This is a genomic window from Achromobacter spanius, from assembly GCF_029637605.1.
In the GTDB taxonomy this organism is placed as follows: Bacteria; Pseudomonadota; Gammaproteobacteria; order Burkholderiales; family Burkholderiaceae_B; genus Achromobacter; species Achromobacter spanius_E.
In genome coordinates, this window is the sequence record NZ_CP121261.1 from 794,628 (window position 1) to 1,256,000 (window position 461,373).

371 protein-coding genes and 5 pseudogenes (2 of these 376 running past the window's edge) are annotated in these 461,373 nt (G+C 64.8%); 168 read left to right on the top strand and 208 right to left on the bottom strand.

The annotated features are described in order from the left end of the window. Nucleotides 1-851, bottom strand: partial view of a hypothetical protein gene (locus tag P8T11_RS03635; protein ID WP_268078239.1) — the 5' portion only. The gene continues 397 nt to the left of window position 1, outside the view; the window shows 851 of its 1,248 coding nt (coding positions 1-851); it begins with the start codon at nucleotides 849-851; its stop codon lies off the left edge, out of view. 170 nt (nucleotides 852-1,021) lie between these two features. Here P8T11_RS03635 and P8T11_RS03640 point away from each other — a divergent pair, with 170 nt between their 5' ends. Beyond that, nucleotides 1,022-1,249 (top strand): hypothetical protein, encoded by a 228-nt coding sequence (locus tag P8T11_RS03640; RefSeq protein WP_268078238.1) that lies wholly within the window; start codon nucleotides 1,022-1,024, stop codon nucleotides 1,247-1,249. Nucleotides 1,250-1,252: 3 nt separating this feature from the next. Continuing rightward, nucleotides 1,253-2,701: a mechanosensitive ion channel family protein gene (locus P8T11_RS03645; protein ID WP_268078237.1), complete on the top strand. Its 1,449-nt coding sequence runs from the start codon at nucleotides 1,253-1,255 to the stop codon at nucleotides 2,699-2,701. A gap of 41 nt (nucleotides 2,702-2,742) precedes the next feature. Here the strand turns inward: P8T11_RS03645 and P8T11_RS03650 are convergent, their stop codons facing one another. From P8T11_RS03650 to P8T11_RS03665, 4 genes are all read right to left on the bottom strand, one after another. Further along, nucleotides 2,743-5,415 (bottom strand): decarboxylase, encoded by a 2,673-nt coding sequence (locus P8T11_RS03650; RefSeq protein ID WP_268078236.1) that lies wholly within the window; start codon nucleotides 5,413-5,415, stop codon nucleotides 2,743-2,745. 157 nt (nucleotides 5,416-5,572) lie between these two features. Further along, on the bottom strand, nucleotides 5,573-7,261 hold the full coding sequence (gene aspT / locus P8T11_RS03655) for an aspartate-alanine antiporter (RefSeq protein ID WP_268078235.1): 1,689 nt from the start codon (nucleotides 7,259-7,261) through the stop codon (nucleotides 5,573-5,575). A 531-nt stretch (nucleotides 7,262-7,792) separates the two neighbouring features. Further along, nucleotides 7,793-8,641, bottom strand: coding sequence for a polyphosphate kinase 2 (gene ppk2, locus P8T11_RS03660; protein ID WP_268078233.1), 849 nt, complete (start codon nucleotides 8,639-8,641; stop codon nucleotides 7,793-7,795). A 153-nt stretch (nucleotides 8,642-8,794) separates the two neighbouring features. Then, on the bottom strand, nucleotides 8,795-9,538 hold the full coding sequence (locus P8T11_RS03665) for a helix-turn-helix domain-containing protein (protein ID WP_268078232.1): 744 nt from the start codon (nucleotides 9,536-9,538) through the stop codon (nucleotides 8,795-8,797). 408 nt (nucleotides 9,539-9,946) lie between these two features. Here P8T11_RS03665 and P8T11_RS03670 point away from each other — a divergent pair, with 408 nt between their 5' ends. The 7 genes from P8T11_RS03670 (at nucleotide 9,947) to P8T11_RS03700 (ending at nucleotide 17,123) form a co-directional block, all read left to right on the top strand. Next, nucleotides 9,947-10,447 carry a DUF3302 domain-containing protein gene (locus P8T11_RS03670; protein ID WP_268078231.1) on the top strand — a complete coding sequence of 167 codons (501 nt, stop codon included), beginning with the start codon at nucleotides 9,947-9,949 and terminating at the stop codon, nucleotides 10,445-10,447. 12 nt (nucleotides 10,448-10,459) lie between these two features. Next, a complete protein-coding gene (locus tag P8T11_RS03675) occupies nucleotides 10,460-11,602 on the top strand; it encodes an HlyD family secretion protein (RefSeq protein WP_268078230.1) in 1,143 nt (380 codons plus the stop codon). 11 nt (nucleotides 11,603-11,613) lie between these two features. Beyond that, complete coding sequence (locus P8T11_RS03680; protein WP_268078229.1) at nucleotides 11,614-13,029, top strand: TolC family protein; 1,416 nt, start codon at nucleotides 11,614-11,616, stop codon at nucleotides 13,027-13,029. Between the two features lie 67 nt (nucleotides 13,030-13,096). Continuing rightward, nucleotides 13,097-14,788 (top strand): aspartate-alanine antiporter, encoded by a 1,692-nt coding sequence (gene aspT / locus P8T11_RS03685; protein ID WP_268078227.1) that lies wholly within the window; start codon nucleotides 13,097-13,099, stop codon nucleotides 14,786-14,788. Between the two features lie 81 nt (nucleotides 14,789-14,869). Continuing rightward, the gene (locus P8T11_RS03690; protein ID WP_268078226.1) at nucleotides 14,870-16,588 is read left to right on the top strand and encodes a SulP family inorganic anion transporter; all 1,719 of its coding nucleotides are present in this window, start codon (nucleotides 14,870-14,872) and stop codon (nucleotides 16,586-16,588) included. Between the two features lie 84 nt (nucleotides 16,589-16,672). Next, nucleotides 16,673-16,897, top strand: coding sequence for a hypothetical protein (locus tag P8T11_RS03695; protein ID WP_268078225.1), 225 nt, complete (start codon nucleotides 16,673-16,675; stop codon nucleotides 16,895-16,897). 1 nt (nucleotide 16,898) lies between these two features. Continuing rightward, entirely contained in the window at nucleotides 16,899-17,123 is a 225-nt protein-coding gene (locus P8T11_RS03700) for a carotenoid oxygenase family protein (protein ID WP_268078224.1), read from the top strand. 1 nt (nucleotide 17,124) lies between these two features. Here the strand turns inward: P8T11_RS03700 and P8T11_RS03705 are convergent, their stop codons facing one another. Then, nucleotides 17,125-17,994, bottom strand: a complete 870-nt coding sequence (locus P8T11_RS03705) for a LysR family transcriptional regulator (protein WP_268078223.1) — start codon at nucleotides 17,992-17,994, stop codon at nucleotides 17,125-17,127. 109 nt (nucleotides 17,995-18,103) lie between these two features. On the opposite strand from P8T11_RS03705, the gene P8T11_RS03710 reads away from it, so the two are divergent. Continuing rightward, nucleotides 18,104-19,090, top strand: a complete 987-nt coding sequence (locus P8T11_RS03710) for a zinc-dependent alcohol dehydrogenase family protein (RefSeq protein WP_268078222.1) — start codon at nucleotides 18,104-18,106, stop codon at nucleotides 19,088-19,090. Nucleotide 19,091: 1 nt separating this feature from the next. Here P8T11_RS03710 and P8T11_RS03715 read toward each other — a convergent pair whose 3' ends face one another. Next, entirely contained in the window at nucleotides 19,092-19,973 is an 882-nt protein-coding gene (locus tag P8T11_RS03715) for a PhzF family phenazine biosynthesis protein (RefSeq protein ID WP_268078220.1), read from the bottom strand. Between the two features lie 340 nt (nucleotides 19,974-20,313). Here P8T11_RS03715 and P8T11_RS03720 point away from each other — a divergent pair, with 340 nt between their 5' ends. Next, on the top strand, nucleotides 20,314-26,409 hold the full coding sequence (locus tag P8T11_RS03720; protein WP_268078219.1) for an autotransporter outer membrane beta-barrel domain-containing protein: 6,096 nt from the start codon (nucleotides 20,314-20,316) through the stop codon (nucleotides 26,407-26,409). An 86-nt stretch (nucleotides 26,410-26,495) separates the two neighbouring features. Here the strand turns inward: P8T11_RS03720 and P8T11_RS03725 are convergent, their stop codons facing one another. Next, entirely contained in the window at nucleotides 26,496-27,047 is a 552-nt protein-coding gene (locus P8T11_RS03725; RefSeq protein WP_268082457.1) for a cytochrome b, read from the bottom strand. A gap of 342 nt (nucleotides 27,048-27,389) precedes the next feature. Beyond that, nucleotides 27,390-28,322: an AraC family transcriptional regulator gene (locus tag P8T11_RS03730; RefSeq protein ID WP_268078217.1), complete on the bottom strand. Its 933-nt coding sequence runs from the start codon at nucleotides 28,320-28,322 to the stop codon at nucleotides 27,390-27,392. 157 nt (nucleotides 28,323-28,479) lie between these two features. Between P8T11_RS03730 and P8T11_RS03735 the strand changes: the two genes are divergently transcribed. From P8T11_RS03735 to P8T11_RS03745, 3 genes are read left to right on the top strand one after another with little or no spacing between them, the layout of a single operon-like run. Further along, the gene (locus P8T11_RS03735) at nucleotides 28,480-29,463 is read left to right on the top strand and encodes a saccharopine dehydrogenase family protein (protein WP_268078216.1); all 984 of its coding nucleotides are present in this window, start codon (nucleotides 28,480-28,482) and stop codon (nucleotides 29,461-29,463) included. Between the two features lie 11 nt (nucleotides 29,464-29,474). Then, nucleotides 29,475-29,801, top strand: coding sequence for a nuclear transport factor 2 family protein (locus P8T11_RS03740; RefSeq protein ID WP_268078215.1), 327 nt, complete (start codon nucleotides 29,475-29,477; stop codon nucleotides 29,799-29,801). A gap of 24 nt (nucleotides 29,802-29,825) precedes the next feature. After that, the gene (locus P8T11_RS03745) at nucleotides 29,826-30,299 is read left to right on the top strand and encodes a nuclear transport factor 2 family protein (RefSeq protein ID WP_268078214.1); all 474 of its coding nucleotides are present in this window, start codon (nucleotides 29,826-29,828) and stop codon (nucleotides 30,297-30,299) included. 11 nt (nucleotides 30,300-30,310) lie between these two features. Here P8T11_RS03745 and P8T11_RS03750 read toward each other — a convergent pair whose 3' ends face one another. Continuing rightward, nucleotides 30,311-30,709 carry a winged helix-turn-helix transcriptional regulator gene (locus P8T11_RS03750; RefSeq protein ID WP_268078213.1) on the bottom strand — a complete coding sequence of 133 codons (399 nt, stop codon included), beginning with the start codon at nucleotides 30,707-30,709 and terminating at the stop codon, nucleotides 30,311-30,313. 49 nt (nucleotides 30,710-30,758) lie between these two features. Between P8T11_RS03750 and P8T11_RS03755 the strand changes: the two genes are divergently transcribed. Next, nucleotides 30,759-31,568 (top strand): SDR family NAD(P)-dependent oxidoreductase, encoded by an 810-nt coding sequence (locus P8T11_RS03755; RefSeq protein WP_268078212.1) that lies wholly within the window; start codon nucleotides 30,759-30,761, stop codon nucleotides 31,566-31,568. Nucleotides 31,569-31,595: 27 nt separating this feature from the next. On the opposite strand, the gene P8T11_RS03760 is transcribed toward P8T11_RS03755, so the two are convergent. Then, a complete protein-coding gene (locus P8T11_RS03760; RefSeq protein WP_268078211.1) occupies nucleotides 31,596-31,931 on the bottom strand; it encodes a hypothetical protein in 336 nt (111 codons plus the stop codon). A 515-nt stretch (nucleotides 31,932-32,446) separates the two neighbouring features. Here P8T11_RS03760 and P8T11_RS03765 point away from each other — a divergent pair. From P8T11_RS03765 to P8T11_RS03775, 3 genes are all read left to right on the top strand, one after another. Beyond that, nucleotides 32,447-34,267 (top strand): hypothetical protein, encoded by a 1,821-nt coding sequence (locus P8T11_RS03765; protein WP_268078210.1) that lies wholly within the window; start codon nucleotides 32,447-32,449, stop codon nucleotides 34,265-34,267. Continuing rightward, a complete protein-coding gene (locus P8T11_RS03770; RefSeq protein ID WP_268078209.1) occupies nucleotides 34,264-37,344 on the top strand; it encodes an AAA family ATPase in 3,081 nt (1,026 codons plus the stop codon). The genes P8T11_RS03765 and P8T11_RS03770 overlap by 4 nt, the downstream gene beginning before the upstream one ends. A gap of 135 nt (nucleotides 37,345-37,479) precedes the next feature. Next, nucleotides 37,480-39,003, top strand: a complete 1,524-nt coding sequence (locus P8T11_RS03775) for a hypothetical protein (RefSeq protein WP_268078208.1) — start codon at nucleotides 37,480-37,482, stop codon at nucleotides 39,001-39,003. A 102-nt stretch (nucleotides 39,004-39,105) separates the two neighbouring features. Here P8T11_RS03775 and tnpA read toward each other — a convergent pair whose 3' ends face one another. The 3 genes from tnpA to P8T11_RS03790 form a co-directional block, all read right to left on the bottom strand. After that, nucleotides 39,106-39,444 carry an IS66-like element accessory protein TnpA gene (gene tnpA, locus P8T11_RS03780; protein ID WP_268078207.1) on the bottom strand — a complete coding sequence of 113 codons (339 nt, stop codon included), beginning with the start codon at nucleotides 39,442-39,444 and terminating at the stop codon, nucleotides 39,106-39,108. A gap of 216 nt (nucleotides 39,445-39,660) precedes the next feature. Then, nucleotides 39,661-40,908, bottom strand: a complete 1,248-nt coding sequence (locus P8T11_RS03785; RefSeq protein WP_268078206.1) for a hypothetical protein — start codon at nucleotides 40,906-40,908, stop codon at nucleotides 39,661-39,663. 282 nt (nucleotides 40,909-41,190) lie between these two features. Beyond that, the gene (locus P8T11_RS03790) at nucleotides 41,191-45,849 is read right to left on the bottom strand and encodes a hypothetical protein (protein WP_268078205.1); all 4,659 of its coding nucleotides are present in this window, start codon (nucleotides 45,847-45,849) and stop codon (nucleotides 41,191-41,193) included. A gap of 344 nt (nucleotides 45,850-46,193) precedes the next feature. Here P8T11_RS03790 and P8T11_RS03795 point away from each other — a divergent pair, with 344 nt between their 5' ends. The 6 genes from P8T11_RS03795 to P8T11_RS03815 all read left to right on the top strand — a co-directional run bounded on the left by P8T11_RS03795 (nucleotide 46,194) and on the right by P8T11_RS03815 (nucleotide 50,335). Further along, nucleotides 46,194-47,573 carry an IS1182 family transposase gene (locus tag P8T11_RS03795; RefSeq protein WP_268078204.1) on the top strand — a complete coding sequence of 460 codons (1,380 nt, stop codon included), beginning with the start codon at nucleotides 46,194-46,196 and terminating at the stop codon, nucleotides 47,571-47,573. Nucleotides 47,574-47,741: 168 nt separating this feature from the next. Next, entirely contained in the window at nucleotides 47,742-47,870 is a 129-nt protein-coding gene (locus P8T11_RS03800) for a zinc-binding dehydrogenase (RefSeq protein WP_268082456.1), read from the top strand. Between the two features lie 196 nt (nucleotides 47,871-48,066). Next, complete coding sequence (locus P8T11_RS03805; RefSeq protein ID WP_268078203.1) at nucleotides 48,067-48,906, top strand: MATE family efflux transporter; 840 nt, start codon at nucleotides 48,067-48,069, stop codon at nucleotides 48,904-48,906. After that, the gene (locus P8T11_RS29195; RefSeq protein ID WP_418910252.1) at nucleotides 48,822-49,040 is read left to right on the top strand and encodes an MATE family efflux transporter; all 219 of its coding nucleotides are present in this window, start codon (nucleotides 48,822-48,824) and stop codon (nucleotides 49,038-49,040) included. Before P8T11_RS03805 ends, P8T11_RS29195 begins: the two co-directional genes overlap by 85 nt. Nucleotides 49,041-49,121: 81 nt before the next feature. Beyond that, on the top strand, nucleotides 49,122-49,472 hold the full coding sequence (locus P8T11_RS03810; RefSeq protein WP_268078202.1) for a DUF2185 domain-containing protein: 351 nt from the start codon (nucleotides 49,122-49,124) through the stop codon (nucleotides 49,470-49,472). Between the two features lie 212 nt (nucleotides 49,473-49,684). After that, nucleotides 49,685-50,335 carry an imm11 family protein gene (locus tag P8T11_RS03815; RefSeq protein WP_268078201.1) on the top strand — a complete coding sequence of 217 codons (651 nt, stop codon included), beginning with the start codon at nucleotides 49,685-49,687 and terminating at the stop codon, nucleotides 50,333-50,335. Between the two features lie 204 nt (nucleotides 50,336-50,539). On the opposite strand, the gene P8T11_RS03820 is transcribed toward P8T11_RS03815, so the two are convergent. From P8T11_RS03820 to P8T11_RS03830, 3 genes are all read right to left on the bottom strand, one after another. After that, nucleotides 50,540-50,836, bottom strand: coding sequence for a putative Na+/H+ antiporter (locus P8T11_RS03820; RefSeq protein ID WP_268078200.1), 297 nt, complete (start codon nucleotides 50,834-50,836; stop codon nucleotides 50,540-50,542). Between the two features lie 95 nt (nucleotides 50,837-50,931). Further along, nucleotides 50,932-51,795: a helix-turn-helix domain-containing protein gene (locus P8T11_RS03825; protein WP_268078199.1), complete on the bottom strand. Its 864-nt coding sequence runs from the start codon at nucleotides 51,793-51,795 to the stop codon at nucleotides 50,932-50,934. Between the two features lie 42 nt (nucleotides 51,796-51,837). Then, the gene (locus P8T11_RS03830; protein ID WP_268078198.1) at nucleotides 51,838-52,038 is read right to left on the bottom strand and encodes a hypothetical protein; all 201 of its coding nucleotides are present in this window, start codon (nucleotides 52,036-52,038) and stop codon (nucleotides 51,838-51,840) included. Nucleotides 52,039-52,371: 333 nt separating this feature from the next. On the opposite strand from P8T11_RS03830, the gene P8T11_RS03835 reads away from it, so the two are divergent. Further along, on the top strand, nucleotides 52,372-52,692 hold the full coding sequence (locus P8T11_RS03835) for a DUF1330 domain-containing protein (RefSeq protein ID WP_050449493.1): 321 nt from the start codon (nucleotides 52,372-52,374) through the stop codon (nucleotides 52,690-52,692). A gap of 316 nt (nucleotides 52,693-53,008) precedes the next feature. Here the strand turns inward: P8T11_RS03835 and P8T11_RS03840 are convergent, their stop codons facing one another. Next, entirely contained in the window at nucleotides 53,009-54,427 is a 1,419-nt protein-coding gene (locus tag P8T11_RS03840; protein WP_268078197.1) for an aldehyde dehydrogenase family protein, read from the bottom strand. A 146-nt stretch (nucleotides 54,428-54,573) separates the two neighbouring features. Between P8T11_RS03840 and P8T11_RS03845 the strand changes: the two genes are divergently transcribed. Further along, nucleotides 54,574-55,497, top strand: a complete 924-nt coding sequence (locus tag P8T11_RS03845) for a LysR family transcriptional regulator (RefSeq protein ID WP_268078195.1) — start codon at nucleotides 54,574-54,576, stop codon at nucleotides 55,495-55,497. 298 nt (nucleotides 55,498-55,795) lie between these two features. Here P8T11_RS03845 and blaOXA read toward each other — a convergent pair whose 3' ends face one another. Beyond that, on the bottom strand, nucleotides 55,796-56,686 hold the full coding sequence (gene blaOXA, locus P8T11_RS03850) for a class D beta-lactamase (RefSeq protein WP_268078194.1): 891 nt from the start codon (nucleotides 56,684-56,686) through the stop codon (nucleotides 55,796-55,798). 398 nt (nucleotides 56,687-57,084) lie between these two features. Between blaOXA and P8T11_RS03855 the strand changes: the two genes are divergently transcribed. Beyond that, nucleotides 57,085-58,401 (top strand): hypothetical protein, encoded by a 1,317-nt coding sequence (locus P8T11_RS03855; protein WP_268078193.1) that lies wholly within the window; start codon nucleotides 57,085-57,087, stop codon nucleotides 58,399-58,401. Between the two features lie 105 nt (nucleotides 58,402-58,506). On the opposite strand, the gene P8T11_RS03860 is transcribed toward P8T11_RS03855, so the two are convergent. The 4 genes from P8T11_RS03860 to P8T11_RS03875 all read right to left on the bottom strand — a co-directional run bounded on the left by P8T11_RS03860 (nucleotide 58,507) and on the right by P8T11_RS03875 (nucleotide 63,969). Further along, complete coding sequence (locus P8T11_RS03860) at nucleotides 58,507-59,391, bottom strand: SDR family NAD(P)-dependent oxidoreductase (RefSeq protein ID WP_268082455.1); 885 nt, start codon at nucleotides 59,389-59,391, stop codon at nucleotides 58,507-58,509. A gap of 55 nt (nucleotides 59,392-59,446) precedes the next feature. Continuing rightward, nucleotides 59,447-60,628, bottom strand: coding sequence for a DUF1254 domain-containing protein (locus P8T11_RS03865; protein ID WP_326494494.1), 1,182 nt, complete (start codon nucleotides 60,626-60,628; stop codon nucleotides 59,447-59,449). A gap of 100 nt (nucleotides 60,629-60,728) precedes the next feature. Next, entirely contained in the window at nucleotides 60,729-62,921 is a 2,193-nt protein-coding gene (locus tag P8T11_RS03870; protein ID WP_268078192.1) for an acetate--CoA ligase family protein, read from the bottom strand. 145 nt (nucleotides 62,922-63,066) lie between these two features. Further along, nucleotides 63,067-63,969: a LysR family transcriptional regulator gene (locus P8T11_RS03875; protein WP_268078191.1), complete on the bottom strand. Its 903-nt coding sequence runs from the start codon at nucleotides 63,967-63,969 to the stop codon at nucleotides 63,067-63,069. Between the two features lie 183 nt (nucleotides 63,970-64,152). Here P8T11_RS03875 and P8T11_RS03880 point away from each other — a divergent pair, with 183 nt between their 5' ends. Further along, nucleotides 64,153-65,133 (top strand): Bug family tripartite tricarboxylate transporter substrate binding protein, encoded by a 981-nt coding sequence (locus P8T11_RS03880; protein ID WP_268078190.1) that lies wholly within the window; start codon nucleotides 64,153-64,155, stop codon nucleotides 65,131-65,133. 158 nt (nucleotides 65,134-65,291) lie between these two features. On the opposite strand, the gene P8T11_RS03885 is transcribed toward P8T11_RS03880, so the two are convergent. Then, nucleotides 65,292-66,206 (bottom strand): AraC family transcriptional regulator, encoded by a 915-nt coding sequence (locus P8T11_RS03885; protein WP_268078189.1) that lies wholly within the window; start codon nucleotides 66,204-66,206, stop codon nucleotides 65,292-65,294. Nucleotides 66,207-66,325: 119 nt separating this feature from the next. On the opposite strand from P8T11_RS03885, the gene P8T11_RS03890 reads away from it, so the two are divergent. Continuing rightward, a complete protein-coding gene (locus P8T11_RS03890) occupies nucleotides 66,326-67,297 on the top strand; it encodes a quinone oxidoreductase family protein (protein WP_268078188.1) in 972 nt (323 codons plus the stop codon). 148 nt (nucleotides 67,298-67,445) lie between these two features. Beyond that, nucleotides 67,446-67,736 (top strand): hypothetical protein, encoded by a 291-nt coding sequence (locus P8T11_RS03895; protein ID WP_268078187.1) that lies wholly within the window; start codon nucleotides 67,446-67,448, stop codon nucleotides 67,734-67,736. Nucleotides 67,737-68,114: 378 nt separating this feature from the next. Here the strand turns inward: P8T11_RS03895 and P8T11_RS03900 are convergent, their stop codons facing one another. Continuing rightward, complete coding sequence (locus tag P8T11_RS03900; RefSeq protein WP_268078185.1) at nucleotides 68,115-69,593, bottom strand: FAD-dependent oxidoreductase; 1,479 nt, start codon at nucleotides 69,591-69,593, stop codon at nucleotides 68,115-68,117. A gap of 49 nt (nucleotides 69,594-69,642) precedes the next feature. Between P8T11_RS03900 and P8T11_RS03905 the strand changes: the two genes are divergently transcribed. Then, complete coding sequence (locus P8T11_RS03905) at nucleotides 69,643-70,125, top strand: MarR family winged helix-turn-helix transcriptional regulator (protein WP_268078184.1); 483 nt, start codon at nucleotides 69,643-69,645, stop codon at nucleotides 70,123-70,125. Nucleotides 70,126-70,687: 562 nt separating this feature from the next. On the opposite strand, the gene P8T11_RS03910 is transcribed toward P8T11_RS03905, so the two are convergent. The 3 genes from P8T11_RS03910 to P8T11_RS03920 form a co-directional block, all read right to left on the bottom strand. Further along, nucleotides 70,688-73,078: a TonB-dependent siderophore receptor gene (locus P8T11_RS03910; protein WP_268078183.1), complete on the bottom strand. Its 2,391-nt coding sequence runs from the start codon at nucleotides 73,076-73,078 to the stop codon at nucleotides 70,688-70,690. 200 nt (nucleotides 73,079-73,278) lie between these two features. Further along, complete coding sequence (locus P8T11_RS03915; protein ID WP_268078182.1) at nucleotides 73,279-74,256, bottom strand: FecR domain-containing protein; 978 nt, start codon at nucleotides 74,254-74,256, stop codon at nucleotides 73,279-73,281. Then, nucleotides 74,253-74,762, bottom strand: a complete 510-nt coding sequence (locus tag P8T11_RS03920; protein WP_268078181.1) for a sigma-70 family RNA polymerase sigma factor — start codon at nucleotides 74,760-74,762, stop codon at nucleotides 74,253-74,255. Before P8T11_RS03920 ends, P8T11_RS03915 begins: the two co-directional genes overlap by 4 nt. 208 nt (nucleotides 74,763-74,970) lie before the next feature. On the opposite strand from P8T11_RS03920, the gene P8T11_RS03925 reads away from it, so the two are divergent. Then, nucleotides 74,971-75,207 carry a hypothetical protein gene (locus tag P8T11_RS03925; RefSeq protein ID WP_268078179.1) on the top strand — a complete coding sequence of 79 codons (237 nt, stop codon included), beginning with the start codon at nucleotides 74,971-74,973 and terminating at the stop codon, nucleotides 75,205-75,207. 3 nt (nucleotides 75,208-75,210) lie between these two features. Here the strand turns inward: P8T11_RS03925 and P8T11_RS03930 are convergent, their stop codons facing one another. The 6 genes from P8T11_RS03930 to P8T11_RS03955 all read right to left on the bottom strand — a co-directional run bounded on the left by P8T11_RS03930 (nucleotide 75,211) and on the right by P8T11_RS03955 (nucleotide 82,706). Continuing rightward, nucleotides 75,211-76,179 carry a Csu type fimbrial protein gene (locus P8T11_RS03930; protein WP_268078178.1) on the bottom strand — a complete coding sequence of 323 codons (969 nt, stop codon included), beginning with the start codon at nucleotides 76,177-76,179 and terminating at the stop codon, nucleotides 75,211-75,213. A gap of 2 nt (nucleotides 76,180-76,181) precedes the next feature. Continuing rightward, nucleotides 76,182-78,449, bottom strand: coding sequence for a fimbria/pilus outer membrane usher protein (locus P8T11_RS03935; RefSeq protein ID WP_268078177.1), 2,268 nt, complete (start codon nucleotides 78,447-78,449; stop codon nucleotides 76,182-76,184). A 49-nt stretch (nucleotides 78,450-78,498) separates the two neighbouring features. Then, nucleotides 78,499-79,227 (bottom strand): fimbrial biogenesis chaperone, encoded by a 729-nt coding sequence (locus P8T11_RS03940; RefSeq protein WP_268078176.1) that lies wholly within the window; start codon nucleotides 79,225-79,227, stop codon nucleotides 78,499-78,501. A 12-nt stretch (nucleotides 79,228-79,239) separates the two neighbouring features. Further along, on the bottom strand, nucleotides 79,240-79,761 hold the full coding sequence (locus P8T11_RS03945; protein ID WP_268078175.1) for a Csu type fimbrial protein: 522 nt from the start codon (nucleotides 79,759-79,761) through the stop codon (nucleotides 79,240-79,242). 240 nt (nucleotides 79,762-80,001) lie between these two features. Beyond that, entirely contained in the window at nucleotides 80,002-81,267 is a 1,266-nt protein-coding gene (locus P8T11_RS03950) for an MFS transporter (protein WP_268078174.1), read from the bottom strand. Next, nucleotides 81,264-82,706, bottom strand: coding sequence for an amidase (locus P8T11_RS03955; RefSeq protein WP_268078173.1), 1,443 nt, complete (start codon nucleotides 82,704-82,706; stop codon nucleotides 81,264-81,266). Before P8T11_RS03955 ends, P8T11_RS03950 begins: the two co-directional genes overlap by 4 nt. 140 nt (nucleotides 82,707-82,846) lie before the next feature. Here P8T11_RS03955 and gcvA point away from each other — a divergent pair, with 140 nt between their 5' ends. After that, complete coding sequence (gcvA, locus tag P8T11_RS03960; RefSeq protein WP_268078172.1) at nucleotides 82,847-83,758, top strand: transcriptional regulator GcvA; 912 nt, start codon at nucleotides 82,847-82,849, stop codon at nucleotides 83,756-83,758. On the opposite strand, the gene P8T11_RS03965 is transcribed toward gcvA, so the two are convergent. From P8T11_RS03965 to P8T11_RS03975, 3 genes are all read right to left on the bottom strand, one after another. Next, nucleotides 83,730-84,344, bottom strand: coding sequence for a hypothetical protein (locus P8T11_RS03965; protein WP_268078171.1), 615 nt, complete (start codon nucleotides 84,342-84,344; stop codon nucleotides 83,730-83,732). The two genes, gcvA and P8T11_RS03965, sit on opposite strands and share 29 nt — an antisense overlap. Nucleotides 84,345-84,406: 62 nt before the next feature. Next, nucleotides 84,407-84,799, bottom strand: coding sequence for a VOC family protein (locus P8T11_RS03970; protein WP_268078170.1), 393 nt, complete (start codon nucleotides 84,797-84,799; stop codon nucleotides 84,407-84,409). A 149-nt stretch (nucleotides 84,800-84,948) separates the two neighbouring features. Continuing rightward, nucleotides 84,949-85,875, bottom strand: a complete 927-nt coding sequence (locus P8T11_RS03975) for a LysR family transcriptional regulator (protein ID WP_268078169.1) — start codon at nucleotides 85,873-85,875, stop codon at nucleotides 84,949-84,951. A gap of 145 nt (nucleotides 85,876-86,020) precedes the next feature. Here P8T11_RS03975 and P8T11_RS03980 point away from each other — a divergent pair, with 145 nt between their 5' ends. Both P8T11_RS03980 and P8T11_RS03985 read left to right on the top strand, forming a co-directional pair. Then, nucleotides 86,021-87,118, top strand: coding sequence for a mandelate racemase/muconate lactonizing enzyme family protein (locus P8T11_RS03980; protein WP_268078168.1), 1,098 nt, complete (start codon nucleotides 86,021-86,023; stop codon nucleotides 87,116-87,118). A gap of 58 nt (nucleotides 87,119-87,176) precedes the next feature. Beyond that, on the top strand, nucleotides 87,177-88,169 hold the full coding sequence (locus P8T11_RS03985; protein ID WP_268078167.1) for a Bug family tripartite tricarboxylate transporter substrate binding protein: 993 nt from the start codon (nucleotides 87,177-87,179) through the stop codon (nucleotides 88,167-88,169). A 112-nt stretch (nucleotides 88,170-88,281) separates the two neighbouring features. Here the strand turns inward: P8T11_RS03985 and P8T11_RS03990 are convergent, their stop codons facing one another. From P8T11_RS03990 to P8T11_RS04010, 5 genes are all read right to left on the bottom strand, one after another. Further along, nucleotides 88,282-89,265 carry a Bug family tripartite tricarboxylate transporter substrate binding protein gene (locus P8T11_RS03990; RefSeq protein ID WP_268078166.1) on the bottom strand — a complete coding sequence of 328 codons (984 nt, stop codon included), beginning with the start codon at nucleotides 89,263-89,265 and terminating at the stop codon, nucleotides 88,282-88,284. A gap of 95 nt (nucleotides 89,266-89,360) precedes the next feature. Continuing rightward, nucleotides 89,361-90,212, bottom strand: coding sequence for an enoyl-CoA hydratase-related protein (locus tag P8T11_RS03995; RefSeq protein ID WP_268078165.1), 852 nt, complete (start codon nucleotides 90,210-90,212; stop codon nucleotides 89,361-89,363). Between the two features lie 15 nt (nucleotides 90,213-90,227). Then, nucleotides 90,228-91,448: a CaiB/BaiF CoA transferase family protein gene (locus P8T11_RS04000; protein ID WP_268078164.1), complete on the bottom strand. Its 1,221-nt coding sequence runs from the start codon at nucleotides 91,446-91,448 to the stop codon at nucleotides 90,228-90,230. A 148-nt stretch (nucleotides 91,449-91,596) separates the two neighbouring features. Further along, nucleotides 91,597-92,481: a LysR substrate-binding domain-containing protein gene (locus tag P8T11_RS04005; protein ID WP_268078163.1), complete on the bottom strand. Its 885-nt coding sequence runs from the start codon at nucleotides 92,479-92,481 to the stop codon at nucleotides 91,597-91,599. 2 nt (nucleotides 92,482-92,483) lie between these two features. Beyond that, a complete protein-coding gene (locus tag P8T11_RS04010) occupies nucleotides 92,484-93,170 on the bottom strand; it encodes a LytR/AlgR family response regulator transcription factor (protein ID WP_268078162.1) in 687 nt (228 codons plus the stop codon). A gap of 166 nt (nucleotides 93,171-93,336) precedes the next feature. Between P8T11_RS04010 and P8T11_RS04015 the strand changes: the two genes are divergently transcribed. Continuing rightward, nucleotides 93,337-94,416 carry a sensor histidine kinase gene (locus P8T11_RS04015; protein ID WP_268078161.1) on the top strand — a complete coding sequence of 360 codons (1,080 nt, stop codon included), beginning with the start codon at nucleotides 93,337-93,339 and terminating at the stop codon, nucleotides 94,414-94,416. A gap of 413 nt (nucleotides 94,417-94,829) precedes the next feature. On the opposite strand, the gene P8T11_RS04020 is transcribed toward P8T11_RS04015, so the two are convergent. Beyond that, nucleotides 94,830-95,684 (bottom strand): SDR family NAD(P)-dependent oxidoreductase, encoded by an 855-nt coding sequence (locus P8T11_RS04020; RefSeq protein WP_268078160.1) that lies wholly within the window; start codon nucleotides 95,682-95,684, stop codon nucleotides 94,830-94,832. Between the two features lie 9 nt (nucleotides 95,685-95,693). Next, nucleotides 95,694-96,680: a Bug family tripartite tricarboxylate transporter substrate binding protein gene (locus P8T11_RS04025; RefSeq protein ID WP_268078159.1), complete on the bottom strand. Its 987-nt coding sequence runs from the start codon at nucleotides 96,678-96,680 to the stop codon at nucleotides 95,694-95,696. Nucleotides 96,681-96,750: 70 nt separating this feature from the next. On the opposite strand from P8T11_RS04025, the gene P8T11_RS04030 reads away from it, so the two are divergent. Beyond that, nucleotides 96,751-97,911, top strand: a complete 1,161-nt coding sequence (locus P8T11_RS04030; protein ID WP_268078158.1) for a tripartite tricarboxylate transporter substrate binding protein — start codon at nucleotides 96,751-96,753, stop codon at nucleotides 97,909-97,911. Between the two features lie 36 nt (nucleotides 97,912-97,947). Here P8T11_RS04030 and P8T11_RS04035 read toward each other — a convergent pair whose 3' ends face one another. The 10 genes and pseudogenes from P8T11_RS04035 to P8T11_RS04075 all read right to left on the bottom strand — a co-directional run bounded on the left by P8T11_RS04035 (nucleotide 97,948) and on the right by P8T11_RS04075 (nucleotide 109,937). After that, a complete protein-coding gene (locus P8T11_RS04035) occupies nucleotides 97,948-105,255 on the bottom strand; it encodes an autotransporter domain-containing protein (RefSeq protein WP_268078157.1) in 7,308 nt (2,435 codons plus the stop codon). A gap of 194 nt (nucleotides 105,256-105,449) precedes the next feature. Next, nucleotides 105,450-105,515, bottom strand: a pseudogene (locus P8T11_RS29200) (hypothetical protein); the annotation flags it as partial. Nucleotides 105,516-105,600: 85 nt separating this feature from the next. Continuing rightward, nucleotides 105,601-105,756: pseudogene (locus P8T11_RS04040) on the bottom strand (peptide-methionine (S)-S-oxide reductase MsrA); the annotation flags it as partial. A gap of 216 nt (nucleotides 105,757-105,972) precedes the next feature. After that, the gene (locus P8T11_RS04045; RefSeq protein ID WP_418910251.1) at nucleotides 105,973-106,095 is read right to left on the bottom strand and encodes a hypothetical protein; all 123 of its coding nucleotides are present in this window, start codon (nucleotides 106,093-106,095) and stop codon (nucleotides 105,973-105,975) included. Between the two features lie 249 nt (nucleotides 106,096-106,344). Beyond that, nucleotides 106,345-106,500, bottom strand: a pseudogene (locus tag P8T11_RS04050) (peptide-methionine (S)-S-oxide reductase MsrA); the annotation flags it as partial. A gap of 216 nt (nucleotides 106,501-106,716) precedes the next feature. After that, nucleotides 106,717-107,418 carry a peptide-methionine (S)-S-oxide reductase MsrA gene (gene msrA, locus P8T11_RS04055; protein ID WP_268078155.1) on the bottom strand — a complete coding sequence of 234 codons (702 nt, stop codon included), beginning with the start codon at nucleotides 107,416-107,418 and terminating at the stop codon, nucleotides 106,717-106,719. Between the two features lie 136 nt (nucleotides 107,419-107,554). After that, nucleotides 107,555-108,055, bottom strand: a complete 501-nt coding sequence (gene msrB, locus P8T11_RS04060; protein ID WP_268078154.1) for a peptide-methionine (R)-S-oxide reductase MsrB — start codon at nucleotides 108,053-108,055, stop codon at nucleotides 107,555-107,557. 94 nt (nucleotides 108,056-108,149) lie between these two features. Continuing rightward, entirely contained in the window at nucleotides 108,150-108,461 is a 312-nt protein-coding gene (locus P8T11_RS04065; RefSeq protein WP_268078153.1) for a pentapeptide MXKDX repeat protein, read from the bottom strand. 41 nt (nucleotides 108,462-108,502) lie between these two features. Further along, entirely contained in the window at nucleotides 108,503-109,294 is a 792-nt protein-coding gene (locus P8T11_RS04070) for a molybdopterin-dependent oxidoreductase (RefSeq protein WP_268078152.1), read from the bottom strand. 10 nt (nucleotides 109,295-109,304) lie between these two features. Beyond that, complete coding sequence (locus P8T11_RS04075) at nucleotides 109,305-109,937, bottom strand: cytochrome b/b6 domain-containing protein (RefSeq protein WP_127184440.1); 633 nt, start codon at nucleotides 109,935-109,937, stop codon at nucleotides 109,305-109,307. A gap of 149 nt (nucleotides 109,938-110,086) precedes the next feature. On the opposite strand from P8T11_RS04075, the gene P8T11_RS04080 reads away from it, so the two are divergent. Both P8T11_RS04080 and P8T11_RS04085 read left to right on the top strand, forming a co-directional pair. After that, nucleotides 110,087-110,815, top strand: a complete 729-nt coding sequence (locus tag P8T11_RS04080; protein WP_268078151.1) for a response regulator transcription factor — start codon at nucleotides 110,087-110,089, stop codon at nucleotides 110,813-110,815. Then, complete coding sequence (locus P8T11_RS04085; protein WP_268078150.1) at nucleotides 110,812-112,284, top strand: sensor histidine kinase; 1,473 nt, start codon at nucleotides 110,812-110,814, stop codon at nucleotides 112,282-112,284. Before P8T11_RS04080 ends, P8T11_RS04085 begins: the two co-directional genes overlap by 4 nt. A 78-nt stretch (nucleotides 112,285-112,362) precedes the next feature. Here the strand turns inward: P8T11_RS04085 and P8T11_RS04090 are convergent, their stop codons facing one another. The 4 genes from P8T11_RS04090 to P8T11_RS04105 all read right to left on the bottom strand — a co-directional run bounded on the left by P8T11_RS04090 (nucleotide 112,363) and on the right by P8T11_RS04105 (nucleotide 116,916). Then, nucleotides 112,363-113,520: an NAD(P)H-dependent flavin oxidoreductase gene (locus P8T11_RS04090; RefSeq protein ID WP_268078149.1), complete on the bottom strand. Its 1,158-nt coding sequence runs from the start codon at nucleotides 113,518-113,520 to the stop codon at nucleotides 112,363-112,365. Between the two features lie 142 nt (nucleotides 113,521-113,662). Next, nucleotides 113,663-115,051 carry a tripartite tricarboxylate transporter permease gene (locus P8T11_RS04095; protein ID WP_268078148.1) on the bottom strand — a complete coding sequence of 463 codons (1,389 nt, stop codon included), beginning with the start codon at nucleotides 115,049-115,051 and terminating at the stop codon, nucleotides 113,663-113,665. Beyond that, nucleotides 115,048-115,536, bottom strand: a complete 489-nt coding sequence (locus tag P8T11_RS04100) for a hypothetical protein (RefSeq protein WP_268078146.1) — start codon at nucleotides 115,534-115,536, stop codon at nucleotides 115,048-115,050. Before P8T11_RS04100 ends, P8T11_RS04095 begins: the two co-directional genes overlap by 4 nt. A gap of 90 nt (nucleotides 115,537-115,626) precedes the next feature. Further along, nucleotides 115,627-116,916, bottom strand: a complete 1,290-nt coding sequence (locus P8T11_RS04105; protein ID WP_268082453.1) for a hydroxymethylglutaryl-CoA reductase, degradative — start codon at nucleotides 116,914-116,916, stop codon at nucleotides 115,627-115,629. Nucleotides 116,917-117,049: 133 nt separating this feature from the next. Here P8T11_RS04105 and P8T11_RS04110 point away from each other — a divergent pair, with 133 nt between their 5' ends. Continuing rightward, the gene (locus tag P8T11_RS04110) at nucleotides 117,050-118,471 is read left to right on the top strand and encodes a PLP-dependent aminotransferase family protein (RefSeq protein ID WP_268078145.1); all 1,422 of its coding nucleotides are present in this window, start codon (nucleotides 117,050-117,052) and stop codon (nucleotides 118,469-118,471) included. A 15-nt stretch (nucleotides 118,472-118,486) separates the two neighbouring features. Here P8T11_RS04110 and P8T11_RS04115 read toward each other — a convergent pair whose 3' ends face one another. Continuing rightward, the gene (locus P8T11_RS04115; RefSeq protein WP_050450266.1) at nucleotides 118,487-118,837 is read right to left on the bottom strand and encodes a DUF3325 domain-containing protein; all 351 of its coding nucleotides are present in this window, start codon (nucleotides 118,835-118,837) and stop codon (nucleotides 118,487-118,489) included. Then, the gene (locus tag P8T11_RS04120) at nucleotides 118,834-120,486 is read right to left on the bottom strand and encodes a PepSY-associated TM helix domain-containing protein (RefSeq protein ID WP_268078144.1); all 1,653 of its coding nucleotides are present in this window, start codon (nucleotides 120,484-120,486) and stop codon (nucleotides 118,834-118,836) included. Before P8T11_RS04120 ends, P8T11_RS04115 begins: the two co-directional genes overlap by 4 nt. Before the next feature lie 224 nt (nucleotides 120,487-120,710). Between P8T11_RS04120 and P8T11_RS04125 the strand changes: the two genes are divergently transcribed. Together P8T11_RS04125 and P8T11_RS04130 are read left to right on the top strand one after the other, a co-directional pair. After that, on the top strand, nucleotides 120,711-121,325 hold the full coding sequence (locus P8T11_RS04125) for a hypothetical protein (RefSeq protein ID WP_268078143.1): 615 nt from the start codon (nucleotides 120,711-120,713) through the stop codon (nucleotides 121,323-121,325). 10 nt (nucleotides 121,326-121,335) lie between these two features. Further along, nucleotides 121,336-123,723, top strand: a complete 2,388-nt coding sequence (locus P8T11_RS04130) for a catalase (protein WP_268078142.1) — start codon at nucleotides 121,336-121,338, stop codon at nucleotides 123,721-123,723. Between the two features lie 129 nt (nucleotides 123,724-123,852). On the opposite strand, the gene P8T11_RS04135 is transcribed toward P8T11_RS04130, so the two are convergent. Both P8T11_RS04135 and P8T11_RS04140 read right to left on the bottom strand, forming a co-directional pair. Then, nucleotides 123,853-124,833: a Bug family tripartite tricarboxylate transporter substrate binding protein gene (locus tag P8T11_RS04135; RefSeq protein WP_268078140.1), complete on the bottom strand. Its 981-nt coding sequence runs from the start codon at nucleotides 124,831-124,833 to the stop codon at nucleotides 123,853-123,855. A gap of 41 nt (nucleotides 124,834-124,874) precedes the next feature. After that, nucleotides 124,875-126,287 (bottom strand): M20 family metallopeptidase, encoded by a 1,413-nt coding sequence (locus P8T11_RS04140; RefSeq protein ID WP_268078138.1) that lies wholly within the window; start codon nucleotides 126,285-126,287, stop codon nucleotides 124,875-124,877. A gap of 164 nt (nucleotides 126,288-126,451) precedes the next feature. Between P8T11_RS04140 and P8T11_RS04145 the strand changes: the two genes are divergently transcribed. Continuing rightward, entirely contained in the window at nucleotides 126,452-127,363 is a 912-nt protein-coding gene (locus P8T11_RS04145) for a LysR family transcriptional regulator (protein ID WP_268082452.1), read from the top strand. Here P8T11_RS04145 and P8T11_RS04150 read toward each other — a convergent pair. Genes P8T11_RS04150 through P8T11_RS04160 form a run of 3 tightly spaced genes read right to left on the bottom strand, consistent with a single transcriptional unit; the run spans nucleotide 127,320 to nucleotide 134,705 of the window. After that, the gene (locus P8T11_RS04150) at nucleotides 127,320-130,445 is read right to left on the bottom strand and encodes an efflux RND transporter permease subunit (RefSeq protein WP_268078137.1); all 3,126 of its coding nucleotides are present in this window, start codon (nucleotides 130,443-130,445) and stop codon (nucleotides 127,320-127,322) included. The genes P8T11_RS04145 and P8T11_RS04150 overlap by 44 nt on opposite strands. Further along, a complete protein-coding gene (locus P8T11_RS04155) occupies nucleotides 130,442-133,528 on the bottom strand; it encodes a multidrug efflux RND transporter permease subunit (protein WP_268078136.1) in 3,087 nt (1,028 codons plus the stop codon). Before P8T11_RS04155 ends, P8T11_RS04150 begins: the two co-directional genes overlap by 4 nt. Nucleotides 133,529-133,535: 7 nt before the next feature. Further along, the gene (locus P8T11_RS04160; RefSeq protein WP_268078135.1) at nucleotides 133,536-134,705 is read right to left on the bottom strand and encodes an efflux RND transporter periplasmic adaptor subunit; all 1,170 of its coding nucleotides are present in this window, start codon (nucleotides 134,703-134,705) and stop codon (nucleotides 133,536-133,538) included. Nucleotides 134,706-134,856: 151 nt separating this feature from the next. On the opposite strand from P8T11_RS04160, the gene P8T11_RS04165 reads away from it, so the two are divergent. Next, on the top strand, nucleotides 134,857-135,798 hold the full coding sequence (locus P8T11_RS04165) for a molecular chaperone DnaJ (RefSeq protein ID WP_268078134.1): 942 nt from the start codon (nucleotides 134,857-134,859) through the stop codon (nucleotides 135,796-135,798). A gap of 68 nt (nucleotides 135,799-135,866) precedes the next feature. Here the strand turns inward: P8T11_RS04165 and P8T11_RS04170 are convergent, their stop codons facing one another. Then, nucleotides 135,867-137,150 (bottom strand): NnrS family protein, encoded by a 1,284-nt coding sequence (locus P8T11_RS04170; RefSeq protein ID WP_268078132.1) that lies wholly within the window; start codon nucleotides 137,148-137,150, stop codon nucleotides 135,867-135,869. Nucleotides 137,151-137,408: 258 nt separating this feature from the next. On the opposite strand from P8T11_RS04170, the gene mobB reads away from it, so the two are divergent. The 8 genes and pseudogenes from mobB (at nucleotide 137,409) to P8T11_RS04205 (ending at nucleotide 154,591) form a co-directional block, all read left to right on the top strand. Further along, nucleotides 137,409-137,906, top strand: a complete 498-nt coding sequence (gene mobB / locus P8T11_RS04175) for a molybdopterin-guanine dinucleotide biosynthesis protein B (RefSeq protein WP_268078131.1) — start codon at nucleotides 137,409-137,411, stop codon at nucleotides 137,904-137,906. Between the two features lie 550 nt (nucleotides 137,907-138,456). Next, nucleotides 138,457-138,585 (top strand): annotated as a pseudogene (locus tag P8T11_RS29205) (ESPR domain-containing protein); the annotation flags it as partial. 15 nt (nucleotides 138,586-138,600) lie between these two features. After that, the gene (locus tag P8T11_RS04180; RefSeq protein ID WP_268078130.1) at nucleotides 138,601-149,088 is read left to right on the top strand and encodes a hypothetical protein; all 10,488 of its coding nucleotides are present in this window, start codon (nucleotides 138,601-138,603) and stop codon (nucleotides 149,086-149,088) included. Nucleotides 149,089-149,208: 120 nt separating this feature from the next. Beyond that, entirely contained in the window at nucleotides 149,209-149,670 is a 462-nt protein-coding gene (locus P8T11_RS04185; protein WP_268078128.1) for a DUF4019 domain-containing protein, read from the top strand. A gap of 129 nt (nucleotides 149,671-149,799) precedes the next feature. Beyond that, entirely contained in the window at nucleotides 149,800-151,164 is a 1,365-nt protein-coding gene (locus P8T11_RS04190; RefSeq protein WP_268078127.1) for an MFS transporter, read from the top strand. After that, entirely contained in the window at nucleotides 151,161-152,180 is a 1,020-nt protein-coding gene (locus tag P8T11_RS04195) for a histone deacetylase family protein (protein ID WP_268078126.1), read from the top strand. Before P8T11_RS04190 ends, P8T11_RS04195 begins: the two co-directional genes overlap by 4 nt. 68 nt (nucleotides 152,181-152,248) lie before the next feature. Then, nucleotides 152,249-153,220, top strand: a complete 972-nt coding sequence (locus P8T11_RS04200; protein WP_268078125.1) for a LysR family transcriptional regulator — start codon at nucleotides 152,249-152,251, stop codon at nucleotides 153,218-153,220. Nucleotides 153,221-153,295: 75 nt separating this feature from the next. Then, nucleotides 153,296-154,591 carry an O-acetylhomoserine aminocarboxypropyltransferase/cysteine synthase family protein gene (locus P8T11_RS04205; protein ID WP_268078124.1) on the top strand — a complete coding sequence of 432 codons (1,296 nt, stop codon included), beginning with the start codon at nucleotides 153,296-153,298 and terminating at the stop codon, nucleotides 154,589-154,591. Between the two features lie 8 nt (nucleotides 154,592-154,599). Here P8T11_RS04205 and P8T11_RS04210 read toward each other — a convergent pair whose 3' ends face one another. Continuing rightward, entirely contained in the window at nucleotides 154,600-155,058 is a 459-nt protein-coding gene (locus P8T11_RS04210; RefSeq protein WP_268078123.1) for a surface-adhesin E family protein, read from the bottom strand. A 146-nt stretch (nucleotides 155,059-155,204) separates the two neighbouring features. On the opposite strand from P8T11_RS04210, the gene P8T11_RS04215 reads away from it, so the two are divergent. After that, nucleotides 155,205-156,527: a hypothetical protein gene (locus P8T11_RS04215; protein ID WP_268078122.1), complete on the top strand. Its 1,323-nt coding sequence runs from the start codon at nucleotides 155,205-155,207 to the stop codon at nucleotides 156,525-156,527. A 122-nt stretch (nucleotides 156,528-156,649) separates the two neighbouring features. Here the strand turns inward: P8T11_RS04215 and P8T11_RS04220 are convergent, their stop codons facing one another. Next, the gene (locus tag P8T11_RS04220) at nucleotides 156,650-157,069 is read right to left on the bottom strand and encodes a universal stress protein (protein ID WP_268078121.1); all 420 of its coding nucleotides are present in this window, start codon (nucleotides 157,067-157,069) and stop codon (nucleotides 156,650-156,652) included. After that, the gene (locus P8T11_RS04225; protein ID WP_268078120.1) at nucleotides 157,066-158,073 is read right to left on the bottom strand and encodes a TerC family protein; all 1,008 of its coding nucleotides are present in this window, start codon (nucleotides 158,071-158,073) and stop codon (nucleotides 157,066-157,068) included. The genes P8T11_RS04220 and P8T11_RS04225 overlap by 4 nt, the downstream gene beginning before the upstream one ends. Nucleotides 158,074-158,199: 126 nt before the next feature. Between P8T11_RS04225 and nhaR the strand changes: the two genes are divergently transcribed. Continuing rightward, on the top strand, nucleotides 158,200-159,120 hold the full coding sequence (nhaR, locus tag P8T11_RS04230) for a transcriptional activator NhaR (protein ID WP_268078119.1): 921 nt from the start codon (nucleotides 158,200-158,202) through the stop codon (nucleotides 159,118-159,120). An 18-nt stretch (nucleotides 159,121-159,138) separates the two neighbouring features. On the opposite strand, the gene P8T11_RS04235 is transcribed toward nhaR, so the two are convergent. Then, nucleotides 159,139-159,828, bottom strand: coding sequence for a GntR family transcriptional regulator (locus tag P8T11_RS04235; RefSeq protein WP_100855577.1), 690 nt, complete (start codon nucleotides 159,826-159,828; stop codon nucleotides 159,139-159,141). A gap of 133 nt (nucleotides 159,829-159,961) precedes the next feature. Between P8T11_RS04235 and araD the strand changes: the two genes are divergently transcribed. The 3 genes from araD to P8T11_RS04250 all read left to right on the top strand — a co-directional run bounded on the left by araD (nucleotide 159,962) and on the right by P8T11_RS04250 (nucleotide 163,583). Then, nucleotides 159,962-161,692, top strand: coding sequence for an L-arabinonate dehydratase (gene araD, locus P8T11_RS04240; protein WP_268078118.1), 1,731 nt, complete (start codon nucleotides 159,962-159,964; stop codon nucleotides 161,690-161,692). A 124-nt stretch (nucleotides 161,693-161,816) separates the two neighbouring features. After that, nucleotides 161,817-162,527: a ribonuclease activity regulator RraA gene (locus tag P8T11_RS04245; RefSeq protein WP_268082451.1), complete on the top strand. Its 711-nt coding sequence runs from the start codon at nucleotides 161,817-161,819 to the stop codon at nucleotides 162,525-162,527. 69 nt (nucleotides 162,528-162,596) lie between these two features. Continuing rightward, a complete protein-coding gene (locus P8T11_RS04250; protein ID WP_268078117.1) occupies nucleotides 162,597-163,583 on the top strand; it encodes a Bug family tripartite tricarboxylate transporter substrate binding protein in 987 nt (328 codons plus the stop codon). A 104-nt stretch (nucleotides 163,584-163,687) separates the two neighbouring features. Here the strand turns inward: P8T11_RS04250 and P8T11_RS04255 are convergent, their stop codons facing one another. Both P8T11_RS04255 and P8T11_RS04260 read right to left on the bottom strand, forming a co-directional pair. Beyond that, nucleotides 163,688-164,674 carry a Bug family tripartite tricarboxylate transporter substrate binding protein gene (locus tag P8T11_RS04255; protein ID WP_268078116.1) on the bottom strand — a complete coding sequence of 329 codons (987 nt, stop codon included), beginning with the start codon at nucleotides 164,672-164,674 and terminating at the stop codon, nucleotides 163,688-163,690. Between the two features lie 96 nt (nucleotides 164,675-164,770). Then, a complete protein-coding gene (locus P8T11_RS04260) occupies nucleotides 164,771-165,895 on the bottom strand; it encodes a muconate/chloromuconate family cycloisomerase (protein ID WP_268078115.1) in 1,125 nt (374 codons plus the stop codon). Nucleotides 165,896-166,003: 108 nt separating this feature from the next. Here P8T11_RS04260 and P8T11_RS04265 point away from each other — a divergent pair, with 108 nt between their 5' ends. After that, nucleotides 166,004-166,906, top strand: coding sequence for a LysR family transcriptional regulator (locus P8T11_RS04265; RefSeq protein ID WP_268078114.1), 903 nt, complete (start codon nucleotides 166,004-166,006; stop codon nucleotides 166,904-166,906). 6 nt (nucleotides 166,907-166,912) lie between these two features. On the opposite strand, the gene P8T11_RS04270 is transcribed toward P8T11_RS04265, so the two are convergent. From P8T11_RS04270 to P8T11_RS04300, 7 genes are all read right to left on the bottom strand, one after another. Beyond that, complete coding sequence (locus tag P8T11_RS04270; RefSeq protein WP_268078113.1) at nucleotides 166,913-167,881, bottom strand: hypothetical protein; 969 nt, start codon at nucleotides 167,879-167,881, stop codon at nucleotides 166,913-166,915. Beyond that, complete coding sequence (locus tag P8T11_RS04275) at nucleotides 167,878-168,666, bottom strand: hypothetical protein (RefSeq protein WP_268078111.1); 789 nt, start codon at nucleotides 168,664-168,666, stop codon at nucleotides 167,878-167,880. Before P8T11_RS04275 ends, P8T11_RS04270 begins: the two co-directional genes overlap by 4 nt. After that, nucleotides 168,663-170,234 carry a GGDEF domain-containing protein gene (locus P8T11_RS04280; RefSeq protein ID WP_268078110.1) on the bottom strand — a complete coding sequence of 524 codons (1,572 nt, stop codon included), beginning with the start codon at nucleotides 170,232-170,234 and terminating at the stop codon, nucleotides 168,663-168,665. Before P8T11_RS04280 ends, P8T11_RS04275 begins: the two co-directional genes overlap by 4 nt. A gap of 146 nt (nucleotides 170,235-170,380) precedes the next feature. Next, nucleotides 170,381-172,024 carry an arylsulfatase gene (locus tag P8T11_RS04285; RefSeq protein ID WP_268078109.1) on the bottom strand — a complete coding sequence of 548 codons (1,644 nt, stop codon included), beginning with the start codon at nucleotides 172,022-172,024 and terminating at the stop codon, nucleotides 170,381-170,383. A 297-nt stretch (nucleotides 172,025-172,321) separates the two neighbouring features. Beyond that, entirely contained in the window at nucleotides 172,322-173,512 is a 1,191-nt protein-coding gene (locus tag P8T11_RS04290) for a hypothetical protein (protein WP_268078108.1), read from the bottom strand. Between the two features lie 127 nt (nucleotides 173,513-173,639). Next, nucleotides 173,640-174,560, bottom strand: coding sequence for a hypothetical protein (locus P8T11_RS04295; protein ID WP_268078107.1), 921 nt, complete (start codon nucleotides 174,558-174,560; stop codon nucleotides 173,640-173,642). Nucleotides 174,561-174,695: 135 nt separating this feature from the next. Next, a complete protein-coding gene (locus P8T11_RS04300; protein ID WP_268078106.1) occupies nucleotides 174,696-175,586 on the bottom strand; it encodes a LysR family transcriptional regulator in 891 nt (296 codons plus the stop codon). A gap of 98 nt (nucleotides 175,587-175,684) precedes the next feature. Between P8T11_RS04300 and P8T11_RS04305 the strand changes: the two genes are divergently transcribed. After that, nucleotides 175,685-177,016 (top strand): arylsulfatase, encoded by a 1,332-nt coding sequence (locus P8T11_RS04305; protein ID WP_268078105.1) that lies wholly within the window; start codon nucleotides 175,685-175,687, stop codon nucleotides 177,014-177,016. A 38-nt stretch (nucleotides 177,017-177,054) separates the two neighbouring features. Beyond that, entirely contained in the window at nucleotides 177,055-178,029 is a 975-nt protein-coding gene (locus tag P8T11_RS04310; protein WP_268078104.1) for a Bug family tripartite tricarboxylate transporter substrate binding protein, read from the top strand. Between the two features lie 12 nt (nucleotides 178,030-178,041). Here P8T11_RS04310 and P8T11_RS04315 read toward each other — a convergent pair whose 3' ends face one another. Then, nucleotides 178,042-178,977, bottom strand: coding sequence for a LysR family transcriptional regulator (locus tag P8T11_RS04315; protein ID WP_268078103.1), 936 nt, complete (start codon nucleotides 178,975-178,977; stop codon nucleotides 178,042-178,044). Nucleotides 178,978-179,131: 154 nt separating this feature from the next. On the opposite strand from P8T11_RS04315, the gene P8T11_RS04320 reads away from it, so the two are divergent. Continuing rightward, on the top strand, nucleotides 179,132-179,530 hold the full coding sequence (locus P8T11_RS04320; protein ID WP_268078102.1) for a RidA family protein: 399 nt from the start codon (nucleotides 179,132-179,134) through the stop codon (nucleotides 179,528-179,530). Between the two features lie 86 nt (nucleotides 179,531-179,616). Here P8T11_RS04320 and P8T11_RS04325 read toward each other — a convergent pair whose 3' ends face one another. Then, a complete protein-coding gene (locus P8T11_RS04325) occupies nucleotides 179,617-180,186 on the bottom strand; it encodes a hypothetical protein (protein ID WP_268078101.1) in 570 nt (189 codons plus the stop codon). Nucleotides 180,187-180,527: 341 nt separating this feature from the next. Between P8T11_RS04325 and P8T11_RS04330 the strand changes: the two genes are divergently transcribed. Next, entirely contained in the window at nucleotides 180,528-181,361 is an 834-nt protein-coding gene (locus tag P8T11_RS04330; RefSeq protein ID WP_268078100.1) for a DUF4189 domain-containing protein, read from the top strand. A 65-nt stretch (nucleotides 181,362-181,426) separates the two neighbouring features. Here P8T11_RS04330 and P8T11_RS04335 read toward each other — a convergent pair whose 3' ends face one another. From P8T11_RS04335 to P8T11_RS04345, 3 genes are all read right to left on the bottom strand, one after another. After that, a complete protein-coding gene (locus tag P8T11_RS04335; protein ID WP_268078099.1) occupies nucleotides 181,427-182,428 on the bottom strand; it encodes a Bug family tripartite tricarboxylate transporter substrate binding protein in 1,002 nt (333 codons plus the stop codon). A 76-nt stretch (nucleotides 182,429-182,504) separates the two neighbouring features. Continuing rightward, nucleotides 182,505-183,557 (bottom strand): hydroxyacid dehydrogenase, encoded by a 1,053-nt coding sequence (locus tag P8T11_RS04340; RefSeq protein ID WP_268078098.1) that lies wholly within the window; start codon nucleotides 183,555-183,557, stop codon nucleotides 182,505-182,507. A 121-nt stretch (nucleotides 183,558-183,678) separates the two neighbouring features. Continuing rightward, nucleotides 183,679-184,578, bottom strand: coding sequence for a LysR family transcriptional regulator (locus tag P8T11_RS04345; protein WP_268078097.1), 900 nt, complete (start codon nucleotides 184,576-184,578; stop codon nucleotides 183,679-183,681). 154 nt (nucleotides 184,579-184,732) lie between these two features. On the opposite strand from P8T11_RS04345, the gene P8T11_RS04350 reads away from it, so the two are divergent. The 4 genes from P8T11_RS04350 to P8T11_RS04365 all read left to right on the top strand — a co-directional run bounded on the left by P8T11_RS04350 (nucleotide 184,733) and on the right by P8T11_RS04365 (nucleotide 188,531). Further along, nucleotides 184,733-185,917 carry an alpha-hydroxy acid oxidase gene (locus tag P8T11_RS04350; protein WP_268078096.1) on the top strand — a complete coding sequence of 395 codons (1,185 nt, stop codon included), beginning with the start codon at nucleotides 184,733-184,735 and terminating at the stop codon, nucleotides 185,915-185,917. An 88-nt stretch (nucleotides 185,918-186,005) separates the two neighbouring features. Further along, a complete protein-coding gene (locus P8T11_RS04355) occupies nucleotides 186,006-186,884 on the top strand; it encodes a hypothetical protein (protein ID WP_268078095.1) in 879 nt (292 codons plus the stop codon). 19 nt (nucleotides 186,885-186,903) lie between these two features. Beyond that, on the top strand, nucleotides 186,904-187,581 hold the full coding sequence (locus tag P8T11_RS04360; protein WP_268078094.1) for a hypothetical protein: 678 nt from the start codon (nucleotides 186,904-186,906) through the stop codon (nucleotides 187,579-187,581). Nucleotides 187,582-187,655: 74 nt separating this feature from the next. Next, entirely contained in the window at nucleotides 187,656-188,531 is an 876-nt protein-coding gene (locus tag P8T11_RS04365; protein WP_268078093.1) for an aldo/keto reductase family oxidoreductase, read from the top strand. Between the two features lie 28 nt (nucleotides 188,532-188,559). Here P8T11_RS04365 and P8T11_RS04370 read toward each other — a convergent pair whose 3' ends face one another. The 8 genes from P8T11_RS04370 to P8T11_RS04405 all read right to left on the bottom strand — a co-directional run bounded on the left by P8T11_RS04370 (nucleotide 188,560) and on the right by P8T11_RS04405 (nucleotide 196,891). Further along, nucleotides 188,560-189,708 carry a GGDEF domain-containing protein gene (locus P8T11_RS04370; protein WP_268078092.1) on the bottom strand — a complete coding sequence of 383 codons (1,149 nt, stop codon included), beginning with the start codon at nucleotides 189,706-189,708 and terminating at the stop codon, nucleotides 188,560-188,562. Nucleotides 189,709-189,783: 75 nt separating this feature from the next. After that, nucleotides 189,784-191,283: a 3-deoxy-D-arabino-heptulosonate 7-phosphate synthase gene (locus P8T11_RS04375; RefSeq protein WP_268078091.1), complete on the bottom strand. Its 1,500-nt coding sequence runs from the start codon at nucleotides 191,281-191,283 to the stop codon at nucleotides 189,784-189,786. Between the two features lie 99 nt (nucleotides 191,284-191,382). Continuing rightward, nucleotides 191,383-191,883, bottom strand: coding sequence for a GlcG/HbpS family heme-binding protein (locus tag P8T11_RS04380; RefSeq protein ID WP_268078090.1), 501 nt, complete (start codon nucleotides 191,881-191,883; stop codon nucleotides 191,383-191,385). 120 nt (nucleotides 191,884-192,003) lie between these two features. Then, entirely contained in the window at nucleotides 192,004-192,633 is a 630-nt protein-coding gene (locus P8T11_RS04385; protein WP_268078089.1) for a response regulator transcription factor, read from the bottom strand. Then, nucleotides 192,630-194,066, bottom strand: a complete 1,437-nt coding sequence (locus P8T11_RS04390) for a sensor histidine kinase (RefSeq protein WP_326494534.1) — start codon at nucleotides 194,064-194,066, stop codon at nucleotides 192,630-192,632. The genes P8T11_RS04385 and P8T11_RS04390 overlap by 4 nt, the downstream gene beginning before the upstream one ends. 57 nt (nucleotides 194,067-194,123) lie before the next feature. Further along, complete coding sequence (locus P8T11_RS04395) at nucleotides 194,124-195,335, bottom strand: HPP family protein (RefSeq protein ID WP_268078087.1); 1,212 nt, start codon at nucleotides 195,333-195,335, stop codon at nucleotides 194,124-194,126. A 93-nt stretch (nucleotides 195,336-195,428) separates the two neighbouring features. Next, a complete protein-coding gene (locus P8T11_RS04400; RefSeq protein WP_268078086.1) occupies nucleotides 195,429-195,875 on the bottom strand; it encodes a MarR family winged helix-turn-helix transcriptional regulator in 447 nt (148 codons plus the stop codon). A gap of 122 nt (nucleotides 195,876-195,997) precedes the next feature. Then, nucleotides 195,998-196,891: a LysR family transcriptional regulator gene (locus P8T11_RS04405; RefSeq protein WP_268078085.1), complete on the bottom strand. Its 894-nt coding sequence runs from the start codon at nucleotides 196,889-196,891 to the stop codon at nucleotides 195,998-196,000. A gap of 132 nt (nucleotides 196,892-197,023) precedes the next feature. Here P8T11_RS04405 and argC point away from each other — a divergent pair, with 132 nt between their 5' ends. Beyond that, nucleotides 197,024-197,956, top strand: coding sequence for an N-acetyl-gamma-glutamyl-phosphate reductase (gene argC, locus P8T11_RS04410; RefSeq protein WP_268078084.1), 933 nt, complete (start codon nucleotides 197,024-197,026; stop codon nucleotides 197,954-197,956). Nucleotides 197,957-198,047: 91 nt separating this feature from the next. Here the strand turns inward: argC and P8T11_RS04415 are convergent, their stop codons facing one another. Then, nucleotides 198,048-198,941 carry an MBL fold metallo-hydrolase gene (locus tag P8T11_RS04415; protein ID WP_268078083.1) on the bottom strand — a complete coding sequence of 298 codons (894 nt, stop codon included), beginning with the start codon at nucleotides 198,939-198,941 and terminating at the stop codon, nucleotides 198,048-198,050. Nucleotides 198,942-199,044: 103 nt separating this feature from the next. Further along, nucleotides 199,045-199,950 (bottom strand): LysR family transcriptional regulator, encoded by a 906-nt coding sequence (locus P8T11_RS04420; protein WP_268078082.1) that lies wholly within the window; start codon nucleotides 199,948-199,950, stop codon nucleotides 199,045-199,047. A 138-nt stretch (nucleotides 199,951-200,088) separates the two neighbouring features. Here P8T11_RS04420 and P8T11_RS04425 point away from each other — a divergent pair, with 138 nt between their 5' ends. The 4 genes from P8T11_RS04425 to P8T11_RS04440 are packed head-to-tail and all read left to right on the top strand — an operon-like array spanning nucleotide 200,089 to nucleotide 204,628. Next, nucleotides 200,089-201,708, top strand: a complete 1,620-nt coding sequence (locus tag P8T11_RS04425; RefSeq protein ID WP_268078081.1) for an ATP-dependent acyl-CoA ligase — start codon at nucleotides 200,089-200,091, stop codon at nucleotides 201,706-201,708. A gap of 36 nt (nucleotides 201,709-201,744) precedes the next feature. Continuing rightward, nucleotides 201,745-203,058 carry an MFS transporter gene (locus tag P8T11_RS04430; protein WP_268078080.1) on the top strand — a complete coding sequence of 438 codons (1,314 nt, stop codon included), beginning with the start codon at nucleotides 201,745-201,747 and terminating at the stop codon, nucleotides 203,056-203,058. Further along, nucleotides 203,055-204,233 carry a thiolase family protein gene (locus P8T11_RS04435; RefSeq protein WP_268078079.1) on the top strand — a complete coding sequence of 393 codons (1,179 nt, stop codon included), beginning with the start codon at nucleotides 203,055-203,057 and terminating at the stop codon, nucleotides 204,231-204,233. Before P8T11_RS04430 ends, P8T11_RS04435 begins: the two co-directional genes overlap by 4 nt. Continuing rightward, on the top strand, nucleotides 204,230-204,628 hold the full coding sequence (locus tag P8T11_RS04440) for a Zn-ribbon domain-containing OB-fold protein (protein ID WP_268078078.1): 399 nt from the start codon (nucleotides 204,230-204,232) through the stop codon (nucleotides 204,626-204,628). Before P8T11_RS04435 ends, P8T11_RS04440 begins: the two co-directional genes overlap by 4 nt. 22 nt (nucleotides 204,629-204,650) lie before the next feature. Here P8T11_RS04440 and P8T11_RS04445 read toward each other — a convergent pair whose 3' ends face one another. Beyond that, nucleotides 204,651-205,472, bottom strand: a complete 822-nt coding sequence (locus P8T11_RS04445; protein ID WP_268078077.1) for a TlpA family protein disulfide reductase — start codon at nucleotides 205,470-205,472, stop codon at nucleotides 204,651-204,653. Between the two features lie 251 nt (nucleotides 205,473-205,723). On the opposite strand from P8T11_RS04445, the gene P8T11_RS04450 reads away from it, so the two are divergent. The 4 genes from P8T11_RS04450 to P8T11_RS04465 all read left to right on the top strand — a co-directional run bounded on the left by P8T11_RS04450 (nucleotide 205,724) and on the right by P8T11_RS04465 (nucleotide 209,661). Further along, entirely contained in the window at nucleotides 205,724-206,512 is a 789-nt protein-coding gene (locus tag P8T11_RS04450; protein WP_268078076.1) for an amino acid ABC transporter substrate-binding protein, read from the top strand. Between the two features lie 21 nt (nucleotides 206,513-206,533). After that, nucleotides 206,534-207,187 (top strand): amino acid ABC transporter permease, encoded by a 654-nt coding sequence (locus P8T11_RS04455; RefSeq protein ID WP_268078075.1) that lies wholly within the window; start codon nucleotides 206,534-206,536, stop codon nucleotides 207,185-207,187. 40 nt (nucleotides 207,188-207,227) lie between these two features. Next, entirely contained in the window at nucleotides 207,228-207,980 is a 753-nt protein-coding gene (locus P8T11_RS04460) for an amino acid ABC transporter ATP-binding protein (RefSeq protein ID WP_268082450.1), read from the top strand. Nucleotides 207,981-208,101: 121 nt separating this feature from the next. After that, nucleotides 208,102-209,661 (top strand): ArnT family glycosyltransferase, encoded by a 1,560-nt coding sequence (locus P8T11_RS04465; RefSeq protein WP_268082449.1) that lies wholly within the window; start codon nucleotides 208,102-208,104, stop codon nucleotides 209,659-209,661. 137 nt (nucleotides 209,662-209,798) lie between these two features. Here P8T11_RS04465 and P8T11_RS04470 read toward each other — a convergent pair whose 3' ends face one another. After that, nucleotides 209,799-212,027 carry an NADP-dependent isocitrate dehydrogenase gene (locus P8T11_RS04470; RefSeq protein ID WP_268078074.1) on the bottom strand — a complete coding sequence of 743 codons (2,229 nt, stop codon included), beginning with the start codon at nucleotides 212,025-212,027 and terminating at the stop codon, nucleotides 209,799-209,801. A 314-nt stretch (nucleotides 212,028-212,341) separates the two neighbouring features. Between P8T11_RS04470 and P8T11_RS04475 the strand changes: the two genes are divergently transcribed. Both P8T11_RS04475 and ilvA read left to right on the top strand, forming a co-directional pair. After that, entirely contained in the window at nucleotides 212,342-212,476 is a 135-nt protein-coding gene (locus tag P8T11_RS04475; RefSeq protein WP_268078073.1) for a hypothetical protein, read from the top strand. A gap of 96 nt (nucleotides 212,477-212,572) precedes the next feature. Next, the gene (gene ilvA / locus P8T11_RS04480) at nucleotides 212,573-214,138 is read left to right on the top strand and encodes a threonine ammonia-lyase, biosynthetic (protein WP_268078072.1); all 1,566 of its coding nucleotides are present in this window, start codon (nucleotides 212,573-212,575) and stop codon (nucleotides 214,136-214,138) included. A gap of 13 nt (nucleotides 214,139-214,151) precedes the next feature. Here the strand turns inward: ilvA and P8T11_RS04485 are convergent, their stop codons facing one another. Beyond that, nucleotides 214,152-215,090 (bottom strand): hypothetical protein, encoded by a 939-nt coding sequence (locus P8T11_RS04485; RefSeq protein WP_268078071.1) that lies wholly within the window; start codon nucleotides 215,088-215,090, stop codon nucleotides 214,152-214,154. 210 nt (nucleotides 215,091-215,300) lie between these two features. Between P8T11_RS04485 and P8T11_RS04490 the strand changes: the two genes are divergently transcribed. Both P8T11_RS04490 and P8T11_RS04495 read left to right on the top strand, forming a co-directional pair. After that, entirely contained in the window at nucleotides 215,301-216,476 is a 1,176-nt protein-coding gene (locus P8T11_RS04490; RefSeq protein ID WP_418910250.1) for a DUF1624 domain-containing protein, read from the top strand. Between the two features lie 8 nt (nucleotides 216,477-216,484). Continuing rightward, complete coding sequence (locus P8T11_RS04495; RefSeq protein ID WP_268078069.1) at nucleotides 216,485-217,573, top strand: porin; 1,089 nt, start codon at nucleotides 216,485-216,487, stop codon at nucleotides 217,571-217,573. Between the two features lie 39 nt (nucleotides 217,574-217,612). Here P8T11_RS04495 and P8T11_RS04500 read toward each other — a convergent pair whose 3' ends face one another. Together P8T11_RS04500 and kdgD are read right to left on the bottom strand one after the other, a co-directional pair. After that, entirely contained in the window at nucleotides 217,613-218,821 is a 1,209-nt protein-coding gene (locus P8T11_RS04500) for an aminotransferase class I/II-fold pyridoxal phosphate-dependent enzyme (protein ID WP_268078068.1), read from the bottom strand. 123 nt (nucleotides 218,822-218,944) lie between these two features. After that, nucleotides 218,945-219,859: a 5-dehydro-4-deoxyglucarate dehydratase gene (gene kdgD / locus P8T11_RS04505; protein WP_268078067.1), complete on the bottom strand. Its 915-nt coding sequence runs from the start codon at nucleotides 219,857-219,859 to the stop codon at nucleotides 218,945-218,947. A 288-nt stretch (nucleotides 219,860-220,147) separates the two neighbouring features. On the opposite strand from kdgD, the gene P8T11_RS04510 reads away from it, so the two are divergent. From P8T11_RS04510 to P8T11_RS04530, 5 genes are all read left to right on the top strand, one after another. Continuing rightward, the gene (locus tag P8T11_RS04510) at nucleotides 220,148-221,131 is read left to right on the top strand and encodes a Bug family tripartite tricarboxylate transporter substrate binding protein (protein WP_268078066.1); all 984 of its coding nucleotides are present in this window, start codon (nucleotides 220,148-220,150) and stop codon (nucleotides 221,129-221,131) included. Nucleotides 221,132-221,303: 172 nt separating this feature from the next. Further along, nucleotides 221,304-224,750: a response regulator gene (locus P8T11_RS04515; RefSeq protein WP_268078065.1), complete on the top strand. Its 3,447-nt coding sequence runs from the start codon at nucleotides 221,304-221,306 to the stop codon at nucleotides 224,748-224,750. A gap of 36 nt (nucleotides 224,751-224,786) precedes the next feature. Beyond that, a complete protein-coding gene (locus P8T11_RS04520; protein WP_268078064.1) occupies nucleotides 224,787-225,626 on the top strand; it encodes a CheR family methyltransferase in 840 nt (279 codons plus the stop codon). Then, nucleotides 225,623-226,264, top strand: a complete 642-nt coding sequence (locus P8T11_RS04525; RefSeq protein ID WP_268078063.1) for a chemotaxis protein CheB — start codon at nucleotides 225,623-225,625, stop codon at nucleotides 226,262-226,264. The genes P8T11_RS04520 and P8T11_RS04525 overlap by 4 nt, the downstream gene beginning before the upstream one ends. A 20-nt stretch (nucleotides 226,265-226,284) precedes the next feature. After that, nucleotides 226,285-227,412, top strand: coding sequence for a hybrid sensor histidine kinase/response regulator (locus P8T11_RS04530; protein ID WP_268078062.1), 1,128 nt, complete (start codon nucleotides 226,285-226,287; stop codon nucleotides 227,410-227,412). Between the two features lie 78 nt (nucleotides 227,413-227,490). Here the strand turns inward: P8T11_RS04530 and P8T11_RS04535 are convergent, their stop codons facing one another. From P8T11_RS04535 to P8T11_RS04550, 4 genes are all read right to left on the bottom strand, one after another. Next, complete coding sequence (locus tag P8T11_RS04535; protein ID WP_268078061.1) at nucleotides 227,491-229,893, bottom strand: TonB-dependent receptor; 2,403 nt, start codon at nucleotides 229,891-229,893, stop codon at nucleotides 227,491-227,493. A 135-nt stretch (nucleotides 229,894-230,028) separates the two neighbouring features. Next, entirely contained in the window at nucleotides 230,029-231,021 is a 993-nt protein-coding gene (locus P8T11_RS04540) for a FecR family protein (RefSeq protein WP_268078060.1), read from the bottom strand. Then, nucleotides 231,018-231,608: a sigma-70 family RNA polymerase sigma factor gene (locus P8T11_RS04545; RefSeq protein ID WP_268082448.1), complete on the bottom strand. Its 591-nt coding sequence runs from the start codon at nucleotides 231,606-231,608 to the stop codon at nucleotides 231,018-231,020. The genes P8T11_RS04540 and P8T11_RS04545 overlap by 4 nt, the downstream gene beginning before the upstream one ends. Before the next feature lie 185 nt (nucleotides 231,609-231,793). Beyond that, nucleotides 231,794-233,377: an aldehyde dehydrogenase (NADP(+)) gene (locus P8T11_RS04550; RefSeq protein ID WP_268078059.1), complete on the bottom strand. Its 1,584-nt coding sequence runs from the start codon at nucleotides 233,375-233,377 to the stop codon at nucleotides 231,794-231,796. 258 nt (nucleotides 233,378-233,635) lie between these two features. Here P8T11_RS04550 and garD point away from each other — a divergent pair, with 258 nt between their 5' ends. The 5 genes from garD (at nucleotide 233,636) to P8T11_RS04575 (ending at nucleotide 240,461) form a co-directional block, all read left to right on the top strand. Continuing rightward, nucleotides 233,636-235,210, top strand: a complete 1,575-nt coding sequence (gene garD / locus P8T11_RS04555; protein ID WP_268078058.1) for a galactarate dehydratase — start codon at nucleotides 233,636-233,638, stop codon at nucleotides 235,208-235,210. Between the two features lie 135 nt (nucleotides 235,211-235,345). Beyond that, nucleotides 235,346-236,395, top strand: coding sequence for an SMP-30/gluconolactonase/LRE family protein (locus P8T11_RS04560; RefSeq protein WP_268078057.1), 1,050 nt, complete (start codon nucleotides 235,346-235,348; stop codon nucleotides 236,393-236,395). A gap of 77 nt (nucleotides 236,396-236,472) precedes the next feature. Beyond that, entirely contained in the window at nucleotides 236,473-237,477 is a 1,005-nt protein-coding gene (locus P8T11_RS04565) for a Bug family tripartite tricarboxylate transporter substrate binding protein (protein ID WP_268078056.1), read from the top strand. Nucleotides 237,478-238,213: 736 nt separating this feature from the next. Next, on the top strand, nucleotides 238,214-239,122 hold the full coding sequence (locus tag P8T11_RS04570; protein ID WP_268078055.1) for a helix-turn-helix transcriptional regulator: 909 nt from the start codon (nucleotides 238,214-238,216) through the stop codon (nucleotides 239,120-239,122). Nucleotides 239,123-239,303: 181 nt separating this feature from the next. Next, nucleotides 239,304-240,461: a cyclic nucleotide-binding domain-containing protein gene (locus tag P8T11_RS04575; protein ID WP_268078054.1), complete on the top strand. Its 1,158-nt coding sequence runs from the start codon at nucleotides 239,304-239,306 to the stop codon at nucleotides 240,459-240,461. Nucleotides 240,462-240,473: 12 nt separating this feature from the next. Here the strand turns inward: P8T11_RS04575 and P8T11_RS04580 are convergent, their stop codons facing one another. From P8T11_RS04580 to P8T11_RS04595, 4 genes are read right to left on the bottom strand one after another with little or no spacing between them, the layout of a single operon-like run. Beyond that, nucleotides 240,474-242,105 (bottom strand): MFS transporter, encoded by a 1,632-nt coding sequence (locus tag P8T11_RS04580; protein WP_268078053.1) that lies wholly within the window; start codon nucleotides 242,103-242,105, stop codon nucleotides 240,474-240,476. Between the two features lie 12 nt (nucleotides 242,106-242,117). Next, complete coding sequence (locus P8T11_RS04585; RefSeq protein WP_268078052.1) at nucleotides 242,118-244,007, bottom strand: amidohydrolase; 1,890 nt, start codon at nucleotides 244,005-244,007, stop codon at nucleotides 242,118-242,120. Continuing rightward, on the bottom strand, nucleotides 244,000-244,296 hold the full coding sequence (locus tag P8T11_RS04590; protein ID WP_268078051.1) for a XapX domain-containing protein: 297 nt from the start codon (nucleotides 244,294-244,296) through the stop codon (nucleotides 244,000-244,002). The genes P8T11_RS04585 and P8T11_RS04590 overlap by 8 nt, the downstream gene beginning before the upstream one ends. A gap of 13 nt (nucleotides 244,297-244,309) precedes the next feature. Beyond that, nucleotides 244,310-244,963, bottom strand: coding sequence for a hydrolase (locus P8T11_RS04595; RefSeq protein WP_268078050.1), 654 nt, complete (start codon nucleotides 244,961-244,963; stop codon nucleotides 244,310-244,312). A 330-nt stretch (nucleotides 244,964-245,293) separates the two neighbouring features. Between P8T11_RS04595 and P8T11_RS04600 the strand changes: the two genes are divergently transcribed. The 8 genes from P8T11_RS04600 to P8T11_RS04635 all read left to right on the top strand — a co-directional run bounded on the left by P8T11_RS04600 (nucleotide 245,294) and on the right by P8T11_RS04635 (nucleotide 256,471). Beyond that, nucleotides 245,294-246,091 (top strand): transglutaminase family protein, encoded by a 798-nt coding sequence (locus P8T11_RS04600; RefSeq protein ID WP_268078049.1) that lies wholly within the window; start codon nucleotides 245,294-245,296, stop codon nucleotides 246,089-246,091. Between the two features lie 93 nt (nucleotides 246,092-246,184). Then, a complete protein-coding gene (locus P8T11_RS04605) occupies nucleotides 246,185-249,577 on the top strand; it encodes a DUF2126 domain-containing protein (RefSeq protein WP_268078048.1) in 3,393 nt (1,130 codons plus the stop codon). A 60-nt stretch (nucleotides 249,578-249,637) separates the two neighbouring features. Further along, nucleotides 249,638-252,427: a circularly permuted type 2 ATP-grasp protein gene (locus P8T11_RS04610; RefSeq protein ID WP_268078047.1), complete on the top strand. Its 2,790-nt coding sequence runs from the start codon at nucleotides 249,638-249,640 to the stop codon at nucleotides 252,425-252,427. Between the two features lie 17 nt (nucleotides 252,428-252,444). Further along, nucleotides 252,445-253,404 (top strand): transglutaminase family protein, encoded by a 960-nt coding sequence (locus tag P8T11_RS04615; RefSeq protein WP_268078046.1) that lies wholly within the window; start codon nucleotides 252,445-252,447, stop codon nucleotides 253,402-253,404. Beyond that, on the top strand, nucleotides 253,401-254,537 hold the full coding sequence (locus P8T11_RS04620; RefSeq protein ID WP_268078045.1) for a zinc-binding metallopeptidase family protein: 1,137 nt from the start codon (nucleotides 253,401-253,403) through the stop codon (nucleotides 254,535-254,537). Before P8T11_RS04615 ends, P8T11_RS04620 begins: the two co-directional genes overlap by 4 nt. 35 nt (nucleotides 254,538-254,572) lie before the next feature. Beyond that, nucleotides 254,573-255,742, top strand: coding sequence for a Fic family protein (locus P8T11_RS04625; RefSeq protein ID WP_277550836.1), 1,170 nt, complete (start codon nucleotides 254,573-254,575; stop codon nucleotides 255,740-255,742). 73 nt (nucleotides 255,743-255,815) lie between these two features. Next, nucleotides 255,816-256,106: a type II toxin-antitoxin system ParD family antitoxin gene (locus P8T11_RS04630; protein WP_268078043.1), complete on the top strand. Its 291-nt coding sequence runs from the start codon at nucleotides 255,816-255,818 to the stop codon at nucleotides 256,104-256,106. Beyond that, nucleotides 256,106-256,471, top strand: a complete 366-nt coding sequence (locus tag P8T11_RS04635) for a type II toxin-antitoxin system RelE/ParE family toxin (protein ID WP_268078042.1) — start codon at nucleotides 256,106-256,108, stop codon at nucleotides 256,469-256,471. Before P8T11_RS04630 ends, P8T11_RS04635 begins: the two co-directional genes overlap by 1 nt. Nucleotides 256,472-256,538: 67 nt before the next feature. On the opposite strand, the gene P8T11_RS04640 is transcribed toward P8T11_RS04635, so the two are convergent. The 14 genes from P8T11_RS04640 to P8T11_RS04705 form a co-directional block, all read right to left on the bottom strand. Next, nucleotides 256,539-258,038, bottom strand: a complete 1,500-nt coding sequence (locus tag P8T11_RS04640; RefSeq protein ID WP_268078041.1) for an aldehyde dehydrogenase — start codon at nucleotides 258,036-258,038, stop codon at nucleotides 256,539-256,541. After that, the gene (locus P8T11_RS04645; RefSeq protein WP_268078040.1) at nucleotides 258,035-259,285 is read right to left on the bottom strand and encodes a Zn-dependent hydrolase; all 1,251 of its coding nucleotides are present in this window, start codon (nucleotides 259,283-259,285) and stop codon (nucleotides 258,035-258,037) included. The genes P8T11_RS04640 and P8T11_RS04645 overlap by 4 nt, the downstream gene beginning before the upstream one ends. A gap of 14 nt (nucleotides 259,286-259,299) precedes the next feature. After that, on the bottom strand, nucleotides 259,300-261,060 hold the full coding sequence (locus P8T11_RS04650; protein WP_268078039.1) for a thiamine pyrophosphate-binding protein: 1,761 nt from the start codon (nucleotides 261,058-261,060) through the stop codon (nucleotides 259,300-259,302). Then, on the bottom strand, nucleotides 261,057-261,986 hold the full coding sequence (locus P8T11_RS04655; protein ID WP_268078038.1) for an HpcH/HpaI aldolase/citrate lyase family protein: 930 nt from the start codon (nucleotides 261,984-261,986) through the stop codon (nucleotides 261,057-261,059). The genes P8T11_RS04650 and P8T11_RS04655 overlap by 4 nt, the downstream gene beginning before the upstream one ends. Next, a complete protein-coding gene (locus P8T11_RS04660) occupies nucleotides 261,983-263,266 on the bottom strand; it encodes a TRAP transporter large permease (protein ID WP_268078037.1) in 1,284 nt (427 codons plus the stop codon). The genes P8T11_RS04655 and P8T11_RS04660 overlap by 4 nt, the downstream gene beginning before the upstream one ends. Nucleotides 263,267-263,270: 4 nt before the next feature. Continuing rightward, entirely contained in the window at nucleotides 263,271-263,750 is a 480-nt protein-coding gene (locus P8T11_RS04665; protein WP_050444872.1) for a TRAP transporter small permease, read from the bottom strand. Beyond that, nucleotides 263,750-264,691, bottom strand: a complete 942-nt coding sequence (locus P8T11_RS04670) for a DctP family TRAP transporter solute-binding subunit (RefSeq protein WP_418910342.1) — start codon at nucleotides 264,689-264,691, stop codon at nucleotides 263,750-263,752. The genes P8T11_RS04665 and P8T11_RS04670 overlap by 1 nt, the downstream gene beginning before the upstream one ends. Before the next feature lie 124 nt (nucleotides 264,692-264,815). Further along, complete coding sequence (locus tag P8T11_RS04675) at nucleotides 264,816-265,946, bottom strand: lactonase family protein (RefSeq protein WP_268078035.1); 1,131 nt, start codon at nucleotides 265,944-265,946, stop codon at nucleotides 264,816-264,818. Further along, nucleotides 265,943-266,785 carry an ATP-binding cassette domain-containing protein gene (locus tag P8T11_RS04680; protein ID WP_268082447.1) on the bottom strand — a complete coding sequence of 281 codons (843 nt, stop codon included), beginning with the start codon at nucleotides 266,783-266,785 and terminating at the stop codon, nucleotides 265,943-265,945. The genes P8T11_RS04675 and P8T11_RS04680 overlap by 4 nt, the downstream gene beginning before the upstream one ends. Before the next feature lie 20 nt (nucleotides 266,786-266,805). Further along, nucleotides 266,806-267,816: an ABC transporter ATP-binding protein gene (locus tag P8T11_RS04685; protein WP_268078034.1), complete on the bottom strand. Its 1,011-nt coding sequence runs from the start codon at nucleotides 267,814-267,816 to the stop codon at nucleotides 266,806-266,808. 4 nt (nucleotides 267,817-267,820) lie between these two features. Beyond that, nucleotides 267,821-268,690, bottom strand: a complete 870-nt coding sequence (locus P8T11_RS04690; protein WP_268078033.1) for an ABC transporter permease — start codon at nucleotides 268,688-268,690, stop codon at nucleotides 267,821-267,823. Next, nucleotides 268,687-269,604, bottom strand: coding sequence for an ABC transporter permease (locus P8T11_RS04695; protein ID WP_127184526.1), 918 nt, complete (start codon nucleotides 269,602-269,604; stop codon nucleotides 268,687-268,689). The genes P8T11_RS04690 and P8T11_RS04695 overlap by 4 nt, the downstream gene beginning before the upstream one ends. 145 nt (nucleotides 269,605-269,749) lie before the next feature. Beyond that, complete coding sequence (locus P8T11_RS04700) at nucleotides 269,750-271,255, bottom strand: ABC transporter substrate-binding protein (protein ID WP_268078032.1); 1,506 nt, start codon at nucleotides 271,253-271,255, stop codon at nucleotides 269,750-269,752. 211 nt (nucleotides 271,256-271,466) lie between these two features. Then, the gene (locus P8T11_RS04705; protein ID WP_268078031.1) at nucleotides 271,467-272,198 is read right to left on the bottom strand and encodes a FadR/GntR family transcriptional regulator; all 732 of its coding nucleotides are present in this window, start codon (nucleotides 272,196-272,198) and stop codon (nucleotides 271,467-271,469) included. Between the two features lie 208 nt (nucleotides 272,199-272,406). Here P8T11_RS04705 and P8T11_RS04710 point away from each other — a divergent pair. Both P8T11_RS04710 and P8T11_RS04715 read left to right on the top strand, forming a co-directional pair. Next, nucleotides 272,407-272,583: pseudogene (locus P8T11_RS04710) on the top strand (Crp/Fnr family transcriptional regulator); the annotation flags it as partial. A gap of 20 nt (nucleotides 272,584-272,603) precedes the next feature. After that, nucleotides 272,604-272,888: a hypothetical protein gene (locus P8T11_RS04715; protein WP_268078030.1), complete on the top strand. Its 285-nt coding sequence runs from the start codon at nucleotides 272,604-272,606 to the stop codon at nucleotides 272,886-272,888. A gap of 7 nt (nucleotides 272,889-272,895) precedes the next feature. Here P8T11_RS04715 and P8T11_RS04720 read toward each other — a convergent pair whose 3' ends face one another. After that, entirely contained in the window at nucleotides 272,896-273,864 is a 969-nt protein-coding gene (locus P8T11_RS04720) for an alpha/beta hydrolase (protein WP_268078029.1), read from the bottom strand. 201 nt (nucleotides 273,865-274,065) lie between these two features. Between P8T11_RS04720 and P8T11_RS04725 the strand changes: the two genes are divergently transcribed. Next, nucleotides 274,066-274,647, top strand: coding sequence for a DUF4202 domain-containing protein (locus P8T11_RS04725; RefSeq protein ID WP_268078028.1), 582 nt, complete (start codon nucleotides 274,066-274,068; stop codon nucleotides 274,645-274,647). Nucleotides 274,648-274,787: 140 nt separating this feature from the next. Here P8T11_RS04725 and P8T11_RS04730 read toward each other — a convergent pair whose 3' ends face one another. The 3 genes from P8T11_RS04730 to P8T11_RS04740 are packed head-to-tail and all read right to left on the bottom strand — an operon-like array spanning nucleotide 274,788 to nucleotide 278,415. Beyond that, on the bottom strand, nucleotides 274,788-275,672 hold the full coding sequence (locus P8T11_RS04730) for a ProQ/FinO family protein (protein WP_268078027.1): 885 nt from the start codon (nucleotides 275,670-275,672) through the stop codon (nucleotides 274,788-274,790). Between the two features lie 49 nt (nucleotides 275,673-275,721). Beyond that, nucleotides 275,722-277,233 carry a hypothetical protein gene (locus P8T11_RS04735; RefSeq protein ID WP_268078026.1) on the bottom strand — a complete coding sequence of 504 codons (1,512 nt, stop codon included), beginning with the start codon at nucleotides 277,231-277,233 and terminating at the stop codon, nucleotides 275,722-275,724. Between the two features lie 39 nt (nucleotides 277,234-277,272). Next, nucleotides 277,273-278,415, bottom strand: a complete 1,143-nt coding sequence (locus tag P8T11_RS04740) for a metallophosphoesterase (RefSeq protein ID WP_268078025.1) — start codon at nucleotides 278,413-278,415, stop codon at nucleotides 277,273-277,275. A 241-nt stretch (nucleotides 278,416-278,656) separates the two neighbouring features. Here P8T11_RS04740 and fhuE point away from each other — a divergent pair, with 241 nt between their 5' ends. After that, nucleotides 278,657-280,864: a ferric-rhodotorulic acid/ferric-coprogen receptor FhuE gene (gene fhuE / locus P8T11_RS04745; RefSeq protein ID WP_326494492.1), complete on the top strand. Its 2,208-nt coding sequence runs from the start codon at nucleotides 278,657-278,659 to the stop codon at nucleotides 280,862-280,864. A gap of 13 nt (nucleotides 280,865-280,877) precedes the next feature. Here fhuE and treY read toward each other — a convergent pair whose 3' ends face one another. Genes treY through glgA form a run of 8 tightly spaced genes read right to left on the bottom strand, consistent with a single transcriptional unit; the run spans nucleotide 280,878 to nucleotide 300,061 of the window. Further along, nucleotides 280,878-283,526, bottom strand: coding sequence for a malto-oligosyltrehalose synthase (treY, locus tag P8T11_RS04750; RefSeq protein WP_268078023.1), 2,649 nt, complete (start codon nucleotides 283,524-283,526; stop codon nucleotides 280,878-280,880). Then, nucleotides 283,523-285,685 carry a 4-alpha-glucanotransferase gene (gene malQ, locus P8T11_RS04755; protein WP_268078022.1) on the bottom strand — a complete coding sequence of 721 codons (2,163 nt, stop codon included), beginning with the start codon at nucleotides 285,683-285,685 and terminating at the stop codon, nucleotides 283,523-283,525. Before malQ ends, treY begins: the two co-directional genes overlap by 4 nt. Continuing rightward, nucleotides 285,682-287,481, bottom strand: coding sequence for a malto-oligosyltrehalose trehalohydrolase (gene treZ, locus P8T11_RS04760; RefSeq protein ID WP_268078021.1), 1,800 nt, complete (start codon nucleotides 287,479-287,481; stop codon nucleotides 285,682-285,684). Before treZ ends, malQ begins: the two co-directional genes overlap by 4 nt. Further along, nucleotides 287,478-289,589, bottom strand: coding sequence for a glycogen debranching protein GlgX (gene glgX, locus P8T11_RS04765; RefSeq protein ID WP_268078020.1), 2,112 nt, complete (start codon nucleotides 289,587-289,589; stop codon nucleotides 287,478-287,480). Before glgX ends, treZ begins: the two co-directional genes overlap by 4 nt. Nucleotides 289,590-289,593: 4 nt before the next feature. Beyond that, nucleotides 289,594-291,825, bottom strand: coding sequence for a 1,4-alpha-glucan branching protein GlgB (gene glgB, locus P8T11_RS04770; RefSeq protein ID WP_268078019.1), 2,232 nt, complete (start codon nucleotides 291,823-291,825; stop codon nucleotides 289,594-289,596). Continuing rightward, nucleotides 291,822-295,214, bottom strand: coding sequence for a maltose alpha-D-glucosyltransferase (gene treS, locus P8T11_RS04775; protein ID WP_268078018.1), 3,393 nt, complete (start codon nucleotides 295,212-295,214; stop codon nucleotides 291,822-291,824). The genes glgB and treS overlap by 4 nt, the downstream gene beginning before the upstream one ends. Nucleotides 295,215-295,232: 18 nt before the next feature. Further along, nucleotides 295,233-298,451 carry an alpha-1,4-glucan--maltose-1-phosphate maltosyltransferase gene (locus P8T11_RS04780; protein WP_268078017.1) on the bottom strand — a complete coding sequence of 1,073 codons (3,219 nt, stop codon included), beginning with the start codon at nucleotides 298,449-298,451 and terminating at the stop codon, nucleotides 295,233-295,235. 14 nt (nucleotides 298,452-298,465) lie between these two features. Next, nucleotides 298,466-300,061: a glycogen synthase GlgA gene (gene glgA / locus P8T11_RS04785; protein ID WP_268078016.1), complete on the bottom strand. Its 1,596-nt coding sequence runs from the start codon at nucleotides 300,059-300,061 to the stop codon at nucleotides 298,466-298,468. 316 nt (nucleotides 300,062-300,377) lie between these two features. Here glgA and P8T11_RS04790 point away from each other — a divergent pair, with 316 nt between their 5' ends. Continuing rightward, nucleotides 300,378-302,147 carry a thiamine pyrophosphate-requiring protein gene (locus P8T11_RS04790; protein ID WP_268078015.1) on the top strand — a complete coding sequence of 590 codons (1,770 nt, stop codon included), beginning with the start codon at nucleotides 300,378-300,380 and terminating at the stop codon, nucleotides 302,145-302,147. An 82-nt stretch (nucleotides 302,148-302,229) separates the two neighbouring features. Further along, entirely contained in the window at nucleotides 302,230-302,628 is a 399-nt protein-coding gene (locus P8T11_RS04795) for a PRC-barrel domain-containing protein (protein ID WP_268078014.1), read from the top strand. A 46-nt stretch (nucleotides 302,629-302,674) separates the two neighbouring features. On the opposite strand, the gene P8T11_RS04800 is transcribed toward P8T11_RS04795, so the two are convergent. From P8T11_RS04800 to P8T11_RS04820, 5 genes are read right to left on the bottom strand one after another with little or no spacing between them, the layout of a single operon-like run. Then, nucleotides 302,675-303,433, bottom strand: a complete 759-nt coding sequence (locus P8T11_RS04800; protein ID WP_050444847.1) for an alpha/beta hydrolase family protein — start codon at nucleotides 303,431-303,433, stop codon at nucleotides 302,675-302,677. Continuing rightward, the gene (locus P8T11_RS04805; protein WP_268078013.1) at nucleotides 303,417-304,586 is read right to left on the bottom strand and encodes a DUF3182 family protein; all 1,170 of its coding nucleotides are present in this window, start codon (nucleotides 304,584-304,586) and stop codon (nucleotides 303,417-303,419) included. Before P8T11_RS04805 ends, P8T11_RS04800 begins: the two co-directional genes overlap by 17 nt. Next, on the bottom strand, nucleotides 304,583-305,587 hold the full coding sequence (locus P8T11_RS04810) for a lysylphosphatidylglycerol synthase domain-containing protein (protein WP_268078012.1): 1,005 nt from the start codon (nucleotides 305,585-305,587) through the stop codon (nucleotides 304,583-304,585). Before P8T11_RS04810 ends, P8T11_RS04805 begins: the two co-directional genes overlap by 4 nt. Then, entirely contained in the window at nucleotides 305,584-306,789 is a 1,206-nt protein-coding gene (gene clsB / locus P8T11_RS04815; protein WP_268078011.1) for a cardiolipin synthase ClsB, read from the bottom strand. The genes P8T11_RS04810 and clsB overlap by 4 nt, the downstream gene beginning before the upstream one ends. Further along, nucleotides 306,786-307,550: an endonuclease/exonuclease/phosphatase family protein gene (locus P8T11_RS04820; protein WP_268078010.1), complete on the bottom strand. Its 765-nt coding sequence runs from the start codon at nucleotides 307,548-307,550 to the stop codon at nucleotides 306,786-306,788. The genes clsB and P8T11_RS04820 overlap by 4 nt, the downstream gene beginning before the upstream one ends. Nucleotides 307,551-307,848: 298 nt before the next feature. Here P8T11_RS04820 and P8T11_RS04825 point away from each other — a divergent pair, with 298 nt between their 5' ends. Beyond that, nucleotides 307,849-308,571, top strand: a complete 723-nt coding sequence (locus P8T11_RS04825; protein ID WP_268078009.1) for a ribonuclease activity regulator RraA — start codon at nucleotides 307,849-307,851, stop codon at nucleotides 308,569-308,571. 9 nt (nucleotides 308,572-308,580) lie between these two features. Here P8T11_RS04825 and P8T11_RS04830 read toward each other — a convergent pair whose 3' ends face one another. Then, nucleotides 308,581-308,799 (bottom strand): hypothetical protein, encoded by a 219-nt coding sequence (locus tag P8T11_RS04830; protein ID WP_268078008.1) that lies wholly within the window; start codon nucleotides 308,797-308,799, stop codon nucleotides 308,581-308,583. Between the two features lie 10 nt (nucleotides 308,800-308,809). Then, the gene (locus tag P8T11_RS04835; RefSeq protein WP_268078007.1) at nucleotides 308,810-309,193 is read right to left on the bottom strand and encodes a hypothetical protein; all 384 of its coding nucleotides are present in this window, start codon (nucleotides 309,191-309,193) and stop codon (nucleotides 308,810-308,812) included. A gap of 234 nt (nucleotides 309,194-309,427) precedes the next feature. Between P8T11_RS04835 and P8T11_RS04840 the strand changes: the two genes are divergently transcribed. Both P8T11_RS04840 and P8T11_RS04845 read left to right on the top strand, forming a co-directional pair. Next, on the top strand, nucleotides 309,428-309,931 hold the full coding sequence (locus P8T11_RS04840) for a DUF2946 family protein (protein WP_268078006.1): 504 nt from the start codon (nucleotides 309,428-309,430) through the stop codon (nucleotides 309,929-309,931). Between the two features lie 73 nt (nucleotides 309,932-310,004). Next, nucleotides 310,005-311,468, top strand: a complete 1,464-nt coding sequence (locus tag P8T11_RS04845; RefSeq protein WP_268078005.1) for a PepSY-associated TM helix domain-containing protein — start codon at nucleotides 310,005-310,007, stop codon at nucleotides 311,466-311,468. On the opposite strand, the gene P8T11_RS04850 is transcribed toward P8T11_RS04845, so the two are convergent. Further along, complete coding sequence (locus tag P8T11_RS04850; protein ID WP_268078004.1) at nucleotides 311,444-312,103, bottom strand: GntR family transcriptional regulator; 660 nt, start codon at nucleotides 312,101-312,103, stop codon at nucleotides 311,444-311,446. The two genes, P8T11_RS04845 and P8T11_RS04850, sit on opposite strands and share 25 nt — an antisense overlap. A gap of 165 nt (nucleotides 312,104-312,268) precedes the next feature. Between P8T11_RS04850 and P8T11_RS04855 the strand changes: the two genes are divergently transcribed. From P8T11_RS04855 to P8T11_RS04900, 10 genes are all read left to right on the top strand, one after another. Further along, the gene (locus tag P8T11_RS04855) at nucleotides 312,269-313,051 is read left to right on the top strand and encodes a LamB/YcsF family protein (protein WP_268078003.1); all 783 of its coding nucleotides are present in this window, start codon (nucleotides 312,269-312,271) and stop codon (nucleotides 313,049-313,051) included. Between the two features lie 8 nt (nucleotides 313,052-313,059). Continuing rightward, a complete protein-coding gene (locus tag P8T11_RS04860; protein WP_268078002.1) occupies nucleotides 313,060-314,733 on the top strand; it encodes a 5-oxoprolinase/urea amidolyase family protein in 1,674 nt (557 codons plus the stop codon). 16 nt (nucleotides 314,734-314,749) lie between these two features. Next, a complete protein-coding gene (locus P8T11_RS04865) occupies nucleotides 314,750-316,483 on the top strand; it encodes an acetyl/propionyl/methylcrotonyl-CoA carboxylase subunit alpha (protein ID WP_268078001.1) in 1,734 nt (577 codons plus the stop codon). Nucleotides 316,484-316,547: 64 nt separating this feature from the next. After that, a complete protein-coding gene (locus P8T11_RS04870) occupies nucleotides 316,548-317,087 on the top strand; it encodes a hypothetical protein (RefSeq protein ID WP_326494491.1) in 540 nt (179 codons plus the stop codon). Nucleotides 317,088-317,175: 88 nt separating this feature from the next. After that, nucleotides 317,176-318,363 carry a hypothetical protein gene (locus P8T11_RS04875; RefSeq protein WP_268078000.1) on the top strand — a complete coding sequence of 396 codons (1,188 nt, stop codon included), beginning with the start codon at nucleotides 317,176-317,178 and terminating at the stop codon, nucleotides 318,361-318,363. Nucleotides 318,364-318,652: 289 nt separating this feature from the next. Then, nucleotides 318,653-329,938, top strand: coding sequence for a VCBS domain-containing protein (locus P8T11_RS04880; RefSeq protein ID WP_268077999.1), 11,286 nt, complete (start codon nucleotides 318,653-318,655; stop codon nucleotides 329,936-329,938). Nucleotides 329,939-329,953: 15 nt separating this feature from the next. Next, the gene (locus P8T11_RS04885) at nucleotides 329,954-331,531 is read left to right on the top strand and encodes a TolC family protein (protein ID WP_268077998.1); all 1,578 of its coding nucleotides are present in this window, start codon (nucleotides 329,954-329,956) and stop codon (nucleotides 331,529-331,531) included. After that, nucleotides 331,528-332,370: an efflux RND transporter periplasmic adaptor subunit gene (locus P8T11_RS04890; RefSeq protein ID WP_268077997.1), complete on the top strand. Its 843-nt coding sequence runs from the start codon at nucleotides 331,528-331,530 to the stop codon at nucleotides 332,368-332,370. Before P8T11_RS04885 ends, P8T11_RS04890 begins: the two co-directional genes overlap by 4 nt. Further along, nucleotides 332,360-333,697, top strand: coding sequence for an efflux RND transporter periplasmic adaptor subunit (locus P8T11_RS04895; protein WP_268077996.1), 1,338 nt, complete (start codon nucleotides 332,360-332,362; stop codon nucleotides 333,695-333,697). Before P8T11_RS04890 ends, P8T11_RS04895 begins: the two co-directional genes overlap by 11 nt. Nucleotides 333,698-333,714: 17 nt before the next feature. Further along, nucleotides 333,715-335,811, top strand: a complete 2,097-nt coding sequence (locus P8T11_RS04900) for an HlyD family efflux transporter periplasmic adaptor subunit (RefSeq protein ID WP_268077995.1) — start codon at nucleotides 333,715-333,717, stop codon at nucleotides 335,809-335,811. A 25-nt stretch (nucleotides 335,812-335,836) separates the two neighbouring features. On the opposite strand, the gene P8T11_RS04905 is transcribed toward P8T11_RS04900, so the two are convergent. Beyond that, a complete protein-coding gene (locus tag P8T11_RS04905; protein WP_268077994.1) occupies nucleotides 335,837-337,300 on the bottom strand; it encodes an efflux transporter outer membrane subunit in 1,464 nt (487 codons plus the stop codon). 174 nt (nucleotides 337,301-337,474) lie between these two features. Here P8T11_RS04905 and P8T11_RS04910 point away from each other — a divergent pair, with 174 nt between their 5' ends. From P8T11_RS04910 to P8T11_RS04920, 3 genes are all read left to right on the top strand, one after another. After that, a complete protein-coding gene (locus tag P8T11_RS04910) occupies nucleotides 337,475-338,092 on the top strand; it encodes a TetR/AcrR family transcriptional regulator (RefSeq protein ID WP_268077993.1) in 618 nt (205 codons plus the stop codon). 113 nt (nucleotides 338,093-338,205) lie between these two features. Then, a complete protein-coding gene (locus tag P8T11_RS04915; protein WP_268077992.1) occupies nucleotides 338,206-339,348 on the top strand; it encodes an efflux RND transporter periplasmic adaptor subunit in 1,143 nt (380 codons plus the stop codon). After that, entirely contained in the window at nucleotides 339,345-342,452 is a 3,108-nt protein-coding gene (locus P8T11_RS04920; protein ID WP_268077991.1) for an efflux RND transporter permease subunit, read from the top strand. The genes P8T11_RS04915 and P8T11_RS04920 overlap by 4 nt, the downstream gene beginning before the upstream one ends. On the opposite strand, the gene P8T11_RS04925 is transcribed toward P8T11_RS04920, so the two are convergent. From P8T11_RS04925 to P8T11_RS04935, 3 genes are read right to left on the bottom strand one after another with little or no spacing between them, the layout of a single operon-like run. Beyond that, nucleotides 342,441-343,964, bottom strand: a complete 1,524-nt coding sequence (locus P8T11_RS04925) for an amidase (protein ID WP_268077990.1) — start codon at nucleotides 343,962-343,964, stop codon at nucleotides 342,441-342,443. The genes P8T11_RS04920 and P8T11_RS04925 overlap by 12 nt on opposite strands. Nucleotides 343,965-343,975: 11 nt before the next feature. Continuing rightward, the gene (locus P8T11_RS04930) at nucleotides 343,976-344,962 is read right to left on the bottom strand and encodes a Bug family tripartite tricarboxylate transporter substrate binding protein (RefSeq protein WP_268077989.1); all 987 of its coding nucleotides are present in this window, start codon (nucleotides 344,960-344,962) and stop codon (nucleotides 343,976-343,978) included. Then, the gene (locus P8T11_RS04935; protein ID WP_268077988.1) at nucleotides 344,959-346,359 is read right to left on the bottom strand and encodes a D-serine ammonia-lyase; all 1,401 of its coding nucleotides are present in this window, start codon (nucleotides 346,357-346,359) and stop codon (nucleotides 344,959-344,961) included. The genes P8T11_RS04930 and P8T11_RS04935 overlap by 4 nt, the downstream gene beginning before the upstream one ends. A gap of 123 nt (nucleotides 346,360-346,482) precedes the next feature. On the opposite strand from P8T11_RS04935, the gene P8T11_RS04940 reads away from it, so the two are divergent. Next, nucleotides 346,483-347,391 (top strand): LysR family transcriptional regulator, encoded by a 909-nt coding sequence (locus tag P8T11_RS04940; protein ID WP_268077987.1) that lies wholly within the window; start codon nucleotides 346,483-346,485, stop codon nucleotides 347,389-347,391. Between the two features lie 185 nt (nucleotides 347,392-347,576). On the opposite strand, the gene P8T11_RS04945 is transcribed toward P8T11_RS04940, so the two are convergent. Continuing rightward, complete coding sequence (locus P8T11_RS04945) at nucleotides 347,577-348,452, bottom strand: class I SAM-dependent methyltransferase (RefSeq protein ID WP_268077986.1); 876 nt, start codon at nucleotides 348,450-348,452, stop codon at nucleotides 347,577-347,579. Nucleotides 348,453-348,577: 125 nt separating this feature from the next. Between P8T11_RS04945 and P8T11_RS04950 the strand changes: the two genes are divergently transcribed. Beyond that, nucleotides 348,578-350,665 carry a transcriptional regulator gene (locus P8T11_RS04950; RefSeq protein ID WP_268077985.1) on the top strand — a complete coding sequence of 696 codons (2,088 nt, stop codon included), beginning with the start codon at nucleotides 348,578-348,580 and terminating at the stop codon, nucleotides 350,663-350,665. A 36-nt stretch (nucleotides 350,666-350,701) separates the two neighbouring features. On the opposite strand, the gene P8T11_RS04955 is transcribed toward P8T11_RS04950, so the two are convergent. The 3 genes from P8T11_RS04955 to P8T11_RS04965 all read right to left on the bottom strand — a co-directional run bounded on the left by P8T11_RS04955 (nucleotide 350,702) and on the right by P8T11_RS04965 (nucleotide 353,865). After that, entirely contained in the window at nucleotides 350,702-351,661 is a 960-nt protein-coding gene (locus P8T11_RS04955; protein WP_268077984.1) for a tripartite tricarboxylate transporter substrate binding protein, read from the bottom strand. Nucleotides 351,662-351,699: 38 nt separating this feature from the next. Continuing rightward, a complete protein-coding gene (locus tag P8T11_RS04960; protein ID WP_268077983.1) occupies nucleotides 351,700-352,668 on the bottom strand; it encodes a Bug family tripartite tricarboxylate transporter substrate binding protein in 969 nt (322 codons plus the stop codon). Nucleotides 352,669-352,932: 264 nt separating this feature from the next. Next, entirely contained in the window at nucleotides 352,933-353,865 is a 933-nt protein-coding gene (locus P8T11_RS04965; RefSeq protein WP_268077982.1) for a LysR family transcriptional regulator, read from the bottom strand. Nucleotides 353,866-353,981: 116 nt separating this feature from the next. Between P8T11_RS04965 and P8T11_RS04970 the strand changes: the two genes are divergently transcribed. Both P8T11_RS04970 and P8T11_RS04975 read left to right on the top strand, forming a co-directional pair. After that, complete coding sequence (locus P8T11_RS04970; protein WP_268077981.1) at nucleotides 353,982-354,518, top strand: thiamine pyrophosphate-binding protein; 537 nt, start codon at nucleotides 353,982-353,984, stop codon at nucleotides 354,516-354,518. Then, nucleotides 354,518-355,117 (top strand): thiamine pyrophosphate-dependent enzyme, encoded by a 600-nt coding sequence (locus P8T11_RS04975; RefSeq protein WP_268077980.1) that lies wholly within the window; start codon nucleotides 354,518-354,520, stop codon nucleotides 355,115-355,117. The genes P8T11_RS04970 and P8T11_RS04975 overlap by 1 nt, the downstream gene beginning before the upstream one ends. Before the next feature lie 244 nt (nucleotides 355,118-355,361). Here P8T11_RS04975 and P8T11_RS04980 read toward each other — a convergent pair whose 3' ends face one another. Genes P8T11_RS04980 through P8T11_RS04990 form a run of 3 tightly spaced genes read right to left on the bottom strand, consistent with a single transcriptional unit; the run spans nucleotide 355,362 to nucleotide 358,034 of the window. Then, a complete protein-coding gene (locus P8T11_RS04980) occupies nucleotides 355,362-355,703 on the bottom strand; it encodes a rhodanese-like domain-containing protein (RefSeq protein ID WP_268077979.1) in 342 nt (113 codons plus the stop codon). A gap of 10 nt (nucleotides 355,704-355,713) precedes the next feature. Then, nucleotides 355,714-357,096 carry a chromate efflux transporter gene (gene chrA, locus P8T11_RS04985; protein ID WP_346781070.1) on the bottom strand — a complete coding sequence of 461 codons (1,383 nt, stop codon included), beginning with the start codon at nucleotides 357,094-357,096 and terminating at the stop codon, nucleotides 355,714-355,716. Next, nucleotides 357,093-358,034, bottom strand: a complete 942-nt coding sequence (locus P8T11_RS04990; RefSeq protein ID WP_268077977.1) for a chromate resistance protein ChrB domain-containing protein — start codon at nucleotides 358,032-358,034, stop codon at nucleotides 357,093-357,095. The genes chrA (P8T11_RS04985) and P8T11_RS04990 overlap by 4 nt, the downstream gene beginning before the upstream one ends. Before the next feature lie 163 nt (nucleotides 358,035-358,197). Between P8T11_RS04990 and P8T11_RS04995 the strand changes: the two genes are divergently transcribed. Then, nucleotides 358,198-359,097, top strand: coding sequence for a nickel/cobalt efflux transporter (locus P8T11_RS04995; RefSeq protein WP_268077976.1), 900 nt, complete (start codon nucleotides 358,198-358,200; stop codon nucleotides 359,095-359,097). 107 nt (nucleotides 359,098-359,204) lie between these two features. Here the strand turns inward: P8T11_RS04995 and P8T11_RS05000 are convergent, their stop codons facing one another. From P8T11_RS05000 to P8T11_RS05010, 3 genes are all read right to left on the bottom strand, one after another. Beyond that, a complete protein-coding gene (locus P8T11_RS05000) occupies nucleotides 359,205-360,278 on the bottom strand; it encodes a flavin reductase (RefSeq protein ID WP_268077975.1) in 1,074 nt (357 codons plus the stop codon). After that, nucleotides 360,275-360,946, bottom strand: a complete 672-nt coding sequence (gene ribB, locus P8T11_RS05005; RefSeq protein ID WP_268077974.1) for a 3,4-dihydroxy-2-butanone-4-phosphate synthase — start codon at nucleotides 360,944-360,946, stop codon at nucleotides 360,275-360,277. Before ribB ends, P8T11_RS05000 begins: the two co-directional genes overlap by 4 nt. Before the next feature lie 100 nt (nucleotides 360,947-361,046). Next, nucleotides 361,047-361,982: a LysR family transcriptional regulator gene (locus P8T11_RS05010; RefSeq protein WP_268077973.1), complete on the bottom strand. Its 936-nt coding sequence runs from the start codon at nucleotides 361,980-361,982 to the stop codon at nucleotides 361,047-361,049. Nucleotides 361,983-362,078: 96 nt separating this feature from the next. Here P8T11_RS05010 and P8T11_RS05015 point away from each other — a divergent pair, with 96 nt between their 5' ends. From P8T11_RS05015 to P8T11_RS05065, 11 genes are all read left to right on the top strand, one after another. Further along, a complete protein-coding gene (locus P8T11_RS05015) occupies nucleotides 362,079-363,443 on the top strand; it encodes an LLM class flavin-dependent oxidoreductase (protein ID WP_268077972.1) in 1,365 nt (454 codons plus the stop codon). A gap of 8 nt (nucleotides 363,444-363,451) precedes the next feature. Continuing rightward, entirely contained in the window at nucleotides 363,452-364,822 is a 1,371-nt protein-coding gene (locus P8T11_RS05020) for an acyclic terpene utilization AtuA family protein (protein WP_268077971.1), read from the top strand. Continuing rightward, entirely contained in the window at nucleotides 364,819-365,142 is a 324-nt protein-coding gene (locus P8T11_RS05025; RefSeq protein WP_268077970.1) for a DUF4387 domain-containing protein, read from the top strand. Before P8T11_RS05020 ends, P8T11_RS05025 begins: the two co-directional genes overlap by 4 nt. A gap of 69 nt (nucleotides 365,143-365,211) precedes the next feature. Next, on the top strand, nucleotides 365,212-366,393 hold the full coding sequence (locus tag P8T11_RS05030; RefSeq protein ID WP_268077969.1) for an ABC transporter substrate-binding protein: 1,182 nt from the start codon (nucleotides 365,212-365,214) through the stop codon (nucleotides 366,391-366,393). Nucleotides 366,394-366,399: 6 nt separating this feature from the next. Continuing rightward, nucleotides 366,400-367,269, top strand: a complete 870-nt coding sequence (locus tag P8T11_RS05035) for a branched-chain amino acid ABC transporter permease (RefSeq protein ID WP_268077968.1) — start codon at nucleotides 366,400-366,402, stop codon at nucleotides 367,267-367,269. Between the two features lies 1 nt (nucleotide 367,270). After that, a complete protein-coding gene (locus P8T11_RS05040) occupies nucleotides 367,271-368,251 on the top strand; it encodes a branched-chain amino acid ABC transporter permease (RefSeq protein ID WP_268077967.1) in 981 nt (326 codons plus the stop codon). Beyond that, complete coding sequence (locus tag P8T11_RS05045) at nucleotides 368,248-369,027, top strand: ABC transporter ATP-binding protein (RefSeq protein ID WP_268077966.1); 780 nt, start codon at nucleotides 368,248-368,250, stop codon at nucleotides 369,025-369,027. Before P8T11_RS05040 ends, P8T11_RS05045 begins: the two co-directional genes overlap by 4 nt. Next, nucleotides 369,014-369,742, top strand: a complete 729-nt coding sequence (locus P8T11_RS05050) for an ABC transporter ATP-binding protein (protein WP_268077965.1) — start codon at nucleotides 369,014-369,016, stop codon at nucleotides 369,740-369,742. The genes P8T11_RS05045 and P8T11_RS05050 overlap by 14 nt, the downstream gene beginning before the upstream one ends. Then, entirely contained in the window at nucleotides 369,735-370,544 is an 810-nt protein-coding gene (locus P8T11_RS05055) for an N-acyl homoserine lactonase family protein (RefSeq protein WP_268077964.1), read from the top strand. The genes P8T11_RS05050 and P8T11_RS05055 overlap by 8 nt, the downstream gene beginning before the upstream one ends. 25 nt (nucleotides 370,545-370,569) lie before the next feature. After that, nucleotides 370,570-371,973 carry an MmgE/PrpD family protein gene (locus P8T11_RS05060; protein WP_268077963.1) on the top strand — a complete coding sequence of 468 codons (1,404 nt, stop codon included), beginning with the start codon at nucleotides 370,570-370,572 and terminating at the stop codon, nucleotides 371,971-371,973. A gap of 140 nt (nucleotides 371,974-372,113) precedes the next feature. Next, nucleotides 372,114-373,001: a LysR family transcriptional regulator gene (locus P8T11_RS05065; RefSeq protein WP_268077962.1), complete on the top strand. Its 888-nt coding sequence runs from the start codon at nucleotides 372,114-372,116 to the stop codon at nucleotides 372,999-373,001. On the opposite strand, the gene P8T11_RS05070 is transcribed toward P8T11_RS05065, so the two are convergent. The 4 genes from P8T11_RS05070 to P8T11_RS05085 form a co-directional block, all read right to left on the bottom strand. Continuing rightward, entirely contained in the window at nucleotides 372,998-373,876 is an 879-nt protein-coding gene (locus P8T11_RS05070; protein ID WP_268077961.1) for an NAD(P)-dependent oxidoreductase, read from the bottom strand. The genes P8T11_RS05065 and P8T11_RS05070 overlap by 4 nt on opposite strands. A 41-nt stretch (nucleotides 373,877-373,917) precedes the next feature. Beyond that, complete coding sequence (locus tag P8T11_RS05075) at nucleotides 373,918-374,928, bottom strand: Bug family tripartite tricarboxylate transporter substrate binding protein (protein WP_268077960.1); 1,011 nt, start codon at nucleotides 374,926-374,928, stop codon at nucleotides 373,918-373,920. Between the two features lie 28 nt (nucleotides 374,929-374,956). Continuing rightward, nucleotides 374,957-376,435 carry an aldehyde dehydrogenase gene (locus P8T11_RS05080; RefSeq protein WP_326494490.1) on the bottom strand — a complete coding sequence of 493 codons (1,479 nt, stop codon included), beginning with the start codon at nucleotides 376,433-376,435 and terminating at the stop codon, nucleotides 374,957-374,959. A gap of 118 nt (nucleotides 376,436-376,553) precedes the next feature. Then, nucleotides 376,554-379,283 (bottom strand): cation-transporting P-type ATPase, encoded by a 2,730-nt coding sequence (locus tag P8T11_RS05085; protein ID WP_268077959.1) that lies wholly within the window; start codon nucleotides 379,281-379,283, stop codon nucleotides 376,554-376,556. A gap of 156 nt (nucleotides 379,284-379,439) precedes the next feature. Between P8T11_RS05085 and P8T11_RS05090 the strand changes: the two genes are divergently transcribed. Together P8T11_RS05090 and P8T11_RS05095 are read left to right on the top strand one after the other, a co-directional pair. Further along, on the top strand, nucleotides 379,440-379,865 hold the full coding sequence (locus tag P8T11_RS05090; protein ID WP_268077958.1) for a universal stress protein: 426 nt from the start codon (nucleotides 379,440-379,442) through the stop codon (nucleotides 379,863-379,865). Between the two features lie 42 nt (nucleotides 379,866-379,907). Beyond that, complete coding sequence (locus P8T11_RS05095; RefSeq protein WP_268077957.1) at nucleotides 379,908-380,360, top strand: universal stress protein; 453 nt, start codon at nucleotides 379,908-379,910, stop codon at nucleotides 380,358-380,360. Between the two features lie 33 nt (nucleotides 380,361-380,393). Here the strand turns inward: P8T11_RS05095 and P8T11_RS05100 are convergent, their stop codons facing one another. After that, the gene (locus P8T11_RS05100; protein WP_268077956.1) at nucleotides 380,394-381,767 is read right to left on the bottom strand and encodes an MBL fold metallo-hydrolase RNA specificity domain-containing protein; all 1,374 of its coding nucleotides are present in this window, start codon (nucleotides 381,765-381,767) and stop codon (nucleotides 380,394-380,396) included. 169 nt (nucleotides 381,768-381,936) lie between these two features. Between P8T11_RS05100 and P8T11_RS05105 the strand changes: the two genes are divergently transcribed. The 5 genes from P8T11_RS05105 (at nucleotide 381,937) to P8T11_RS05125 (ending at nucleotide 385,813) form a co-directional block, all read left to right on the top strand. Next, nucleotides 381,937-382,392 carry a CBS domain-containing protein gene (locus P8T11_RS05105; RefSeq protein ID WP_268077955.1) on the top strand — a complete coding sequence of 152 codons (456 nt, stop codon included), beginning with the start codon at nucleotides 381,937-381,939 and terminating at the stop codon, nucleotides 382,390-382,392. Further along, nucleotides 382,389-382,940, top strand: a complete 552-nt coding sequence (locus P8T11_RS05110; RefSeq protein WP_268077954.1) for a flavodoxin family protein — start codon at nucleotides 382,389-382,391, stop codon at nucleotides 382,938-382,940. Before P8T11_RS05105 ends, P8T11_RS05110 begins: the two co-directional genes overlap by 4 nt. Before the next feature lie 124 nt (nucleotides 382,941-383,064). Beyond that, nucleotides 383,065-384,165, top strand: a complete 1,101-nt coding sequence (locus P8T11_RS05115) for a PAS domain-containing sensor histidine kinase (RefSeq protein WP_268077953.1) — start codon at nucleotides 383,065-383,067, stop codon at nucleotides 384,163-384,165. After that, the gene (locus tag P8T11_RS05120) at nucleotides 384,162-384,815 is read left to right on the top strand and encodes a response regulator (RefSeq protein ID WP_268077952.1); all 654 of its coding nucleotides are present in this window, start codon (nucleotides 384,162-384,164) and stop codon (nucleotides 384,813-384,815) included. Before P8T11_RS05115 ends, P8T11_RS05120 begins: the two co-directional genes overlap by 4 nt. A gap of 212 nt (nucleotides 384,816-385,027) precedes the next feature. Continuing rightward, nucleotides 385,028-385,813: a helix-turn-helix domain-containing protein gene (locus P8T11_RS05125; protein ID WP_268077951.1), complete on the top strand. Its 786-nt coding sequence runs from the start codon at nucleotides 385,028-385,030 to the stop codon at nucleotides 385,811-385,813. 40 nt (nucleotides 385,814-385,853) lie between these two features. On the opposite strand, the gene P8T11_RS05130 is transcribed toward P8T11_RS05125, so the two are convergent. From P8T11_RS05130 to P8T11_RS05140, 3 genes are all read right to left on the bottom strand, one after another. Then, a complete protein-coding gene (locus P8T11_RS05130; protein WP_268077950.1) occupies nucleotides 385,854-386,690 on the bottom strand; it encodes a universal stress protein in 837 nt (278 codons plus the stop codon). A 159-nt stretch (nucleotides 386,691-386,849) separates the two neighbouring features. After that, nucleotides 386,850-388,130 (bottom strand): arsenic transporter, encoded by a 1,281-nt coding sequence (locus P8T11_RS05135; RefSeq protein ID WP_268077949.1) that lies wholly within the window; start codon nucleotides 388,128-388,130, stop codon nucleotides 386,850-386,852. A 12-nt stretch (nucleotides 388,131-388,142) separates the two neighbouring features. Beyond that, complete coding sequence (locus P8T11_RS05140; protein WP_268077948.1) at nucleotides 388,143-388,649, bottom strand: arsenate reductase ArsC; 507 nt, start codon at nucleotides 388,647-388,649, stop codon at nucleotides 388,143-388,145. A 166-nt stretch (nucleotides 388,650-388,815) separates the two neighbouring features. Between P8T11_RS05140 and P8T11_RS05145 the strand changes: the two genes are divergently transcribed. Genes P8T11_RS05145 through arsH form a run of 5 tightly spaced genes read left to right on the top strand, consistent with a single transcriptional unit; the run spans nucleotide 388,816 to nucleotide 392,786 of the window. Beyond that, nucleotides 388,816-389,139, top strand: coding sequence for an ArsR/SmtB family transcription factor (locus P8T11_RS05145; protein ID WP_268077947.1), 324 nt, complete (start codon nucleotides 388,816-388,818; stop codon nucleotides 389,137-389,139). Next, nucleotides 389,139-390,254: an ArsO family NAD(P)H-dependent flavin-containing monooxygenase gene (locus tag P8T11_RS05150; protein ID WP_268077946.1), complete on the top strand. Its 1,116-nt coding sequence runs from the start codon at nucleotides 389,139-389,141 to the stop codon at nucleotides 390,252-390,254. The genes P8T11_RS05145 and P8T11_RS05150 overlap by 1 nt, the downstream gene beginning before the upstream one ends. 59 nt (nucleotides 390,255-390,313) lie before the next feature. Next, nucleotides 390,314-390,739 carry an arsenate reductase (glutaredoxin) gene (gene arsC, locus P8T11_RS05155; RefSeq protein WP_268077945.1) on the top strand — a complete coding sequence of 142 codons (426 nt, stop codon included), beginning with the start codon at nucleotides 390,314-390,316 and terminating at the stop codon, nucleotides 390,737-390,739. 22 nt (nucleotides 390,740-390,761) lie between these two features. Next, entirely contained in the window at nucleotides 390,762-391,994 is a 1,233-nt protein-coding gene (locus P8T11_RS05160; RefSeq protein WP_268077944.1) for an MFS transporter, read from the top strand. Nucleotides 391,995-392,018: 24 nt separating this feature from the next. Further along, nucleotides 392,019-392,786 carry an arsenical resistance protein ArsH gene (gene arsH / locus P8T11_RS05165; protein ID WP_268077943.1) on the top strand — a complete coding sequence of 256 codons (768 nt, stop codon included), beginning with the start codon at nucleotides 392,019-392,021 and terminating at the stop codon, nucleotides 392,784-392,786. 37 nt (nucleotides 392,787-392,823) lie between these two features. Here arsH and P8T11_RS05170 read toward each other — a convergent pair whose 3' ends face one another. The 10 genes from P8T11_RS05170 to P8T11_RS05215 all read right to left on the bottom strand — a co-directional run bounded on the left by P8T11_RS05170 (nucleotide 392,824) and on the right by P8T11_RS05215 (nucleotide 401,788). Continuing rightward, nucleotides 392,824-393,807, bottom strand: a complete 984-nt coding sequence (locus P8T11_RS05170; RefSeq protein WP_268077942.1) for a Bug family tripartite tricarboxylate transporter substrate binding protein — start codon at nucleotides 393,805-393,807, stop codon at nucleotides 392,824-392,826. A gap of 128 nt (nucleotides 393,808-393,935) precedes the next feature. Continuing rightward, the gene (gene hpaH / locus P8T11_RS05175; protein ID WP_268077941.1) at nucleotides 393,936-394,736 is read right to left on the bottom strand and encodes a 2-oxo-hept-4-ene-1,7-dioate hydratase; all 801 of its coding nucleotides are present in this window, start codon (nucleotides 394,734-394,736) and stop codon (nucleotides 393,936-393,938) included. 50 nt (nucleotides 394,737-394,786) lie between these two features. Next, the gene (locus P8T11_RS05180; protein WP_268077940.1) at nucleotides 394,787-395,341 is read right to left on the bottom strand and encodes a nuclear transport factor 2 family protein; all 555 of its coding nucleotides are present in this window, start codon (nucleotides 395,339-395,341) and stop codon (nucleotides 394,787-394,789) included. A gap of 2 nt (nucleotides 395,342-395,343) precedes the next feature. Then, the gene (locus tag P8T11_RS05185; protein ID WP_268077939.1) at nucleotides 395,344-396,588 is read right to left on the bottom strand and encodes an NAD(P)/FAD-dependent oxidoreductase; all 1,245 of its coding nucleotides are present in this window, start codon (nucleotides 396,586-396,588) and stop codon (nucleotides 395,344-395,346) included. After that, the gene (locus P8T11_RS05190) at nucleotides 396,585-396,905 is read right to left on the bottom strand and encodes a non-heme iron oxygenase ferredoxin subunit (RefSeq protein WP_127184601.1); all 321 of its coding nucleotides are present in this window, start codon (nucleotides 396,903-396,905) and stop codon (nucleotides 396,585-396,587) included. Before P8T11_RS05190 ends, P8T11_RS05185 begins: the two co-directional genes overlap by 4 nt. Nucleotides 396,906-396,907: 2 nt before the next feature. After that, complete coding sequence (locus P8T11_RS05195; RefSeq protein WP_268077938.1) at nucleotides 396,908-398,176, bottom strand: aromatic ring-hydroxylating dioxygenase subunit alpha; 1,269 nt, start codon at nucleotides 398,174-398,176, stop codon at nucleotides 396,908-396,910. Between the two features lie 20 nt (nucleotides 398,177-398,196). Next, entirely contained in the window at nucleotides 398,197-398,688 is a 492-nt protein-coding gene (locus P8T11_RS05200) for an aromatic-ring-hydroxylating dioxygenase subunit beta (RefSeq protein WP_268077937.1), read from the bottom strand. A gap of 41 nt (nucleotides 398,689-398,729) precedes the next feature. Beyond that, nucleotides 398,730-399,830 carry a cupin domain-containing protein gene (locus P8T11_RS05205; protein ID WP_268077936.1) on the bottom strand — a complete coding sequence of 367 codons (1,101 nt, stop codon included), beginning with the start codon at nucleotides 399,828-399,830 and terminating at the stop codon, nucleotides 398,730-398,732. A 73-nt stretch (nucleotides 399,831-399,903) separates the two neighbouring features. Continuing rightward, nucleotides 399,904-400,902 carry an ornithine cyclodeaminase family protein gene (locus P8T11_RS05210; RefSeq protein WP_268077935.1) on the bottom strand — a complete coding sequence of 333 codons (999 nt, stop codon included), beginning with the start codon at nucleotides 400,900-400,902 and terminating at the stop codon, nucleotides 399,904-399,906. Then, nucleotides 400,895-401,788, bottom strand: coding sequence for a fumarylacetoacetate hydrolase family protein (locus P8T11_RS05215; protein ID WP_268077934.1), 894 nt, complete (start codon nucleotides 401,786-401,788; stop codon nucleotides 400,895-400,897). Before P8T11_RS05215 ends, P8T11_RS05210 begins: the two co-directional genes overlap by 8 nt. Nucleotides 401,789-402,004: 216 nt before the next feature. Here P8T11_RS05215 and P8T11_RS05220 point away from each other — a divergent pair, with 216 nt between their 5' ends. From P8T11_RS05220 to P8T11_RS05230, 3 genes are all read left to right on the top strand, one after another. Continuing rightward, on the top strand, nucleotides 402,005-402,736 hold the full coding sequence (locus P8T11_RS05220) for a GntR family transcriptional regulator (RefSeq protein WP_268077933.1): 732 nt from the start codon (nucleotides 402,005-402,007) through the stop codon (nucleotides 402,734-402,736). Nucleotides 402,737-402,837: 101 nt separating this feature from the next. Continuing rightward, nucleotides 402,838-403,377, top strand: a complete 540-nt coding sequence (locus P8T11_RS05225; RefSeq protein WP_268077932.1) for a DUF421 domain-containing protein — start codon at nucleotides 402,838-402,840, stop codon at nucleotides 403,375-403,377. 106 nt (nucleotides 403,378-403,483) lie between these two features. Next, nucleotides 403,484-404,107 carry a DUF4142 domain-containing protein gene (locus P8T11_RS05230; protein ID WP_268077931.1) on the top strand — a complete coding sequence of 208 codons (624 nt, stop codon included), beginning with the start codon at nucleotides 403,484-403,486 and terminating at the stop codon, nucleotides 404,105-404,107. A 35-nt stretch (nucleotides 404,108-404,142) separates the two neighbouring features. Here the strand turns inward: P8T11_RS05230 and P8T11_RS05235 are convergent, their stop codons facing one another. Genes P8T11_RS05235 through P8T11_RS05245 form a run of 3 tightly spaced genes read right to left on the bottom strand, consistent with a single transcriptional unit; the run spans nucleotide 404,143 to nucleotide 408,141 of the window. Beyond that, nucleotides 404,143-404,553, bottom strand: coding sequence for a hypothetical protein (locus tag P8T11_RS05235; RefSeq protein WP_268077930.1), 411 nt, complete (start codon nucleotides 404,551-404,553; stop codon nucleotides 404,143-404,145). 4 nt (nucleotides 404,554-404,557) lie between these two features. Next, complete coding sequence (locus tag P8T11_RS05240) at nucleotides 404,558-407,080, bottom strand: cbb3-type cytochrome c oxidase subunit I (RefSeq protein WP_268082445.1); 2,523 nt, start codon at nucleotides 407,078-407,080, stop codon at nucleotides 404,558-404,560. 56 nt (nucleotides 407,081-407,136) lie between these two features. After that, a complete protein-coding gene (locus P8T11_RS05245) occupies nucleotides 407,137-408,141 on the bottom strand; it encodes a cytochrome c oxidase subunit II (RefSeq protein ID WP_268077929.1) in 1,005 nt (334 codons plus the stop codon). Nucleotides 408,142-408,226: 85 nt separating this feature from the next. Between P8T11_RS05245 and P8T11_RS05250 the strand changes: the two genes are divergently transcribed. Further along, on the top strand, nucleotides 408,227-408,649 hold the full coding sequence (locus tag P8T11_RS05250; protein WP_268077928.1) for a c-type cytochrome: 423 nt from the start codon (nucleotides 408,227-408,229) through the stop codon (nucleotides 408,647-408,649). Then, nucleotides 408,646-409,527 (top strand): c-type cytochrome, encoded by an 882-nt coding sequence (locus tag P8T11_RS05255; protein ID WP_268077927.1) that lies wholly within the window; start codon nucleotides 408,646-408,648, stop codon nucleotides 409,525-409,527. Before P8T11_RS05250 ends, P8T11_RS05255 begins: the two co-directional genes overlap by 4 nt. Before the next feature lie 196 nt (nucleotides 409,528-409,723). On the opposite strand, the gene P8T11_RS05260 is transcribed toward P8T11_RS05255, so the two are convergent. The 10 genes from P8T11_RS05260 to P8T11_RS05305 all read right to left on the bottom strand — a co-directional run bounded on the left by P8T11_RS05260 (nucleotide 409,724) and on the right by P8T11_RS05305 (nucleotide 422,855). After that, nucleotides 409,724-410,584 (bottom strand): BON domain-containing protein, encoded by an 861-nt coding sequence (locus tag P8T11_RS05260; protein ID WP_268077926.1) that lies wholly within the window; start codon nucleotides 410,582-410,584, stop codon nucleotides 409,724-409,726. 377 nt (nucleotides 410,585-410,961) lie between these two features. Next, a complete protein-coding gene (pdeM, locus tag P8T11_RS05265; protein ID WP_418910341.1) occupies nucleotides 410,962-411,600 on the bottom strand; it encodes a ligase-associated DNA damage response endonuclease PdeM in 639 nt (212 codons plus the stop codon). A 169-nt stretch (nucleotides 411,601-411,769) separates the two neighbouring features. Then, nucleotides 411,770-414,232 (bottom strand): ligase-associated DNA damage response DEXH box helicase, encoded by a 2,463-nt coding sequence (locus P8T11_RS05270; RefSeq protein WP_268077924.1) that lies wholly within the window; start codon nucleotides 414,230-414,232, stop codon nucleotides 411,770-411,772. Then, nucleotides 414,229-415,872 carry an ATP-dependent DNA ligase gene (locus P8T11_RS05275; RefSeq protein ID WP_268077923.1) on the bottom strand — a complete coding sequence of 548 codons (1,644 nt, stop codon included), beginning with the start codon at nucleotides 415,870-415,872 and terminating at the stop codon, nucleotides 414,229-414,231. The genes P8T11_RS05270 and P8T11_RS05275 overlap by 4 nt, the downstream gene beginning before the upstream one ends. A 19-nt stretch (nucleotides 415,873-415,891) precedes the next feature. Then, nucleotides 415,892-416,896 (bottom strand): ligase-associated DNA damage response exonuclease, encoded by a 1,005-nt coding sequence (locus tag P8T11_RS05280; RefSeq protein ID WP_268077922.1) that lies wholly within the window; start codon nucleotides 416,894-416,896, stop codon nucleotides 415,892-415,894. Between the two features lie 188 nt (nucleotides 416,897-417,084). Continuing rightward, a complete protein-coding gene (locus P8T11_RS05285; RefSeq protein ID WP_268077921.1) occupies nucleotides 417,085-417,765 on the bottom strand; it encodes a glycosyltransferase in 681 nt (226 codons plus the stop codon). Nucleotides 417,766-417,768: 3 nt separating this feature from the next. Next, on the bottom strand, nucleotides 417,769-418,362 hold the full coding sequence (locus P8T11_RS05290) for a class I SAM-dependent methyltransferase (protein ID WP_268077920.1): 594 nt from the start codon (nucleotides 418,360-418,362) through the stop codon (nucleotides 417,769-417,771). Next, the gene (locus P8T11_RS05295; RefSeq protein WP_268077919.1) at nucleotides 418,350-419,420 is read right to left on the bottom strand and encodes an acyl-CoA dehydrogenase; all 1,071 of its coding nucleotides are present in this window, start codon (nucleotides 419,418-419,420) and stop codon (nucleotides 418,350-418,352) included. The genes P8T11_RS05290 and P8T11_RS05295 overlap by 13 nt, the downstream gene beginning before the upstream one ends. After that, nucleotides 419,417-421,924: a DNA ligase D gene (gene ligD / locus P8T11_RS05300; RefSeq protein ID WP_268077918.1), complete on the bottom strand. Its 2,508-nt coding sequence runs from the start codon at nucleotides 421,922-421,924 to the stop codon at nucleotides 419,417-419,419. Before ligD ends, P8T11_RS05295 begins: the two co-directional genes overlap by 4 nt. 1 nt (nucleotide 421,925) lies before the next feature. Continuing rightward, complete coding sequence (locus P8T11_RS05305) at nucleotides 421,926-422,855, bottom strand: Ku protein (protein WP_268077917.1); 930 nt, start codon at nucleotides 422,853-422,855, stop codon at nucleotides 421,926-421,928. A gap of 407 nt (nucleotides 422,856-423,262) precedes the next feature. Here P8T11_RS05305 and P8T11_RS05310 point away from each other — a divergent pair, with 407 nt between their 5' ends. Genes P8T11_RS05310 through P8T11_RS05320 form a run of 3 tightly spaced genes read left to right on the top strand, consistent with a single transcriptional unit; the run spans nucleotide 423,263 to nucleotide 425,984 of the window. Beyond that, nucleotides 423,263-424,558, top strand: coding sequence for an APC family permease (locus P8T11_RS05310; RefSeq protein ID WP_268082444.1), 1,296 nt, complete (start codon nucleotides 423,263-423,265; stop codon nucleotides 424,556-424,558). 26 nt (nucleotides 424,559-424,584) lie between these two features. Beyond that, entirely contained in the window at nucleotides 424,585-425,463 is an 879-nt protein-coding gene (locus tag P8T11_RS05315) for an SAM-dependent methyltransferase (RefSeq protein WP_326494489.1), read from the top strand. Nucleotides 425,464-425,519: 56 nt separating this feature from the next. Continuing rightward, the gene (locus P8T11_RS05320) at nucleotides 425,520-425,984 is read left to right on the top strand and encodes an Rrf2 family transcriptional regulator (protein ID WP_268077916.1); all 465 of its coding nucleotides are present in this window, start codon (nucleotides 425,520-425,522) and stop codon (nucleotides 425,982-425,984) included. A gap of 57 nt (nucleotides 425,985-426,041) precedes the next feature. On the opposite strand, the gene P8T11_RS05325 is transcribed toward P8T11_RS05320, so the two are convergent. The 5 genes from P8T11_RS05325 to ydiK form a co-directional block, all read right to left on the bottom strand. Beyond that, complete coding sequence (locus P8T11_RS05325) at nucleotides 426,042-427,349, bottom strand: type II toxin-antitoxin system HipA family toxin (RefSeq protein WP_268077915.1); 1,308 nt, start codon at nucleotides 427,347-427,349, stop codon at nucleotides 426,042-426,044. A gap of 12 nt (nucleotides 427,350-427,361) precedes the next feature. Next, complete coding sequence (locus P8T11_RS05330) at nucleotides 427,362-427,706, bottom strand: helix-turn-helix transcriptional regulator (protein ID WP_268077914.1); 345 nt, start codon at nucleotides 427,704-427,706, stop codon at nucleotides 427,362-427,364. A 137-nt stretch (nucleotides 427,707-427,843) separates the two neighbouring features. Beyond that, a complete protein-coding gene (locus tag P8T11_RS05335) occupies nucleotides 427,844-428,782 on the bottom strand; it encodes a S66 peptidase family protein (RefSeq protein ID WP_268082442.1) in 939 nt (312 codons plus the stop codon). Between the two features lie 394 nt (nucleotides 428,783-429,176). Beyond that, nucleotides 429,177-429,902, bottom strand: a complete 726-nt coding sequence (locus P8T11_RS05340; RefSeq protein ID WP_268077913.1) for an RNA pseudouridine synthase — start codon at nucleotides 429,900-429,902, stop codon at nucleotides 429,177-429,179. Nucleotides 429,903-430,048: 146 nt separating this feature from the next. Then, a complete protein-coding gene (gene ydiK / locus P8T11_RS05345) occupies nucleotides 430,049-431,209 on the bottom strand; it encodes an AI-2E family transporter YdiK (RefSeq protein WP_268077912.1) in 1,161 nt (386 codons plus the stop codon). A 275-nt stretch (nucleotides 431,210-431,484) separates the two neighbouring features. Here ydiK and P8T11_RS05350 point away from each other — a divergent pair, with 275 nt between their 5' ends. After that, complete coding sequence (locus tag P8T11_RS05350; protein ID WP_268077911.1) at nucleotides 431,485-431,670, top strand: hypothetical protein; 186 nt, start codon at nucleotides 431,485-431,487, stop codon at nucleotides 431,668-431,670. Between the two features lie 83 nt (nucleotides 431,671-431,753). On the opposite strand, the gene P8T11_RS05355 is transcribed toward P8T11_RS05350, so the two are convergent. Continuing rightward, nucleotides 431,754-432,794, bottom strand: coding sequence for a DNA-binding protein (locus P8T11_RS05355; RefSeq protein ID WP_268077910.1), 1,041 nt, complete (start codon nucleotides 432,792-432,794; stop codon nucleotides 431,754-431,756). 241 nt (nucleotides 432,795-433,035) lie between these two features. Here P8T11_RS05355 and P8T11_RS05360 point away from each other — a divergent pair, with 241 nt between their 5' ends. The 3 genes from P8T11_RS05360 to P8T11_RS05370 all read left to right on the top strand — a co-directional run bounded on the left by P8T11_RS05360 (nucleotide 433,036) and on the right by P8T11_RS05370 (nucleotide 437,165). Continuing rightward, complete coding sequence (locus P8T11_RS05360) at nucleotides 433,036-434,115, top strand: site-specific integrase (RefSeq protein WP_268077909.1); 1,080 nt, start codon at nucleotides 433,036-433,038, stop codon at nucleotides 434,113-434,115. A gap of 96 nt (nucleotides 434,116-434,211) precedes the next feature. Next, nucleotides 434,212-435,765 (top strand): sensor domain-containing diguanylate cyclase, encoded by a 1,554-nt coding sequence (locus P8T11_RS05365; protein ID WP_268077908.1) that lies wholly within the window; start codon nucleotides 434,212-434,214, stop codon nucleotides 435,763-435,765. Between the two features lie 362 nt (nucleotides 435,766-436,127). Then, nucleotides 436,128-437,165, top strand: coding sequence for a porin (locus P8T11_RS05370; RefSeq protein ID WP_268077907.1), 1,038 nt, complete (start codon nucleotides 436,128-436,130; stop codon nucleotides 437,163-437,165). Between the two features lie 47 nt (nucleotides 437,166-437,212). Here P8T11_RS05370 and P8T11_RS05375 read toward each other — a convergent pair whose 3' ends face one another. Both P8T11_RS05375 and P8T11_RS05380 read right to left on the bottom strand, forming a co-directional pair. Then, nucleotides 437,213-437,845: a transferase gene (locus P8T11_RS05375; protein WP_268077906.1), complete on the bottom strand. Its 633-nt coding sequence runs from the start codon at nucleotides 437,843-437,845 to the stop codon at nucleotides 437,213-437,215. A 424-nt stretch (nucleotides 437,846-438,269) separates the two neighbouring features. After that, nucleotides 438,270-438,422: a hypothetical protein gene (locus P8T11_RS05380; protein ID WP_268077905.1), complete on the bottom strand. Its 153-nt coding sequence runs from the start codon at nucleotides 438,420-438,422 to the stop codon at nucleotides 438,270-438,272. 283 nt (nucleotides 438,423-438,705) lie between these two features. Between P8T11_RS05380 and P8T11_RS05385 the strand changes: the two genes are divergently transcribed. Together P8T11_RS05385 and P8T11_RS05390 are read left to right on the top strand one after the other, a co-directional pair. Next, on the top strand, nucleotides 438,706-439,284 hold the full coding sequence (locus P8T11_RS05385) for a TetR/AcrR family transcriptional regulator (protein WP_268077904.1): 579 nt from the start codon (nucleotides 438,706-438,708) through the stop codon (nucleotides 439,282-439,284). Nucleotides 439,285-439,312: 28 nt separating this feature from the next. Next, on the top strand, nucleotides 439,313-439,792 hold the full coding sequence (locus P8T11_RS05390; RefSeq protein WP_268077903.1) for a nuclear transport factor 2 family protein: 480 nt from the start codon (nucleotides 439,313-439,315) through the stop codon (nucleotides 439,790-439,792). A gap of 77 nt (nucleotides 439,793-439,869) precedes the next feature. Here P8T11_RS05390 and P8T11_RS05395 read toward each other — a convergent pair whose 3' ends face one another. Further along, complete coding sequence (locus tag P8T11_RS05395) at nucleotides 439,870-440,355, bottom strand: MarR family winged helix-turn-helix transcriptional regulator (protein WP_268077902.1); 486 nt, start codon at nucleotides 440,353-440,355, stop codon at nucleotides 439,870-439,872. Between the two features lie 88 nt (nucleotides 440,356-440,443). Here P8T11_RS05395 and P8T11_RS05400 point away from each other — a divergent pair, with 88 nt between their 5' ends. Continuing rightward, a complete protein-coding gene (locus P8T11_RS05400) occupies nucleotides 440,444-441,637 on the top strand; it encodes an MFS transporter (protein WP_268077901.1) in 1,194 nt (397 codons plus the stop codon). 66 nt (nucleotides 441,638-441,703) lie between these two features. Here the strand turns inward: P8T11_RS05400 and P8T11_RS05405 are convergent, their stop codons facing one another. After that, complete coding sequence (locus tag P8T11_RS05405; RefSeq protein WP_100855779.1) at nucleotides 441,704-442,024, bottom strand: SelT/SelW/SelH family protein; 321 nt, start codon at nucleotides 442,022-442,024, stop codon at nucleotides 441,704-441,706. Nucleotides 442,025-442,138: 114 nt separating this feature from the next. Between P8T11_RS05405 and P8T11_RS05410 the strand changes: the two genes are divergently transcribed. Beyond that, nucleotides 442,139-443,335, top strand: a complete 1,197-nt coding sequence (locus P8T11_RS05410; protein WP_268077900.1) for a multidrug effflux MFS transporter — start codon at nucleotides 442,139-442,141, stop codon at nucleotides 443,333-443,335. 83 nt (nucleotides 443,336-443,418) lie between these two features. Next, a complete protein-coding gene (locus tag P8T11_RS05415) occupies nucleotides 443,419-444,225 on the top strand; it encodes an enoyl-CoA hydratase (protein ID WP_268077899.1) in 807 nt (268 codons plus the stop codon). Here the strand turns inward: P8T11_RS05415 and chrA (P8T11_RS05420) are convergent. Further along, nucleotides 444,222-445,478, bottom strand: a complete 1,257-nt coding sequence (chrA, locus tag P8T11_RS05420) for a chromate efflux transporter (RefSeq protein ID WP_268077898.1) — start codon at nucleotides 445,476-445,478, stop codon at nucleotides 444,222-444,224. The two genes, P8T11_RS05415 and chrA (P8T11_RS05420), sit on opposite strands and share 4 nt — an antisense overlap. Nucleotides 445,479-445,710: 232 nt before the next feature. Here chrA (P8T11_RS05420) and P8T11_RS05425 point away from each other — a divergent pair, with 232 nt between their 5' ends. Continuing rightward, nucleotides 445,711-446,190 carry a carboxymuconolactone decarboxylase family protein gene (locus P8T11_RS05425; protein ID WP_268077897.1) on the top strand — a complete coding sequence of 160 codons (480 nt, stop codon included), beginning with the start codon at nucleotides 445,711-445,713 and terminating at the stop codon, nucleotides 446,188-446,190. 49 nt (nucleotides 446,191-446,239) lie between these two features. Here P8T11_RS05425 and P8T11_RS05430 read toward each other — a convergent pair whose 3' ends face one another. Continuing rightward, the gene (locus tag P8T11_RS05430; RefSeq protein ID WP_268077896.1) at nucleotides 446,240-447,664 is read right to left on the bottom strand and encodes a PLP-dependent aminotransferase family protein; all 1,425 of its coding nucleotides are present in this window, start codon (nucleotides 447,662-447,664) and stop codon (nucleotides 446,240-446,242) included. 92 nt (nucleotides 447,665-447,756) lie between these two features. On the opposite strand from P8T11_RS05430, the gene P8T11_RS05435 reads away from it, so the two are divergent. The 3 genes from P8T11_RS05435 (at nucleotide 447,757) to P8T11_RS05445 (ending at nucleotide 449,491) form a co-directional block, all read left to right on the top strand. Further along, a complete protein-coding gene (locus P8T11_RS05435; protein ID WP_268077895.1) occupies nucleotides 447,757-448,227 on the top strand; it encodes a GNAT family N-acetyltransferase in 471 nt (156 codons plus the stop codon). Beyond that, entirely contained in the window at nucleotides 448,224-448,853 is a 630-nt protein-coding gene (locus P8T11_RS05440) for an FMN-dependent NADH-azoreductase (RefSeq protein ID WP_268077894.1), read from the top strand. The genes P8T11_RS05435 and P8T11_RS05440 overlap by 4 nt, the downstream gene beginning before the upstream one ends. A gap of 245 nt (nucleotides 448,854-449,098) precedes the next feature. Further along, nucleotides 449,099-449,491 (top strand): hypothetical protein, encoded by a 393-nt coding sequence (locus P8T11_RS05445; RefSeq protein ID WP_268077893.1) that lies wholly within the window; start codon nucleotides 449,099-449,101, stop codon nucleotides 449,489-449,491. A 3-nt stretch (nucleotides 449,492-449,494) separates the two neighbouring features. Here the strand turns inward: P8T11_RS05445 and P8T11_RS05450 are convergent, their stop codons facing one another. The 10 genes from P8T11_RS05450 to P8T11_RS05495 all read right to left on the bottom strand — a co-directional run. Beyond that, nucleotides 449,495-452,044 (bottom strand): fused MFS/spermidine synthase, encoded by a 2,550-nt coding sequence (locus tag P8T11_RS05450; RefSeq protein ID WP_268077892.1) that lies wholly within the window; start codon nucleotides 452,042-452,044, stop codon nucleotides 449,495-449,497. 194 nt (nucleotides 452,045-452,238) lie between these two features. Continuing rightward, nucleotides 452,239-453,243, bottom strand: coding sequence for an HAD family hydrolase (locus P8T11_RS05455; RefSeq protein ID WP_268077891.1), 1,005 nt, complete (start codon nucleotides 453,241-453,243; stop codon nucleotides 452,239-452,241). Further along, nucleotides 453,240-454,676 carry a hypothetical protein gene (locus P8T11_RS05460; RefSeq protein WP_268077890.1) on the bottom strand — a complete coding sequence of 479 codons (1,437 nt, stop codon included), beginning with the start codon at nucleotides 454,674-454,676 and terminating at the stop codon, nucleotides 453,240-453,242. Before P8T11_RS05460 ends, P8T11_RS05455 begins: the two co-directional genes overlap by 4 nt. Then, the gene (locus P8T11_RS05465) at nucleotides 454,673-456,271 is read right to left on the bottom strand and encodes a VWA domain-containing protein (protein ID WP_268077889.1); all 1,599 of its coding nucleotides are present in this window, start codon (nucleotides 456,269-456,271) and stop codon (nucleotides 454,673-454,675) included. The genes P8T11_RS05460 and P8T11_RS05465 overlap by 4 nt, the downstream gene beginning before the upstream one ends. Next, on the bottom strand, nucleotides 456,256-457,308 hold the full coding sequence (locus tag P8T11_RS05470; RefSeq protein WP_268077888.1) for a vWA domain-containing protein: 1,053 nt from the start codon (nucleotides 457,306-457,308) through the stop codon (nucleotides 456,256-456,258). The genes P8T11_RS05465 and P8T11_RS05470 overlap by 16 nt, the downstream gene beginning before the upstream one ends. Then, on the bottom strand, nucleotides 457,295-457,798 hold the full coding sequence (locus tag P8T11_RS05475) for a DUF4381 domain-containing protein (protein ID WP_268077887.1): 504 nt from the start codon (nucleotides 457,796-457,798) through the stop codon (nucleotides 457,295-457,297). Before P8T11_RS05475 ends, P8T11_RS05470 begins: the two co-directional genes overlap by 14 nt. Then, entirely contained in the window at nucleotides 457,795-458,733 is a 939-nt protein-coding gene (locus P8T11_RS05480; RefSeq protein WP_268077886.1) for a DUF58 domain-containing protein, read from the bottom strand. Before P8T11_RS05480 ends, P8T11_RS05475 begins: the two co-directional genes overlap by 4 nt. A 12-nt stretch (nucleotides 458,734-458,745) precedes the next feature. Then, complete coding sequence (locus tag P8T11_RS05485) at nucleotides 458,746-459,717, bottom strand: AAA family ATPase (RefSeq protein WP_268082441.1); 972 nt, start codon at nucleotides 459,715-459,717, stop codon at nucleotides 458,746-458,748. Between the two features lie 53 nt (nucleotides 459,718-459,770). After that, nucleotides 459,771-460,838 (bottom strand): formylglycine-generating enzyme family protein, encoded by a 1,068-nt coding sequence (locus P8T11_RS05490; RefSeq protein ID WP_418910340.1) that lies wholly within the window; start codon nucleotides 460,836-460,838, stop codon nucleotides 459,771-459,773. A 167-nt stretch (nucleotides 460,839-461,005) separates the two neighbouring features. Next, nucleotides 461,006-461,373, bottom strand: partial view of a SphA family protein gene (locus P8T11_RS05495; protein WP_268077884.1) — the final stretch only. Its footprint extends 577 nt past the window's final position; the window shows 368 of its 945 coding nt (coding positions 578-945); its start codon lies off the right edge, out of view — the gene reads right to left on this strand; the stop codon is at nucleotides 461,006-461,008.

Genomic DNA, 461,373 nt, shown 5'->3' on the forward strand with positions numbered 1-461,373 from the left:
TGCACCTGGGCAATGGTGTCGCCCAGCCACACGCCCAGTCCGTTCGTGGTGAGCGCGTCGTCGCCCGCGCCGGCCGGCTTGTCGCCGAAGCGCTCGCGGTAGGCGGCGGTTTGCACGGCCAGGTTGGCACGGTCGCGCAGCACGTCGCCGGCCAGCCAGTTCGTCATGAAGTCGCGCATCTGGGCGCCTTGGCAGTCAAAGCGGTCCGACGCATTGCGCGCGGCCAACTTCTGGGCGTTGGCGATGTAGGTCTTGTCTTGTTCGGTAAGCATTGCCGGGATCTCGTCCAGCACGAAGCGCTGGCCGGGGTTGTTGCACTTTTCGGCATACAGGTTGTACAGCGTGCTGTTGGCGTGGATGCGCGCCAGCGACGTGGCGATGTCATCGCGCAGCAGTACCTGGCTGACGGTCGCAGCGCGCTGTTCGGTGCGCGCGCGCATGTCGCGGTCGAGTTCGCTTGCCAGGGATTGCGGACGCGGTTCGCTTGGGCCGAAGAGCTTGGCTTGCAACTCCTGAATCGACTGGCCGACATTGATGTTGTAGAGACCCGTGGATTGGCCGATCTGGAACACGCACAGCAAAGCCGCCGCAACGCACAGCACACCGCGCGCCCACCAGCGCGACGGCTCGCCATACGAACCGTCGTTCTTCAGCATTTTCACCGCCATCACAAGACCGGCGATGGCCAGGACCAAACCCAGGATATTGAAGCTGGAATCTTGCACCTTGATGCCGTTCACCGAGGCTTGCTGGGTGGTGCCCAGAAACAGCCAGAAAGGCAGCATGCCCAAGAGCAGGGCTAACAGCGGGCGCCGCAGTCGGTGCCATAGGCTGGGTGTGTTCTGACTCATATCGCAGGGTCTCTCTATTTTGGTTTCGAGGACCCGCATTATTAACTGTTTTTGCGCGTTGATAGCGCTAAGATCAAATTGCTTGAATCACTTGGCCGGCTATCGTGCCGGCCGAGAAAATCGCCGCCCACGGGCCGGCGGATACAGCGATACCGGCAAGAGAGGACACCATGACTAGAACTATTCGAGTCTTCATCCTTGCCGCGCTGCTGTTGTTGATCATGACGGCCCCGCTTCGCGCGGCGACGGAGGCAGGCCGTCCGGAAGCGTCCTCTGCCCCTGAACTGACGCTTGAAACCGCCCCGGTCGAGATCGATGGCCAGGTGCTGTTCAAGGTGCGTGGGCTGTCGTCCTTTCCCGCCCAGAAGCGCGCCGAGGCCATCAGGGAAAGAATCTAGAGCGTGGCCGCACAGGCCTCGTTTCCCAGCGGCGACCTGCGGGCCGAGGTCGCTGAGAACGCCACGGTAATCAGGGCCGGCGGGAACGCCTTGATGATCGTGACCGACGCGGACGCGCAACTTGAACAGACCACGCGCGACAGTCTTGCGGCGCTGCACCTGTTGCGTATTCAACGCGCCATTGACGACTTCCGGCAGGCGCGCAAACCCGACGCGCTGCTCAAGGCAGGGCTGTACAGCGCCGGGGCCACCGTCTTGCTGGCGCTGGGCATTGCCATTCTGCTTGCCCTTAACCGCTGGCTGCACAAGGCGGTGTCCAGGCTGCTGAAGAGCCGAGTCCGTTCCGTCGACATCCAGTCGTTTGAAATCCTGCGCATGGATACCATCTGGAAGGCGATGCACGGCCTGGTGCTGGCGATAGGCGCCGTGACCATCGTCGTATCGGTGTATGTCTACCTGCAATACGTGCTGGCGCTGTTTCCCTGGACCCGCTCTATCTCGAATGACCTGTTCGATCTGGCCGCGGGCGCTGGCGAAAGGCTGGGTAAATCCCTGGCGTCCGTGATTCCGGACCTGGTCATTCTTGTCCTCATCTATTACCTGGCTCGGTTTATCTTGCGGCGGGTCAAGAACTTCTTCGAGGCTGTCGAGCAGAGGCGCGTGGCATTTACGCAGTTCGAGCCGGAATGGGCGCTTCCCACCTACAAGCTTGTCCGGGTATTGATCGTGGCATTCGCGTTCATCGTCGCGTATCCCTACATACCCGGCTCCGAGACCCCAGCCTTCAAAGGCATTTCCATCTTCATCGGCCTGGTGGTGTCGCTAGGTTCGTCAACCGCGATTTCGAATTTCATTGCCGGCTATCTGATGACCTATCGGCGGGTCTTCAAGGTGGGCGACCGCGTCAAGGTCAATGACGTGATCGGCGAGGTTGTTGCCGTGCGCCTGCAAGTGACCCATCTTCGGACGAACAAGAATGAAGAAATCACGATTCCGAATTCCCAGATTCTCAATAGCGACGTCACCAACTACAGTTCCCTGGCCAGCACCCAAGGCTTGATTCTGCATACCACGGTGGGTATCGGCTATGAAACCCCGTGGCGGCAGGTGGAAGCGATGTTGTGCGTGGCAGGGCGGCGAACGGCGGGCGTCCTCAGCGAGCCGGGGCCGTTCGTATTGCTGCCCAAGCTGGGCGACTTTGCGGTGACCTACGAGCTGAACGTGTACATCCGCGACACGCAGAGAATCGCCAAGACCTATGCCGAACTGCACCGCCACATCCTGGACGTCTTCAACGAATACGGCGTGCAGATCATGACCCCGGCCTACGAAGGCGACCCCGACCAACCGAAGGTGGTGACGCCGGAGCGGTGGCACACGGCCCCGGCGACTGCCGCGACGGCCTCGCCACCTGTGATTCCAGCGGCTTCCAACACCAGCGCCGAGCGTTGATCGCACGAATCCCATGCACCCGGCGTTCGCGCTTACGACCGTTATTTGCCGCCCGCCGGTCGTGGCTTGATGGCCGCGGGCTTGATCAGCTTGATGCCCCGTGCGGCGTTATAGCCGTGGATCTCCTTCACATCCAGCTTGCGCATGAACTCGATGGTGTCGGCCTCGATGATCTGGCCGGGCACCATGATGGGAAAGCCGGGGGGATACGGAATCACGAAGTTCGCCGACACCAGCTCGGGGCCGTTGGACAGGCGGTCATCCAGTGCGGCAGCCGACAGCGGGATGTACTCGCATTCGTCTTCGTTATAGGCCGCGAAGAACGCGGTGCGTATGTCGCCCTCGGACGTGGCGCTGGCGGAATTGTCGCGGTATCCGTCGTGAAAGCGGCTGAAGTTGGGCAAGCTGGGAACGTCTTCCATCAGGCCACGCACTTTCGCGGCGAACGCGGCTTGCTCGGCTTCACCGCCTTCCTTCAACCTGGCTTCAATCGACCCGGATATTTCAAGCAGCACCTTGATCAGCGCCGCGACGTCGCTGCGCGTGTTGTTGATATTGCTTTGCAACAGCACGCTGTTGCGCGAGGTCTTGTTCAACTGGATGTTGTATTTGGACGCCAACAGGTTCTTGAAGGCGGTGCCGTCGTATCCCGCCGTGCCGCACACCAACGTCATACGCGTCGGATCCAGGCAGAACTCATCATTCTTCAGGGCTTGCACCGCCGTCAGCCAGTTCATGCCGGGCGCCAGGTAATCCGAGAACCCTGAAGGGCGAAACTCGTCCGGAATCATCTTGCTGACGCCCAGCACGCTGAAGTACTTCGAGATGATCGGGTGCTTGGCGATTTCACGCCGAATGGCCAGCGCAACCTCGATGGCGCGCATGACCAGCTCGTATCCCTCAAGCTCCATTTGCCGGCGCGCCACATCCAGCGACGCGATGATCTGCGCATTGGGCGATGTGGACGCATGAATGAACACGGCCTCGTGAAACGCCGAAATGTGGTGCTCGTAGTCTTCGTCGCGCACGGCCACCAGCGAGCCCTGGCGCAGGCTGGACATGGATTTGTGCACGGAATCGGTCTCGTACACGCGTACCCGCATGGTCTTGGGGTTTGGCACCAACTGTCGGTCCAGCAAACTTGCGTCCTTCGGGTCCAGATCTTCTCCCAGTTCCTCGGCCTGCTCGTCCCAGGCTTGCTGGGCGGCAGGATCATCGCGCCACTGCTCCAGGGCAGCAGCCGCGCCCATGCCGGTGCGCGGGCGCAGGAACGGCGACCACCGCGCAAAGCCGAACCACGCTTCATCCCAAAGAAAGATCAGGTCTGGCTTGATGGCCAGGCATTCCATCATCACCTGACGGGTGTTGTAGATGTGGCCGTCAAACGTGCAATTGGTCAGCGTCACCATGACCACCTTGTCCAGCCTTCCTTCGGCCTTCAAGTCCAGCAACGCCTGTTTGATGGTGCGCAGCGGCACCGCGCCGTACATCGAGTATTCGGTCATGGGATAGGCTTCCACATACAGGGGCTGCGCCCCGGACAGCACCATTCCATAGTGATGGGACTTGTGGCAGTTGCGGTCGACGATGACGATGTCGCCCGGCTTGGTCACCGCCTGATAGACCATCTTGTTCGAGGTGGACGTGCCATTGGTGACGAAGTAGACATGGTCCGCGCCCACCGCGCGCGCGAACTTCTCTTGGGCGATCTTGATGTTGCCCGTGGGCTCCAGCATGCTGTCCAGCCCGCCGGTTGTGGCGGAGGTCTCGGCCAGGAACAGGTTCAAGCCGTAGAACTCGCCAAAGTCCCTTACCCAATTCGACTTGATGATGGACTTTCCGCGTGCAATGGGTAGCGCGTGGAAGGTGCTGATCGGCCGTAGTGCATAGTGCTTCAGGTTGTCGAAGTACGGCGTCGTCTGACGCTCGCGCACGCCTTCCAGAACGCTCAGATGCACCTCGATGGGTTCCTCGGCCTCGTAGAACAGGCGGCGAATCGACGAGGCCGCGGGGTCGCCCGCAAGCTGTTCGACCTTGCGGTCCGTCAGCATGTAGATATCCAGTTCCGGCCTGATGTTGGCGATGATGCGCGCCAGCCTGACGCCCATCCCGGCCGGCGCCTTGGAGGTATCCAGGTGCCGGTAGATGTCCAGGAAGTGTTTCAGCAATGGCACGTCATGCGCCGACGCCATGGAAATGCCGTCATAGATGACGACGGCCTCGATTTTTCCGTTCAGTATCGTGGCCAGGATGGCATCTTCGAAACTGCCTACCAGCACCGGCTCATACACCAGGCCGTCGTCAGCGCGTCGCAAGTGACGCAGTTCCTGGCATATCGCCGCCGAGCGCGAGGCCGACATCGGCGACACCAGCAGCACTTCAAAATAGGGCGGCCGCGCGGCTTGCCCGCCCAAGCCGGGCAGCAGGTGCTCCTGCGCGTCGGACGAGTCATCCGTTGCCTGCCATTCACTGTCTTGGTAGCGGTAGCTGCCCGACAGCATGGCGTTGCTCATGCGTAGGATCAGCCGCGCCGTGCCCATCGCGTCGTGCTCCGCTAGCCGTTCTTCCAACGCGCGCAACAGATGCGTGCCCGGATACGCGAAGTAGCTTTCCATGGGCAGCAAATCGTTCAGCGCTTCTTGCACGGCGGCGGCGCCAGCGTGGCCTTTGCCGCCGCGCGCTTCGCCCGCCCAGGATTGCGCCTTCGCATTCATATCGCGCCACCTGTCCAAACGCGCAGCGGAGTTTGAGAACAGGTGGTCCAAGTGGTGACTGTCGTCCGCGTTGCTCGTCATGGCATTTCCCTTTGGTGGCTATCCCACACGCTTGCCGCGCAGGCGCAACAGGGGCGGCGGGGGTGGTTGTCGTTTTCTAAGAAAGAATGATGATGATCACCATGCCCCAGATCGTCAGCAGCGTGTTTCCAACCGCGTAGGTGACGGTGTAGCCCAGCCCCGGAACCTGGCTCTTGGCGGCATCGCACACCATGCCTAGCGCGGCGGTGGTGGTGCGCGAGCCCGCGCAAATCCCCAGGATCAAGGCGGGGTCAAAGCGGAACACGTACTTGGCCAGCAACATGCCGCCTATCAACGGCACGGCCGTTGCAAAGATTCCCCACAGGAACAGGCTGATGCCAAGCTTTTGAAGCCCGGCCACGAAGCCTGGGCCGGCGGATATGCCCACCACCGCGATGAACACGTTTAAACCCACCGAATTCATGAACCACAAGGTCGGCTCGGGGATGCGCCCGAAGGTGGGATGAATCGCCCGGAACCAGCCGAACACAATGCCGGCGATCAGGGCACCGCCCGCCGTGGAAAGCGTGATGGGAATGCCGCTGACATTGATCACAATGGCGCCGATCAGCGCACCCAGCGTGATCGCCAGTGACATGAACGCGACGTCCGTCACGGTGGTCGGCCGGTCCACATAGCCCAGTTGCTTGGCGGTGGCATTGATGTCCTGGGTGCGCCCGACGACCGTGATGACGTCGCCGCGAAACAGCTGGGTCTTGGGCAGCACGGGAATGGGGGTTTCAGTCGGGCCGCGCCGAATCCGTTTCAGGAACACGCCACGGGCGCCCGGCCACTTGGCCAGTTCTTCGAGTGGCTTGCCGTCCACTTTCTTGTTTGAAACGTAGATGTCCACGCCCTCGGTCTTGATGTCCAGAAGCTCGGCATCTTCGACTTCGCGGCCGGCGGGTCCAAGCCGCTCGATCAACTGATTGCGTTTGCCGCCGATGGCGACGATGTCGCCCGCTTCGATCATCGTGGTCAGATCCACCTCGATGACGGCGCCACCCCGGCGTATGCGTTCCACGAATGCGCGATATCCCGTCTGCGTCCCAGCTTCGATCTCGCCAATGGTCTTGCCGATGAAAGGGCTTTCCGGCGCCACTGAGTAGGCCCGTACCTCGAATTCGTACCACTGAGTGGCGTCAGCCGCGCCGCCGCCTGCACCAAGCTTCTGTTCATAGGCTTTGCAGGCCGCCACCAGGTCGATGCCCAGCAGCTTTGGTCCGATCTGCGCCAGTATGATCGCCGAGCCCACCGTGCCAAAAATGTAAGTCACGGCATACGCGATGGGCATGGCGTCCAGCAAGGCCTGCGTTTCCTCGGGGGTTTGCCCCAGACGGTTGATCGCGTCTGTCGCCAAGCCCATCGACGCCGAAATGGTCTGCGAGCCGGCGAATAGCCCCGCGGCCGAACCCAGGTCATAGCCCGCAAGGATCGCCGCAATAGCAGCCGCCCCTAGAGACAGCAGCGCCATCAACACGGCAAAGATCGCTTGAGGCAAGCCGTCCTTGGCAATGCCCCGCACGAACTGGGGACCGACGCCGTATCCGACGGCAAACAGGAACATCAGGAAAAAGACCGACTTCACATTGGGTGAAATCTTCACGCCCAGAATGCCGATACCAATCGCCACCAGCAGGGTGGCGGTGACGGCGCCAAGGCTGAATCCCTTGAAGCTCTTGCCCCCGATCCAGTAGCCGATCCCCAACGCCAGGAAAATGGCGATCTCTGGATAGGCTTTCAAGGTTGCAACAAACCAGGTCATGTCCTTCTCCTTTGTGGATATCCGTAATCGGTGACGAAGAAGCATGCGAAGTGCGGGGCACGCCGAGGACGGCCGTGTTGAGCACACTATGGATCACGCCGGCATGGCTTTTCGCATTGACTCAGCATCGATGTTGATCCTCGTCAACTATTTGCTTCACCAGACCGGATGGGTCACGCAACGATTCGGCCGGGCTCAATAAAATGCAGATAAGCCGTCAGGGATAGGCACGCGATGCCTGGGAGCCAGATGCCATGACCACAATGAAGACAATCCCGCCCAGTGAATACGTCAAGCTTCTAAACAGCTTGAATGGGAAGGCAAACCCGGGCTGTAACGGGCAGTTGGTTACCTATACGGTCAGCGGGCTGAACCTGGACCAGCGTACGCACCTCAACATTCCTCGCGACGCATGGTCTGCGTCGGCGTCTTCAATGCTTAAGCTTCGGCGCCGAGGAATATTCTGTTTTCCTATCCTGGCGCCGCTTGACGAGCCCCGCCCATCTCGGCCATATCGCCGGCCCGCTCTGGCTAGAACTTCTGTGGAACTTGCCTGATCGTGTGGGTAGGCTCGCGGTAGCCTTGCGGCTTTTGCCGCTTGGGTAACGTGATTTTTTCCCTGGGCAGCGCCTTATACGGAATGCTCTGCAGGATGTGGCTGATGATGTTCAAGCGCACCCGCTTCTTGTTATTGGAATCCGCAATAAACCAGGGCGCCAAACCCGTATCCGTGGCCGCGAACATGTCGTCGCGCGCACGGGAATAGTCATACCAGTGGCTGTAAGAATCCAGATCCAGTTTGGATAGCTTCCAGATCTTGCGCTCGTCGTGGATGCGCGCTTGGAGCCGGCGCGTTTGTTCTTCTTCGCTGACTTCCAGCCAGTACTTGAGCAGGATGATTCCAGATTCAGTGAGGGCGCGCTCCACCAGCGGCACCGCCTTCAAGAAGCCCTTGGCCTCTTCCTTGGTACAAAAGCCCAGCACCCGTTCCACCCCGGCGCGGTTGTACCAGCTACGGTCAAAAATCACGATTTCGCCGGCGGCGGGCAAGAGGGGAAGGTACCGTTGCATATACATCTGGGTCTTCTCGCGATCCGTGGGTGCGGGCAGCGCGATGACACGGAAGACGCGCGGGCTGACGCGGGCTGTGATGGCCTTGATCGTGCCTCCTTTGCCAGCGCCATCGCGTCCTTCAAAAATAATGCACACCTTGGCGCCCGTGTGGACGACCCATTGTTGAAGCTTGACCAGTTCAACGTGTAGCTGCGCCAATTCTTCTTCGTATCGTTTGCCCGATAACGCAGGCTTTTCAGGCGTGCCGTCGTCCTCCGCATCCTGCTTCTTAGTCGTGTTCTTTTCAGCCATCTTCTTCTTAGCCATGATTTCACTCCTCAACCCGTTGTGCGAGTCCAATGGGAAGCATCAATGTGACCAGTGCAGGCGTCCGGCGTTGATTGTGAACGCAGTTAAAGCCTTACGTCCATGATGATTCCGGCGAAAAGCTGTAAGGAACGAAATCGGGCGTGCCCGGCGTTATTGCTGATGCAGCCGGTGCCGCGTTTGTGAGGGCGTTTCCAGGAACAATCTGCGGTAATGGGCCGCCGCATAGGTGGAATACGCATACCCATGCTGAAGAAAACAATCCGCCACCGTCATGCGCGGGTCACGGTTTTTAGCAAGATCCAGATAAACGTCATGCAGCTTGCGCAGGCACAGATAATGCCCCGGGCCCATGCCGAAACACGCCAGGAAAAAGTCTCGCAAGCTGCGCTCGCTGATTCTCAAGGCTTTGCACAGATCGTTGACATGCGCGGTGGCGTTTTGCTCACGAAAAACCGTCAAAGCGGATTCGCAGAGCTTGGACGTGGATATCGAGGGGCGTCCCCGGCACCTTTCAACCGGGGTGCGGGAAGCGATCAGGTCAAACAAACGCTGCTCGATCAGACGGCGGCCAATTTCCGGCGGGCATGACGGCGCCATGGACGTGATGGCGGCATCACGCAAGGCCGCTACCTGCAAATAGTCGGTATGCAGCGTGCTTTCCGCGTCGGCCCAGCGCCGCAGTGTCTGGGCCGTAAAGCCGCTGCCCAAAAACAAGTCCGAACCGAGCGGCAGGGCAATCATGATCCACTCATTGGGCCCCGCCGACCGAAAGGCGTAGCCCCTGGACGGCGCCAAAATGCCGACGGCATCCTCAGAAAAAGGCAGGCCGTTCAGCCATGTTGGACTTAAAGACGGTTGCGACAACAGCAGTGTCAGATGCGTGGGGCGGCCCATCGCTTCGCATAAGTTTGGCGCCGCCGCCACGCCACGTTGAACGCCGATTCCACTCACATCAATATGGCCGATACGCCATTCCTTACCGCCAGGCCCCAGCAGGAATACCCTGGCGTGCGCCGCCAGGATCGCTTGCGCATACGAATCAAACGACTCGAAATGATGAAGATTCATATCTTCCTCTGGGCGCTGTAACTAACGGCATTTTGCCGAAATTAGCATGGACATTGCGAGCAGTCAGTAGCAACAATGCAATTCAAGTTCGCGCGATATTCGGGGCCGTCAATGCCGATTATGAAAGGGTACGACGGTAATTATCCCGCGCGGACCTTGCATGAGCATCCTGATAAAAAGACTATCCCGGTGGCAAGCTGAATGCATCATTTCCATTGGGGAAAGGGGCGCTAAATGTTTCTTCCCACATTGCGGTCCAGACTCGTCGCTGCCTTGGCCATCGCGACGACACTCATTCCCATGACGGCACACGCCGTATCCGCGCATCTGGAAGACTCGATTGCCGATGTGCTCGTCTGGGTTGTGCTGGTGATGGTCCCGATACTGGCCATCTGGATATTCTGGAAACTCCACGTCCTGCCGGAAGTCATTGCCGAGAAACGGCATCATCCCCAAGCCGATGCCATCAAGGCGCTGTGCCTGATGTCGCTGGTGTTTGGCGGAATGCTGTGGCCCTTTGCCTGGCTGTGGGCATACACGAAGCCGGTGGGGTACCGGCTGGCGTACGGCCGGGACAAGCACGATCACTATTACCAGGAGATAAGCGCCGAGGAAGACAAAGCGGCGACCGAGCGCAAGCCAGGAAGCGGCAACAGTCCACAACCGGAAGCACGACAGGAAGCACGACAGGAAGCACGACAGGAAGCACGACCCGGTCCCGAAACTGCTAGTTGACGAGGGGTTGCAATGCTTGAGCTCATTGCCGGCGTATATGGGCTGTTGGTTTGGCTTGTCTTTATCAAGCTGAAGCTGCTCCCGTGGAACATCCAATCGCAGGTTGGCGTGGTCGCCGTGGGTGTGGCCGGCTTGGTGGCGCTTGTGCTGACGATCAATGTCGTCACGCCCTCGTCGAGCGAGGTGCGGGTGGTTAACTATGTGGTCGAAATCGTGCCCAGGGTGACGGGGCGCGTGGTGGAAATTCCCGTGGAAGGCAATCGGCTGATCAAAAAAGGCGACGTACTGCTGCGCCTGGACGCCGAGCCTTATCAACTGAAGGTCAGGCAGCTTGAAGCCAAGCTTATCGATGCGCAAGCGAACCAGCAGTCCCTGGACCGCGACCTGTCGGCGGCGCAATCGATGACGGCAGCCGCCCTGGCGCAAGTGGAATTGACCCGTATGCGTTTGCGCCAAAGCACCGCCTTGGCCGCGCGCGGGGCGGGCAGCCAATACGACGTGCAAAGCTTCCAAAGTGAATTGAAGGTACGGATCGCCAACTGGGAAGCGGCGCGCGAAGCGGAACAAAAGGTCCGGCTGAACGTATCAGCCATTGTGGATGGCGACCAGGTTGCGGTGGCCCAGGTCAAGGCCGAGCTCGATACCGCCAAATGGGAACTGGCGCAGACCACGCTCTACGCACCCGCGGATGGGTATGCCATCAACTTACAGGCGCGCGTGGGTTCCTACGCCGCCGCGATACCGTTGCGTCCCATCATGTCGTTCGTCGAGACCACGCAGCAGGTGATCGCCTTCTTCGATCAGAACCAACTCACGAAAGTAAAGCCCGGCAACGAGGTCGAGGTGTCGCTACGCACTGTCCCCGGCCACATCTTCAAGGGCAAGGTGGATTCGATTGTCTGGGCCACTTCCCAGGGCCAGTTCCAGGCATCCGGCGTGCTGCCCGGTACGACTTCCGAAGGCGGCCACGCGGCCGCGCCCATGCAGTTTGCCGTGCGCATCGACCTTGAAACGCCGCAGGACATGGCGCTGGCAATGGGCGCGCGCGGCCGGGCCGCCATCTACACAGACAGTCTGGGGATGCTGCATATGGTGCGCAAGGTTGTCGTCCGCGTCTCCGCGAAGCTGGATTACCTGGTCCTTAAGCTTCATTGACGGGGGCCTCCATGCCAGCGCGCCGCCCGATCGCCCCAGGTCTTCTTGCAATGGTGTGCTGCGCCACGGTCTTCATGGTGGGCTGCGCCAACCTGGACCGCCCAGAGGACACCGCCTTGTACGAGCAAGCGATGTCCGGCACGCACGTGCCCGACCAATGGACCGCCAGCACGGCGGCTGCCGCGTTCTCGCCGCAATGGGCCGGCTTTGCGAATGGCGGCACGCTGACGGCGCTGATCAATGAGGCGCTGGCCAACAACATTGATCTGCGCGTGGCGGCCAGCCGGATGCAACAAGCTGCGTACCAAGCCAGGTTGGCCGGCGCGGACCTCTTGCCCACGGTCGGCGTCGGCGCGCGGAGCGCAACAGACCCGACACCGGGCAGCGCGTTTTCGGCCAATGGCTACGCCATCCTGTTGAACTGGGAAATCGATTTGTGGGGCAGGGCGCGTGCGCAGAAACTATCAGGCGAAGCCGGATACCGTTCCGCTGAAGCGGACTACGCCTATGCCCGCCAGTCCATCGGCGCCTTGACCGCCCGCAGCTGGCTTGCGGCCTTGGAAGCCAGCGGTCAACTGTCGCTGGCGCAGCAAATTGAAGGCGCCACCGACGAGCAACTCAAGCTGGTGCAGTACCGCCGCCGCATCGGCAAGGTCAGCGACATGGACGTGGCGTATTGGTCGGAGCAGGTGGCGGCGGCGGCGGACGTGGTGGCCCAGCGCGAGCAGGCGCGCGTCCAGGCCTTGCGGGCATTGGAGCTGATATTGGGGCGCTACCCCGCGGGCGTCGTGCAAGCCAAGGAGACCATTCCCGATGCGCCAGCGCTGTTGCCTCCCGGCCTGCCGTTGGACCTGTTGGACCGCAGGCCCGACCTGGTCGCCGCGCGCGAGCGGCTGGTGGCGGCGTACTTTGGCGCCGAGGAAGCAAAGGCCGCGCGCTTGCCCGCCATTTCGATATTTGCCGGGGCCGGCCGCTTCACGAAAGACTATTCCGGCCTGGCCACCAGCATGCAAAGCTGGGTGTTCCCGGTGGGCGCGTCGCTGGCCTGGCCCTTGTTCGACGCGGGCGCGCGCCAGATCACGCTGGAACTGCGCACCGAGCAGCAACGCGAAGCCTTGGCGCTATACGCCCGCGCGATCCTGACGGCGATGGCGGAAGTGGAAAACGGCCTGACGGGCGAGCAGCAATTGGCGCAGCGCGAAAGATCGATACAGCGCCAGTTTTCCGAAAGCCTTCGCGCGTTGGAGCTGGCGCGGGTGCAGCGGCAGATCGGCCAATTCGATGATTTTGATGTGTTGCAGCGCAAGCGCGATCTGTTGCGGGTGCAGAGCGACCTGATGCACATCCGCGCGCAACGCCTGGTGCAGCGCGTGAACCTGCATCTTGCATTGGGCGGGCATTTTGTTGTGGAGGCTTCCCCGGAATAGAGCGCCAGCGGAAGCGGTTACGGGACATTCCAGAAGGTAGAACGTCGTCTTTCTAGGGGCGAACGCCATGGACTACTTTAGCAACTTGCTGCAGCGCTATCCCGAGCTAGCTGTGTTCCTGGCAATCGGGCTGGGCTATTGGGTGGGTGGATTCAAGTTTCGCGGAGTGGGCTTCGGGCCGGTAACCGGGTCATTGCTGGCGGGCCTGTTGATTGGCTACTTCGTCCGCGTGCCGGTATCCGATACCGCCAAGCAGGTGCTGTTCCTGCTGTTCATGTTTGGCATCGGCTATTCGGTGGGGCCGAGCTTCTTTCGTGGCATGAAGGATGGCGGTTGGCGATGGGCGGTGCTGGGCGTGGTCGTGCCGGTCGCGGGCTTGCTTACCGCCTGGGGCTTGGCGGCCCTGCTCAAGCTTGAACTCGGGTATGCCGTGGGCCTGATATCCGGCGGTCTGACCGAGTCGCCAGTGATTGGAACGGGCAGCGAAGCCATTCGGCACCTGCCCATCAGCGTCGAAGAGCAAGACCGGCTGATCGGCCAGATCGCCGTGGCGGATGCGCTGTGCTACATCTTCGGCACGTTCGGCGTCATCTGGTTCTGCTCAAGCCTGGGGCCCAAACTGTTGGGCCTGGACCTGAAAGCCGAAGGCGCCCGGCTTGAAAAAGTGTACGGAATTCAGCGGCAGAAAGCTGGCGTGACCTCTGCCTGGCGCAGATTCGAATTGCGGGCGTATCGCATCCAGGCCGATGGCCCCGCGGTGGGCCAATCCGTGGCCTGGGTCGAATCCCTGTACGCTCCCGAACGCATCTTTGTTGAGCGCATCCGGCGCGATGGCGCAATATTCTTGCCCACCCCCGCGACAGCCCTGCTGGCAGGGGATGTATGCGCCGTTTCCGGCAAAAGCGAGGTGATACTCAAGCTTCTGGACGCCAACGCGGTCGCGGAAGCCGACCGAGAGCTGCTCGACATTCCCAGCGCGATGTTCGACGTGGTGTTTTCCAACGCAGATTTCGTCGGAAAGACGGTGGCTCAAATCGCCGAGCAAGCCGAGGAAGTGCGCGGCGTGTTCCTGCGCCATATCCGGCGGGCGGGGCAAGAAATACCAATCGGCCCGGGTACGGTGCTTCTGCGTGGCGACGTGTTGAACATCGTGGGGCTTGAGCCAGCGGTTGAGCGGGTGGCCGCCCGTGTCGGCAGCGTGGTTCGCGAATCGGATTCCACGGATTTTGTTGCGCTGGGGTTTGGCATCTTCGTCGGCGCGGTGGTGGGGATATCGCTGGTGTTCCCCATTGGCAGCATGCATATCGCCCTGGGCAGCAGTGTCAGCACATTGATCCTGGGCTTGTTGGTGGGTTGGCGGAATTCGGCCAAGCCACTGTTTGGCCGCATATCGCATGGCGCGCTTGAGTTCATGAAGTCGATCGGGCTGGCGGGGTTCGTCGCCATGATCGGGCTGAAGGCTGGCCCGCTTTTTGTGGCTGCCCTGCAAGAAGTGGGGCTGACGATATTCCTGGCGGGGATTGTCGTGACGATGGTTCCGCTATTCGTTGGTTTGCTGGTGGGCCGATATGTACTGCGTCTTGAACCGCTGCTATTGCTGGGCGCCCTGGCCGGGGTGCAGACCATGACGGCTGGCCTTGCCGCGGTACAGGAAAAATCAGAGAGCCCCATTGCTGTCATTGGGTATTCCGGCACCGTTGCGTTCGGGCATATCCTGATTACGACGTGGGGAACGGTAATCGTCTGGCTGATGTACTGACGGCAAGCCACTTCCCGTTGGATTTCAACGCTGTCAACGCATCTCATACCAACCCCCAGCTTGCTACCGCCAAGGTGTTTCATGCCTTATCCGCCGCCTACGGCCACGCCCGTCGACCTGCCCGCCCAGCACTGGCTGCGCTGGCTGCCGGGGCTGGCGGTGTTGAGATCCTATGAAGCGGCTTGGCTCCCGAAGGACCTGGCCGCCGGCCTGGCGTTGGCGGCGATGCTGGTGCCCGTGGGCATTGCCTATGCCGAGGCGTCGGGCGTGCCTGGGGTCTACGGCTTGTACGCCACCATCGTGCCGTTGTTGGCCTATGCCATATTCGGCCCCAGCCGAATCCTGGTGCTGGGGCCGGACTCCGCGCTGGCCGCGCCGATTCTGGCGGTGGTGCTCAGCGTGTCCCTCGGCGACCCCATGCGCGCGGTGGCCGTGGCCAGCCTGATGGCGATCGTCGCTGGCTTGTTCTGCATTGTGCTGGGCTTGCTGCGGCTGGGCTTCATCACCGAGCTGCTGTCCAAGCCCATCCGCTATGGCTACATGAACGGCATTGCATTGACGGTGCTGGTCAGCCAGTTGCCCAAAATATTCGCCATTCCGATCGACGGCGGCGGTCCGTTGCAGGAGCTGTGGCTGTTGGCGCGGGCGGTGATCGCTGGCCACACCAACTGGTATGCCTTCGCCGTGGGCGTGGCGACCTTGGCGGTGATCTTGCTGCTAAAGCGCTTTGACCGCGTACCCGGCATTCTGATTGCGGTGATTCTGGCGACCGTGGCGGTCAGCGTTTTGCGGCTGGATGCACAGGGTGTCAGCGTGCTGGGCGAGATCCCGCAGGGGCTGCCGACCTTCACCTTTCCGTGGCTGAGCAATGCGGATTGGGCCACGATCGTGCTGGGGGGCTGCGCCGTGGCGATGATCGCGTTCGCGGATACCAGCGTGCTGTCACGCACCTATGCCGCGCGCACGCACACGCGCGTGGATCCGAACCAGGAAATGGTGGGCTTGGGCATGGCCAACCTGGCGGCGGGATTCTTCCAGGGCTTTCCCATCAGCAGCAGCGCATCGCGCACGCCCGTGGCCGAGGCGGCCGGTGCGCGCACCCAGCTTACCGGCGTCGTCGGCGCCGTTGCCGTGGCCGTCCTGCTGTTGCTGGCGCCGAACCTGCTGCGCTATTTGCCCAGCAGCGCGCTGGCCGCCGTCGTCATCGTCGCCGCCATGGGCCTGTTTGAATTCAAGGACCTGCGGCGCATCTACCGCATCCAGCAATGGGAGTTCTGGCTATCCATGCTGTGCTTTGCCGCCGTGGCCGCGTTTGGCGCCATTCCCGGCATCGGCCTGGCCGTGGTCATCGCCGTCATCGAATTCCTGTGGGACGGCTGGCGTCCGCATTTTGCCGTGCTTGGCCGTGTGCCTAACCTGCGCGGTTACCACGACCTGAAGCGCTACCCCCATGCCGCCCTGATCGACGGCCTGGTGCTGTTCCGCTGGGACGCGCCCCTGTTCTTCGCCAACGCCGAGCTGTTTCAGCAACGGCTGATGCAAGCCGTCGACGCATCGCCCTCGCCGGTACGAAGGGTGGTGGTGGCCGCCGAACCCGTTACCAGCGTCGACGTGACGTCGGCCGACATGCTGCGCGAACTTAGCCAGCATCTGGCCAAGCAGGGGGCCGCGCTGCATTTTGCCGAGATGAAGGACCCGGTGCGCGACAAGCTCAAGCGCTTTGAATTGGCGGAAGTTTTCAGTGACGCGCACTTTCATCCCACGGTGGAGAGTGCGGTGGATGAGTATCTGAAACCGTGAAACGCAAGGCTAGGCTGCCTTGCCGTGGCAACTTGCTTCATCTGGCAAGTTGCGGTTTGCCAAAACTCTCGTGAGGTACTTGTCATGTCGCTTCGCCATACTCGTCGTTCGTTCAACCGCCTGACCGTCTACGGCGCGGCGCTTATCGGTAGCCATGCGCTGTGGCCCCAGGCGCGGGCCGAAGAGAAGGCGGATGTGCCCTGGATCTATGACAACCCCCATCTCAGCGGCAACTTCGTTCCGGTGGAGCGGCGCGCCGGCCGAGCAGTCTTCGGTAGCTTCGCGCATCCGGCGCCACCCGCGCCATGATTTGGGTAACCAGATTGTGGGTGCGGCGGCATTCGTGCCGAAGCCTGGCGGTGGGACGACGGAGGACGACGGCTACCTGGCGGCCTTCACTTACGATCCGGTGCGCCAGGGCAGCAACCTGGTGTTGCTGGATGCAAGCCGGATTGATGAGGCCCCCGTCGCCGTCATCGAGATGCCCCAGCGTGTGCCGCAGGGACTGCACGGCAACTGGATTTCCCGCGCTTGAATCACGGCTTTGCCAGTGCTTCAACCGTGACGTCCAGCAGCGCGCGCAGCCGCGCTACGCGGCGTAAATCACGGTGATAGCCAATCCACACATCGCGGCCTGGCGGCGCTTCGCCCAAGTCGATACGCTGTATGCCTGGCGTGGCATCGCCAAGCGGGCACGGTAGCACCGCAAAGCCGGAGCCTTCCGCGCACATGCGTGCCTGCACGCCACGGTTGTTGCTGCCGAACACGACCTTGGCCCTGGGCAGCATCCGCTTGATCCACTCAACGTCGGGTAGCCCACCGAAGGCGCGGTCCATGCTGATCAGGGTGCAGCCTTCTCCGTCCTCGCGTGATGGGCGCTCCAGATCGGCGTGCCCATACAAGGCATAGTCGATGTGCATCAGCTTGCGCTGGATCACGTCGGGTTCGTCGAACGGCGTAATGCGAAACAGCAGATCCGCTTCGTGCCGCGCCAGGTTGTAAAGGCGTGAATCCGTGAGCAGCTCCAATGAGATTCCCGGGTGCTTTGCCAGAAAGCGCGCGAACACCGGCGTCAGCACGTGGATGCCGAACCAGTCCGAGGAAGAGACGCGCAGCAGCCCGCTCAGTTGGGACTCTTTTCCGGCCAGTGCGCGAGTGAAGCCCAGCGCTTCTTCTTCCATTCGCTCGGCATAGGCCAGCACGGCCGCGCCGTCATCGGTCAGGACGAAGCCATCGCTGGTGCGCTGAAACAGCGTGTGCCCCAGCGCTTCCTCAAGCGCACGCAATCTGCGTCCCATGGTCGGTTGGGTCTGGCCCACGAGCTTCGCCGCACCGCCCAGCGTGCCACAGCGGGCAATAGCCAGAAAGACGCGGACGTCGCTCCACTCCAGATGCATGTCATTCATTTTTGTTTGATAGATGTGCAATAACTTTGATTTACATGCGTTATAGCATGATCAATGATGCAGGCATGGACCTGTTCATTCGACGGGCCAGACCCAAAAGGAGTTGATCATGACCATGCAGGCGCTTGTTCTCAACAGCTACAACGGTCCGCTTGAACTGACCGAAATCTCCATGCCGCAGCCGGGCCACGGCCAAGTACGCGTACGCATCGCCGCAAGCGGCCTTAACCCGCTGGACACCAAGATTCGTGCCGGCAGCGCCGCGCACGCGAAGCATCCGCTGCCCTTGGTGCTGGGCATCGACATGGCCGGCGTGGTCGATGCCGTCGGGCCCGGCGTAGCCGCTTTCCACGTCGGCGACGAAGTCTACGGCATGACGGGCGGGGTCGGCGGCATCCAGGGGTCGCTTGCCCAGTATGCGGTGGTGGATGCCGACCTGCTGGCCATCAAGCCGGCGAACCTTTCGATGCGTGAAGCGGCGGCGTTGCCCCTGGCGTTTATCACGTCTTATTCGGGCATCGTCGACCGCGCGCGCCTGCAGGCCGGTCAAACCGTGTTGGTGCAAGGCGGCGCGGGCGGTGTCGGCCATGTGTCGGTGCAACTGGCGCGCGCGTTGGGCGCCCAGGTCTTTGCCACGGCTGGTTTACGTGATCACGATCTTGTGGCGCGCCTGGGCGCAACGCCTATCGACTACCAGTCGCAGCCGGTAGAAGCTTATGTGGCTTCGTTGACGCAGGGCGCTGGCTTCGACCTTGTCGTTGACACTGTTGGCGGCCCATCGCTGGATGCCGCGTTTGTCGCGGTTAAACACTTTGGGCATGTCGTCAGCGCGTTGGGATGGGGCACGCATGCGTTGGCGCCCCTGTCGTTTCGCGAGGCCACTTACTCGGGCATCTTTACCCTGTATCCGCTTCTCAGCGGCCAGCACCGCGCCCACCATGGTGCCATGCTGCGCGAGGCCACACGGCTGGTGGAAGCCGGCAAGCTCACGCCGAATCTTGATCCCCGCCGGTTCGACTTGCGGTCAGCGGAAGCGGCCTACGACGCGATCACCGACGCAAGCGCGCGCGGAAAAATCGTCGTGGATGTGGCATGACCTAAACCGCGATGCTTCCGTCCACGCACGTGACCGACTGACCGCCGATGCGGATGACGTCTACACCGTCGAATGACACCGCGATGTTTCCTGCCCGGCCCACCGCGGCACCCTGGGCGCTGAGAAAGCGATTGCCATAGGTCTGGATCTGCCCGGCATCCCGGATAAACGCGGCGACGGAACCGTTGCCGCTGCCGCACACCGGGTCTTCGTTGACGCCTAGGCTTGGCGCAAAGGCGCGCACTTCAATCGCGGTGAGAGACCCCTTGTCATGCGGCCCAAAGACCACGACCCCGGTCGCTGCATTGCGCTTGTCAAACGCGGCCATGCGCGCGAAGTCGGGACGCAACGCCAACACCGAGGCCGCGCTGTCCAGTTGCGCGATCGTCCAGACCGGCCCCACATCGATGAACTTGGGAGCGGGATCGCGCCGCACCGGCGTACTCAAAATCGCTTCCAGCTCGACGATCTGTTCGCCGGTCAGCGCCACCAGCTTGGGTTGCGGCAGGGTTATTGCGATCACCGGGCTGGCCGCGTCCGATTCTGTAACGGTCAGTGGGATCAAGCCCGCCGCGCACTCTTGGATAAGCGCGCCGTCTTTCGGGGCGATTTTCCCGACTTCCAGCAGCGCGTGCGCGGTGCCAAGCGTGGGGTGCCCCGCGAAGGGAAGCTCGGAATGGGGCGTGAAGATGCGGACGCGGTAATCGGCACTGTCTTGTGTGGCCGGCAGTACGAACGTTGTTTCCGAGAGGTTCGTCCAGTTGGCAATGCGTTGCATCTGCTCGTCGCTGAGATTTTCCGCCTCAAGGACGACCGCCACCGGGTTGCCCTGGTAGGGAACGTTGGTGAACACATCAACTTGTTTGAATGGAACCGAGGGCATGGGTGTCTCCCTTGAAGGGCCGATTACGAAAAAATCATCATAGATGTCGACGGGCTGACGCGCATGGACTGTCGTTGTGGTTTTTTGACAAACCTGACACCGATTCGTCGACTGAAAAATACGTTTCGTCGAAGCAGTAAAGCTCGCCTCCGTCCTGCGTGCTAAAAATCCCCGAGATCAGAATTAATCAGAAAACTAATGCGGCCTGTTGTTACGGGCTTGCTGCAAGGGGTTGAAGATGAAGAAGGCGACCGCAAAGCGGACTTTGCGCGCAGGGGCCGCTCTGTGCCCTGGTTTTGAACCGCGTCGGTCGCTGCCGCGCCCCGCGAACTGGCTAGGGATGTTCTCGGTCACTGCGATCGGCCTGATCCTGGCGCAGCCTGCCGTCGCGGCCTTGAGTTGCCCGGCGGTCGATACCAACCCTTCCAATTCCACCACCTGCACCATTTCGTCCAGCCAGGGCGGGTCAGGGGCACAGGTAAACGTCACCAATACCGCCAACGCCGGCACCGGCGACAACATCGGCGACTACGGTGGCAACTACACGGTAATCAACAATGGCGCAGTGCTACAGCCCAGCGCCCCACAGGGCGGCATCTTCGTACGCCTGACCGGGGGCATGGGGTCCAGCGACACCAGTAACAACGCAACGAACGGCGGTAACGGCGGCACCATCACCATCAACAACAACGGCGGGACAATCACGGTGCAGAACGCGCCGACCGCCAGCGGGCAAGGCAGCGGACCCGGCATCTGGGCGGATTCGGGATCGCAGTTCGGCATCTATGGCGCCTCGGTCGGCGGTATTGGCGCCAACGCCAGCGATACGGTGATTGGTGGGGGCAACGGCGGCCAGGGCGGCGATGGGTCAGCCGTGACGGTTACGAATAGCGGCAACATCAGCGTGTCGAACCTGCCGTATGGCGGCGTGGGTATCTACGGCGCCAGCATCGGCGTCGTGGGCGGGAACCAGGACAGTGCGGCGACGGGCGATCAGAACGGCGGCAATGGCGGTGGCAGCAATATCGTCAATATCAACAACAGCGCGACCGTTTCCGTCACCGGCACCGCCGGGCGCTACGCCTGGGGCATCGGCGCTGAATCCATCGCTGGCGATGGGGGGCATGACAATGGCAGCGGCTCCAGCGCCGGAGCGACCAATTACTCGAATCCAACCCTTATCACCAACACCGGCAACGTATCGGTGAACGTCAACGGCTCGGCCCTGGGCAGCGTACGCGGCCTGTATATCCTGAGCCAGGGCGGCAACGGCATGACGTCCTCGGACGGCAGCGACAACGGCGGCACCGGTGGCCAATTCGGCGCGATGAGCGTCGTCAACAGCGGGCAGGTCTCCGTGTCCAGCACGTCGATGGTAGCGCCCACCAGCCTGACGAAGGCGTCTGGCGGGATCGTCGTCATCGGGCTTGGGGGCAATGGGGGCATGGGCCCGCAGACGATCACCAACACCAGCGGCGAGATCGGCGGATACGGTGGCGGCAACGGCAACACCACGACCGCCGTCACGCTGAACAGCGGGTCGTCGGTCACGACCTCCGGCGACTACCTGCCCGGCGTCAATGTGATCACGCTGGGCGGTAACGGCGGCGCTGGCCGCGAAGACAGCAACGGTGCGGTCGGCGGCAACGGCGGCACGGTCAACATTGCCATGAGCGGCAATGCCAGCATCCAGACCAATGGCGTGCAGTCGCACGGCATCTCGGCAATCAGCCAGGGCGGCGCGGGCGGCGGGGTCGAGACCAGCAGCGGCATCATCGACTTCACCCCCGAGAACGCCGGCAGCGGTGGCGCGGGCGAGGCAGTCACGGTAACAACCACCGGCGGCTCCATCCAGACCAGAAACGATGACTCCATCGGCATTCTTGGCCAGTCCCTGGGCGGCGTCGGTGGCGTCACCACCGGCAACTTCGAATTGTTCGGCAACGCCGGCGCGGATGCGGGTATCGGCGGGGCCAGCGGCTCGGTCACGATCAACAGCCAATCGTCGATCTCGACCACCGGCCAGTCTTCGCACGGTATTTCAGCCCAGGCCATTGGCGGCGGTGGCGGAACAGCGGGCGTCAGCAGCGGCATCATCGCCTTGGGCGGCGCGGGCGGCACGGCGGTGTCTGGCGGCACGGTCAATATCAACCAGTCCGGCGGGCTGAGCACCAGCGGCACGGGATCAATCGGGATGTTGGGCCAGTCCATCGGCGGTGGCGGCGGGGACGGCGGCGCGGCAAACGGTGTGGCCGTCATTGGTGGCCAGGGCGGAGGCGGCGGTAACGGCGGCTCGTCCACCGTCGGCATGAACGGCTACACATTGAATACCAGCGGCGACCATTCCTACGGCATCGTGTCGCAGTCCATCGGTGGCGGCGGCGGGACCGGCGGCGCGGCGTCTTCCTACGACGCCGGCGTGGGGTTTGCCATCGCCGTCGCGGTGGGTGGCACCGGCGGCAGCGGTGGCGCGGGCGGTACCGCCGTGGGCAATGTTTCCAACGCAAGCCTGACGACAGGGTCGTCGGGCACCACCAATGGCGACGCGCACGGCGTGGTTGTGCAATCCATCGGCGGCGGTGGCGGAGCAGGTGGCGCCTCCGTCGCGAAGGCCTTGGCGATTGCCGTTCCGGACGAGGACGCGTCCTTTGGCGTCGCGGTGACGTTTGCGATGGGCGGTTCCGGCGCAACGGGCGGCGCAGGCGGCACGGCGTCGTCGGCCATCAACAACTCGATTCTGACCACCTACGGCGCCAACTCGCAGGGCGTGCTGGTGCAATCCATCGGCGGCGGCGGTGGCCTGGGCGGCAGCGCCTCGGCGCTGTCGACGGTGGTTGGCACCGGAGATTCCGTGGGCGGCACCGTTCAGTCGTCAGTGGGTGGCAGCGGCGGGCCGGGCAGCTATGGTGGCACTGCCACGCTTAGCCTGGCGGGCAGCACCATCACCACGTGGGGAGACTCCGCGAACGCCCTGGTGCTGCAAAGCATCGGCGGCGGCGGCGGGTCGGGCGGCGTGGGCTCCGCCACCGGCCGTAGCCCCAATGTGGATGCCAACGTATCCATCACGGCGAACGTAGGCGGCATCGGCGGCGCCGGCGGGCAGGGCGGCACGGCTTCGCTGACCGTCGACCCCTCCAGCACGGTCGTCACCCACGGCGACGGCGCGCGCGCGGTGCTGGTTCAGTCCATCGGCGGTGGCGGCGGTTCGTCGCAAGGCGGCCAGGTCGGGCTTGCCGTCAGTAGCGAAAGCGAAGACGGCTCGACCGACGTCCGGGGCACCGTGTCGGTCGGCCGTGGCGGTACCGGTGGTGGCTACGGCGGCACCATCAATCTGAACAGCGACGGCAGTGTCACCACCCATGGCGCGGATGCAGACGGCTTGCTGGTGCAGAGCATTGGCGGCTCGGGCGGCCTGGGCGGCGCGGTGGGCGGCACCAGCGAGAACAGCGCATCGGACTCGCTGGGCGATTCCGGCACAACGTACCAGTTCAACGTCTCGGTTGGCGGCAATGGTGGCGCCGGCGGCAATGGCGGCGCAATCGGAACCTCTTCCACGGCCGCCAGCCTTGGCGCTTCCACAAATACCTTCGGCGACTACGCGGACGCCGCGGTACTGCAATCCATTGGCGGTGGCGGCGGCGCGGGCGGGGCATCGACCGCGTCATCCAGCATTTCTTCATCCAACGTGTCGATTTCGGTGGGCGGTTCCGGCGGGTCCGGCGGCGCGGGCGGCAGCATCAATGCCTTCCTGAATGGCAACGGCACCAACAGCTTCAACACGTCTGGCTATGGCGCCATGGGCATCGTCATGCAGTCCATTGGCGGCGGCGGCGGAATGGGCGCCACCGGATCGCCGCTGGCCAAGGGCTCGCTGCGTGTTGGGGCAACGGGTGGCAGCGGTGGAGCGGGCGGCAATGTGACGGTAACCGGCGGCAGCTATGCCTCCATCCAGACCAACGGCGACAGCGCCCACGGACTGGTCTTGCAGTCCATTGGCGGGGGCGGCGGTATTGCAATGGCCGGCAACACGACATCCGCCGCAAGCCCGGGCAGCCAGCAATTCAACCTGCACGCGGGCAGCGCCGGCGTGGGCGGCACGGGCGGCCCGATCAATGCGTCCGTCGGCCTGAACCTGAACACCTATGGCGATCGGGCGATTGGCGTCATAGCGCAATCAATCGGCGGCGGCGGGGGCATCGTTTCGTCCGGCACCGCAACCGGCGTGGGCACGACGGTCTTGGGCGGGGGCAATTCCAATGGCGGTTCGGTGAACCTGGACCTGCAATACACCCTGAACACGCATGGCGCGGGCGCGCACGGCATCGTGGCGCAGTCCATCGCCGACGGCGGCGGCATCCTGGGCGACACGACAAAGCTGATCACCACGAACGCGGCCGGGTTTCTGCCTAGCACGTTCAACTCCAGCAGCGCCGGCAGCGTATCGGTTTCCTTTAGCGGAAACCTGTCGACCGTGGGCGCCAATTCCTACGGCATCATCGCGCAGTCCATCGGCGGTGGCGGCGGCCTGGCCGGCGGCCCGCAGGGCGGCTTTGCGGGGTCGGTAAGCAGCAGCGCGGGCTACGCAAGCAGCGTCACCGTCAACCAAAGCGGAACGCTTAGCGCAAAGGGTTCGGATTCCACGGGCATCATGGCGCAAAGCCAGGGCGGACAAAGCGAACAGAGCGTCACGGTCAACATCAACGGCAGCGTGGTGGGCGGCACCAACAGCGGCAAGGGCGTGTGGATACTGGACGGCCGCAACAACGTCGTCAATGTCAACGCAGGCGGCTCACTGAGCGCGCTGTCGAACACGGCGTTGACGTTCAACGGCGATTCCACAACGGCGGCGGGTTCCTTTCTTACCCTGAACAACTACGGCACCGTCAGCGGTAACGTCTTTTGCGGCAACAGCGATTCCACCAGTGCCTGCAACTACTACGTGCAACCAGGCGGCGTTGCCAACGCGGCCGTTGCCTACCAGGCCAACGTCGTCAACGCCGGCCTTATCGTGATCGGCTCGCCAGGCCAATTCCAGACCCTGACCGTAAGCGGCAATTTCCGGCAGGCCGATAGCGGTGTCCTGCGCGCCGACGTGGATTTCGACAAGATGCGCGCGTCACGGATGGTGGTGCAAGGCAATGGCGACCTGAACGGCAAAGTCGACGTGCTTGCCGCCGCGCTGCTGCCCGACCGCGAGCTGACAGTGCTGACGGTGCAGGGCGATTCCCAAGGCAGCGCGGACGCCATGGACAGCCCCGTCTTCGATTACACAACGCGCCAGGTCGGCCAGGACACCCGCATTCGCGTGTCTGCCGCCGACCTCAATGCGCCGGCCATGCAACTGAAATCAAACCAGGGGCAGGTGGCGAATCACCTACAGCGCATCTGGGACGCCGGCGGCAATTCTGCCCTGGCGCCGCTGTTCGGCCAGTTGGACCAGGCTTCGCGCCTGGGGGCAGGCGCCTATCAAGACAGCGTGGCCAACCTGTCGCCGGGCGTCACGGCCGCGCCCGCCGTGCAGTCGGCCGCAAACCTTGGGCAATTTACCGGCGCAATGATGTCGTGCCCCACGTTCACCGGCGTCGACGCATTTACCGGCGAGCAGAATTGCTTCTGGGGCCAGGTCACGGGCCGCACTACCGACCAGGACGGCAGCAAGGGCACGACGGGTTTCAGCTACGACACGGTGACCTACCAGTTTGGTGGCCAGCGTGAAGTCAGCCCGGGCTGGTTCGTGGGCGGCTCGGCTGCCTATGAAAACAGCAAGGTGCGCGCCACCAACGGCAACGTGCGCGGCGATGGCGACAGCGGCTATATCGGCGCGGTGGTCAAGCGCGAGGAAGGGCAGTGGGTATTCTCGGCGGCAGTCGGCGGCGGCTACGGCGGCTATCGCATGGATCGCAACATCGACATCGCGGGATACCAAGACACCCTGACCAGCCATCCCGACGTCTACGGCTTCAACGCGCGCCTGCGCGCCGCCCGCACGTTTGCTTACGACAATATGTATGTGAAGCCCTACCTAGATGTCGACGCCAGCTACACCCGCATGCCGGGATACCAGGAGTCGGGATCAAACCCGCTGGCCTTGTCAGTGGACGGCAGCGACCAGTTCATCATGGGCCTGTCACCCATGATCGAATTCGGCGGACGCGCCGAGCTGCCAGACGGTGCCGTACTGCGGCCGTTCCTGTACGCGGGTGTGTCGTTTCTGTCGAAGAATGATTGGACGTCCAGCGCACGCTTACGCGGCGCGCCCGCCGGGACGGGGTCGTTTGATACGACGCTGCCTATTGATGATGTGGTGGGCAAGGTGGGGGCGGGGCTGCATGTGATGCGAGCAGGGGGCGTGGATTTTCGGCTGCAGTACGACGGGCAGTTTTCCGAGCACGTGCGCAGCCATAGCGGGACGTTGAAGGTGATGGTGCCGTTTTGAGGGTGGGCGGCTGTTGGGGTAGGGTGTCAGACTAGGATAGGGCGTGGAGTCTGACACCATTGTTCCAGGATTGCCCCCAACGAACGTCAGCGCCGTCCAGGCAGCATGCGAACGAGCGTATTGTCCCGAAGAATATAGTGGTGCAACAGCGCCGCGGCGGCATGCAGGCCGACGAGGAAGTAGCCCACCGTGGCCAAGGTTTCGTGCAGTTCCTTCACCTGGCCCGCCAAGGCCTTGTCGGCGCCCACCAAGGGAGGAACGCTCAGGCCAAACAGCGGAATCGGCTTTCCTGCGGCGCTGAGCGTCAGCCATCCCAGAATGGGGGTGGCGATCATGAAGGCATACAGCGCGTAATGCATTAATCGTGCGAGAACGTCTTGCCATTTTGGCATCGGCGGACGGACAGCAGGCGCCGCACCTGCGCCTAGTCGGATGATTATCCGCAGGACCACCAGCCCAATCACACACAGCCCGAGCGAGAAATGCAGGGCCTTGATGTTGTTGTACAAATCGCTGCCTTTCGTGGCCAGCCCGCGTAATTCCATACAGGCGTAGACCAACGCCAGGACCACGAGCATGAGCCAGTGAATTGCTATCACAAGGCTGCCGTACTGCTTTTCTGAGTTCTTGATTGTCATGGTTTTCCAATTTTTTTCCATGGTCCCGCCAGGGACGACGGGCATTGGTGCCCGGCCGGTTCTAAGAATATTGCGTCCACGCACCCCGCGATTTGCCGGGGATCAACATGGGTCACGGACTGTGTTCATGGTCCTCTGGGTCGTCCAGCGGTGGCTGAAAAGCGGTCATGGTCAATGCTCCAGGTCTTGGAATTTCGCCTTGCGGCATTCGGGCTTGAAGCATAAGGACCGCAACCTGAACCAATGATGAACAGCGCGGGCCTCTCTACCTTGCGCGTCGGCTCCTCGGCCGATATCCGAATCGATGTCGGCGTGTCGGACCGCCCGTCGACTTCGATTAGGTCAGACTGCAATTTCGCCGCGAGTTCGCGGTCTGACACCATTTGGCTGCTCGCCCCGAATGGTTTTCGTGGCCTTTGCAAGGTCCTGGGACGGCGGCAATCCGAACAAGCGGGAATACTCCCGACTGAACTGGTTCGGGCTTTCGTAGCCGACGCCAAACGCAACCGACGTTGCGTTGCCTTGGCCTGAAAAAAGTAGTGACCGCGCGTGTAGCAGCCTGATGCGCTTCTGATACTGCAACGGGCTCAATGCCGTCACGGTCTTGAAATGGCGATGGAAGGCCGACACGCTCAGCGCCGCCATATCGGCCAAGGCCTCGACCCGTATCGGTTCGGCAAAGTGGCTGCGTATCCAGTGAATAGCCACGCCAACACGCGAAAGCGCTGTGTCTGGCGTGGCGATGTCTCGCAGCATCCAGCCAAGCGGCCCTTGCAGCACCCGAAACAGAATCTCGCGTTCATAGCCGGGGGCAAGAACCGCGATCTCGTTCGGCCGCTCCATCAACCTAAGCATTCGGATCCACGCGTCAAGAAGTTCGCTATTCACGGGCGCAACCGAGAACCCGGAATCAAATAGCTTGCTGCATACCTCTACCGGCAGGTCGCGGATAAGCGATGCCAGGATTGCGGGGTCCAGCGTCAAGCTCACGGCCAGATACGGCGCCCCGTTCGCGTCGGGGTGGATAGCGCCAACGGCGGGCAGGTCCACCGACATCACAAAGTAGGTGGCCGGGTCATAGCGGAAGGTTCTGTCGCCAACCGTCATCGTCTTCGACCCGGTCAGAATCAGGTTGATCATCGGGTCGTAGACGGCGGCCAGCAGGTGCTCGGGAATTTCACCCTGGACCATGGCGACACGCGGAATGCCGGTTTCCGTGGGCCGGTTCTCTGCCCGGCTAGCCAGCGCCCTTAGTTCTTGCAATTGCTTTTCCATGGGCCGACGCTAACAGAGGCCAACCCGCCCTTCAAGGAAAAAGCAGAAATAGGCAATGTTCGGGCAGGATCCGGTGAGTGGGGAGTGGGGTCGAAACGTATTCTGATTTCATTAGGCAATCGCCTGAAATCTGTCTACAAGGAACGGCACCACTGATATGAAAACGCTCATGATTTATGGCGCGACGGGCTACACCGGCCGCATGGCGGCGGAACACGCCCGGGCGGCGGGTACACCGCTAATTCTGGCCGGTCGCAGCAAGGCAAAACTGGAAACGCTGGCCGCGCAACTCGGCGTGGAGTATCGCGTGTTTGCGCTGGACGACACTACCGTCATCGACCATGCGCTGCGAGATGTCGGCGTGCTCTTGAACTGCGCCGGCCCGTTTGCCTGCACCGCCGATGTGCTGATGCGGGCGGCCATCCGCAATGGCGTCCATTATCTCGACGTAGCTGCGGAACTTGACGGCTACCGCCTGGCCGAGCAGCTCGATACCGAGGCCAAGACGGCCGGGGTCATGCTTCTGCCAGGCAGCGGCGGCAGCGTCGCCATGCTTGGCTGCCTGGTCGCGCATGCCGTGGCACGGGCAAGCCATCCCGCACACATCAGCGTGGCTATGAGCGTATCGGGCGGCCTGTCGCGCGGCTCGGCCATCAGCGCCATGGGCAGCGTCACCACTGAAACCCTGGCCCGCGTCGACGGCAAGCTGGCGTCCGTGCCCGCTGGGTCCACCCGCAAGCTCGACTTCGGCAAAGGCGCCGTGGATTGCTTTCAGGTGACGCTGCCTGACCTCATCACCCTGTGGCGGTCGACGAACGTGCCCAACATTGAAACGTTCGTCCACGTGTCGAGCGGCGGATTTCCCCAAGGCGATCTTTCAGCACTACCCGACGGACCAAACGAAGAAGAACGATTGGCCAACCGGTATCAAGCGGTTGTGGAGGTTACCCAGTCCAACGGCGAAAACATTCGGTCGGTGCTCGATACCGTGAACGGCTACACGTTCACCGCCACCGCAGCCGCCGAGGCCGGCAGGCGCGTGCTAGGCGGAGAAGTCCGCCCGGGTTTTCAGACGCCGGCAGCGCTGTTCGGCAAGGGCTTTGCCGAAACCATCGCCGATACCACCATCGTCCAGAGCTAAGAAGCCTACACATGAAAGCCCCTACGGAATCATTCCTTCGCTGCACCAACGCCTTCGACGTCGACGGCGCGCTGCGCCTCTTCACGCCCGACGCCATCATTGACGACGTATCGGTTGGTGACGCCTTTATCGGCGCCAAGGGCATACGCCGGTATCTGGAGCAATTCTTCGTCGGCTACAAAACCGCCAGCAGGCTGTTGTCGATCCAGCAGTTGGACGACCGCACTACCGTCGCCCGCGTCGATTTCACAGGCGACTTCGGCCATGAGATCGGCGTCCTTAAATTCGCAGTCAACGCCGATGGTTTGATTGAACGCATCGACGCCGATCTTGAATAACCCTCTTGGAATAACAACGACTCTATGACGACTTCCCCCACGCTTTCCAACGCAACCGCCGACAAGCTTGCGATCATCGACGCCCTGCATCGTTTCACCGCCGGCATCGACCTTCGCGACCAGCACCTTCTTGCCTCATCCCTGGCTGAAAACGCCATCTCGGACTTCGGCCCCGCCGCCGCCAAGGCCGGCTTCGATTTTCCCGTTATCCAGGGCAGGGAACACATCGTCTCAGCGCTTGCCGGGGCGCTTGCGAAGCTGGAAACCACGCATTCGGTGAGCAATCAACGCATTACGATCGACGGCGATCACGCGCGCATGGACGCACTGGTGGAAGCCCAGCATGTTTCCCAGAGCGACCCCACCCGCCACTATTTGATGAAGAACCGCTACGACGTTGAACTGGCTAAAGAGGGGGAGGGCTGGGTGATCACGAAGAACACGGTTTACAACGTGTGGCGCACGGGGGATTCGGCGGTGTTGTTGGGTGCTGTGTAGGGGGGCGTCGCTTAGAGCCCCGCATTGCCCGGCTGTCCAGAAGCGTGATCCCGCGAGAACTCCCTTAACGCCATCAGCACCGGCATCAAGCCCATGCCTGCCTGGGTCAGCCGGTATTCAACGCGCGGCGGCTGCACGTTGAAGTCCTCACGCTTCACCAGCCCATCGGCTTCCAATTCCCGCAAGTGCTGCGTCAACATCTTCTGCGAAATATCGGGGATGTCGCGTAGCAACTGCGAACTGCGCAGCGACGGATCGGCGAACAGACGGAACAGAATCGGCAGCTTCCATCGCCCGCTAATCATGCGCAGCACGCGGGAAACATGGGCTACCGATCCATCCGCACCCAGGCAGGTGTCTCGCTGTTCTTCGTCCATAGGCACCTTTAAGTGCGTAATTGCCTGACTCATTCAACTGTCCTTAAATGTGGCGCTGGCGATAGTCATGGGAAATTATGCGATGGATTTGCAGTTGCACGGAAAAGTTGCGCTGGTCACAGGCAGCAGCAAAGGTATCGGCCACGGCATTGCCCAAGCACTGGCCCAAGAAGGCGCCATCGTCGTCGTGCACGGCCGCAACAAAGCCAAGGCCGAGGAAGCGGCCAACGACATCGTCGCCCAGGGCGGACGCGCTTACGTCGTGGTCGGTGACCTGACCACCGAAGACGACGTGCAACGCCTGATAGATCAAGCACAGTCCTTCGTAAAACCCGTACAGATCGTCGTCAACAACGCCGGCGGGTCAGGACCATCAGAGGACTGGACCACAACCCGGCCTGACACCTGGGCGCTAGGGTATGACAAGAATGTGCTCGCGGCGGTCAGGGTTACGACACGCCTGCTGCCCGGCATGCGGGGATTGCAATGGGGCCGCGTCGTCAACATCTCCAGCCTGGCCGCGCTGATGCCGCCTGCCAAATGCCCCGACTACGCGGCCGCCAAAGCCGCCATGATCGCCATGACGGCGTCGTTGGCGAAGTCCGTTGCCAAGGATGGAATCACCGCCAACTGCGTGTCGCCCGGAACGATACGCAGCGTCAGCCTGGAAGAGGCTTTTCGTGCGGCGGCGGCTACCCAGGGATTGGCGATCGATGCACCATGGAGCGACATCGAGAAGACCGCGCTGCCTATGTTCGCCGACGTGCCGATGGGGCGCGTCGGCACGCTGGAAGAGATTGCGGACACGGTGTCGTTTCTGGTCAGCCCCAGGGCCGGCTATATCACGGGGGCGAACATCAGGCTGGATGGCGGGATGTGGCCGGGGCTGTAGTGCGGGGCAGGGGGGCGTTGCGGCCGGTCAGGACGGGATGGGGCTGGCTGCATGGCGCAGCGACCGATCCATTCCCGCGTCGGTACTTGTTGAGCGGGCTTGATCCAACATCGCTTCGGTCAGCGTGCCAACGTAGTCACACATGCTTTGCACCCCGCCCATTAGTGCGGCGATGGTCCATGCGTCCAGGGGTTTGCTGCCGGTCGCGTCAGGTTCGAATGCGCTGTTGCCGACCAAGCGCGCGATGGCGTCGATGGCGTGGCGGGTGCGGTCGATGTGATGGAGGTGCGCCAGGGGGACGAGGCCGAGTTCAGGGTCGGTGTCGATGGACCAGGGGTTTTGGGTGAGAGGGTGGTGGGGCATGGGTGCCTCCTATAGTGGCGACGGACCCGCTCCCCGCTTCCAAACGGGGTGGGCGGGCACGAGACAAGGTTGGAAGACCGGAGCTATAGGACCCGGCGTGCGCAAGCGCACCCCCGTCAAGGCCCGCCCATAGGGACGTGCGAAGACGCGCGAACGTAAAAACGCCGCCTGAGCGGCGGCTGTCCGCCTATAGCTTTTCGGCTTCCACACCGAGCTACCGTTGGTGCGGTAGTGGGGGGAGTATAGGGGAATGGGTGGGGGAGTGGTGAGGATTGCGTGATGGTCGGGGTTCGACCTAGGGCGGCCTTTCATCTCTGCCTTTCAGGCGTCGGCTTTGCAGCGCTAGTCGACGATTAAAAGCCCCCTCTTCCGGCCGTAGAACATCGTTCAGCGGGATTTAATCTTGCCAGAGGCACAATTTGTTACACTGACCCGGCAAGGTCATGACGATCTACCGCGTGTGTCCTAACAGGAGCGTAGAGGTGTGTCGTGGGCATCCATGGATAGGAGGCAGTGTGGCGATAAACATCGTAGATGTGGAAGAGGTGCTGCGCCGGCAGTCGCATCGTCTGACGCTCGTGAGCTTGGAAGCCCTGAATCCAGCACGCGAGCCCTACAGGGCAATCTTGCTTCAGCCAACCGGCATGGTCGAGGCCAATGATGTCCGAGTTGGCCACGCAGACGCAGCCCAGGGGCACGCCTTATGCAGTGGATTTCTTTTGTCCGCGGCACAGAGCCATTCGGACTTGGCAGTAGCACCTGAGTATTGTGTCCCTTGGTCAGTCGTACAAGAAATCGTAGCGGGGCACTATCGGCCCCCACAAGGTGCGATATGGGTGCTCGGATGCGAAAGCATCTCTCCGACGGATTTCCAACAATTGGCTAAACAGTACAACGCGGCTGGAGAGTGCGTTTTTCACTATGAGCCAATCAACCCACGGCAAGCAGTACAACGGCGCTATGTCGACCCGCTGCTCTACGTCTTCTGGACTCGAAACCAGCAGGGGCAGCCTGTGTTGTTCCTTCTCGCGCAACTCAAGACTGTGGCCTGCCGGGACTACCGGGACGTGGAGCAAACCTCACTGTGCCTCGGCGAGACGGTATACGCCTTCAACCGCGGCATCAACTCTTTGAGTCTAGTTTCAATTATTTGCTCCGATGCTTTTGACTTCGTTGAGCACATTGACGCGGTCCATACCAACTGCCTTCTAATTCATATTCAACTCAATCCGAAGCCGGCACATACCGACTATGCGGCCTACCGAACCAGGCTGTGTTCAGTGGGAACCAACAGTCACGTCGAACTGCTCTGCCTGAATTGGGCGAAGAGCATCCAAGAAGTGAAGGGGGCAGGCAAGTATGCAGATTGGAATAATGTCGCCGGATCGGCTTGGTATGCACCGCCCGCGAAATTCAGCGCTGATGATGGGCTCATCGATTCGCTACACCGGGATGGTCTTTATTACTGCTTGCTGGCCCAACGATGGCACTCGTTCTTCCTGAACTACGAAGGCCAGATTATTCAGTTGCAAAAGCAGAAGCTCTATTTTCCCGGCGAGCAAGCGCTGGCCCCGAAGAATTTCGTTGCAGTGGAAGATCGCTGGTCGTGGAACCCAGGCAGCAAGAGTTGGGATCCTGGCGCGATTGCGAATGACGGCTTTGCCGAAGCTCTAACCGGTTATCAGGCGATTGCGGAACACCTCCACTCAGCTTCACAGACCAGTCCACTCGCGGTCGAACGCGCGATCGAGATTCTCATGGGACCTCGCGGAAACCCTGCATCCTGGTACACAGTCAAGGAGCTTGATGCGGTCCATCTGGACAAGGATGAGGAATCCATACGCCGGGTGACAGTCCACCAAGACCCAGACCTCACTCGGCCGGGATCGTCGTACCGTCTGCAAAGATTGCAACGTGCGCACGATGCTATCGGACTTGCCCAAAACGATGTTCCGTGGCCACCGCCGGTGCAGGATTTGGCGAAGGGCTTTACGCTCTCGTGGAAACGTGTTTCCCCGCACCATAATGTCGAACCGACCACCGGTGGGCGCGGGCCTGCAGCACTTGTCTACCTTTCGGACCAGGCGAACAACTCAGCGGTCGAAAGCACGCACCAGAAGCTTAGGCAGGCCATCATCTCTCATGCTGCCAATGAGGCCTGTGAAGCAGGCAAGAACGGAGAAGAACTAAGCGACGCCATAGTGCGTGCTCAAGACCGGCTTTGCGTGGTGTTCCGGCGTGACAACCGCTTTGGCGCACGCGGGCCCGAAGGCACGAATCTCATCGACACTCCCGCCAGCGCATCACCGGTAGACTTCTCAGAGGACAGATCATGATCAATGCGCAACGCGTTGAAGCGCTGCTCAAGGACCGCTACCCGGATCTTGAAAGTGTTAGCCGGGGCGTGTTTCGAGGCGTTGACCGCTTCGGCGCTCGCGACTACGCGATTCGCTACTTCGACCTGAACGATCGGCTAGCAACGACTGCCAATTCGTTGAGGAGCTATCAGGAACAAGTTCTCTCGCCAATGTACTTTTCCAGCGACGTTGCGACCGATTTGCGCTGGAATCATTACCTGTACTTCATCACCAGCGACGACGAAGCCGATAGGAGCGAATTCAGCCGCCTTAAGGCAAAGGTGGAGGCAGACCGAGAATACGCGCGTAAGCATGTTGTGCGAGAAGGCGAGATTGCCAGTTGGCTTGCTAACGCACAAGCGCTTGAGCCTCCGAGATCTCTGCCGATAGACCTTGCTACATCATGGTCAAACACTTTGGAACAGCACGGCCTTTCCTTCATTTTGGATAACGACATTACCGTTCCTGAAGCTGTTCGGAGAATCGTTGCAGGAGCGAAGGATAAAGCGTTACGTCCAATTTCGCCTGTGTCTCTACTAGCTGCCGAACGGGCAGCTGCAAGTTGCTTCATCGAGCACTTGACCATCAAAGGCTTCCGCACGCATCCCGAGGAAAAGGAACACCTGCTAGGTCGAGTAAATCTGATTGTCGGCAGCAATGGGGTCGGCAAGACTTCACTGCTTGAAGCAATTGAGTTTGCGTACTGCGGAAAAAATCGCCGATCGTCCCCCCTGCTCGACAGTACGTCGATAACTTTGGACCTTCTCGGCGTCGGTGACAAGCTGTCTTCGACCACTGATTCCGGGCGACTTCGCGCGCGTCACTCAAACTGGTATGCCAAAGCCGAACTGAAGGCCATCACCATCCAGGACAGTTTCGGAAAGTTTAACTTTCTCGACACTGATGCTGCGGTGGATCTCAGCGTATCGGCAAGTTCGGAACAAATTGGAACGGACGTCACCCGTTTGGTGTTGGGTGCGACGGCAGAAAGTCTGGCGGACAGGCTGCGCCGGGTTCTCAAGCAGTTGCAGGACGAGCTGAAGGGTCTGCGGCGCGACAGAGAAAGCAATCGTCAAATGAAGGTGGCCGCTCAGATTCGCGTTGATGCCATCAAGGCTGCCCCAAAGTTATCCGACAGCTTGTTCCTCGAACTTCTCGTGGCTCTGAGGGGCCAGGGATGGAGTCAGCCTCCAGAAGAAAAGAGTCAACTCGAATTTTTGCGACAACGTCTCCAGGAGGCTACTTCTGCAATTGCACTGGTCCGACATGCGTCAATCAACGTGCTTCACTCCGAGCCCGAATCGGCGCTTCGACTATTGACGAACCTGAACGACGAAGCCGGCAAGGCCGAAGACCTGGATCAGCGGGCCAAAGCGGCCCGGTTGGCACAGGTCAATGCACGCCGCGAGGCGCAGGCAGCAGCGGCACTAAGTGCCGCTACGGAGGCGCTTATTCCCTATGCACGCACCAACTTTCCGCAACTTGTCAAGAAAGCATCGGAGTGTCGGGATAGAGTCCGCACGTGGACCACAAGGCTGAGCCCAGTCCCCGACCTCAGCGATACGAGCGCAATTCAGGAGTTTCTGGGAACGCCCGTCATAGACGCCATTGACTCAGTCGAGTCAGATATCGGCACGCATCAGCGTCGGCTCGAAGCCGCGCAAACTTCACTCCAAGCTCTGGAAAAGACACAGAGCACGATGACAGTTCTGAGGCAGCGCCTACTGGGAGCCGCGCAGGACATCCTGCAGCGGTCGGCCATGCCCGACCAGTGCCCTTTGTGCAGAACCGAGTTCGAGGAAGGTCAGTTGGTTGCGCGAATGATGGCCGATGTCGAGGTCGGTGCATCTGAACAAGCCAGCCTGCTTCAGGCAGAAATATCGTCGGCAAGCGAAGCGATAGTGAACGCTCGCGCAGTGATGGCCACGTTGCACCCACTGCGTGAGTTTTTCGGAAACGGTGCGCTGACCATCACGGTTGCCAAGGCGTTCGAACAGGTCAAGGAAGAACGAACTGCATTTGAGCGTGATCGACAGGAGCTGGACACAATCCATGCTCAGGCTCGGCAGTTGCAGTCCGATGGACTTTCCTCCGAAGACCTTTCCAGCAAGTTATTAAATGCAGGCATGGCGGAGTTGCCCCTGTATGAGGAGTTGCAACGAATCCAGTCGAATCACAAACAGAGGCTGGAAATACTGCAACGCGCTGAAAAGACCGCCGTTCATGAGTCGGAGGTTGTGAGGCAGGAATGCGATGCGATGGCCGAACGCCTGTCGATTGAGGCGCTCGGAGATACTGACAACCTCGCTAAATTAGTCAAAGGGCTGATCTCAGATGCAGAAGCTGCTTTGGGAGCACGACAGATTCTTGCTTCAATCATGACAATCAGCACGGAGAAGACCGCAGAAGAAATCGCGCTCAACCTCGCCAATATCCAGCAATTGCTCGCTCAGGTCACTACGGGCCTAGCGCAGGAGGTTTCGAACGACAAGGCTCTCAACGACGAGACCGGGAATGTCGATAAACTCGCCAAGAAGATCGAAGGCAGCGACGCGAAGATCACGCGCGCGAGCGACACAGAGCGAGTGCTGGCTACGCTAGCCGAACAAAGCTCGGGAGGTGAGTTGGCCAACCAGATCCTAACCGAGAACGCAGCAGAGATTGCTCGCACGTTTGCGAGCATCCACATGCCCAACGAGTTTGAGATTCAGATCGCTCAAGGAAAACTCGTCATCATTCGCAGAAGCACTGGCGCAGAGGTCCAACTCGACCATATGAGCACAGGGCAGCGTGCCGCGTTCGCCCTGTCGCTGTTCTTGGCGATGAATGGCCGCCTCCGGTCAGGTCCTCCGGTATTGCTCTTTGATGATCCCGTTGCGCACATCGATGACATAAACATGCTGTCCTTCCTTGATCATCTTCGCCAGCTTGTCATCGGCGGGTCGAGGCAAATATTCTTCGCTACGGCGGACACCAAGCTTGCCGGGCTTTTTCGTCACAAGTTCCGTTTCTTGGGCGATGAATTCAAGGAGTTGCGTTTATCGCGTACCTCGTAACAAGTGCCGTTTTATGGACCAAATCAGTTCACGCAGCGATTATCCCGGTCTGACATGTAAGGCGCCTCCCACTGCCCCTAGATTGAGCGACGGGAAATTATGCAAGAATTCCCGCTATAAAAAAGGATCACTTCCATGCAAGAGCGCATCGCAAGGCTGAAGACCTATCAGGACGCGTGCCAAATGGCTAAAAACGCGGAGTCGCTGGGTCGACCTGACGTTGCGGCCGCCGCACTGGCGCGAGCGGCTGAACTTCGAGCGATAGAGGACGGATTCATCACTCCCGCCGAACAGGCAATCGCCGCGGCAGTGTACGCATATGAGGATCGGCAGAGCGAATTGACTGGACGCGATAACTACAAAGCTAATCGCACTTGGCCAATGTTGCGCAAGAACGGCAGTCCTGTCCGTGCGGTCGAAGAGCTCATTATCCATCGTCGACCGACTCCCGGCTACGAGGTCCTTGCGCAAGCCAATCTGAAACATCACAGTTTCGAAGCCGTCATTCTTCGGTTCCCCGGCGAGTTTTCAGAAGACGCGGTAGTCGCTGCGAGGGCTAGGCTCAGTGAAGGTCGTGAGGCTTTTCCCGAGGCCGCAGCGGAGCCGGTACGGCGTCGCACTCATCCGGTGTTGGACGCCGAGGCGCAAGCATTCCTGCATGGATTCAACACGTCCACGAATTGGTGTCGAAATGATTGGTTGCCGCGCTACCGAGAGAGTTTGGCGATCGTGCAGAACGCGCGATCAGACGGACGGCCTGCTGATGTCTTTGAACTGCTCTGGAAGAAGCAGGATAATTCGATAAGCCACGCAGGCCTAGGCCTCTTGAAGTCCGATGTCGTCGACGATCTCCGCGATGAACTCATCGTGATAACGGCGGACATTTTCAACGATGGCCGCCCCAATCAGCATCACGCTGTCGTGAAGCGGTTCGAAGCGTGGCGGGTTCAAGGGCGGATAAGCATGGTGCCTCGCCTGCTAATTGCTAGGGTATTTGCTGCTATTCATCCTGACCTCTATCACACCACCGTGGACAACAGTAGTCACGATGAAGTACTGATATGGTTCAAGCGGCATACAGGATTCGTTTACAAGACGGCGAACAGCTGGGCGGAGAAGGCGCATGCGCTGGTTGTCCACCTCGACGAGTTCAAAGTCTTTGGCAAGGACCTATTAGCGCGAAATATCTTTCCGTGGTTTGTCATTGATCAATTGCGGGCGGGTGATCCGGGGCGTGTTCGGCCAGGCCACAGGCCTCGTGCGGAGTCTTCATTTGCGTATCTTCCTGCGCAAGAAAGGGAAATTGCGCTGCGACACAATGCCCTCTTAACGAAACTTTATGCGCAGTTGGTCGAGGAATATGGGGAACCACAAGTCTTCACGGAATATCCGACCGGAACAGGCGGTTACGCTGATGCTGTTGTTCGTTTCCCCGATGGACAAAGCTTCGTGTACGAACTGAAAATTGCGCCAACTGCCTCATTGGTGGTCCGCCAGGCGATGGGCCAATTGCTGGATTACGGATATCGGGGCGAAGGCTTAAAGCCCAAGGGCCTGTTCGCCGTCGGAGAACCCATTCTGGACTCAGGAATGCAAACCTATCTTGAGCGACTGCGTAGTCAGTTCGGCTTGAACATCCAGTACCTTCAGGTCTCATGACTGATGCTGCGGACAACAGCACTGCCGGCACATTCTGTGCGCTTCACCACAAGAGAACGACAATCGCTAAAAATGGGGGGATTACCATCGCATCGACACGGATCACCGCAGCCACTCACGTAGCCACGCCACGCAGGCGCCCGCCTCGCTCTCCGACCACTGCACCGTTGCTTGCACGGGACCGCGCGACAAGCGGATCTCGATATGGCGACCCGCTGCGGGTACCGCCGACAGCGCGACTGGCACGAATGCCGGCGTCGTGCCGTCCTGCTGCTCGGCTTGACGGATCCACTTATGCACCAGGTTCGCATTCACGCCGTGCGCCAGCGCCACCCCGGCGATGGATATCCCCGGCTGCCAGCACTCGGCCACAATCCGAGACTTTAGCGCCCTCGGATAAGACCGGCGCTTAGGTACCTGTGCTAATTCTGTCTTCGACATGGTGTCCACCTAAAAGTGGTGGACACTATCGAGGACAACGCACGCGCTCAATATGTGTTCGCCGGGCGTTTACAAAGCGGGCGCCAGCCGCCGAGGTCAAGCAAATATCTCTGTTCGCGAAATCAACGGGCCGGCATGCTCAAGCTGCCCTATGCCGTAGGCATCTTGATGGTCTCTTGCGCCGGTACTACCGTCCGTTTCTGCAGCTTCGTAGGCCTACCAAGCCATGTCCGCAGCCTGCTCGAACCGACGAGTCACGCCGTCGACGAAACTGAGCATGTCCTCCTCGGACTGCAAAGCGCGTGCGTAGGTACCATCAGCCGCGTACGACAGAATGCTAGGAAGGACACTGAAGAGATAGTGCCTTGCGGGCGCCAGTGCTCCCGCCCATAGGTGGTCAAGAAACGAACCGATCTCCGTTATCGCCGACGCCTCATCGAAGGCGACGCGGCCTGTGAAGCTAACTTGATGGTCTCGGTCGTTGGTCAGTAGAACGGAAACGGAGCCCGCACCCGAGTGGAAACGAAACGCTTGGCCCTCTTTGCCGAACGCCCCGTGAGCCACGAAGTTCCTTACCTGTGCACGAAGATCCAAGAGCTTGTCGTAGTGCGCTTTGGTGTCTTTATCCGAGATGTCGAGTGCGGCCTTGAATTTCGCATTCCAGTTGCCCTCGGCGAGCTCTGCAACTTGCGTGCCCACGGTCAGCTTTCCCTGAAGTATCGCGAGATGAATAAACGCATGCTCAGTCCAACTGAAGAAAGCTTCGATGGCAGCCAGCGCATACCAGTTCACTTGCTTGCTAACGGACAACCACGATGAGATGAGCTCGAAGTTGAACGTCCCCGGAAATTCGCTTCCTCTGTCCTTCGCCTTACTTGCCAGCTCATTGCTTTCAACGACCTGTGCGTTGAACTGGTCGCGAAAAAACTCGTAGCGTTCGAACAGATCAGAGTTTTTGTTGACGACGTTCAGATCTGATGTCGCAATTGCTTGGTGTGCACGCCACTGGAAGTATGGGGCCGCAACTGAGACGGCCTTTTTGATCGCTTCGACAATAGCGGTCGCGTCCTTCTCGCCTTGCTGACTTGGCCGAGCGCTCATTCTCGCGTTGGGGTCGAGATTCGGTTCGAAGACGCCGAGCCCCATCTTTCGATGCTCTATGCCGTACAGGCGACCGCGGAACCTGACGGGTACCGTCCACGCGGTCTTTTCCCATTGACCAAGCCTCGGGAACTTGAGTAGATCAACGAGAAGAAAATAGACAAGGTAGTTGGGCGGAAGGCCTCGACCAGCCTCTGTTCGCGCCGACAACATCAGCCCGCGTCCTTCCTCAGGCGAACGCGGAGGCCCGGCGGGCTCCAGCTCTTGGAGTGCGGCTCGTGCCATGTCGCTCATATTTGCAGGCAGTTCCGGTGCAGCGATCGTCTTTCTGGCTTTCACGCCTATTCCCTTTTCTTGAGCCACGGTTCAGACCTGCGCGTCTACTGGATTCCACCCAGCAGAGCGCTTCCAGACATTGCGCGCGCCGAGAAGACTGTGTCGGGCAACACGGCAAGGATCACACGCTACTGCAAAGCTGGAATCACCAGTCGCGAAATCCGACGTTTCTTGGGAGAAACCTGATGGTTTCTAAGATCAAGAAAAACTCATCGCGATACCTCAGTCGCACGGCGTTGGCAGCTGCAGTACTGGACGCCCTCCACTCTAATAGACATCCCCAGCCTATGTTCGCTTTTCGTTAATAAGCTAGCTTGTAGCTTTTCCCCAAGGACCAATTCCCTCAATGATCGTCCGACCTAAAAATTTCCTATCTAGCTGGTTCTCGTGCTTTTTAATTGCAGATTTCAAGTTGCTTGCATTGTAATTGGCATGTGCCAAACGACTCTGGAGAGTGGGAGCGAACTCATCGAGTTCATCTGTTTCCAATCTCATCCAGCCATACGCCCGCCGATCTGCTGATTCCATGAAGAGAATCCACGCTGCGAATGCATGTTCATCGCTCTCTGATTTCCAGTAAGAGCTCCACCAATAGCGCGCGCAGGCTTCTTTGTGTCGCCATTGTGCTGCTTCATTTCTTCGTGATATTTGAAGAGTCTCTTCTGGCCCCTGAGGCCAAACATCGAGAAGCGGATTCCCGCTTTTGAAGCCATACAGTTTTTGCGCTCGTTGACGCCGCCAGACCACCCCAGAAGATTCGTCAGTCTGAATGATACGATCTAGCCACGCTTCTTTGCCGTTCATGCTGGCTGCAATCGCTACCTCAAATAGTTGCTGATCGTTACTAGCATTATCCACCACCTCCTTAAGCAGCCTTTCAACTTCTTCCGATTCAGGTACGCGAAAGAGCATTTGAGTCATTTCTTCAATTTGAGCTTCCCCAACGAAACGAGTTATCAGAGCCTCACTCAGGGCCCGCCACAACATCGCCCCTTGTTTAGGCGATGCAATAAGCAGAGCTTCGCACAGCGCAAGATAGAGACCTTCGGCCAAGCGCACGCGCCGCTTGAAGTCGGCCGTAGCCTCACTCGCTCCCTCAATCCAAAGATCCACAGCTGTGGGCACGTGTTCGATGATTGGTACAAGGTCATCGGGTTCTAGATCGTGAAGGTACAGGGTCGCGCCAGCTTGGTGTGCGGTCCTAATCCGCTCAAGGGCCGTATCGACGGCACGACGTCGATCCGCAAGTTGTTTCTCAGCATCCATTGCATCTCGTAGCTCCTCGAGTGGATCATGAGTAGCCGGTTTAGGGGTCAACGAGATGGAGAATGGGTACTGCTTGCGATGCTCTCTATTAATGGAAAGGTAGGAGCCGGGGTCAGGGACCTGGATCTGGGGCGTATGAAGAAGTCCCCCAACAATCTCAACTGCCTGGTGCGCGTCAGCAGCAGAAGCTCCTCTAATCTTAACTGCCTTGAACAACAGCCAAGGTGCTACTGACGAAGCGATTTGATCGAAAGGAAGTCCTTTGGTAGCAGCAATTAATGCTAGAGACCCAAAATGGTTCTTCTCGACGACTTCGTCGGCCTGCCATTGCCAGTCAGCATTTACCAGCACTCGTCCAAAGCGCTCATCGTCGGTGGTTGCCAGCAGCTTGAATACCTCAGTTTGGGATTTGAACTCAGGATCAAAGCCCAAAGGTTCCAACCACTGCCATGTACGGTCACCAATTTCTCTGGAGATGTACAACAGAAGAGAGATTAAATCTTCGATTTGCTTGGTCGTTCCACCAGCGTATCGATCAACTAATGCATCCGTTTCATCCGCAGTCAATGGTTTCATGACCTCCGCGAAGTCTCGGAAATGAACCGGTAAATCGGCTTCAATGACCGCAGTTACTTGCGCCAGAGCTGAAAGTTGTTGAATCTCCGTTAACAACAGCTGACTCGCCACTGTTGCCTCATGTTCATCATTGAGCTCTTGAGATTTCAGTCGCGTAACGCGTGCTGATCCAGCGCACGCATCATCTACCAATAGCAGCTGCTCGGTGATTCCGATGGCGTTCGCTAAACGCTGTTCAGGCGGCCGGTTGGCAAAGCCGACTATTTTTGTGCGTAACAGATGAGCAAGCAGATCTGGAGCACACCGTGCAAGCACAGGAGCCAGGGAGCTGAACGCATGATCCTCAACTGTTTGCAAGCGGCTGGTATCGAGAGTGCTGACCTCGATATCCTGGCAATCCTTTCGCAGCGCCTCGATAAACGATGGTGGGGGAGCGAATTCTGGATCCAGCCAGAACGCTTTGGTGCGGTCAATTTTTCGCCGGAGTGAAAGGCTCGCATCGAGCAACACTTGCTCTGCATGACGGCGTTCTAGCTTAAATATGCTTCGGCCAGGATCATTTGCATAATCGGCGTCGTAGGAAAACGACTGATCCAGAGCTGGATTTTGCTGTACTGCAGCTGCCTCGTTATCCTCGTCACCAGAAAGCCACAACAAGAGGGCAGCAACCCGTAAGGGAAGCTCTGGATGGATACCATGCTCTGGAACTCTGGCTGCTATTTGCCCAGACTTTAATCTCAGCCCTTTCGCGGTTTCGGTGAAGTCTTCGTTATTCAGCAGACAAAGCCATTTCAAGCCGTCCCAAAAGTCGCAGCGCCCCCGGAGTGCCAGTACCAATGCAGCAACCTCAAAGACCGGCACAACCGAGACCAGGGGAAATCCTTCAAGCAACGAAGGAATGGTGCGTAGCACCTCATCAGATCGTCGTTCCACAAGAAAAATCTGGTTCCCGAGCACAGTGCATGGGCCATCGATGTCGACTCCTAACCGTTTCATGAAACGCGCTGACCGCGCCTTTTCAGAGTCCTCATGACGTTGTGCCGGATGATCGACATCACGGGACACGGTTCTGAGCCAGGTAATGACGTGGCTGATGATCGTTGAAAGCGCCGTGGTATCGCTTCTTGGGATTGCGCGAAGCGCATTCACGGCCCAGACCCTTGCAGACCTTTGTGCTCCCTCACCTTGAAGCGCGACGGTATCAAGCAACGGATCGGGGATGGCAACAGCAATACGAGTGAGCTCGGTACGGTGTTCATCTGGAATGTTCTGCGACCGTAGCCACTCAGAAACCAAGCTCGACGCCACGGCTGACGCGGTAGCACTATCCCGCTCAATCATGATTGAAACTGCTGCACGAAGAATTTCTGCGCGCTCATCTAGGCCAGAAATAGGATCAAGCCACTCAGCGAACTGAAGATCAGCCTTATCGCGATCCGTAATGCCAAGCTCATCCATATGGCTAAGGAGAGCTGCTCCCAGCGCATGAGCCACAAGCGTCGATGAGAGTTCAAGCTGGCCTGGCGCTTTCGTGATTGCGAACCGAGTATCTATTATGTCGCTCAGCCGAAGAAACACTTGATTGCTGGAAAGGTCTGCCCGCTCCGTCGTCTCGCCAAGACTCCGCATGCTGTACCTTCGGATGCCATCGATGTGTAGCTGTGCTACTTCCTGCAACCAGGAACGCCACTCATCCTCGCTGAAAGACTTTCCTGCACGAGCTCCAAGCGTGTCGCGACCATACTCCCAGAGCAAACGATGCACCGTGACTTGCCCCGGGTCGGTGAGCCGCTTGTGAAATCGAATAACAAGACTAAAGAGCCGCGGGGTTCTGGCGAATTTAACAAGATCCTCATGAAGATCTGCACGAGTCAGCCCCTCCGCAGCTAGACGCTGATCTAGTTCGCCGCCAGGTAGGTCATCGTAAATATCGACAGTAATTTCATTTGGTCGAACAACGAGACCTCGAAGGGATCCTAACCGCTCCTTCATGTGTAAATTTCGGGTCGTCACGATAACTCGCACCCGACCAGCGAAGGGCTCATCTTGTAGATAGCGCAGAATCTCAATCCAAGGGGCTGATGGTTCCTGATTCAAGCCATCGAAAAAGATCGTGAGAACCGGCCCCTCCTCGATAGGACGACATAGCAGTCGATCCAATCTCTTCCGCCAATGCGCCAGATCTCGTACCTGCGTCAACTCATAAAATCGGGCTGCAATCAGATCTTTTAGGGATGCTTGCGAGACAGCGTTGAAACCAGCCACTGAACCCGAAGGCACAACCAGAACGATAGGAAGGTCGCTACTGCGATCCGTAAGCCAGTCGAGGGTCGCCCATGTTTTTCCGACTCCCTCCCAGCCCACTACAGCAGCAGGTGCTTCAGTCGTATCTCTGCCAGACCACCAGTGGGTCAGCGCTGCGAAGCTGCTCGCTCGCCTGATCGTAGTTGAATAGTGACCGCCCGCTGTGTCCTGCCCAAGGACTGCCGCAGATGCGAAAGGTTTAGTCCACAGCTTTTTCAGATGGTGTATCGACAGCGAGCGCAAGCGTTCGAAGCCCAGATGCCAACTTTCAAGATCGCGAGTGAGTGACGCCAAAACGGCTGCACCATCCACCTGCAGCTCGCGTGCGAGATTTTCGGCTTCAGTCGAGACAAACGTTCCGAGGACCTCGGGATCCGCAGTGCAGAGTGCGGCCAATGCAGGGAATGAATTCGGTTTCCAATCAATAACGATGATGGGAACCCCAATCTGATCACTCTTGCTCAAGAGCGCCATTTCGAGCTGCTCGGGGGCCGCACGAGTAGCGACAAGAAACCATCCTTCCAGCGAGGGATCACGCGACAGAGCGTCATCGACCTCTCCTTGCAGCTCTCGGTCACTCAGACTCGTTGTGTCTCCGTAGCGCTTAGTCTCAATTCGAAAGCGACGCCCTTGACGCCCAGCAGGGCCAGCATCGCCCCCAGATTGAAAGCCCGATTTGGCGACCCCGATCCCGACCTGGGTGAGCGAACTAATCAATGCCGCAGCTAATTTCTCCAACTGGGCGGGATTAATTTCATCCTGAAGGATCTCTTTCAAACGCATCAAACGGTCTTCGAGAGTAAGGGGTGGAGTTTTAGTCATCAGGTGATTGCTCCAATTGCATATATTCAAACGGGGTCTGCAGCGCCATCGAGCCCATCTCAGCGGAGTTGCGGCAGGAAGGGATAAATAATCCGCCAAAAAGCGATTTATCAAGATTCAGTTTAGATAGGCGTAGGGGAAGCTTATACACCACCCGATGTCTCCGGGCAGCCAAGTATGTGAGGTGCCCCAACCTACGTGAGCATGTTCACGCCCACTTTTGGCCAGTGTGGAGTCTGACGTATGTGAGTAGCAGCTCCTGGCCGATTCTGTTGAAAAACTCGCGGCCGTCTCCGTCGTCTGGCAGAATTTGCAAAGCGCCAGCGAGTTCGGAGAGCACCGACATGATGGGTCATCAAGCGAGCTGGCAAGAGCGGTTGTTCTACGCCTTTAATCTTGAAGACCTCATTCCGCCGACTCACCTTCTGAGAGCAATTGATCGCTGTTTAGATCTGAGTGAACTCCACCGACACCTGGCAGAGCACTACAGCCATACTGGCCGCCCCTCCATTGATCCCGAACTCATGATCCGCATGTTGATCGTTGGGTATTGCTACGGCATCCGCTCCGAGCGTCGTCTGTGCGAAGAGGTTCAACTGAATCTTGCATATCGATGGTTCTGTCGTCTCGGCCTCGAGGATGCAGTGCCTGATCACTCGACCTTCTCCAAGAACCGACATGGACGTTTCCGCGCCAGCGATACCTTCCGCTGGTTGTTCGATGAAGTGGTCCGTCGTTGCATGGCTGCGGGCCTAGTCAAAGGCGAAGGCTTCGCTGTCGATGCCAGCGTCGTGGCTGCTGATGCGAGCCGCCAGCGCGGTGTTCCTGCCAGTGAGGCCACCGACTGGTCGAACCCGGCACTCAGCACGCGTGCCGTGCGCGAGTATCTCGAAGCGCTCGACGACGAAGCGTTCGAACAAACCGTTCCCTGGCGAATCTCGCAGACCGATCCGCAGTCACGGTGGACGGCCGCCCCTGGCGGTCCCGCATTCTTCGCTTATTCGACAAACTATCTGATCGATACCGAGCATGGCGTGATCCTCGACGTCGAAGCCACCCCTGCACATTGCACCGCAGAAGTGGACTCTACCAAGGATCGTGTCGAGAAACGATTCGACATCATCCCTGATCGGCTCATCGGCGATACCGCTTATGGCACGGCGCCGATGCTGGCGTGGATGGTGCAAGACAAGGGGATAGAGCCGCACGTCCCCGTCTGGGACAGAACCCAGCGCAAGGACGACAGTCTATCGAGCAGCGACTTCGAATGGGATGGCGAGGCCAACGAATATCGTTGCCCCGAGGGCCATGCACTGCGCAGCGAGCGGCGCATGTTCAGGATCGAACGCACTCACGTCACCAAGGCGGGCACCGTGATCTACCGGGCCAGCAACACGGACTGCGATAAGTGCGCGATGAAGCCGCGATGCTGCCCCAATACGCCGATGCGCAAGATCGCTCGCAGCATTCACGAGGATGCACGCGATGTAGCCAGGCGTATCGGCGCCACCGTGCAGTACCAGCGCTCACGTCACGAACGAAAGAAAGTCGAGGTGCTGTTTGCACACCTCAAACGTATTTTGAAGATCGACCGCTTGCGGTTGCGCGGACTTACTGGTGCAGCAGACGAATTCACGCTTGCAGCAGCCGTTCAGAACCTACGTCGTCTTGCGATGCTTACCTCTCCGGGGCCACCGGTTCAGGGCACAGGTGCGCCCAGTTGAGGCGAAATCCACCGATTAACAAGGCAACCGGGCATCAGTACCCGGTTCCAATCGAAAAAATGGCGAAAGCCGCCAGGTCATCGGCCTTGTAAGCGCGACCAATCGCGACGCGCAATCGAGTTTTTCAACAGAATCGGCCGATTACCGTTGTAGCGGAAGTTCGATTGGATAGCCAAAGGCAAGCTCAGAGTGCTTATCAGAGGCGAGTATCCACTTGCCCAGGCCACAAGGGCCCCGGCAAATATGGCAAGCCGTTCCACCGTAGGCAAGCTGCTACTACACATGGCTTGCAACTGAAAACGCTTCAGCGCGCGGGCGCATGAGTCAGATGTGGGCTGGTTTGAGCAACCGCCGAAATCCGGATAAGTCCAGCCTGACCCCATTGTTTCGCATCCGACCATCACCATGGCTCGAATTGCCGTGTATTCGACATTCCCGCCAACGCGCCATTGGCCTATTCTGCGCTCGCCCAGAACCGTCTTCGAGTGCCGTCATGACCGCGCAGACCGATTCCCGCAGCCGTGACGTCCAGACCGAGCGCCTGCTGACCGCCCCAATTTTGCCTGTGATGTTGTCGCTTGCCGGCCCGACACTGCTGGTGATGCTCAGCCAAACCTTAGTCGGACTGATGGAGGTGTGGTTTCTCTCCCAGCTTGGTGAAGACGTGCTCGCTGGTGTGTCGGTTGTGTTTCCATTGCTGGCGTTGACGACGGCGCTTGCGACCGGCTCGGTCGGTGGGGGAATGCTTGGGGCGGTTGCGCGGGCGCTGGGGCGCAACGACCGCGTGCAAGCCAACGCGCTGGTTTGGCATGCTGTCGCCATTGCGGTGGCGTTTGGGCTTGTCACGGCGGGGCTCGTCTTGGCTTTTGGCACCGTGGCTTTCAGTGCCATGGGGGCCAGCGGCGCCGCGCTTGCGCACGCCGACCACTATGCCGCCGTCGTCTTTGGCGGGGCACCGCTGATTTGGCTGTTCAATGCACTGCTGGCGGTCATTCGGGGCAGTGGCAATGTGCGCTTGCCGATGCGGGTGGTGTGCGGCGGCGGCGTCATCCTGATACCGGTATCGTGGCTGCTGATCTTTGGCGTGGCCAAGGGGTGCTGCAGCCGGCCGCCAGACCGGTGCGGCTGCAACGTCGGCTATTTGCCGACATTCTCAAGGTCGGCGGCGTGTCGGCCCTTATCGCGACAAGTACCAATCTCACCATCGCCATCGTCACCGGCTACGTTGGGGCGTACGGTCTGGCGGCCGTGGCCGGGTACGGCGCGGCTGCGCGATTGGAATTCTTGTTGGTGCCGCTCAGTTTCGGCATCGGCGGGCCTGCCGCGATCCTGATTGGCACCAACGCGGCTGCGGGCAGGATCGATCGCGCACGCCGCGCAACCTTGATCGCAGCCTGTCTGGGGTTCGGCGTTGCCGAGGCTATTGGGTTGGTGGTTGCGATATGGCCCGAGTTATGGCTGGATTAATGGTGTCGGACTGCAATTTCGCCTCGAAATCGCAGTGTGCCAAAATTTGGTTAATTGCTAACCCTCAACTAGGAGAGGCAGATGGAAAAGAAATTCAAGCTGACCTCGGAAGAAATCAAACCCTTGGTTATCGGCCGAGGTGGATGCATTGCCACCGACCGGATAACAGTAGAAGGTTTTCCGGTTCGGTTCATGTACCGAGAGGCACCAGACAACAGTGTTGATAGCGGTTGGCGGTTCTTGAGCGGTTTTGAGGATAACGCGTATATGGACGATCCCAAGAATCATGGAGCCTATGACGTCAATACGATTGCCAATTACGACTCGAGTATCGTTCCGCTCCTTGATGCCCCAGTGGGTAGCGTCTTTGAGAAGCGTCCAGAATCCGAGCGGTTCCTCGCCGTCCATGATTGGTCTCCCCCGGAAGAGTGAGGTGAGACCAAGAGTCTGCGATGCAGTTTGTTGATGCCAATTTTGTTCAGCAGGCTGTCTGGACTGAGCATGGCCGCTCCTGGCCGGAAGCGGCCAAGTGAATCAAGTATCACAGGCACCATTTCGACGGAACTTGTGGCTGCGCTAAAGCCCCGTTAGCATCGGCTCTCCTGCATTCCCGTTCTGCGCCCACATCCATGATAGAAGCCACCGTGACCGAACCCACCGCCATTGAAGTTTCAGGTGAAGCCGCATCTCATAAGGGCAAATTTTTCCTGATCGACGCCAGCTTCTTGGGAAACGGCAGGGTTCCGGGCATAGAAATCGCCAACGAACAGAAGCTGATCGATCCGGGGATGAATGTCGTCTCGCGTCCTAATGGAATGCCAGATCAGTATCCGGAGCGTCCGCACCTGGTTCATGTACCGGAGAAGGGCGGAATGCCACGCGATCTGGAAGAGCTCGCTGGCATATGGATTGTGTCGGAGCCGTTGAAGCAACTGTTTGAGCAATTGGACGCCGAGGCGTTTGCATTTGTGGCATGCGACTTCAGCCTTGCTGACGGCAGCTCCGCCCCTCAATACTACCTAGGCAATGTGCTGCGCACACTCGATGCCCTGGATGAAGCCGCTTCTCGCGTGAGGATCAAGCTCAGCCACAATTATCAGACCGGCGAGGACGAGAAGCTTTATAGCCTCGTTGGCGGAGCCAGCTTGGTGTTCAATCAGGATGTTGTGGGAGGTGCCCATATCTTCCGCCAGGATCGCATGGGAGGACCTCCCATCTGCGACCGCGCGATGTTTGATGCATTGAGTGCGGCCAACTTCTCCGGCGTACGGCTGCGCGATGTAGCCGATATTTAGAGCTGATACGGGAGGGGAGGGTTATGGCCGCTGCGGGACCCTAAGCGGCCACGCTCGGATGTCGGTGCGGTGACGCGAATGCTCGCTTTTAGCCGGGACCGGACGTCGATGACGGGTAGCTTCCGACCCATGGCGATCCTAGTATTCGAACAGAAAAAGCCCAAGCCAATTGACGCGCTCCCTGTGCGTATGACGGCAATACGCTCACAGCAAGAGCAGAGCGCCAGCGGGCACAGCAGTGGAACACAGCGCCCAAAGCAGCAGCCCGCCGATGCTGATCGTCTCATCGGAAAACCCGCGCATCAACAGTGCGACGCCAGTTGGATTGGGGGCATTAGCGATGACGGTTAAACCTCCACCCGCGACTGCGCCCGAAACCAGCATGTATTTTGATTCGTCGGATACCCACAGCGACGGGTACTCGCTGCGCGATTCCTGCACCAGGCGCACTGCGCGCTCGCGCACTTCCGGGGAAAATTTGTTCGCGTTGTTCTTGCTCATGGCTCGAATTCTCTCAAGAGTTGGAGCCTCCTCGATAGCCGGAGCGGTTCACACGGCCACCGCAGATTTACCCCCTTCGGGTACGCCCATCTCCTTCAAGCTTGTTCCGACATCGCTGCGCGCTCACGGAACCAGTGTGCCGTGGCCTCGTCAGCCGGAAAGAACGATTCAATCCGCAACTCGTGCACCGTCACGTCGTGCGGAGTGCCCATGGTGGCAATTGAAGTGAACAAGTTCAGCGCGACACCATCCTTGCGAATCTGCATCGGTAGGAAGGGCAGCGCACGCGCATCCAGGTTGGCCACGCGGGTCGTTTCGCTGATCCCTGGCAACGCGGTCAATTCATCGAGCAAGTTCGCCGCCTCGCTCCCGAGGCCGTCGCTCATCGCTTCACGCTGAATCCAATGCAGCAGATCAGCGCAGACGTCTTCCCAGTTCTGCAGGTGCTTGCGAACCCCATTCGGATCGAGCATCAGTTTCAGCACATTGACGCCCTCGCTTGGCAAGGGGGCGCCGTTCGGCATCTCGAGCAGCCAGCGCATCATCATTGCCGCCGGCGCATTGGCCATCACGAGATTCCACAGCCGATCGACCACCAGCGCCGGATACGGGGCTTGCTGGGCCAGCATGAAGTCCAAGGCTTGCTTCACCGCGGCTAGTTCCGGGTCGGACAGGCGGCGTTCCCGGTAGGCCGGCGCATAGCCGGCCGCCAGCAGCATCACGTTGCGCTCGCGCAGCGGGATGTCGAGGACGATTCCAAGTTTCAGAACCATCTCGCGGCTCGCCTGCGAACGGCCGCTTTCAAGGAAGCTGATGTGTCGCTGCGAGATACCGCTCTCGCTCGACAGCCGAAGCTGGGTATAGCCACGCTTGTCGCGCCAGTAGCGCAGTGCCGTGGCGAAATCGGCAAAGTAACGGCTGTCGCCCGCACTCCGCCGGACGTGGTCTTGTTGTTCCATGCTATCTCCATGCTGACTAGCTGCCACACGACACGTCCGGCTTCAAGAAGGCATCTTGTCAAGAAAGCCCGTGATCCGTTCGATGCGTCCGTCCGGCGCTACTACGGCAATATCGGTGCCAGCCGCCAGGTGTTCGGCATCCTCTGCACCAAGGGACCACGAAAAGCGAACGACGTCATGATGTCCATCCGGCGTTCCGGACACGTGAAAGCGTAAGCCGGCAAATTGTGCTTGGACGGGCATTTTCGCTCATGGGAATCTCCTTGGAAAAATGGCTGGGTTGCTGCGGACACGCATTGTCGAATGCGATAGCGTGATGTTGCTGCAGCGTGCGATCTCGGTCGATTACGTGCCAGGTAATAACGCTATTCCGCGCTTGACGTAGTCAGTGGCTGGCACGGCAACCGGTAAGCCTCGGTCGTTCGCGCGATTGGAAGTACGACAGCGGATGGCACACGACGTGATTACCTCCGACGTCATCGACGCACGGGATCGCCCAGTCAACAATGACTTCACATCGCCGCAACACATTGCATGGTTGCGCAGCTATTAACGCCGTCATTTCAGGAGTCATTCATGCCAGCTTATGCCGTCGCCATCATTTCCGAAACGCACCTGAACGACGAGATCCGCGCTTATCTCGAGCAAATCGACTCGACACTCCAGCCGTTCGCAGGCCAGTTCATCATCCACGGCGGGCCGTATCTTTCGTTGGAGAGCGAGCCGACGGCAGACCTGATCGTCGTCAAGTTTCCCGATCTGGAGCGTGCGTCGCGCTGGTATGAGTCACCGGCCTACCAAGCGATAAAACCATTAAGGACGGCAAACAGCGTTGGGGCAGTGTTTCTCGTCCAAGGTGTGCCGGAAGACCACCGCGCTACGGACATTCTTGCTTGAGAGGTGCACCAACTGCCTGATGCAGCTATATCGCGCACTGCTTGTTTGTGCACTGGCGACGGCGCATTCAATAGTGCTCGATAAAGCCATCCCTGGCTACATCGTGTTCTTGGTACCTCAAAAGGGTCTGCTTCTGGCCGGCAAGCGACCGCTCGCGGACCGGGATGCATCAAACCTCCGCCTCGAAATCGCAGTCTGACACCATTGTTCCGTTGCGATATCAACGTCCGTTGGGACGCACAATTGCCACGGATTCTGGACCGAGTGACCAGGGGCCTCGGGGTTCACGCGCAGCGCGAGTTCGGCTGTCCCCGCCTCATGCCTTCAGCAGCGCCTTGGGTTCCAGATACGCGCTCATCCCCCATCTGCCCATTTCGCGGCCAAGCCCCGAATGCTTGAAACCGCCGAACGGCGCGCGTGGCTCATGCGCAAGCGTATTGATCAGCACCCGCCCTGAATCGATCTGACGCGCCACGCGTTCGCAACGCTCGACATCCTGACCCAGCACCATCGCGTTCAGACCGTAGCGCGTGTCGTTGGCGATCGCGATCGCATCGGCCTCGTCCTCGTAGGCAATCACGGTCAGCACCGGACCGAAGATTTCCTCACGCGCAATACGCATCTGGTTGGTGGCGTTCGTGAAGATCGTCGGCTTGACGAACCAGCCGGCCTGCAATCCGTCCGGCCGGCCCTCGCCGCCCGCGAGCACCGTCGCACCTTCGTCGATGCCGATACGAATATAGTTCTGGACGCGTTCCCATTGCTTCGCACTCACCATCGGGCCGATAGTGGTCTCTGGATCGCGCGGATCGCCGGATTTGTACTGCAAGAGAGCTTCTTTGGCGGCGCGCTCGAATGCTGCGAGCCGGCTACGCGGCACCAGGATGCGGGTGCCGGCGATACAGGCCTGGCCGCTGTTCATGAAGCCGGCGTTCAGCACCAGCGGCATGATGCTGGCGAAATCGGCATCGTCGAGCACCAGGGTCGGCGACTTGCCGCCGAGTTCCAGCGTGACACGCTTCATGGTGGCCGCACCGGTTGCCACCAGATGCTGGCCGACCGCGGACGAACCGGTGAACGATATCTTGGCGACATCCGGATGGCGCGCGATTTCCTCGCCAACTACGTCGCCGCGGCCATTGACGATATTGAAGACGCCCTTGGGCAAGCCAGCCTCGTGCAGCGCCTCGATCACGATCTGCGTCTGCAGGGCGCTCATCTCGCTGGGCTTGATGACGGCGGTGCAGCCCGCTGCCAGCGCTGCCGAAAGCTTGTTGCAGATAAAGCCCGCATTGCTGTTCCACGGCGTAATCAGGCCGGCCACGCCCACCGGCGTGAGGATCACGCGTGCGATCCCGACCTGTTCCTCGAACTCGAAGGACTCCAGCGTCTCGATGGCCTGGGCGAACACATCGGCCGGGTAAGTCGCCATCCAGCGTCCGCGCGCCGCAGGCGCACCGTACTCCTTCACGATCGCTTCCATCAGATCATCCTCGCGCGCGGCGATGGCCTGATGCATGCGGTGCAGCGCAGCCAGACGCTCTTCGCGCGTGGTGCGTGACCAGGCCGGCAGGGCGGCCTTGGCGGCTGCGATAGCTCGCTGCGCATCGTGCTCGTCGCCAAGCCGCACTTGACCGATGACTTCCTCGGTGCTCGGGTTGTAAAGATCGAACCACTCCTGGCCGTGCGGCGTCACGAATTCGCCGTCGATATAGATATGTTCAATGCGCTGCATCTCGACTCCTTTGAGGGAACCCGCGTTTGCCCGTCAGCAGACGGTGCTTGGCCTTGGGTTCGGATGGAAAGAAGTCTAGGCATGGTTTATTGTTCTGATAAGCCACCTTATGGTGGATGATGTATGCCGAAAATCAGGATAATCAAATGCATCGCACAGGGATGACGGAACTCGAAGTGGTACTGGCAGTCGCGCGGCGCAACAGTTTCCGTGGTGCGGCGCAGGAACTCGGCATGTCCACCACGGCGGTAAGCAGCGCCGTGGCCGGGCTGGAGGCGCGCCTCAAGGTGCGCCTGTTCAACCGCTCGACGCGCAGCGTCGCGCCGACCGATGCCGGGCAGCGTTATATAGAGCGAATTGCGCCAGCGCTGGCCGAAATCCAGAGCGCCGGTGAAGAGGCGGGCAGCGGGCCGGATATACCGAGCGGCACGCTGCGGATCAACGCACCGCAGGGCGCGGTGCTACTGCTGATGGAATCCTTGATCGGCGAGTACGCGCGGCGCTACCCGCAGGTGCGCGTGGATATCGTGAGCGAGTCGCGGATGATTGATATTGTCGGCGAGGGCTTCGACGCGGGGATTCGCCTCGCCGAGTCCGTGCCGCAGGACATGATTGCGGTGCCGCTGACTGGCGACGTCCGCATGCTGGTGGTGGCAACGCCCGAGTATCTGAAGCTTCATGGCACGCCTATTCATCCGCGCGATCTGCTCGGGCATCAGAGCATCGGCATGCGTATGTCGCACGGCGGCATCTACCGGTGGGAGCTTGAGCGCGATGGCGAGAAGCTGCAGATGGATTTGCCGGTGCGGATGGCGTTCAACGAATTGCCGGTCATCAAGGAAGCGGTGCTGCAGGGACACGGGATCGGTTTTATCGCCGAATGGTTTATCGAGTGGGAACTGGCCTCAGGCGCGCTGGTACCGGTGCTGACGCCGTGGTGCCAGCCCTTTGGCGGATTGCGGCTTTACTATCCAGGACACCGCTTCGTGCCCGCGCGTCTGCGCGCGCTCATCGAACTGGTTCACGGACTGCGTCCAGCGGGAGCAGTACGCACGCCGGAAAAGCGCTGACCTAAAAATGCTCTCAAGCAGATTGGAGGGCTAGCCCCGGGTCGCCTCCGCCACGCTGCGCCGACGATCCCCTCGTCTCAGCGATGCACGTGCTCAACCGAGGTGGCAAACGTATTTACATGCGACTCGATTGAGTGTCCGCATTCCGGCTGCCACGGACGCCGCAATGTCCGGTTGACGATCACGGTTAATGACGCATGGTGGCCGGAAGCGGACGCCCGAGGACGTCCACTCCCGCCCCGACGCCCGCTAACCCAACCCCTAGTATGAAAATAGCGAGTCGAATCCGATTCCGTCGCTATCTAACACCGCCAGAAATCGCAGACTGCGCACCCTGCGGCGTTGACCCGGCAGGCCCGGCCGACAGCAAGCCCAGGTCGCCGAATACAGCGCGCACGATTTTCATGCGGGCAGCGGCATCCTGGCTTTTCTTCACGTCAATGTTGAGCGCGAAGTAGAAAACCTTTCCCTGCCGTTCCAGGTAGCCTACAAGCCAGCCCGTTTGCGGCGCGCCTGGTTCGCCAAGTCCGGCCCATCCCGTCTTGCCACTCAGACGGTAGTCCGGTGTCTGTTCCAGGATGAGCATGTCTTTGGTCATCTGCACCGTGCGCTCGGACAGCCCGAATTGATTGACGTAGAACCGACGCAAGAATTCCACCTGCTCGTTCGCCGAAATTCTCAGCGCACCAGTTAGCCAAAATTGATCGATGCCTCCAGAAATGTTCCGATTGCCATAGTTGAAGCGGTCGACATATGCCTGCATACGTTCCGCGCCAATGCGCCTGGCGATTTCCTGGTAGTACCAGACGGCGGAGTTTTGTAGCGCCGATTCAAGCGTATGGTTTTGCGCCCATGCCGCCGGCCACCATGGCTGGCGAGGGACGCGTTTACTGTCCCACTCGATTTCGAAGTCCTTGCTTTTCGCTTCACCTGTTTCCAATGCAATAAGCGAATGGGGAATTTTGTAGGTAGACGCTGGCAAATACCGTTTAGCGGCTCTGACCTCGTCATAGCGCCGAAACTCTCCGGTCTGTCCGTCAAGAAGGACGAGGGTGCCCTCGACTTGCTGCTCTTGAAATCGCGCACCGATATCGACCACTGGTAGTTCGGCATGAGCACCTGCCGATCCGAGCAAGGTCATTAACAGCGGCAAGGCTGCTTTGGCAAACCGACGAAATTTTGACTTCATGTTATCTCCGTAATTGTCATGCGGGATGCATGTGGGCGCCAGAATATGCGTGTGTCTCATGGGCGCCAATCAGGTTGCCGTAACCCCTGTAACATGGCGGAATGACTCGGAAAATCCAAATCGATTTAGGCCGTCCACTGCTTGTGGACGGCGTGCCTGCGCGGTATCAGTCGGTTTGGCTGCTGCTAAGAATCTGGTACGCGCAGCAAACAGGTGAGGTGTCGGTGCCCGGGTCGTCACTGCAGGCCCGATACCCGGGGAACTCCAACCTTCGCATGCTGGTTTCTCGCGCTTTTCGTGATTTCGCAACGTGGGGGGTGGAAGTGGGGTGGGGAAATTCCATTGACCTGCCCCCTGCGCTACTCGATGCATCACGCCGCAGCCAGGGGCCATTCTGGATGACGCAAGCGCAGGCAGATAAGGTGCTGTGGCGCCACGGCGCGGAGCTTGCAAGCCTGGACCTTGTAGCGAACTTTCTCGGCCTGAAGGGTCATGTACCCCCGCGCGCGGACCTTCTGCAATACGTGACCCAGGATGGGGAGTACTGGAATCACCTGACCCAGGCCATGCGCCTTGCGCGGGATGGCATGGCGACGACGGGTATGAGTTGGGCTGCGAGTTATCGGGCCGCTGACCGAACGGCACTGGACGACTTTCAGCGAGCCTTGGCCATACTCAAAGAGAGTCTGGCATGGCGTCGTCACGGTAACGTAAGGCGCAGCGAGGCCGCGTTAAACAGGCTGGGGCGTATTCTCCAGTCAGAATCTGTCTGTCCTTCCATGCCGACCCTGTCGGCAATGGCGTCGGTCGCCTCGGCCTGGAATAGCTATGCGCGCGGGGATATCAGGCAATCTCATGCTGGACTGGACCGCCTGGTGGCAGACCAGTTTCTGGCGCCTGTAATTCGCTACAACCCCCGCGTGCGCTTCGAATATCTGAATTTGCGTGCCTTGCTGCACAAAGGCAGCGCTCTTGAGGACAAGAGTGCTGATCGAGTCTTGAGAATGAATGAAGCGGAGAAGGCGATTTGCGCCTTGTCAGAAGCACTGCAGGCCGCTTACGAGGCGGACTCTGTCGAGGCTGCTCAGGATGTGGCGGCAAACATCGGATGGACGTTGTGGTTATTTTGGCAACAGCGACTGCTTGCTGTACTCAACGATCAGGACGTTCATGCGGTGCAAGGATTATCGCTACGCTGGCTGGGGCTATCGGAATGGATATGCGACCGCTTTGGCGTCGGCGGCAGTTCTGCCTGGAATACGGTGTTCGTACTCCGCATCGCTCGCGGTAGCTGTGATGACAAAAGCGGGGACCTGAAGCGCTTTCAAGCGCAGTCGCCCCTTCCCGTGGGCAAAATGCTAGAGGCAGTCAAGCCGTTCCAAGCCGCCTTTTCGCGGGCCAAGGGCTACGAAGACTGGTCGAATGTCGCGGCCTTCACGCTTGAGGAGAATGATGCTGGCCGAGTTTTCTACGGGGCTCATCAAGTGGCTAACCTGCTGCTTGAATTCATTTGGTTTCGCACCCATAGCGAGGGTCTGAGTCGCCAGGTTTTCGCCGCGGTGGAGCGGCTTGCACACGTAGTGCAAGGATTGGCTTCGGGGCAACGACGCTTTTTCAGGGAAAGCCTCAAAGCCTTACCTAAGCCGCTCCAGATCGCCGCAAAGGATGCAGTGGCCTCACGCGACGCCGAGAAGCCGGCATCTCGCCGAAGATGAGGCTGGTTGCTTCGTTGCATGAATTCTGGGGCCTCGCGTAGCGCGCAGACTCGTGAACGTCCACACCGGATCTTTCCAGGAAGCGATACGAACGGCCCCGCCGCGCTATGTACTGCTGCCCCCAGCCAACGCTTTAGCCACTTCATGCCTGGCTTGGTCCCAGCCCGAGGCCGGGCTCATCTGGCCAGCCTGATCCTGCACATCCGCCAACTTTGCCGGCAGCGTAACGGCGGGATCCTTGCCGTCGGCGATATGTATGCCTTGTGTCATGGTGATCTGGGCGCTTTCGAAACTGCCGCCGCCCGCCAGAAGAATCATGCGCGTGGGAGCGTCCTCACCCACCAAGGCCAACAGCGCGGTACTAACGCGTTCCGGCGTCATTACCGCCTGCGCCTCGGGCGGCAGCAGTCCTTCCGTCATGGCCGTGACCGCGCTGGGGGCAAGGCAGTTCACCCGCACATTCCTTGCAGCGCCTTCCAGCGCCAGCGTCTGCATCAGCCCCACCAGCGCCATCTTCGCCGCACCGTAGTTGGACTGACCGAAGTTCCCATATAGCCCTGACGAAGAGGTCGTCATGATGATGCGGCCATAGTTCCGTTCGCGCATTCCCGACCACACCGCCTTGGTGGCATGGACCGTCCCCATGACATGCACATCGAGTACCAGGCGGAATTCTTCCAGCGACATCTTGGCGAAGCTACGGTCACGCAACACCCCAGCGTTGTTCACCAGGATGTCCACCCGTCCGAACTCAGCGACGGCATGCGCAGCCATGGCTTCCATGTCTTCGTAACGGGTAACGTCGCCCTGATGCGCGATGGCCTGACCGCCTGCTCGCCGAATTTCCTCGGCCACGGCCTGTGCGGATTCGCCCAGGTCATTCACGACGACCTGGGCGCCGTGACGCGCCAGCTCCTGCGCATGTGTGCGCCCCAGCCCGCCGCCTGCGCCGGTGACTATCGCCACCCGGTTTTTCAAGAAGTTCGACATTGCTTTCCCTTGCGCCGTGGAGATGACAAAGACATCTTTTGCATGGATTCTTCCTTCATGCCATACGCCGTACCGGCGGATAAGCAAACGTCCCTTCCAGGTGTGCGCGCGCTGGGGTATAGAGGCGCAGTGTCAGGTAGAAGCCTTCACCCGCGGGCGCAGGCAGCCAGTTGTGCCCCTGGCCGGGATCGTCAGCTTGGATGCGTATGCGCAGCCCGCCATCGGCGTCTTGCAGCAAACCCTGTGTACGATCGCCGATCGAATGACGGCCTATGGGATTCGCCACCAGCAGGCAATCGCTGCGCCGGTACAGGGTGATGGACCAAAAGGATGCTACCTGCGGCAGGCCAGAGCGTGGAAAGTGCAATTCATAACGGTGCGCCCCGCTCAATGCCAGCCCCTGTTCATCGACTTCCGCCATGATGTACATGGCTTCGTCGATACCCAATGTGCCTATCCAGTTCCGCGCGATGCGGGCTCGGGTAACGAAGTCGTCGCCGAAGTTGTCGCGCACGTTGACGGCGGTCGTCCAGCCTCCACCAAGTTCAGAAGACTGCGCGACGTCACGCAGTTCCGTGTATACGTCATCCAAAGCCTGCTGAAGCAAATCGGGCGCGATCGGCCAGGCGGGCAATGGATGCGCGGATGGATTGCGGGCCAGCATCGTGTCGACCACGCGCGCATACTCCTGTGCCTGGGGCACGCCGGCGCCTCGCTCGTCGATCAAGGTATCGATGCGTGAAAGCGCCGGCGTACCGTCCATGCGAAGTAGGGCGAAACGGTCTTGCAACGCATGGACTTCCGCCAGATCTTGCGCCGTTGCATCGACCAGGATGCGGCCGATGACCCAGACATCATTGCTAGGAGCGCTGATTTCATGCATCCCCGCGGGCACGTTTCCGCGCCAGGCCGGCCCGTGCACGAAGAGTCGCTGCGCCTCGCACCCAGTCATGCGGCGGCCGGCGTAGGCCCAGGGGTTGGTCCAGGCGTCCAGAAAACCCAAGACCCAATAGCGTTGACCCATGGCGGGAACATCAATGACGACGGGGCCTTCGGATAGATCCAGCCAGGCATTGGTGAATAAGGTGTCATTGTTTGGCGTGACGACCTCTTTGTCGTCCGGGCCCCGCAGGCGCCTCGTGTGGGTGAACTGATTCAGCCAGCGCATGCGTGATGAAGGGCTATCGCCGGCAAACCCCCGGGCCGGATGCTTGCGCGCCGTGTTGGCGGCGCGCATGCGGGCCATCTCGAACAAGGGCAATGTGATCATGACGGCATGGCGAGCGGCCGATTGCTCGCTGGATGCTTCGATATCGTTGTTCATGGTCAAACGACTCTCAGAAAGAAGTGGAAGGCGCCAATGCCGGCGAGCTTGCGTTCGTTGTCGCCGGCGGAGCCGTCAGCAATACGGCGTCAAGCGCCAGCGCGCCCTGGCCCGCGGGCAGTACGACAAACGGATTCAGTTCCACCGATTCGAGCGAGTCTCCCGCAGTCAGCGCAAAACGGGACAGGCGGACGATGGCTTCGGCCAAGGCCTCGACGTCGCAGGGGGGCTTGCCCCGAAAACCTTGCAACAGCCTTGCGGTCTTGAGCTCACCGACCATCGCGCGGGCCTGATCGATATCGACGGGCGCCAGGCGGAACGTGACGTCGCCCAGCAGTTCGACCGTCACGCCGCCTGAACCCAGCATGACGACAACGCCCAATGCCGGGTCGCGCCGCGCGCCTAGAATGCATTCGACGCCGCCGCGCACCATGCGCGCGACCAGCACGCCATCTATCCGGGCGTTTGGCGCAAAGGACCGCGCGGCATCCAGGATGCGGGCATAGGCGGCAGCGGCTTCGTCCGCATCATGGATGTTGAGGACCACGCCGCCGACATCGCTCTTGTGCGTGATGTCGGCGGAAAGAACTTTCATTGCCACGGGGAAGCCCAGCGACTGCGCGCCGGCAATGACGTCGTCACGGCTGTTCGCGCGATGAAACGGGACGATGGGAATACCGTGTGCCGCGAGCGTTCTCAGGGCATCGGCTTCGTTGTGAGCCCCGCGTCGCAAGGGACCAGGCGCGGTGCTGGCGTCCTCGGGCGCCGGCATCGCTGCAAAGGCGTCAGACCATGGAGTTTCCGCGTCGGGGCGGTTGACGCGCTCTTGTTGGCGGATGAAGAACTGCATGGCGGCCATGACCCGCACTGCGCGCGCCGGATCGGTAAAGGACAGGCACCCAGCGGCTTCCAGCGCGCGTTGTTGCGCCGTGTCCGCCAGGGTGCTGAAGATGATCAAGCGTCCGGGAAAGTCGTTGCGCAGCGCCTGCGCCATCTGCTGCTGCAATATCCGCATGGCCGGCGTGGCCCCAAACGCCGCAAGGAATATCAGCAGGCTGCCGTGACCGGCTTCGCCCAGCATGATGCGCGCCGTGGCCTCCAGCAGATCCGGCTCGGCGGTGACCTGGCCGGTAATGTCCACCGGGTTATGAGTGGCCGCCAGCGGCACCCGGGCATGGATCATCGCTTGCGCGGCGACAGGAAGCGCCGTGACCTCCAGTGCCGCGTCAGCGGCCTCGTCGGCCATCATGACGCCCACACCGCCGGACACCGTCAACAAGCCGACCTGCTTGTTGGGTGGCAGCCCGGCCACCGCCAGCCCATGGGCAACGTCGAAGAACTCCTCGATAGTGCGGGCGCGATAAGCGCCGTGTTGCCGGAAAAGGGCATCGAAGACCGCGTCGTCGCCCGCCAGCGCGGCGGTATGGGACGCCGCGGTCAAGGCGCCCAGTTCAGTCCGGCCCACCTTGACCACCACGACGGGTTTGCCTGCGGCTTGCGCCAGGTCGAGCGAATCTCTCAGCTTACGGCCATCCTTGCACCCCTCCAGGTAGGCCATGATCACCCGCGTGGCTGGATCGCGTGCCATCCATGCAATGCAATCGGCAACACCGATATCCGACTCGTTGCCGGTGGTGATCCAAGCCGACAGGCCCAGCCCGCGTTCGCGCGCCATCGCGTAGGCATAGGCACCAAAGGCACCGCTCTGGCTGACGATGCCGACGCAGCCCGACTCGTTCGCGCCGGTGGCAACCACGGGCGAAAAGGTGGCATAGACCGCCCGGGCCACATTCATGAAGCCCAGACAGTTCGGCCCCAGCACGCGTATGCCGGCGGCCTTGGCCCTGGCGGCAAACGCAGCCTGGGCCTGCTCGCCTTCCTTGCCCATCTCGGCGAAGCCAGCCGAGAACATGACGATATTCTTCACCCCGGCGGCGATGGCATCATCCAGCGCCGCGTCCACACTGGATGCTGGAATGGCGAAAACGGCAAGATCGATGGGGGCTTCGACCGCCCGCAACGATGGATACGCCCGCCGGCCTTCGATCTGGTCCGCGCGGGCGTTGATGGGATAGATGGCGCCGTCGTAACCGTGCTCCACCAAATAGCGGACGGGCACGGCGCCGATCTTGGCGGGGCTGGAAGACGCACCCACGATCGCAATGGAACGGGGTGAGAGAAAAGAATCAAGGTCCGGCAGCGTCATGGGCATCCGATGGCTAAAAGCGGCGACTACCGTTAGCGCGATGACGTCATGTTTTGGCGCGCGGCAGGTCTCCGGGAATAGGCAAAGATACCGAGGGCGCTTCTATCACACAAACTGTGATTTCTGAATTTTCTATAAGCTAATCTTATTTATCGGCGTTGCGGCTGCCGAAGCGCAAGGCATGGTCCAGAAACCCTTCCACCGCGGGCGAAATCGAACTGCGGGGCCGCACGAAGATGGCGATCCGCCAGGTCACTACCGGCTGCAGGATGGGGCGAAACGCCAGTCCAAACCCTTCGACCAGGGGTCGAGCCATGGATGGGCAGATCACGTATCCGGACCGTACCCGCAACATCGACAAGGCTGTGTTCACCCGGTGGACCGCGACGATATCCCGGGGATGACGGCTAGAGGGCACGTTGGCCAGGACATTCAGCGCCAGGTTGGGCATGTAGTTGATCAAGGGCCGCTCACGCAAATCTTTCCAGGTCACCGATTCGCCGCTTGCCAAGGGGTCGTCCGCACGCAGCGCTGCCCATAAGGGATCCGCCCGCGCCACGTGCACATCGATTGCGTCACCCGTCAACACACCGGCGGGTCCAAAGCCGATATCCGCGCTGCCATTTTGCAGATTGGTCAACACCTGTTCGATCGGAATGTCGTCAAAACGCACTTCTATCCCTGGATAAGCCTCGCTGTAACCGGCGATCAGCTCGGGCAGCAACGTGCAGGACAAGGGCTCGGGCGCGGCAACCCGCACCAGCCCGCGCCGCAGCGCCTTCAGATTACTGACACCCTCCAACGCCTCGTCCAGGTCCGCGAGTACCCGCCGCACCATGGGTTCGAATGCCTCGCCGATTGCCGAGGCGCTTACGCTGCGGGTGTTGCGATCCAGCAGCCGTACGCCCAACCGGCTCTCCAGCTCCTTGACCAAGCCGCTCAGCGCCGCCTGCGAAAGATGCAGGGTTTGCGCCGCCTCGGAAAAGCTGCCGCATTCCCGCACGGCCAGGAATGCACGCAACTGCCTGAGCGTTACCTCGATTGCCATGACGCCTCCTTTATTTCGCCGATTTCCGGCGGCCTGGAATTTATAACTTTAACCTTTGAATTATCAAGAAAATGAAGTTTGTACTGATAGATTTGCGCCCCTAATATTCCAAAAGATCGCCTCCCCACGCCATCGGCACGGTGCCGGGACGGCGATCACATACCAATAAATCAGGAGACTCTTATGAACATGACCAGGCGGGCTTTTATCGGCACGGCCGCGGCAGGGCTGTGCGGCGGCGTGGCGCCGCGCGTTTTCGCTCAGGGCGATTGGCCCGCACGCCCCGTCCGCATCATTTCCCCGTATGGCGTCGGCGGCCCCAATGACCTGTCGGCCCGCCTGATCGCGGAATACCTTGGCCGTCGCCTGCACCAGTCCTTCATCGTCGAAAACAAGACGGGGGCGGGCACCCGGGTGGGCAATGAATTCGTTGCCCACGCACCGGCCGACGGCTACACACTGCTGTATGGCGCGGCGCCATACGCCACGTTGGAAGCCCTGTACGGCAAGCTTGGCTACGACCCCAAGAAAGACCTGCAGGCGGTCGCCATGGCGGCGACCGTGCCATTGTTCTTGATCGTGAATGCCGAGTCACCGGCACGGACAGCGCAGGAGTTGGTTGCTTTAGGCAAATCGCAGGCCAACGGACTGACTTTCGGTACACCGGGCACCGGTTCGCTTCCTCACCTTGCCGCCGAACTGTTTCTGCGTGACGCCGACGTCAAGGGTCTGAGCGTGCAATATCGCGGCGACGTCCCTGCGTATACGGATCTGCTTGCAGGCCGGCTCGACGCGACGCTGACCGCCATCACCGCCGCGCTACCGCATATCCAGGCAGGCAAGCTGCGGGTATTGGGCGTGGCGTCGGCGGCACGCAGCAAGATCTACCCGGACGCACCCACCTTGCGCGAACAAGGCCTGGCCAACGTGGTCGCCTCTGGCTGGTACGGCTTCCTGGCGCCTGGCGGAACGCCTGCCGCCGTCGTCAGCCGCCTTGACATGGAAATCAACGGCGCGCTCAAAAACGCGGACATCCAGCGCAAGTTGTTGGCGCAGGGCATGGAACCCTATCCCGGCAACGCAGCGGACTTTGCCGGCTTCATCGATAGCGAAATGAAAAAGTGGAGCGGAGTCATCAAAGAGGCGAAGATCAAGGGAGAGTGAGCGCCAAGCCTGGCGAGGATGCTCGCTGGCTCCCTATCCTCGCATCCGTTCACCTTGAGCTTTCGGCCCAGCTTCCGGCGATTGCTTTAGAGGCCGCATCGCGCGTCGCGGAGTGAGGCACCAGCCGATGGTTTTGGGCGCATCGTCGCAAGCCCACCTCACCCCGACTTACCACCCCTACGAAACTCCGCCGGCGTCACCCCCATTTCACGCCGAAATATCCGACTGAAAGCCGCCGCCGATTCATAGCCAACTTGGCTAGCCACGTCCGACAGAGCGTGATTCTCTTGAAGCAACCGGCTCGCGCAGTGCATCCGCCAGCGGGTCAGATAGTCCAGCGGTGATTGGCCGACCACAGCCTTGAATCTGGCCGCAAAACCAGAGCGCGACATGCCAGCCGCGCGCGCCAGCGACTCTACCGTCCAGTCCTGGGCCGGGGCGTCGTGCATTGCTTCCAATGCCAACGCCAGGTGGCGGTCGGCAATAGCGCCCAACCATCCCTGAGTGGGGCCGCCGGGCTGCGCGGCATATGCGCGTATCGCATGCACGAACAGCAACTCGAAGAGTCGGCTGACCACGGCTTCGGAGCCCAGCCCCGGAGACTCGGTTTCCAGCGCCAGCATTTCCAGCACCGACTGAAAGGCCAGGCTGCGATGCTGATCCAGCTTCAAATGCAATAGCGACGGCAGCGCGCGAAGCAGGGGCCTGGCGTCGCGCTCGTTCAGATCGAACGACCCGCTGACGAAGGTGGTAATTGCGCCGCCGCCGCCGACTTGGATGTAGTTGCCGACACGCAATTTCTCGACTTCCACACAATCGATCTGGACAGAGTCTTCGTGGTCGTACAGGCGGTAGGGCGTGTCGTCCAGCTTGATGAAGACATCGCCACTGCGCATCGATATGGGATGCGGACTGTCAGGCGTAGTCAAAATGGCCGACCCGCGCACCAGCAGCACAAAGTTCACGCCACGCTCACCAGGGGAATTGAGCCCCCACGGCGCGCTGGCGTCCAAGCGCGTGAAGTTGGCCGTGCGCACGCGCGAGCCCATGAGGATATTGGCTAGGGGATCCATGGCTTCCAGATATTTGGACGATCAGTGCATAAAAATGGACTGATAAGGCTTGTTCGTCTAATTATGCCTGCATACGATAGACACCATTGAACTCATGGATTCTTTTTGAAGGAGCGGCAATGAAAGCGGTGGTGATGAACGGAATAGGGGACGTCGATGTGCTGGCGCTTACGGACTTGCCGGACCCCGTGCCCGGCCCTGGACAAGTGCTGGTCCAGATATCCGTAGCCGGTATCAATTTCATGGATATCGGGGTGCGGCGGGGAATGGCGTGGAACGAGTTGCCCAACCCGAAGATTCTGGGTGTCGAGGGCGCGGGTCGCGTGTTGGCGCTCGGCGCGGGCGTCGAGGGTTTCTCTATTGGCCAGCGCGTGGCCTGGGTCTATGCGCCCGGCAGCTATGCGCAGAAGATCGCCATTGCGGCAAGCTCATTGGTGCCAATACCCGATGGAATCGACGACAAGACCGCTGCGTCGGTGATGATGCAAGGCCTGACAGCCAGCCATTTCGCCACCGACTTTTATGCCACCCAGCCGGGCGACATCGCGTTCGTCCATGCGGCGGCAGGCGGCCTTGGGCTGTTGCTGACCCAGATCATCAAGCTACGCGGCGGCCGGGTTATCGGCCGCGTTTCGTCGGCGGATAAGGTGGCGGCGGCAAGGGCCGCGGGTGCGGATCATGTCATCGTCGATGCCGAGGGCAAATTCGTCGAAGAAGCTAAAAGCTTGTCTGGCGGCGAGGGGGTGCATGTGGTGTTCGACGGGTCCGGCCCCAGCACTTTTCAGGGGTCGATGGACGTGCTGCGCCGCTCCGGAACATTCTGCTGGTACGGCCCTGTGCTGGGTGGACCCGGCCCCCTCGACATCATGAGCCTGCCCAAGAGCATCAAGCTGGGCTACGCGGTTTTCTCTGACCACATTCACACGCCGGAACTCTTGCGCGCGCGTTCCAAGCGACTGTTCGATTGGATTGCCGAAGGCAAGCTCAGGGTGCATATCGGAGGCGAGTATCCGCTCGCCGAAGCCGCGAGGGCGCACGCAGAGATGGCAAGCCGTTCTACGGTGGGCAAGCTGCTGCTGCGAATGCCTTGAAACTGAAGGCGGTTTTGCTCGTGGGCGCGAGAGTCAGATGTCGGCTGGTTTGGGCAACCGGGGGAGGGGGCATCCGGGTTGGTCCAGTCGGGCACTATTTATTGAGCAACGTAAAATGGCAGTCTTTCAGCCACCACATGCTTCCCCTATGAACCTTGAACGACTGCGTCGCGAATTTCCCAACTTCGACGTAACCACGCTGCCTACCCTGCCCGAAGGGTATTTCGACACGTCGAGCTACATCGATGCCGCTCCTTCATTCGAGAACGCTGAGCGCGGTTTGAAAGTGTATGTGGACTACGCCAACTACGCCGACCGCGAATCCGGCAGGAGCGAGCGCTTCTGTGTTTCCCGCTATGACGAGGAGGAGGGCGACTATGAAGACGTCGCCCTGTCGACTAACGATTGGGCCGAAGTCGTGCGCTTCCTGACCGCCTGAAATCCTTCGCCAGGAGCGGTCGGTTTCAATGGTCTTACCGCTGCTTGATGGGTTTCGCGCGGCAGGCGTTGCGGTCTTTGCGAATGCCTACTCGCGCTGCACCCATCCTACGGCCGTGAATTGTGGGATGGGTGCAGCGCGCTCTATCAATGGCAAGAACATCGCTGCGCATCGCGCGAAACCCATCACACGGCGGCGGCGTCAGGGCTGGATTGACGATCTATCCACCGCCGTTTGATTGGTTTCGCGCGTTGCGTTCAGACGGAACGTGACACAAGCTCACCCAGTACCGTCCAGGCGGCAGTATTGCAGTCTGACACTGATTTTTGGACGAGAACCGGACGTTCCGCGGTCGCGTGCGTGATCGACTGGGGTATGTCACCGAATTTTGCAGTACCGGTTCAGGTGCTCTTGCAATACGGCCGCCCGATCCCTGGCAAAGACACCCGCCAGGTACCCGTCCGGCCTGACCAGCGCGGCGGCGCCCTCAGCCAAACCGTAGAACCGGGCGAACTGGTCCAGGTGGTCTTCGATCTCCATGCCGGGTCCAATGCTGTGGATGTGCAAGCCGGCGCTTGGCAGAAAGCTTGAGGGGCCGTTGACCAGCAAGGTCCAGTGCGTGCCCTTAAGCAGCGTGAACAGGCGCGTGGGGCTGCCGCCCGCGCCACGCACAATGGCATCGGGCACTCGGTTGCCCGGGATAAGTCTGCTGTCGGCTTGCGACGGAAGCGATAGCGGCGAAGTGGGATACCCGATGTCCAGTTGCTGGACTTCACGGGTCCGCCTGTTGTCCTCCGTTTTGAAACCAGCAAGCAGCCGTGTGGACAGGCCGAGCACGTCCGCGGCCACGGGCCGGCGTTCGGCTTCGTAGGTCTCCAGTAGCCCTTCGGGCGCGCCGGCAAGCACGGCCGCTAGCTTCCAGCCGAGGTTGTAGGCGTCCTGCACGCTGGTGTTAAGGCCTTGTCCGCCGGTGGGAGGATGAACATGTGCGGCATCACCGATCAGGAACACGGGGCCGTCCCGGTAACGGTCGGCCAGCCTGGCATTCATGTTGTAGGTCGAAGCCCAGGCAACTGAATGGACGGTAATGTCCGTGCGCGCGGTGTGCAGGGCGACGCGTTCAGTCAACGCAGCAGCGGAAAGGTTGATGTCGCCCTCCAGAGGAACGGGCGCCTGGATCTGAAACAGGTCGGTGCCCGCGAGCGGGCAGATGGCCAGGGGGCCTGCGCCGTTACCGTCGAACCGGTGCCACATACCGCGCGACAATCCTTCCAGCACGACATCGGCCACGATTGCACGCACGCCTAAAGTTTTGCCCGGAAAGCCTATGCCCAGGGTGCGGCGAACCAGGCTGCGCCCGCCGTCGGCGCCGACCAGGTAGCGGGCGTGGAGCCTCTGTTCGCCCTCCGGGGTGGCCAGCACGGCTTCTATCCCGTCGGCGTTGACGTCCATCCCGACCAACTCCACACCACACTCAGGCGCATGGCCCAGTTCCATCAGGCGCTCGCGCATGATCGCTTCGGTCTTGAACTGCGGAACCATCAACGGAAGCGGGTAGGGCTCGGCAGGCGTAGGTGCGGCGACGGTCGTCACTTCCTGATCCACGTGACCGCGGTCGACCGAGTATTTGCGAACCGTGGGATAGATGCCACCCGCAGCCATGGCTCGGTCCAGGATCCCCAGGTCTTCAAAGACCTCTTGGGTGCGCGGTTGAATCCCTTTCCCGCGCGAGCCCGGAAAGGGTGATGGGAGCTTTTCGATAAGGGCAAAGCGCACGCCGCGCCGCGCCAGTTCTATTGCCAGGGTCAGGCCGGCGGCACCGGCACCGCAGATCAGGACGTCAACGGGCTTACGCATCTCAGTTCTCCAAAGTGTGTGTAATATGCACACATTAAGAGGGCAGTCTATGGCCACAAAAAAGAAAGTGCAAGATACACATATCTCGGCGCAGTTGAAGGACCTTCATCGGTCCTTGATCACGATCGTGAGCGTGATGAACCGTCCTAGGAACGACGAACGGCTGATCGCGGAAGCCGGTGTGCAGTTGGACCAGGCGCTCTTTCGCCTCTTGGTGGTGATCGAGAGGGTGGGCCCGATCGGCGTGGTGGATCTGGCGGATCGCCTTGGCAGGGATTACACGACCATCAGTCGCCAGGTCGCCAAGCTGGAACGGATGGAGATGGTGAAGCGGCACGAGAATCCGGAAGATCGCCGGATGCGCGAAACGGTGGTGTCTTCCAAGGGCAAAGCCGTGACTGACAAGCTTGACCAGGCCCGCGAGCGTCTGGCACGGGGAATCTTTCAGGACTGGGCCACAGAAGACGTCGCGGATTTAGTGCGTTTGATGCGAAAGTTCGCAGAGGCGCTGGAGCAGGGTACTCAGGCTTGAGGTGGCTAGCGTTGAGGCATGGAGCGCGTCGAGCGCTTGGACTTGCCACATTGCTGCCGCGCTGTGCCCCGTAAGGAGATAAGGTGTCGGACTGCAGTATCAGGGAGATATCACGCGGCGGTATTGCAGTCTGACACCGCTTTTTCGTAATGGGTCCCTTGGATAAGCCACTAATGGCGGGCTGGCGGCACCGCTGCTTGATGGGTTTCGCGCGGTAGGCGTTGCGGCATTTGCGGATGCTTTCTCGCGCTGCACCCATCCTACGGGTTGATGGATGGTGGCGGGGCGTGGATGGTTTCGTCGTGGTCTCACCGCTGCTTGATGGGTTTCGCGCGGCAGGCGTTGCGTCATTTGCGAACGCCTACTCGCGCTGCACCCATCCTACGATGGGTTTCGCGCGGTAGGCGTTGCGGCATTTGCGGATGCTTTCTCGCGCTGCACCCATCCTACGGCCGTGAATTGTAGGATGGGTGCAGCGCGCCCTGTCAATGGCAAGAACATCGCTGCGCAACGCGCGAAACCCATCACGCGGCGGCTTGGACCGCGCCGCAGCCCCCCCGTTTCAATACTGATACCGCAACGTCAGCATCACACTACGCGGTTGCCCGTAGTAATTCTGTCGCGACGCGCCGCCGAGCTTCTCGTAGTACTTGCGATCGAACAAATTATCGACCGTGAGCGTGCCCTCAACGTGGCGGTTGTAGCGGTAACCAATCTGAGCCGACACGACGGCATAACTGCCCTGGTCCCAGCGCACGTTGCCGCTTTGCAGATAATTCCCGCTGTTCCAGCGCACGCCCGTGCCCACGCTGAAGCCTTGCAGCGTCGGTTCAGTAAACCGATAACGAGTCCACAAGTTGATGGCGTGGCGCGGGGTGATCGTGCTGTACGACAGTCCTTCCGTGGCCGCGGCCGCTTCCAGGTACTTGGTCTGCGTGTAGGCATATCCCGCCACGATGTCCCAGTTTGGCAGCGGCGAACCGCTGATCTCGGTCTCGAAGCCCTGGCTGCGCACCTTGCCCGCCGCCACCGAATACATCGGATTGTTCAAGTCGCTCATCGCGCGGTTGCGGTCCACGATCTGGAACAGCGCGGCATGCGCGTTCAGCCTGCCATCCATGAACGCGCCTTTCAGGCCGGTTTCGATCTGGCGTCCCACGCGCGGTGACAGCGTATTGCCCTGCGCGTCGATGTCGGTTTGCGGCTGAAAGATGCTGGTGTAGCTGGCATAGGCGGACACTTGCGGAGTCAGGTCGTAGACCAGGCCGGCGTACGGCGTGGTGCGCGCGGCGATGCGCGTTTCGGTCTGGCTGAAGTCGCCGAAGTACTGGTTGGCGTTGCGCGCGTCGTTCTTCCACCAGCCCAGGCGGGCACCCGCGATGAACTTCAAGTTGTCGGTCGCCTGGAAATTTGCTCGGGTATAGAGGCCGAACTCGCTGGTGCGCCCGTCATTGCCGTTGACCTGTTCCATCTCGGGCATGGGCATGTCGATGACCGGCTCGTAGACGTTGGTCGGGAACAGTGTGCCGCCACCGTAATTGAACTGCTTGCGCGTGTAGCTGTAGTCGGCGCCCACCAACAGGCTGTGTTCACGACCGAAGGCTGCAACCGGCAGGTTCAGGTGGGCGTCGGCACCGGTGGTTTTCCAGTGGTTGCGGTACGACCAGGCGATAAGGTTGGTATCGCCGGTAAGCGGGTCGACGGCTCGGTTGGACCAGGTGGTCTGGCGCGTGGGCGTATCGGTATCGCGATGGAACACGCTTGCCTTGACCACGCCGCCGCCTTCAAGCCGGTGCTCCAGGTCGGCAAAGAACTCGGTGGATTCCTCTTCGATGCGGTTCCATTCCGCGCTGAGGTTGGTGCTTCGGCGCACGTCCAGCAGCGAGCCATCGGCATACGCCGGCAGGCCGAACGCGGGGGTTGTGCGGGAGCGTTGATGCGTGATGCCGGCCGCCAGTGTGGTGTACGGCGTAAGGTCGGCCTCGATGATGCCGTAGAGGGTGGGGCGCTCTGAACTTACACGGTCCACGAACGAGCCGCGATCTTCATAGGCCGCGATGAAACGTCCGCGAAGCGTGCCCTCGCTGTCGAAAGGCGTGCTCAGGTCGGCCACCGCCCGGTAGTAATCCCACGAGCCGACGCTGGCCTGCGCGCTGAAGGCGAATTCCTGCAGCGGGCGCTTGCGCACCAGATTCACGCTGCCGCCAGGTTCGCCGGTGCCTTGATACAGGCCGGAGGGGCCGCGCAGCACTTCAATGCGGTCGTAGATGGCAAGGTCGAAGCCCGCCGACAGGTTGCCGGCCCCGGCTGGCGCGCGCAGGCCGTCAAACTGGATCGTATCCAGCGTATAGCCGCGCGAAATAAAGCTGGAAATATTGCCGCCGCTGGAAAGCGTTTCAACGGTGATGCCGGTCACGTTGCGCATTGCGTCCGACAGGCTGTTGAGGTTCTGGTCATCCAGCTGCTGGCGCGTCACGACCGACACCGACTGCGGAATTTCCTTGAGCGTCTGCGTGCTTTTGCCGAGCGTGACCGCGTTGCTGGTGTACGAGTCGGTTCCTTCGCTGGTGGCGGACGTTGCCGCGCCCATGACGGTCACGGCCTCTAGCTGGGTGACGCCGCCTTGCGGCACGGCCTGCAAGGCATAGGTGCCCGCGGCGCTGGGCACGGCGCGATAGCCGGTGTCCGCAAGCAGGCGGTCGAAGCCTTGCTGCACGCTCATCTCGCCCGAGATGCCGGGGCTCTGGCGGCCCGCCAGCCAGGCGGGGTCGTAGACGATCTGTACGCCGGCCGCGGCCGCATAGCGCGCCAGCACGGTATCGAGCGCGCCCGCGCCGACCGCCACGGTGCGGACTTGCGACGATGGCGCCGTGCCGCTTTGCGCTGCGGGCTGTGTCGTTGGTTGTGCGGCTGATTGTGCCGCGGATTGTGCGCCCGCCGTCGCACTCGCCATGGCCGTGCACCAAAGCGCCGACCAGATCATCGCCTTGCGGGGGGCTTTGCCCCGCGTTGCGCGTACACGTGCCATCACTCTTCCATCCTTTCGTCGTCAAGCAAGATGCGCCCGCATCCCCTCGATGCGGTCTTACTTCCTACTCCGTACGACAACGAAAAAGTGATCACCCTGATGCAGTTATTTTTCTGCGCGGTAGCTCAAGCGCCCGCCGGCCCGACCGACACCCAGTAGCGCGTGACACGTTGCACGGCAATCGGCAGGCGTTCGGCCAAGGCGCGCAGGGCCGCATCGGTGTCGCGCAGCGATAGCGCGCCCGACACCCGCAGGTTCGCGACCTGGGGCGAGCACCGCAGGATGCCCGGGCGATGCCGCGCCAGCTCGGCCACCACATCGGCCAGGCGCTGGTCGCGCACGACCAACATCCCCTGTTCCCAGAGCGCCGCGCTGTCGTCCACTGGCGCCAGCGCGCCGGCCTGGGCAAGCGTGAAGCTGCCACGTTGACCCGCGTCGATGCGCAAGGCAGGGGCGTGCGCGGGGCGTGCCAGCACAGCGTGTTCAAACACCATGACCTCGGTACGATCGTCGATCAAACGCACTGAAAAGCGCGTGCCCAAGGCCTGAACCTCGCCCTGCGGGGTCTGCACGACGAACGGTCGATACGTGGGCTGGGCTTCCTGGCCGGTGGTCACCAGAACTTCTCCGGCCATCAGCACCAGCCGGCGTTCGGCAGTGCCAAAGCGCAGGTCGACGGCGCTGCCGCTGTTCAACACCAGCCGCGTGCCATCGTCCAGCATGCGTGTCAGCTGTTCGCCCGCGGCAGTGCGCAGATCCGCGCGCCAGGCGGGGGCTTCGCGCCACGCCATCCAGCCGACCGGCGCCACGACACCCAGGCCCAGCGCCACGCGCAGCACGGCACGGCGGCCTTGCCGCTTGCGGGTGGCGCGCAGCACGTCATGTCCGATCTGGGCGGGCAGGCCGTCGAACGCGCCCAGCACCTGCTCGGCGCGTGCCCAGGCCTGCGCATGAGTCTCGCCCTGGGCAAGCCAACGTTCGAACGCCCGTTGTGTGCTGGCATCGGCGGGCTCGTAGCGCAGACGGATCACCCAGTCGGCCGCTTCTTCAAGCAGCCGGTCGTTGGGGGCGGCCGTCATGGCGTTGCTACCCAGCGTGCTCATGCGGCCACGGCCATGCAGGCCATCAAGGCCTTGCGTAGATGGCGTCGTACCGTGATCACGGGTTTGCCGGTTTGTTCGGAAATCTCTTGCAAGGTCAGGCCGTCCAGCTGCGCCAGCAGGAACATGTCGCGCGTGGCGGCAGGCAGGCGCTGCAACATGGCGTCGATGGCCACCAGGGTCTGCACGATGATGAGTCCCGTCTCCGGCGGCGGCACCTGGGGTTCGGGCAGATGCGCAATGGCGTCCAGATACGCCTGCTGGACCGCGCGGCGGCGCCAATGGTCAACCAGCAGCCCCTTGGCAATATGCGTGATCAGAGCGCGTGGCTCGTCGCGCAATGCGGGCGGCCGGCGCGCAGCCATCAGCCGCACGAACGTGTCCTGCGCCAGATCGGCCGCGTCGCCGCTGTCGCCCAGCTTGCGATGGAGCCAGCCTTGTAGCCAACCATGGTGATGGCGATAAAGCTGCTCGACGGCGGGGAGGGTAAGAGAGTCGGGTAATTGCAAGATGCCCGGAAGTTTACCGAATGCGAATAAGAAATACTATTACTTAGATTGAGAGAGGGGGCGGGCGCGGCGTGCGCACAACAGGCCGCGTCCGGGCAGGGTGGCGCCCCGCGCCAGGGCATTTTTTTGTAAAACCTTGGGCAAGCCCTAAAGCAGACCCTTCGACTTGCCGTCAATGCAGGGTGTCCGATTCATGGATGGATTTCCCGTGATCCGTAAATTTTTTCCAATGACGTCGGCCTTGCTGATGGTGGGCGGGATGGTTGTCCCGGCCAATCACGCCAATTCGTCGCCCGTGACGTCCATGAGGGTGTCGTTCACCGTGCTCAGCCAATGCACGGTCGCGCACCACGACGGCAGCCACCCGATCGTGCGCTGCGCGCACCCGACGCCTTCCAGCATCCAGCGCAGACCCGACGCGCAATACTGGACAGTGGTTTTCTGAAACTCAGAACTCGATCGTGGCGGTCACCACGTCGGAATACTGTCCCGGCGGCGGCGCGGTCTGTGCCGGCACTCGGCCATAGACTTGCACCTGCTGCGGGTTGCCGGTGCCTGTGCCCGTGACAAAGGCCGTGCCCAAGGTGCCGTCTCCCCACGGAATCGTGCGCTGCGCGGTGGTATGCAGTTCGTAACGCACCAGCCTGCCGTTGCTGGAACGCATATAGCGCTGGGTGACGGTACCGTTCTGACCGCCATTGAGGCGGATTCGGTAAGCGTCGTTATTGGTGCATCTGACATTCAGGGCGGTACTGGCGGTGTGTGCCGTCCTGAAATCCGCCACCGCACCGAAATTCAAGGGGGCGGCGGAAATGGTGCAGTTGTTGATGACATTGGCGCGCACCGTGAAGTTGTAGCTTCCGCGCGAATTCAGTGCCGAGCACGCAGGCCGGGTCAAGGCGTAAAACCCATAGTCGATCGTGGCCACCCCCGCGAACGTTTCGGAATACACCGTCGTGGCATTGTTGGCCGTTGGCACCGTGTATTGGGCGGGCAAAATCTGCCCTGTGATGGGCTGGTTGTAGGTAACCTGCCCCCCCAGCAAAGGACGTGAGAACACGATTGAAATGGGTGTCGTGCCGGTAGTTGTCGCGCCCCATAGGGGGCTCATGGACGGGCTGGGCGATAGCCGGTACTGCAGCCGATTGGCGCCATTGGCCATCTGCCGAGGGTCTTGCATCGTGGACCCGCTGCCTATGCCCAGGTTGACGCACACGCGGGCAAAGCCCAGGGTGAGCAGCCCCCAGTTGCAGGTCACTGTCAGGGTTCCCGTTTGCGTTGCCGACGAGCCCAGCACGGGGTTCACATTAGGAAAGGTGATGGGCGTCATGGATGCCGTGCAGGTCTGCGCCTGGGCGGCGTTGCCTCCCATCAGGAAGGCGGCCATCAACACAAATAGGGCGGCAGTGGCTTTCATGCTTATTGCCCCACGCACGCGACCGGGCCCAGGCGTGGCAAGGTGCCATCATCGGGGGCTTTGAATGCGAAACGTGCTGTGCAGGCCAGGTTCTGCGCCCGCACGTCCAGATGATTGACGTCAACCAGATCGCGCACGAATGTCTGGCTGCCATAGCCCACCACGCCTTCGGACCCGCTTTCCCGATGCACGACGCGGCCGCCCACCGGCAGCGGCTTGCCTTCGCCGTCGACCAGCAGCACTGTCGCCGCCGCTTCGCGTTCGATGCCGAACTTCACCAATACACCCGATTGCCATTGCGGCACGATGTCGCGCGAATAGGCCGTGACGTGGGCATTGGGGGGCAAATCCAGTCCATCGATGTCCAGCGTATTGGTCTGGTAGCTGTTCAGGTCTGGCACGACCAGGTAGCCGCTAGTCCCGGTGTGGCCCGTGACGCGGTTTTGATGCAGGACGGGTACGTCGGCCTCTTCGCCTGTGGACACCAGCGCAAAACTGTCGTCAATGCGCCGGGAAGCCTGCGCGGTTCCATCCATGAACACCAGGGCGCCATTCACGTCGAGTTCGCCCGTTGTTCGTCCATCAAAGCGTTGTGCGCCCACCGTAAGCTCGCCGTAGCGCCCCAGATACCGTCCCCAGCCCTGTTCGTAGCGTCCGCTGGCATAGGTGCCCGCCTGGACGCCCCAGCCAAAGCCGCCACCATAATCGGGGGTGCGGATGGCGCTGGTATTGGCATAGGGTTCGCCGTCTTGCCAACCGGTCGTGGCATTGACGGAGACGTCGCCCAACGCGATCCCCAGGCTGAGGAACGCCCCTCGGCTGTCACTGTCGCTGAAGTCCTGGAAGGCGCTCATGGTCAGGGTGGCGCGATTGCCCAGGCGCGTGCTGTAGGCCATGGATCCGATATGCGCTGCTTCGACGCCGGGATATTGCTGCCCGATGTAGCTGAGCGACACGGACTGCCCGCCGCCCAAAGGCAGCGCCAGGGTCGCCCGATCGCTGGCGCGTGCCACCGGAATGCCGTCGTTGGCTGCCAGGTCGGCATAGGCCGAGGTGCTGCGCAAGGTTTGCAGGTCAATGGAGAATCGGGGGTCCACATACTGGTAGCCCAAGCCCACCTGCAGGCCCGTGTCCCTACCTGTACTGCCGGCAACGGACGCATTGACCACTCCCGCCATACCCAATTTTGCGAGCACGCCCGTGCCCACGTTGTAGAGGCCCGTGGTCGCTTCCCCATGCGCTTGCGCTGTTACGGCATTCGACACCCCGTACTGCCACGAAGCGCTCAGCGCGGGGTCGTCTTTATAGTCGAACGAGCGCCAGCCATAGGCGCGGCGTAGAAACCCCGCTTCGACCGAATAACTGGACATGCCCTGTGCCAGCAACCGCGTGTCGATATAGATAGGCAACGATTGCGATACGGGTCGCCCCAGGGCATCGCGCGTGATGACGTTGGCTTGGCCGAAGCCGGTGATGCCGGCGACGTTATCAACCACGAATGGCCCGCTGGGCACGTCGCCGGAATAGCGTCGGATGTTGTTGATGTACACATCGACCGTGGAGGGCACCACGGCACTGCCGCCAAACGCCGGCATGGGAAAGGTCACCAGATCGGGCCGCAGCGAGAAGTTGCGCCGCCACTGCAGGCCAGCCATGCGTATCGAACGCGACCAAGCCAGCGAACCAGAAATCGTGTCACCGACTTGGCGGGTGGTCAGTGTTTCGGGGTCTGACTGGGTCCAACTGGTGTCATACCGAACATAGCGACTCACATCGCGTTGCAGATAGCCCGTGCCGGTATTGCTGAACACGCCGAATTTGTCGAAGTAGCGTTGCTCGCTCCAAAGGGCCAACGGGCTTTCGCGTTCGGTGCGGGCATACAAGTCGTAGTTGATCAGAAATCCGCGATCCGTCGTTGCCGCGGCGGTGGGGGCCAAGCCCCGGCCATCGATTCTGCGCGCGACGCGATAGCGGTCGGGCATATCAATATCCACCTCTTGCGCCGCCGCATCGAAGCGATACGTCAGCCCTGGAATCTGATCCAACGGCACGTGTTCCTGGTCGGCAATTCCCAAGGCTGGGGTGTCGATTCCGATGCCGCGCAAGTCGATGCCGCGTGCCGACAATCGGCCGTTCTGATCTTGAAATCGAGCGATGTAGGCGCTGCGCTGGCCGTTGAAGCTGACCGTCAGGTAGACGTCGATAGCAGACGCCGCCGCCAAAGGGGCCGGGGCGGGAGCGGGCTGTGCTTGGGATGGTGCGCCGGTCATTGCGGCGGCAAGCGCCAGAGTCCATTGAAAGGCGCGTGCACACAATGTCTCACTTCCCGGGGGATGGCCGCAGGGATGCGTCCATTTCGACACTGTTCACCCGTGCTCGCACCGACATCGATGCATTCGCGCCAGGTTGGAATGGCAGGCGCCATTGGCGCGTGCTGCCGCGCAAGACATAGCCCAGAAGGCCATCACGCACGCTACGAGATCGGCCATTCGAAACCAGCACCACATCGCTGAGCTGTGCGCGGTGTGCGCCGTTGTTCTGGACGCGGAGCGCCCAGCCCGTGCCATCGCGCGCCAGCGACCAGACAAGGTCGTCCTGTACTGCCTGTTGCGGCGCCGCGCCCACGAACACGGGCACCGAATAACGCAAACGCACCTGCACGCCGGTGGTGCGCAGCGGATCGGGCGGCGCGATCTCATCGATAATCAGCCGGTACGATTGCTCGCCGGATGGCGCCGCGGCGTTTGGACGCAGCAGGCGTACTACCTGCCGCCCGCCCGGTGCAATTTGAATCATCGGGGGGCTGGCCACCAGGGCTGCTGATTCCGTCAGCACGTCGTTGTTCAGGGTCTGGTGCCACGCGTAGATGCGCACCTGACCATAGACGGGGGCAGCTCCCTCGTTGCGCAACGTCATGGTCGTTGCCTGTTCAGTGCTGCCCAGGTTCAGGATCACGGGCGAGATCTGCAAGCTGGCGGATTGCGCATGTAGCGCCACGCCGAACAGACAGGCTCCCGCCGCCTGGCGAAGCATCCCAAGCGTCGTCATGTCGATCCGTGACTAGAAGTAGACGGTGGCGGTAACGGTCGACTGGTAAGTGTCGGGCGCCGGCGCATCCTGCGGCGGCACCTGCCCGTACACGGTCAGAGTCTGCGCGGCGCCTGTGCCCGTGCCGCCGACGGTGTCCGTGCCTTGCGTATTGCCCCAGACCGTCGTGCGCCCCGCATTCTGATAAAGCTGGTAGTCAACCGTCGTTCCCGTGTTGCCCGGTGCGGTACCGGCCAACTGACGGCTGGCAATTGTCGAGCCCGCTGCGGTTCCCGCATCCAGACCAACGTTATAAGGCGTGGTATCCGTGCAGGTAACGCTCAACGTCGTTTCCTCATTGGCCGGCGCACTCAGCAAGCCCGTCGCGGGAAATACCAATGGCTCGGCCGCTATCGTGCAATTTGCCTGCACGGTCAATGACACGTTGAAGGTGGCGGTTGATGTACCGTTTTCATAAACCTGCGCATGAGCAAGCGTAGGCGCCCAGGCGCCGATAACAACGGTCAATGCACTGGCATACCCCATCGCTTTCATATTTACGCTCCTCAATATTGTTAATGACTTTGAATCACTCTACCGAGCGGGGGCGGCGAACTTATTTCCTTATTTTTCGAAGCTCGTCATTTACTGTCTGCTTGCAATACAGCAGATGTAAATATCTGGCTTGCTCGTGCGGTGCGTATAACTGCCCTAAATGTGGGTGAGTGACGCGTCACGTGGTTAAAACCTGGAAACAATTTAGAAAGGAGATTTGAAACTAATATTTTTGACTTCTCACGCCGCGCGCCCGCCAGTTTGAATGGAATACCTGTCCGGTAAGAATCCAGTTATCCCTGCCGCCAATAAACTCCCCGCTATCGCCGCACAGATCGGCCACCCATAATTGCCGCTAACGTCATACGCATACCCCGCCGCAACCGGCCCCACCAAGGTGCCTAGCGCCACGCTGGTATATAGCGCGCCGATAATGCCGCTGATATGGCGGCCGCCGAAGTAGTCCATCACGACCGCTGGCAGCAGCGCTACCCAGCCGCCATAGAACACGCCGAATACCAATGCGAATAGCGCCAGCGACCAAAACTGGCTGGAGGCGCCCCAGGTTGCCAGCGTGGCGGCGATGCCGCCATACATGGCCGCCAGCGCGTTGCGCCTGCCGACGCGGTCCGCCAGCGGCCCCAGGCAGAATCGGCCAGCCGTGCTGCCCACGCCGATCAGGCTAAGCAGTAGCACGGCTGATTCTGGCTTTACGCCATGGTCCATCGCGTAGGGCACCAGATGCACGAACGGCACAAAGACGCCAAACGCGCAGACCAGGCAGGCGGCATATAGCCAGGCAAACGTCCTGCTGCGAACGGCGTCCCGCACACAGGTGCCCTCGGGGGGGCTTGACGACTGGAGCGGCAGCCGCTCGCCTTCCGGCGTCAGGCCCCGGTCCAGCGGCGAGTTCTCCACCCAGCGCGACGCGGCTACCCCCAACACCGCTACGCCCACGGCCAAGGCAAGATAGGCATTTCGCCAGCCCCACAACCCGATCAGCGCCGCGGCCAGCGGCGGCACCAGCAGCGTGCCCACTCCGATGCCGCTGACCGCCAGCCCCGAGGCCAGTCCGCGTCGCCGCTGAAACCAGCGCTGTATTGCGCCCACCACCGGCACATACGAACATCCAACGCCCAGTCCCACGCCCAGCCCATAAGCCAGGTAGATCTGCGTCATGTTCTGTGCCGCGGCGGCAAGCAGAAGACCCAATGCCAGCAGCAGCATTCCGCTCAGCGCCAGCGCTCGCGAGCCGTAGCGGTCCGCCAATGGTCCGCTGACTACGCCGAAGCCGAAGTAGAGGCATCCTGCCAGCGAGAACACCAGCGACACCGCCGCGCGTGAGGCGCCGAAGTCGCGTTGCAAGGCGTCGACAAAGGAGCTGAAGGAATAGGCACTGCCGAAGCCCAGCAAGGTAATGACGAAGGCGGCGGCCACGACGAACCACCCACGAAAAATCCGGCCATTGGTGGACGGCGTTGCGGTCTGTGATGGATGCGTCGTCATGCTTGCGCCTCTATGGCGGGCCTGCGCAGATGCCAAGGCGTGGCGGCCTGCAAGGCGGCGCCCAGGGTGAACAAGGTCATCTCCGCCAGATGCGCCGCGACCAGTTGAACGCCCATCGGCATGCCGGTATCGCATTGGCCCGCCGGCAGCGTCAGGCAGGGGTGTCCCGTCATGTCGAATACGCAGGTGTAACGCTGAAGCGCCGCGATCAATTCGGGCTGGTCGCCCAGGGTACTGATGGTGTGCAAGCTTAGCGGCGGCATGGGCTGCACGGGCGTGAGCAGCGCGTCGATGCCGGTGAATAAGGCGTCGACCTTGCCGCGCAGCGCCATGCGCCGCAGTAACAGACGTTGATAGTCCACGCCGGACAAGGCGTGACCCGCGTCAAGCACCGCCGCCAAGATGGGGCCGTACTCCGCGCGGCGGGACGGGTAGGTGTCGGCATGGGCGACCGCGGCTTCCACCGCGCAGTGGGGCGCCCAGTCGCGAACCGCCTGTTCGCCGTCCGTAATCGGAAAGCGTACCGGGACCAGCGTTGCGCCCAAGTCCTTGAATGTCTGCGCGGCCGACGCCAGCATGCGCTGCGTCTGCGCGTCGACATCGGTGCCGTTCCAATCGGGATCGATACCGATCCGCAATCCGTGCAGGGAGCCAGCGGGCAACTGCGTGTAGCGCGGCACCGGCGCTTGCAGCGCGGTGGGGTCCAGCGGATCGGCGCCCGCCATGGTTTCCAGCATGACGGCGGCATCTTGCACGCTGCGCGCGATGACGCCGATGTGATCCAGCGACGCCGCCAGCTCTATGGTGCCGTGCCGGCTGACGCGGCCCCAGGTCGGCTTGATGCCGGTCAGGCCGGTGGCGGCGCAGGGCCAGCGGATGGATCCTCCGGTATCCGATGCCGTCGCCGCAAAGCAAAGCCCAGCCGCCGTGGCCACCGCAGAGCCGCTGGACGAGATGCCAGTCCAGTAGTCCGCATTCCAAGGGTTGCGCGGGGGCGTGATGGCGGGGTGGTGGTCGGAGTACGCGCCTTCCGTCATTTGCAATTGCCCCAGCAGCACCGCGCCCGCGTCGCGCAGGCGGCGGACAACGGTGGCGTCATGCGTGGCGGGCGCGTTGCGATGGATCGTCATGCCAGCGGAGGCGGGTACGTTTTGCTGGCGGCACAGGTCTTTCAGCGCGATAGGAACGCCGTGCAGCGGGCCTCGGTATCGCCCCGCGTGTATCTCGGCTTCAGCGTTGTGCGCCGCTTGCAGCGCCAGCTCAGCCGTTATGCAGGCGTAGCTGCGCAGCGCGCCGTCGCGGGCTTCGATGCGCTGCAATTGGCGGTGAGTCAGTTCAACGGGGGATATGTCGCGGGTTTGGATCAAGCTTGCGACACAGGTCAGGTCTTGATCCAGCAGGTCAGCCTGGGCGTGGGCGGGGAGGGCAGTTTCATTCATATAGTTCAGCTATTCCATGGGTCATCGGATATGTTGAATAATCCAGGTAAATTAGCGGCATTGGAGCGACCTAACAAACCCTGATTTCTATCGAATTCAGATTAGTAAAACTATTCTGACGAATGCCGTGATGAATGCTCATGACCCAGCAAAGACTCCCCCCGCTTAACGCGCTGCGCGCCTTTGATGCCGCCGCGCGCCATCAGTCCATGAAGGCGGCGGCGGAAGAACTTTGTGTGACTCCCGGCGCGGTCAGCCAGTTGATCAAGACCCTGGAGCAGCATCTGGGCGTGGCGCTCTTTGTGCGCGTGAATCGCGGCATCCTGCTGACCGATGCCGGCAAGAATTACCTGCCGCCAATTCGCAATGCATTTCGCCAGATACTGGATGCCTCGGCACGCATCGCGGCGGCGCCGGCAAGCCGTGTGCTGACGGTCAGCACCACCACATTCTTTGCATCGGCTTGGCTGATTCCTCGCCTGAACGACTTTCACGCGCGCCATCCCGACATTGACTTGCAAGTGGTGACCAACAACGCCTTGACGGATTTTTCACGCGATGGCGTGGACATCGCCATTCGGCATGGAATGGGCCGCTATCCGGGCCTGCAAAGCGAACACCTCTTGACGGTGAGCGTCGTGCCGGTGGCATCCGCCAGCCTGGTTGCCACATTGGGCATGCCAGCCAATGCGCAGGATCTGCTGCGCTGGCCACGAGTGCATGACGAAAAGCGTAATGGCTGGCAGCTTTGGTTTGCGGCGCAGGGCATCGAAGATGCAGGCATGCCCAAGGGGCCTGCGTTTGACGACGGCAGCCTGCTACTGACGGCTGTCACCGCCGGGCAGGGCATGGGGCTGTTGCCGGTGGCAATGGTGGAAGACGAGCTGGCCGCGGGGCGGCTGGTCCGCTTGGCGGATGAGGCCTGGCTGGAGGACTTTGGCTACTACCTGGTGTGGCCGGGCAGGGGGCCGATGGCGGACAAGGTCCGCGCGTTCCGGGATTGGTTGCGCTTGTCTGGCGCCGTCAGCCCTTGTGCGCCAGCGCTTGGATAAAGCCGCTGCAAAACAGCTGGTCGAAGCTGTATTCGGCGCGTGGGCTGCCACAGTCAATGCTGCTGGCGGGCAACGTCACCGTGGTCAGCGACAGCGCTGCGATGAACGTGATCCCGGCGACCCTGGGCAGCACGGAAGCCATGAAATGCCGCAGGCGGTCACGCGGCAGACGGCGCATGGGTTGGTTCAGCTCGAAGGCGTCTTGAAGCCGGCGCGCGCGATCGTTGAACAAAAACTGGCGCCATTGCATGCTGGCGATGCAGAAGATCACCGGAAAGAAAAAGCCCAGGATGAGCAGTACGACGCCTTGATTGCCAATGATATTCAACTGCCCCAGCGCCGCTACGCCGGCGATGCTGGCCAGCGACAGCGTCGCAATCAATTTCGCCGCTTCCCGTTCCGCCGCGACTTCATTTTCCTGGGCCTTGACCCACAACTCGAACCGGCGTGGCTCCCAATGCATGGTGGGATCCTCGGGAAGCGCCGGATCGCGCTCGTCATCCTGTCGAAGGTAAACGCTGAGTTTGCCCAGGCCGTAGGCGACGATGCCCACGATGATTGCCGTCATTTGTACTGCAAGCGTCATGTTGGAACCCTGAAAAGTTGTCTGTCCGGGGGCGCGCGTGCCGTGCAGGCGGCGCTATTGCCTCAGCCTTGCACCGGCGTGCACAGTTCCACCAGCGTGCCGTCGGGGCAGCGCAGGTAAGACACGACTTGCCCCCATGGCTTGGCGGTCGGCGCACTGAGTTCGGTTGCGCCCAGCGACAAGGCCTTGGCGTGGGCGGCGGCAACGTCGTTGGTCACAAAACCTACTTCCATGCCCAGCGGCTTGGGCGACGCCGATGCTTCCACGTGCCCGGTGGTGAAGTTCATGGCAGCCAGTTCATGCGCCGCGAATGACAGCGTGGTGGCACCGGTATCAAGCTCTCCGTAGGTTTTTGATTCGTGCAGGAACCGCACCGGAAAGCCGAATGCTTTTTCAAAAAACGACAACGACGCCGCTACGTCGGGCACGTAAATGATGGTGTATCCGAACTTCATGGAGGTCTCCTTGAAAGCCTGCTCCACGCGCCGACACGGTTGCCGACGCCGATGCTGCGCATCATACGCGGACGTGGCAAAACGGCGTTGGCCCGCGGCTTGCGGCACGTCATTTACCGGCTTTTGCAAGGCTTCGGTAAATGAAGCGTTTAGCGGGCGCGGGCTCGCGGGGTCGTGCTTTGCTGCAAGCACGCGCTCGCCTGTTCCGCCAACCCTTGCTGAAGCAACTGCGCGGGTGCGCTCATGGCGCGGTCTTTCGACCACACCACCGCCAGCACCGGGTCTTCCAATGGCAGCAAATGACGCGCCACCAATCCCTGGCGTTCCGCGTAGTGCGCGCCCAGACTTTCCACGATCGCCACGCCCAAGCCTTGCGCCGCCAGCGCGCAGGCCGCCGATGATTGCGCCACTTCGATGATGGGCCGATAAGGCAGTCCGCGCGCTTCCAGCGCCTGGCGCGTTGCGCGGCCGGCGGGCAGGGCGGGGGCCAGCACGATGGGGCCGGCGTCGGCCACCTGTTCAAGCGTCAGCGCTGGCTGTTGCGCCCAGGGATGATCCCGCGCCATCACCGCATGCAGGCCCAACGGCGCCAGCCGCAGGCTGCTGACTCGGTCGATGTCTGACGGTGCGCCGATGATGATGCCCAGGTCGATACGATGGTCCACCGCCATTTCGATGATCTCCAGCGCGATGCCGGCGCGAACCGTGACGGCCACCAACGGATGGGCTTGTCGCATGCCGGCCAGGGCCGGGGGCAAGAGGCTGGACGCCGCAATCGCAACCGCGCCCACGTCCAGCCGCGCCAGCGCGCCTTGCCGGATGTCGACGGCCAGCCGGTCGACCGCTTCAATGCCGGCCAGGGCGTTGAGCACTTCGGGTATCAGCGCGCGGCCCTGGCTGGTGAGGTGCAGCCGGCGGTTCTCGCGGCTGAACAGCGCGAAGCCCAGGCGGGTTTCCATGTCGCGCAACAGCGCGCTGGCGGCGGGCTGGGTCATGTTGACCGACGCCGCGGCGGCGGTGACGGTGTCGTGCCGGTACATGGCGCGCAGCAGCAGGAGTTCTCGCCGGTTGAACATATGAAATTCATATGGAAATAGACAATTCATCTATTTGACCATATGAAGTAAGCGCCGCCAGAATGGGTGGATCGTGTCCTGAATCGTCGCCCTGATTTTTCATCCCAGTTCTTCAGCCTGATCCTGCATCCTTCCCCTAGCCGTCATGCCTGCCAACACCATCGTTTCCGTCACCTGCATTCCCCTGCGCCTGCCGTTCCATCACTGGAGTCCGTCGCCCCTGTTTGCCGGCCGTCCGCGCGACAAGCTGGACAGCGCGCTGGTGCGCGTGCAGACGGAAGACGGCACGGTGGCCTGGGGCGAGTCGTATTGCGTGGAGCCGCGCGCCTTGCTCGCTATTTTTGAGACGCTGATCGCGCCGCTGGCCTGCGGGCGGGAAGCGGATGACGACAGCTTGCTGCCGGGCATGCAGCGCACACTGCACAACCTGGGGCGGTCCGGTCCCGTGGTGCATGCATTGGCTGGCCTGGACATCGCGCTATGGGACCTGCGCGCCAAGCGCGCGGGCGTGCCCTTGTATCAATTGCTGGGCGGCAAGCGCCGCGAGCGCGTGCGCGTCTATGCGTCGTTGCTTCAGTACTACGGCAACGCCGAGCGCCTGGACGCGGTGACGACGCGGGCCATGAATGAAGGCTATACCGAGATCAAGCTGCACGAGCGCACCGCCGATGCGCTGGCCGCCGTGCGCCGCAGCACGGGGGCGGGCGTACCCATCATGGTGGACACGAATTGCGCCTGGCTGCCAGGCGAGGCCGAAGCCGCCATAGCCGCCATGCGCCCGCACGATCCCCTTTGGATCGAAGAGCCGCTGTGGCCGCCGGAGGACGATCGCGCGCTGGCCCGCTTGAAGCGCGCGTGCGGCATTCCGTTGGCCGTGGGCGAGAACGCCAGCAGCGTCACCGACCTGGAGCGGGTGGTGGACAACGAAGCCGCGCAGTACGTGCAGCCCAGCGTCATCAAGCTGGGCCTGACCGGCGCGTGGCGCATCGCGCAGAAATGCGCGGGGACGAACGTTGTGTGCGCGCCGCAGGTGGCGTTCTTTGGTCCGGGCTTTCTGGCCAGCCTGCATCTGATCGCGGCGCAGCAGACCGAGGTGTCGTTGGAACGCCTATACGTTGAGCTCGCGCACGTGCCCTATGGGCGCAGCGTGCCCATCACAGACGGTTGGGTGCAGGTGCCGGACGGGCCGGGACTGGGCGCCGATCCGGAGGCGGAGCTTGCAGCAGGCCGGTTCAGCGCCTGACACGACGACAACGCGAGCCCAAAGAGGCCGCATCAAACATAAACCAGGAGACAAAGACATGCACCCATCGCGCAGAGCGTTTCTGATCAACGGCACGACCATGGCAGTGGGCGCGGCCGCGTTGCCCTGGACCTTCGCGGCACGCGCCGCGCGGTATCCGGACAAGGCGGTGCGCCTCTATATACCCTATCCGCCAGGTGCGGCCACCGACACGCTGGGCCGCATGGCGGGGCAGGTATACGCCGAAGCGCTGGGCCAGCCCTTCGTGGTGGAAAACCGGGGCGGTGGCGGCACCACGATCGGCACGCGCGCCTTGGCGGTGTCGGCGCCGGACGGCTACACCATCGGCATGGTCGACTCCACCTTCACGATCAATCCCGCGCTGCTGGGCGATCGCCAGCCTTACGACGCGATCAAGGACTTTGCGCCGATCTCGCTGATGGCGACCGCGCCGTTCGTGATGGTGGTGCATCCGTCGGTCAAGGCCACCGATGTTGCCTCCTTTGTGGCGCTGGCCAAGGCGCAGCCGGGCACGCTGTCGTTTGGATCGGCGGGGGTGGGCAGCGGACCGCATCTGGCGGGCGAGCAACTGCGCCAACAGGCGGGCGTGGACGTGCTGCATGTGCCGTACCGGGGCGGCGGCACGGTGATCACCGACCTGTTGGGCGGCCAGGTGCAGTTTGCCTTCGCCACGGTTCCCACGCTGCTGGAACACATCAAGGCGGGGCGCCTGCGGGCTTTGGCGGTGACGAGCCCGAAGCGCGTCAGCCAGTTGCCTGATGTGCCGACGTTTGCCGAGGCCGGCTTGCCGGGCGTGGACATCTCGCCCTTGTTCGGCCTGGTGGCACCGGCAGGGGTGCCGGACCCGATCATCGATCGCCTGTCGAAGACGCTGGCGGACTCCGTGCGCAACGGCGCGCTGCGCGACAAGCTGGCAGGCTTGGGCTTTCAGCCGGTGGGCAGCACACCGGCTGAATTCGCGCAGCGGATCAGGGATGATGTGGCGAAGTGGACCCGCGTGATCCAGCGCGGCGGGATCAAGGCGGAGTAGGGTGCGCCGATGGCGCCCGCGCGCATGCTCGGTGGAGCTCAAGGTGGGGTAAGGAGGCCACTCGAAAATGGCTTTGTGCACACGTCGAACCGGTTTATACCCAGTGCGCAGGTCATTCGGGCGCGATTCCTGCCGCCTTGATGACCCTGCCCCATTTCTGAATATCGGCGGCCTGAAATTCGTTCAGCTCGGCAGAAGTCGTTGTCCACGCCTGAGTCGCCGAGTTCCGAAAGAATGCCCGCGCGCCGTCGCTGCCCATCGCCCCGACCAGCAACTGCCTTAGCGTCGCAGCAATTGGCGCGGGAGTTCCGGCGGGAACGTAGGCAGCGAACCAATAGCCCATGTCATAGCCTTTGATGCCGGCCTCGTCCAGGGTAGGCACATTCGGCAGTTGCGGCAGGCGTTCCTGGGTTGATGCGCCGAGTGGGCGCAGTCTGCCTGCCTCGATCTGCGACAAACCGGTTACGGTGTCGATCACCATCATGTCGATGTGCCCGCCCAGCAGATCGTTGAGCGCATTGGGATTGCTGTTGTAGCCGACCCAGACGATATCCGTACCGGTCAGTTGCTTGAGCATTTCGCCTGCGATGCGGCTGGACGAATTGCCGCTGCCGAAGCTCAGTTTCCCGGGGGCTTGCTTGGCCGCGCGAATCAGGTCATCGACCGTGCGATAAGGCGAGTCGGCTTTCACCACTAAAACCTGGCCGCCGCGTCCCAGTCCTGTCAGTGGGGTGAAATCCGCTACCGGGTCATAAGGAAGCGTCTTGAAAAGATGGGGGTTGGCGGCTTGCGTCGTGTTGGTGGTGATCAAGACCGTGTAGCCGTCGGGGGCGGCTCGGGCCACGTGATGCGCGGCGATCATGCCGCTTGCGCCTGGCCGGTTTTCCACGACGACAGCTTGCCCCGTCTGCTGTGTCAGCGACGCTGACAATGCACGAGCCAGCAGGTCGGTTGCACTGCCCGCGCCGAATGGCACGACAAATGTCACGGGCTTTTCCGGATAGCCAGCCGCATGTGCCGATGCGGTCCAGGCGAGGCCAAGGACGGCCAACATCGACGCCGCCAGGCGGACGATAAAAGTGATGATGGGGTTCATGATGTTTGTCTCCTTTAGTTAGTTGGTGCGGGCGTCATTGGCCTGCACGCTTCGTATGCCAGCTTCCTGGGTGCGCGCTCAACGCGCTCACGCGCTCACGCGGGCTGACTAGCAAGATCGCGACGGGTGCGCTGCGCTAGAAACTCGCGGACAACGGCCTTGTGCTCATCCCCGCAAAGCAAAATCGCCTGCATGGCGGCAGCGGTTTCCAGCGCCATCGGCAAGGTCGACTCGGCGGCATCCAATACCAGGCGCTTGGCCATGCGCAAGGCTTGGGGCGGGTTCGACGCAATGCGCCGGGCCAAGGCGGCGCTGGCCTCGTCCAAGGCTTCCGGCGCCACCACGCGGGACACCATGCCCAGTTGCAACGCGGTCGACGCGTCGATGAATTCGCTGGTCAGCGTCAACTCCAAAGCCTTTGCCGTCCCCACGATGCGGGTCAAGAACCAGGCGCCGCCTATGCCAGACACCAGGCCCAGTCGCAGGAAGCTCTCGGCAAATGTCGCGCTTTCGCTGGCCACGCGCAGGTCGCACATGAGGGCCAAGTCACAGCCGGCTCCCACCGCCGCCCCATTGACCGCCGCAATAGATGGCATCTGCAAGGCTTGCAATGCATGGGTGATTCGATGCAGCGTTGATTTCAGTCGGGCTCGGACCTCGGTGGCGGAGCCCTGCATCAAATCGGCCCCTTGTTCCATATCTTTCACATTGCCGCCCGTGCAGAAGTGCTTGCCCGTGGCGCGCAGCAATACGCAATGAACGTTTGATAGCGTATTGGCCCGTTCCAGGGCCTCGGCAAGCGCCTCGGCCATGCGCACCGACATGGCATTGCCTGTGTCCGGGTCATTGAGGGTCAATGTGAGGACGCCGTCGGCGACGTTTTGCTGGATCAATAGGTCGGCAGGGGCCGAGGCGGCCTCTCCGGCGACGGATTCATTGGATTTCATTGGTGTGTCCTTGGCTCAGGTAGAAAATTGCTTGGAATTCCCCAGTACGCCGCTATCAAACATGGCGTCGATTTCCGCCGGGGCATAGCCACATTCGGTGAGGATCTGGCGGGTGTGCTGGCCCAGCGTTGGCGCGGCCGTCGTGATGGGGTCATGCGCGCTGGTTGCGTGAGCGGGCCCCGGTGCAAAGCCCGGCATGCGCACTTTTCCGGCAACAGGGTGGTCAACCCAGCTGTCGATTCCGCTGGCCGCGTACGCTGGTGAGCGGACGACATCGTCGTAGTCCGCCACCGGCGCACACAGGATGTCCGATTCGGCAAGCCGATTTACCCATGTGTCGGTGGCGCGCTGCCGAAACAACGGCGTCAACGCCTGGCGCAGCGCGTCGCGGTGCGCGACGCGGCATTCATTAGTGGAAAAACGCGGATCATGTTCCAGTTCCCCGGCGCCCAATACGGCGCACAAGGCTTGCCAGCGCTTGGGGTGGTAGGCGGCCACCATGATCCAGCCATCAAGGGTCTGGTAGGCCTCGTTGGGTGCGGCGTAGGGGGCGGCGCTGCCCGCCTTGGCGGGTGCGGTGTCCGAGGCAAAGTACGACGCGTAGCCGATCTGCTGCAGCATCAGCGTTGCGTTGTACAGGCTGATGTCGAGGGTTTCGCCTTGGCCGCTGCGTTGCGCCGCGTGGTACGCGGCCAGAATCGCAATCGTGGCCATATAGGCCGTGACCATGTCGGCGACCGGCGTCGCGACTTTTACCGGCTCGCCGTCCGCGACGCCCAGGGTACTCATCAAGCCGCTGGCTGCCTGGATGATGCCGTCTACACCGGGCCGGCCACGCAGCGGGCCGGTTTGTCCATACGCGGAAATCGAGCAATACACTAAGCGGCGGTTGCTGTCGGCCAGCGTGTCGTAGTCCAGGCCAAACGCCTGCATGACGCCCGGCCGGTAGTTTTCAACCACCACGTCCGCGCGGCTGACCAAGCGGCGCGCGACTTCGCGGCCGTTGTCGGATTTCAGATCCAACGCGATGCCGCGCTTGTTGCGATTCACGCTTAAGTACACGGCGCTTTCGCCCGCGATCCAGGGCGGGCCGATCTGCCGCCCGAGTTCCCCGCCGGGGGGTTCGATTTTGATGACGTCCGCGCCCATGTCCGCAAGCATCATGGTGCAGACGGGTCCCGCGAGTACGTGCGAGAAATCCACGACCCGCAAACCTCGCAAGCTGCGTTTGAACATATTTTGTCTCCTGCACAACACGGTCTGATGGGTGACCGTGATCTCTTGTCATGCAGGCAGAATAGGCAGCGGCGCAAGGCCCGGCAAACGACTTTATCGACCGGATGCGTTGACTTTTTGTAAAAGGGTCAACGCAGGCGCGCGGGGATCAGATGGCGACAAGTGTGGACAGCCAATCGCGGAACAGGCGCAACGCCCTGGATTGCGGCTTGCCCGTCGGCCAGGCGAAGTAGTACGTGAAATCCTCGTGGTCGAGTATGCGATCCAGCGGCGCCACCAAGCTTCCGTCCGCCAGTTCTTTTTCGATCAGCGCCTTTTGGCCAATGGCGACGCCATGCCCTTCGATGGCTGCCTGGTAGGCAAGCAATGAGGTTTCGTACTTCATGCCTTGCGCGGGGTTGACGCTGCGCAAGCCTGCCGCGCGCAGCCATAGCATCCAATCGTCGGGTCGCGCCATTGAATGCAACAAGGTTTGCGTCGCCAGTTGTTTCTTGTGCGTCAGCCCCAGCGTGGGGGCCGCCACGGGCACCAGCTCGTTGCGCACAAGCTGCAGCGTCCGCATTCCCGGCCAGCGTCCATCGCCCAGCTGTATGCCGGCGTCGATGTCTTCGCGCTGGAAATCCAGCGGCGCGAACGACGTCATGACTTGAACGTCGATGTCTTTATGCTTTTGATGAAAACCCGCCAGTCGCGGGATGAGCCAACGTACGGCAAAGGTGGCGGGTGACCGGATGCGCAGCGTATCCCGGCCCACGCTGGCGCCGGCCACCGCCAGCGTGGCCTCACGCAGGGTCGCAAACAACGGTATCAAGTCCGACAGATAGCGTGCGCCTGCCGGTGTCAGCGTCAGACCGCCGCGTATGCGTAAAAACAGCGGCGTACCCAGGTAGTTTTCCAGCGCCTTGACCTGCCTGCTGACCGCCGCCGGTGTGACGCACAGTTCATCGGCGGCCTTGGAAATGCTCAGCAGGCGCCCAGTGGCTTCGAACGCCCGGGCGGGATTCAGTGGCGGAAGTGAGTCGCGGCGAGCCATGGCTAGCTCCGCGCCACCGCGCGCCGCAGGCGCAGCGAGGCGACGCGACCCAGCACGATGGGTGCTACGCCATTGCTGAACCTCACCTCCGTCTGCGCGCCCGAAAGGGGCGTCAACTGCGAAATATGCTCAAGATTGATGATGATCGACCGGGACAAGGCGCAGAAAGGCGGGGACGGCAGATGCGCGGCCAGGCGCTTCAGCGTGATGTGCATCAGCTCGTTGTCATTGGCGGCGCTGCACAGGCGGACATAGTCACCTTGCGCCTGCACGAGCGTCAGCGCTTCGACCTTGATGAGTTTGGTGCCGGCCTTCGTCTTCATCGGCACGTAGCCGGTGGCGCGGGGCCGTAGCCGCGTCAGCGTCTGGGCCAGCCTGTCGGGGCTGACCGGCTTGAGCAGGTAATCGACCGCCGCGACGTCGAACGCGCGGGTGGCGTAGTCGTTGTGCGCGGTAACGAAGACCACGGCGGGCGCGGCTTCCAGGCTGCTAAGAAGATCAAACCCGGTGCCGGACGTCAGTTCAATGTCCAGAAACAGGGCGTCTGGCGCGTGCGCCCGGATCAGGTCATGGGCCTGCTCAATGGTGGAGGCCTCGCCGGCGACCTCGATATTGGGCGTGGCTTCTAGCAGCCGGCGCAGGTAGCGCCGTGCCGGAGCCTCATCGTCGACGATCAGCACACGTAGCATTTTCCTCTCAGGCGCCGGGGTGTGGCGGGTATATTCGTTGATTCCGATCCATCTTCAATTCCGATCTCTCGTTGGTGTCGAACCGCCGGTAAATATAAGGCCATATGCGCTGTTCCGTGAACTTGTCGCCTAACTTGAATATGACTGTTTCGAGAAGAGCTCGTCCATGATGTCGACATCACTCAGCCAGGGCCTTGGTCAAGGGGAATCGTCGCCAGGCTTCTGGCGCGCCCAGATTCTGGGATGGATCTTTCTTGCGGTGGTCGGTTTCTTTATCCGGATGTCGCTGTTCGGCAATGCGGCGGCGGCATTGTGGTTGACGCTCGTGATGGAACCGCTGGCGTTCGCGATGACCAGCACCGCCGCCGTGCTGCACGGACGCCGCGCGGGCAAGGCGGACTCGCCGGTTGTGGTGCTTGCCTGCGCCGTGCTGCTGTGCCTGGCCTCGGCGGCGCTGCTGGCTTCAATTGCCTACGCCATCCATCGACTGTTTCCGCCAGGGACCGTGCACGTGTTGCCCGGCCATGCCTACCGGCTGGGTTTGCTCTATTACATGGGCATCTTTTCCATTTGGACGCTGGTGTACTTCGGCGTGTCGGCCGAACTTGCCGCGCGCACCGAACGCATGTCCAAGATGAAGGCCGAGACGCGGTCCTTGCAGCTGGAGCTGGAGCATCTGCGCCTGCAGATCGAACCGCACTTTCTTTTCAATGCGTTGAACACGATCGTGGCCGAAATTGCCGAGCGCCCCGCCATTGCGGAAGAGATGACGCGCCGCCTGGCGGATTACCTGCGCTATTCGCTGGACCGTCGCGGGCGCGGCCTGTCCAGGCTGGAAGAAGAGATCGAGGCGGCCCAGGCCTACGTGCGCATACAGGCCCTGCGCTTCGACACGCAGCTTGAATGCCAATGCCAGATCGACCCGGCCACGTTGCAGATCAACCTGCCGTTGATGACTTTGCAAGGCCTTGCTGAAAACGCCATCAAGCACGGCATGCGGTCCGCGCACGAGCGCTTTGTGATTCACATACGCACGCGGCTACAGGGCGACGAACTGATCATCCAGGTAGAAAACCCAGGCCGCTTGCAAGCGCCGGTTGACCTGGTCAGAAGCGGCGGCGGCCTAGGCAATCTTTGCCGCCGCCTTGAGCTGCGTTACGCCGGACGATACGCATTTTCGCTGGATCAGCGCGGCGACAGCACCGTGGCCGAGATCAGGCTGAGGGGCGCGCCGGAGCCGCTGTAATTTGATGGAAGCGTCCGCTCGCCCAAGGATTCACCGACGACGCGGACGCCGCCAGATGGGTTACGCGCGATACAGCACCGATAATCTTCTGCCCCGCGTCGCGCGCTGCACCCATCCTACCAATGCCGATCGTAGGATGGGTGAAGCGCGGCAAAGTCGAAGCAAGAAATACGGCATAAGCCGCGCGTAACCCATCAGCAGCCGGGGCTCTGACGCGGACGCCGCCAGATGGGTTACGCGCGATACAGCACCGATAATCTTCTGCCCCGCGTCGCGCGCTGCACCCATCCTACAAATGCCGACCGTAGGATGGGTGAAGCGCGGCAAAGTCGAAGCAAGAAATACGGCATACGCCGCGCGTAACCCATGTGGCAGCGCAAGCCGCGGCCGGCCAGAAGTCGTTCTTTGACGCGTCATTCCGTCGGTTCCTTTCGGGGCGTGGGTTGCCGCCGAGGTGGCACTGATGGCTCAGCCTCAACGTCTTGGCTTGCATACAGGTTCGCAAGCGACGCTTTAAGAAACCCACCGTCCACCACGATGTCCTGCCCATTCACATACAGCGACGCATCGCTGGCAAGAAACGCGACGGCTCCCGCGATATCCTGTGGAAGCCCAATGCGCCGCGCCGGGATATGGGCGATGCGCTTTTGCAGCACGGCGTCGTCGCGGTAGTGCACCTCGGACAGCGGCGTGCGGATCATGCCCGGGCTGATGGAGTTTGCACGGAGTCCCAGCGGGCCCCATTCAACGGCCATCTGGCGGGTCAAGGCTTGCAAGGCGGACTTGGTGGTGCCGTAGGCGCCGACTCGCGTTGGCGTCTGGGCAGAGATCGACGCCACATTGATGATGCTGCCCGCCTGCCGTTGCCGCATCATGGGAAACAGCGCCTGCGCGCACAGCAATGCGCCGCGCAGATTGACGCGGAAGATGCGGTCCCATAAGTCGATCGGGAAGTCCTCCAGCCCCACCGGCGCGGCGCTGATGGCCGCGTTGTTGACCAGAATGTCGCAACGGCCGAAGCGCTCGCCAAGCTGCCTGGCCATCGTCGCTACCGAGTCCGGGTCGGAAATATCGCAACGCACGTTCAGCAAGCCATCGGGTTGCGGGGCGGTATCGGAGGCGTTGATATCCACCTGCGCCACGGCCGCGCCCAGGGATCGCAGGTGCTGGCAAATGGCCTGGCCGATTCCGCCCGTGGCGCCCGTGACCACCGCCACGCGGCCCTGCAAGGCGTCGACCGCGAAGGCGGGATTGAAAGACGTGTCCATGCGTTTGGCCTACTTGTTTTTCAGGTCGGCCACTTTCGCCAGGCCTTGCCAGATGACGGCGTCGCGCTTGATCGATGCCGCGAATTCCTGCGCGGAAATGGTCGGCGGCACGATCATGTTCTGGCCTTCGATACTCGCTCTGACCTCGGGCGTGTGCTGCGCGCGGTAGATCTCGGCGTTAAGCCGGTCGATGATCTCGGGCGGCGTACCCGCCGGGGCAAATACGCCATACCAGCCGTCGGCTTCAAATTTGTAGCCTTGCTCGGCCAGGGTCGGCACGTCCATCGTGGCGGGCCAGCGCCGCGAACCCGTCTGGCCCAGGGCGACCAACTTGCCGCTGCGCATGAAGGGCACGGGCGACGCGATATCCATGAAACCCACGCTGATGGTGTTGGCCATCAGGTCGGTGCTTTCAATGACCAATTGCTTGTAGGGTATATGCGGCATGTCCAGGCCGTAATGGGACTTGATGCCCTCCATGGCCAGGTTGCCGGATGACCCGGTGCCCCAGGATCCGTAGGCAAGCTTGCCGGGGTTGGCCTTGGCGTAGGCGACCATGTCCGCCAGGTTCTTGAAGCCCATGCTGGGGTTCGCAACCAGCAAGATCCCTGCCGCGCCGACCTGGGCGACGGGCAGCAGGTCTTTTTCCGGATCGTAGGGAAGCGAGGGAAGCACGACGGGATTCAGCAAGATGGCGGAAGAGGGTGCAAGCAGCAAGGTGTAGCCATCGGGCTCTGCCTTGGCCACCGCGCTGCACGCGATCATGCCGTTGGCGCCCGGCTTTGATTCCACGACGATGGGCTGCTTCAGTGCGTTGGACAAGGGCGCGGCGAGCAGGCGGGCAAAGATATCGCCGCCCGCGCCCGGTGAACCGGCCACCACCAGCCGGATTGGGCGGTCGGGCCAATTGCCTTGGGCGGCCAAGGCGTTGACGCCCAGGCCCATCAGCATGCCGCCCAGCAAAATGGCCCGTCGCGTGGGAAGGGATTGGGTCATTGCTTGTCTCCAGAATCTTTGAATTCGTTTTCGAATTCGTTTTTGAATTATCAGGAGCTCTAAATTCTAGGTGGCTGAACCGCCTTGCCTATCCCTGAATCCGCAGATCAGAACTGCGCGAAGCGAAGGAATCTTGGGTAAGGGCGCCCGCGATGCCAACGCCGTCGTGCTGCGTTTTTTGCAGAAGACTTCTTCAAAATTTGGCGGAATTGATGGGCGGATGGCTCTATACACTTTCGGCGAGACAACTGAAAAAGAGCAAGCCATGCCGTTCGCCATTCGCCGCAGTTTGCTGTTGGGGTGCGCCGTATTCAGCGCAGCGTTTTCGTTTGCGGCCGCCGCACAAACGGCGTATCCGTCCAAGCCTGTGAAGCTTGTCGTCCCGTATCCTCCAGGCGCCGCAACCGACGCCATCTCGCGCGCGTTTGCCCAGCAGTTGGGCGCGATCATGGGGCAGACCGTGGTCGTGGAAAACCGGCCTGGCGCCGGCTCGGCCATCGGCATCATGGCCGTCAAGAGCAGCCCTGCGGACGGGTACACCTTGCTGGTGCATGCGGAAGGCTTTTATAGCGCAAAGCTCACGACACCCAGCGCGAGCTACGAACTCTCGGACTTCGAAATCCTGGCTCCGCTGGCCCAAAGCAGCTACGCCTTCATCGTGCCGGCCGACCGAGGCTGGAACAATCTACAAGACCTGAAGGGATTGAACCGGGAACTGGATATCGGCATTGTGGATCTTGGCATCGGCACCTATTCGACGCTGGCGAGCAGACTGGCGGCCAGCCTGGGCACGCAGTATCGTCCCATCCCCTTCAAGGGCGGGGCGGAAGGGCTGACGGCAATTCTTGGTGGCCATATCGACGGCTACTTCACCACGATAGGCACCACGCAAAACGTCAAGGACAATCCGCGCGTCAAGGTGCTGGCTTATACCGGCCGGCCAGGAAGCGAGAGCCATCTGGCGGGGGTAAAGACGTTTGCCGAGCTTGGTATTCCCAACATGCTGTTTCACAGCAGCTATAGCGTGGCGGTGCGTAGCGGCATCCCCGAGCCGGTAAGAACCCAGCTTGCGAATTTTGTCAGGCAGGCGGCCACGTCCAAAGAGATGGACGCGGCCCGTCGGGATCTATATCTGGATGGCTACAGTGGAAGCTTGGACGACTACAAGCAAGAGCTCTTGCGCCTGGCGGCTGAGTTTGAAGCGAGTGCAAAGCAGCGCAAGAGTAAGTGATCGGGGCTAGGGTCGGCTGATGGTGGGGCGTCCCCTTCAATACCGCCAGCGCACGTTCAACGACCCCGCGTGCTCTCGATTTCCGCCGCCATACTGCCCGCTGTAATTCAAGCCCAACGACGCATTCTTGGACACCGCCACCTCCGCGCCCAGCTCGGCAACCGCCGCGTTGCGCGCAATCGGCGCGCCCGACACGGTGAACGCCTGGCCGCCATCAAACGCCATCGTGGATTGCGGCAACACATCGCCAAACGCATGGCGCCAGCCCAGCGTGGCCTGCAAGCGGCCTTCGGCGCCACTCAGCGTGAAGTCCGTTTGGGCGCGCATGCCGAGCGTGCTGCTGGTTTGCTTGTCGCTGCTGCTTTGGCCGCTCAAGGCCGCCGAGCCGCCGGATTCCTTGAAGCTGCGGCTGCGCAGATCGCTCCAGGCCAGGCCCACGAAGGGCTCAAGCGTGGTGCGGTCTGACAAGGGCATGGCATAGCCCAGTTCGGTGAAGAGCTGGGTGGTGCTGGCGCCGTAGTCGGCGGTCAGCTTTTGCGATGCGCCGGCCACGGTAGCGTAGCGTTCGGTGCTGACGTCGTGCCAGGTGTACGACGTGCCGACCAGCAGGTTCAGCTTGCCCGCGCCCGCGTCAAACGATTTGCCGCCATAAATGGCCGCGCTGTAGCCGGACACGTCCGCGTTCGACGAACGGTCGTCCACGCGGATCTTGCTGTCGGTGTAGCCGACGGCCCCGCCCACGCGCCAACCGTTGCCCACGGCGTGGTCGGCGCCGACAAAGACGCCGCCGGTGTGTTGACGGACTTGCGCGGTGTTGTCCGTGGCGTTCTGCGTTTGCCAGTTGCCGACCAGCTCGGCCCAGGCAGGCTGCGCGTTCGACGACGGCAAGGCGGACGCGGACAACGTGCCGCCCGCCTGTGCGGTGGGTGCGCCCGGACGCATGCCCGCGTTCAGGTTGGCGCGCAGGTGCGACAGCGGCAGCGTGCGTGGGGTGCTGCTGGAACTCATCAGGCTGGACGTGACGCTGGCGTGCGCTTCGCCGGACAGGCTGTTGAAGGCGGCCGGCGGCGCGCCGTTGGGCAAGGTCAGGATGTATTCGTGCAGCGCATTGCCGGACGGCAGGCTGTCCAGCGCGTTGGCGACGGCGCGTTGATTGCCGGTGCGCGCGGCGTCGGCGAAGGCGATCGGACGGGTCGGGGTGGTCGGCGCGGTCGGCGTCGTGGGGTCCACCGGCACCACCTTGCGCCCGAGTTGCAGCGTGACATCCTGCGCGCCGTAGCGCAGGGCCGGGGCAAGGTAGGCATAGTTCGACGACACGTTGTCGAACTGGCCATTGATGGCGTTGGCGCTCAGGATGGTGTACTGGCGCGTGGTTTCAAAGCCGCCTTCCGGCCCGACGTGCACCACCGAGCCCGCCAGATTCGCGACGCCGCTGACGGCCACGCGGGCGCTGTCGGATGAGACCGGATCGGCTGCAACCTGATACGTCGAGCCCGGCATGAAGGTCAGGTCGCCCGCCACGTTCAAGGTGCCGTTGACCTTGCCCGGCGCCAGGATGGCGCCGCTTTGCAGCGTGGTCGTGCCGACTTGGCCTGAGCCTTGCAGCAGTGTGCCGCTGGCCAGCGTCAACGTACCGCCCAGCTTGCCGGTCGATGCCATGTTCAACGCGCCTGCCTGCACCAGCATGCTGCCGGTGTAGGCGCTGCCGTCGCCAGAAATCGTGAGCATGCCGGTGCCTGCCTTGGCCAGATCGCCGTTGCCGGCAAGGGTTCCGGTCAGGCCGAAGGTGCTTGTCGCGGCAACATCAATGGCGCTGGGTTGCGTCAACAGGATGCTGCGGGCGGTATCGAAGCTGGCCGTCGTGGCCAGCACGCCGCCGCTCAACGTCAAGCCGCCCGTGGCCGCGCCCAGGTTGGCGTCCTTGGATACCGCCAGCGTGCCCACCCGCACATCCGTGCCGCCCGTGTAGGTGTTGTCACCCGTCAGCACCAGGCGGCCGAAGTCGGTCTTGGCCAGTTTGCTGGCGCCCGTCAGGCTGGCGGCGATGGTGCCCGTCATGCCGGCGTCGGCCGATGACCCCGAACCCACGCGGATGATGCTCTCACCCCCCGCGCCTTGCAGCGCGATGGCATCGCCTTCGATGCGGTAGCCGTCGGTGGCGAGCTGCATGCCGGTAACGCCGATGGCGCCTGCCGATGTGTCCACCGTGACCGTGCCGGCCGTGCCCTGGAACACGGCGAAGGTCGGGTTGGGTTGGAAGGCGCCGTTCAAGGTGCCGTCCACGTTGGCCCAGTTGCGGCCATCGGTGCGCCAGGTACCCGAGCCGCCGTCGATGGCGCCGTTGTCGTGGCGGGCGGTGTTGCCGCCGTCCCAGAAGCTCAGCGTGGCGCCGGATGTCGAGGCCAGGTTCACTTGTCCGCCGACCGCGGTTTGCAGCTTCAATGCACTGGCATCCACGCCAGAGGGCGTAGCGCCCACGGTCAAGCCGTTGTCGACCAAGCTGCCGCCGTAGTCAAACAATCGATAAATGCCAGAGCCAAAGCCGCCTTGATCGGTCACGTTCAGCGTGCCGGCCAGGGTCAGGTTGCCGCCGACATCAAACAGGGCGTTGTTCGGCGCGTGGCCCAGTTCCACGTTGATCAGGCTGGTGCCGGACAGCGATAAGTCGCCGCCAACGGTCAGCGTCTGCCCCTGCACGCCTTCCAGCACGCCGCCCGTAAGCGTGGCGTTGCCATCAACGCGGCCCAAGCCAGACAGGATGCCCGCGCCGCTGACCGTGACGTCGCCGCCCAGCACGCCGTCGGTATGCAGCCGGCCGCCTGTGACCGAGGCCGAGCCGCCCAGCTTGTCCGACACCCACAGCGTGCCGGATTGAACCTGCGTCTGGCCGGTAAAGGCGCTGCTGTCGGCCACCAGTTGCAACATGCCCGCGCCGGTCTTCGTGACCTGTCCCGCGCCAGACAGCACGCCACTGAACGAGGTGCTGCTGGTTTGATTGAAGCGCGCCTCGGCGCCCGAGGCGATCGTGGTGTTGCTGGTATAGCGGTCGGCGCTGACTGCCAGCGTGCCCGCATCGACGCGCCAGTCTTGCGCATTGACGCCGGTCAGCGTCAACACGCCCGAGCCTTGCTTGGCCATCGTGCCGGTGCCCGACACATAGCCCGCGTAGGTCGCATCGGTAGCCTGGTTGAACACGACGGATCCGTTGTTCGTCAGGTCACCACGGATCGAGGCCGTATTGCCCACCAACATGCCTGCCAGCACTTTCGTGTTGCCGTAGGTGTTCGCGCCCGTCAGCGTCAAGGTGCCGGCACCCAGCTTTTGCAGATTGCCTGTGCCGCCGATGGCGCCTTGCAAGCCTAGCGTGGTGCCCGCCGCGACCGTGATGTCGGCGGTTTGCGTCAGTGTGACGGCACGCGCGGAATCAAAGCTGGCAGTGGTGGCGAGCGCGCCGCCGTTCAGCGTCAGGCCGCCCGAGCTTGCACCCAGGTTGGCGTCCGACGCAATGGACAAGGTGCCGCCACGGATCTCGGTGCCGCCGGTATAGCTATTCGTGCCCGCCAGCACCAGCGTGCCAAAGTCGGACTTCACAAGCTTGCTGGCGCCGGTCAGGCTGGACGTTAGGGTAGCAGTGGTGCCGGCGCCGGTGGGCAGGCCCGAACCCACGCGCACAATGGTTTCGCCGCCCGCGCCGGACAACGCGATGGCATCGCCCTGGACGCGGTAGCCGCTGCTTGTGAACTGCATGCCCGTCACGCCCACGGCGCCAGCGCTCGTATCCACCACTACGGTGCCGGACGCGCCTTGGAAGACGGCGAACGTCGGGTTGGGCTGGAAGCGGCCGTTCAGGGTGCCGTCGGCGTTGGTCCAGTTCAGGCCATCGGTGCGCCACGTGCCCGCGCCGCCGTTGATGACGCCGTTGTCGCGTTGCGTGGCGTTGCCGCCGTCCCAGAAACTCAAGGTGGCGCCCGCGGTCGACATCAGGTTGACCTGGCCGTTGACGGCCGTCTGGATGCGAAGGTCATTGGCCGTGATGCCCGTGGGTGTGTTGCCCACGGCCATTGTGTTGGTGGTCAAGGTGCCGCCATAGTCGAACAAGCGGTAGACGCCCGCGCCAAAGGCGCCTTGGTCCGTGACGTTCAGTGTGCCGGCCAAGGCCAGGTTGCCGCCCACATCGAACAGGGCGGTAGCACCGGCACGGCCCAGCGCCACGTTGACGCGACTGGCGTTGTCCAAGGTGAGGTCACCGCCAATGGTCAGGGTGCGGCCTTGCGTGCCTTGCAGCTCGCCGCCCGTCAGCGTGACGTTCTGGCCGATGGTGCCGGTGCCCGACAGAATGGTGTTGGCGCCGATGGCGGCATTGCCGCCCAGTGTGCCGGTGACGTGCAGGCGGCCGCTCTGTACATCGGCGTTGCCGCCCAGCTTGCCGACCACGCTGAGCATGCCGCCGGCCACGCGGGTCGTGCCGGTGTAGGCGCTGCTGTCCGCGTTCATTTCCAGGTTGCCGGCGCCAGTCTTCACGAAGGCGCCACTGCCCGACAGCTTGCCGGCATAGCCGGCGTCGGTGGCTTGGTCAAAGCGCAGCGTGCCGGCGGCGCCGATGGTGGCGTTGGCGGTGTACGTTGACACGTCGGTGGCCAGCGTGCCGGCTTCGATGTTCCAGTCCATCGTATTCAGGCCATCCAAGGTCAGCGTGCCCGCGCCGCGTTTGGTGATGGTGCCGCTGCCGATCAACGAACTGGATACGGTGCCGTCCAGGCTTTGGTCGAAGATGACCGAACCGTAGTTGAGCAGGTTGCCCCGGATGGACGCGCTATCGCCGATCAAGGTGCCCGCCTGCACCCAGGTGGTGTTGGTGTAGTGGTTGTTGCCCGTCAGCGCCAGCGTGCCCGCGCCTTTCTTGATGAGCTGCCCGTTCCCGTCGATCGTGCCGGCCAGGCCCAGTTGCGTGTCGACCGCCACATTGAACGTGCCCTCTGAGACCAAGGTGACGGCGCGATTGCTGGTAAAGCTGGACGTTGATGCCAGCGTGCCCCCCGCGATCGTCAGGTCGCCGCTGGCCGCGCCCAGGTTGGCGTCACTGGACACCGACAGCGTGCCCAGGCGCACATCCGTGCCGCCGGTGTAGGTGTTGTTGCCCGCCAGCACCAAGGTGCCGAAATCGGACTTCATCAGCTTGCTGGCACCCGTCAACGACGATGCAATCGTGCCGACCATGCTGCTGCTGGCAGGGGTGATGTTGCCCACGAGCATTACCGTCTGGCCGCCGCTGCCCTGCAGGGCGATGGAATCGCCTTGAATGCGATAGCCGTCCGTGCCGATTGTGATGCCCGTCACGCCGACGGCGCCGCCGCTGTTGTCGACGGTGACGGTGCCCGCCGCGCCCGAGAACGTGGCCAGGGAGGGCAGGGTGTATCGGCCGTTCGTCAAACCATCGGCAGACGTCCAGTTGCTGGCCGTCGCGTTCCATATGCCCGAGCCACCGTCGATCTGGCCATTGGGCGTGGTGTTGGCGCCATCCCATTGATTTACCGTCAAGCCGGCCGTGGATACCAGGTTGACCTGACCCAACGTCGACATCTGCACCGTCAGTTGGGAAGTGCTGATACCCGTGGGCGTCGTGCCGATGATGATCGGGGCGCTCGGGGAAAAGGACATGGACGTGTGGTACTTGAACAGTTGGTAGACGCCCGCGCCGAACCCGCCCTGATTGCTCACATTCAATGTTGGGCTAGCTAGAGACAGATGGCCGGTAACGTCAAACAGCGGCGTGGCGTTCACGCCGCCCAGCGCCACGTTGATCTGGCTGCCCTGGCTTAGGTTCAAAGTGCCGAATTTCAGCGTTTGTCCCTGCACACCCTCCAAGATGCCGCCGCCGCGCACCGTGGCGTTCTGGCCGACCGTGCCCGTACCCGTGATTTTGCCGCCTGCCTCGACGGTAACGTCGCCGCCCAGCGTATTGTTTACGGCCAGCGTTCCGCCGCGGACGGCGGTTGTGCCGGTGAAGGCGCCGTTGTTACCGCTTAGCGTGGTGACGCCGGTGCCGGTTTTAACCAGATTCCCCGTGCCGCTCAGTTGCCCGGAAAGGGTGAGCGGCTGAGCACCGGCCAAGGTCAGGCTGCCGCTTTGAAGGGCCAGGTCATTGCCTAGAACCAGGCCAACAGAGCCCGATTGCAAGGTGCCGCCATTGGCGGTTATCTGGCCTGCGCCCAGGGCCAGCGTGTCGATCAAGGTAAGCACGCCGTCGTTGATGGTGGTCGACGTTGAGCCGGTCAACAGCGGACCGGACACCGTCCATGTGCCGCTGTCGACGATCAGGTTGCTGAAGTTGCGGTACGTGTCGCCCGCAATGCTCCCGCTGCCGCCCGCACCGGAACCGGTGCCGTTTTGCAGGGCCAGGGTGTTGTTGCCACCCGCGCCACCATCCACGGTGCCAGTGCTGGCGAACTCCAGGTCTTGGTTCAGCACCGCCATGTCGCCCGCAGCGCCGCCGCCCGATTCGACCCATGAGCCGGTCAGCGCGTTGTATCGGTTGGCCCCGGCACCGGCGCCCAGGGACACGCTACCGTAGATCGTGCCCACATTGGTGAACACGTTGCCGGCCGCCGACGCTTGAAACGCCACGCGGCCGAAGATCGCATGGTGGTTCGCCATGTTGACGCGGGAGCCACCCCAGACCGCGACGACAGGCGCGTCGCCCGACATTGATGTCCCTGACAGGGGCATCGAAGATAAGGTGCCTTTGTTGAGGATCGTCGTGGATCCGAAGCCGCCGTTTTGAATGTTCAGCGCCATGCCGGTCAGAGAGCCCAAGAGCGCGCTGGTAGGCGCGTCTGTCATTCCGCTTATCGTCCCATTGTTGATCACCGTGACCAGGCTGTTGTTGCTATTGCCGATGGTGACGGCAGAGGTCAGTGCGCTGGGGATACCGATGACGGATGGGTCAATCGTGCCATTGTTTTCAAGCTGGACATTGTTGCCACTTAACGTGACCGCGCTGGACGACGAGGATGGCGCGGTGATGATCGCGCCGGGTGCAATGTTTACCGTGGGGTTGTTGGTGGCTTCGTTGATTCCGGCGATTACGCCGGTGCATACGACCGTGGTGCCCGGACTGAACGGGGTGCATGCGGCATGCGCCTGGGGCAGGGCGCCAAACAGGGCACACGCCGCAGCCAGGGCCAGCACCACGCTGCGTTGGCGCGAAACCTTGCGTGTCGGCGATGCGGTTTGCAGCGTGGCGCTGCCACTGCCTGATGTTCTGCCCCTGACCTTGGTGGTTTCCGGTGCGGCAACCCACGCGCCCAGGGACGGATTCCAAACGGAGCAGAACGTTTTATTCATGACAGCCTATCGAAGAGGTCGTAGGCCGCTCACCGCGAGGTAGCCTATTTGTAATTAATTCTTACTCTTCGAATGTAAGCTGAGTAACACGAATGATGAATCACTGAAACTGGGTAATCACGATTCGGACCGTAGGATGGGTGAAGCGCGGCACGCCGGTGAAAAATACGCCGACACACAACGCGCGCAACCCATCAAGCAACGTCACAGCGCCGAATAATTTCGGCCACAACGCAATGGCTGCATGATGGGTTCCGCGCGCTTGGGACTGGTTATCTTTTGCCGGTTTTCGCGCGCTTCACCCATCCTACGTGTGACCGCGGATTCTTTTATCGCCCGCACCTGTCACTTGCCGTTATCACTCACCAGCACTGGCTTGTCCCGATACTTCGCTGGAAATGTCTTTGCCAGGTTCTCCACCTTCGGCACGTCATTGATCACGATGTACATGCTGGTCGGGTGGCGCACCAGATAATCCTGGTGATAGCCCTCGGCGGACCAATCGTAGGATGGGTGAAGCGCGGCACGCCGGTGAAAAATACGCCGACACACAACGCGCGCAACCCATCAAGCAATCTCACAGCCCAAACCATGTCAGCCACAACGCAATGGCTGCATGATGGGTTCCGCGCGTTTGGGACTGGTTATCTTTTGCCGGTTTTCGCGCGCTTCACCCATCCTACGTGTGACCGCGGATTCTTTTATCGCCCGCACCTGTCACTTGCCGCTATCACTCACCAGCACCGGCTTGTCCCGATACTTCGCTGGAAATGTCTTTGCCAGGTTTTCCACCTTCGGCACATCATTGATCACGATGTACATGCTGGTCGGGTGGCGCACCAGATAATCCTGGTGATAGCGCTCGGCGGACCAATCGTAGGATGGGTGAAGCGCGGCACGCCGGTGAAAAATACGCCGACACACAACGCGCGCAACCCATCAAGCAATGTCACAGCCCAAACCATGTCAGCCACAACGCAATGGCTGCATGATGGGTTCCGCGCGTTTGGGACTGGTTATCTTTTGCCGGTTTTCGCGCGCTTCACCCATCCTACGTGTGACCGCGGATTCTTTTATCGCCCGCACCTGTCACTTGCCGCTATCACTCACCAACACCGGCTTGTCCCGATACTTCGCTGGAAATGTCTTTGCCAGGTTCTCCACCTTCGGCACATCATTGATCACGATGTACATGCTGGTCGGGTGGCGCACCAGATAATCCTGGTGATAGCCCTCGGCGGACCAATCGTAGGATGGGTGAAGCGCGGCACGCCGGTGAAAAATGCGCTGACACACAACGCGCGCAACCCATCAAGCAATCTCACAGCCCAAACCATGTCAGCCACAATGCAATGGCTGCATGATGGGTTCCGCGCGTTTGGGACTGGTTATCTTTTGCCGGTTTTCGCGCGCTTCACCCATCCTACGTGTGACCGCGGATTCTTTTATCGCCCGCACCTGTCACTTGCCGTTATCACTCACCAACACCGGCTTGTCTCGATACTTCGCCGGAAATGTCTTTGCCAGGATCTCCACCTTCGGCACATCATTGATCACGATGTACATGCTGGTCGGGTGGCGCACCAGATAATCCTGGTGATAGCCCTCTGCCGGATAAAACGCTTGCAGCGGTTCCACCGTGGTGGCCAGCTTCTTGGAATACACCCCCGTCTTGTTCAACTGCTCGATATACGCTTCAGCCACTTTGCGCTGGCCTTCGTCGGCGGGGAACACCGTGGACCGATATTGCGTGCCGCGATCCGGGCCTTGGCGGTTCAGTTGCGTGGGGTCGTGGGCCACGGAGAAGTAGATTTGCAGCAGTTCGCCGTAGCTGACCTGTTTGGGGTCATACGTGATTTCCACCGCTTCGGCGTGGCCGGTGCGGCCGCCGCTGACGGTGTCGTAGTCGGCGGTGTCCGCCTTGCCGCCCGCGTAGCCCGATACGGCATTGCTGACGCCTTTGACGTGCTGGAACACGGCTTGCACGCCCCAGAAGCAGCCGCCGGCGATGACGGCTTTTGCTTGCGGTGCCGTGGCCGGGGTTTGGTCCACCGCCGGGGCGGGGATGATGAAGGCGGTTTCGGCGGAATGCGATGCGCCCGCACCCAGCAGGCCGCAGGCGGCGGCGACAGCGGCGCAGAATTTTTTGGCTTGGAAGTTCATGGTCGTAAATCCTGAAAAGGCGGGGTGTTCGGTGCGAGGCCGGGTTAGCGCCGGGCGGGGCAGTCTTGAGCGGGCCAACCTCGGTCTGGGCTGAGCCCTCGGGAGGTCAGCGCCGGGCGGGTCAGCCCCGGGCGGGTCAGCCCTGTGCCGTGAACGTCATGGCGACGCCGTTCATGCAGTAACGCAGGCCGGTGGGGCGGGGGCCGTCGTCGAAGACATGGCCCAGGTGTCCGCCGCAGTTCGCGCAATGCACGGCGGTGCGGACCATGCCGAAGCCGGTGTCGCGGGTTTCACCGACGGCCTTGGCCAGGGGCTGCCAGAAGCTGGGCCAGCCGGTGCCGCTGTCGAATTTGGTGCTGGACGAAAACAGGTGTTGCTCGCAGCCCGCGCACGAGAACGTGCCGTTGCGATGCTCGTCGTTCAAGGGGCTGGTGTAGGGCCGTTCGGTGCCGTCGCGGCGCAGCACCTGGTATTGCGCGGGCGTGAGCCGGGCGCGCCATTGCTCGTCGGTCAAGGCGTAGGGGTAGGTGGCGGCTTTGGCGGCCGAGGCGCTGCGGGGAGTCAGCCAGGGGGCCAGGCCGGCCGCCAGCGCGGCGCCGCCGCCCAGGGTCAGGAAATGTCTACGGTTCAAACTCATGGCGTGGCTCCTTCAAGAGGCAACAAGGCAAGCGCTGGCAGGCGGCGCGGCGGGATCGAACCTCCGACCCCCGCGCTTGCCCGGTGCTTGTTCCTTACTTCTTCATTCCGTCCTTGGACATGGAATCTTTCGACATCGAATCCTTGGACATGGAATCCTTCGACATCGAGTCCTTCTTCATGCCGTCGTGCGACATGTTGTCCTTGCTCATGCCGCTTTTCGCCATGCCGTCCTTGGCCATTCCATCCTTGGCCATGCCGTCTTTAGCCATGCCGTCCTTGGACATCGAGCTCTTGCTCATGCCGTCTTTGCTCATGCTGTCCTTGCCCATGGTGTCGGCGGCATGCGCGGCCACGGCGCCAAAGGCCAGGCACAGGGAAAAAGCAGCGGTGGTGAGTTTCTTCATGATGCGTTCCTTTGAGGGATTGAGTAAGACAGGAGTTGCACCTAGCTTCCGCCGAACCAGTTGTAGCCCTGGTCCTCCCAGTAACCGCCTGGGTAGGTGTTGGTGACAAAAATCGCCTGTATGTGCTTGGGGTTCTTGTAGCCAAGCTTGGTAGGCATGCGCAGCTTCATGGGGAAGCCGTACTCGGGGGGCAAGGTCTTGCCGTCATAGGTCAGCGCCAGGATGGTCTGCGGGTGCAGCGCCGTGGGCATGTCGATGCTGGTGTAGTAGTCGTCGGAACACTTGAAGCCCACGTACTTGGCCGTCAAGTCAGCGCCAACGCGCTTGAGGAAGGTGGAAAACGGCACGCCGCCCCATTTGCCGATGGCGCTCCAGCCTTCCACGCAGATGTGGCGGGTGACCTGGTCCACCTGGGCCATGGCGCGCAGCTCTTCAAGCCGCCATTGGCGCTTGTCGGCCACCATGCCGGTGACTTCCAGGCGGAACGATTCCTCGTCCACGTGGCGCACTTCGTCGATGCCGTAATAGGCATTGAAGGGGAAGGGCCGGGTGATCATGGATTCCGGGTAGGTGGGCGCCAGCTTGTTGGGGTCGAACAGCCAGCCCTGCACGCGGTCGTTGAAACGCGATACGGATGTCAGCGCCTTTTCCACGTTCTCATCGTCGGACAAGGAGCATCCCGACAGCATCGCCACGCCGCCCAGCGTCAGCGTGTTGCGCAGGAAAGCGCGGCGCGAGGGTTGTTCGACGCGCCTGGTGATCAGGTTCTTGGCTTCTTTCAGGATGGCCGCGCCGTCCAGGCCCAGCAGCGACAAGCGTTTCTTCTGGCTCACGTTGGGCTCCTTATTTGCCGCGGATCATGGCGATGAGGCTACGGGGCACCAGCGCCACCATCACCAGATGTACGGCCACGAAGGCCACCAGCAGCGCCATGGCGAAGAAGTGGATGCGGCGCGCGAATTCATAGCCGCCCATCAGCTCGCGCAGCAGGTCGAACTGCACGGACTTCCACAGCACCAGGCCGGACAGCACCAGCACCACGATGTCGACAATGACGAACAGGTAAGCCAGCTTTTGCACCTGGTTGTAGTGGCGCAGATCACCGTGGGACAGCTTGCCGCGCAGGGCCGCGCCCAGGTCGGCGGCCACGCCACGCGGGCTCAAGGGGAAGAATTTGCGCCAGAGCCGGCCGGTGGAAAGGTTCAGGGCCAGATACAAGATACCGTTGGCAAACAGCAGCCACATGGCGGCAAAATGCCATTGCAAGGCGCCGCCCAGCCAGCCGCCCAGGGTGATGCCGTTGGGAAAGGTGAAATCAAAGAACGGGGCGGCGTTATAAATGCGCCAGCCGCTCATCACCATGATCACCACCGCCAGCGCGTTCAGCCAGTGCACCACGCGCAGCCAGCCGGGGTGGATGACGCCGGGGGGGCGGGCGGCGGCGGGGGGAATGTGACTGGCGGGGCTTGCCATCATGGCGGGTCTCCGGGGCGGGGTGCTGTCGTTGGAGCTATTCTTCCCCGGGGCCGATATCGAAGTCCTCACGCAAACTTAAAAAAATTGTGATAACTCGCCGCCCGCGGATTGGCGACAATGGCGGTGTTCCCTTTGCCCGAGTTGCCCCCATGGATACGCCCCGCCGCGTTCTGATTGTTGAAGACGACGCCCACATTGCTGAATTGCTGCGCTTGCATCTGCGCGACGAAGGCTATGAGGTGGAACACGCGGCCGACGGCAACGAGGGCATGCGCCGGCTGGAAGAGGGCAGTTGGGACGCGCTGGTGCTGGACCTGATGCTGCCCGGCATCGACGGCCTGGAAATCTGCAAGCGCGCGCGGGCCATGGCGCGCTACACCCCCATCATCATCACCAGCGCGCGGTCCAGCGAGGTGCACCGCATCCTGGGCCTGGAGCTGGGCGCCGACGACTATCTGGCCAAGCCGTTTTCGATGTTGGAACTGGTGGCGCGGGTGCGGGCGCTGCTGCGCCGTAGTAACGCCATCGAGCGCAATGCGCGCATCGATGCCGGCAGCCTGGCCGTGCATGGCGTGTCCATCGACCCCATCGCGCGCACGGTGGACGTGGATGACCGCCGGCTAGACCTGACGCCGCGCGAATTCGATCTGCTGCATTTCTTTGCCCGGCATCCCGACAAGGTGTTTTCACGGATGGACCTGCTGAACCACGTCTGGGGCTATCAGCACGAAGGCTATGAACACACGGTCAACACGCACATCAACCGGCTGCGCACGAAGATCGAGGCCGACCCGTCCGACCCCCGCCGCATTCTGACCGTGTGGGGCAGGGGCTATAAATTCGCCGCGGACCCGGGCGCTGCCGGAGCCGCACCATGAAAAGATTCACCTTGACCCAACGCTTGTCCGCCGTCTTCGCGCTGCTGTTGCTGGCCTGCTGCGGCGCGTCGGCCTGGCTGCAGATTGCCGCCAATTCACGTTACGAGCAGGAAGTGGTGCAGCGCTTGTCCAGTGGCCTTGCGCAGCATATTGCCGGCAGCACCGAACTGATGGACGCCAACGGCTGGAAGCCCGACGCGGTGCGCTCGCTGTTCGACATGCTGATGGCGGTGAACCCCGCCGTGGAGGTCTATCTGCTGAACAACGACGGCCGCATCGTGGGCGACGCCGCGCCGGCTGGGCAGATCAAGCGGCGCCAGGTGGACCTGGGGCCGGTCAAGCGCCTGCTGGCGGGCGGCACGCTGCCCATTGTGGGCGACGATCCGCGCAGCGAGGATGCCCAGAAGGTGTTCAGCGCCGCGCCCGTGCGCGTGGGGTCGTCGGACGCGGGTTATGTGTACGTCGTGCTGCAAGGGCAGGCGCACGATGCGCTGGCGATGTCGGTGTCGCGCAGTTCGGTATTGCGTACCACGCTGTGGTCGATCGCCCTGGTGGCCTTGCTGGGGCTGGTGGCGGGCTTGACGGCCTTTGCGCTGATCACGCGGCCGCTGCGCGCCTTGACGCGGGCGGTCAGCGCGTTTGAAGGCGACGATGGCAAAGCACTGGCCGCCTTGGCCCGGCCGGGCGACGCGACGGACAAGAGCTTGAATGAAATCTCGGTACTGCGCCGCAGCTTCGTGCAGATGGGCGGACGCATTTCGGACCAATGGCGCGAGCTGACGCGGCAAGACCAGCAACGCCGCGATCTGGTCGCCAATATTTCGCACGACCTGCGCACGCCGCTGACGTCCCTGCATGGCTACCTGGAAACGCTGCGCCTGAAAGACGAAACGCTGGACGCCAGCGAGCGCCGCCGATATCTGGACATTGCGCTGGCGCAAAGCCGCAAGGTGGGGCGACTGGCGCAAGAACTCTTCGAACTGGCTCGCCTGGAGTCTGGCTTGGTGCGGCTGGAACCGGAAACGTTTTCGCTGCCGGAACTGGTGCAGGACGTGATGCAGAAGTTCGAGCTGGCCGCCGAAGCCCGCCAGCAGGAACTGACGACGGATATTCCCCAGGCCTTGCCCTTGGTGCGAGCCGACCTGGGCCTGATCGAGCGCGTGCTGACGAACCTGCTGGACAACGCCATCCGGCATAGCCCGCCGGGCAGCCGGATTGACTTGCAGTTGGGCGTGGCGCAGAACCGCGTGCAGGTGCAGGTGAGCGATACGGGCAAGGGCATTCCGCCCGAACTGCGCAACGGCCTGTTCACGCGCGCTTCGGCATTGAACCGGGGGCCGCGCGATGGCGGCGGCCTGGGGCTGGTGATTGTGCAGCGCATTTTGCAATTGCATCAAAGCGAAATCCGGCTGGTCGAACGACCGGAACCGGGGGCGGTGTTTCAGTTTGATTTGTCGGCGGCGCGGTAGGCGAAGCTGGCCGCTGCCGGCGGGCTTCAGTGGCCTCAGTCGCTTCAGCACGTCGGCCACTCGGCCCACTGAGGCGGCTTACACCACCGCCGGCATCTGCCCGTGTAGCAGATAGTCCATCAGTTCGCGCACCGACCTCATGGCGCTGCCGAACGGCAGCTTGGACGCGCCCCGGAAGAACAGGCCACGGCTGACTTCACCGCGCAGCGCGGCGGCCAGTTTCAAGTCGATGCAGAACTGCCCAAAGCGCGACAGCCCATCGCGCAGCCCACATTGCGTCAGGCAGTCCATGCGTTGGCTGCAACGGCGCGGATCGCAGCGCGTGCTGGCTTGCAGGGTGGCTTCCTGGCGCAGATAGCGCGTCAACCACGGCGTGGCGACCGCGCGCGCGGGCAGGCCGGCCACACTGGTGAATTCGGCCAGCTCGGCCGGGTCCGCATCCATCAGCACGCGCTTGAAGTTGTCATGGGCATCGCCTTCCCGGGTGACGGCGAACGCGGTGCCCACCTGCACGCCGTCGGCGCCATGCGCCAGCCAATGCCGCACTTGATCATGGCTGCCCACGCCGCCCGCCACGATCAGTTGCGGCGCGTCGCGGCCCAATTGCAATTCATCGAACAGCGCATGGCAGTCGGCCAACACGCGCTGGAAATCAAAGCGTTCGTGATGAATGTCGGTGATGCGCGCGGCGCCCAGATGGCCGCCCGCATGGCCGGGGTGTTCGATCACCACGGCGTCGGCCAGCCGGCCTTTCTTCATCCATTTCTTCAACACAACGGCCACGCCGCGCGCTTCAGACAAGATCGGCACCAGCGCCACCTTGGGAAAATCCGCCGTCATCTCGGGCAGGTCCATCGGTAGCCCCGCGCCCATCACAATGGCCTGCGCGCCGCTCTCGCAGGCTTGCCGCACCAGTGCGGGGTGGCCGCGCACGGCTTTCATGACGTTCACCGCCACCAGGCCCCGGCCTTGCGCCGTGTCCAGCGCGGCGCGCACTTCGCGGTCCAGGGCAAGCAGGTTGACGCTGTCGATCAGGTCGCGGTCATGGCACTTGTCGGTTCTTTCAAGCAGGTCGGGATGGTGGTGGCGCAAATCAATGCTGGCAATGGTGCCCACCGCGTTCTGGCTGGCCACGGCGCCCGCCAGCCGATGCGCCGACACGCCGACGCCCATGCCGCCCTGCACGATGGGCAACAGTTCGCGGCCGCCGAGTTTGAGTGATTTGAACCACGTCATGTTGAAGCCTTTCCTCTGATCAAGTGGACAGAGGCTAGAGCAAGGTATGACGGGTTGCCTTGCGCGGGATCAAGCGGCAGAGATTGAGTCGACGGGGCGCGCAGCCCCGCCGGTGTTGGCGCTTGCCCGGTACGTCAAGCGCTTACGCCATCAGCTTCACAATCGCCGGCACCGACAGCACGGCCGTGTAGTAGCCCATGAACTGCACGCCCGTGTTGAAGCCGAAGCGGCGCGACAAGAGGCCACCGAACAGACCCATCGTCAGAATGACCAGCAGGCCCAGGAATTGGCCTTCCCAGATGCTGATGACGATGATCAGGCCCACGAAGGTGGCGATGATGGCTTCGTGGCTGACCTTGCGCGACACGAACAGTGCGGCGCGGCGCGCGAAGTTCATCGCGAAGGGGTAAGACACCAGCGCCGCCAGCAGCACGGCCAGCATGCCGTAGCCCAGGAATTCCCAATGGCTCAGCAGGTTGTGCAGGTTGTGCGTCTGGCCGGTGGCGGCGTCCACCGTGAAGCGCGGCGGCGCGTTGAACAGCGGCGCGGCGGGGCCGGCGGCCACGGGGCTGAGCGGCAGGCCGAAGGCAATCAGCGGAATCAGCGCCTCGGCAATGTAGGTGGCTTCGGTGACACCGTTGCGCGCCGACAGCACGGTCGTCAGGCGATGGTAAGCATGCTTGATGCGCGACCCCACCAACTCGCCCAGCACCACCGTCATGGCGACGGGGCTGAACACGAAGGTGGCGCTGGAGACGGCGGCGGTGGCCAGGGTCCAGCGCGTCTGCACGCGGTCCATGACCTTGAGCGGGTTGGGGAAATAGCCCGACCAGCCCTTGACGTCGGGCGCCAGCGAGAACGTGCGCACCTTGTCGCGCATCATGGACTTGCGTCCCATGGGCGACACCACGGTGAACAGATCCGCGATCAAGGGGCCGATGGCGATGCCCAGAAAATAGCTGATGCTGAGCTTGACGCCGTACTTGGCGGTCAGGCTTTGCAGGGCAATGATCACCACCACGAAGGGCACCAGCAGCGCCACCGCCGACCAGCGTCCAGCCGAGAAATAGGCGATCAGCACTGCCGCGGCCAGGAAGATCCAGGGCGCGGATTTGGTGATGGCCGCGCCAAACGGCGCCAGCAGCACGGCGAACAGCACGGCCAGCGGCACCGCGATAAACGCGGCCACGATGGCGCCGGACACCATCTTGCGCAAGGCAATGTGCGGCACGCCCAGCTTGCGCAGCATGTTTGCGTCTTGCAGCAGGGGCGTGGCCATGGTGTCGCCCGGAATGCCCAATAGCGCTGTGGGCACCGCGTGCGTCATGTGCTTGGCCACGGCGCCGGCCAGGAAGAAGGTGAAGACGCCGGCGGGCGGCACGCCCAGCAGCACCACCAGCAAGGTCAGCGGCGCAAGCGTGGTGGTCTCGTCGGTGCCGGACACCAGGCCGATGGCGGCAAACACCACCGCGCCCAGCAGGCCCATGGCGGCGGCCACCATGATTTGTTCAAGCAGGATGGGGTCGCTCATGCCAGCGCCTCCTTGGATGCGCCTTGCGGCAGGTCGGCTGACTGCGTTGTTGTGGACTGCGGCTTCGGCGGCGCCTCGGCGAACAACTCGTACAGACCCAGCTCCTTGAGTTCACGCACCACGGGTTCGGGCAGGTCGTCCAGCGAACCCAGGCCGCCCGGCTGCTCGGCCAGTTCGGCCAGCACTTCGGCGCGCCAGGCGGGGTCATGCGTGGAGGCATGTTCGACCACTTCACGTTTGGGCGGGAACAGGCGCGCGCAGATCACGCCCGCGATCACGCAGCCGGCAAGGCCGGCCAGCATGGCGTAGGCGTGCGCCAGTTCGGGTGACGCCACCACGCCGCGCAGCCAGCGGCTGGCGGCGAAGAAGCCGGTGACGCTGATGGCAATGCCGATGCAGATGGCCCACGCCAGTTGGCGCAGGTCCACCGTGTCGTTCCACACTTCTGCCAGGCGCCAGGGCGGCGCTGGGGATTTTGGTTCCATGTCTCTCTCCGTTGTGGTGGGGCGATGCGGCCGTGCCTGGGCCCGTCCGCATTGCCTCTGTTTTTATGTGGCCGTGGGCCAGTGCCAGGTCTATGCTGTCGCGCGCAGTTCCTCCAGCAAGGCCAGCGCGCGGTCGGTGCGTACGTCTTTTTCTTCGGCCATGCGCTTGGCGACCGTATCGATCTCGGCGCCCACGGCGCCTGCCACCAGCGCGATGTTGCGCGCGTGCAGGGCCATGTGGCCGCGTTGGATGCCTTCGGTGGCCAGGGCGCGCAGCGCGCCCAGATTCTGCGCCAAACCCACGGCCACCGCCACTTCGCCCAACTCTTGGGCCGAGCGCACGTCCATGATCTTCAGCGCCAGCCGTGCCAGCGGATGCGTCTTGGTGGCGCCGCCCACCAGGCCCACGGGCATGGGCATTTCGATGGTGCCCACCAAGGCGCCCGACGTGTCTTTTTCCCAGGTGGTCAGCGAGGTGTAGCGGCCCGAGCGCGCGGCGTAGGCGTGCGCGCCGGCTTCCACCGCGCGCCAATCGTTGCCGGTGGCGACGATGACGGGGTCGATGCCGTTCATGATGCCCTTGTTGTGCGTGGCGGCGCGGTACGGGTCGACGGCGGCGAAGGTGTAGGCATCCAGCACGCCTTCGATGATGTCGGCGCCACTGCGTTCCTTGGTGTCCAGCACTTGCGGCGTCAGGCGCACGCGGGCGCGCGCCAGGCGCAGGTCGGCCAGGTTGGACAGGATGCGCAGGCGCACCGAGCCGCCCGTTATTTCTTCCACCAGCGGCGCCACCGCTTCGGCCATGGTGTTGACGGTGTTGGCGCCCATGGCGTCACGCACGTCCACGATCAGGTGCAGCACGATCATCGGGCCGCGCGGCGTGTCGGCGAACACATGCACGTCGATGTCCTGGCAACCGCCGCCCAGCTCGATCAGCACCTTGTCGCGGCTGTTGGCCAGCGTCAGGATGCGTTCACGTTCGCGCAGCAGCGCCAGCCGCGCGCCGTGCGGGTCGGTCAGGCCCAGAACCTGTACCTGGGCGCGCATCAAGGGGCGCGTGCTGGACGTTTCAAAGCCGCCGCATTCGCGCGCCAGCTTGGCCATGTAAGACGCCGCCGCCACCACCGACGGCTCTTCCACCGCCATCGGCACCAGCATGTCGCGGCCGTTGACCTGGAAGTTGCCCGCCACGCCCAGCGGCAGTTCGAACGCGCCGATGACGTTTTCGATCATGCCGTCGGCGCGGTCCAGTCCCAGCGCGCCGGGCTGGGCCAGCAATTGTTGTTCATCGGGGGTCAGCGCGGCGGCCTGGGCAATGGCGGCCAGGCGTTGTGCGGGGGTCAGCGCGCGGAAGTTGGGTAGGCGTGAATCGGCCACGATGGCAGGTCTCCGTATCGTTATTGAGTGGCCTGATTCTAGGTAAACTGTACCGCTATTGAGAGGTACAGTTTTGCCAAACAGTACCATCGCACTGCACCAATTTTGACGAGCGCCCCGGGCGAAAAAACACAGCATGACTGACCCCAGCAACACTGGTAAACGGCCGCGCGGCGCGCCCATTGCGGAAAGCCTGGCCAAGCTGATCGGCCAGCAGATTGCCGACGGCGTCTACCGCCCGGGCGACAAGCTGCCGTCGCTGCGCGAACTGTCGCAGTTGCATCGCTACGCCAAGAACACCGTGGTGGTGGCGTTTGAAATGCTGGTGGCGCAGGGGCTGGTTGAACCGCGCCGGGGCTCGGGCTTCTTCGTGTTGGATGGCGATTTCGCGCGCAAGGCGGCCGACGAGGAGCCCGGCCAATTGAGCCGCGCCATGGACATCGTCTGGCTCATGCGTGAACAGCTCAAGACGCAGCCCGACGCTGTTCAGGCGGGCGATGGTTTTCCGCCCGTGGAATGGCTGGCCGACATGCGCATGGACCGCTATCACCAGAAGGTGGTGCGTACCGGCCTGGGCGCGCTGTTCCGCTACGGCAGCCGCTTTGGCTACGCGCCGCTGCGCGAAAGCCTGGTGCGCAAGCTGGGTGACGTGGGCGTGAATGTGGCGCCGTCGCAGTTGGTGCTGACCCATGGCGCCAACGAGGCGATGGATCTGGTGATCCGCTACTTTGTGCCTCCGGGCGCAACCGTGTTGGTGGACGACCCGGGCTACTACCCGCTGTTCGGTAAGCTGAAGCTGGCGGGCGTGCGCATGCTGGGCGTGCCGCGTCTGTCGGATGGGCCGGATGTGGTCGCGCTGGAAGCCTTGTTGCAGCGCGAGAAGCCGCGCCTGTTTTTTACGCAGTCGTTGGCGCACAACCCGACCGGGTCGGACATCTCGCTGGCCAAGGCCTACAAGGTGCTGCAGTTGTCCGAGCGCTACAACCTGATGATCGTGGAAAACGATGCGCTGGCGGACTTCAAACCCACGTCCGCCGTGCGGCTGTCGGCGCTGGACCAGTTGGAACGCACGATCTACATCGGCAGTTTTTCGAAGTCGTTCTCGGCGGCGTTGCGCGTGGGCTTCATCGCCTGCAACGCGGCGCTGGCCAGCGACCTGGCCGACTTGAAGGCGCTGGTGCACGTCAGCAGTTCGGAATATTGCGAGCGCATGGTGGACGTGATGCTGCGCGAAGGGCACTACGAGCGCCATCTGGCGCGCTTGCGCCAGCGGCTGGAGGCCGCCACCGGCCATGCCTTGCAGGTGTTGGATGCACTGGGCGCCGAGGTTTTTGCGCGCCCGACCAGTTCCTTGTATCTCTGGTCATCGTTCCCGGGCGTGGCGGACTCGTTGACGCTGGCGACGGATCTGATGCCCGAGAAAGTCATCATGGCGCCGGGCCGCGTGTTCAGCGTGGACCCCACGGCGGTGTCGCCGTGGTCACGCTGCAATGTGGGCGCGATTGGGTCGCCGCGCTTTCGGGTAACGCTGGAAAAGGTGCTGGCGGCGCGGCGCTGAGTGTTGTGCCTGGCGTCAGAAGCCGATGCCGATGCCCGCCAAGGAAATGGCCACGGCCAGCGCAGCGGTGCGGGCAGCGGGGCGGGGCGCCCAAGACAGCATGCCCACCCACAGCAGCGCGCCCGCCGACAGCCAGCCCAGCCACGCCACCACACCCACCGTGTTGCCCCACAGGCCCACACAAGGCAGCAAGGCCAGCGCCAGCAACAGCACGCCCGCGCCGCGCAGCACGCGCGTGTGGCCCGCTGACGGATCGCGACCCCAGACCTGATCGTAATGGCGCGGCATGGCCAGGCTCAGGCAGGCCATGCCCGCATAGGTCAGCAACAAAGCCACTGCAATGGCGAATACGTCGTTCAGGTTCATGCCGCAGCCTTTTGAGTCGCGCGAGGGATGCGCCGGGTGGGCGCGGGCTCAGGCCTTTTCCACATACGGATGGCCGCCCAGGCGGATAGTACGCCAACGGCCACGGCGGTCAGTTCGACGCCCGCGCTTTCCCAGTCGCCGCGCGCCATCTGCGCCAAGGGGTGGTCGCCCACTGTGGCGAACGACAGCAGCGGCAGCAGCAGGCACAGCGCCGCCAGCAAGCCTAGTTGCGTGATCCACGCAAGCCGGGGACGACACAGCCAGGCATGCGCCAGCATCAGCGCCCACCCCCCGAAAAAGCAGCGCAGTTCCCACAAGGCGCGGTTTTCCAGCGCAACGGGCAGCAGGCGGTTGGCCCAGAAGTAGCCGATGCAGGCCACTGCCAGACCGGCCAGCGCCGCCACGTTCAGGCCGTCGAACAACCGGTACATGCGCGCCGTGGCAGCGCCGAATTCGTTGCCCAGCTTGGCGCGCCGCTTCACCATGAACAGCACGGCGCCCGTGCCCATCATGGCGGCCCCGGCCAGGCCGCACACGAAGTACAGCCACTTCACGGCCAGCCCGCCGAACGGCGCCATGTGCAGGTCACCCATTACCTGGCGCGTCAGCGCAGGCGCGCCGCCGATGACGCCGCCCGCCGGGCGCATGCGCAGCAGTTCGCCCGTGGCCGCCGAGAATTCGGCCATGCCGGTGGTGGCGCTGATGTTGTGCAAGGCGTCGCTGGCTTCGTTCCAGCCGTAGACCGCAACGCGCATGGAGCTGTCTTCCGGGTTCTGGATGACGATGGCGCGCGCGCTTTGGCCAATCATGGCTTCGGCGCGGGCCACCAACGGTTCCAGCGGCGGCATGGTCAGCGCCTGGCCGGTGCGCGCGGGCTTTTCTTCCCCCTGCATTTCGGCCAGGTAGAGGCGGGTGGCTTGCATGCCGGGGCCGTACTGCGCCACGACGGGGGCGGGCATCAGTTGCGCGCTGGAAATCACGATGCCGGTGTAGGCAATCATGAACTGGAAGGGCAGCGTCAGCACCGCCACGGCGTTGTGCGCGTCCAGCCACGAACGCTGGCCTTTCCTGGCGCGGAAAGTGAAGAAGTCCTTGAAGATGCGCTTGTGCGTGACCACGCCCGAGATCAACGCGACCAGCATCGCCATGGTGGCGAAGGCCACGATCCAGACGCCGAAGCGGCTTTCGTGAAGCATGTAGTGGAAGTTCACGAAGTGCGTGCCGCCCATGGTCGCGCGGCCGGCTTCGTCATGATGATCGTCAAGTTCGGCGCCCGTGGCGGGGTCAAGTTCCGCGTCGGCGTACATGCCGTTCTTGTCGAACCAGTAGACCGACAAGCCATTGTCGTGGTGCCGGTTGACAGGCCAGATCTCCCACATGCCCGCGCCGGGGTGATGGCGCGCCATGTAATCCACGGCCAGGTCCAGACGGTGGGCGCGGTCCACGGGTGTGCGGTTCTGCGCCGCCGCGGCAACGGCCGCCGCGGCATCGGCCGCCGCGGCATCGGCCGCCGCGGCTTCCGCCGCGTGGTGCTCGGGCGTCATCCAGTGGGTGATGGGTTCGGCAAAGAGGGCCAGGGAACCGGTCAGGAACACCGTGTACAGCAGCCACGAAAACCACAGGCCGACCCAGGTGTGTAACCAGGCCATGGATAGGCGGAAACCGGATTTCAGAGCGAGCCTCTTGTTGGGGATTGCCGCGGTGAACGCGCGGGCAATTTTTATTAATTGAGAATGGTTCCGAGTTTAAGCGAATTGGGGGCGTTGTCGGCGGGCGTATAGGCATGGCGCTTGCTGAAGCTGCGCGTCATGCCGCCGGGTTTGCGCACGCAGGGCGCAACCGGCGAACCGACCCCGTGGACAAGGAGCCCCTGATGAAACGCAAAGCGGCAAACGCCAAACAAATCAACGAATTGCTTTACCAGGCGCTGGAGACTGAAATCGGCGGCTTGGCCGTGTACGAGACCGCCGTGTCCTGTGCCGTCAATGAAGACCTGAAGAAGGAATGGAAGGAATACCTGGAAGAAACGCGCACGCATCATCGTGTGCTTTTGACCGTGTTTGAACAACTGGGACTTGACCCCGCCAAGCAGACGCCGGGGCGCGAGGTGGTGCGCCATCTTGGCGATTCGCTGGTGAAGGCCATGAAGATGGCCATCAATGCCGGGGACGCCGATGCCGCGCAACTGGTGGCGACCGAATGCGTGGTGCTGGCCGAAACCAAGGACCACGCGAATTGGTCGCTGATCGGGCTGCTGACCGAGCAGCATTCCGGCAAGGAAGCCGCGATTCTGAAACAGGCTCACGACGCGGTCGCGTTGGACGAAGACCACCACCTGTATCACACGCAAGGCTGGTCGCGCGAGTTGTGGGTGGAGTCCCTTGGGCTGCCCGCCGTGCTGCCCCCGCCTGAAGAGGTCAAGCAAGTGAAATCCGCCATCGGCGCCTCGCGTGCCGAGCATGCGCGCGGCGAAATGCTGAAACACTAGGAGAAATTCAATGGCAAGCAAGAAACCCGCAGCCAAGGGCGCCGCTGGCGCATTGCCCACTGCGTACATGAACACCGATAGCGGTCCGGCCGCCGGCCCCACAGGCAAGCCGACCGAACCCGCGCTCAAGCGGGCCGCCGCGGTGGGCGCCACGGCCGCGGCCATGCCGCACAACGCCAACAAGGCCGCCGAATACGGCGAACAGCCCGCGCGCTGCCCCTATGGCGGTGCGCACACGACGCCGCCGGATCCTTCCGTGGGGGCAAGTTCCTTGTCGGAATCCGAATCCACCGCCAAGACCGGGGACGCGGCCGCGCCGGGGGTCAACGAAGTGCACGGGCGCCTGTCGCGTGTGCGCGCCGACGGCAGCGACCAGCGCATGACGACCAACCAGGGCGTGCCCGTTGCGGACAACCAGCATTCACTGAAGGCCGGCCTGCGCGGACCCGCCTTGCTGAAAGACTTCATCCTGCGTGAAAAAATTACGCATTTCGATCACGAGCGCATTCCAGAGCGCATCGTGCATGCGCGTGGCTCGGCCGCCCACGGCTACTTTGAGTGCTACAAGCCCTTGACCGACCTGACCGCCGCGTCCCTGTTTGCCGAAGCCGGCAAGCGCACGCCGGTATTCGTGCGCTTTTCCACGGTGGCGGGTGAGCGGGGTTCCAAGGACACCGCGCGTGACGTGCGCGGCTTTGCCGTCAAGTTCTATACGGACGAAGGCAACTGGGACCTGGTCGGCAATAACATGCCCGTGTTCTTCATCCAGGACGCGATGAAGTTTCCGGACCTGGTGCACGCGGTAAAACCCGAGCCGCATCACGGCATGCCGCAGGCGGCGTCCGCCCACGACACGTTCTGGGATTTCGTGTCGCTGATGCCGGAGTCCACCCATATGCTGATGTGGGTGATGTCGGACCGTGGCATTCCACGCAGCTACCGGATGATGCAGGGCTTTGGCGTGCATACCTTCCGCTTCGTCAACGCCAGCGGCGAGTCGCGCCTGGTGAAGTTCCATTGGAACCCGGTCCTGGGCACGCATTCCCAGGTGTGGGACGAAGCCGTCAAGGTATCGGGGGCCGACCCCGACTTTCACCGCCGCGACCTTTGGGAAGCCATTGACGCGGGCCACGGCCCGGAATGGGAACTGGGCGTGCAGGTCTTCACCGAGGAAGACGCCGAGCGCTACAGCTTCGACGTGTTGGACGCCACCAAGATCGTGCCCGAGGAATTGGTGCCCATCACGCCCATCGGCCGCATGGTGCTGGACCGCAATCCCGACAACTTCTTCGCGGAAACCGAGCAGGTGGCGTTCTGTACGGCGCACGTGGTGCCGGGCGTGGATTTCACGAATGACCCGCTCTTAGCCGGCCGCATCCATTCTTATGTGGACACGCAGATCTCGCGCTTGGGCGGCCCGAATTTCCACGAAATTCCCATCAATGCGCCGGTGGCGCCGGTGCACAACAACCAGCGTGATGGCATGCATCGGCAGGCCATCCACCGTGGCCGCGTGGCCTACGAACCGAACTCGCTGGCCGGCGGGTGTCCGTTCCAGGCAGGCATGGAAGGCTTCGTGCCTTTCCCCGAGCCGATCGCGGGCGATGAATTGCGCGGGCACCCGGAGAAGTTCGCCGAGCACTACAACCAGGCCGCGCTGTTCTACAACAGCCAGACTGATTGGGAAAAGCAGCACATCATCCATGCCTTCTCGTTTGAGCTGAGCAAGGTGACGGTGCCTGCCATCCGCCAACGCATGGTGGCGTCGCTGCGCAATGTGTCTGACGAGCTGGCGCAGGGCGTTGCCGACCTGCTGGGCATGGCCTTGCCCGAGCCGATGCCGCGCGCGGCGGCGCAGCCGCCCAAGCCCGAGGTCGAGGTGTCGCCCACGCTGTCCTTGACCGCCAGGCCGGGTGATGGTGGCGTTGCCACGCGCAAGGTCGCCATCCTGGTGGCCGAAGGCGTGGACGGCGCGGCCGTGTCGGCGGTGGCCGACGCGCTGATCCAGGCGGGCGTGGTGGTGCGGCTGGTGGGCCAACGCATTGGGCCCGTGCAGGCCGAAGGCGGCGGCACGTTCGATGCCGACGCGTCGCTGGACAATCATCCGTCCGGGCTGTTCGACGGGGCGGTGGTGCCTGGTGGCGAAGGCGCGGTGACGCGCTTGCAGGCGGACGGCCGCGCGCTGGAGTTCCTGCGCGATGCGTTCCGGCACGGCAAGACCTTGCTGGGCCTGGGCCGGGGCGGGCAGTTGTTCGGCTCGGCGGGCATTGCGCCCAATGAAGCGGACGGCGGTCTGCTGATGGGCGGCGGCGCACCGGCAAAAAGCGCGGCGGCCTTCATCAAGGCGCTGGCCAAGCACCGCCATCCGGAGCGGGAGACGACGCCGCCAATGGTGTAAGGCGCAGTCTGACCTAAGCGCTTGGCCCCGGACGTTGGACACGCACCGGGGCCAAGCGCTTTTTCTTGGGGTTGCTCGTTGTGCTGCTTGTCGTGCGGCGTTCCACACGGCTTGCGAGCTTTTTCGCGCCTATTCCAGCTTGATGTCGGCCCGCCTGGCCACGTCGCCAAACGTCTTCACTTCTTTCGCGATCCGCTCCTTGAATGCCTGGCCCGGCAAGTACACCGGCTCCAGCGCCAGGTCCGACACCGCCTTGCGTACCTGCGGGTCCTGCATGATTTTTTCGACCGCGCGGTTCAGCGTGTCGATGACCGGCGCGGGCGTGCGCGCGGGGGCGGCCAGCGCGTACCAGCCCACGAAAGACACCTGGGGTATGCCGGCTTCCGCGAAGGTCGGCACGTCCGGCATCTGCGGCACGCGGTGCTCGCCGGTGACGGCCAGCGCGCGCACCTTGCCCGCGCGTACCTGCGGCGCAGCAGAAGACACCGTGTCCACGCCCAGAGACACTTCGCCACCGATCATCGCGGTGATCAATTGCGCGCTGCCCTTGTACGGCACGGGCATCATCTTCGCGCCGGCGGCCTCGGCGAACATTTCTCCGGCCAGATGCGGGGCGGAACCGGGTCCAAAGGTGCCGTACATCAGCCCGCCCTTGCTGCTTTGCTGCTTGGCCAGCGTGGCGGCTTCCTGCACCGTGGTGGCCGCCAACCCGTTCTGCGCCAGCAGCACCACCGGCGCGATGGCGACGATGCCGATGTGCTCAAAGCTACGCAGCGGGTCGTAAGGCAGCGACGGTTTCAGCGCCGGCAATACCGTGTACGTGGTGCTGCCCGATAGCAGCAAGGTATAACCGTCGGGTTGTGCGCGCGCCACCGCGTCCGCGCCGATCACCGTGGATGCGCCGGGGCGGTTTTCGACGATGACGGACTGGCCCAGACTGCCCGACAGCTTGTTGGCCAGGAGCCGTGCGACGGCATCGGTGGCGCCGCCGGGCGTGAAGGGCACGACGATCTTGATCGCCTGCTCGGGATAGGCGGCATGGGCCTCGCCCGCATACGCGGCGACGGCAAGGTTGAACGCCATCACGGCGGCACAAAATCTAGCGGTCATTGCAACGCTCTCGATCAGTCAGGAAGAAATCGGAATAGGGTTCAGGCCGCTGTTGCACGCGGTGTCTGGCGCAGGCTTGCGCCTTGATCGCCCAGATCCCAGTACAGGCCCGCCATGATGGCCAGCCCTTCACGCGCCACGCTGCCCAGTAGATGTTCGTTGGGCGCGTGTTGGGCGCAGGCGGGGTAGGAATGCGGCACCCACAGCGTGGGCAGGCCCAGCAGGTCGGCAAAAATCTCATTGGGCAGTGAGCCGCCCAGGTTGGGCAGCAGCGCGGGACGCTTGCCAGTGGTGCGTTCCAGCGACGCGGCGGCCCAGCGCACCCAGGCGTTGTCAGGCGATAGACGGGTGGCGCCGCCTTGCATGCCGATGCGCACTTGCACGTCTTCAAAGCCGCCCTGGCGCAGGTGTTCGCGCACATGGGTTTCCAGTGCGCGCCAATCGGTGCCGACCACAAAACGCAGTTGGCACCACGCCACGGCTTCGGGGGGAATCGCGTTGACCGGCTTGGCGGGGTCGCCCGCGCCAAAGGTCAGCACGTCCAGGCTGTTCCAGCCAAACACTTTTTCAGGCGCGGACAGGCCAGGTTCGCCCCACCCATGGTTGATCTCGGGGTCGTCTTCGCCACCGCCCACTTCCAGGTCGGCCAAGGCGTCGGCCACGGCGGCGGGGATGGGGGGCGGACGTAATCCCGGCACGGTGATGCGGCCTTGTGCGTCCACGAGTGTGCCGATGGCGTGCATCAGCACGATGGCCGGGTTGGCTAGCAAGCCGCCCCAGTTGCCCGAGTGATAGCCGCGTTCGCGGGCGCGCAAGGACAGTTCAAAGTTCACCGCGCCGCGCGAGCCCATGAACAGGGTGGGACGCGCGGCATGCAGGCGCGGGCCGTCGCTGGCAATGAAGACGTCGGCGGCCAGGGTTTCGCGCTGCGCCTCGCAGAACGCGGCCAACCCGGGCGAGCCGGCTTCCTCGCCGGTTTCGATCAACCAGGTGGTGTTGAAGCCCAGCTTGCCGCCGCGCGCCGCAATCACGTGCCGCAGGGCTTCCAGGTTGATGGAATGCTGGCCCTTGTTGTCGGCGGTGCCGCGTCCATACCAGCGGTCGCCGTCCACGTGCAGGCGCCACGGGTCGCGCCCGGCTTCCCATTTGGCGGCATTGCCGCGCACCACATCGCCATGCCCGTACATCAACACGGTCGGCAACCCTGCTTGTTCCACGCGGCGCGCAACCAGAATGGGCAGGTCGACGCCAGCGGGGTTGGCGTGCACCTCACAGGTGAAGCCCAACTCGGTCAGCGTCGGAATCAGGTCCTGGTTCAAGTACGCATGCTGAGTGGGCGCCTGATCTGGCACTTCGCTTTCCGTGGCGTAGGCGACGCGGCGCGCCAGCGTGGATTCAAGGGTGCCATTGTCGAAGGCTTCAACGGCTTGCAGGACGGCTTGTTCGCGGTTCACGGCGGGTCTCGGGACGCAGGAGGATGCAAGAAGTGCAAAAGGAAGGCACAAAGTTATTACGCATCACCGCATGCCACAATTAGATAATTTGCATCTTTGCGTTGCCTTTTAGGCATGGCTTAAGAAACAGCATGATTGAGCGCCAACATGAAGGGGGAGGCAGCATGATTTCATTGGGCCTGCGGTATTTTCTTGAGGTCGCGCGCTGCGGCTCGATTGCCGGCGCGGCGACCGCGCAGCACGTGGCCGCTTCCGCCATCAGCCGCCAGATCGCCAAGTTGGAAGACGAACTGGGCATTGCGCTGTTCGAGCGCCAGGCGCGCGGCATGGAGCTAAGCGAAGCCGGACGCCAACTGGCCGCTTACGCCAATGCGGCGGCCTTGGAGGCCGAGCGCGTCACCACCGAAATCCGCCAGCGCAGCCACGTGGGCGACGTCACGATCCGGCTGGCGTGCACCGAAGGCTTCGCGCATCACTTCCTGCCGCTTAGCATGGCCGAGTTCAAGCGCATGCGGCCCGAGGCGCGGTTCCATCTACACGTGGAACGCCCGGAAGAGGTCAGCCGCCACATCCTGGAAGGCCTGTCGCAAATTGCCCTGCGCTACACCACGGCGCAGGACGACCGCCTGAAAACAGAACTGCTGACCCGCGCACCCGTCTACGCGGTGATGTGCCGCCATCACCCGCTTGCCAGCCGCCGCAGCGTCAGCATGCGAGATCTGGTGAATTTTCCGCTGTCTCTGGGCGATCAGGGCACGACCGTGCGGCAACTGTTCGACGCTGCCTGCGCCAACGCCGGCCTGCACATCGAACCCGCCTACGTGTCGAACCATTCTGCCGCCTTCCTGCCCATGCTGCCGGGCAGCCAGATCGTCGCCTTGTCCGGCTACCTGACGCTGATGGGTCAACTGGGCGGCGAAGGCGAGCTTGCGGCGGTGCCGTTCAGCAATCCGGAAATGCGGCAACGAAGCATCCAGGTGCTGACCTTGCAGGGCAGAACCCTTCCGCTGCTGGCGCGGGAGTTTTTGGCGTTCATGGCTGATCGTTTGACGGCTGCACCGAGGTGGCCGGAGTAGCGCGCCCCACACCCCCCACCTTCAACCGCAGCCTTTCCAACGCCAAATAAACAATCGGCGTCGTATACAGCGTCAAGAACTGGCTGATCATCAAGCCGCCCACGATGGCGATGCCCAGGGGGCGGCGCAGTTCGGAGCCTTCGCCCATGCCCAGCACCAGGGGCAAGGCGCCCAGCAGGCCGGCCAGGTTGGTCATGACGATGGGGCGCAGGCGCAGCATGGCGGCGCGGTGGATGGCTTGTTCGGGGGTGAGGCCTTCGCGGCGTTCCAGGCTGAGGGCGAAGTCGATCATCAGGATGGCGTTCTTCATCACGATGCCCACCAGCAGGAACAGGCCCAGCAGCGCGATCAGCGTGAATTCAATGTTGGCAATGCGCAAGGCCAGCAGCGCGCCCACGCCCGCGGATGGCAAGGTCGACAGGATGGTCAGCGGGTGCAGGGGGCTTTCGTACAGAATGCCCAGCACCAGGTAGATGGCGATCAGCACGGCCAGGATCAGCCAGGGCTGGTCTTGCAGGCTTTGCTGGAAGTTGCGGGCATCGCCACCCAGGCGCGTCTGGATGGTGGACGGCACCATCAGGCTGGCCAGCGTGGCGTCGATGGCGGCCAGGCCCTGTTCCAGCGACACGCCGGGCGCCAGCGAAAAGCCCACGCCCACGGCGGCGAACAGGCCGTCGTGGAAGACGCGGTCGTTGACCAGGCCGTTTTCATAAGTAGCGAACGCGGTCAGCGGAATGCGCGTGCCGTCGGCCGCCACCACCTGCACCTGTTCCAGCACTTCGGGGTCTTCGGTGTAGCGCGGGTCCAGCTCCAGCACCACGCGGTACTGGTTCATGGCGTCGTACATCGTCGCCACCTGCCGCTGGCTGAACGAATTGCTCAAGACGCTGCTGATCGTGTTCATGTCCACGCCCAGCCGTTGCGCGGCGCTGCGGTCGATGTTGATCACGACTTGCTGAGTGGCGCCGTCGCCTTCGGCATCCACGTCGCGCAGTTCGGGGATCTCCTGCATGGCCTTGGAGATCTTGCGCGACCATTGCCGCAGCGTGGGTACGTCGCTGGCCATGATGGCCAATTCGTGGTCGCCGGAATTGCCGAAGCCGCCGGGCATGCGCAAGTCTTGATCGACATTCAGGAAGAACATGCCGCCCGGCACGGCGGGGGCGTTGGTGCGCAGCCAGTTGATGACCTCGGTGGACGAGACGCCGCGCTCGGCCACGGGCTTGAGCCGGATCAGGAACAGCGAATTGCTGATGCCAAGGTTGCCGCCGTTGTAGCCGATGACGTCCTGCACGGCGGGGTGCTTCAACACCAGTTGGCGGTACTGGTCGATCTTGGGTTGCATGACCTGGAACGAAAAGCCGTCATCGCCGCGCACGAAGCCCATCAGTTGGCCGGTGTCTTGCACCGGCAGAAAGCCCTTGGGCGCGTCGATATACAGAAACACGTTCAGGCCAACCACGGCCGCCAGCAGCGCCAGCGTCAGGCGCGCATGGCCCAGCACGCGGGCCAGTGATCTGCCGTACCAGTCATGCACGCGCGCAAAGGCGGCCTGCATGCGGGAAGGGCGTGGCGGGGCGGCGGTGGGGTCGGTGGGATTGGGATGGGCGGCCGGCTTCAACCAGCGCGCGCACAAGGCCGGGATGATGGCCACCGAAACCACCAGCGATATCACCGTGGCCGCGACCAGCGTGATGGAGAACTCGCGGAACAGGCGTTCCACCAACCCGCCCATGAACAGGATGGACACGAAGACGACGCTTAGCGCCACCGTCATGGCCACCAGCGTGAAGCCCACTTCGCGCACGCCGCGCAGCGCCGCCTTGGTGGGCGACAGGCCGCGTTCGAGGTGGCGTGAGATGTTCTCCAGCACGACGATGGCGTCGTCCACCACCAGCCCGGCCGCCACGATCAGCGCCATCAGCGACAGGTTGTTCAGCGAAAACCCCCAGGCATGCATGACGGCGAAGGTGGCGATCAGGCACACCGGAATCGCCACGCTGGGGATGGCCGCCGCGCGTGCGTTGCCCAGGAACAGCCAGACCACCAGGATGACCAGCGCGGTGGCCAACGCCAGCGTGATGTGGGCTTCGCGCAAGGTGGCGTTGATGCCGGGCGAGCGGTCCAGCGCCACGGTCAGGTCCACGTCGGCGGGCATCAGCGCGCGCAGGCCGGGCAGGGCGTCGTTGATGGCGCCGATGGTTTCAATGATGTTCGCGCCGGTCTGGCGGCTGATGGTCAGCACCACGGCGGGATTCTGGTTATGAAAACCGCTGCTGTAGCGGTTTTCGACGGAATCGCTGACGCGCGCCACTTGCGACAGGCGGATCACCGCGCCGTCTTCGTGGCGCACGATCAGGCTGCCGTATTCCGGTGCGGTGCGCGGCTGTTCGGGCGTGCCCACTTCCCAGCGCTGGCCAGCCGAATCCAATTGGCCCAGCGGGCGCATGGGCGCGGCATCGGCGATGGCGTTGCGTACATCGTCCAGCGCCACGCCGTAGTGCGCCAGGGCGTTGGGGTTGACCTGCACGCGCACGGCGGGCAACGAGCTGCCACCCATTGTGACTTCGCCCACACCATTGATCTGCGACAGCTTTTGCGCCAGCACCGTCGACCCCAGGTCGTAAAGCTGGCCGGCGGGGCGCGTGGCCGAACTGAGCGCCAGCGCCATGATGGGCGCTTGTGACGGGTTGACCTTGCGGTAGCTGGGGTTCCGCGGCATGCCCGCGGGCAGATCGCCGCGCGACGCATTGATGGCGGCTTGAACGTCGCGGGCGGCTTCGTTGATGTCGCGGTCCAGCTCAAACTGCAACTGCACGCGGGTGGCGCCCTGGTTGCTGGACGAGGTCATTGCGCTGACGCCGGCGATGCTGCCCAAGGCGCGCTCGAGCGGCGCGGCCACGGTGCTGGCCATGCTTTCCGGGCTTGCGCCGGGGAGTTCGGCGCGCACTTCAATCGTGGGGAAATCCACCTGCGGCAAGGGGGCAACGGGCAGCAGGCGCCACGCCACCGCGCCCAGCAAGGTCAGCGCCAACGCCAGGAAGATGCAGGCGATGGGGCGATGCAGCAGCGCGCGTATCATGGCTGCGGCCCGTCAGCCTTTGCCGGCGTGTTAGCCACGCCGCCGCGCCGCTGGCCCAGCCGGTGAAAGAACAGATAAACGGCGGGCGTAGTGAAGAGCGTCAGCACCTGGCTGACCAGCAGCCCGCCCACCATGACCCAGCCCAAAGGCTGGCGCAGCTCGGCGCCCGAGCCCGTGGCCAGCATCAGCGGCAGCGCGCCGAACAGCGCGGCCAAGGTCGTCATCAAGATGGGCCGCAGGCGCAGCAGCGCGGCTTCGCGGATGGCGTCTTGCGGCGCCAGGCCGCGCGAGCGCTCGGCTTCCAGCGCGAAGTCCACCATCATGATGCCGTTCTTCTTCACCAGCCCGATCAGCAGGATGATGCCGATGACGGCAATCAGGTCCAGCGGCCGTCCCGTGATCAACAGCGCCAGCAATGCGCCGACGGTGGCCGACGGCAGCGTCGACAGAATGGTGACCGGGTGGATGGCGCTTTCATACAGCATGCCCAGCACCAGATACATCGTGACCACCGCCGCCAGCATCAGCCACAGCGTGTTGGACAGCGAGGCCTGGAACGCCGACGCCGCGCCTTGCAGGCGCAGCTCCACGCTGGGCGGCATGGCGATGTCGGCCTTGGCGGCGTCGATGGCGGCGATGGCTTCGCCCAAGGACCCACCGGGTGGCAGGTTGAACGACAGGTTCACCGCCGGAAACTGCGACAGGTGGTTGATGGCCAGCGGCACGGCGCGTTCGCTGACCGTGGCCAGGGCCGACAGCGGAATCGCCTGGCCGTCTTCGGTTTGCAGATGGATGCGTTCCAGCGCCTCGGGGCTGAGCGCCAGCTTGCGGTCCACTTCCAGCACCACGCGGTATTGGTTGGACTGCGTGAACAGCGTGGCCACCTGGCGTTGGCCGAAGGCGTTGTACAGCGCCTGCACCACGTCGTCCATCGTCACGCCCAGCCGCGCCGCCGTGTCGCGCGACACTTGCAGATAGGCTTGGCGGCCATTGCCTTGCAGGTCGGACGAGACCTCGGCCAAGGCGGGCGATTCGGCCAGCCGCTGCATCAGCGCCTGGCTCCATTGCGCCAGCAGCGCGCTGTCGGGCGAGGTCAGGGTGAATTGGTACTGGCCACGGCTGACGCGGTCTTCAATGTTCAGTTCCTGCACCGGTTGCAAGAACAGCGAGATGCCGTGAACCTGGCGGGCGCGCTCATCCAGCCGTGCCATCACGTCCGCCAAGGGCGCGCTGCGCTCGCTCCAGGGCTTCAGGTTGATCAGCAAACGACCCGTGTTCAGCGTGGTGTTCATGGCGTCGATGCCGATGAAGGACGACAGGCTTTGCACGTCCGGGTCGGCCAGCAGGCTTTCCGCCACGGCTTGCTGGCGGCGCGACATGGCCTCGAACGAGGTGCTTTGCGCGGATTGCGTCACGCCTTGCAGCACGCCGCCGTCCTGCACCGGGAAGAATCCCTTGGGCACGGCCAGGTACAAGAGACCCGTCAGCACCACGGTGCCGACCATAACCAGCAGCGTCAGGCGCTGGTGGCGCAGCGTCACGTCCAGCCAACCGGCGTAACGCGCCTGGACGCGGTCCAGAAAGCCGGGTTTGCCAGATGCCACATGCGCGGGCAACAGGCGCGCGCACATCATTGGCGTCAGCGTCAGCGACACCGCCAGCGATATCAGGATGGCCACCGCCAGCGTGATGGCGAATTCGCGGAACAAGCGGCCCACCACGTCTTCCATGAACAGCAGCGGGATCAGTACGGCAATCAAGGACAAGGTCAGCGACACCAAAGTGAAGCCGATCTGCCCGGCACCTTTCAGCGCGGCGGCCATCGGGCTGTGCCCCTGTTCGCGATACCGCGCAATGTTCTCCAGCATGACGATGGCGTCGTCCACCACGAAGCCCGCGCCGATGGTCAGCGCCATCAAGGTCAGGTTGTTGGTGGAAAAACCCGCCAGGTGCATGAAGCCGAAGGTGCCGATCAAGGACAGCGGCACGGCCAGGCTGGGGATCAGCGTGGCGGGCAGATTGCGCAGGAACAGGAAGGTGACCAGCACCACCAGCCCCACGGCGAACACCAGCTCCCACTGCACGCCGCGCACCGACGCGCGGATGCTTTCGGTGCGGTCGGTCAGGATGCGGACCTGCGCGGCGGCCGGCAGGCTGGCGGTCAACTGGGGCAGCAAGGCTTTTACCTGGTCCGCCACTGCGATCACGTTGGCGCCCGGCTGGCGCTGGATGTTGACCAGCACGGCCGGCTGCTTGTCGACCCAGGCCGCCAGGTAGCGGTCTTCGGCGCCGTCTTCAATGGTGGCGACCTGGCCCAGCCGCACCGGTGCCCCGTTCTTCCAGGCCACGATCAGTTCACGGTATTCGTCGGCGCTTTGCAGTTGGTCGTTTGCGTCCATGATGACCGAGCGCACCGGGCCGTCGAAGCTGCCCTTGGGCTGGTTCGAGTTCGCCTTGGCGATGGCGTCCTGCACGTCGGACAGTTGCAGCCCGCGCGCGGCCAGCGCCATCGGGTTGACCTGCACGCGCACGGCGGGCCGTTGGCCGCCGGCCAGGCTCACCATGCCCACGCCAGACAACTGCGACAGGCGCTGCGTCATGCGGGTGTCGACCAGGTCGTACACGGTGGGCAGGGGCAGCGAATCAGAGGTCACCGCCAGCGTCAGGATGGGCACGTCGGCGGGGTTGACCTTGCGGTACACGGGCGGCGTGGGCAGGTCGGAGGGCAGCAGCGAGCCGCTGGCGCTGATGGCCGCCTGCACTTCCTGCTCGGCCACGCCCAGCGAGACATCCAGTGAGAACTGCAAGGTGATCACCGAGATGCCGCTGCCGCTGGTGGACGACATCTGCTTCAAGCCCGGTATCTGCCCAAAGCGGCGCTCTAGCGGCGCCGTGACCGCGCGCGCCGTCACGGTGGGACTGGCCCCGGGATACTGCGTGGTGACCTGAATGATGGGGTAGTCCACCTGCGGCAGCGCGGCCACGGGCAGCATGCGCCAGGCCAGGATGCCCGACAGCAGCAGGGCGATCATCAGGAAGGACGTCGCCACCGGACGCAGGATGAAGGGGCGTGACAGGCTCATGCGCGGTTCAAGTCAGGGGTTCTACGATCTGGACGTTGCGGCCGTCATGCAGGCGGTCCACGCCTTCGACGACAACGCGCTCGGCCGGGGCCAGGCCCGCTTCCACCACGATCTGGCCGGCGTTGGCCGGACCCAGTTGCAGCACGCGGCGGGTGGCGCGGGCGTCGTCGCCGATGACAAAGACAAACGCGCCTTCCGACCCGTACTGCACGGCGGCCGACGGGATGGTCACGACGTTGTCCTGCTGCACCACGGCCAGGCGGATGTTCACGAACTGATTGGGAAACAGGGATTCATCGGCATTGTCGAAGCGGGCGCGCAAGCGCACGGTGCCGCTGCCGGTCTGGATGCGGTTGTCCAGCGCTTCCAGCGTGCCTTCGGCCAGGATGCGGCGGTCGTCGGCGTCCCAGGCTTGCACGCGCAATACGGCGGTCTTGGCTTGCGCCTGGCGCAGCACGTCCAGCCGCGTTTCCGAAATGCTGAAAAGGGCCGAGATGGGCGTGGTCTGCACCAGCGTGGTCAAGCCATTGGCGTCATCGGCGCGCACGTGGTTGCCGGCATCCACCCGGCGCAAGCCGATGCGGCCATCCTGCGGCGCAACGATGCGCGTCAGCCCAAGCAGCCGCTTGGCGTCGGCGACCCGCGCGCGGTTCAGTTCGCGTTGCGCGGTGTAGGCGCGCACCTGGGCTTCGGCGGTGTCCAGTTGCTGCCCCGCCACCGATTCCTGGCGCGCCAGCTTGCGGTAGCGTTGCAGGTCGGCCTGGGCGTTGTCCAGCAGCGCCTGGGTGCGTGCCAGTTCACCCTCGGCCGACGCCAGCGCGGTCTGATAAGGGCGGGCGTCAATCTCGGCCAGCAACTGGCCGCGCACCACGGCCTGGCCCTCGGTGTAATGCACGCGCATCAGCTCGCCGTCGACCTGGCTGCGCAGCACCACCTGGGACAGCGGCGTGATGGTGCCCAAGGCATGCAGGTCGCGTTGCAGTGGACCGACGCGCGCGGTCGCCACGGCCACGGCGACGGGAAGCTGCCCGTACTGGGGCGGTGGCGGAGTGCTGGGGCCCTTGTCGCCCGCCAGCCAATAACCGATGCCGACCAGCACGGCCAGCAACAGGGCGGCGGCGGTCAGGATCAATCGTTTGCGTGAGGGGGCAGGGCCCGCAAAGGGGGGCAGGGACATCGGGGGCTGCCAAGTTTGGGGCGTTGCGGACAGCGGTGATTCTATATTAATAATAATGATTAGCGTTATTGACTTCGAATTTCAAGAGGGGTTTGCGCGTATGGTTTAGAGTGGCGGCTACTTTCATCAGCCGGTTAGCAAGGAGCAGGTCATGGGCGAGCATTCTCTAGAAACCCCGCGTCAGTTATTCGAGCGTCTACAAGCCCGGCTTGAGACGGAACAGGCCAGCCTGCAGCAGTGGCATGAGGTGGAAGACGAGTACCAACGCAAGTACACCGAAGGCCTGGCGCCGCTTGAGAAAAAGCTGCACGAACTGCGCATGAAGCTGGTGCTGTGCTTTGACCACGCGCACAAGAACATGGGCTTGTCCAAGGCCGAACGCGAATTCGTGTCGGAACTGATCACCGAGTTTTCGGCGGAACTGCTGCTGCTGGACGCCAAGGGCGAGCTGCCGGCCGGTTGCGATGCCGAGCGCCTGAAGACGCTATACAAGAAGCACAACGGCGCCGACTACGACGAGGCCGCCGCTGAAGAAACCGAAGACGCCAAGTCCGAACTGATCGAGGCGCTGGAGCTGGACCCGGACACCGATCTGTCCACGTTCACGCCCACCCAACTGCTGCGCATCATTCAAGACCAATTCGAGGACGACGAGGCCGAAGAACTGCTGGCGCTGGCCCGCGCCGCGCTGCGTAACACCACCCCGAACGCGGCGGCCTGGCAGGCGATGCAGGACGAAGAACAGGCGCGCCGCCAGCAAGGTACGCCCGACCTGGCGCCGGTAGGCGAGGTGGCCGATAGCGGTCTGCCCGCCGCGAACGCCACGCTGCAAGCCCAACTGGACGAAGTGCTGCATCAGGCCAGCTATGCGGAAGAGGGTTTCAAGCTGCGCTACGACCTGGACCCCTTCGCGTCGTTCGACCCAGAGACGGTGCTGGAAGAGTTGGACGCCGACATTGAAGACATCCAGGAATACATCGGCGAACTCGAGCACGAAGTGATGCAGTTTGCCGATGAGGGATCGCTCAAGTCCTGGCTCAAGGCGATGCGCCGCGAAGTCGCGGCGATTGAGCGCCGGGAAGGTCGGGACTAAGCACGGGGCTAAAGCCGGGACCGGAGCCGGGACTACGGGCGGGACTACTACCCGAACCAAGACCCGCACTAAGACTCGGTCCGCGCTGCTGCTTCCACGCGGATGACCGGCGCCGCCGTCTTGGCGGCGTCGGCGCGCGGGCGAATCATTAGCGGAAAGAAGCGCCACAGGTACAAGCCCAGCGCCAGCACCCAGGCGAGCGTGGCGGCATGCAGCAAGCCGATGGAGGCGGCGGTCGGCAACAAGGCGGCCAGCCGCAGCAGCGCCGCCAGAGTCATCAGCACAAAACTGGCGACCATGGCGCGGTCGGTCCGCAACGGCCGCCCCAGGTGGCCCAGCGCGGTGCGCGTCACCATGCCCAGGATCAGCACCGAAAAGCCGGCTACCCCGATGACGTGGGAGGGCCAGGCGGGCCGGATCGCGATTCCCATCCAGGGACTGTCCAGCGGATTAGCCAAAGGGCTAGCCAAATACCCCGCACCCACCAGCAGGCCGACGCCCAAGCCGAAATATCCCGCATACAGCACCCACAGCAGCGGCACGCGCCGCACGGCCCAAGGTTTCCACGACACCCATTGCACCAGCGCGATCAACCCGGTTGCCGCCAGCGCCGCTGCGGCCAAACTCGGCTGGCCGGCCAGCAAGCAGGCGATCGCGGCCAGGCCGGTTGCCAGTTGCCAATGGCCGCTGCGCGTGTGCGCGGGAATCTTCAGGCCAACCACGGCGCGCTGCGCGAAAAACGGCAGCACGCGGCGGGCGATCAAGAGCGTCAGCACCGCCATGCACAGCAGGCCCGCATTGAAGTAACGCATCAGCGCCACGTAATCGCCTTGAACGGCAGCCCATAAATACAGCGCATGGGTGGCGGCCAGCCCCAGCAGCAGTACCGGTACGCCCGCATTGCGCCGGTTGCGGCTCAGCCAGACGACGCGCGCCAAGGCGGCGGCGCCCCACACGAAAAAGCCCGTGTCCGCCAGGCCGGCGATCAAGAACGCGGGTTGGCCCGGCACCAGATACGCCACGCGCGCCACCAGCCAAAGCAGACAAAGCATGGCCAAGGCGTTGCCGCGCAGCGGATTCTTGCCGGTCCAGTTGGCGCCGGCAGTCAGCAGAAAGCCCACCGCAATGGTGGCCACAAAGCCCCACAGCATTTCGTGCGCATGCCAGAACACGCCGCCCAACACGCCGGTGATGCGCGCGGGGGCGTGCACCCATAGCCATACGGACGCCAGCGCCCAGAAGCAGCCCGCCAGGTACAGCGGCCTGAATCCCATTTCAGTGAAGGCGCGCCATTGCGGGCGAGGGCGGCGTGGGGCCGGGGGGGATGGGGCGATGGTTGGCAGTGGAGGCATGGCGGCGTTGATCGCTCTAATGATAACTTTAAGATGTATTGAGAATGCATATTAAACCTGACCTGGGCGGACGACCAAGCTCCACGCTTGATCCAGCGCAAATGCATGGCAGTCCTGTCCTGGATGCCCCCGGAGCCGCCTCCCGAAAGCGGGCAAATGCCCAGAACGCCGAGTCTTTGCTGGCATACTCGCCGCGGTCGGACGCGCGTTTGCCCGATGCGCTTTTGTCCCAGAATGTCCCTAGCTATCGGAGCATGCATGAGCCTAGTTTTTGGTATCGCCGGCCGGTCTGGCAGCGGCAAGACAAGCCTGATCGAGGCCATGCTGCCGCTGCTCGCGGCGCGCGGCCTGCGCGTGAATGTCATCAAGCACAGCCACCACGATTTTCAGATGGAGCCGCCGGGCAAGGACAGCGCGCGCTTTCGGCTGGCGGGCGCGCAGGAAGTGATGGTGGCCTCGCCATTCCGCTACGCCATCGTGCACGAACTGCGCGGCGCGCCCGAGCCCACGCTGGAAGAACAGGTGGCACGGCTGTCGCCCGCCGACCTGGTGCTGGTGGAAGGCTTCAAGCATGCGGCGATTGCGCGCATCGAGGTGTACCGCCCGGCGCTGGGCAAGCCGCCGTTGCACGCGGAAGACGGCGGCTTTCTGGCGGTGGTGACGGATGCGCCGGTGGACACCGCCTTGCCTTGTCTGCCCTTGAATGATCCCGCGCGCGTGGTTGATTTTCTGTGTGATGCGCTTGGGCTGGCCTGAAAAAGCATGCGGCTTGGTAAACACGGCTTTTACTTCTATGCCGAATGACCGTGGCGTCATTTAATAATGACGTCGTTGAAATATCAGACTTAAGACGAAAACCGATACTAGTACGACAATAAAACCTCGGTTTTTACTTTTCATCTAAATAAGATCTTAAGCGCATCGCTTGCCGAATCCTTTTCGGTATCGCGTTGCGCCGTGCTGGAATATGTCTGCCGATCGCTTCGCCTTCCGGCCTTCCAGCGTTGCGCCACAACACTCTCCCGATTATCTCCGAGCCCTTGCGCCTGCATGCGCAAGGGCTCTTTCTGCCATGGGCGCGCAGAGGGCTTCACTGCAATTCAGTTTAGTTATCTGATTAATCAGATGATATTCATATTGGGTTTCATGGGATTGCGACAAAACACATTTCGGAATAATCGCATTCACTAGGATTCCTGACAGAAATGTCTGAATTCGATGGGAAAAAGTCCTCTGATTCTTACTAAATGGAATCAGCGTCGCGTTACTGCTTGCGGGTTGCAAAATTCGTCAATGGAGAGTGGCCGTGAATAAAATCTATAACCTCGTGTGGAGCCGGATTACCGGTGCGTGGGTAGCTGTGTCTGAATTGACGAAAACCCGCGGAAAATCCAATCGAGGCGCCCGGCAAGCCGCACTGCGCAGAGCCGGGGGCATTGCGGCACCATTGATGTTTGCCGCGGCATTGGGCGGCACGGCCTGGGCAGGCACCGCCATCCAGGGAATCATCATCAACCCCATCACCACCGGCGGTTTGACGCCGGCCTCGGTCGATGCAAACTCCATTGCCATTGGCGGTGGGTTCGGCGCCACGGCCACGAACGTCAGTGTGGCGATTGGCGATACCTCGGTTGCCACCGGCACCAACTCTGTCGCGGTGGGACGGCATGCCGTCGTGACCGGCAACAACGCCACGGGCGTGGGGTCGTCGTCAACGGCCAGCGGCATCGGCGCCACCGCGTTTGGCTCCAATGCCTCGGCAAGCGCCAACAACACGCTGGCGATGGGTGCATCGGCGTCCGCTTCCAACACCAGCGCCACGGCGGTGGGCCAGGGTGCTTCGGCGTCGGGCAACAGCTCGTCGGCGTTCGGCACGGGCGCGTCGGCACTGGGGGCCAGTTCCGTGGCCCTGGGCCAGAACTCAACGTCGGCCGGCAACAGCTCTATTGCTTTGGGCCAATTGTCCAGCACGTCCGCCGGCAACGCGGTGTCTATCGGCGTGTCGTCAACAGCGACGGCCACAGGGGCGGTAGCGGTGGGCTCTTCCGCCGAAGCGCGTGGAATCTCCGCGTTTGCGGGGGGTATCAATGCGCAGGCCCTGAACCAGAACTCGCTGGCCATTGGGTCCAGTGCCGTTGCCGGCGCCTTGGTGGGAGCACCCATCAACGACACGGCCTTGGGCAATAACGCGCTGGCCAGCGGTGGCAGTTCGCTGGCCGCGGGTAATGGCGCGCGTGCCACGGCCGCAGGCGCCGTCGGGCTGGGTGGCAACACCACCAGCGGCGCGTCGGCGGCGGCCATCAACGCCGTCGCGATAGGCGGGCAGTCGTCGGTGACGGCGGCGGCTACGTCTGGCATCGCGGTTGGGCGCGATGCGCGCGCTATCGGTGCGTTCGGCATTGCGGTGGGCGATGGGGCCAGATCCAACGCCACCGGTCAGAACGTGGCGATCGGTTCGTCGGGCACCGCTGCCAACGCCGCCACGGCAACGGGCGGCGCCGTGGCCATTGGACGGCAACAAACCGCCACGGGGGATGGCGCGGTGGCTATCGGCGACCCCAACATCGCCACCGGCACCGGCGCGGTTGCCGTGGGCGCCGACAACACCGCGACGGCGACGGGCGCCGTGGCGGTCGGCAATAACAACTCGGCGGTAACACCCGGGTCGGTGGCCGTGGGATCAGGCTCGCAGGCCAGCGGCGGCAACGGGGCGTTTGGGGCGGGCTTTTCGTCGAATGCAGCCGGCCGTGGCGCCGTCTCCATCGGCAACACCAACCCGGCGACGGGACAGGGCGCGGTCGCCATCGGCGACCTGAACACGGCATCCGGGCTGGCGTCCATCGCCATCGGCTCGGGCTCATTGGCGACATCGGGCAGCACCATCGCGTTGGGCTATCAGGCCGCCGCCACGGCGGGACAGGCGGTCGCCATCGGTTATCAAAGCGTCACCGGCGGCACTAACAGCGTCACGGTGGGCTATCAGAGTGCCGCCGCCGGATCGAACTCGGTGGCGATGGGGGCCAACGCCATCGCGTCGGGCACCTCGTCGGTCGCGATCGGCCGGGGGGCCATTGCCGAAGGGCTGGAAGACACCTTCATCGGCGTGGGGGCGGGCACGGGCACCACGGGAAGCCGGGGCCAGAACACGGCGATCGGCGCCTACGCCGGAACGCTGGCGACGGGCGAAGGCACGACCGCCATCGGCCAGGATGCAGGCCAGAGCGTGTCGGGGGACGACAACCTGGCGGCGGGTCGCGGGGCGGGCAGCAACGTCACGGTGGACCGTACCGTGGCGTTGGGATATCTGGCCAATACCAATATCGCGAACTCGGTGGCGCTGGGCAGCAATACGACGACCACGGCGGCGCTGTCCACTAGCACGGCCGGCATGACGTCGTATGGCAGCGCGACCATCAACGGCAACACCTATAACTTCGGCGGCGGCCAGGGCACGCCCACCGGCGTTGTCAGTGTCGGTGACACGGGCTCGGCACGCCGCATCCAGCGCGTGGCCACCGGCTTGCTCAGTTCGAACAGCACGGACGCGGTCAACGGCTCGCAGCTTTTCGCGGTGGCGCAGCAGGTGGCGGCGATTTCGCCTACCCCGACGAACTACTTCAACGCCAATTCCACCGTCACGGGGGTGGGCAGCAACACGCGCGCCAACTCCGGGGCCACGGGCACGGACGCCATCGCCATTGGCGGCAGCGCCAGCGCGGCGGGCCTGAATGCGACGGCGATCGGCCGGGCGGCCGCGGCATCGGGCGGGGGCTCCATCGCCTTGGGTGACGCGGCGCAAACCGCTGGCATCAATGCGGTTGCGCTGGGGGCGGGCGCCACCGCCGGCGTGCCTGGCGCAGTCGCGCTGGGCGCGGGCTCGGCAGGCGCAACCAACGTGGTGACCAGCGGTGTCGTGTCACCCAGCTCGGCGGGCCCCATCGCTGGTGTTGCGTTCAACAACACGGCCAACATGGCGACGGGCGCGATATCGGTTGGTACGCCCAGCGCCAAGCGCCAGATCAAGAACGTGGCTGACGGCTCGGATTCCAATGACGCCGTGACGGTGCGGCAGATGACAGCGGTGGCCAGCGCCGCGAACTCGGGCATGAACAACCTGGGCACCAGCGTCGCCACCAACCTGGGCGGCGGCGCAACCTACACCGCCGCCTCGGGCACCATTGGCACCCCCACGTACAGCGTGCAGGGCACGTCGTTCACCAACGTGGGCACGGCGCTGGGCGGTTTGGATACGGCGGTGACCGACCTGGTGACCGGCAAGATTGGCCCGTTTGTGTCGGACAACAGTGTGACGACAGTGCAGGCAGTGTCGTCGGGCGCGAGCGCGGCGGCGGGTGGTTTTGGCTCGTCGGCCACGGGGGCGGCGTCGACGGTGCTGGGTAACCAGTCCACCGACAACGCGGTGGCCAACTCCACGATCGTGGGACAAGGCGCGTCGGTGGTCGCGGGGCTTACGGGGTCCAATGTGGTGTTGGGCCAGGGCTCAAGCGCGGCGCTGGGCGCTCAGACGGGCTACACCGCATTCGGCCTGTCTGCGCCGCAGAACGCCAACGGGGAAGTCTCGGTGGGATCGGGGGCCATCCGCCGCCAGATCACCAACGTGGCGGCGGGCAGCGCGCCGACCGATGCCGTGAACGTGGGGCAATTGAGCGGCGCGGCGTCCAACCTGGGCGCCAGCATTGCCACCGGCCTGGGTGGCGGCTCAACTTATGACGGCGCCTCGGGCACGATCAGCACGCCATCGTATACCGTTCAAGGCACGGCCTACGACGATGTGGGCGCGGCGCTGAGCAGCGCGGATCAGGCCATCAGCAATCTGGTGGCAGGCGAGTCGGGCCCGTTCGTCTCGGACAACAGCGTCACCACGACGCAGGCCGTGGCTTCCGGCACGAACGCCAGCGCGGGCGGCTTTGGGGCGTCGGCCACGGGTGCCGCGTCCACCGTGGTGGGCAATCAGGCCGGGGACAACGGCGTCGCCAACTCGACCGTACTGGGGCAGGGTGCATCCATTGCAACAGGGATGTCCGGGTCCAACGTGGCTTTGGGCCAGGGCTCCGAGGCGGCCACGGGGTCGCAGACGGGCTACACGGCATTTGGTTTGACCATGCCGCAGAACTCGGGCGGCGAGGTGTCGGTGGGTTCGGCCGCCATCCGGCGCAAGATCACGAACGTGGCGGCCGGCATCGCGCCGACCGATGCCGCGAACGTGGGGCAGGTGAGCGGGGCGGCGTCCAACCTGGGCACCACCATGGCCTCCGGCCTGGGCGGCGGGGCCGTTTATGACGGCGCGGCAGGAACGATCAGCGCGCCCAGCTACACCATTCAAGGCATGGCGTACACGGATGTCGGCGCGGCATTTGGTGGCGCGGACTCCGCTATCAGCGGCCTGTTGGCGGGCGATGCCGGGCCCTTTGTATCGGATCACAGCGTCACCATGGCGCAAGCAGTGGCGTCCGGCGCCAACGCCAGTGCAGGCGGCTTTGGCGCCATCGCCACGGGTCCGGGCTCCACGGTGTACGGCAATCAGGCGAACGACAACGGCGTGGCCGGCTCGACCATATTGGGCCAGGGCGCGTTCGTGGACGCCAGCGTGACGGGTTCTAACGTGGTCTTGGGGCAGGACTCGTCGGCCGTGGTGGGCGCGCAGGGCGGCTACACCGCCTTCGGCTTGTCGGGCGCGCAGACGTCCATCGGCGAAGTATCGGTGGGCACCGCCGCCGGGCGGCGCCAGATCACCAACGTGGCGGCCGGCAGCGCGCCTACCGATGCCGTCAACGTGGCGCAACTGACGGGGGTTTCCGCTGCCGCCACGACAGGCCTGGGGACCCTGGGTTCCAGCATGGCGTCCAATCTGGGAGGCGGATCGACGTACGATCCGGTCGGCCAGACGGTGACGGCGCCAGCCTACGGTGTGCAAGGGGCGACGTATTCAAACGTCGCCGGAGCGATCAGTGGATTGGACTCGGCGGTCAGCAGCATCAGCAGCGGCGACACCGGCCCGTTCGTATCGGACAACAGCGTGACGGCGGCACAAGCCGTTGCGTCTGGTGCCAATGCGTCGGCGGGCGGCTTCGGGGCGTCGGCCACGGGCGCGGCGTCGACAGTTGTTGGCAATCAAGCCACTGACAACGGCGTTGCGGATTCGACGGTGCTTGGCCAAGGCGCAACCATCACGGCGGGCCTCACCGGTTCCAACGTGGCGCTGGGCCAAGGCTCGGTCGCTGTCGTGGGCGCTGAAACCGGCTACACCGCAATCGGGCTGTCGGCTGCGCAAAATTCCAGCGGCGAAGTGTCGCTGGGATCAACGGGCGCCGAACGCAAGATCACGAATCTTGCGGCCGGCAGCGCAGCCACCGATGCGGTCAACGTAGCCCAACTGACGGGTGTCGCTACTGCGGCTACCACGGGCCTGAGCTCCCTGGGTTCCAGCGTGGCGTCTAACCTGGGCGGCGGATCGGCGTTTGATCCCACGACTGGCGCGGTCACGGCACCAAGCTACGGTGTGCAAGGGGCGACGTATTCAAACGTCAGCGGCGCGATCAGCGGATTGGACTCGGCGGTAAGCAGCATCAGCAGCGGCGACACGGGTCCGTTCGTGTCCGATAGCGGCGTGACGGCGGTACAAGCTGTTGCGTCTGGTGCCAACGCGTCGGCGGGCGGCTTCGGCGCGTCGGCCACGGGTGCGGCGTCGACCGTCGTCGGTAACCAGGCATCGGATAACGGCGTTGCGGATTCGACGGTGCTCGGTCAGGGCGCGACGATCACGGCGGGCCTGACAGGTTCCAACGTGGCGTTGGGTCAAGGCTCGGTGGCGGCAGTCGGTACTGAAAGCGGCTACACCGCAATCGGATTGGCGGCTGCGCAAAATTCCAGCGGCGAAGTGTCGCTGGGGGCGGCGGGCGCCGAACGCAAGATCACGAATCTTGCCGCCGGCAGCGCGGCGACCGATGCGGTCAATGTTGGGCAACTGACGGGTGTCGCGGCTGCCGCAACAACTGGCCTGAGCACTTTGGGTTCCAGCGTGGCGTCCAATCTGGGCGGCGGATCGGCGTTTGATCCCACGACTGGCGCGGTCACGGCACCAAGCTACGGTGTGCAAGGGGCGACGTATTCAAACGTCAGCGGCGCGATCAACGGATTGGACTCAGCGGTAAGCAGCATCAGCAGCGGCGACACCGGTCCGTTTGTGTCCGATAACGGCGTAACCGCCGCGCAGGCGATCGCGTCCGGCGCGAATGCGTCGGCAGGCGGCTTCGGTGCGTCGGCGACGGGTGCGGCGTCGACGGTGGTTGGTAATCAAGCCACTGACAACAGCGTCGCAAATTCGACGGTGCTTGGCCAAGGTGCAACGATCACGGCGGGCCTGCCCGGTTCCAACGTGGCGTTGGGTCAAGGCTCGGTCGCGGCAGTCGGCTCTGAAACCGGCTACTCCGCAATCGGATTGGCGGCTGCACAAAATTCCGGCGGCGAAGTGTCGTTGGGATCGGCAGGCGCCGAACGCAAGATCACGAATCTTGCCGCAGGCAGCGCCGCAACCGATGCGGTCAACGTCGGCCAACTGGTGGGTATTTCCAATGCCGTAACAACGGGGCTGAGCACGTTGGGTTCCAGCGTGGCCACCAATCTGGGCGGCGGAGCGGCGTTCGATCCGGCGACCGGTACGGTCACTGCGCCGACGTACGGTGTGCAGGGAACGACCCACTCGAACCTCGGCAGCGCCATCGGCGGCCTGGATACCGCGGTCACCAGCATCAGCAGCGGCAAGTCCGGTCCGTTCGTGTCCGACAACAGCGTGACGACGGTGCAAGCCGTTGCGTCTGGCGCCGATGCGTCGGCAGGCGGCTTCGGTGCGTCGGCGACGGGGGCGGCGTCGACCGTCATTGGTAATCAAGCGACTGACAACGGTGTCGCTAACTCCACGGTGCTTGGCCAAGGCGCAACGATCACGGCGGGCCTGACGGGTTCTAACGTGGCGTTGGGTCAAGGCTCGGTCGCGGCAGTCGGTTCCGAAACCGGCTACACCGCAATCGGTCTGTCGGCGACTCAAAACTCCAGCGGCGAAGTGTCGCTGGGATCGGCGGGCGCCGAACGCAAGATCACGAATCTTGCCGCAGGCAGCGCCGCAAACGATGCGGTCAACGTCGGCCAACTGGCGGGTGTTGCCAATGCCGCAACAACCGGGCTGAGCACGTTGGGTATCAGCGTGGCGTCCAATCTGGGCGGCGGATCGGCGTTCGATCCGGCGACTGGCACGGTTACTGCGCCAAGCTACGGTGTGCAAGGCACGACCCATTCGAATCTGGGCAGCGCCATCGGCGGCCTGGATACGGCGGTGACCGGCCTTAGCACCGGTAAGACTGGCCCGTCCGTATCGGACAACAGCGTGACGACAATGCAAGCCGTTGCGTCTGGCGCGGATGCGTCGGCGGGCGGGTTCGGTGCGTCGGCGACGGGTGCTGCGTCGACTGTCATTGGTAACCAGGCAAGCGACAACGGCGTTGCCAATTCCACCGCACTGGGTCAAGGCGCAACGATCACGGCGGGCCTGACCGGTTCGAACGTAGCGTTGGGGCAAGGCTCGGTCGCGGCAGTCGGTTCCGAAACCGGCTACACCGCTTTCGGTCTGTCCGCGACTCAAAACTCCAGCGGCGAAGTGTCGCTGGGATCGGCAGGTGCCGAACGCAAGATCACGAATCTTGCCGCGGGCAGCGCAGCCACCGACGCGGTGAATGTCGCCCAATTGACCGGCGTCGCCAATGCCGCAACAACGGGCCTCGGCACCTTGGGTTCCAGCGTGGCATCCAATCTGGGTGGCGGAGCAGCATTTGATCCGTCGACCGGCACGGTTACGGCACCAAGCTACGGTGTGCAGGGAACCACCTACTCAAACCTCGGCAGCGCCATCGGTGGCCTGGATTCGGCGGTCAGCTCGATTGCCAGCGGCAAGGGCGGACCGTTCGTCTCGGACAACAGCGTCACCACCACGCAGGCGCTGGCGTCGGGCGCGGACAGCGCGGCCGGTGGTTTCGGGGCCTCGGCAACGGGCGCGGCATCGACCGCTGTCGGCAATCAAGCCACGGATAACGGCGTCGCCAACTCCACGGTGCTGGGCCAGGGCGCCACGATCACGGCGGGCCTGACGGGCTCAAGCGTGGCGTTGGGCCAGGGTTCCACCGCGACGCTGGGCGCGCAAAGCAACTACGCTGCCTTCGGCCTGTCCGCCACGCAAAGCTCGGCGGGTGAAGTGTCGCTGGGCACGGCGGGGGCCGAGCGCAAGATCACCAACGTGGCGGCTGGCAGCGGCGCGACTGATGCCGTGAACGTGGCGCAGTTGCAGGGTTCGGCGGCATTGCTGGGCGCCAGCGTGGCTGCCGGCCTGGGCGGAGGCTCGGCGTACGACCCGACCACGGGCCTGGTGTCCGGGCCCACCTATACCGTGAACGGCAACACGTACACCAGCCTGGGTACGGCGATTGTCGGGCTGGATACGGTGGTATCCCACATCAGCAGCGGCAAATCGGGGCCGTTCGTGGCGGACAGTACCGTGACGACCGCGCAGCCCCTGGCGGCGGGTGCGAATAGCGCGGCGGGTGGTTTCGGCGCGTCGGCCAGCGGCGCGGCGTCTGTGGTGTTGGGCAATCAAGCCACCGATAACGGCGTGGCGGATTCCACGGCGGTGGGCCAGGGTGCCAGGATCATGGCGGGGCTGACCGGCTCCAACGTGGCCTTGGGCCAGGGTTCGGTGGCCTCGGTTGGCGCGCAGACGGCGTATGTCGCCTTCGGCTTGGCGGGCACGGTGAACTCGGCCGGCGAAGTGTCGGTGGGGTCTGCCGGTGGTTTGCGCAAGCTGACCAACCTGGCGCCGGGCAGCGACCTGACGGACGCCGTCAACGTCCGCCAGTTGCAGCAGGTGAGCACGCGCCTGGGCGAGGTGGGGACGGACGCGCTGATGTGGGATCCCACGGCCAATGGCGGCGTGGGTGCGTACACGGCCGCGCACGGCAGCATCGGCGGCCCCAGCATCATCACCAGTGTGGCGCCGGGCGTGCTCAGCGCAAGCAGCTGGGATGCCGTGAACGGTGCGCAGCTGTTCGCCACCAACGAAGCGATGGCGCAGTTGGCCAGTACGGTGAACGGCTATACCGGTACGCTGGACCCGGTCGTCAATGGTCAGGGCTCGCGTTACGAGCGGACCAACGATACCGGGATGACACCCGGCAACGCGCACGCCAGAGGGCAGGGCGCGACTGCCATCGGCTACAACGCGCAGGCCGACGGCGCGGGCAGTGTGGCCTTGGGCCCCGACACGCACGTTACCGTGGATGGTGGCATCGCCATCGGGCAAGGCTCGGTCTCTGATCGCGCCACCGTGGTGCGCGCCGGCAAGCGCGCCGTGGCGCCGGGGGCGTTCTCGGTGGGCGCGCCGGGCATGGAGCGTCAGATCATCAACGTGGCCGATGGCACGCAGGCACAGGACGCGGTGACGGTGCGCCAGTTGCAAGGCGCCATCGCATCGGTCGCGGTGACGGGCACCCAGTACTTCCATGCGAACAGCTCCCGCGTGGATTCGCTGGGAGTGGGCACGGACGCAATCGCGGTCGGCCCGGAAACCGTGGTGAACGGTGACGCGGGCATCGGCATGGGACTGGCCGCGCAGGTGGACAGCACCGCCATCAACGGCATCGCCATCGGGTCATCCGCGCGATCGGCGTTGGATTCCGCGGTTGCCCTGGGCACGTCGGCGCTGGCCAGCGGCTCGCAATCCCTGGCGTTGGGCGCCTCGGCGAGCGCCGCGGGTGATCGTGCGGTGGCAATGGGGGCGACCGCCAGCGCCGCCAGCGCCAACGCCATGGCGCTGGGCTCGGGCGCGCAGGCCTTGCAAGCGGGAGACGTGGCGCTGGGCGCCGGAGCCATTGCCGACATGGGGGCCGCACCGGCCTATACCGGCAAGTACTCGGGCGTGTCCAACACCATCGCCGGCACGGTGTCGTTGGGTGCCGCTGGCGCCGAACGCACCGTCAGTAACGTTGCCGATGCGCAAAACGCCACCGATGCCGTGAACCTGCGGCAGTTGGACGGGGCGGTCGCGCAGGCCAACCTGTATACGGACCAGCAGATTGCCACGGTCAATAGCGGGTTGACCCAGGGCGGCAGCGGGATGTTCCAGGTCAACCAGGCCAGCCCGACACCCGCGCCCACGGCCACCGGCACCAACGCCACGGCAGGCGGCGCGGGCGCGGTGGCGTCGGCCAGCAACAGCACCGCCGTGGGTAACGCAGCCGAGTCGCGCGGCGACAACTCGGTGGCGCTGGGCGCGGGCAGTACAGATGGCGGCCGTGCGAACGTCGTGTCCGTCGGCGCGGCTGGCAAGGAACGGCAAGTGACCAACGTGGCGGCCGGCACGGCGCAGACGGACGCGGTCAACGTGCAGCAGTTGAACGCCGCCAAACAGGGCTCGGTGCAGTACGCCACCAAACCCGGTACCGACACGGTGGATTACAGCCGGGTCACGCTGGGCAACGGCGGCGCGCCGGTCACGCTGAGCAATGTGGCGGACGGGGTCGAGAACACCGACGCCGTCAACGTGCAGCAGCTCAACGCGGGCCTGGGCGGCGCGGTGCAGCAGTCCAACGCCTACACCGACGGCAAGTTCCAGAACCTGCGCAACGACATGGATCGCTATCGGCGCGACGCGTCTGGCGGCACGGCCACGGCGCTGGCGGTGGCGGGCCTGGCGCAAGCGTATCTGCCGGGCCGGGGCATGTTCTCGATCGCGGGCAGTACGTACGACGGCCAGCAAGGCTTCGCGATGGGCTTGTCGACCGTGTCGGGCAATGGCAAGTGGGTCTACAAGATGTCCGGTTCCACCAACACGCGCGGCACTTTCGGCGCGGTGATCGGGGCAGGCTACCAGTGGTAAGGGCGCGCCGGCCCGCAGGTTTGTGGCCTGCGGGCCGGCGCTGGTGCCCACGCAGTGATTTTCTCCGCAGTGCTTTTTTGCAGTGCTACTTGCAGTGCTACCTATACATAGCGAGGACTTATGCAACACACGACTCTTATCTCCCGCGGCGCGCGCGCCGGCCTCTTGTGCGGCGCCATGCTGTTTGCCGCGCCTGCCCTGGCGGACCCGTCGCTGGACAGCGCCGTGTCGGCGGCCAAGCAATGGGCGTCGATGTGGGATTCCGGTTCCACGGACAAGATGTGGGGCGCCAGCAGCGACATCATGAAACAGCGCATCGACAAGCAGGGCTGGTCGGACTATCTGGGCCAGGTACGCGCCGAGGTGGGCCGCAACGCCGGGCGCGAATGGTTGCAGGTGGTGCGCGTGTCGGACCCCGCGGACCTGCCGCGTGGGCAATATGTGAACGTGATTTTCAGCACGCAGTTCCGCAACATGCCGGCCACCGAGACCGTATCGATGGTGGCCAGCAAGAACCGCTGGGTGCCGATGGGATACGTGGTGCGCAAGGTGGCGCCGGACGGCCAGACCATCATGCAGTAAGCCTGACTAAGGGTTTTCCCCTCATTAGGCAAGGTAATCTGAAAGATAAGAAATAAGAATTTTTCTTATGGTGGGGCCGGGGCTATAACCACTGGCTGACTAGCCTCAACCACCTTAAGAGAGACAAGCATGAGGGGAAAACCCGCGACGGGGCACCAGCCGGTGCGTGCGTCCAGCGCAGCCTTCGTCGGCACCATGATCGAGTGGTACGACTTCTACATTTACGCCACCGCGGCCGCGCTGGTGTTCGGCAAGTTGTTCTTTCCGTCGGCCACGGGCTTTTACGGAACACTTGCCGCCTTCGGCACGTTTGCGGTGGGCTTTTTTGCGCGGCCCCTGGGCGGCGCGATATTCGGCCACATCGGCGACAAGATCGGCCGCAAGAAATCGCTGGTGATCACCTTGGTGATGATGGGCACCGTCACCGTGCTGATCGGCCTGCTGCCCACGCATGATTCCATTGGCGTCTGGGCGCCCGTGCTGTTGATTGTGCTGCGCCTCGTGCAAGGCATCGCGGTGGGTGGCGAATGGGGCGGGGCGGTGCTGATGGCGGGCGAACATTCGCCGGACAAAGCCAAGCGCACATTCTTTGCGTCCTTCGCGCAACTGGGCAGCCCGGCGGGTTTGATCCTGTCGATGCTGATGTTCAAGCTGGTGACGGGCCTGGACGACGAGGCCTTTCTGAGCTGGGGCTGGCGCGTGCCGTTCCTGTTTTCGGCCGTGTTGTTGGCGGTGGGTTTCGTGATCCGCCTGAGCGTCAACGAATCGCCCGACTTCGTGGCCGAGCAGGCGGCGCAAGCCACGCGCGCCAAATCGGCCACCGCGTCGCGGCCCCATAAGCCCGCCCATAAGCCCGCCCAGACCCCGCTGGCCCAGGTGCTGCGCGGCGCGCCGGGCTTGCTGGCGCTGGCGGTCGGCGCCAACGTGCTGGGCATTGCCGGCTTCTATTTCACCAATACCTTCATGATTGCCTACACCACGCAGTACGTGGGCCTGGACCGGTCGGTGATCCTGGACTGCCTGTTGCTCGTGTCCATCATGCAGTTTTTCATTACGCCGCTGTCGGCCTACATCGCCAGCCGCGTGGGCAACCTGCGCTTTCTGGGCGTCATGGCCTTCGTGTCGATCTTCACGCCCTACGCCATGTTCAACCTGGTCGACCAGGGCTCGCTTACCAGTATTACGCTGGGGGTCGGCGTGGCGGTACTCTTCATGGGCGCCTACTACGCGGTCATCGCGGGCTATGTCAGCGATAGTTTCCCGACCAGCATCCGCTACACCGGCATCTCGATGGCCTACCAGTTGTCGGGCGCCATCTTCGGCGGCCTGACGCCCTTGCTGGGCACGGTGCTGGCCGAGAATTTCAAGGGGCAGTGGTGGCCGTTGGCGCTGCTGTTCTCGGCGATTTCTTTGCTTTCCCTGGTTTCTGTTTTGCTGCTGGGCAATGTCGGCCAGCGCACCGAGCAATTTCACCTGAAGGATCAGCAAGCATGAAGGCTTTTTTTCACGACGAGCAGAAGCTGCATCATCCGCAGACCTATTTTTCACGCGGCAAGATGCGCACGCCACAGGAAGTGCCGGCGCGTCTGGATGGCTTGGTGCAGGCGGCCCGCAAGCTGGGCTTTGACGTGCAGGCGCCAGAAGACAAAGGCGCGGGCGCCATTTCGGCCGTGCACAGCCTGGATTACCTGCGCTTTCTGCAAAGCGCCCATGAAGACTGGATGAAGCTGCCGGGCGATTGGGGCGGCGAAGTGGTGTCGAACGTCTTCGTGCGCGAACCCAACGCCTTGCGCGGCGTGCTGGCCAAGGCGGGGCGTTATCTGGCCGACGGCAGTTGCCCGGTCGGCCCGCAAACCTGGCAATCGGCTTATTGGTCGGCGCAGTGCGCGGTGTCGGGCGCCGACGCCTTGCTGGCCGGCGATCAACACGCCTACGCCATCTGCCGCCCGCCCGGCCACCACGCGCGGCGCGACGCGGCCGGTGGGTTCTGCTACCTGAACAACGCCGCCATCGCCGCGCAGCGGCTCACGTCCAAGTTTCCGCGCGTGGCCATCCTGGACACCGACATGCACCACGGCCAGGGCATTCAGGAAATCTTCTACGAACGCAGCGACGTGCTTTACGTGTCGATCCACGGCGACCCCGAGAACTTCTACCCGGTGGTTGCCGGGTTCGAAGACGAGCGCGGCGCGGGCGAGGGCTACGGCTACAACATCAACCTGCCCATGCCGCATGGATCGCCTGAATCCGTGTTCTTTGACCGTCTGGCGCAAGCGCGCCGCGCCATTGAACTGTTCCAGCCCGATGCGCTGGTGCTGTCCCTGGGATTCGATATTTTCGAGAAGGACCCGCAAGCCATGGTCAGCGTGACCGAAGACGGTTTCGAGCGCCTGGGCCGCGAGGTGGGCGGCCTGCGCCTGCCGACGCTGATCGTGCAGGAAGGCGGCTACTATATCGACGGATTGGAATCCAACGCGTCGCGCTTCTTCGCGGGGCTGGCCGGCGTTTGAACCGTCGGGCATCGGCCGGGCCGGCGTGGATTCCACCCGGCCTTTTTTTCGACCCCGTCCGCCACGCCATGCCCCAAACGCCTGTCCGCACTCCGCCGTCGCTGCCGCTTGCCCCCGAACGCATGGACTGGAACCTGCTGCGCACGTTCATGTTCGTTGTGCAAGAGCGCGGCGTGGGCCGCGCGGCGCAGGCGCTGCATCTGAGCCAGCCGGCGGTGAGCCAGGCGCTGAAGCGCCTTGAAGACGCAGTGGGGGGCTTGCTGCTGCACCGGCGCAACGGCGAATTCCGCCTGACGGGCCTGGGCGATGAAATCTACGCCATCGCCCGCGACATGTACGGCACGATGGCGCGCATTGAAAACGCCGCCACCCAGGACCGGGCCGAAATCGCCGGCACCTTGCGGTTGCTGGTGATGAGCAAGGTGCAAAGCCCGGCTTACGACGACTTTCTGGCGCAGTTCCATCGGCGCTACCCCAAGATTGAATTCCATGTAGACGTGCTGCCCAGCGCCGCCATCCTGGACGCGCTGGCCAAGCGCGTGCCCGCCTTGGGCATCTGCCTGTGCCGCCATCCGGTCGATGCGCTGGAGCGCCGGCTGTTTCTGCGACACCGCTACGCGGTCGTCTGCGGCCGCCATCACCCGCTGTTTTCCAAGCCGCGCGTCAGTCTTGAAGACCTGATGGACCAGAACTTCGTATGCTTTGCCAGCGACCAGATTGGCGATACGCTGTCGCCCTTGACGATCTTTCGCGATCAGCAGGGGTTTACGGGGCGCATCGTGGGCACGTCGCCAAATATTGAAGAGATTCGCCGCATGGTGGTGGCGGGCATCGGCTTGAGCTTTTTGCCGGAACACCTGATCCGCCAGGACGTCATGGGCGGCGACCTGCGCCGGCTGCCGCCGGCTGAGTCGGTTGCCGAGATCGATGTGTTCCTGACCTGGCATAAGCAGCGCAAGCTGACGGCGGTGGAAGTGGCCTATCTCAGCGCCTTTGATCGTTTCTTGAACCGCACGCCGCTGGATTCGCGCGCGGGTTGAACCTTTGAATTCAAAAACAGGCGGGGCAGGTGATCCACACCAACCCCGCCATCACGACACTTCCTGGAGAGACAAATGACTGAACCGAAGAAACCCAATTGGCGTTTGGAAACCGTGGCCGTGCATGGCGGCTACCGCCCGGATCCGACGACGCGCGCCGTGGCGGTGCCCATCTACCAGACCGTGGCCTACGCTTTCGACGATACGCAGCATGGCGCCGACCTGTTCGACCTGAAGGTGCCCGGCAACATCTACACGCGCATCATGAACCCCACGACCGACGTGCTGGAGCAGCGCGTGGCGGCCCTGGAAGGCGGCATTGCGGCGCTGGCGCTGGCCTCGGGCCAGTCGGCCGTCACCTACGCCATCATGACCATCGCCGAAGCGGGCGACAACATCGTGTCGTCCAGCACGCTGTACGGCGGCACCTACAACCTGTTCGCGCATACGCTTCCGCAATACGGCATCACCACGCGCTTTGCCAACCCCAGCGACCTGGCCGCCTTCGAAGCGCAGATCGATGAGCGCACCAAGGCCATCTTCGCGGAATCGGTCGGCAACCCGTTGGGCAACATCACGGACATCGCCGCGCTGGCCGACCTGGCGCACCGCCACGGCCTGCCGCTGATCGTGGACAACACCGTGCCGTCGCCGTACCTGCTGCGCCCCATCGAGCATGGCGCCGACATCGTGGTGCAGTCGCTAACCAAGTACCTGGGTGGACACGGCACCAGCCTGGGCGGCGCCATTATTGATTCGGGCAAGTTCCCGTGGGCCGAGCACAAGGCCCGCTTCAAGCGCCTGAACGAACCGGACGTCAGCTACCACGGCGTGGTCTACACGGAAGCCTTTGGCGCGGCCGCCTACATTGGCCGCGCGCGCGTCGTGCCGCTGCGCAATACGGGGGCTGCGATTTCACCGTTCAATTCGTTCCAGATTCTGCAGGGCATCGAAACGCTGGCGTTGCGCGTGGACCGCATTGTTGAAAACGCGGTGAAGGTCGCGAACTTCCTGCGCGAACACCCGAAGGTGGAATGGGTCAACTACGCGGGCCTGCCGGATCACCCCGACCACGCCCTGGCGCAGAAATACCTGGGTGGCAAGGTGCCGGGCTTGTTCACCTTTGGCGTGAAGGGCGGCCGCGATGCCGGTGCGCGCTTCCAGGACGCGCTGCAACTGTTCACGCGCCTGGTCAACATCGGAGATTCCAAGTCCCTGGCGACGCACCCGGCGTCCACCACGCACCGCCAACTGAATCCGGAAGAGCTGCAAAAGGCCGGCGTGCGCGAAGAAACCGTGCGCTTGTCGATTGGCATTGAGCACATTGACGACCTGATCGCTGATCTGGAGCAGGCACTGGCGCAAGTCTGAACGCAGCCCTATTTGCTCCCGTTCCTGCCCGCCTTGGGGCAGACCATGGCGCGCAAGGAGCGCTGGACGGGGTCACGCGCCACGGGGGCATTGTGGATGTCCGCCACCGGAATCGATTCGACTACCGCGCCGGTGGCGTCGCTGCCGGCGTAGTGCCGGGTTTCGGTAACCGTATAGGTGTCGGTGGTGCAGTTCAAGGTGATGAGCTGCGCCACCGACCGGTACGTCTGGCCAGTGGTTTCCGACACGCGCTGTTGCGCATAAAACCATGCGACCGTCACGGCCATGACAGCAGGCTTGTCGGACACGCGCGTAACCGACGCGCTGTCGTAGAACACGCCGGGCATGGCCTGCGGGTCTAGCGGCGTCCATAAGACTGCGGGGGCGGCGGCGCGCGCCATGGGTACCCAGACGGCGGCTCCCAGCAGAGCCAGGGCGATGAAAAGCGGTGCATGCCTTGCGATCATGTCGGGATTCCGTGGGCGGCCGGTGCAGCGTAAGAGGATGTCACGCCAGTATAGAGAACGTCAGGCAACACGCTATAGTTTCGCCCATTCCCTTTAAAAGATACCGGCCAAATGGCGGGTGTACGCGCATCAGAAGCCCTGCCTCCATGAACCTTAGACTGCTTGCCAGCGGTGTTGCGATTGCCGTCGCGGGGGTGATCGGGTATGGCATCCACCAACTGGTTCCGCTGGGTCAGCCGCTGGCGCGCAGCGAAATCATCGGCGAACTCAATGGACCGGCGCTGGCCTCGTCGTCCCGGGTGGCGCTGCAACGCTACGGCGAACGGCAACTGCTGATCGGGCAGCGCCTGGTGTCCGCGCAGGACATGGCGGCGCTGGATGCGGCACCCATGCTGGACGCGCTGGTGCCCGCTTTCAGCACACGCCAGCCCAACCCCTGGCTGGTGGCCGACACGCGCAACCTGATCTACGGCGGCCACGGCACGGGCGCGTTCAACCTGCTGGGCTCGATCAGCGGGGATGCGGGCGTCAGCCTGATCGGGTCGCCGCAAGGGCACGAGCTGTACCTGGTGACCGCCGCTGAACGCCTTGCCGGCCCGGACGGGCTGGCCGGCAACTGGGAAATATTACGATCCAACGACTTTGGCAAGACCTGGGCGCTGGCGCCGGACGTGGTGCTGGGCCTGCCGCTGCGGCACACGGTATTCCTGACGTCGGACCGCGTGATTGCCCTGCAACGTCATGACGGGCGCCAGCGCTTGATGGTCAGCCAGGACGGCGCCCGCCATTGGTCCGCCACCTTGCTGGACGAGCAGGTCTGGCCGGACGGGGTGGCGTTCGAGCGCGGCTTTCGCGACCGCCTGGCCAGGGAAGGCGGCGCGGGCGCGGAAGACCAACTGGCTTACGACTGGTCGCTCTATCCGCTGGACGAGCACCGTGCGGTGGGATGGAGCTGGCGCACGCGGATCAGCCTGGATGCCTCGGCCAAGAACCAGGTGTTGGAAACGCGGCGTTTTGAAGTCGACCTGCAAAACGGGGCATCGCCCGCGTTTCGCATTGCGCAGGACGTGCCGCCTGTGCCGGCACAGGCGGCCGAGGCCAATGTCACGCGCGACCAGGCGGTGTTCGAGACCTGGGGCGACGCCATCTACGAACTGGACAAGGCCGAACCCAGCTGGCACCGGCGCGCGGCCTCGCCCATGGTGCAAGGCAAGCCCAGCTGGATAGACGATGCCTGGTTCGGCCCGAATGCCTGGGTCATCAAGACCTACGCCGACCATCTGTTTTCGTTCAACGAATACACCAAGACCTATTTCTATACACGCGACCAGGGCAAGACCTGGCGCCCGTTCCAGATCCCGCAGGACGTGGAGATCGGCCTGCTGGGCCTGGACGCCACGGGCGACGCGCTGCTGTCGCTGGCCGAGCGCGACGGCAAGACGGTGATTCGGCGGTATCCGCTGGATTGAAGCGCGGTCAGCATGCTTCAACGTGACGCGTAAACCTGAAACGCCTGCACGAAGCACCTGCACGCAGCACCTGTATCAAGCACCTGCATCACGCGCCAGCGGCTGCCGCCATGTTGCCCGCGTCAGACCACCAGCACCGGGCAGGGCGCGTGCGCGATGATCCGGCTGCTGACGGACCCCATCAACGCATTCATCAAGGGACTGCGGTGATGTGAGCCCAGCACGATGGCGTTGGCCTTGACGCGCGTCGCGTAGTCGACGATTTTCCCGGGCGTGAAGCCGGTCATCTCGTGGCATTCGTAGTTCACGTTGCCGTGGCGCAGGATGTCCACCACCGAGCGCATCGCCTTGTCGCTTTCTTCGTGGTGCCAGGCATCGACTTCGTCCTTGCCGACGAATGACACGACATCCCCCCGGACCTCGGGCTCGCAATGCACCACATGCACGATGAAATCGCGGTTCAGCAATGGGGTGGCGACCAGGTAGCGGGCCGCCTCATCGCTATACGTCGATCCGTCGGTGGCAAGAATGATCGTGTTCATGGCTGCTCTCCGGTTTGGGGCTTCTTCACGTCGTTGCGGGCGGCGGTGGCCTTCCGCTTTGGCCGGGCCAGGCTGGCGCCAATCGAGGCCGCCAGGACCAGCCCGATAATGCCTAGCGACCAATGCACCGGCACGTGCATCCACTGTGCCGCCAGCATCTTGGCGCCGATGATCATCAGTACGACAGCCAAGCCGTACTTCAGATAATGGAAGCGGTCCACCATGTCGGCCAGCAGGAAGTACAGCGCCCGCAAGCCCATGATGGCGAAGATGTTTGATGTGAAAACGATAAAGGGGTCGGTGGTGATCGCGAAGATGGCGGGAATGCTGTCCACCGCGAAGACCACGTCCGTCGCTTCGATCATCAGCAGCACCACGAACATGGGGGTCGCGTAGCGCAGCCCGTCTATCCGCACGAAGAAGGCCTGGCCGTGATAGTCCTTGGTGATCCGCATGGTTGCCCGCATGAACCGCACCATGGGGTTCTGCGCGATATCGGGCTGCCGGCCCGCCACGGCCAGCATCCTGGCGCCGCTCAGCACCAGGAAGGCGCCCAGCACATAGAACATCCACACGAACTGGGTCAGCAGCCATACGCCCGCCAGTATCATCCCGATGCGCATGAAGATGGCGCCCATCACGCCGTACAGCAGCACCCGCCGCTGCAATTCGGCGGGCACCGCGAAGTAGGTGAAGATCAGGGAAAACACGAACATGTTGTCCGCGGACAGGGACAGTTCGATGAGATAGCCGGTGAAGAACTCCAGCGTCTTTTGATTGGCCACCGCGCGGCTCATGTTGGCGTCCAGCCACCACCACATCAGCAGGCCGAACAGCGTTGCCAGTGACGACCAGGCAAGCACCCAGCACAGCGCTTCCCGAGACGACACGCGGTGCGCCTGGCGTCCGCCCAGCGCATACAGATCCAGCGCCAGTACGGCCACCACGAAAACGATGAACCCGACCCACATCGGCAGGGTGGCAAATGTTTCTACCTGGCTCATCCGTCGCCTCCACAAATACGAGGACCGTCTGCTCAAACACCAATACGAGGCCAGTCTAGAGCGCCTCTATTCTTCGGACAATTCGCATAACATGAACCCATAGTCAGATTTTTTGGAATGATCGCCATGGTCACTCTCAACTACAAGCATCTGCGCTATTTCTGGGTGGTCGCCAAGGCCGGCAGCATTGCCCGCGCGGCACAGCAATTGCAGCGCACGGCGCAATCCATCAGCGGCCAGTTGCAAGACCTGGAAGACGCGCTGGGCTCGGCGCTGTTCAGGCGAGTGGGGCGGGGGTTGGAACTGACGGACATCGGTCGCCGGACGCTGCAATACGCGGACCGCATCTTCACCCTGGGCGATGAACTGCTGGACGATCTGCGTAACCGCCCCGCGCGGCAAACCCTGGATTTCAGGCTGGGCATTGCTGAAGGCGTACCCAAATCGCTGGTGTACCGGATGATCGAGCCGGTGTTGCAGCTGGAAGAGAACGTGCGGCTGATCTGCCGTGAAGGGCGGCTGGCCTTTTTGCTGGCGGACCTGGCGGTGCACCGCTACGACATGGTGATTGCTGACCGCCCGATGCCCAGTCATTTGAACGTGCGCGGCTTTAGCCACTTGCTGGGCGAAAGCAGCCTGACGTTTTTTGGCGCGCCCGCCTTGCTGGAACAGTTGCCGGGCCGCTTTCCCAAGATGCTGGATCAGGCGCCTTTCCTGTTGCCGGGCGAAGACGCGGCGATTCGCCTGCGGCTGCTGCAATGGTTTGACGAACACAATATCCGCCCGCGCATCGTGGGCGAATTCGATGACAGCGCCTTGCTGAATGCGTTTGGCCAAACCGGCGTGGGCCTGTTCGCCGCGCCGACCGCCACGGCCGCCTTTCTGGTCAAACAGTATCGGGTGCGGTCCATTGGCAGCGCCCGTGCGGTCAAGGAACAGCTTTACGCGCTGACCACCGAACGGCAGTTGCAGCACCCGGCCATCATTGCGCTTAGCAAGGCGGCGCAGGAAGACATCTTCGGCGCATCAACACCGGCGCAAGGGTAAACGTCGGCGCCAGCGTCGTCAGGCGGCCAGCACGTAGTCGGGATAGCGTTTGCAGATCTCGGCCACCTGGCTCAGGGTGCCGGACAGATGTTCGCGCAGCACCTGTTGCGCTCGCGCGGGTTCCTGCGCCCGGATCGCATCCAGCAAGCGTTGATGGTCGTCCATGATGCGTTCGGCCTTGCCGGCTTCGGGCAGGTGCAGCCGGCGCAGGCGGTCCAGATGGCCGCTGTAGCGCTGCTCAAGCTCCCATAGGCTCGTCACGCCCGCGGCAATGTGCATGTCGCGGTGAAAGGCCTGGTCGGCGTCAATGAACTGCTGGTATTCGCCATTGGCGTGGCTGATGCGTTGCAGGTCGATGCTGGTTTGCAGGCGCTTGTGCAAGGCCGCGTCGGACTGCTGCGCCAGCAGGTGCACGATTTCCAGTTCCAGCGATTGCCGAAGGAAGTGCGCCTGGCGCGCGGCGGGAATGTCGATGCGGCTGACCACCGTGGTGTGCTGCGGGTAGATCTCGACCAGCGCCTCTTCGGCCAGCCGCATCAACGCATCGCGGATGGGGGTTTGGCTCAGGCCATAGCTTTCAGCCAGCGTCACGCGCGACAGCGGGGCGCCGGGCGCAAGTTCCAGCGACACGATCTGTTCGCGTAGATGTTCGAAGACCTGGGGCGCGGCGTGGCGCGAGCGGTCCAGTCTGAGCTTGGGGCTTTGCATCAGGGGGCCTGACGGGAGTACGGTAGGAAAGCCCGCAGTGTAGCGGGTTTTCACCTAGCTGACGCACTAATGTATTAGTGTTTAAATGGCTCCATTCCACCCTGTCATTGCTCCCAATTCCCCCATACCCCCTATGAAACGTACCTACGAAAGTCTGCGCAGCGCCGCCTGGATGGCCAAGGACGACCTGCGTTCGTTCGGCCATCGGTCCCGCATGATGCAAATGGGCTATGCCCCGGATGACTGGGTCGGCCGGCCGATCATCGCCATCATCAACACCTGGTCCGACCTGAACCCCTGTCACAGCCACTTCAAGCAGCGCGTGGAAGACGTGAAGCGCGGCGTATTTCAGGCGGGCGGGTTTCCGGTGGAGCTGCCGGCGATTTCGGTGTCGGAATCGTTCGTGAAGCCCACCACCATGCTCTATCGCAACTTCCTGGCCATGGAAACCGAAGAGCTGCTGCGCAGCCATCCGGTGGATGGCGCGGTGCTGATGGGCGGTTGCGACAAGACCACGCCGGGCCTGCTCATGGGCGCCATCAGCGCCGGGCTGCCGTGCGTGTACGTGCCCGCCGGCCCCATGCTGCGCGGTAACTGGAAGGGCAAGATCCTGGGCTCGGGCTCTGATGCGTGGAAGCTCTGGGACGAGCGCCGCGCCGGCAAGATCACCCAGGAACAATGGACCGAAGTGGAAGGGGGCATTGCCCGCAGCTACGGCACCTGCATGACGATGGGCACGGCCAGCACCATGACCGCCATCGCCGAATCCATCGGCATGACGCTGCCGGGCGCGTCCTCGATTCCGGCCGCCGACGTCGGCCACATGCGCATGTCCGCCGAATGCGGCCGCCGCGTGGTGGACATGGTCTGGGACGACCTGACTCCCCAGCGCATCCTGAGCATGGCTTCGTTCAAGAACGCCATCAACGTGGCCATGGCCATGGGCTGTTCCACCAACGCCATCATTCACCTGGTGGCCATGTCGCGCCGCGCCGGCCACGCCGTGGGCCTGGAAGATTTTGATGCCGCCAGCCGCAAGGTGCCGGTCATTGCCAACATCCGCCCCAGCGGCGACACCTACCTGATGGAAGACTTCTATTACGCGGGCGGCTTGCCGGCGCTGATGTCGCGCCTGGAAGGCCACCTGGACCTGTCGGCCATGACCGTGACCGGCAAGACGCTGGGCGAAAACATCGCCGGCGCCGAGGTCTATAACGACGACGTGATCCGCAAGCTGGACACCGCCATCTACGACGAAGGCGCGCTGGCCGTGCTGCGCGGCAATATCGCGCCCGACGGCTGCGTCATCAAACCCAGCGCCTGCGCGCCGCAGTTCTTGCAGCACACCGGGCCGGCGCTGGTGTTCGACGACTACCCCAGCATGAAGGCCGCGGTAGACGACGAAAACCTGGACGTGACGCCGGAACACATCATGATCCTGCGCAACGCCGGCCCGCAAGGCGGCCCCGGCATGCCGGAATGGGGCATGCTGCCCATTCCCACCAAGCTGGTGAAGCAGGGCGTGCGCGACATGCTGCGCCTGTCGGACGCCCGCATGAGCGGCACGAGTTACGGCGCCTGCATTCTGCATGCCGCGCCCGAATCGTATGTGGGCGGGCCGCTGGCCTTCGTCAAGACGGGCGACCTGATCACGGTCGACGTGCCGGCCCGCAGCATCCACCTGAACATCAGCGACGAAGAACTGGCCGCGCGCCGCGCCGCCTGGACGCCGCCGCCCAAGCGCTACGAGCGTGGCTACGGCTGGATGTATTCCAAGCACATCCTGCAAGCCAACGACGGCTGCGATTTCGATTTCCTGGAAACCGAGTTCGGCGCGCCCGTGCCTGAACCCGAGATTTTCTAAGCCTGGTTTCTTATTGCGCGTTGCCTGTTGCCGGTTTCTAGCCGGCTTCTTGCCCGCTTTTTGTCCGCTTGTTGCCCGCTTGTTGCCTATTTCTTGCCTAATGCCCGGAGCCATCGTGTCCCAAATGAATCCCGAAACCCGTGCCCGCCTGTCCGGCATCAGCACGGCCACCCTGTGCACCGCCTTGTTCAAGCGCGGCCTGCGCAACCAGTTCATCCAGGACGTGCGTCCGCTGAACGCCAACCTGCCCAATATGGTCGGCCCGGCGTTCACCCTGCGCTACATCCCGGCCCGCGAAGACCTGAACACCATCAAGGTGTTTGAAGACCGCTCGCACCCGCAGCGCGTGGCGGTCGAGACCTGCCCGGAAGGCGCCGTATTGGTCATGGACAGCCGCAAGGACGCGCGCGCCGCGTCCGCCGGTTCCATCCTGATCACGCGCCTGATGAAGCGCGGTGTGGCGGGCGTGGTCACCGACGGCGGCTTTCGCGATTCCCCGGAAATCGCCGAACTGGGTTTCGCTGCCTATCACCAGCGTCCGTCGGCCCCCACCAACCTGACGCTGCATCAGGCGCTGGACATCAACGAACCCATCGGCTGCGGCGACGTGGCGGTGTGGCCCGGCGACATCGTCGTGGGCGATCGTGAAGGCGTGGTGGTGATTCCGGCGCATCTGGCCGACGAGATCTCGATCGAAGCGGTAGAGATGACCGCGTTCGAAGACTTCGTGACCAGCCAGGTGCAGCAGGGCGCGTCCATCCTGGGCCTGTACCCGCCCACCGACCCGGGCACCCAAGACAAATTCGCCGCCTGGCGCAAAGAACAAGGCCGTTGAGCTTTGCCGCCGGCCGCCCGGCCGGCGATCCATACCAATAAGTCAATAAATCAAGGCAGGAGACAATCCATGAATACGCAACGACGCAGCGCGTTGGGCGCGCTGCTGGCCGCTACCCTGTGCGCGCTGGCCATGCCCGCCAGCGCCGCCGACTGGCCCGCGCAAAAGCCCATTTCCTATGTGGTGCCGTTCACTGTGGGCGGTTCCACCGACGTGGTCGGCCGTGTGCTGGCCCAGAAGCTGGCTGACCGCCTGCACCAGAACGTCATCGTTGAAAACAAGCCCGGCGCGGCCGGCGGCATCGGCGCCACCTACGTGGCCAAGGCCGCGCCCGACGGCTACACGCTGTTTGGCGGCACCATCAGCACGCACGCCATCAATGCCAGCCTGTACAAGAACCTGAAGTACGACCCGGTCAAGGACTTCGAGCCGGTGTCGCTGATTGCCTACCTGCCCAACGTGCTGCTGGTGGACCCGAACCTGGGCGTGAATTCGGTGGCGGATTTGATCGCGCTGCTCAAGCGCGACCCGAACAAGCGCACCTTCGCCTCGTCCGGCGCGGGCACGTCCACGCACCTGGCCGGTGAATTGTTTTCCAGCATGATCGGCGTGCCGCTCACGCACGTGCCGTACAAGGGCACGCCGCCCGCCATGGTGGATGTGTCGTCCGGCTCGGTGACCTTCATGTTCGACCAGATGACGGCCGCGCTGCCGCTGCTGCAAACCGGCAAGCTGAAACTGCTGGCCGTCACCACCAAGGACCGCATCGCGCTGGCGCCCGATGTGCCCACCATGCAGGAAGCCGGCGTGCCGGGCTTCCAGATGGCGTCCTGGCAGGCCGTCTACGCGCCCAAGGGCACGCCCAAGCCTATCCTGGACAAGCTTGCGGCCGAGATCGCCATCATCCTGAAAGAACCTGATGTGCAGGAAAAGCTGGGCAAGACCATGGGCATGGAGCTCGTGGGCAGCACGCCCGACCAACTGCGCGCGCTGATGGCCACCGAAATTCCGCGTTGGGCGGAAGTGGTGAAGAAGTCCGGGGCAACGGTGGAGTAATCCACGGTGGCATGACCAACGGTGGAATAACGTCTGCTCAAGAACGGCAAAACGCCCACGTGCACGCAAGTGCGACGTGGGCGTTTTTACCTGGGAGCCAGGTCTTAGTTGACCTTGATGTTCCGTTCCTTCACCAGCGTCTTCCACTGGGCGGTTTCCTTGGCCAGGTGATCGCGCAGCTCGTCGGGCGCGCTGCCGATGGATTCCGCACCGATGGAATCCAGCGTGGCCCGGACCTTGGGTTCGGCCAAAGCAACGCGCATGGCTTCGTTCAGCTTGGCCACCACTTCCGGCGGCGTGCCGGCGGGGGCGAAGGCGGCGAACCAGGGCATCAGTTCATAGCCCGCCACGCCGGCTTCCTGCATGGTCGGCACATCCGGCAGGGCGGCGGAGCGCTTGGCGGTGGTCACGCCCAAGGCGCGCAGTTTGCCGGTGGCGATGTGCGGCTTGGCCGACGTGATGCTGTCGAACATGTAGTCCACCTGTCCGCCCAAGAGGTCGGCCACGGCGGGGCCGCTGCCCTTGTAGGGCACGTGCAGCATCTCGACGCCGGTCATCGACACGAACAATTCGCCGGCAAGGTGGATGGACGTGCCGACCCCCGCCGAGGCGTAGGTGTAGTGATTGGGCTGGGCCTTGGCCTTGGCAATGACATCCGCCACGCTGGTGGCGCCAGTGCGCTCGGGGTTGGTGACCAGCACGTTGGGCACCACGGCCAGCAGCGAGATCGGGGCGAAGTCCTTGATGGGGTCGTAGTTCAGGTCGGTGTACAAGGCCGGGTTGACGGCCATGCCGTTGGCCACGATCAGGATGGTGTAGCCGTCAGGCTTGGAACGCGCCACGCCGGCCGCGCCGATGTTGCCGCCCGCGCCCGCGCGGTTTTCCACGATGAACGTGGTGTTGAGCTGTTTGCCCATTGATTCGCTCAGCGTGCGGGCAATGCTGTCCATGGCGCCGCCGGGCGGGAAGGGAACCACCCACTTGACCGGGCGGTCGGGGTAGCTGTCGGCCAGCGCGGCGGACGCGCCGCCCAGCAGCGACAGGGCCAGGATGGCGCGGGCAAAGGGTTTGATCACATGGCGCAGGCGCATGGTTGTCTCCGTGGTGCTTGATGGTTGGTGGGCGCGCTCTTGGCGGCGCGGGCCCGTCTTGCCGGGTAAAAAAAAGAGCGTTGTCCGCGTGATCGCTCAGCGGTCGCGGCGATAGAAATTCAGTTTGTCTTCGTCCAGCGTCAGCCCCAAGCCGGGGCCGTCGGGCAGTTCCAGTTCAAAGTCGGCGTAGCGCGGCGGGTTCGCCACGATGTCGTCTTTCAGCAGCAGGGGGCCGAACAGTTCCGTGCCCCACGACAGGCGCGGCAGGCAGGCAAAGCCGTGGGCGGAAGCCACCGACCCCACCGAGCCTTCCAGCATGGTGCCGCCATACAGCGACATGCCGGCTGCGTCGCCCACGGCCGCGGTGCGCAGCATTTCATACAGGCCGCCGGACTTGGCGATCTTCAAGGCCAGCACATCGGCCGCGCCCTGGCGCGCGATGTCCAGCGCATCTTCCGGGCCATTGACGGCTTCGTCCGCCATGATGGGCACCACGAAGCGTGCCGCCAGCCGCGCCATGCCGGCCAGGTTGGCGCGCGGAATGGGTTGTTCGATCAGGTCCACCCCGGCAGCTTCCAGCCGGGCAATGGCGCCGGCCGCATCGGCTTCGTTCCAGGCCTGGTTCACATCCACCGTGACGCGGGCGCGGTCGCCCAGCGCCTGCTTGATGCGCGACACATGCGCCACGTCTTCCGACACGGCGCGGCGTCCCACTTTCAGCTTGAAGGTGTTGTGGCGGCGGCTTTGCAGCAGCGACTCGGCTTCTTCGATATCGCGCGCGGTGTCGCCGCTGGCCAGGGTCCACAGCACGGGCATGCGCTTGCGCACCGCGCCGCCCAGCAGGGTGGACACCGGCACGTTCAGCCGTTTTCCTTGCGCGTCCAGCAGCGCGGTTTCCAGTGCCGACTTGGCAAAGCGATTGCCGCGCGCCACCTTCTCCAGCCGCTGCATGGCGGCGTGGATGTTGGTGGCGTCGCCGCCCGCCAGCGCGGGCGCCAGATAGGTATCGATGGCCAGCTTGATGCCCTCGGGGCTTTCTTCTCCGTAGGACAGGCCGCCGATGGTGGTGGCCTCGCCGATGCCTTCGATGCCGTCGCTGCAAGTCAGCCGCACAATCACCAGCGTCTGGCGCTGCATGACCGCCATGGCCAGTTGATGGGCGCGGATGGTGGGCAGGTCCACCAGAATGGCCTGGACCGAGAGAATGCTGACCGGATTCATACTTTTAATGCCAAGGGTTAAGCGATTGATCGCAGTATGGCTTGCGCTTTCCCATTGCGTCCAAGACTATATGGGTTTCCATTAATACCTTTAAGGTCTAGGTCAACCATGGAACTTCGGCACCTGCGGTATTTCCAGGCCGTGGCGGAAGAGGGCAGTTTCACGCGCGCCGCCGTCCGCCTGCACATCGCCCAGCCCCCGCTCAGCCGCCAGATACGCCAGCTTGAGGACGAGCTGGGCGTGTTGCTGTTTGAGCGCACCACGCGCGCGCTGCGCCTGACCGAGGCCGGGCGCTTTTTGTTGGAGCAGTCGCGCTTGCTGACGGCGCGGCTGGAAGAGGTGCTGGAAGGCACGCGCAGGCTGGGGCAGACCCAGCGCCGCTGGTTTGGCATCGGGTTCGTGCCGTCGACGCTGTATGGATTCGTGCCGGAACTGATTCGGCAACTGCGCAGCGCCGACCCTCAGGTAGAAGTGGGGCTGATGGAAATGACGACCCTGCCGCAGCTGGAGGCGCTGAAGGCCGGGCGCATCGACCTGGGCATCGGCCGGATCCTGCTGGACGACCCGGCCATTGAACGGCAGGTGTTGATGACGGAAGCCCTGGTGGCCGCCGTGCCCTTGCATCACCCTTTGGCGGGCGCGGCCAGCGTGTCGGTGGAACGCCTGGCGCAAGAACCTTTTGTGCTGTATCCGGCGCGGCCCCGGCCCAACTTCGCGGACCACGTGCTGGGGTTGTTCCGCGCGGCGGGTCATTCGCTGCAAGTGGTGCAAGAAGCCAATGAATTGCAGACGGCGATTGGCCTGGTCGCGGCGGGCTTGGGCGTGTCGGTGGTGCCGGCATCCGTGCAGCGCTTGCAGCGTCAGGACGTGGCGCATGTGCCGATCGAGGGCGATGGGTTTGTGTCGCCGGTGATTGCCAGCTACCGCAAGGACGACGGGTCGGCGTTCCTGGCCCGCGCGCTGAGCCTGGCGCAGGCCCTGGCCGCGCGCAGTGCAGCGCCGCCTGTTTGAACCCCTTCAGAAGCTGACCGCCAGCCCCACTGAGAACCCCGACACATTGGTGCCGAACACATACCGGCCCACCAGCCGCGTGCGCGTGATGATGACGTCGTAGGCGCTGGAGTCCAGTTCCAGGCCCGCTCCCACGGAGGTCAGGCGGTCAAAGCCCAGCACTCCACGCTGGTCGCCCAGGAATTCGGAATGCGTCAGTTCCAGCACATAGCGCAGCGGCCGTTGCAGCAGCACGATGCCCGTGGGCGCCCGGTAGCGCGCCCACAAGTTGGCCGATTGCGCGGTGGCGTTGCCCTGTACGGCGGCCGAGCTGGAGAAGCTCTTCAGGCGGATATCTGAATAGCGCAGCTCCACGTCCACTTCGTAGCCGGGCCGGTAGTGCTCGTAGTCGAGCATCAGCGATCCACCCAGGCCGTAGGCGTTCAAGGACCCGCGGTCCAGGAAGTCAACGTCGGTGCCGGTTTGCCGCCCAACATACCAGCTGGCGGCGCGCAGGTCGCTGGTGACGTTGCCCAGCGCCACGTTGAAGATGGGGCGCAGCTTCAGTTCGTCGGTCAGCTTGAAGTCCCAGCCGATGCCGCCGGTGGCCGACAGACTGTTCCATTTGGTGGGGATGCTGCGGTTTTCGGCGCCCTGGGTGGCCACGAAGGTGGGGTCGTAGCGGCTGCCGGCCAGTACGCCTTCCAGGTAGATGGGCACCGAATCCGAAATGGTGTCGCCGCCGCCCAACTGCGTCATGAAGAATTCCGTGGACCCCGAGGTGGAGCCGCCACCACTGCCGATGTTCAGTGAGCTGGTCGTGATGTCGGGCACGATGGAAAACGACATCAGCGCCAGCACGCCGTTGGCGCGCTTTTGCAGATCGTCCTTGCTGAGTCGCAGCGTTTGCGCGCTGGCGTCCGGCCCGGCGGCGCACGCCAGCGCGGTGACGACACAGGCCGACACCCGTGCTGTGGCGCGCGTGGCCGCTGTCATTTCAGGGCTCCTGAGGGCGCGCCCATCGCTTCCCGCTGTGCCATCAGCAGCGTATCGCTCTGGTCGATGCGGATGGCGCCGATACGCGGAAACTCGAAGTCGATGATGATGTACAGCGCCACCGTCATCACCAGCGCATAGATGATCTGGTGGAACAGCGTGTCGCGCTGCGCGGTGGCCAGGTTCAGGCCGATCAGGCAGGCGCAGACCAATGCCAGGAAGCACAGGAACACGTAGGTCATGGCCGGCGGGTGCACTTTTTGCGCAACCATCTGTGCGGTGGACACGTCGAACATGTCGTTCACGGCGCCGATGTACGACGTCGCGAAGGGCGGCACGGCATTCCTGGCCGCCAGCATCGACCCCTTCCATATCTCGTTTTGCAGGGCCGAGGCCTTTGCCGCGATCGCATCGCGCTGCTCCAGGTCGGCCACGTTGCGGTAGTAGTTGATGCGCTCGTCCACGTACAGCCGAAATTGATCGCGCAGCGCGGGCTGGTCGGCCACATTCAGCATGTCGATGCGCAACCAGGCGGTGCCGATGGAATTCACTTCCTGCACCAGCAGGTTGCGCCGCTCGGCCATGCGCTGCGCGGCGCCCGAAAACGTAAAGGCGATCAGCAAACCCAACAGGGCGAAGACCGAGGCCTCGATGGCCGCCGAGCCCGCGCGGCCCTTTTCGTCGGCTTGCTGGCGCTTGCCGAGGTAGCGTCCGAATCGGATCGCGCCAAGTAAAAGCAAAAAGAACGCGGCGGCGCACAGCGCCAGAATCGATGAGTAGCTCACGTTGCCACCTTGCCTTCGGGCTGGGTTGTCAGGACTTGCTTGTTCCACCGGGTGACGCGGTTGCGTCCGTGTTGTTTGGAGGCGTAGAGCGCCAGGTCGGCGCCTTTGACCACGGCCTGCGGCAAGGTGGCGTCTTGCGGCCACAGCGCCACCCCGACCGACACGGTGACCTGGCCCACGCCGGCCGGCATGGCGGTCTGCGCAACGCCCGCGCGAATGCGTTCGGCCGTGGCAAGCGCCGCCGTATCGGACGCGGCCGGGACGATCACCACGAATTCCTCGCCGCCCACCCGAAAGGGCCGGTCTTGCTGACGCACGCTACGGCCCAGCGTCTGCGCCAGGGCAATCAGCACCTGGTCGCCCACCGGATGTCCATGCGTGTCATTGATGTGCTTGAAGTGGTCCACGTCCAGCGCGATCACGGCGAACGCCGTGTTGGAGGCCACCAGTTCATCCAGCCGCTGGCGCATGGCGCGGCGGTTCATCAGGCCGGTCATCGGATCGGTCAGGGATTCGACGTTCAGCCGGCCGACTTCTTGATGGTGCCGCGCCAGCCGGGTTGCCAAAGCCTCGCGCAGCTCGTCCGCTTCCACGTACCAGGTGCGCAATGCACTGGCCTGCTGCCCCTGGGGGCTTGCCGCGTCCGGGTTGGCCAAGGCGTGTGTCAGCCGGGCAAGGGGGCGGGCGATGGCGTAGGCCAGGGCGCTGACCAGCATCAAGGTCAGCAGCACGGCGGGGATGGCGAATAGCACTGCTTCGCGCAGCAGTGCGTTCAAGGGCGACAGCGCATGGTCCAGCGGACGCTGCACGACCACCGCCCAGTGGCCTTTGCCCAACGGCGCGTAGCCGGTCAGCATGACGTGGCCCGCGGCGTCTTGCACCTGGGCCGACCCGGGGCCGGCCATCGTTGGCAGGCCGTCCGATGCCACGTCGGGTCCGCCGGCCGACGCGCCGCTGGCGCCGTGCCGGTACAGCGCCTGGCCGTCTTGGTTCACCAGATAGACGATGGTGCCGTCGGCATAGGGATGTTCGCCGATCAGCTTGTCGATCTGGCTGCCGCGTTCCAGCAGCACCACGGCGGCAAGCGCGCCGTCGGGCAGCGGGTTCACCAGCGTCAAGGTGGCGGGCGCCCCGTCGGGCTGGCAGCAGGGGCGGACCCATTCGCCGATGCGGCGTTCGGCCACACGCAAGGCAGTCAACGTCGGAATGGCGCCCAGCGCCTGGGGGGTGTCGGACGCCCGGGCTGTGATGGCGCCTTGGCGGTCGGCCAGCAACACGGTGGACACGCCCTCGATTCTTGCCGCCAGGCGCGACAGTTCGGAGGCCAGCGCCGCTTCAGGCAGTGGCTCGCCGGAAAACCGTGCCGCGCTGGCATCAAGCTGGCGATGCACCGCCGCGATGTACAGCGTGATGACTTCGGAAAGCTTCTGGGCGTAGGCCCGATTGGCTTCCAGCGTATTGCGCACCGCCTGGGCCTTTTGCACCTGATAGCCCGCGTACAGCGCATTGGCGAACCCGATCGCCACGCTAAGCACGGCCAGCGCAATCAGCACGGCCAGCAAGCTCACTTTCCTGTTTGTCGCCATGTCGATGAGCCGTTTTGACCAGCGGTCGCAACGCCGGATAGGGAAGGTGTGCCGAACGGTTGCGATACGCACAGGACGGGAACGCGGCGTATTGCCGCGTTCCCGCCTGTCACCTGCCTATCGCCCGATCAAGCGCCGGGCTTTTGCCCCTTCTTGGCCATGTCCTCGAAGTACTGCTTGATCTTCGCGTCCACCTCTTCCTGCACCTGGTCGGTACTGAAGCTGGGCGGATTCTGGCTGGGCGGCCATTCGATGAACGTTTCCAGGAACTCGGACGCCTTGGCCGAACCGATGAAAGCCAGATAGGCGTTCTTGGTGATCCAGTCGTTGTACTGGTCCGACACGATGTCGGCGCGTTCGTACGGGTCCATGCGCAGGTTGAACACCTTGGGCACGCGCAAGCACACGAAAGGCTCTTTCCACACGGCGAAACCGCCTGGCGCCTTCTGTTCGCAGAACACCACCTTCCAGTTCTCGAACCGCATGGCGACCAGCAAGCCATCGTCGTTGAAGTAGTAGAAGTCCTGGCGGGCGCCCTTGTCGCTCTTGCCGGTCAGGTAGTCAAGCTGGTTGTAGCCGTCCAGGTGCACCTTGTAGTCGCGCGTGGCGCCGCTGGGCTTCCAGCCCTTGAGCAAGCGCTCTTTGACGTCGGTATCGCCGGCCGCGGCGAGCAGGGTGGGGAACCAGTCCAGGCCCGACACGATATCGTTCCTGACCGTGCCCGGCTCGATATGGCCGGGCCAGCGGATCATGGCCGGCACGCGGAAGGCGCCTTCCCAGTTGGTGTCCTTTTCGCTGCGGAAGGGGGTAGACGCCGCATCCGGCCACGAGAACTGGTTCGGCCCGTTGTCCGTCGTGTAGATCACGATGGTGTCCTTGGCGATGCCCAGGTCATCCAGCTTTTTCAAGAGCTTGCCCACGTCCTGGTCATGCTCCCACATGCCGTCGGCATACGCGTTGCCGGGCATGCCGCTCTTGCCCTGGTGTTCGGGCCGGATGTGCGTGAACAAGTGCATGCGCGTGGAGTTCATCCACAGGAAGAACGGCTTGTCGTCCTTGCCGTGCTTGTCCAGGTAGTCCAGCGCCGCGCCCACCGTTTCGTCGTCGATGGTCTCCATGCGCTTGGTGGTCAGGGCGCCGGTGTCCTCGATCTTGCCGTCGGCCGACGCCTTGATCACGCCACGCGGCATATAGGCCTTGACGATGGGGTCCTTGGCGTCCTTGGGGAAGTACGGGCGTTCTGGCTCTTCTTCGGCGTTCAGGTGGTAAAGATTGCCGAAGAACACGTCAAAGCCGTGTTTGGTGGGCAGGAATTCGTCGCGGTCGCCCAAGTGGTTCTTGCCGAACTGGGCAGTGTTGTAGCCGTGGCTTTTCAGGGCTTGGGCGATGGTGATGTCACGGTCTTGCAAGCCCACGGGGGCGCCGGGAATGCCTACTTTGGACAAACCAGTGCGGCGCGGGGATTGGCCGGTGATGAAGGTGGAGCGTCCGGCCGTGCAACTGTTTTCGGCGTAGTAGTCGGTGAAGATCGCGCCTTCGTTGGCGATCCGGTCAATATTCGGTGTGCGGTATCCCACGACACCCCGGGTGTAGGCGCTGATGTTTGCCTGCCCGATGTCATCGCCGAAAATCACCAGGATGTTCGGCTTCTTGCCCGAGGACTGCGCCTGCGTGCCGGAAGGGGCACTTTGGGTTTGCGCGTAGGCGCCTCCCATCACCGCAAGTCCGCTAGCGGCTAACAGGGCCGCTCCCCACCATCGTCTTGCATTCATGACATCCCCTCCTTGCCCTCGCGGGCATTGAACGTGAACGGTCAATCGCACTGATAAAGACGGTACTTATTCGGGATTGCTTGACGTGTCTTGCACGCGCGGGTAGCTAAGTCGCTGGGTTCGGGTTGGACTAAGCCTGAATATTCTTGATGGAACATAGGCTGCGCCCGCAGAGCGCGGGTGGCGGCGAAATTCAGAATACAGAACTCTTTTTATTTTTTCCAGACTTTCGCTTTGCTGTCGTCTGATTTTTTTCCCGCCGTGCGGCGGGGAGTTCTTGCAAGGCGGTCTCGCGGTTCAGGCCGCCTCGGACCACTCCGTGCCGGGCTCGGCGCATTCAGGCAGCACCATATCCGAGTGCCCGGGGCATACCCAGCGCACCCGTTCGCGCGTTGCATCGATGCAACCGCCTTCGGCATAAACCCCTTGCGGATCCCGGATACGGGTCATGCGTGCAAGCACGGCCTCGGTGGCTGCGGGGTCCGCCAAGGTCTGCCGGACGCGCTCGCGGACGATGGCTTCGTCCATATGGCGCTTGCCCGTGGCGTCGGTGCGCACGCCGTGGCGCCAATGGAATATCTCCACGCATTTGGACGTCAGCGTGTAGGGTTCGCCATGTTCCCAAAAATTGTTGAACTGGCCGTTGCCCAGATAGAACACCCACGATCCCTCAAAGCCTTCCACGTCGGAAGAGGCCGCGTCGGGGTTACGGAACCACAGCCGGTCGCCCGGCACGTAAAAGCGCTGGGGCAGGGGCGCGTCCAGGGAACCGTATTCGTGCAGGAAGGCTTCGTGAAAGCGTCCGGACATGACGGCGCGGGTTTCCCATTGCCGTTGCAGGCGGCGCCCCAGCTCGGGGTTGGCGTGTTGCAGTTCCTGCGCGATGCCCAGCACCGTCACGTACTCCGTCGCGCGGTAGCACGAGAACGCATACAACTGCCCCGACGCCTCGGGTTGCGTCGCCTTGCGCAAGCCTTCGATCAGCGAGCGGCCGGGCAGGATGGTAAAGCCGCGCGCTTCATCGTAGGTCCAGAAATCCTCGGGCCGTTCGGCATGCTCGGTGTCAAACGCCAGCGCCGTTTTGCGGGCGGCCTGCACAATGTAGCGCCGGATGCGCACCGCCGATGCCAGTTCCGCCACGTTGGGAAACGTGAATGCCACCGGGCTGGCCAGCATGGCCAACAGAATTTCGCGGTCGAGGTCGCCAGTGTCGGTGTCGGGTCGCAGGCCCAGCCGTTGCGCAACGCCCGTGGTGTCGTGTTCGGGCAGGAATGCCTGGGCAAAGGCGGTGTGCAGCCAGGCGTGCGCCCCGGGCGTGGCGCCGGTCAGGCCGCAGCAGATGGCTGCCTGCCGAAGCCCGGCTTGTGTCAGGAACTGGTCCAGCTCTGGCAGGGCCTGGCTTGGGTCATGAAAGTCGGATGAGTCGGGAGACTCGATGCGTATGCCGCCACGAGGCGGGGGAACCAGAGTTTGCTCAAAAAGCCGCATGAGAGTCCAAGCCGAAGAGTGGGACAACATCAAGGAGGAAATTGTAGGCAGACGGGCTTAATAGCAGCTGTACGCAAGCGCTATCTTCGCCGTGTCGTCGCGCGTTGAGCAGGCGGCCACGTCCTGCCTATTTGGCGACGTACGCTTTGCTGGCGGCATCAAAGGCATAGGCGGTGACGTCAGCAGCGCCCAGTTGGCGCGTCTTGTTCGGTCCGGAAATCGTGGTGCCGCTGGGTTTGACGGTCACGGTGGGCATGTCCTGCCTGCCATCCTGGGAAAAGACCAGCTCGCCCGTGCTGGACGTGCAGGGCATCACGTCGCCGTCGGCGCAGGCCGCGCTGTTGTCTTCGCCGGTCAGCAAGCTGCCCACATAGGTCCAGACATCGCCGTCAATGTCGTTCTTCAGCCGTTCGGGGTTGAAAACCAGCAGGGCGTAGCCATCGCTGGTGATGCCGTTGTCAAAGCTCGTGGTGGGCACGGCCAACAAGAGCTTGCCGGCCGGGGTGCGGTGTTCCCGCGGCTTGCGGCGGGTGTCGACCTCTTCGCCGCGCTCGTACGCGCCGAATTCCCCGATGGTGGGTTCCATGCCGCGGAATTTCCAGGGTTTGTCAGAGGCGGGGTCGGCCAGCACGAACGTGGCTTCGGCCAGGTTGACCCGCGTGCCGGGACCGGGCTCTTCCTGGCTTTCAGCGTCGGCCGGCGTGGCGTACCGGGGCGCGGTCTGCCACGCGAAGCCGGTGTAATAGCGCGTGCCCTCGGACTCGTAGGCATGGCCGAACCAGTACGTGGCGATGCGGCCGTTTTCGACTTCGTATGTCGTTTCGCCCTTGCCGTCGATCTGAAAGATGCTGGCCATCACCGTGGGCGCGTCGGGCGGCTCGACGGCCGGCGCGGCCTGCCGGGAGAGCGGGCCGGGCGCGTCGGAAGCGGAGGCGGCGGAAGCGGAAGCGGCGGCGGGCGTCGTGGCCAGGGTGGCAAACGCGACCACAGCAAGCAGGCCGGCAACGGTGGCGCGTAGGGTTGGGCAAGCCTTCAGGGAGGAAGTCATGGAAGTCGCGTTGTTCTGTTGTTTCTGTGCGGTGGCGAGTATAAGCGCGCGTGTGTACCAAGGGGCTTCACAATATTTCGCGGGTTACAGGGGCGTTACCAAGGGCCGTTACCAAGGGCCGTTACCAAGGCCCCGCTACGCGCCCGCCAACACCGCTTCGCGGAATTCCTTCATCAAAGGCGACCACAGCGTGCCGCGCCGCGAAATCAACGCGATGTTGCGGCGTAATGGCGGCCCCAGCGTCACCGGCAGGGCCATCACGTCCGCGTTGGCGGACAGCGCGCTTTGAGGCAATACGGCCAGCATGTCGGAGCCGGCCAGCAGCCGCAGCGAGCCTTCGGAAAAATGCTCGACTTCCAGCGCGGCCAACGGCAGCCCCAGGCCCGCTTCCGCGAAACGCGCATCCAGCAGCAGACGGGCCACGGAGGTGGGGCGCGGCAGAATCCAGCGCTGGCCGCCCAGGTCGCGCAGCGCCACGCGCGCCTTCGCGGCCAGCGGATGGCGCCGGCTGGCCGCCACGCACAGCGCATCATCGAACATGATCTCGTGGCGCAGGGTCGGGGGGCCATCGGCATAGACGGGCGTGACGGCAAGGTCGAGCTTGCCGCTTTCCACCTGCGCATTCAGATCGTCGGAAAGCCCTTGTGTCAGCTGGATGCGCAATGCGGGGCGGCGGGGCAGCAGGCGGTTCAGCACCGGCATCACCACGCTGTCCACCGTGGCGCCGGTGGCGCCAACGCGCAACAGGCCGGCTTCGCCCACGCGCAGCTCCATGGCGTGGCGTACCGCGTCACGGTATTCCGCCCACAGCCGTTTGGCGTGCTGCAAGAACACCATGCCTTCGGAGCTAAGGGTCAAGCCGCGTCCGTGGCGCAGCATCAGGGCCAGCCCGGTATCGGCTTCCAGGCGCCGCAGGGATTTGGACAGCGCGGGCTGGCTTACGCCGCAGGCCGCGGCGGCCCGCTCCAGGTGACCGTGCTCGACCGCCGCCAAGAAATATTCGATATCACGCAGGGATAAATTCATGAACACCAGGAATTCCATATAGCACTTTTGGGAATATTACGCCGCTTAGGCGCGCCTAGAATCCGGACATTCCCCCACGCTTATAGAGGCCCGCCCAGATGTCGAATCGCCCCAATATCGTTTTGATCGTTGCCGACAATCTGGGCTGGGGCGAGCTCGGCTGCTACGGAGGCGGGGCGCTGCGCGGCGCGCCCACGCCCAATATCGACCGGCTTGCCGCCGAAGGCCTGCTGCTGCAGAACTTCAATGTGGAAAGCGACTGCGTGCCGACCCGCTCGGCGCTCATGAGCGGCCGGCATCCCATCCGTACCGGCTGCCTGCAATCGGTGCCGCCGGGCCTGCCGCAAGGGCTGACGCGCGACGAGATCACGCTGGCGCAGCAATTGTCGGGGCAGGGCTATGCCACGGCGCACTATGGCAAATGGCATTTGGGCGATATCCCTGGACGCTACCCGTCCGATCGCGGCTTCGATCATTGGTACGGCATTCCGCGCACCACCGATGAAAGCCAGTTCACGTCGTCGATCGGCTTTGACCCCAGCGTGGCGGACATGCCCTACATCATGGAAGGCCGTGCGGGGCAGCCGTCGACCAACGTGAAGCTGTATGACCTGGACAGCCGGCGCGGCATCGACGCCGAACTGGTGCAGCACGCGCAGACTTTCATGCGCGAGCAGGCGCGCGGCGGACGGCCCTTTTTCTTGTATCTGCCGCTGGTGCACCTGCACTTTCCCACGCTGCCGCACCCCGATTTCGCCGGGCGCACCGGCGCGGGTGACTTCGCGGACTCGATGGTGGAAATGGATCACCGCGTGGGTCAGATCGTGGCCGAAGTTGACGAACTGGGCTTGCGCGACAACACCGTATTCATCTTCTGCAGCGACAACGGCCCGGAATTCCGCAAGCCCTATCGCGGCACGGCAGGCCCCTGGAGCGGCACGTATCACACGGCCATGGAAGGCAGCCTGCGCGTGCCCTTCATCATTCGTTGGCCGGGCAAGGTCAAGCCAGGCCAGGTGTCCAACGAAATCGTCCACGTGACCGATCTGTACACCACGCTGTCGCACATCGGTGGGGCCAGCGTGCCGCAAGACAGGCCCATCGATGGCATCGACCAGACCGATTTCCTGACCGGCGTGCGTCCGGATTCGGCGCGCGAGGGCTTTCTGTTCTACATCAAGAACGAACTGCGCGCGCTGAAATGGCGCGACTGGAAGCTGCATTTCTACTGGGAACCCGAGGTGAACGAAGGCAAGGGCAAGCTGGAATCGCCGTACCTCTTCAACCTGAAGCAAGACCCCAAGGAAGAAAGCGATATCTTGATTTTCAATACCTGGGTGCTCGGCCCCATGCTGAAGATGGTGCAAGCCTTCAATCAGTCTTGCGCCGAGCATCCAAACACCACGCCCGGTCGACCTGACCGGGATTGAACGGCCCGCGCAGACGGCGCCAAGCACAAGGGGAAATCATGAAAACCGTTGTACGTCGCAGTATCGCGTGGCTGGGCCTGGGGTGTGCGCTAGCCCTGCCGGTTGCGTCCCAGGCCGAGCCGCCGCTGGCCTGGCCAGGCAAACAAATCAACTGGATCGTGGGCTTCGTGCCGGGCGGTTCCGCCGACGTGCTGACGCGCGTGGCGGCGCAGGACCTGGCGCAACGCACGGGCTTGAACGTGGTGGTCGAGAACAAGCCGGGTGCGTCGGGCGCGATCGCGCTGCAGATGGTGGCGCGCAGCAAGGCCAGCGATGGCTACCTGATCACGGTGCCTGGGCCGCTTATCTATCCCACGCCGCAACCGGCCATCGGCAAGGAACTGGCGCCGGTCATGCTGATGGCGCAGGGGCCGATGGTGATCGTGGGTCCGGCCAAGCAGGCCTTGCCGAAGCTGGCGGACGTGTTGGCGGACGCACGCAAGCATCCGGATACCTGGAGCTACGGCAGTTCCGGCAACGGCACGTCGCAGCATCTGGCGGGCGAACTGCTGAACCAGGTTGCCGGCACGCGCATTGTGCACGTGCCCTACAAGGGGGGCGGGCAGGCGGTGTCGGATGTGGCGGGCGGCCAGATTCCGTTGGCGATCCTGGGGTCGTCACCCGTGTTGCCGCAGATCAAGGCCGGCACGCTCAAGGCCTATGCAGTCACCACCAAGCAGCGGCTGGATGCCTTGCCCGACGTGCCCACCGTGGCCGAATCCGGCTTTCCGGGCTACGACGCCAGCCAGTGGTTTTCGGTGGCGGCCTCGCCCGGTATTGATGCCGCCGTGCTTGAGCAGTTGAACGCGGCCTTGCAGAAAACCGTGCAGTCGCCCGCCTTTCAAGCGGCGGTCGACAACGCGGGCATGGTCGCGGCAGGCGGTTCGCGTTCCGACTTGCAGCATTTCATTGCGGACGACACCGCCAAATGGCAAAAGCTGCTGGATAGCGGCGCCATCAAACTGGCGAACTGAAAAAGCGGGTGTTCAGGTCGGGCGCGTCGGTGGCGGCGCGGCAAGCGGGGCGTACTGCCCCATCAGCGCCACCACCCAATCGATGAACACCCGCAGTTTGGTGCTGACATGGCGGTTTGGCGGGAAGGCGATGGTCAGGGGCATGGACTCCAGCCGCCAGTCCTGAAACAGCGGTTGCAGTTCACCCGTGGCCAGGTGCGGTTGGGCCATGTATTCCGGCAGCCACAGTACGCCCAGCCCGGCCAGCCCCGCCGCCAGATAGGCGTTGCCATCATCCACCGCCAGCACGTAGCGCCCGTGCACGTGCACGCTTTCGTCGCCACGCTGCATGGCGTAGGGGAACGCCTTGCCCAGCCGTTGCCACAGATAACCCACGATACGGTGATGCGTGTCTTCCAGCTCGCGTGGATGCGCGGGATGGCCGGCGCGCGCCAGGTAGCTGGGCGCGGCGTACACGCCCAGTTGCAGGTCGCCCACGCGGCGCGCCATCAAGGACAGGTCGGTCAATTCGCCGCCGCGCACCACGCAGTCCACGTTTTCCGCGATCACGTCCACGATACGGTCGCTTGCGCCCATGTCCAGCTGGATATCGGGATACTGCGCGTGAAAGGCGGGCAGCGCCGGAATCAGGACCATGCGCGCCAAGGGGCTGGGCACGTCCACCCGCAAGCGGCCTCGGGGCGAGGCCGATGCCGCCGACAAGCTGGTTTCGGCGTCGTCCATGTCGGCCAGCAGTTTGAGCACCCGCTCGTAATAGGCCGCGCCATCGGCGGTGACCTTCACCTGGCGCGTGGTGCGGTTCAACAGCCGGACGCGCAGCCGTGCCTCAAGCTGCTGCACCAACTGCGTCACGGTGGTCTTGCTCATGTGCAGGGTTTCGGCGGCCTTGGTGAAGCTGCCAGCTTCCACCACGCGGGCAAACGCCTGCATCGCATCGAATCGGTCCATGGGGGCTCCGGCGGGCTTGAAGAGTGTTTGGATTCTACAAACAGTGATGGACAGGCTTGCGCGTTTATCGGCGGGCGGCGCGTCTTTACAGTGGAGTCATCGCTAACGACGGGCCGCTTTCCTTCCTGATGACGGCCCACTCAAGGAGCTATCCATGACGACACGAGACGTTGTTTTCCCCGCCGGCCGCCACGCGCTATACGAACGCCACCGCTATTCTCCCGCCATCCGGTCCAACGGATTCCTGTTCGTGTCGGGCCAGGTTGGCAGCCGCGAGGACGGGTCGCCTGAACCCGATCTGCAAGCGCAAGTGCGGCTGGCCTTTAGCAACCTGAACGCCATACTGGAAGCGGCGGGCTGCACCTTTGACGATGTGGTGGATGTGACGGTCTTCATGGTCGACCCGGACTCCAGGTTCGAGCAGATCTGGCAGGTGGTGCCCGAGTATTGGGGCGTCGCGCCGTATCCCTCGCTGACCGCCGTGGGTGTTACCTGGCTGAGCGGCTTTGACTTCGAAATCAAGGTGGTCGCGAAGCTACCCGAAACTGCCTGATAGGTACATGCCGGTGTATGGACCGGGTACGTGCCGGGTACATGCTGGCCCGGCACGCAACCACCCGGCACGCTTTCGCCCCGCGCTTACTTCACCACGTAGTTGTTGGCTTCGGCTTCGCCCGACCATTTGCGCAGGGCGGCAATGAACTCAGGGCACACGTTGCCTTCCACGCTGGTACTGGTGATGACGCTGTTTTCCATGCGCATCAGCACCATGCATTCATACACGCGCGTACGGTTCTGATAGTGGCCGGTGCTATTGGTCTGAAACACCGGCGTGGCGGCGGAAGTATTGGTGGCGGGAATCATGCCCACCACTTGCTGGCTGGTGCCGGTGGTGACCCATTCCGAATAAGGCGCGGCCTGGTAGTCCGACCATTCCAGTTCCATCGTATTGCCCACCGCGCGCTTTTTGGACGGTTCGCCCAAGGCCGCGATGGCGTCGTTGATGGAGCGGCCTTCCATGTTCTTGGCCACATTCACGCTAGGTGAAAACGACAGCCCCGACTTGAACACATTGCCCAGCGACGGCAGGGCGGAGCTGCCCCCGTCGGGCATGGGGGCGCAACCCGCCAGGGCGGCCGCGGCGGCGATCAGGGCGGCCGGCAGCAGCAGCGGCTTGCGGCGTTTCGAGGCTTGCAAAGGCAACGTCATGGTGTGAGGTCGATGTTCCGTGGCAGGGGGCATGCGGCATCCGGGGCGCGGCGTGTTTGTTTCTCTTCGTGACAAGCTGGCCTGCCGGGTGATTAGCGCCGCTACCCACGCGACGCGCGTTCCGACTGGTAAAGCGCTTAGGAAAAGTCCGACATTTTTACCGGAAAACGGGGCCAGCATTCTTATCACGGCATGTGAAATTTGTTACTCAATATGCCCAGCCGGGCATAAATGCAGGGGACGGAGCCAGGGGGGTCTTTGCTAAGATCGTCCCCGCTTGTCGTGCGGAGCGCATCGTTCAGCACGCTCCCTTTCCCGCCACATTCCTCCCGACCCCGACGATGATGCCCGCCCGCTTTCACCCCCTGATCCGCGCCGCCTTCGCCGCGATTGCCTTGATGGCCGGCCTGGCCGCCAGTCCCGCGCATGCCGACAAGCTATTCGGCGGCATCGCCACAGACGGCAATCACGACAAGACCTATTGGGTCATGCCCGAGGCGTCGCAGAAAGACGCCGAGGCCGCGAGCCTGGCCGAATGCCGTCGCCAGGGCGGCAAGGAATGCAAGAAGCTGGGCTGGTTTTCGGACAGTTGCATGGCGTATGCGCGCAACTCCCGGCAGGACCTGTTTCCGGGCAACAGCGTGGCGCCCGAACTGGCCGCCAAGAAGGCCATGCGCCGCTGCACGGCCGGCAGCCCCGATGGCAAGTGCCGCTTGATGACCTTGCCGTTCTGCGTCGGCCCCGGCTATAGCGCCGCCGATCTGCAGGCGGCCAGGCGCGCCAGGCCGGCCGAGGTGGAAGCCTTGTCCGCCAAGTTGAACGATCGCGAATACTGGGGCGCCCTGGCCGAAAACGCCGACGGCGGCCTGCTGTATGCAGACGGCTATCCCAAGGAGGACGACGCCCTTTCGTCGCTGCTGAAGTGGGAAGACTGCAAGGACTGCCGCAAGGTCCTGACCTACAAGGACACCTGCGTCGGCATGGCCTGGGTGAAGGGCAGCGAAGGCCGGGGCACGCGCTTTACCGCGTTGAACCCCGATCCCGTGGCCGCGCGCGAGGAAGCGCGCTCGGTATGCACCACGAAAACCGGCGCGCCGGCTTGCGTGGCGATGCTGCGTTGCTCGGGCCGCGCCTACATCGACGGCTACCCCGGCGAGGACGTCAAGCCGAAGTAAACCGTCGATTCTGGCGCGCTACGCTTGGGCACGCGACAGATCACGCGCCTTATGAATCGGGCGGCCTACTTGTCCAGCCAGGGCGCTTCCTTCCACAGCTTCTGGAATTCGGTTTCGCCGTTGGCCAATTCCCGGGCGTAGTCGGCGGGCGGCAGGTAACGCAGGGGCACGAACATTTCCTTGGCCTTGGCCTGGAAGGCGGGGTCGTCCACCGTGCGCTTCACGGCATCCACCAGCTTTGCGCGCACGTCGTCAGGCAAGCCCTTGGGCGCGGCCAGGCCACGCAGCGACGCCAGTTCAAAGTCGTAACCCTGTTCCTTGAAGGTGGGCACGTCAGGCAGCGCGGCCGAACGCGTATTGCCCATCTGGCCCAGGAAGCGCAGCGGCGTGCCGCCTTTCTGGTACTGCAGCGCTTCGCCGACGTTGATGGCGCCGATGGTGATTTCGCCACCGGCCAAGGCGCCGCGCACTTCGCCCGCGCCCTTGTACGGAATGTGGCTGAGCTTGGCGCCCGATGTGCCTTCAAAACGCAGCATGGCCAGGTGGTCGTCGGAGCCGGTGCCGGTGGTGCCCACGGTGACCTTGCCAGGATTCTTCTTGGCGTAGGCCGACAGGTCGGCCAGCGTCTTCAATTCGTTGTCGTTGCGCACCGTGAAGGCGCCCGGATCGTCGATCAGATTGCCCAGCAGGTCATAGCTTTTCCAACTGAAGGCGGACTTGCGCTCGATGGGTATGGTCAACAGGTTGGGGGTATTGATGAAGCCGATGGTGTAGCCGTCGGGCTGCGCGCGGGCCAGTTCCGTGAAGCCGATGGCGCCACCCGCGCCGGGGCGGTTCAACACCACGATGCGGGCGTCGTTGCCCAGGTACTTCTGCAGGAAAGGCGCCATCATGCGCGCCACCAGATCGGTGCCGCCGCCAGGGCCGTACGACACGATCAGGTTGATGGGGTGTTCCGGGTAGCCGGCCGCTTGCGCGCCGCTGGCGAACACGGTGGCGCCGGACAGCAGCGCGATGGACGCGGCCAGCGCGCGCAGGGTGCGGCGCTTGAAGGGGGGGTGTTGCATGTTGTCTCCTCGTGGGATGGGTCGGCGGCTTGATGCCGCACTGTGTGTTCGGTTGCCGCGCGGGCGCGGCACCGTGCTACTGCAATTTCGCCAGTCGGGCTTGCGTGACCGGCCAGACTTCCGGGTTGACGAGTTGTGGCGGCCGTTCACCGCGCAGCATGGCCATCAACTGCTGGGCCGACGACTGCGCCACATTGCGGCGGGCTTCGTGCGTGACGCCGGCCGTATGAAAGGTGGCCACCACATTGGGCAGGGCCAGCAACGGCGTGTCGCGCGGGGGCGGTTCCTGTTGCCAGACATCCAGGCCGGCGCCACGTAAGTGGCCGCCGCGCAAGGCGTCGTACAGCGCCGCCTCGTCATGGATGCCGCCCCGCGCCGTCGACACGAAAACCGCTTCCGGCTTCATGGCGGCGAACGCGCGCGCGTCGATCATGCCGCGCGTCGAATTGTCCAGCGGGCAATGCAAGGACACCACGTCGGCTTGCGCCAGCAGGTCGGATAAGGACACGGGCTCCGCGCCGCGAGCGCGGATGGTGTCGGCGTCCAGCAGCGGGTCATGCGCAATCACGCGCATGCCAAAGCCTTGCGCAATGCGGGCCACGCGCGAGCCGATCTGGCCGATGCCCACCAGCCCGATGACGGTGCCGTGGATCTCGTGACCCATCAGGTCTTCGCGCGTAAAGCCCGTGTCGTGGCGCAGGCGTTGATGCGATTCCACCACGCGGCGCTGCACCGCCAGCAGCAGCGCATACGTGTGTTCGGCCACCGACGCGGCGTTGCCGCCCGCCTGGTTCACCACCGCGATGCCGGCTGCCGTGCAGGCAGGCACGTCCACCGTGTCATAGCCCGCGCCGCCGGATGACACGCACATCAGGTCCGGGCACTGCGCAATGAGTTCGGCGTTGACGAACCACTGGCGCGGCAGTTCGTCCTTGGCGGCTGACACATGGTAGGCGTGAGCCGTCTTCAAGCCCGCCAGCGTACGGGCGTCGTCGTCATGCGCGGGCAGCACCGACAAGGCAATGTCAGGTTGCGCGCCGATGATCTGGTCGAACACGGGGTTCAGCCACAGGTCCAGTCGGCACAGGCGCTTGGGGAAATCTTGCAAGGGGGAACCAACATCCGGCATGTCGCCCAGTCTCCGTATAGGTCTTCAATCTTTGTTTGAAGCGACTCTACTCGGGCTGAAATGGGAGATAAAGCGAATAATTTTCTTATTCAAGGGCGACTTTTTAGAAACAGTCTCCGCGCTACACCATGCTTGCCGGCGCGTCGAATTCCAATGTGTCCTGCGCCAGGGCGCGCAGGCTGACCAGCATGGGCCGGGTGTCGTCGCGACGCCATTGAAAGGTGTAGGGCAGGGGCCGCAAGGGCGGCAAGCCCGGCAGGGGATGCAGGTCGCCACGCTGGATCAGGATGCGCGCCCAGGCCGTGGGCAGAAAACCCAGCCCCAGGCCCTGGCGCAACATGCCCGCAATGGCGCCCCAACTATTGCAGCACTGCATGCGGCCCGGCGAGATCCCCTGTTCGGTCAGCCAGTCGTCCAGCATGCGGATTACGCCGGAGCTTTGGGGCTGGGTAATCAAGGTCAGCCCGGGCAGGTCGGCAGGCGTCAGTGCCGCGGGGTCGGGCACCGCGCGCAGGGACGTCACCCATTCAAACTCCGCGCTGCCGATCAGATGTGACGCGATGGACGCGCGCGATGACGGTCCGGCGATGACCGCAAAATCCAGGTCGCCTTCCTCCAGCCCGCGCTCGACCAATTCGCCCACGCCCACATAGGGCTCGACCAGCAGGTTCGGGTGGGCGCGTTGAATCTCCTCAATCAGGCGCGGCATCCACGTGATCGACGTGAGCTCTCCCGCCCCGAAGCGGCAGCGACCGGAGAAGGTCAGGTTGCTGCTGGCCTGCTGCATGAACTGGTCGGCGTTGCGCAGCAGGTCCTTGGCGTGCGGCACCAGTTGTTCGCCCAGCGCCGTCAGCGTGGCGCTGCGCGCGCTGCGGCTGAACAGGTCGGCGCCAATGGACGCTTCAAGCTCGCCGATGCGCTTGGACAGCGACGACACCGAGATATTCAGCCGGTTGGCGGCAATGGCGAAGTTCTTGCAGGTGGCGGCCCAATAAAAGGCTTCAAGTTGCTTGAGTGTCATGGCGGTGCAGGAAGAATCTAGGGCGAAGAAAAGTGTAATAAGCAATATCGATAAAGTCACTTTATTCAAAGCGCCCGCGCGCCTATAGTCGTCCGCCATCGCCCAAGACTACAGCGCGGCCGCCCCTGCGCGGACCGATCGCGAGGAGCCACCCATGTTCGACCCCCTGCGCCAGATACTCAGCCTGCATGACTTCGAAGCGGCCGCGAAGCAGCGCCTGCCCAAGCCCATCTACGCCTATGTGTCGGGCGCGGTGGAAGACGGGCAATCCGAACGCGGCAACCGGCAGGCCTTTGCGCAGTACGGCTTTCGGCCCAAGGTGTTGTTCGACGTCTCCCAACGCAGCACGCGCACCACGGTATTGGGCCGGGAGTATGCCGCGCCGGTGGGCGTGGCCCCCATGGGAATCTCGGCGCTTTCTAGCTATCGCGGCGACGTCGTGCTGGCGCGCGCCGCCGCCGAGGCGAACGTGCCTTGCATCATGAGCGGGTCATCGTTGATCCGTCTGGAAGAGGTCATGCAGGCCGCGCCGGGCACCTGGTTTCAGGCCTACCTGCCGGGCGACGACGCGCAGATCGCGGCCTTGATCGACCGCGTGGCGGCAGCCGGCGTGACGACCTTGGTGCTGACGGTGGACACGCCCGTTGCCGCCAACCGCGAGAACAATGTGCGGGCGGGGTTTTCAACGCCGCTGCGGCCCAGCGTGGGCCTGGCCTGGCAAGGGCTGACGCATCCACGCTGGTTGTTCGGCACGATCCTGCGCACGCTGTGGCGCCATGGCATGCCGCACTTCGAGAACAACTACGCCACGCGCGGCGCGCCGATTCTGTCGGCCAACGTGCTGCGCGATTTTTCCGATCGCGGCCACTTGAACTGGCGGCACGTGGCCGCCATCCGCCGGCGCTGGCAAGGGCAGATGGTGATCAAGGGCATTCTGCATCCCGACGATGCGCGCACCGCGCGCGCACAGGGCATGGACGGCATCATTGTGTCGAACCACGGCGGCCGGCAATTGGACGGCAGCGTGTCGCCCTTGCAAGCGCTGCCGGAAGTCGTTGACGCGGCCGGTGGCATGGACGTGATGCTGGACAGCGGCGTGCGGCGCGGGTCCGACGTGCTCAAGGCCATGGCGCTGGGGGCGCGCTGCGTGTTCGTGGGCCGCCCGTTCAACTATGCGGCGACGGTGGCCGGACAGCGCGGCGTGGCGCACGCCATCAACCTGATCGTGGAAGAAGTCAGGCGCAACATGGGCCTGCTGGGCGTGGTGGATGTGGCGCAAGTCAATGCGGATGCCTTGGTGCGCGTGCCGTCGGTGGGGGATGACGCGCGGCAAGGCTAGGTAAGGCCAGCCAAGGCTAGGTAGACAAGGCAAGGCATGCCCTAGAATGCCGGCACCGCTTTGTTTGAAGCACCCTCCGCGAATCGCCTTGCCTCTACCTGTCCGCGCCACTTTTCTTTCCCGCCCAAGCAAGCGATGTGGCCTATGTCTTGCGCTGGCACTGATCGTTTCGATACCCGCCATCGCCCGTGCGCAGCCCGCCGCGTCTGAGAATGCCTACGCGAAGACAGTCGAACCCATCGGCGGCGACTTCGCGCTGCAAGGCTATCCCCGTTCCCACCTGCGAACCATCCTGTATCGCGGCAAGCCCTATCGGCCCTTGAATGCCGTGGAGTTCATCCACGTGCGCGCGCTGGGGCCCACGCAAGGCGGCCAGCCGATGCTGTTGGCGGTGTCGAACGACTTCATGGGTGTCGGCACGATATTGATCGCGGTGCAAAACGGGACGCCGCTTGCGCGTGTTTTGAGTCCCACCGTCGACATGCACGACCCCGACATGGGCGTGGCACAACCCGGCCGCAAGGACCTGCTGCTGTTCACGGCGGGCTCGCGGGCGCTGGTGACGTCGACGGGCCAGGTGCTTTGGTTTGAACACCAGCGCCAGAAGGAAAAACTACATTCCATTCCCCAGTTGGTATCGGTGTCGCCCGACAACCGGCACGGCGCGCTGTTGCTGGACAACGAGATCCGGCTTGGCCGCTTGGACGATGGCCCCTATGCCACCGTGCCGTTCACCAAAGCCATGCAGACGAAGGCTTTCAGCGGCTTATGGGATGAAAGTTCGCAGGCCGCCAGAAAAGCGCTGGACGCTGGTCAGCGCATCGATCAGCGCCGCCTGTACGGCAACTTGAAGGCGGAATGGATCAACAAGAATTTTCAATGGCAGGAAGGCAAGAACGGATGGCAGTTCAATGGCTATGGCCTGAAGTCGGCGGCGTTGCCGGTTACCACGGCGCGGGAGCGGTGAGGTGAGGTTGAATCGATTGATGCCGAATTCGTTGATGCCGTCCATCCGGCGTATGGCGACGTTTGGCTTGCTGGCGCTGCTGGCGGGATGCGCGGGCCGTGCCGAGATCTTTGAAGAACATGTGCGCACCGAAGACGCCAAACCAACGGACGTCGTCCTGACGCTGGACGTTGCCTTCGCGCGCGCACCCGACTTCGCTCCCGAAACCAACACCTACAAGGGCCCGCCCCGGCGCGTGGAGTATTCCGGCTACCCCAGCCTGGACGTGCCGTTCTATCAAAAGGGCCTGGGCATGGACCTGGGCGTGCTGGGCGACCCGCGCGCCTTGCTCGCGTTGCCGTACCCATCGCCCACAACACGCACCACGTCGGCGAAACTGAAAATATTCGGTGAACGCCGCGATGCCCGGCATTACCGCTTCGTCGTGCTGCCGCGTTCCGGATGGAACAGCTACAACAGTTTCCAGGTGTCGTTCGCCGTCAACGGCCGGCGAGAGGGCATGACGTTTGCCTACAGCACGAAGGCCGTGTGCGAAAGCGCGTTCGACGTGACCACGCCCACTTACGGGTTCGGCATGTCGGTATCGGCGAGCTTTGCGGACGGCAAGCCCGGCTGCCTGATGGCCTGCGATGCGCGGCCAGGTTACCCGGGGTACTGCGCGTTTGGCGCGGATGTTGAGTCGATGCTGAGGCGGTAGCGCCGGTGCGGCATGCCTAATTATCCAAGATCGCGGAAAGGACTAAGCTTTCCGTTTTATCCAGGAGCTCCAGCATGTCGACCACTCAGCATGAAGACACCTATGCACTCGGTTCATGCCGGGTCAAGCGCCTGGGGTATGGCGCGATGCAGTTGGCCGGCCCCGGCGTGTTCGGCCCGCCGCGCGACCGCGACGCGGCGCTGGCGGTGCTGCGCGAAGCGGTGGCCAGTGGCGTGAACCATATCGACACCAGCGATTTCTACGGCCCGCACGTTACCAACCAGATCATCCGCGAAGCCTTGTCGCCGTATCCGGATGACTTGGTGCTGGTGACGAAGATCGGCGCCCGGCGTGGTGAAGATGCCTCGTGGATACGCGCTGACAGCGCACCCGAGCTTGAGCGCGCGGTGGAAGACAATCTGCGCAATCTGGGGCTGGACGCGCTGGACGTAGTCAACCTGCGCATCATGTTTGGTGTGCATGGGCCGCAAGAAGGGTCGATTGCGCAGCCCTTGGCGGCGTTGGCGCAGTTGCAGCAGCGGGGGCTGGTGCGCCATATCGGCCTGAGCAACGTGACGGCCGAGCAAGTGCGCGAAGGGCGAGGGCTGTGCGACATCGTGTGCGTGCAGAACCAGTACAACCTGGCGCATCGGCATGATGATGCACTGATCGACGCCTTGGCGGATGATGGCATTGCCTATGTGCCGTATTTTCCGTTGGGTGGTTTCAGCCCGCTGCAGTCGGCAACGCTGACCGACGTGGCGCAGCGGCTGGAGGCCACGCCGATGCAGGTGGCGATTGCGTGGCTGCTGCAGCGGTCGCCCAATATCCTGGTCATACCGGGCACGTCGTCGGTGGCGCACCTGCGCGAGAACCTGGCCGCGGCAAGCTTGGCATTGCCGCCGGAGGCCGTGCGCGCGCTGGACGGTATCGCGGGCGCGGCGGCGTAAGAACGCGCGCTGCGCGCACCTTTGCCCGCTACGCCAGTTCCAACCGGTTACCGCCCAGCGATTTTGCGCGGTACAAGGCGCGGTCAGCTGCCGCCAGGCTATCGGCCAGCGGCGGCGCGGTGCGCTCGAACCGCGCCAGCCCGATGCTGACCGTGGCGCGGATGGCGCTGCGATCCACGTGTTCGGAAACCGTGTCCGCAAAGCGTTGCGCGACGGCTTCGCCCAGCGCCTGCGCGCGCCGCGCCTCGTCGCCCGTCAGCAGCGCGGCGAACTCTTCGCCGCCGATACGCGCCAACAGCACGCCCGGCCCGGCCACGCTCTGCGCGATGTCGGCAAACGCCTTGAGCACCTGGTCGCCGGCCTGATGCCCGTGTCGGTCATTGATGGATTTGAAGTGGTCAAGGTCAAACGCCAGCACGGCCACCGGCCCCTGGTTTGCATTGGCGTGCAGCAAGCGCATGCCTTCTTCGAAAAACCAGCGGCGGTTGCCCAGGCGCGTCAGGTAGTCGGTTTGCGATTCGCGCAGCAACTGGCCATGCGCCTCTTCGCGTACCAGCTTGAGCAGCGCCATGGGCAGCAACACCGAATACAGCACGCCTTCGTACATGGTGATGTTGCTGGATGCCAGTTGGACCGAGGGGCCGTATACCCCAACCAGCCAGGGCAGGATCAGGGCGCGGAAGGCATAGAACAAGGCATGGATGCCGGTGATGGCGACGACAAAGCGCCGGGGCGCCAGCGGCTTCAGGGGCGTGCAGCGCCACATTTCCCAAGCGGTCAGTGCCGCGACGACGGCGATGGGCACCGCGCTGACATAGCTCCACATGATGCCTTGCCAGCGCGTGCCGGCCGCTGTCCACAGCAAGGCCGTGATCGCCAGCAACGCCGCGGAGGTCCCGCGATACTGCTTGCCGTTGAAGGCCGCAACGCCGTGCAGCACCAGCAGATAGCCGCCAAGAATGATGAAGTTGCTTAGCCCAGGGCCAAGCGCGGCGGGCAGGTGGCCGCGCAACAGCACCACGGTACAGCCGGCGGCGATGGTGGTGAAGCCCACGGCCAGCAGTCTCAGTTCCTTGCCGCGCCGCGTATTCGTCCGATATTCCCAATAAAGCATCCCGGCGCTGGCTAGCAGCGTTCCGATGACGAGCAGGTAAAGGGTGTAGAGATCGACGTGCATCCCGGCGGTATCAGCGTGGCGCCGACACGGCTTGCCGACAGCGGGATTTTACGGGGAAAACTCCACCCTTATCTGTTACAGGCCAGCGTGTTGCGTGGCTGCAAACAGGTCGTTTGTGTGCACCATCAGCGCGCGCACCTGATGCAGCAGCGGATACTGATTCAACACGCCGGCCCATTGCGGCGACGTCAGCAATCCGTGCCACACGGCTTCCAGCGCTTGCGCGTCGGCGGGCAGGCCCAGCGAGAGTTGGCTGGCGTAGGCCACGCTGGCCGGCGCGGACAGCAATTGCATGCGGCAAGCGGCGTTCAGCAAGCGCGGCGTGTCGATGGGTTCGTCGGCGGGCGCGTCGCAGCAATAGAGCACGGCGCTTGCCAGGTCGAGGCCTAGTGTGGGCAAGGTGCTCAGGGACGCGCCGCGCAGCGCCACGGTGCCTTGGCGCGACAGGAACGGGTAGATGACGCCAGCGTCCGCCTGCGCCAGCCGTTGCAGGCCGCGCAGCAAGCGGGGGAAGTCGGTGCTGGCCGCGTCCACAGACGCCTTGGCCTCGACCAACAGGCACACATCCCAGGTGGGTTCGGCCTCTGGCGGGCCGGCGCGGCGCAACAGGGCGGCGTCCCACTCGCTTTTGGCGCGGTCGGCCGAGCCGGGCAGTTCGGGCGGTACGTGCATCGAGGTCACCACGCGATAGACGTCGGCCCTTGATGTCGTGCCTTGCGGGGCTTCTGTAGAGGCTGCTGTAGATCCTTCTGTAGAGGCAGCAGCAGTAGAAGCAGCAGTAGAGGCAGCAATAGAGGCTTCTGTATTGAGACGGTGCGCCAAGGCTTGCAGCGCTTTCGCAGCCTGTGCCTCGACAGCCGCGCCACGCTGTTGCGCGGCCAGGCCTCGCGCGACCGCGTCCGGCGTGCCGGAGCGCGGACCGTTGCGGTTCCATAGCGCTTGATACCGCTGCACCAGCGCGTCAGAGGCCAGGGCGTCCAAGCGGCACAGGCGTTCCAGGGTGGGGCCGTCGCGCAGGCGGGCCAGGCTGCGCGCCATGGCGGAATCGCTTTCGGCGTCGGGCAGTGCGTCGATCCGCTCAACGGCCTGGGACAGCGCCGCCCACGCCGATGTTGACGCGGCGGCCTGCAACGCGGCCAAGGCATCGCGTTGCGAGCCCGGCGGCATGCGTTGCAGCTTGGCGGGGTGGGCGATGGCGTTGACGGCCGCGACGACTTCACGCCGGTCCGGCTCGGCGCCCGCCGCCAACGAGGCGTATTCGCGCACCTGCACGGCTTGGTGGCGCAGGACCATGGCCTGAATGGCGGGGTCGCCCTGGTTCGCGCGCATGGCTTCGCCGATCAACTGCGCCAGGGCGTCGATGAAGGTCTGCTTGACCGTGGCGGGCGGTGTGTCTGAACGGGCCAGCGCCTGCCGCGCCTGGTCGATGGACACGGCCAGCATGCTGGTGCAATGGCGGCTGGGTGCGGCGGGGCCCGCGTCCAAGGCGGCTTCTGGGGTGTCCGGCAAGCGATAGCGGCGGGCGACGATGCGTAGCGTTTCGTCCAGCAGGGCGGGGCGCGGCGGCAGGGGCATGGGGTGTACCGGTGTATTCAGACTGTGGCGCCGTAAGCCTAGCCTGTTGCCGGCCTAGGCGCCAATACCGACATGCCCACTGGCCGTCCCGCAGCGTCCTTATTTGAACATTGCCGCGTTGTCTTGCAGCACCGTGTCGGCGCACTGCGCGTCCAGGTGGCCCCCGGGTGCGCCGGCCACGCCGATGGCGCCGATGACCTTGTCGCCCGCCTTGACGGGCACGCCGCCGCCCAAGAGCAGGAAGCCCGGAATGTCGGTCAGGTTGGCCGCGCCCGGATTCTTCTGCGCGTTCTCCATCATGGTCAGCGTGGGCGTCTTGGCGGACACGGCGGTGAATGCCTTGGCGCGGCTGGCTTCGATGGTGTGCGGGCCGGCGTTGTCGGCGCGGGCGAAGGCCTTGAGCAGGCCGGCGCGGTCCACCACGGAGGCGCTGACGTTATAGCCCTTGGCCTGGCAGGCGGCGACGGTGGCGGTGGCGAGCGTTTGCGCATCGGCCATCGACAGGTTGGTTTCCGTCAGCACGGCGGCGTGGGCGGCGGTGGAGAAAGCCAGCGTGGCGGCCAGCGAGGAAACAAGGGTGGCAAGGGGTTGGCGGGTCATGGTCTGCATCCTTTTTGTGGGTGTCGTCAGGAGCAGTCAGTGTGGCCAAAACGCACGGCGGGCGGTATACGCCCGACTACTCGCGCGTCTCCGTAGCGTTACGGAGGGCGGGGCGCGGGGCTAGTCGAGCAGGGTGGCGTATTGGCGGATCAGTTGCGCCAGCGAGTCGGCTTCCAGCTTGGCGAAGACGTTGGCTCGATACGTTTCAACGGTGCGTGGCGACAAGTCGAATTCGCGCGCGATTTCCTTGTTGCTCATGCCTTGCACGACGCGCGCCAGCACCTCGTGTTCGCGTCCGGACAAGCGCGCCAGCCGGTCGGCGGCGGCCTGGGTCACGGCCAGTTTTTCGCGGCTGGCGATATGGGTGCGTACGGCCGCCTGCACCGCGTCCAGGAACACGTCGTCATCCACGGGCTTTTGCAGGAATTCCATGGCGCCGCCCTTGAAGGCGCGCCGGCACAGATCCACGTTGGCATGGCCCGTCAGCATGACGACCGGCAGGTCGGACTGCGCGGCCAAACGGCCAAGCACGTCCAGCCCGCTGATGCCGGGCATGCGGATGTCCAGCACCACGCAGCCGATGGCGCTGGCGCTCAACTGCGTCAGAAAGGCCTGCGGGTCGCCAAAGCCCACGCTGCGCAGGCCCACGCTACGCAGCAACAGGGCCAGCGCATCGCGCACGGCGTCGTCGTCATCCACCAGGTACACCAGCGGGGATTGATCGGGCGTGCGCGTGTTCGGGGGGCTCATGCGGCGGGCTCCGAGCGTGGCAGGCTCAGGGTGAAACAAGCGCCCGAGGGCTTGAGGTTGCGCGCCGCGATGCGGCCGTCCATGGACCCGGCCAGCGTTTCGCACAGGGCCAGCCCCAGCCCCATGCCTTGTTCGCGGGTGGTGTAGAACGGGGCGAACAGGCGGGGTAGCGCGTCGGCGGCAATGCCGGGGCCGGTGTCGCTGACGGTAAACCGGTATTCGTCGCCGTCGGCGCGGCCTTCCAGGTGGATCTGTCGCGTGCCGTCGGTGCTGGCCAGCGCGTCGGCGGCGTTTTGCACCAGGTTGTGCAGGATCTGTTCCAGCGCCACGCGGTCACCTAGCGGCCGCGTGCCAGGGCTGGCGTTGGTCCAGACCAGGCGGATGCCTAGCCGGGCCAATTCGGCCTCGCGCAGAAAAAGCAGCGACGCCACCAGCGCGTCCGGGTCCAGCGCTTCGCGCCGGGCGGGTGAACGTGGCTGCACCAGCGCGCGCATGCGGCTGATGATGTCGGCGGCGCGCTTGGCCTGCTCGGCGCTGGCCAAGAGCGCGTGGCGCACGGCGGGGCGTTCGTCTTCGTCGTCCAGCAGGCGTTGGGCGGCTCGGGTTTGGGCCAGGATGGCGGTCAGGGGCTGGTTTAGTTCGTGCGCGATGCCCGCGGCCATTTCGCCCAGCGTACCCAGGCGCGCCATGGTGGCCAGGCGGGCCTGTTCCTGTTGCCGATGCGCCTCGGCGCGCGAGCGCTGCCACGCGGCGCCAGCGGCTACCAGCAGGGCGCTGGCCACGGCCCAGAAGAGCCAGGCTTTCCATGGCCAGTAGGCGGGGGTCAGCGTGCGGGTGCTGCGCATGGAGAAGGCCTGGCTGGCCGCGCCCAGCGGCTTTTGCAGGGTCATCGTCAGCCCCCACGCATCGTCTGCCTGCTTCGACAGCAGCGCCAGCGGCTTGCCGTTCAGCATCAGGCCGAGGTTGCCCAGGCCCGGGGGAAAGTCCGCCTCGGGCACTAGTTGGCGGGCATCCAGCAGCAGGCTCCAACTGGAGGGCGCCACCAGCCAGTAGCGGGCGTCGTCCAGCGGCAGCGTTACCGGGCGGCCAGCCTCGCGGGCGCGCGTCACGGCGGCGGACAATGCCGGCGGCGGGGGCAGGCTGCCGGTCCAGGCGCCATCGGCCAGATAGCCCAGCCCCAACAATTGCGGCATGGCCGGGTGCAGGCTGGGGTACAGGCGTTCGGGCGTGGGCGGGTGTGACAGCGCGGTCAGCGTGGCAAGCACGGCCTCGTGCTGCACCGTCTTCTGGCTCAACATGCGCTGCGCGATGCTGGTGGCCTGGAAGAAGCGGTCGTGCAGGTCTATGTATTCCTGGCGGGCGATCCAGGCGGCGCCCAGACAGAACAAGACCAGCCAGCAGAGGAGGGCGCGCGTGCGCGATAGGGGGTTCACGGGTGAAATTATGCCCTGCGGCATGCGCGCGCCGGCATCCGTAGGGCTACGGAGGCGTCACGCGGCGCGCTTTGTGGCGTGGGCGCCTGAGCCGGCGGGTGAATTAGCTAGCGGCCTGGCCTGTAGCCCGGCTTCTGAATTGACAGGGGAATGGGAAGACACCGTCATCTGATAAAGCGCGGCCACCAGGTCCGACTGGGTGATCAGCCCGAGCAAGTTGCGCGAGGCGTCCAGCACCGGCACGCAATGCAGGGCGTCCGACATGGGCCGCGCCAGTTCAATGGCGGGCAGGTCCGGCGTGGCGAAGGGCACTTCGCTGCGCATGCAATCGGCAACCCGCGGCTCCGGCGGTGCGGCGTCGTCCGGCTTGAGCAGAAGCGGCCTGGCCTTGCGCGCCAGCACGTCAGCCTGCGACACCATGCCGGCATAACGGCCGTTCGCGTCAACAACCGCCAAGCCTTGCAGCCGGTGCCTGTCGAACAGGCGCACGGCGTGGTCCAGGGGATCGTGTTCCTGCACGGTAACGACGTCACGCGACATGATGTCGGCGCACGACACCTCGCCAAACCGGCGCACGCTGGCGCGCAGTTCGGCGGACAGCACGATGTCTTCCAGGTCTTCCTTGCTGATGTCCAGAAGCTCGCCGCGTTGCGCCAGGGCGTCGTCCAGGTCGGCCCGGCTGAAGCCCAGGCGGGTGCTGGGCGCGGCGTCGCGAGTGTGATGGCTCTGTGCCGGGTCGGCATGGCGGCGGGGGTAATTGCGTTTCAGGGCGCCGTTGAAGGCCACGGCAATGCACAGCAGGATCAGGGAATTCAGGCCCACCGGCCACAGCGCGAAGCCATAGCCCAGCGCCGTTACCGACGGCCCGCCCAGCACCGCCGTCAAGGCAACCGCGCCGCTGGGGGGATGCAGGCAACGCAGGCTGAACATGGCGCCTATGGCCAGGGCCACCGCAACGGCCGCGGCCACGCCGGGCACGGGAATCATCTGGGCGCAGAAGACGCCGATCAGCGCCGACACCAGGTTGCCCGCCATGATGGACCAGGGTTGTGCCAGCGGGCTGGCGGGCGCGGCAAACAGCAGCACGGCCGACGCACCCATGGGCGCGATGAACCAAGGGCTGGCCGCGCCCAGCGCGTGCCGGCCCACCCATTCCGTGCAGAAGAGCCCAAGCAGCGCGCCCAGTACGCCAAGAATTTTTTCGCGCCCGTTGACGCCTACCGGCGCTGGCGCGAAGGCGCTCAGCCAGCGCTTGATTGCTACACCCAAACCGATCTCCTCACGTCCCTGAAATATGTCGTGGGGCGACAATTTATCACGCGGCGGCTTAACGCCCGCTTATGTGCTTATGCGTGGAGGCGGTCAGGCCGTCTCGTCGCCGATGCGTGCCAACAGGCGGCCCAGCAAGGGACGCATGGCGCGCAATTCTTCCAGGTGCGCGGTGGACAGGCTTTCCAATACCCGTTCGGCCTTTGGCGTCAGCACGACTTCAACGCGGCGCCCATCTTCGGGGTCGGCCTCGCGGCTGACCAGATCCAGCCGGGCCAGGCGACTGACCAGTTCAGCGGCCGTATGCGGGCGGATCAACAGGCGGTCGGCGATTTCGCCTACGTAAAGCCCACGACGGTCGGGCGGGCTTTTGCGGGTGCCTTTGATGGCCAGCAGGGTTTGATGCTGCTGCGGGGTCAGCGCCAAGGCGCCGGCCGCGCCTTCACTGAAGGCCGCGAAGGTGCGCAGCGCATAGCGGAAGTCAGCCAGCAGTTCGTAGTCGGCGGGCGACAGGGGAGTGGGGGACGGAGTCGTTTTCACAGGGGAATTCTAATATGACGACACGTGAATACGTGCCGCGCTTCAGTACCGTTAGTACGCTTCATTGCCGCTTTCGTTACCGCTATCGTTGCTGCCTTCATAGCCACATTCGCCTGCTACATTCAGGCACCCTGTGCCGCCCGCAATTGCCACAGCACGTCCAGCACATGCTGGGTGGCGCGTTCGACTTTTTCCGCGCGATGCGCGATGCCCAGCGGCCGCCACAACGCCGGGCGCAGGGGCCGCATGATGATGCGCGGGTCGGCTTGGGGCGCGGTGGCTTCGTGCGGCAGCAGGGTGGCGCCATAGCCGGCGGCCACCAGGCTTTTGATGGCGTCGTTGTAATTGAGCTGGATGCGGGGGCGCGGGTTCAGGCCGGCTGCCGCGAACCATTCGCCGGTCTGGCGCGAGAGCCGCGTGGTGGTGTCGTTCAGGATCAGCGCGCGCTCGGCCAGCCACGCGGGCGTAACGCGGGCGGGCGCCTGCCAGCTTGCCGGCAGAAAGGCCATGACCGGATCGCGCCGCCAGGGCTTGATGACGAGGCCGTCGACAGGCGGTTGCGGCAGCGCCACCAGTCCCACGTCCAGCGTGCCGTCATTCAAGCGCTGCAAGGTTTCCTGAGAGGTCAGCACCGCCACTTGCACGTCGATGCCGGGGTGATGGCGGCCCAGTGTCTCCAAAGCGCTGGGCAGCAGATGCGCAATGGCGCCGGTGGAGGCACCCAGGCGGACGCGGCCCGACAAGCCCTGCACCTGCCGTTGCACATCGTCCAGCGCCTGGTCGGCTTCGGCCAGCAGCCGGCGCGCGCGTTCCAGCAGCGTCTCGCCAATAGTGGTGGGCCGCACCTGGCCGCGCTTGCGCGTCAAGAGCGGCGCGCCGACGCGGGCTTCCAGGTCGGCCACGTGCAGGCTGACGGTGGGCGGGGCCAGATGCAGCGCGCGGGCGGCCTCGGCGAAGGAACCCAGGTCGGCAATGGCGACCAGGGTGCGCAGGCGGTCCAGGCTGATTTCACGCATGGGGATTGACGTTCAGTAAACATGAATTGAACGATCATGATATTCGACTTTTCTTATCAATGGCCACGGTTGAAGATAGCGGCTGCATCAAAGCCTTCAACCCTGATCAACCCCTCCCTCGACGGAGCAGCCATGACCCACCCCCTAGTCTTTATCGACGGCGACCAAGGCACCACCGGCCTGCAGATTCATGAACGCCTGAATGGCCGTACCGACCTGCGCCTGCTGACGCTGCCCGAGGCCGAACGCAAGGATCCGCAACGCCGTGCCGACGCCATCAACGCCAGCGACGTGGCCATCCTGTGCCTGCCGGACGAGCCGGCGCGCCAGGCCGCGGCATCGGTGGTGAACCCGGCCGTGCGCATCATCGACGCCAGTTCGGCGCATCGCACCACGCCGGGCTGGGTCTACGGCTTCCCGGAGATGAGCGCGGGGCAGGCGGCCTTGATCGCACAAGCCAAGCGGGTCAGCAACCCCGGCTGCTACCCCACGGGCGCCATCGCCTTGCTGCGCCCCTTGATCCAGGCGGGGCTGGTGCCCGCCGACTATCCGATGGTTGTGCATGCGGTGTCGGGCTATTCGGGCGGCGGCCGCGCCAGCGTGGATGCCTATGAAGGGGCGGGCGGCGTGCCAGGACCCGCGTTCCAGTTGTATGGCTTGGGCCTGGCGCACAAGCACACGCCCGAGATTGAAGCGCATGCGGGGCTGACGCAGCGCCCGGTGTTCGTGCCTGCCTACGGCGCGTTCCGCCAGGGCATTGTGCTGACGATTCCGTTGCAGACGCGCTTGTTGCCGGCCGGGGTGAACAGCGAACAATTGCATGCTTGCCTGCACCAGCATTACGCAGACACCACCCATGTGCAGGTCGTGCCGCGCCAGGAAGCCGCCAGCCACACGCATCTGGATCCGCAGGTGCTCAACGGTACGAATGACCTGCGTTTGGCGGTCTACGGCAACGAACAACACGGCCAGGTGTTGCTGACCGCGGTGTTCGACAACCTGGGCAAGGGCGCGTCCGGCGCGGCGGTGCAGAACCTGGACCTGATGCTCGCCGCGATGGCATAAGGCGAGGGCATAAGAAAAATGGCGCCTCGCTGGAAGCGGGGCGCCATTGCTGTTCAGGGCATTACCTCTTCATCGTCAACCCGTCATTGCCTCACCACTTCATTTCGCCCTTGGCGACCTTGGCGCTCAAGTCCAGGGATGCCGCGGCGCCCGCTTGCGGGTACTGCGCCTTCATGGCGGCGATCAGCGTGGCGCTGTCGGCGGCCTTGGCGGTTTGCGTGTCGAAGGCGCGGATGTAGCCCTGCGTATAGCGGACGGATTCCAGCGTCAACGGCGCGCCCGGCGCATAGTGGCCCGGAATGACCGTCACCGGCTTCAGCGCTTCAATGCGCGACAAGGTGGCCAGCCAATCCTTGTGCGATTGCGGCGTCTGCGTGTCGGCCATCCACACGTGCAGGTTGCCGAACACCACAACGCCGCCTACCACCGCCTTCAATGACGGAATCCACACAAAGCTGCGATCCGGCTGCGGGCCGTCCAGGCCGGTGATTTCCAGCGCCTGGCCTTCCAGCGTCAGTTTGCTGCCTTTCAGCACCTGCGGAATCACGGCCCGGGACGGCGCATCCGCGCCCAGCTTGGGGCCCCAGAATGCCAGCTTGCCGTCCACCGTTTCCTTGATGTGCTGAACCGTGGGTTCGGTGGCGACGACGCGCGCATCGGGGAAGGCGGCCACCACGGTGTCCAGGCCGAAGTAGAAGTCGGGGTCGCCGTGGCTGATGTAGATGGTGGTCAGCGTCTTGCCGCTGTCGCGCACCATTTGCACCACTTTTTCGGCTTGCGACTTGCCAAACTGCGCATCGATCAGAATGGCCTCACGCTTGCCGCTGACCAGCACGGAAGACACTTGAAAGATGGCGTCGTTGCCGGGGTTGAAATGGGTCAGTTGCAAATCTGTGCCGGCTGCGTGGGCAATGAAGGCGGGGCTGATCAACAAGCTCAGCGCAGCGCTTTGCAGCAGGCGGCGAAAGCGGGGCAAGGAAGACATGGCGGCGGCTCTTGGGTGATGTAAGAAGGAAGCCAGTCTAGTGGCGGCGTGCACGCCGATCTATCCCCGCCTTTGCCAGAGTCTGTTGCGCATTTCGATCAGATCAAGCCGGGTTCGGATCCGCCAGCGTGGCCTCGACCTGGCGCCTCAGCCACATCGTGCCGGGGTCGCTTTCAAAGCGCGCGTGCCAATGCACGGTCACGCTTAACGGCGGCAGTGCGATGGGCAGAGGACGGATTTCGAAAGCGTTGTCGCGGTTGAACCAGATGGCCGCGCGGTAGGGCAGTGTGACCGTCAAATCGGTGCGGCGGACGATCTCGGCGGCGGCCGAGAAATGCGGCAGCGTCAGGTAGGGCTGGCGACGCAGGCCCGCTTCGCTCAGCACGTCGTTCAGCAAGCGGTGTGCGCTGGCGCGCGAGGCCACCAGGATGTGATCCAGCCGCTTGAACTGGCCACGTGTCAGCCCCGCGGACAGCACCGGGTGGCCGCGCCGGCCCATGCACGCATAGCGTTCGCTGAACAGGTCGGCGTGGCAGGTATGGCGGCCCAGCCCAGCCAGGTTGCCGATGGCCAGGTCGACCTCGCCCTCTTTCAGCGCTTGCGGCAATTGCTCCAGCGCGATCTCCAGCACTTCCACCTGCAGGCGCGGCGCCAGCGCATGCACGCGCTCCATCAGCGGCGGCAGGAACACCATTTCGCCGATGTCGGACATCGACAGGCGAAAGCGCCGGGTGCTGGTGGCCGGGGTGAATTGCTGACGCAGGCTGACCGCTTCCGCAAAGCTGTTCATGCCGCGTTCGATAGGGTCGGCCAACGCAAACGCCACCGGCGTGGGTTGCATGCCGGTAGCGGTGCGCACGAAAAGCGGGTCGTCAAATTGTTCCCGCAGGCGGGCCAGCGCGTAGCTGACGGCGGGCTGCGTCAAGTTCAGCCGTTGCGCCGCGCGGGTGACGCTGCGTTCATGCAGCACGGTCAGGAAAACCCGCATGAGATTCAGATCGAAGTCCACGCATGCCTTTGATATCAGTTCTATTTATAAGATAAATAATAGCCATAAATTTGACATATAAATAGTTGATTCCTAGACTAATTTCACGAAAGCCGCTGAACGCCAGGTAGCGGCAGAACAACCGGGGAAAGCGTCGTCATGCATGCGTTGACATTACCGTCGTTGTTGGTGGAACAGGCCGCGCGCCAAGGCGAGCGCTTGTGGGTGCAGGCCCCGGGCGGATCGCTGCGGTTTTGCGATGCGCCGGCCCACGCGGCAAGCTGGGCCGCGCGGCTGGCGGCGGCGGGTGTGGCGCGGGGGGACCGCGTGGGGCTCATGGCCGGCAACCGCCACGAATTTTTGTCGATCGTGTTGGGTTGTGGCTGGCTGGGCGCGGTGGTGGTGCCCATCAACACCGCGTCGCGCGGCATGCAACTGCGGCACATCCTGGCCAATAGCGGCTGCGTGTTGCTGGTGGCCGATGCGGCGTCCTGTCCGGCCCTGACGGGCTTGGCGTCGCTGAATCACGCGGCGCAGGATGGCATGGCGAACGATGGCGCCGCACACGATGGCCCCTTGGCCTTGCGCGCGATCTGGCTGCTTGACGAGATCGATGCCGCCCACGCGCTGCCCGCGCCCGCCACCCTGGTGCCATCGGAACTGCCTGCGCCATTACCCGCCGCCGCCATTCAGCCCGGCGACATGCTGGCAATTCTCTACACCTCGGGCACCTCCGGCCCGTCCAAGGGCGTGTGCTGCCCGCACGCGCAGTTTTACTGGTGGGGCAAGATCGCCGCGCGCAACCTGGACATTTCAGATGCCGACGTGCTCTACACCAGCCTGCCGCTGTTCCACACGAACGCACTGAACGCCTGCTTCCAGGCGCTGGTGACCGGGGCGTCCATCATTTGCGACGAGCGCTTTTCAGCAAGCCGCTACTTCGACCGCCTGCAAGCCACGAACGCCACCGTTACCTATCTGTTGGGCGCCATGGTGCCGATGCTGCTGGCGCAAGAGGCGCGGCCGTCCGAACGCGGCCACCGCACCCGCATCGCGCTGGCGCCCGGGGTGCCGGAACGCTTTCATGGCGTGTTCGCAGAACGCACCGGCATGGCGCTGCTGGAAGGCTACGGCTCCACCGAAACCAATTTCGCCCTGGGCGGCACGCTTTCCGAGCAGCGGCCAGGCACGATGGGCCGCGTGGCGCCCGAGTTCGACGCCATCGTCGCCGACGAACACGATGCGCCGGTGCCTGATGGCGAGCCGGGCGAACTGCTGCTGCGCGCCACGCCGCCGTTTGCCATTGCCACGGGCTATTTCGGCATGGCCGACAAGACGGTTGAGGCCTGGCGCAACCTGTGGTTCCACACCGGCGACCGCGTGGTGCGCGACGCCGACGGCTACTTCCGATTCCTGGACCGCCTGAAAGACGCCATCCGCCGCCGGGGCGAGAACATCTCGTCCTATGAAGTGGAACAGGTGCTGCAAGCCCATCCGGCCGTGGCCACCGTGGCCGTTTACGCAGTGCGTTCCGAACTGGCCGAAGACGAAGTGATGGCCGCGTTGGTCTACAAGGCGGGGCACGCGCCCACGCCCGAAGCGTTGCTTGATTTCTGCCAGCCTCGCATGCCGTACTTCGCCGTGCCGCGCTACCTGCGCGTGCTGGACGATCTGCCGCGCACCGAAAACGGCAAGGTCCGCAAGTTCCGCTTGCGGGAAGAAGGTATCACCGGCGACACCTGGGACCGGGACGCCGCCGGCTATCGCGTGGCGCGCTGATGCGCCGTTGATCCACTAAAAATCCAAGGGGCGGCAATGACGATGGCATATAAGGGGGCGGCGTTGTCCGCCGAAGACGAAGCAAAGCGAAAGCGCACCCGGCGCGTGGTGACGGCTTCGGTGGCGGGCAACGCCATGGAGTGGTACGACTTTTTCATCTATGGCACGGCGGCCGCGCTGGTGTTTGGCGAGCTGTTTTTCCCCAAGGGCACGGACCCGCTGCTGGGCACCATGGGCGCCTTCGCGGGGTTCGCGGTGGGCTTTCTGGCGCGGCCGCTGGGTGGCGTGATCTTCGGCCACATCGGCGACCGCTATGGCCGCAAGCTGGCGTTGGAATGGACGCTGGGCCTGATGGGCGCGGCCACCTTCCTGATCGGCCTGCTTCCCACGTACGAGCAGATCGGCTTTTGGGCGCCGGTGGCGATGGTGGTTCTGCGCGTCTTGCAGGGCGCGGCGGCGGGCGGCGAATGGGGCGGCGGCGTGCTGCTGATCAGCGAGGCTGTCGGTGGCAAGCGGCGCGGCTACTTCTCATCGTTCAGCCAACTGGGCGTGGCGGGCGGCTTCGTGCTGTCGTCCGGCGTATTCATGCTGGCGCAGCAATTGCCGCAGGACGCCTTCATGAGCTGGGGCTGGCGCCTGCCGTTCCTGTTCAGCGTGCTGATCTTTGGCGTCGGGCTGTACATCCGCAAGCACATCCCGGAAAGCGAGGAATTCGTGCAGGCCAAGAAGACGGCCAAGCGCGGCATGCCGGCCGTGGAAGTGTTTCGCCGCTACCCGCGTCAGGTGCTGACCGCGATGGGCTTGCGCGTGGCCGAGAACGGCGGTTCGTACATCTTCCTGGCCTTTGCGCTGGCCTACGGCAAGTTCCTGGGCATTCCCAACGACGTAATGCTGGGCGGCGTGCTGCTGTCCATGTTCATCGAGCTGGGCACGCTGGTGTGGTTTGGCCATTTGTCCGACCGCATCGGGCGGCGCGCGGTCTACCTGATAGGTTCGGTGGGCCTGGTGCTGGTGGCGTTCCCGTTCTTCTGGATGGTGCAGACGAAAGAGCCGCTCTGGATTTTCCTGGCCTTCTTCCTGGGCAACACGGTGTGCCACGCCGCCATGATCGGCACCCAGCCCGCGTATTTTGCCGAACTATTTCCTGCGGAAGTGCGCTACACCGGCCTGGCGCTGGGCCACGAGCTGGCCTCCGTGTTCGCGGGCGGCCTGTCGCCCTTGATTGCGATGGCGCTGCTGCGCAAGTATGAATCGGCCACGCCGGTGGCTTGGTTCCTGGTGGGCATGGCGGCCATTACGGTGGTGACCTTGTTGCTGACCCGCAATCCGCCCAGGCAGGACACGGAATGAGCCAGGCCCAGTCTGTCGACCTCGGACCCGACCCCGGCCCCGGCCCCGGCATCGTCGCGGTAGGCGAAACCCCGGCCTTGCGCCACCCCGAGCCCACATGCAGCACGGCGGGCTTGATGGCGCAGGCTATCGGGCAGGCGCTGCGGCAGGTGGGCATTGCGCCGGCGCAGGTGGATGGCCTGGGCGTGGCGTCGTTCACGCTGCGCCCCGACCGCGCCATTGACCTGGCCTGGCGGCTGGGGCTGCGGCTGAACTGGTGCATGCAGGACGAACTGGGCGGCGCCAGCGCCATCAACCTGTTGCGCCAAGCCTGGTTGGCGCTGGAAGCGGGACAGGCGCAAACCATTGTGCTGGTGTCGGGCGACCATTTCACGGGCGCGGACTTTGCCGGGCTGGTGCGTGGCTACAACCGCAGCGCGCAGGAATATCTAAGCCCGCTGGGTAGCGACGGGCCCAACCCGCTGTTTTCCATGCTGACCCAGCGGCAGATGGCGCAAACCGGGCTGCGGCGTGAAGATTACGGCGCCCTGTGCGTGGCGCAGCGTGGCTGGGCGGCCGACAACCCCAACGCGGCCTACCGCCAGCCGCTGACCTTGGCGCAATACCTGGAAGCGCCAATGGTGGCGCCGCCGCTGTGTCGCCTGGACTGCGTGCCGGTCGTCAGCGGGGCCTGCGCGCTGGTGCTGCAAGCGCGGCCCACGGGCGTGCACGTGCGGCTGCTAGCCAGCGGCGCGCGCTACAACCACGACCAGCAGGAAGGCGACGGCTTGCAGACCGGCATTGCTGAATTCGCGGAGGGGCTGTGGCGTCAGGCAGCCGTGGGGCCGGAAGACATGGATGTGGTCAGCGTGTACGACGATTATCCGGCGATGGCGCTGGCGCAATTGCACGACCTGGGCTTTACCGGCACGGAGGACCTGCCGGGCTTTATCGCCCGCCGCATCGCGACGCGCGCGCTGCCCGTGAACACGGCCGGCGGCCAGTTGTCGGCGGGCCAGGCGGGGACGGCGGGTGGCATGCACGGCCTGGTCGAGGTGGCGCGGCAGTTGTTGGGCCAGGCGGACGGGCGGCAGCTGCAAGGCCCTCGGCACGGCGTTGTCACGGGATACGGCATGGTGCAACTGCGCTACGGCATGTGCGCCAACGCAGCCGTGCTGCGCCGGGAGGAATCATGAATCTGCATGTAGATGAACACCGCCGGGATCAATGCCGCGTGGATGAATGCCGCGCCTGTGGCCATCGCGTCTATCCCGCCCGCCTGTGGTGTCCGGCTTGCGGACACGATGAGGCGCGGTCGGTTGCCGTGGACGAAGGCGAACTGCTGGCCTGGACGGTGATGCCGGACAAGGGCAGGGCGGTGCAGCCCGATGCCGGATCTGACTCCCCCAATTCCGCGAATCCCCCTGGTCCGGCTGCTGACCCCAAACCGGTCTTCATCGCGACGGTACGCGCACTGCCCGACGGGCCGGTGCTGGTAGTGCGGCTGCAAGCGCCGCCCGCGCATATCGGCCAGCGCTTACGGCTGTTCGAGCGCCAGACCTCGGGGCGCGCCTTGCCATGGGCAGACTGACCCCCAAAGCCGGCCTCTCGCTTCACTCAGCCGCGCGGATCGATTCCAGCCGCTGCGCCAATGACGCGGTCGACAATTCGCCCACGCGCAGGTCCACCAAGCGGCCCTGGGCATCCAGAAACAGCGTAGCGGGCAGGCCGCGATTGCTGAATTTGCGCGATGCCTCGCCCGCCGGGTCGATCAGTACGTTCTGCAATCCGGGCGCGTGCTCGTCCAGGAATTTCGTCACGTCGCGCGGCGCTTCCGCCTGGTTCAGGAAAACAAAGTTGACGTCCGGATTGGCGGCCTGCGCGGCGGCAAACGCCGGCATTTCGCGGCGGCAGGGCGGACACCAGCTTGCCCACAGGTTGATCACGGTGGGCTTGCCCTGAAAAGCGGATAGCGCGGCGGGGGCGCCGTCCACGTTCTGTACCGCCAAGGCAGCCAATTCGGGCTGCGGCTGCGGCGAGGCCGCCAGCCAGCGTCCGCCGCCCAGCCATGCCACGCTGGCCAGCGCCAAGGCGCCCAACAAGGCCACGCGCGGCGCGCGGTGCCGGATCACGGCGGCAATCGCATAGACCCAGGCGGCGGCCAGCCCGGCCAGGCCAACCCAGCCGCCGTCGCGCAGGTCCAGCATCTTGATCGGGTCGGGCAGGTAGTGGTCGCGATACTGCCAGACGAAGGCGATGCGCGCGGCCAGCAAGCCTATGACCAGCGTCCGCCACAACACCGTGCTCAGCCGTGCCGCGTCCTCGCGCTGGCGATTGAACAGGCGCGCCGCCAGCAGGCCGACCAGGGCGGCGGCGATCAAAATCGCCAGTTCAGTGGGAAATACCAGCGGGCCGATACGGATGGCGGGGCTCATTTCCCGCCCTCGGTCGTGGCCGTGTGCGCTGGCGCCGGCTTGATTTGGGCTTTCGCGCCGTCCTTGATGTTGAATTTCATGTTCGCTTCCCGGATGAAGCAGGCAAGCCTAGCATGGCGCGCGGGCAGGGCCGGGGCGCTTTCCGGCACGGTCTTGCAGTAACGCTAAAATGGCGGCTCGCGGCTGGTTATCCAGCCCTTTTTGCATTCTTTTCCTGCATTTCCCTTCTTTTGCCCCGCGCACCCATCACCATGAAAAAACTGACTGCTGTTTTCCTCGTGTCCGCGACCACGTTGCTGACCGCCTGCGGCCCCAGCGACGACGCCAAGCCGACCGCCGGCGCGCCGGCCGCCGCCAGGAAGGTGGTGGTGGGCCTGGATGACAACTTCCCGCCCATGGGTTTCCGCGACGCCAGCAACCAGATCGTCGGTTTTGACATCGACATGGCCAAGGAAGCCAGCAAGCGCCTGGGCATGGAAGTGGAATTCAAGCCCATCGACTGGAGCGCCAAGGAAGCCGAACTCAACGGCAAGCGCGTCGACGTCCTCTGGAACGGCCTGACCATCACCGAAGAGCGCAAGAAGAACATCAGCTTCACCGCGCCCTACATGGCCAACCACCAGATCATCATCGTGGGCACCGCGTCGCCCGTGAAGGTCAAGAACGACCTGGCCGGCAAGACCGTCGGCGCCCAGGACGGCAGCAGCGCCACCGACGCCATCGCCCGCGACCCCGTGGCCGCCCAGATCAAGGAAGTGAAGAAGTTCGGCGACAACGTCACCGCGTTGATGGACCTGGCCGCCGGCCGCCTGGACGCGATCGTGGTGGACGAAGTGGTGGGCCGCTACCTGATCAGCAAGCGCGCGGGCGAATACCGCGTGCTGGAAGAGAACTTCGGCACCGAAGACTACGGCGTGGGCGTGCGCAAGGACGACACCGAATTGCTGGGCCAGTTGGACAAGACGCTGGATTCCATGAAGCAGGACGGCACCGCCGGGCGCATCGCCACCCAGTGGTTCGGCGCCAACATCATCAAGTAAGCGGCGCGCGAATTCTCTTCAATGGACTACGTACTCTCTCTGTTGGGGCCGATGGCGGAAGGCGCGAAAGTGACCTTGACGCTGTTCTTCATCACGCTGGCCCTGGCAGTGCCCCTGGGCCTGGTGCTGGCGTTGGCGCGCATGTCGAAGTGGCCGCTGCTCAGCAAGCTGGTCAACGGCTATATCTGGCTGATGCGCGGCACGCCGCTCATGCTGCAGTTGCTGTTCATCTACTTCGCGTTGCCCTTCGTGCCGGTGGTGGGCGTGCGGCTGCCGGACTTCCCGTCGGCCGTGGTGGCTTTCGCGCTGAACTACGCGGCATATTTCGCCGAGATCTTCCGCGCGGGCATCCAGTCGGTGGACCGTGGCCAGTACGAAGGCAGCAAGGTGCTGGGCATGAGCTATCTGCAAACGCTGCGCCGCATCGTGCTGCCGCAGATGGTGCAGCGTGTGTTGCCGCCGATGAGCAACGAAACCATCACGCTGGTCAAGGATACGTCGCTGATCTACGTGCTGGCCTTGAACGACATCCTGCGCACCGCGCGCGGCATTGTGCAGCGTGATTTCACCACCACGCCGTTCCTGGTGGCGGCTGCCTTTTATCTGCTCATGACGCTTGTCCTGACGTGGTTCTTCCAGCACATGGAAAAGCGCTATGCCAAATATGACCAATAATCCGCCGACAGCCGCCGCCGCGCCGACGGGCCGGCCCGTCATGATCCAGGCCAGCGCCATCAGCAAGTCGTTCGGCGCCAACCGCGTGCTGGACAAGGTGTCGCTGACGCTCGCACAGGGCGAAGTGGTGGCGGTGATTGGCCCGTCCGGCTCGGGCAAGAGCACGTTCCTGCGTTGCCTGAACCACCTTGAGACCATTGACGAAGGCAGTATCGAAGTTGAAGGCGAGATGATGGCGCGCGCCGGTGACGACGGCCGCAGCCACTACGCCAGCGATGGTGACGTGCGGCGCATCTGTCGCAAGATGGGCATGGTGTTTCAGTCGTTCAACCTATTCCCGCACATGACGGTGCTGCAAAACATCATCGAAGCGCCGATCATCGTCAAGGGCATGTCCAAGGCGCAGATCATCCCCAAGGCGGAAGAACTGTTGCGCAAGGTTGGCCTGCTGAACAAGCGCGACAACTATCCCACGCGCCTGTCGGGTGGCCAGAAGCAGCGCGTGGCGATTGCCCGCGCGCTGGCGATGGAACCCGACATCATGCTGTTCGACGAACCCACGTCCGCGCTGGACCCGGAATTAACGGGTGAAGTGCTGCGCACCATGAAGCAGTTGGCCGACGAACGCATGACCATGCTGGTCGTCACGCACGAAATGGGCTTTGCGCGCGAAGTGGCGCATCGCGTCATCTTCATGGACGAAGGCCGCATCGTCGAGGAAGCGCCGTCGGCGGACTTCTTCCGCGCCCCGCAACAGGCGCGCACTCGGGAATTCCTGGCGCACATGCTTTGAGGCCGCTGGGGCAATAAGGAAAAGAGGGTCATGCCGGCGCGCAATTTCATGAGAAATTGACGCGCCGGTTTCCATAATGGCGGGGACAACGTTGTTCCGATTCCTCTCCGCCTTGAACTCCATGCCCTTTCGGTTTCCCTATTTTTCGCGCCGGGCCTTTCCCGGCTGGCTGGTATTGCTGTGCCTGGCCGTGTGGCTGGCGGCCCTGGCCTGGGCGCGCTGGCTGACCCTGCCCGACGAAGGGCGCTACGCCGGGGTGGCCTGGGAAATGCTGCGCAGCCATTCGCCCATGGTGCCGTTGCTGGACGGCATGCCGTACTTTCACAAGCCGCCGCTGTATTACTGGCTGGCGCAGATCAGCTACGCGCTCTTTGGCGTGCATGAATTCAGTGCGCGCCTGCCTTCGTTAATGGCGGCATGGAGCGCGGGCGCGGGCGTGTACGCCTTCGTGGCGCGCTACCGCAATGTGGCACAGGCGCGCTGGGCGGTCGTGGTGCTGGGCTTGATGCCTTTGTTCTTCGGCGCCGCGCAGTTTGCCAACATGGACATGTTGGTGGCCAGCATGATCACGCTGTGCATCCTGGCCGCGGCCGATACCGCGCTGCGGCGCGAGCAGGGCAGACCGCATCGCGCCATGGCCATCGCAACCGGTGTGCTGGCCGCGCTGGCCGTGTTGGCCAAGGGCTTGATCGGGCTGGCGTTGCCGGGGGCGATTGTGTTGGCATGGCTGTTGCTGCGGCGCGACTGGCGCGGAATCGGCGCCTTGTTGTCGGCGCCGGCGCTGCTGGCCTTTGCCGTGGTCGGCGTGCCATGGTTCTGGCTCATGCAGGCCCGGTATCCCGGCTTCTATCACTACTTCTTTGTCTATCAGCACTTTGAACGTTTCGCGCAAAGCGGCTTCAACAACGCGCAGCCGTTCTGGTTCTATCTGCCTATCGTGTTGGGCCTGGCTCTGCCGTGGACGATCTGGGGCACGGCGATTTTCACGCGCGCGTTCTGGCGCGAGGCCGATCCGCACGGGCTGCGCAGGCTGATGGCGATCTGGATAGCGGTGGTGATGCTGTTCTTTTCTATCCCGCAATCGAAGTTGATCGGCTATGTGCTGCCGGTGTTCCCGCCCTTGGCGCTCCTGATCAGTGAACGGATCGCGCCCGCCTGGGCCGCGGGCAAGCGGCGGGGTGCAAGCATTGCAGTCGTGGCGGCGGCCGTCATCTGCCTGGGAGCCATCATCGCGGCGTCATTCAACCCGCGCGGCAGCGCCGGCCCGACCATGATGGACCTGCGTGGCGAAATGCGGCCGCAAGACACGCAGGTCGCGTTGCATGCCTTGCCGTTTGATCTGGGTTTCTATACGCAGGCGTCCGCGCCCGCCTGGATCGTCGACAACTGGAACGACCCCGAGGTCCCCACGCGCGACAACTGGCGCAAGGAACTGTACGACGCGGCCAAGTTCGACCCTGCTGCCGGTAAACGGGTATTGATTCAAAACGAAGATTTGACGGCGCGGCTTTGCGCGGCGGCCGACGGTACGCGCTTCTGGATCTGGGGCCGCGACGATGACGCCGGGCGCTATCCCGCGATCAATGGCGTGGCGCCGCGCTTGGCCGGCGCCACGCGCGCGGTATGGCGGTTGGATGTGGATGCCGCTTTCCGTCAACGGATGTGTGGCGGCGCGCGCTAAGCGGCAGTGCCCGATTGTCGGCACCCATTGCCGGCATCGATCATCGGCATCGATCATCGGCAATAGAAAAAGCCGGCAGCCTTTCAAGGGCTGCCGGCTCTTTTGTGCCGGCGGCAAGCGCCGCCAGACCTTGACGCTTAGCCGATCGAGGCCAGCACCTGGTTCAGCGTGGCGCTGGGGCGCATGGCCTGGCTGGCCAGGGCTTCGTTCGGCTGGTAGTAGCCGCCGATATCCACCGGCTTGCCTTGCGCGGCCTTCAGCTCGTCGACGATCTTGGCTTCGTTTTCAGCAAACGCGCCCGCCGCTCCGGCAAACTGCGCGGCCAGCGCGCGGTCGTCGGTTTGCGCGGCCACGGCCTGGGCCCAGTACATGGCCAGGTAGAAGTGGCTGCCACGGTTGTCCAGGCCACCGACCTTGCGGTCCGGCGACTTGTTTTCGTCCAGGAACTTGGCGGTTGCCTGATCCAGCGTCTTGGCCAGGATCTGGGCGGTCGGGTTCTTGTACGCGCGGCCCAGGTGGTCCAGGGATTCGGCCAGCGCCATGAATTCGCCCAGCGAATCCCAGCGCAGGAAGCCTTCTTCCAGGAACTGCTGCACGTGCTTGGGGGCCGAGCCGCCCGCGCCCGTTTCGAACAGGCCGCCACCGGCAACCAGCGGAACGATCGACAGCATCTTGGCGCTGGTGCCCAGCTCCATGATGGGGAACAGGTCGGTCAGGTAGTCGCGCAGCACGTTACCGGTGACCGAGATGGTGTCCAGGCCTTCGCGGATGCGCTTGACCGAGAACTTGGTCGCTTCCACCGGGTCCATGATGCGCAGGTCCAGGCCGTTGGTGTCGTGGTCGTTCAGGTACTGCTTGACCTTGGCGATGATCTGGGCGTCGTGGGCACGCTTTTCGTCCAGCCAGAAGACGGCGGGCGTCTTGCTGGCGCGGGCGCGGTTAACAGCCAGCTTGACCCAATCCTGGATGGCGGCGTCCTTGGTCTGGCACATGCGCCAGAGGTCGCCCGCTTCCACGGCTTGTTCCAGCAGAACCTTGCCCGAGGCGTCGGTAACGCGCACGGTGCCCGCTGCCGGGACCACAAAGGTCTTGTTGTGCGAACCGTATTCTTCGGCGGCTTGCGCCATCAGGCCGACGTTGGGCACGCTGCCCATCGTGACCGGGTTGAAGGCGCCGTTCTTCTTGCAGTCGTCGATGACGGCCTGGTAGACGCCGGCGTAGCTGCGGTCCGGAATGACGGCCTTGGTGTCTTGCAGATTGCCTTCGGCATTCCACATCTTGCCCGAGTCGCGGATCATGGCGGGCATGGACGCATCGACGATGACGTCGCTGGGCACGTGCAGGTTGGTGATGCCCTTGTCGGAATTCACCATCGCCAGTTGCGGCAGGGTCTTGTAGGCGGCGTCGATGTCGGCCGTGATGGCGGCTTGCTGGTCGGCCGGCAACGATTGGATCTTGGCGTACAGGTCGCCAATGCCGTTGTTGGCGTCGAAACCGGCTTGCTTGAGCACGGCGGCGTGCTTGGCCAGCACGTCCTTGTAGAACACGGACACCACGTGGCCGAAGATGACCGGGTCGGACACCTTCATCATCGTGGCCTTCAGGTGCACCGAGAACAGCACGCCGGTGGTCTTGGCGTCGTCGATCTGGGCTTGCAGGAAGGACTTCAGCTTGGCGGTCGACAGCACGGCGGCGTCGATGATCTCGCCGGCCTTGACCGGGGTCTTTTCTTTCAGGACCGTCTTCGTGCCGTCAGCGGCGGTCAGTTCGATCTTGACGTCGCCGGCGTCGGCGATCAGGGCCGACTTCTCGGTGCCGTAGAAATCGCCATCGGACATGTGGGCCACGTGCGACTTCGAATCAGCCGACCAGGCGCCCATCTTGTGCGGGTGCTTGCGGGCGTAGTTCTTCACCGACAGCGGGGCGCGGCGGTCGGAGTTGCCTTCGCGCAGGACCGGGTTCACGGCGCTGCCCTTGACCTTGTCGTAGCGGGACTTGACGTCGCGCTCGGTGTCGTTGGCGGGGGCGTCCGGGTAGTCGGGCAGCTTGTAGCCTTGCTCTTGCAGTTCCTTGATGGCCGCCTTCAGTTGGGGCATCGAGGCGCTGATGTTCGGCAGCTTGATGATGTTGGCTTCGGGCTTGACCGCCAGCGCGCCCAGTTCAGCCAGGGCGTCGGACAGCTTCTGGCCGTCTTCCAGGTAGTCGGGGAACAGGGCGATGATGCGGCCGGCCAGGGAGATGTCGCGCGTCTCGACCGTGATGCCCGCGGGCTTGGCGAATGCCTGGACGATGGGCAGCAACGAACGGGTTGCAAGCGCCGGCGCTTCATCGGTGAGGGTATAGATAATCTTCGGAGTAAGAGACATGATCCTTGAATCTGTTCGGCGCATAGCGCTTTCGGCGCAAACCCGAACATGCTAAGCGGCGTACGCCGGTAGATGTTGTCGAGAGTGGGTTCGTATGGGCAGATGCGGGGCAGGACTCCGGATCCACTCACTTGGCAGCGCCCGTCCTTTATGTAATGGCCCGGTTGCCCGGTCATCCTGGAAGGTGCGGCTGCCACGAAGGCGGTATTGTAATACCGCGACACGCTTGACGCGCAGGGAAATCACCGATAAAGCCTGCGTTATGGACTCGATATCGCAGCAATACGGCTTCGATATGGCTTTGAGATGGGGTTTTGGCCAAGCATTCAGCAGGCAGGCGGCCGCGCGATTTGACAAATTTTCGCGACGCGCGCAAGCTTGCCGCCATGAATTTCGTCGCCGTCCGCATTGCGCTGATTATTACCATCATTCCGAAAATGGTGGGTTAGCGCGCGACCGCAACAGTCACAGCCACCCGCCCCACGAGGCGGGTTTTTTATGGCCGCCTCTGCCGGGCAAGTCTTCCCAACGCAGAGAAACCCCCCATGCAAACCGCCACCCCCGACACCGCATTCCAGCACGGCAACGCCTCGCCCATGGCGTACCTGCGGCAGATCCTTAGCGCCCGGATCTACGACATTGCCCGGGAAACCGAACTGGATCTGGCGCGCGGCTTGTCGGCGCGGTTGGACAACACGGTCTTCCTGAAGCGCGAAGACAACCAACCGGTTTTTTCCTTCAAGGTACGCGGCGCCTACAACAAGATGCGCAACACGCCGCAGGCCGCGCTGGACCGGGGCGTGATCACGGCGTCGGCCGGCAACCACGCACAAGGCGTGGCCATTTCCGCCGCGCGGCTGGGCGTGCGCGCCATCATCGTGGTGCCGCAGACCGCGCCGCAAGTGAAGGTGGACGCGGTGCGCGCCCATGGCGGTCCGACCGTCACCGTGGTGCAGGCGGGCGATTCCTACAGCGATGCCTATGCGCATGCGCAGACGCTGGCGCAGCAGCAAGACCTGACCTTCGTGCCCGCATTTGACGACCCCTACGTCATTGCGGGCCAGGGCACCGTGGGCATGGAAATCCTGCGCCAGCATGCCGGGCCGCTGCATGCGGTGTTCGTGCCGATCGGCGGCGGCAGCCTGGCCGCCGGCGTGTCGACCTATGTGAAGGCGGTGGACCCGTCGGTCAAGGTGATTGGCGTGCAGACCGTGGATTCCTGCGCGATGGCGCAGTCCATCAAGGCCGGCCAGCGGGTCAGCCTGGCTGAAGTGGGGCTGTTTTCGGATGGCACGGCGGTCAAGCTGGTGGGCGAGGAAACCTTCCGCCTGTGCCGCGAGTATCTGGACGAGATCATCCTGGTGGACACCGACGCCGTGTGCGCGGCGATCAAGGACGTGTTCCTGGATACGCGCAGCGTGCTGGAACCGGCGGGCGCGCTGGCGGTGGCGGGTCTTAAGCAGTACGTCGAACGCGAAAACGCCCAAGGCCTATCGATGGTGGCCATCACGTCGGGCGCCAACATGAATTTCGATCGCCTGCGTTTCGTGGCGGATCGGGCCGAAGTGGGCGAAGCGCGCGAGGCGGTGTTCGCCGTGACCGTGCCGGAGGAACGCGGCAGCTTTCGCCGCTTCTGCCGCGTGATCGGTCAGCGCAGCGTTACGGAATTCAACTACCGCATTGCCGACGCGCACACCGCGCACATCTTCGTCAGCATGCAGATTGCTCGGCGCGGCGATGCCGGCGAGATCATGGCGGCGCTGCAAGAGCAGGGCTTTTCGGTCAGCGACCTGACGCACAACGAAGTGTCCAAGCAGCACATTCGCTACATGGTGGGCGGGCGGTCACCGTTGGCGGGCGGCGAACGGCTGTTCCGCTTTGAGTTTCCGGAACGCCCCGGCGCGCTGATGAAGTTCCTGTCCGAGATGGCGCCCAACTGGAACATCAGCCTGTTCCACTACCGCAACCAAGGCGCGGACTTCAGTTCGGCGCTGGTGGGCATCCAGGCGCCGCTGGCGGATAACGCGGGCTTGGACGCCTTCCTGCGGCAACTGGGCTACGCGCATTTTGAGGAAACCGAGAACGAGGCGTATCGCCAGTTTTTGATCTGAGCAGGCGGCGGGCTCAGCCCCGCTTGCAGTGCGCCTTGGCCGGCAGTGCCGCGCCGGGCTTGAGCTGCAACGAGGCCCGGCCCGCCGATTGCGCGAATTGCAGCGTGGCGGCGCGCCAGCCGGGCACATCGTCGAACAACACGGCGGGTTTGGCCGACGACGGATACCCCGGATCGGGCCGGTTGTATTCAATGGTGGGCAACGTCAGGCACGTGTCCTTGAGATCCAGGCGCGCCAGTTCGCGGCCGTCGCGTAAACGCACCGCGCGAAACGCCAGCGGCGTGTCCACGAATTTCACGACTTCCGGCACGATCCGCAGGTCACCCTGCGCGTCCTTGACGCGCGTGGCGGGCTGCACCACCACCACATCGCGGCCTGGCGGAATGGCCAGGTAGGCTACGTCGCCATCCACATCCAGCAGCTTGCCCGCGCCCAGATTCTGCGCCTTGAGCGGCGCGTGGCGAATCATCACCGTTTCGCCCCACGTGGTTTCCACGCGCGTCCAGCCCGGTAGCCGCGCGGCTTCAAAACGGGTGGCGGCCGGGCGGTTGCGTTCGCGCTGGTCGGATAAGGCAAGCGGCTTAACACGCAGCGCGCCGTCAATTACCTGCAAGTGCGCCAGCACGGTGTTGGCGCTGCCGCTGGTGAAGTAGGCCAGCACGGCGTCGGTTTCCAACACCTTGGCATTGCCCGCGCAGAAGAAGGCGTTGGCGTCCGGGTGCTTGCCGTCGGGATACAGCAGCCGGCCGACGTCGCGGCCGCAAAGCTTGTTGCCCTGAAAGTTAATGGTGGTGGTGCGCGTGTGCTGACGCTGACCGGTGTTCCAGTCGCCGTGGCTTGAGGTGGCGACGTCCACCACCAGGCCATGGCTGTCATAGAGCACGGCGGCATACGCCGGGGCGATTGCGAGGCCAAGGAGCAGGCCGAACAGCAGACCGAACAGCGGGCTCATGCGTGATGCCGGGAGGCGGCTTCGGGTCATCGGCGGTTTTCCCTGGGATGGATGCAGGGGTGAATATATACCGCGTGCAAGGGCCTCGGGACGGCGTGGCCCTTGCGTGATCGAAGAAAATTCAGTTGGTTTAAAGAATGTTATTACATTACAATTGCGACCCGATTTCCTTGTATTCCAGGCTGCATCATTCGATGCGCCGTCCGCTTCATGCCCTCAATGTCTATCGCCGTACCCCCCCAGACCCACACCCCGCGCCTGCGTTCCATCGACGCCTTGCGCGGCCTGGTCATCGTCATCATGTTGCTTGACCATGTGCGCGAAACCTTCTTTTTGCACCATCAGGTGAGTGACCCGATGGACGCGGCGGCCACCGACCCCTTCCTGTTTTTCTCGCGCTGGCTGGCGCACCTGTGCGCACCCGTGTTTGTCTTCCTGACAGGCGTATCCGCGTGGTTGTACGGCGCCAAGGCCGGCAACCGGGGCGCCACGGCCGCGTTCCTGGCCAAGCGTGGTTTGTTCCTGGTGCTGCTGGAAGTGTTGGTGGTGAACTTCGCCTGGACGTTCCAGTTCCCGCCGTCCGTCGTCTACCTGCAGGTGATCTGGGTGATCGGCCTGAGCATGCTGGCCCTGGCTGCGCTGCTGTGGCTGCCGCGCGCGGCCCTGGTGGCGGTGGGCGCGGTGCTGGTGGCGGGTCACAACGCGCTGGACGGCGTGCACTTCGCGGTGGGCGAGTTCATGCACGTGCCTTGGGCCGTGCTGCATGACCGGGGTTGGATCAACGTGGGCGAGGCCTTGCGCCTGCGCACCTCGTATCCCTTGCTGCCCTGGATCGGCGTGATCGCGCTGGGTTACGCGGTGGGGCCGTGGTTCCAGGCCAAGGTGCCGGCGGCGGCCAGGCAGCGCTGGCTGTGGACGGCGGGTATCGCGGGCCTGATCGGTTTCGTGCTGCTGCGGGCCGTCAACGGCTACGGCCAAGCCCAGCAATGGGCGGTGCAGGCTGACCTGCTGCACACCGTGATGAGCTTCGTGAACATCACCAAGTACCCGCCGTCCTTGATGTTCCTGCTGCTGACGCTGGGCCTGGGTCTGTGCCTGCTGGTGCTGATTGAACGCGCGCAGTCGGCTACATGGGTGGGCGTGCTGTGTGTGTTTGGCGCGGCGCCGATGTTCTTTTATCTGCTGCATCTGTACGTACTGAAGGCCTTGTATCTGGCGGGCGAGGGCGTCTGGGGCTTGAACCAGGGCAAGTTCTTTGGCGTGGACAGCATGGCCAGCGTGTGGCTGATATCGGTGCTGCTGGCGGTGGCGCTGTATTGGCCGGTGCGTTGGTTTGGCCGCTTGAAGGCGGCGCGCCGCGATATCGCCTGGCTCAAGTACCTGTGAAGGCGGCGATGCGTTTACGGGATGTGGCCGTGGGCGCGGCGACCTTGTTGGCGCCCTGCGTGGCTGACGCGCAGCAAAGTCCCGTCACCCTATATGGCGTGGTCGACCTGAGCCTGGCGGGCTTTTCGACGCAGGACCGCGGCACGGCCTTGAACATGCAATCGGGCGTGCAGTCCGGCTCGCGCTGGGGCTTGCGCGGCAGCGAGCCCCTGGGCAATGGCCTGCGCGCCAACTTTCAACTGGAAAGCGGCGTCGTGGCCAACAACGGCAGGTCGGCGCAAGGCAGCCGCCTGTTCGGGCGCGCCGCCTGGGTGGGCGTGTCGGGGGAGTGGGGCGATCTTCGGCTGGGCCGCCAGACCTCGGTGTCGTCGGCAACGCTGGCGGACTATGACGCCTTTCTGGCGTCCTACCTGATCACGGGCGCGCAGACGGCGCTGCTGCCCTACAACGCCAACCGCGCCGACAATACCGTGGCGCTGTGGAGCCCTTCACTGGACGGCTGGCGCGCGGGCGCGGACATCAGCCTGGACTACGACGGTGGCGGCGGCTTCAAGACCACGTCGACCAACAAGCTCTACAGCGCGGCGGTCGTCTATGAACAGCCCACTTACGCCGTCACCGCCACGGTGGAAGGCGCGCGCTGGGCGGACGGCACGGTGCAATCCGCCGCCATGGCGCAAGCCGGCGGCGCGCGCCAACCCATTGCCTACACACTGGCGGGCCGCGCCACGCTGGGCGCCTTCACGCTGTATGCGGCGGGCTCCATCATGCGCAATGGCTCGACGATACCCGCGGTGCAGTCACCCGGGCAGCGCGTGTACTTTCCCGGCAGCACCGTGCATGGCGTGATGGCGGGCGCCACCTGGCGCACGGGCGCCAACACCGTCATGGCGTCGTGGCAAGGCAGTTTTCCTGGCGGTGGCGCTCTGGCCCGCGATGGCGCCACGCACACGCAGCAGATCTATTCGGCGGGGTATGTGCATGACCTGTCCAAACGCACCAACCTGTACGCCGTGCTTGGCTACATGCGAGGCGCGTGGTCGGATCCGTCGTGGCATGAAACGCAGTACGCGGTGGGCATGCGACATCGGTTTTGAAGGGAGCCGGGAACGACTGAACCCGGCGGTTTCCTTGCCTCAGTCCCGCATCAACCTGCCAACCGCCACCGCAAGCCGGTCCATGCCTTGTTCGATGATCTCGGTGGACGTGGCGAAGGAAAAGCGCACGTAGGGCGACAAGCCATACGAACCGCCGTCGATGACCGCCACGCCGGCTTCGCGCAGGAAGAACAGGCTGACATCCAGGTCGGTCTTCAGTTCACCGTCCGGGCCGTTGCGGCCGATCAGACCTTGCACGTTGGCGTACACATAGAAAGCGCCGTCGGGCATGGCGCATGAGATGCCGGGCATGGCGTTCAGGCGGCGCACGATCAGGTCGCGGCGGGCTTGAAAGATGTCGACCATCTGGGTGACGCTGGATTGGTCGCCTTCCAGGGCGGCTTGCGCGGCCACTTGCGAGATGGCGCTGGGGCAGGACGTGCTTTGCGACATGACGGTGCTCATCGCCTTGATCAGGTCGGCCGGCCCCGCGCCATAGCCGACGCGCCAGCCCGTCATGGCGTAGGACTTCGACATGCCGTTGACGATCAGCGTGCGTTCGATCAAGCGCGGCTCTACCTGCACGGGTGAGGCATGCGCCTGGCCGTTGTAGCAGAAGGGCGCGTAGATTTCATCGCTGAGTACCCACACGTGCGGATGGCGCAGCAACACCTCGGTCAGGGCGTGCAATTCCGCGGCGCTGTACACGGCGCCGCTGGGGTTGCTGGGGGAATTCAGGATCAGCCAGCGCGTGCGCGGGGTGATGGCGGCTTCCAGCGTGGCGGCGTCCAGCTTGAAACCCTGTGATTCCGGGCCGGTCACGACCACGGGCTTGCCGTCGTTCAACAACACCATGTCGGGGTACGACACCCAGTACGGCGCGCAGACGATGACTTCGTCGCCGGGTTCCAGGCTGGCCGTCAGGGCCGCGCCGATGATCTGCTTGGCGCCCGCGCCCACGGTGATCTGGTCCATGCCGTAGGTCACGCCCAGGCTCAGTTCCAGGCTGTTGGCGATGGCGCGGCGCAGGCCCACGGTGCCGTTCGGGCTGGTGTAGCGGATGTCGCCGCCGGCAATGGCGTCCTGGCCGGCGCGCGCAATGTGGGCGGGCGTGGGCATGTCGGGTTCGCCAAGGGTGAAGTCGGCGATCTCGCGGCCTTGGCGGCGCAGTTCGTCAACGACGATCTTGGCGGCCATGCTGGGCGAGGGTTTGATCTGTTTCAGGCGGGCGTTGACGATGCTGTTCATGGTGAAGGCGTGCAATCGCGCGGGACATGTGGCTTACATGGCTGCCGCGCAGATTGCGTGCTTGGTCGATAAAGGAATGGACCCGCTTGTTGGCCAGGTCCAGAGCGAGTTCAACGTTGGCGCTTATTGCGGGCCGAGCTTCTTGATCAGGGCGTTGAGCATTTCCATTTCTTCGCCGGTCAGGTCGGTCAGCGGCGCGCGCACGGGGCCGGCGTCATGGCCGACAAGTTTCGCGCCAGCCTTGACGATGCTGACGGCGTAGCCGGCCTTGCGGTTGCGGATTTCCAGGTAAGGCAGGAAGAAATCGTCCAGCAAGCGGTTGGTGGTGTCGGAGTCTCCGGCGGCGATGGCGCGGTAGAACTCCATGGCGGTCTTGGGCACGAAGTTGAAGACGGCCGAGGAATACACCGGTACGCCCAGCGCGCGGTAAGCGGCGGCATAGACTTCGGCGGTGGGCAGGCCGCCCAGGTACGAGAAGCGGTCGCCCATTTTGCGGCGGATGCGGACCATGGCTTCGATGTCGCCAATGCCGTCCTTGAAGCCGACCAGGTTGGGGCAGCGTTCGGCCAGTTGGGCCAGGCTATCGGCCGACAGGCGCGACTGCGCACGGTTGTAGACGATGACACCGATCTTCACCGACTTGCAGACCTGTTCCACGTAGGCGGCGATGCCGTCTTGCGACGCTTCGGTCAGGTAGTGGGGCAGCAGCAGGATGCCCTTGGCGCCCTGGCGCTCGGCTTCCTGCGCATAGGCGATGGCGGTGCGGGTGGGGCCGCCCGCGCCGGCCAGGATGGGCACCTTGCCCGCGCAGGTTTGCACGGCGGTGCGGACGACGTCTGAATATTCCTGGGGCGCCAAGGAAAAGAACTCACCCGTGCCGCCGGCGGCGAACAGCGCGGTGGCGCCATACGGAGCCAGCCATTCCAGGCGTGCGGCGTAGGTCTTGGGGTTGAAATCGCCGTTCTGGTCAAAGTCCGTCACGGGGAAGGAGAGCAAGCCTTCCGATACGATTTCCTTGAGTTCCTGGGGAGTCGTCATGCCGTCATCCAATAAAAAGTAAGTAAGAAAAGCGGTTTAGGCGATGGTGGGACCATCTGCCGTGAAGAGATGTCGGTCATCGTACAACATGAAATTACCGCAGGCAATAGGCCTTGCACGGTCGGACGCCATCAGTGGTGAATCGCAACATTCAAGCGCCGCAAAATCCGGAATTACCCTAGATTGAAATGCCGGTATCTGACGCAGTATTCTCCGTTTCCGATAAGTTGTACGACAACGTACAAGAAAAGACGACCTTACCCTCGGGTCCCAATCAGGAGACAAACCTTGAAGGCATTTCCCTTGTTCCGCCGCACCCTGGCCGCGTTGGCCTTGACCACCCTGGGCGCCGCCGCCCATGCCGCCGACGACTGGCCGGCCGCCAAGCCGATCACCCTGGTGGTGCCGTTCGCGGCGGGTGGCACGTCCGACATTTTGGGCCGGATGATCGCGCAGGAACTGGGCGCCAGCCTGAGCCAGACCGTGTTGGTGGAAAACAAGGGCGGGGCGGGCGGCGTGCTGGGCGCCGACGCGGTGGCGCGCGCCAAGCCGGACGGCTACACGCTGCTGCTGGGCACCATTGCCACGCACGCGATCAACCCGGCGCTGTTGCCCGGCATCAACTACAACGCCGCCCGCGACTTTGCGCCGGTGATCTTGCTGGGCAGCATCTCGAACGTGCTGCTGGTGGGCGCCAACCAGCCGTACAAGAGCGTGCAGGACGTGGTGGCGGCGGCCAAGGCCAATCCGGACACCATTGCCTTTGGCTCGGCGGGCCAGGGCACCTCGCAGCATCTGTCGGGTGAAGTGTTCAAGCAACTGACCGGCGCGCATCTCACGCACGTGCCGTACCGGGGCAGCGCGCCGGCCATCCAGGACCTGATCGGCGGCCAGATTCCAAGCTCGTTTGAAACCGCGCTGGTGGCCTTGCCTTATGTGAAGAGCGGCAAGGTGCGCGCGCTGGCCGTCACCTCGGCCAAGCGCACCGAGGTCATGCCCGACGTGCCGACCATGCAGGAAGCGGGCGTGGCCGGGTTCGACGTCAGCAGTTGGCAGGGCATCTACGCGCCCGCCAATACGCCGCCGGCGGTGGTCGACCGCTTGAACAAGGCAATTGCGGCCATCATCGCCAAGCCCGAGGTGAACGCGAAGATGAAGGGCCTGGGCCTGGCGTACACGCCGAACACGCCGGCCGAGTTCACCGCGTTCCAAACCGGCGAACAGGCCAAGTGGGCGAAGATCATCGCCGACGGCAAGTTGCGGCCGCAGTAAGGGAAGACAAACCCGGGACCAAACCGGAAGGCCAAGCGGCGGGCGGCGCAAGTGGGGCGGCCGGGCGGCGAGGCGGGGCGGCGGGAAAAATTCCGGTAGGATTTCACCTTTGGCGAATTCCCTCCCGGAATTCCCGCCGCGAATTCCCACCCCCCGACCCCCACCCGCCACCATGCCGAAATCGTCGTCGCAGCCTGCCAACCGCTCTGCCTTTCCCCGGACTCTGTTGGTCGGCTTCGTGACGGCGGCGCTTGCCACGCTGCTGATCGCCTTCGTCAACGTGCGCTCGGCCGACGGCCGGTCCGACGCGGTCATGGCGATGGACCGCAGCACCGAGACCTTGCGCCAGCTCAGCCTGTTCAATTCCGCGGTCAAGGATGCCGAGATCGGCCAGCGCGGTTATCTGCTGACGGGCGACATCTCTTATCTGGAACCGTACCTGCGTTCGCTGCCATTGATCCAGCAGCGGCTGGCCGTGATTCGCACCGCCACCGACCACGACTCGGCGCAACGCCGCATCGTCAATGACATCGAAGGCATCACCCGGCAGAAACTGGCCGAGCTGCAGAGCACCATCGATATGCGCAAGGCGGGCGACGCGGAAGGCGCGCTGGCCGTGGTTCGCACCGACACCGGCAAAGAGGCGATGGACCGTCTGCGCGACCTGGTGGGCGAACTCTATACGCGGCAGATGGAAGAACTGGCGGCGGGCAAGAACGCCTGGTCGGACGCCACCACCACCTCGGCCTATTACTCGTGGGGCGGTTCGCTGCTGTTGCTGGTGCTGATCGGCATTTCAGCTGGCATGACCGTGCGCGAATATCAAGCCAAGGCACGCCAGTCCTGGGTGACGACCGGGCTGTCGGGCCTTAGCCTGCGTTTGCAGGGCGACCAGCGTCTGGACGACATCGGCAAGCACACGCTGGATTACCTGGCCGAATACCTGAATGCGGACGTGGGCGCGGGCTATGTGGTCGAGCGCGGCACGGGTGAACTGGAATTGTTCGGCGGTTTTGCCTTGCCGCCCGAACGGCTGGCGCAAAAATTCCTGCCCGCTGAAGGGCTGACGGGCCAGGCGGTCACCTCGCGCCGCCTGCTGCACGTGCGCAACGTGCCGGCCGGGCACCTGGAAGTGGCGTCCGCCGTGGGGCGTTCCAATCCGGCTGAACTGATGTTGGCGCCGGCCATGCATAACAACCGCGTCTATGCCGTGATTGAACTGGGTTTCAACCACCCGGTGGGCGACATGGAGCGCAGCCTGCTGGAAGGGGCGTCTGAAATGCTGGCGTCGGCCATCCGCGCGGGCCAGGACCGTACCCGCCTGGAGGCGCTGCTGGAAGAAACCCAGCGCCAGGCCGAAGAACTGCAGACGCAGCAGGAGGAACTGCGCGTCAGCAATGAAGAGCTTGAGCAGCAAAGCCGCATCCTGCAGGAATCGCAGGCGCGCATGGAGCTGCAACAGACCGAGCTTGAACAGACCAATACCAACCTGGAAGCGCAGGCCGAACAGTTGCTGCGGGTGCAGGACGCGCTGACCGAAAAGGCGCGCCAACTGACGCAGGCCAGCCAGTTCAAGAGCGAGTTCCTGGCCAACATGAGCCACGAACTGCGCACGCCCTTGAATTCCACGCTGATCCTGGCCAAGCTGCTGTCGGACAACAAGCCCGGCAACCTCAGCACCGAACAGGTCAAGTACGCGCAGACCATCTACGCGGCCGGCAGTGATTTGCTGACGCTGATCAACGACATTCTGGATCTGGCCAAGATCGAAGCCGGACAGGCCAGCATGGACGTCGAGCAGGTGTCGATCGCGCCGACCTTGCAGCGCCTGCTGGAGCCGCTGCGGCCGATGGCGCTTGAGAAAGGGCTGGCGCTGGAGCTGGACATCGAGCAGGCCGTGCCCGCCACCATGCATACCGACCCCAAGCGTCTGGGCCAGGTGCTGAAGAACCTGTTGTCCAACGCCCTGAAGTTCACCGAACGCGGCAGCGTCACGATGCGGGTATCACGGGTGTCGGGGCAGGGGGGCGAGCGGCTGGCGTTCGCGGTGCACGACACCGGCATCGGCGTTCCGGCCGAGCAGCAGGAATTGATTTTCGAGGCATTCCGGCAGGCCGACGGCAGCACGCATCGCAAGTACGGCGGCACGGGGTTGGGCCTGTCGATTTCGCGCGACCTGGCCGAACTGCTGGGCGGCAAGCTGACCGTGACCAGCACGCCGGGGCAGGGCAGCGTCTTTACCTTGGAAGTGCCGGTGCGCCTGGAAAGCCAGCAGCCGAGCGCCGGCGCGCGCGGCGCGGCGGCTTCGTCGCGGCCGGCGGCGCCGGCCTTTTGGGATGCGCCCCAGCAACGCCGCCACACTCTCTCCGCGCAGGCCTTGGCCGCCACGGCGCCCGTTGCCGAAGTGCCCGCCAGCGATGGCCCGGAGCCGGATCGCAGCATTCTGGTCATTGAAGACGACGAGCGCTTTGCCGGCATTCTTTCCGATCTGGCGCACGAAATGGGCTTTGGCTGCCTGCTGGCGCACACCGCGACGGACGGCCTGGACCTGGCGGTCCGCAAGCGGCCCAACGCCATCGTGCTGGATGTGAACCTGCCCGACTTCTCTGGCCTGGGCGTGCTGGACCAACTGAAACGCAACCCGCAAACCCGGCATATTCCCGTGCACGTGGTGTCGGTGGCCGACTATGCGCAGGAAGCCATGGGCCGTGGCGCGGTCGGCTACGCGCTCAAGCCGGTCAAGCGTGAAGAGCTGGTCGAAGCGTTGCGGCGCCTGGAAGCCAAGTTCACGCAACATGTGCGGCGCGTGCTGGTGGTGGAAGATGACGACCGCCAACGCGAAAGCGTGCGCCAACTGCTGGCGCGCAATGACGTCGAGATCGTGCCTGCCGCCACGGCGGAGGCCGCATTGGAATTACTGCGCGAGAACACCTTTGATTGCGTAGTGATGGACTTGAACCTGCCCGACATGAGTGGCTACGAGTTAGTTGAGCAGATGGCCGAGCAGGACAGCGTGTCGTTTCCGCCCGTGATCGTCTACACGGGCCGGGCCTTGTCGCGCGATGAAGAGCAGCATCTGCGCCGCTTCTCCAAGTCCATCATCATCAAGGACGCGCGTTCGCCCGAGCGCCTGCTGGACGAGGTGACCTTGTTCCTGCATCAGGTGGAAGCCGAGCTGCCACCCGAACATCGCCAGATGCTGGAACTGGCGCGCAGCCGCGATTCGGCGCTGGAAGGCCGCACGGTGCTGGTGGTGGAGGACGACGTGCGCAACGTGTTCGCGCTGTCCAGCATCCTGGAACCCACCGGCCTGCGGGTGGAAATTGCGCGCAATGGCCGCGAGGCGCTGGATGCACTGGAGCGCGCCGGGGCCGACGGCATGCCTGCGATCGACCTGGTGCTGATGGACATCATGATGCCCGAGATGGATGGCTACACGGCGATGCGCCACATCCGCAACCGGCCCGAGTGGCGGCGCCTGCCTATCATTGCGCTGACCGCCAAGGCCATGAAGGACGACCAGGAAAAATGCCTGGCCGCCGGGGCCAATGACTACATCGCCAAGCCGCTGGACGTTGAACGGCTGCTGTCCCTGGTGCGCGTCTGGATGCGCAGCTAACGCTGCCGCCCGCGCCGATTTCCGCTGAACACCCCCATGCCCGCCTCCGCCAAAGCCCGTGTTGATGATATCGAGCAGCGCCTGCTGCTTGATGCGATCTATCACCACTACCACTACGACTTTCGGCAATACGCGCAGGCCTCGCTGAAGCGGCGCCTGCAAAGCGCGCTGACGCAGTTCGGCTGCAAGACGCTGTCGCAACTGCAAGACCGCGTGCTGCACGAGCCGTCGGTATTTACCGCGCTGCTGCAATTCCTGACCGTACAGGTCAGCGACATGTTTCGCGATCCGTCGTACTTCCTGGCGCTGCGCACCGAGGTCATTCCCATCTTGCGTACCTATCCGTCCATCAAGGTGTGGGTGGCGGGGTGCAGCGCGGGTGAAGAGGTCTATTCGCTAGCCATCCTGCTGGCCGAAGAAGGCTTGCTGGACCGCGCGCTGATCTACGCCACCGACATCAACCCGCACGCGCTGCGCGCCGCCGAGCAGGGTGTATTTGACCTGGACCGGGTGGCGGCCTTCAGCGGCAACCACGCGCGGTCCGGGGGGCGTACGTCCTTGTCGGACCACTACACGGCGCGGTACGGGCGCGTGGTGTTCGACAAGCGCTTGCGCGAACACATGGTGTTTTCGGACCACAGCCTGGCCACCGACAGCGTGTTCGCCGAAGTCCACCTGATTTCGTGCCGCAACGTGCTGATCTATTTCGAGCGCGACCTGCAAAGCCGCGCGCTGGGGTTGTTTCACGACGCGCTGGTGCATCGGGGCTTTCTGGGCCTGGGCTCGCGCGAGTCGCTGCGGTTTTCGGCGCAAGCCGAAAACTTCGACGACTTCGTGCTGGAAGAGCGCATTTACCGCAAGAAGGCGGGATTATGAGCGCGAATGCCCCAACACCACCCGCTACGCCACGCACCCCGCCACGCACCCCGCCGCCTTCAGGCCCGTGGGACGCCATCGTCATCGGCGGGTCATCGGGCGCCATCGACGCGCTGAACGCGCTGGTGCCGGCCTTGCCCGCGCGCCTGTGCGCGGCAGTGATCGTGGTGCTGCATCTGCCGCGCGACCGCCGCAGCCTGCTGGTGGATATTTTTCGCGAACGCTGCGCCTTGCCCGTGCTGGAGGCGGAAGATCAGCTCTGGATACAACCCGGTCACCTGTACTTCGCGCCGCCGGACTACCACTTGCTGGTGGACCAGGGGCCGAGATTGGCCTTGTCGGTGGGCGCACCCGTGTATTTTTCGCGGCCATCGATTGACGTCTTGTTTGAATCCGCCGCCGACTGCTATGGCAACCGGTTGATGGGCATCTTGCTATCCGGCGCGAACGAGGACGGCGCGCAAGGCCTCGCGGCGATTCAAGCCGCCGGGGGCCGCACCGTGGTGCAGGCGCCGTCATCGGCCGCCATGCCCACCATGCCGAATGCGGCATTGGCGCGCCTTGCCGTAGACGATGCGCTGACACCCGATGAGATCGCCGCCATGCTGTCCCAATTGCCAACGCAGCCTGTGCTGTAACCCAACACTGCCTTGACATCATGTTCCTGACATCCACCAAACCACAAGAAGAACGAATCAAATGCCTGCTGGTCGACGACGTGCCCGAAAACCTGGTGGCGCTGGAAGCGCTGCTGGATAGCAGCCGGGTCCAGGTGCTGAAGGCGCAGTCCGGCCCCGAAGCGCTTGAACTGCTGCTGAACCATGGCGACGTCGCCCTGGCCCTGCTGGATGTACAAATGCCCGACATGAACGGCTTCGAACTGGCCGAACTGATCCGGGGCAGCGAGCGCACCCGCCACATTCCGCTGATCTTCATTACGGCAGGCTCGCGCGAGCAGAACTGGCAATTCCGTGGCTACGAAAGCGGCGCCGTGGACTTCCTGTACAAGCCCATCGACCCGCACATGCTGCGCATGAAGGCCAATGTGTTTTTCGAATTGCACGAGCGCAAGCGCGCGCTGGCGCAGCAGTTGGAAGAACGCACCGAAGCCCTGCGCATCAACGAGATGTTCATGGCGGTGCTAAGCCACGACCTGCGCACCCCCTTGCAGTCCATCGTCATGGGCGCGTCGCTGTTGCAGCGGCAGAACGACCCGACGCGCGTGGCGGGCCTGGCTCAGCGCATGCTGCAAAGCAGCGAGCGTATGGCGCGGCTGATCGAAGACCTGCTGGACGTGACGCGCATTCGCCAGACGGGCGGCCTGACGCTGGCATCCGCCCAGCAGCGCCTGGATACGCTGGTGCGCCGCACGGTGGACGAAGCGCAGACGGGCTTTCCCGATCGCCAGATCGAATGCGATTGCGTGGGCGACATGACGGGCGTGTGGGACGGCGAACGCCTGTGCCAGGTGTTTGCCAACCTGATCGGCAACGCCTTGCATCACGGTGAGCGCGATGTGCCAGTACACGTGCAGGCCGATGGCGCGGCGGCGGACCGGGTGACCGTGACCGTCAGCAATGGCGGCACGATTGCCCCGGCCTTGCTGCCGCACCTGTTCAACCCGTTTCGCAGCGGCGAGCGACGAACGGATAGCCACAACGGGCTGGGCCTGGGGCTGTTCATCGCGCAGCAGATCGTGCTGAGCCACGGCGGGCGCATCAACGTGGAATCCCGCGACGGCATCACGCGCTTTCGCGTGGAGCTGCCGCGCGGGGTTGCCGCGTAGCGCGGCCAGGCCACCGGCGCGCCGGCCGGCGAACCGGCGGCCGCCGGTTCGCCGGCCGCCAGATTGCCGCGTCTTCGATTAGAACTCCGCCGACACCGACAGCAGCACCGTCCGGGGTGCGCCAACGGTCAGGCCTTCGCGCGCGGCGGACTGCCAGTAGTTCTTGTTGAACACGTTTTCCACCGTGGCCCGCACCACCATCGGCGTGCCGTTGGCGTTGAACGCATAGCGCGCGCCTAGATCGAAGCGCGTCCACCCCGGAATCGTCTGCGTGTTGCCCACGTCCACGTACTGCTCGGTGGTGCGCAGCATGCGCGCGGTCAGGGTCAGGCCTTGCAGGAAGGGCGTGTCCCATTCCGCCGCCGCGTTGAATTGAAAGCGCGGCACGGCCGGTGCGTGGTTGCCATCGTTGACGCCGCCTTCCGTGCGCGTCAGGCGCGCGTCGGTGTAGGCCACGCCGCCCAACAGGCGTACGCCGGGCGCGGCGTCGCCTTGCACCAGCAATTCCAGGCCGCGGTTGCGCTGCTGGCCGTTGGATACGTAGCGCAGCGAGGCCGGATCCAGGTAGCTGCTGGGTTTTTCAATCTGGAACGCGCTGAGCGTGGTGGAGAATTCGCCGAAGTCGTACTTGCCGCCCACTTCGATCTGCTTGGCCATTTCCGGGGCGAACATTTCGCCCGCGTTGACGGCGCCTTCGGGCGCGGTCGCGCCCTGGCTCAGCCCTTCGATGTAGTTGCCATACAGCGACAGGCGTTGCGTGGGGCGCACCGTCAAGGCAAAGGCGGGCGTGACGGCTGACTTCTTGTATTCCGACGAGGTGCGGCCCGTGGCGGCATCGAAGTTGGTTGATTCGATGCGCTGGTGCCGGAAGCCCGCGATGATCTGGACGCGGTCATCAGCAAACGACAGCTTGTCGGCCAGCGCCACGCTGTACAGGCGCGACTCGCTGGTGCGGGGCAGGTCGCCGGGCCGCGCGATGTTCGGCTTGGGCAGATCGGCCGGGTCGTACAGGTTTGAAAAGATGGTGGTCGAACGGATGCGCGCCGACGAATAGTCGATGTCCAGCGCGCTGGCACTGATCGAGGGCTCGTGCTTGACCGGGCCGGTGTTGAAGCGACCACGCAGGCCGACTTCGCCCGTCTTGCTCAGCAACGATTCATTCAAGCGGGCGGGCACGGCGCCGATGTCGCCGTTGGTGTCCAGCATCAGCCAGCTGGTTTGCAGGCTTTCAAAATCATGCTTGCGCGCGCCGATTGCGCCGTACACCGTCCAATCCGGCGTCAGGTCGTATTCGGCGCGCAGCGCGCCCGACCATTCCTTGGTTTTCCAATAGGTCCACGACGGGAAGAAATTGCGGCGCGCGTCGGGCGCGGAACCGATGTCCGTGCCCGGCGCCGGCGCGAACAGCAGGCCGCTGCGCGCGTCGGTATTGCGGTTCTGATAGTTGATGTCGCCATCCACCCGGAAGCGTTCGCCTTGGTAGTCCAGGCCCAGCGCCACCGCGCCCAGGGTTTCCTTGGAGCCGTCCTGGGGCAGGTCGCCATCGCTGCCGGCCACGTTCAGGCGCACGCCCCATTCCTTGCTGTCGCCATAGCGGCGCGCCAGGTCGGCGTGGACGCCGAACTGCGAGTCGCCGATGTAGTTGACCGTGTAACGGTTAAGCGGTTCGACCCCGGCGCGCTTGGGCACCAGGTTGATGGCTCCGCCCACCGAGCCGTAAGGGGCCATGCCGTTGAGCAGGGCATTGGGGCCGCGCAGCACTTCCACGCGCTCGACGCCGATCAGCGAGCTGGCGTTGCGCGGCGATACGCCGTACAGACCGTTGAACGACACGTCGTAGTTAAACAGCGTGAATCCGCGGATGTTGAACTCGTCGCGCCCCGCGCCGCGTGAATAGGTGTTGCGCACAGACGGGTCGTTGACCAGCACGTCGCCGATGTTCTGCGCCTGCTGGTCTTCGATCAGCTTGGCGGTGTATTGCGTGGCGCTGAAGGGCGTGTCCATGTCGCTCATATTGCCCAGCAGCCCGACCCGGCCGCCCGTGGCCACCTGGCCGCCCGCGTAGGCGGGGGGCAGGCCGCTGCCCAGCGCGCTGCCGGTCACGGTCACGGGTTCCAGCGTGGCGGTGCCCGCGTCGGGGATGGCGGACAGGCGGAACTGGTTGGGCGCCTCGCGCGTGGCGCGCAGGCCGGTGCCGGCCAGGGCCTGGCTCAAGGCGTCGGCGCGCGAATAGCGTCCGCGCACGCCGCCGCTTTGGCGGCCGGCCAGCAGTTGCGGCGGGGCGGCCAGCAAGATGCCGGTTTCATTGGCCAGGCGGGTCAGCACTTGGCCCACGGGGGCAGCGGGAATGTCGAAGGTCAGCAGTTCGCTGGCCTGGCCGGCGCCCGCGGCCGTGGGCTGGGCATGCAGGGCCGGTGCCCAGATCGCCGACAGGGCGAGGGCCAGCGCCAGCGTGGGGGCAGGGGTAAATCGATGAGACATGACGGAACCTGTGCGCGCTTGCGAAAAAGGGAAAGGAAGTTGGCAATGTCCTGTGTTGCAGGAGCTCTCACTTTCCTAAATCGAACCTGGCTTCAAAACCCGGAACCACCGCGCGGATTTTTTTGATATTTTTTTCTACGCACGCGGTTCAAGGCTGATCCACCAGGGCAGGGTGCGCTGCAGGCGGATGGGCAGCACAGAGGCCAGCATGTCCAGCGCGCGGTCCACGTCGTTCAGCGGATAGCTGCCGAATACCGGCAGATCCCGCAGTTGCGGTGAAAGGCCCAGGTGCCCGGGGTGGTAGCGGCGCAGGGCGGCCACCACCTCTGACAGCGGAGTGCCGTCGGCCAACAGCAAGCCTTGGCGCCAGCTTTCCCGCGCGGGGTCGGCCGGCGTCATGGGTTGCAAGGTGTCGCGGGTGAAGCGCGCCTGCCGGCCCGCCGAGACGACTTCGCTGGCGCCCGAGCGCAAGGCGGTCACGCGGACCGCGCCGTCATAGACGGCAACCAGCGTGTCCGCGTCGGCCTCGCTGACCGAAAAGCGCGTGCCAAGGGCTTGCAGCGAGCCTTGTCCCGTGTCCACGAAAAACGGGCGCAGCGGGTCTTTGCCGGTATCGATGAGGATTTCGCCCGCCACCAGTTGCAGCCGGCGCTGCGTGCCGCTGTAGGCCACATTGAAGGCGCTGAGCGCGTTGATCCAGACGCGGGTGCCGTCGGCCAAGGTGACTTGCCGCGTTTCGCCCACGCCGGCCCGGTAGTCCGTGCCCCATAGCGTGGCCAAGGTGGACAAGGGCGTCTGGCGCCATGCGCTCCAGCCCAACCACGACAGGCCGAAGGCCGCGCCCAAGCCCAGCAAGACCTGGCGCCGACGGCGCGGCGCGGCGCTGATGGCCTGGTGGAACGCCGACACGGCGGCGTCGCGGTCGGGGCTGGTCTGCAAGGGGGTGAAGCGGCGGTCGATACGTTCCACGTAGCTCCAGGCCTGCCGCTGCTCGGCGCCCCGGTCCAGCCATTGGCGCCATTGCTGGCGCTCGGCCGAAGACGCCTGGCCGGTACGCAGCAAGGCGTACCACTCGGCGGCTTCTTCCATGACGTCGTGCGCGGGTTCGGACGCGGCCAGGGTGCTCATGTCGTGGCGGGGGAGGGGGTAATTGATTCGTCGGCCACGCGGTCCGCCTGGCCGTGGCTTAGGTCGTTTGTCGTGTCGTCGCTCAGCCCGGCGGCCAGCCGGGCTTCGAGCTTCATGCAGCACAGCATGGCGCGCGCCACGTACTTGCGCACCATGCGGGCGGATACCTTGAGCGTGTCGGCCACTTCCTGGTCAGTCATTTCGCAGGCCACTGCCATGACGAATGCGTGCGCAACCTTGGGTGGCAGCTCGCGCAGCATGGTGTCGATTTCGCCCAGCGCCTCAAGCACCATGGCCTGGTCCTCGGCGGACGACACGGTGGGTTCGGGTTGTTTGGCCAGTGTGTCCAGCCAGGCCTGTTCCAGGCTGCGGCGGCGCCATAGGTCCACGCACATGCCATTGGCCATCTTGCGCAAGTAGCTGCGCGCCTGCTGCGGGGTGTCGAAGTGGCAGGGGCGGGTCAAGAGGCGCACGAAAGCGTCGTGCGCCAGGTCCGCCGCGTCGGCTGCGTTGCCCAGGCGCCAATTCACCCAGGCCAGCAACCAATGGTGATGGTTGCCGTACAGGTGTTCAAAGTCCTGGGACAAAGGGAGGGCAGCGCTCAAGATCCCGCTCGCTCGCGATTAGTGTCCGCATCAACTGACTGGCTCGCCTGAACGGGCCGGTCATTAATGCTAATGCGAACACTTATCAATTATTTAACGAGCGCAGATTATGGCTTGCCCCCCGTGGCCTTGGCAACCCGGGATAAAACCAGTGTGGCGCCGCGGCGTCAGGCTGGTGTCATCACCCCATCGACCATGCGCGTGAGCGACAGCGGGTTGGCGCGCTTGACGCCGTCGGGCAGCAGCGCGTCGGGCAGGTCCTGATAGCAGACCGGGCGCAGGAAGCGGCGGATCGCGGTGGCGCCCACCGACGTGGACGCCGGGTTCGACGTGGCCGGGAAGGGGCCGCCATGCACCATGGCGTGGCTGACTTCCACGCCGGTCGGGTAGCCATTGGCCAGGATGCGGCCGGCCTTGCGTTCCAGCACGGGCAGCAGCGCTTGGGCTTGCGCCACGTCGGCCTCGTCCACGAACAGGGTGGCCGTCAACTGGCCTTCCAGGTGCTCGGCCACGGCCGTCATCTGGGCCACGTCGCGGCAGGCCACCACCAGCGAGGCGGGGCCGAATACTTCGGCTTCCAGTTCGTGCGACGCCAGGAAGCGGTCGGCCTGCGTACCGAACACGACCGCGCCGGCCGCGTTGGCATCGGGTTTGGACGCTTCGCCCCGGCCCAGCGTCGTGACGCTTGCGTGCTTGGCCAGCGCGTCGGCGCCGTCCTGGTAGGCGGCAAAGATGCCAGGGGTAAGCATGGTGGCCGCGCCCTTGGCCTTGACGGCTTCGGCGGCGGCCGCGCGGAAGCGGTCCAGTGCCGGGCCTTCCACGCCGATCACCAGGCCGGGATTGGTGCAGAACTGGCCCACGCCCATCGCCAGCGAATCCACAAACCCACGGGCGATGGCTTCGGCGCGCGCGTCCAGGGCGGCCGGCATCAGAAACACCGGGTTGATGCTGGACATTTCGGCGTAGACGGGAATCGGCACCGGGCGGGCATTAGCGGCGGCAACCAGCGCCAGGCCCCCTCGGCGCGAACCGGTGAAGCCGACGGCGGCAATGGCCGGGTGCGAGACGAGCGCGGTACCGATTTCGCTACCGGCGCCAAACAGCAACGAGAACGTGCCTTCGGGCAAGCCGTGCTTGGCGACGGCGGCCTGGATCACCCGGCCCACCATTTCAGAGGCGCCGGGGTGCGCGTTGTGCGCCTTGACGATAACGGGGCAACCGGCGGCCAGCGCCGATGCGGTGTCACCGCCCGCCACCGAGAAGGCCAGCGGGAAGTTGCTGGCGCCGAACACCGCCACGGGGCCCAGCGGCACGTTAGCCAAGCGCAGGTCAGCGCGCGGCAGCGGCTGGCGTTCGGGTTGCGCGGGGTCGATGGTGGCGTCCAGGAAGTAGCCGTCGCGCACCACGCGGGCGAACAGGCGCAACTGGCCCACGGTACGGCCACGCTCACCTTGCAGGCGCGCCACGGGCAGGCCGGTTTCCAGGTGCGTGCGTTCAATCAGCGCGTCGCCCAGCGCCAGGATGCCTTCGGCGATGCTTTCCAGGAACTGCGCGCGGGTTTCCAGCGGCGCGGCGCGATAGGGGTCAAAGGCGGCGCGGGCCAATTCGGCGGCGCGCGCGACGTCGTCCGCCGAGCCCGCGGGGAAGGCGGGCTCCAGGCGTTCGCCGGTGGCGGGGTTGATGGCGTGTTGCGCCGCGCCCGAGCCCAGGACGGCGCTTTTGCCGATCAGCATTTGGCCGGTCAGGGTCATGATGAATTCTCCAAAAAAGACAGCCCCTGGTCGGGGGCATAGGTGCACGGTAGATGCCGCGTTGAATGTAAGTCATCGTACAACACGAAACGCCCCAGTTTCAAGATGATTGCTCTATGTATGTACTTGTAGACAAGGGGAAACCCCAAATTTATTCATCCCCTATTTCGCGGATATTCTCATGGTTGTACGATAACGTATCGGATGCGCGGATTCGCGTGCATCGCTGCGTATCTCCCCAAGGCGAAAGGATTTTTCATGCAGGTTGCGGCAGACCAAACACCGGTGCTTATCAAGATTCACCCGCAAGACAATGTGGCGATCGTGGCCAATGAAGGGGGGCTGCCCGCCGGCACGGTGTTGCCCGACGGCTTGCAATTGGTGGATGCCGTGCCGCAAGGGCACAAGGTGGCCTTGCAAGACCTGGCCGAAGGCGAACCCGTGGTGCGCTACAACGTGGTGGTCGGCTTTGCCGCCAAGGACCTGCCGCGCGGAAGCTGGATCAACGAGCGCGTCACCACCATGCCCACCGCGCGCACCTTGCAAGACCTGCCCGTGGGCACGCGCATCGCGCCGCTGCCGCCGCTGGAAGGCTATACGTTCGAGGGTTACCGCAACGCCGACGGCACCGTGGGCACACGCAATATCCTGGCCATCAGCACCACGGTGCAATGCGTGCAGGGCGTGGTCGAACACGCCGTGGCGCGCATCCGCCAGGAACTGTTGCCGCGCTATCCCAACGTGGACGACGTGGTCGGCATCGAACACACCTACGGCTGCGGCGTGGCCATTGATGCCCCCGGCGCGGCGATTCCCATCCGCACCCTGCACAACATTGCCCGCAACCCGAATTTTGGCGGCACGTCCATGGTGGTCAGCCTGGGCTGCGAAAAGCTGCAACCCGAACGGCTGCTGGCGCCGGGCGCCATTCCGATCCGCGCGGGCGAGGGCATGGGCGCTGACGGCGAAGGCGTGGACACCATCGTGCTGCAAGACGAAGAGAACGTTGGCTTTCAGTCGATGATCGACCTGATCATGCGCACGGCCGAACGCCATCTGCAAAAGCTGAACGCGCGCCGCCGCGAAACCTGCCCGGTGTCGGACCTGACGGTAGGCGTGCAATGCGGCGGCAGCGACGCCTTTTCGGGCTTGACGGCCAACCCCGCCGTGGGTTTCGCCACCGACCTGCTGGTGCGTGCGGGCGGCACGGTGATGTTCTCCGAGACCACCGAAGTGCGCGACGGCATCGACCAATTGACCGCGCGCGCGGCCACGCCCGAAGTGGCCGACGCGCTGGTTCGCGAGATGGCCTGGTACGACGATTACCTGCAACGCGGCATGGCCGACCGCAGCGCCAACACCAGCCCGGGCAACAAGAAGGGCGGCTTGTCGAACATCGTGGAAAAGGCGATGGGGTCGATCGTGAAGTCGGGCTCGTCGCCCATTCATGGCGTGCTGTCGCCCGGCAACCGCCTGACGCAAAAGGGCTTGATCTTTGCCGCCACGCCCGCCAGCGATTTCATCTGCGGCACGCTGCAACTGGCCGCCGGCATGAACCTGCACATCTTCACTACCGGGCGCGGTACCCCCTATGGCCTGGCGCAGGTGCCAGTCATCAAGGTGGCCACGCGCGACAGCCTGGCGCGCCGCTGGCATGACCTGATGGACGTGAACGCCGGCCGCATCGCCACCGGCCAGGCGTCTATCGAAGACGTGGGTTGGGAGCTGTTTCGCCTGATGCTGGACGTGGCCAGCGGCCGCCAGCAGACCTGTGCGGAAAAGCTCAAGCTGCACAACGCCCTGGCGCTGTTCAACCCTGGGCCGGTGACTTAAGGGCCGGAGGGCCGCAGCCCGCTACGGGCAGCGGGCTCGCCGCCCACTTAGGGCCGCAGGCCCGCCACCTGCCGCTTATCCGCTTATCCGCTAGCCCGCATTGCCATCGCACTACACCGACAAAAGGAGACACCGATGGAGCATGCCCCCTTGGCCCAACCCGGCCGCCGCCGACTGCTGGGCGCCGCATTGGCGTTGGGACCGGCCGCGCTTGCGCAAGCGCAGTCGTTCAGCTTTACGCCGCAGCAGCGCTACCCGGATGCATCCGTGCGCATCCTGGATCCGGAGTTCTCCAAATACCGCATCTACAGCAGCACCGTCGAGCAACTGGCCACGGGCTTCCGTTGGCTGGAAGGGCCGGTGTGGGTGGGCGACGGCCGCTATCTGCTGGTGTCCGACATTCCCAACGACCGCATCCTGCGCTGGGACGACACCACTGGCGAAATCAGCGAGTTCCGCAAGCCCGCCAACTTCAGCAACGGCCTGGCGCGCGACCGCCAGGGCCGGCTGCTGACCTGCGAGCATCTGACGCGGCGCGTCACGCGCACCGAGTACGACGGTTCCATCACGGTGCTGGCCGACCGCTACGACGGCAAGCGCTTCAATTCGCCCAACGACATCATCTGCCAGCGCAACGGCGCCATCTGGTTCACCGATCCGCCGTTTGGCATCGGCGGGCATTGGGAAGGCGACAAGGCCAAGCCGGAACTGCCGCATGGCGTTTACCGCATCGACCCGTCGGACGGCCGCGTGACGCAGGCGCTGGGCGATTTGGCCGGGGCCAACGGCCTGTGCTTTTCGCCGGACGAGAAGATTCTTTATGTGGTCGAGTCGCGCCATCAGCCCAACCGCGTGGTGTGGGCCTATGACGTGGGCGCGGACGGCGCGTTGTCGGGCAAGCGCCTGCATATCGACGCGCAAGGCCCCGGCGCCATCGACGGCATCAAGTGCGATGAAGACGGCAACCTGTGGTGCGGCTGGGGCAGCAATGGCTCGGCTGGCGCCAAGCCCGAAGAGCTGGACGGCGTGATGGTGTTCAACCCGGCGGGCAAGCCCATCGGCCACATCCGCCTGCCCGAACGCTGCGCCAACCTGTGCTTTGGCGGCGCCAAACGCAACCGCCTGTTCATGGCCAGCAGCCATTCGCTCTACGCGCTGTACGTGGAAACGCGGGGCGCTGTGTGACGTTAGCAAGCGGCGCGGCGTTGCAGGGCGCCGCGCCGGTTTTATCCCAGAACAACATCAACCCGTGTGGAGACAGCATGAACGTAAGCAAGAGACATTTCCTGGGCGGCGCCGCGGCGCTATGCCTGTCGCCGTTGGTGCCCGCCTGGGCGCAGCAAGCGGGCGCTGGCGCCAGCGGCGGCGCGGCGAATTGGCCGACGCGGCCCGTGCGCATCATCGTGCCGTACCCGCCCGGGGGCTCGTCGGACATCATCGCGCGCATCCTCGCCCCGCGCCTGTCCGATGTGCTCAAGCAGACTGTAGTGGTCGAAAACAAGCCCGGCGCCAACGGCAACCTGGGCGCGGGGCTGGTCGTGCAGCAAGCGGAAGAGGGCCATACCGTGCTGCTGTGCGACGTGGGCGCCTTGGCGATCAGCCCGTCGGTGTACACGAAGCTGTCGTTCGATCCGTCCAAGGACTTGCGTGCCGTCGGCATGCTGGCCTATTCGCCGCACGTGCTGGCCGTGCACCCCGACGTGCCGGCCAAGACCTTGCAGGACTTGGTGGCGCTGTCGAAAAAAGAACGGCTGAACTTTGCCGTTACGGCGATCGGCAGCGCGCCGCACCTGGCGGCGGTGGCGGTGCAGCAGGCCACGGGCGCGCAGTGGGAATACGTGCCGTACAAGGGCGGCTCGCAAGCGGTGACGGACACGATCGGCGGGCAGACCCAGATCATCATGAACGGGCTGCTGGCGACCTTGCCGCACATCAAGTCCGGCAAGCTGCGCGCGGTGGCGATTTCGAAGGGCGAGCGCATGAAGCTGGTGCCCGACATTCCGACCATTTCCGAACAAGGCGTGAAGGGTTTTGAGTCGGGCACGTGGCAGGGCGTGATGGCGCCGGCGACCATGACCGACCCCGTGGCCGAACGCCTGGCGATGCTGATGGCGCAGATCGTCACGCAGCCGGACGTGACGGCGCAATTGAACGAGCAGGGCGCCGAAATCGTGACCCGCAACCCGGCCGAACTGGCGCAGTTCTTCGCGAGCGAACGCGCGCGCTGGGCCAAGGTGGTGGAAAGCACCAACATCAAGCTGGACTGACCGGGGGCAGGGCGCGCGTGTTGCGAGGCATGGACGATGGGCGCACACTCGTGCCTGGTTCGTCTTGCCTTGGAGCCGCGATGAAAGCCCTGATTTTTGTCGCCCCCGTCTTCGTCCCTTTCCTCGCCCGCTTCCGGCTGGCGGTACGCATTGGGCGTTGCGCGCCCAGCGTGCTGGCGGTTTGCGCCGCCTTGGTCGCTGGGCCCGCGCTGGCGCGGGACGGCGTACCCGGCGGCCTGCCGCAGCCGCCCGCGTCCGCGCGCACTTTGCCGGATACCTGCCTGGGGACTTCATGTTCCAGGAAGGTGGATCCCGGCAGAACAGGGCAGCCCTGTCTGGGCACGTCCTGCGGTGGCTCGCGCTACCCGGAGCCGGCCTCGGGGACCAATACGGATCGCGCGCAGCCACCGTGGAGCGGCCCGGCGCAACCGAAGCTGCCGCCGATGCCATCGCAGCGTGGGCAGCCCTTGGGACCCTTGACGCCGGGACCTGCGTTGCCGCGATAGGGGCAGGAAAACGCGGCAGTGAAACTTGGCTTTGAAACGTGCATGACATGCCGCGCGGTTGCAATGCAGGCCACTGCATTGAAAAAAACCGTGACGATGCTTGTTGCAAGGCAACATCGTTTGCTATCTTGCGGCCGTACCGCTTCCATCGTGACTTTGGGGAATCCACCACCATGCCTGCCCGCCCACGCCTAGCGACAGTGCCCGCCCCGGAGTCCGAGACAGCGGTCTTGTCTGCCCCTGCGCCCAAGCCCTCCGCCGCGACCGACGCGCTGGGATGTGCCGCCAGCAAGCTCATCTTGAACCAGCATTTCGAAGGCGGCGGCCTGACCTTCTATCGCAAAAGCACCGCCAACAATCATTTCGGCCACGTCGCCACGCCCGCGTCCGACCGGGGCTATCTGGTGGGCGTGGCGATGCAGGGCGGACACCGCCGCCGCATCCTGCAGGGCAACCACGCATCGACCCATGACTTCGACACCGGGTCGGTCTATATCCGCGATTTCACCGACGACTACCGTGCCGATCTGCACGGCGGTTTTGACTTTGTGCTGATCGAGCTGTCGCGCGCTTTCATTGAACGCATCAACGACGAGAACGGCGGCCCGCGCGTCAGCAGCCTGCTGCCGCGCACGGGCCAGGGCGACCCCGTGCTGGCGCATATGTCTCACGTGCTGGCCAGCGTGTTGGCGCAGCCGGCGCAGCAGAGCGGCCTGTTCGTGGAACACCTGAGCCTGGCGCTTGGCGCGCACTTGCTGTCGCACTATGGCGCGGGCGCCACCAGCGGCTTCACGGAATCCGGCGGGGGCCGCGTGCTATCGCGCAAGCTGGAAGCCCGGGCCAAGGACATGCTGCTGTCGTCCCTGCGTGCCGACACGTCCATTGCGGACATTGCAGAGGCCTGCAAGCTCTCACGCAGCTATTTCATCAAGGCGTTCCGGCAGACGGTGGGCACCACGCCGCACCGTTGGCTGCTGGAGCAGCGCGTGCAGAAAGCGCAGGATCTGCTGCGCATGCCGGGCCATTCGATTACCGACATCGCGCTGTTGTGCGGCTTTGCCGACCAGGCGCACCTGACGCGCGTGTTCACCAGCGTGGTGGGCGTATCGCCCGGGGCCTGGCGCAAGGTCAACGCCTAAGGCGCACAGTCGGAGCAGGCCCGGGCTTAAGTCGGGGTTTATGTCGGGGTTTTGGCCTCGGTGTACGATCACTGCTCTTTCAGACAAAGCAGCACCCAAGTACGCAAGACCGTCCGGCAGCCCGAAGCTAGCCTAGCGCTGTACCTTGCCGCTTTCTTCGGATGCCCCGGAAGTGAATCCCATGAATCGCCCGCCCGTCGACGCCGCTTGCCATCCGCCTGAGTTACCGGCCCTGCATGCGCAGGCCTTCCCCATGCTGAGCCCCGAGCAGATTCGTCTGGCCGCGCCCTACGGCGAGGAAGTGCGGGCGCCGGCCGGCACCGTGCTCTTGCAAAGCGGCGGCGCGGAAGCCGCCTTCTACATCGTGCTGGACGGGTACGTCGAAGTACTGGAAGACGAACCCGACGGCGGCCAGCACAGCCTCTTGATGCATCGCGACGGCGAATTCACCGGCAGCCTGGACCTGTTCACCGACCGCCCCAACTCGGTGAGCGCACGCGCCGATTCCGACAGCCGCCTGCTGTGCCTGTCGCGCGCGGGCCTGGCTCAGTTGCTGCTTGCCGAGCCGGTGCTGGCGGACATCGTGCTGCGCGCCTTCATGCTGCGCCGCATCGGGTATTTGCGGCGCCGGCCCTATGGCGGCGCCATTTCACGTGGCGGCGCTGTCCCACGGTCGGGGGCGGCGGCGGGGCAGCCCGATCCGGTGTTGGACCTGGCCGTGATAGGCGGCGGGCCGGCGGGCTTGGCGGCGGCGGCGTACGCCGCGTCGGAAGGCTTGCACACCTTGCTGGTGGGCGGCTCTTTATGCGGAGCCGACACGTCGGACGCCGCTGCGTCGGGCGTCGACACGTCGGGCTTTAACACGCCGGGCGGGCAGGCCTTGCCCGGCTTTCCTGGCACCATCACGGGCTTGTGCGACGGAGGGCTGCTGCGCCGCGCCGAAACGCAAAGCCGCCGCTTCGGCTCGCATGTGTTGCCCGTGCGCCTGGCCACGGCGTTCGACAGCACTTGTTACCCGTATCGCGTGTGGCTCGACGACGGCCAGATGATCGAGGCGCGCAGCTTGATCGTGGCGACCGGGCTGGTGCAAGACGGCACTGGCGAGGGCAACACCGCCTGGTTGGACGGCTGCCTGGACACCGATGAGCTGGGCTGCATTCTGACGGGCCGGGCGGCAGCCGGGTCCATGCAGGCGCGCGCCTATGAAAGCTCGCAGCCCGGCGTGTTCGCGGTGGGCGCGGTGCGTGCGGGATCCGTCAAGCACGTGCTGGCCAGCATTGCCGAGGGGGCGGCGGCGGTGCGCGTCGTGCACCGCTTCCTGGACGCCTCGGCGCATTAGCCCGCTGCCTCGCTAGTCCGGGCCGCTGTCGCGCTTGGCCTGGCGTGAATCCAGCGCCAGGAAATGATGCACCACGGGCTTGTCCGGCCCGATATGAAAGCGCTGCGCTTCGCCTTGCAGGTCGGCATCGGCGTGCGACACGCGCTGGTGCTGGCGCAAGTGCTCGGCCCAGGACTCCACCAGAAACCACTCCTGCACGCGCTCGGGCTCGCCTGTGTGTTCGGCCACGCCCCAGGCATAGGCCCCGTCGCGCCGGCGCTCTTCGGCCACCGCCTTGAGCGCTTGCAGGAACGCGGGGCGGTCCTGGACGCGGATGCGGTATTCGATTTGCACCATGACCGGGCCACGATCATGTTCAATGGGCGTGTCCAGCAGCGGCTCGGGCCAGTGGTTGGACGGATCCAGATTCGCCTCGCCTTGCGGCAGGCGCAGGCGATGCAGGACCAGGCCCGCCACCAACAACCCAGCGGCGCCGGCCAGCAAAGTGGCGGGTACGCCGATTTCCTGCGCCAACAAGCCCCAGCCCAGGCTACCGGCCGCCATCGCGCCGTTGAACACCATCAGGTAGATCGCCAGGCCACGGCCCCGCACCCAGTTCGGCAGAATGGCCTGGGCCACGCCGTTGAAGGTGGTCAGCGCCACAATCCAGCCCATGCCCAAGAGCAGCAACAGCAACACGGCGGCCCATTGCGGCGGCGCGAAGGACAGCGCCGCCATCACCACGGCAGCGGCCACGGCGGCGGCCAGCACCAGGCCGTCGGCGTTCAGACGCTGGCGTAGCTTGGGCAGCATCACGGCCCCCAGAATCGCGCCCACGCCCACGGCGCCCAGCAACACGCCATAAAAGCCCGCGCCACCGCCCAGCATGCGGCGCGCCACCAGCGGCAGCAAGGCCCAGACCGAACTGGCGAAGATGAAGAACACCGCCGCGCGCAGCAGCACCACATGCAGCTCGCGGCTGGCGCGGGCGTAGCGCACGCCAGCACGGAACGCGCCGAAGAATTGCTCGGACAAGCCATCGTCCACTTTCTTGGGCCGCTTCCACCAGATCAGCGCCGCGATCACGAACACATAGCTCAGCACGTCCGCGCCATAGGCGGCGGCAGCACCAAACGCAGCCAGCAGCAGCCCGCCCACGGCCGGCCCCAAGGCGCGCGCGATGTTGACGCCCAGCGAATTCAGGCCCACGGCGGTTTTCAGTTCGGCCTTGGGCACCAGTTCAGGCACGATAGCCTGCCAGGTCGGCCCCATCAGCGCCGTGCCCACGCCGCCCAGAAAGGTCAGCGCGATCAGCGTTTCAACGGTCAGCGTGTTGGTCTTGGCCATGACCAGCAAGGTGAAGCTGACGCAGCCCAGCAGCACCTGGATGGCGATCAGGAAACGCCGCCGGTCCAGGATGTCGGACAGCACGCCCGCCGGAATGGCCAACAGGAATACCGGCAAGGTGGCCGCCGTTTGCATCATGGCTACGGCGGCCGGGTTGCTGGACAGGTCGGTCACGAGCCAGGCGCTGGCCACGTCGCGCATGAAACTGCCGATATTGCCCAGGATGGTGGCGCCCCACAGCACGGCGAACAGCGTGTGCTTCAAGGGCGCCAGGCCACCCACCGCGGCGGGCGGGGTGATGCGGTCAGATTCGGCCATGGTGTCGCTCCGTCATACCGCCCAGCACGCGCAACCCAGAGCGCCCCAGAAGCCCTTCAGGTCGGAAACCGGCAGTTTGCTGGCCCAGGCGCCCGCGTGCTGGTGGCCGTGTACGTTGCAGTCGTTCAGGCAGGCGCAGGCGGCGGCCGCTTCGCGCAGCGTGGTCTGCAAGGGCTTGCCTTCGCTGTCGCCCCAGGCGCCATAGCCGCCGAACAAGCGCGTGGGTGACCAGTCCGGCATGGCGGGCGGCGGGGCGGCTTCATCGTGGCCCGAGAATTCGCCCGCGCCCCAGACCACCTTGCCGCCCACCACCGTCAGCAGGCTGCTGGTGTCGGCAATGTCGGATTCCGGGCATGCAAAGAAATCGCGATCGGGCACCACCAGGTCAGCCAGTTGGCCGACCGCGATGCGGCCTTTCTTGCCCTGTTCGTTCGAGAACCACGTGACGTTCTCGGTCCACATGCGCAGGGCGGCGTCGCGGTCCAGGCAATTGCGTTGCGGCGTCAGGCGCAGGCCGCCGACGGTCTTGCCGGTGATCAGCCACGACAGCGACACCCACGGGTTGTAGGACGCCACGCGCGTGGCGTCGGTGCCGGCCGACACGTTGACGCCTTTTTCCAGCATGCGCTTGACCGGCGGGGTGGCTTCGGCCGCGCCCGCGCCATAGCGTTCAACGAAGTATTCGCCCTGATACGCCATGCGGTGCTGCACGGCCACGCCGCCGCCCAGCGCGGCGATGCGGTCGATGGATTTTTCGGAAATCGTTTCGGCATGGTCGAAGAACCAGTTCAGGCCGGCCAGCGGCACGTCGCGGTTGACGCGTTCAAACACGTCCAGCGAGCGGCTGATGGTCTCGTCATAGGTGGCGTGCATGCGCCACGGCCAGCGGTTCTGCGCCAGGATGCGCACCACTTCTTCCAGTTCGCCTTCCATTTCGGGTCCCATCTCGGGACGCGGCTGGCGGAAGTCTTCGAAGTCGGCCGCCGAGAACACCAGCATTTCACCCGCGCCGTTGTGGCGGAAATAGTCGGTGCCTTGCTTGTATTGCGACGTGGCCGTCCAGTTCAGGAAGTCTTCCTTTTCCTGCTTGGGCTTTTGCGTGAACAGGTTGTAGGCCAGGCGAATCGTCAGCTGATTGGCGTCGGCCAATTGCTGGATGACCTGATAGTCCTCGGGGTAGTTCTGGAAACCGCCGCCCGCGTCGATGGCGCCGGTGACGCCCAGGCGGTTCAGTTCGCGCATGAAGTGGCGCGTGGAATTCACCTGGTATTCCATCGGCAGCTTGGGACCCTTGGCCAAGGTGGCGTACAGGATCGACGCATTTGGCTTGGCCAGCAGCAGGCCCGTGGGGTTGCCGGCCGAGTCACGCACGATTTCACCGCCGGGCGGGGCGGGCGTGGTCTTGTCGTAGCCCACGGCGCGCAAGGCGGCGGCGTTGAGCAGGGCGCGGTCGTACAGGTGCAGGATGAACACGGGCGTATCGGGCGCCACCGCGTTCAGTTCTTCAATGGTGGGCAGGCGCTTTTCGGCGAACTGGTGTTCGGTGAAGCCGCCCACCACGCGCACCCACTGCGGGGCGGGGGTGATGGCGACCTGGCGGCGCAGCATGGCCATGGCGTCGGCCAGGCTGCGCACGCCGTCCCAGCGCAATTCCATGTTGTAGTTCAGCCCGCCACGGATGATGTGCAGGTGGTTGTCGATCAGGCCGGGCAGCACGCCACGGCCGTTCAAGGCAATCAGCTTCGTCGCGGGGCCGGCCAGCGGCAGGATGTCGGCGGCGGCGCCCACGCGGGTGAAGCGGCCGTCATGGATGGCCACGGCGTCGGCCATGGGGTTGGCCGGGTCCAGCGTGGTGAAGCGCCCTTGGTGCAGGATCAGGTCGGGGGCTTGGGTGTCAACCATGGCGCTTGTCTCCACAGGCTTCGGCGCGTGTTTCAGGGGGGGTGGAAGTCTTGGGGCAGCTAGGCAGTTCACCGAACATATGCGGCTTGACCTGCTCGTGCAACCACGATGTGCGCGTGGCCGGTTCGGCCATCATGCGCTTGACCAGCGGGGGAATCTGTTCCCCCGCCAGGATGCCCAGCAGGCCTACCAGGGCAATCACCGGGGGCGCGGGCGAGCGTACATTGAACAGCGCATAGATCACGCCGACCAGCAGGCCAAGCGCCAGCGATACCAGGTAGACCTTCATGGGCGGGCTCCTATCAGGCTTCGTGGGCGTTGAACATGGACTTGGCGTAGATGATGCCCAGGCCGTAGGCGCCGCCGAACTGCTTGGCGATGCCGGTGGTCATCTCATAGCTGTCGGTGCGGGCCCAGTCGCGCTGCATTTCCAGCAGGTACTGCAAGGCGGTGATCGGCTGGCCGCCGGCTTGCACGATGCGCTCGACGGCGCGGTTGTGCGCTTCCAGCGACACGTCGCCGCAAGCGTCGGTGATGACGTACACCTCAAAGCCCTGGTCCAGCGCCGACAGGGCCGGGCCAACGATGCACACGCTGGTCCACAGGCCGGCCAGCACAATGCGCTTCTTGCCGATTTCATTGACCTGCTTGATGACGGCTTCGTCTTCCCAGGTGTTCATGGACGTGCGGTCCAGCAGCGCCTGGCCCGGGAAGGGGGCGGTGACTTCGTCGAACATCGGACCGGAAAAGCTCTTTTCGGCAACCGTGGTCAGGATGGTGGACGCGCCGAAGCCGGCGGCGGCGTGGGCAACCAAGCCGGCGTTGTTGCGCAGCGTGATGGCATCGATGGAGTGGGTGGCGAACGCCATCTGCGACTGGAAGTCGATCATGATGAGCGTGTGGTCCTTGGGGGACAGCAGCTTGGCGCCGGGCTTGGCGTAGGCGGTGACGGACATGGGGGCTCCTTGGGATGCCGTTGGCGAAAATCCAGAAAATCTGGAAAACGCCCGCACTGTGCCTGTCCCTGCCTTCGGTGTATTGAACGATTGTCAGCCGCTTTGAAGAATGGGATGGTGGCCGCCAGGCAGCCGACAGGCGGCGGATGTGCCACAAGAGGGCATATTCCGGCGCATCCGGCGCACCGCCTTGGTGCGTCCCCGGGGCAGGATGCCTGCTGGCGGCATCGCGTCGCAATGCCGTAACCCGGCGCGGGCAAGCTGGCTGCCTGGCACGCATGTTGCTTGTTTTTCTTGATGGCGTTGCCGAATCGATGTGTGGAGACTTTCATGAAGCATCTCATCAAGCACGTGACCCGCTACCGCTATCCCGCACCGGTCAACTACAGCATCCAGACCTTGCGGCTGACGCCCCGGCGCGACGACCATCAGCATGCCCTGCGCTGGCAGATCCAGACGCCGGGCGAGATCCAGCCACAGGTGGACGCCTACGGCAACGTGACGCATACCTTGACGCTGCACCGCACCCATAGCGAAATCGAAATCCATGCGGTGGGGCAGGTGGACATCCACCCGCTGGCGCAAGGCCACGTGGGCGACGAAGAGGAACGCCTGCCGGTCTACATCTATGGCGTGCCCACGGCCTTGACGCAGTGCGACGACACGGTTCGCGATTTTTGCCGCCGCGTGGTGCCGAGTGGGCTGCATACGCCTCAAGACGTGCTGACCCTGGCGGGAGCGATCCGGGAACGGGTGGCCTACCAGCCCGGCATGGGCAGCGCGCCCATGACGGCGCCCGAAACCCTGTCTGCCCGGCGCGGCGGCAGCCACGACCAAACCCATCTGCTGCTGGCCTGCGTGCGCGCCTTCGGCACGCCGGCCCGCTTTGTCAGCGGGTATTGGCACGAGGCGGGCGACGACGCGGCCAGCCATGGCTGGGCCGACGTCTGGCTGGCCGGGCATGGCTGGGTCAGCGTGGACGTCAGCCATGCCACCTTCGCGTCCGACGGCCATTGCCGCCTGGCTGTCGCGCGCGACTACGAATCGGCCTCGCCCGTGCGCTGGCTGCATGGGGTGGCGGCCACGCTGTCGATGAATGTATCGGTGCAAGTGCAGACCAGCCATTGACGAATGGCGTACCCTGCATGAATGGCGTGACATTCCCAAGCAAGGCGTGACCCCCCCAAGAATTTCGGCAGTACAGTCGATCCGGAGAAGGCTTTGACTATCCACGTAGCGCTCAAGCACGTCACGCAATACAACTATGACCGCCTGGTCAGCCTGTCGGCCCAGGTGCTGCGGCTGCGGCCCGCACCGCACAGCCGCACGCCGATCCTGTCGTACTCGCTGACGGTGGAACCGGCCGAGCACTTCCTGAACTGGCAGCAGGATCCGTTCTCCAACTATCTGGCGCGCCTGAATTTTCCGGGCAAGACGCGCGAATTCAAGATAACCGTCGACCTCGTGGCCGAGATGGCGGTCTACAACCCGTTCGACTTCTTCCTGGAACCCGACGCCGAGGAATTCCCCTTCACCTATGACGACGTGTTGGCCCGCGAACTGGCGCCGTACCGCGTCTGCGACGAGGCCACGCCGCTGTTCGCGGAATTCCTGTCGCGGGTGGACGTGCGCGAGCAGCGCACGGTGGATTTCCTGGTGGCCCTGAACCAACAGGTGCACAAGGAAATCAGCTACCTGATCCGCATGGAACCCGGCGTGCAGACGCCGGAAGAAACGCTGGCGCGCTGCGCCGGGTCGTGCCGCGATTCCGGCTGGCTGCTGGTGCAGGCCTTGCGCCATCTGGGGTTGGCGGCGCGCTTCGTGTCCGGTTACCTGATCCAGCTCAAGCCCGACGTGCGCGCGCTGGACGGCCCCAGCGGCGCGCAAACCGACTTCACCGATCTGCATGCCTGGTGCGAGGTCTATCTGCCCGGCGCCGGCTGGATTGGCCTGGACCCCACGTCCGGCCTGCTGGCGGGCGAAGGCCATATTCCGCTGGCCGCCACGCCCGAGCCGGGCAGCGCGGCGCCGGTGACGGGCGCGGTGGACAAGGCCGAGGTGGAATTCGCGCACACCATGTCGGTCACGCGTGTGTTTGAATCGCCGCGCGTCACCAAGCCCTATAGCGACGAGCAATGGCAGGCCATCCTGGACCTGGGCGACAAGATCGACGACCACCTGGACCACATGGACGTGCGCCTGACCATGGGCGGTGAACCCACCTTCGTGTCGGTTTCCGACCGCGACGGCGCCGAATGGAATACCGCCGCGCTTGGGCCCACCAAGCGCGGCTTTGCCCTGGAATTGCTGAACCGCCTGCGCACCCGCTACGGCGGCAACGGCTTTGTGCATGCCGGGCAGGGCAAGTGGTATCCGGGCGAGCAATTGCCGCGCTGGGCCTTGTCGATCTTCTGGCGCGCCGACGGCGAGCCCTGCTGGGGCGACCCGGCGCTGTTCGCCGACGAGCGTCAGCGCAGCAGCTACACCGTGGCGGACGCGCAGCGTTTCATCACGCGTCTCACCGAACGCCTGGAAGTGGACGCGCGCCACATCGTGCCGGGCTACGAAGACGTCTTCTACTACCTGTGGCGCGAACGCCGCTTGCCCGCCAACGTAGACCCCTTTGATTCAAGGCTGGACGACGAAATGGAGCGCGCGCGCTTGCGCCGCGTGTTCGAACAGAAGCTGGACAGCGTGGTCGGCTACGCCTTGCCGATCCAACCGGGCGAGGGCGGGCCATGGGTGTCCGGCCCCTGGTTCCTTCGCGATGAGCGCATGTATCTGTTCCCGGGCGATTCACCGATGGGCCTGCGCCTGCCGCTGGACTCGCTGCCTTGGGCGGCCGAGGCCGACGCGCCCGTGGTGGCGGATCGCGATCCTTTCGACGCGCGGCGTTCACTGCCGGGGCCGGCGCAGTTGCTGGCGCAGAACCCGCGCGCCACGGCGGGGGCGGGCGTGGGACCCGCGTCTGGATCGGGCACTGGGCCGGGAGCAGGACCAGGGACAGGACCAAGGGTAGGTCCAGGGGCAGCATCTGGGGCAGGCCCAAACCCGGACGCCACCCGAGCGCCCGCCAAGTTTGAATCGGCCTCATGGCTGGCCCGCACCGCCATGTGCGTGGAGCCGCGCAATGGCCTGCTTTTTGTCTTCATGCCGCCGCTGCCGCGCCTGGAAGACTATCTGGCGCTGGTGGCGCAGGTGGAAGCCACCGCGCGTGATCTGAAAGTGAAGATCGTGCTGGAAGGCTATCCGCCGCCGCGCGATCCGCGCCTGAAGGTGCTGCAGGTGACGCCCGACCCCGGCGTCATCGAAGTCAACATCCACCCGGCCAGCAACTGGGCCGACCTGGTGGACCACACCGAATTCCTGTACGAGGCCGCGTTCGAGACGCGCCTGTCCACGGAAAAGTTCATGGCTGACGGGCGCCATACCGGCACGGGCGGCGGCAACCACTTCGTGCTGGGCGGCGCCACGCCGGCCGACAGCCCGTTCCTGCGCCGCCCCGACGTGCTGGCCAGCCTGTTGGCGTACTGGGTCAACCACCCATCCTTGTCGTACCTGTTTTCAGGCCTGTTCATTGGCCCCACCAGCCAGGCGCCGCGCATCGACGAAGCGCGCAATGACCAGGTGTACGAGCTTGAACTGGCGTTTCAGGAAATCCATCGGCGCTGCGCGGAGCAGGGCGCCCAGGTGCCCCCTTGGATGATCGACCGCGCGCTGCGCAACATCCTGGTGGACGTCACGGGCAATACGCACCGGTCAGAATTCTGCATCGACAAGCTGTATTCCCCCGACAGCGCGACGGGCCGCCTGGGTCTGCTGGAACTGCGCGCCTTTGAAATGCCGCCGCATGCGCGCATGAGCCTGGCGCAGCAACTGCTGCTGCGTGGCCTGATCGCCCACTTCTGGAAGACCCCGTACACCGCGCGCCTGACGCGCTGGGGCACCGAGCTGCATGATCGTTTCCTGCTACCCACCTTCGTGAAGATGGATTTCGAGGACGTGCTGGCTGACCTGAACGAAGCCGGCTACGCCTTTGACACCGCCTGGTTCGCCCCGCATTTCGAATTCCGCTTTCCGCTGTTTGGCGACGTGGCCGCGCGCGGCATCCACCTGGAACTGCGTGGCGCGCTGGAACCCTGGCACGTGATGGGCGAAGAAGGTTCGTCGGCCGGCACGGTGCGCTATGTGGATTCGTCGCTGGAGCGGGTGGAAATCCGGGTATCGGGTTTGAACGACAACCGCTATGTTGTGACGGTCAACGGTCGCGCGCTGCCTTTGCAACCAACGGGGCGGGTGGGCGAATACGTGGCGGGCGTGCGCTACAAGGCCTGGGCGCCGCCTTCCGCGCTGCATCCCACCATCCCGGTACACGTGCCGCTGACGGTGGATATTGTGGACACCTGGAACCAGCGTTCCCTGGGAGGGTGCCGCTACCATGTGGCGCATCCGGGCGGGCTGAACCCGGAAACGTTCCCCATCAACGCCTATGAGGCCGAGAGCCGGCGCCTGGCCCGCTTTGAAAAAATAGGCCACACGCCGGGGCGCATGGACGTGGCGCCTGCCCAGGTCAGCCGCGAATTTCCGTTCTCGTTGGATTTAAGGCACGATTGACCCCTTCTGGATGTTTAACCCCGGCGTACCGTTCGCCCCTACCGGTCGCCCCTATCCGCCATGCCGCAATTTCTTTTTCAGACCGATCCGTCGCAGGATGTCGCATCCCTGGCGGTTCATGCGGCGCTGCCCGCACGGCCGGGCCACTATGACGAACTGCGCGCACCGGCCGCGGCGTCGGGCGCCACCCGCCTGCGCGAGCCGTGGCCCCGTTTCTTCGAGCTATTGGGTACCAGCGGCTTCGCCGACCTGGACCGGCGCGTGGACGTGGTGGCCCGGCAGATCCGCGAAAACGGCATCACCTACAACATCTATGCCGACGCCAACGGCTCGGCGCGGCCCTGGTCGCTGGACCTGCTGCCCTTTGTCATCAACGACGCCGACTGGTCGGCCATCGAACAGGGGCTGTGCCAGCGCGCCACCTTGCTGAACCGCGTGCTGGGCGACGTCTATGGGCCGCAAACCCTGCTGGCCGACAAGCTGATTCCGCCCGCGCTGGTGTTCGGGCATCCCGGTTACCTGCGCCCCTTGCGCGGCTATCAGCCGCCGGGCGGCACCTATCTGCACATTGCCGCCTTTGACCTGGCGCGCGCCAGCGACGGCAACTGGTGGGTGGTGTCGCAACGCACGCAGGCGCCGTCGGGGCTGGGCTATCTGCTGGAAAACCGCCTGACCATTTCCGGCATGTTCCCCGAGGCCTTCAAGGAACTGCGCGTGCAGCACCTGGCGACCAGCTATCGCCGCTTGATGGACATGCTGTACAAGTTGAGCCCGGGCGGGTCGTCGGCCCAAGCCTTGCCGCACTCGCCACCGCGCATCGTGCTGTTGACGCCCGGCCCCTACAACGAAACCTATTTCGAACAGACCTACCTGGCCCGCTACCTGGGGATCACGCTGGTGGAAGGCGGAGACCTGGTCGTGCGCGATCAGATGCTGTACCTGAAAACGCTGCACGGCCTGGAACGCGTGCATGCCGTGCTGCGCCGGCTGGATGACGATTTCTGCGACCCGCTGGAACTGCGCTCGGACTCCACGCTGGGGGTGCCGGGCCTGCTGCAAGTCATGCGCGCGGGCAACGTGCTGGTGGCGAATTCGCTGGGCACGAGCTTTCTGGAATCGCCCGCCATCAATGGCTTCTTGCCCGCCATCAGCCGGCATCTGTTTGGCGCCGACCTGCTGCTGCCTTCGCTGCCGTCGTGGTGGTGCGGCGAGGCCGCCGCGCGCGAACAGGTGTTGGCGAACCTGCCGGGCACGGTGGTCAAGTCCACGTATCCCAACAATATGCGGGGCGGCTTCGAACCCGTGATCGGGGGCGCCGTGCCGCCATCCGAATACGCCGCGTTGCAAGCCCGCATTGCCGATAACCCCGACGCCTACACCATCCAGCAATACCTGCCGCTGTCGCAAGCGCCCAGTTGGTCCGCCGGCCACATCGTGCCGCGCGCGGCCATGCTGCGCGTGTTCGTCATCGCGGACGGCGAGGGCGGTTGGAATGTGCTGCCGGGCGGGCTGACGCGCATCGCCAGCCGCGAACAGCAGATTGTGTCCATGCAGCGCGGCGGCAGCAGCATGGACACCTGGGTCACCACTCGGGGCGCGGTGGATACGTTTTCGATGCTGCCCGTGCAATTGCGGCCCGAAGAGCTAGTGCCGGCGAGCCGCCCCGTGTCCAGCCGGGCCGCCGAAAACCTGTTCTGGATGGGGCGCTACACCGAACGGGCAGAGAACGACGTGCGCCTGGCCACGGTGGCGCTGACCTGGCTGAACAGCGACGAAGACAATGCCGGCGAACTCTTTGACGCGGTCGATGCCTTGTGCCAGCGCAGCGGCCTGATGCCGGCCGCGCCGACTTTGTCGGTACGCATGTTCGAAGCCACGCTGGTGGCCGAACTGGCGGGCGGCCCGGCGCAAGGCGGGGTGGCACGCAACCTGGGCGCCTTGGCATTCGCCGCCGGCCAGATCCGCGATCGGCTGTCGCCCGAGCATTGGCGGCTGGTTGTGACGGCGCACGAGGGATTCATGCGCATGGCGTCCGGCGGCAAGGGGGGCGAGCCCGGGGTGCCGGAAGCTGTGCCGGAGTCTTCATCGGGGTCTCCGTCAGCCTCTCAGTCGGGGTCTTTGTCCGGGTCTTTGTCGGGATTTCAGCCGGGATTTCAATCAAACCCCCTGTCGATGTCCGCCCCGGACGTGCTGCGCGGCTTGAGGAGCCTGGGCATGCAGTTGTCTGCCATCACCGGCTCGCAAACCGACCGCATGACGCGCGACGACGGCTGGCGCCTTTTGACGATCGGCCGCCAGATTGAACGCCTGTCCGCGATGGCCGGCCTGCTGGGTGCGCTGTTTCGCAGCAATGCGGTGCTGGGCGACAGCGGCTTCAACATGCTGCTGGACCTGTTCGACAGCAAGATCACCTACCGCGCCTATTACCCGGGTCGCCAGGAAATACCGGCGCTGCTGAACCTGCTGGTGCAAGAGCCAGCAAACCCACGCTCGCTCGCCTGTGTGCTGAACGTGCTGCGCAAAGAAGTGGCGCGCCTGCCCGATACCGTGGCCGGCCCGGCCGCGGACCTGGTCCGTCTGCTGCCCGAGGACGGCGTGGGCGCGTCCTTGGCGGATTTGTGCCGGCAGAGCCAGAGCCAGGGCCAAAGCCAAAGCCAAAGCCAAACCCAAACCCAAACCCAAACCCAAGCCCTAACCCCAAGCCAAGGCCCAACCCCAAGCCAAGGCCAATACGCCAACGTGCTGGCGCTGTCCGCGCAACTCGAGGACGCCGCCAGTGCGCTGTCCAACGCCATCAGCCTGCGCTATTTCAGCCACGCAGCCGGTCATGACCAGACGCTTTCCGCGTAATTCACCGGCCCCGCACCATGAATCTGCCGACTTCCGACCTAGATGCGCCCGCCGCCGCCCTGGGCGTGACCCTGGGCGTGGACCACGAAACCGCCTACCGCTACGCCGCGCCCGTGGAACTGGCGCATCACCTGGGTTATTTACGCCCGCTGAACGACGCCTGCCAGGTGGTCGACGCCTACACGCTAAGCGTCACGCCAGCACCGCCTTCCATTACCGAGACCGTGGACGGCTTTGGCAACACGCGCTGCCTCTTCGCCCTGTACGCCCCGCATGACGCGCTGACCGTGCGCGCCACCAGCCGCGTGACGGTGTACCCGCGCTTTGGCGCGCTGGACCCCTCGGCCGGCTTGCCGTGGGAGGACGCGGCACGGCGCTTGCGGTATGACCCCGCCTTGCCCTACGCGCCGGAAGTGGAATTCAGCTTTCCTTCCACCTACGTGCCCTTGCATTCCGAGCTTCGGGCATACGCCTTGCTGTCGTTCACCCCAGGGCGGCCCGTGGCCGAGGCCGCCTTGCACCTGATGCACCGGATCCATGCTGATTTCAGTTACCAGCCGGCGCATACGCAGGTGTCCACGCCCATTCTTGATGTTTTTCATGAACGGGTCGGGGTGTGCCAGGATTTTGCGCATCTGATGATCGGCTGCCTGCGCGCCATCGGCTTGCCGGCGCGCTACGTCAGCGGGTATCTGATGTCGCAACCGCCACCCGGCCAGCCGCGCCTGATCGGGGCCGACGCCTCGCACGCGTGGGTGTCGGTGCATTGCGCGGGGGTGGACGTCAATGGCGGCTGGATTGACCTGGATCCCACCAACGACGTGGTGCCAGGCACGGCGCATGTGGTGCTGGGCTACGGCCGCGATTACGCCGACGTGACGCCCCTGCGGGGTGTCATCCGGGGCGGCGGCCATGAATTGGATGTGCGCGTGACCGTCGCGCCCATAGACGAGTTTCCGACTGGAATGGATGCATGACCTATTTCTTCGACGCGATCCACCGCCAACTGCGCGCCCCGAAACGCCAGCGCGTGCGGCATGCGCGCGCGAAGGCCTTTCAATGCGTTTGCGGCCAGCCCATTTTTTTCAGCAACACGGAATGCCTGAACTGCCATCGCCAACTGGGCTTTGACCCCAAGCGCGGGCACGTGGTGGCGCTGGACGTGGAACCGGCCAGCGGCGTCCTGCGTGAATCGGGCAAGGTACGTGGCAGGACTTACAAACGTTGCGCCAATTTCTCCATGCCGGCCTTGTGCAACTGGCTGCTGCCCGCCCAATCGGCCGACACGCTGTGCCTGTCCTGTAGCTTGAACCACACCATTCCCGACCTGTCGGTGCCGGAAAACGGCCCGCTATGGTGCAAGGTGGAAGCGGCAAAGCGTCAGATGATTGCGCAGGTGCTGATGTTGGGCCTGCCCATCCGGCGCTCGGAAACGCCCGATGACGGTGGCCTGGCCTTTGACCTGCTGGCGCCTGGCGCCGACGGCGCGCCCTTGCTGACCGGGCACGCGCACGGGCTCATCACCATCAACATCCAGGAAGCCGACGACGCCTACCGCGTGAAGGTGCGCGAAGACATGCGCGAGCCGTACCGCACCCTGCTAGGCCATTTCCGCCACGAGATCGGCCATTACTACTGGGACCAGCGGATTGCTGGCGGCCCATGGCTGGAACCGTTTCGCCAGGTGTTCGGCGACGAACAGGCCGACTACGCCCAGGCGCTGCAACGCAATTACGAGCAAGGCCCGCCGGCCGACTGGGCGCTGCACTACATCAGCACTTACGCGTCCTGCCACCCCTGGGAAGACTGGGCCGAAACCTGGGCCCACTACCTGCACATGATGGACACGCTGGACACCGCCATCAGCTTCGGCATCACGCGCACGGCGGTCGAGCAGTCCTACGACTCCTTCACCAAGGACGCGCTGTACGACCCGGACGACCCGGAAGGACCGGCGTTCCTGGACCTGGTCAACGCCTGGGTCGCCTTGACCGGGGTGCTGAACGAACTGGCCCGCAGCATGGGACAACGGGATTTTTATCCTTTCGTGCTGCCGGCGCAGGTGATCGGGAAGTTGCAGTTCGTGCATCGGGTGGTGAAGGGGGCGTAGTGGAGTCGGCACGGCCGGCAACATAATCAAAAGATATGTACGACTCGCCGCATCAGTTCTTGCCGCTACAGCCCGCCGACGCGGTATCCACGCGGCTGCTCGAACGGGCCAGCAGCATCGTCGCTCAATCGCTTGAACTCGGGGCACAAGCCCATCCCGCCACGCGCGACGCCTTGCGCGACCTGCTGTGCAGCATGAATTCCTACTACAGCAACCGGATCGAAGGCGAAAGTGCCACGCCCCGCAACATCGAAGCCGCCTTGCATCAGGAATTCTCGGACCGGCCCGAGGTGGCGCAATTGCAGCGCATTGCCGTGGCGCATATCCAGGCCGAAAAAGCCATGTCTCGGCTGGCCGATACCCAGGGCGCGCTGGGTGCTGACTTTGCGACCGCCGCGCATGGCGCCTTGTACAGCCATCTGGACGCCCGCGACCGAACTACCCAGGACGGCTACGTGGTGCAGCCTGCCGCGTTGCGCACCATCGATGTCACGGTAGGCCGCCATCATCCTCCCGCCTGGCAATCATTGCCGCGCTTCATGGAGGCGTTCACCCAGCACTATGACCGCCCCAGGCCCGCCGACGCGCAGTTGATCGCCATTGCCTGCGCGCACCATCGCATGGCGTGGCTGCATCCGTTTGCCGATGGCAATGGCCGCGCGTCGCGCTTACAGACCCATGCCGCCATGTTGCCGATCACGCAGGGGCTTTGGTCGGTCAATCGTGGCCTGGCGCGCAGCGTGAACGACTACTACGGCTATCTGGCTTGCGCGGACGCGCCGCGCCAGGGTGACCTGGACGGCCGGGGCAACCTGAGCGAGAAGGGTCTGGTCCAGTGGGTTGAGTATTTTCTGGGCGTTTGTGAAGACCAGGTGGCCTACATGACGCGCATGCTGGCCTTGGATTCGATGAAAACGAAGATTCATGCCGCCGTGCAGGTGGAAACCGCGCACGGCCGCTTGCGGGCCGAGGCGGCCTTACCCATCTACTTTTTGTTTGCCGCAGGCCCGGTCAGCCGAGGCGAATTCATTCAGATGACGGGGCTGGGCGAACGCACCGGGCGATCGTTGTTGGCGGCGGCATTGAAGACCGGCTTGGTGGCCTCCGACACCCCACGCGGCCCGGTGCGCTTTGCCTTCCCCCTGGATGCATTGCCTGTGCTGCTGCCATCGCTGTACGGAGGGGTGGACGATGTTGAGGGATAGAGGGTGGGCCATTGGCATATTATGCCAATGGCCATCTATACTGTGCCGACCCTAACAGCAGGAATTGATCGCCATGCCAACACGAAACGTAGTTCTAAGCGAGCATCAGCACGACTTCGTTGAGACCTTGGTGCAATCAGGCCGTTATCAGAATGCCAGTGAGGTGTTGCGCGAAGGTTTGCGTTTGATCGAGCAACGCGAGCGCTTGGAAGAAGCCAAGCTCAACGTGCTCCGCGACGCCGCCGACAAGGGGTGGGCTGACATCGCCGCAGGGCGCTTTACCGATGTCACAGACGATCAACTCGAAAGTTTCATCGAACAGCTTGGGGCGCAGGCGGCCGCCAGGCTAAACATGAGGAAGTAATGTGGGTCTATCGGCTGTCCATCGCGGCGCAACAAGACGTCATCGACATTCTGGCCTGGACACAGGAGAACTTTGGCGAAGCGGCGCGCCGGCGTTATGGGACGTTGCTGGTTGCCGCGATGCGCGATATTTCCGCCAGGCCAGATCGGGCGGGCAGCGCTGAGCGGCCCGAACTGGGTACGGGGGTGCGTTCCTGGCACTTGCGTTTGAGCCGTGAGCGTGGACGAACCGAGACGGGTATCGTGCAACAGCCCAGGCATTTCCTGATATATCGAATCGAGAACGACATGGTTGTTATCGGCCGAGTGCTGCACGATGTGATGGACTTGGCGCAGCACCTGGATTCTCGAAGATCGTGGTCTTAGCTTGCCCTTAGGAAATCACCCACCAGCTTGGCGGCGATTCTGCCCAAGGGCGTGAGCCATGACACGATCACACGGTCAGACTGATCCAGGTCGTCTTCAAGTCCGAGTACTTGTCCAGCGCGTGCAATGACTTGTCGCGCCCGGAGCCCGATTGCTTCACGCCGCCAAACGGCACCGTGATGTCGCCATCGGCGTAGCAATTGACCCAGACCAGCCCGGCGCGCAGGCGGCGCGACAAGCGATGCGCGCGTGACAGGTTTGCCGTCCACAGGCCCGCGCCCAGTCCATAGACCGAATCGTTAGCCAACTGGATGGCCTCGTCTTCGGTGCTGAAACGTTGGGCTGCCAACACCGGTCCGAAGATTTCTTCGCGTACCAGGGCGGAATCCTGGTGGGCGCAATCGAAGATGGTGGGTTCGATGTAGTAGCCGCCCGACGCGCTGCGGGCTTGCTTGCCGCCGATGCGCAAGGTGGCGCCTTCGGATTGGCCGGCGGCGATGCGGGCCAGCACGCCTTGCATCTGGCGTTCGTCCACCATGGCGCCCATGGCGGTGGCGGGGTCCAGCGGGTCGCCGGGTTGTAGCGTGGCGGCGTAGGCGGCCACTTTTTCCATGAAGGCGTCGTAGATGCCGTCCTGCACATACAGGCGCGAGCCCGCGATGCAGACTTCGCCCTGGTTCGAGAAGATGGCCAGCGCGGCGGCCTGCGCGGCGCGGTCCAGGTCGGGGCAGTCGTCAAACACGATGTGGGGCGACTTGCCGCCGCATTCGAGCCACACGCGCTTCAGGTTGGATTCGCCGGAATAGGTCATGAAGCGCTTGCCCGTGGCGGTCGAGCCCGTGAAGGCCACGCAATCCACATCCGGGTGACGGCCCAGCGCCTGACCCGCCACCGCGCCCAAGCCGGGCACGACGCTGAAGACGCCCGCGGGGATGCCGGCTTCTTCGGCCAGCGCCGCCAGCCGGATGGCCGACAGCGACGCCTGCTCGGCCGGTTTCAAGATGACGCTGTTGCCCGCGGCCAGGGCGGGCGCCACTTTCCATGCCGCCATCATCAGCGGGTAGTTCCACGGCACCACGGCCGCCACCACACCCAGCGCTTCGCGGGTGATGGTGGCCAGCGCGTCGGGGCCGGTCGGTGCGATTTCGTCGTAGATCTTGTCGATGGCTTCGGCGTACCAGGTGTAGCAGCGGGCCGTTTCCGGCACGTCGAATGCCAGCGCGTCGCGGATGGGCTTGCCCATGTCCAGCGTTTCCAGCAGCGCCAGTTCTTCGGTGTGCTGATCGATCAGGGCGGCCAGGCGCAGCAGGCGTTCCTTGCGTTGGCGGGGCGCCAGTTGGCTCCACACGCCGGCTTCGAAGGCGCGGCGGGCGGCGGCCACGGCGCGGTCCACGTCAGCCTGCCCGCAGGCGGCCACGTCGGCCAGCTTGCGGCCGTCGATGGGGCTGGATGCCGCGAACGTGGCGCCGTCGGCGGCGTCGCAGTAGGCGCCGTCGATATAGGCCTGGCCATTGAAGTCGAGCGCCGCGGCGCGGGCTTGCCAATAGGCGTGATCGTGTTGGCTCATGCTGGGTCTCCGGTGTGGTTGGCGCGGGCGACCATGGCATCCAGCAGCACGTTGCAGCCGGCTTCCAGGTCAGCGGGTTTGGCGTCTTCGATTTCGTTGTGGCTCACGCCGTCCTTGCAGGGCACGAAGATCATGGCGGTGGGCGTGACGCTGGCCATGTAGACGGCGTCGTGGCCGGCGCCGGTGACGATGTCCATGGCGGCCAGGCCGCGCCGCGTGGCGCCGTCGCGTACCTTGGCGACCAGGTCCGGGTCGAACGGCGTGGGCGGGAAATACTGCACCTGCTTCACGTCCACGGTGACGCCGTGGCGTTCGGCCACGTCGGTGCAGGCGGCCAGCCAGCGCGCGTCCATCTGCGTCAGCGTGGTTTCGTCTTCATGGCGCAGGTCCACCGTGAAACGGACCTGGCCGGGGATGACGTTGCGCGAACCCGGGTGCGCGTGGATTTCGCCGACCGTGCCGCGTCCGTGCGGCTGGTTGTCGTTGGCGATGCCGATCACCGCTTGCAACAGGAAGGTGGCGGCGTAGAGCGCGTCGCGGCGAATGGGCATGGGCGTGGGGCCGGCATGCATTTCCATGCCGGTGATGACCACGTCGTACCAGCGCACGCCCAAGGAACCCGTCACCACGCCGACCACTTTTTCTTCATGCTCAAGAATCGGGCCTTGCTCGATGTGCGCTTCGAAGTACGCGCCAACCGGCCGTCCGCCGACCGCATCCGGGCCGGCGTAGCCGATGGCGGCCAGCTCGTCGGCCACCGATTTGCCGTCGTGGTCGCGCGCGTTCAGCGCCACTTCCAGCGGGAACTTGCCGGCGAATACGCCCGAGCCCATCATCACCGGCAGAAAGCGCGAGCCTTCTTCGTTGGTCCAGATGGCCACTTCCAGTGGCGCCTCGGTTTCGACGCCATGGTCGTTCAGGCTGCGCATGACTTCCAGCCCCGCCAGCACGCCGTAGCAGCCGTCGAACTTGCCGCCGGTGGGCTGGGTGTCGATGTGGCTGCCCGTCATGACGGGCGGCAGCTCGTTATTGCGGCCGGCGCGGCGGGCAAAGATATTGCCCACCTGGTCCACACGCAGCGTCATGCCCGCGTCACGCATCCAGCCGGTGACCAGATCGCGGCCCTGGCCGTCCAGCGCGGTCAGCGCCAGCCGGCAGTTGCCGCCCTTGGGCGTGGCGCCGATCTGCGCCAGGTCCATCAGCGACTGCCACAGCCGCTGTCCGTTGATTGAAATCGTGCTTGTCATGGAGTCAGGTCCTGTCAGTGGCTGGCGCTGTTATTGCCGGTGCTGTTGGTGCCAGTGCCGTTATTGCCGGCATTGCGGGCAAGGCGGGCCTGCGCGGCTTCGCGGATGCCCATCAAGGTTTCGCCCGGCGCGATGCCGTTGGCGTCGTAGCGGATTTCCAGCAGCGCGGGCAGGTTGTTTTCCCGCGCAAACGCCAGCGCGCGTTCAAACGCCGGGCCGAAGTCGGCGGTGTTCTCCACGGCTTCGCCATGGCCGCCGTAGCCCCGGATAATCTGCGTGAAATCGGGGTTTTCAAAGCCCAGCGCGATCGCGCGCGCGGGGAATTCGCGTTCCTGGTGGGCGCGGATGGTGCCCCAGATGCCGTTGTTGAACACCAGCACCACCACGCCCAGCTTGTACTGCAAGGCCACGCCCAGTTCCTGCATGTTCATCTGAAAGCAGCCGTCACCCGCGTAGCAGACCACGTCGCGTTGGCGGTCTTCCAGCTTGGCGGAAATGGCGGCGGGCAGGCCGTAGCCCATCGACCCTACCGTGGGGGTCAGGCTGGTGCCCGGGCCGGCATAGCGGCGGTAGCGGTGCGGATACAGCGCGTAGTTGCCCGCGCCCACGGTCACGCAGGCGTCTGCGGGCAGATGCGCGTCCACATAGGCGGCGGCCGCGTCCAGGCTCATCGCGCCGGGCGAGGGCAGCGGCGTCAGGCTGTCCACCAGTTGTTGGTGCGCGATGCGCACGGCGTCGCCACGCGGCGTGGCATGGCCGGGCGCCAGGTCCGCCACGCTGGCGGCAAAGCTGGCCACGTCGGCCACGATGGCCTGCGTGGGCGAAAACACCCGGCCCAGTTCGGCGGCGTCGGGGTAGACGTGGATCAGCTTCTGGCGCGGCAGCGGGCTTTCAATGACGGTATAGCCTTCGGTGGTGGCTTCGCCCAGGCGCGTGCCCACGGCCAGCACCAGGTCGGCGTCCTTCAAGCGCTGGCGCAGTTCGGGCGTCATGGCCCAGCCGACGTGGCCGGCGGCATTGGGGTGGCGCTGGTCAAAACATTCCAGGCGGCGCCAGGCCGTACCCACCGGCAGCTCGAAGCGTTCGGCAAAACCGGCGATCTGGTCGATGGCGGTCTGATGCCAACCATTGCCGCCCAGCAGCAGGAAGGGGCGCTCAGCGGTGTTCAGCAAGTCGACCATGTGCGTCAGGTCGCCCGCGCCGGGGTGGCTGTGCACGCGCGGGTAGCGCGGCAGGTCCGCCACGCGGGCGGTGCCCCACAGCGTGTCTTCGGGCAAGGCCAGCACCACCGGGCCAGGCCGGCCGCTGGTGGCTACCGCGAAGGCGCGCGAGATGAATTCGGGGATACGGTCGGTGCGGTCGATCTGCGCCACCCACTTGGCCATTTGGCCGAACATGCGGCGGTAGTCGATTTCCTGGAAGGCTTCGCGTTCCATGAAGTCGTTGCCGACCTGGCCCACGAACAGGATCATCGGCGTGGAGTCCTGGTAGGCGGTGTGCACACCGATGCTGGCGTTGGTGGCGCCCGGGCCGCGCGTCACAAAGCAGATGCCGGGTTCGCCCGTCAACTTGCCATAGGCCTCGGCCATGTAGGCCGCGCCGCTTTCCTGGCGGCACACGATGGGTTCGATGGCGTCGGTGTGCTCGTTCAGCGCATCGATGCAGGGCAGGTAGCTTTCACCGGGAATCATGAACACGCGGCGCGCGCCGTGGATGCGCAACTGCTGCATCAGGATCTGGCCGCCGTTGCGTTCGGGAAGAGCGGATGACGTCATGCAAGGTCTCCTTGTTGTGGGACGGCCTGCGCGCGGCGCTCGGCGGCCCATCGTTCGAATTGGTCGTGGCGCGCCAACAGGCGGCGCGCGGTGTTGTAGGTGGGCGGGTCGATGCGCTCGGCGTCATGCTGGCCGGCGCGCTGGGCCTCGAAGCGGGCCACGCAGTTGCGCGCGGCGTCTACGTCGGGCGCTGCGGGCGTGAACACCTGGTGGATCAGCGGCACTTGCTCGGCCACCGTCGCGCATTTGGATTTCAGGCCCAGGCGGCGCGCCCAGCGCAAGTCCGTTTCCAGTGCGGGCAGGTCGCGGTAGTTGAACGGGCAGTCGATCGGCACGCAGCCGGCGGCGGTGCAGTCCACCAGAAAGCGGGCGCGCACGGCGTGCAGCTCGATGCCGTCCTTGCCGCGTTCGGCGCCCAGGCTGGCCGTCAGGTCTTCGGCGGCCAGCAGGCAGGCGGACACACGCGGGCTGGCGGTCAGGATGTCATAGGCGCGCACCAGCCCCAGCGCGGATTCCAGCGTGGGCACGATTTCGGTGCTGCCTGCCGGCAGGCCCAGTTCGGCCTCCAGCGCGCTGATGGCCTGGTCCAGCGCGATGATCTGCGCGGCGCTTTCGGCGTGCGGCAGGAACACCGCGTCCGGCGCGCCGGGCATCACGCCGCGCAGGTCGGCCAGGCCGTCGTCTTCCAGCTTGTTGATGCGCACGGCGGCCACCACGCCCTGGGCGCGGCAGGTAGCGAACAGCGCGGCGATGCGGGGCCGGGCGGCGGGCCGCTCGACGGGCGCGGTGAACTCTTCCAGGTCGGCAACCAGCGCGTCCGTGCCGCTGGCCAGGCCCGCGGCCTGCGCGGCCGCGTCCATGCCGGGCACGAACATCCAGCTGCGGCGCAGCGCGGGGGGACGGCGTAGCGTTGAAGTTTGTGTCATTGCACGTGCCTCGGCAGGAACAGCACCAGATCAGGAACAAAGGTCAGCAGCAACATCACGGCGGTCATGGCCAGCATCATCCAGGACAGCGGGCGCAGTGTCTGCATCATGTTGATGCCGCCAATCTTGCAAGCGGCCATCAGGTCCACCCCGACCGGCGGCGTGTTGGCGCCGATGGCCATGTTGATGGACAGCAGGATGCCGAAATGCACCGGGTCGATGTTGTAGTGTGCCAGCACCGGCATGACTACGGGGGCCACGATGATGATGACCGGAATGGCTTCCATGAAAGTGCCCAGCAGCAGCAACACCACGGTCAGCACCAGCAGCACGGCGGTCTTGCTGTCGGTCCATTCCACCAGCAGGGTGGACAGTGCCTGCGGCACCTGTTCGGCCACCAGCACCCAGGCGAACAAGCCCGACGCGCCAATCAACAGCAAGATGGACGCGCTGCTTTCACCGGTGGACTTCAGGTTGCTCCACAGCGACTTCAGGCTTAGCGAGCGGTACCAGAAAAAGCCGATCAGCAAGGCGTAGACGATGGCGCTGGAAGCGGCTTCGGTGGCGGTGAAGATGCCGAAGCGGATGCCGCCAATGATCAGCACGGGCACCATCAGCGCGGGCAGCGCATCGATGCCGGCGGCGCGCAGTTCGCCCCAGGAAAACGGCTGGCCGCCCGCCCAGTTGTGCTTGCGCGATTGCCAGATGGCAACACCAATCAAGGAGAAGCCCAGCAAAATTCCCGGCACGATGCCGGCCACGAACAGCTTGCCCACTGACGTATCGGTGATGGTGCCGTAGACGATCAGCACGATGCTGGGCGGGATGATGGTGGACGTGGCGCCCGCGCTGCCCACCAGCGCGCAGGAAAAGCCCTTGTCGTAACCGCTGCGCGCCATGGCGGGCAACAGCAGGCTGCCGATGGCGACCACGTCGGCCACGCCCGAGCCGGACAGCGCGCCGAACATCAGGCAGGCCAGCACGGCCACAACAGCCAGGCCGCCCTTGATGTCGCCGACGATGGCGGCGCACAAGCGCACGATGCGCTGCGTCAGGCCCGCGCCGTTCATCAGTTGCGCGGCCAGGATGAACAGCGGAATGGCCAGCAGCGTGAAGCTGTCCAACCCCACCACGTACTGCTGCGCGGCCACCATCATGGGCGCGGCGTCGTACACGGCCAGGTAGGCCAGGCACGACAGCACCAGGCCGAATGCAATGGGCATGTCGATCAGCACTGTGATCGTGAACACGCCCATCAGGAAGAGAGCACCCGAAGACATCTTGTTATTCCTTTGCCATGGCGGGGGTGGGCGCGAACAGTTGCGCCAGATGAACCACGATGGTGATCGCGCATGCGAACGGCAACGCCAGGTACACCGTGCCGGCGGACACATCCAGCGCGGGCAGCGTCTGGTCGCCCGTCAGTTCGGCCAACTGCCAGCCGGCGTAACCCAGCACCGCCAGCCCCACGATGACCAGCGCCTGGTTGACGCGTTCAACCACGTTCAGCACGCGGGGGCTGCGCACCATGAAGGGCAGCAGGCCGGCCATCAGGTGAGAGCGGTCATGGCTGCACGCCACGCCGCCAATGAAGGCGGACCACACCAGCACCAGGCGCGGTAATTCCTCGGCCCAGTGCGGCGTGGTGTGCGTGACGAAGCGCGAGAACACCACGTAAGAGATCAGGATCGCCAGCAAGGCCACCGCCAGGGCGGCGAAGGCCTTGCTGATGCCCGACAGAATGGCGGACAGTCGGCTGAGCATTACTTGGCCTCGCGGTACTTCTGCACCAGCGCCATCAGCTCAGGGCCGTAGGTAACCGAGTAGGTCTTCCACACGGGTTGCACGGCGGCGGCAAAGGCGGCCTTGTCGACCTCGTTGACCTGCATGCCTTTCTCTTTCAGCTGCGCCACGAATTGCTGGTCCCCGTCGGTGATCATCTTGCGCTGGGCGTCGCGCCACTTGTCGGCGGCGGCCTGCACCACCTTCTTGTCGTCGGCCGAAATGCGGTTCCAGACGGGCTTGGAGATGATCAGGCTGGCCGGACCCCACACGTGGCCCGTCAGCGACAGATACTTCTGCACTTCAAAGAACGACGAGGTGTAGATGATGGACAGCGGGTTCTCTTGCGCATCAAACACCTTTTGCTGCAAGGCCGAGTACAGCTCGCCAAAGGCCAGCGGGGCCGGGTTGGCGCCCAGGGCGGTGAAGGTGTCCAGCCGCATCTTGTCGGGCGTGACGCGGGTTTTCAGGCCGGCCAGGTCGGCGGGCTTGGCAACGGGGCCGCGGTTGTTGGTCACGTGGCGGAAGCCGTTTTCCCACCAGGAAATAATGGTCAGGTTTTTCTTGTCGGCCAGCTTGGCCAGCGCCGCGCCCAGCTCGCCGTCAAAGGCCTTGTAGGCCTGCTGCGACGACGACCACGTGTAGGGCAGTTCCACCACGCCGAACTTCGGTTCAATCGGCTGCAACGAACCCGAACCGATGATGGCCGCGCCCTGGCTGCCGATCTGCAAGCCTTCCAGCATGGTCTTTTCATTGCCCAACTGGCCGCTGGGGAACAGCACGAAGTTGACGCGGCCGTCGGTCTTTTCCTTGACCTCGGCGGCAAAGCCTTCGGCGGCCTTGTTCCAGCTATGGCTGGGGGCCAGCACGTGGCCCAGCTTGATGTCCATGGCATGGGCCGACAGCGGCGCAAAGCCGGCCATGGCGACAAGCGCGCCGCCGATCAGGGCGCGAAACGTTTGGGGAGCGTGGGTCATGGGGGTACTCCAGATGCGAAAAGAGAAGGTGGGGATGGTGGGTTCAACAGGCGGCGGGGTGCGGCCCCGCTCAGTAGGATTGCGCCCGCATGGATGCGGGGTGGCCGGGCAGGGGGATACACGTACCGGTATCGGTCAGGCCGTTGTCTCCCACGGCCAGCACCTGCAGGGTTGCGTCCAGAAAATTGCCGACATACAGATAGCGGCTGTCGGGGCTGAAGGCGATGCCTTCGGGTAGGGCTCCCACCTCGATGGCGCCCGCGCGCGTCACGCGCAAGCCTTCGATGCGCAGCAGCACGATCTGGCCGCGAGGGTGGTGAAACCATTCCGAGGAGGGGTTGTTCGAGCCCTGCACGATGGCCACGGCGGCGTGGCGGCCATCGGGGCTGATGGCGATGCCCTCGGGGCCGTCTTCCACCATCAGGCGGTCGATGACGCGCGGCGGGTTGCTCAGCAGATCCACCACGCTGATGGAATCCGCATGGCCGTCCGACGCCGTCGGGCTGCCCATGTCCACCACCAGGGCCAGCGCGCCGTCGGGCGACACCACCAGGTTGAAGGGCACGAGCCCCGTGGTCAGGTCTTCGGCCGGGTCATGCGTGACGCGCGGCATGGGGCCGGTGTCGTCGATGTGCAGCACGGCCAGCCGGTGCGTGTCGGTCTTGACGGCGAAGGCGCGGCGGCCATCGGCCGAGAACGAGACGGCGACAACGGGCGTACCCAGGTCGACTTCTGCGACAACGTTGACGCGGGCATCGTTGATGCTCAGCACCGATACCGACTTCCCGGCCTTGTTCGCCACCAGCGCCATGGTCCCGGCGCGGTTGATCGACAGGCCGGACGGTTGCAGGCCCACTTGCAGCGTCTGCACAATGGCGGGCGGCGTGGCGGCAAGGTTCACCACGTAAAGATCGCGGCCCGGCGTGGGCTGCCAGCCCTGGCCATCGGCGCGCTCGGGCCAGGCCATGGAATCGGCGATCAGCGCCAGCCGCTGGTCGGGCGTCACCGCTAGATTGACGGGCGGGCCGAACAGGGAATTGGGCAGGGGCAGCGTTGCGACATGTACCGGCGCGGCCGGGTTGGCGGCGGCATCGAAAATGCTGAGCGTGTCGTGGCCGGGCGCCAGGAAGCGGATCCGGCCGTCGTCCCAGGTGACTTTTTCGTCGTTGCCGACCAGCAGGTAGTGCGGCGCGGCGCTCATGCGGCGAGCTCCTGCGCGTCGGGAACGGCCAGCGTGGCGCCGATCAGTTGCCGGGTGTAGGGATGCTGGGGCGCAAAATACACCTGGTCGGCCGTGCCGCGTTCGACGATGCGGCCGCCTTGCAGCACCACGATGTCATCGGCAATGTGTTGCACCACCGCCAGGTTATGGCTGATGAACAGATAGCCCAGGCCACGGTCGCGCTGCAATTGCATCAGCAGGTTCAGAATTTGCGCCTGCACCGATACGTCCAGCGCGGAAGTGGGTTCGTCGCAGATCAGCAGTTGCGGTTCCAGCATCAGGGCGCGCGCAATCGCCACGCGCTGGCGTTGGCCGCCGGACAGTTCGCGCGGATACCGCGCGGCAAAGGCGGGCACCAGGCCCACGGCGTCCATCATGCGGCGCACCGATGCCGCCTGCGATGCCGCATTGCCGATGCCGTGCACGCGCAGCGGCGCGGTCAGGATTTCATTGATGGTGCGGCGTGGATTCAGCGACGAATACGGGTCCTGAAACACCATCTGAATGCGGCGGGCACGGGCGCGCGCCGGCATGGCGGCCAGCGGTTGGCCGTCCAGCAGCGCCTGGCCCTGGGTGGGCGCCAACAGGCCCAGCATGAGCTTGGCGATGGTGGACTTGCCGCTGCCGGATTCCCCCACCAGGCCGATGGTCTGGCCGGCGGGCACGTGCAGGTCGATGTCGTGCAGGATGCGCGGCGCGGGGCGGCGCGAGAACAGGCCGGCGCGGCCGTATTGAAAGGACAGCGCGTTCAGGCGGATGCTGGCGGTGACGGGGGTAGGCGCGTTGGCATTCACCTTGGAATTCGCGCGGGGATTCATGTTGGCGTTCAGCTTGTCGTTCATACCAAGGCTCCCGCCGGCTTTGCCGCCAGCAACGCGCCCGGTTTCACACACAGGCAACGGTGGCTGCCCTGCACGCGTGACACCAGCGGCTGGGCGCAACGGGCTTCGGCCACGGGGCAGCGTTCACGAAAAGCACAGCCCCGGATCGCCACGTCCAGCGACGGCACGGCGCCCGCGATGGTCGGCAGGTCGGTGCGCGGTGCGGTGCGGCCCGGCTGGGGAATGCAGTTCAGCAGCATGGCGGTATAGGGGTGGCTGGGGCGGGTCAGCACCTCTTGCACGGTGCCGCCTTCCACGATGTCGCCCGCGTACATGACGATGACGTGGTCGGCAATGCGCGCCACCAGGCCCATATCGTGCGAGATGAACACCATGCCCAGCCCGAACTCGGCCTGGATGTCGCGCAAGAGGTCCAGCAGTTCGGCCTGCACGGTGACGTCCAGCGCGGTGGTGGGTTCGTCGGCAATCAGTAGTTCGGGGCCGCACATCAGCGCCATGGCGATCATCACGCGCTGTCGCAGTCCGCCCGACAGCTCGAACGGATATTGGCGCATGCGTTCTTCGGGGTTGGTGATGCCCACGCGGCGCAGCAGGTATTCGGCGCGTTCGGCGGCTTCACGACGGCTGACGCGCTTGTGGCGGCGCATCACGTCGATCAGTTGCGTGCCAATCTGAAACACCGGATTCAAGGACGTCATCGGGTCCTGGAAAATCATGGCGATGCGCGCCCCGCGCAATTGCGCCAACTGGCGCGCGTTCAGCGTGGACAGGTCCTGCCCGGCAAATTCCAGCCGCGTCATGCGGCGGCGCGCGGCGGCGGGCAGCAGGTCCAGCAAGGCCAGCGCCGTCAGTGATTTTCCGCAACCGGATTCGCCCACGATGCACAGCGTCTTGCCGCGTTCCAGGGTGAAGTCCACCGCGCGCACCACATGCTTGGTGTGCGTGGCGGTGTGGATGTCGATGTGCAGATCTTCGACCCGCAGCAGGGGATGGGAAGTGGCGGTCATGGTGTCAGCCTTTCTTCATCTGGATGGCGCGCAGCGTTTCGCCCGCCCGGTTCACACACAGCACCAGCACGAACAGCACGATGCTGGGGATGACCACCAGCGAGGGCTGGAACAGCATGTTCTCCTTGCCCTCGGCGATCATCAGGCCCAGCGACGGCATCGGCGCGGGCACGCCCAGGCCCAGGAACGACAACGAGGCTTCCAGCGTGATGGCCATGGCCGCGTCCACCGTGCCGATGATGAGCAGGTTGCCCACCAGGTTCGGCAGGATGTCGCGCCAGATGATTTGCAGATGCGTGCAGCCTTGCAAGCGCGAGGCCGTGACGAATTCGGCGTTGCGCAGCCCGGCGGCCATGGTGCGCGCCACCAGCGCGTAGCGTTCCCACAGCAACAGGCCCAGCACCAGCACCACCACCGTCAGCGACGCGCCCACCACCGACACCACGGCCAGCGCCACCAGAATGATGGGCAAGGCCAGGCGCGCGGTGATCAGGAAGGACACGGCGCGGTCCACGGCACCGCCGAAGTAGCCGGCGACGACACCCAGCGTGGTGCCGATCAGGCCGCCCATCAGCGCGACGGACAGGCCGATCAACGCCGACACGCGCACGCCGTACAGCGCACGCGCCAGCACGTCGCGACCCAACTGGTCAGTGCCCAGGATGTGGTTCCAGTCACCGCCTTCGGCCCACACCGGTTCTTGCAGCCGGGCCAGCAGGTCTTGCGTATACGGGTCGTGCGGAATCAGCCAGGGGCCGATCAGGCCAGCCAGCACCAGCAGGGCCAGCACGGCAAGGCCCACACGTTGGCCGGCGCGCGCCAGGCGGTCGCCGCGCGGCGCGACGGGCAGGGAAGATTGGATAGCGGTGTTCATGAGGCGGCTCGCACGCGGGGGTCCAGCCAACCGTTGATCAGGTCGGCGACAAGAGTCAGGACGATGTAGATCAGCGCAAAGATCAGGATCAACGCCTGCATCGTGGGAAAGTCGCCGCGCAGGATCGAGGTCCAGGCCAGCAGGCCCGCGCCGTTGATGGCGAAGACGGTTTCAATGACGACGGAGCCCGCCAGCAAGGTGCCCATCTGCGCGGCGGCCAGCGACACGAGCGGGCGCAGCGCATTGCGCAGCGCGTACTTCAACACCACGCTGGGACCGCCCAGGCCCATGGCGCGGGCCGTGCGGATGTAGTCGGTGGCCAGCACGGTTTCCATTTCGGATTTCATCAGCCGCAGCATGGCGGGCATGGCGAAGAGCCCCAGCGCCACCACCGGCATCACGTAGTGCTTCCAGGTGTCGAAGCCCGAGGCGGGCAGCCATTGGTTGCGCACGCTGAACACGATGATCAACAGGAACGCCAGGCAGAACGGCGGCATGGCTTGCGCGCAGGCCGACAGCAGCATGGTGGCGCGATCGGCCAGCGAGCCCTTGCGCATGCCGGCCAGCACACCCAGCGGAATGGCAAGCAGCAGCGCGAAGGCCATGGCGGCCAGGCCCAGCTTGGCGGTGGCGGGGAAGTGCTGGCTCAACAGTTCGGCCACGGGGCGGCTGAAGTACAGGCTGTCGCCAAAGTCGCCGCGCACCACGCCTGTCAGCCAGCGGCCGTATTGCAGCAGGATGGGGTCGTCAAAGCCGTGCTGTACCGACAGCCGGGCAGCATCCGCCGCGCTGCCTTCACCGGCCAGTCGGGCAGCCGGGTTGCCGGACGCAAACACCAGCGAAAAGCTGATCAGCGACACGAACACCACCAGCAGGGCGGCAACCAGCAAACGGCGAAACAGGAATGCAATCATGGGTCAACCTTTATGGGCTTGCTTCGGCGCGCGTCGATGTGCATCGGCGCGCGCCGTTCCGGTCGGGCGCGACTTCGGCTGTCACGCGCCCAGACCGGATTGGCACAACGGTTGGAACAAGGCCTGGGCGCAAGGGCCCCAAGCTTTAGTTCCAGGAGGCCTTGTAGAAGCGCGGGAACTCGTCGCCATCCACCGAAAAGTTCAGGCCCTTGGCCTGTACGGCGTTCAGCGAGTGGTTCCACAACGGCACCCAGTACGCCTGGTCGGCCACGATCTTCAGCGCGGCCGCGTAGTTCTTGGCGCGCAGGTCGCGGTCAACGGACGTGTCGGCCGCTTCCAGAAGCTTGATGACTTCCGGGTTGCGCGCCTGGTCATCCGGGCCGCCCCGGAAGAAGTTGCTGGTGGACAGCGCCGCGTCGGCAATGCCGTAGGAACCCCAGTTGGACGCCAGCATGGCGGTCTTGCCTTCGCGCCAGTTGGTCATGGCGGTGCCGTATTGCTGCTCAACCAGGTTCACCTTGATGCCGGCCTGCGCCATCTGGGCGGCGGCGGCGTCCAGGATGCTGCGCGGCGGGGCCGAGATCACCAGGTCTAGCGTGATGCCGTTGGGGTAGCCGGCTTGGGCCAGCAGTTGCTTGGCGCGGGCCGGGTCGAACTTGTAGGACTGCACGTCGGTCGTGCAACCGAACTGCGCGGGGTTGCACGCCGTGTTGATCACCTTGGACGCGCCGCCCACGAGTGCTTTGCGGATGGCTTCGCGGTCGATGGCGTGGTTGATGGCCTGGCGCACTTCCTGCTTGGCCAGCGGCGACTTGCCGTCGTCAAAGCGCGGGTTCAGCGAGATATAGCTGATGCGCATGATGCTGCTGCTTTTCACCGTGACCGACGGCGTTTTCTCCATGCGCTTGGCCACGTCGGGCGGCACGCGCCAGATCCAGTCCAGGCCGCCGGACAGCAGCTCGGCGTATTGGGTGTTGGCATCAGGCAGCACGCGCACCACCAGCTTTTGCACGGCGGGCTTGGGGCCGAAATAATCGTCAAAGCGTTCATACACATAGCGGCTGCCGGGCTGGCTGTCGGTCAGGCGATACGGGCCCGTGCCGATGGGCTTGGCGCCCATGTCCGACTGATTGGCCTCGTAGTACTTGCGCGGATAGATCGGCAGGTTTTCCGACAGCATTTCCAGCGCCAGCGGGTAGGGCGTCTTCATCTTGATGCGCACGGTGTCGTCACCGACTTTTTCCGCCTTGGCAATCCAGGCCACCTGGTTCTGGAAGCGTGCCTTGAAAGCGTCCGACGACACCAGGTTCAGCGTGTAGAGCACGTCGTCGATGGTCAAGAGCGAGCCGTCGTGGAACTTCACGTCGCGGCGAATGGGCAGTTCGATGGTGGTGTCGTCCACGAACTTGTAGCCCGTGGCGATGGCCGGGCCGAATTCGCCCGTGTCCTGGTTCTTTTGCAGCAGACCCGAGAAGACCATGCGCGCCAGCGCCAGGCCGGGACGGTCCGATTCCTTGTAGGCGTCCAGCGTGGCGGGCGCCGCGTCGAACGCAATGTTGAGGGAATTGTCGGCCTTGTTGGCCTGGGCGGCATGAGCGCCCAGCGCCAATAGCGCCGCGCTCACGAACTTCACGGTACGGGTTAGCTGCATGTTTTCACCTTGATATGTTTTATGTGTTTGGCCTACGGGGTGCTGCGGTGCTGCGATCTTGCTGTGCTGCGACGGTTGCGTTTTTTGCGTTTCGACAGGCAAGCCGCTCCCCTTGCCGCGGGCGACGCCAATGGCGCCGGCGGTGCATGCACGGTCGGTCAGGGAACGGGCCTGATGCGTCTCAGGCCTGGCGGCTTAGCAGTTCATCAAATCATCGGATCCCAACGTTGCCGAAGTCTTCCCGCAAGCGCGCCAGGATGCCGACCAGGTGGTCGTGCATGGCGTGGCGCGCGCGGATGGGATCGCGGTCGACAATGGCCGCGAGGATGCGTTCGTGTTCTTTCTGGGCTTCGATCCACACCTTGGTGGTCACGAAGTGTTCTTCCAGGCGGTGGAACACCGGGCTCAAGGTGCTCAGGTGCCAGATGTGCGAAATGGCGGCGGCCAGCGCGGCGTTGCCGCAAGCGGCGCCGATGGCGCTGTGAAAGGCGCGGTCGTGCACGCTGGGGGATTCGGTCAGCGACATGCCGTCGTGCGCGGCGCGGATGGCCGCAATCTGCGCGGGCGAGGCCTTTTGCGCGGCCAGGGCGGCGCATTCCGGCTCGATCAGCAAGCGCGTTTCCAAGAGGTCGAAGGGGCCGATGTCGGTGGCTTCGACGCTGTCGGCGGCGGCGGTCGGGGTCGCGTCTTGATACTGGCCGTCTTCACGCGGCTGGCACACAAACACGCCCGTGCCCACGCGCACATCCACATAGCCCTCGATTTCCAGGGCGATCAAGGCTTCCCGTACCGACGCCCGGCTGACTTGCAATTGCTCGGCCAGCTCGCGCTCGGCGGGCAGGCGGCCCCCCGCGGGAAAGTCACCGGCCTTGATGCGCGCGGCGATCTGGTCGGCAATCATGCGGTAAAGGCGGGTTGAGGCTACGGCCTGTAAGGAAGTCATCGTGGGCGGGGTTGGAGTGTTCGGGACGGTGAGCGTAATAGGTTTGGTGCGGTGGTGTCTTGCGTGGGCGTAAGCGTGCGCGATGTTGTTGAGGTGCCTGATGGTCCAGTGGTCAGGCCACTGGACGAAATGTACCGGAGCGAACCCGGCTTGGGAACCAGGGGGCTTCAGTTTTTCGACAGTTTCAGGGAAAACCACTAGCGGCGTGGGTGGAACGAAAGCGGCGGGGCATTTGCAGGAAGCGGGCCTGATCCGATACCGCCGTGGGCACATCGACGTGATCGACCGCCCCGGCCTGGAGGCGCGCGTGTGCGAGTGCTACACCGTGGTCCGCGATGAATATGACCGCCTGTTGGGTCAGCGCGTGCCTGTCCGGCGCGCCTGACCCAAACCCTGGAGCCGTCCGTGCCGTACGCCCACTCCGCGCTCCCCGGCATATCCAACCGCCTGCTTGACGCCTTGCCCGACGCTGAGCGAGCGCGCTTGCTGGGCCGGTTCGACCCCGTTGAACTGGCCTTCGGCCAATGCCTGTTGCAGCCTGGAGGGCGATTGGATGACGTCTACTTTCCCATGGGTGGCTATGTGTCGCTGATGCTTCCGCTTCCGCGCCGCGGCGCGCTGGAAGTGGGGCTGATCGGCAACGACAGCCGAGCCGTGGCTTGCGAGCCCTTCGGTCCCCACCCAGCGTAGCGCTTTCCTAAGCGGCCAAGTTGCGCTTCAAGGCGTGGATCATGTCTGCGCGCGCCTCTTGTGCTTGCGGCAGCAGGCGCGTCATGCCGATGAAGCTGTGCGGCACGCCGGAGTAGACGACCAGCATGGGCGCCGCGCCGGTGGCGAAGAGCTTGTTGGCGAGATCCAGCGTGTCGTCCAGCAGCGGGTCCAGCGCGGCGGCTTGCAGGATCAGCGGCGGCAGGCCGTTCATGTCGGCATGCAGTGGGGCGACGCCGGGGTCGCTTAACTGCGCGGCGTCGGTAACGTACTGCCGCCAATACCAATCCAGCTTTTCCGTGGACAGGCCAAAGCGTCCGTCGCCATAGGCGTCGTGTGAAGGCGTGTCGTCGCGGGCGGAGAGCATGCCGTAGATGACGACGCCGGTCTTGATGAAGGCGTCGCCCTCGTCGCGCAGGCGTTGCAGCGCGGCCAGCGTGAGGTTGCCGCCGGCGGATTCGCCGCCGACCGACAGGCGCGACGCATCCAGGCCCAAGGAGGGCGCCTGGTCGCGCAGCCAGCGCAGCGCGCCCAGCACCTGTTCCAGCGCGACAGGGTAGCGGGCTTCGGGCGACAGGGCGTAAGACAGGCCCGCCGTCACGATGCCGGCATCGGCCGCGATCTCGCGTTTCCAGCGGTCCAGTGATTCCAGGTCGCCGTGCGCGAAGCCGCCGCCATGCAGGTGCAGGTACAAGGGCAGCGGTGCGTCATTCGCGCCTTCCGGGTAGTACAGGCGCAGCGTGGCGGGCACGGACAGATGGTCCAGCCGATGTTCCTCCACGCGGCCAACGGGGGGCGCGGGCTGGCTCAACCACTGTTGGTAGGCGCGGCTTTTTTCGCGGAATTCAGCGATGGGGGTGGTCAGCACGTTGGGCGTGGCTACGCCGTGCTGCTGGGCCAAGGCCTGCGCGGCCAAGACTTCGGGCGCAAGGGTAGGGGTGTGGGAAGCGTCGCTCATGGGAGTCCAGTAGGGGGGGGCAATGCGGGGAACGCGCCAGTATGACGCGGATTGCGCGGCCCTGCTGAAACCCGCTTGCGCGGCCCCGCTTGGCGCTATCATCGTTGCGTCCTCGGCCACGCCGGTCCATTGTGTTTTGCCAGGCTTGCTGTTGTCACGCTTGCCTTGTCACCCTTTATCGCCTTCTTGGAAACGCCTCGCATGAACGATCGCCTACACCAGACGCTGCTTCGGTTTGACCAGTACAACGGCACCGATCCGAATCTGTTTACCTGGCAGGGCGAGACCTGTCCGCAGGAACTGTTCCTGGCGCAGAAGCTGCATGAATGGGTGCTGAAGCTGGCGCCGGATGCGCCCTTGCCGCTGGTGCTGGCGTCGCGCTGCCAGCACATCGGGCGCTGGGAGATCAGCCGCAAGAGCTATCCCGATGGGCGCGTGGGCTATCTGACGTGGCGCAAGGCCTTGGCGCGGCACCATGCCGCCGTGGCGGAAGGCATCCTGCGCGAGACGGGCTACGAGGACGAGGTGATCGACCGCGTCAAGACCATCGTCATGAAGCAGGGCATCAAGCAGGACGCGGATGTGCAGACCATGGAAAACGCCTTGTGCCTGGTGTTCCTGCAATATCAGTACGAAGCCTTTCACCCGGCGCATGGCGAGAAGATCGTGGAGATCTTGCGGAAGTCTTTGCAGAAGATGGACGCGGCGGGCCACAAGTGGGCGCTGACCTTGCCATATAGCGCGGCGGGGACGGCCTACCTGGAAAAGGCGTTGGCGGCGTAAAGGGCGGCACACGTGGCGGTTAACACGTGGCGGTTAACACGCACCACGAGCAAAAACACACAAGCCCGGCCGCGACGATGACGTCGCGAGCCGGGCTTGTTGCCGTCGTGCAAGCCGGAGCTTGCGCAAAGGCGGTATGACTACGCAGGCTTGTCGGTGGTCGTATCGTCGGCAGCCTTGGCGGATGCGTCGCTGGACGAAGCCGGCGTGTCGACGGATGCCGAGTCAGCAGAGATTTCCGTGGGCTTGTCAGCCGAAGACTCAGACTCAGACGAAGCCGAAGATGCAGTTGAAGATGCAACCGACGAGTCGGGCGATGACTCAGCCGGCGCTTGCGGTGCCGACTGGACCGGCGCCGTGACAGGCGCCGAGACCGGAGCAGCGACGGCAGCAGAGGCCGAAGCGGCGACGTCAGCGGCCGCATTCGCGGCAGGCGCTTCGCCAGAGGCAGCGGCAGCCGCCGCTTCCTTTTTGGCCTTGTTGCGCGCGGCGGCGTTCTTGGACGCGCTGCGCGAGGCCATGCGCTTGGCATGCTTGGCTTCGTTGGCGGTGACGGCGCCCGAGGGTTCGCCGTTCAGGTCCACGCGCGGGGCGTCTTCCACCATGCAGGCCCAGTAGCGGCGGCCATCACACCAGGTCTTGACCGCTTCCTTGATCTGCGCCTCGTCCAGTTGCAGGGCTTGGGCATGCTGGATCAAGTCGCCCAGCACGCCCAGCTTGAGCGGCAGCTTCGGGGCGGGATTCTTGGGGAAGGCCTTGGGAAACTGGCGTTGCAGGCGCGAGATCGCGACCACGACCGGGTCCACCGGCGATTCGCGGCGTTCGCGCTGCGGGCGCTGACCCTTGTCGCCGCTTTGCGAGCGAGCGTTCTTCTCACCGCCTTGCGGGCGCGGGCCCTTGCCGCCACCAGGCGGGCGAGGTCCTTTGCCGCCGCCTTGCGGACGCGCGTCTTTCTTGGGGGTAGGCTCTTCAGGCGCCTGCTTGGTGATCAAGGCCCGGATCGCGGCTAACTGTTCTAGTCCCATGTGCTACACAAAAAAAAGGTTGAGGCCGTGAGCATCAGCGCTCGGGCGGTTATCCAGACTGCACCACAAGCAGTGCCAGGAATAAAAGAATGCCGAACGCGGCCAGGGCAAACGGCAGTAGTAGAACATACACGCCGCGTTCTTGCCCCTGTCCGTGGGCCAAACCTGCCGCAATCGACATCCGTACGGGGGAAAAAATGCCCATGGCCGTGCCCGAAACGTGTAATAGCGCAGCCGCGGCCGGCACGTTCAAACCCGCGTTAAGCGCCAATGATAGCTGCGACGGCATGAACAGGCTGTTTGGCGCGTTGCCGCTGTTGGCCAGCATGCCGAACGCGCCCGCCAGCAAGGGAGTGATCAGCAAGGTCCATTCCCGCAGCGTGGTGTAGAGGCCATCGGCATAGGCTTGCGAGATGCCGGCGCCCGCCAGCACTTCGGCCATCATCGCGAACAGGAAGACGGACATGACGGCGTGGCGGCCCGTACGCCACGCGGCGCGTGCCTGAGTCGTCAACGCGCGCGGTTGGCGGCGCCAGGCGGCCAGCGCCAGCGCGCCCGCGATCAGCCAACTGCCTGCGTGTAAAAAAGGTTTCCAGGCGGGCAGGTCGGCAAAGGGATGGATGTCGGCCCAGGCGCCCAGCGTGTGGTTGATCGCGGGAACGAGCCGTGTGACGGCCAGGCAGGCGATCACCAGCATGTAGGGCAGCGCGCGTCGGGCGGCGGCCAGCGCCTGGGCACGGTCGGGGCGGCGGTCCAGCACGAAGCGCAGCACGATCAAGGGCCCAAAGGACGCCAGCAGCGCGGTTTCGGGGCCCAGCACGGCCGTGGCGGCGCTGAGCAAGGCCAGGCTGGCCGTGATCCAGGCGGCTTCGCGCCCGTGTTCGGCGGTGTCGGCGCGCAAGCCCGCGTGGCGCGCGGTGCGCCAGAACAGCAGCATCCACACGGCCATCAGCAAGGCTACCGCCACCATGCTGTACAGCGCCAGTTGCGTGGCCGGCACGCGCGCATAGGCGGATGCCAGCAAGGTGCCGCTACCCATCGCGCCCCACGGGATCAGGGTCTGGCTCAACAAGGCGAACACCATGATGTCGCGCGGTTTCAAGCCCAGCGGGCGGATCAGCAGCACCGTGCCCAGCATGCCGACGCCAAACCCCGTGGCGGATTCCGCGAAAGGACCAATCAGGAAACAGGCAAAGAACAAGCGCCGCCGGCGGGCCAGCGGGTCATTCAATTCAGGGTGCGCGGCGGCGGCTTGCGCGGGCGCCTGGCCCTGCGAGGCCATCTGCCAGAACAGCAAGCCGCCCAGAATGTAGGGCGTGATGATCCAGCCGATCCACGCCCCACGCTCAAGCGTCACCGCCAATTGCGCGCCGCCGAAGGGCGCTCCGCCAAAGGGCGCTCCGCCGAAGGGCGCACCGCCAAAGGGCACGGGTGCGGCGAAGAGCGCAATGGGAATGGCGGCGCACAGCCCCAGCACGGCGGCTACCGTCGTGTTGACGCGCCCGCTGGCGATGGCGCCGATCACGGTCAGGGCGGGCAGGGACCACAGCAGGTAGATCATCGGCGGGGCGCTAACGTTGATGCCGCTTGTTGATACCGCTTATTGCGGCGTGGCCTTGGCAGGCGAACGCAGCACGATCTGCGTGATTTCCGAGGGGCGGCCCAGGCGGATCGGGAATCCTGGCCAGAGCCCGGCGCCGTTGCTGACGTACAGGTGCATGCCGTCCACGTCGTACTCGCCCGATACATAGCCTTCGTTAACCAGTTGCGTCAGCAGGTGCGGCCCCAGAATCTGCCCGCCATGCGTATGGCCGGACAGTTGCAGCCCGGCTCCGGCCCGGGCGTTCAACGCCGCGCCGATGGGGCGATGGCTCAGCAGGATGACCGGGTCCGTCGCCGGCACGCCGTCCAGCGCGCGCGTCACATCCGGCACGTCCTCGCCGTAGGCGGCCGCCATTTTGTCCGTGACGCCGGCCAGCACCAGGCGCTGGCCGTCGGGCATCAAGGTCACGTGCTCGTTCAGCAACAGGCGCAGGCCCAGGTGTTCAAACGCGGGCAGCCAGCGTCGGTACTCCGCGTAGTACTCGTGGTTGCCGGGGATGGCGTAGACGCCATGGCGGGCGCGCAGCGCCTGCAGCGGCAGCACATCGGCCGCGCGGGCGTCGGTGGTGCCGTCGACCAGATCGCCCGTGATCACGATCAGGTCAGGCTTCAAGCCGTTGGTCTTGTCGACCACGGCCTGCATCCAGGGCGCTTCCAGCAGCCGACTGGCGTGCAGGTCGGTCAGTTGCACCAGCCGAAACCCATCCAGCTCAGGCGGCAGCTTGGGCAAGGCGATTTCAAGCGTCTTCACATCGGGCACGCGCACGGCCTGCCACACGCCGATGGCTGACAGCGCCATGGCCAGCACGGCGGCGGTGGCGCCCCAGCGGCGCGCGCCCAGCAAGCGCCGGCCGCGCGCGCGTGACACGGCGTAAACCGCCACGCCCGCCACGTCGCGCACCAGCAGCAGCATGGCCAGCAAGAGCAGCCCGCCGAAGAGCCAGCCCAGCAACATGATCAGCGTGGCGGGAATCTCGGGAGAAGCCATCGAGCCGAAGAAGTGGCGCGTCACCAGATGGTGTTCGGCAATGGCAATCAGCAAGGCGGACAGCAGCAGCTTGGCCGGTTTGGATAAATACAGGGGCAGGACGAAACGCCAGATGACGTAGAGACTGATCAGTCCCGTGAAGACATGGAACACGCGGTGATTCCTACTGGTGGGGCGATGGATGTGGCGGGAAGCAGAGCCGGAAAAGCGCGGCCGAAACCAGCGACATTATGCCGGTGCTACCGCGTGTGAAGGCGTTCAATCAATAAAACCATGTTGGGGTATCGGCAACTCGACATCACGTCGTAAATTCGCAACAACAGATAGTTATGAGAATTAGTCGCATTACACTTTCTCCCCACATCAAAAGCCCATTCAGGGAGAGGAAGCCAGCATGCAAGCAGCCAGGCCGCAGCGCCGCAAACCCCGTATTCACTCTGTTGATCAGCCAGGCTTGCCTCTACGCCGCACCTCCGTCCTGGTGCTGATGGCGCTGGCTTGCGCCGGTGCGGCCGCGCAGGACAGCGCCGTGGCAACCTTGCCCACCGTGCAGGTCGTGGGCGAGGGCGACCCGACCACGACGGAAGGGACGGGGTCCTACACGCCGCGCGCCACGGCCGCCGGCACGGGCCTGCCGCTGACGTTGCGCGAGACACCGCAGTCGGTCACGGTGGTGACGCGCCAGCGCATGGAAGACGAAAACATGTTGTCCCTGGCCGACGTCATGGCCAGCACGCCCGGCATCTCGGTGCAGAACTACGACAGCGAGCGTTATTCATTCAGCTCGCGCGGTTTCGCCATTACCAATTACCTGTACGACGGCGTACCCACCGACTTCGACACGGGCTATGCAGGCGGCGAATCGTCCATCGACCCCATCATCTATGACCGCGTGGAAGTCGTGCGGGGCGCCACCGGCCTGTTGACGGGCTCGGGCAATCCGTCGGCATCCATCAACCTGGTGCGCAAACACGCCACCAGCCGCGAATTCAAGGCCGATGTCAGCGTCAGCGCCGGCAATTGGGACACGTATCGCGGCACGCTGGACCTGTCCACGCCGCTGAACAAATCCGGCAGCGTGCGCGGCCGCATCGTGTCGGCCTACCAGGACAACCATTCGTACCTGGACGGCTATCAGAACAAGAAAAAGATCTTCTACGGCGTGGTGGACGCGGACCTGACCTCGCGCACCACCTTCAGCGCGGGCTTCAACTACCAGGACAATGACCCGCAGCGCAGCAGTTGGGGCGGCTTTCCGCTGTGGTACGCGGACGGCGGGCGCACTGACTGGAAGCGGTCGTTGAATACCGGCGCGGACTGGAGTTCCTGGGCCAGCACCACCTCGGGCGGCTTCGCCAGCCTGGAACACCGCTTTGACAACGACTGGCGCGTGCAGGCCGTGGCGTCTCATTCCAAGCACGAAATGGATGGCAAGCTGCTGTACCTGTACGGTTGGCCCGATCGCGAAACCGGCTTGGGCGTGAATGGATCGCCCGCCTGGTACGTGGGCGATCGCAAGCAGAACAGCCTGGACCTGAAGGCCTCCGGCCCGTTCACCGCATTCGGCCGCCGCCATGAAGCGGTGGTGGGCGCCAGCTTCACCCGGCAATACGCGGACTTCGATTACCGCTCGGCGCTGGACGCCGCGCCGGTAGGCAACTTCTTCAACTGGGATGGCTCGTATCCCGAACCGCAATGGAGCGACACCGCCGTCACCGCCAGCCGCTACACCACCAAGCAAAGCGGCTGGTACGGCGCGCTGCGCCTTAACCTGGCCGACCCCCTGAAGCTGATCGTGGGCGGGCGCTACAGCACGTGGAAGACGGACTCGGTGGGCTTTGGCGGCGGCAACCGCACGGCCTTCGACAAGGACGCCTTCATTCCCTACGCGGGCTTGCTGTACGACATCAACGAGACCTACACGGCCTACGTCAGCTACACCGGCATCTTCAACCCGCAAAGCTACCAGGACCGCAACGGCAGTTGGCTGGACCCGCTGGAAGGCAAGTCCTATGAAGCCGGTATCAAGGGCGAATTCCTGGAAGGCCGGCTGAACGCCAGCGCCGCGATTTTTCAAGTCGAGCAGGACAACGTCGCTCAGACCGATCCGGGTTACTTGGTGCCGGGTTCGATCAACCAGGCGTACCGGGCCGCACAAGGTACGCGCAGCCGTGGCTTCGACCTGGAGATGTCGGGTGAAGTGACGCCGGGCTGGAACGTGGCGGCCGGTTGGTCGCATTGGACGGCCCGCGATGGTGACGGCGCCCCCATCCAGACCGACCAGCCGCGCTCGCTGGTGCGCCTGTTCACCACCTACCAGTTGCCGGGCGATTGGAACCGCCTGACGGTGGGCGGCGGCGTCAACTGGCAAAGCGGGGTGTACACGATTGCCAGCGGCCCCAATGGCGATGAACGCGTCAGCCAGGGCAGCTACGCCATCACCAACCTGATGGCGCGCTATCGCTTCAACCGCAACCTGTCGGCGCAGTTGAATGTGAACAACGTGTTTGATCGCAAGTACTACAGCCAGGTCGGCTTCTACAGCCAGGGGGCCTGGGGCGCGGGCACCAGCGCGATGTTGACGATGCGCTATCAGTACTAAGCGTGGGTGGCGCTCATGCGCTTGTGCAGAGCGCCACCGGGCAGTCACGCAAGAGCGCGGTCAAGGGCACTTCGCCCGCCGTGTTCGCGCTGACCTGAGCCCTGGACAACACGTTGCAGAGCGCGCTCGCATCAATATCCGGGGGAAGAACAACGCGGGTGTCTTCCCAGTAACGCGAGGCCTGCGCCGCTTGGTCCGTTGCATACGCCACCAACGCCCGCGCGCATAACCGGGGCGCCACGGCCATCACGCAGCGCCCTTCATGGCGGCGCACGTAGGCGATCACGTGCGCCGCGCGTGGGCCGATGACGGCAAGCGGCGTGCAATCCCCGTGGCTGAACAGGTCGGGGTGGTGGGCACGCAGCGCCAGGGCGCGGCGGATCAGTTGCTGCTTGATGGCGCCGCTGCGCCACGCTGCCGCGTCGGTGGCCATGGGCAGGTCAGCATCTTCTGCCTTCAGCAACGCCGCGCGTTCGGCGTAGTCGACAGGACGGCGGTTGTCGGGGTCGACCAGGCTGAAGTCCCACAGGTCGGTGCCTTGGTACAGGTCGGGCACGCCGGGTAGCGTGTTGCGCAACAAGGTCTGGGTCAGGCTGTTCACCAGCCCGGCGGGGGCGATGCGCAGCGCCCAGTCGCCGATGTCGCGCAGCAGCGCCTGGCCATCGCCGGGGTCTTGCAAGGCCGTGATGCAGGCGCGCGCGGCGTCTTCGTAGGCGGCGTCCGGGTCGGTCCAACTGGTGTGCAGCTTGGCTTCACGCAAGGCTTTTTCCTGCCACTGCGCAAGGCGTTCAAGCAATTCAGAGACGGACGCGGTGACCTCGGCACTGCCGTCATCGAAGCTTTCGGCCGACAGCGACAGCGGCCACGCCCCCACCAAGCTTTGCAGCAGCAGATAGCGGTCGGCGGGGCTGGGCGCGCCCGGCTTGGCCAGGCGCGGTATCCATGCGCCCACCATGCGCAGCCATTCGTCGGGTGCTTCGCTCAGCACGGCCAGCCGGGCACGGGTGTCTTCGCCGCGTTTGTGGTCATGCGTGGCGGTGGCCAGCATGGCGTGGGGATGCGTGCGCGCGCGCGCGGCGCTCAGCGCATGAAAGGCTTGCAGCGGCAGCGCAAAGCGCGTGGGGCTGGAGCCCACCTCGTTGCGCGACAGCAGCGGGCCTCGGCGGTAGAACAAGGTGTCTTCCAGTGCCTTGGCCGCCAGCGGCGGAGTCAGTTGCTGGAAGCGGCGCAAGGCTAGCGCGCGGGCTTGCGTTACGGCGGTGTCGGCCACGTCCTGTTGCGCCGCACCGTCCAGCCATTCGTCGATCTGTTCCAGCAAGCGCGCGTCAGCGGTGGCGTCGCCCAGCGCTTCTCGCGCCTGGTCCAGCGCAACGCGGCACCAATGCGCATCCGCCGCGCTGCGGCCCCCGTCTTCCGCATAGCTGCGGTACACCGGAAACGCCGCCAGCAAAGCCGTCAGCACGCGGTCGATGGCCGGACCGGTCCAATCGCGCGTGCGCAGGTCGAAGCGGGCGATGCGCGTCAGCGCGCGCACCAGCGCCTGTCGTTCGGCGGGGAAATGCCGTGCCAGCATGCGGTGGCGCGCGTCGCGCAGTTGGGCAGTAGCGTCGCGCGGGTCGCCGCTAAGCGCGGCCCAGCAGCGATCAAGCTGGGCCTGCGCCTCGGGCGCATGCAGCAGCGCGCCCACCTGGTCCATGAAGTCGTAGCCGGTGGTGCCCTCGGTGGGCCAGCGCGCGTCCAGCGATTCGTCGTCGGCCAGGATTTTTTCAATGATCAGGTAGGCGCCGCCGGGCAGGCCGGCCTGTTTGCGTTCGCCTTCCGCTTGCCGCAAGGCGTGGCGCAAACGGCGCAGATAGGCGCCGGGGCTGGCCAGGCCGTCAATGTGGTCGATGCGCAAGCCGTCCAGCACGCCTTCGCGATACAGGCGCAGCACCAGCCCATGCACGGCGTCGAAGACCGCGCTGTCTTCCACGCGCACGCCAACCAGTTCGCTGATTTCGAAGAAGCGGCGCCAGTTGATCTGGTCGGGCGCGGTGCGCCACCAAGCCAGCCGGTAGTGCTGGCGTTCCAGCAATGCATGCAGCCGCTCGCGACCCGAGTCGGTGGCCGATTCGCCAGCCAGCGAGCCCGGTGCAAGCGGCAGGTGCTGGCCGCCCGCGTTGATATGGCAGGTGCCCGCATCCGCATCGTGTTCCAGGCGGATGTCGCCCGCCGCCAGCGCCTGGCCGTATAGGTCGCCCAGCACGGGCAGCAGCACCTTGCCGCGCAACGCGGGGTCGGGCGCATCCCAATCGATATCGAAGGTGGTGGCGTGCGCGCTGTCTTGCCCGTGCCGCAGCACGTCGGCCCACCAGGGGTTCGAGGCATGCGCCGCCATGTGGTTGGGCACGATGTCTGCAATCAGCCCGAGGCCGCGCGCGCGGGCGGCGTCCGCCAGCCGGCGCAGGGCGCTTTCCCCGCCCAGCTCATCACTGACCCGCTGATGGTCGATCACGTCATAACCGTGGGTAGACCCGGCTCGCGCCTGGGTGATGGGCGACAAGTACAGGTGGCTGACGCCCAGCGCGGCGTAGTAGGGAAGCTGCGCGCGGGCGTCGTCCAGCGTGAAGCCGGCATGCAGTTGCAGGCGCGCGGTGGCGCGGGGGATCAGGGTCTGGTTCATCGCCGCCCCCGCACGGCGCGCACCGGCCGCAGCCGCGCCTGGCTGTTGGGTGCGCTCAGGCAGTCCGCCACGGACAGCGGCACGCGCTGGCGCCAGTTGGGATGATGCGTGGTGGTGCCGGGCAGGTTGGGCTGGTCCAACTGGCCGGTCAGGTCTTCCAGCGGAACCAGCATCAAGGGGCAAGGCGTGGCGGCGACAAAGCCCAGCAGTTCGGCGCTGGGCGTCTCACGCGGCAGCGGCAAGGTGGATGCGGCCGGCGAGCAGGACTGGACCGAGCGCCACAAGGTAGCGCGGTCTTCCAGGCGCTCGGCGCGCAGCGCGGCCTGGTCCTGGTCAGGCGCCAGCAAGCGCAGGCGGGAGCGCCACAGGATGTCTTGCGCATGCCACCAGCCTTCCAGGGTGGGCAGATCATGGGTCGTGGTCATGGCGACGGCATTGGCGGGCCACTGCGAGGGTGGCAGGAATTCGGGGGGCTCGACGGAGGGGGCTGGCGGTGTTGCGCTATCGGCGCCCGCTTCGGGCGCGGAACCGGTGCCGCGCATGAACCACAGCACGTCCATGCCCAGCACCCCGTGCGCTTCCAACTGCGCATCAAACCCTTCCGGCACCGTGCCCAGGTTTTCACCGACGATCAGCGCGCGGTGCAAGCGGGCTTCCAGCGCGGTCAGGCGCAGCAGGTGTTGCAAGGGAAAGCGCAGGTAGCCGCCGTCTTGCGGGCTGGCGCCATCGGGAATCAGCCACATCCGGGCCATGCCCAGGATGTGGTCGATGCGCAGTCCGCCGGCGTGGGCCAGGCAGGCGCGCAGCATTGCCAGAAAGGCCGAGTAACCGGAGGCCTGCAAGGCGGTGGGCGACAGCGCGGTCAGGCCCCAGCCTTGGCCCAGCGGGTTGTACAGGTCGGGCGGCGCGCCCACGCTGGCGTGTGTCATCAGGTCGGCCCCCCGGCTCCAGGCGTGGCTGCCCAGCGGGCTGCCGCCTACCGCCAGATCGGCCACCACACCCACCCGCATGCCGGCATCGCGGCCCGCGTGCTGTACCCGCTTCAGGCTTTCGGAGGCCAGCCATTGGCTGAACATGTGCGCGTCGACATCGTGCGCGTGGTCGGTCGCATAGCGTTGCGCGGCCGCCGAGCGCGGGTGGTGCAATTCGGTGGGCCATTGTGTCCAGGGCACGGGCGCGCCCGCAGCCAGACTGTGCTTGGCGTGCAGGGCTTCGAACAGCGCGTGTTCGAACAGGTCGGGGCCGGCGGCGGTGCGGTAGCTGTCGTAGGCGCGGCGCTGCTCGGCGCTGGCGTGGGTGGTGAAGCGGTCGTGCAGGCGGCGCAGCAGTTGCTGGCGAAAACCCGCCGCCGCGGGCCAGTTGATCAAGGGTTGTGCGTCCAGCACAGGCAGGCGCGCCGGGGTCATGCCCGCCAGCGCGTCGCGCACGGCATCCGCGCCCAGGATGCCGGCGGGGTCGGCGTACAGCGTGTTCAGGAACAAACGGCTGGATGGCGAATACGGGCTGCACTGTGCCGGGTCCGCCGCGAACATGGCGTGCACGGGGCTGATGGCCAGCGCATCGGCGCCGGCCGCCCCGCTGGCGACGGCCAGATCGCGCAGGGCACCGAAATCACCAAAGCCGTGCGTGGCCTGTGTCGGGTCGGGGCCGGGGCGCCGCAGGCTGTAAACCTGTACGGCCAGGCCCCAGGCGCGGGCGTCCTGGGCTTGCAGCAGTTCATCCAGCGACGGCGCGCACGGCGGGCAGACGGCAAGGGTCGTAACGCCGGCCTGGGTGTGCACGGTGTAGTAGCCGGGGGTGGTTGGCGCGCGCAAGGTCGCGGCGGCGTCTTGTCCCGGTGTCGTGCGGCCAGAGAGGGCCGGCCCTGAAGCGGGTTCGATGCGATACGTACCGGCGCAGCCGGGCGGCAGCGGCACGGCCTCGCCCGGCAGGGCGATCAGCATCGCGGGCAGGTGCGCCTGCGCGCTCAGCGCGGCCAGGCGTTGGCGGCTGTCGCGGATGTCCGCCTCGGAATCGGCGGGCAGATCCATGGCGGCCAGCAGCGCGCGCAAGGTGTCGGGCGACACGCGGCGGGGGCGCTGGCCGGCGTCGGTCCAGTACTCGGCAATGCCGGCCTCGGCGGCCAGCTCGGACAGCCCCGCATGGGTGGCGGCGCTCATGCGGCGTCCTCCAGCAGCCAGACCGTGCTTTCTGAACAAAGGCTGCCTTGGCTCAAGGCGTCGAACGCGCCCGCGCGCGACTCGAACAGCAAGGACGAGAACAACGGCGGGGTGGTGGCTTGCTTGCGCGGCAAGGCAGCGGGCATCGGCCCCAGGTTGATGTACGCCGTCAGCAAGGCGCCGTCGCCCAGGCGCCAGCGGGCATGCACGCTGTGGTCGCCCACGGCACGGGCGAAGACGTTGCGCGCGCCATTCATTCGTGGCGCGATGAGGCGCAGGCGCAGGTCCAGCAGCGCGCGGTACAGGTCGCGCCACTGCTGTGCTTCCGGGTTGTCGGCCCCGGACCAGGGCGAGCTTTTCTGCCAGGTGGTTTCGGCGTTCGGGTCTGGCACGGGCTCGCCATTGGCGCCTGCAAACTCCGGGAACGCGGCGAATTCGCGCTGGCGGCCTTCGCGCACCGCCTGCGCCAGCGCCGGGTCGGTATGGCTGGTGAAGTACAGGAAGGGCGCGCGGCTGCCGGATTCCTCACCCATGAAGATCAGCGGAATCTGCGGCGCCAGCAGTTGTAGCGTGACGGCGGCGCGCAGGCGTTCGGCGTTTTCGGCAAGCTCGGTCAGCCGCTCGCCCCAGGCGCGGTTGCCGGTCTGGTCATGGTTTTGCAGGAACAGCACGAAGGCCGTGGGCGGCAGGTGGCCGCTGGGTTCGCCACGCGCGGCGCCTTGCCGGTAGCGCGAAGGCTGGCCTTGATACAGCCACCCTTCGGCCAGGCAGCGCGCCAGCGCCTGGGCGGGTTGTTCCGCGTAGTCGGCGTAGTAGCCGCGGGATTCCCCGGTCAGCAGGTGATGCAGCACGTGGTGCGCGTCGTCGTTCCATTGCGCGTCGTAGCCGTCGGTCAGCAGGCTGGCGCGGTTGTCGTCGTTTTCCAGCACCAGGTGCAGGTGGCGCTGCGCCGGCACCTGGCCACGGACAAAGCGCGCCAGTTCCACCAGCCAGTCGGGGTCGGTAATGGCGTGCACCGCGTCCAGCCGCAAGCCGTCAAAGCGGTATTCCGTCAGCCAGTACAAGGCGTTTTCTTCAAAGTAGCGGCGCACGGCGGGCTGCCGGAAATCAATGGCGGCCCCCCAGGGCGTGGATACGTCGTCGCGAAAGAAGGGCGCGGCGTATTGGGACAGATAGTTGCCGTCCGGGCCGAAGTGGTTGTAGACCACGTCCAGCATCACGCACAGGCCCAGCCCGTGCGCGGTGTCGATCAGGCGCTTCAGCTCGTCGGGCGTGCCGTAGGCGGTGTCGGGCGCGTAGGGCAGGACGCCGTCGTAGCCCCAGTTGCGCGGGCCGGGGAAGTCCGCGATGGGCATCAGTTCCAGCACGGTGATGCCCAGCCTGGCCAGCTCGGGCAGCCGTTCGGTCAGGCCGGCAAAGCCGCCCGCAAGACCCGGGTGCGCTTCGTAGATGACGGCTTCGCGCCAGGGGCGGCCCATCCAGGAGGCATGCCGCCAGGGGTAGGTGTCCGGCCCGACGACGACGCTGGCGCCATGCACGTCGCCATCCTGCAAGCGCGAGGCGGGGTCGGGCACCAGCAGGTCCTGTCCGATGCGATAGCGATAGCGCGCGCCGGGCTCGCAGTTCACATCCACCTGGGCGTAGCCGTCGGCGTCCGCTTGCAGCGCGATGGGAACGCGCCCCTCTATCACCAGGGCCAGGTCGGCCGGGGCCGACGGCGCCCACAGGCGAAAGCGCGTGCGGCCGTCAGGCAGCGGCAGCGCGCCATGGGTATAGGGTTCAGGCAACACGGTCATGAGGCACTTCCGGGGATGCAGGTGGCGGTCAGCAGGACCAGGCTGTGCGCCTCGACCGTGACCTCGGATTCAGAAACGGGGGCGGCGGGCACTTGCGTGGCCGAGTCCAGTTCACGCAGCCAGGCTTGGGCGGGTTCGGGCAGGGTGAAGGTGGCCGGCTCGGCGCTGGGGTTCATCAGCAGCAAGGAAATATCGGCGCTGCCATCTTCGCGCAGCGCCGCGCGCCGCAAGGCCAGGGTGCGCAATTGCGGGTCCTCCCAGGATTCCTGGTCGATGTAGCCGCCATGCGCGTCCAGCCAGCTGATGGCGCTGACGCCCGGGCAGATCTCCTGCGCCGCATCCCCAAAACGTGCTGCCCGCAGGCTGGGGTGATCGCGCCGCAGCGCCACCACCCGCGCCACGAAGTGGCTCAGCGCGCGGCCCGCGTCGCTCTGCGCCTGCCCCCAGTCCAGCCATGACAGCGGGCCATCCTGGCAATAGGCGTTGTTGTTGCCGTCCTGGCTGTTGCCGAACTCGTCGCCCGCCAGCATCATCGGCGTGCCGTCGGACAGGAACAAGGTGGCCAGCAAGGCGCGCTGCACGCGGCCGCGCCGTTCCAGAATGGTGGCGTCTTCCGTCGGTCCTTCCTCGCCCCAGTTGTGGCTGTAGTTCTCCGAGTGGCCGTCGTTGCCGTTTTCGCCGTTGGCCTCGTTGTGGCTGCCGTCGTAGCTGACCACGTCCTGGATGGTGAAGCCGTCGTGCGAGGACACGAAGTTGATGCTGGCCCAGGGGCGGCGGTGGCGGCGGTCGAAGATGTCGCGCGAGCCGCACAGGCGCGCGGCCATGTCGCCGCGCATGCCTTCGTCGCCGCGCCAGTAGCGGCGCACGGTGTCGCGGTAGCGGTCATTCCATTCGGCCATACCGGGCTGGTGGTTGCCTAGCTGATAGCCGTCGGGGCCTATGTCCCAGGGTTCGGAAATCAGCTTCACGCGGGCCAGCACGGGGTCTTGCAGCAAGGCGTCGAAGAAGCCCGAGCCCGGGTCAAAGCCCGTGCCTTCGCGGCCGAGGGTGACGCCCAGGTCGAAGCGGAAGCCGTCAATGCCATAAGACTGCGTCCAGTAGCGCAGGGAATCCATCACCATTTGCAGGACGCGGGGGTGCGACACGTTGACGGTGTTGCCGCAGCCGGTGTCGTTGATGTAGTAGCGTTCTTCCCCCGGCATCAGCCGGTAATAGCTGGCGTTGTCCAGCCCGCGCCACGACAGTGTCGGCCCCAGCTCGCTGCCTTCGCAGGTGTGGTTGTAGACCACGTCCAGAATCACTTCCAGGCCGGCCGCGTGCAGGCGCCGCACCGCCTGGCGCAGGTCGTTGGGGCCGTTTTGCAGATAGCTCGGTTCCGGCGAGAAGAACGACAGCGTGTTGTAGCCCCAGTAGTTGCGCAAGCCCCGTTCCAGCAGGAAGCGGTCTTGCAGGAAGGCGTGCACGGGCAGCAGTTCCACGGCGGTGACGCCCAGCCGGTGCAGGTGTTCGATAAAGCGCGGGTCGGCCAGCGCGGCGCAGGTGCCGCGCAGTGGCGGGCGCAAGTCCTCGCGCTGCATCGAGACGCCGCGCAGATGCACTTCGTAGAGGGTGGTGTCCGTCCACGGGGTGTCGGGGGCCTTGCTGTTGCCCCAGTTGAACGGCACGTCTTCGGTCACCACCGCCTTGGCCATGGCCGGCGCGCTGTCGCGGCGGTCCATCGACAGGTCGGCGCGCGCGTGATTCAGGCGGTAGCCAAAGAGCGCATCGCTCCAGCTGACCGGCCCGGTCATCTGGCGGGCGTAGGGGTCCAGCAGCAGCTTGTGCGGATTGAAGCGGTGGCCGTTGCGCGGGTCATACGGACCGTGGGCGCGATAGCCGTAGATCAAGCCCGGCTGCGCATCTGGCAGATAGCCGTGCCAGACCTCGTCGGTGCATTCGGGCAAATCGAAGCGGCGCAGTTCCTTGCGGCCACGCGCGTCAAAAATGCACAGTTCGATGCGGGTGGCGTTGGCCGAGAACACAGCGAAATTCACGCCCAGGCCGTCGCTGACGGCGCCAAGCGGATACGGCCGGCCGGTGGTAAGGCGGGTGAACTGAGTGGGGTCCATGGATTCAGCCTTGGTGCGTGAAGAACAGGGTGGCAAGCGGCGGCAAGGTCAGCGACAGCGACTGGGCGTGGCCATGGGCGGCTTGGTCCGAGGACTGCGCGGCGCCCTGGTTGCCTTGGCCCGAGCCGCCATACCAGCCGGCGTCGGTGTTCAGCGATTCCACCCAACGGCCCCCCAGCGGCACGCCGACGCGGTAGCCGTGGCGGGTGACGGGAGTGAAGTTGCAGACGGCCACCATCAAGGACGAACGGCCCCGGCGCAGGAAGGCGGCCACGCTGTTGTCGGCGTCGTCCATGACCAGCCAGGCAAAGCCGTCGGGTTCGTTGTCTTGTTCGTGCAGCGCGGGCGCCTCGCGATACAAGCGGTTCAAGTCGGCCACCAGGCGCTGCACGCCCTTGTGGCCGGCGTCGTCAAGCAGGCTCCAGTTCAGCGAGGCGTCGTGATTCCATTCGGCGGGTTGGGCCAGTTCACCACCCATGAACAGCAGCTTCTTGCCGGGGTGCGCCCACATGAAGCCCAGGTAGGCGCGCAGGTTGGCCAGCTTGGTGGCGGTGTCGCCCGGCATCTTGTTCAGCAGCGAGCCCTTGCCGTGCACCACCTCGTCATGCGAGAGCGGCAGGATGAAGCGTTCGGAATAGGCGTAGGCCATGCCGAAGGTGATGTCGTGATGATGGTATTTGCGATGGACCGGGTCTTCGTGCATGTAGCGCAGCGTGTCGTGCATCCAGCCCATGTTCCATTTGTAGTGAAAGCCCAGGCCGCCCTCGGCCACCGGGGCCGTCACGCCCGGCCAGGCGGTGGACTCTTCGGCCACCACGATGGCGTCCGGCGCCTGTTCACGCACCGTGCTGTTCAGCTCGCGCAGGAAGGCCACCGCTTCCAGGTTTTCGCGGCCGCCGTGTACGTTGGGGATCCATTCGCCGGGTTGGCGGCTGTAGTCGCGGTAGAGCATGGAGGCCACCGCGTCCACCCGCAGCCCGTCGATGTGGAATTCCCGCAACCAGTGCACGGCGCTGGCGATCATGAAGGCTTTGACTTCGGTGCGGCCCAGGTTGTAGACCAGCGTGTTCCAGTCGGGGTGATAGCCTTCGCGCGGGTCGGCGTATTCGTAGAGCGGCGTGCCGTCAAAGCGCGCCAGCCCGTGGGCATCATTCGGAAAGTGGGCGGGCACCCAGTCCAGAATGACGCCGATACCGGCGGCGTGGCAGCGGTCGACGAAGCGGGCGAAGGCGGCGGGCGGACCAAAGCGCGCGGACGGCGCGAACATACCCAGGGGTTGGTATCCCCAGGAGCCGCCGAAGGGGTATTCCATGATCGGCATCAGCTCCACATGCGAGAACCCCATGGCTTGCACGTAGGCGGGCAGCTTGTCGGCGAGCTGGTCCCAAACGCAGCGCTCGGCGTCGGGCGCGAGCCATGAGCCGGCGTGTACTTCGTAGATGGAAATGGGAGCGTGGCGCGCTTGGCGCTCTGCGCGTGAACGCATCCATGCGTCGTCCGTCCAGGAATAGGGGGTGGGGTCGTCAACGACCGAAGCGGTGGCCGGCGAGGGCTGGGCGCGGCGCGCCATCGGGTCGGCCTTGAATACGATGGCGCCCGCGTTGTCGGTAATGGCGAACTTGTAGCAATCGCCCGCCATGACGCCGGGAATGAACAGTTCCCACACGCCGGCCGCGTGGCGCAGACGCATGGGGTGGCGGCGCCCGTCCCAACTATTGAAGTCGCCCACCACCGCAACGCGGCGCGCATTTGGCGCCCAGACCGCGCAGCGCAGGCCGGGCACGCCGTCCATCTGGTCCAGCCGCGCGCCCAGCACGGACAAGGCGGCGCGCCAGTCGCCGCTGGCCAGGCCAGCAAGTTCGGCGTCGGACAGCACCGGGCCGAATGCGTAAGGGTCGGGCGTCAATTGTTCGGTGTCGGGCCATTGGATGGCCAATTGGTACGAGCCCGGGTCGCCGGGCCGGGCGTCTGGGACGGCCCCGGTGTACAGGCCCTGGGCTTGTTCGTGCAGCGGCAGGCGGGTGCCGTCGGCGGTTACGACCACGACCGCGCGGGCGCCGGGCACCAGCGCGCGCACCACGCCCTCGTGCGGCCCCAGGACCGAAAACGGGTCCGCGTGCTGCCCGCTGGCCAAGGCCTGCAAGCTGGCCGCATCAAGCTGGCCTGCGTCTGGAGAAGACGGCGGAGAAGGCGGCGGGGAAGGCGGCGATACGGCGCCGTTGTCATGACGATTCATCGTGATTGTTCCTCGGCGCTGATCGCCGCATCTTGCAAGAGTTCGCGTGCCAACTCGGTCAGGGCGCACAGCGGAATGGAGATCCAGTCGGGGCGGTGAGCGGCCTCGTAGCTGACTTCGTAGGCGGCTTTTTCCAATTGCGCCAGCTTCAGCAGCGTGTTCTCTTGCGCGGGGGGCAGCGCAATCTTGGTGGAGGCGGCCTCTTGGTAGCCCAGCAAAAATGCTTCCGCGGCACGCGAGCCAAAGCGCGCCAGCAGCGTGTCGCGCAGGTCCTGCGGCACGCCGGGGGCGGCCGACGAATCGCCGCCGCCCGTGTTGGCGTCCGTGGGCGCGCCGCCCATCGGGTCGCTGCGCGCCACCGACGCGGCGGCGTAGTCGAATGAACGCAGCATGCCGGCCACGTCCTTGTAAGGCGTCGTGATCGTGCGGCGGGTCTCCAGCGTCTGAATGGGCTCGCCTTCAAAATCGATCAGGTAAGCGTCCGTCTGCGCCACCAGCACCTGGCCCAGATGGAAGTCGCCATGCACCCGGATCAGCGGCGCGCCCGTCAGCGCCTGCGCCATGCTGTCCACGTGCTTGGCCAGGCGGCCATGATGTTCAAACAGCCATTGCGCGCAGGCGTGGGACGGCGGCTCCAGTCGGTCCTGCGTGGCGCGCAGGTCTTGTTCGGCGCGATCCAGTTGCGCGATGATGCGCGCGGCGTGTGCCTGCGCATCTTCCGTTGTGGCGGTATGGACGGGAAAGGCAGGGTCGTCCGAGTCCTGGGCCAGCGCGTTGTGCAGCTCGGCCAGGCGGCGGCCAATCGTGGTGGCCATGAAGGTATAGCCTTCCAGGCTGGCTTCGAATTCCTCGGGGCTGTGGCCGCCCAGCAGCGCGGCGCCCAGCGTGCGTTTCAGGGTGTCCAGCGTCCAGGTCCAGGCGTCGCCCTCATTGGTGACGAAGGCGTGCAGCACGGCCAGCGTGTGCGGTACGCCGTCGGCGTCTTCGCGCAGCACCTCGCCCAGCAGGGCGGGAATGTTGGCGTAGCCCGCGCGCGTCAGGTGGCGTGATATTTCCACTTCGGGCGATATGCCGGGCTGGACGTTGCGGATCAGTTTCAGGATGGCTTGCCCGCCAACGATGACGGAACTATTGGACTGTTCCGCGCTGATCCATTGCAGCGCGGGTTCCTCGCCGAAGTCCAGGTCGGCCAGGGCGGGTTCAGGCACGCAGCGGATGACGCCGGGCTTGTCGCCGGGTTTGCCGCCGTCGCGTCCGTCCAGGGCCTGGCTGGCGCGCAAGGCATCGACCACGCCCAGCACGAAGCCGGGTTGCAGGAAGGCGTCTGCCAGCGTGCCGACTTCCGCGCCCCGGCGGACGCGTGCAATGGGGTATTGCACCTGCGCGGTTTCATCCCAGACCAGAACGAAGGGAGCCTGGACGCGCAGGGGATGGCCCGCCGCGTTGGCGTTGTCGGCATCCTGGCCGCTGCCGCCATCCTCGGGTTCCACTTCGGCCCAGTAGTATTCGCCGCCATTGGCCTTGAAGGGCGTGGCGTAGGCCAGCCGGGCGCGCGACGGCGCCTTCGACCCCGGAAACCAGCGTTGGCGCGCCAGGTACTCGGGCAGCACTTCCTTTTCCAGCGTGCTGCGCGAGGCATCCGTCAACGCCGCGCCGCCGCGTGACTTCAAGACCAGGGTCGTCAGCTCGGGCATCTGCTCGGGCGCGCTGGCGTGCCAGCCCGGCGGGGCGGCGTCGGCGCTCAGGTCCATCCAGTAAAAGCCATACGGCGGCAGCGTCAGCAGATAAGGCAGTTCACCGATGGCCGGGAACGGGGTGCCGCCCAGCATTTCCACCGGCACGCGGCCGCTGAACGCTTGCAGCGGCAATTCCACGGGCTGCGCCGCGTTCGACAGGTTGGCCACGCACAGGATGATGGTGTCGTTCCATTGGCGCAGGTAGGCCAGAATCTTGCGGTTGCCAGGCTGGATGAAGCGCAGCGTGCCCCGGCCGAAAGCGTGGGTCTGGCGGCGCTGCGCCAGCATGCGACGCGTCCAGTTCAGCAAGGAATGCGGGTCGCGCTGCTGGGCCTCGACGTTGACGGCCTCGTAGCCGTACAGCGGCCCCATCAACACGGGCAGCGGCAGGCGCTCGGGGTCGGCGCGCGAGAAACCGCCGTTGCGGTCGGGCGACCATTGCATGGGCGTGCGTACGCCGTCGCGGTCGCCCAGGTGCACGTTGTCGCCCATGCCCAGTTCGTCGCCGTAATACAGCACCGGCGTGCCGGGCATCGACAAGAGCAGGCTGTTCATCAGTTCAACCCGGCGGCGGTCGCGTTCCAGCAAGGGGGCCAGGCGGCGGCGGATGCCCAGGTTGATGCGGGCGCGCGTGTCGGCGGCGTAGACGCTCCACAGATAGTCGCGTTCGCGGCTGGTCACCATTTCCAGCGTCAGCTCGTCATGGTTGCGCAGGAAGATGGCCCATTGGCAGGTGTCGGGTATGTCCGGCGTCTGCCGGATGATGTCGGTGATGGGAAAGCGGTCTTCCTGCGCAATGGCCATGTACATGCGCGGCATCAGCGGAAAGTGGAACGACATATGGCATTCGTCGCCGGTGCCGAAATATTCCTGCGCGTCCTCGGGCCATTGGTTGGCTTCGGCCAGCAGCAGGCGGTTGGGATATTCCTGGTCGATCACCGCGCGTATCTGTTTCAGCACCTGATGGGTCTCGGGCAGGTTCTCGTTGTTGGTGCCTTCGCGTTCCACCAGATACGGCACGGCGTCCAGGCGCAGCCCGTCCACGCCCATGTCCAGCCAATAGCGCATTACCGACAGCACTTCCTTCAGCACCTGCGGGTTGTCGTAGTTCAGGTCGGGTTGATGCGAATAGAAGCGATGCCAGAAGTAGGCGTTGGCTTCAGGGTCCCAGGTCCAGTTGGACTTTTCCGTGTCGCAAAAAATGATGCGGGTGCCGGCATAGGCCTTGTCGTTGTCCGACCACACGTAGAAATTGCGCGCCGCCGAACCGGGGCGCGAGGTGCGCGCCCGCTGAAACCAGCGGTGCTGGTCCGACGTATGGTTGACCACCAGTTCGGTAATGACGCGCAAGCCGCGCGCGTGTGCCTCGCGGATCAGCTTGCGCACGTCGGCCACGGTGCCGTAGTCGGGGTGCACGCCCCGGTAGTCGGCAATGTCATAGCCGTCGTCGCGCCGTGGCGACGGGTAGAACGGCAGCAGCCAGATCGTGTTCACGCCCAGGCTGGCGATGTAGTCCAGCTTCATGATCAGGCCGGGGACGTCGCCCACCCCATCGTCGTTCGAGTCGAAGAACGACTTCACATGCAACTGGTAGATGACGGCGTCCTTGTACCAAAGACCGTCATCTTTCTGGGGCTGGGTTTCACTGATCATTGTGGGCTCCGGGCGCGGTCAACCATGCAGGGACAGGCGCCAGACGCGATAGGGTTGGTCGGGGGACAGCGTCACGGTGCGCGTCGCGTCGCGCCAGGTGTCGCGGCTGTCCGTCAGCAGGTCTTCGACTTCAAGGTGGGCGGGCCGGTCCTCGCCGAATAGCCAGAACGGCACCGCCAGATGCATGGTCTGCGGGTGGAAAGGGTCCAGGCTGATGGCGGTAAGCACCACATTGCCCATGCCGGGCGTGGCCTTCACAAAGGCCAGCACGCGGTCGTTGCCGCTGGGCACCGCCGTCAGCCCGCGATGCGTTTGCAGCGCGGGGTTGGCGCGGCGGATCTGGTTCAGGCGCGCGATCTCGGCGCGGATGTTGCCGGGCTGGCGCCAGTCGCGCTGGCGCAGCTCGTACTTTTCGGAATCCAGGTATTCCTCTTTGCCCGGCACCGGCGCGGCCTCGCACAGTTCAAAGCCGCTATAGACGCCCCACAGCCCCGAGCCCATGGCGGCCAGCGCGGCCCGGATCAAGAAGCCAGGGCGGCCCGAAGTCTGCAAGAACACCGGGTTGATGTCGGGCGTGTTCACGAAGAAGTGCGGCCGGAAGAAATCTGCCGGGGGCGGGTGCGAGATTTCTTCCAGGTACGACTGCAATTCGGCGCGGTCATTGCGCCAGGTGAAGTAGGTGTACGACTGCGTGAAGCCCACCTTGGCCAGCCGATACATCATCTTGGGCTTGGTAAAGGCTTCGGACAGGAACAGTACGTCGGGGTGCTGCCCATGCACTTCGGCAATCAGCCATTGCCAGAAGGGCAGCGGCTTGGTGTGCGGGTTGTCCACCCGGAAAATGCGCACTCCGTTGTCCACCCAGAACAGCACCACGTCGCGCAGCGCGCGCCACAACGCCAGCTTGCGCGCGCGGCGCGGCGGGCCGCCATAGAACGACACGTTGACGATGTCCTGGTATTTCTTCGGCGGGTTCTCGGCATAGCGCAGCGACCCGTCCGGGCGCCACGAGAACCAATCGGGATGCTGCTTCAACCAGGGGTGGTCGGGCGAACACTGAATGGCGAAGTCCAGCGCCATTTCCAGGCCATGGTCCTGCGCCGCGCGCACCAGGCGCAGAAAGTCCGGCAGCGTGCCCAGCCTGGGTTCGATGGCGTCGTGCCCCCCATCGGGCGAGCCTATCGCATACGGGCTGCCCACATCGTCCGGGCCGGCGGTCAGCGCGTTGTTGCGCCCCTTGCGGTTGCTCAGGCCTATGGGATGGATGGGCGGCAGGTACAGCACGTCGAAGCCCATTTCCTGGATATCGGGCAGGCGTTCGATTACGTCGTCAAAGGTGCCGTGGCGGCCGGGCTCGCGCGCTTGCGAGCGCGGGAACAGTTCGTACCAGGCGCTATGGCAGGCTTGTGGCCGGTCGACCCAGACCGGGTAGGGGGCGGGCGTCAGGGTTTCAAAGGGGCGGGCGTCCAGGTCGCGCATGGCGGCGGCCAGCTCGGGGCTGAGCAACAGCGCGATGTGCGCGTCGGTGGGTTCCGTGCCCGCCTTCGGGTCGGGCAAGGCCTTCAACGCCTGCTTGACCACGGCCACGCTGTCGGCGGGGTAGGCGTGCTGGCTGGCGCGTTTGTCGGCTTCGCGCAGCAGCTGCATGCCTTCGGCCACTTCAAGCTGTAGCGCCAGGCCCGCCTGGTGCTTGACTTCAAGGTCGTGGTGATAGGTCTGCCAGACGTCAAACCACGCCGCCACCTGGAATTCGTGCGGCCCGATCCGGCGCGGTCGAAAGCTCGCCTGCCAGCGGTCGTTGGACAGCAGTGTCAGCGGCGTGCGCTTCCAGTTGGCTTCGTCGGCGGCGCGCCATCGCACTTCGCCGGCGATGCGATCATGCCCATCCATCAACAGGTCGGCTTGCACGGTAATGCGCTCATGCACCGTGCACTTCACGGGATGCGCGCCATCGTCCACGGCGGGCGATACGCTTTCGATGGCCACGCGCAGGCCGGCCCCGCCTTCGGTGCGTGGGCCAGGATGGCGCGAGGCCTCGCGCACGGGCGGCATGGGGGCCACGGTCAGCAGTTGGCAGTCGCCGGGCGGCAGCGTGTCGCCAACCAGCACGGACGCATCCGTCATGCGTTGCGGCAGGATGTCGCCAGGCGGCAGGCTGGGGGCGACGGCATCCCAATCGATGTGGGCCGGGGCAGCGTCGGCGGGGTTCAGGGCCAGTACGGCCGTTGCGCCGTTGGCAGTGTCGCGCAGGATCAGCGTGGCGCGGCCATCGCGGCCACCCAGCACGCGAGGCAGGCCCGTGGGCAGGTCGCGGCTGCTTAGCCATTGGTTGATGTCTGGTGCCGGGCCCGACGCGTCGATGTCGGACTCGTTCGCCATCCAGCCATTCGCGGTGAAGGCGGCGGCCCAGGCGGCGCGCCTGTCGGCGTCTGGCCGGTTCGGCGCATGGCCTTCCAGCGGCTGGGTGCTGGCCAGCACGGGCGCTACCCGTTGCAGCCGCGCGGCTTCGTCGGCGAGCCAGGCGGACTTGTAGTCCCACCACGGCAAGGACGAAAACACGCCGTCGAAGCCGGCCTCGCGCAGCGCTTCCAGTTGCGGTTGGGTCAGGCCCGGGGTCCAGGCCAGGCAGCGTGGCGGGGTGGCGTGGTCGCGCAGCGGGGCCAACAGGTCGCGCCAGCTTGCGGCGGGCAGCGCCTGCGGAGTTTCAAAGACAAAGCCGGCCACGCCCACGTCGGCCCAGCGCGCGAGCCGCGCGGCCCAGGCTTGCGCGAATTCCGGTGGCGGGTCCCGGTTCAACGCCATGACGCCCCAGGTGCTGAGCGGCAGGCGCGGGTCGCGGGCGGGGTCGTCAGGCGGCGCGTGATACCAGCCGGGCTGCGCGGTGGCGGTGCTGGCGTCGACTGCTACGCGGTCCAGCACCACTCGCAGCATCAGCATCAGGCCTTGCGCCGTGGCGGCGCGCGCCAGCCGGTCAAGGCGGTCGGTGATGGGCTCGGTGCCGTCGCCGTTAGGGCTCAGGTCGGCATTGATGGGCGCCAGCGTGCGCGCATCGGCCGGCCGCAGCCAGGGCGGCGGGATCAGCACGGCATTGAAGCCGGCCTGCTGGATGCGGGCCAGCCGGGCTTGCAGCGTGGCGGGTTCGCCTGCCGCCGGCGCGCCGTCCGGCAAACCCAGGGGCGCGTGGCAGATGCGCAGCGCGGCGGGCAAAGAGGGGACGGGCGTCGAAGCAGCAGCCATGGGCATTCGCCTTGTCAGATGGGCATGGGCATGGAGCCACGCGCCTGCCGCGTGCGCCGCTGGCGCGTGTCGGCAGGGTGGTCGGCTGAGGACGCGGTGGCGGATTGCGCGGCGGCTTCTTCTGCGGTGCCCTCGGCGTCCGCGCCCACGCGCCCGGTCAGGGCTTGAAGCAATTCCTCGTACGAGCCCACCGCGCGCTGCCAACTGAAGTCGGTGCTCATGGCGTTGCGCTGCATGGCGCGCCACAGGGTCGGGTGCCGGCGCAGATGCATGGCGCGCGACAAGGCATCGGCCATGGCGTCAGGGTGGTCGCCGTCAAACAGCAGGCCGTTGGCGAAGGCCATCGCCGTCAGCGGGACGTCGGTGCCCGGGTCTTCAATGGTGTCGGCCATGCCGCCCACGCGCGACCCGATCGGCACGGTGCCGTAGCGCATGGCGTACAGCGGCGTCAGGCCAAACGGTTCGAAACGGCTGCCGTGCAGCAGGATGTCGCCCCCGGCGTGCAGGCGATGCGCGCCCGCCTCGTTGTAGCCAATGCGGGTGGCGCAGCGCTGCGGATAGCGGTCCGCCAGTGCCTTCAGCGCGGCTTCCAGGCGGCGGTCGCCCTGGCCCAGGATGGCGACCTGCATGTCCGGGTAGGTATCCAGGGCGCGTGGCAAGGCTTCGGCGGCCACGTCGGCCATCTTCTGGTCGGTCAGGCGGCTGCCCATCACCACCAAGCTGGCTTGCGCGTCGGCGGCCAGGCCGAATTCGCGTTGCAGCACGGTCTTGCACAGCCGCTTGTTGGCGAGATCGGCGGCGGTGTAGCGCAGCGGGCCCAGATGCGGGTCGCGCGCCGGGTCCCACAGCACGGTGTCGATGCCGTTCGGAATGGCGATCAGGTCAGCGGCGCGCTCGCGCAGCAAGCCGTCCAGGCCGCAACCGAAGGCGGGGGTCAGGATCTCGCGGGCATAAGTGTGGCTGACGGTGGTGACGCGGTCAGCGTGGGCAATGCCGGCCTTCATGAAGTTCAGCTTGTTCCAGGCCACGCTGGCGTGCTCGCCACGGAAGGCGGGGGCAATGCCATAGGCTGCGGCATCCTCTAGCGGGAACTGGCCTTGGAATGCCATGTTGTGGATGGTCAGCACGGATTTCACGTCGTCCAGGCCCGCCTGACGCATCAACATGGGGGTCAGCGCCGCGTGCCAATCGTGCGCATGCACCACATCGGGGCGCGCAAGCCCCGGCAGACCGCGCGCAATACGCACGGCGGCGTGCGACAGCGCGGCATAGCGCAGGCCGTTATCGGGGTGTTCCTGGCCGTCTTCGTCTACATACAGACCGGCGCGGTCATAGAGCGCATCGTTTTCCAGCAGCAGGAAGGGCAGTTCGGACGCGGGGCACACCCCGGCCAACAGGCGGGCATCGCCGCCCGGCAGGTCTTCCAGGCGCGCTACCTCGTGCACGCCTTCCAGGCGCTTGGCTGCGCCACGGTAGGCGGGTAGCAGGACGGTGGCGGGTACGCCGCGCTGGATCAGCGCCCGCGCCATGCCGGTGATTGCATCGCCCAAGCCCCCGGTCTTTGCCAAGGGGAATGCTTCGGCAGCCACTATGAGTATTGTCGTCGCCATGCTTGTTGCTCCGGGTAGGTCGGAGGGCCGCTGAAAAAGTGGGCCCGATTCCGTAAGGCCTTCTTATGCGCAAGTAGCGTGCCCAAGGCGATGCAGCGAGGGTGGGCGCGGGCTTGGCGGGCGCGGCGCGTCGTTGTTGCTGGCGTTTGTAAATTTGGGAGCAGTGCAACAAATTGCGTCTGGCGGACGCCTTGCGAGGCCGCATTCGGGGGCCGGCCGTAAGGTCGGGCATGGCGATTGCGGCGCGATCGGGTTCTGTTTTGCAGCGAACCGGCAAGCCGGTTCCAAGACCCGACCGACGATAAGGAGCGCCAACTTGAAAACCGTTTCCGATTTTGTGCTCGCCCGCCTGGGCGAATGGGGCGTGCAGCGTGTGTTCGGCTATCCCGGCGATGGCATCAACGGCCTGATCGGCGCGTTTGGCAAGAACCAGGAGCTGGAATTCGTCCAGGCACGCCACGAAGAGGGCGCGGCCTTCATGGCCTGCGCCCATGCCAAGTTCACGGGCCAGGTCGGCGTGTGCATGGCCACCTCGGGGCCGGGCGCCATCCATCTGCTCAATGGCCTGTATGACGCAAAGATGGACCACCAGCCGGTCGTCGCCATCGTGGGCCAGCAGGCGCGCAGCGCGCTGGGTGGCGATTACCAGCAGGAGGTGGACCTGGTCAGCCTCTTCAAGGACGTGGCGCATGACTTTGTACACATGGTGACGTCGCCGCTTCAGGCGCGCCACATGGTGGACCGCGCCATGCGTATCGCCATGGAACGGCGCGGCGTCACCTGCCTGATCTTTCCCAACGACGTGCAGGACCTGGAAGCGGTGGAGGCGCCGCCGCGCGAGCATGGCACGGTGCATACCGGCATCGGCCTGACCTCCCACGCCGCCGTGCCGCCGGAAGCCGCGCTGGATAACGCCGCCGCCATCCTGAACCAGGGTGAGCGCGTGGCGATGCTGGTGGGCGCGGGCGCGCTGGATGCCGGCGACGAGGTGCGCGCCGTGGCCGAACGGCTGGGCGCCGGCGTGGCCAAGGCCTTGCTGGGCAAGGCCGTGGTGCCCGACGCGCTGCCCTATGTGACGGGCGCCATCGGCTTGCTGGGCACGCAACCCAGTTGGGAAATGATGAACGAGTGCGACACGCTGCTGATGGTGGGCACGTCGTTTCCGTATGCCGAGTTCCTGCCCAAGGAAGGGCAGGCGCGCGCGGTGCAGATCGACGTGGACGGCCGCAAGCTCAGCCTGCGCTATCCGGTGGAAGCTGGCCTGGTGGGCGATGCCCGCCTGACCTTGCAGGCCTTGCTGCCCAAGCTGGAGACCAAGCCGTCCGACCGCTGGTTGAAGGGCATTGAAAAGCGGGTGTCGCGCTGGCGCGAAACCGTGGAAGCCCGCGCCATGGTCAAGGCCAAGGGCGTCAACCCCCAACGCCCGTTCCTGGAGCTGTCCCGCCGCTTGCCGGAGCACTGCATCCTGACCTGCGATTCCGGTTCGGCCGCCAGTTGGTACGCGCGCGACGTGCAGTTGCGCGAGGGCATGATGGGGTCGGTATCGGGCGGCCTGGCCAGCATGGGCTGCGGTGTGCCGTATGCCCTGGCGGCCAAGCTGGCCCATCCGGGGCGGCCGGTGGTGGCGCTGGTGGGCGACGGCGCGATGCAGATGCTGGGCATCAACGAACTGATCACCATTGCGCACCGCTGGAAGGACTGGGCCGACCCGACGCTGGTGGTGCTGGTGCTGAACAACGGCGACCTGAACATGGTCACGTGGGAGCAGCGCGTGATGGGGGGCGACCCGCGCTTCGCGGATTCGCAATGGCTGCCGCCATTCTCATACGCGGATTACGGGCGCATGTTGGGCCTGGAGGGCATCCGCGTGACCGAGCCCGACGACGTCGGTGCCGCCTGGGACCGCGCGCTGAGCGCGGGCCGGCCCACGGTGCTGGAAGTGGTGACCGACCCCGAAGTGCCGCCCATGCCGCCGCACATCCCGGTCAAGCAGGTGGCGGCCTACATGGCGGCGTTGCGCAAGGAAGATCTGGCCACGGGCGCTGCCGCGCTGCGCGCCACCATCAAGCAATGGTGGGCAAGCTGATCACGCGGCGGGCACGGCGTTTGCGGACAAAGGGGTCCTACCACCAACACGCTGAACGGATGTTTGGCATAGGAGATAAAGCATGGAAACTCAAACCAACATCGTGGGCGGCCCCAAGAGCAGCCCCGGCGGTCCCGGCCCCGAAGTCATGGCCGCAAGCACGCTGGAAGGCAACGACGTCTACAACTCGGCGGGCGATGAACTCGGGTCCATCAAGGAAATCATGATCGACGTGCCCCGGGGCCGCGTGGCCTATGCGGTGCTGTCGCGCGGTGGCGTGATGGGCATCGGCGACAAGCTGTTCGCGATTCCGTGGGCGGCGCTCACGCTGGACACCGATCGCAAGTGCTTCGTGCTGGACATCGACGAAGAAACGCTGAAGAACGCGCCGGGCTTTGACAAGGACAACTGGCCCAGCATGGCCGACGAGACCTGGGCGCGCAACCTGCACACGTATTACAAGCAGGATATCTACTGGTAAGCCACCCGCCCGGGCCGTCACCGCATGGCTTGGGCGGCCGCTGCCATCAAGGCACCGGCCGCGGATCCCCCATCCGCGCGCCGGTCACCATTTCAGTCACCCAGTTCACCAACACCGAGGTATAGGCCCGCTGCGCGGATTTTTCCGTCAGCGCGTGGTCGGCGCCGTCGATGATGCGATGGGTCATCGAATGCGAGCGGCGGAAGGCCGAGCGGTAGCTCATGATCGTGGAATGCGGAATGAAGGTGTCGTGCTCGGCTTCCACGATCAACACATCCCCGCTGAATTCGGCGCAGGCCTTCAGGGCGCGGTTGGTTTCCGGCGCCACGTAGGTGTTGCGATAGGCGCGCAGCGTTTCGCGGTTCAACTGGTTTTTCGGCAGCAGCCATTCTTCGTCGCGGTACAGGGCGGGCACGTGCAGCGCCAGCCAGCGCACGCGGCGCAGCCCGCTCAGCAGCGCGGCCAGGTAACCGCCATAGCTGCTGCCCACCACCGCGACCGATCCGGAATCCAGCGACGGATGGGTGGCCAGCAGGTCGTAGGCCGCCATCACGTCGCGCAGGTTGTCTTCGCGCGTCACTTGTAATTGCTGCTCACGCGTGGCCGCATGGCCGCGCAGGTCGAACGTCAGGCAGACGCAGCCCAATGCCGCAATGCCCTTGGCGCGCGACAGGTCGAATTCCTGGCTGCCGCCCCAACCATGGATGAACAGGACGCCGGGCACCTTGTTCTCGGGCGTCAGGAACGTGCCGTCCAGCACCTGGCCGTCCACCGACAGGGCGATGGGATCACTGTGCGCGGCCATGGCTGTCCTCTGTCCAGCCGTCCGGGCCTTCCAGCACGGCGGCGGACTTGCTGATGTGGCCCACCGCCGAATCTTCGCCATGAAAGACCAGATGCTGCGCAATGGGCAGCACGTGATTCGGCCCGTAGCGTTCGCGGGTGGCGGCACGCACCGACGCCAGCGACGGCGACAGCGCAAAGGCCTGCATCGCGGCAAGCTCCGCCAGACTGGCGCCGCCCGCCCGCCAGGACTGCTCCAGCACACCGGCCCGCGCTTGCCCCGCGCTATTGGTGCCGAACGCCACATCGTAATTGCGGCGCGAGGCGAACAACTGCGGGTAGGCGGTGGACACCGCCGTGTCGTAATGGCAGGCCATGGCCACGGCTTGGCGTTCCAGGTCGGTGAGATCCAATGCGCGCAGATTGTCGAATCCGCCGCGCGCCACGCGTAGCACCGAGCCGCCATAGACCGAGCTGCCCCGGTTGTCGGGCGTGAGCGATTGGGTGCCCACATACGCGACTTCCATTTTTCCTACCCGCGCCCAGCCGACGCTGTAGGTGGACACGCCTTCCAGGTCTTCTTCCAGCACCAGGCCCAGCCGGCGCATGGCCAGCGGCGATTGTTCTTCCAGCGCCGCGCGCAGTTCCTCGGCATTGCGGGCCACTTTCTGGCCGCGGCCCGCCGTGGCGTCGGTGGGTTTGACGCGCAGCGGCCCGGTTTTCAGCAGTTGCAGTCCGGCGGCCTCGGCGTCGGCGGGCGTGAAGACGGTGTAGCCCGTCAGCACCACCTCGCGCAGTGCGTCCGCCAGGTCCGCCACCCAGGCCTTGGGCGCCTTGGCCTGCGGGCTGACGAGCCCATGGGTGATGGCCTTGCCTGCCACGAAGGAATGCGGGGCGACGCCGCCGTACAGGTCGGCGGCGCGCGTGATGCCCAGGCGGGCCGCGCGGATGGGGCCGATGATGGTGCGGTCGGGCACGTAGTAGGGCGGCGGTTCGTCGCGGCGCCGGCTGGGTCGGAAGTCGGGTTCAAAGCGGCGTCCCAACAAGGCCGCCAGGCGGACGGCCATCGCTTCTTGCGACGCCACCTCGTGTTCAGAGGCGTTGGCGCGGCGGGGGTAGGCCACCACCAGCTCGGATTCGCCATCGGCTTCACTTGGGGATGGGATGCGTTTCATGAGGGCGGGTGAAGCAAGTTGTGTTCCTGGTCGGCCGGCGCGTGACGCTTGCGCCACGCGGCGCGGGCTTCGAAAAGCGGAAAAGCGGCCAAGGCCAGGCACATGGGGGCCAAGGCGTAGCAGGCGCGGTAGGCCAGGGCGGCGCCCAGCGCTTCGGAATACGGCATGCGCGGGGCCAGCACGGCCACGAAGATGGCTTCGGTGGTGCCCAGCCCGCCTGGCACGCGCGTCAGCACCGCCGCAAAACTCGCGCACAGCAGGATGCCCAGCACCAGCGGGTACGGCGCCTTGCCTTGCAGCAATACATAGGCCACCGCGCCCATGAACATCCATGACAGTCCGGCGAACAGAACTTGCAGCAGCGCCATGCGCGCGCGCGGCAAGGTGACCCGCTGGCCCATCAAGGTGGCCGAGCGGCGGCTCGCGCGGGCACACAGCCATACGTAGGCGATGCCCACCGTCAGCAGACCGGCGCCGATCAGCCGCAGCACACCGTTGCCCACGTCCCAGCCTTGCGGCACCTTCAACGCGCCGCTCACGAACACCACGCCCGCCACCCAGGCATAGCCGATCCAGTTGGATGCGGCCGAAAAGATGGCCACGCGCGTCGCCACTGATTTACGGCAACCCAGCCTGGCGTACAGGCGCAGGCGCGCGCCCAGGCCGCCGACCAGCACTCCCAGGCTGAGATTCAGGGCGTAGCTCACCATCGCGATGCCCATCACACTGGGCCAGCCCAGCTTGTGCCCGGTGTAGCGGCGGCCCAGCAGGTCCAGCGCGCCATAGCTCAGATAGCCCAACACCACCAGACCGCTCGCCATCAGGATGGATTCGCCGGGAATGCTGCGCATTGCCTGCCAGACCTTGGGCCAATCCACCGAGCGACCGAAATAGAACAGCAGCACGGCCACGACCGCCAGCACCACCCAGGGCAGTACCTTCTTGATGCGCGGCCAGCGGTGGCGCAAAGAGCGCATGAACGTCGTTCGGTAAACCCTCATGCTGCCTCGCTTTCGCCGGGTTCAGGCGGCTTGATGGTTTGCAGGCGCGGCTTGTGCGCCGGCAGGGAGCCAGCCCAGGCCGGAAAGCGCCGCAGAAAGTGAAACACCACCACGCCCACCCAGAAGCGCCGCAGCGCGCGCGTGGACTTGGGGCTGAAAGGCACGGTTTTGCAGTCATTCTCAATAAGGCGGTCCAGGCTGTCCCGCAGGGCCTGGTTCAGCGAGGTGTCGCGCACCACCACGTTGGCTTCCAGGTTCAGAGCCAGGCTTAACGGGTCCAGGTTGCTGGAGCCCACCGTGCACCAGTCATCGTCCACGCAAGCCACCTTGCCGTGCAGCGGCCGCTTGCAGTATTCGTAGATCTCGACGCCGGCGTTTTTCAAGTAGTCATACAGCATGGTGGCGGCCAGGCGCGCCACCAGCATGTCGGGCTCGCCTTGCAGCAGCAGGCGCACGCGCACGCCCCGGCGCGCTGCCTTGGTCAGGTCGCGCAGCAGGTGGTAGCCGGGAAAGAAATAGGCGTTGGCGATCAGCACGTCGCGCTTGGCGGCGCGCAGGCCGGCGCGGTAGTAGCGTTCGATGTCGGTGGTGTGGCCGTTGTTGTCGCGCACGACCAGGCGGCCGCCGCCGTTGCCCTCGGGTACGGACGCGGCGGCGGGGCGGCGCCAGCGGCGCGGGCGCTTGCGGCTGCCCAGGGCGGAACGGGCATAGTCGGCCAGGTCCGCCGCCAGCGGGCCGTCCACCCGCACCGCGTAGTCCTGTTTGGCTTCGGGGCCGAAGTCCGCCAGGTGGTCCGCCGAAAAGTTGATGCCGCCGATCAGCGCGCACACGCCATCCACCGCGACGATCTTGCGGTGCATGCGGCGAAATACATTGGTGCGCACGCCCAGCAGGCGGGGGCGGGGGTCGAAGATATGGAAGCGCACGCCGCTTTCGGTCATGGCGCCAATGAATTCCTGGCTGAGCTGGTCCGAGCCGTAGCCGTCCACCAGCACATCCACGCTGACCCCGCGCCGGGCGGCGGCAATCAAGGTTTTCTGCAGAGCCTGCCCGACCTTGTCGTCGAACAGGATGAAGGTTTCAAGCAGCACTTCCTGCTTGGCCGAGTCGATGGCCTCGTTCACGGCGGGGAAATAGGCCTCGCCGTTTTCCAGCAGCGTGTAGCGGTTGCCTTCCCGCCATCCCAAGTCAACGGCGCTCATAGTGCGATCTCCGCTGACAGCGGCACATGGTCCGACAGGCGCGACCACACGCGCGAGGCCTGCGGAACGGGCCGCCAATCGCGCACGTTGCGCACATAAATGCGGTCCAGCCGCAGCAGCGGCCAGCGCGCGGGAAAGGTGCGGGCCGGGCGGCCCAGGCGCGTGGTGAAGACCTCCTGCGCGCCGCAGTTGGCCATGAAGCGGTTGGCGTTCAGGCGCCAGTCGTTGAAATCGCCCGCAATCAACAGGGGTTCATCGTCGGGCACCTCGCGCGCGACCAGTTCGCATAGACGGCCGAGCTGCTGGCCGCGATGGCGCTCCAGCAGGCCCAGGTGGACGCAGATGGCATGCACGGGGGCGTCGCCCGGCACGCGCAGCACGCAATGCAGCAGGCCACGGCCTTCGTGCCCGTGCACGCTGACATCGTGGTTTTCGTAGCGCTCGATGGGGTAGCGCGACAGGATCGCGTTGCCATGATGGCCCGCCGGGTACACCGCGTTGCGTCCGTAGGCGTAGTCCGACCACAGCGTGTCGGCCAGGAATTCATATTGCGACAGCGCGGGCCAGGCCTCGTGGCGTTCGGCATGCGCCTGGTGTTCGCCCAGGACTTCCTGCAGGAACACCACATCCGGCGCCGCCGTGCGTAGCGCCTCGCGCAGGTCGTGCAGCATGAAGCGCCGATTGAAGCTGGTGAATCCCTTGTGGGTATTGACGGTCAGTACCGTCAAGCGCCGGTGGGATTCGTCGGTCGGGACGGGCATGGACTCTCCGGGGGAAATGGGTCCGCAACCCTGCGCAAGTTTCGTGCCTGAGCCGAAGCCTGGGGCCGATTTCATTGGGGGAAGGCGTGGCGGAGCGTGTAGCGGTAGTCACCCCGGGCGGATGGCCGGAACTGCCCGCACTGGTCAAATTTGCCTGGGCCGGTAGCGAATCGCCGAGTCATACCCGCATAAAAAGCGGATTCTGAATCTGCAAAATCAAGGTTGTGCCCGCTTTTGCGTAGGGCCACAATCGGAATCCCCGCTATGCGGCACCCCGCCCGCAAGGAGAATTTGCATCATGACGATTGCCTTTGAGCCACTGGACGCAAACGTGGTCCAGGCCCTGTCCCGCATCACCACGGCCACGCTCACGACCGTGCTGTTGAAGAAAGGCTTGCGCAACGTGTGGGTGCGCGGCGCCCGCCCGCTGGCGCCGGACGCCAAGCGGATTGTCGGGCGCGCGTTCACGCTGCGCTTCGTGCCTGCCCGCGAGGACCTGGCCACGCCCGCGTCTTGGGCCTCGCCCATTTCCACGCGCGCCGCCATTGAAGACATGCCTGAAGGCTGCATTGCCGTGGTGGACGCGATGGGCGTCACCGATGCCGGTATCTTCGGCGACATTCTTTGCGCTCGCATGCAAAAGCGCGGCGTGGCCGCGCTGGTGACCGACGGCGTGGTGCGCGACCTGGAAGGCGTTGAAGGCACGGGCCTGCCCGTGTGGTGCGCCGGCGCGGCGGCCCCGCCTTCAGTGGCCGGGCTGACCTTCGTCGGCTGGCAAGAACCCGTGGGCTGCGGCGGCGTGGCCGTCTTTCCCAACGACGTCATCGTGCTGGACCGAGACGGCGCCGTCCTCATCCCCGCCGCGCTACTGGACGAAGTGGTCGACATCGCCATCGAACAGGAACGCCTGGAAGGCTGGATCATGCAGCAGGTAGAAGCCGGCGAAAAACTCCCCGGCCTCTACCCCCCCAACGAACAAACCCGGGCCAAATACCAAGCCTGGCGAAACCAGCAACCGTAAACCCCGGACTCAATTCCCCCCTCGTATATTCCCCGCAACCCCGCCCGCCACGCCGCCAATCGCGGCGCCCGTCCAGGCGCTGCCACCGGCGATGGCGGCAATCCCCGCGCCCGCGGCCGCTCCAATCGCCGCCCCGGACATGGTCCCTTGCTGTTTCGGCGTCATGTTCGTGCACGCCGCAAGCGTCCCTATCGCGACGCCGATGACTAAGGTTCGAATAGCTTTCATGACGGCTCCTTCAAGGCTTGCGCTGCATGCCGGGAACGACGACCTCAAACCACAAGGTCTCGATCACCGGACGCTCCAGCCGCGAGGGGTTCGCGGCATACCAGCTGTCCAGGCTCTGTCGTACCGTATCCAGGGTGTGCATTTGCAGGCCCTTGGAAAACCTGGGCACCAGGGTCTGAGTGTCCGGCGGCGCGCGGCGTTGCTGATACGCGCGTTCGACTTCAAGCAGGTTGGCAATCCCCAATAGATAGGCTTTCTTGAGATTGGCGTCGGACTCCGTCCATTGCTTGCCTGTAATGATGGGGGCGGGGTCTGACATTTGCGCCACGCTGGGCGTGGTGGTCAGCAGGGACAGCGCCAGCGCTGCCGGACCTAACAGGTGTTTCACTTTCATCGCATCGCTCCTCGCGGGCTTAAAAGATCAAAAACAACCTTTGGATACCGTCCGCGAAAACCGGGCCAAGCAGGCCCGCGCGGAAATCGGCATCACTGAATTTATGCCTGAACGCAGGCGGCGGCAAGCAAGGTTTTGGGGGAGGGCAAGCGGCGCAGGGGTCGCGGGCCGCCGCCATGGCGCGTAAAATGCGCCGCTTGACGCCGGCATTCGCCGGCGTCGTGGATTGGACGCATGCGTACCGGATTGTCCCGTCGCCTTCCTCGCTTTGCCTCGGCCGCCGATTTCGGGCGGCTGTTGCTGCTGCTGTTGCTGGTGGCGCGGGCCTGGGTGCCGACCGGCTACATGCCCGATGCCGACGCGCTGCGGCAAGGCCGGCTGGCGCTGGGCTTCTGTACGGCGGGCGGCAACGTCATGGCGGCGCTGCATTCTCTGGGTGAACGGCAGGCGCCTGGCGATGGCCATCAAGCGATGCACGGCGATCACATGCTGCACGCCGACGAGGGCCACCACGGCCATCACGGCGCGGGGCATGACGACGAACGTGGCGCCGGGCAAGAATGCCCGTTTGGCCTGAGCGCGCATCAGATCCTGAACCTGCCGCCGTTGGCGGCCGTGGCGCCCGTGCTGTTGCGCTGGCTGGCGCAGCGCCCGCCAAAGGTGGAAGGCGTGCGCCCGCCCATGCCGGCCGCGGGCCCGCCCTTGGGGCAACGGGCGCCACCCTCGATACGCGGATAAGCCTTTCCGCCATGCGCCCCGCGCGCATGCTTGCCGCCCGACAGGGGCGGCGTTGTTCGTATTCGAGAATCCCATGTCCACGCACACCCTGGATACCGCCTCCGCGCCCGCTCGCGCGCGGGTTGCGGGCCGTAGCGCCTTGCTGGCGCTGATCACGCGCCTGCACTTTTACATCGGGCTGTTTGTCGGCCCCTTCATCTTGGTGGCCGCCGTCACCGGCACGCTGTTCGTGCTGACCCCGCAGATTGAAAACCTGCTCTATGCCGACCAACTGCACACCACGTCCACCGGGCCGGCACAGCCGTTGGCCAACCAGGTGCGGGTGGCGCAGGAGCGCATCGGCCCCGGGCCGCGCCTGTTTGCCGTGCGGCCCGCGCCCTCGCCCGGCGACACCACGCGCGTGATGTTCACGCAGCCCGGCATGGGCGATTCGGAAAGCCGCGCGCTGTTCGTCGACCCCGTCACGCTGGACATCAAGGGCGACATGATGGTCTACGGCACCAGCGGCACGCTGCCGTTTCGCACCACGCTGGACTACCTGCATCGCAACCTGATGCTGGGGGCGCTGGGCCGCAACTACAGCGAACTGGCCGCGTCCTGGATGTGGCTGGCCACGCTGGGCGGCTTGGTACTGTGGTGGGCTGGGCGCCGCCGCAAACTTGCCGCGAATCAGGCCGAGGCCCAAGCCCGCAGCCCCAGGTTGCGCGCGCGCCGCTGGCACAGCTTGCTGGGGCTGTGGTTGGCGCTGGGGCTGCTGTTCCTGTCCGTCACGGGCCTGACCTGGTCGAACTGGGCGGGTGGCCGCGTGGACCAACTGCGCGCGCAACTGGGCTGGATCACGCCGGCGATCACGCTGAAGCTGCCCGGGGCCGGTGCCACGGCCGGCCCCGCGATGGGCGGCGGTGAACACGCGCATCATCACGGCGGCATGCAGATGGGGGGCAACGGGTCCGCAACCCCCATGGCAACCCCCGTGCCCGCGCTTCAGGACCCCGCCCGGGACTTCGACCGCATCCTGCAAACCGCGCGCCAAGGTGGCATCGACAGCACGCAGTTGGAAATCCGCCCGCCGCGTAGCGCCGACCAAGGCTGGATGGTGCGCGAGGTAGACCGTTCCTGGCCCACCCAGGTCGACACCATCGCCATCGACCCCGCCACCTACACGATCACCAGCCGGGCCGACTTCGATACCTTTCCGCTGATCGCCAAGCTGATCCGCTGGGGTGTCGACATGCACATGGGCATTCTGTTCGGCTGGCCCAATCAGTTGCTGATGGGCGCGATTGGCGTGGCGCTGTCCACCATGATCGTGCTGGGTTATCGCATGTGGTGGTTGCGGCGGCCCGCTGCCGGCGCGGGCGCCCAGACCCTGACCCAGGCCTGGGCCGCCCTGGGCTGGCCCGCGCGTATCGCCACGTTGGCGGTGGCGGCGGCGCTGGGTTGGTGCCTGCCCGTCATGGGGGTGAGCCTGCTGGCGTTCCTGGTGGTGGACGTGCTGCGCTCGTGGCGCCTTCAGTTGCCCACGCGCCGCGCATAGCTGGCCAGCACGATGCGCTCGGACTGCGCCAGGTAGTCCTTCAGCGCATCGGCCGCCTTGCCGAATTCGCCGGCTTCCACGCTTTGCAGAATCTGCTGGTTCATGTCGGCATAGGGCGCGTGCAGGAATTCCGGGTCTTGCAGCAGCCCGAAGACCAGCCGCAGTTCGGCCAGCAATAAGGAAAACATGGCGTTCAGCCGTTCACTGTCGGCCAATTCCACAATGGCCATGTGAAACGCCATGTTGGCGGTGCCCACGCCCGGCCAGTCCTGGCGTTCGCGGCAGGCCAGGGCGTCTTCCACCGACTGGCGCATGCGCTGGCGCGCCGGATGGTGCGGGTACGCCTGCGCCAGCGCCTGGCATTCAATCATGCGCCGCACACGATAAATATCAATAATGGAAGCCATGCTGGGCACGGCCACCGCCACCCCCCGGTTGGGCGAGTGAGTCAGCAGGCCTTCCTTGGTCAGGTTGCGAAACGCCTCGCGCAGCGTGTTGCGCGAGACGTCCAGCGATTGCGTCAGCGCGGCTTCCGACAGCCGCTGGCCGGGCATGAATTCCCCGTTGATCAGGCGGCGGCGGATCTGCTCGGTAACCTTGTCGGTCAGGGTCTGGTGCGCGGCGGGCAGCGTCATAGGCGAAGGAGGGCAGTGGTCCGGTAGTCAATCCGGTAGTGAAATTACCGATAGGCGAAAGCCTGGCTTTGATCTACCATACTAACCAATTTGTAGAACAATTGTGTAACTATCGTTCCACGATCAGCGTCAAAGGTGCGTGCGTCGGCGGACTAAGGATCAGACATGGCTGAGATCGATTTAAACAGTGACTTGGGCGAAAGCCTTGGCGCCTGGCGCATGGGCGATGACGAGGCCATGCTGGCCGTGGTGTCCAGCGCCAACGTGGCCTGCGGCTTCCATGCGGGCGACCCGGCCGGCATTCTGAGCACCTTGAAAGCCGCGCGCGCCAACGGCGTAACGGTGGGCGCGCATGTGTCCTACCCCGACCTGACCGGCTTTGGCCGACGCAACATGGACGTGGCCAGCGCTGACCTCGTGGCCGACATCATCTACCAGATTGGCGCGCTGAAAGGCCTGGCCGCCGCCGCCGGCACCGAGGTGCGCTACGTCAAGCCGCATGGCGCGCTGTACAACACCATCGCCCACGACGCCCGCCAGGGTAATGACGTGATCACGGCCATTCTGGAAATCGATCCCAGCCTGGTGCTGGTGGGCCTGGCCGGCGCGCCGCTGTTGACGCTGGCGCAAGAGCGCGGTCTGCGCGTGGTGGCCGAAGCCTTCGCCGACCGCGCCTACACCCCGCAAGGCGCGCTGGTGTCTCGCCGCGAAAAGGGCGCCGTGCTGCATGACCCGAAGGCGGTGGCGCAACGCATGCTGCGCCTGGTGCAAGAGGGCGTCGTCGAGGCCATCGACGGCAGCCTGACCCGCGTGCAGGCCGATTCCATCTGTGTGCACGGCGACAGCCCCGGCGCGGTGGACATGGCGCGCGCGCTGCGTACGCAGCTTGAGCAGGCCGGCGTCAGCATCCGCCCGTTCGCGGCCGCTGCCCCCCTGCAATCCGCCTAGGAGCCGGCGTGCGTTTCCTGCCTGTAAATACCGACGCGCTGTTGGTTGAGCTTGACGACCTGGAGCAGACCCTGGCGCTGTTCGCCGCGCTACAGGGCCGCCCGATTGAAGGCGTGACGGAACTGGTGCCCGCCGCCCGCACCGTGTTGGTGGTGTTCCAGCCCGGCGTGGTCTCACGCGCTGCGCTGATCGCCGACATCGGCGCGCGCGACACCTCCAGCCGCGTGGCGCGCGACGGCAAGCTGATCGAAATTCCCGTCCATTACAACGGCGAAGACCTGGACGACGTGGCGCAGCACCTGGGCATCACGCGCGAAGAAGTCGTGCGCCGCCACACGGGCGGCACCTACAGCGTGGCCTTCACCGGCTTTGCGCCGGGCTTTGCCTACCTTAGCGGCGGCGACCCCACGCTGGACGTGCCGCGCCGCAAGACTCCGCGCACCCGCATCCCGGCAGGCGCCGTGGCGCTGGCGGGCACCTTCAGCGGCGTGTACCCGCAAGCCAGTCCGGGTGGCTGGCAGATTTTGGGCGTGACGCCGGTCGCCATGTGGGATTTGAACCGCGAGACGCCCGCGCTGTTGCAACCGGGCTATCGCGTGCGATTTGTCGACGTGGGCGCGGCATCGGTAGCGGCCACGTCCGCTGCATCGTCGGCATCGACGGCATCCGCCGCCTCGGCCACGTCGACGGCATCCGCTGCATCTACCGCATCCACCACATCGCCCAGCGCCGCGCGCGCGATATCCGCCACCCCCGCGCTGGAAGTCGTATCGCCCGGCTTGCAAGCCGTGTTCGAAGACCTGGGACGCCCCGGTCAGGCACGCCAGGGCGTGGCCGCCTCCGGCGCCATGGACCAAGGCGCGCTGCGCGCCGCGAACCGGCTGGTGGGCAACGCACCCGGTGAGGCCGCCATTGAAATCGTCTACGGCGGTTTCCAGGTGCGCGCCCATGGCCCGTGCGTGCTGGCCGTAACCGGCGCACAGGGCAACATCGCATTGCGCGACGCCGCCGGTGCAAGCTGGACGGTCCCTGGCTACCAAGCCTTTGCCATGGACGACGGCGACACGCTGACCCTGGCCCAACCCGACGCCGGCATCCGCTACTACCTGGCGGCGCGCGGCGGCTTTGCCGTAGAGCCCGTGTTGGGCAGTTGCTCTACCGACACGCTGGCCCGCGTCGGTCCCGAAGCGCTGGCGGCCGGTGACCGCGTCGGCATCCGGCCAGCCGGGCAGGGCGCCATCGTGGGCGGGCCCGAAACGCCGCCCGCCGATCTGCCGCGTACAAGCGCCGAGGTGGTGCTGGACGTGGTGCTGGGGCCGCGCACCGACTGGTGCGATGCCGACGCCGTGGCGCTGCTGTCGCGCCAGGCCTGGACCGTGACGCCGCAATCCAACCGCGTCGGCATCCGCCTGCAGGGGGACGCGCCGCTGCAACGCGCCAACCATGCCGAGCTGCCCAGCGAGGGCACCCGCAAGGGCTCGATCCAGGTGCCCGCCAGCGGCCAGCCCGTGCTGTTCCTGGCCGACCATCCGCTGACCGGTGGCTACCCTGTCATTGGCTCGGTCGCGCCCTGGCACCTGGACCGCGCCGCCCAAATTCCCATCGGCGCGCGCGTGCGCCTGAACCCCATTTCCGACTTCGTTGCGGTTGATGTGCCCGCCGTGCAAGTCACCCCGACATAACGTGAACCCGCCTGCCATGAAGAAAGTCCTGATTGCCAACCGTGGCGAAATCGCCGTCCGCATCATCCGAGCCTGCGCCGACTACGGCGTGAAATCCGTGGCGGTCTATGCCGACGCCGATTTCGACGCGCTGCACGCGCGCATGGCCGACGAGGCCCATGGCCTGGACGGCGACCGTCCGGCGGATTCCTATCTGAATATTGACAAGCTGCTGGACGTGGCGCGTCGCAGCGGCGCGGACGCGGTGCATCCGGGCTACGGCTTTTTGTCGGAAAGCCCCACATTCGCCCGCGCGGTGATCGACGCCGGCCTGACCTGGATCGGCCCCTCGCCCGAGACCATCGAGCGGCTGGGCGACAAGGTCCAGGCGCGCAAGATTGCACTGGCGGTTGGTGCGCCCCTGGTGGCCGGCACGGCCGACCCCGTCAAGGGCGCCGAAGACGTGCTGGAATTTGCGCGCGAACACGGCCTGCCCATCGCCATCAAGGCGGCATTTGGCGGCGGCGGCCGCGGCCTGAAGGTGGTGTGGCGCATGGAAGACGTGGCTGAACTCTACGAATCGGCCGTGCGCGAAGCCGTCACCGCCTTCGGCCGTGGCGAATGCTATGTCGAACAATTTTTGGACCGCCCGCGTCACGTCGAAGCGCAGGTGCTGGCGGACCAGCACGGCAACGTGGTGGTGCTGGGCACGCGCGATTGCTCGCTGCAACGGCGCAACCAGAAGCTGGTGGAAGAAGCCCCGGCGCCGTTCCTTAGCGACGACCAGCGCCAGCGCATTCACGCGTCCGCGCGCGACATCTGCGCGCATGCGGGTTATGTCGGCGCCGGCACCGTGGAATTCCTGCTGAGCGCGTCGGGCGCCATCTCGTTCCTGGAGGTCAACACGCGCCTGCAAGTCGAGCACCCCGTCACCGAGGAAACCTGCGGGCTGGATCTGGTGGTGCAGCAACTGCGCATTGCCGATGGCCTGCCGCTGGGCTTCGACGAGGCCCCCGCGCCGCGCTGCCACGCCATTGAATTCCGCATCAACGCCGAGGACGTGGGCCGTGGCTTCCTGCCGTCGCCGGGCCGCATCGCCAGCTTTGCGCCGCCGTCCGGGCCTGGGGTGCGGGTGGACAGCGGCGTGGAGTCGGGCTCGACCATTCCGGGCACCTTCGATTCGCTGATGGCCAAGCTGATCGTCACCGGCGCCACCCGCGAGCAAGCCATTGCCCGCGCCCGCCGCGCGCTGGCCGAGTTCCGCATCGAAGGCGTGGCGTCGGTGCTGCCGTTTCACCGCGCGGTATTGGCGCATGACGACTTCCTGGGCGATGCATCAGGCTTCAAGGTGCATACGCGCTGGATCGAAACCGACTTCGCCAACGACCTGGAAGCCGCGGTCCGACCGGAACCGCTGGGCGCCGTGACGCTGCATCGCACGGCGGTTGAAATCGATGGCCGCCGCGTGTCGCTGGGCCTGCCCGCCGAACTGCTGCGCGGCCTGCATGCCGCCGGCGCGGCTTCGGTTGACGCCGGCCAGTCCGGCGCGGCCACCGCCAACGCCCAAAGCGTAGCGGCACCCATCGCCGGCACCATCCAGGCCTGGAAAGCCGACGACGGCGCCACGGTCAAAGAGGGCGATCTGATCGCCACGATGGAAGCCATGAAAATGGAAATGCAGGTGCTGGCGCATCGCAGCGGCGTGCTCAAGCACGAAGCGCAACCGGGCCAGGCCGTGGCGGCGGGCGCGGCGATCGGGCGCATCGACTAAGGCTTGAATCAACGGCGTTTTGCAGTAATCTAAGCCACTTGTTTTGGCCCTTGGCGAAAACCAATTGCCCAACCTGACGCGCTTATTCGCCGTGCTTGGAAGCCTGCTGCCGTTGGCAGGGTTTGCCGACGAGCCGCCCGCATCGGACGACCCGGATGCCGCCTTCGATACCAGCGATTTTTTGTTGAACCGGCAGGGCGTGTTCCCGGTTCCGATGGTGATCACGGAGCCCGCCGTCGGCTATGGCGGCGGCTTGTTCCATTTCCACACCTGGCAAGGCGACAAGTACCGTTACCTGGGCGCGTTGGCCCATGGCCGCGTCAACCTGGATTATTACGGCCCCCTGAACCAGGGGCGCGGCTACCAACTCAAGGGCACGATGCTGATCCAGCAATTGCTGGCGCGTATCGGCGACTCGCGCTGGTATGTGGGCCCGCGCTATTCCTACTTTGGTTCCGACGCGCGCTTCCGGGGAGAAGTGCCGGGCGAACTCGGCAGCGCTGAACTGGGCGAACGCATCGGCAAGCTGGCCGTCGGTATCGACGTGGCGCATAGCAAGGATCAGAACGCTTTTTATATTCAGGTCGGCAGCGCCTGGCGTTAAGCAAGCACCCGCATTATTCAGCACTGCATGGTTTGGTCACCGCAAGACGGGCACATGATTATTGAGCACTTCATTATTGGAGACGGCAATGATTCCAGGGCAGGCCAGCAGGGACGAAGACGGTGAGCGGTTCTCGCTCGTGCGGGACGATGTGTTCTACCGAATCCAACAAAAAATAGGCTTGATTCCGCCCGGCGGCGGCGGCTTCCTGCGGCGCGCCGTGCTCTACGCGATGGTCGCCTGGCTGCCCTTGGTGATCGTGGCCTGGTTGGCGGGCACCGCCATCGACCCGGCGGGCGGCGCGGAACCCTTGCTGGGCCATATCGGCATCCACGTGCGCTGCCTGGTTGCCATTCCCTTGCTGGTGGTGGCCGAGGGGGTGGCGCAGCAGAACATTCCAAAAGGCGTGCGCGAGTTCAAGCGCTCGGGCCTGGTCAGTGGTGATTTGTCCGCCAGATTTGATCAAGTGCTGGCCGACATGCTGCGCCTGCGCAACCAGGTTTTTCCGTGGATCCTTATCGCCGGTCTGGTGGTGAGCTGGACGGCGGTCTTGTTCATGTCGCCCAACCTGGACGAGATGCGCTGGGCTAATACAGAAAGCCCTTTGCTGAAGTTCGGCGTGTGGTGGTTGTTGTTCGTGACACGGCCGATTTTCTCGATTCTGCTGCTGGCCTGGGTCTGGCGTCTGGTGTTGCTGGGCATATTGCTGTTTCGCATTGCCCGCTTGCCGTTGAACCTGGTGGTGCTGCATCCCGACCGGGTGGGCGGTTTGGGTTTTCTCAGCCGCATTCCGGTGGTGTACGGGCCCATTATCTTGTCGGTGTCCGCCGTGATGGCGGGCGTATGGGCGCATGAAGTGCTTTATCACGGCGTTACCGTGCCCTCCTTATACGGGCAGATCGGGGCATTGCTGGCTGTATTGGTGTTGATGGGCGTGGCGCCCTTGCTGGTTTTCTCGCCCTTGCTGATGCGCGCAAAACGGCAAGCGCTGCTGGATTATGGCGTGTTGCTGGCGCAGCACGGACGGGCAGTGGATGATCGCTGGATACGCAAGATGGATGTGCCGGATTATCCGATGTTGAATGCGCCCGAATTGGGACCCGTGGCGGATATTCAAGCGCTATATCAATCGGTGGCGTCCATGCGCGTGGCCATTATCACCAAGTCTGTGCTGATCAAGATTCTGCTGCCGGCCGCGCTGCCATTGCTGATATTGATATCGCTGCAATGGCCGTTGAAAAGCACGCTTACCAAATTACTTTTCACGTTGTTATAACGCCCATGAAAACGAGGATTCTTCTTGACAGCCCTGTCCGGCTGCGAGGTATTCTCAAACCGCAACACTCGTCACAAAGCCTTATTTCAACGTGTAACTCCTGATGCCTGCATGAATGGGCATCGTGAATTATCGGTATGCCCCGCAGGAGAATTCCATGCAGCAGGCGGTACGGTGTTGGTTGATTTCCAGTGGCTCGAATCGCGCCGCCTTGCATGTGCTGACCGCGTTTCATCCGTACTGAACTCAGGCGCTGTCTACCGACATCGATGCCAACTGGAGCCACGGAATGCCACAACACCGCCGCCAGACCTTTGCACCCTTGTCGCGCGTTCTGGCGCTGGAGCCTCGGCTGCTCTTTGACGCGGCGGGCGCGGTAGCCGCCGAACAGCAGCACACATCACAGTCGGGCGCCGATGCGTCGGGCGCCGATGCGTCGGGCGCCGATGCGTCGGACGCGCCGGATTCAAACGCCGCGCCACGCAACGTATTGGTGGTGGACGCGCGAGTGCAAGGCGCGCAGGCCTTGGCCGATAGCGCCGCGCCCGGCACGAAAGTCGTGGTGGTGGATGCCGCCAAGGATGGCGTGGCGGCGGTGCAAGCGGCGCTCGACGCCATCGGCCAGGTCGACTCCATTCAAATCCTGGGTCACGGCACACCCGGGCAAATGCAATTGGGCAGCAGTGTGTTGTCGACGCTGTCGGCGGACACGCTGCGCACGGCGGAGTGGGGCACGCATCTCAGCCCCAACGGCGACATCCTGCTTTACGGTTGCGGCACGGGCCAGGGCGAGGACGGGCATGCCTTGCTGCAGAAAATGGCGTCGCTGACCGGCGCCGACGTCGCGGCCTCGACCAATGACACGGGCGCCGCGGCGGCTGGCGGTGACTGGGCGCTTGAGGCCTCGACCGGCCCCATCGAAAGCCGGCTGGCCGTGCTGGACGCGGCGCTGGCGGGCTACCAGGGCCTGCTGGCCAACGCCGACCCAACCCTGACGCTGGGCAGCAGTTCCGCCGACATCCTGGTGGGCGGAGACGCCGTCATCCAGGCAACCATCACCAACCCGTCCACCCAAGAGGGCTATGCGCCGTTCGTGGATGTCTTGTTACCCACCACCGGCTTTGACGGGGATGACGGCGTCAGCTTTCTTTCCGCCAGCGCATTGGGAATCAATCTGGTCAGCCACGTCGTTACCTTTGGCGCGGATGGCACGGCCTTGCACCCCTTGGCGCGTGACGCCTCGGGCAACGCACTGGTGATCCAGGCGTCTGACTACGGCTACCGCGCCGGCGACCAACTGGTGGTGTTGGAGCTGCCGTTTGCAGGCTTCGGCAAAGACCAGCCCGCCATCGTGGTGGACATCAAGTTGCACATGAGCAACCTGGCGGACGTCAACAAAGACCACGTGGTCAGCCTGCGCAGCGGCTTCCAGTACGGCAACGACGCGCTGGACAACCCGCAGCAGGACCCGTCGCTGGTGGAAGGCGATTGGCAGACCTTCGCCATGCGCGCCACGCCATTTGAAGTGACGCAAAGCGTCGACATGGTCGAAGGCGAAACCGTCACGGGCGAGAACAGCCCACACACCTTGACGGTAAGCACCACGCCCGCACCCGGCCAGACGCTGCAGAACGTATCGCTGACCCAGACGTTGCCCGACACCATCCGCGTGCAAAGCATCACCCCCGGCGCGGGCGGCACGATCACGAGACTGGTGCTTGCCGATGGGGTGGAGCTGACCGGCACGGTCGCCATCAACGCGGCCCTTGCGGCCTCGCCCTATGTGCAGTCCTACACCGTCAACTATGCAACGCTTGCCGGGCCGGTCGACACCTTGGTGACCTTCTATGTGCCGCAGACGGATGCCGGCGGCGCGGCGGTGCTTAACCCCACCACGGGCGACGACCGGACGATCACGCTGGGCCGGCCCATCGTCACCGGCGGCTGGGTGCCGCTGGACCCGCGCGACGTGCCGCCGCTGATACCGCTGGTGCCCGTGGTGGATCTTGGCGACCCCTTGGACTTCGTGGCCACCGCCGTCACCTTGCATAAAACCGGCAGCGTGGCCGTGGACACCGGTGTTGCCGGACTGTCGCCGGGCGACACGCTGGAATTCCAGTACGACATTGCCATCTCTGACTACTTCAGCTTCGGCAAGACCGTGCTGGGCGAAGGCAAGCTGACCGTGACCGATCTGCTGGGCAACGGCATGACCTTCGACGGCACACCGGTCATGACGTTCACGCAGGATGGCGCCACCTATACCGTGGCGCTGGTCTACACGCTGGGCGCCAAAGGCCCGGCGGGCACCACCGTCACCTTCGACCTGGCGGCGTCCGTGCGCAACGCCGGCTTGCCGCTGGCGGTGCTGGCGGGCGATCTGCACGACGGCATCCGCACGAGCGCCTCGCAGGCCACGGTTACCTACCGCGCCACGCTCGACCAGGCCTATCAGGGCACCTACCCGCAAGCCGAAATCAATGAAGGCGACAGCGTCGGCAACAGCGCGCTGCTGGAAGGCACCATCGTCGAAGACCGCGTCAACCTGGGGGACACCGAGACTGATGGCTCCGAGCTGACCCTGACAGTGCCCACGGGTGCGGTCGATATCGGCGTGTTCCAGGTCAACGGTGTGGTGGTGTCGCCGTCCTACGAACTGAAGCCCGGCGACGTGGTCACGTTCGTGCTGCGTTATGACCTGCAAACGGGCGACTACGAAAACCTGAAACTCACCGCCTATCTGCCGCTGCCCCTGTTCGACACGAGCGGCGCCTGGACGAACGGCCTGGGCGACCATAAATGGTCTTACGGATTGGGCGATACGCACCCCGGCTCGGTCGTCAGCGTGACGGCCGCGGCGGGTGGCGCGCTGGTGTTCGACTTCGGCAACTACGCCATGCAGTCCGACCCCACGGGCCAGAACCGGATCGAAGTCCTGTTCACCATGCGGGCCAGCGATCAACCCTTTGCGGACCAGCGTTCCATCACGGTGCTGGGGCAATCGACCCAGCTCACCACCATCGGCCAACAGCAGTTGGTCAGCGCTGACTCGGTATTGATCCAATCAGTGGCCGAACCGGTGCTGGACATCAAGCACGGGGTGGTGGCGTCCACGGGCGGAACGGTCACCGGCACGACCGGCACCTGGTCCGGCGCGGGCACCACGGGCTCGGCCTTCACGGGTAGCGTCACGGACCTGGACGCGCTGGAGGGCACGGTGGCGGGCATGGACGCGGGCGATATCCTGCGCCTGGCGACCGGCATCGAGAACAGCGGCGGTGGCGGCGCCTACGACGTGGCCACCACGCTGCAATTGCCGCCTGGCCTGGATTTCCTGGGCGGCAGCCTGGCCGCCGCCAACCTGCGCTTGGCCCGGGGCGACGGCACGCTGCTGCAACTGAATGTGGACTACGCCGTTTCCGGCAACACCATCACCTTTCTGGACGCGGGCGGGCAGGCCACGCTGCTCGCCGGGCGCGCCGGCTCGGCGGCCGACCTTGCCGGGCAGAACGTCGTCATCATTACCTATGACACCGTCGCCAGCGCCACCGTCAACGCCAGCCAGAACCTGCAAAGCACCGCCATCCTGACCCGCTACGCCAGCGTCGAAGGCGGCACCGACTTCACCCCCACCGACCTGACCGACACGGCCGACGCCGTGGTTGCCGCGCCCACCGTCTCCATCGGTTATGCCGGCGGCTCGCTGGACGCGGGCGACTCCAACGCGCCCCACACGTCCGGCAGCAACCTGGTGGTGGGCGAGCGCATGCTCTACGACATCATCGTGACGCTGCCCGAAGGCGTCACGCAGAACCTGCGCCTGGAAGACCTGATTCCCGCCGGCATGGGCCTGGACGCGAGCTTTGGCAACGGCGGCTATCAACTCATCACCACCACGGCCGGTAGCACCGCGCTGACGGCGGACTTCGCCGGCACGGTGGCGGTGGCGTCCCTGACGGGCATTGGCGGCACGGCCGGTGTGGATGGCACGGACGTGCGTCTGAGCTTCAGCGCCAGCTCCGCCGCCGGCAACAACATCGCGGGCGACAACCGCTTTGTGATCCGCGTGGCCCTGGTGGCGCTGGACGTGTCGTCCAACCAGACGGGTGCGGTGCGCACGCACGACGCACAACTGGTCTACAGCGACCCCGACACCGACACCCCAAACGGCGCTACGCCGTCCGACCGCAATGTGGCCGCGCAGGGCACGCGGCCCTCGATCAACATTGTTGAGCCCACCTTGAACCTGACACAGTCTGCGGTCAGCTCAGGCTCGGCGGTGGGCGTGGACCGGGGCGATGTGCTGACCTATACCGTCACCATCGGCAACGGCACGGCAGCCACCGACGTCGACGCCTTTGACGTGACCGTGCAAAACGTGTTGCCCTCTGAACTGTCCGGCGCACAGATACTGGGCGTCACGCTGTACGGCGGCGCCACCTTGACCGGCGGGGATTTCGTCATCGTCAACGGCGTGTTGCAAACCACCGATGGCGCCAAGCTTGATATTCCCAAGGGCGCGACGGTGGTGCTGCGCTTCTCGGGCACGCTGGATGCCACCACCGGCATCACCGGGTCTGTCGACAACCAGGTGAGCGTGCAGTGGACCAGCATGGACGGGGCCGCGGCGAACGAACGCACGGGCACGGGCGGCGTGAATGACTACGCCCTTACCAACACCTTGTCCGAGCGCGTGGCGGCGGACGCCACCATCAGCCACGTGGGCGGGCTGGCGGATACGGCGGCCGGTTCCCCGTCCACCGCCGATCCGCAAGACGTGGCCGTGGGCGAGATCATCCACTACCGCGTGGCCTTCGTGGTGCCGGAAGGCACCGACCCGAACGCCGCCATCCGCGTGGTCTTGCCACAAGGCCTGACCTTCATGAACGACGGCTCCGCCACCTTGGCCTTCATTGCCGACGCGCTGGCCGGTGGCGGCTCTGGCATACAGACCGACCTGGCCGGGCTGATCGTGTCCGGCAACGCCTACCTGCAGGGCGGCTTCACGGACGAAGCGCAAACCCTGCTGGCGCCGGACCTGTCCGGCGTGCGCGCGCAAGGTGTCATCAACCAGTCGAGCATCGACGTCACCGACCCGCGCGCAGTGATGCTGCAACTGGGCACGCTGGTCAATGGCAACAACGATGCGGACTTCGAAGTCGTGTATTTCGAATTCAACGTCCGCGTGGACAATGCGGCGGGCGTGGTGGCGGGCCAGCAGTTGGCGGTCAAGGCAGACTTCCTGAGCGGTGGCGAGGTGCGCACCAGCACGGATTCCGCGGTCGAGCGCGTGGTGGAACCCAAGATCGACAATCTGGACAAGACGGTCACGGCATTCGATCCCGGCGTGGGCGGCGCGACCGGCCAGGCCACCTATGGCGTGTCGTTCAGCAATACCGGCAGCGCCACCGCCTACGACGTCAGGCTGACCGACACCTTGCCCGCGGGCGGGCAGAACCTGGCCGTGATCGGGCTCACCATCGATGGCACCACGTATGCGCCGGGCGGCTATCCCGCCGGCGTCAGCGTCACGGTAACGGGCGGGCAGGTCACCGTCACGATGGACCAATTAGCGGCGGGCCAAACCGTCAGCCTGGCCTACACGGCCGACTTGCCCAACAGCGTGCTGCTTGCCGACACCACGGCCTCGGTGTCCTACACCAGCCTGCCGGACAGCTTCCAGAGCTATGCCGGCACCAACGTGGGCACAGCCGGTTCCACGGGCGGCGAGCGCACCGGCGCAGGCGCCGCGCCCAACGTCTATCTGGACAGCGATGGCGCGGGCGTCAGCCTGGTCAGCGGCACCTTGTGGAACGATACCGACAGCGCCAGTTCCAGCGCGGCGCCGGACGGCCCTGGGCTGCAAGGCCAGGACGTGACCTTGACCTGGGGCGGGGCGGACAACGACCTGTCGACAGCGGCCGACAACCAAAGCTGGACCGTCACCACCGACGCCAACGGGTATTACTACTTTGGTGTTCTGGGTGCAGGCGTGTTCCGCATCGACGCCGCGCCCAGCATCACCTTGTCCACGCCGACCGGCGTCGTGGCGGCTCGGGTCGACAGCGACGGCGGTTCGCCCCTGGCGCAAGTGGTCGTGCAACTGGGCGACCAGGGCACGGGCGCGGCCGGCAACATCGGTTATGTTGAACGCAACGACGGCCCCACCGTGGCGGCGCCGGCCACGCAGACCGTTGATGAAGACACCACGCTGGCCATCTCGGGCCTGGGCATCACGGACCCCGATGCGGCTGGCGGCGTCATGCAGGTGCTGCTGTCGGTCGAGCACGGCGTGCTGAACCTGACGCTGGGCAGCGCCGTGGTGGTGGGCGGTGGCTTGAACGGCCGCACGGTGACGCTGCAAGGCAGCCAGGCCGCGCTGAACGCCGCGCTGGCCACGCTGCAATACACGCCCGACGCCAACTACAACGGCAACGACACACTGACCATCCGCACCGATGACCTGGGCCAACGTGGCGACGCGGACGGTGACGGCATCCCGTTTGAACCCGTCGACGACAACCTCAGTGCCAGCGGTGCCACGGACATCACCATCAACGCCATCAACGATGCGCCGCTAGGGGTGAACGACAGCGCCACGGCCGTCGAAGCCGGCGGCACCGGCAATGGCACCCCCGGCGTCGACCCGCGCGGCAATGTGCTGAGCAATGATCGGGATGTCGACATCCAGACCAACGATGACAGGCTGAGCGTGACGCAGATCGGGCAGGGCGGCGCCACGCAGGCCGTGACGCCGGGCACGTCCGGCACGCTGGTCGGCCAGTACGGCACCCTGGTCATGAATGCGCAAGGCTCGTACGAATACGTGCTGGACAACGACAACCCGCTGGTGCAGCAGTTGCTGGCGTCCAGCGCGCCGCTATCCGAGTCGTTCACCTACAACCTGCGCGACGTGGCGGGGGCCGTCAGTTCGGCCACGCTGGTCATCACCATCCAGGGCGCCAACGACGCGCCGGTGGCGGACGCCGACGTTAGCCAGGCCACCGAACAGGGCGGCACAAACAACGGCACGGCCGGCAGCGACGCGGTGGGCTCCGTGCTGGACAACGACACCGACGTGGACGCGGGCGATACCCGCACCGTCACCTTGTCGCGCCCGGTGTTGGCGGGCGGCTTTGGCGACATCGTGGCAGTGCCCGTGGGCAGCACGTCGGCCAATGGCGCGACCGTGACCGGCCGCTACGGCGTCTTGACGCTGGGCGCGGACGGCACCTACCGCTACGTGCTGAACAATGCCGACCCCACCGTGCAGGCGTTGAACGTGGGCCAGACGCTGACCGAAGTGTTCCAGTACGCCGCCACCGACGCGGGCGGCCTGGACGGCGTGGCCAGCATCATCATCACCATCAACGGCGCCAACGACAACCCGGTTGCCGTGGACAACGTCCAGGACGGCTACACCGCGCGCGTGGACACGGTCACCAATACCGTGATCGGCACGGCGCTGAACCCAAGCGGCAACGTCATCCTTGACCAGACCGACCCGGACAGCGACGGCTCCGTGGACAGCGATATCGACAACGAGATATCGACAGCCATCGTCAGCCTGATCCGTGGCGAGAGCGGCACGGACCAAGCCGTGCCCACGGTGGGCGATCAGGCCATCGTGGGCCAGTACGGCACGCTCTACATCAGCCAGTCGGGCGAATACCGCTACGAGATCGACAGCCTGAACCCCGCGCTGATCGCCCTGGGACCGAACGCCACGGTGTCCGAGAACTTCATCTACACCTTGCAGGATGCCGTGGGCGGGCAGTCCAGCGCCACCTTGTCCATCGTCATCCATGGCGTACAGGACGCGCCCGTGGCCAAGACGGTGATTGGTGTCGCCGTTGAAAAGGGCGGCACCAGCAATGGCACCGCCGGGCAGGACGCCAGCGGCGATGTCACGGTCAATGACATTGACCCGGACGGCGACACGCTGAACGTCATCAACGTGCGCACCGGACGCGAAGCCGGCTCTGGCGCGGGTGGCACCGTGGGTGACGCACTTCAGGGGCTATACGGCACGCTGACGCTGAACGCCGACGGCTCGTACAACTACGTCGTGAACGACGCGGACCCCGCCGTGCAGGCCTTGCGCGCCGCCGGCAATACGCTCGTCGACTATTTCACGTACACCATCAACGACGGCGGCCTGAGCGACGCGGCCGAATTGCGCATCCGCATCCTGGGGCAAAACGACGCGCCGGACGCGGTTGACGAAACGGGCTTTGCCGTGGAAGCCGGCGGCACCGGCAATACCAGCGGCGGCCAGCCGGCCGTGGGCGACCTGCTGCAGAACGCGACGGATGTGGACAGCCCCGCGTTCGGTGAAACGCTGACGGTGACCGGGGCCCGCACGGGCGGCGGTAACGCGGCGGTGCCTGATGGTGGCGGCACGGCGATCACGGTGGTGGGCACCTACGGCACCTTGACCATCCTGCCCAACGGCCAATACGCCTATGTGGCGGACAACGCCAACCCCACGGTGCAGGCCCTGGCGCCGGGCGAAACCCTGGACGAGACCTTCACCTATCAGGTGACCGACGCGGGCGGCTTGTTCGACACCGCCTTGCTGACCATCACCATCCGTGGCGCCAACGACGCGCCCACGTCCGACAACGAAACCGCCGTAGCCATTGAAGCGGGCGGCACGGCCAACGGCACCGGCGCGGTCAACCCAAGCGGCAACCTGCTGGACGCGGGCGACACCGACCCCGACAACAACGACGTGCTGCAGATCGATGGCGTGCGCGCGGGCGGTGCGTCGGGCTCCGGCGCCATGGCCGCCACCGGCACCGATGTGGCCGGCCTGTTCGGCACCTTGCGCGTGGAAGCCGACGGCACCTATACCTACACCCTGAACAACGACCTGGACGCCGTCCAGCGCCTGCGCTTGGCCACAGACACGCTGACCGATACCTTCACGTTCCGCGTTGCCGACACGGGCGGCCTCACCAGCGATTCCACGCTGACCATCACCATACGCGGCGCCAACGACGCGCCAGTCGCCAGGCCCGACACGGGTGCCGCCATCGAAGCCGGCGGCGTTGAAAACGGCACCGACGGCGCGCCGGCAAGCGGCAATGTATTGACCAACGACACGGACGTGGACGCGGGGGACACCAAGCAGGTCAGCGCCGTGGTCAACAGCGCGTCGGCAGCGGGCGTGGTCGGCGGCAACACCGCCGGCCTGTACGGCACGCTGGTGCTGGGCGCCGATGGCGCCTACACCTATGTGGTCGACGACAGCCTGGCCGCCGTTCAGCAACTGCGCACCGGCCAGTCGCTGGACGACACCTTCACCTACACGGTGCGTGATGCGGGCGGGCTGACCAGCACCGCCACGCTGACCATCACCATCGCCGGCCGCTACGACACGCCCAAGGCGGTGAACGACACCGCCACCGCAACGGCGGGTTCGTCGGTCAGCGCGCCCATCGACGCGACCGGCCTCGTGCTGGACAACGACGAAGACGTGGATGCCGGTGACACCAAGACGGTCAACGGCGTGCGCGCCGGCACCGAACTTCCCGATGCGCCAATGATCGCCGTGGGCGGGCTGACGCGCATCGACGGCGCTTACGGCTGGCTGGAGATCGCGCCGGACGGCAGCTTCACGTATCACGCGGACGACACCAACGAGGCCGTGGCGGCGCTGGCGGCGGGCGAGCAATTGCTGGACCGCTTCACCTACCAGGTCGTGGACAGCGGCGGCCTGACGGACCAGGCCGAGCTGACGATCACCGTGGTGGGCGTGAATGACCCACCCATCGCCGCGCCTATCATCACCGTGGCGATCGAGCAGGGGGATGAAGTGGGGCGCGTGGGCGGACGCAACCCCAGCGGCGACGTCACCTTGCGCGACACCGATGCCGAAGGGCGTCCCTTGACGGTCGTGGAGATACGCACGGGCCTGGAAATCGGCACCGGCACGCCGGGCACGGTGGGCGTGCCGCTGCAAGGCCGGTACGGCACCTTGCTGCTGCAAGCCGACGGCACATTCCTCTATACGCTGGACAACAGCCTGCCCGAAGTCCAGGCGCTGCGCACCCTGCGCAACGTCTTGACCGATACCTTCACCTACACCATCGGCGACGACCAGGGCGCGCGCGACCAGGCGTCGATCGCCATTCTTATCGTGGGCCAGAACGACGCGCCGGTGGCCTTGCCCGACCATGCCGTCGCCATCGAGGCAGGTGGCCGCGACAACAGCGCACCGGGCTTGAACCCGGCCGGCAACGTGCTGGACAACGACACCGATGTGGACGCGGGCGATACGAAAGCCGTGACGGCGGTGCGGACAGGCACAGGCGCCGGCACGGGCACAAGCGGCGTCGTCGACGGCGTCACCGTCGGCCTGTTCGGCACCTTGACCTTGTCCGCCGATGGCAGCTACCGCTACGTGGTGGACAACGACAACGCCCAGGTCCAGGCGCTGCGCAACGCCAACGACACGCTGACCGAAGTTTTCACCTACACCATGCGGGACACGGCGGGCGCGATGGTGCAGGCCGAGCTCACCATCACCATCGTCGGCCGGGACGACACGCCCATGGCCCAGGACGACACGGCAAGCGTGAACGACATCGAAGGGCCGCCCGTCACGCAGGGCAACGTGTTGGACAACGATGCCGACGTCGACGCGCAAGAGCAACTGACCGTGGTCGGCATCCGCACAGCGGGCGAGGGCGGCAGCGCCGTCATCACCGGCGTGGTCGGCGAACGGCTGGCGGGGCGCTACGGCTTCCTGGTGCTGAATGCAGACGGTTCCTATACCTACGAGATCGACCTCACCAACCCCGCCGTCAACGCCGCCCGAGGCCAGGGCCCGTTGCTGCAAGACGTGTTCGTCTACACGGTGGGCGACCGCACCGGCCGCACGGACCAGGCGCTGCTGACCGTCACCCTGGACATGGACGCGGTGTATGTCGCCAGCCCGAACCCGCACGGTTTGTTTGACGACACCTCCAGCCTGCGCCCGCTCAGCGATCTGTCGGTAGACCCGGTGGTCTTCGTCACGCCGGCCGTGCGTGATGCGCTGCACCTGCAACAGTGGCTGACCGCCGTGATACGCGGCGAACGTCCCGGCATGGTCTTGCCGCCCGTGGTCACGGCCGAATCCATCGGCGAAGGCTTGGGGCTGGACCCGTCTGTCATGCTGACGCCGACGATCCAGGCCTTGCAGTTGTTGTCGCGCTATGAAGACGCGCGCCTGCAAGCGCGGCACGGGGTCATGTCGCTGACCGCCGACGGCTTGCTGCCCGATGTGTCGGTGTTCGCGCGCAAGGAAATCGAGCTGCAACGGCCCGCCGCCAAGCCGGCCGGGCAGGACAAGCCCGCGCCGCAAAAAGAGGCAGCGCCGCCGCAGCCGCAGCCGCAACCGGAAACACAGCCCCAACCGCAACCGCAACCGCAATCGCAAGCCCCCGCGCAACCCGCCGAGGCCCGCGCGGTGCACCTGGCTTCCCTGGACCGGCCCGCCGCCACGTCCTTGGGCTCGTTCAGCCAACAGATCGACCGCCTTTCCATGCGCCGCAATTTTGGTGCCGCACCCACGCCAGAACGTTAATACGGAGCGAGCAGGATGACAGTGAAGCGAAACCGGACTCATGCCGTTGTGCTTGCCACGGTGACCTGCTTTGGGCTGGCGGCGTGTTCGTCGCCGCAGGTGCCCAAGGGCTACACCAAGGATGAAGTGCGCCAGCGCGTGGAAGACGACCGGCGCATGATGTATGCGGACCAGGAGCCCATCAAGGGTCCCATCACCTTCTACGACGCGGCGGCGCGCGCGCTGAAATACAACCTGGACTATCGGCTCAAGCTGATGGAAACCGCGCTGTCGCGCAACCTGGTCGACGTGACCCGGCACGAGATGCTGCCCCGGCTGGTGGCGTCCGCGGGCTACACGTCGCGCTCCAACGATTCGGGCGGCACCTCGGTGGGTATTGAAGACGGCGAAGTCAGCTTGCGGCCGTCGACGTCAGAACAGCGCTATCACCGCCTGGCCGACCTGGAGCTGACCTGGAGCACGCTGGATTTCTTTGTGGCCTACGAGCGCACCCAGCAAAAGGCGGACCAGGTGCTGATGGCCGAAGAGCGCCGCCGCAAGGTGGTGCAGAACGTCTTGCAGGACGTGCGCAACGCCTATTGGCGGGCCTTGGGCGCGCAGCGGCTGATCGCCTCCGTCGATACGCTGATGGTGCAGGTGCGCAGCGGCATCAAGTCGGCGCAGGAAGCCGAGAAGCGCGGCCTGTTGCCGCGCCAGCAGGCGCTGGCCTATCAGCGCGCGCTGCTGGACGCGGTGGGCCTGTTGTCCACGCGGCGGCAAGACCTGGAGTTGGCGCGCGCCGAGCTGGCGGCGCTGATGTCCTTGCCGCCCGGCACGGAATTCCAGGTGGCCGACGACGTCGAGGAAAAGATCCCCGAGCCCAACTTCAACATCGAAGCGCTGGAGCGCCTGGCGCTGGAGAACCGCCCCGAGATCATGGAAGAGTGGTATCGCAAGCGCGTCACCGAAAACGACATCAAGATCGCCAAGGCGGAGCTGTGGCCCAACATCAGCTTCAGCGCGGGCACGCATTACGACTCCAACGACTATCTGTACAACAACAGTTGGTCGTCGGTGGGGCTGCGGATTTCCTGGAACCTGCTCAACATCCTGAAGGCACCCGCGCTGGACGCGGCCGGCGAAAGCCAGAGCAAGGTGGCCGACCTGCGCCGGATGGCGCTGTCGATGGCGGTGCTGACCCAGTTGCGCGTGGCCGCGCAGCGCTATTACCTGGCGCGCGAACAACTGGAATTTGCCGACCAGAGCATGCAGGTGGATGGCCGGTTGCGTGACTACGCCAAGGCCAGCGCCAGCATTTCCGCCGATTCAAAGCTTGAATACATTCGGGCGGATGCGCGCTGGCTCTTGTCGCAGTACCAGCGCTATGCGGCCTATTCGGACGCCCAGGCCGCCTGGGGCCGTCTGTACAACTCCGTGGGCCTGGACGTGATGCCGGAAACCATCGCCAACCATGACCTGACCACGTTGGCGGCTCAAATCAAGACCACCATGCAAGGCTGGGAACGCACGGCGCTGCAGGCCCAGGCCCAAGCGCAAATTCCAACCCCGACCCAAACCTTGACCCAAACCCCAACCACGGGACCCGTCCAATGACGCGGCGACTGGTGTTGTCAGCAGTTCTCTTGTCGGCATGGGCGGGGATGTTCCTGACGCCTGTTGCGCATGGCCAAATCCAGCCGCAATCTCAAGCCGAACCCCCTTTGCCCGGGCCAGGTCAGGCCCAGCCCGGCCTGACCTGGCCGGGCCTGAACGACCCTAACGCCATACGCGTGTTGTTGAGCGCCAATCCGGAAAGCACGATTTCGGCGCCAATGACGGGCCGGCTGGAAAAACTGGACGCTGCGCTGGGCCAGAAGGTGGACAAGGACGCCGTGCTGGTCAAACTGGATTGCGGCGAACCCCGCGCAAGGTTGCGGATGGCGAACGCAGAACTTGCCGGCGCGCGTGAAACCCTGAAAGCCAAGGTCGGCCTGCGCAAGCTGGACGCGGCGGGCGATACCGAAGTGAACCTGGCGCGCGCCGCCACCGACCGCGCCGCCGCCGCCACGGCCCTGGCCCAGGCGCAGGTGGACTATTGCACGGTGGCCGCGCCGTACTCGGGCCGCGTGGCAAAGGTGTATGTGCGGCCGCATGAAAGCGTGGCGGCCGGTGCGCCGCTGTTTGACCTGGTGGGCGACGGGCCGGTCAAGGTGCGCATGAACGTGCCGTCCCTGTTCCTGAAAGACATCAAGATCGGCACACCGTTCCAGATCAACGTCAGCGAAACCGGCAAGACCTATGGCGCAACCGTGTCGGCGGTGAGTGCGCGCGTGGACGCGGTGGCGCAGTCGATCGAACTGGAAGGCCAGGTGCGCGACCCCAACGGCGAATTGCTGCCCGGCATGAGCGGCATCGCGGACTTCCAGGCAGCCACCCAAAACGATGCAAAATGACCTGCTGCTGTTGTTGCAGTTGGCCGAGGTGGAAAGCCTGGCGCGCCAGGCCGACAACGTCCAGCAACTGAGTTTTCACATTGCCAACGACGCGCATCCCTTGCTGGGCTACCGCCAGGCGCTGGTCTTCGAGGACACAGGCGCCGACTGGAAGCTGCTGAACATTTCCGGCCTGGTGTCGGTGGACGAGCAATCCCCCTACATCGTGTGGCTGGCGCAGGCGCGCAAGTGGCTGCGGCTGCGGGTGGCGGACGGGCAAGCGCAGTGGATCGACGCCGACGCGCTGGACAGCGCCAGCCCGCTGGTGCGCGATGGCTGGCGGGAATGGTGGCCGGCAGGCGCCTGGGCCTTGCCGTTGAAGTCGCGCGCGGGCGCCGTGCTGGGCTGGGTGCTGTACCTGATGGAACAACCGCCCACCCCCGGGCACGCCACGCTGATGGGTCGGCTCTGCCAGGCCTGGGCCTACAGTTGGGAACTGCTGGCCCGGCGCCGCAAGCCCCTGCGGCGAAGCTGGAAGCGGCGCTTGCGCATCCTGATTCCGCTGGCGCTGTTGGCGTTGTGTTTTCTGCCCATCCGGCAAAGCGCGCTTGCGCCCGCCGAAGTCACGTCGCTGGACCTGCAAGTGATCAGCGCGCCGCTGGATGGCGTTGTGCAGACCATCCACGTATCGCCCAACCAGGCGGTCAAGGCGGGGCAGGCGCTGTTTTCATTGGACGACACCACGCTCAGCCATCGGCTGGAAGTGGCGGTGCAGGCGGTGGCGGTGGCCGACGCCGAGCTGATGGCGGCCCGTCAAAGCGCTTTCCGTAACGACGAAAGCCGCATCAAGCTGACGACGCTGCAAAGCCGCGCACAAGAGCGGCGCGCCGAGCTGGCGTCGATACGGTCGCAACTGGACCGACTGGATGTGAGCGCGCCGCGCGATGGCATCGCTGTGTTCGCGGATGTGAATGATTGGCTGGGCAAGCCGGTGGTCACGGGCGAACGCATCATGCAATTGGCCGACCCCGCCAAGCCGGCCATGCTGATACAACTGCCCGTGTCCGACGCCATGTCGCTGGAGGTGGGCGCGCCGGTCAGCCTGTTCCTGACGGTGCGGCCGCTGCACCCGCTGGCCGGTGAAATCATCGAAACCAGCTACCAGTCGGCGCTGACACCCGAAGGGGTGCCCAGTTATCGGCTGCGCGCCAGCATCGGCCAGCAAGATGCCGACGACGCGCGCATTGGCCTGAAAGGCACGGCGCGCATCCAGGGCGGGCAATCGTTCCTGGGCTACGAAATCATTCGCCGTCCCTTGGCCACGCTGCGCGCGTTGACCGGGCTCTAGGCACGGGGAGGGCGGCCATGGACGACATGCTGACGCAGCCCTTGCCCGCCTTGCGGGAAGACCTGCGCCTGTTCGCGGGTGCGCCGCACCCCGACGGCAGCCCGGCCTGGATTATTGAAGACCCCGTGCGCAACCGGCATTTCCGCATCGGCTGGCTGGAGTTCGAATGCCTGGCGCGTTGGCACATGCTGCCCGGCGCGCTGCTGGAAGACATCCGCGCCCAGACCTCGCTGGAACCCGATGCCAGCCAGGTGTTCGGGTTTGCGGGCTTCTTGCAGCAGAACCACTTGCTGCGGCCGCATCCCTCGCGCAGCCAGGGCATGGCGCTTGCCGCGCCGGGACGCGAATGGCTGACGCTGAAATGGTGGCTGCACCACTACCTGTTCTTTCGCGTGCCCTTGCTGCGGCCCACGTATTGGCTAAGCCGCATCTATCCGTATCTGCGCTGGCTGTTCAGCCCCGCCACCGCCTGGACCGTCGTCGTCCTAAGTCTGCTGGGCCTGTTCCTGACCCTGCGCCAATGGGACACCTTCCGCCACACGCTCTTTGAATCGGTGTCCTGGGAAGGCGCGCTGGGCTTTGCCTGCGCGCTGGTGGTGGCCAAGACGCTGCACGAATTCGGCCATGCGCTGGTCGCCACGCACATGGGCGTCAGGGTGGGCCACATGGGCGTGGCCTTCCTGGTGATGTGGCCCATGCTCTACACCGACACCAGCGAGTCCTGGCGGCTGGCGGATTCGCGCAAGCGGCTGATGATCGCCAGCGCCGGCATCATCACCGAGCTGGCCATCGCGGGCCTGGCGACGCTGTGCTGGGCGCTGCTGCCACCGGGCGTGCCGCGCCAGGCCTGCTTTTACCTGGCCACCACCAGTTGGGTGCTGTCGCTGTTGCTGAACGCCAGCCCCTTCATGCGCTTCGACGGCTATTTCATTCTGTCGGATTTGCTGGACATGCCCAATCTGCACGAACGCGCTGGCGCCATGACGCGCACCGCGATCCGGCGCCGCTTGTGGGGCTTTGCGGATCCGTGGCCCGAAGACCTGCCCACGCGCGTCAGGCGCAGGATGATTGTGTTCGCCTGCGTGACGTGGCTGTACCGGCTGGTGGTGTACCTGGGCATTGCGCTGGCGGTGTACCACCTGTTCTTCAAGGCGCTGGGCATATTCCTGTTCGCCGTGGAAATTCTCTACTTCATTGCCTTGCCGATCTGGCGGGAGGTGCGTATGTGGTGGCAACGCAAGACCGAAGTCGCGACCCGGCGCCGTGTCGTGCTGCTGTTGCTGCTGACGCTGTTGGTGACCGTGCTGGCCGTGCCCTGGCCCACGTCGGTGCGGGCGCCGGCCCTGGCCCGCAGCGCCAAGATGTGGACGGCCTATGCGCCCGCGCCGGCCATGCTGCTGGAACGCCGGGCGCCAGGCGAAGTCAGCGCGGGCAGCAAACTTATCCTGCTGGACCGCCCGGAACTCAGCAGCGAAGCCTTGGCGGCGCAAGCCAACGTGGCCGGGCAGGCGGCGCGGCTGACCGGGTTGCTGGGCCAGCAGGCGGGCATTGATCAGCAGGCCGCCACCATCGAGGCGCTGGCGCACAGCCGGGCAACCGCGCGTTCGGTGGCGGCCGAACAGGCCCGCCTGGAAGTGGTGGCGCCGTTTGACGGCCAATGGCTGGACGCGCCCGCCGAGATCCAGGCCGGCACCTGGGTCAACCCGAAACAAGCGCTGGGGCGCCTGGTCGACCCTACGCATTGGATTGTTGATGCCTACGTCGGCGAAGCGGATATTCAGTTGTTGAAGCAGGGCGGCGCGGGTTGCTTCTACATTGAACACGACCCCCGGCGCCTGTGCGGTTCCATACGCGGCATCGCGCCGTCGCGCATCCAGCAGATCAACGCGCCCATGTTGACGACGGTACACGGCGGGCCGATTCCCTCGGTGCAAAAGCAAGGCACCCTGGTGCCCGATGACGCGTTGTACGTGGTGACGCTGGATCTGGACGACGTGCCGGCAGGGCTTAACGAGCTGCGGGGCAAGGCCTATTTCAAGGGCGAGGCCCGCAGCAGGCTGATGCAATGGATGCGTTCGTTGGCCAGTCTGGTGATTCGTGAGAGTGGGTTTTGAACCGGGTCGCCAAGGCAAGGCCAAGCTAGTTCGACGCCACCTTCGCGTCGTCCGCCGGGCGTTCCCAGCCCCCGCCCAAGGCGCGGTAAGACGCAATGGCCGCGCGCGCCGATTCGGTTTGGGCCTGCGCGCTGGCATCGCGGGTGCGTAGCACGGCGCTGTCAGCGTCCAGCACTTCTATCAGGCTGACGATGCCGTTCTGGTAGGCCACGAAAGCACTGGTTCGTGCCTGCGTCAGCGCTTGCACGCCGTCGGCCAGGTAGCGCGATTGTTGCTCACGTTTGACCAGGGCCGAGAAGGCGTTCTCCACATCTTCGGAAGCGCGCAACACAGCCAGGCGGTACGCCGCCAGCGCTTCGGCGTTGCGGCCACGGGCGTTTGCGATGTCGGCTTCGATACGGCCGAAGTCGAACAGGCGCCAACGCAGGCCAAGCACGCCTTGCAGTTGATTGGCGCTGTCGTTGAACAGATTGCCGGATAGGGTGGTGGCGGTGCCCAGCACGGCGCCTAGCGAGAATGTGGGGTAGTACTCGGCGATCGCCGCGCCAATACCGGCGTTGGTGGCGGCAAGCTGGCGTTCGGCCGCGATCAGGTCGGGGCGGCGACGCAGCAGGTCGGCCGGCGTGCCGGTGTTGGAAATCGCGGGCGGCAAGGGGATGGGCGCGCTGGCGGCCAGCAGGGCGCGGTTGCTGCCGGGCGGCTCGCCCAGCAGTACGTCCATCGCGTTCATCGCGGCCGACAGCCCGTCTTCCAGTACCGGCACGGTGGCGCGCACTTCGGCCAGCGCGCCTGTCGATTGATGCACCTGGAGTTCCGCCGCGAGCCCGTGGTCGAATTGCAGTTGCACGGTGGCAAGCAATTGGCTGCGGGTCTTGACCTGCTCGCGGGCGATGTCCAGGCGGGTCTGCAAGCCACGAATCAAGACGTAGATGTCGGCGGTCTGTGCCGCCACGGCCAACCGAGCGGCGGCAACGCCGGCCTCGGCGCCCTGGTAGTTGGCGACGGCCGCTTCGCGTTGACGTCGCAAGCCGCCGAACAGGTCGAGCTCCCAGCCGGCATTCAAGCCCAATTCGTAATAGTCGCCGTAGCGCTTGTAGTCGGGCGTGGCGTTCAACAACCGGCCCTGCGGTGTTTCCAGCGACTGGCGCGCGCGGGCGGCCTGGCCTGCCACGGCGGCCGACGGCAGCAACGCGGCAGTGGCGTGGCCCAGGCCCGCGCGCGACTGGGCCACGCGCGCGACAGCCTGCGCGATGTCCAGGTTCTGGTCGAGCGCGCGCTCCACCAATTGGGTCAGCAGCGGGTCATGAAACCCTTGCCACCAGACCCGGGCATCGGCCGCGGCGGGCGCCTGACGCGCCTGAATCGCGGCCTGTCCCATAAAATGCGGGGCTGACGCCGTTTCGGGCTGCTGATAATCGGGGCCGACAGCACAGCCTGTCAGAAGCAAGCTAGATAGAAACAGCGGCAGAGCATGTTTACGGGGCAGCATGACGGGGTCCTGCAAGACAGGTGAAAGAGAAAGTTGGCGCGTCGAACGTCCGTACCGTGGGTTGAGACGCGCCCCTGCATCGAATAAAAACGATCACGAAACCATCGCGAATGGTGACTATTGTACGATATGGTCATTAGTCGTCAATCGATAAAGCTATAAGGTAGCGTTCCTATGTCCGACTCGTCCCAGCAATCCCAAGGCCATCGCGGACCGACCGATCACAGCGTGCGAGACCAGATCGTGCAGGCGGCGAACGCCCACTTCAGCCACTACGGCTACGACAAGACCACGGTGTCCGACCTGGCGCGCGAGATCGGCATTTCCAAGGCCTACATCTACAAGTTCTTCGATTCCAAGCAGTCCATCGGCGAGGCCATATGCACCAACGTGCTGGGCGAGCTGATGGCTGGCGTGGAGCAGGCCATCGCCCAGGCCGAATCGCCCACCGATCGCTTTCGCCGCTTCTTCCTTACCGCCGTGGAGCTTTCCGCCGGGCTGTTTTTCCAGGACAGAAAGCTCTATGAAATCGCGGCGTATTCCTCTATGGAAAAATGGGCATCGTCGCAGGCCTATGAGCAGCGGATGCGAGGCATGCTGACCGACATCCTGCGCGAAGGAAGAGAGCAGGGCGAGTTCGAGCGCAAGACCCCGCTGGACGAAACCGCGCGGTCGATTTATCTGGTGATGCTGCCCTTCATCAGTCCGCTTTTGCTTCAGTACAACCTGGACCGTTTGCCGGATGCCCCGCGTGAAGTGGCAAGCCTGGTGTTGCGCAGCCTGGCCCCCTGAACGCGGGCGTTGTCGTCCGAGCTAAGCAACGAGAAATCCCAATTAGTGACTATTGACAATATTGGTCATTAGATTCACACTGCGCGGCAATCCGATTGCCCCAGGGGTGTCTTATGGTTTCCCGTCGTTCTGCCGTCATGGCAATCCCGGCCATCACGGCCGTCTTGTTGTCCGGCGCATTGGCCGGCGCATTGTCTGGTTGTAGCCCCCGCGCGGCCGATGATCCGCGTACCGGCATACCGTTGGTCAGGGTGGCCACGGTGCAAGCGCCTGCGCCCTTGACCCATGAGTACACCGGGGTAGTGGTGGCGCGGGTGCAGAGCGATCTGGGTTTTCGGGTGAACGGCAAGGTGGCCGAACGTCTGGTCGACACGGGGCAGCAAGTCAAGCGCGGCCAGCCGCTGATGCGGCTGGATCCCACCGACCTGGCGCTGGCGGCGCGGGCCCGTTTGCAGGCGGTGCATGCCGCCCGCGCACGCGCTTCGCAAACAGCGGCTGACGAAAAGCGCTATCGCGTCCTGGTGGGCGCGGGCGCGGTGTCGGCATCCGCCTATGATCAGGCCCGCGCCGCGGCCGATACCGCCCAGGCCGACCTCAGCGCGGCGCAGGCGCAGGCCGATGTGGCGCGCAACGAAACGGGTTACGCCACCCTTTACGCGGATGCCGATGGCGTGGTCATGAGCACGCTGGCCGAACCGGGCCAGGTGGTTAGCGCGGGGCAAGCCGTGGTGCGAGTGGCGCGATCGGGTCCGCGCGAAGCGGTAATCGATCTACCCGAAACCGTTCGGCCGGCGTTGGGTTCCACTGGCGTAGCCACGCTATATGGCGACACAAGCCAGCCCATTCCGGTGCAGTTGCGAGAGCTGTCCGACTACGCCGATCCGCGCACGCGCACGTTTGCCGCGCGCTACGTGCTTGACCCCAAGGCTGCCCAGGCGCCGCTGGGCGCCACCATCTCGGTGTCGATTGCGGGCGCGCAGGCCAAGCCGGTGTTTCAAGTGCCCTTGGCGGCGCTGCACGATGAGGGCCGTGGGCCGGGTGTCTGGGTCTTGTCGGGCGATCCCACGCAAGTGCGCTGGCGTGCCGTCACGTTGGCGGGCCTGGGGGAAGAGACCGCCGCCGTCAGTGCGGGCCTGGCCCCGGGCGAGCGCTTCGTGGCGCTGGGCGCCCACCTGTTGCATGAGGGCGAGACGGTGCGCGTGGCCGCGCCGCAGGGCCCGCGCGCGCTGGCCACGAATGCGGGAGCGGCGCAATGAGCGGGTTCAATATCTCGGCGATCGCGGTGCGCGAGCGCGCCGTCACGCTGTTTCTCATCATCGCGATGTCGGCGGCCGGCATCTTTGCATTCCTGCAATTGGGGCGGGCGGAAGACCCCAGCTTCACGGTCAAGACGATGACGGTGGTCACCGCCTGGCCCGGCGCCACGGCGCAGGAGATGCAGGACCTGGTGTCCGAACCGCTGGAAAAGCGGATGCAGGAACTGAAGTGGTATGACCGCACCGAAACCTTCACGCGGCCCGGTCTTGCTTTCATGACGGTGACCTTGCAAGACAGCACGCCGCCTTCGGCCGTGGCCGAAGAGTTCTACCAGGCGCGCAAGAAGCTGGGCGACGAAGCCGCCAAGCTGCCCCCCGGCGTGCTGCCCCCGATCGTGAACGATGAGTATGGCGACGTGACCTTCGCGCTCTATGCCTTGAAGGCGCACGGCGAACCGCAGCGCAAGCTGGTGCGCGAGGCCGAAGAACTGCGGCAGCGCCTGCTCAAGGTGCAAGGGGTGAAGAAGGTCAACATCCTGGGCGAACGCCCCGAGCGCATCTTCGTGGAGTTCTCCTACGCGCGGCTGGCCACGTTGGGCGTGTCGCCGGGCGAACTCTTCGCCGCGCTCAACGCCCGCAATCAGGTGACGCCGGCCGGTTCGGTCCAGACCCACGGCCAACAGGTGCAAATCCGCCTGGATGGGGCCATTGATGATCTGGAACAAATTCGCGCAACGCCCATCGTGGTCGGCGGGCGCACCTTGCGCGTGGGCGATGTGGCCGACGTGAAGCGCGGCTATGAAGACCCCGCCACGTTTCTGATTCGCAGCCAGGGTGAGCCCGCGTTGATGCTGGGCGTGGTCATGCGCGAAGGCCACAACGGCCTGGAACTGGGCGGCGCGCTTGCCGCCGAGGCCGACGCGATCGCGAAGGATCTGCCGCTGGGCATGACTTTCACCAAGATCACGGATCAGGCCGTCAACATCGAGGAGGCCTACGACGAGTTCATGCTGAAGTTCTTCGTGGCGCTGGTGGTGGTGATCGTGGTGAGCCTGGTCAGCCTGGGCTGGCGCGTGGGCGTGGTGGTAGCGGCCGCCGTGCCGCTGACGCTTGCGGGGGTCTTTGTCATCATGCTTGCCACGGGCCGCGACTTCGATCGCATCACGCTAGGCGCGCTGATCCTGGCGCTGGGGCTGTTGGTGGACGACGCCATCATCGTGATCGAAACCATGGTGGTGAAGATGGAAGAGGGCATGGACCGGATTTCCGCGGCCACCTATGCCTGGGGCCACACGGCCGCGCCCATGCTTGCCGGCACGCTGGTGACCGCCATCGGCTTGATGCCGGTGGGCTTCGCCAAATCCACGGCCGGGGAATACGCCGGCAACATCTTCTGGGTCGTGGCGTTTGCCCTGCTGACGTCCTGGGTGGTGGCGGTGGTGTTCACGCCTTACATCGGCGTCAAGCTCTTGCCCACGATCAAACCCGTGCAGGGCGGCCATGGGGCCATCTACGGCACGCCCGCTTATCAACGCCTGCGACGCGGCATCGTTTGGGCCGTGGCGCACAAGAAAAAGGTCGCGCTCAGCGTGGTCGGCTTGTTCATCCTGTCCTTCGTGGGGCTGGGCCAGGTCAAGCAGCAGTTCTTTCCGGTGTCCGATCGGCCAGAGGTGCTGCTGGAAGTGCAGATGCCAGAGGGTTCCAGTATCGAAAGCACCACCACGGCGGTCACGTCGGTGGAAAAATGGCTGGCCCAGCAACCTGAAGCGAAGCTCGTCACCAGCTACATCGGGCAGGGCGCGCCACGCTTCTATCTGGCGATGTCGCCGGAATTGCCGGACCCCTCATTCGCCAAGATCATTGTGCTGACCGGCAGCGAGAAAGACCGAGACGCGCTCAAGCTGCGCGCGCGCCAGGCGGTGGCCGATCAGCTTGCGCCGCAGGCGCGCGTGCGCGTGTCGCAACTGGTGTTCGGGCCGTATTCGCCGTTTCCGGTGGCGTTTCGCGTAGCGGGGCCGCAGGAAGAACGCGTGCGCCAGATCGCGCAACAGGTACGTCAGGTGATGCAGGAGAACCCGTCAATGCGGCAGGTCAACACCGATTGGGGCGAGCGCGCGCCCACGCTGCATTTCGTGCTGGACCAGGACCGGCTGCGCGCCATCGGCCTGAGCTCGGCCGACGCGGCGCAACAGTTGCAGTTCCTGCTGACGGGCGTCACGGTGACACGGGTGCGCGAGGACATCCGCTCGGTGGAAGTGGTGGCGCGCAGCGCCGGGGCGCAACGCCTGGATCCCGCCCAGATCGGCGCGTTCTCGCTGGTGGGTGCGTCGGGCCAACGGGTGCCGCTGGATCAGATTGGCCGTACCGAGGTGCGGATGGAAAACCCGATCCAGCGTCGTCGCGACCGCGAGGTCACCATCACCGTGCGCGGCGACGTAGCCGAAGGCGTGCAGCCGCCGGATGTTTCCAAGCAGATCCTGCCCAAGCTGCAACCCATCATCGCGGCGCTGCCGGCCGGCTATCACATCGTGGCGGCGGCCGACCTGGAAGAAGCGGGCAAGGCCAATGCGGCGCTGGCCGCGGTGTTCCCGCTGATGTTCATCCTGATGCTGGTGGTGATCATCTTCCAGGTGCGTTCAATGTCGGCCATGATCATGGTCGTGCTGACCGCGCCGCTGGCGCTGGTGGGCGTGGTGCCGACGCTGCTGCTGTTCAACCAGCCGTTCGGGTTCAACGCCATCCTGGGCATGATCGGCCTGGCCGGCATCATCATGCGCAACACCTTGATTCTGATGGGCCAGATCCATACCAACGAAGCGGAAGGATTGACGCCTTTCCACGCCGTGGTGGAAGCCACGGTGCAGCGTGCCCGGCCGGTGATTCTGACCTCGTTGGCCGCCGTGCTGGCGTTCATTCCCCTGACGTTCTCGGTGTTCTGGGGCTCGCTGGCCTACACCCTGATCGGCGGCACTATTGGCGGCACGATATTGACGCTGGTATTCCTGCCGGCCCTGTACGCCATCTGGTTCCGCATCAATCCGAGGCAAACGCCGGCCGTGGAAGAACCCCAGGCGGCCGGCGCCTTGCATCAGCTACACCGCTGACACGTTCCCCGCCGAGCCGCCCTTGGCGGCGTCCGGCGGCACCGTCACGATAGACGTCAACGACGGGTCCGCCGGCTTCAGCGCCGCCAGGTTCGGTCGCGGGCGTTGCAGTTCGGCATTGCCCGCAAAGGCCTGTTCCATGCCTTGCGCCGCCTGCAGCACCTCGCGGTCGCCTCGGAAGCGCCCCACGATCTGCATGCCAAAGGGCATGCCCAGGTGGTCGCTGCCGCAAGGCAGGGTCAGGGCAGGGTGGGTGGTCAGCGTGATCACATACGTAAGCGCCAGCCAGCGGTAGTAGTTTTCCTGGCGGCGGCCGTTGATGGACTCGGCGTACAACTGCGTCCACGGAAACGGCGAGACGGGCGTGGTGGGCGACAGGATCAGGTCGTAGTCGTCGAAGGCGCGCTGGAAACGCTTGATCAAGCGCGTCTGTTCCGCCTGCGCCCAGGCGCAATCCTTCAGGCTCATGGCCGCGCCCATTTCGAAGTTGGCGCGGCTGTTGGGGCCAAGGCTGCTGGGGTCTTTCTCGTAGGCGTCGCGCATGCCGGCCACGAAGGCCTCGGCGCGCAGCACGTCAAAGCAGCGGTGGGCGTCGCCAAAGTCCAGGTCGATGGGATCGCAGGCGGCGAACAGGTGGCGCATGGCCGCGATCTTGGCGCGGAAGGTGGCGCGGATGCCGTCATCCACGTCGCACACCCCGAAGTCTTCGGTATAGGCCACGCGCAGGCGGCCCAGGTCGGCGGTGCCGGGGGTCAGGAATTGCAGCGGGTCCAGCGGATAGCTGAGCGGGTCGCCGGCGTCGGGGCCGGCGCTGGCCGCCATTTGCAGGCAGGCATCGGCCACCGTGCGGCCCATCGGACCCACCACCGAGATCGGCGTCCAGCCCAGCAGCTTGCGCACGCTGGGCACCACCCCGGGCGACGGCCGAAAGCCCACCACACCACACTTGGACGCCGGAATGCGCAACGAGCCGCCGGTGTCAGACCCCGTACACAGCGGGAACATGTCGGTGGCCAGCGCGGCCGCCGAGCCACCCGAGGACCCGCCCGCGTTCAGGTTGGGGTTGAACGGGTTGCCGGTGGCGCCCCACACGGTGTTGCGCGAATTGGCGCCCGCGCCCATTTCGGGCACGTTGGTTTTGGCCGCCACGATGGCCCCGGCGTGGCGCAGGCGCGCCACCAGCGTCACGTCTTCCGTTGGCACGTGGTCGCGGTAGATCTGTGAGCCGAAGGTGGTGAGCAAACCGGCGGTGGGTTCCAGGTCTTTCACACCCAGCGGCAGGCCGTGCAAAAGGCCCAGCGTGTCGCCCGACATCACCGCCTGTTCGGCGGCGCGTGCTTCGGCGCGGGCCCGCTCGAACGCGGTGGCGGTCACGGCGTTGATGTAGGGGTTGACGGCCTCGACGCGCGCAATGCACGCCTCCAGCAGTTCCACGGGCGAGAGTTGGCGCGCCCCGATCAGGCGCCGCAACTCCACCGCGGACAAGGTGACGAGCGTATCGTCCAGTGCCATGAAAGCTTCCTTTAATCGATCTTGATGTTGGCGCGCTGCGCAACGTCACGCATCTGCGGCAGTTCTTTCTGGATCAGCGCTTCGCCGTCGGCGGCGCTGGAGAAGGCCGCTTCAAAGCCCTGCGCTTCCAGGCTCTTGCGCACGTCCGCCGAGCCGACCGTGGCGCGCAGGGCGGATTCAAGTTTAGTCTTCACGTCGGCGGGCAGGCCGCGCGGGGCGGCGATCATCAGCCAGGTGTCCATGGCCACCGACGGGTAACCCTGTTCGGCAAAGGTCGGCACGTCGGGCAGGAAGCTGGACCGGGCGGGGGCCGACACGGCCAGCACGCGCACCTTGCCTTGCTTGCTTTGCGGCAGCGCGGCCGCCACGGTGTCGACCGAGAACGGAATCTGGCCGCCGATCAGGTCGGTCATGGCGGGAGCACTGCCCTTGTAGGGCACATGGATCATCTTGATGTCGGCGGCCGACAGGAAGGCTTCGCCGACAAAGTGCGCGGTGGTGCCGGCGCCAAACGAGCCATACGCGGGCGGTTCATTGCTGCGTTCCTTGGTGTAGGCCACCAGTTCCTTCAGGTTCTTGACCGGCACCTCGGGGTTGGCCAACAGCGCCAGCCCGGTGCGGCCCACGATGCCGATCGGCTCGAAGCTCTTGACCGGGTCGTAGGGCAGCTTTTTCTGAATGGCGGGGTTGACCGTGAAGGTGGTGCCGGAGCTGACCAGCAGCGTGTAGCCGTCAGGCGCGGCCTTGGCCACGAAGCCGGCGCCGATCGCGGTGCCCGCGCCGGCGCGGTTTTCCACCACGATGGTCTGGCCCAGTTCCTGGCCGAGCTTTTGCGCGATGACGCGGCCCAGCACGTCGGTGGCGCCACCGGGCGGGAAGGGCACCACCAGGGTGACCGGGCGCGTCGGGTAGGCATTCTGCGCGCTGGCCACGGCGGGGATGGCGAAGGCGCCGGCCAGGGCGACGGAGAGGGCAATCAAGGGAGTCTTCATGGTCATGCTCGACGAGAGTGGTGGAGGGAGGTCGCGTCTGTCGGCGCCTGGGGATTTGCCGCGAATCCTTGCCCGCGGTTCAGAAATCGGTCGTACTCTTCGGCCGGCACGAACAGCCCGCCGGTGGTCCAGGCCAGATGCGTGGCGCGCGGCAGGTGCGGCAGCAGCTTGCGTTGGCGCAGCCATTGCTGGCCCGCGATGCTGCCCAGCAACAGGCGCGGCCCGGAAAAACCCGCCGCGGCCGACGGCTCAATGCGCAAGCCTTCGCTGTCATGCAAGCGTGCCAGGTCGCCGTAGAGCGTGTCGTCCGCCACCGTATAGACGCCGGCCAGCAACTGACCGACAGCTTCGTAAGCCAGTTCCGACGCGCGCGGCACGGCCAGGCCATCAGCCTCGGTCTGGTTGGTCAAGCCGATGTCGTAGACGGACGGCGGCACCGGCACACCGGGCAATTCCCCATTGCCGGCCATCATGCGTAGCAGAAAGCAGGGCGATTGCACCGGCTCGGCAAAGAAACAATGCACGTGCGCGCCGAAAAGCAGCGATAGCCCGAAGGCGATGCCGCCCGGCGCGCCGCCCACGCCGCAGGGCAGGTACACGAACAGCGGATGTTCGGCGTCCACCACGATGCCGGCCTGCGCAAGCTGGTCACGCAGCGCCAGCGCGGCCGCCGCATAACCCAGGAATAGCGACGCTGAGCGTTCGTCGTCAACAAAATAGCCGTGCGCGTCGGCCTCGACCTGGCGGCGTCCGGCCGCCACGGCTTTTTCGTAGTCGCCCTGATGTTCAACCACTTCGACACCCCGGGCCCGCAGGCGCGCCTTCTTCCATTCCTTGGCGTCCGACGACATGTGCACGGCGGCACGAAACCCCAGCGCCGACGCGATCACGCCGATGGACAGGCCCAGGTTGCCGGTCGAACCCACGGCCACCTGGTATTGCGCAAAGCAAGCGCGCGCCTCTGGCGTGCCTAGCTTGCGGATATCGTCGCCGGGCGCAATCAGGCCGCGTTCCAGCGCCAGCTTTTCGGTGAACTCCAACACTTCATGAATGCCGCCGCGTGCCTTGATCGAACCGGCCACGGGCAGGGCGTGATCTGCCTTCAACCACAAGCGCCCCGATGTCGCCGGCAAGCCCAGCGCCTGTTGCATCGCGGCGGCTTCCAGCAGCGGCGATTCAATCACGCCGGCGGATTCTTCCAGTTCCGGAAACAACTGCGCCAGCAAGGGCGAAAACCGCGCAAAGCGGTCATGCGCGGCTTGCACGTCGGCCAGACTGAAAGGCGCGGCGGCCAGTGCGCTGGCGCTCGTCGCGGCCTTGCCGGAACGGGTCCACAGCGTGGGCCGCGCGGCGCGCAAGGCTTGCAAGGACAAAGAGGAAACAGCAGCGTGGGACGGGGGCATGAATACCGTTGCAAAATGAAAAACGTCATCGAACGGTCACATCCTAGGCGGGGCTTTAGCGTTGCGGCAATATGCGTTGTTAGAATTGTTCGTTGCGCTTAACGCAAACCAAGGGGAAACCCGATGAACCTGCAAGTCCTGCAAGAAATGGCCGTTCGCTACTTCCTGGAAGTGGCGCGCTGCGGCTCTGTCAGCGTGGCGGCCGAAAAGCTGGACGTGGCGCCGTCAGCGGTCAGCCGCCAGATTGCCAGGCTGGAGCGTGAGCTGGGCACCTTGCTGTTCGAACGCCGATCGCGCGGTATGACCCTGAACGCCGCGGGCGAATTACTGGCCGCCCATGCCAAGCGCGCGCAGCAGGACGTGGAGCGTGTCTCCGGCGAAATCATGGGCCTGCGCGGCTTGCGCCAGGGCCTGGTGCGCGTCGTCTGTACCGAAGGCTTCGTGCATGACGTGGTGCCGGCCGCCATCGCGGAATTTCGCAAGCAATACGCCGGCATCCGCTTCACGCTGGAAGTGTGTTCGCAGCGCGAGGTGCCGGCCCGGGTGCGCGATGGCGCGGCCGACATCGGCATCACACTGGGCCTGACCTCGCATCGCGACATGCAAGTGGAACTGCGCATGCCCGCGCCCGTGCGCGCGGTGGTGGCCGTCGACCATCCGCTGGCGTGCCGCGCCGATGTGTCGCTGGCGCAATTGATGGCCTATCCGCTGGCCTTGCCCGAAGCCGATTCCACCTTGCGGCAATTGATCGACATCAGTTGCAGCCGCCAGCAGTTGCAGTGCGAACCGGTGTTCTCCAGCCGCAGCGTCGACGCGCTGGTGGCCTTTGCCGGGGCCGGTGGCGGCGTGGCGTTCTGCGGCGAACTGGCCATCCGCTATCGACTGCGCGGCAAGCAAGTGGTGGCCGTACCGCTGCGCGACCGCGAAATGAACGAACGCCATTTTGAGGTGCAGACGCTGGCCGGGCGCGTGCTGCCGGAAGCGGTCAAGGCGTTTATCGCCAGCTTGCGTACACAGTTGGATGCGGAATGATCCTGTAGGAACAAGCGGCGCCAGGCGTATGATTTCAGCCAGAGGACCAGCACCGGCCTGACGGCGGGCAGCAAGCCCGCGCGCCAGCTTTGCCTATCACGGCTTCGCATCGTTCCACGCGCTATCCATGCGCGGGAGCGCACAGGCGTCGCGCCATGGACCATCTGCTGCTTGCCGCATCCCCGTCACCGGCGGGTGATCACGACTTCAAGGTATTCACTGGGCACCACCATCGTCGCGTCGCCAGAGCGATTGAACCGGTCTATCAGCGCCATCAGATCGCTTTCCATCGCGGCTTGTGCGGTGGGTTCCAGCATGGAAAACGCCTTGAGGACCGGGCCGTAATAGCTTCTGAAGATCTGCACGAAATGCGCCGGCGAGAGATAGCGGAACACGAAGTGCCGCGCTTCCACCTGGATCGCCGAGGCATCAGCGCCAAACATCTCGTCGATGCGCGCCCGCGTGCCCCACAGCGCGGGCGATTTGACGCCGGCCGGTGGCGGAACATGCTTGCCGATGGTCTTGAAGATCTGGCCGACGAAGCTTTCCGGCGTCCAATTGGCCAAGCCGATCTTGCCGCCCGGGCGGCACACGCGCAGCAGTTCGGCGGCGGCCTTGTCCTGGTCGGCCGTGAACATCACGCCGAAGGTGGACACGACGGCGTCAAAGCTGCCTGGCGCGAAGGGCAGGGCTTCGGCATCGGCTTCCTGGAATTCAATCTTCAGCCGTTCGGCGGCGGCGCGTTCGCGGCCACGGCTCAGCAGCGCGGGCACATAGTCGGTCGACACCACCTCGCACCAACGTCGCGCGGCGGCCAGCGATGCGTTGCCGTTACCGGCCGCCACATCAAGCACTTTTTGACCGGCACGGACATCAAGAGCCTCGCAAAGTTGTTCGCCCACGATTTGAAGCGTGGTGCCGATCACGGCATAGTCTCCGGAAGACCAGGTGGCTTGCTGGCGGGTTTTGACGGCGGCAAGTGTGGGGGGAGCGGAAGGCGGGGCGGAAGCTGGCGCGGAAGTCGGCGCGTCGGGAACGGCGGCAATATCGGATGCGGACATGTTCTGTCTCCATCAAGGCTGGGGGATAGCGCCGGCGGACATCGGCGGCACCGTGCCGATGCGCGGGCAGGGGCCCAAGAGCTTGCGCGGTTCGTGCAATCGGCACTCAACCGTAGAGCGGGCACGTGGAGGCAAGCGTGGTAGCCGGCGTGGAATCCGACGCGGCTGGCGGGGAGGGGTTTCCCCAGGGCGGCGGTGTCATTCGTATTCAACTGCTGGGGCCAACCGCCATCAGCCGGGCGGGCGTGGCCTTGCCCTTGCCGCCATCCCGCAAGCTGCGCGCGCTGGTGGCTTACCTGGCGCTCGCGACGCACCCCGTTTCCCGCGCGCATCTGTGTGAACTGCTTTGGGACATCCCCAATGATCCGCGCGGTGAACTTCGATGGTGTCTCAGCAAGGCAAGAACCCTGCTGGACGATCCGGGCCGCCATCGCGTTCAGGCGGCGCAAGACAGCGTGACGCTGGACCTGCACGATTGCCGTGTGGATGTCTTCGACATAGAACAGGCGATGCGGCAGGGCATCAATAACGTCGGCACCGAGCGGCTACGCACGCTGGCGGCGCTGTTTGTCGGAGATTTCCTGGACGGGTTGCAGATCCGATCCTGTCCGATGTTCGATAGCTGGCTGGTGGCGCAGCGGCGGCGATTCAGAGCCTGCCAGGCGGCGGTGCTGGAACACCTGGCCGCGACGCTGCCCGACGGATCCGAAGAGCGCTACGACTGCCTGGACAAGTGGCTGCGGCTGGCGCCGTTCGACCGGCACGCGCACGTGCGGATGCTGCAATCGCTGCACGCGCGTCAGCAACTGCGCGAAGGCGAAGAACACCTGGCCGCCGCAGTTCGGGCGTTTGAAGACGAAGGGCTGGATTGGCGTCCGTTGCGGGATGCTTGGCGGCAGTTACGGCTGGCGCCGGCCGATTTTCCTCAGTCGCCCAATTCACCCGCGCCGCCCGAGCCCCCTGACCCGGCAGCAGCGCCCCACATCACAACGCTCGCGGCGGCGCCAGAAGCCGGCCAAGGCCAAACCCGGCGCGCGTCGATCGCGGTCATGCCTTTCGCGGATGCATCGGCGCGCAACGGGGTGCGGGGAGGGCTGGGCGATGGCTTGGCCTACGACATCATCACCCGCCTGGCCAAGCTGCGCAGCCTGTTCGTCATTGCGCAGGGCACCGTGTTCGCCCTGGACCAACGCAGCGTGGGGCCGGAAGAGGCCGGCCGGACGTTGAACGTGGACTTCGTGGTCAGCGGCTTGTTGCGCCGGCACGCCAGGCGGATCATCGTTGACGTGGCGCTTGTCCAAGCCCGGACCGCCCGCATCGTGTGGGCGGAAACCTTCGACCATGCGCTGGACGACGCCTTCGTGGCGCTGGACGACATAGGCAACCGGATCGTTGCCTCGGTGGAAATCGAAGTGGAATCCGCCGAGCGCGAGCGCGCCATCCTCACGCCACCCAATTCGCTGGACGCCTGGTCGGCGCATCATCGCGGCCTGTGGCACATGTACCGCTTCAACCAAGCTGACAACGCGCAGGCAAGACGTTTCTTTCAGATGGCGGTGCGGCTGGACCCGACGTATTCCCGCGCGTACGCCGGGCTGTCGTTCACGCATTGGCAGGACGCTTTTCAACGCTGGGGCGAGCAGAACCCGGCTATGGATCTGGCGTACCAAGCCGCAAGCCAGAGCTTGACCGCCGACGACCGCGACCCCGCCGCGCATTGGGCCATGGGGCGGGCCTTGTGGCTACGCGGCAGCCAGGAACCATCGCTGGCGGAATTGCAGCGCGCGGTGGACCTGAGCCCGAATTTTGCACTGGGGCATTACACCCTGGGCTTCGTGCATTGCCAGTCGGGCGACGCGCAGGCGGCAATCGGGTCGTCCGATCATTCACGCCATCTAAGCCCCTTTGACCCCTTGCTGTTCGGCATGCTGGCCGTGCGCGCGCTGGCGCTGGTGCGGTTGGGGCGCGTTGAGGAAGCCGCTGACTGGGCGGTGAAGGCAGCCATGCGGCCCAACGCCCACCTGCACATTCTGGCGATTGCCGCGCATTGTCTGGCGCTGGCTGACAGGTTGGACGAGGCGCTGGGGTTTGTGGCGTTGATTCATCAGGCAAATCCGGCGTACCGGTTGGCGGATCTTCTGAATGCGTTCCGGCTGACGGTGGATGCGGAGGGCTTGTTCAGGGTCGCGGCTGGGCGGATTGGGTTGGGCTGAGGCAACGCCGCTGGCGCTGCCTTGCCCTTGGCCATGCTACTTCCTTGCGGCCGCTTCGTCCTGGAACGCGCGCGTCTGGCGATCCAGGCTTGCTTTCCACTCATCGCCCGGTTGGAACGCGAGCACCTGGGCGTCGCGCCCCGATGCCGCGAGGAAGGCGGGGTCCTTGAGCATGTCCTGGAGCGCCTGCTCGAGCTTGTCGCGAATGGCGTCCGGCAGGGTGGCCGGCCCGCCCATGCCGCGCTCGGAGGAGTATCGCAGGGCAATGCCGGACTCCGCCGCCGTGGGGATCGTGTCATTGTGCCGCTTGTCGCTGGTGATCGCGATCGCTTGAAAGGGGCCTTTCGGGTCGTTCAGCTCCGGAACCTCGGTCACGGTGATCAAGCCGTAGTCGATGTGATCGCCCAGCACCCCCAGGCGGATGTCGCCGCCTCCCTTGAACGGCACACTGTTGCCTTTCACGCTCTGGCTGCGTTCCATGTCCATCAGGGCCAGGTGGCCCGTCGTGCCGTCGCCGCTATGGCCGAACGACAGCGATTCTGGCGTTTGCTTGAGCTTCGCGACGAGCTGCGTCAGGTCGTCAGGCGCGTTCGAACCCCGGCGCTTGATGAAGAGCAGCGGGTCATCGACCAGGCGGGCGATGAGCCGGATGTCCTCGGGCTTGTACTTTGCGCCCTTGCTGACGGGCAGGTACACGAAACCGGGCGCATTGATCATGCCCAGCGTGTAGCCGTCCGGCTTGGCGGCGGCAACATAGCGGACCGCGATTTCCCCGCCCGCGCCGGGCTTGTTGACCACGATGATCCGAGCCTTGTCGCCCAGACGCTTTTCCATGTGCTGCGCCACCAGGCGCGCCATGACGTCGGTGCCGCCGCCGGGCGCGAAGCCCACGACCAGTTCGATCGGGCGGTCATCCGGCCAGGCCGCATGAGCTGACCCAACCGTCAGTGCCAATGCCCCGGCCATCAGAAACCGCTGCAATGCGCTTGCTTTCATGTTTGTCTCCCCGATTGGCTGTCGCGCGCAATCGCGCGCTAGTTGACCTGGATGCCGGCCGATTGGACGAGCTGGCGGTAGCGTTCCAATTCCTGCGCCCAGAATGTGGTGAAGGCTGCCGGCGTGCTTTGCCGCAGCTCCGCGCCCATGGCAATGAGGCGCTGCGCGTACGCGGGATCGGACATGACGGCGTTCAGCGTGCTGCTCAGCTTGTCCACAATGGGCCCGGGTGTGCCGGCCGGCGCCGCCAGGCCGAACCACGTCGTCAGCTGCATGCCGGCCATGCCCAGTTCCTCGAACGTGGGCACGTCGGGAATGGCCTTGAGCCGGGCGTCGGCGGCAACGGCCAACGCGCTCACGCGCTGGCTCTGGATGTGTCCGATGGCGCCGTTGTCGAACATGTAGTCCAGCCGTCCTCCCATCAGGTCGGTCAAGGCAGGGTTGTTGCCCTTGTACGGCACATGCGTGACCTCGATCTTGTTGATTGCGCGGAAGAGTTCGCCGGACAGATGTCCCGAGTTGCCGATGCCGCCGGACCCGTAGGTCAGTTTGCCGGGCTGCTTGCGCGCCGCCGCCACGATGTCGGCCGGACGTTTGAACGGCGAGTGCTCGGGAACGATGAGCACGCTGGGCACCAGCGCGACTTCTCCAATCGGCGCGAAGTCCTTGATCGGGTCGAAGTGCACCTTGGCATACAGATTGGGCGCCGAGACGTTGGCCGAGCTGCTGGCCAGCAGGAGGGTGTAGCCGTCCGGCGCGGCGCGGGCAAATTGGGTGGTTGCGATGGTGCCGGAAGCGCCCGCCATGTTTTCGACCACAACCGTCGCATTCAGGTGTTTGCCCAAGGCATCGCCCAGCGAGCGGCCAATGGTGTCCGCCGAGCCGCCCGCCGGCCAAGGCACGATGAGGCGTATCGGTTTGTCCGGGTACGGCGCGGCCGCCATGACGGCCGCGCTGCACGCGGATGCGAGGGCGCCGCACGCCCAACGCCTGATGGGAAAGCGCATGTTTGTCTCCTTGTTGAACCCTCCCTCTTGCTCGATGGCGTGTCGGGGAGGTGTGAAAAGGCGCCGCGATCAATCTGTACGAGCCTTGGCGGCCTCCTTGGGATATGCGCAAGGACGAGGGCAGCAGCAGGTCCTGCGGGTGGGACATGTCGGCCAGATTGCGCTGTAAGGTGCCCCAGATTAATCCGTTATGAAAAAGCCGAATAAATAGAATTTCGTGATGGAATTCATCACGACGGGACATGGCGCGGCCGGCGCGCGGGGCTACTTGGCCAACCAGCGGGCTGAGGGCCAGCGTGCATTGCGCACCGCCTCGCGCGCGCATTGGATCAGCTCGTTCATGACGCAACGCACGGAATTGGCGATGGGACGGGTGGCCGGTTGCGCCAACACGATGCGCCGCACCAGCAACGGATCAACGACCGGGGCAGCGGCCAGGATTGAGCGATCCACGTCGTCGGCCACGGCGATCGAGGGCAGGATGGTGTAGCCGTGCCCGTCCAGCACCAGGCGCTTCTGCACGCTCATCGCATTGGTCTCGGCCACGATGTGCAGCTCGGTCTCTTGCATGCGCGCGGCCTGTTCGACCAGCGAGCGCAGGCCATGCGGCGCGCCCGGCAATACCAGGGGCCGGCCGATGATGTTGGCCATGCGGACAGGCGTGCGGGTGTCGAGTCCGCTGTCCGGCGGACCCACGAACCACAGGCTCTCTTCCAGCAAGGTGCGGAATTTCAGCGCGGGATTCGGCTTGGAGTCGTACAGCAGCGCGATGTCCACGTCGCCGGTTTCCAGCCACGACTGCAGGTGCCCGGCATACCCCGCCGTCAACCGCAGGCGGATGCCGGGATAGTGGGCCGCCACGGCGGACAGCAGCGCGCTGGACAGCATGTCGGCCGTGCTGGGTAGTAGCCCCACGGTGACGATGCCGCCCACCGTGCCGCTGGACGGCCGGATCTCGGCGCGGGCGCGGTCCAGTTCGTTCAGGGCACGGCGGGCGTAATCCTCGAGCGTCTTGCCGGCGTCGGTCAGTTCCATGCCGAGGCGGCCGCGCGTGAAGAGCGCCGTGCCGATATCGTCTTCCAGCAGCTTCAATTGCCGCGAGACCGCTGGCTGCACGATGTTCAGCAGGCGGGCCGCGCTGGTCACGCTGCCCGTCTCGGCCACGGTCACGAACGCCTTCAGTTGCTTCAAGTCCATCAGCGGCTCCGGGTATGCGCAAGGGTGATGATTTCCATCACGAAATTCTATTTAGTTGGCGATTCTATAGCGATATAAGATGCCTCGCAGCACTTAGCCACCCGGGAAATCCACTCATGACTACAACCACCACCGAGGCGCCTGCTTGGCAGCAAGCCGTGTTCGACGCGCTGAAAGCCGGCGGCATCCGCCAGATCGCCTACGTGCCGGACGCCGGCCATTCCTACGCCATCCGGCAGGCGCAACTAGATCCGGAAATCATCGACGTCGTCCTGACCACCGAAGAAGAGGGCGTCGCCGTCGTCAGCGGCGCGTGGCTGGGGGGCCAGCGCGCCGCGTTGCTGATGCAAAGCAGCGGCGTGGGCAATTGCGTGAACATGTTCTCGCTGCTGCGCAGCTGCAACTTTCCCTTTCTCACGCTGGTGACGATGCGGGGCGAGTACGCGGAATTCAATCCCTGGCAGGGGCCGATGGGCAAGACCACCCAGCAGGCGCTTGAACTGATGGGCATCACCGTGCTGCGGGTGTCGAACCCCGACGAGGTCGGAGAGATCGTCAGTGCCGCTGCCGATTCCGCATTTTTTGCTGGCGAGCAGGTTGCCGTCCTGCTGTCGCAGACCTTGATTGGACGTAAGAAGTGGGAGCGCAACTGATGTCGGCCACCTTGAATGCTTCGGGCGCCGTGGACCGCCGCGCCTTCGTGTCGCAACTGATCGCGGCCTCGCCCGACGCGCTGATCGTCTCGGGCCTGGGGTCTCCGTCCTATGACGTTTTTGCCGCGGGCGACCGGGACCAGAATTTCTATCTATGGGGCGCCATGGGCGGCGCCGTGGCGCTTGGCCTGGGCTTGGCGCTTGCGCAACCGGACCAGCCTGTGCTCGTCATCACGGGTGACGGTGAACAGCTGATGGGTGTGGGTACGCTGGGCACCGTCGGCGCCAGGCAGCCCAGGAACCTGACTATCGTGGTGCTGGACAACGGCCACTTCGGCGAGACCGGCATGCAGCGCAGCCATACCTCCCTGGGAACGGATCTGGTGGCCGTGGCGCAGGGGTTCGGTATCAAGGACGCGTTTGCCGTCAAAGAAACAGGCAGGGCGGGCGAGGTCGCCGAGCGCGTGATGGCGCGGCGGGGCGTGAGCTTCGCCCAGGTGTTCATCAACCCGGACGAACCGCCGCGCGCGCTGCCGCCGCGTGATGGTGTGTACGTCAAGAACCGCTTCCGGGCCGCCCTGGGGTTTTCGACGTTCTGAGCAGAGGCAGCCCCTTGGGCTGCCATGCTGCATTCAGGCAGGAGGCTGTGATGAAGACGTCGATGTGGCGGTGCAGGCCGCCCATTTCGCGTTTTTGAAGGACCGTGGGCGGAACTGACTGCCACCGAGCGCGGCTGGTTGCTGTTTGACTGGCCGCGCATATCGTAAAATCGCATAATGTGTATTATGTAAAGTACGAGTTATGCGTTTCCGGGCACTTACACCCGCCCGCTCGACCTTCCTGTCATTCAACAGCCCCCTCAATCTTGTTCTGCAGCGGCAACTCGGCCTCTCGCCACGCCTCTATTCCACCCTGGATGTATCGCACCGGAATTCCGCCCGCATTCAGCGCCATGGCGACGCCCTGACTGACTTCATGGCCGTGGACGCAGTAGACGATCGTTGGAATGGTCGGGTCCAACTCGCGCAGCCATTGGCTTACCTCAGCGGGATCTCGCCATGTCGATCCTGCGATCTGGTCGGTCGCGGCCTTGAATACCGGGCGCCTGCGCACGTCCAGGATGACGGATCCGACTGCGTCAGCCGCCTCCTGGGCCTGTACCGCTAAATCACTAATCTGCTTCATGGCACCACCTCTATAAGCTGAGTTTCACGACCAGGCCAACGACGGCGCAGGCCGCAATGACTTCGATGACACCGCGCTTGAACTTGAAGAGCGCGATGGCGGCGCCCAGCGCGATCAACGCCGAACCCAGGTCAAATCGCCCTGCCAGGCCTTCCGGCCACAGGACGTGATACCCGAAGAACACCGCCAAATTGAGGATGACGCCGACTACCGCTGCGGTAATGGCCGTCAGTGGCGCTGTGAATTTCAGGTCTTCCTTTGTCGCCTCTACCAGCGGGCCGCCCGCCAGAATGAACAGAAACGATGGCAGAAAGGTGAACCAGGTGACGATAATCGCAGCCAGCGCACCGGCCAGGAACAAGGCGTCGGGGCCCAGAAGCGCTTTGGCGTATCCCCCAACAAACCCCACGAAGGCGACCACCATGATGAGCGGTCCTGGCGTGGTCTCGCCCAGCGCCAAGCCGTCAATCATCTGAATCGGCGTCAGCCAGGCATGGCTGTCGACAGCGCCTTGATAGATGTACGGCAGCACCGCGTATGCCCCGCCGAACGTCAGAAAAGCCGCCTTGGTGAAGAACCAGGCCATCTGCGTATATGCGCCCTGCCAGCCGTACAAAACGGTCAATATTCCCATCGGCACGGCCCACAGCAAGCCCCCTATCGCCACAATGACCGCCAATCGTGACCAGCGAAATCTGGCGTGCTCAGGGGTGGGCGTGTTGTCATCGACCAATGCGGGGCCAAAGCCCGGTGCGCCGGAGCTGTGGCGAGCCCCAACGCGGAAGTACGCCGGCCATTTCCTGCCACCGATGAAGCCGATCAATGCGGCGGCTGCGACGATCAAGGGAAATGGCACATTCATGGCGAAGATCGCCACGAACGCTGCCGCCGCAATACTCCAGAGCGCTGGATTCTTCAACGCGCGCGAGCCGATTCGATGCGCGGCATGCAAGACGATGGCCGTCACGGCGGGTTTGATTCCATAGAACAACCCTGCGATGACAGGCACATCGCCCCAGGAGATATACACCCACGACAAGCCGATCAGGATGAACAACGAGGGAAGCACGAAAAGCCCCCCTGCTATCACCCCTCCCCAGGTTCTGTGCAGCAGCCATCCGATATAGGTGGCCAGTTGCTGGGCTTCCGGACCGGGCAGCAGCATGCAGTAGTTCAGGGCATGCAGAAACCGGCGTTCACTGAGCCAGCGCCGTCGCTCCACGAGTTCGGTGTGCATGATGGCGATTTGCCCGGCGGGTCCGCCAAAGCTGATAAATCCCAGTTTCAGCCAGAACCAGAACGCTTGGCGAAAGCTGACGGGCGGTGGCGCTTCCGTTGACACCAAGGAGGGCTCCGGAGATGGTGCCGTGCCCTCCTGTATTTGCGTGTTCATGTCGCACCTTCTTTCTCGAAGCTGGCCAGCAGGCCGTCGAAAACGCTACCCGCTAAAGCCAGCAAGCGGTCGTCATCGGAGACTGTCTCGCGCAAGCCCGCCAAGACCTGCTCCACGCCCGCGGCTTCCGCCGGCTGCACGCCGCCTGCGTCCAGGTAATGAACGATCGATCCCAGGCGGTCCAATGCGGGACTTTGCAAGCGAAAGGCGGCCACCAGCGTTTCGAACGTGACCTTGGCGCCCACATGGGAGAACGCTGCCCCATCAAAGTCGAACCCCAAGGCGTCGCTGGGGCAATCCGCCGGCGATTGCAGCCACAGGAAGCGGGCGTGGGGATCGATGGATCTACGAATCAACCAGGCGCTAGCCAAGCGATCCACCCACGGGCGTGCGCGGGTTGCCCAGGCGCGGCCTTGATACTCAGCGACGGACAAGTGAGGAATGGCGCTATCCGCCGCGTGGGGTTCGTCTGGCGACAGCGCCCTGTTCGCGCCCTCTTCCAGGTCTTTCAGTGCGTAATCCGCTTGCTTTTGCGCCTCGCCCGAGAAGAAGTCGATAAGCGATATCTGAACGAACCGTTTGCGTAGCTTGCGCGCTTGCTTGAGGGTGTCCATGGCGCTGTCGGGCGTCAACACGCTGTGCACCCGTGCTACCTCTTTCATCAATTCGGCGTAGTCAGCCGAACGGTCGAAAAGCCCCTGATACCCGCCCTGCTCGTCCGCGTCCACCTCTGCGCGCAGCAAGTGGGCATTGCCCCCGTTATCGCGTACGTCTTGCGCAATCGCGGCCAGACGGGAGTCGTTGCCGTCCTGCCTGGGCAAGAGGTAGACCCCGTCGCGCAGCACGGCTGCGCCACAGGATTTCAGCGCTCGCCAGGCGCGCATGCGTGCCGTGGCGTTTTCAGTGGGCATCGAGAGGACAAGAGTGAGCCAGTTCATGAGCAAAGCGTACTGCTTTGTAGAAACAGCTGCTACATAAATGTAGAGATAACTACGTAAAAATACTAAAAAGAAGCAGAGGGTGACGCAACCAGGAGCGTCGCCGCACAATCGACGGGTTCAACGAAATTCGAAGTCCTTCTGACCTTTAGCCGGAACATCCATGCTTTCCTTCTCAGACCTCCTTGCCCAGGGAGCGGCCCACGCGTGGTTGTTCATTCCAAGCGCCATACTGCTTGGGGCGTTGCATGGGCTTGAGCCCGGTCATTCCAAGACGATGATGGCCGCGTTCATCGTGGCCATTCGAGGCACCGTCGGCCAAGCCGTGCTGCTTGGTATTACGGCAACGATCTCGCACACCTTGATCGTGTGGGGAATCGGGCTTGGCGGGATGTACTTGTGGCAGGGGGTGGACGCCGAAGGTTTGGAGCCCTACTTTCAGTTGGCGTCAGGCGTGATCATCGTGTTGACTGCCGCCTGGATGTTCTGGCGCACCTGGCGCGAACAGTACGCGCACGACCATGATCATGACCATGAGCACGGTCACAATCATGACCACAGTCACGATCACCATCACCATCACGGCCAAAACCACGACCACAGTCACGATCACCATCACGGCCATAACCATCGCCACAAGGAACCCCGTGGCTTGGACGTGTCCGAGGAAGGCTTCCAGGATGCCCATCAGTTGGCGCATGCGAACGACATCCGGCGTCGCTTCGCGGACAAGCACGTCACCAACTGGCAGATCGCGCTGTTCGGTCTGACGGGAGGGCTGATTCCCTGCCCTGCCGCCATCACGGTGCTGCTGCTTTGCCTTCAGTTAAAGGAATTCACGCTGGGCGCAGTCCTGGTACTGTGTTTTTCCATCGGTCTGGCGATCACGCTGGCCACCGTCGGCGCCATCGCGGCGTTGAGCGTGCGTCACGCCACCACGCGGTACCGCTGGTTTTCGACCGTTGCACGGCGCGCGCCCTACTTGTCCAGCCTGTTGATCATCGCGGTGGGGATATATGTGGGGTTAAACGGCTGGCTTGGAGTGCGGGCGTTGCAGGCTTAACAAAACGAGCTTGTCCACGACCGTTCCTACATAAAAAAAGCCCGGACACCTGTCCGGGCGATTCGAATCAGCAACAACGTTGGGCCAAGAAACGCTCGTTTCACCGCTTAGCGCTGATACCCCAACTGCCTGGACAACTCCGCGGCGCATGTCAGTAGCGCGCGCGGCACCTCGCCGTCCCAGTCGGGTGCCAGCCGATCCGCTTCGCAGGTGGTCGACAGCGCCACCACCATGTCCCCGTTGGCGTCGAACACGGGTGCTGAGAATGCGTTGACGGTCACTTTGTGGCGTGGTGACGGCGCGCTACCGACCACGCGCGCCAGGCCCTGGACGCGCGCATCCTCTACGCGCTGTGCAAAGTCTCCGGTGTCGGGATGCCCTTGCGCCGCCCGGGCATCCAGTTCATGCGCTACGACGGACTGCACGACTTCCGGCGGCATGAAGGCGGCGAAGACCGCGCCCGTTGCCGACTGCGTCAGGCTGACGACCACGCCCGTCTGCAAGTACGGGCTGACCGGTGTGGATGACGGCTCCCACCGGATGATCGTGGCCCCCTGGTTGCCCCAGACTGCCAAACCCACGGTGCGCTGTCCGATGCGGGCGCAAATGTCTGGCAGCGCAGCCGTTGCATAGCGCACGGCTCGCAAGACGGCGAGTCCTGAGCCGGGTTCGGTCGCCGTGCCGGAGGATTCACCCAGATCATGAGCGAAGGTCAGCCGGTAGGCTCCGTCGCCAAACGCCAGCGGCCGCTGGCCCGCGCGGTGCAGGTTATGAACCTGCCCCAGGTAGATGACGTGGTCTCCACCGGGATAGGCCGCGATTTTCTCGCATTCCAGATAGGCCGCGCACTCGTCCAGGATGGGTACACCGCCCTCGCCCGCCCGGTACGCCACGCCTTCGAATTTGTCGCCGCCTGATTTGGCGAAGCGGTTCGAAACGGGCACCTGGTGATCCGCCAGAATGTTGACGACAAAGCGCGGCGCGTCGCGAAACGCCGGATAGCTGCTGGACTTGAGCGACTGGCTCCACAAGATCAGCGGCGGGTCCAACGAGACGGAGCTGAAGGAGTTAGCGGTGACACCAAACGGCCGGCCTTCGGCGTCCAGCGTGGTCACCACCGTGACGCCGGTGGTGAAAGCGCCCAGCGTGCGACGCAATTCGCGTGAGTCAAACGAGTTCATGCCCTACCCTCCTTGTCTTTCCGATAGTCCATCAGTTGCGCGACAGAAATGATGCTCAACGCGTGATGCAGCGCGAAGCGGACGAGGTCTTCGCGGCGCGCCATGGCGCCGTCGTCGCGGACGATTTCACACAGTACGCCGCAGTCGCCCCGGCCCGCCAGGCGAGCCAGGTCCATGGCGGCTTCGGTATGACCGGGGCGCGCCAATACGCCGTCGGCGCGTGCGCGTAGCGGGAAAATGTGTCCTGGGCGCACGAAGTCTTCGGCGCGCGATGCCGGGTCGCCCAGTGCGCGCAAGGTGGCGGCGCGGTCGGCGGCGGAGATGCCCGTTGAGATGCCGTGGCGCAGGTCGACGCTGACGGTGAATGCCGTCTGAAAGGATTCGGCATTGTCTTGCACCATCAACGGCAGCGCCAGGCGGTCGAGCGCGGCGCCGGGCATCGCCACGCAGATCAAACCGCTGGTGTGGCGGCGCATGAAAGCCAGCGCTTGCGGCGTCATGGCGTCCGCGGCCATGATCAGGTCACCCTCGTTTTCCCGGCCTTCGTCGTCGACGACGATGACGAACTCACCACGTGCAATGGCGGCGATAGCGCCATCAACCGAATCCAGCACGCATTCCGGCCGGTGGGCCGTGACATCGCATAGATCTGCCTGCAGAACCTCCATGGTCCCTCTCCTTCTGACTGAACAAGCGCAGTCTAGGAGCGGCTACCGGCAGCCACAATTTGCAGAAATGAATGGGCCTATAACGATCGGAAATAAATCACTAGCCCAGGGCTTCCAGGCGTCCCCGGAAATGCTGGCGCAAATAGGCGCGGAAGTTTTGCGCGGCCGCGCTCAATTCGGCCTTGCTGCGCACGACGCTGCCGTATCGGCGCGAGGCGTCCAGGTCTTGCACCTGAACTGTGGTGCGTGTGCGGCGGGCGTTGTTCTGCGCCATGGAACGTGGCAGGAACGTGATGCCGTTGCCGGCGTCGATCATGCCCAGAAGCACCGGCAGTGTTGAAATTATTTCCGGATTGAACGCCAGGCGGCGTCGCCCGAACTCGTCGGCCAGCCGCTTGCGCAAGGTGGCATAGCGGTCCAGGAACATCAGGGGATGATGGCGCACCATGTCCAGAGTGACGACACCCGCGTCGGCCAGGGGATGGTTGGCTGGCACCACCAGCAGCATTTCCTCTTCGGCCAGGAGCTGAAAGCGGAGCCCGCGCGGCGTGCCGTCCAGCGCGGCCACGCCCATGTCGGCCTTGCCGTCAACCACGCTGCGCACCACTTGTTCGTAAGGCAGATCGCGCAGCACGACGCGCACGTCGGGATAGCGTTCCTGATAGGCGTGGATGATAGCGGGCATGACGGTGGCGGAAATCATCGGGGTGACGGCGACGATCACGCGGTTGCGGTCGTTGTCTGCGGCGCTTTGGAAACGCGAGAGCGCCGCGCGCAAACCGGACACCGCCTGCTCGGCCGCATCGCGCAGAAACACGCCGTCCTCGGTGGGCTCCACATGGCGCGTTGTACGCAGAAGCAGCTTCACGCGCAGCTTGTCTTCCAGGCGCTTGACGCGGTTGGTAACCGCGGGCTGAGACAGGTGCAGCTTGCGAGCGGCCACGCTGAAGCTGCCCTCTTGGACCACCCATAGAAACGTTTCGAGCTCGTCGAGTTCGATCCGGGTCAGCGAGGGGCGCTCCGTCGATTTATTCATGGTGGTTATAAAAGTATCACGCTAGGGAAATTGTGTGGGTGGCGGCGCGACGTCAATACTTCCTGACAGTTTTCGAACCCTGCCGATGGATAAAACATGACAACCAAGACGCCGCGCCAAATGACTCTCGTCGCATTTCTGCAAGCCCAAAACTGCTCGAACTATGTGGGCTCGTGGCGACATCCGTCAAGCATGAACGACTACCTGTCGCCGGAATACTACCAACGCATTGCCCGCACGCTCGAAGACGGAAAATTCGATATGGCGTTCTTCGACGACCGCCTGGCAATGCCCGACATCTATGGCGCCAGCCACCGCGAAACGGTGGCCCATGGCGTGCGCGCCATCAAGCTGGAACCCACGTCGGTGCTGATGGCCATGGCCATGGTCACGTCGCACCTGGGCCTGGGCGCCACCTACTCCACCACTTATTACGAACCGTTCCATGTGGCGCGGCTGTTCGCCACGCTGGACTTGATGACCAAGGGCCGGGTTGCCTGGAACGTGGTCACGTCCATGAATGATTCGGAAGCAGCTAACTTCGGACATTCCGAACATCTGGAACACGATCTACGGTACGACCGCGCGGATGAGTTCATGGAAGTGGTGATGGGCCACTGGGACACCTGGGCCGAAGGCGCCATTGTGGCCGACAAGGAAGCCGACCACTTCGCCGACCCCGACATGGTGCGCCGTCTGGACCACGCGGGTCGCTTCTTCCAGTCACGCGGGCCGTTGACCGTGCCGCGTTCGCGCCAAGGACATCCGGTGGTGCTGCAAGCCGGCCAAAGTGGGCGCGGGCTGGCGTTCGCCGCGCGCTGGGCCGAAGTGGTGTTCGCCAAATACCCCACGCTGGACAACGGCAAGAAGCAGTACAAGGCCTTGAAGGACGGCGTGGAAAGCGCGGGCCGAGACCCGGGCAGCGTGAAAATCTGCCCCGAGCTGAAAATCATCGTGGCGGATTCGCAGGCACAGGCCGAAGAACAGCGTGATCTGGTCGCCAGCCTGTCTCGCCCCATCGATGGCCTGACCATGATCGGGGAAACCCTGAACATCGATTTCTCCGGCCGTCCGTACGAACAGCCGTTTACGGACGAAGAGCTGGCGGCGGTGTCCTGGCAAAGTCTGCGCGATAAGGTCGTGCAAGTCAGCGGCAAGCGCAATCCGTCGGTCAAAGACTTTGTTGAAGCGTCGGGGCGTGGCACGTTGAATGACGGGCCGGTCTTCTGCGGCACCGGCAAACAAGTCGCCGACCAGATGGAGGAATGGTTCAACACGGCCTGCGACGGCTTCGTGCTATCGGCCACCTCTGTCCCCGGCACCTATGAAGACATCGTGCGCCTTGTGGTTCCCGAGCTGCAAAAGCGTGGCCTGTTTCGCAAGGAATATGGCGACGGCACGCTGCGCGGCACGCTGGGCCTGACCGTTCCCCGCGCCGGCGATTGGCGCGCTGCCCGTTGAGCCCCGCCATGACGACGACAACCGTACGCATGATGTCGGCAAGCGGCATCTTGGGCTATGGCTTTCCTGAAGCCTCGCTGGCCGCGGCATTGCGGCTGAAACCCCACATGATAGGCGTGGACGGAGGCAGCAGCGACCCCGGCCCGCATTACCTGGGTTCAGGTAAGACGCTGAATTCCCGGATGGCCATGAAGCGCGACCTGTCATTGCTGCTGCGCGGCGCCATCGCCAACAACATTCCGCTGATGGTAGGCACGTGCGGCGGTGCGGGCGGCACACCCCATCTGGAGGCATGCGCCGACATCATTCGCGATATCGCCGCCGAACATGGGCTGCATTTCAAAATGGCGCTGATTCATGCCGAACAGGACAAGGGCTGGCTGATTGAGCAACTGCGGGCGGGGCGCATCGAGCCACTGGACAACGCCCCGGCGCTGACCGCAGGGGCCATCGACAACGCCGCTCGCATCGTTGGCATGATGGGCCCCGAACCGTATCTGCATGCCTTGAAGGCCGGTGCGCAGGTGATTCTGGGCGGACGGGGCACCGATCCCGCGCCTTGGGCCGCGCTTGCCATGCATCACGGTTTGCCGCCTGCACCCGCCTGGTACGCCGGCAAGATGTTGGAGTGCGCGTGCAATGCCGCCATACCGAAAAAGCATGATTGCCTGATGGTGACGGTGGGCGAAGACTACGTTGAAGCCGAGCCGTTGAACCCCGACTTGCGCTGCACGCCGCTGTCTGTCGCGGTGCAGGCGCTGCATGAAACAGCCAGCCCCGTGCTGCGGCATGAGCCGGGCGGCATGGCCGACGCAAGCGCGTGCCGGCTGGAGGCAATGACGGACCGCCGCGTGCGGATCACGGGTATGCAATGGCATCCGGCGCCCTATACCGTGAAGCTGGAAGGCGCACGGCTGGCCGGCTATAGCGCCATTGCGTTCGCGGCCACGCGGGACCCCGGCCTGATCGCGCAGATAGACAGCTTTCTGGCCTTTGTGCGCGAGTCCGTCGCCACCAAGGTGCAGGCACTGGGTATCGACCCCTCGGGCTATCAGTTGGTGTTGCGGCACTACGGCCGCGATGGCGTCATGGGCCAATGGGAACCCGACACCGAAACCGTTCCACAAGAGGTGGCCATCATCGCTGAAGTGGTGGCGCCGACGCAGGAAGTGGCCAACGCGGCGTTGTCGCTGGCGCGTGTGACGTTGCTGCATTCCGACTTCCCCGGCCGCATGTGCCGCGAGGGCAACATGGCTTTTCCGTTTTCGCCATCGGACATTGAGCGCGGTGCGATCTACGAATTCATGTTGCAGCACGTCGTCCGCGTGGACGATCCGCTGGCCATGTTTCCCATCGAATACGAAGAGGTCTCGTCATGATCAAGTTGAAACACATCGCCCGCGCGTGCAAGAGCAAGAACGCCGGTCCATTCCACATTACGTTGGACATCATGTTCGACAAACCCGCGCTGTTCGAGGCGGTGCGCGCAACTGGCGTCATCAATGCCGAACTGATCGCCGAGCTATATCACGTGCGCCGCGAGGACGTGCTGTTCACCGAGTACCCGCCTGCACTGGCGTGGAAAGCCACGCTGCGCCGCCGTATCCCTTCGGGCGCGGTCGGCGATGCCGATGTGTATGGCGCACAGCAGCACGCGCCGTTGCTGGATATTGAAGTGCCGCTGGACATCGCAGCATAGCGACGCCCGCCGGGGTGCTGCCGCCCTGGTCTCAACCAAAAAATCAGAATTGCCCCCAAGGAGACAACCATGAGAAAACCCCTATTGCTGTCCGCCCTGCTGCTAGCGTCCGGCATTGTGCCAGGCCTGTCGCAGGCCCAGGAAACGCTGAAGATCGGCGCGCTCGTCACTTTGTCCGGTGCCGGCGCGGCCTGGGGCCAGGCCATGCTGTACGCCGCCGAACTTGCCGCCGATGACGTCAACGCCAAAGGCGGCCTGGACGTCGCGGGCAAGCGCTATAAAGTGCAGGTCATTCCGTACGACGACAAGTACCAGTCCAACGATGCGGTCACGGCCGCCAATCGGCTGATTTCGGACGACAAGGTCAAGTACATCATCGGGCCCACCGGCTCGGCACCTGCACTGGCGGTGTCGCCGCTGACCGAGCGTGAAAAGGTCATCACGATGACGCTGGGGTTCACCGCCAAGGCCCTGAGCCCGGAAAAGCCGTTTTCATTCCGCCCCAATCTGACTACCGAGGAAACGTCCTACCCGGCCATTGCATGGATGGTCAAGGAATACAAGCTGAAGAAAGTAGGCGCCCTCTTCCCCAACGACGAATCGGGTCAACAGATTTCACGCGATCTGGAGAAGGCGTATGAAAAGGCCGGCTCGCAGATGTCGTCCAAGGAATTCTTCGAACGCCAACGGGTCGACATGGTGCCGCTGCTGACCCGCATGCTGGCCTCGGGCATCGACGCCATTGAGCTGGACGGCAATTCACCCGCAACGGCGGGCCTGATTGTGCGGCAAGCCCGCGAGCTAGGCTTCAAGGGCCGCATCGTGCGCAACGGCGGGCCGGCCACGCCGGAAATCGTGGCGGTGGCGGGCAAGGCGGCAACCGAAGGCATGCTGGTCGGTTCGCTGACGGACCCGGACAGCAAGGCGGTGGCCGACTACGCGCAGCGCTACCAGGACAAGTACAAGAAAAAGATGAATGGCTTCAGCCCGGCCTTCTACGATGCCACGCACATGTTGTTCGCGGCGATGCAGACGGCGGGCACGGTGGCCGACTCCGACAAGGTGAGGCAGGCGCTTGAGCAGTTGAAGGACTACCCGGGCATCCAGGGCAAGCTGAACTGGGGCGGCAAGGCGCGCTATGGCATCGACCACCAGGTGGAAGCGCCGTTCTTCATCTCGGAGGTCAAGGACGGGCAGGAAGTGATCCGCGCCCGTTGCTCGGTCAAGGCTTGCGAAACCATCAACCGGTAGACGGCCATGAGCGTATCCACCCTACTTGCCCAGGCGTTGGTCAACGGCGTCATCATCGGCCTCTTGTATTTATTGATGGCCGTGGGCTTCACGCTGGTGTTCGGCGTCATGCGCATCGTGAACTTCGCCCATGGTGAGTTCTATATGCTGGGCGCCTTCTCCGCCTATCTGCTGGTATCGCACTGGCAGATGCCCTTCATCGCCGCTGTTGGCCTGGCCTTTGTCATTGCCTTGGCGCTGGGGTGGCTCATCGAGGAACTGGTGCTCAAGCCGTTCCGCCACGATGAGCTGAACGGCATGATCGCCACCATCGGCCTGGCCATGATCCTGCAGGCCGGCGCGCTGATGCTCTATGGCCCCGATCCGCAATTCATGCCAGCCGTCGCCGAGGGCATCGTCAGCATCGGCGGCGTCGTGTTGCCGATGTCACGGCTGTACGTCGTGGTGTTCTCGGTGGCGGTGCTGGTGGCCTTGTACGTGTTCCTGGGCCATAGCCGCAATGGTCGGGCGCTGCGCGCCGTGGTGCAGGACATGGAGATCGCTACCGCGCAAGGCATCCGGGCGCGGCTGATCTATCCGTTGGGATTCGGCATCGGGGTCGGTCTGGCCGCCATTGCCGGAGCGCTGATGGCGCCGCTCTTCTCCGTATCGCCATTCATTGGCGCGACGCCGCTGCTCAAGGCGTTCGTCGTGGTCATCCTGGGCGGCCTGGGCAGCATTCCCGGCGCGGCGCTGGCCAGCTTGCTGCTGGGCGTGACCGAGAGCGTGGCCAGCACCTTCATGAACAACAGCATTGCCGAGATCCTGATCCTGGTGCTCGTGATGCTTGTCCTGGTCTTGCGCCCTTCCGGGTTGCTGGGCCGGGCGGAGGCTTGACATGAATAACAGCAAAGCCCTGCTTTCGCTTGCCGTGACGGCGCCGCGCCGTCCCGCGCGCCCTGTCCTCATCGTCGGCATGCTTGCGCTGGCGGCCCTGGCTGCCCTGCCGCTGGCGTTGAACGACGCGTTCTATCTGCACCTGGCCATCTTCATCTGCCTGAATGCCATCCAGGTCAGCGGCTTGTCGCTGCTGGCCCGGACCGGGCAAATCTCGTTGTGCCAGGGCGCATTCGCTGGCGTGGGCGCCTATGCCTCGGTGGCCGTGGTGATGGGCGCCGGCCTACCGTTCGCGGCAGGCCTGCTGGCGGCGGTGGCCGTCAGCGCGGCGCTTGCCTGGCTGCTGGGTGCCATCGTGTTGCGCTTGCGTGGGGTGTACTTCGTGCTGGTGACCTTCGCCTTCGGCGAACTGGTGCGTCTCTGCCTCCTGGAAGGCGACACCGTGACAGGCGGCGCCAACGGCATCACCGGTATCCCGCCTGCTTCATTGTTCGGCTATGCCTTTTCGTCCAAGGCGTCGTTCTACTGCCTGGCCGTCGCCGTGACCGCCATCGTGTTCTTCCTGCTGCACAGGCTCTATCGCTCACCCGCCGGCAATGCGGTCGACGCAGTGGGTGAAAACGCCAACCTGGCCGAAGCCAGCGGCCTGGGCGTGCGTACGACGCAGACGTTCGCCTTCACGTTGGGTAGTGCGCTCGCCGGCTTGGGTGGCGCGTTGACGGCGCACTACCTGGGTTATGTGTCGCCCGAGTCCTTCAACATGCACCTGTCGGTCGCGCTGATCATCATGATGGTCGTGGGTGGGCGGACCTACTTGTTTGGGCCGTTGGTGGGCGCGCTGGTCATGACGCCGTTGCCCGAACTGTTCCGAGGCGCAGTGGAAACCCAGAATATTTTCTATGGCGCGGCGCTGATCCTGATGCTGCGCTTCCTACCCCAAGGCTTGAGCAGCCTGGGACGTCGCGCGGGAGACAAACGATGACACCGCTTCTGCATGTGGAGGGACTCTCTAAACACTTCGGTGGATTGAAGGCTGTTTCGGGGTTGAGCTTTTCGGTGAACCGGGATGAGGTCGTCGGGCTGATCGGCCCCAACGGCGCGGGTAAAAGCACTGCCTTCAACCTGATCACGGGCACGCTGCGGCCCAGCTCGGGCAGAGTGAGCCTGGACGGCCGCGACATCACCGGGATGACGCCCAGCCGCGTCGTGCGCCACGGACTGGCGCGCACCTTTCAGTCTGCGTCCGTTTATCCGGCGGCTACGGTCGCTGAAAACATCCATCGCGGCGCGCTGGCCACCCTGCCCGGCTCGATCTGGACGCAGGGGATCAGCACGGCGGCGCAACGCCACGGCCTGGCGCGCATCCACCGAGAAGTGGACGAGGTGCTGGAGCTTACCGGCCTGGGCCCTTTCCGCGATGTGCTGGCAGGCGGGCTGGCCTATGGGCATCAGAAAAAACTGGGCGTGGCTGTCGGTATCGCGACGCGTCCCAGTGTCTTGCTGCTGGACGAACCCGCCGCGGGCCTGAACGGTGAGGAATGCGCCGAGTTCGGCCGCCTTCTCAAGCGCCTGCAACAAGAACGCCACTTGTCCTTGCTGCTGGTGGAACACCATATGGCGCTGGTCATGGACCTGTGCCAGCGCATCGTCGTGCTGGTGCAAGGCGAAAAGGTGGCGGAAGGCACGCCGGAAGCCATCCGCCAGGACCCCGCCGTCATCGAAGCCTACTTGGGAGCCCCCGACTATGCCCACTCTTGAAGCACGGGAATTGGCCGTCAGCTACGGACCGCTGACCGCCGTGCACGACGTGTCGTTTACCGTGGACAACGGCCAGATCCTGGCCTTGGTCGGTTCCAACGGCGCGGGCAAAAGCTCAACGCTGAAGGCGTTGATGGGATTGAAATCACTGACGCGAGGCACGTTGCATTGGGACGGCCAGGCCATCACCACCTTGCCGGCGGCTGCCCGCGTGCGCAACGGCATTGCGTTGTCACCAGAAGGCCGGCGCTTGTTTCCCCGCATGTCGGTGCTGGAAAACCTGCAGGTCGGCGCGCATACCGTGGGATGCGCCACCACGCGCCGCCGCGCGATGGACCAGGTGTACACACTGTTCCCCCGCGTGGCCGAACGGCGTGCGCAGATGGCCGGGTCGTTGTCGGGCGGTGAGCAGCAGATGGTGGCAATCAGCCGCGCCCTGATGGCGCAGCCGCGCTTGCTGATGCTGGATGAGCCCACGCTGGGCCTTGCGCCGAAGATCATCGCGGAAATTGCGCAGGCCATTCTGACGCTGAATCGCGAGGCGGGCCTGTCGATCATTCTGGTCGAGCAGAACGCCCGGCTGGCCTTGCGCCTATCGCATCATGCCTGCGTGCTGGAGCAGGGAAAGGTGGTGCGCACCGGGACGGGCGAGGCCTTGCTGCAAGACGACTTCATCCGAAAGTCCTATCTAGGCGCAGAGGCCCGACATGATTGAAAGCACTCTTCCCCACTACGAGGTGTACGCCCTGCGCTTTGCAGGCATGACGCGGCGGCAGACCGAGAATTTCATATTCCGTGACGAGCACGATGGCATCGTCGAAATGGACTTCTTCGTCTGGCTGATCCGCCACGGCAAGACGGCCATCCTGGTTGACACCGGCTTTGGCGAACGCAGCGCCACGGCGCGCAAGCGTCCACTGGACTGCTGCCCGATCGACGCGTTGCGCCACCTGGACGTGGACCCGGATGCGATCCGCGACGTGGTGCTGACCCATCTGCACTGGGACCACGCGGGCAATCTGGACAAACTGCCAAACGCCACCTTTCACGTTCAGGACACCGAAATGGCCTTCGCCACTGGCCGCTGCATGTGCGAACCGGTGCTGCGACGTGCCTTCGCCGTGGAAGATGTCTGTGACGTGTTGCGCCGTGTGTATGAAGAACGGGTGCGCTTCCATGACGGCGATGACGAGCTTGCTCCAGGCGTGCAACTGTTGCACGTGGGCGGCCACACGAAGGGCCTGCAGGCGGTGCGAGTGCACACCGCGCGCGGCTGGGTGGTGCTGGCATCCGACGCCGCGCACTACTACGCGAACGTGACGCGGCGCGTTCCCTTTCCCGTGGTGATTGACGTGGAGCAGATGCTGGCAGGCCACGCCCGTTTGCTCAAATGCGCCACCACGCCCGACCATTTCGTACCGGGGCATGACCCGCTGGTGCTGGCGCGCTATCCTCACGTCGAAGGCGTGCCCGTGCCTATTGCCTGCCTGCACCGTGAACCGGCTCCCTTGCGTTGACCTTCCGATTCAGGAACCTCACCCCATGCATCACGCTTCTACACTGACACCGCCTTCGATCAACCCCGCCGAGGCCTTGGCCCGTTTTGCGCATGCGCTCACGCCCGCCGCGCTGCCCGACACCGTGCGCGACAAGTCCACGCGACACATCCTGGACGCCATCGGCCTGGCCTTCGCCTCCAATACGTTTCCGTTCTCTGGCCCCGCGCTTGCCGGCATCCGCGCGGCCGGCTCGCCGGGCGATGCGACCGTGGTCGGCGCTGGCATGGCGCTGGCCCCGCGCGACGCCGCGCTGGCGAACGGGTATTTGATGCACGGTCTGGATTTCGACGACACCCACCCCGCCGCCATCGTCCACCCGACCGTCGCCTGCCTGCCGGCTGCGCTGGCCATCGGCCAGGCCACCGATGCACGCTGGGGCGACGTGCTGGCGGCCTACGCCGCCGGCATGGAAACCGCCATCCGGTTGGGCCGCGCGGTCAAGGGCGGCTTTCATCACGTGGGTTTTCACGCGACGGGCGTGGTGTCCCACTTCAGTTCGGCGATCGTTGCCGGCAAGCTGCTGGGCTTGACCGTGCCGCAACTGGTCGCTGCCCAAGGCATCACCGCCAGTACCGCGTCCGGTGTCCAGGTATTCCTGGAAACCGGCGCGTGGACCAAGCGCATGCATCCGGGCTGGGGCGCCATGGCGGGCATCACCGCCGCGCACATGGCAGCCGCGGGCTTTCATGGGCCCGATCGGCCCTATGAAGGCAAGTTCGGCTTCTTCGACGCCTACCTGCAAGGGCACGCGGCGAACGTCGATGCCGACTCCATCGCGCAGGACCTGGGCAAGCACTGGACCCTGCTGGAAACCGCGATCAAGCCGTATCCGGTGTGCCACTTCATCCACGGCGCCGCCGAGGCCGCGCTGGCATTGCGCACCGACCTGAGGGACCTCGATCAGATCACGCGCATTGAATGCGAGTTGCCTGCGCAAACCTTGCCCATCGTGGCTGAGCCCCATGCGTCAAAGATCTTGCCGCGTTCGGACTACGAAGCCAAGTTCAGCGCACAGTTCGTCGTTGCGGCCAGCCTCTTGCGTGGCCGCTTCACGCTGGCTGAGCTGGATGACGCCAGTTTGGCCGACCCCGCGATTCTGGCGCTGGCGGCCAAGGTGCGATGCGGGGTCCAGGCTGACACCGAATTCCCGAAATATTTCTCGGGGGCCCTCCACGTGCACCTGAAGAACGGTTCCGTATTGCACCACCACGTGCCGATGAACCTGGGCAGCGGCGAACGCGCGCTCAGCCTGGATGACATTGCGGCCAAGTTCCGCGCCAACGCCGCGCTGCGACTACCCGCCGATCGCGTCGAGGCGATTCTGCAAGCGCTGCTTGCGGCCGATGACGACACGCCGGTGCGCGACCTGGCCCGTCTGCTGGGTTGATGGGATGGGTCGCCGGCTTGTCACGCGCTTCGCCTCGGGTAATTGCTAAGGCGCCGCCAAGTGGCCAGGGGCTATGCTGCGCCACATCCCAACGGGATGGGCGCTGGCCCGTCTCGCCCTGAACCACGAGGCAAGCCGTCATGGACATGAAGCAGTTGCGTTACTTCGTCATGGTCGCGGAAGAACTGAGTTTCAGCCGCGCCGCCGAAAAACTCAATATGTCCCAGCCCCCACTGTCGCAGCACATCAAGTTGCTGGAGGAAGAGCTGGGCGTGCAGTTATTGAACCGCACGCGACGCGAGGTCAAGTTGACCGACGCCGGCGCAGTATTCCTGCGGGAAAGCCGGCTGTTGTTGGGGCAGATGCGCACGGCGGTCGGCGCGACCGTGCGGGCAGCGCAGAGCGACGCCGGCGTGCTGCGGCTGGGTGTGGCGACTTCAGCCTTGTTCAATGTGCTGCCCCGCTTCCTGGCCATGATCAAGACGGCGTACCCCGGTGTGGAAGTCTCGGTGGTGGACATGCAGTCGCACGATCAAGTGTCGGCGGTGACACATGGCCAGATGGACATCGGCATCGTGCATGTGCGCCCGGACCGCAGCAAGCTCATGCGCGTGGCGATCCTGCGTGAACCGCTTGCCGTGGTGCTACCCCAGGGGCATCCGCTTGCCAGTGGTGATTTCGCGTTGTCGGAACTGGCCGAAGAACCCATGGTGGCCTTGGCGCGCGAGAGCGGCCCGGCCGTCTTCGACGCCATTGTTGCGTCGTGTTATGGGGCCGGCTTCAGCCCGTCGTTCAAGCACACCGCCCGTAGTCCATTGACTATTTTCCAGATGGTCAGGCTGGGCTTTGGCGTGGCGCTGGTGCCCCGCGCGTATGCGTCCAGCGCCTATCCCGGCGTGTGTTTTCGCGAGCTGGCCGACACGGCGGGCCAGGTGCGCATGGAGGCCATCTGGAGCGACAAGCACGCCTCGGACCTGACGCGGCGCATCGCCGTGGAATTGTTGCCGCGTCTGGCCGAGCCGGCCTAGCCCCGTCCGTCGATCAGCTTGACCGTGACCGGATGGTAGTTCTGCGCATATCCGGCATCGCGAGCCTGGCACATCAGGTCGTGCGCATACTGGGCAATGTGCGGCTTGAAAGCCGCGCTATCGGCCAACGCCAGCGCCAGGCTCGCGTCCTTGATGGCGTAGGTCAATGGAAAGGTCTTCTCGGGAAATTCATCCTTGGCCATCGACTTCATGCCATGGTTGCGCAGCACGAAGCTATCGGCGGACCCCTGGGACAGCAACTCGAAGAGCTTTTCTCCGTCCATGCCGCTGCGCCGCCCGATCGTCAACACTTCCGCCAACGCATTGACCGTCATGAAGACCATCATGTTGTTCAGGATCTTCAGGATCTGACCGCTACCGATCTCGCCGCAATGCAGCACGTCCGACCCCATGCATTCCAGCATTGGGCGCAGGCGTGCTACGTCCCCTTCGCTGCCACCAACGCTGATCATCAAGGTGCCGGCGACGGCCGCCTGCTTGGTGCGCGCGACCGGCGCGTCCACGAATCCGATCCCGGCCTCGCGCAGCCGGCCTGCCAAGGCTCGTGTGCGCGCCACGTCGCTCGTGCTCATGTCTACGATCATGCCCGGCCGTTTGGGTGACGCCAGGATCTCATCCACCACCGACTCCACCTGGTCAATCGACGGCAAGGACAGGAACACAATGTCGGCGCGAGCAGCCACTTCGGCCGCCGACGCCGACGCCAGGCCGCCCTGCTCCACTACGCGCGCCATCGCGTCGGACGCACGGTCATACACGTGCAGGGGCTGACCCGACTTGCGGGCCAGATTGATGCTCATGGGTTCGCCCATCACGCCCAGGCCGATAAAGCCCAAGTTCAATTGCTCTTTCATCAAATGCTCCTGTTTCTAAATGGAAAACGCGCCGTATGGCGTCAATCCGCCTTGATGCGCGCAGCGCTGATCAAGGTCTTGTATTTGTTGAATTCGCGCGACGCGTATTGGCCGAACTCATCGGGGGATGAACCCACGGACTGAAATGAAATGGACGCCAGCTTTTCCGCCACGATCGGGTCGCGCAGCGCCAGGCGCACTTCTTTCTGCACCCGGTTGACGACGCTTTGCGGGGTGCCTGCCGGCGCCCACAAGCCGTACCAACTGGGCATGTCGAAACCAGGGAAACCGCTTTCGGCCATGGTGGGCAGGTCAGGCAAGGACGCCAGGCGCCGTTCGCTTGTGACGGCCAGTGCGCGCAGCCGACCGCTTTGTACATGCGGGTAGGCGGAAGCCATTGGTTCGATCATGGCCGACACGTGTCCGCCCATAAGGTCGACCAGCGCTGGTCCGCCACCCTTGTACGGGATGATCGGCATGTCGACCTTGGCTTCGACGTTCACAAGCTCGCAGGCCAGATGGCCTGCCGCGCCGAACGCCGCGATGGCCCACTGCACTTCGCGCGGACGCTTGCGTGCATCGGAGATCAGGTCAGCCACCGTCCGATACGGGCTATCGGCTCTGACCACCAGCAGTTGCGGCAGCGCGCCGATTTCGGTGATTGGCATGAAATCGTTCAAGGCGTCGTAGGTGGCCGTCGTCAACAAGGACGGGTTGGCCATCTGCAAGGAGGCATTGAGCAGCAAGGTGTAGCCGTCCGGCTTGGATTGTTTGACGTGCTGTGCGCCGATAACGCTGCTGGCGCCCGGCCGGTTCTCGATGACAACCGGCTGGCCGAACTGCTTTTCCAATTGGGGCGCGAGCGTGCGCGCCACCGTGTCCACCGAGCCACCCGGGGGGAACGGCACCACCAGCCGGATAGGGCCACCCGGATACGTCGGGCCGGTGTTGGCCCAGGATGGCGCCACGATGGCCAGCGCCATTGCGCCCGCCGCCGACATCAGGGAGCGGCGTGTCAATCTTGTGCGAAGAATCTGTCGTTCGATTTTCATTGTCTCTTCCTTGGGGGAGGCGGTGCGGCTAAGTCCGTATGGCGAACGGATCGCGCACATCGTTGGAATAGTCGATCATCACGTTGCGGGTCGTCAGGTATTCCCGAAGGCCCGCCTCGCCGCGCTCGCGGCCAATGCCAGATTCCTTGAAGCCGCCGAATGGCGCCTGAGCGCCAAGCGCGCGATAGGTATTGACCCAGACGGTGCCGCTTTGCATGGCGCGCGAAACGCGCAGTGCCCGATTCAGGTCGCGCGTCCACAACCCCGCTGCGAGGCCATAGCGGCTGTCGTTGGCCATGCGGATGGCGTCGGCTTCCGTGTCGAAGGCAATGATGGCCAGCACCGGGCCGAAAATTTCTTCCTGTGCCAGATGGCTGGCGTTGTCCACATCGGCAAAGATGGTGGGCTCGATGAAGTAGCCCGATTCCAGGCCCGGCCCGTGTGCCCGCGCCCCGCCACACACCAGCCGCGCGCCTGCGCCACGGGCAGTCTCGATGGCGTCCAGAATGCGACGGAATTGCGGTTCGTTGGCGACCGTGCCCATCTCCGTCGTCGGGTCGGCGGGGTTACCCAGTCGGATGCGCCCCGCGCGTTCGGTCAACCGCGTGACCACCTCGTCGTACACGCCGCGTTGCACCAGCAAACGAGAGCCGGCCACGCAGGTCTGCCCCGTGGCGCCAAAGATGCCGGCCAGCGCGCCAACCACGGCGCGGTCCAGGTCTGCATCGTCGAAGATGATGTTGGGCGATTTACCGCCCAGTTCCAACTTGACGGGAACCAGCCGACGCCCCGCCATGGCTGCGATGTCGCGGCCTACCGACGGGCTGCCGGTGAAACTGACCAGCGACACGCCGGGGTCTTCCACCAATGCGCGGCCGGTACGCGCGCCGCCCGTCACCACATTGAATACGCCCGGCGGAAAGCCCGCTTCTTCCACTAGCGCGGCAAACTCCAGTGTGGAGGCCGATGCGTGCTCTGAGGGTTTGACTACCACGCAGTTGCCCGCCGCAAGTGCTGGCGCCAGCTTGTTGGCCAAGAGCGCCAGCGGCGAATTCCAGGCAGTGATCAGGGCCACCACGCCGTAGGGCTCCATCGACACATAGTCCAGCGTGTTGGGCTGGTCCAGGGGCACATGCTGACCAAAAAGCTTGTCGGCATAGCCGGCAAAATAGCGCAGTTGCCGCCCGACCCACAGCATCTGCGGTCGGGTTTCACGCACGATCTTGCCGTTGTCGCGGCTTTCGATGGCGGACATGCGGTCGGCCGACGTTTCGATCAGCGTCGCCAACTGATGCATCAGCGCGGCGCGCTTGACGCCGGGAGTGTCACGCCAGACCGTCTGAAAACAGCGACTGGCGGCCTGCACCGCCAATGCCACGTCGTCCGGCCCGGCATCGGGAATTTCGGCCCAGACTTCGCCGGTATAGGGGTTGGTGCTTTGCAGCACCCGACCCTCTGATGCCGGCATGCGACGGCCGCCCACAAACAACTGGTATCGCTGTATCACGCTTGTCTCCTGAATGTATTACGTCGGCGTTTTGCGCCGCGTCCCCGGCTAGGGGGGCAAAAGGAGTATGTAAGGCGTGCGTCCCAGCGTCTAATACTGTTTTCAGACTTCTGTTATTTCAAAGTGGCGATTGTCGTGACATCTGCCATTTGATCCCCAACCGAATCTGCTTCTCGATCTCCAACAAAGCAAACAGCACCACGCCCACCCCCACGATCAGCATCCCATCCCACACCGGCACCGACGCCGTCCCAAACACCGCCTGCATCGGCGGCAAATACGTCACCGCGAACTGCGCCGCCGTCACGGCGACAACCATCGCCCAAACCACCTTCGTACCCGCCACGGCCTTCCACGTCAGCGACGTCCCGTAGATGTTCCGGACGAAGAACAGATGGAATATCTCCATGACCACCAATGTGTTGAACGCCATGGTGTGCGCCAGCGCCATTGAGTAGCCACGCGCGGTGGCGTAGTGAAAGACGCCGAACACGGCGATCAGGAACAAGCCGCTTACCAACAGGATGTGCCAGGCCAGTTCGCCGCCGATCAGCGGTGTGCTGGGCGCACGCGGCGGTCGGCGCATGGTGTTGTCTTCCGTGGGTTCAAAGGCCAGGGCCAGGCCCAGCGTGACGCCGGTCACCAGGTTGATCCAAAGAATCTGGATCGGTGTCACGGGCAGGCTTGTGCCGGCCAGCAATGCCACGATGACCGTCAGGGCTTCGCCCGTGTTGGTGGGCAGCGTCCAGCTCACCACCTTTTTGATGTTGTCGTAGACGGTTCGGCCCTCGCGCACGGCGGCGACGATGGACGCGAAGTTCTCGTCCACCAGCACCACCTCGGCCGCCTCTTTGGCGGCTTCACTTCCCTTCTCTCCCATGGCGATGCCCACGTCGGCGCGCCGTAGCGCCGGGGCGTCGTTGACGCCGTCGCCGGTCATCGCGACGATCATGCCTTGGGATTGCAGGGCCATCACCAGGCGCAACTTATGTTCGGGGCTGGTGCGGGCGAAGATGTCGCAATCCTGGGCGGCCTGCCGCAATGCGGCGTCGCTCAGGTCGTCGAGGTCGGCGCCGGTCAACACGGTGCGGGTGTCTTGCAGACCGATCTGCGCGCCGATGGCGGCGGCGGTCTTGGCGTGGTCGCCGGTAATCATCTTGACGCGAATGCCGGCTTCGCGGCAGGCGCGCACCGCCTCAATGGCCTCGGCTCTGGGCGGGTCGATCATTCCCACCACGCCCAACAGCGTCAAGGTTCCGTCAACATCGCTGTTCTCAAGCACGGTATGCGTAGGCTTTACGGACCGTACCGCAATACCCAGCAGGCGCTGCCCGCTGGCGGCGATGCGGTCGGATTGCGCGTGCCAATACGCGGTGTTCAGCGGCTCCACGCCACCATCGGCCGCGCGCTGGTTGGCGCACATGGCCAGTATGCGTTCCGGCGCGCCCTTCACATAGATGAATGCTTGACGCTCATGGTCGTGGCACAGCGTTGCCATGAACCGCGTCTGCGAATCGAAGGCGATGGCGTCGGTGCGCGTCCAGCCCGCCCGAAGCTTCTGGACGTCCGCCCCGGCTTTCTCCGCGAACGCCAGCAGCGCGCCTTCCATCGGATCGCCCTCCACCGCCCAGCCGCCGTCGTGTTGGCGCAGCGCCGCGTCGTTGCACAACGTGCTGGCGCGCGCCAGTTCCTGCAGCACGCCGTGGTCTTCCGCATCCACGACCGAACCATCAAGCAGAATGCGCCCTTTGGGTTCGTAGCCCACCCCGTCCAGCGCCAGGACGTGATGCGGAGTCAAGGTCGTGGCCACGACCATTTCATTGCGGGTCAAGGTGCCGGTCTTGTCCGTGCAGATAACGGACACGGCGCCTATCGTCTCGATGGCGGGCAGACGCCGCACGATGGTGTTTCGCCTGGCCATTGCCTGCACGCCGATGGCCAGGGTGATGGTCAGCACCGCCGGCAGCCCCTCTGGAATCGCTGCGACCGACAGGCCGACCACTGCCATGAACAAGGCGTCGAAGTCGTAGCCGCGAACGAAATAGCCATGGACAAGCAACAGCCCGGCAACGGCCAGTATCAAGGCGGTGAGCCACCTGCCGAATGCATCCATCTGCTTGACCAAGGGCGTGGTAAGCGTTTGAACCGTCGACAGCAACGTGCTGATCCGCCCAATTTCCGTGTGCAGCCCGGTTGCCACCACGACCCCTCTGCCCTGCCCGGCCGCTACCAGCGTTCCGCAATAGGCCATGGGTGTTCTGTCGCCCAGCTCGGCACCTCTGGCGACAGGGTCTGTGTGCTTTTCCACGGGCACGGATTCCCCGGTCAGCACGGCTTCCTGCACGCGCATGGAATGGGCCGACAGCAGGCGCATGTCCGCCGGCACCCGGTCGCCCGCCTCCAGCAGCACGATATCGCCGGGCACCAGGGCTTCGCCCGCGATGCTGCGGCGCGCGCCGTCGCGCAGCACATTCGCGCGCGGCGCCAGCATTTGGCGGATGGCCGTCATTGCCTTCTCTGCCTTGCCTTCCTGAAGAAAGCCGATGACGGCGTTGGCCACCACAACCGCCAGGATGACGCCGGTATCGATGCCATGTCCCAGGAACGCGGTGATGGCGGCCGAGCCCAGCAGCACGTAGATGAGAACGTTGTGGAACTGCGCAAGAAAGCGGCTGACCAGGCCGCGCTGGCGCGCGATCGGCAGCCGGTTGGGGCCAAAGGTGGCCAGCCTGGCTTCGGCGTCGGCCTGGTCCAGGCCCATGGGCGTGGCCTTCAATTCGGCCAGCACCTGGTCGCCTGCTTGTGCGTGCCAGGGGGAACCGTTCTGGGCTTGCGCGGAGTCTTGCATGGCTGAGTTTCCAGGGGCCAGGGATGGCCCACAAGCATCGCACGGCCCGCTTGAAGAAGGTTGACGTGGATCAATACATTGCCTGAGCGCTGCGTCATGCTGATAGCAGGCGCTCAGTCTCACTACGCCAAGACCCCATTCACGCTTGGAGACACCATGAAGAATGTACTCATCCCCGTCGACGGCTCGGAGAATTCCCTGCGAGCCGTCCGCTACATGATCGACCGCGTGCGCGAGTATGGTCCTTGCACCATCCACTTGCTGAACGTGCAACTTCCGATTGTGTCCGGCACGGTACTGACCTTCATTTCGGCGGACGCCATCCAGGAATACTACGAAGACGAATCCAAAACCGCCCTGGCGAAAGCGAAAGACATCCTGGATGCCGCCGGCGTCATGTACCAGGCCGAACTGCGGGTGGGCAATGTGGCCGACACCATCAAGGCCTACGCTACTGAACAGCACTGCGACCATATCGTGATGGGCTCGCGCGGGCTGGGCGCGGCGGGCAGCCTGCTGCTGGGATCGGTGGCGATGAAGGTGCTGCACACCATCCATATTCCGGTGGTGCTTATCAACTAGCGTGCGGACATCGCCCGCGCCCTGCTTAGCCGGAGACTCAACATGTACAAACGTATCCTGGTACCCATCGATGGCAGCGCCACCGCCGAGGCGGGCTTGAAGGAAGCCATACGCATGGCGCAACTGATGCAAGCAAGCCTGCGCATGATTCATGTTGTGGATGAGCTATCGTTCGCGCTGACCGTGGATGCCTACCGCTATCACGCGGGCGAACTCCTGGACCTGACGCGAAAGAACGGCGCCAAGCTGCTTGAGACCGCCGTGGCCACCGCGCGCGCGGCTGGCGTTGAGGCCGACAGCGTGCTGTACGAGAACCTGGACCGCACCGTCCACCAGCGCGTCATGGACGAAGCCGACGATTGGAAGGCGGACTTGATCGTCCTGGGCACCCACGGGCGTCGCGGGGTGCGCCGGGCGGTGCTGGGCAGCAGCGCCGAGACCATCATGCGCGGCGCGGCCGTGCCGGTGTTGCTGGTGCGGGCGCCGGAAGCTTAGCCAGGGTGGGCCGCGGACCGTTGCGGACGGCGCCTATTTCAGCTCCACGTCCTCGCCCTGCTCCACCGCATGGCAGCGCCAGCCCAGCTCATCCTTGATGCGCAGCCGCAGCGCGTCCGCCGCCGCGGGCTCGCCATGCACAATGTAGGTGTCTTTCGGTGGCCGGGTAAATCCGCCCAGCCACCGTAGGATCTCATCGGCGTCGGCATGGGCGGACAGCATCGACAAATTGTCCAGCTCTGCCCTGACGGGTACGTATTCTCCATGGATCTTGACGCTGCGCGCGCCGTCCAGCATGGCCGCGCCGCGCGTTCCCGCCGCCTGGAAACCCGCGAGCAGGATGGTGTTGCGAGGATCGTTCACGTAGTGCTTCAGATGATGGATGACGCGCCCTCCCGTTGCCATGCCGCTGGCCGAGACGATGATTTTCGGCATCGGTGAGCGGTCCAGCGCCTTGGACGCTTCGACGTCGCTGACGCAGGTGGCCACGCGGTAGGCGGCTTCGGCCTCGCCTTGCGGGAGGCACTGGTCGTCGTCGTGCTGAAGATAGGTTTCCACGGCTGCGCTGGCCATCGGGCTATCCAGATAGATGGGCAGGCTTGCGGGGATGCGGCCGCTGGCCTTCAGCCTGTGCAGGTGCAGCAATAGCAACTGCGCACGTCCCACGGCAAATGAGGGAATGATGACGGTGCCGCCGCGCGCGATCGTGCGGCCGATGATGTCCGCCAAGGTGTCGAGCACGTCTTGCGTGTCGTGCAGCCGGTTGCCGTAGGTGGATTCAATGATCAGATAGTCCGCGTCGCCCACCGCCTGAGGGGGCGGCATCAGCGGGTCGTTGTAGCGGCCCAGGTCACCCGAAAACACCAGCTTGCCGCCGTCATAGGCAATTTGCACCACCGCCGCGCCCAGGATGTGCCCCGCGCGCGTCAAGGTAAAGCGCAGCCCCGCCGGCAAGTCATGAGGAGTATCGAACTCAACCGGGCACAAGGCGGCAATGGCCCGCTGCGCGTCGGCGACGGTGTACAGCGGCAGCGCGGGCTTGTGCTGCGAGATGCCGTGGCGGTTGAGGTAGTCGGCGTCTGCCTCTTGCAGATGCGCGCTGTCCAGCAGCAGGATGCGGCATAGATCGCGCGTGGCCTCAGAACAATAGATCGGCCCGCGAAACCCTTCACGTACCAGCCTGGGCAAGTAACCGGAATGGTCCAGGTGCGCGTGCGACAGCACGACGGCGTCGATGTCTGTGGGCGGCACGGGAAACGGCGCCCAGTTGCGCAGCCGCAAGGGCTTGACGCCCTGAAAAAGCCCGCAGTCGAGCAGGACGCGCCGCCCCTGCACATCAAGTAGATGGCGCGAGCCGGTGACGGTTCCGGCTGCGCCCAGAAAGCGCAATCTTGGGTTGGACTGCATCAGGCCTCCTGATCGGCATGGGTAATCAGGTTCGCACGGCGCACTGCCGCCCGGGCCGGGAACATGCGTGCTTGCTTGACCAAAATCAATATCAACCGCGCGCGACGGAACAAGATGGAGGCGACGATACAGTGGACAGGCTTGGACGCTGGCGTTCAGGAGAAACATCATGCTGGCACGCGACCTGATGACCCAAGATCCTTTTTGTGTGAGTGCGAGTACGCCGGTGTCGACCATTATTCGAGCGATGCTGGACAAGAACATCAGCGCCGTCATGATTACCGGCGACGACGGCGAACTGATCGGCTTGGTCAGCGAGGGGGACCTGGTGCGTCGCCAAGACAGCGTGCACCAGAAGAAGAAGGACCATTGGCTGTCGTTGCTGGCGCAAGGCGAGGCATTGAACCTGGAATTCCTGCACAGTTTGCAGTTGGGGGAACGCACCGCCGCCGCGGTGATGAGCCGCCCGGTCATTACCCAGGACGACACCGCCGACCTGGCCCAGATTGCCGACGTGATGCTTAAACATGGCATCAAGCGGGTTCCCATCACCCGCGACGGCAAGCTGGTGGGCGTGGTCAGCCGCCGCGACATCCTTCGCGCCGTGCTGGCGCAGGAAACATGAGCGTGCCGCTCGAACAAGGAGCCATGATGTCGCGCACAGGCATTGTTTTCTATTCGCGTTCCGGAACGGGGCGAACCGTGGCCGAACGCCTGGCCACGGTGTCGGGTTGGCCGGCCTGGGAAGTGCGGGACGCCGAAGCCCGGTCCGGACTGTCCGGCGACCTGCGCTGTGTCGTCGACAGCCTGTTCAAGCGGAGCCCGGCGTACCGGTATGACGGCCCCGAGCTGGATGTGCTTGACCACGTGGTGCTGGTGACGCCGGTGTGGCTGCGTTCCCTTGCCGCGCCTATGCGTGCGTTCTTGAGGGCCGAAGGGTCCTTGTTGCCCGCTTACTCCGTGATCTGCGTCATGTCGGGGGTGGGCGGGTTTCGTGCTGTCGACGATATCGCCACCTTGGCGGACAAGAAGCCGCTATCGATCCTGCTGTTGAAACAGGCGGACGTGCTGGCGGAAGAATGCGATGCGTCCCTTTTCCGCTTCAAGGAGCAGGTGGCCGCGGCGACCCCGGCAGGCCGCGACGATGGCCAGGTGATACCTGCCGTGGATTAAGCGCCCCAGCCAATCGCCCTAACCCTCCCGGGGCGGTCTTTTGCGATCTGGATTCGCCTGGCAATGTGTGCTGCAATGACTCGTCGCTGGTTGTCGCAGCCCCGATTCAGGGCCACGCTACACAATGGGAAACTCGTCGAGCGCGCCTCCGCTGATCGACATCATCCAGTCCGCCACCGAGCCGATCATCACGATTGATGAACAGCAGCGTATCGTGATGTTCAACGCCGCGGCGGAACGTGTATTTCTTCGCGATGCGGCAAGTGCCCTCGGCGCCAAGCTGGACATGTTGATTCCCGTGCGCTTCCGCCAGGTACACGCCAAGCATGTCGACCGTTTCAAGCACACGGGCATCTCTGACCGCCAGATGGGCCTGGGCGCGCCGTTGTGGGGCCTGCGATCCAATGGCGAAGAATTTCCCATGGAAGCGTCGATCTCGCAGACGCACACGGACACTGGCGTGTTCCTATCGATTTTCCTGCGCGACATCACCGAACGCCAGCGGATCGATCAAGCGCTGCGCGCGTCACGCGATGAACTCACCCGCTTGTCCAACGCCTTGCTGCATGTGCGCGAACAAGAGAAGAAGCACATTGCCCGTGAGCTGCACGACGACCTGGGCCAGAGCCTGACGGCGTTGACCATGGAACTGTCGCAACTGGAATCCAGCATCGGCGTCAACGATCCAAAGGCGCGCGAGCGTGTCCGTGAACGGGTGCGTGTAATGCGCGCCTTGGTCAAAAGCACGTTCGCGTCGTTGCGGCGCATTGCGTCTGACCTGCGCCCGGTCATGTTGGACGACCTGGGCCTGGCGGCCGCCGTGGAATGGCTGGTGGCGGGGTTCGTGTCGCGATATGGCATCGACACCGACGCCCGCATCGACGTCGGCCCGGCCGAACCCTCCAAGCGGGTGGCCACCACCCTCTTCCGGGTTGTGCAGGAAGCCTTGACCAACATCGTCAAGCACGCGCAGGCCACCAAGGTGCAGATACACCTGTCCTGTACCACTACCCATTGCAGCCTGACCGTGCAGGACAACGGCGTGGGCACGACTCCCGACAGCATTTCCAAGAAGCTGCCCATGGCGCTGGGCTTGCAAGGCATCCGCGAGCGCGTGCGGCTGCTCAATGGCGAGGTCACGATCACCACGCGCAAACACGGCGGGTTCCGGCTGGAGGCCAAACTGCCCGTTGAACATCCCTTATTGCCGGGGGAAATGAATTGATCACCCTGATGCTTGCCGACGACCACACCTTGCTGCGCGAGGGGCTCCGGCGCCTGCTTGAGCAAGCGGGCGACATCTCGGTTGCAGGGGAAGCGCGCGACGGCTCGGAAGCGCTGCGGCAGCTTGCGCTTCGGTCTTGGGATCTGATTGTGCTGGACATGTCGATGCCCGGCCGCGATGGGGTGGACCTGATACGCCAGATAAAGACGGACTTTCCCAAGGTGCCGATCCTGGTGCTGACCATGCATGGCGAGCAGCAATATGCCGTGCAGGCAATCAAGGCCGGCGCGGCGGGTTACCTGACCAAGGACAGCGCGGCCGACGAGCTGGTGCAGGCCGTGCGCAAGGTGGCGGCGGGCGGCCGCTACCTGAGCCGTTCGCTGGCCGAGAGCATCGTGTTTGAACGGCACGGCGACGTCAGCGGCCTGCCTCATCTGTTGCTGTCCGATCGGGAATTGTCTGTATTTCGGTACCTGGCGTCGGGCATGAATAATTCGGATATTGCGCGGCTGCTGTGCCTGAGCATCAAGACCGTCAGTACCTACAAGGGCAGAATCCTGGTGAAGATGCAACTGCGCAACCAAGCCGACCTGGTGCGCTACGCCATCAAGCACGGCTTGTTTGACGACGCCGACGGCCCCGACAAGTAATGCCGGGCCCCGCCCATGGCGCAGTCGCCCCGGCAGTCTTGCCCGTAGGAATACGCCTACAGCTGTAGCCCGTTTCCTCTGAAATCTGGCGGACTACGCTGATAGTGCAAGCCTGAGGGATCATGCAGACTTGGCGTTGGAGTGTGCCAGATGGCCCGTGAAACCTCCATTTTTCACCCGGCGGCCATCTTCACCTGACGTGAGGCGCAGCCATGGATTCTTCCCTTCCCCCTTCGCTTATCCCCTACCCAGGAAACGGATCCCGTAGCGCCGCGCGGCGCGGCAGCGGCATCCACAATGGGCCGGCGCGGTTGCCGGCCGATTGCGACTTCTGCGGCATGGCGCGCATCTGCCAGCCTGGCCGGAACAACAACCTTCAACCACTCCACGACACGGCGCGCAACTGGCGCCTGGTCCACCGTGGCGAATCCGTTTACCGGGCCGGCGATGCCTTGTTGAATCTGTATTACCTGCGCGCCGGTTCCATGAAGATCCGCGTCACCAACCCCTCTGGTTCCGAGCAGATCGTGGCGTTTCCGATTGCTGGCGCGTTGTTGGGGCTGGACGCCATCGCCACGGGCGCGCACGAGTGCGACGCCATTGCGTTGGAAGATTCGCTGGTATGCGTGCTGCCCTTTGACGAACTCATGTCCAATTGCCTGCACGATTCGGTGGCCTCGCGCGAGTTCAACAAGCTGATCGCCCAAGAGGTCAACCAGTTCCGGCGCCTGTTGACGGCGTTGGGCTGCATGTCGACCGAGGGCCGCATCGCGCGCTTTCTGGTGAACCTGTCCGAGCAGATGGCGGCCAATGGCTATTCCGCCCGCGAATTCACGCTGAAGATGACACGCGAGGACATCGCCAACCATCTGGGCATGACGATCGAAACGGTATGCAGAACCTTCGGGCGGATGCAAACGGCCTCGCTGCTGAGCGTAAGCAGGCGCAATCTGGAAATCCGCAACCTGGAAGCCCTGAGGAAAGTCGGCAGCGTGTAGCCGGCGTAGGCGGGAGCGTAGCGCCCCCGCCACTTCCTGGCTAATGGGAGAACAGCACCGGTACGGTCATGGCGGTCAGCAGAGTACGGGTTGCGCCGCCCATCACCCATTCATGCATGCGGCTGTGCCCATAGGCGCCCATGACGATAAGGTCCGCATTGAAATCAGCCGCTGCGCTCAGGATTGCGTCGCCGATAACGGTGTCGCTCGTGCTGCGGGACTCTTGTTCGGGCGACGGAAAGCCGTGGCAGGCGCAATAGGCCGCCAGGTCCTCGAAAGGCACGTCGGCTTCCGGGTTGGCGTCCGGATCGTGGGTGCCCGCCAGTACGCGCAGCGCCCGGGCGTTGCGCAGCAGCGGCGCGGCGTCGGCGATGGCGCGGGCGGCCTCCCTGCCCCGGTCCCAGCAATACAGGATGCGCGTTCCAATGTGGGGAAACGCGCCGACCGTGGGCAGGACGATGACGGGTCGGCCGGCAGTAAGTATGGTTTGTTCCACAAAATTGTTGCCGGTCGCGGCATACAGGTCGTAGGCGTTTTGCTGGCTGATGATCAGTACGTCCGAGTACCGCGCGTGGCGCGCCGCGCATTCCGCGGGCGCGTCGTCGCCTTGCCGCCATGACACGGCCACGCCGGCGTCCTGCGCGGCCTGGTTGAACGTGGCCTGGACGGCGGCGCGGCCGCGCGTGTTCATTTCGCGGGCCATGTCTATCGACCGCACCCAGAGCCCCGCGGCGTCGTAAAAGTATCCCGGCAGCATGTAGCTGGCGAACACGCCTGTCAGATGGGCGTCATGCGCCTTGGCCAGGCTCAGGCCCACATCGATGCGGCGGGCGCAGTCGACCCCATTGTCAAGATGAACGGCGATACGGCTGAACATGGTCATTCACCTTGTTGCCCGTTGGCGGCCACCCGCCTGCATGAACCATGCTGAGCCGTCCTGGACTTTCGATGTTGACCTTTATCAACGGAAAATCGGGGACGAGATTCCGGGGGCCTTGCCGCCAGCCCTTGCATGGCTGGCGGCTGGTGTTTGACGTTAGCCGAGCCTGATTGCCAAGGCCGCCAGCGTCACCGCCAGCACCGGCAGCGTCAACACGATGCCCACCTTGAAGTAGTAGCCCCAGGAAATCCTGGTGCCCTTGCGTTCCAGTACGTGCAACCACAGCAAGGTGGCCAGGCTGCCGATCGGCGTAATCTTCGGCCCCAGGTCGCTGCCGATGACGTTGGCGTAGATCATCGCTTCCTTCACCACGCCGCTGGCCTGGCTGGCGTCGATGGATAGCGCGCCGACCAGCACCGTGGGCATGTTGTTCATGATGGACGACAGCAGCGCGGCCATGAACCCGGCGCCAAAGGTGGCCGCCCAGATGCCCTGCTCCGCGAACCGGCTCAGCAGGTCGGCCAGATACTGGGTCAGCCCGGCATTGCGCAAGCCGTACACCACCAGGTACATCCCCAATGAGAAAACCACGATTTGCCACGGCGCTTCCCGGATCACCTTGCGCGTGCTGATCTTGTGGCCACGGCCGGCCACCAGCAGCAGTATCGCGGCGCCCACGGCCGCCACCACGCTGACCGGCACGCCCAGCGGTTCCAGCCCAAAGAAACCGATCAACAGCAGTGCAAGCACCGCCCAGCCCGACCGGAACGTATTCAGGTCGCGGATGGCCGCGGCGGGCGGCTTGAGCTGGCTTTGGTCATACCGCTGCGGAATGCTCCTTCTGAAGTACAGGAACAGGACGGCCAGCGATGCCAGCACGGCCACCACGTTCACCGGCGCCATCACCGCCGCGTAGCGGTTGAAGCCGATGTCGAAGAAGTCGGCCGAGACAATGTTCACCAGGTTCGACACGATCAACGGCAAGCTGGCGGCATCCGCAATAAAGCCCGCCGCCATCACGAACGCCAGCGTTGCCCCGGGCGTGAAGCCCAGGGCCAGCAACATGGCCATCACGATCGGTGTCAGGATGAGCGCGGCGCCGTCGTTGGCAAACAGCGCCGCCACCGCCGCGCCCAACAGGATGATCAAGGCAAACAAGGCACGGCCGTTGCCCCTGCCCCACCGCGCCACATGCAGCGCGGCCCATTCAAAAAAACCGGCCTCGTCCAGCAACAGGCTGATGATGATGACGGCAATGAACGTGGCGGTGGCGTTCCAGACGATGTTCCACACCACGGGAATGTCCGACACCTGCACCACGCCGGCGACCAGGGCAAGCACCGCGCCCAGGCTGGCGCTCCAGCCGATACCCAAACCACGGGGCTGCCAGATGACCAGGATCAGGGTAAGAATGAAGATCGTTATTGCGGCGAACATGCGGGCGTCTCGTCAGGCCTGGGGCGGCTCGGCGCCGATCTGCTTCAATTCCCGGTGGATGGCGGCCTTGTCCAGCGCCGCGATCGGCAAGCTCGTGAAGATGTTGATGCGCGACGAGATCTGACGGAACACCTTTTCGAACACATGGCGGCGTTCGTCTTCCGACCCGACGGCGGCGGCCGGGTCCTCAAACCCCCAATGCGCCGAAATGGGCTGGCCGGGCCACACGGGGCAGACTTCGCCGGCCGCGTTGTCGCATACCGTGATGATGAAATCCATTTGCGGCGCATCCGGCGCGGCGAATTCATCCCAGCTTTTGCTGCGCAGGGTATCTGTCGGATAGTCCAGGGCCTTGAGCTTTTCCAGCGTCAGGGGGTTGACCGTGCCGCCCGGCTGGCTACCGGCGCTGTAGGCGTGAAAGCGTCCTTTACCCAGGGTGTTGAGCAAGGCCTCGGCCATGATGCTGCGCGCGGAATTGCCGGTGCAAAGAAAGAGTACGTTGTAGACCTTGTCAGTCATGATGAGGACTCGTGAGTTGAAGTGTACGTATAGGGGGGCGGAGGTCGGAGGCGGCCTGCCCCGTCAGGCATGGCGTGCAGGCTTGCCGCCGCAGTGGCTTCAAGTCAGCGGCGCCAGCATAAAACGGAAATTCCAATAGTTCAACAATTATTGTAGTATTCGCAGCATGGACAAAAACACCGCTGTCATCGTCTTCGAATCGCTCGCCTCTGGCGTCCGGCTGGACATCTTCCGGCTGCTTGTGCGGGCCGCGCCTGACGGCTGCGTGGCGGGCCAGATCGCCACCGAACTCAGCTTGCCACCCACCAACCTGTCGTTCCACTTGAAAGCGCTGACGCAAGCCGGCCTGCTGACGGTCGAGCAGGAAGGCCGTTACATGCGCTACCGCGCCAACACCACGCTGATGTATGCGCTGGTGGACTATCTGACCGCCGAGTGTTGCGCCGGCGTGGCGTGCGCCGAGCCGCCGCTGGACGAGGAGCGCTCGTAATGGCTTCGCCCGCCTCTGCTCGCCAGGTGGATGTGGTGATCGTGGGCGCGGGGCAAAGCGCCTTGGCGCTTGCCTATTTCCTGAAGCGCACGTCGCTTGATGTCGCCTTGCTGGACGCAAGCCCGCAACCGGGCGGCGCCTGGCTCAACGGCTGGGACTCGTTGCAACTCTTTTCCCCCGCGCAATGGAGTTCCTTGCCGGGCTGGCCGATGCCGGCAGTTTCCGGGTATCCCACCCGAGACCAGGTTGTCGATTACCTGGCGCGCTATGAAAGCCGCTATGGGTTCAACGTTCACCGCCCCGTGTCGGTAATCGCGGTACGCAAGGACGAATCTGAATTCATCGTCGAAACCGACCAGGGCGCATGGCGCAGCCGCGCCGTCGTCAGCGCGACCGGCACCTGGAGCAATCCTTACGTACCGGCGTTCGAGGGAGCGTCCGGCTTCCGTGGCTCGCAGATCCATTCCGCGCAATACCGGTCACCTGCGCCCTTTGCCGGCCAGCGCGTCCTGGTCGTGGGCGGCGGCAACTCCGGCGCGCAGATTCTGGCCGAGGTGTCCCGAGTGGCGGACACCACCTGGGTCACCCAGACCGAGCCCTTGTTCTTGCCCGATGACGTGGACGGCCGGGTGCTGTTCGAACGGGCCACGGCGCGTTGGCAGGCCTTGCAACAGGGCAAGCAACCGGACGATCTTCCAGGTGGTTTTGGTGACGTCGTCATGGTTCCCCCCGTGCGCGAGGCCCGAGAACGCGGTGTGTTGCATTCCGTGCGGCCTTTCGTGCGTTTTACGCCCCAGGGCGTTGTGTGGCCGGACGGCAGCGCTACCGACGTGGACGCCGTCATCTGGTGCACGGGCTTCCGGCCGGCCCTGGATCATCTGGCGCCGTTGGGCGTCCTCAATGCCGAAGGCAAGGTTCCGCTGGCGGGGACGCAAGCGTCGGCGATGCCTGGCGTATGGCTGCTGGGGTATGGCGAGTGGACGGGATTTGCGTCCGCCACGCTGGTCGGCATCATGCGCACGGCCAAGTCCACGGCGTTGGAGGTGGCTGCTTATGTTCAGGCTGATCCGCTGGCGCCAAGCCGTGTTGAAGCGCCCGCTTCTGAACCTTCCTAGTTTGACTCCCCCTCTTCCGTTCCGACCTAACTCCACCTAAACCAACCTGACAGGACATCATGAGCACCGTCACCATCTATCACAACCCCAAGTGCGGCACCTCGCGCAACACCTTGGCGCTGATTCGCAATGCCGGCGTTGAGCCACAAGTGATCGAATACCTGCAAACCCCGCCCGACCGCGCCACGCTGGTTGACCTGATTTCGCGCGCGGGCCTGTCGGTAAGAGACGCCATCCGCCAAAAAGGCACGCCCTATCTGGAACTCGGCCTGGACGACGCATCGCTTAGCGACGACGCGCTGATCGACGCCATGCTTGAAAACCCCATTCTGATCAACCGCCCCTTTGTGGTGACCGCCAAGGGCGTGCGGCTGTGCCGCCCGTCCGAGCTGGTGCTGGACATACTTGAAGAAGCGCAACGCGGCCCCTTCGTGAAAGAAGACGGCGAAGCGGTGATCGACGAGCACGGACAGCGCGTGCGCTAAGCCCCCGATGGCACACCGCCCGATGTCCGAGCAAGCCGCCTCCCCCGACAAAGCGCATGGTTTGGTGACCGCGCTGGGCATTGGGCAAATCTGTTCGTGGGGCTCGCTGTACTACAGCTTTCCCCTGATCGCCGAGGCCATGGGGGCCGAGCTCGGCTGGAGCAAGCCCGATCTTTACGGCGCCGCCACACTGGGGCTGATGCTAGCCGCGCTGGCCGCCTATCCGGTGGGCGTGGCGGTGGATCGCGGTTATGGCCGCTGGGTGATGGGGCTGTCTTCCCTGGCGGCGGGCGGCTTGTTGCTGCTTTGGTCGCAAGTGACGTCGCTGCTGGCGTTCTATGTGCTGGTGGGCGGTATCGGGGCCTTGCAGGCCGCCACGCTGTACGAACCGGCGTTCGCTGTTGTTGCGCGCCGGGTCGGCCCTGGCCATTCACGCGCCGGCATCACCGCGCTGACGTTGTGGGGCGGCTTCGCCAGCACGGTTTTCATTCCGCTGGTGCAATGGCTGCTGAACCATTGGGGCTGGCGCGAGGCGCTGATGGCGCTGGCGGCGGTCAACGTGCTGATCTGCGCCAGCGCCTATCTGCTGTTCATATCGCCCGCGCGTGACGCCAAGCCCGCCAGCGACGTCACGCCGGACGAACAGCGCGAACGCAACCGCCTGGCGGTTCGGGACGCGTTGCACCGCCCTGTGTTCTGGGCCTTGCTGGTGTCCTTGACGGCGTATGCGGCGATGTTCTCGGCCTTTACCTTTCACATGTACCCGCTGCTGCGCGAGCGCGGCATCGACACGGCGTCGGTGGTGCAAGCCATTGCGCTGATCGGCCCGGCACAGGTTGCGGGGCGGATCGTGATCAGCCTGTTCGCGGCGCGGGCCTCGATGCGCGCGGTGGGCACGGCGGTCGTCACGATTTTTCCGCTGGCCTTTGGCGCGCTGGCTTTCCTGCGTGCCGACTTCCTGACCGTGGCGGCGGTGTGCGTGGTGTACGGCGGGGCCAATGGCATTTTCACGATTGTGCGCGGCATGGTGGTGCCCGAAATGCTGAGCCGGCATGCCTATGGAGCCATCAACGGCTTGTTGACCGTGCCCATGACTTTTGCCCGAGCCGCCGCGCCGGTGGGCGCCGCCGCCTTGTGGGCGGTCGGGTCCTCTTACGACATGGTGCTTGCCGCCATCGTGGCCGTGGCGGTTGTACTGGCCGCGGGCTTTTGGCTGGCCGCCTGGATCAGCCGCCCCAGGCTTCAATTGATTTGAGTAATTTGATTAGAGAGTGCAGCAATGACGACGTATTCCCCGCCTTCGGAACTTTCCCCTACAGAGCTGGACCTGCCCAACCTGGACGATGCCTTGCTGGATGTGCCCAGCCACGACAAGCTGGCGCTGGAAAGCGGCGCCACACATCCGCCGCGCATTCTGCTGCTGTACGGTTCGCTGCGCGAGCGCTCGTATAGCCGCCTGCTGACCGAAGAAGCCGCGCGCATCCTGACGCGGCTGGGCGCGGAAACCCGCATCTTCGACCCGCGTGGCCTGCCGCTGCCCGATGGCGCGCCCGCCGATCATCCCAAGGTGGCGGAATTGCGCGCGCTGTCGCTGTGGTCCGAAGGGCAAGTCTGGTGCAGCCCGGAACGGCACGGCACGCTGACCGGCGTGTTCAAGAGCCAGATCGATTGGCTGCCCCTGGAAACCGGCAGCGTGCGCCCCACGCAAGGCCGCACGCTGGCCGTCATGCAGGTATCGGGCGGATCGCAATCCTTTAACGCCGTGAACGCGCTGCGCGTGCTGGGCCGATGGATGCGGATGGTGACCATACCCAACCAGTCATCGGTAGCCAAGGCGTTCCAGGAATTCGACGAGGCCGGACGCATGAAGCCGTCTGCCTACTACGACCGAGTGGTCGACGTGATGGAAGAGCTGATCAAGTTCACCCTGCTGGTGCGCGACCGCAGCGACTACCTGACCAACCGATACAGCGAACGCAAGGGCATGGCGGAAGAAGCCGCGCGCCTGGCGCGCGCGGCGATGGCCCACGAAGCGGTGGCGCCATAGGCCAGCGCTTCCCTACGCAGCGCGCGGTCCTGGCGCTTTAATCAATCGCCGCGCCAGCGGTTTTCACGACCTTGCCCAGGCGGGTGTATTCCTCGGCGCCAAAGTCCTTCAGCGTTTGGCGCGTGGTGGGCGACGGGATCGCACCGCGCGATTCCAGCGTCTTCTTCACGTCGGGTCGTTGCAGCGCCTTGTTGACGGCTGCGTTCAGCTTGTCCAGCACGTCGGGCGGGGTGCCCTTCGGGGCGTACAGGCCGTCCCAGGCGAAGAACTCGTAGCCCTTCACGCCCGCTTCGTTCATCGTGGGAATGTCCGGATTGGACGCCACGCGCTCGGGCGTGGTCACGGCCAGCGCGCGCAGTTTGCCGGCGGCGATCTGGCCGGACACGTTGGGCATGACGTCGATCAGGAACGAGATGCGTCCGCCCAACAGGTCGGTCATGGCCGCGCCGCCGCCCTTGTACGGAATGTGCATGACCTTGATGCCCGCCATCTGGTTCAGCAATTCACAGGCTAGATGCGACGACGTGCCATTGCCGGCCGAGCCGCAGGTCAGTTCGCCGGGGTGCGATTTGGCGTAGGTCAGCAGTTGGTCCAGCGATTTGAAGCGGTCGTCGGTGCCGTTCACGACCAGGGCCGCGGCGATGACGGTAAAGCGCGAAATCGGCTCGAAGTCGCTGGGCGCGTAGCCCGGCGATTTATACAGCCAGTGGTTGGTGGCCTGCGTGCCGTTAGTGCCGTATGACAGCGTGTAGCCGTCCGGATTGGCGCGCGCGACGATGGACGTGCCGATGTTGCCGCCCGCGCCGGGGCGGTTTTCCACGATGATGGACTGGCCCAGTTCACGCGCGATGGGTTCGGCCACGAGCCGCGCCAGTGTGTCGCCGCCGCCGCCCGCCGCGAACGGCACCACGAGCGTGATCGCGTGGGTGGGCCAGGCGGCTTGTTGCGCCAGGACGGTGGCGGATGGCAAGGCTGCACAGGCGGCGGTAGCCAGGCAAATCAAGGTCTTGGAAAGTTTCATGCTTGTCTCCTGTGGGGATGGTCTGTGCGCGCCCGCTTGGGTTTTTGATGTATCGGGCGCGTGTTTTTTTGCGAGCGTTGGGGTGGGATCTGGGCCTTTTGTGTAGCGGGAAGTGTTTGGGGGATGCCTCAGACAAAGCGGCAGCTCACCGACCCCAGCGGACCGTAGTCCACGTGGAAGGTGTCGCCGGCCTGTGCGAAGACGGGTCGCGTGAACGAGCCGCCAAGAATGATCTGGCCCGCTTCCAGCGCCACGTCGTGTTCCGCCAGCTTGTTGGCCAGCCACACAACGCCGTTGGCGGGATGGTTCAGCACGCCCGCGGCCAGGCCGGTTTCCTCGATGACGGCATTGCGCGACATCATCGCGCCGACCCAGCGCAGGTCCATGTCGCCCACGCGCACCGGGCGCCCGCCCATCACCACGCCCGCGTTGGCGGCGTTGTCGGCGATGGTGTCGAACACCTTGCGCGGGCGTTTGGATTCGGGGTCGATCTGGTGCGAGCGCGCGTCGATGATCTCAAGCGCCGGAATTACGTAGCGCACCGCGTCCAGCACATCGAAGAGCGTCACGCCGGGGCCGCGCAGCGGGCGGTCCAGGATGAAGGCCAACTCCACTTCGACGCGCGGCACGATGAAGCGGTCGCGCGGGATCGCGGCGCCGTCGGCAAACAGCATGTCGTCCAGCAGCGCGCCGTAGTCGGGTTCGTCAATCTGTGATGACAACTGCATGGCGCGCGAGGTCAGCCCGATCTTGTGGCCCACCAGGCGGCGGCCCGACGCGATCTTGTGCTCCACCCAGGCGCGCTGGATGGCGTAGGCGTCGGCGATGCTGATGTCGGGATGGTCCAGCGAAAGCTGCCGCACCTGGGTGCGTTGCTGCTCGGCCTCGTCCAGCCGCAGCGCCAGTGTTTTTATGGTGGTGGCGTCCATTGATGTCTCCTTGGGGGTGCTTTTTAGTGTTGTGTCGGCGGCGGCGCCCGTCACTCGGGCGGCAAATGGCGGCGGCTGCTTTTGTCGGCCAGCCGCCAGCCTTCCGGCGTGGCGACAAGCACGTCGCGGCATTCGCGGATGGAGACCAGGCGGGGCGCCCCGCCCTGCTCTTGCGGCACGCTGTCGTAGGCGGTCAGGAAATAGCCGACCGTGGCGCGTGCCGGCTTGCTCGTCGAGTTGCTCGTCGGGCCGCCCGCCGGGTTGTTCGTTGGCTTGTTCGCCGGCTTGTTCGTTGGCTCGTTCATCGACTCGTTCGCAGGGTCTTCCGCTTGCTCGATTGCCTCCAGCCGCAGGTTGGTGATCACGTGGCAAGTGCTGCGCTCGGGCGCCCGGGCGTCCAGCGCGGCCAGCACTTCTTGCGGGCCGCATAGCCGTTTGCCTTGGCGCATCCAGACGCCCTCCGGCGCCATCAGCGCGGCGGCGGCGTCATGGCGGCGGGTATCCAGCGCATGAAAAAACGTCAAGACCACCGCTTCGCAAGCGGCCTTGATCTGCATGGACTGCATGGACTGATTGGCCTGCATGGCTGCTGAATGATGTTCCATTGTTAGCTCGCGCTCCCTGATCCGATTTGGGCGTTGGCCAGCGGCACGTCTGGCCGCTGTAGCAACGCCGGGTCCACCACCGCGCGTTGCGCGATCCATTTCCGCAGTTGGCGCAAATCGCGCGCGGCATTGACCGCCACGCCGGCCACGACGCGGCCGCTGGCGTCCAGCGCTACCGACAGCAAGGCACGCGCATCGGCCTGCGGGCGCAGCACTTCGCTGGCCGCCAACGCGGGAAAGCCCACAATCTGCACCATGGCGTCGTACTGCTCGGACCAGACCGCGCCGGTGGGCAGATACGGGGCCGTCTCGCCCAGCGCGCTAAGTGCCGCCGCCGTGCCCTGGTCTTGCGCGTTCTGCCACGATTCCAGACGCACCGCGCCGCCGGCGTCGGCGTGCACCGACACGGCCACGTCGCCCGCGGCATACACATCCGGCGCCGACGTGCGGCAAAACTCATCGACCAGCACGCCGCGCTGGCAGGCTATGCCCGCCTCGCGCGCCAGCGTGTCGTTGGCTTGCAGGCCCACGCCCAGCACCACGGCGTGCGCCGCGATGCGGGTGCCGTCGGCCAGCTCGGCCACGGGCCGCCCGTCTTCTTGCGCATGGACGGCAAGCAGGCTGGCGCCCAGCATGAGGTTCACACCGGCGGTTGCATGCATCGCGGCCAGGTACGCGGACACGCCCGGCAGCACGCTGCGGGCGCATAGCCGCTGCGCCTGTTCCAGCACCGTGACGTGGGTGCCTGCCTGGCGCGCGGTGGCGGCCACTTCCAGCCCGATCCATCCGCCGCCCACAATCAGCACGTGCTTGTCCGGCCCCAACTGGGCGCGCAGGCGCAGGGCGTCGTCGCGGGTGCGCAGCACGTAGACACCGGCGTGGTCGATGCCCGGCAACGGCGGCACGACCGGGCGGCCGCCCATGCACAGAATCAGTTTGTCGTAGGCGATTGACGCGCCATCGGAGGTGTCCACCTGCTTGTCGGCCAGGCGCAAGCGCGTGACCGCCACGCCCGGATGGAAGTCGACGTTCAACGCCGCCAAGCGCTCGGCCGAAAACAGTTCGGTGCTTTCGGCGGGGGCGTGTCCACCCAGCACTGCCTTGCTCAAGGGCGGGCGTTCATAGGGCGCGTGCGGCTCGTCGCCCAGCAGCACCACGCGGCCGGCGTAGCCGCGTTCGCGCAGGGTGGCGGCGGCCCAGCCGCCCGCCTGCCCCGCGCCCACGATGACGATCGCGTCCGAGTTCACGCGGCTTCTGCCTTCAGGTAGATGGTGTCGGCCTCGACCCGCACCTCGTAGCGGCGCAGGTCGGTCGTGACCGGCGGGCACTGCGGCTTGCCGGTGCGGATGTCGAACACGCCCTGGTGCAGCGGGCATTCGATGGTGCCGTCTTCCAGGTAGCCATCGGCCAGGCTGGCGTTGCCGTGCGGGCAGCGGTCCTGGGTGGCGCAGATGTCGTCGGGCAGCTTGTACAGGCAGACGGCCTCGCCTTCATGCACGACGCGCAGGGTGCCGGTGTCAGGCGAAATGTCCGCCACCAGGGCAACGGGTTTCCAGGTGTCCATGATTACAACCCCATCGCCTTGCGGTAGTAGTCATAGAACGACCGGATCAGCACTTCTGTCACCATGTAATCGGCCGGCTCGGTGTCGCGTCCGCCCATTTCCACAATGCCGCGCGCCTCGGGGTAACCCGTGACGCCGATCTGCACCTGGTTCAGCATTTCGCTGTCGTCCATCGACACGAAGCCGGCCGGGCCCAGCAGGTTGGCGTGCTTCAAGCGCAGCCGGGTCATTTCCTCGTCGTCGTCCTCGTAGCCGTAGTAGGTAAAGACCAGTTCGTGCTCGGTCGGGCTGCGCGGAATGACATGGCGCGTCTTTAGCGAATTGGCCTGGATGCCGAACTGCGCGGCCGGGAACACCCAGGCGCCGCCCACGCGGCCCCGGTTGAACTCGGCGCGCGGGGTCACGGTTTCCAGGTCCAGCAATTCCAGGTCGTCGCGAAAGCGGCTCATTTCCGTGGTGGCTTCGGATTTCTTCTTGCCCTCGTTGTGCGACACCATGACGCTGTGCGCGCCGCCACCCGTGGGGATGCATTCCGACTTCGAATCCGCGCGCCACAGGCCAAAGGTGATGTAGAAGGTGTGCAGCAAGGTGGCGTGGTACGGGTCTTTCAGGTTTTCCAGGTACATCTTCCAGTTGCTGGGAATCAACTGGCGGCTGTAGCCCAACAGCTTGAGCGGCTTGCCCGGCAGCATGTGGTCAATTTCGGCCAGCACTTCGGGGCCGCAATAGTCTTCAAAGCTGGGCGCTTCTTCGGAGAACGTGGCCCAGATGGAACCGCCCCGGTTCACGCTGCGCAGTTTGCGGATGCCGTTCTGCTTGGGGTCGAAGTCGCGCGGCATGCCGCCCTTGCCCATGGCGCCGCGCCGGAACGGCACGCCTTGCAGGTTGCCGTGCAGGTCGTAGTTCCACTGGTGATACGGGCAGGTGAAGTCCGTGACGCGGCCGGTGTTCTGCCAGCAGATCTGCGCGCCGCGATGCGCGCAGCGGTTTTCCAGCACGTTCACGTCGCCGGTTTCGGTGCGCACCATGATGACCGGGCGGTTGCCGATCCAGTTGCGCTTGTAGCTGCCGGTTTCGGGCACTTCGCATTCCAGGCCCACGTAGTTCCAGGTCTGGCCCGCGAAGAACACGTCCATTTCCTTTTGGAAGATGGCGGGGTCGGTGTAGACCCAGTTGGGGATGCGCGTGTAACCCTCTTTGGGCCAGCGGCGTTCAAGGTGAATGGGGGCCGTGGCGGGCGTGTCCAGCACGGCGGAATCGGAACAGGTCATGGCTTTTCCTTCAAGCAAATTCAGATGGGCACGATCAGCGAAGTGCGCACGCGGTAGTTGTCGTACACGCAGTCGCGGCGGCTGATGGCCAGGCCGTCGGGGGTGACGCGCAGCACGTCCAGGTAGCGGCCCACCATGTTCAGGCTGGGCTCGCGATCAGACAGCGACTCCATGATGGCGAAGTTGGCTTGCGACACGATGTGGTCGCCCTGCACTTCCATCACCCGCACGCCGCTGATGAAGTGGCGCAGCGAACGCGGTTCGAACATGGTGGTTTCGCGCAGCGCGGTCACCCGGTCGCGCACCATGTTCTTGTTCATGCAATAGATCAGGCCCAGCGGCAGGCCCGCGTCGTGGTTCTCGCGGGACAGCACGCGGTAGTGGCAGTCTTCAGTGAAGTAGTCGGGCCATTCTTCAAGCCGCCCCTCATCCAGGCAAAAGGCGTAGTCGTCGTAGAAGTCACGCAGTTGCGCGCGCAGGGCCGGGGCGTCGGTCAGGTCGGTCAGGGTCATGGGGAATCCGGAGTTCATTTCGTGGGAAGGCGCGGCTTGCTTCAGGTCGCGGCCGCCAATTGCGCGCGGTTGCTTTCAAAACCGCTCTGGCTGCCCAGCGCCAGAATGGGTTCCTGCATGCGCTCCTGCCAGATCAGCGATTCCATGGCGATTTGCAGCGGGTGGTCTTGCACGGTCAGCGCGGACGTGGTTTCGGTGCCGGAATGGTGCGAATGCATGGCCCATCCGGGTGCGGACAGGATCAGGTCGCCTGCCTTCCAGTCCAGCCGCACGCCGTTGACCTTGCTGTAGCCGTTGCCGCGCAGGTAATAGTTGATGGCCGACGAGCTGTGCCGGTGCGGCACGTGGTGGTTGTCCGGCGGCGACGATGAAATGGTGGCGAAGAAACTGTGGGTGGTGCCGATGCGGCGTTCGGTGGCCGGGTTGTACAGCACGAACAAGCGGCGGCCGTTGTAGCCGCGGGCCATGTCTTCCACGGTGGGCAGATAGCGCGACACCGCTTGCCAGGGCCAGTGCAGCGCCTTGGATTCCAGCACGTCAATGTCGATCAGCCATTCATAGCCCATCAGCCACGCGCCCTCGGGCGTGATCTGTTCGCGCAGCGCCAGGTCGCGCGAGCGCGCGGCGTCGGGCGCGCGCGGCGGCACGGGCTTGGTGTTGGCGTCGGCGGGAGGCACGTTGCCGTCGAACTCTTCCACGTAGTGGATTTCCAGCTTTTCCAGCAAGGGCGCGTTCGAGTACGACAGGCGCACCCACGGCGTCTTGCCGTCGTTGCGGTACGAATGCACCTGCATGGCGGGGGTATTCCAGACGTCCCAATGCCCCACGCGTATGTCGCGGCCGGCCACGGTTGCCACGCCTTCGCCGCTGATACAGATCTCCAGCATGTTGGAGTTCTTGCGCAGGTTGTAGGTGCGTTCGCCGGGGTTGACGACGTTGATGGTCACGTCGGTGCCCGGCGCCAGCCCCAGCCCGGGCGCGGTGGCCTCGGGGTGGGTGATGAGCGAGGCGCGGCGGCCGTTGTCGGGCCGGGGCGCGTCGATCAGCCGCGCGATTTCCAGATCGATGTCCTCTTTCGGGATCACGATCGACGGCCACTTGTTCTGTTCGCGGGGGCTGGCCCCGCTGACGTCGACGAACATGCTTGTCTCCTCTTGCTTGCGGCGCGCTGGCCGAATGTCTTGTTGATGGGTATCGGGGGGCTCGGGTCAGGGATCAGGGCTGCGACAGCAGCAGGTTTTCGCGGGTCTGCGGCGGCAGCTCCACCCCCAGCCCGTGGTCGCGTGCGTGCTCGTACACCACGCGCGCCATCGTCAGGTCAGACAGGCCCATGCCCATGCCCTTGAAGATCGTCAGCCGGGCGTCGTCGGGCCGTGATTCGCCGGCCGCCAGCAATTGGCCTAGCACTGACACGCCCTGCCACGGCGTGGCGTCGGATCCGTATTGCTCGCGCAGTTCGCGCGAGCCCTTGCGGGCGTTTTCCAGGTCATCCACCACCACGCGGTCGGCCAGGCTGAACACGTCCTGCGCGAACTCGGCCTTGGCGGGCAGGATGGCGCCCACGGCGTTCAGGTGCCGGCAGTCGGCCAGCATGGCCGCGTCCACGAAGGGTTCGACCGCGCGCGTGATCAGCGTGACGATCTCGGCGTCGGCAAGCGCGTGTTCCAGACAGGGGGATGCCTGGATATCGAAGTCATACTTGCCCGCCACGCTGGCCACGAATGCCTGGCGCTTTTCCGGCGTGGGGCTGTAGACGCGCACCTGGCGCAAGGGGCGCACCGCCGCCAGCGCCGCCAGTTGCGTGACGGCTTGCGGGCCCGTGCCGATCAACGCGGCGCGGGTGGCATCGGCGGGCGCCAAAGTGCGCGTTGCCACGCCGCTGATCGCCGCCGTGCGCAACATGCCCAGCGCGCGCGCTTCGATAATGGCGCGCAGCGTGCCCGTGGCCGCATCAAACAGGCTGAACAGCGACCCGCCGCCCGCCTTGGTGTGGACCCAGGTCTTGAAACCGGCGTAACCCGCTGGCCCCGTCTGCACGGAACCCAATGCATGCATTGAGCTGCCGTCGCCCCAGGTGGCCAGCGTCTTGGGCAGGTTGCGCGCTTCTTCGCGCGCCTGCGCCACCAGCATGTCTTGCAGCGCATCGATGGCGCGATGGATGTTCAGCACCGAGACCACGTCCCGTTCCGTCAGATACCGCAGCGCATCAGCCATGCGCGTCTCCTTGTTGGGCGGGTTCGTCCGCCACCGTATTGACCAGCGTGCCGATGCCGGGGATGTCCACTTCCAGCGTGTCGCCCGCCACCATGAAGCGCGGCGGCTTGCGGCTGGAGCCCACGCCTTCGGGGGTGCCGGTGGCGATGATGTCGCCCGGCGCCAGCGGAGTGAACGCGCTGATGTAGGCAATGAGTTCGGGAATGGGAAAGATCAGGTCGGACACCTGGCCGTGCTGCATCAGCTCGCCGTTCAGGCGCGACATGACTTCCAGGCGGGACGGGTCGCCCACTTCGTCGGCGGTCACCAGCCACGGGCCGATCGCGCCGCTGCGCTCGAAGTTCTTGCCGGGCGTGACCTGCGCGTTGTGCTTTTGAAAGTCGCGCACCGAGTTCTCGGCCATACAGGTGTAGCCCGCCACGTGCGACAGCGCGTCTTGCGCCGCAATGTGGCGCCCGCCCCGGCCGATCACCACCGCCAGTTCGCCTTCGTAGTCAAAGCGGTCCGAGGCGCGCGGTTTCCACACGGGTTCGCGATGGCCCACGACGCTATCGGCAAAGCGGACAAACATGGACGGGTGCGCCGGCAGGTCGCGGCCAGCCTCGGCGCGGCCGGCTTCGGCGCGGCCAGCCTCGGCCACGTGCCGCCCATAGTTCAAGCCCACGCACAGGATCTTGCCCGGCGCGGGCACGGGGGGCAGCCATTGCAGGCCGGCCAAGGGCCTACAGGGCATGCCGTCGGCCTGGGCCGCGCCGGCAATCTCGTCCACGCCCGCTTCCAAGCCGGCGATGACGTCGGGCCAAACGTGAGTCAACACCACGACGTCGGTGTCTTGGACGACGCCCCAGGCGTTGCGCCCGGCGTCCAAGAAGCTGATGAGCTTCATTCCTGTCTCCTGTGCATGCGGCCATAAAGCATGCAGCCAACTATTCCGTTGCATGCATTCGGGCGCTTATTTGCCACCCGACCGCTGTTTTTCCGAATTATTGCATGCAATTTTGATGAATCGCAATACCAGCACCATTTTTTATTGACCGATTGCATGCAATTTTCTAGGTACACTGGGAACCCCTTTCAGACACGTTTCAGTCGACGCCTCGCTATGGCCGCACAGATCGATAAAGTGATTTCCGAACTTCGGGACATGGTGCTTTCGGGCGCTTTGCAACCCGGTGAACGGGTCGTGGAACTTCAGTTTTCGGCCCGCCTGGGCGTATCGCGCACGCCGCTGCGCATTGCGCTGACCGAACTGGAAAAAGAAGGCCTGCTGGAACGCCTGCCGTCACGTGGATTCCGCGTGCGCGCATTCACCGTGGATGAAATTGGTGATGCGGTGGATGTGCGCGGCGTGCTGGAAGGCATGGCGGCGCGGCTGCTGGCTGAACGCGGCGCCTCGCCCGAGGTGCTGGAACAACTGTCCCAAGCGGTGGAAGAAGGACGCACGCTGCTGGCGCCCGCGCGCCGCGATCCCAACACCACGGTGGACGCCCGCGCCTGGGGCCAGATCAACCGCCGCTTTCACGAAATCCTGTGCGAAGCCGCCGGCAACCGCGCCCTGCTATCCGCGCTGGAACACAACAACAAGACGCCGTTGGCGGGCCCGGCGGCGCTGACGCTGCCGTCCACCCCTTCCCTGCTGGAAACGCCTTTTGTGCTGCGGGCGCAGGCCGACCACGAAGACCTGTTGCGCGCCATCACCCGGCGCGAAGCGGTGCGCGCTGAAAACCTGATGCGCGAACACGCTTACCGCAGCCGCGAAAACAAGCGGGTGTTGCTGGAATCGCTGCGGGGCACCCTGTCGGCGCAACCGCTGTTGGCCGACCATAGCGCATAGCGACAGAACGGCCGGGCTTGTCCGAAGCCGCCCGGGCACGGCGGTTGCTGCGGCTGCAATAACGCCGCACATGTCCGCGGCACCTTCCCAAGGTTGCCAAGATGCCGGACCTAGCTGAAATTTTTTCGTTCCAGGCCGGGTTTGCCGAGATGTTCATACGCGGCACCACGATGTACTGGGTGCTGTACGCGCTACTGCGCCTGGCGGGCAGGCGCGACCTGGGGTCACTGGGAGTCGCCGACCTGTTGGTGCTGGTATTGGTGGCCGACGCAGGCGGCAATGCCATGTCGGGTGACTCGTATTCGCTGGGCGACGGCGTCATCGTGGTCACGACGATCGTGGGCTGGAGCTTCCTGCTGGACCGCCTGACGTATCGCTTCCCGGCGCTACGGCGGTTTTTGGAGCCCCAACGCATCTGCCTGGTTCGAGACGGACGCATCATCGTGTCCGGTCTGAAAAGTGAACACATCAGCCGTGGCGAATTGATGGAACAGTTGCGGCTCAAGGGCGTGGGAAACCTGGCCAAGGTGAAACGCGCTTACCTGGAATCCACGGGTGAATTCAGCATCATCAGCGCCGACGAAGATATCCCGCCGGCCCATTCCACGTTGGAAGAAAAGCAGGACCACGACCCCTGCTGAGCCGGGGTGTGCACGTTTGGCAGGAACGCGGATTGCTGGGGTACGGGTGGATCAACGCTATCCACGTGTTATCAACGGCGCACCGCGCCACCCTTGGGAGACGTACATGAAAACTCGCACCCTGACTGCCGCCCTGCTTTCGGTGTCCGTGCTTGGCGCCGGCAATTTCGCCGTGGCGCAACAAACTGCCCCGACCACACCTTCTACGGGCGCGCCCGCTTCGCCCACGACGCCCGCCACGACCGGCGCGCCCGCCGCCCCGATGGCGGCCGAGTCCAAGCTGGACAGCAATGACCGCGACTTCATTGAAAATGCCGCGCAGTCCGGGCATATGGAAGTCGAAGGCAGCAAGATGGCACTCGAGAAATCCCAGAACCCTGAAGTGAAAAAGTTTGCGCAACAGATGATTGACGACCATGGCAAGGCGGGACAGAAATTGGCCGCCCTGGCCAAGAGCAAGGGCGTGGACGTTCCCACCGATCCGTCCTTGATGCAGCAAGCAAAGTTGAAGACGCTGGGTCTGCGCGATGAAGGGTTTGACGAGGCCTATGCCGAAGGGGTGGGCGTGTCGGCCCACGAAGATGCCGTGAAGATGTTTGAACAAGCCTCGAACGAGGTCAAGGACCCCGAGTTGAAGCAGTTCGCCACGGAAACCTTGCCCACGCTGCGGCAGCACTTGGAAATGGCGAAGACGCTGGAACAAAGCGTGAAGAACGCCAAGCCGAAGTAAGTTTTTGGCGGCAAGCGAAGGCTGGCCGGCCTGCACTAGCCGCAGGCCGCCACCAGAAAGACCGGCACGGTCTGCCAGATGACCGCCAAGGCCGACAGCAAGCACAGCGCAGCGGTCAGCCAGACGTGGAAGCCGTCCAGGCCCCGCGCTCTGACCCTCCTGGCTTGCCGCGCGGCGATAAGGGCCATGGCAGCCAAGGCCAGCGCCGTGCCGGCAAGTATCAACCACGACGACAGCGGCAGGCCCAATGCGGACATCGCCAACGCAGAGCGCGGCCGCGCGCAGCCCAGGGCATTGACGATGTAGATCGCCAGGAAGTGCGTCATCCAGATCGTCGGGCCGGCGATGAGAAACAAGAGATCGGTGCCGAATGCCGTCTTCTTCGTCTTCGTGGTGTTTCCGGCGTCCCCGGTGTTTGTGGCTTCGACCGCTTTCAGGTTTTTCATGGCGCTACCCCGTCATCCGGGGAAAGGCGTGTACCAACCCCAAGCCCACCAAACCCTGCGCAACGGTGTAATGCCACATCATCATGGTGGTGTCGTAGCAGGCGCGCCGGGTGGTAGACAGCCTGCCCGCCACCGAGCGCGCCACGGTGAACACACCCATGGTGCCGGCGATCAGCGCAAAGCAGCCCTGCAAGCCGGCGATGGCGTAAACCGCCGCCGTATAGGCCGACGCTTGCGGCCGTAAGCCCTGGGTCCAGTGCCCGTGCAGTTGCACCGCGGACGCCGCCATCAACAGCGCCACGCCAAGCAAGATGCCGACCCGAACACGGCCCTGCTGCCCGTGGCGCAACCAGTTTCCGCAGCACGCAATCAGCACACTGGCTCCCAGCAACAGACCGGCCGACAGCGCGGCGCCACCGGGCGCGGCAAGGTCGGCCGCGCTTGGCCAGACCTCGGGCGACGTCGTCCACAAGAACAGATACGCGAAGCACAGCGAACCGAAAATGCTGGTGCAGACGATCACCAGCAGCACCATGGCCCAGGCGTAATGGGAGGCCATGCCCGAGCACGCCATGGGCAGCCGCAACCCTGCCCCGATGTCGACAGGCGGATGGTCCGGCCCGGTGTCCGCGTCCCATAGCCACCGCCACATCGACACCACGGCCAGCACCCCGCAAGCGCCCGCCAGCGCATGCATCTTGAAGGTCAGCAACAGGAAAAACCCCGCGGTGCCCAAGGCCGCCAAGAGCGGCGACCAACCCGGCCCGGGTAGCGGCAACACGTAGTCGGGCTGCGCTTGCGTGGCGCTGGTCACCAGCGTGGAGCGCTGCCCCGCCGGGGCGTACGGCAGGTAGTAGCGGCCCTCGGCCACATCGCGCGCCAGCCCGGCTTGGTCCCACAAGGGTTCGCGCGAGCTCACAAAGGGAATGCTGCGCAAGCCGTAGCGGCCGTTGGGCAGCCATTCCAGCGTGCCCGCGTTCCAGACGTTACCGACACCCTGGCCGCTACCCGGCCGGAAATTGCGCGCCAGGTCCCACAGAAACACCAGCACTCCCGCCGCGATCAGGTAGGAACCCACCGTGGACACCATGTTCAACAGCCCCCAGCCCTGGCTTTCGGCATAGGTGTAGACGCGTCGGGGCATGCCGGCCAGACCGGTGAAATGCATGGGAAAGAACGTCACGTTAAAGCCCACGAACATCAGCCAGAACGCCCAGCGCCCCAGCCGTTCGGACAAGGCGCGCTTGCTGATCAGGGGCGTCCAGTAATAAAACGCCGCGAACAGCGGAAACACCATGCCGCCGAACAGCACGTAGTGCAGGTGGGCCACGATGAAGTACGTGTCGTGCGCCTGCAAGTCGAACGGAATGACAGCCACCATCACGCCGGTCAGCCCGCCCAGCACAAAGATGAAGAAGAAGCCAAGAATGAACAGCATGGGCGACTTCAAGGGGCGCAGGCGCACGGCCGCCGCGATGGTGGCGATCCACGCGAACACCTGGATGGCGGTGGGCACCGACACCGCCATGCTGGCCGCCGACGCGAAGCTTAGCGACAACGCCGGGATGCCGGTGGCGAACATGTGATGCACCCACAGCCCAAAGCTCAGGAACGCGGTGCCCACCACCGCCATTACCACCAGGCGGTAACCCACCAGCGGCACGCCCGTCATGGCCGGAATGATCATGGACACCATGCCGGCCGCCGGCAGGAAGATGATGTAGACCTCGGGGTGGCCGAAGAACCAGAACAGGTGTTGCCACAGCAAGGGGTCGCCGCCGCGCTGGGTGATGAAGAACGGCATGTCGAAAGCGCGCTCCAGTTCCAGCAAGGCGGTGGCGACGATGACGGCGGGAAACGCGATGATGACCATGCCGCAGAACACCAGCATCACCCAGGCGAAGATCGGCATCTTGTCCAACGTCATGCCGGGCGCGCGGGTGCGCAGGATGCCCACCGCAAGCTCGATGGCGCCGGCAATGGCCGAGATTTCGATGAAGCCGATGCCCAGCAGCCACAGGTCGGCATTCATGGCGGGCGAGAACTGCGAGCTGGTCAGGGGCGGATACATGAACCAGCCGCCGTCGGGCGCGAGCCCCACGAAGATGCTGCAAAAGAACACCAGCCCGCCTACCGCATAGGCCCAATACGCATAGGCCGACAGACGGGGAAACGGCAGGTCGCGCGCGCCCAGCATGTTGGGCAGCAGCAGCACGGCCACGGCTTCCACGGCTGGCACGGCGAACAGAAACATCATCACCGTGCCGTGCATGGTGAATAACTGGTTGTAGAGCGCGTGGCCGATCAAGTGGCTGTCGGGCGCGGCCAACTGCGTGCGCATCAGCAGCGCCAGCACGCCGGCCAGCAGAAAGAACAGAAAGGCCGTGGCGATGTAAAGCAGCCCGATGGACGTGTTGTTGACCACCGTAAGCGACCGCCAGCCGGTTGGCGCGCGCCACACCCGTAGCAGCTCGTCGAATTCCCCGTCCGGACGCGGTGCCGGGTTGGGCAGCTTGGGCGACAGCAACGCGGCCTGTTGCGGCAAGGCTGGCGTGGCGGTGGCGAGGTGCGGGGCGTCGTCGCTCACTTCAGGCTTTCCAAATAATGGGCCACGGCGCGTAGATCCTCGCCCGGCAGTTGGTCAAAGGATGGCATGGGGTTGCCGGGCTTGATGTGCTGGCTGCCGGCGATCCAGCCGGCCAGCGCACCGACATTGTTGGGCAGCACGCCCGCCGCCAATGACAAGCGGCTGCCTACGTGCGTCAGGTCTGGTCCCAGCGTGCCGGCCGCCGACGTACCCCGCACCGTGTGACATTGGGCGCAAGCCTGTTGGAACAGACGCTCGCCCTGGCGCAGCGTGGGGCCGGCGGCGGGCGCGGCCGGCTGCGCTTGCGCGGTCAGCCAGGCCTGGAATGCGTCGGGCGCCATGGCCTGCACATCGAATTTCATGTTGGCGTGTTGCGCGCCGCAGTATTCCGCGCACTGGCCGGTGTACCTGCCCGCCCCCAACGCGCGCACGCGCAGGCGGTTGACGTGGCCGGGAATCATGTCCAGCTTGCCGCCCAGTTCGGGTATCCAGAAACTGTGGATGACGTTGTCGGACTTCAGCACGAATTCCACCCATTCCCCGGCGGGTATGCGGATGTCGTTGGCGGTTTCGAACACCGGCTTGCCCGCTGCATCCAGGTAGCGCACCCGCCACCACCACAGTTCGCCCGTGACCTCGATACGGACAGCGACCGTCGCCCCCGCGCGCGCCATGGACGACGCCTCGCTCAATACGTACACCAGCAACGCGGTCAGGGCCACCACGGGAAAGGCGATGCCCGCGCCCACGATCAGCGACGGACCCGACAAGCGCCGCCGCCACGCAACGGGGCCGAACAGGGCCACGGCGATCAGCGCGGCCACGGTCAGGAAAATCGCCGTACCGCCGATGTAGAGCACGTTGCTGATGTTGGCCACATCGCTCGCGCCCTCGCCTGCTGGCGGCGCGGGCAAGAGCGTAGGCGCACGCGCGTCGGCCGGAGCCGGCAGCGCGGCGGCAAGCACGTAGGTAGGAATGGCGGCCATGTCGGCCGTCAGCATGTGTCGTGCCTGAAAGGCGGCGTGCCGGGCGCGCGCCGCAAGGAACAAGACTTGCTGATTACGGCCGGTCTGGAGGTGAAACCCCGTGCGTATCGCTGCCCGCCCTGCTTTCGTGCTGCTTGGCGCCGCCACGCTGTCATTGCTGGCCGCCTGTGGCGACGAGCGGCCGGCGCTCACGCCGAACCTGACGGCCGCCGCCCTGCCCGAGCGGGCCGACGCCATGCGGGGCAGGCAGTGGATATCGGAATATGGCTGCCTGGCCTGCCACGCCGTGCCCTCGGTGCGGGGGCCGGCCGCGTCCGTCGGGCCGCCCTTGGGGAACGTGGGTCGGCAAGCCTATCTAACTGGCCTGCTGCCCAACACCCCCGACAATCTGGTCCGCTGGTTGATGGACCCGCCCGCCATCAATCCGCGCACGTCCATGCCCAACGTGGGCTTGAGCCAAACCGAGGCCGAGGATATCGCGGCTTTCCTGCTGTCCCTGCCCGAGTCGCGGGAGCCATCATGAGACGTTGGAAACGTGTCGCCGCGTGGTTGGTCGCCGCCATGGCCGCATCGGGCGCGGCGCTGGGCGCGGCCGTCATTTATTTCGGTTGGTACGACGTCAGCGCCACCGGCCCGCATACCGTGCCAGTTCACGCCATGCTGGACGTGGCGCTGACGCGGTCGGTCAAGGTGCGCTCGGCCGACATTGACGTGCCTGACCTGGACAGCCCGGCGCGCATTCAGCGCGGCGGTGCCTTGTTTCGCGCCCATTGCGTGCAATGCCACGGCGCGCCAGGCCTGGCGCCGGAACCCTATGCACTGGGCATGAATCCCGCGCCGGCTTCCCTGGTGGGCAGTGCCCGCGAACGCCCCGCCGCCGAGATGTTCTGGATTACGCGCCACGGCATCAAGATGACAGGCATGCCCGCCTGGCAGTACCGGCTGACGGATGAGCAGATCTGGGACATGGTGGCTTTCATGCGGGTGCTGCCCACGCTGTCGCCCGAGCAATACCGCAAACTGGCGCAGTCCGAGCCGCGCGCTTCCGAAGCGGCGTCCGGGCCCGGGCCTATGGAGGCTCCACCCCAGGCTCCATCCAAGGCCCCGCGCGTGGGTGACGCCATGGCCGGGCGGGACGCGCTGCAGCAGTACGTGTGCGTGACGTGCCACGCCATTCCCGGTGTGCCCGGCGCGCGCCACCACGTGGGGCCGTCGTTGGCCGGCATGGCGGATCGTTCCCGCATCGCGGGCGTATTGCCCAACACCCCCGACAACATGCGGCAATGGCTGCTGGACCCGCAGCAAATCAAACCGGGCACGGCCATGCCCAACTTGCAGCTACGCGAGCAGGACGCGCGCGACATCGCCGCCTTCCTGCAGACGCTTTCGAACTTTGACTAGGCCAGTTCGTTCGCCACGGGACCAAGCCCGTTCCGTAGCCACTGGACCACGCTTGTTCTGTCGCCACTCGTCTACGATTGCTGATCCCTGTGCGGCCCCGGCCTTGTGTCACATCAGGCGAAATCGCCCTCTCCCAGCATGATGGGGCCATCCGCGGGCACCCATTGCGCGCGCGCCCCGCTTGCCTTGGTGAACTTCATGAGTCTTGCTCCTGTTGTTGCTGGACGATACCCCTGCCCGCGACTCGGATCCGGTTGTCCACGTCCTGCACGCCCGCGCAGGCATCGGTGCAGTCTTCGATGCGGTGCTTGGTGCGGCGGTCGGGGGCGGTGCCCTCCAGCGTTACCCGGCCGTCAGCCACGCTGACCGATACGTCGCTGACGTCCAGCCCGCTGTGCGCCAGGTATTCGCAGACGTTTTCCCGCACGCGCTCGTCGGACCGCGTATAGCCCTTGGGGTCCGTGCGTACCGAGCCGCGGTCGCGCCACGCCGTCGGCCCACGGTTGTAGCCGCCGCGTTCCGCGGTTTCAAACGACATGCCGGGCTCGTCGCCCCCGCGTGGGCGGTCGCCGTAATAGCCGCCTTCTTCATCGCCGTAGGAGGTTGGGCCGGAATAGGACGGGTTGCGTGAGCCGTAGACTTGTTCGCGCTGATAGGACGGGTCTTCGTTGCGAAAACCGCCATAGCTGCTTTGGCCGGGGTCGGCGCTGCGGCTGCGCAGGCCGCCGCGCGTTTCCCGGGTGCCCGGGCCAGGGCGCGTGCCTTCCCCTTGGTAACCGAAGGATGGAGCGGGATCGTGCCAGGGTTCCTGACCACCCATGCCCCGGGCTTGGCGACGTCCAGTATCGGCATCGCGATAGGAGGAATCCCGATAGGGGTCACGATAGACGTCGCGATCCGGGTCACGATAGGCGCGGTAAGAGTCACGGTAGGGGTCGCCGCCAGCGCGTCCGCGTTGATGGGCCTGCCGATGCGGCTCGCCCCGTCCGGCATCGCCGCCGGGGTCACGTTCAAAGTCGTCGTCGTAGCGGGGCGAATACCTGGGGTCACGGTTCATTGTGAGTCTCCTGTGTAAGGGGTTCTGCCTCGCACGAACCGAAATGTGGCCCGTGCGGGCGCCTGCCTTGTACGCAGCAAGTCGTGTGCCGCCGCTGCGACCCCCGCCATGAATGGGATGGAGACCCGCGCTGCAGGCCAAATCCGGCACTTCTTACAACGGCGGTAATAAGTGCCAGGTCGCACCGCGCGGCCGTGGCACGTAGGATGGGTGGAGCGCGGCAGAACAGCGAAAAGAACGCAATTGCCAGCCGCGCGAAACCCATCACGCAACGCCCCAATTCTTCCGCACCCTTGCCACATCACAACCGTTGCATGATGGGTTTCGCGCGTTCGGCGATGTGGTTCTGGCAACGACCCTGCCGCGCTGCACCCATCCTACCGGTGCAGGGCCACCACGCTGCCTTCCACACATGCCGCCAGGGCGTGGCCGTCTTCGGGTTTACCTTCCACACTCACCGCGTAGCCGCCCGTGAACGCCGAAAACGCGGGCAAGACCGTGATGCCGGGGCGCAACCAGAACGCGGGCCAATCGCGCGGCACGCCGGGCAGCCGGGTTTTGGGATGCACGTGTCCGGCGATGACGTGGCGGCCGTGCGGATCCGGCTGCGGCAGATGGCGGAACACAAAGGGGCCATCGACGTGCGCTTCGCCGAGTTGCCGCATGCCCAGCGCCGCCCCTTCCAGCGCACGGTCGTGGTTGCCCGCCAGCACCGCGACATCCAGCGCGGCATGGGCGCGCCGCCATGCTTCCCAATCTTCACGCCAGCCCGCTTGCGACATGGGGCCGTGCAGCACGTCGCCCACCACCCATAGCTCGCGCGCGCCGGTGTCATGCACCAGACGGGTCAGACGGTCCAGGTCGGCCTGGGTGGCGCCGCGTGGCACGGCGATGCCCGCCTGGCGGAACACATGGCTCTTGCCCAGGTGCAAGTCGGCAATGACCAGCCGCGCGCGCGCCGGCCAGTACAAGGCGCGCTGGCCCAGCAACAGTACGGCTTCGCCTGCGAGGCTGATGGCTAGGGTGCCGTCATGAGCGCTGTCAGATTCAGTGTGAGGCCCGCTGCCAGGTCTGCTAGCTGACCTGGTGTCGGGTCCACTGTCAGGTCGGCGGCCAGAACCGCTATCAGGTCCGTCGTCAGGCCCGCTGTCAGGTCTGCCAGCAGTCCGCCCTCCAGAAATATCATCACCCGATTCCGGCATAGCGCTTCTCCAGTTGCGCGGCGGCGCGCTTGACCCGTGCCTGCCAGCTTTCCGTGCTGAGCTGCCCGCGCAGGCTTTCTGTCCATAGCGGAAACGACAAGGGCGTCAGCGCGCGGGGTTGGCACAGGTCCAACGCGCGCGATTCGCAATCTTGCAGGGCCGCCAGCAGGCGCGGCGCTTCCAACTGCTGTTCAAACACTTCGCGCTCGGCTTGCGCCAGCAACAGGTGGCCGGGGTCGTACCGCCGCAGCACGTCATACAGCAGGCCGCTGGACGCCTGCACCTGGCGCAGCGAACGGGCCGCCCTGCCCGGCAGCGACGGCGTCAACAAGCCTGCGACCCGCGCAATTTCCCGGAACTGCCTGCGGGCAAGCTCGCCCAGGTTGACGCCGTCGCGCAGGTCGGCGGCCATGTTCTCGGGACTGATCAGTTGGCGCAGCAGCGCGTCGTCCAGCAAGGCGGGTTCGGCCAACGTCAACATCAGGCCGTAATCATTGACCGTATAGGAAAAGGTATTGGACTGAAGCCGGCCCCAGCGCAGCGCGACCATGGCGGCCATGCCTTCGTGGACGGCGCGGCCGGCGAACGGAAACAGAAAGACGTGCATGCCTCGCCGCGTGGCGATGCGTTCGGCCAGTAGCCTGCCTGGCGCCGGCAGCGCGCTGGCTGCGCGTTGAATGCGCAGCAAGGGTTCTACCGCGCGCATTTCCGGGTGGTCCCCGGGTTCGGCATACAGGCCCTGCACTTCGCGCGCCAGTTGCGTGGACAGCGGCATGCGCCCGCCCTGCCACGTTGCCACCGGCCCATCGCCCCCCTTGGCCCGCCGCACATAGGCCGTCATGCCTTCCAGGCGCACCAGTTCCAAGGTGCGGCCGGCAAACTGGAAACGGTCGCCCGGCCGCAACCGCGCCAGAAAACCTTCTTCGACCGAGCCCAGCCCGCCTCCCCGCAAATACTTCACCGACACGGCGCCGTCCGCGGTGATGGTGCCGATGGACAAGCGATGCCGCAGCGCGATGCGGCGGTCGTGCACGCGGTAGCAGCCGTCATCATCTTTTTCCACGCGGCGGAATTCCGGATAGTTGGACAAGGCGCGGCCGCCCTGCACGATGAAGTCCAGCACCGCCTGCCAGGTGGCCGCGTCCAGCTCGGCATAGGCGTGGGTGCCGCGCACTTCGTCAAACAGCGCATCGGCCTTGAAGCCGCCGCCCAGCGCCAGCGTCACGGCATGTTGCGCCAGCACGTCCAGGCTGCCGCGCGGCGGGGCGCGCGATTCGATTTCGCCCCGCGCGATGGCCTGGCGCGCGGCGGCGTATTCAATCAATTCCAGCGCCTGCGCGGGCACGCACAGCGCATGGCCGGATTCGCCTGGGCGATGCTTGGCCCGCCCTGCCCGCTGCAACAGCCGCGCCACGCCCTTGGGGCTGCCGACTTGCAACACCTGGTCCACCGCCGGAAAGTCCACGCCCAGGTCCAGGCTGGACGTCGCCACCACGCAGCGGATGCTGCCATCGCGCAGGCCTTGTTCGGCGCGGGTGCGCAGCGCCGGGTCCAGTGAACCGTGGTGCAGCGCCAGCGTGGCCGGGTCTTCCGGCCAGATCGATTCCAGCGCGCGGTGCCAAAGCTCGGCCTGCGCGCGGGTGTTGGTGAACAGCAGGCTGGCCCGCACGTCGAACAGCCGCTTGTACACGCGCGGCAATTGAGACAAGCCCAGATGCCCGGCCCAGGGCAGCGCGCCGCTGCGCTCGGGCAACAAGGTGGACAGCGTCACCTTGCGCGGCCGCGCGCCCGCCACCAGTGCGCTCTGCGGCCGATGCGGCAGCAGCACGTCGCGGGCTTCGTCCAGATTGCCCAAGGTGGCCGACAAGCCCCAAGTGCGCAAGGCGGGCGACAGGTGTCGCAGGCGGGCCAGGCACAGTTGCAGCAACACGCCGCGCTTATTACCCAGCAGCTCATGCCATTCGTCGACCACCACCGCGCGCAGCGCCCGAAAGCGCGACGAGGCATCCGCGTAAGACAAGAGCAGCGCCAGCGATTCGGGCGTAATGACCAGCACGTCGGCCTTGCCTTGGCGGGCCAGGCGCTTGTCGCGCGCGCTGGCGTCGCCCGTGCGCAAGGCCACGGTCCAGCTCAGTCCCAGCTCGCTTGCCGTCTGCGCCAGGGCGCGGGCGGTGTCGGTGGCCAGGGCGCGCAGCGGCGTCACCCAGAGCACCCGGGGGCCTTCGCCCGTTGTGGGGTGCGCCATATCCGGGTTCGCCAAGGCTTCCAATACCGGCCCACCGAAAGCCGCCAGCGTCTTGCCGCTACCGGTAGGCGTGTGCAGCAAGCCGGATTCGCCCGCCAGATACCGCCGCCAGGTTTCACGCTGAAATGCCGCCGCCCGCCAGTCGCGCGCCTTGAACCAGGCCGCCAGCGGCGCATCCCAGCCGCGTGCGCGGGGTGTCATCGCGCCAGCGCCTTCAGCGTGTCCAACTGGTCGGCCTCGGCGGCGGGCTTGTCGCGCCGCCATCTGAGGATGCGCGGAAAGCGCACGGCCACGCCCGACTTGTGGCGCTTGGACAGGTTGACGCCTTCAAACCCCAGCTCGAACACCTGCACCGGCTCCACCGAGCGCACAGGGCCGAAGCGTTCGCGCGTGTGGGCGCGCAGCCAGCGGTCGAGCTCCAGGATCTCCTTGTCGTCCAGCCCGGAATACGCCTTGGCGATGGGCACCAGCGCATCCCCTTGCCAGAGGCCGAAGGTGTAGTCGGTGTACAGGGTGCTGCGGCGGCCGTGGCCGGATTGCGCATACAGCAGCACGGCGTCGATGGTCAGCGGGTCGATCTTCCATTTCCACCAATCGCCGCGCCGCCGTCCGCTTTGGTAGCTGGCGGCGGCGCGCTTGAGCATGAAGCCTTCCACGTCGCGCTCGCGGGATTCCAGGCGCAGTTCGGCGGCGGCTTCCCAACTGCCCGGCGCCACCGTAGGCGATAGCGACAAGCGCGGGTCGGGATGGCGGCGCAGCAGCGCTTCCAACATGGCGCGGCGCTCGGCCTGGGGCCGGTCGCGCAGGTCGGCGCCGTTTTCCTCCAGCAGGTCGTAGGCCAGCATTCGAACCGGCGCTTCCGCCAGCCACTTGGGACCGGGCTTCAGCCGTTGGATGCGGGTTTGCAAGGCCGAAAACGGCATCGGTCCGGTGGCGTCTTCCTGCCAGGCCAGCAACTCACCGTCCAGCACGCAATCCACTTCCAGCGCGTGGGCGGCGGCTTCGACTTCCGGAAAGCGACCATCCAGCCGTTCTTCGCCGCGCGACCACAGCGCCACCTCGCCGTGGCGGCGGATCAACTGGGCGCGGATGCCGTCCCATTTCCATTCGATCAGCCAATCATCGATGGGCCCCAGCTTGTCCGGCTCGCCTTCCAGGGGCGAGGCCAGAAAGAACGGGTACGGCTGCTGGCGGTCGCCGGGCAAGGCTTCGGTGCTTAGCAGATCGCGCAGAAACGCGGGGCTGGGCGTCCACGTGCCCAGCATGCGTTGCGCGATACGGGCAATGGGCACGCCCGACATCTCGGCCAGCGCCTGCTGCACCATGCGCTGCGACACACCCACCCGCAGCGCGCCGGTCAACATCTTGTTGAACACCAGGCGCTGGTCGAACGGCAGGCTGCGCCAGGCCGGCACGATGATGTCGCGGCGCTCGGTTTCGTCACGGTTGGCGGCGGGCAGCAGCACTTCTTCGATCCAATCGGCCAGGCCGCGCTCGGGGCTTGGCTGCCCGGGGCTATCCCGCACGGAATCGGAGTCGGGGTCTGGTTCGGGATCCGGCATCAGCAGCGCCAGCGTTTCGGCCAGGTCGCCCACCTGGTCATAGCTGGCGTCCAGCAACCAGGGCGGCGTGCCGGACGCGGCGGCGGCCCAGGCGCGCAGCTCGGCCACGCCAGCGATCTTGCGGCGTGCGCTGCTGATCTTGCCGCCCGCCAGCAGGTACAGCGCCCAGACCGCGTCGCGCGGTGGCGCATCGCGAAAGTACGCCACCAATGCCGCCCGCTTGTCCAAGGTGGCGGTACTACGGTCCAGTTCCTGATACAGCGCCGCGAATCGCTTCATGCTGGGCTTGGCCTCCGGATCAATCGTCTTCGCCGTACTGGGTGGCCAGCGTTTCGGCCGCCGTGCCGGCGTCGTTCAGCGTGCGGACCAGCGCGTCCGTATCCCCATGCGTGGCGATGACGCGGCGCGCGCCCGTTTCGTGGATGGTGCGCAGCAGGTCCGGCCAATCGGCGTGGTCCGACACCACAAAGCCCCGGTCCATGTTGCGCCGCCGGCGGTTGCCCCGCAAACGCATCCAGCCCGACGCAAAGCCGTGCTGCGCGCGCCGGAATCGCCGAAGCCAGGCGCTGCCCGCGGCCGACGGTGGCGCCAGGATCAGTTCGCCCGCAAAGCCCGATCCGGACGCGGCCGGCGCGCCGTCGGCGTCGATGACCAGACGCGTGTCCGCCATGTGGATGCCCGCCTGCCGGTATACGTCCACACCCGCCGCGATGGCGCCGTGCAAATAAACGGGCCGATCGATCCAGGGCGCCAGTTCGGCCAGCACGCGTTGCGCCTTGCCCAGCGCGTAGCAGTACAGAATGGCGGCCTCGCCCCGGGCGGCGCACAGGTCGCGCCATTGCACGATGTCGCGCGCCACCTCGGCCGTGTCGGGCCAGCGGTAGATGGGCAAGCCGAACGTGGCTTCGGTGATGAAGGTGTCGCAAGGCACGACTTCAAACGGGCTGCAAGTGGGGTCCGGCTGGCGTTTGTAGTCGCCCGACACCACCCAGACCTGCCCGTCAGCTTCGATGCGGACTTGCGCCGACCCCAGCACGTGGCCGGCCGGGTGCAGGGAGACGCGGGCGTTGCCCAGCGTGAACACCTGTCCGTAGTCGTGAATGCGATAGTCCTGGTCGCCCAGGCGCCACTGCAAGATGGGCAGGCCTTCGGCACTGGTGTGATAGCAGCCCATGCCCACGCGGGCGTGGTCGCCGTGGCCGTGGGTAAGCACGGCGGTGGCGACCGGCCGCCAGGGGTCGATGTAGAACTGGCCGGCCGGGCAATACAAGCCTTCAGGCCGCCATTGCACGACGTCGGGCATTGAAAGTTCCTTGGGCATGAGTTGTGCTGATAGGCATGGTGTGTGGCACTTTCACGATACTTCAAGAGGTCTTATGCGAACCAAGCACATTCTGACGATCCTGGTGTTGGTGGTGGCGGTGGCGGTGATCATGTCGATGGCGCCGTGGTGATGATCCAGGCGCGGTCCGGTCACGGCGGGATGCGTGATTAGCCATCCAACTCATTGGCCAACTTCCAGCCGCCACGCAGGGCGCTTGCGAAGCCGCCCTCCACGCGGGAATGCGGGCGCGCGCTGGTGGTCACGCGCGGCAGGCATGACCACGCAATCCGCGCCCCACCCTGCTCCAGCTTGTCCACCAGCGCCTGGTCTTCGCTGCAAGACAGCGCATCAAAACCCCCAATGCGGCAATACGCGCCCGCTTCGATACCCAGGTTGGCGCCATGTACGTGCCGATGTCCGTCGCGATCCTGGTATTGCCGGGTAAACGTCTGATGCGCCTGGGCCGCACGCAGACCATGCTCGCGCCAACCCGTCACGCCGACCGTGCCGCACACGACTTCCGCATTCAAGGACAACTGATCCACCAGCCAGCGCGGCGATACGCGGGTGTCGGCGTCGGTGAAGGCCAGCCAGCGCGCACCGGCTTGCAGCAGATCGCGCGCGCCTTGCGCGCGGGCCACCCCGACATTGCGCGCGCCGATCGCCAGGCTATGCACCGGCCACGCCCCGATCAACTGCGCCGTGCGGTCCACGCAATGGTCCAGCACCACCACCACGCGCACCGCTTCGGCGCGCAGCCTTGGGTGCCGCGCCGCCCGCAGCACGGAACGCAGGCAGGCGGTAATGTGGCGTTCTTCGTTATGGGCCGGAATACAGATGCCGATCATGGCTCACCCATCCTGTTGTCTGTGCCACCCGTCCAGCGCAAACGCGCTTTCCTGGTGCTTGAAAATCGGTACGAGTCCACGCAGGGACCCTAGCGCCGCATGCAAGGCATCGGTGGTTTGCAGGCGGTCATCAAAGTCAGGCCGGAAGTGGCAGGCCACCAGTTCGCCATCGTTGGCCAGGCAGCGGTCCACGCCTTGCAGGAACAGGGCCAACGCGGCGTCGTCCAGGTAATACGCCAGTTCCGACACGATGATCAGGTCAAACCCGCCGTGGGGCACGGGCGGCCACGCGCGCGGCAGGTCCAGCGGCAGTGTGTCGACGTGTTTGATGCCTTGTTCCGCCAGCCGCGCGTGGCAGCGGCTGAGCGCGGTGCCGGCGAAATCCACCGCGCAGACGCGCCGACAGCGCGCGGCCAGCGGCAAGGTCAGGTCACCGTTGCCGCAGCCCGGCTCGAAGGCATGGCGGTAATGTTCCCGCCCCAGCGCCGCCAACAGCAGCGCGCGCTTGCGCCTTTCATACCAGGCGCTGCCCGCGCACCAGGGGTCGGCGTGCTGGCGGTACAGCGTTTCGAAATGGTCCACGCCTACAACTGCCACGGCGGTTCCTCCTGATTGCAAACCAGCCGCCCCAGTGCCGCCTGATCGCGTTCCGCGTGGCTTTGGCGAATGAATACGGGTAGATCGGCCATCACCTGCGCGAAGCCGGCGTCGCGGCACAGCGGCCCGGCGCCCAGCGCCCGCCCTGCCCGCGTGACTACCTCGCTGGCGGCGGCCTCGACAGCCAGCCGCGCCCGGGCGCAGGCCAGCGCGCAGGCATCCGCCGGGTTCGCGTCGATGAGGGCGGCGGCGTCGCGCAACACGGCGCGCGCCTGCGCCATGGCCACGTCGATGGCGCCCAGATGGGCCAGCCGGTGCGGGTTTGCCAGCCCCGGGTTTGCTGACGCTGAGTTTGCCGCCTCTGGGGCCGTGGCAGCGTGCAGCGTGGACGCGATACGGGTCAAGCCGCCATACCAGCATGCCGCGACGCCCGCGCCGCCATGCTGAAAGCCCGGCCGGTTCACGTAGGCGCCCGGCGAGCCGATTGGCTGGCACACTGCGTCATCGAACACCACGTCGACGCTGGCCGACGCGCGCATGCCTACCGCGTGCCAACCGTCGTTGGTGACCGTCACGCCGGGCTGGTCCAGGGCTACTGCCGCCAGACAAGGTTCGCCGGCGGGGTCCCAAGCGCTGACCAGCGCATGGCTGATCGTAGCGGCGCCAGAACACCATGCCTTCACGCCGCGCAGACGGGCGCTGCCGTCAGGCTGCGGGACCAGCGCCACGCGGTATGCCGGCGGCTCGGCGCACCACACGCCCCAGCGACTGCCCAAGGGCGCGTCAGGCGTCAGGCCGAGTTCGGCAAATATCGCCAAGGCATCCGTGTGCCCTTCATACAGTTTGACCAAGCTGAGGTCCACGGCGGCCACGCGGGCCAGCGCCTGCCAGCGGGCCAGCGTGGCGCCGGACCCCGGTAGCGGCAAGTGGTCACAGCCGGCATTAACCAGTCGGCGCAAGGCCATGCCAGGATCAGGCGGCTCGGCCATCTCACTCAACACGCGGCGGATGGCGGCCAACGGCGCGCTGGGCAACAGAATCGCGGGCCGGCTTGTCATGACTTCCCGCGCTTGAAACCCAGCGCATCCATGGCCGGCCCCACCGCTTGCAGTGCATAGCCATCCCAGGGTGCGTTGCCCGCGTCCAGGCGCTCATGAATGTTGCTGATGGTCCAGTGCGCGCCGCTGGAAAGCTTGTCCAGCTCGTCCCACGCCACCGGTACCGACACGCCCATGCCGGGCCGCGCCCGCGCCGACCACGCGGACACCGTGGTTGCGCCAAAGCCATTGCGCAGGTAGTCGGCAAAGATCTTGCCCACGCGATTCCTGGGGCCGCTCTTGGCCACGAAGATCTGCGGCAAGGTGCGAGCCAGATGCACCACCACGGTTTGCGCGAAAGACTTGATGGTGTCCCAATCGTATTGACGGCGCAGCGGCACGACCACATGCAAGCCCTTGCCGCCGCTGGTTTTCAGCCAGGATGCCAGGCCTAGTTCGTCCAGCATGGTGTGGACCAGGCGGGCCGCCTGCTGCATCGTTGCCCACTTGACGCCTTCGCCGGGGTCCAGGTCGAACAGCATGCGGTCGGGCTTGGTGATGGCCGTTTTTACGGCATTCCAGGTATGGAACTCCACCACGTTCATCTGCACGGCCGACATGATGGCTTCGGCGGTGGGCACTTCTAGCAGCGGCGGGTGGTCCGGGTCCAGCTTCGTGGGTAGCGACTTCACGCCCGGCATGGCGGCTTCCAGGTGCTTCTGGAAGAAAAGCTGCCCGTCAATACCGGAAGGCGCGCGCAGGAAGGACACGGGGCGGCCTTTCAGGTGGTCCAGCATCAGCGGCGCAACCAGGCCGTAGTAGCGCGCCAGGTCCAGCTTGGTCAGTTTGGTCGACGGGTCGATAACGCGCTCGGGGTGCGTCAGCCGCGCGGGTTTGGCGCGCGCGGGAGCCGCGGCCTGGGGCTTGGTGGTGGATTTTGTGGTGGGTTTGGCGGAAGACCTGGCCCGGGGCTTGGCGGTGCTGGCGGCTTGTGACCGGGGCGGCGCCGCCGGCTTTTCCCGTGTGATCTGGCTGGGCGGCTTGTCTTGTCGCAAGCCCCGAAACACCGAATGGCGGATGTGCCCGCCGCTGGTCCATTCGCCGAACGACACTTCGGCTACCAGCTCCGGCTTGACCCACTGCACCCCTTTTGCCTGCCCGCCGCTGACGGGCTTCTTGTCGGTTTCAAGGGCGGACAGGGTCTTGTGCAGCGCAATCAGCCCCTGACGGTCAAAGCCGGTGCCGACTTTGCCCGCATAGCGCAAGGCCCCGTCGTCTTCATGCACGGCAAGTAGCAAGGCGCCCAGACCTTCGCGCGCGCCTTGCGGGGCGGTATAGCCCACGATGACGAATTCCTGCCGCTTGGCGCACTTGATCTTCAGCCAGCTATCGCTGCGCCGCGACACATAGGGCGCTGACTGGCGCTTGGCCATGATGCCTTCCAGGCCCATCTTGCAGGCCGACGCCACCAGGTTCGACGGCGTTTCCTTGAACGCTACGCTAAAGCGCAGAAAGTCGTCGGCGGCGGTGCCCATCAATTGCGCCAGCAGGTCACGGCGCACGGTCAGCGGCTCTTCGCGCAGGTCGCGGCAGCCAATGAACGGCAGGTCAAAGGCGTAGAACACAATGTCGCCGGTGCGATCGCTGTCAAACGCGTTTTGCAGCGCCTGGAAGTTGGGCACACCCTGGTCGTTCAGCACGACGACCTCGCCATCCACCCAGGCCCATTTGGCGGGCAGTTTGGCAAAGGCCTGAACGATGTGCGGCAGCTTGGCGCTCCAGTCGTGACCGTTGCGCGTGTACAGCTTGACCGAGTCGCCCTCGATGCGCACCAGCAAGCGGTAGCCGTCGAACTTCAGTTCGTACAGCCAGTCTTCCGCGTGCGGCGGCAGGCCGTCTACCAGCGTGGCAAGTTGGGGCTTGAATGAGGTGGGCAGATCGGCGGACCGGCCGGGCAGTTTATCGGGCACGGCAGCGCGCAGCGGCACCACGCTGTCCGGCATTTCGTCCACCACGCTGAACTCGCGTTCCGGGCGCGCATAGGCGTCGCGGTCCTTGATCAGCAGCCACGGCGGCTGCTTGTCGCCTTGCTTGCCCTTCATGCGCACCAGCGCCCATCGGCCCTGCATTTTCTTGCCTTGCAGGTCGAACTTCAGATGGCCCTCGCGGTAGCCTTTGCGCGCATCACCCACGGGCGTCCAGACCCCTTCGTCCCAGATGATGACTTTGCCCGCGCCGTATTGGCCTTCCGGAATCTGGCCTTCAAACTGGTTGTAGGCGATGGGGTGGTCTTCCACCTGCACGGCCATGCGCTTGACCGAGGGGTCGAAACTAGGCCCTTTGGGCACCGCCCAGCTTTTCATGGCGCCGTCCAGCTCCAGACGAAAGTCGTAGTGCAGCCGACTGGCCCAGTGCTTCTGGATGACGAAAGCGCGCGCGGACTCGTTTGCCTGACCGCCCTCCGCGGGTTCGGTGGTCACCTTGAAGTTGCGCTTTTCCCGGTAGGTTTTAAGACTGTCGGCCATGTCACGCCGCCTTGCGCGAGTTGGACGAGGTTTTCGTGGTCTTCGTTGTCTTCTTAGTGCTCTTCGCGGATTTCTTCGCGGCCGTCTTGGTGGACGCCCGCTTCTTCGCGGCGGCCGGCGGTTGCTTGGCCGTCTTGCCCCCCTTCAAGCTACGTTGCAGCAATTCCGTCAGGTCGATCACGTTGTCGGCGTACTCGGGCGCCTCTTCCTGCGGCTCGACCACGGTTTCCGTCTTGCCGGCCTTCACCTTGCGGGCCACCAGGTCCATCACGGCGGCCTTGAACTCGTCCTTGAATTCCTCGGGGTCCCACTTGGCGGACATGTCTTCAACCAGCATCTTGGCCATTTTCAATTCGCTGGCGCTGGGCGCCATGTCCTTGGCGCCGACCTTGGGCAGATCCAGCCCTTCCAACGACTTGACGTCGTCGCCCCATCGCATCAGGTTCAGCACCAGCACGTCGCCCGACGGAATCAACGCTGCCAGATGCTGCTTGGTCTGGATCACCACCTTGGCGATGCCGATCTTGCCGGTCTTGGCCAGCGTGTCGCGCAATAAGGCGTACACCTTTTGGCCCTTGTTGATGGGCGCCACGTAGTACGGACGTTCAAGGTAGACAAAAGAGACATCGCCGGCATCCACAAACTGCTGTATCTCTATGGTTTGCGTGGTGCGGGGATAGGCGTCGGCGATTTCTTCCGGGGAAATGATCACGTACTGGCCGTCTTCGTATTCGACGCCTTTGACGATGTTGTCCTTGTTGATTTCCTTGCCTGTGCGCTTGTTGATGCGCTTGTACCCCACCGGGTCCATCGAGCGTTTGTCCAGCCAGTCGAAGTCCACGCCGGAGTCCGTGGTTGCCGTATGCAGGCCGACCGGTATATGGACGAGGCCAAACGAAATTGCCCCTTTCCAGATGGTTCTTGTTGCCATGATCCGCTCCTCTCAGTCGGTGCTGAATTCAGCAAATTGCGTTCCCGCTTGAATTCAATGCCGTTCGGAATGCGAAATTTGAGCTAAGAAATTACTTTAACTATTTTGCTTTAACGATGAATAAATATTGTTATTTATCATTGAATTAAGTTTATTTCTGCATGTGGTTTCCACATGAATTTTCAGCATTGATCGGCCTCTTGTTCCTTTTGAAAGGGAAAACCCGCAGAAACTTTTTCAATTGAGAGTCGGTCGCAATTCGTTCAGTTGCATGTCAGGCGGGCCCGCTCGTGGCCTATCTCCCCTTTCCGAGAGTTCCGATGATGCCGTCACGCACGCGCGCCGCCGCGCCACCGCCTTCCTTTTCTCACACTCCGGAAAAGGCCGCGTCAACCGGCCTGTCCGTGATGGACGCCACCGTGGTGCTGGTGGGCGTGGTCATCGGCATCGGCATCTTTGGCTTTCCGCCGCTGGTTGCCCAGCACGCCGCGTCCGAGGCCATGTATATCGCGCTGTGGTGCGCGGGCGGCTTCGTGATGTTGGTGGGGGCGTTGTGCTACGCGGAACTGGGCTCGGCCTACCCCGGCGCGGGGGGCGAATACCTGTACCTGACCCGCGCCTGGGGCGCGCGCGTGGGCTTGTTGTTTGCCTGGGCGCGTTGCACGGTGATCCAGACCGGCGCCATTGCGGTGGTGGCATACATCTACGGCGACTACGCGCAGCGCCTGCTGCCACTGGGCACGTACGGTCCCGCCTTGCATGCGGCGATTTCGGTGGCGGCGCTGACGGGGCTGAACGTCGTGGGGACGCGCCATTCCAAGCGGCTGCAATGGGTCTTTACGCTGCTGACGCTAGTGGCCTTGGGGGCGGTGCTGCTAGCCAGCCTGTCGGGTGCGGGCGGCGGCGGACTCGAACCCGTGGCGCCCACGCCGCTTGCCGGCAACCCAGCCGGGCTGATGGGCATGGGCATGGTGTTTGTTCTGCTGACCTACGGCGGGTGGAACGAAGCCGCGTATCTCAGCGGTGAACTGCGCGAACCCGGACGCAACATGAGCCGGGTACTGCTGATCGGCACGGCGGTCGTGACCGGCGCCTATCTGCTGACGAACCTTGCCTTGCTGGAGATTTTCGGGCTGCAAGGCCTGCGTGACACCCCGGCGCTGGGCGCCGACGTCATGCAATTGGCCGCCGGCCCCTACGCGGCCGCCCTGCTCAGCCTGATGATTTGCGGCACGGCGCTCAGCACCATCAACGGCACCATCATTACCGGCGCCCGCGTGTACTACGCGCTCGGGCGCGACGTGCCCAAGCTGCGCGCCCTGTCGGGCTGGAGCGCGCGCAATGAAACCCCCGTGGCCGCGCTGTTGGTCCAGGGCGCCATCACGCTGGCCCTGGTCGGGCTGGGCGCCTTCAGCCAGAACAGCGTGCAAACGCTGGTGGCCTACACCGCGCCGGTGTTCTGGATTTTCATGCTGTTGGTGGCGGCTTCCGTCTGGCGCCTGCGGCAGTTGGACCCTGATCGCCCCAGGCCGTTTCGTGTGCCGTTCTACCCCCTGCCGCCGTTGTTGCTGGGCCTGACCTGCGCGGGCCTGGTCTATTCCAGCGCCGTGTATGCGGGGGCTGGCGCGTTGATCGGGCTGGCGGTGCTGGCGGCCGGCGTACCGATGTTGCGATTGCTGAAACCCGCCCGATTGCCAGATTGACTTTGTTCGACCCACAAGGAGCCATCATGCAAGCCTCGACTCAGCCTCTAGATTTCCGCCCCCAAGTCTGCCGCGGCCTGCCCCGGGCCCGTTTCATCGCTGTCGCCACGGCAATGGCGCTATCCCTGGCAGTGGCGGGCGTGGCCACGGCGCAGACCGCAGCCATGTCCAGTGCAAGCACAGCCCAGGACGAATACAAGCCAGACGTGGGCCAGGCCGGCAAGGACGTCATCTGGGTGCCCACGCCGCAAACGCTGGTCGACAAGATGTTGGACATGGCCAAGGTGACCCCGCAGGACCGCTTGATGGACCTGGGCTCCGGTGATGGCCGCACGGTCATCACCGCCGCGCAACGCGGGCTGACGGCGCAAGGCATTGAATACAACCCGGACATGGTGGAGCTGTCGCGCCGCAATGCCCAAAGCGCGGGTGTGGCCGACCGTGCCACCTTCGTGGCGGCGGACCTTTTCCAGACGGACCTGACCAAGGCCGACGTCATCACGATGTTCCTCTTGTCCACCATCAACGAAAAGCTGCGCCCCACCCTGTTGCAGTTGAAGCCCGGCACGCGGGTGGTGTCCAACACCTTCCGCATGGGCGATTGGGAACCGGATGCGTCCGAAACCGTCACCAAGGACTGCTCTACCTACTGCACCGCGCTGCTGTGGATCGTGCCGGCCAAAGTGGAAGGCAAATGGGAAGTGGACGGCCAGACGCTGCAACTGAAGCAGCAGTACCAGATGCTATCCGGCAAGTTCGGGTCAACCGACATCTCGGACGCGCGCATGAACGGCACCACCATCGCGTTCACCGCCAACGGCGTGCGCTACACGGGCGAAGTGAACGGCAAGACCATGAGCGGCACCGCCGCCGGCAAGGGCAAGTGGACAGCCAGGCGGGTGTAGCGGCCCGGGGCAGTCAGGTTTGACCGGGCTGCTTCTCATGCAATAGCATGCGTTGCATGAGAAGAGACAGCAAACTTTCCGGCGTGCTTCACGTACTGCTACACATGGCCGAAGCGCCCGGCCCCATGACGTCCGAAGACCTAGGTCGGGTCATGCAGACCAACCCGGTCGTCATCCGGCGCATCATGGCGGGTTTGCGCGACCAACAACTGGTCAGCTCTGAAAAAGGCCATGGCGGCGGCTGGACCCTGTCTTGCGACTTCAACGCCGTGACCCTGCGTGACATCTACGAAGCGCTGGGTTCGCCGGAAATCTTCGCCATGGGCAACCGCAGCGAATCGCCCGGCTGTCTGGTGGAAGCCGCCGTGAACAAGGCGCTGGACGGCGCTTTCGAAGACGCCGAAGCCTTGTTGATGGCGCGCTTTGAGGGCGTTACCTTGGCGGCGCTGAGCAAGGACTTCCACGAAGCCATGGTCAAACAGGGACGCCGGATTGATCTGGGTGCCGTACACGAGCATTGACGGCGCGAATGAAGGCAATGCAGGCTATGCAGGGAATGCCGGTTCAGCGAGGCGCAATCAGGCCGGAACCCGCCACGCCGCCAGCGTCGATTCCACCAAAGCAATCTCGTCCTTGTCCATGCCGGCGGCCGCGTAATACCGGTGGCGCCGGGCCACGACGCTGCGCACCGCGTCCACGATCGAGCGCGCGGCCGCCTCGGATCGCAGCCCAAAGCGCCGGTACTCCGTCAGGCAATTCTCGAATGTACTGTCGCGCCCGGCCGTGCCGATATGCAGGTAATGGCGGGCGGAGCCTTCCTGTGTCACCACGTCAAACAGCGGCGCCAACCGATAGGTATGGGCACCCTCGTCCTTCAGGAATCCCACGTTTTTCAGGTGGTCGTCGGTGTTATGGACGGCCACGTTCAGGACCATGCGCGCGTATAGCTCTTTTAGGTCTTGCACCGGGTTTGATGAAATGCGGCGCGTCACGTCGGCCAGGCGTGCATAGGAATACGTGGCCTTGCCCTGCCGGCCGTCCAGGTCGCGCTTGCCGATCTGCACCGATGGGCTGATCAACGACGCGCCGCTTAGAAAATGGCGGCGCGCCACTACCGGGGCGGCGCCTTCGGGCACCGGCAGCAGTTCCCGGTCAAAGCGGTGGGTCAGCAGCACCGCTCCCAAGTGCGTTTCGGTCAGCCGGATGTCGGGCACGGTCAGCCCGACGGCGCGCGCCATCCGCAAGTTGGCGAACTCCACGCGCTGCCGGTCATAGGAATCGCCTTGCCGAGGAAACTTGGCAATCCACATTTCGCCCTGTTCGTCGCGCACGATGGTCTTGGGGCGCGCGCCGCCGATATCCCACGAGCTGCCCAGGATGTCGCGATACAGCCCCTTGGGCTTGACGCCCTGGTCGATGTCGGTCAGCAGATCGGCCAAGGATTCCAGTTGGCTGACTTCGGGCAGCCGATAGGTCTTGCGCATGTTGGGCGTCAGCAGGCGCGCGCTGAAAAACAGCGCACCCACGCCCATGCCCCGGCCGCGTAGCAGTACTTCGTCTTCCGTGACGCGCGCGCCCGCCTTGTCCACCCGCATGACGTTGCGCCCCCAGGCGTCGGGCGCCGCATCGAAGATGGCGCCCAGCGTTTCGTAGCGGCTTTCGGTGCGAAACGTGGTGGCGGCGTCGACCAGGGGCAGGTTCAGCGGGTCCAGCGCGAAGGCGCGCGGGTCGCGCACGTAGGACTGCACGTAGGTGAATTCTGCGAAAAAGCGGGTTTCGTCGGAGTCGTCCAGCGTCAACACGCCGGCCAAGACCGCCTCGCCACGGATGTCGACGTAGACGAACAGTTCGCTTTCAACGGATTTGTGCTTGCGGGCGCGCGCCATGCCGACCCTGGCCTAGAGCTTGGAAGGATCGGCGCGGTGCGCATGCAAGGCGGCGCTGCTGCCTCGGCTGGGTCGGCGCAAGGCATCCAGCCGCTTGCCCACGCCGTCTACTTCGGGGTCGCCCAGGGCAAATACCTGATCGGCATAGCCGTATTGCAGCAAGGCTTCGATCGCCAAGGCCAGCGATACGCCGCCGTCGCCCCGCTCCAGCCGTGCGATGGTGGCGCGTGAAACGCCCATGCGGCTGGCCAGCACGCTTTCGGATTCGGCGCGGCGCAAGCGGGCCGTGCGTAGGTTGGCGCCAAGGCGAACCAGCGCTTCGGCAGCGTCAAAACTGGGTTCGAGCTTCTTTTTCATGCCGCAATAATAGATCTGACACGGCAGAAATGCACGATTAATAGATCACGGCGTCTTTGGTATGTGATTCATTAATGAATCATTAATAAAATTTATGAATTATTAATGAGTCAAATACGCCATTCTGGCAATAGTGCTTAAACCACCACTGCCTGATCCAGCCGCAAGCCGCCACGCGCGGTATCCAAGGTGACTTGAGCGCCCAGCGGCAGCGTTAAATTCGGGTCGCCGTGGCCGCTAGGAAAGCCAGCCAGTATTGGGATGCCGCGCGCCCGGAACTGGTCAAGTATCAGCGGGTACAGCAGGCCTTGCGCTTCGGCGTCGTCCATCTGTCCGCGCAGCCGGGTGAAATTGCCCACCAGCAAACCGCGCACGCCGTCGAACTTGCCGACAGCCGCCAATTGGCCCAACAGGCGGTCCACGCGGGGGATCGCTTCGTTCACGTCTTCGATGAACAGAATGGCGTCGCGTGTGTCGATGTCGTTGCGCGTGCCGGTCATGGCGGCGATCAGCGCCAGATTGCCGCCCACCAGCCGCCCGCTGGCCACACCCGGCACCAATTCGGTGGCCAGGGCGTCTGGCGGGGGCGCGATCCAGGCGCCCGGCCCCATCTGGCCGCTGACCATCGCCAGCACGCTGGATTCCGTGGGTTCGCGCTTGCCGGCCAGCAGGTCCTGCGCCAGCATCGGCCCGTGAAAGGTCACGAAGCCCACATGCCGCTGCATGGCCAGGTGCAGGGCCGTAATGTCGCTATATCCGATAAAAGGTTTGGGGTGCCGACGCAATAGCCCGACATCCAGTTGATCCAGCAAGCGCCACGACCCGAAGCCGCCTTGCAGGCACCACACCGCCCCCACGTCGGGGTCGGCGAAAGCGGCGTGCAGGTCGGCCAGGCGGTCGCCGTCGCTGCCGGCCAGGTAGTCATACGGTGGGTTCAGGCGGGTGCGGCTGGCGGGCATGACCTGGGCGACGTAGCCCCGGGCCTCCAGCCACTCTGCCGCGTCGTCGCTGGCGTTGAGCGCGGCGGAAGCCGGCGCCACAATCGCAATTCTTGCGCCGGGCCGCAAGGCAGGCACTGGCGCGGCCCCGATGCCGTTGGGCGGCGGGGGCGGCGTGGGTTTTTGGGCGCGGCCAGAAGCGGTCCCGACAGGCGTGCCTGGGCGGCCGCCCGGCGACCGACTGGCGCAACCGCCCAGCGCCAAGGCGGACAGGCACAACGCCCCGCCCTGCTTCAGAAAACTTCTGCGGCGGTTCGGGGCGTGCAAGACAAGGTGGGAAGGCTGGGGCATGGCTGCGAGTGGAAAGGCAGGTCGGAGTGCCGGTCGGGTTGCCGGTCGTAATGCTGGTCGTAATGCCGGTCGGGTTGCAGGTCAGGTCGCTGGTCGGGTTGCAAATCCGGTTGCTGGCCGGTTGCAAGTTGAACTGCTGGCCGATCAGTCCAGCAAAACGGGAGCTTGAATCCTCCGGAGCCTAAAACCGCTCGTAGTCCAGCCGGTAACGCCATTGGCCCGCGGCCAAGCCCGCCATGGGTAGCCGCCCGATACGGATGCGGCGCAAGGCCTGAAGTTGCAGCCCCGCGGTGTCGCACACGTATTCAATGAAACCGGGCAGCGGCGTCTTCAGTGCAAACCGCAGATGGGTTTCGTTCTGCCAACTGACCTTCATGGGAGTGGCGGCGCGGCCCTCAAAGGCCATGCCGCGCTGCAGGCGCGCCAAATCACCGTCGCTCAGCTTGCCGGTGACCTGCGCCACGTACTCTTGCTCAACTAGCTTGCCCTCTTCCATCAGTTTGCGCGAAATGGCGAATTCTTGCGTGTACACGACCAAGCCGCTGGCCGCGCGCTCAAGCGGGGTGACCAGCTTCAGGCCGTTGAACATGCGCTTCAGATAGCGCCGCCCGGAACGGTCGCCGGGCATCAGGTTCTTGGGAATGATCAGGTCCAGCGCCGATCCCGGTTCGTTGTCGGCGTAGGTGCCCGCGGGCTTGTGCACCAGCACCGTCACGGGTTTGATGTCTTCCAGCTTTGCGCCGGGCAGCAGCGCAACGGTCTGGCCGGGGTGGACCCGCGCGCCAGGTTCTTCCACCGTTTTGCCGTCCACGGCGACCCATCCGCCTTCTATATAGCGTTCGGCGTCGCCGCGCGAGCAAGACAGATCCGCGGCCAAGCGCTTGGCCAGGCGTGTGCTTTCGCTCATTGGGCCTCCGCCTGCTCGACGGGCGTTGCCGGGGAAAATTGATAGTCGGGCGCGCTGTTCATCAGCGCAATCGGATGCATCGTCATGGGGAATTGCCGGGGTGTTGCAAAAAAAGCGGGCTGTGCGCCCGCGGTATCAGGCAGATGTTACGCCTTTTCGATTGTGGACCCCGGCGGCGCCGCGATCGGCGCGTCGATGGTGGACGCAATCGGCGCGTCGAGGGGCTCGTCGGGAATTTCCGCTGTTGCCGCCGGTGGCGGCACCTCGTCGATCCAGGCTTTCAGCAAGGTTGAGGTCACGGCCAGGATGACCGGGCCGATAAACAGGCCGACGATACCGAAGGCGACCAGGCCGCCCAGCACGCCCGACAAAATCAGCAGCAGCGACAGATTCACGCCGCGCTTGATCAGCAGGGGGCGCAGCAGGTTGTCCAGCGTGGCGACGATCAACGCCCAGACCAGCAACACAATGGCTGCCAGCTTCATGTCGTTCTGAAATAGCCAGATCACGCCACCCAGCATCGGCAGGAACGGCCCCAGTTGCGCCAGGCACAGCATCACCATCAAAGCCGTCAAAATGCCGGCGGCCGGCACCCCTGCAATCCACAAGCCCACGCCGCCCAACACGGACTGCACCACCGCCGTCACCACGATGCCCAGCGCCACGGCGCGTACGGCGGCACCCGCCAGCCGGACAGCGGCCACACCGCGCTCTCCGGCCAGCCGGTTTGAAAAGCGCTTCACGAAGTTGGCCGCGGCGTCGCCCTGGCTGTAAAGAATGCCGGAGATGATGATGGTGACCAGCATGTGCATGACGAACACGCCCACGATGGCGGCATGGCTCAGCAACCAGCGGGCGGCCATGGTCAGGTAGGGTTCCAGCCGCGCCAGCAGCCCGCCCGCGCCCGCATCCGACAGCGTCTGCCATTCCTCCGCCACGCGCGGGCCGGCGACGGGAATGCTGCTGATCCAGCGCGGTGGCGCCAGCAAGGTGTAGTCAGGCAGGCTCTTGACCGCCGCCATGATCGCCCCGCTATGCAGCGCCAGGGTCGAGATCACCTGATACAGCGGCAAGACAATCACGAACAGCAGAATCAGCAACATGATGCTGGTGGCGGCCCAGCGGCGCCCGCCGCAGCGCCGCTGCACGGCCCGCATCACGGGCCAGGTCGCCACCACGATGGTCGTTGCCCAGATCAGCCCCGGCAGAAAGGGGCGCAGCACGTACAGGCTGCCGACCATCAGCGCGAAAAGAATGACGACCAGAAGCAGAATGCGGGCCAGATCAACCGTGGGACGTGGATTCATCTGCTGCTCCCGGCAAGGCAAGGCGCCCTGCATGATGGCGCATCGCGACCGACAGGGGCGGTTGCCCGTCTAGGCGTCGTGGATGCGATCAATTCGAAATTTATACGAAATTTGCTGGGACTTATAGGCATACGCATCGGCTGTCTCGCGATACCTCTCGCTGTTTGGGTACACGGCTTGCTCACGCAGCGGATGCCGCCGGACTTGGGTGGCGATGGGCGCCGGGTTCCCTGGCGGCCACACCCGCGCGGCGGCATCTCTTTTGGAGGTATGCCATGAGGCTCCTGACCCTAGCCAGCGTAATGCTGACCTTTGCACTGGCCGGCTGCACCGCGCCCAGTTCCTATAGTTCAACCAGCGCGACCGCGCCGTCCACGTCACACGACCAGACCAATTACCATTCGGACGACTTCGGCGAGCCCAACAACACGCCGTTCCAAGGCCATTACCCGGGGCATTGAAAAAACGGCTCTTTCGGCGGCTCGACGTTGTTGAGCGATCCTGCGGCTCTGCCCCCTCACCCCTGCCGCGCTACGGCGCTACCCTACGCCGTCGGCGGGCTGGGGGGGGCAGCCTGCGCCGCCGCCATCAAATGCCGTGTCAGCGTGGCGAGTTGCTCGTCCTTTTGCTGCAATTGCGCCAGCAACTTGGACGACTGCGTGTCGGCCGCGGCCAAGCGGGCCAACAGCGCCTGCTCGTTTCCGCGCGCCGCCGCCAGCGCGCTTTGCGCTGACGCCAACGCCTCTTGCGAGGCGCTGAGCGCGGCGTTGTGTCGTGTTTGGGCTGCTTGGCCATCCGCTCGCGCGGCCTGCGCAGCCGCATCGGCGTCGCGCCTGGCATCCTGCGCCTGAGCCAGCGCTGCCTGGTGTTGGCTTATTTGCTTCTGGCTTGCCGCTTGGGCCTCATCCAGCCGCGCTTGCAGCTTTTTGGCGGTGCCGCGCTCGGCGTCCAATTCGTTCAACCACCGGCGTTCGTGTGCGGCATGCCGGGATTCCAAGGCCTCCAGCGCTTGCGCGTGCAGGCCGCGCATTTTCTCGGCTTCGGTCAGCAAGGCTTGCACGGCGCTTTGCGCGTCTTCCAGTTGCCCCCGGCTTTGCTTCAGTTGCTCGTCACGCTGACGCAATTGCCGTTCCGCTGCTTGCAGGCGGTCTTCGGTGGCGGCCAATTGCGCCGTGGCGACCCGCAGGCCTTCTTGCAGGTCCTGTTCGCGGTTCAGCAACTGGATTTCGCGTTGCTGAAGCTGTTCTGCTTGTGCGGCCAACCGTTCGCCCTCTTCCGCCAATTCTTCCCAGCGTTTCCGGTAGTCCTCTGCCTGCCGGGCGCGAGCTTCGGCCAACGCCGCTTCCCAAAAATGCGTAGCGGCTTGGGTGACCGGGTCGGGAATGGCGGCCGGCGCGGCGAACGCGCCGGGATCCTTGATGCGCGCGCCTAACGCTCGGAACCACGTTTCCAGGTGCGGGCTGACTGTGTTGGGTGATCCGCGGCCAATCTTCTGCCGTACCCGCTCAATGGTGGGGCGCGCGCCTTCCATCAGTAGAGCGTCGGCGGCGGTCCAGACGTCGTTTTCGGTAATTCCCGTGGCCATCGCCGGCTTCCTCTACAAGGTTGATGAAGGCTGAATACAATGCAGAACTAGTCACGATAATGGAACCTTATCGTGATTTAATTTGTATATCTGTTAGATATCATACAGCATACATACTAATATGTATGAAATAGGCAGTAGGATCTGTCTGCGACCCGTTTCTTGCCGATCTGTCCCAAATCACCGAGTTCTATCTCGTGCCGACCTCTCTCCCGCGCTTCCCAAGCAAGGCCCTGCCCTGATGCCATTGACATTGCTGGCCACGCTGCCACTTCTGGACCCGAATGCCCTGGACACACAGGCCGACGCCGCCGTGCGCGGGCTGATGCGCGAAGGCAGTTCCGCCAACACTGCGGCCAGCTACCGCGCGGCCATCCGCTATTGGACGGCCTGGTTCGAACTGCGCTACGGCCAGCGCTTCGCCCTGCCCTTGCCCGAGGCCGCCGTCATCCAGTTCGTGGTCGACCATGCCCAGCGCACAACCGATCAAGGCCTGAAATGGGAGCTCCCGCTGGCGCTGGACCAGGAACTGGTCCGCCTGAAGGCCAAGGGCCGCTTGGGGCCACCCAGCCTGAATACGTTGCTGCAACGCTTGTCCGTCCTGTCCAAAGCGCACGAGCTCCACGGCTACCCCAACCCTTGCCGCGCGGCGCCGGTGAGAGAACTCTTGGCCAAGACACGCCGCGCCTACGCTCGGCGCGGCATGGCGCCCGCCAAGAAGGAAGCGCTGACCCGCGAGCCCCTGCAGGCCATGCTGGCCACCTGTGACGGCTCGCTGCGTGGCATCCGCGACCGCGCGTTGCTGCTGTTCGCCTGGGCCAGCGGCGGCCGCCGCCGCTCCGAGGTGGTGTGCGCGACGCTTGAAAACACCCGCCGCACGGCCGAAGGCTTTCTGTACACGCTGACGCAATCCAAGACGAATCAGGCCGGCGCCCAACGTCCCGGCGACCAAAAGCCCATCGTGGGGACGGCGGCCCAGGCGCTGGAGGCCTGGCTGGCGGCCAGCGGTATCCGTCAGGGCCCGATTTTTCGCCGCGTGCGGCGCGGCGATGTGGTGGGCGAGCCGCTGGCCGCCGCCGCGGTGCGCGCCATCGTATTGGAGCGCTGCAAATTGGCGGGCCTGGAGGGCGAGTTTTCGGCACACAGCCTGCGCTCTGGCTTTGTCACGGAAGCCGGCCGCCAGAACGTGCCCTTGGGCGACACCATGGCCATGACCGGGCACGCCAGCGTGGCCACGGTCATGGGTTACTTCCGCGCAGGGGCGGCCGCGCAGTCGCCGGCCGCCCATCTGCTGGACGAACCGGAACCCCCTGCCCTATAGATAGACGCCGCGTTTGCCGTTAATCTCGCGTCGCGATGCCGACTGCGCCGCACCCTTTCCCGATAGCCGCCCGTCCTGAGTCCGTCCTGATCCTCTATGCGCATCAATCTACGCGGGCTAGTGCTTGCGCTCACTGTCCTTAGCGCCATCGCCGCCACGGCCAACGCGCTCTACGCCAGCTACCTGGTGCAACGCGACCAGCTCATCGCCAACACACTGGAATCCAACCGCGTATACGCGGCCAAGCTGGCGGAAAGCACCACGCATTTCCTGAAGTCGGCGCAACAGCAACTGGCGTACAGCGCCCGCCACCTGGCGAGCCAGGTCGACGCGCCCGACGTACTGGCCGGTGAAGTGGCGCGCCTGCGGGAACAGGCGAACAACTTCAACTCGGTAGGCGTGATCAGCGCGAACGGCGTCATCCTGGCCACCTCGCAAACCTTCAGCAGCTTCGTTGGCACCCGGGTGGACAGCGCAGGCAGCCGCGCGGCGCTGCGCGCGCGCCAGCCCTTGATCAGCAAGCCATATGTGTCGATGGCGGGCAACATGCTCATCAACCTGTCACACCCGATCTACTCGAACGACGGCCGCTATCTGGGCTATATCGCCGGCACCATCTATTTGCGCGGCGGCAGCAGCGCGCTGCGGGAATTGCTGGGCAAGCACCCCTATCAGGATGGTTCTTACCTGTATGTGGTCGACGGCGACGGCCAATTGATTTATCACATGCAAGCCGAGCGCGTCGGCGAAAACATCAAGGCCAATCCGGTGGTGGCGGCCGTTATCCGCGGCGAGTCGGGTGCACGGCGCGTGCTCAACACCCAGGGCGTGGACATGCTGGCGGGTTACGCGGCCGAGCCGCTAAGCGGTTGGGGCATCATCGCGCAGCGGCCGGCGGAAGTCACTCTGGAGCCGATCCACGAACTGATCTGGGCGCTGATCGGCTACGCGGCGCCGTTGGCACTGGCGTTTCTCTTGGCCATCTGGTGGTGCGCCCGCCTGATCTCCCTGCCCTTGTCACAACTCGCCACCAACGTTGAACACCAGGATGTGGCCGTTGCCATGCAGCGGGTGCAGTCGGTCAAGGCGTGGTACTTCGAGGCCGAACGCTTGAAGCGCGCGGTGATGAACAGCATCTCCAGCCTGCAGGACAAGATCGGCAAGCTCAACCAGGCCAGCATGACCGACCCCTTGACGGGCCTGCGCAATCGACGCGGCACGCAGGACGCGGTGCAGCAATGGCAAACCGGCGGTACGCCCTTCGCGGTGGTGGCGCTGGACATCGACCACTTCAAGCGCGTGAATGACACCCACGGGCATCCGAAGGGCGATGAGGTGATTCGGGGCATGGCCGAGTTGATGCAGGAATGCTCGCGCCCGTCCGATGTACTTTGCCGAAGCGGCGGCGAAGAATTCCTGATGCTTCTGCCCAACGTCGGCATGAAGGAAGCTGCCCGCGTTGCCGAACGATTGCGTCTGCATACCGCCGGCAGGCCGCTACATGGGGTGCCTGGCATCACCGTGTCGGCGGGCGTCGCGCAGTGGCCCTCTTGCGGCGCCGATATTGAGCAGGTGTTCCAGGCGGCCGATGCGGCCCTGTATGCCGCGAAGGCGCAAGGTCGCAATCAGGTGGTGGTGCATACGGCATAGCCCACCAGGACTGCCGCCGAATCGCTATCAGACCGGCCAGGTCGCTCCCGCGGGGTTAATCCGTCCTATAGGGGCGGATTAACGCTGGACTGGTACTTACCACCATTCATATTCGTAGTCGTCTTATTTGAATAGCCCGCGACTCTCACCATAATGCGCCATGTTGATTGCGATGTTAATTATTAATCGCTGACGGGCTGGCCGCTTCTTTCTTTTTCATTCTCTCTTTCTTTTCTTCCGCTCTTCCCTCCGCGCGCCACCCGAGCTACTTCCCGCCGTTTCCACGTCCTTTGCGACCCGCCTTCTGGCTGGCCGCCGGGGACCCTTTTGTCCAACGCAGCACAACCTTTAATGGGGTACTCATGAAAGCAGCAAGCATCAAGCGCGGTGCGCTGGCCATCGCCTTGGCCGCCTTGTCCGGCGGCGCCGTCCACGCAGCCACCGCCACCACCAGCGTCACGCTGTATGGCGTCATCGACATGGGGCTGGGCTTTGAACGGCGGCATCACGACGCGGACGAATCGTCCCGCTCGCAGGTGGGACTACGCGATGGCACGATGTCGGGCTCCCGCTGGGGCTTGCGGGGTGTCGAAGATCTGGGCAGCGGCTACAGCGTGGTGTTCCGCCTGGAAAGCGGCTTTCACCCGCAAAACGGCAAGCAGGGCCAGGGCCGGCTGTTCGGGCGGTGGGCCTATCTTGGGCTGGTGGGAGACTTTGGTGAATTGCGCGCCGGGCGCCAGCAGGTGCTGAGCGATAGCTGGGGCGGCGACGCTTCGCCTTTCGGCACGTCGTGGGACGGCGCGTCTGCCTCCGTCACGTCGGGCTATAACGATGGCGACTTCGGCCATGGCGGCCGCGTCAACAATGCCTTGATCTACCGCACGCCGGTCTGGAACGGATGGCAGGCGGGGCTGGGCTACAGCTTCGAGGCCCACGACAACGATCAGTTCGCCACAGCCGACCACGACCGTGTCTGGACGGCGGGCCTGCGCTACCGCGCCGGGCCGATTTCCACCGCGTTGACCTACGAGCGCTTGAACCCGGATGCCAGCGTGCCGGGCAAGCTGAATTCCCGCAACGTGCAACTGGCGGCGGCCTATGATTTTGAATGGATGAAACTGCATGCGGGATACGGCAACCTGCGCAATCCCAACGTGGGGCCATCGGCCGGCATCCGGCGCGTGAACTCTTACGTGGGCGGCGTCAGCGTGCCGCTAAGCGGCAACAGCAAGGTGCTGGCCGCCTACCAGCGCGCCACCAGTTCGCACATCAAGGGATGGGGCCTGGGCTATGAATATGACCTGTCCAAGCGCACCAACTTCTACGCACTGCTTGATCGCGTAGACCACAGCCAATGGCATACGCTGCAATCCGTGGTGGGCATGCGCCACCACTTTTAAGCCCCCCGCCCCGGCTGCCATGGCGGCCGGGGCGCTTCGCCCTGCCTCTACACCAGCATGGGCCAATAGGTAGGCGCCAGGCATAACCACATCTCGGCGCTCATGGTGCCTGGCTTGCGCTTGGGCAAACCCGTGCGGCGCTTTAGCGTATCGCCCCGGCATGCAAAAACGATGCTGTGCGCGCAAGACGTGTCGCTTACTTCAATGACCGAGCCCGAAAACTGCTTTTTTATTCGACGCAGATAGGTGCTGAATTGAAAGTTCGACGCATGGAAGTTGCACACCATCATGCCGTCCGGCGCCAGGGCATTGAAGCAACTGTCATAGAACGCTTCGCTTGCCAACTGCTCGGGCAGGCCGTTGATGTCGTAGCCGTCAACCAGCACCGCGTCGTAGTGGTCTTGGTACTGTTTGATCAGCACCGCGCCGTCGCCTTGCAGCACTTGAAAACGGTGGTCGTCCCGTGGCACATGGAAGGAATCGCGCAACGCAATGACGTGGGGATTGATCTCGTAAACGTCGATGCTTGTGGAGGGCAGATGCTGGTAGCAGAATTTGGCCAGCGATCCCCCACCCAAGCCCACCATGGCGATGCGCCGTGGATTCGGGTTGAACATCAGAAACGCCATCATGATGCGGGTGTATTCCAGATTGAGCGCCGATGGGTCTTTCGTCCACATGCGGCTCTGGATTTCAGAATGAGAGAACATCAACGACCGAGACGTCGTCGTGGCGTACACGAAAGGCCTAACTTGTTGATTGTTTGCTATGTTTTCAGGCATTCCAAAGGCTCACTGGCTAAAGCATGGCGATGCGTGCAGCGTTGTGCGAATCAACGCGCACGCGTTTCAGCACATATGAGTTGCAGCACACTCGCCCATGCAAAAACGCCGCTGGCGCGGCGAGGCGCCAGCGGACGGGTCAGGCAGATCAGGGGAAAAAGCGGATTGGCGGGCTACATGTTGAAACGGCGCACACAAGGCGCGCCGTTCGGGTAGCTAAGAAGCAGTGCCGGGCGATTCCGGACACTGCCAGCAGCGTGATTTACGCCCGCGAATGCGAGGCAGCCACCGGGACTACTGCACCAGGGCTATTGGACTTGGTCTATTTGGATGACCGTGATTTGTCGCTGTCTTTCGAAGCGTCGGAATCTGCTGCAACGGCATCCATTTCAGAGTCCTGGTTCGCTTCAGGAGCCTTCCAGTCAAGAGGCGGAACTTCAAAGCGCCACTTTTTACCAACCAGTTGATGCGACATAAGCGTTCTCCTATGCGTGGTGCGTGGCAACCCCCGCCAAAGCGATGCACCGCCGGGTTCAAGCGTGCCAGAAATGCCCGATAGGTTGCGGGGGGCAGGCATTTCAGGAAGTCAGACGGCGGGCCAAATAATTGTTTTAATTTTGCCGTCAATTGAAAGATCTTAGCATATTTATGACTGAAAAAGCAAGCAGATGCTTGGTTGGCGGGCTAGTTGCTTGACGACGGGAGAACGATCATTCTATGATCCGTTCATCTTATGTAGAACGATCATTCTCTCTCCCATGAACTCCTTCACGATTGACTCTCTGAGCAGCACGCAGGAGCGCCTGCTTCGGGCCACCGAACATCTTATCTATCAAGGCGGCATCCATGCCACGGGCATGGACCTGATTGTGAAGACCTCGGGCGTGGCGCGTAAGAGCCTGTACAAGCACTATCCCAACAAAGACGCGCTGGTGGCTGCTGCGCTACAAGCACGCGACGAGCGTTGGATGCAGTGGTTCATCGTCGCCACCACTCAGGCCGCAACGCCGCGCGAACGCTTGCTGTCCATCTTCGACGCCTTGCAGGAATGGTTTGAGTCGGACGGTTTTCGTGGGTGCGCCTTCATCAACGCGGCAGGCGAGATCAGCGACCCGGCCAACCCCATTCGTGAAGTGTCGCGACTGCACAAGACCCGTTTGCTGGAACACGTATTGCGCTTGGCGCAAGACGCCAAGCTGCCCGACCCCGGCGAGGCCGCGCGCCAATTGCTGGTGCTGATCGACGGCGCCATCGCCGTGGCGCTGGTCACGGGCGATGTGTCCATCACCGCCAGCGCGCAACGCGCCGCCGCCGCGCTCTTTGCGGCCGGCAAATGACCTTTTCCCCACCCACAAGGCCCCTACGATGACCTCGCAATCTGAAACCCGCCCCCCGTTGCCGCCCTTTACCCACCAGAGCGCGGTGCAGAAAGTACGCCTTGCCGAAGACGGCTGGAACAGCCGCGATCCGGACAAGGTGGCGCTGGCCTACAGTCTGGATACGCAGTGGCGCAACCGCGCGGAATTCGTCAAGAACCGTGACGAAGCGCGCGCGTTCCTGGCGCGCAAATGGGCCAAGGAACTGGACTACCGGCTGATCAAGGAACTCTGGGCATACACCGACAACCGCATCGCCGTGCGCTATGCCTACGAGTGGCATGACGATTCCGGCAACTGGTTCCGCTCCTATGGCAACGAAAACTGGGAATTCAGCGAAGACGGCTTGATGGTCAATCGCTACGCCTGCATCAACGATCTGCCCATCAAAGAGGTCGACCGCAAGTTCCGCTGGCCGCTGGGCCGCCGCCCGGACGACCACCCGGGCTTGTCGGAACTGGGCCTTTGAAGCCTGGCCGGTAGTAGCTGGCCTATGAACCCTTGGCCTATGAACTGCTCCTTCATGAACCGTTCGCGCTGACCCCGCTATTCATAGGCCTTCAACAACTTGCCGAGCAAGCGGCTCAACTGCTCTTGCTCGGACGCGGTCAACGGCGACAGCACTTCCGCTTGATTGCGCAGGTGCGCCACCACCGCCTCGTCAATCAGCTTGATGCCCGCTTTGGTCAGCATCACGAGCGTGGCGCGGCCGTCATCGGGGTTGGGCGTTCGCACCACCCACCCCGCTTTTTCCAGGCGATCGATCCGATTGGTCATGCTGCCCGACGAAATCATGGCGTCTTCATACAGCGCCGTGGGCGTCAGCGCATAGGGCTTGCCGCTGCGGCGCAGGGTGGCCAGCACATCGAATTCGCCAGGTTGCAGGCCGAACTCTGCAAAAAGCGGGTTGATCCGGTCGCGAGTGATCACCAGCGCGCATTCGCCCAAACGCCCCAGCACGCGCATCGTTGATACGTCCAGCTCGGGGCGTTCGCGGTTCCATTGCGCTACGGCACGACTTGCTCTATCCACGGGGATCTCCTCCATTTATCTTGACGTCAAGATAAAATCCAAATATCTTGACGCCAAGATAGTTTACCGGAACGCATCGCACGCTGCGATGCGTTCCGGCTTTGGAGCCACCGTGTCACCTACTTATTTGAACGCCTGGCGCATCGCCGCCATCATCCTGGTGGGGCTGAACCTGCGCCCTGTTCTGGCGTCCGTTCCCCCTTTGCTGGACGTATTGCAGGCCGCCACCCGTATGTCCGATATGGCCGCCGGCCTGTTGACCGCCCTGCCCGTTTTCGTGATGGGCCTGGGCGCCTTGAGCGTGGCGCCGCTGCGTCGATTGGCCAGTGAACAACACGGCATTGCGGCGGGCGTGGCGCTGATCATGGCGGCCACGGCAAGCCGCCTGTGGGCAGGCAACGCCAGCCTGATGCTGCTGACGGGCGTCATCGCGGGACTGGGCATCGCCGTCACGCAAGCCCTGCTGCCCCTCTACATCAAGACGCGGTTCTCGTCGGGCGTCAGCGCCATCATGGGCCTCTATTCGACCGCGATCATGGGCGGTGCGGCCGTAGCCAGCGTGGCGTCGCCCGTGATCGCGCAGCACGCGGGATGGCCTGACGCGTTGGCGGCCTGGGCCTTGCCCGCGGGCGTGGCGTTGCTGTGCTGGTGGTTGGTGAACCGGGGTGGCGCAACGCGAGCAACCGGGGCAACGATGCCACGCGCCCTGTCCACCCCGCGTGCTCGGCGCTGGCTGCTGGCGGCGTTCTTTGGCTTGGGTACGGGTGCCTACACGCTGGTGCTGGCCTGGCTTCCGCCCTATTACACGGCGCTGGGCTGGACGCCGGTGGCGTCCGGGCAATTGTTGGGCGCGGTCACGGTGGCCGAGATTGCGGCGGGGCTGTTGGTGTCCTTGGCCATTGGCCGCTTGCCCGACCGCCGGCCCGCGCTGTTCACCGCGATAGGCGCGCTGGTGCTGGGCCTGCTTGGCTTGATCGCCGCGCCCGCCACGCTGGCCTGGCCCGCCGCCGTGCTGGCCGGACTGGGCATCGGCGCCTTGTTCCCGCTGTCCTTGATTGTGACGATGGACCATGCGGCAACGCCCATAGAGGCTGGCCGTCTGGCCGCGTTCGTGCAGGGTGTGGGCTATCTGATCGCGGCGCTTTTCCCGTTTGCCGCCGGCTTGATCCGACAGCACATGGCCGACTTGACGCCAGCCTGGATGTTGATGGCGGCGCTATGCGTGGTGTTGTTTGTGATGGCGGCTCGATTCCGCCCGGCGTCGAACGCCACGAAGGGGTGATGGGTAGATGGCGCGGCGAGTTCCGCGCCAGCGCTCACCCGCCTGCACTTACCCGTCAATGCTCGCTCAGGCCTCTGGCGCGGCCAGCGGTCCGGCGGTATGACCGTCGATGTGGCCCAACGGCCGGCCGGGATCCAGGCGGTCGCGCACGCGCTGTTTCAGGACTTTGGCTTCCGGAAAACCGCCATCGCTCTTGCGGTCCCAGATCAGATCGCCGTTGTAGGTAATCTGGAAAATGCCGCCCGTGCCGGGCTGCAACACCACTTCGCCCAGGTCGGTGGAGAACGTGGACAGCAGCTCTTGCGCCATCCATCCGGCGCGCAGCAACCACTGGCATTGCGTGCAGTAGAGGATGACGATGCGGGGTCGAAAGGCCGGTGTATTCATGGGGAAATATTTTACTGCGCGTGTCGGTTCCGTCATCGGTTCACCGCTTGCCCGCCCAGGCATTCGTGGATAATGTCGGGTTTTCCCGGATGCGAATCGCACCCCAAGCCTGCCATGACGTCTGCTGCTTCCACCCCTGGCCAACGCTGGCTGATCGGTCTCTTGATGGGGCTGGTCACGCTCACGCCAATGGGTATCGACATCTACCTGCCATCGCTGCCCGCCATGGCGGCCGGGTTTGGCGAGCCGGTCAGCGCGCTGCAGGCCAGCATCACGCTGTTCATCTTCGCCGTGGGCCTGGGCCAGATGTTGATCGGCCCCTTGGCGGATCGCTACGGACGCCGGCCAGTTGCCTTGGGCGGAGCAATAGCCTATTTGATCGGCTCGGCCTTGGGCGCGACCGCGTCCACGCTTGAGGTGTTTTACGTAGCCCGTGTCATTCAAGGCTTGGGCGCGTGCTCGGCGTCGCTGGTGGCATTTGCCGCCGTGCGTGACAAGTTCAGCCCGGCCGTGGGCGCGCGCGTCTACAGCTATTTGAACGGCGCCTTGTGCTCCGTGCCGGCGTTGGCGCCCATGCTGGGTGGCGCGCTGGCGGTGCATGCGGGCTGGCGCAGCACCTTCGTCTTCATGGTGTTGTTCGCGTTCGCCTTGATGGTGCTGTTGGCGCGGCGTTTCCAGGAAACGCGCGCCGCACCCACCTCGCCGCGCGGTCCGCTCTACAGTCTGCCTCGGTATCTGCCCATCATCGCCAGCGGCCGGTTTTTGTACTTTGCCCTGTTCGGCATGGCGGGCATGGCGATGATTCTGGTCTTCGTGTCGGCCGCGCCCGTGGTGCTGGTGCAGCAACTGGGCTATTCCGAGCTGGGCTTTTCGGCTTGGTTTGGCGGCAACGCCGCGATCAACATTGCGGCCTTTTTTCTGGCGCCTGCCTTCATCGCCCGGTTTGGACGGCACACGATGGTGCGGGTGGGCATGGTCGCGCTGCTGCTGGCGTCGGCCATGCATGCCGCCGCGTGGTGGTGGCTACCGCTGTCGGCCTGGGTGTTCATGCTGCCTGTCGCGGTGCTGACCGTGGGGTTTTCCTTGGCCCTGGGCTCGGGCCTGAGCCTGGCGCTGGAGCCTTTCGCCGACCGCGCGGGCACGGCCGCCGCTGTGTACGGCTTGTTCCAGATGAGCGGTTCGGCGGTCGTCGCCACCGTGTTGCTGGACAGCGGCATGGCGCCGCAAGCCGCGATGGCGTTGATCGGCCTGCTGATTGTTGCGCCGCTCTTGTGCCTGTCGCCCGGCATGGCGCGGCGCCTGATGGGCTGAATGCGGGGGGCTGAATGCGGCGGGTTGAACGCGCCCGATCGGCTTGCGCTAGTATCCAGAAAACACTTATTCCTGGAGACAACATGGCCCCGGACGCCCTGAACAACGAAGCACCGCTGGACCCTCTGCTGCTGCGCAGCTCGGCGGGCGGCGTCGTCACGCTGCGCCTGAATCGGCCCTCGCAGTTCAACGCGCTGTCCGAAGGACTGCTGGCGGCCTTGCAGCACGAGATCGACGCCTTGGCCAGCGACCCCGATGTGCGTTGCGTGGTGCTGGAATCCACGGGTCGGGCGTTTTGTGCGGGCCATGACCTGCGAGAAATGCGCAGCCAGCCTTCCCTGGATTATTACCGCGCGCTGTTCCGTAAATGCGGCAGCGTCATGCAGGGTTTGCAAGCGCTGCCCGTGCCCGTCATTGCCAAGGTCCATGGCATCGCGACGGCGGCAGGTTGCCAGTTGGTGGCCAGTTGCGATCTGGCCGTGGCCGCGGACACGGCGCGCTTTGCGGTGTCGGGCATCAACGTGGGCTTGTTCTGCTCGACGCCCGCCGTGGCGCTCAGCCGCAATGTGTCGGCCAAACGTGCCTTCGAAATGCTGGTCACCGCGCGCTTCATCGATGCGGCGCAGGCGCGCGACTGGGGGCTGATCAACGATGCCGTGCCCGAGGCCGAACTGGATGCGCGGGTCGATGCGCTGGCGGCGGACATTCTTGCCAAGAGCCCCACCGCCATCCGCTACGGCAAGCGCATGTTCTACCAGCAGCGCCAGATGGCCTTGGCCGACGCCTACGACTATGCCGGCGACGTGATGGCGCGCAACATGATGGAAGCCGACGCCTGCGAAGGCATCGACGCCTTCCTGCAAAAGCGCGCGCCGCGCTGGCAGTCCTAGGCGAAAAAGGCCAGCGCCCATCCGCCGGCGGCCGCCAGCAGCACCACCCACACGGCCGACCAGCGGGCATAGACCAGCAAGGCGAACAGCAGCAAGGCAAGGCCGAAATCGGCCTTGTTCAAGATGGCGCTGGTCCAGACCGGGTCATACAGCGCCGCCAACAGAATGCCGACCACACTGGCGTTCACGCCCGCGATCATGTTGCGCACGCCAGGACGCCGCCGCAGGCTTTCCCAGAACGGCAAGGCGCCCGCCACCAGCAAGGCGCCGGGCAAGAAAATCACGCACAAGAGCACCAGGCCGCCCGTCCATCCCGACAACGGGCCGGACGACAAGGCGCCCAGGAAGGCGGCAAAGGCAAACAATGGCCCCGGCATCGCTTGCGCCGCGCCGTAGCCGGCCAGGAAGTCGGCGCTGGACACCATGCCGCCCGATACCGCCGTGGCGTCCAGCAAGGGCAGCACCACATGTCCGCCGCCAAACACCAAGGCGCCCGCGCGATAGAACCCGGCAATCTGCGCCGCCAGCGACGAATCCGACACGGCCGCCCACACTGGCAGGCCCGCCAGCAGCACAACAAAAAGCGCCAGGGCCACATAGGCCGCGCCCCGCGACGCGCCTTGGGAATGGCTGGCCATGATGGGCCGGGGGGGCAGTTGCAGCGCCGCCGCGCCCACCACGGCGCCCAGCAAGATGGCGCTGATCTGGCCCCAGGCGGTGGGCAACACGATGCTGATCAGGGCGGCGGCCACCGCCAACCCCGCGCGTGGCCGGTCCGGGCACAGCGTGCGGCCCATGCCCCATACGGCCTGCGCCACGATCGCCACAGCGGCAACCTTCAGCCCATGTATGACCGCCGACCCGGACAGCCAGCCGAAGTGGGCCAGGCCCATCGCAAACCCAATCAGCGCCAGCGCGGTGGGCAGCGTGAACGCCAGCCAGGCGGCCGCCATGCCGGCCCACCCGGCGCGGCGCAGGCCGAGCGCCATGCCGACCTGGCTGCTGGCCGGGCCAGGCAGAAACTGGCACAGGGCCACCAGATCCGAATAGGCGTAGTCATCCAACCACTGGCGCCGGTCGACGAATTCCGTGCGGAAGTACGCCAGGTGCGCCACCGGGCCGCCAAACGAGGTCAGGCCCAAGCGCAGAAATATCAGGAAGACTTCAAGACAGGATCCGCGCGACGGTTGCGCGTGTTCGTGGGTGGCTGCCGTGCTGGCGACGTGCTCGTCATGCGATGGGGGGTGCGGCATGGGACGTGGGCTTCTTGGTCGATCGGAGCGCCGGAATCTTGCTCCTGTTCCAAGCTTATAGCCGGGGCACGGGCCGCTTTCAAGCGCCGCTTTCATGTCCCGCTTCAGCCTGGGCATGGCCCAGAACTAAACACTATTCATGGCACTTCTGGTCTGGGCCATTCTGCCGCATCCTACCGGTTCCTGATGGCTTTCCCCTTTCAACACCAACGTATCAACAAGGTAGACCTACATGACCCAGCGGTTGGATTACTTCCAGGTGTCGGCGCAACTGTCCAAGAAGTACATGGACTTCAGCGCAGCCATGAAAAATGTGCCCGTGATCGAGGAATTCGGCGACCTGGTCGACATCCGCGCCTCGCAGATCAACGGTTGCGGATTTTGCCTGGACATGCACGTCAAGCAGGCCAAGATTCGTGGCGAACGCGAATTGCGCCTGCATCACGTGGCCATCTGGCGTGAATCGACGTTGTTTTCCGCACGCGAACGCGCCGCGCTGGCCTGGACCGAAGCCTTGACCACCCTACCCGCCCATGGCGTGCCGGACGAGGTCTATGAAGCGGTGCGCGCGCAATTGTCCGAATCGGAAATCTCGGATCTGACCTTTCGCGTGGTGGCCATCAACGGCTGGAACCGTCTGAACGTGGCGTTTCGCACCGTACCCGGGTCGGCCGACGCCGCCTTCGGCCTGGACAAGGCCGGTTTGAACTAAGCATCCGGGCCGGCAATGCGCCGATGATGCGTCGGCAATACCTAAGCCGCTACATCAACGCCCGGATCCGCAGGCCGAATTCATAAGCCTGCTCTTGCGACGCGATGTTCGTGAATCCCAGCAGCAGGCCCGACTGCGGATCCGGCAACGATGACCATCGCGACAAGGGATGCGCGTAAAGGCCTTGTTCCAGCATGCGCGCGGCCAGCGGCTGGTCTTGCAGCTTGCCGTCCATGCGCGCCACCAGATGCATGCCGCCCGGCTGGGGATCAATCCGCAAGCGCGTGCCAAGCGCCGCGCTCAAGCCCGCCGCCGTGGCCTCGCGGCGTTCGCTGTACAGCCGCCGCATCCGCTGGATATGGCGCCCGAAATGCCCTTCACTGATGAAGCTCGTCAAAAGCGCCTGCGTATAGGCCGGCGCGCCGCCCGATAACAACCGGCTGATCCGGTCAAAGCGTGGCACCTGCGCCTCGGGCACCACCAGGTACGCCAGGCGCATGCCCGGAAACAGCACCTTGCTGAACGAACCCGCATACAGCACGCGGCCTTGCGTATCCAGGCTCTTCAACGCGGGCAGCGGGCGGCTGACGTAACGGTATTCGCCGTCATAGTCGTCTTCCACAATCCACGCCTGGCTGCGCTCGGCCCAGTCCAGCAACGCTTGCCGACGCGGTAGGGACAAGGACATGGACAGCGGGCTTTGATGGGCCGGCGTCACCACCGCCGCCCGGGCCTGCTCCGCGCGCGCCACGCCTTCGGCCACCATCAGGCCATCCGCGTCTACCGGCACCGGCACGGCATCCAAGCGGGCCTGGGCCAGCAGCGCCCGCGTGGGCGGGTAGCCGGGGTCTTCCACCCAGACGCGGTCGCCGGGCGCAAGCAAGGCCTGGATGATCAACTGCATCGTGAAGTTGTAGCCCGACGTGATGTATACCTGCGCGGGCTGGCACTGAATGCCTCGCGCCACGCGTAGATAGGCCGCGACCGCGGTGCGCAGATCAGGCAAGCCATCGGACGGTGGATACGACAGGTCGGCCACCTGCAAGCCGCGCAACTGACGGGCGCCCAGGCGCGCCCAGAGCTTGCGCGGAAAGGCATCCAGGGCCGGTATGCCCATCTGGAACGGCAGGATGCGCGGCGGCCGATGCCAGCCGTGCTCGTCGTCGGCCGCTTCGACCGGCGCGACGACCGCGGGTGCGGCGGCTTGTGGTTGCAGGTCCGGCGCGACGATGGTGCCCGCTTGCCCGCGCGCCTGGATGTAGCCCTCGGCGGCCAGCAGCGAATACGCCACTTCGATCGTGCCGCGCGCCACGCCCATTTCCTTGGCCAAGGCGCGTGCCGACGGAATGCGGTCGCCGGCTTTGAGCGTGCCCTCCGCGATGGCGCTGCGAAAACGCTCATAAACCTGGCGGTACAGCGGGTCCGTGCTGTCCTGGGCAAGCGGTGCCTGGGCCTCGGGGCGGCGGCTGATCATGGCATAGTCCAAAGTTCAATTTATGGCTCTTCAAATTATGGCATGGCAACTCTACGATGACGGCTGACCTCACCCCCTGACATCAGCCCCCTATGCAAACTTCCCTGGCCGATTCCGCCCTGCACCACATCGAAACCGAAGACGCGTTACGCGCCTGCCTGCCGCTGATGCGCGAGCTTCGGCCGCACCTTGCCGACGCCGATGACTTCACTGCCCGCATCCGCCGCATGCGTGCTCAAAGCTATTGCCTGCTGGCCGGCGTGGAGGCAGGCGCCGAGGGCGGCAAACCGGTGGCACTGGCCGGCTACCGCCTCCAGGAAAACCTGATCTACGGCCGCTTCCTGTATGTGGACGATCTGGTCGTGGATGCCACGCGCCGCGGTGGACGCTGGGGCGCCCGCCTGCTGCAAGCGCTGGACGGCATTGCACGCGAGGCGGGCTGCGCCAGCCTGGTGTTGGACACCGGCTTGGCCAATTCGCTGGCGCAACGCTTCTACTTTCGACAAGGGCTGTTAAGCAAAGGCCTGCACTTCAGCAAAACCCTGGACACGACGACCGTATGAACATTCTTCACATCACCTGCAGCCCACGTGGCAGCGCTTCCGAAAGCCACCGCCTGTCGCAACGCATCATCGAACGGCTGGCGGCCGAGTCAGAAAACGCCGCGCCCGCCATCGTGGAGATCGACGCCACCCGCCTGCCCCATGTGGACCAAGACTACGCGCTGGCGTTAAGCGCGCCGGCGGACCCGGCGGACGACGTGTTGAACCGGGGTGCGCTGCGCCTATCCACCGAACTGATCCAGGCCTTGCAAGACGCCACCCACATTGTCATTGCCACGCCCATGCACAACTTCACGGTGCCGTCGGCGTTGAAAGTCTGGATTGATCATGTGGTGCGGGTGCGCAGCACCTTTCGCATCACCGCCGAAGGCAAGATCGGCAACTTGCCGGACCGGCCGGTGTACGTGGCCGTATCCTCGGGCGGTGAATACTCGGGCGACGCGGCGCGCCAACCCGACTTCCTCACGCCCTATCTGAAGCATGTGCTGGGCACGATCGGCCTGCACAACGTGAGCTTCTTTTCGGTCCAAGGCACCGCGCGCGGAGACGCGGCATTGCTGGCGGCGCGTGCCCTGGCCGAGGCAGAAATTGCCGCGCATCCGCTAGCCGCGGCATCCGTCGCCTGATCGCGGGCTGGCCTGGTAAAGCTTCATAAGTGCTTGTTTACCAGGCCTTTCAGCCACGTCCGTTTATTAAATCGGGTCGCATTGACACCGTGGAAACGCGCACACTACGCTAGGCCGCAGGCCATAGGCGCCAGCACTTGAACGCGCCTTCTTCCCGAAGCGCCATCACGCATACGGCGTACTTCGCCCGACCGATTCGTTCTTGTTGGAGACGTGCGATGACCTGGCGCCAGCCCCTTCTTTTCATGACCGTCCTTGTTGCGCTGAGCGGCGGCTATTCCGCATCGTCGCAGGCCGCTTGCAGCGACCAGAAAATCATGACGATGGCTGGAGACGGCAAGTCGGTGAAGGCCATCGCCAAAGCCTGCAACATGCCCCAGGGCAAAGTGCGCGCCGCCATACAGAACCAGAACGACGATGACGATGACAGCGTTGCCGCCGCCACGCCAGCCCCCGCGCTGATACCCAAGAAACTGCCGTCTGGCGCCGGCCTGGCCAGTTGCGATTGCCAGGGCACGGTGCCCTACGGCGACAAGGACCCCGAACAGCGCTGCGAAAGTGGCATGTCGATCGCCACGCCTTGCGCTGGCTACTGCCCACCGCGCGGGATCGCGCCCTGGCGCCGCGTGTGCAGCTAGGCGCTACTGCCCGCTGCCCATGAACCAGCGGTAGTAGGCGTTGTCGCCGTCATTGCGGGCCAGGCGGTTGATTTCGCGGCCCCAGGTTTCGCGGTCACCCACATAAGCGGCCAGCGCCGCGCGGTAGAAGGTGTCAAGCCGTGCCCGTTCCAGGTCCATCTCGTCCAGCATGGCTTGCGACGCGCCCGCAAGCGGTGGCGGGCTGCGTTCGGCCAACAAGCTGGGCAAGGTACGCGTCACTTCGCGCGGGCGTACCCAGGTGGCGTATTCGATACCCGGCCGGTCGTCCGTGACGGCCGGCGTATCGCCAGCGAAGTGCGCCAGGCCATCACGGTCGGTGACCCAGGTGGCCAGCAAGGCGGCCGCCGACGGCACGCCAACGGCTTTAAGCGCCGCCGCCGTATTGGGTTGCGCGTAGCGGGCCTGGATGCGCGCGGCATCCAGTTCCAACGGTTGCATCGAGCCCACCAACAGCATTTCGTGCAGCTCGCTGGTCCACAACGACGCATGCGGAAAGACCTGGATGAAGCTCGCCACGAGCGCGCGCGTGTCTTCTTCGTTCTGCGTGGGCAAAGGCAGCCATTGCGCCACGATGCCCTGCGGCGCGAGCCGCCGCGCGGCCAATTGATAGAAGTCGCGCGAATACAGGTTGACCACGCCCGTGGCCGAGGGCGGCGGCGGCTCAAGCGTGATCAGGTCCCATTGCTCGTCGCTGGCTTGCAGCGCGCGCCGGCCGTCGCGCAGGCGTTTGTCCAGCCCCGGGTCGGAGGCGGCCTGGAACGTGCCCTGAAAATGCGGCGCGGCGCGCAGCACGGCAGGCAGCAGTTCCGCCACGGCACGTTTTTCCAACCCTGGATATTGCGACAGCGCGCCCGCCGTGATGCCGGTGCCATAGCCCACCACCAGCGCGGATTTGGGATCGCCGTTGTGCACGATCAAGGGCAACAACGCCTGTAGCCGCATGTAGCGCAACGACGGCATCGCGTCGCCGGAATTCGACACGCCCTGGATATACAGGCGGTTGAAGCGCGATCCCTGGCTGGTTTGCTCGACCACGGCAACGGTGCCGCCGTGGCTTTCCTCGTAGAACACCAGACCGGCGCCACTGGCGCCCGGCAACAGCCGCGCGAATTGATCCTGCGGCAGCAGCACCGCCACGGCCAAGGCCGCCAGGCCGATCAGCCCCGTGGCGATTCCTGACGTGGCCGTGCCGCCTGATCGCCCGCGCCATGCCGCCGCCGCGCCCACCAGCGCCGCCATCGCCGCCAGCAACCCCAAGCTGCGCACCAGACCCAATGCCGGCAACAGCACGAAGCCGGTCAGCAAGGTGCCTGCAATGCCGCCCAAGGTGTTCCAGGCCAGGACCGCGCCCACTTCCCGGCCCACCTGCGTGTCGCCCACCGCAATGCGCAGCACGGCGGGAAAGGCCGCGCCCAGCAGCAACGTGGGCGCCAGCACGAAGCTGGCCGCCGCCACCGCGAAACGCGCGCACATGCCGGCAAAGTCGCTACCGGTCCATTGCACGACGACGGCTTCAGCGTAGGTTTGCGCCACCACCAGCCACTTGCCCAGCACAGCCACTTCCAGCACGGCGATCAGGCCGGCGCCCGCGATCAAGCTGCCGAACACCGCCCAGGGGTTGCGCACGCGGTGCGCCAGGCGCGCATACAGCGCCGCGCCGATCGCCAGCCCGGCCAGGTAGGTGGCCAGCACAATGGCAAAGGCAAACGCGCGCGTGCTCATGAAGGGCACGATCATCTGCGACCACACCACTTCGTAGCCCAGCGCAATGCCGCCCGCCACCGCGTACAGGCCCACGGCCAGACGGGCTTCGCCGTTCAGCGGAGGGGCAGTCGTGGTGGCCGATGCTGCGGCGGCCGGTGCCGCGGCGGCCGATGCCGCAGCGCCCATGGCAGTGGCGGGCATTGCTTTGGCACCCACGGCGGGCGCGGCGCTGTCGCCCGCCTTGCGGTCCAGCGCCCAGGCGCCCAGCGCCGCCAGCACATTCAAGGACGCGGCGGCGTAGGCCGCGCCTTGCACGCCAAAGCGTGGAATCAGGAAAAACGCGGGTAGCAAGGCGCCGAGAATGGCGCCGCAGGTGTTGGCGGCATACAGCACCCCGCCGCGCCGGCTGACGCCCGTGTCCTGGCGATGCACCGCGCGCAGCAGCACCGGCAAGGTGCCGCCCATCAAGAAGGAAGGCACCACCAGCATCAGGCCTATCATCAACCATGCGGCCAGCGGGCTGAAGGATTCCACCGCCACGAACAGCGCCGCGCTGTGTGCCAAAGCCAGAGTCACCGCCACGCAACTGACGGCCACTGCCGTTTCCAACAACGCATAGAAGCGCACCGGACGATGTTGCCGATCCGCCATGCGGCCCAGCCGCCAGCCGCCCAGTGCCAAGCCCAGGAAGAAGGCGCTGACCGCGCCCGCGATGGCGCTGACCTCCACGCCCACCACCAGTGATAGCTGCTTGATCCACAACACCTGGAACACCAGTGCCGCCGATCCAGACAGGAACAGCAGCGCGGCCGGACGGGCTACCGTCAATCTGCCTGCGTCGCTGTCCGGGCGCAGTGTGTTCGGGCCCTGTGTATCCGGACCTTGTGGCTTCGCCCCTTTTCCGCGCGCCCCTTTCATTGCCGCCGTCCCCATCCGCATGCTGCTGAATCCTCTGCCGTGTAGTTGGCTACGTTGTTGGCTCTGTTGTTGGCTATCTAGTTGGCTCTATTGCCGGCCGCCGTTTACCTCGGCATGTCGAAAGCGTATATCCGCTTCCACTCGCGCGCCATGTCCACCACCACCCAGCCTTTGCTGTTCGCCTCGTCCAGGGCCTTGTCCAGCTTGCCGATCTGGGAATCCCGGTCGTAGGCCCATTCGCGCTTGGCGTCGGTGTGGCGCACTAGGCCGGCAAAGCGCTTGCCCGGCCCGGCCATGGTCCATTGCAGCATCTGCAGGTCGCCGTCGGAATTCCCGAACGCAAAAATGGGTTGGCGGCCGATGAACTTATTGATGGACACAGGCTTGCCCGGGCCGTCGTCGTTGTAGTCCAGCTTGGGCAGGCGCATCAAGACCGGCTTGCCGTCCTGCATCTGGAATTCCGTGGTGAAGGTGGTGCCGATGACCTGCTCGGGCGGAATGCCGTAGACGTCCTGCGCCCAGGCGCGCATGAATTCAACTTCGCCGCCCGACACAATGTAGGTCTTGAAGCCGTTGCCGCGCAGGTAGTACAGCAGCTCGCGCATGGGCGCGAAGGTCAGGCTGGTATAGGGTTGCTTGAAGCGCGGATGCTTTGCGGTCTTGACCCATTGCTTGACCTCGTTCGAGAACACCTGCGTCGTCATGTTGGTATGCGTCACGCCAACAATCTTCAGCAAGCCTTCCTTGCCGGAGGCCGCCAGGGTCTGGCGGTCGCCTTCCAGCGCGGCCTTGTAGGGCTGTTCCTGCTTCCATTCCGGATGCTGCGGCGCCAGCACCTTCAATTCATCCATGGCGAAGATCAGCTCGAAGTACATCGGCTGCTCGCTCCACAGGGTGCCATCGTTGTCGAACACCGCGATGCGGTCGACCGGCGCCACATAGTCCGGCCCGCCCTCTTTGGTGACCGCGTCCACGAATTCCAGGATGGCCTGGCGCGACGGCCCCTCGTTCCAGGACGGCAGCGGCGTTTGGGCGTGCGCGGCGCAGGCGATGAGCAGCAACGCCAGCATGGCGTAGCAGCGCTGTGCAAAGCGGATCGACAGGTTCATGACGGTTCTCCTGGGACGGGATCGGTCTTGCGAGGGTTGAGCGGCAACAGGCCATGAGGCGGCGCGGGTGGGTGGGCCGCGCGGAAGGCTTGGCGCCAGCGCGGCGTCGCCTGGCGCAGGGTTTGGAATCCTAGGGCGGGATCGGGCGCGGGGCCATAGCAGGCGCGCAGCGCTTCCTGCGCGGGCCGGCGCAGGTCGGTCGGCAAGCCTGTCGTGGCCTCGCGCAGCGTCGCCGCACGACGGCCACGGCGCAGCCAGCGGTACAGCGCGTCCAGACGGCCATCGGGCCGTGCCAGGTCGCGGCGCAAGGCGCGCGCGGCATAGGCTTCGGACGATTGCCAGCGGCGGCGGCGGGCCTGCACGGCCACGTGCAGGCGGGCACGGGCGCGCCGCCACCATGGCCGGCCCAGCCAGACCGCCAACGCGGCGACAATCACGCCGGCCGCCACGGCCAGCCACCCACCAGGGATGCGGACTTGCACCTGCCGGCCCAGGTCGCGCAGGTCGTCCTGCACCGAAAACGGCGTCTGGTAAGCCGCGCCCGCGCGGGCCTCGAACGGTTGCGCGGGCAGTACCGCGCGCGCTTCCTGCTTGGTGGAAAGATCCCACCATCGGATTTCGATTTCGGGCAACGCATAAGCGCCGGGCCGCTCGACCACGTAATCGATGCGGTCCACCCGCTGGCCGCCCAGAAAGCGGCCCCGGTCATCAGACAGTTGCGTCAGCACCGGCTCGGCAACATACGCCTTCAAGCCGGGCACATCGGCGCTGGCCGGCCGCGGGATCAGCATCGCCTGGGCGCCCTGCGCCTGCACCGTGATGACGCGGCTGATGTGATCGCCCACGGCGGGGGGCTGTGCGGAAAACTCAATCTGCTGCGTCAGTTGCAGGCCGGTGGCCACCAGCAGGTGACCCGACTGCCCCGCGCCCGACGGCCCGGTACCAGACTGCTCATTGCCAGCCGGCCCCGCGCCGGGCGGGACGGCGGCCTGCACTTCCAGCGCATCCGTGCGGGCAGTCAGCGGCGCGCTGGCCTGCCCCACCTGCGCCCGTATGCTCAGCGACGGCACGCGCAGCACGCCGGCCGCCGTGGGATTGACCTGGTACGCATAGCGCATGCCGCTGTAGGCCACGCCGTCGATGGTGCGGCGTATGAGCGTGGCGTCGCCCGTGGGGCCGGTCACCATGGCGCCCGGTATGGTCAGCGTGGGCAGCTCGGGGGGCTGCGTGAACCAGGTGGAAGTCAGCACTTCAATGTGCAGCGTGGCGGTGCCGCCCACGGTTACCGGCGGCTCGGTTTCCATGGTGACGGCGGCGCGCAGTTGCGGACCCGGGTCTGGGGATTGCGCTTGTGCTGCACCCACTGCCAGCAGAGCCATCAGCCCCACTACCATGGCGTGTAAAAGACCGCGCAGGAATCCGCTTGCGTTCATGGCAGGCCTTCCGCTTGCGCCGGGCTTTGGCGCGCGGCTTCGATCGCAAACTTCTGCTTCAGGAAGCCCGCGGGCGACAGGCTCAGGTTGCGCAGCCAGAGCGCGTCGGACGAGGCTTGCGCAACGGGCGCGGCGGTCATCTTGCCGGCGCCCTTCTTGTTGTCGTAGGCGACGTCGTCCGGCTTCTCGTTGTTGTTGTCGTCCTGTTGCTCGGTTTCAATGGCGGCTTGCAGCTTGGCCACCAGCTCGCGGTTCTTGCGCGCTTCGGGGAAGTCCTGGCGCAGGCGCAACGCCTGGTCGTAAGCCGCCAGGGCCGCGTCGTAGTTACGCAGCCGCGCCTGCGTGTTGCCCACGTAGAAGCTGCCTTCGGCGGTGTCCAGGCGGGCGAAGGCGGCCAGCGCCGTGCGGTAGTCGCCCGCGTCGTAGGCCGCCCGCCCCTTCCAGTACGGGTCCTGGAACAAGGCGGCGGCGCGGTCGTACTCATGGTGTTCGTAGGCCCATCGGCCTTGCTGGTCAGGCGTGAAGAAGGCGTCCGTAACCGGGTTGGCCTGGCTGTCGGGCGCATACAGGCTGGCGAAAGCGACCAAGGCCAGGCCCGCCAGCCAATTGACGTTCCAGCCGCGCCGCAACGCCAACAGCGCCAGCACCGCAAGCGGCCAGCACAGCCAATAGCCCAGGTCTTTCCAGTGCACGGGTTGGCCTTCGTTCTGCACCGCCTGGAAATGGCGCTGGGCGTGCAGCGTGATCCAGTCCAGGTCATCGTCATTCAGCGTCAGGCTGCCCAAGGGTGCGCGGGCCGCCTGGGCCAGTTGCTTGAGCGCCTCAGCGTCAAACGTGCCCAGCAGCGGCTTGCCCTGCGCGTCCAGGCGGGTTTGTCCGCGCGCATCGCGCAGCACGCCGGCATCTTGCGCGCCCGCCGCCAGTACCAGTATCTGGAATTGGTTGGCTTTGGCAAGCTGCTCGACTTGCGGCAGTTGTGAGGTGTCGGCGCCATCGGTCACGAGCAGCACCGTACCGCCCGCCTGGGTGGCCTGCATGACGGACGCGGCCACGCTGATGGCGCCTGCCGCGTCCTTGCCGGGCGCGGCAATCAGGGACGTGGACAAGGACTGCAGGAACAGGTCGACCAAGGCCGGATCATCCGTGGGCGGCAAGACCAGATGCGCCGTCCCGGCGTAGGCGATCAGCCCCGTCTTGGCGCCCGCACGCCGGTCCAGCAGGTCGTGCAGCTTGTGCTTGGCTGCCTGCAAGCGGCTGGGCGGCACGTCGTTGGCGTCCATGGAGGGCGACAGGTCCACCGCCACGATCAACGGCGCCTGGTTGTCCAGAAACGGCGGAAGGTCGCGCTCCCACGTCGGGCCCGCCGCAGCGATGCCGCCCAATATCAGCATGGCGGCCACGGCATGGATCGGGCGCGGCCCACGGCTGCCGGGTGCGTCCACGATCAGGTGCGGCAGCAAGGCGGGCGCGATCGATGTGCGCCATCCCAGCCGGCCGCCCTCGGCGCGCCGCAGCCACAGCAGCAACAGCGCTGCCGGCAGCGCCAGCAGCCACCAAGGCCGCAGGAAATGGAAGGCGCTCAGGTCGATGTCCACGCGTCCTCCGTGCTGTCGCTGCGTTGCTCACCGTTCTGCCCACCCTGCCCGCCTTGTCCTGCTTTGCGCCGAGACATGCCGGCGCGCAACGCCGCCGCGCCATGCCAGCCCGCCAGCAGCAGCACGGCCAGGCCCAGGGGAATCCAGAAAAAATCCTGGCGCGGCTGGTGGCGCAGTTCGCGCACCTCGTGCGGGGTGATCTGGTCCAGCGTGGCATACACCTGTTGCAGCGATGCCTGGTCCTGAGCCGAGAAGAACCGTCCGCCCGTCGCCTGCGCAATGCGTCGAAGCGCATCGAAATCCACTTTGTCCTCGCCGGTGGCTTGCGGGTCACCAATGCCGATGGTGTGGACGACGATGTGGCGGTCGGCAGCCATTACGGCCGCCCGGTCCGGCGGCACGACGCTGCCGGTGTCGTTGCCGTCCGTCAACAGGATCAGGACCTTGTCGCGCTCGGTGGCGTGTTCCAACTGCTTGATCGCCACGCCGATCGCGTCGCCAATGGCCGTGTTCGGCCCCGCCATGCCGGTGGCAACCTGGTCCAGCAACAGGCTCAGGGTGGCGTGGTCTTGCGTCAAGGGCGCTTGCGGATAGGCAGCGGTGCCGAACACGATCAGGCCCAGCCTGTCGTCCTTGCGGCGGGCAATGAAGTCGGCCACCACGGTCTTGACCCCGGCCAGGCGATCGCCTCGTTGGCCGGTGGGGGTCACGAAGTCTTGTGTTTCCATCGACTGCGAAATATCCAGTGCCAGCATCAGGTCACGCACCGGCTGCCGATGTTCCAGGGGCGGCTCCACCCGTTCGGGCCGCGCCAGCGCCAGCACCAGCAACGCCCAGACCAGCGCATTCAACGCAAGCTGCCACGGGTCGCGCCGTACCCCGGGCCGCTGGGGCGATTGCCCTACGCTGCGTGCCACCGACTCAAAAAAGGGAATGCGCAGCGCGCCGCGCCGCTGCACATAGGCCGGCAGATAGCGGTACGCCAGCCAGCCCAGTGGCAGCAGCACCAGCAGCCAGGGATACTCAAGCCGCCACATGGTGGTGCTCCATCCACTGCCGGCTGGCGGCGAACAAGGCCTGCAATTGGGCATCGGGAATGGCCTTGACCGAGGCCGGTGGCGCATAGGCCAAGGTGCGCAGCAAGGCGTCTGCGTCCGGCGCAAAGTTGCCGCCGTCGGCCACCATGACCGCCACCCACCCCGGGCCGGTCAGCGCCGCCACACGCGTGCGGTCCTCCGGAGGCACGGCCGACAAGCCCACGCGTTTGAGCAGCACGGGCAAGGCGCGCGCGGCCAGGGGATCGGCCTGGGCCGCCTGCCGCATGGCGTCCAACTCCAGCAAGCCGGCGCGGCGATAACGGTTGCGGCGATGCTTGCGAACTGCCCGCCACACAGCCCACCCGGCGACGAGCAAGAGCAGCGCCAGCAATACCGCCCAGCCCCAGGTCTGCGGCCAATAGCTGACGGGCGCGGGCAAGGGCAACTGAAGCAGTTGGTCGATGCTGGGGCTGGCGTCGTTGGCGTTCATGGGCGCACCTGCTTGCCAAGTTCGCGGCGCAACTGCGTCACCGTGTCGTTGGCCGTATCCACCGACAGCAGCGGCACGTGGCTGCGGCGCAGCAGCTCGGCCACGTCACGCAAACGGCCCGTGAAAAAGTCCGACAGCGGCTGGCGCACCTGTTGCCGGTCCGCCGCCACTTCCACTTGCAGTTCACCCTGCGTAACCACTAACCGCCCCTGCAACGGCGTGCGGACGGCCAGCGGGTCGTAGACCAGCGTTGCAATCACGTCGTTGTGCGCGGCCAGCGTACGCAGCAGCCGCAAGGTCTGATCGTCAGCGCCCGCGAAATCGCTGATCAGGCAAATCAGGTTGTCATGCGGGGCATGCGCCAGCGCGCCCTGCAGCGCCTGGTTCAAGCGGCCCGTGGCGTCCACATCCGGCGCATCGGCGCGCAATGCCTGGTTGCGGCGGACGATGGCGGCAAACAGGGCCTGGATGCGTTCGCGGCTGCGCAAGGGGCGCACTTGCTCGATGCCGTCGTCGCTGAACACCAGCCCGCCGACGCGGTCGCCCGCCAGATACCCCATCCACGACGACAGCGCGGCCACGCGCGCCGCCACCACCGATTTAAAGCTGCGCACCGAACCGAAATGCATGCTCATGCGTTGGTCCACCAACACCAGCAGCGGGCGGTCGCGTTCTTCGCTATAGGTGCGTATGTAGGGCTTGCCCAAGCGCTGAGACGCCCGCCAGTCAAGCTGGCGCAAATCATCGCCCGGCAGGTAGCGCCGCAGTTCCTCGAAGTCCAGCCCGCGCCCGCGCAGCCGCGAGCCATGCTGGCCCGCCAGGATGCTGTTGATGGGCTGGCGGCTGCTAAAGCGCAAGCCGCGCGCCGCGGGTTCCAGCGCCATCAGGTCCTGGATGCGGACGTGGACATCGGCGTCGCTGGCGGTGGCTGGCATCTGGAAGCGGGCTCACACGGGAACGGCCACGGCATCGAGCAGCTTGTCGATGACCTGGTCCGCGCTGATGCCGTCGGCCACGGCGTCGTAGGACAAATGCAGCCGATGCCGCAGCACCGGTTTGGCCACGCCGCGCACGTCGTCCGGCGATGCGTAGTCCTGCCCCGCCAGCCAGGCGTTGGCGCGCGCCACCTTGTCCAGCGCAATCGCGCCGCGCGGGCTGGCGCCCACCTGGATCCAGCGCGCCAGGTCCGCGTCGTAGTCGGCGGGGCGCCGCGTGGCGTTGACCAGGTCGACCAGATAGCGGTCCAGCGCATCGGACACATGCACCTGCCCGATCTCGGCGCGGCAGGCAAAGAGCGTTTCCTGGGGCAGCCGGGCCTCGGTGGGCGCATCGGCTTGCGCGGCTTCGCCCCGCAGCAGCGACAGCATGCGGATTTCGCTGTCGGCGTCGGGGTAGTCCAGCACGATCTTCATCAGGAAGCGGTCCATCTGCGCTTCAGGCAAGGGATACGTGCCTTCTTGTTCGATGGGGTTCTGCGTGGCCAGCACCATGAAAAGCCCGGGCATCCGGTGCGTGGTGCCCGCCACGGTGATCTGCCTTTCTTCCATGGCTTCCAGCAGCGCCGCCTGCACCTTGGCGGGTGCGCGGTTGATCTCGTCGGCCAGGATCAGGTTGCCGAACAAGGGCCCCTGCTGGAACTGGATCTGGTTCTTGCCTTGCGCATCCAGTTGCAGCACCTCGGCGCCCGTGATGTCCGATGGCAACAGATCCGGCGTGAACTGGATGCGGCTCATGTCGGCCGCCAGATGCGCGGCCAGCGCCTTGACGGTACGCGTCTTGGCCAGCCCGGGCAGGCTTTCCAGCAGCACGTGCCCGTCGGCCAGCAGGCCCAACAACACTTCGCGTATGACGGCGCCCTGCCCCAACACCGCCTGGGCCATGGCGCGTTCCAATTCCAGAATGCTGTCGCGGTTGACGATCGGCATTGCTTCCCCCGTGGAGCCGACGGCCTGAGCCGTCAGCGATTAAGCCGTCAGCGGCTGGCGACGCCGTTCTTGCGGGCCTGCGCCAGTTTCCACTGCTGGGGAGTCATCACCGTGCGGAATCCCAGGTGCGACATGCCGTTCATCGGATCGGTGCCGCGGCGCGCGCTGGTGCGGTAGCTGATGCAGTATGTATCGCTGCACAGGAACGAACCGCCGCGGGTCACGCGCTTGGGCGCGTTGGGCGGCACGGCGCCGTCGTCCGGGTCGAAGCTGTCGGCCGGCCCGGCGGGGTCCACGGGCGGCTTGCGGTATTGCGCCTGAATCTTGAAGGCGTCGGCGCGATACCAGTCGGACGTCCATTGCCAGACGTTGCCGGCCATGTCGTAAAGCCCGTAGCCGTTAGGCGAAAAGCTGCCGACGGGCATGGTGCCCACCTGCACTTTTTCATCCTTCACCACCGGAAACGGCTGCTGTTGCTGCGTGTCCCAGATATTGGCCATCGGCTTGCCCTGGGGCAGCAGCTCTTCGCCCCAGGCGTAAGTGGCCTGTTCGAGCCCGCCGCGCGCCGCCATTTCCCATTCGGTTTCCGTCGGCAGGCGCTTGCCGGCCCATTTTGCATAGGCCACGGCGTCTTCATACGACACCTGCACGACGGGGTGATCGTCCTTGCCGTCGATCGACGTGCCCGGGCCTTGCGGGTGCCGCCAATTGGCGCCGGCCACATAGCGCCACCAGCGCGAGTAATCGCGCAGCGACACCTCGGACTCGGTGCCCACGAACACCATGGCGCCGGGCACCAGCAGGCTGTCGTCGGGGCGCGGCGTGCCAGGTGGCAACTGCACCTTCAGGTCTTCCCATTTGGGCTTTTGCTCGGCTGTCGTGACGTAGCCAGTGGCTTCCACGAAGCGGCGGAACTGCGCATTGGTGACGTCGTTGACGTCCATCCAGAACCCGCTTACCGCCACCTTGTGCGCGGGCATTTCATTGGGCTGCGCCAGCTTGTGGCTGCTGCCCATCAGGAATTCGCGCCCTGGCACCCACGCCATGCCCGGTGGCCCGCTCTTGCCATCGCCCAGCACCACCTTGACGGCTTGCGGCTTGCCGTCGTCGGCCATCACCAGAAAAGCCGTGCTGGCGGCCACCCCCAACACCACGCCGCCCAATAGCAGCGCGCCCACCAGGCGGGATTTGTTTTTCACTTGCTTCGTCGCCATATTGAGTCACCCGAAGTCAAAGAAATTCAATCGGCTGCCCAGGAGGGGCAGGTCCGGTTATTACAGGCTTAGAACACCACTGTGGCCGTGCCCATCACCGTGCTGGTGCTATCCAGCCGGTTCGTGCTGCTGATGGTCGGCACCCAGCGCAGGCTGAGCGACAGCGAACGCTTGTCCGCCAGTTTCCTGTCGTAGGTAACGATCGGGCCCAGTGCCCAATCCCTGCCCTTGAACCCATTCAGCCGGTCGGCGGTGGGCCCGTCGTCGCTACCCAATTGCTGTTGGGTGCCCAGGATCAAGCCCGCGCTGACGCCATTGCTGAAGGTTTTGCGGCCCATTACGTCCCAACTGAAGACGGGGGCATTGCGGTAATCGGTAGCGTTGTTGCGCGTGTAGAACTGCACGCCCGCCACCGTGTCGATCTGGAAGCCGGATT

Excerpts from the sequence above, each read along its gene's own strand:
- P8T11_RS04300 (WP_268078106.1), bottom strand. The coding sequence starts at position 175,586 with ATGAATTTATCCCTGCGTGATATCGAATATTTCTTGGCGGCGGTCGAG.
- P8T11_RS05425 (WP_268077897.1), top strand. The coding sequence starts at position 445,711 with ATGACCCAGCGGTTGGATTACTTCCAGGTGTCGGCGCAACTGTCCAAG.
- P8T11_RS03900 (WP_268078185.1), bottom strand. The coding sequence starts at position 69,593 with ATGCGTAAGCCCGTTGACGTCCTGATCTGCGGTGCCGGTGCCGCCGGC.
- P8T11_RS05430 (WP_268077896.1), bottom strand. The coding sequence starts at position 447,664 with ATGATCAGCCGCCGCCCCGAGGCCCAGGCACCGCTTGCCCAGGACAGC.
- P8T11_RS04500 (WP_268078068.1), bottom strand. The coding sequence starts at position 218,821 with ATGAACAGCATCGTCAACGCCCGCCTGAAACAGATCAAACCCTCGCCC.
- P8T11_RS04350 (WP_268078096.1), top strand. The coding sequence starts at position 184,733 with ATGTTCGACCCCCTGCGCCAGATACTCAGCCTGCATGACTTCGAAGCG.
- P8T11_RS05140 (WP_268077948.1), bottom strand. The coding sequence starts at position 388,649 with ATGACTGACAAGGTCTACAACGTACTCTTTCTTTGCACCGGCAATTCC.
- P8T11_RS04430 (WP_268078080.1), top strand. The coding sequence starts at position 201,745 with ATGACGATGGCATATAAGGGGGCGGCGTTGTCCGCCGAAGACGAAGCA.
- P8T11_RS05355 (WP_268077910.1), bottom strand. The coding sequence starts at position 432,794 with ATGGCCACGGGAATTACCGAAAACGACGTCTGGACCGCCGCCGACGCT.
- P8T11_RS04625 (WP_277550836.1), top strand. The coding sequence starts at position 254,573 with ATGTACGACTCGCCGCATCAGTTCTTGCCGCTACAGCCCGCCGACGCG.
- P8T11_RS05305 (WP_268077917.1), bottom strand. The coding sequence starts at position 422,855 with ATGGCAACAAGAACCATCTGGAAAGGGGCAATTTCGTTTGGCCTCGTC.
- P8T11_RS03745 (WP_268078214.1), top strand. The coding sequence starts at position 29,826 with ATGACGACTTCCCCCACGCTTTCCAACGCAACCGCCGACAAGCTTGCG.
- P8T11_RS04185 (WP_268078128.1), top strand. The coding sequence starts at position 149,209 with ATGCAACACACGACTCTTATCTCCCGCGGCGCGCGCGCCGGCCTCTTG.
- P8T11_RS04225 (WP_268078120.1), bottom strand. The coding sequence starts at position 158,073 with ATGAGCCAGGTAGAAACATTTGCCACCCTGCCGATGTGGGTCGGGTTC.
- P8T11_RS05075 (WP_268077960.1), bottom strand. The coding sequence starts at position 374,928 with ATGAAAATCGAACGACAGATTCTTCGCACAAGATTGACACGCCGCTCC.
- P8T11_RS03950 (WP_268078174.1), bottom strand. The coding sequence starts at position 81,267 with ATGACGACGCATCCATCACAGACCGCAACGCCGTCCACCAATGGCCGG.
- P8T11_RS03830 (WP_268078198.1), bottom strand. The coding sequence starts at position 52,038 with ATGCCCGTCCAAGCACAATTTGCCGGCTTACGCTTTCACGTGTCCGGA.
- P8T11_RS04180 (WP_268078130.1), top strand. The coding sequence starts at position 138,601 with ATGTTTGCCGCGGCATTGGGCGGCACGGCCTGGGCAGGCACCGCCATC.
- P8T11_RS04550 (WP_268078059.1), bottom strand. The coding sequence starts at position 233,377 with ATGACCCTGACCGGCCAAATGCTGATCGGCAAAAGCGCCGTCCTGGGC.
- P8T11_RS05310 (WP_268082444.1), top strand. The coding sequence starts at position 423,263 with ATGGACGCCACCGTGGTGCTGGTGGGCGTGGTCATCGGCATCGGCATC.
- P8T11_RS03870 (WP_268078192.1), bottom strand. The coding sequence starts at position 62,921 with ATGACGCTGCCGGACCTTGATTCTTTTCTCTCACCCCGTTCCATTGCG.
- P8T11_RS05475 (WP_268077887.1), bottom strand. The coding sequence starts at position 457,798 with ATGAACGCCAACGACGCCAGCCCCAGCATCGACCAACTGCTTCAGTTG.
- P8T11_RS04085 (WP_268078150.1), top strand. The coding sequence starts at position 110,812 with ATGAAAAGATTCACCTTGACCCAACGCTTGTCCGCCGTCTTCGCGCTG.
- P8T11_RS04810 (WP_268078012.1), bottom strand. The coding sequence starts at position 305,587 with ATGAGGGTTTACCGAACGACGTTCATGCGCTCTTTGCGCCACCGCTGG.
- P8T11_RS05365 (WP_268077908.1), top strand. The coding sequence starts at position 434,212 with ATGCGCATCAATCTACGCGGGCTAGTGCTTGCGCTCACTGTCCTTAGC.
- P8T11_RS04325 (WP_268078101.1), bottom strand. The coding sequence starts at position 180,186 with ATGACGTTGCCTTTGCAAGCCTCGAAACGCCGCAAGCCGCTGCTGCTG.
- P8T11_RS03820 (WP_268078200.1), bottom strand. The coding sequence starts at position 50,836 with ATGAGCAAGAACAACGCGAACAAATTTTCCCCGGAAGTGCGCGAGCGC.
- P8T11_RS04655 (WP_268078038.1), bottom strand. The coding sequence starts at position 261,986 with ATGACACAAACTTCAACGCTACGCCGTCCCCCCGCGCTGCGCCGCAGC.
- P8T11_RS03990 (WP_268078166.1), bottom strand. The coding sequence starts at position 89,265 with ATGAACCCCATCATCACTTTTATCGTCCGCCTGGCGGCGTCGATGTTG.
- P8T11_RS05195 (WP_268077938.1), bottom strand. The coding sequence starts at position 398,176 with ATGACCTGTTCCGATTCCGCCGTGCTGGACACGCCCGCCACGGCCCCC.
- P8T11_RS04370 (WP_268078092.1), bottom strand. The coding sequence starts at position 189,708 with ATGCACGTCGATCTCTACACCCTTTACCTGCTCGTCATCGGAACGCTG.
- P8T11_RS03845 (WP_268078195.1), top strand. The coding sequence starts at position 54,574 with ATGCATCGCACAGGGATGACGGAACTCGAAGTGGTACTGGCAGTCGCG.
- P8T11_RS05350 (WP_268077911.1), top strand. The coding sequence starts at position 431,485 with ATGAGGCTCCTGACCCTAGCCAGCGTAATGCTGACCTTTGCACTGGCC.
- P8T11_RS04965 (WP_268077982.1), bottom strand. The coding sequence starts at position 353,865 with ATGGACTTGAAGCAACTGAAGGCGTTCGTGACCGTGGCCGAGACGGGC.
- P8T11_RS03695 (WP_268078225.1), top strand. The coding sequence starts at position 16,673 with ATGTCGCTTCGCCATACTCGTCGTTCGTTCAACCGCCTGACCGTCTAC.
- P8T11_RS04875 (WP_268078000.1), top strand. The coding sequence starts at position 317,176 with ATGATTCCAGGGCAGGCCAGCAGGGACGAAGACGGTGAGCGGTTCTCG.
- P8T11_RS05105 (WP_268077955.1), top strand. The coding sequence starts at position 381,937 with ATGCTGGCACGCGACCTGATGACCCAAGATCCTTTTTGTGTGAGTGCG.
- P8T11_RS04850 (WP_268078004.1), bottom strand. The coding sequence starts at position 312,103 with ATGACGCTGCCCGCCGCGCACCAGACCCTGACCGACAAGGTTACCGAG.
- P8T11_RS05135 (WP_268077949.1), bottom strand. The coding sequence starts at position 388,130 with ATGTTCGCCGCAATAACGATCTTCATTCTTACCCTGATCCTGGTCATC.
- P8T11_RS05025 (WP_268077970.1), top strand. The coding sequence starts at position 364,819 with ATGATCAAGTTGAAACACATCGCCCGCGCGTGCAAGAGCAAGAACGCC.
- P8T11_RS04645 (WP_268078040.1), bottom strand. The coding sequence starts at position 259,285 with ATGACAAGCACGATTTCAATCAACGGACAGCGGCTGTGGCAGTCGCTG.
- P8T11_RS03680 (WP_268078229.1), top strand. The coding sequence starts at position 11,614 with ATGCCAGCGCGCCGCCCGATCGCCCCAGGTCTTCTTGCAATGGTGTGC.
- P8T11_RS04495 (WP_268078069.1), top strand. The coding sequence starts at position 216,485 with ATGCGTTTACGGGATGTGGCCGTGGGCGCGGCGACCTTGTTGGCGCCC.
- P8T11_RS03770 (WP_268078209.1), top strand. The coding sequence starts at position 34,264 with ATGATCAATGCGCAACGCGTTGAAGCGCTGCTCAAGGACCGCTACCCG.
- P8T11_RS05095 (WP_268077957.1), top strand. The coding sequence starts at position 379,908 with ATGTACAAACGTATCCTGGTACCCATCGATGGCAGCGCCACCGCCGAG.
- P8T11_RS04880 (WP_268077999.1), top strand. The coding sequence starts at position 318,653 with ATGCCACAACACCGCCGCCAGACCTTTGCACCCTTGTCGCGCGTTCTG.
- P8T11_RS04920 (WP_268077991.1), top strand. The coding sequence starts at position 339,345 with ATGAGCGGGTTCAATATCTCGGCGATCGCGGTGCGCGAGCGCGCCGTC.
- P8T11_RS04895 (WP_268077996.1), top strand. The coding sequence starts at position 332,360 with ATGCAAAATGACCTGCTGCTGTTGTTGCAGTTGGCCGAGGTGGAAAGC.
- glgA (WP_268078016.1), bottom strand. The coding sequence starts at position 300,061 with ATGGCGACGACAATACTCATAGTGGCTGCCGAAGCATTCCCCTTGGCA.
- P8T11_RS05320 (WP_268077916.1), top strand. The coding sequence starts at position 425,520 with ATGAGAAGAGACAGCAAACTTTCCGGCGTGCTTCACGTACTGCTACAC.
- P8T11_RS04455 (WP_268078075.1), top strand. The coding sequence starts at position 206,534 with ATGGACTACGTACTCTCTCTGTTGGGGCCGATGGCGGAAGGCGCGAAA.
- P8T11_RS05295 (WP_268077919.1), bottom strand. The coding sequence starts at position 419,420 with ATGACAAGCCGGCCCGCGATTCTGTTGCCCAGCGCGCCGTTGGCCGCC.
- P8T11_RS05160 (WP_268077944.1), top strand. The coding sequence starts at position 390,762 with ATGTCCGAGCAAGCCGCCTCCCCCGACAAAGCGCATGGTTTGGTGACC.
- P8T11_RS05330 (WP_268077914.1), bottom strand. The coding sequence starts at position 427,706 with ATGAAAAAGAAGCTCGAACCCAGTTTTGACGCTGCCGAAGCGCTGGTT.
- P8T11_RS03915 (WP_268078182.1), bottom strand. The coding sequence starts at position 74,256 with ATGAGCACGCTGGGTAGCAACGCCATGACGGCCGCCCCCAACGACCGG.
- glgX (WP_268078020.1), bottom strand. The coding sequence starts at position 289,589 with ATGGACCCCACTCAGTTCACCCGCCTTACCACCGGCCGGCCGTATCCG.
- P8T11_RS04670 (WP_418910342.1), bottom strand. The coding sequence starts at position 264,691 with ATGGCCGGCTTTGCGCCGCTGTCGGCCCATGCCATGGACATCAAGCTG.
- P8T11_RS03875 (WP_268078191.1), bottom strand. The coding sequence starts at position 63,969 with ATGGCAATCGAGGTAACGCTCAGGCAGTTGCGTGCATTCCTGGCCGTG.
- P8T11_RS05225 (WP_268077932.1), top strand. The coding sequence starts at position 402,838 with ATGCCGGACCTAGCTGAAATTTTTTCGTTCCAGGCCGGGTTTGCCGAG.
- P8T11_RS04360 (WP_268078094.1), top strand. The coding sequence starts at position 186,904 with ATGCCGAATTCGTTGATGCCGTCCATCCGGCGTATGGCGACGTTTGGC.
- P8T11_RS04425 (WP_268078081.1), top strand. The coding sequence starts at position 200,089 with ATGCATGCGTTGACATTACCGTCGTTGTTGGTGGAACAGGCCGCGCGC.
- P8T11_RS04730 (WP_268078027.1), bottom strand. The coding sequence starts at position 275,672 with ATGGGACTAGAACAGTTAGCCGCGATCCGGGCCTTGATCACCAAGCAG.
- ppk2 (WP_268078233.1), bottom strand. The coding sequence starts at position 8,641 with ATGGCTAAGAAGAAGATGGCTGAAAAGAACACGACTAAGAAGCAGGAT.
- P8T11_RS04530 (WP_268078062.1), top strand. The coding sequence starts at position 226,285 with ATGTTCCTGACATCCACCAAACCACAAGAAGAACGAATCAAATGCCTG.
- chrA (WP_268077898.1), bottom strand. The coding sequence starts at position 445,478 with ATGCCGCACCCCCCATCGCATGACGAGCACGTCGCCAGCACGGCAGCC.
- P8T11_RS04145 (WP_268082452.1), top strand. The coding sequence starts at position 126,452 with ATGATTTCATTGGGCCTGCGGTATTTTCTTGAGGTCGCGCGCTGCGGC.
- P8T11_RS04565 (WP_268078056.1), top strand. The coding sequence starts at position 236,473 with ATGAACGTAAGCAAGAGACATTTCCTGGGCGGCGCCGCGGCGCTATGC.
- P8T11_RS05110 (WP_268077954.1), top strand. The coding sequence starts at position 382,389 with ATGAGCGTGCCGCTCGAACAAGGAGCCATGATGTCGCGCACAGGCATT.
- P8T11_RS05275 (WP_268077923.1), bottom strand. The coding sequence starts at position 415,872 with ATGAAGCGATTCGCGGCGCTGTATCAGGAACTGGACCGTAGTACCGCC.
- P8T11_RS04190 (WP_268078127.1), top strand. The coding sequence starts at position 149,800 with ATGAGGGGAAAACCCGCGACGGGGCACCAGCCGGTGCGTGCGTCCAGC.
- P8T11_RS03940 (WP_268078176.1), bottom strand. The coding sequence starts at position 79,227 with ATGACGACGCTTGGGATGCTTCGCCAGGCGGCGGGAGCCTGTCTGTTC.
- P8T11_RS04725 (WP_268078028.1), top strand. The coding sequence starts at position 274,066 with ATGAACGATCGCCTACACCAGACGCTGCTTCGGTTTGACCAGTACAAC.
- P8T11_RS04980 (WP_268077979.1), bottom strand. The coding sequence starts at position 355,703 with ATGAAGCAGATTAGTGATTTAGCGGTACAGGCCCAGGAGGCGGCTGAC.
- P8T11_RS04805 (WP_268078013.1), bottom strand. The coding sequence starts at position 304,586 with ATGAAACGCATCCCATCCCCAAGTGAAGCCGATGGCGAATCCGAGCTG.
- P8T11_RS03840 (WP_268078197.1), bottom strand. The coding sequence starts at position 54,427 with ATGCAGCGCATTGAACATATCTATATCGACGGCGAATTCGTGACGCCG.
- P8T11_RS04540 (WP_268078060.1), bottom strand. The coding sequence starts at position 231,021 with ATGAGCACCCTGGCCGCGTCCGAACCCGCGCACGACGTCATGGAAGAA.
- P8T11_RS03885 (WP_268078189.1), bottom strand. The coding sequence starts at position 66,206 with ATGGATCCCCTAGCCAATATCCTCATGGGCTCGCGCGTGCGCACGGCC.
- P8T11_RS04820 (WP_268078010.1), bottom strand. The coding sequence starts at position 307,550 with ATGCCCGTCCCGACCGACGAATCCCACCGGCGCTTGACGGTACTGACC.
- P8T11_RS03705 (WP_268078223.1), bottom strand. The coding sequence starts at position 17,994 with ATGAATGACATGCATCTGGAGTGGAGCGACGTCCGCGTCTTTCTGGCT.
- P8T11_RS05375 (WP_268077906.1), bottom strand. The coding sequence starts at position 437,845 with ATGTGGACGAAAGACCCATCGGCGCTCAATCTGGAATACACCCGCATC.
- ydiK (WP_268077912.1), bottom strand. The coding sequence starts at position 431,209 with ATGAATCCACGTCCCACGGTTGATCTGGCCCGCATTCTGCTTCTGGTC.
- P8T11_RS05385 (WP_268077904.1), top strand. The coding sequence starts at position 438,706 with ATGAACTCCTTCACGATTGACTCTCTGAGCAGCACGCAGGAGCGCCTG.
- P8T11_RS04680 (WP_268082447.1), bottom strand. The coding sequence starts at position 266,785 with ATGAATCCCCGCGCGAATTCCAAGGTGAATGCCAACGCGCCTACCCCC.
- P8T11_RS05040 (WP_268077967.1), top strand. The coding sequence starts at position 367,271 with ATGAATAACAGCAAAGCCCTGCTTTCGCTTGCCGTGACGGCGCCGCGC.
- P8T11_RS04160 (WP_268078135.1), bottom strand. The coding sequence starts at position 134,705 with ATGTCCCTGCCCCCCTTTGCGGGCCCTGCCCCCTCACGCAAACGATTG.
- P8T11_RS03725 (WP_268082457.1), bottom strand. The coding sequence starts at position 27,047 with ATGACAATCAAGAACTCAGAAAAGCAGTACGGCAGCCTTGTGATAGCA.
- P8T11_RS04460 (WP_268082450.1), top strand. The coding sequence starts at position 207,228 with ATGATCCAGGCCAGCGCCATCAGCAAGTCGTTCGGCGCCAACCGCGTG.
- msrB (WP_268078154.1), bottom strand. The coding sequence starts at position 108,055 with ATGAGTTTGAACCGTAGACATTTCCTGACCCTGGGCGGCGGCGCCGCG.
- P8T11_RS05045 (WP_268077966.1), top strand. The coding sequence starts at position 368,248 with ATGACACCGCTTCTGCATGTGGAGGGACTCTCTAAACACTTCGGTGGA.
- P8T11_RS04200 (WP_268078125.1), top strand. The coding sequence starts at position 152,249 with ATGCCCCAAACGCCTGTCCGCACTCCGCCGTCGCTGCCGCTTGCCCCC.
- P8T11_RS04940 (WP_268077987.1), top strand. The coding sequence starts at position 346,483 with ATGAACCTGCAAGTCCTGCAAGAAATGGCCGTTCGCTACTTCCTGGAA.
- P8T11_RS05020 (WP_268077971.1), top strand. The coding sequence starts at position 363,452 with ATGACGACGACAACCGTACGCATGATGTCGGCAAGCGGCATCTTGGGC.
- P8T11_RS05315 (WP_326494489.1), top strand. The coding sequence starts at position 424,585 with ATGCAAGCCTCGACTCAGCCTCTAGATTTCCGCCCCCAAGTCTGCCGC.
- glgB (WP_268078019.1), bottom strand. The coding sequence starts at position 291,825 with ATGAATCGTCATGACAACGGCGCCGTATCGCCGCCTTCCCCGCCGCCT.
- aspT (WP_268078235.1), bottom strand. The coding sequence starts at position 7,261 with ATGACCTGGTTTGTTGCAACCTTGAAAGCCTATCCAGAGATCGCCATT.
- P8T11_RS04165 (WP_268078134.1), top strand. The coding sequence starts at position 134,857 with ATGGGCGAGCATTCTCTAGAAACCCCGCGTCAGTTATTCGAGCGTCTA.
- P8T11_RS03910 (WP_268078183.1), bottom strand. The coding sequence starts at position 73,078 with ATGGCGAGTGCGACGGCGGGCGCACAATCCGCGGCACAATCAGCCGCA.
- P8T11_RS04210 (WP_268078123.1), bottom strand. The coding sequence starts at position 155,058 with ATGATCGCAAGGCATGCACCGCTTTTCATCGCCCTGGCTCTGCTGGGA.
- P8T11_RS04490 (WP_418910250.1), top strand. The coding sequence starts at position 215,301 with ATGCCCTCAATGTCTATCGCCGTACCCCCCCAGACCCACACCCCGCGC.
- P8T11_RS04885 (WP_268077998.1), top strand. The coding sequence starts at position 329,954 with ATGACAGTGAAGCGAAACCGGACTCATGCCGTTGTGCTTGCCACGGTG.
- P8T11_RS04130 (WP_268078142.1), top strand. The coding sequence starts at position 121,336 with ATGGCAAGCAAGAAACCCGCAGCCAAGGGCGCCGCTGGCGCATTGCCC.
- P8T11_RS05215 (WP_268077934.1), bottom strand. The coding sequence starts at position 401,788 with ATGAAGCTCATCAGCTTCTTGGACGCCGGGCGCAACGCCTGGGGCGTC.
- P8T11_RS03690 (WP_268078226.1), top strand. The coding sequence starts at position 14,870 with ATGCCTTATCCGCCGCCTACGGCCACGCCCGTCGACCTGCCCGCCCAG.
- P8T11_RS05030 (WP_268077969.1), top strand. The coding sequence starts at position 365,212 with ATGAGAAAACCCCTATTGCTGTCCGCCCTGCTGCTAGCGTCCGGCATT.
- P8T11_RS05010 (WP_268077973.1), bottom strand. The coding sequence starts at position 361,982 with ATGAATAAATCGACGGAGCGCCCCTCGCTGACCCGGATCGAACTCGAC.
- P8T11_RS04890 (WP_268077997.1), top strand. The coding sequence starts at position 331,528 with ATGACGCGGCGACTGGTGTTGTCAGCAGTTCTCTTGTCGGCATGGGCG.
- P8T11_RS05180 (WP_268077940.1), bottom strand. The coding sequence starts at position 395,341 with ATGGAACATCATTCAGCAGCCATGCAGGCCAATCAGTCCATGCAGTCC.
- P8T11_RS03730 (WP_268078217.1), bottom strand. The coding sequence starts at position 28,322 with ATGGAAAAGCAATTGCAAGAACTAAGGGCGCTGGCTAGCCGGGCAGAG.
- P8T11_RS04525 (WP_268078063.1), top strand. The coding sequence starts at position 225,623 with ATGAGCGCGAATGCCCCAACACCACCCGCTACGCCACGCACCCCGCCA.
- P8T11_RS05445 (WP_268077893.1), top strand. The coding sequence starts at position 449,099 with ATGACCGTCCTTGTTGCGCTGAGCGGCGGCTATTCCGCATCGTCGCAG.
- P8T11_RS03735 (WP_268078216.1), top strand. The coding sequence starts at position 28,480 with ATGAAAACGCTCATGATTTATGGCGCGACGGGCTACACCGGCCGCATG.
- P8T11_RS04610 (WP_268078047.1), top strand. The coding sequence starts at position 249,638 with ATGCCGCAATTTCTTTTTCAGACCGATCCGTCGCAGGATGTCGCATCC.
- P8T11_RS05390 (WP_268077903.1), top strand. The coding sequence starts at position 439,313 with ATGACCTCGCAATCTGAAACCCGCCCCCCGTTGCCGCCCTTTACCCAC.
- P8T11_RS04630 (WP_268078043.1), top strand. The coding sequence starts at position 255,816 with ATGCCAACACGAAACGTAGTTCTAAGCGAGCATCAGCACGACTTCGTT.
- P8T11_RS03970 (WP_268078170.1), bottom strand. The coding sequence starts at position 84,799 with ATGAAGTTCGGATACACCATCATTTACGTGCCCGACGTAGCGGCGTCG.
- P8T11_RS04845 (WP_268078005.1), top strand. The coding sequence starts at position 310,005 with ATGTCCACGCACACCCTGGATACCGCCTCCGCGCCCGCTCGCGCGCGG.
- P8T11_RS05050 (WP_268077965.1), top strand. The coding sequence starts at position 369,014 with ATGCCCACTCTTGAAGCACGGGAATTGGCCGTCAGCTACGGACCGCTG.
- P8T11_RS05190 (WP_127184601.1), bottom strand. The coding sequence starts at position 396,905 with ATGGACACCTGGAAACCCGTTGCCCTGGTGGCGGACATTTCGCCTGAC.
- P8T11_RS04335 (WP_268078099.1), bottom strand. The coding sequence starts at position 182,428 with ATGCAACACCCCCCCTTCAAGCGCCGCACCCTGCGCGCGCTGGCCGCG.
- P8T11_RS04405 (WP_268078085.1), bottom strand. The coding sequence starts at position 196,891 with ATGCGTGAAATCAGCCTGGACCGCCTGCGCACCCTGGTCGCCATTGCC.
- P8T11_RS04345 (WP_268078097.1), bottom strand. The coding sequence starts at position 184,578 with ATGACACTCAAGCAACTTGAAGCCTTTTATTGGGCCGCCACCTGCAAG.
- P8T11_RS04840 (WP_268078006.1), top strand. The coding sequence starts at position 309,428 with ATGCGTACCGGATTGTCCCGTCGCCTTCCTCGCTTTGCCTCGGCCGCC.
- P8T11_RS05235 (WP_268077930.1), bottom strand. The coding sequence starts at position 404,553 with ATGAAAAACCTGAAAGCGGTCGAAGCCACAAACACCGGGGACGCCGGA.
- P8T11_RS04905 (WP_268077994.1), bottom strand. The coding sequence starts at position 337,300 with ATGCTGCCCCGTAAACATGCTCTGCCGCTGTTTCTATCTAGCTTGCTT.
- P8T11_RS04665 (WP_050444872.1), bottom strand. The coding sequence starts at position 263,750 with ATGCTCAGCCGACTGTCCGCCATTCTGTCGGGCATCAGCAAGGCCTTC.
- arsC (WP_268077945.1), top strand. The coding sequence starts at position 390,314 with ATGAGCACCGTCACCATCTATCACAACCCCAAGTGCGGCACCTCGCGC.
- nhaR (WP_268078119.1), top strand. The coding sequence starts at position 158,200 with ATGGTCACTCTCAACTACAAGCATCTGCGCTATTTCTGGGTGGTCGCC.
- garD (WP_268078058.1), top strand. The coding sequence starts at position 233,636 with ATGCAGGTTGCGGCAGACCAAACACCGGTGCTTATCAAGATTCACCCG.
- P8T11_RS03985 (WP_268078167.1), top strand. The coding sequence starts at position 87,177 with ATGCACCCATCGCGCAGAGCGTTTCTGATCAACGGCACGACCATGGCA.
- P8T11_RS04375 (WP_268078091.1), bottom strand. The coding sequence starts at position 191,283 with ATGCCCCTGCCGCCGCGCCCCGCCCTGCTGGACGAAACGCTACGCATC.
- P8T11_RS04310 (WP_268078104.1), top strand. The coding sequence starts at position 177,055 with ATGAAAACCGTTGTACGTCGCAGTATCGCGTGGCTGGGCCTGGGGTGT.
- ilvA (WP_268078072.1), top strand. The coding sequence starts at position 212,573 with ATGCAAACCGCCACCCCCGACACCGCATTCCAGCACGGCAACGCCTCG.
- P8T11_RS05085 (WP_268077959.1), bottom strand. The coding sequence starts at position 379,283 with ATGCAAGACTCCGCGCAAGCCCAGAACGGTTCCCCCTGGCACGCACAA.
- P8T11_RS04450 (WP_268078076.1), top strand. The coding sequence starts at position 205,724 with ATGAAAAAACTGACTGCTGTTTTCCTCGTGTCCGCGACCACGTTGCTG.
- P8T11_RS04015 (WP_268078161.1), top strand. The coding sequence starts at position 93,337 with ATGATGTCGACATCACTCAGCCAGGGCCTTGGTCAAGGGGAATCGTCG.
- P8T11_RS04440 (WP_268078078.1), top strand. The coding sequence starts at position 204,230 with ATGAATCTGCATGTAGATGAACACCGCCGGGATCAATGCCGCGTGGAT.
- P8T11_RS05130 (WP_268077950.1), bottom strand. The coding sequence starts at position 386,690 with ATGTTCAGCCGTATCGCCGTTCATCTTGACAATGGGGTCGACTGCGCC.
- P8T11_RS03805 (WP_268078203.1), top strand. The coding sequence starts at position 48,067 with ATGACCGCGCAGACCGATTCCCGCAGCCGTGACGTCCAGACCGAGCGC.
- hpaH (WP_268077941.1), bottom strand. The coding sequence starts at position 394,736 with ATGGACGCCACCACCATAAAAACACTGGCGCTGCGGCTGGACGAGGCC.
- P8T11_RS05255 (WP_268077927.1), top strand. The coding sequence starts at position 408,646 with ATGAGACGTTGGAAACGTGTCGCCGCGTGGTTGGTCGCCGCCATGGCC.
- P8T11_RS03760 (WP_268078211.1), bottom strand. The coding sequence starts at position 31,931 with ATGCCCCACCACCCTCTCACCCAAAACCCCTGGTCCATCGACACCGAC.
- P8T11_RS03865 (WP_326494494.1), bottom strand. The coding sequence starts at position 60,628 with ATGCGCGCCGCCAACACGGCGCGCAAGCATCCGGCCCGGGGGTTTGCC.
- P8T11_RS04650 (WP_268078039.1), bottom strand. The coding sequence starts at position 261,060 with ATGACGTCATCCGCTCTTCCCGAACGCAACGGCGGCCAGATCCTGATG.
- P8T11_RS05460 (WP_268077890.1), bottom strand. The coding sequence starts at position 454,676 with ATGAACGCAAGCGGATTCCTGCGCGGTCTTTTACACGCCATGGTAGTG.
- P8T11_RS04010 (WP_268078162.1), bottom strand. The coding sequence starts at position 93,170 with ATGCTACGTGTGCTGATCGTCGACGATGAGGCTCCGGCACGGCGCTAC.
- P8T11_RS04535 (WP_268078061.1), bottom strand. The coding sequence starts at position 229,893 with ATGTCTCATCGATTTACCCCTGCCCCCACGCTGGCGCTGGCCCTCGCC.
- P8T11_RS04195 (WP_268078126.1), top strand. The coding sequence starts at position 151,161 with ATGAAGGCTTTTTTTCACGACGAGCAGAAGCTGCATCATCCGCAGACC.
- P8T11_RS04945 (WP_268077986.1), bottom strand. The coding sequence starts at position 348,452 with ATGTCCGCATCCGATATTGCCGCCGTTCCCGACGCGCCGACTTCCGCG.
- P8T11_RS05260 (WP_268077926.1), bottom strand. The coding sequence starts at position 410,584 with ATGAACCGTGACCCCAGGTATTCGCCCCGCTACGACGACGACTTTGAA.
- P8T11_RS04705 (WP_268078031.1), bottom strand. The coding sequence starts at position 272,198 with ATGACTTCCTTACAGGCCGTAGCCTCAACCCGCCTTTACCGCATGATT.
- P8T11_RS04585 (WP_268078052.1), bottom strand. The coding sequence starts at position 244,007 with ATGGTTGACACCCAAGCCCCCGACCTGATCCTGCACCAAGGGCGCTTC.
- P8T11_RS03720 (WP_268078219.1), top strand. The coding sequence starts at position 20,314 with ATGTTCTCGGTCACTGCGATCGGCCTGATCCTGGCGCAGCCTGCCGTC.
- P8T11_RS03825 (WP_268078199.1), bottom strand. The coding sequence starts at position 51,795 with ATGGAACAACAAGACCACGTCCGGCGGAGTGCGGGCGACAGCCGTTAC.
- P8T11_RS03995 (WP_268078165.1), bottom strand. The coding sequence starts at position 90,212 with ATGAAATCCAATGAATCCGTCGCCGGAGAGGCCGCCTCGGCCCCTGCC.
- araD (WP_268078118.1), top strand. The coding sequence starts at position 159,962 with ATGAAACGTACCTACGAAAGTCTGCGCAGCGCCGCCTGGATGGCCAAG.
- P8T11_RS04090 (WP_268078149.1), bottom strand. The coding sequence starts at position 113,520 with ATGACGTGGTTCAAATCACTCAAACTCGGCGGCCGCGAACTGTTGCCC.
- P8T11_RS04640 (WP_268078041.1), bottom strand. The coding sequence starts at position 258,038 with ATGAGCCAACACGATCACGCCTATTGGCAAGCCCGCGCCGCGGCGCTC.
- P8T11_RS05150 (WP_268077946.1), top strand. The coding sequence starts at position 389,139 with ATGGCTTCGCCCGCCTCTGCTCGCCAGGTGGATGTGGTGATCGTGGGC.
- P8T11_RS03975 (WP_268078169.1), bottom strand. The coding sequence starts at position 85,875 with ATGTTCAACCGGCGAGAACTCCTGCTGCTGCGCGCCATGTACCGGCAC.
- mobB (WP_268078131.1), top strand. The coding sequence starts at position 137,409 with ATGAGCCTAGTTTTTGGTATCGCCGGCCGGTCTGGCAGCGGCAAGACA.
- P8T11_RS04685 (WP_268078034.1), bottom strand. The coding sequence starts at position 267,816 with ATGACCGCCACTTCCCATCCCCTGCTGCGGGTCGAAGATCTGCACATC.
- P8T11_RS03890 (WP_268078188.1), top strand. The coding sequence starts at position 66,326 with ATGAAAGCGGTGGTGATGAACGGAATAGGGGACGTCGATGTGCTGGCG.
- P8T11_RS04315 (WP_268078103.1), bottom strand. The coding sequence starts at position 178,977 with ATGGACCGATTCGATGCGATGCAGGCGTTTGCCCGCGTGGTGGAAGCT.
- P8T11_RS04925 (WP_268077990.1), bottom strand. The coding sequence starts at position 343,964 with ATGGCACTGGACGATACGCTCGTCACCTTGTCCGCGGTGGAGTTGCGG.
- P8T11_RS04215 (WP_268078122.1), top strand. The coding sequence starts at position 155,205 with ATGAACCTTAGACTGCTTGCCAGCGGTGTTGCGATTGCCGTCGCGGGG.
- P8T11_RS04365 (WP_268078093.1), top strand. The coding sequence starts at position 187,656 with ATGTCGACCACTCAGCATGAAGACACCTATGCACTCGGTTCATGCCGG.
- P8T11_RS05270 (WP_268077924.1), bottom strand. The coding sequence starts at position 414,232 with ATGACACCCCGCGCACGCGGCTGGGATGCGCCGCTGGCGGCCTGGTTC.
- P8T11_RS05370 (WP_268077907.1), top strand. The coding sequence starts at position 436,128 with ATGAAAGCAGCAAGCATCAAGCGCGGTGCGCTGGCCATCGCCTTGGCC.
- P8T11_RS03935 (WP_268078177.1), bottom strand. The coding sequence starts at position 78,449 with ATGACCGGCGCACCATCCCAAGCACAGCCCGCTCCCGCCCCGGCCCCT.
- P8T11_RS05015 (WP_268077972.1), top strand. The coding sequence starts at position 362,079 with ATGACAACCAAGACGCCGCGCCAAATGACTCTCGTCGCATTTCTGCAA.
- P8T11_RS05060 (WP_268077963.1), top strand. The coding sequence starts at position 370,570 with ATGCATCACGCTTCTACACTGACACCGCCTTCGATCAACCCCGCCGAG.
- P8T11_RS04780 (WP_268078017.1), bottom strand. The coding sequence starts at position 298,451 with ATGGCTGCTGCTTCGACGCCCGTCCCCTCTTTGCCCGCCGCGCTGCGC.
- P8T11_RS03755 (WP_268078212.1), top strand. The coding sequence starts at position 30,759 with ATGGATTTGCAGTTGCACGGAAAAGTTGCGCTGGTCACAGGCAGCAGC.
- P8T11_RS04445 (WP_268078077.1), bottom strand. The coding sequence starts at position 205,472 with ATGAGCCCCGCCATCCGTATCGGCCCGCTGGTATTTCCCACTGAACTG.
- P8T11_RS05415 (WP_268077899.1), top strand. The coding sequence starts at position 443,419 with ATGGCCCCGGACGCCCTGAACAACGAAGCACCGCTGGACCCTCTGCTG.
- P8T11_RS04245 (WP_268082451.1), top strand. The coding sequence starts at position 161,817 with ATGAATCCCGAAACCCGTGCCCGCCTGTCCGGCATCAGCACGGCCACC.
- P8T11_RS04695 (WP_127184526.1), bottom strand. The coding sequence starts at position 269,604 with ATGATTGCATTCCTGTTTCGCCGTTTGCTGGTTGCCGCCCTGCTGGTG.
- P8T11_RS04690 (WP_268078033.1), bottom strand. The coding sequence starts at position 268,690 with ATGAACACCGCTATCCAATCTTCCCTGCCCGTCGCGCCGCGCGGCGAC.
- ribB (WP_268077974.1), bottom strand. The coding sequence starts at position 360,946 with ATGGAGGTTCTGCAGGCAGATCTATGCGATGTCACGGCCCACCGGCCG.
- treS (WP_268078018.1), bottom strand. The coding sequence starts at position 295,214 with ATGATCAGTGAAACCCAGCCCCAGAAAGATGACGGTCTTTGGTACAAG.
- P8T11_RS05360 (WP_268077909.1), top strand. The coding sequence starts at position 433,036 with ATGCCATTGACATTGCTGGCCACGCTGCCACTTCTGGACCCGAATGCC.
- malQ (WP_268078022.1), bottom strand. The coding sequence starts at position 285,685 with ATGAGCGCCGCCACCCATGCGGGGCTGTCCGAGCTGGCCGCCGAGGCC.
- aspT (WP_268078227.1), top strand. The coding sequence starts at position 13,097 with ATGGACTACTTTAGCAACTTGCTGCAGCGCTATCCCGAGCTAGCTGTG.
- P8T11_RS04990 (WP_268077977.1), bottom strand. The coding sequence starts at position 358,034 with ATGAACTGGCTCACTCTTGTCCTCTCGATGCCCACTGAAAACGCCACG.
- P8T11_RS05410 (WP_268077900.1), top strand. The coding sequence starts at position 442,139 with ATGACGTCTGCTGCTTCCACCCCTGGCCAACGCTGGCTGATCGGTCTC.
- P8T11_RS05405 (WP_100855779.1), bottom strand. The coding sequence starts at position 442,024 with ATGAATACACCGGCCTTTCGACCCCGCATCGTCATCCTCTACTGCACG.
- arsH (WP_268077943.1), top strand. The coding sequence starts at position 392,019 with ATGACGACGTATTCCCCGCCTTCGGAACTTTCCCCTACAGAGCTGGAC.
- P8T11_RS03965 (WP_268078171.1), bottom strand. The coding sequence starts at position 84,344 with ATGACGCTTGCAGTACAAATGACGGCAATCATCGTGGGCATCGTCGCC.
- P8T11_RS05035 (WP_268077968.1), top strand. The coding sequence starts at position 366,400 with ATGAGCGTATCCACCCTACTTGCCCAGGCGTTGGTCAACGGCGTCATC.
- P8T11_RS03775 (WP_268078208.1), top strand. The coding sequence starts at position 37,480 with ATGCAAGAGCGCATCGCAAGGCTGAAGACCTATCAGGACGCGTGCCAA.
- P8T11_RS05480 (WP_268077886.1), bottom strand. The coding sequence starts at position 458,733 with ATGCCAGCCACCGCCAGCGACGCCGATGTCCACGTCCGCATCCAGGAC.
- P8T11_RS04075 (WP_127184440.1), bottom strand. The coding sequence starts at position 109,937 with ATGATGGCAAGCCCCGCCAGTCACATTCCCCCCGCCGCCGCCCGCCCC.
- P8T11_RS04830 (WP_268078008.1), bottom strand. The coding sequence starts at position 308,799 with ATGAAAGCTATTCGAACCTTAGTCATCGGCGTCGCGATAGGGACGCTT.
- P8T11_RS03880 (WP_268078190.1), top strand. The coding sequence starts at position 64,153 with ATGAACATGACCAGGCGGGCTTTTATCGGCACGGCCGCGGCAGGGCTG.
- P8T11_RS04285 (WP_268078109.1), bottom strand. The coding sequence starts at position 172,024 with ATGAATGCAAGACGATGGTGGGGAGCGGCCCTGTTAGCCGCTAGCGGA.
- P8T11_RS05000 (WP_268077975.1), bottom strand. The coding sequence starts at position 360,278 with ATGAACTCGTTTGACTCACGCGAATTGCGTCGCACGCTGGGCGCTTTC.
- P8T11_RS04580 (WP_268078053.1), bottom strand. The coding sequence starts at position 242,105 with ATGGCCGAATCTGACCGCATCACCCCGCCCGCCGCGGTGGGTGGCCTG.
- P8T11_RS05380 (WP_268077905.1), bottom strand. The coding sequence starts at position 438,422 with ATGTCGCATCAACTGGTTGGTAAAAAGTGGCGCTTTGAAGTTCCGCCT.
- P8T11_RS04520 (WP_268078064.1), top strand. The coding sequence starts at position 224,787 with ATGCCCGCCTCCGCCAAAGCCCGTGTTGATGATATCGAGCAGCGCCTG.
- P8T11_RS04135 (WP_268078140.1), bottom strand. The coding sequence starts at position 124,833 with ATGACCGCTAGATTTTGTGCCGCCGTGATGGCGTTCAACCTTGCCGTC.
- P8T11_RS04110 (WP_268078145.1), top strand. The coding sequence starts at position 117,050 with ATGACTGACCCCAGCAACACTGGTAAACGGCCGCGCGGCGCGCCCATT.
- P8T11_RS03665 (WP_268078232.1), bottom strand. The coding sequence starts at position 9,538 with ATGGGCCGCCCCACGCATCTGACACTGCTGTTGTCGCAACCGTCTTTA.
- P8T11_RS04560 (WP_268078057.1), top strand. The coding sequence starts at position 235,346 with ATGGAGCATGCCCCCTTGGCCCAACCCGGCCGCCGCCGACTGCTGGGC.
- P8T11_RS05100 (WP_268077956.1), bottom strand. The coding sequence starts at position 381,767 with ATGCAGTCCAACCCAAGATTGCGCTTTCTGGGCGCAGCCGGAACCGTC.
- P8T11_RS03795 (WP_268078204.1), top strand. The coding sequence starts at position 46,194 with ATGATGGGTCATCAAGCGAGCTGGCAAGAGCGGTTGTTCTACGCCTTT.
- P8T11_RS03930 (WP_268078178.1), bottom strand. The coding sequence starts at position 76,179 with ATGAAAGCCACTGCCGCCCTATTTGTGTTGATGGCCGCCTTCCTGATG.
- P8T11_RS04235 (WP_100855577.1), bottom strand. The coding sequence starts at position 159,828 with ATGCAAAGCCCCAAGCTCAGACTGGACCGCTCGCGCCACGCCGCGCCC.
- P8T11_RS05325 (WP_268077915.1), bottom strand. The coding sequence starts at position 427,349 with ATGGCGCGCGCCCGCAAGCACAAATCCGTTGAAAGCGAACTGTTCGTC.
- P8T11_RS04000 (WP_268078164.1), bottom strand. The coding sequence starts at position 91,448 with ATGTTCAAACGCAGCTTGCGAGGTTTGCGGGTCGTGGATTTCTCGCAC.
- P8T11_RS04260 (WP_268078115.1), bottom strand. The coding sequence starts at position 165,895 with ATGAATCCGGTCAGCATTCTCTCGGTCCAGGCCATTCTGGTGGACCTG.
- ligD (WP_268077918.1), bottom strand. The coding sequence starts at position 421,924 with ATGGCCGACAGTCTTAAAACCTACCGGGAAAAGCGCAACTTCAAGGTG.
- P8T11_RS04720 (WP_268078029.1), bottom strand. The coding sequence starts at position 273,864 with ATGAGCGACGCTTCCCACACCCCTACCCTTGCGCCCGAAGTCTTGGCC.
- P8T11_RS04205 (WP_268078124.1), top strand. The coding sequence starts at position 153,296 with ATGACTGAACCGAAGAAACCCAATTGGCGTTTGGAAACCGTGGCCGTG.
- P8T11_RS04385 (WP_268078089.1), bottom strand. The coding sequence starts at position 192,633 with ATGAGCCCCCCGAACACGCGCACGCCCGATCAATCCCCGCTGGTGTAC.
- P8T11_RS04155 (WP_268078136.1), bottom strand. The coding sequence starts at position 133,528 with ATGAGCCTGTCACGCCCCTTCATCCTGCGTCCGGTGGCGACGTCCTTC.
- P8T11_RS04465 (WP_268082449.1), top strand. The coding sequence starts at position 208,102 with ATGCCCTTTCGGTTTCCCTATTTTTCGCGCCGGGCCTTTCCCGGCTGG.
- P8T11_RS03945 (WP_268078175.1), bottom strand. The coding sequence starts at position 79,761 with ATGAAAGCGATGGGGTATGCCAGTGCATTGACCGTTGTTATCGGCGCC.
- P8T11_RS05205 (WP_268077936.1), bottom strand. The coding sequence starts at position 399,830 with ATGTTCGTCGACGTCAGCGGGGCCAGCCCCCGCGAACAGAACAAGTGG.
- P8T11_RS03675 (WP_268078230.1), top strand. The coding sequence starts at position 10,460 with ATGCTTGAGCTCATTGCCGGCGTATATGGGCTGTTGGTTTGGCTTGTC.
- P8T11_RS04635 (WP_268078042.1), top strand. The coding sequence starts at position 256,106 with ATGTGGGTCTATCGGCTGTCCATCGCGGCGCAACAAGACGTCATCGAC.
- P8T11_RS04035 (WP_268078157.1), bottom strand. The coding sequence starts at position 105,255 with ATGAATAAAACGTTCTGCTCCGTTTGGAATCCGTCCCTGGGCGCGTGG.
- P8T11_RS05340 (WP_268077913.1), bottom strand. The coding sequence starts at position 429,902 with ATGAGCGAAAGCACACGCCTGGCCAAGCGCTTGGCCGCGGATCTGTCT.
- P8T11_RS04065 (WP_268078153.1), bottom strand. The coding sequence starts at position 108,461 with ATGAAGAAACTCACCACCGCTGCTTTTTCCCTGTGCCTGGCCTTTGGC.
- P8T11_RS05470 (WP_268077888.1), bottom strand. The coding sequence starts at position 457,308 with ATGTGGCGGCTTGAGTATCCCTGGCTGCTGGTGCTGCTGCCACTGGGC.
- P8T11_RS03835 (WP_050449493.1), top strand. The coding sequence starts at position 52,372 with ATGCCAGCTTATGCCGTCGCCATCATTTCCGAAACGCACCTGAACGAC.
- P8T11_RS04995 (WP_268077976.1), top strand. The coding sequence starts at position 358,198 with ATGCTTTCCTTCTCAGACCTCCTTGCCCAGGGAGCGGCCCACGCGTGG.
- P8T11_RS05440 (WP_268077894.1), top strand. The coding sequence starts at position 448,224 with ATGAACATTCTTCACATCACCTGCAGCCCACGTGGCAGCGCTTCCGAA.
- P8T11_RS04735 (WP_268078026.1), bottom strand. The coding sequence starts at position 277,233 with ATGATCTACCTGCTGTGGTCCCTGCCCGCCCTGACCGTGATCGGCGCC.
- P8T11_RS04095 (WP_268078148.1), bottom strand. The coding sequence starts at position 115,051 with ATGAGCGACCCCATCCTGCTTGAACAAATCATGGTGGCCGCCGCCATG.
- P8T11_RS03715 (WP_268078220.1), bottom strand. The coding sequence starts at position 19,973 with ATGCCCTCGGTTCCATTCAAACAAGTTGATGTGTTCACCAACGTTCCC.
- P8T11_RS03905 (WP_268078184.1), top strand. The coding sequence starts at position 69,643 with ATGGCCACAAAAAAGAAAGTGCAAGATACACATATCTCGGCGCAGTTG.
- P8T11_RS05115 (WP_268077953.1), top strand. The coding sequence starts at position 383,065 with ATGGGAAACTCGTCGAGCGCGCCTCCGCTGATCGACATCATCCAGTCC.
- P8T11_RS03650 (WP_268078236.1), bottom strand. The coding sequence starts at position 5,415 with ATGAATGCGAAGGCGCAATCCTGGGCGGGCGAAGCGCGCGGCGGCAAA.
- P8T11_RS04115 (WP_050450266.1), bottom strand. The coding sequence starts at position 118,837 with ATGAACCTGAACGACGTATTCGCCATTGCAGTGGCTTTGTTGCTGACC.
- P8T11_RS04975 (WP_268077980.1), top strand. The coding sequence starts at position 354,518 with ATGTCGGCCACCTTGAATGCTTCGGGCGCCGTGGACCGCCGCGCCTTC.
- P8T11_RS05210 (WP_268077935.1), bottom strand. The coding sequence starts at position 400,902 with ATGGCTGATGCGCTGCGGTATCTGACGGAACGGGACGTGGTCTCGGTG.
- P8T11_RS04955 (WP_268077984.1), bottom strand. The coding sequence starts at position 351,661 with ATGAAAGCAAGCGCATTGCAGCGGTTTCTGATGGCCGGGGCATTGGCA.
- P8T11_RS04835 (WP_268078007.1), bottom strand. The coding sequence starts at position 309,193 with ATGAAAGTGAAACACCTGTTAGGTCCGGCAGCGCTGGCGCTGTCCCTG.
- P8T11_RS05245 (WP_268077929.1), bottom strand. The coding sequence starts at position 408,141 with ATGCTGACGGCCGACATGGCCGCCATTCCTACCTACGTGCTTGCCGCC.
- P8T11_RS04930 (WP_268077989.1), bottom strand. The coding sequence starts at position 344,962 with ATGACCATGAAGACTCCCTTGATTGCCCTCTCCGTCGCCCTGGCCGGC.
- P8T11_RS04025 (WP_268078159.1), bottom strand. The coding sequence starts at position 96,680 with ATGACCCAATCCCTTCCCACGCGACGGGCCATTTTGCTGGGCGGCATG.
- P8T11_RS05200 (WP_268077937.1), bottom strand. The coding sequence starts at position 398,688 with ATGACCCTGACCGACCTGACCGACGCCCCGGCCCTGCGCGCGCAACTG.
- P8T11_RS04485 (WP_268078071.1), bottom strand. The coding sequence starts at position 215,090 with ATGAGCCCGCTGTTCGGTCTGCTGTTCGGCCTGCTCCTTGGCCTCGCA.
- tnpA (WP_268078207.1), bottom strand. The coding sequence starts at position 39,444 with ATGTCGAAGACAGAATTAGCACAGGTACCTAAGCGCCGGTCTTATCCG.
- P8T11_RS04915 (WP_268077992.1), top strand. The coding sequence starts at position 338,206 with ATGGTTTCCCGTCGTTCTGCCGTCATGGCAATCCCGGCCATCACGGCC.
- P8T11_RS05490 (WP_418910340.1), bottom strand. The coding sequence starts at position 460,838 with ATGGCCGACGACGGCAAGCCGCAAGCCGTCAAGGTGGTGCTGGGCGAT.
- P8T11_RS05070 (WP_268077961.1), bottom strand. The coding sequence starts at position 373,876 with ATGAAAGAGCAATTGAACTTGGGCTTTATCGGCCTGGGCGTGATGGGC.
- P8T11_RS04220 (WP_268078121.1), bottom strand. The coding sequence starts at position 157,069 with ATGAACACGATCATTCTTGCCACCGACGGATCGACGTATAGCGATGAG.
- P8T11_RS04270 (WP_268078113.1), bottom strand. The coding sequence starts at position 167,881 with ATGACAGCGGCCACGCGCGCCACAGCACGGGTGTCGGCCTGTGTCGTC.
- P8T11_RS04020 (WP_268078160.1), bottom strand. The coding sequence starts at position 95,684 with ATGGACACGTCTTTCAATCCCGCCTTCGCGGTCGACGCCTTGCAGGGC.
- P8T11_RS04910 (WP_268077993.1), top strand. The coding sequence starts at position 337,475 with ATGTCCGACTCGTCCCAGCAATCCCAAGGCCATCGCGGACCGACCGAT.
- msrA (WP_268078155.1), bottom strand. The coding sequence starts at position 107,418 with ATGAACTTCCAAGCCAAAAAATTCTGCGCCGCTGTCGCCGCCGCCTGC.
- P8T11_RS04855 (WP_268078003.1), top strand. The coding sequence starts at position 312,269 with ATGGCTGAGATCGATTTAAACAGTGACTTGGGCGAAAGCCTTGGCGCC.
- P8T11_RS03980 (WP_268078168.1), top strand. The coding sequence starts at position 86,021 with ATGCCTGCCAACACCATCGTTTCCGTCACCTGCATTCCCCTGCGCCTG.
- P8T11_RS05220 (WP_268077933.1), top strand. The coding sequence starts at position 402,005 with ATGGCCGCACAGATCGATAAAGTGATTTCCGAACTTCGGGACATGGTG.
- P8T11_RS04150 (WP_268078137.1), bottom strand. The coding sequence starts at position 130,445 with ATGATACGCGCGCTGCTGCATCGCCCCATCGCCTGCATCTTCCTGGCG.
- argC (WP_268078084.1), top strand. The coding sequence starts at position 197,024 with ATGACCCACCCCCTAGTCTTTATCGACGGCGACCAAGGCACCACCGGC.
- P8T11_RS04120 (WP_268078144.1), bottom strand. The coding sequence starts at position 120,486 with ATGGCCTGGTTACACACCTGGGTCGGCCTGTGGTTTTCGTGGCTGCTG.
- P8T11_RS04100 (WP_268078146.1), bottom strand. The coding sequence starts at position 115,536 with ATGGAACCAAAATCCCCAGCGCCGCCCTGGCGCCTGGCAGAAGTGTGG.
- P8T11_RS05230 (WP_268077931.1), top strand. The coding sequence starts at position 403,484 with ATGAAAACTCGCACCCTGACTGCCGCCCTGCTTTCGGTGTCCGTGCTT.
- P8T11_RS04330 (WP_268078100.1), top strand. The coding sequence starts at position 180,528 with ATGATGCCCGCCCGCTTTCACCCCCTGATCCGCGCCGCCTTCGCCGCG.
- P8T11_RS04865 (WP_268078001.1), top strand. The coding sequence starts at position 314,750 with ATGAAGAAAGTCCTGATTGCCAACCGTGGCGAAATCGCCGTCCGCATC.
- P8T11_RS04080 (WP_268078151.1), top strand. The coding sequence starts at position 110,087 with ATGGATACGCCCCGCCGCGTTCTGATTGTTGAAGACGACGCCCACATT.
- P8T11_RS05285 (WP_268077921.1), bottom strand. The coding sequence starts at position 417,765 with ATGATCGGCATCTGTATTCCGGCCCATAACGAAGAACGCCACATTACC.
- P8T11_RS03810 (WP_268078202.1), top strand. The coding sequence starts at position 49,122 with ATGGAAAAGAAATTCAAGCTGACCTCGGAAGAAATCAAACCCTTGGTT.
- P8T11_RS04575 (WP_268078054.1), top strand. The coding sequence starts at position 239,304 with ATGAATCGCCCGCCCGTCGACGCCGCTTGCCATCCGCCTGAGTTACCG.
- P8T11_RS03710 (WP_268078222.1), top strand. The coding sequence starts at position 18,104 with ATGACCATGCAGGCGCTTGTTCTCAACAGCTACAACGGTCCGCTTGAA.
- P8T11_RS04435 (WP_268078079.1), top strand. The coding sequence starts at position 203,055 with ATGAGCCAGGCCCAGTCTGTCGACCTCGGACCCGACCCCGGCCCCGGC.
- P8T11_RS04255 (WP_268078116.1), bottom strand. The coding sequence starts at position 164,674 with ATGCGCCTGCGCCATGTGATCAAACCCTTTGCCCGCGCCATCCTGGCC.
- P8T11_RS04595 (WP_268078050.1), bottom strand. The coding sequence starts at position 244,963 with ATGTCCGTCACCGCCTACGCCAAGCCCGGCGCCAAGCTGCTGTCCCCC.
- P8T11_RS04295 (WP_268078107.1), bottom strand. The coding sequence starts at position 174,560 with ATGACTTCCTCCCTGAAGGCTTGCCCAACCCTACGCGCCACCGTTGCC.
- P8T11_RS05145 (WP_268077947.1), top strand. The coding sequence starts at position 388,816 with ATGGACAAAAACACCGCTGTCATCGTCTTCGAATCGCTCGCCTCTGGC.
- clsB (WP_268078011.1), bottom strand. The coding sequence starts at position 306,789 with ATGAGCGCCGTTGACTTGGGATGGCGGGAAGGCAACCGCTACACGCTG.
- treY (WP_268078023.1), bottom strand. The coding sequence starts at position 283,526 with ATGAACCAGACCCTGATCCCCCGCGCCACCGCGCGCCTGCAACTGCAT.
- kdgD (WP_268078067.1), bottom strand. The coding sequence starts at position 219,859 with ATGACGACTCCCCAGGAACTCAAGGAAATCGTATCGGAAGGCTTGCTC.
- chrA (WP_346781070.1), bottom strand. The coding sequence starts at position 357,096 with ATGAACACGCAAATACAGGAGGGCACGGCACCATCTCCGGAGCCCTCC.
- P8T11_RS03740 (WP_268078215.1), top strand. The coding sequence starts at position 29,475 with ATGAAAGCCCCTACGGAATCATTCCTTCGCTGCACCAACGCCTTCGAC.
- P8T11_RS04675 (WP_268078035.1), bottom strand. The coding sequence starts at position 265,946 with ATGAGCGCCGCGCCGCACTACCTGCTGGTCGGCAACGACGAAAAAGTC.
- P8T11_RS03640 (WP_268078238.1), top strand. The coding sequence starts at position 1,022 with ATGACTAGAACTATTCGAGTCTTCATCCTTGCCGCGCTGCTGTTGTTG.
- P8T11_RS04660 (WP_268078037.1), bottom strand. The coding sequence starts at position 263,266 with ATGTCTTCGGGTGCTCTCTTCCTGATGGGCGTGTTCACGATCACAGTG.
- P8T11_RS05435 (WP_268077895.1), top strand. The coding sequence starts at position 447,757 with ATGCAAACTTCCCTGGCCGATTCCGCCCTGCACCACATCGAAACCGAA.
- P8T11_RS04320 (WP_268078102.1), top strand. The coding sequence starts at position 179,132 with ATGACGACACGAGACGTTGTTTTCCCCGCCGGCCGCCACGCGCTATAC.
- P8T11_RS03790 (WP_268078205.1), bottom strand. The coding sequence starts at position 45,849 with ATGACTAAAACTCCACCCCTTACTCTCGAAGACCGTTTGATGCGTTTG.
- P8T11_RS04620 (WP_268078045.1), top strand. The coding sequence starts at position 253,401 with ATGACCTATTTCTTCGACGCGATCCACCGCCAACTGCGCGCCCCGAAA.
- P8T11_RS05065 (WP_268077962.1), top strand. The coding sequence starts at position 372,114 with ATGGACATGAAGCAGTTGCGTTACTTCGTCATGGTCGCGGAAGAACTG.
- P8T11_RS04590 (WP_268078051.1), bottom strand. The coding sequence starts at position 244,296 with ATGAAGGTCTACCTGGTATCGCTGGCGCTTGGCCTGCTGGTCGGCGTG.
- P8T11_RS04900 (WP_268077995.1), top strand. The coding sequence starts at position 333,715 with ATGGACGACATGCTGACGCAGCCCTTGCCCGCCTTGCGGGAAGACCTG.
- P8T11_RS04415 (WP_268078083.1), bottom strand. The coding sequence starts at position 198,941 with ATGTCTTCCTTGCCCCGCTTTCGCCGCCTGCTGCAAAGCGCTGCGCTG.
- P8T11_RS04265 (WP_268078114.1), top strand. The coding sequence starts at position 166,004 with ATGGAACTTCGGCACCTGCGGTATTTCCAGGCCGTGGCGGAAGAGGGC.
- P8T11_RS04125 (WP_268078143.1), top strand. The coding sequence starts at position 120,711 with ATGAAACGCAAAGCGGCAAACGCCAAACAAATCAACGAATTGCTTTAC.
- P8T11_RS04970 (WP_268077981.1), top strand. The coding sequence starts at position 353,982 with ATGACTACAACCACCACCGAGGCGCCTGCTTGGCAGCAAGCCGTGTTC.
- P8T11_RS04935 (WP_268077988.1), bottom strand. The coding sequence starts at position 346,359 with ATGCCCCCGTCCCACGCTGCTGTTTCCTCTTTGTCCTTGCAAGCCTTG.
- fhuE (WP_326494492.1), top strand. The coding sequence starts at position 278,657 with ATGCAAGCAGCCAGGCCGCAGCGCCGCAAACCCCGTATTCACTCTGTT.
- P8T11_RS04600 (WP_268078049.1), top strand. The coding sequence starts at position 245,294 with ATGAAGCATCTCATCAAGCACGTGACCCGCTACCGCTATCCCGCACCG.
- P8T11_RS05055 (WP_268077964.1), top strand. The coding sequence starts at position 369,735 with ATGATTGAAAGCACTCTTCCCCACTACGAGGTGTACGCCCTGCGCTTT.
- P8T11_RS04515 (WP_268078065.1), top strand. The coding sequence starts at position 221,304 with ATGCCGAAATCGTCGTCGCAGCCTGCCAACCGCTCTGCCTTTCCCCGG.
- P8T11_RS03855 (WP_268078193.1), top strand. The coding sequence starts at position 57,085 with ATGACGCAAGCGCAGGCAGATAAGGTGCTGTGGCGCCACGGCGCGGAG.
- blaOXA (WP_268078194.1), bottom strand. The coding sequence starts at position 56,686 with ATGAAGTCAAAATTTCGTCGGTTTGCCAAAGCAGCCTTGCCGCTGTTA.
- P8T11_RS03955 (WP_268078173.1), bottom strand. The coding sequence starts at position 82,706 with ATGAATGAAACTGCCCTCCCCGCCCACGCCCAGGCTGACCTGCTGGAT.
- P8T11_RS04700 (WP_268078032.1), bottom strand. The coding sequence starts at position 271,255 with ATGCAGCTAACCCGTACCGTGAAGTTCGTGAGCGCGGCGCTATTGGCG.
- P8T11_RS04005 (WP_268078163.1), bottom strand. The coding sequence starts at position 92,481 with ATGGCTCGCCGCGACTCACTTCCGCCACTGAATCCCGCCCGGGCGTTC.
- P8T11_RS05090 (WP_268077958.1), top strand. The coding sequence starts at position 379,440 with ATGAAGAATGTACTCATCCCCGTCGACGGCTCGGAGAATTCCCTGCGA.
- P8T11_RS05455 (WP_268077891.1), bottom strand. The coding sequence starts at position 453,243 with ATGAACCTGTCGATCCGCTTTGCACAGCGCTGCTACGCCATGCTGGCG.
- P8T11_RS04615 (WP_268078046.1), top strand. The coding sequence starts at position 252,445 with ATGAATCTGCCGACTTCCGACCTAGATGCGCCCGCCGCCGCCCTGGGC.
- P8T11_RS04470 (WP_268078074.1), bottom strand. The coding sequence starts at position 212,027 with ATGTCTCTTACTCCGAAGATTATCTATACCCTCACCGATGAAGCGCCG.
- gcvA (WP_268078172.1), top strand. The coding sequence starts at position 82,847 with ATGACCCAGCAAAGACTCCCCCCGCTTAACGCGCTGCGCGCCTTTGAT.
- P8T11_RS04380 (WP_268078090.1), bottom strand. The coding sequence starts at position 191,883 with ATGACCCGCCAACCCCTTGCCACCCTTGTTTCCTCGCTGGCCGCCACG.
- P8T11_RS04290 (WP_268078108.1), bottom strand. The coding sequence starts at position 173,512 with ATGCGGCTTTTTGAGCAAACTCTGGTTCCCCCGCCTCGTGGCGGCATA.
- P8T11_RS04825 (WP_268078009.1), top strand. The coding sequence starts at position 307,849 with ATGACGATTGCCTTTGAGCCACTGGACGCAAACGTGGTCCAGGCCCTG.
- P8T11_RS03670 (WP_268078231.1), top strand. The coding sequence starts at position 9,947 with ATGTTTCTTCCCACATTGCGGTCCAGACTCGTCGCTGCCTTGGCCATC.
- P8T11_RS03750 (WP_268078213.1), bottom strand. The coding sequence starts at position 30,709 with ATGAGTCAGGCAATTACGCACTTAAAGGTGCCTATGGACGAAGAACAG.
- P8T11_RS04250 (WP_268078117.1), top strand. The coding sequence starts at position 162,597 with ATGAATACGCAACGACGCAGCGCGTTGGGCGCGCTGCTGGCCGCTACC.
- P8T11_RS04800 (WP_050444847.1), bottom strand. The coding sequence starts at position 303,433 with ATGGCCGCGCACAGTGATCCCATCGCCCTGTCGGTGGACGGCCAGGTG.
- P8T11_RS04795 (WP_268078014.1), top strand. The coding sequence starts at position 302,230 with ATGGAAACTCAAACCAACATCGTGGGCGGCCCCAAGAGCAGCCCCGGC.
- P8T11_RS05170 (WP_268077942.1), bottom strand. The coding sequence starts at position 393,807 with ATGAAACTTTCCAAGACCTTGATTTGCCTGGCTACCGCCGCCTGTGCA.
- P8T11_RS05400 (WP_268077901.1), top strand. The coding sequence starts at position 440,444 with ATGCGTTCCGGCTTTGGAGCCACCGTGTCACCTACTTATTTGAACGCC.
- treZ (WP_268078021.1), bottom strand. The coding sequence starts at position 287,481 with ATGACCGTGTTGCCTGAACCCTATACCCATGGCGCGCTGCCGCTGCCT.
- P8T11_RS04340 (WP_268078098.1), bottom strand. The coding sequence starts at position 183,557 with ATGCCGGATGTTGGTTCCCCCTTGCAAGATTTCCCCAAGCGCCTGTGC.
- P8T11_RS03860 (WP_268082455.1), bottom strand. The coding sequence starts at position 59,391 with ATGTCGAACTTCTTGAAAAACCGGGTGGCGATAGTCACCGGCGCAGGC.
- P8T11_RS04170 (WP_268078132.1), bottom strand. The coding sequence starts at position 137,150 with ATGCCTCCACTGCCAACCATCGCCCCATCCCCCCCGGCCCCACGCCGC.
- P8T11_RS04305 (WP_268078105.1), top strand. The coding sequence starts at position 175,685 with ATGTCGAATCGCCCCAATATCGTTTTGATCGTTGCCGACAATCTGGGC.
- P8T11_RS05280 (WP_268077922.1), bottom strand. The coding sequence starts at position 416,896 with ATGCCCGACGTCGTGCAATGGCGGCCTGAAGGCTTGTATTGCCCGGCC.
- P8T11_RS05125 (WP_268077951.1), top strand. The coding sequence starts at position 385,028 with ATGGATTCTTCCCTTCCCCCTTCGCTTATCCCCTACCCAGGAAACGGA.
- P8T11_RS04960 (WP_268077983.1), bottom strand. The coding sequence starts at position 352,668 with ATGCGCTTTCCCATCAGGCGTTGGGCGTGCGGCGCCCTCGCATCCGCG.
- P8T11_RS03895 (WP_268078187.1), top strand. The coding sequence starts at position 67,446 with ATGAACCTTGAACGACTGCGTCGCGAATTTCCCAACTTCGACGTAACC.